The sequence below is a fragment of the Variovorax atrisoli genome (assembly GCF_014195185.1).
Classification (GTDB): domain Bacteria; phylum Pseudomonadota; class Gammaproteobacteria; order Burkholderiales; family Burkholderiaceae_C; genus Variovorax; species Variovorax atrisoli.
This window is the reverse complement of the sequence record NZ_JACIBG010000008.1, coordinates 1-440,045: the sequence shown is the minus strand read 5'-3', so window position 1 is coordinate 440,045 and position 440,045 is coordinate 1. Positions and strand designations below refer to the sequence as shown.

Genomic DNA, 440,045 nt, shown 5'->3' with positions numbered 1-440,045 from the left:
TACGGCGAAATCGGAAAGCTCTGGGCGAGCGGCGGCGACGCCAGGGTCAAGGGCTCGATCAACGGGTCGGTGGGCGTGCGCGTGAAGTGGTGACGAATCGCTTCAGCGCGTGACGGTCAGCGTGAGGGAGCAGTCGTGGTTCACGGTGCCCGCGCTCCATCCAGTGGAGCGCGCATCGTCGATGCAAAGCTTGCAGGGGCCAGCGGCGCCGGGCCCTCGCATGTCGCGTGCTCAGTCCAGATGCATCTGCACCCCCTGATCGACCAGCGCCTGCAGCTTGTCCGCTTCCAGGCCGAGGAACCGACCGAAGGCCTCCGGCGATGAAGCGGACACGCTCACGCCCGTCCTGGCGATCTGCGCCATGAGTTCCTCGTCCTGCAGGGCCAGGCGGATGTCCGCGTTGATCTTGTCGACGATCGCATCGGGCGTCGCGGCGGGTGCAAGCATGCCGAACCATGTACCCGTGACCAGGTCGACGCCCAGTTCCCTGAACGTCGGTATCTCGGGCGCGGCCGGGTGGCGCTGCGCCGCGGCGATGGCGACGGCGGCCACTCGTCCGGCCTTGACCTGCGCGTACGAGGACATGCCGTCGAACATGCCGTCGACCACGCCCGCGATCAGGTCGGACATCGACGGCCCCTGGCCCTTGTAGGGGACGTGCGTGAAGGTGATGCCGGTCTTCCTGGCGAAGAACTCGGCGCCGATGTGCGGGCTGGAAGCCAGGCCTGAAGATGCGAGCTTGAGGCTGCCCGGCGTGGCCTTGGCGTCGGCAATGATCGCCTCCAGCGGCTTGCCCTTGAGCCTGTTGGTGACCAGCAGCACGTTGTGGCTGGAACCGAGCAGCGCGACGGGCCGGAAGGATGTCTTCGCATATGGCAGGCTCTTGCGCAGCACCTGGTTGGCGGTGAAGCCGTAGCTCGTGAAGAGCAGGGTGTGGCCGTCTGCCGGGGCCTTGCCGACCAGCTGTGTGCCGATGATGGTTCCGCCGCCCGCGCGGTTGTCCACCACCACGGGCTGGCCCCACATCCGCGACAGCTTGCTGCCGAGCTGGCGCGCGAAGTAGTCGGTGACGCCACCGGCGCTGTAGGGCACCACGATGGTCACGGGGCGGGCCGGAAACGCGGGTTGCGCATGCAGCGCCGTCATCGTGCTCGCGACGGCCAGCGCGGCGCACAGCAGCCGCAGGGGATGGGTCCGCATCGTCTACTCGCCCTGTTCCCGGGTCGGCGGCGCCTGGCAAGCCTGCAGCACCTTTGCACCCAGTGCGCTGCCATGCACTGCCAGATGGGCGCCGAGCTGGATGGCCTGCAGCAGCTCGGCCGGCGCAAGGCCCTGCCCCAGGCCCGTGGCGACGATCTGTCGCACGCCATCGGGATTGAAGGCGGTGAAGCAGGCATGCAGCGCGAGCTGGACGAGGCTGCGCTCGGCATCGGTCAGGCCCGTGCCGGGTCGGCCCTTTTCGATGAAGTCGAGCAGCACCTCCACATAGCCGGCGTCCAGCCGCGCCAGTTCGTTCAGCCGCAGTGCGTGAGCGTGCCCGAGCCAGCCGATGCGGGCCTGGAGCGCCGTGCTGACGGCCTGCGAACCTCGCGAGTCCTGCAGCCCGGCGAGTTCCGCGAGGATGGCGGTCGCCTGGCCGACGCTGGCCAGGCCCTGCACGGCCACCAGGTGCAGCACGTCGACGATGTCGGCCTGCGTTGCGCCCACTTCCAAAGCCCGCTTCATGTGCGTCTGAAGGCCGGACTCGAACAGATGGGACGAGGAGCTGTCCAGCGCCACGTAGATGAGCTCCACCATGCGCGGCGTGAGCGGCCCGGTGCGCGCGGGATGGCCGGCATAGCGTGCGTACTGCTCCACGAATCCGGGGCATGCGGCGAGCATGGTCTCGGTCCACGGTCGCCAGTAGCCGCGCTCGGCGATGAAGAATTCCTTGATCCGCGCGCGTTCCTTGTCGATGCAGGTTTCCGGCGTGTTCATGCTGCTGCGTCCTTCGGTGCGTTATTCGGTGTGTTCCGGTAGCACACGAGCGTCTGGCCCGTCACATACTGCGCGGCAGGTCCGCAGACGTAGCGCAGTAGCGCGTACAGCGACCGGGGCTCCACCTCTGGCGGCACCTCCAGCGCGTTGATGCGCAAGGCGCGGCTGCCCCATTCGCAGGCCAGCGTCGAGATGAGCATGCGTGCAGCGGCGCCGTCGCCGGCGTCCTGCCAGCGGGTGCTGCGCTCCGGTGTGTCCGGCGGCAGCAGCACCGTGAGGCTGGCCTGCTGCGAATGACGGGACGCGAAGCGGATGGCGGCCTCGTGCACCGCCTGCAGCAGGCCGCTCTTGCGATGCAGCGCGGAGAGATCGATGCATGCCGGGTAGTGCGGCCCGGCGCCGGCCGTTGCGGATACGGCCTGCCAGGGTTGCGCCGGTCCGCCGAGCACCTCGAGCTGCAGCGGCAGGCCCAGCGGCAGCACATCCAGCGTGGCGGGCGCAAAACCCTGGCTGCCGCCATAGATCGACGATCCGCCATTCACCGGCAGGACCTGCCCGCTGAGCGGCGCGGCACCGGTGCTTGCCAGGAAGAACAGCGCCCGGGCCATCTCGTCGGGTGTCGCCATGCGTCCCAGCGGTGTCTTTGCCACCGCGCGCTCGGGGTCGATGCGCCCCGCTTCGATCAGCCCGGCGACGAGCTCGGTTCGCACGAAGCCGGGGCACAGCACTGTCACGCACAGGTCCGGCCGTGCGTTCGCCAGGGCGCGTGTCTGCGCGATGAGCCCCGCCTTGCTCGGGCTGTACAGGCCGCGAAACGGAATGGCGCTCAGGCCCGCACCCGACGACACGTTCACGATGCGCGCACCCGGCTTGAGCAGCTGGCTGCACGCATCCACCACCGCTGCAGGCGCAGCGAGGTTGAGCGCCAGCAGCCGGCCGGCCTGTTGGGGGCTCTGCTGTACCAGCGGCGTGTTCGAGGCATCGGACATGCCCGCGTTGTTGATGAGGGCGTCCAGTGCAGGCGTGCCTTCGGCCAGCGAGGCGATCTGCTTCGGGTCCGTCAGGTCGATCGTGCGCGGCACATGCGCGCCCTCGGCGGGCAGCTCTTGCGCCAGCTGGTGCAGGGCCTGCGCGTTGCGATCGACCAGCACGCATTGCCAGCCGGCGCTTGCGAACAGCCTCGCGGTGTCGCGTCCGATGCCGGATGCGGCACCGGTGATCAGGGCCGTGGGCATGGGCTCAGATGTTGGTCAGCGTGATGCCGCCGTCCACCGTGAGCGCCTGCGCGGTGATGAAGCCTGCCTGGTCGCTGGCCAGGAAGCAGATGCTCTGGGCGATGTCCTCCACCGTGCCCAGCCGGCCCAGCGGCGTGCGGGCGATGCGGTTGGCATCGCGTTCGGCATTGCGGTTGCGTTGCGTGCCTTCGGTGGGCACGGCCGAAGGGCATACGGCGTTGACGCGGATGTTGCGCGAGCCTAGTTCCGCCGCCGCCGCCCGTGTGATGCCGAGCACGCCCGACTTGATGCCCGAGTACACGACCGAATTGGCGGCCGATCGCAGCGCCGCGACCGACGCCACGTTCACGATCGCGCCGCCGCGTTCGGGGTCCATCACGGCCACGGCTTCCTGCAGGCTCCAGATGACGGACTTGAAGCCCACGTCGAGCATGCGGTCCACCGTTTCCGGGGCGATCTCGGGAATGGACTGGTAGCGCACCCAGGCCGCGTTGTTGACGAGGATGTCGAAGCGCCTGCCGCCGAGGTCGAACGATCGCTGGATGGCTTCGCGAATGCCTTCGCGGCTGGCGATGTTCTGCACGATCGCGAAGGCCTGCCCGCCACGGGCCCTGATCTCGTCCACCACCGGCGCGACCAGCTCTTCCTTCAGGTCGTTCACGCAGACGATGGCGCCGCGCTCGGCCATCTGGCGGGCGGTCTCGCGGCCGATGCCGGCGCCCGCGCCGGTGATGAGGGCCACGCGGCCAAGCAAATCCTGGTTCATTTCAGATCCTTGTTCAGACAGACTGGATGAAGTCGCGGCCCACCTGCCGGGCCAGCACGCCCGAGCCGAAGGCGGCATCGAACTTGCGCACCTCGCGCAGCGCGTAGTGCAGCGGCACTTCCCAGGTGAAGCCCATCCCGCCGTGCAGATGGATGGACTTCTCCAGCACGAAGGCAGAGCTGGCCAGTGCATTGGCCAGCACGGGCGAGGTGGCGCGTGCGCCGCCGAACTCATCGGTACGAAGCAGGCGCTGGATGCCCGCGCTGGAGGCCTCCTGCAGCAGGCGCATCCGCGCCAGCAGGTGGCGCACCGCCTGCTTGGCCGAGAGGGGCCGGCCGAACTGCACGCGCGTCGACATGTACTCGGCGGTGGTGGCGAGCGCGCCTTCGGCGGCGCCGTTGACCAGGCCCGCGATCAGGATGTGGCTGTCGCGCTGAAGGGCGGAGAAGGTTGCGGCATCCACCGTGGCGAGCACTTCGGCCTTGTCCAGCACCAGCCAGGCTTGGGGGTGCTCGGGGTCGAGTGCGGCATCGTCCTGGATCGTGACCGAGCCGATGTCGACCAGCGCCGCGCCGCCCTGGCCGTCGGCCACCAGGGCCCAGTCGCAGTGACTGGCGTGGCGGGCCTGGCCCGCGAAGCCTTCCTGCAGGCTGCCCTGCAGCGCCCAGGTGGCCACGCGCTCGCCCGCCGCGAGCTGGGCGGCGAGTGGTGACTGGCCCAGCGCCTTGGCCACGAGGATGGTTTCCAGCAGCGGCCAGTGCAGCCGCAGCTTGCCCGCTTCCGCCACGATGGGCAGCGCGAATTCGATGCCCAGCGCGAGGCCACCCGCCTCTTCGGACGCGCACACGCCGCACAGGCCTGCGCCTGCCAGCACCTGGGCCGCGTCGCGGAATCCGCGCGCCTGCGCGTCGGTGATGGCTGCCGCGGCGGCCTGGCCGAACTCTTCGGGCTTGAGATCGTTGTCTGTGGTGCTCATCTCAGAGGTCCTTGGGCAGATCCATGATGCGTTGCGCGATGATGTCCAGCTGCACTTCGGTGGTGCCGGCGTAGATGGTCTCGGCGCGGGAATAGAGGTAGGCGGTGGTGAAGTGCTTGCGGGCACGCTGCGCGAGCGCGCTGGAGCGCGGGTTCACCTGCGACACCAGCGACAGCGCCAGCCCCATGAAGGCCTGGTGGGCCTCGGACCAGAAGAGCTTGGTGAGCGAGCCGCGCGCGCCGATCCTGTCGCCGGCCATCATCTGGTCCACCGTGCGCTCGACCAGGCCCTTGAGCGCATCGATCTCGCCCACGACGTCGCCGATGCGGCGCTGCACGTGGCCGTCGTCCAGCAGCGTGGCCAGCTGCGGGTCGGACTTGCACGCGGCGATCAGCTGGCGCAGCTCGCATTCGAAGCGCCACGCGCGATACATGCGGTTGGTGGCGCGTTCGATCGACAGCACGCGGATCGCGGCGTTCCAGCCTTCGTCGGGCGCGCCCAGGCGGGCGCTGTCGGGGACCACCACGTTGTCGAAGAAGACTTCGGCGAAGGAGTCCTTGCCATCGATCGACTTGATGGTCGACACGCGGATGCCCGGCGTGTTCATCGGCACCGCGAACATCAGCAGGCCGCGGTGCTTGTCGGCCACCGTGCCGGTGCGGGTCAGCAGCAGGCAGTAGTGCGCCTTGGCCGCGCCGCTGGTCCAGATCTTCTGGCCGTTGATGCGCCAGCTGTCGCCTTCCTGCACAGCCTTGGTCCGCAGCCGGGCCAGGTCGGAGCCGGCATCGGGTTCGGAGAAGCCCTGGCACCAGTAGTTGCGCATGGCCAGGATGTTCGGCAGGAAGAGCTGCTTCTGCTCCTCGGTGCCGACCGTCTGGATGATGGGGCCGGCCAGCTCCTTGCCGATGGAGCTCACGCTCTCGGGCATGGGCAGCGCGCCCACTTCCTTGTTGACCACCAGGTGCTCGCGCAAGCTGAGGCCGAGTCCGCCGTAGGTCTTGGGCCAGGTCATGCCGGCCAGGCCGGCTTCGTACATCGAGGCTTCCCAGTCGCGGCACTCGTCAAGCGTGGGGGTGCGGTAGTTCAGGCTGTCCGCGCGCATGTGCTCGGGCAGGTTGGCGCCGAGCCACTGGCGCGCGTACTCGCGATAGACGGCGGGGCCGGCAGACGCGTCGGGAATGGCCGGTTTCTTTGGCATGTGCATGGGAAGTGGCTTCAATGAGAAGTGGCGTGGCCGGCGGCGGTGGGCACCATCAGTGCGTCCAGCACCAGGACGCCTTCGCCCTCGGGCTTGACCAGGATGGGGTTCATGTCGATCTCGGCCACGTCCCGGGCATGCCGGCAGGCGAACTCGGAGAGCTGGGCCACCGTGCGGGCGGCCGCGGCCACGTCGGCCTTGGCGCGGCCGCGCGCGCCGTCGAGCAGCGGGAACATCTTCAGGCTGCGGATCATCCGCACGGCCTCGTCCTCGGAAACCGGCGCGACCTGCACCGCGACGTCCTTGAGGACCTCGGCGTAGATGCCGCCGAAGCCCACCATCACCACCGGGCCGAAGACCGGGTCGCGCGAGACGCCGGCGATCAGCTCCACGCCACCGCGGATCATGGGAGCCACCAGCACGCCGTCCAGGCGGGCATGGGGCGCGTGCTTCTTCGCATTGGCCATGATGCGTTCGTACGCTTCGAGCACCGCGGCGTCGTCATGCAGGTCGAGCGCCACGCCGCCGATCTCGGTCTTGTGGGCGATGTCTTCCGAGGCGATCTTGAGCACCACCGGATAGCCCGTGGTCCGCGCGCTGCGCACGGCCTCGTCGGCGGAAGCCACCACCTCCTCGCGTGGCACGCTGATGCCGGCCGCGGCAAGCGCGCGCTTGGCATGGAACTCGTTGCGGAACACGGCGGCATCCACGCCGTCGACCGGGCCACCGTAGGCGGGTGCGGCGGGCAGGGTGGCAAGCCGGCCGAGCTGCACCAGGCCGGCGAGGCCGGTGGCCGCGGCCGGAATGCTCGGGAACACCGGGATGCCCAGCGCGTTGATCTCGGCCACCGCATCGGGAGGGCCCTGGCTGATGAGGACCATCAGCCGCTCGGGATGGCTCGCGCGGATGCTGGCCAGCGCCGCCATGTACGTGCCGCGCAGCCGCGGGTTGTACAGCGACAGGGCCAGCAGCAGCACCAGCGTGCTGCCGTTGGCGTCCTCCTGCAGCGCGGTGAGCATCTTCAGCAGGATGTCGGGGCGCGCCGACATCTGGGCCGATGCATCCACGGGGTTGTTGGTGCCGGCGGTGGGCACGGCCTCGCGGATCAGGGTCTTCGTGCTGTCGGTGAGTTGCGGCAGGGTCATGCCGGCCTCGACCATCGCGTCGGCCATCATGATGCCGAAGCCGCCCGATGCGGCCACCAGCGTCACGGTATCGGTGGCGGGCAGCCGGCCCGTGCCGAGCAGCACCGCCGCATGCCCCACGTTCAGCAGGTCTTCGAACGAACGCACGCGCAGCACGCCGTAGCGCCGGAACACGGCATCGAACACCGCGTCGGAGCCGGTGAGCGCACCGGTGTGCGATGCCGCCGCGGCCTGGCCCTGCTCGGTGGCTCCGATCTTGAGCACGATGACCGGCTTGTTGTTCGCGCGCGCCATGTCCAGCGCCTCGACCAGGCGGCCCGCGTGCCGGCAGGTCTCCATGCAGCACAGGATGATGCGGGTGTCCGCGTCCTGCGCCAGTGCCGCGATGCCGTCGGCGACATCCACGTCGGCCTCGTTGCCGGTGGCGATGAAGCGGCTCACGCCCATGCCACGCTCTGCCATGTTGCGCATGGTGAAGCTGCCGATGTTGCCCGACTGCGAGACGATGCCGACCTGCCCGGCCGGCGGCAGGCTCTGTTCCAGCGCGATGGAGAAGGAGCCCACCAGCCGGTCCACCACGTTCACGGTGCCCAGGCAGTTGGGGCCCAGCAGGCGCATGCCGTGGCTGCGTGCCACGCGCACCATCTCGGCCTGCAGCGCGGCGCCCTCGGGGCCGGCTTCCGCGAAGCCGGACGACAGCACGATCACCCCGCGCACGCCGCGATCGGCGCAGTCGCGCACGGCCTGCAGCGCCGCCTGCGCCGGCACCGCAAGGATGGCCAGGTCGGGTGCGGTCGGCGTGTCCAGGATGGAGGCGTAGGCCTGCAGGCCCTGGATGGTTCCGCCCTTGGGATTGATCGGATAGATGGCGCCCGCGTAGCCGTACTTGCGCAGCAGCTGCACGGGGCGGCCGCCGATCTTGGTGATGTCGTCGGAAGCACCGACGACCGCCACGCCCTGTGCCTTGAAGAATGCGTCCAGCCCGGTGCCGGTGGCTGCGTGAACCTGCGTCAGCATGGGATCAGCGTCCCTTGAAGACCGGCGCGCGCTTCTCGAGGAAGGCCATGCGGGCTTCACGCGCGTCTTCCGTCTTCGACAGGGCCACAGTGAATTCCTGCTCGAAGCGGTAGGCATCGCGCTGCGGCATCAGATCGACCATGTTGGCCGCGCGCTTGGCGTAGGCGATCGCCAGCGGCGCCTTGGACGCGATCTCGCGGGCCAGCTCCATCGTGACGGGCAGCAGGTCCTTCTCGGCCAGCACGTCCTCGATCACGTTGCGCTTGAGCAGGTCGTGCGCCGTGAGGCGCTGGCCGGTGAAGAACATGCGGCGCAGGGTGGAGCGACCGAACAGGGTCTTGAGCATCGAAGCGCCGCCGGCCAGGCCGACGTTGATCTCGGGCATGCCCACGGTCGCGTTCTCGCAGGCGTAGAGGATGTCGCACGCGGCGGCCAGCCCGAAGCCGGCGCCCAGCGCCGTGCCGTTGATCGCGGCGATCACCGGCTTGGCGCATTCGCGAATCGCGTTGCCGGTCTCGCGGGTGATGCGGTTGTGTTCGAGGAAGTCGCCCGCGATCTCGGCGTCGGGGCGGTCCTTGAGGTCGGCGCCCGCGCAGAACACGCTGCCGGTGCCGGTCAGCACGGCGCAGCGGATGTCTTCGCGCTCGGAAATCGCGTCGAAGGTCGCCACCATTTCGCGGCGCATGGCGCGGTTCAGCGCATTGACCGGCTTGCGGTCCATCGTGACCAGGGCGACCCCGTCGGAGACTTCCAGACGGACAAATTCATTACTCATACACCACCTCTCGAAGAAGCCGGCTTGACGCGGCACGGATCGGAATTGAATTGAAGCCAGTCGACAAACAGCCCGGGTCTCAATTCCGCGGGAATTCCGATTTAGGGGCCTGGGGCGGTGTGCTTCCGCCGGCTTGTCTCTGTTCTCAATATGCTCGATCGATTGTAGAAATGAACTCGAAAATCGATTTCAAACTAATCTGAAGGAGAGTTCTGCAAGAAATGAAGGAGTCGCTCCTCTTCCCGAGGGAAGCAGGGCGATACGATGCGGCGGCGCCGTGTTGCATGCGTGGCCCCGACGAGGCTGATTGACGTGGCTCGATGCAATTGAATAAAGAGAAGAATTCGAATTCAATTTCGAATCAATTGAATTGAAAATGGAAATTCAGCGCCTAGGAAACCTCAAAACCGCCCTGGGCGAATGCCCCGTCTGGCACGACGGGCAGCTGTGGCTGCTGGACTGCCGCGCGGGCCTGGTGATTGCACTGGATGCGGACACCGGCGCGGTCACCGCGCGCCATGAAGTCCCGCCGCCGCTGGGCTCCTTCGCCTTCAATGCCGATGGCCGCATCGTGCTGGCGCTGAAGGAGCAGATCTGCGCGCTCGACCCGCATGCCGGCCAACTGCAGGCCCTGGCGCGGATCGACGCGAGCCACGAGCACCTGCGGCTGAACGACGGCATCTCGATGCCCGACGGCAGCTTCGTGGTGGGCACCATGCACGTCTTCCGCGAGCCGGGCGAAGCTCCGTTGGGCGGCCTCTACCGGCTCGACACCGGCCTGCGGCTGAACAAGCTCGACGACGGGTTGGGCATCTGCAACGGCCCCTGCGTGAGCCCGATCGACGGCCGGCTGCATGTGGCCGACAGCGAAAGGCGCGTCATCTATTCCTACGCCGTGGCGGGCGACGGCACGCTCGGTGACAGGCGCGTGTTCGTGCGCACCGACGACCAGGGCTCCGGTCCTGACGGCTGCTGCTTCGATGCCGAAGGCGGGCTGTGGACCGCGCTGGTGCGTACCGGCACGCTTGCACGCTTCGACGCGCAAGGCCAGCTGACGCGAAAGATCGTGCTGCCCGTGACGCATCCGAGTGCGCTGTGCTTCGGCGGGCCGCAGATGGACGATCTGTTCGTCACCACCATCAGCGACAGCGGCAGGCTCAGCGCATCAGGTCCGCTGGATGGCGCAGTGCTCAAGCTCACGGGGCTCGGCTGCAAGGGGCTGGTCCGCCCCCTGTGCCGGATGCCGCTTCCGCCCGGCTAGGTCCGAAGCGGCGCGACGTCCAGTCCCGCCGGCTTGCCGTGCGCGGAAAAGCGCAGCTCGGGCCCGGCCACGTGCTCGGCCACGAAGTCGAGGAACAGGCGGATCTTCGCCGGAATGATGGGCGTGTCGAGGATGGTGGCGTACATGCCCTCGTTGAAGCCCTTGTTGCTGATGCGATAGCCGTCGAGCACCCGCACCAGCCGACCCTGGAGCACGTCGTTGTGCACCGTGTAGTCGTCCATCAGCACCAGGCCTTCACCCAGCCGCGCAAGCTCGAGCAGCGCGATGCCGTTGTTGCTGACGTGGCGCGGCTTGAAGGCGATCTGGCTCAGCTCGTCCTGCTGCTTGAAGGTCCAGACGTATTCGTCGCCCGGCAGCTGGTAGGCAAGGCAGTCGTGCTCCAGGATGCTCTCGGGCGAGACCAGGGCGGGCATGCGTTCGAGATAGGAGGGAGCCGCCACCAGGTGCCGCTCGCTCTGGAACAGCATGCGGCGCTTGACGCCCGCCTCGGCAGGCGGCGAGATGCGGAAGTCGATGTCGACCTGGTTGCGCCGAAGGTCCACGGCGGCTTCGGTGAGCGAGAGCTCGATGTGGATCTCAGGGTAGAGCTTGCGGAAGGCCGCGATCAGCGGCGGCAGCACGCCCAGCCCGAACATCACGCGCGAGTGCACGCGCAGCAGTCCCTGCGGTGCCGCACTGATGGCGGTGATGTTGGTCTGCAGCTCCTTGATGCGCCACAGGATGCTTTCGAGCTGCCGCGCGTATTCCTGTCCCGACTCGGTCAGTGCCACCTGGCGCGTGGAGCGCAGCAGCAGCTTGACCTTCAGCTCCTCCTCGATCTCGGTGATCATGCGCGACACACCGGTGGCCGAGATGCCGAAGCGCCGTGCCGTCTCCGAGAAGTTGCGCGTCTGCGAGATAGAGAGAAAGAGCTCCATCGCTCGCAATCTATCCATGGGCGCCGCCTGCCCGCGCGAAGGCGCTCGCAACACAGGCCCGGAGGCCGGAGATCGTCAACTTACTTCTCCTGTTTACGCAGTTCTGAGCTGCAGATTCAGCCATAGTCAAAGGAAGCCGTCTCCCTAGAATTTTGGCAACCCAGGCGGGTGCAATTTTCGCGGAGACAGTACATGGAATTCGGGGTGTTCATTCTGGCCCAGCAGCGCGGCTATCACCAGACGTCGCAGCAGGTCATCAACAACTCGATCGAGCAGACGGTGGCGGCGGAGCAGGCGGGCTTCAACACGGCCTGGTACGCCGAGCACCACTTCAACAACTACTCGCTGTCGCCCTCTCCGCTGATGATGGTGGCGCACATGGCGGCCAAGACGAAGCGCATCCGTCTGGGCACGGCGGTGTGCATCCTGCCGCTGTACCACCCGGCACGGTTTCTTGCGGAAGTGGGCTTCGTCGACACGGTGTCCGATGGCCGCCTGGAGCTGGGCATCGGCTCGGGCTACCAGCAGTTCGAGTTCGAACGCTTCGGCGTGAAGATCGAGGACTCGGGCGCCATCTACAACGAGTTCCTCGACATCCTGCCCAAGGGCCTGACGCAGAAGATCGTGGCGTACGAGGGGCAGCACCTGAAGCTGCCGCCGAGCTCGATCGCGGTGCGCTGCCTGCAGGACCCGATGCCGCCGCTGTGGATCACCTCGGGCAACCCGGTCACGCTGGGGCGCGGGGTGCGCGAGGGCCACAACCTGTTCGTGACCGCGCTGCTCAAGGGCAACGATGCCATCGGTGAGCTGCGCCAGAGGCTGGACAAGGTCGCGGGCGACAACGGCAAGGACCTGGACCGCGACGTGAAGTTCGGCTTCCTGCGCTGCGCGTACGCGTCGGACAGCAAGGCGGAGATCGATGCGTACCTGGACTGCGCGCGCTTCCAGCGTCGCATCTCCGAGAGCCTGAAGTTCCGTCGTTCACAGTCGGACGACGGCTACATGATCAAGGAGGTGCCCTCGGAGACGGACCCGACGATGGAGCAGCTGCGGCAGAACCTGCCGGTGGGCTCGGTCAACGAGGTCATCGACAAGATGCTGGAGGAGATCAGCATCCTGCGCCCGAAGCACATCGCGCTGCAGACGCAGCTGGGCGACTTCGACCAGAAGACGATGCTCAGGCAGATCGAGCTGTGGGGCGAGAGGATCATCCCGGCGATCCAGAAGGAACTGAGCCGCAACGCCGAAGCCTCTCGAGCTCTTCCTGCCTGACCCGAGGAAGGCGCGGCCCTTCCCGATCACATCAGATCACCTAAGCGTTGCCAGCCGCAGGACAAGCGGCCAGGGCAGCCGAGCCAATTACATATTCGAAACCGGAGACAAACATGACCCCTACACGGATCAACCGCCGCACCCTGATGGTGGGCAGCATGCTGATGGGCGCGGGCGTCAGCGCCCTCGCCAGCACCGGCGGCGCGGGCAACTGGCCCTCGCGTCCCATCCGCATCGTGCTGGCTGGTTCCGCCGGTGCGGGCGGCGACATCTTCGCGCGCCTGATCGCCAACCCGCTGGCCAAGACGCTGAAGCAGCCCGTGGTGGTGGACGCGAAGCCGGGCGCCAATGGCCTGATCGCCTGCGACACGGTGGCCAAGGCTGCGGGCGACGGCTACACGCTGCTTTTCGCGCCGTCGTCCTCGATCCTCATCAACCCGGTGATCCATCCCAAGCTGCCGTACAACGCCGAGAAGGATCTCGTTCCGGTCGCGCAGGTCGGCGCCGCGGGCATCCTGCTGATGACCAACCCGAGCACCGGCTTCAAGAACCTGGCGGACATGGTGGCCTACGCCAGGAAGAACCCAGGCAAGCTGGCCTACGGCTCCTGGGGCACGGGCTCCTCGGGCCACCTGGCCATGGAAGGCATCAAGGCCCACTACGGCCTGGACATGCCGCACGTGCCGTACAAGACGCTGGTCGGCGAAGTCACGGACCTGATCGGCAACAACATCAGCGTGGCATTCACCGACATCGCATCGCCCGTGCAGCACATGCGGCAAGGGCGGCTTGTGGGGCTGGGCCAGACCGGCTCGCAGCGCTGGCCCGCGACGCAGGACGTGCCGACGCTGGCGGAGCAGGGCTACAAGTTCGAAGCCGACGGCTGGTACGGCGTCTTCGCGCCGGCCGGGACGCCGCAGGAGATCATCGACAGGCTCAACACGGAGATCAACAAGATCCAGAAGCTCGACGAAGTGCGAGCGCAGATCGAAGGCCAGAACATGATCGTGCCGCCCAGCCGCAACGCCGCGCAGTTTGCGGCGTCCATCCAGAAGGACGCCGCCATCTGGCAGGGCCTGGCGAAGGTGACCGACCTGCGCGACAAGTAGCAGGAGAGAGACGAAGCAGAAGACGGGTGTCTTCTGCAAGCACAGGCAACGGGGCTCATGCCCCGTTTTTCGTTGGACCGGCGCAGCGCATCCCTCTCTTTTTTGCAGGACTGAATCGCGCTCCTTCCATATTCACCAACACCGTGCGCAACCAGAGAATTCTGCTCATCGCATAGCACTACTTGAGCGGAACAACATGGAATTCGGCGTATTCATCCTGGCCCAGCAGCGCGGCTATCACCAGACGTCGCAGCAGGTCATCAACAACTCGATCGAGCAGACGGTGGCGGCGGAGCAGGCGGGCTTCAACACGGCCTGGTACGCCGAGCACCACTTCAACAACTACTCGCTGTCGCCCTCGCCGCTGATGATGGTGGCGCACATGGCGGCCAAGACGAAGCGCATCCGGCTGGGCACGGCGGTGTGCATCCTGCCGCTGTACCACCCGGCACGGTTTCTTGCGGAAGTGGGCTTCGTCGACACGGTGTCCGATGGCCGCCTGGAGCTGGGCATCGGCTCGGGCTACCAGCAGTTCGAGTTCGAACGCTTCGGCGTGAAGATCGAGGACTCGGGCGCCATCTACAACGAGTTCCTCGACATCCTGCCCAAGGGCCTGACGCAGAAGATCGTGGCGTACGACGGGCAGCACCTGAAGCTGCCGCCGAGCTCGATCGCAGTGCGCTGCCTGCAGGACCCGATGCCGCCGCTGTGGATCACCTCGGGCAACCCGGTCACGCTGGGGCGCGGGGTGCGCGAGGGCCACAACCTGTTCGTGACCGCGCTGCTCAAGGGCAACGACGCTGTCGCCGAGCTGCGCCAGAGGCTGGACAAGGTCGCGGGCGACAACGGCAAGGACCTGGACCGCGACGTGAAGTTCGGCTTCCTGCGCTGTGCGTACGCGTCGGACAGCAAGGCGGAGATCGATGCGTACCTGGACTGCGCGCGCTTCCAGCGTCGCATCTCCGAGAGCCTGAAGTTCCGTCGTTCGCAGTCGGACGATGGCTACATGATCAAGGAGGTGCCCTCGGAGACGGACCCGACGATGGAGCAGCTGCGGCAGAACCTGCCGGTGGGCTCGGTCAACGAGGTCATCGACAAGATGCTGGAGGAGATCAGCATCCTGCGTCCGAAGCACATCGCGCTGCAGACGCAGCTGGGCGACTTCGACCAGAAGACGATGCTCAGGCAGATCGAGCTGTGGGGCGAGAGGATCATCCCGGCGATCCGCAAGGAGGTCGAGTCCATGAACGCCGTGGCAGCCTGAGGCACGCACTCGCACATGTCGAGCATGACTGTTTTCGACGGCGCTTCGCTGCGCGGCCGCGTGGCCGTGGTCACGGGTGCCTCCAGGGGGATCGGCCTTTCGATCTGCGAGCACCTTCGCGCCATGGGTGCGCAGGTGGTGCAGCTGGACGTCCTCTTTCCCGAAGAGTCCGAAGTGCCGGTCGAGGCGAACGGCATGCTCGCGATGCGCTGCGACGTGGCCGATCCCGCCTCGGTCGCCATCATGGCTTCGACGGTGCGCACCGCTTTCGGTCGCTGCGATGTCCTGGTCAACAACGCCGGCATCACCGCATCGCCCGCGGCGCTCGAGGACTTTCCCATCGACGAGTGGGACCGCGTGTTCCGGGTGAACCTGCGTGGCGCGCTGCTGTGCGCCCAGGCGCTGGTGCCGATGATGTTCGAGGCGCAGGCCGGCAGCATCGTCAACGTGGCATCCATCTCCGCCCGCTCGCCGACGCGCGCAGTCGCCTATGGCGCAACCAAGGCCGGTCTGCGCGCACTGACGCAGCAGATGGCGGTGGAGTGGGGACCGCGCGGCATCCGGGCCAACTCGGTGAGCCCGGGGATGATCCGCACGCCCCTCTCTGAGGTGCACTACAGCCAGGAAGGCATGCTGGAGAGCCGGGTCTCGAAGATCCCGGCGCGCCGCATCGGCCGGCCGGAGGACATCGGCGGCATCGTCGCGTTCCTCGCCAGCGATGCGTCCGGCTACATCAACGGCGAGGACATCGTGGCCGATGGCGGCTTCCTCAAGGCCTCGCTCAACAACCTTTACAACAACCCCGCACAGTGAGCCCAGCCATGGAATCGCCAAAGCGCCTGCAGAACGTCTTCGTGGTGGCCGAGCGGCCGGCCGAACTCCATTCCTTCTATGAGTCCGCGCTGGGACTGCAGCTGAAGTTCCGTGACAAGGATCGGTGGATCCAGTACGGCGTCGGCAGCACGAGCGTCGCGCTCGCCTGCCGCGAAGAAGCGGCGCCCGCCGTCTCGGGCATGGTGATGGTGTTCGAGGTGGACAGCTTCGACGGCGCGCACGAGCGCATCGCGGCCAGCGGCGGCGAAGTGCTGGGAACGCGCGACATGGGCGCCCACGGCGCCGTGCTGTCGCTGCGCGACCCCGAAGGCAACATCGTTCAACTCTTCAAGCGCCAGGGGACGCCGACGCCATGAGCCTCGCCATGCCACAGGCCGATGAGGCCATCGACCCCAAGTTGTTCCGCCAGCTGCTCGGCTGCTTCCCGACGGGGGTGGCCGTGGTCACCACCTGCAACGCCGATGGCAGCCCCGCGGGCTTGACCTGCAATTCGTTCAGCTCCGTCTCGCTGGAGCCGCCCCTGGTGCTGTTCAGCCTGCGCAAGGCCAGCAGCCTGCTGCCGACCTTCGTGGAATCCGGCGCCTTCGCGATCAACATCCTGTCGCAGAGCCAGGACGCACTCTCGGGCCGGTTTGCGTCGAGCAGGATCGCCGACAAGTTCGAGAGCGTGGCCTGGCGCAGGGGCCCGCTGGGCACGCCGCTCGTCGACGACTGCCTGGCCAGCTTCGAATGCAGCGTGCATGCGCGGCACGAGGCGGGCGACCATGTGATCTTCATCGGCGAGGTCAGGCACATGACGCCGGGCTGCTCCGACCATGCCCTCGTGTTCTACAAGGGCGCCTACATGATGCTGGCAGAGTCGCTGCGCAAGCTCGTCGTCGACGGCAAGCTCGGCACGGCCGACATCGACGAGGCCTACCGCGCGCTGTATGGCACGCTGCTGCGCCTGGCGTGCGAGCGGGCCACCGACGCCGAGGTGGATGCGATCGAGGCCGCCGTCGACGGCATCGAGAAGCACCAGGACGTCGGCGCGCTGCCGCAGCGCATCGATGCGATGGCGAGCTTCTTCTCGTCGATCGCACAGGCGGGGCACAACGAGGCACTGCGCCTCATGGCCCAGACGATGACCGCCGTCTTGCGCGAGCGCATGACGCACGTGATCCCGGCGCATCCGCGCCCCGACGTGTTTCCGCTTCGGCGCAAGGTGGTGCAGCGCCTGCGGGCGCGCGATGCGGATGGCGCTGCGGGGGCGCTGGACGAACTCATCTTCGTGCTGCGCAAGGGAGATGGCGCGCAGCTGGCGTCTTGACGACCTTCGCTCAAACGACGTCGATCACTCCGGGCAGCACCCGCTCGTAGCGCTTCATCTTCGCCGCCTCGATCCCCAGCCAGGCCGCCACCTGCTGCGGCGACGTGCCCCGCCGCAGCTGCCGCAACGCGAAGGTATGCCGCAGCCGGAACGACCCGCCCTCGCGCGAGTCCATGCCTGCTTCCTCGAGCACGCGTTTTGCGCACTCGTATTGGGAGGGCTTCTGCCACTGTTTGCCGGTGCGCGTGGAAGGGAAGATGAATGGGCCCGTGATGCCGGCGTCTGCACGTACGGTGAGCCAGTGCTGAAGCAGTTCTCCGGCCCAGGGGGCGATGGGAGTCTCGCGGGCAGGTGAATTGCCGTTGCCAGGCACCAGCAGCTTCCACGGGCGTTCACTCACGCGGCCGGCATGCGCGATCACCGACTCCAGCGTCAGCGCGCGCACGTCCCCTGGCGTCAGGCCTGCGCCCAGCTGCAGGGCAACCGAAGCCCTGTTGCGCACTTCCTGCCACGTCATCGCGGCCAGTGCGTCTCGCGACGCTCCCGGCCGCGGCCGCGCTGCAGACAGGAATGCGATGAGCTGCCGGGCCTCTCCCACCGAGAGGTAGTCGGGCAAAGGATCGGCGTGCGCAGCATCGGCGTACCGCATCTCGGGGTTCGCCTTGATCCAGTCCGCTGCTGCCGTGTTGGGTGGGGTTTCGTTGCGCGAGGCATGGTGGCGCAGGACCCGGTCGATCAGGCGCATCAGGCGCAACGCATAGCGCGGCGTGAGCGACAGGTCGGAGGTCTTGCGACCGAAGCGCGCCGCCTGGAAGGCCTGCAGGTCGGCCAGATCGAGCGAGGGCAGGGCGACCACCGGCGACTGGCCAAGGCACCATGCCGCGAACGCCTCCCACATGTCCTCGTACACGGCGACCGAGCCCTCGCGGCGAAGCAGCCCGGATCCACGCTGGTCTGCCAGCCAGGTCTCGAAGGCTTCCTTGAACACGGCCGCGTGCCGAGGCGGCGGCGCGTCATCGAAAAGGGAGAGGGTCAGGCCTGCCGGCATAGGGATGGGGGCGTCTTTCGGATAAACATACTAACGGCGGGCGTTTGCTGGGTTTGTATTTGGATTGCAGTTTTGGATCTACAGGGGCTTGTTTTGGCGGTTCGACTAACTGTGTTTGCCGTTAGTCTAATTATTAGCGCCGCAGAGATGAAAACAGGTCCAGGGGCTCGGAAAGCACTCGGGAGAGGGGCGAGCCACACAACACGCAGTCAGAGGCCGATCGGCAGGCAATGACACGCCACGAGACCACCTCTGCTTTCGTATTTCGATCGCTTCGACAGATGCGTATGCAGTGCGGTGGCCTTCGCACCAGTGGTTGCTGGCGGTCCTCTTCAGCGCGCCCGTGCCCAGGGCATCGCCCCGCGAACGAGTGCTGCCCAGCGACACGCAGCACCTTCAAGCCGATGCACGACCTGGCACCCGGGCCTGCGCCACACCAGGCGCAAGAGATCAGTTGGGGCGAATCTGTTGTGAGGCGCTGCGCTGTCGCATCACCTGCGTCGCGAATGCGGAAGGGGTCGCAAGGTCTTCTGCTGGCGCGGCAGGCATCGGCATGTCTGCCGCCGCGGCTCCATGCTCCTGGTGAGCCAGCAGCGCCCGAACCCGGCCGACGAGCGCCGATCGATTGGCCACGCGCAGTTTCTTGAACGCGTTGCCCAGATGGAAGCGGACCGTTGGATATTCGAGCCCGAGCCGGCTCTGGATCTCCTTGTCGGGACAGCCGCAACTGACCAGCCACGCCACCTCGGCCTCGCGCTTGCTCAGGCGTCCTTCGCGCTGCAGTGTTGCCTCTGCGGATTCACCTTGCTCGACGGCAGGTGCGGACTCCTTCCAGCCCAGCCGTGAAAGCGCGGCGGTGATGGCCGGCTCGACGAGGTTCAGGATCTCGATCTCGCCCGCATCGAAATTTCCCCGCTCCCGATTGCGCCAGATGCGAACGTCCCCGACGCACCGCTCGCGATCGTAGAAATAGACGTTCACTCCCCAGTACATCCGGTCGCGACGAAGGAAGTCGTTGAAGAACTCCGTACGCGACAGGTCTGTCTGGCAGAGCACCTGCGTTGCCAGGGTCGGCTTGCGGCGCTGCATCATGGGGTAGGTCAGCGGGTCCACGAAGCGGAAGTAGTCGTCCCAGGACCTCAGGTTCTCCTCGGACATGTTGAGCGCGGTCGTCCGGCCGAAGCGCTGCCTTTCGCCGTCCCACACCATCGACACGTAGGTATCGGCACGAAGGAGATCGAGCATCGGCAGCGCCATGCGCTCGCGCAGCTCGTCGCCGTCGGTCGCGTTCGCGACGAGGCGCATGAGGTCCGACAGGGCCCTGGTCTGGATGGTGGAGAGGTGCATGGTCGATTCCAAGCAAGCTTCATGCGCGGGGCGCCAATGCTAGGCAGCGCTGTGGTTTTCGCCAGTCGGGTCTGACCCTAGGCTCCGCGCGGCGAGCGGCCCCCTAACGATTTCTATAGGTCCCCGACAAAACCCCGCTGCGTACATTGAATCGTCACCAAACGCTGAACGAGCCATGCACGCGATCGACCTTCCTCTCTCTGCCATTCGCAAGCTCCTTGATGGAGCATCCGTTTCAAGCCTGGATCTGGCCGAGGCCTGCATCGCACGGTCTCAAGCCTTTAGCGACCTCAACGTGTGGGTCAGCTTCGATCCCGAGGCATTGCGAAAAGAAGCGCGCGACGCGGACCGCCGTCTTGCCGCCGGCGAGCGCCTCCCTCTGCTGGGCATTCCCATCGCGCTGAAGGACAACATCGAGGCGGCCGGCATGGCCTGCGGGGCCGGTACGGCGTCACTGAACGGAAAGCAGCCCCGGGCGGATGCGGAGCTGGTCGCGCGCCTTCGGGCCGCAGGAGCCGTGATCGCGGGCAAGGTGGGCATGCACGAGCTGGCGTTCGGCATCACCACCAACAACGCGGTCACTGGAGCCGTCAGAAACCCCTGGGACCGCGCCAGGATCCCCGGCGGCAGCAGTGGAGGTTCGGGTGCCGTGGTCGGCGCGCGCATCGTTCCCGCCTCCATCGGAACGGACACGGGCGGGTCGGTCCGCGTCCCGGCGGCCCTGTGCGGGGTCAGCGGCTTCCGGCCAACGGTCGGGCGCGTGCCGGCCCTGGGCATCGCACCAATTTCGCTCACTCGCGACACTGCCGGGCCGCTGGCCTACACCATTGCGGACTGCGCCCTTCTCGACGAGGTGATGACAGGCGCCAAGGACGGCCGGATGAAACTGGCGCTCCAGGGGCTGCGCCTTGGCGTCCCGAGGCGTCCGTTCTGGAACGACCTGGAGCCCGCAGTGGAACAGGTCGCCGAATCCGCGCTCGACACGCTGCGGCAGGCCGGTGTCGAACTCGTGGATGTCGACATGTCCGCCCTGAGCGAGCTCAATGCCAGTGTCAGCTTCCCGGTGGTGTTCTTCGAGTTCGTGCGTGACATGCGCAAGTATCTCGAGGCGCGCGGGCGCGGCGTCACGCTCGAGGAGATGATCGCAGCCGTCGGCAGTCCTGACGTGCGCGGTGCCGTCGGTACGCTCCTGACCGGCGGCGGCATTCCCGAGGACGTCTACGAGAGCGCTCTCCAGGCGAGGGCGAAGATGCAGGCGCTCTACGCGCAGGCATTCGAATCGCACCGGATCGAAGCGCTGGTCTTCCCCACGACGCCGCGGGTTGCTGCCCTCGTCGGCGAAGACGAAACGGTCGACCTGAACGGCACGCAGCAGCCCACCTTCGGGACATTCATTCGCAACACAGACCCCGGCAGCAACGCCTCGTTGCCCGGCGCGACCATCCCGCTGGCACTTGCGAACAACCTGCCGGTGGGCCTCGCGCTCGACGGCCCCATCGATTCCGACCGCCGGCTTCTGGCGATCGCCGAAGCCGTCCAGTCCGCGCTTGCGCCTGCCCCTCAACTCACAACGCCCAACTGAAATCGCGAAGGAGCATTCCATGGATCGTCGTCATTTCCTGCAAGCAACGCTGGCCGCAGGGGCAGCTTCCGCACTGCCCACGGCCTTCGCGGCCGACCCGCTCAAGGTGGCCGTGATGATTCCCCAGAGCGGCCCCGGTGGCTTGTTCGGTCCGTCGTGCAAGGCGTGCGCCGAGATGGCCGCTACGGCCCTGAACGCCCGTGGCGGTGTGCTGGGCCAAAAGATCGAGCTTCTCTACGGCGACGCGGGCCTTGCACCTGCGGAAGCGGGCCAGGCTGCGCTGAAGCTCTGGAAGGGCCAGAAGGCGGGTGCCGTCATCGGCATGCACGACAGCGCAGTGCGCGGTGCGCTCGTGGGCCTCTTCAAGGGCCAGGTGCCGTACTTCTACACGCCCGTCTACGAAGGCGGGGAGTGCGCGAAGGGTACCTACGTCAAGGGCGAGACGCCGCAGCAGCAGCTCGAGCCCGTGATCCCATGGCTGGCGGCCGAACGCAAGCCCACCAAGTGGTACATGATCGGCAACGACTACATCTGGGGCCGCAACACCAACGCCACCGCCAGGGCCTACATCGAGAAGACCGGCGCCAAGGTGGTCGGGGACGAGTACCTGCCCTTCACCGTCGACAACTTCGATGCGAGCCTCGCGCGCATCCGCGACAGCGGCGCCGACGCCGTGCTCGTGTCGCTGGTCGGCGGCGCTTCGGTGACCTTCAACAAGTCGTTCGCGAGCTTCGGCCTTTCGGACAAGGCGATTCGCCTGGGCACGCTGATCGAAGAGAACACGCTGGCAGGCATCGGCTTCGCCAACGCACGCAATCTCTATTCGAGCTCCGGCTACTTCGCGAACATCGACACGCCCGCGGCGAAGGCCTTCGCCGCGGACTATGCCAAGGCCAACGGCGCGAACGCGCCGGCATTGAACGGCCTTGCAGAATCGACCTACGAAGGCTTCCTGATGCTCGAGGCGCTCGCGAAGAAGGCAGGCAGCCTGGACCCGGCGAAGCTCGATGCCGCCTCCGAAGGAACGACCTACAGCGGTCCGAGGGGCGCGGTGACCGTCAAGGCGCGCCACGTGGAGCAGGACATCTACGTGGCCGACGTCACGGACAAGGGCTTCCGCGTGGTGAAGACCTTCCCGAAGGTCGGCGCGGGCCAGACGTGCAAGGTCTGAACATGCTCGATGGCAACATCCTGCTGCACGGCCTGAACCTGGCCTACGAACTGGCCACGCTCGCACTCACGACGCTGGGCCTGGCGATCGTCTTCGGCCTGCTCGGCGTCATGAACATGGCGCACGGGGAGTTCGTGATGCTCGGGGCTTATTCGGTGGTGACGGTGCAGAAGCTGGGGCTGCCGCTGGTGGCAGCGGTTCCCCTGGCGGTGGTGGTGTGCGGCACGCTCGGGTACGTGGTGGAGCGCTGGCTCATACGGCCGCTCTATTCGCGGCCCTTCGACACGCTGCTCGCGACCTGGGCGCTGGCCATGCTCCTGAGAAAGCTGGTCGAAGCTGTCTTCGGCAGGGAGTACCGGAACGTCGAATCGTCGCTGACCGAACCGATGATGGTCTTCGGTTCGCAGTACCCGGCCTATCGCCTCGCGCTGATCGCTCTGGCAGTGGTCGTGATGGCGGGGCTCTTCCTCTGGTATCGGCGCAGTGCGGCCGGGCTTCGAGTGCGCGCCATGACGGCGAATCCCGTTCTTGCGCAGGCGCTGGGCATCAATACCCGGCGGCTCGCTTCGCAGGCCTTCGTCATCGGGGTCGTGTTCGCCGGCCTTTCCGGCGTGCTGCTTGCGCCGCTGATCCGCATCGAACCGGGCATCGGCGTCGACTACCTGCTGGACGCCTTCTTCGTGCTGGTCGTCGGCGGGCTCGGGACCTTGGGCGGCATGTTCGGCGGCGTCGGAATCATCGGCGGCTCGCAGGCCATCGTCAGCAGCGTGGCAGGGCAGACCAGCGGCTACGCGGTCGTGCTGATGCTCTCAATCCTCTTTCTGTGGCTCAAGCCCAATGGCCTTTTTTCGCGACGCTAAATCGGCGGCCTTCCTGGCCGCGGTCCTGGTTGCGCTGCCGTTCGCGTCCAGCGAATTCGTGGCGTACCAGATCGCCCTGTTCCTGATCTACGGGATCGCCGCGCAGGGCGTGGCCCTCTGCTGGGGGCGCCTCGGATTCCTGCCCCTGGGGCACGCGCTCTTCTTCGGGCTGGGTGCCTACCTGTTCGGCGGAATGCTCAAGGGCGCGGAGTCGAACGCCGCCTTGTATCTGGCATTGCCGCTCGCCGTGGTGGCGCCGGCCTTGCTCGCCTACGTCATCGCGCGCCTGGTCTTCGCCAGAAGCTCGCGCAGCGGCCCCTACTTCTCGCTCATCACGCTTGCGCTGACGATGCTGGGCTTCCTGGCGGCGCAGCAGTGGAGCGGCCTCACCGGCGGCTTCAACGGCATGACGGACATTCCCGACATTCCCGGCACGGCCCGCTACGAGACCTTGTACTGGCTCGTGGCGGCGGTCGCGGTCATCTCGACGCTCGTTCTCGCGATGTTGGCGGCCCGGCCCATCGGGGTGATCTGGGAGGCGGTGGCGCAGAACGAGGAGCGGCTTCAGCTGCTCGGGTACGCAACGGACCGGGTCAAGGCGAACGCCTACGCGTTCTCCGCCTTGCTCGCTGCGGCGGCAGGTGCGTTGTTCTCCGCCCACCAGGGCATCGTGACCCCGCAGGCGATGAGCTTCATCCTCTCGACCGAGTTCGTGATCTGGGCCGCCGTCGGAGGGAAGGGGAGTTCGCTGGGGCCGTTGCTCGGCGCCACCGTGGTCGGCTACGCGTCCGCCGAGCTTCGTGAGCAGTTCCTCTACTGGGAAGTCGCCGTGGCCGCCCTCTTCATCGTCGTGGTGCTGTTCCTGCCGAACGGGGTCGCCGGTCTGCTGAAGCGCCGCGCCGATCCGCGCCACGGTGCAGACTCGCCGGCCCCCCCCGCGCAGGAGACGGCCACGTCCACGGCGCCCGTCTCCCTGACCCTCGATGGGGTGAAGACGGCCCAGTCGGGCGTGACGATCCTCGACGGGCTTTCCCTGGCCCTCAGCGGGCCCGGCATCCGCTGCGTCATCGGTCCCAATGGCGCGGGCAAGACTTCCTCGTTCAACGTCATCACAGGGCGACTTCCGCTTCTGGGCGGAGGCGTCACGCTCAACGGCCACGATATCGGCGGGTTGTCTGCATGGCGCGTGGCGCGCAAGGGCATCGGACGCAAGATGCAGGTGCCATCGGTCTTTCCCGACCTCACGGTGCGCGAGAACCTGGGCCTGGCCGTGTGGGCCGGACGGGCATCCGCCGTCGACACGCTGAGGCGGGCCACGCTGGGGTGGCACACCAGCCTTCTCGCCGAGATCCTGCAGGAGTTTCCCGCCCTCGCGTCGCAACTCGACGCACCGGCCGGCACCCTGGCACAAGGGCATCGGCAAGCACTGGAACTGGCGATGACGCTACTTCCCGAGCCGAAGCTGGTGTTGCTGGACGAGCCCTGCGCAGGCCTGTCGCCCGGCGAGACCCATCAGATGATCGATGCCATCAAGGCCCTGGTGAGCCGGATCGGTGCGGCTGCGCTGCTGATCGAGCACGACATCACGGCGGTGGATGCCATGGGCGGCGACGTGTATGTGCTGCACCAGGGGCGTCTTCTCGACAAGGGTTCGCTCGCGGACATCCAGGCCAGCGCAGCGGTGCGGGCGGTGTATGCGGGAGGTCGCAAATGACTCTGGTCTTCAAGGAATTGGTATGCGGCTACGGCGACACCGTCGTGGTCCGCGGAGTGTCCGGAGAAATCCGGCCCGGTCATGCGCTCGCCATCGTGGGAAGAAACGGCGTCGGCAAGAGCACGCTGATGAAGGCCCTGGCTGGCCAGTTGCCGCTCACGAGCGGCGATATCGACTGGAACGGCCAGGCCCTCGACGACCGGCCGCTGCATGCGCGCCTCGGCCTGGGAATCGCATTCGCGCCGCAAGAGAACGTCGTGTTCGGCGAGCTGACGGTGGCGGACAACCTGTGGCTGCACCTCGACGACCGGAAGGCCGAACGGTACGAGGAGGTCTTCCAGCACTTCCCGCTGCTTCAGCGCCGGCTCGCCCAGCGGGCGGGATCGCTCAGCGGCGGCGAGCGCAAGCTGCTGTCCTTCGCGCGGACCATGGGACTGCAGGCCAGGCTCTCGATGCTCGACGAACCCACCGAGGGCGTCCAGCCGGAGAACATCGACCGGATGGCCGCGATGGTCAATCGCAGGAAGGCCGCCGGCGATTCATTCATCATCGTCGAGCAGAACCTGGAGTTCGTGGCGGCATTTGCCGACTCGGTGCTGGTGCTGGACCACGGCGAGGTCGTCCTGCAGGGCAGCTTCGCCGCCCTGGGCCGCGAGCGGATCGAGCAGCACATGGTGGTGTGAGCGTCCTTGCTCGAGGCGCGACGCGTGTTGCCTACTGTTCCTTCAGGCTGCCGTGAGCGCGCGAAGCTCCTCGAGCAGCTTGACGGAGGGGCCCGGCAGCATGCCGGAGCGCCTGCGAAAGGCGGTCAGCATTCTCCTGTCGCTCGCGCCCGGAATGTCGAGCGCATCGATCAGCCCGGCCTTTCGCTCGGCGTCGTACATCGGCGCCGGCATCCAGCCGAGAAAGCCCGAATGCCCGATCAGGCTCTTGAGCGCCATGACCGAGCGCGTCTCGACGACCACGTTGGGCAGCGCCAGGTTCTGCCGCGCGAACACGCTCTTCATGTGTTCGAACGGCCCCGTTCCCTTCGGAAGGATCGCCCAGCGCTCGCCCAGGGTGTCTGACAGCTTCAGCTTGCGCTTCTTGCGCAGCGGGTGGTGGCGGCCGGCCACGACGTAGCTGGTGTCCTCCCATCTGCAGTCCTTCACGGCAACGATCTCGGCCGTGTCCTCGGTGTCGACCCCGAGCGCCAGGTCGATCTCGTGCGAGACGAGCGCGTCCGCCAGCCGGTCCCAGACGCCTTCGATGATCTGGACCTGAAGGTTGGGCCACTTGCTGCAGGTCCGGCCGATGGCCGAAGGCAGCACGAGGCAGGCGATGCTGCCGACCGCGCCGACGCGGATCGTGCCCTTCGCCAGCCCGAGCATGGCCTTGATGTTCTCGCTCGCGTGCTCCGATTCGCGCTGCAGCAGCAGCGCATGCGGCTGCAGCGCGCGGCCCACGTCGGTGAGCTGCATCCCCTTCGAGTGGCGCTCGAACAGCGGCGCCCCGGCCTGTTCTTCCAGCCTGCGGATCGTGCGGCTCAGTGCGGGCTGGGTGATGTTGAGCGCGTCGGCCGCTCGCCCGAGGCTTCCCGACGAAACGATGGCGTTGAAGGCGACGAGTTGCTGTAGATCGAAAGTCATGCCAAACGGTAATGACTTTTTCTCGAAAAGGCAATTTTCAAGATGGGAGCGCGATTCCACACTCCCGCCATCGAGACAGCATTGCGAGTTCGCGGTGCACAGCAGGAAGAAACACGCAATGACCGGATCCGCACCGCACGCCGCTGCCGCGACGCCCGCACACCCCGCCACCGCCGCGGGCAGCATCACCGTTCGCGAGGCCGTGTTCGACCTGATGCGCCGCTTCGGAATGACCTCCGTGTTCGCGAATCCGGGGTCGACCGAGCTCCCGATGTCCCGCGACTTCCCGAGCGATTTCCGCTACATCCTCGGCCTGCAGGAGGCCTGCGTCGTGGGCATGGCGGACGGCTACGCGCAGGCGACCCGGAACGCGTCGTTCGTGAATCTCCATTCGGCGGCCGGCGTCGGCAACGCCATGGGCAACATCTTCACCGCCTTCAAGAACCGCACGCCGATGGTGATCACCGCCGGGCAGCAGGCGCGTTCGATCCTTCCGTTCGACCCGTTCCTGTCGTCGGCCCAGGCCACCGAGCTGCCGAAGCCCTATGTCAAATGGAGCATCGAGCCGGCCCGCGCGCAGGACGTGCCGCTCGCGATCGCCAGGGCCTACTACCTGGCCATGATGCCGCCTTGCGGTCCGGTGCTGGTGTCGGTGCCCGTGGACGACTGGGACCAGCACACCGAGCTGGTTCCGACCCGGGCCGTGAGCACCCGGACCCGTCCGGAGCCCGAGCTCATCGCCCGGATCTCGGCCGCGCTGGAGGCGAGCGAGCGCCCGGCATTCGTGGTGGGCGCCGCCGCCGATCGGGACGGCGCATGGAACGAAGTCGTCGCATTGGCGGAAGCCCACAACGCCCGCGTGTGGGTCGCGCCGATGTCCGGACGCTGCAGCTTTCCGGAAGACCATCGCCTGTTCGCCGGCTTCCTTCCCGCCATGCGCGAGCGCATCGTCGAACTGCTCGAAGGCCACGATCTCATCCTCGCCATCGGCGCGCCGGCCTTCGCCTACCACGTCGAAGGCGCGGGCCCTCATGTGCCCGCCGGCGCAGCGCTGTGCCAGTTGACCGAGGACCCGGACACCGCGGCCTGGGCGCCCGTCGGCATCTCGGCCGTCGGCAGCATCCGGCTGGGATTGCTGGACCTGCTCGCCGTGCCGCCGAAGAAGACGCGTCCTCTGCCCCCCGCGAGAAAGGCCGCACCGCGTGCGGAGCCGACGCCGCTGATGTCGGTCGCCTACGTGCTGCAGACGCTCGCGGAGGCAAGAAGGCCGGAACACATCGTGGTCGAAGAGGCGCCGAGCGCACGGCCCGTGATGCAGGCCCACCTGCCCTTCACCCGCAGCGAGACCTTCTACACGATGGACAGCGGCGGCCTCGGCTACGGCATGCCTGCGTCCGTGGGTGTTGCATTGGGCAAGCCCGGCAGCCGGGTCGTCTGCCTGATCGGCGACGGATCGAGCATGTACTCCATCCAGGCGCTCTGGAGCGCTGCGCAGAACAGGCTGCCGATCACCTTCGTGATCCTGAACAACCGGCGGTACGCCGCCCTGCAGGACTTTGCGCCGGTGTTCGGCTTCTCGCCCACCGACGTCGTCCAGGGCACCGAGCTGCCCGACCTCGACTTCCCGTCGCTCGCCAAGGGAATGGGATGCGCCGCAGTGCGCGTGACCGACCCGGCCGATCTGCGCACGGCGCTCGACGAGGCCCTGGCCAGCGACGTGCCCTGTGTCGTGGAGGTCCGGGTCGCCTGACCTTGCCGATCGTTCCCGCGTCCAAAGGCGGGAGGAATTTTTTCAAACCATCCTACGGAGACAAGCCGATGAAGATTTCGATGTTGATCAATGGCGAGCGCACGGACGCCCGCGACGGCGCAACCTTTGAGCGGCGCAACCCTCTGGACGGCAGCGTGGCGACGATCGCCCCCGCGGCGACGACGCAGGACGCCGTTGCCGCGGTGGATGCCGCAGCCGAGGCCTTCAGGACCTGGTCGACCACCGGCCCCAGCGAACGCAGGGCGCTGCTCATGAAGGCTTCGCACGCACTGGAAGCCAAGGCCGAGGCCTTCGCCGCGGCCGTGGCCGCCGAGACCGGCGCATCGGCCATCTGGGCAGGTTTCAATGTCCACCTCGCCGCAGGCATGCTGCTGGAAGCCGCATCGCTCACCACCCAGATCAGCGGCGAGGTCATCCCCTCGGACGTGCCGGGCAACATGGCCATGGCCGTGCGGCAGCCTGCGGGTGTGGTCCTCGGCATCGCGCCCTGGAACGCGCCGGTGATCCTGGCCGTGCGAGCCATCGCGACGCCGCTGGCCTGCGGCAACACGGTGGTTCTCAAGGGCAGCGAGATCTGCCCCGCCACGCACGGGCTGATCATCGAGGCGCTGCAGGAGGCGGGGCTTCCCAAGGGCGTGGTGAACTTCGTGACCAACGCGCCCGCGGACGCCGCCGCCGTCGTCGAAGCGATGGTGGCGCACCCCGCGGTCCGACGCGTCAACTTCACGGGCTCGACCCACGTCGGCAAGCTCATCGCAGCCACCTGCGCCAAGTACCTCAAGCCGGTCGTGCTCGAACTCGGCGGCAAGGCCCCGCTGGTGATCCTGGACGACGCCGATGTCGATGCAGCCGTCAATGCGGCGGTGTTCGGTGCCTTCGCCAACTCCGGACAGATCTGCATGTCGACCGAGCGCATCGTCGTCGACGAGAGCATCGCCGACGAGTTCGTCGCCAAGCTCAGCGCCCGGGCCGCAAGCCTGCCGCTGGGCGATCCGCGGCAGGGGCCCGTGGTGCTCGGTTCGGTGGTCGACCTGAGCACGGTCAACCGCTGCAACGAACTGATCGACGATGCGCTTGCCAAGGGCGCCAAGCTCGTCATCGGCGGCAAGGCGAAGGACACGCTGATGCCCGCGACGCTGCTCGATCACGTCACCTCGGAGATGCGCATCTTCCGGGAAGAGGCGTTCGGCCCTGTGAAGGGCATCGTTCGCGTCCGCGGCGTGGAAGCAGCGGTTGCCTGCGCCAACGACAACGAGTACGGCCTCGCAGCCGCGGTGTTCGGCCGCGACGTGGCGCGCGCCATCCAGGTGGCGGGGCGCATCGAGTCGGGCATCTGCCATGTGAACGGCCCCACCGTCCATGACGAAGCACAGATGCCGTTCGGCGGCGTCAAGGGCAGCGGCATCGGCCGCTTCGGCGGCAAGGCCGGCGTGGAGGCGTTCACCGAGCTGCGCTGGCTGACGGTGCAGACCACGCCGCGCCAATACCCCTTCTAGGACACGCACAGGCGCACAAGCGCACAGACGCACCGGCGTCATCGCCGGGCGTCATCTCACCGTCGGCAAAGCGCCGAGGTGGACGAGCGAAAGCATGCGGCTGCAAAGCCGCCGCACACCGATTCTTAAAACCGGAGACAAGAGAAATGAAGTTTGGTTCGATGAGCCGCCGGGCACTCGCCTGCGCAATGATCACCCTGGCCGCCGCGCCCGCCGTGGCGCTCGCACAGGATCAAAAGCCGATCGAATGGGTCGTCGGCTATGCCGCCGGCGGCGGCTCCGACACCGTGGCACGAACGATCGCCGAGGAGATGGGCAAGTCGTTGAAGCGCACGATCATCGTGAGCAACAAGCCCGGTGCCGCAACGAACATCGCCGCCGACTACGTGGCGAAATCGAAGGACTACGGGAACATCATGTTCACCGCCGACTTCGCCACGCTGGCGGCCAACCCGGCACTGTTCGCCAAGCTGCCATACGACGCGGAGAAGGACTTCGTGCCGGTGGGCATGCTCGCGAGATTCCCGCTGCTGCTGGTCGTTCATCCGAGCAACCCCGCGAACAACCTGAAGGAGTTCATCGCGTGGGTCAAGGCCAACCCCAACGGTGCGAACTTCGCATCGGCGGGAGCCGGCAGTCCCCAGCACCTGGCCGCGGAACTGTTCAAGGAACGCACCGGGCTCGCGCTGCAGCACGTGGCCTACCGCGGCGGCGCGCCGGCTGTCATCGATCTCGTGGGAGGCCAGATTCCGTTCGCGCTCATGGACAGCGCCACGGTCCAGCAGTACGTGGTGTCGGGCAAGCTCAAGGCACTGGGCGTGGCCAGCAAGGAACGCCTGAAGAACTTCCCCGACGTTCCCACGCTTTCTGAGCAGGGCCTGAGCGGCTTCGATGCCTCCGCCTGGCAGGGGCTGGTCGTTCCCAAGGGGACTCCGCCCGAAACCGTCGCGGCACTGAACAAGACGCTGCAGGCCGCGCTCGCCTCCACGCCGGTGAAGGCGCGGCTGGAAACCCTGTCGCTCGAAGCACTGCCCGGCACGCCGCAGCAGATGACTTCCTATGTGCATGCGGAACGCGAGCGCTGGGGCGCGCTGATCCGCAAGAACCAGATCCGCCTCGACTGAAGGTCCACCTCATGAAAACGCAAGTCGCCATCATCGGCGCAGGCCCCGCGGGGCTGATGCTCTCGCAGATCCTCCACCTCCAGGGCATCGAGTCGATCGTCCTGGAAACGCGCAGCCGCGAGGCGATCGAGGCCACGATCCGCGCCGGCGTGCTGGAACAGGGGACCATCGATCTCATGAAGGAGATCGGCGCGGGCGCCCGCATGCAACGCGAGGGCTTCCGGCATGAAGGAACGATCCTGCGTTTCGACGGCATCGACCGCCGCATCGATTTCCCGGAGCTGACCGGCGGCAAGGCCGTCATGGTGTACGCGCAGCACGAGGTCATCAAGGATCTGGTGGAGGTGCGCCTGGCATCGGGCGGCGACATCCGGTTCGAAGTGTCGGAAGTGAGCCTGCACGGGCTGGACTCCACCTCGCCGAGCGTTCGCTTTCGGCAGCCCGGCGGCGAGCTGCAAACCATCGAGGCCGACTTCATCGCCGGCTGCGACGGCACGCAGGGCGTCAGCCGGCCCTTGATTCCCAAGGGCGTGTTGAAGGGCTTCGAGCGGCTCTATCCGTTCGGCTGGCTCGGCATCCTCTGCAAGGCGCCGCCGTCTTCCGACGAGCTGATCTACGCGCTGAGCGAGCGCGGGTTCGCGCTCGTCAGCACCCGTTCGCCCGAAGTGCAGCGCATGTACCTTCAGTGCGAGCCCACGGACAAGATCGAGAACTGGTCGGACGACCGCATCTGGAGCGAACTGCGCGCGCGCCTGGCCACCCGCGACGGCTGGGCGCCCATCGAAGGCGAGATCTTCAGCAAGACCGTCGTCGGCATGCGCAGCTTCGTGACCGAGCCGATGCAGTACGGCCGCCTGTTCCTGGCGGGGGACGCGGCGCACGTGGTGCCCCCGACCGGCGCGAAAGGCCTGAACCTGGCGGTCGCCGACGTGCGCGTTCTCGCTCGTGCGTTCGGGGAGTTCTACAAGTCGGGCCGCGAAGACCTGCTCGAACGCTACAGCGACATCGCGCTGCGGCGCATCTGGAAGGCGCAGCGCTTCTCCTGGTGGATGACCTCGATGCTGCATCGCTTCCCGGGTGCCGACGAATTCCAGCACAAGGTGCAGATCGCGGAACTCGACTACGTCACCGGCTCGCGCGCTGCGTCGACCGCATTGGCGGAGAACTACGTCGGCCTGCCGTTCGACCAACTCGCCCATTGACCCGTGCACGACCGCTCGCCAAGAAGCGGAAGCAGAAGGAGTCGACCCACCCCTGGGCGCCAGGCCATGCCGAACGCCCGACATGGAGACAAGACATGAACCATCACTTCCCTTCGGCGAATGCTGCCAGCTCACGGGGGCACCCATGAACGCCACTGCTGCGGCCTTCAAGGGCAATGCCGACATCGGCCGGCTGCTGGACGACGGCCCCTACACGACCATGCAGAAGCTCGTGGTCTTCCTGGCCGCCCTCTCGATCGTGATGGATGGATTCGACGGCCAGCTCATCGGGTTCGCGATTCCTTCGATGATCAAGGAGTGGGGCATCACGCGCGAAGCCTTCGTCCCGGCGGTGGCTGCGGGCCTGATCGGCATGGGCATCGGAAGCGCCTGTGCGGGGCTGTTCGCCGATCGCTTCGGCCGCCGCATGGCCGTCATCGCGAGCGTCTTCCTGTTCGGCGCGGCCACCTGCGCGATCGGCCTTGCGCCCGACGTGCTGACCGTGGCGGTGCTTCGCTTCATTGCCGGCCTGGGCATCGGCGGTGCGCTGCCGAGCTCGACCACGGTCACGGCCGAGTTCACCCCGGCGCGCCGAAGGACGCTCGCCGTCACGGCCACGATCGTGTGCGTGCCCCTGGGCGGCATGCTGGCGGGCCTCTTCGCCGCACAAGTGCTGCCGGCCTTCGGATGGCGCGCGCTCTTCTTCATCGGCGGCACCTTCCCGATGGCCCTGGCGGTGCTCCTGTTCTTCTCGCTGCCGGAGTCGCCGCGCTTCCTTGCCCGGCATCCGGCGCGCTGGGGCGAACTGGGCAGGCTGCTCGCGCGCATGGGTCGCCCCATGGCGCAAGACGTCCGCTATACCGATGCCGCCGAGCAGGCCGCAGAGACAAACGCAGAGAAGAGCGCCGGCTTCGGCGCGCTCTTCTCGAACGGCCTGGCCCGCGACACGCTCGCGACCTGGGCTGCGTTCTTCATGTGCCTGACGGCCGTCTACACCGCCTTCAGCTGGCTGCCGACGATGCTCGCCTCGGAGGGGCTTTCGATGAGCGTCGCCGGTTCGGGACTGACCGCCTACAACCTGGGCGGCGTGATCGGCGCGCTGGGCTGCGCGGTGGCGATCTCCCGCTTCGGATCGCGCTGGCCGCTGGTCCTGTGCTGCGCAGGCGCAGCCGCCAGTGCGTTCGCCCTGCAGACGCTGAACGTCGGAAAGGAGACCAGCCTGCTCATCTTCGGATTCGGCGTGCACGGCATGTTCGTGAACGCGGTGCAGTCCACCATGTACGCGCTGTGCGCATTCATGTACCCGACCAGCGTCAGGGCGACGGGCACTGCCTCCGCACTGGCCTTCGGGCGCCTCGGCGCCATCCTGAGCGCCTTCGCAGGGGCCGCCGTGATCACGGCGGGCGGGGCCACGGCGTATCTGGCGCTGCTGGGCTCGGCGATGTTCCTCGCCATGGTCGCGCTGCTCATCGTGCGCCGGCACATTCCCGGGCGCGACGTGCTGCTGCAGCGCGGTCGAGGCCAGAGCCTGCCGGGCGTGGCGCCGCCGCAAGGCATTTCACAGAAGAGGTCATCATGAAAATCTCGATCGTCGGCGCGGGGGCGATGGGCTCCCTTTTCGGCGGCCTGCTCGCCGAATCGGGCAACGAAGTCACGCTGATCGACGTGAACGACGCGCACATCGATGCGGTCCGCACCCAGGGGCTTCGCCTGGCGACCGACGGCGGTGACCGGCAGGTCACGGCGCTGAAGGCCGTGCGACCGGAAGATGCCACCGGCTTCCCCGATCTGCTCCTGGTGTTCACCAAGACACTGCACACCGGTGCGGCCCTGTCCGGGGTGAGGCATCTGATCGGACCGGGGGTGCATGTGCTGTCGCTGCAGAACGGCCTGGGCAATGTCGAGAAGATCGCGGAGTTCGTGCCGCTGGAGCGGGTGCTGATCGGCGTCACCACATGGCCAGCGGACATGGTCGGTCCCGGCCACGTGCACTCCCACGGCCAGGGCGTCGTGCGGCTCATGGCGGCCGACGGTGTCGAGCGCCGCTTCGTGTCCCAGGTGGCCGAAGTGCTCACGAAGGCCGGGCTCGATTGCACCTCCGACGGTACCGTGTGGGCGGCGATCTGGGAGAAGGTCGCGTTCAACGCCGCGCTGAACAGCATCTGTGCGGTCTCCGGCTGCACGGTCGACGAACTCGGCAGGTTGCCAGACGGCAGCCGCCTCGCGAACGAAGTCGTCACGGAAGTGCTGTCCGTCGCGCTGCGCCTGGGCATCGACGTCGACGCCGCCAAATGCCGGGCCAATGTGGCGAACGCCATCGACCACCACAGGGGACACAAGCCCTCCATGCTGCAGGACGTGCTGGCCGGCCGCCGTACCGAGGTGGAGAGCATCAACGGTGCCGTCGTAGAACTGGCCGGTCCCCTGAACATCAAGCTGCCTGTCACGGAGACCCTGCTGTCTCTCGTTCGCCTCGCAGAAGCACGCTCCGTCGCCTGACGCCGCAATCGACTCCCATGCTGTTGAACATCGAAGACTATCGGCGCGCAGCCCGCGCGGTACTGCCGCGATTCGTCCATGACTACATCGAAGGCTCTGCCGACGATGGCCATTGCATGCGTCGAAACGCGGGCGATCTGTCGGCCATCGAACTCACGCCGCGCGTGCTGCGCGACACCACGCAGGTCGACACATCCGTCGAGGTCTTCGGCCGGAAATGGGCGCTGCCCATCGGCATTGCGCCGACGGGGCTCAACGGCCTCGTCCGGCCGGAGGGCGACCGGCTGCTGGCGGTCGCGGCTGCCGATGCGGGCATTCCCTTTTCACTGTCGACTGCTTCCAACATGCGGCTGGAGGATGTGCGCGCGGCCGCGCCAGACGGCGTGCAGTGGATGCAGCTTTACGTCATGCACCGCGAGATGGCGGGCCAGATCGTCGAGCGGGCCCGGGCGGACGGCTACCAGGCGCTGGTGCTGACGGTGGACGTTCCCGTCAGCGGCAACCGCGAGCTCGACCTGCGCAACGGATTTCGCATGCCATTCCGGCCGACGCCCCGTCTGGCCTGGGACCTGGTGAGCCACCCCCGATGGTCGCTTCGGATGGCACCTCGCGGCGCGCCGGATTTCGCCAACCTGACGCCCTCCGGCAGCGGCGCGGGTTCGACCAGCATGCAGGCGGCCTTGCTGGCGCGCGCCATGGACCGGTCGCTCGTCTGGGAATCGCTGGCGTGGCTTCGTGGAATGTGGAAGGGGCCGCTGCTTCTCAAGGGCGTGCTCCATCCGGACGATGCATGCATGGCGCTCGACCACGGCATCGACGGCCTGATCGTGTCGAACCATGGCGGCCGCCAGAACGATGCGTCGCCCTCGGCGATCTCCGCGCTGCCGCGGGTCGCAGGTGCGGTCGCCGGGCGCATCCCCGTGTTCATGGATGGCGGGATCCGGCGCGGCGGCGACGTCGCGAAGGCCCTGGCCCTAGGCGCCACGGCAGTGTTCGTGGGTCGGCCCACGCTCTACGGCCTGGCGGTCGGCGGGCAGCAGGGCGCGGCGGCCGTGCTGAAGATCCTCGCCGACGAACTGGTGCGCAACATGACCCTGCTCGGTGCCACCACGGTGCGCGATCTGCCCGCGCGCCGGTTGGCGGCCGGCGCTTCAGGCAGCTGAAGCCGTCGACGCCCCCGAGGCGATGCCGCTGGCGCGGTAGGCGCGGGGCGAGAGATCGAACCGTTGCCGGAATGCCCGGCTGAAGTGGCTCAGGTCGTTGAATCCGTGCGCCATCGCGATCGCCGAGATGCCGAGGCCGGCGCGCGCCGGATCCTGCAGGTCGGCCGCCGCACGCTCCAGGCGCCGGCGCCAGATGTACCGCGTCAGGGATGTGTTCTCGGCTTCGAACAGCTTGTTGATGTAGCGCGGCGAGAGATTCAGGGCGGTGCTCACCATGGCCGTGTCGAGTTCGCACACGTCGAGGTGGCGCTCCACGAAGTCCCTCACGCGCATCAACGCGGTTGCGCGGTATTCGGACAGCGGCAGCGGTGAGGCCAGGATGACTTCGTCGAGGGCTGCGGCCAGCAGCTCGGTGAAGTTCCTGACCACCTTCTCCGAGGCAGCGGGCGGCAGGAGCGATGCCTGCTTGCTGAAGCTCACCAGGTACCCGAAAAGGATCGGGCACATCTGGCTCGATTCGCCGAAGCTCGTGGCCGTGATGCGGTGGATGCTGCCGGCGCGGTGCGCGATGGCCGAGCGCGCCAGCTTGATCGTGATGATCTTGAAGGTGTCGTCGAACCTGAGCGAGTAGGGCCGCTGTGCGTCGCAGACGGCGCCGTCTCCCGCTCTCAGCACCACGCTTCTTCCGTCCTGCTGCGCCATGGCCACGCCGGAGAGCACGAAATTGAAGATCAGCGACTCTTCGCTGGCACGCGCGATGGCCGAAGGCTGGCGCTCGACGCGGTGCGCCGAAGCTTCGATGCGGGCAACGCTCAGGCCCTCCAGGCGCGATCCCTCGACGGAAGCCTCGAAGGCCATGCCGCTCATCGGCCGGCACTCCAAATCGACCAGCGCACGGCACACGACGTCCTGCCAATAGCCGAACTTGTCGTGCTGACGGAGGCCGGCGGTGGAAGCGAGGATCGAGGTCGAGGTGACGGTGGAGGTCGACATGGCGGCCCGCCTTGGGGCTGACGTTGCACTTGCTCGGTGCCCGGGCAGCGCGGGCCCGGTGCATGAGTCCGGATGCCCGGAGTTTGAGCGAAATCACGCAAGGTTGATGCCAAGAAAACCCTAGGTCGCGCCACGGTGGCGCACGCGTTTCGGCCCCTGGGCAGGGCCGTTCCAGTCAACTTTTCCGGCCGCGCCAGCAAAGTCGCACGCGCCGGAAAAACGCAAAGTTCGGCCAGGCCTTCGCGGAGGGCTGTAACCGCAACGGAGCGCACCTTGAAGACATTCACTTACATGCACAACGCCGGCTCCACCGGCCTCCTTGGCGGCCGCCGCCAGCTGCTTCGCGGCGCGGCGGCGCTCGGCGCGGTGGCGGCCCTTGGCCAGGCCGGCAAGGTCTGGGCAGCCGACAAGGACACCATCAGGATCGGCTACATCAGCCCGAAGACGGGGCCGTTCTCTCCCTTCGCCGAGGCCGACGACTTCATCCTCGACCAGGTGCGCAAGTCGCTCGCGGACGGCCTCACCGTCGGGGGCAAGAAATACAAGGTCGAGATCCTGGCGCGCGACGACCAGAGCAGCCCCGACCGGCAGTCCAACATCGCGGCCGAACTCATCAACAAGGAGAACATCGACCTGATGCTGGCGCAGGTGGCGATCGGCCCCAACGCATCGCAGCAATGCGAGCTGAACGGCGTGCCCTGCATCTCGACGGTCGGCCCGTGGCAGGCGTGGATGTTCCCGCTCAAGGGCGATCCGGCCAAGGGCTTCAAGAGCGTATTCCACTTCTTCTGGGGCCTCGAGGACATCTCCGACGTGTACCTCGACATCTGGTCGGCCGTGCCGTCGAACAAGGCGGTCGGATCGGTCTTCAGCAACGACGTGCCGGGCAACGCCATGGGCGACATGAAGCTAGGCATGCCCGGCGCCTTCGCCAAGGCGGGCTACAAGGTCGTGGACATCGGCCGTTTTCCGGTGGGCGCCGACGATTTCTCTTCCTACATCCAGGCGTTCAAGAAGGACAACGTCGAGATCGTCACCGGCCTGTTCAACCCGCCCGAGTGGGCATCGTTCGTCAAGCAGTCCGCGCAGATGAACTTCAAGCCGAAGGTCGCGACGGTCGCCAAGGCCCTGCTCTTCCCGGGCGGGGTCGCAGCGCTCGGCCCGCGCGCCGACGGCATGTCCACCGAGATCTGGTGGACGCCCGCCTACCCGTTCAAGTCGAGCCTCACCGGCCAGACGGCCAGGCAGTTCGCCGATGCCTACACCGCCGCCACGAAGCGCGAGTGGACGCAGCCCATGGGCGTCGTCCATGCGCTGTTCGAAGCGGGCATACAGGCGCTCAAGGCGAGCGGCAACCCCAAGGACCCGGTCAAGGTGGCCGACGCCGTGCGCGTGATGAAGCACGACACCATCATCGGCAGGCTCGACTTCACGTCCAGCGGCATCAAGAACGTCTCCAAGATGCGTGTCGTCGGCGGCCAGTGGCGGGTGAATGCGGCCGGCAAGCCCGAGCTCTTCATCACGAACAACAAGACGGCGCCGGAGATTCCCGTGCAGCGCAAGTTCGAACTGCTGAAGCTCGGCTGAGGAACGGCCATGCTGCTCGAACTGCGCGACACGACCAAGCGCTACGGCGACATGATCATCATCCCGAAGCTCTCGCTTTGCGTCGAGGAGGGCGACTTCATCGGCGTGATCGGCCCCAACGGCGCCGGCAAGAGCACAATGTTCGGGCTCATCTCCGGCAGCACGCGCTGTGACGGCGGCAGCGTCTTCCTCGACGGCATGGACGTCACCGCGCTGGATGCGGCGCAGCGTTGCCGCGCCGGCATCGGGCGCACCTTCCAGATTCCGCAGCCGTTCGAGGGCATGACCGCCTACGAGAACGCCCTGGTCGCGGCGACCTTCGGCAGCAGTGGAAACCGCAGCGCCGCACGGGCCCTGGCGGTGGACGCGATCGAGCGCTGTGGCCTCGCGCCCGTCGCGGACAAGCTGGCGGGTACGCTCACGCTGCTGCAGCGAAAGCGCCTCGAACTCGCTCGTGCGATCGCCACGCAGCCGCGCCTGCTGCTGCTCGACGAGGTGGCCGGCGGGTTGACCGACGGCGAGATGCAGCAGCTGCTGCAGCTGATCGTCACGATCCATCAGAGCGGCGTCACCATCCTCTGGATCGAGCACCTGGTGCACGCCCTGGTGTCGGCGGCCGACCGTCTCGTGGTGCTTGCCAGCGGCACCGTCATCTGCGACGGCGACCCCGGGTCGGTCATGGACGACCAGACCGTGAGGGACACCTACCTCGGCTCCGACATCGGCGAGGAGGTCGGCCATGCTGCGCACTGACCGTCTCGATGCGTACTACGGCCTGTTCCAGGCGCTGTTCGGCTTCACGTTCGAGGTCAGGCCCGGCGAGACCGTCGCCCTGATCGGATCGAACGGGGCAGGCAAGTCGACCCTGCTTCGATCGATCGTCGGTTCGGTGCGCACTCGCGCGGACGGAGTCCTGCTCGACGGCCGGCCCGTGGGCGGCGAGCCGGAGCGCAAGCAGCTCGATCGCGGCATTGCACTGGTGCCCGAAGGCCGGCGGCTGTTTCCCAGCCTGACGGTCCGCGAGAACCTCCAGCTGGCGATGCGCAACGGCCGCAAGGGGCCATGGACCGTGGAGCGGCTGATGAAGGAGTTCCCGGTGATGCAAGCGTTCCAGCACCGTCCGGCGACGGCGTTGTCGGGCGGTCAGCAGCAGCTCGTGGCGCTTTCGCGCGCGCTGGTCTGCAATCCCGACTACCTGCTGTGCGACGAGATCTCGCTGGGCCTGTCGCCGGTCGCGGTCAACGAGGTCTATGAACTCCTCGGCCGTGCACGCAGGGACGGCCTGGCGGTCGTGCTGGTGGAGCAGAACGTGAAGCGCGCGCTTTCCGAGTCCGACCGCTTCTATTGCATCCAGAAAGGGCGCGTGGTGCTGGAGGGCAGCTCCGAGCATGCGGACCACGCGCAAGTTGCCCACGCCTACTTTGGAATCTGACATGCAGGCACTCATCGAAACCATCGCGGGCGGGCTGATGCTCGGCGCGCTCTATGCACTCTTCGGGCTCGGCCTCAGCCTGAGCCTCGGCGTGATGAAGATGATCAACATCGCGCACGGGGACCTGATCGTGCTGGGCGCCTACCTGTGCAGCACGGTGATGCAGCTCCTGGGCATCGGGCCGTTCGTCTCGCTGCTCGCCGTGGTCCCCACGATGTTCGTCATCGGCTATGGGCTGCAAAGGGTGTTGCTCAATCGCGTGGTGGGCAGGGGCGCGCTTTCGCCGCTGCTGCTCACGTTCGGACTCTCGATCGTCCTGCAGAACGTGCTGCAGGAGTTCTACACGGCCGATACGCGCAGCCTTCAGGCCGGCGAGTTCGCGCTGCAGGGCTTCGACCTGGGCGGGGTGTCGATCGGACTGCTGCCGCTCGTCTCGACGGTGATCAGCGTGGCGATCTTCGCGGGCACCAGCTGGCTGATCGGCCACTCGCACCTGGGCCGGCAGGCGCGCGCCGTGGCGGACGACCCCGGCACGGCGCGGCTGGTCGGCGTCAACGACCGCAACTTCTTCGCGCTGGTCACCGGCTTCGTGCTCGCCGTGATCGCGCTGGCGTCGGTGATGTACGGCATCAGGACGCCGTTCTCGCCCACGGCGGGGCCCGAGCGCCTGCTGTACTCGTTCGAGGCCGTCGTGCTCGGCGGCCTCGGCAATGTGTGGGGCACGTTCGTCGGTGGCTTGATCATCGGCGTGGCGCAGCTCCTCGGTGCCAAGGTGTCGTCGGGCCTCGGCCCGTTCTTCGGACACCTGGTGTTCCTGGTCGCGCTGCTGGCGCGTCCGCAAGGGCTTTTCGGAAAGGGTTCGCGATGAACTCGCTCGCATTGATGGAAGAGGCCAGGCCACGCAAGGCGGGCAGGGCTGCAGTCGGCGTGGTCCTGCTCGCCGTGCTCGGCGCCCTGGCCGTGGCGCCGTGGTTCACGAGCTTCGCAACCCAGCGGCTCCTCGTGGAGATCTTCACCGTCTTCGCGATGGCGCTGGCCTGGAACCTGCTCGCGGGCTACGGCGGCCTGGTGGTCGTGGGGCACCAGATGTTCGTCGGCGTGGGGGCCTATGCCCTCTTCGCGCTGTCCAACAGGCTGGGAATCAACCCGTGGATCATGCTGCCGCTCGCGACGGCGGCGACCGCGCTCTTCGCATTGCTGAGCGCGCTGCCGATGTTCCGCCTCAGCGGTGCGCATTTCGCAGTGGGAACATGGGTTCTCGCGGAGATGCTGCGGATCCTGACGCTCAACAACGAATGGCTGGGCGCGGGGGGCGGCATGCCGCTGGAGGCGCTCGCGAGCTTCGATCGCTGGACGCGCAACGCGGGCGTCTATTGGTCCGCGCTGATCACCGGCGTCGGCGCGCTCGTCATCGCGCGCCTGATGCTCAGGGGCAAGCTGGGCCTGGCGCTGATGAGCGTGAGGGACTCGGAGGCCGCGGCGGCCGCATCCGGCGTTTCGATCCAGCGGGCCAAGCTCGCGCTGTGGGTCATCGCGGGCTCCATCACCGGACTTGCGGGCGCCGTGGCCTACATGAACACGCTGCAGGTGACGCCCGATGCGACCTTCTCGCTGAACTGGTCCGCCGCGGCCATCTTCATCGCAGTGCTCGGCGGCATCGGAACGCTGGAAGGCCCCATTCTGGGAACGATCCTCTACTTCGTCCTGCGCGAGTCCTTCGCCACGTACGGCTCGTGGTACTTCATCGGCCTCGGCTCGCTCGCCATCGCCACCATGGTGTTCGCACCCGGCGGCGCCTGGAGCCTCGTCACGCGGCGATGGGCCATCGATCCATTCGGCGTGCGGCGCGACATGCCCCGCCGCTGAGCCCCTTCCTCTTCACCCATTCACTCACAGTCAAGGAAATCCAGATGTCCGAAACAGCTTTCAAGGTCGCCGTCGTCCAGGCGGCCCCGGTGTTCCTCGATGCGAAGGCGTCGACGGAAAAAGCCATCGGCCTGATCGCCGAGGCGGGGGCCAACGGTGCGAAGCTCGTGGCGTTTCCGGAGGTGTTCATCCCGGGCTACCCCTGGTGGCTCTGGCTCGGCGCGCCGGCCTGGGGGATGCAGTTCGTCTCCAGGTACCACGCCAACTCCCTGCGGGCCGACGGGCCGGAGCTGGCGGCGATCGCCGCTGCGGCCAAGAAGTCGGACATCAACGTCGTGATCGGCTTTTCCGAGATCGAGGGCGGATCACTGTACCTCAGCCAGGCCCTCATCAGCGACAAGGGCGAGATGGTGTTCAAGCGCCGAAAGCTCAAGCCCACGCACGTGGAGCGCACCCTGTTCGGCGAAGGCGACGGTTCCGACTTCCGGGTGGTCGACACCAGCGTCGGCCGTCTTGGCGCGCTGTGCTGCGCGGAGCACATCCAGCCGCTTTCGAAGTACGCGATGTACGCCATGCACGAGCAGGTGCACGTGGCGTCCTGGCCGTCGTTCACGCTGTACCGCGGAAAGGCCTATGCGCTCGGGCACGAGGTCAACCTGGCCGCCAGCCAGATCTATGCACTGGAGGGGGGCTGCTACGTGCTCCACTCGAGCGCGGTCACCGGGCAGGACATGTTCGACGCGCTGTGCGACACGCCCGAGCGCGTGGCGCTGCTCAACGCGGAAGGCTGCAAGCCCGGCGGCGGCTACTCGATGATCTTCGGGCCCGACGGACAGCCCCTGGTGCCGCACATGCCGCAGGACCAGGAAGGCCTGCTCTACGCCGACATCGATCTCGCCAACATCGCCGTGGCGAAGGCGGCGTACGACCCATCGGGCCACTACGCTCGCGGCGATGTCGTGCGCCTCATGGTCAACAGGAACCCGCGCCGGACCTGCGTCGATTTCGGGGAAGGCGTGACCGACGGGGCGCAATGGACCGAAGCGAAGGTCGAGTGAGAACAGCTCAGACCGCAAGGCCCCGCGCTGCAGATCCGTGCGAGGCCTTGGCAAGCGTCACTCCATTGCGCGGTTTCAGCCGGCGGGCAGGGCGGTGCCCTGGCAGGCGGCCAGCTGCCAGCGCCGGTCCTGGCGCCGCCAGACGGCCAGGTAGCTGCTGAAGACCTGCCGCAGTTCGCCGCCGCCACGCAGCACCTGTGCCCGCATCTCGCCCGCCACGATGAGCGCGTCGCCACACGGCGTCACGGTGAGCGGCGCGAGCTCGAGCTCCCGGTAGGCGATGGCGCCGGCGGCGAGCTTGTGCAGCAGGCTGTCGCGCGAATCGACCGTGCCGGTGGAGTGCACATAGCGCAGCTCGGGCGCGAGCAGCTCGCCCAGAGCGAGCACGTCGCCGGCCAGCATGGCGTCGCGACGGCGCGCCTCCAGCGCGTGCAGTTCCTCGTCGGCAGCGCTCATGGGGCGCGGCGCGTCATTCGTCGCGGATGCCGTTGCGCAGCACGCCGATGGCATCCACCTCGATCTCGCACACGTCGCCCGGCTTCATGAACACCTGGGGCGTGCGCTTGTTGCCCACGCCGCCCGGCGTGCCGGTGACGATCACGTCGCCGGGCTCCAGCGGGACGAAGGCCGAGATGTAGGCGATCTGGCGCGGGATGCTGTGCACCATCATGTCGGTGGTGGCGCGCTGCATCTCCTGGCCGTTCAGGCGTGTGACCAGCGTCATCTTCTGGTCGGGCGCGATCTCGCCGGCCGTCACCATCCAGGGGCCGAAGGCGCCCGTCTTCCAGAAGTTCTTGCCGGGCGCCCATTGCGAGGTGTGCAGCTGCCAGTCGCGCACGCTGCCGTCGTTGTAGCAGCTGTAGCCGGCGATGTGCGACCACGATTCCGCTTCGCCGATGTGCCGGCCGCCCTTGCCGATGACGATGGCGATCTCGCCCTCGTAGTCCAGCCGCTCGGAAACGCGGGGTCGCACGATGTCCTCGCCATGGGCCAGCTGCGAATCGGCCACGCGCAGGAAGATCACGGGCTTCTCGGTCACCTCCTTGCCGGTCTCGCGGATGTGCTCGCCGTAGTTCAGGCCGATGCAGAAGATCTTGCCGGGGTTGGGAATGACCGGCAGCAGGCGCACCTCCGACAGCGGCAAGGTGGCTCGCGCGGCATCGACCTGCGCCGCCGCCTTGGCGGTCAGGCCCGCGGCGATGAAGGCCTTGAGGTCCGGCGCCTGCGCGCCGAAGGCTTCGCGCAGGTCGACCACGCGGTCGCCCACGACGGCGCCGTAGCTGTCCTGGCCGTTGTACTGGTAGCTGATGAGTTTCATGGTGGTTCCTTTGGATTGAGAAGGTGGGAGGCCGGGGCGCCCGACACGGGCACCGTGTCGGGCAGACCTTTTTCAGGGTCGACGCCCGCTCGGTGCAGAAGATCGAACGCGAGGAAGACGGACCCGGCGGATCACGGCGGCGTGGATCGTCATGGCGCCACCGGCAGGTGCCGGGAGATGCGGTCGAGCTCGGCCTGCGTGCGCGCCACGCCGACGATGTAGCGGTCGGGCCGCAGGATCACGGCCTGCGCCTCGTGGCTGCGCAGCCACGCGTCGAGTTGGGCGTCGGGCCGGTCGATGACGAGCGCCTCGCTGCGGGCCCAGCGCTCGGCGGTGGCGGGCGCTGCGCGCGCCAGCAGTTCGCGCCGGCCGATGACGGCGCTGCGCCGGCCGAGCAGTTCGTCCAGCAAGCGGCCGTCGTCCAGGCGCGGCTGGGGGAAGGGGCGGCCGGCCAGGTCCTGCTGCTGCGCATCGAACGCGCCCTGGCCCAGCAGCTGCGGCGGAAGCTCGAAGACTTCGGGTTCGCCCTCGGCGAAGCGCGCGTCGCGTTCCGCCGCGGCGGCCGGGTCGGTGGTCTGGATGATGCCGCCCAGGCGCACGGCCAGCTCGATCAGTGCGCGCACGTGCGGCTTGCGCTCGGATTCGTAGGTGTCGAGCAGTGATTCGGGAGCGCGTCCGGCGATCACCGCGTCCAGCTTCCAGGCCAGGTTGGAGGCATCGCGGATGCCCGCGCACATGCCCTGGCCCAGGAAGGGCGGCGTCTGGTGGCAGGCATCGCCCGCCAGGAACAGCCGGCCCTGGCGCCAGCCGTCGGCGATCACCGAATGGAAGGTGTAGATGGCCGCGCGCTCCAGCCGCGCCTGCGCAGGGCTGACCCAGGGGGCCACCAGCTTCCAGAGACTGTCGGGCTGCACCAGCGCCTCGCGGTCGTCGTCGGGCAGCACCATGATCTCCCAGCGGCGGCGATCGCCCACCACGTTGCAGTAGGTCATGGGCCGGCGCGGATCGCAGTGCTGCACCGTGTGCGGCGGCAGGTCGAGCGCCTCGTTCAGCACCACGTCGAACACCAGCCAGGGCTGGCGCAGGCCGAGGTCCACCATCGGGCTGCCGATGTGCTCGCGCACCGGCGAGCGTGCGCCGTCGCAGCCGACCACCCAGCGCGCGCGGGCCTCGAACGCCGGGCCGCCATTGCCGTGGCTGTCGCCCTCCCGGCAGTGAAGCGTCGCGCCGTCGCCGTCCGCTTCGATGGCGCTCAGCGTGGTCCGCAGCCGGACGTCCACCCGCGGGAAGCGCGCCAGGCCTTCGCGCAGCACCGCTTCGAGCTCGGGCTGGTGGAAGTAGTAGTTGTTGGCGCAGCCATGCGGCCCCAGTGCCGCGGTCCCGCCGCGGATCAGCAGGGTCTGCCCCGCGCCGTTGACGAAATGCATGCCCTGCGTGCCCGGCCGCGAGATGGCCAGCACCTGCTCGCGCAGCCCCGCCGCCTGGAAGATGCGCAGCACCTCGCCGTCGTAATGGATGGCCCGCGGCAGCGGAAAGATGCCGGCTTCCTTCTCGATCACCAGCACCGAGCGGCCGGCCGCCCCCAGCAGGTTGGCCAGCGTGGCGCCGGTGGGCCCCAGGCCCACGATGGCCACGTCGTACACGGGCGGCCGCTCAGACATGCTGGTCTTCCTGCATGCGGCGTGCGACCTCGGCCTGCCACTCGGCACGGCTCATGAACTTGGGGAAGCGCTTCGCAATGGCTTCGGCCCGCGCCAGGATGGCCTCGTCGGACTGGGCCAGGTCGATCGGCTCGCGCAGCGGCTGGTCGCAGTACCAGGGCGTGTCCATGAACAGCTCCAGGCGGTTGCCTTCAGGGTCGCGGCAGTAGACGGAGACCGCGTTGCCGTGCGTCACGGGTTGCATGTCCGTGGCGCCTTCGTCCCGCAGCCGGCCATGGAAGGCACGCAGCGTCGCGAGGTCGGGCACCCGGAAGGACAGCTGGTTGACCACGTTGAAGGCCATGTCCGCGGGCCGGCCGGTGGCCAGCACCAGCTGGTGGTGCTCGCTCGGGTCGCGGCTGAGGAAGACCAGCTGCACCGGGCCCAGGTCGCCCGCGTCGGTCTGGGTGAATCGCAGGGCGCGCTTGTAGAAGCCGGCCATGCGGTCCAGGTCGGTCACATACAGGCCGATATGGCTGAACTGCAGCTGGAGGGGGGAGTTGGGTGGCATGGATTGTCGTCCTTCGATAACGGGGCGCAGCTTGTCTGGCTTCGAAGAACAAATAATATCTCAATTATCTTATTTTGATAATTGGCATGTTTTTCGTATGATCCGCCCGCGTGCAGCCTGCCCGCATTCGCAAACGGAGACATTCATGACCCCCATCCAAAAGATCGCCGCGGCGGCCGCGGCCCTGCCGCTGGCGGCAGTGCTGGCGCTATCGGGCACCACCGCCAGTGCCCAGCCCGACTACCCCACCAAGCCCGTGCGCATCATTGCCCCCTTCCCCGCGGGCAGCGGACCCGACGCCAACGCCCGCGAACTGGCGGCGGAGCTGACGAAGATCCTGGGCCAGTCCTTCTACGTGGAGAACCGTCCGGGCGCCTCGAACATCATCGGCACCGAGGTGGCGGCCAAGGCGCCCAACGACGGCTATTCGCTCTACATCGGCACCACGAGCTCGCTGTCGGTGGTGCCGCACCTCTACGGCAAGCTGCCCTTCAATGCCGAGCGCGACTTCGCGCCCATCAGCCTGCTGGGTGTGCTCAACACCGGACTGATCGCCACGCCCTCGGTGGCGGCGAAGGACGCGCGCGAGCTGATCGCGCAGCTCAAGAGCAGGCCCGATTCGATCAACGTGGCCACGCAGGGCATCGGCAGCTATTCGCACCTGTCGGCGGCGTGGTTCAACAGGGAGGCCGGCGTGAAGTCCAACCTGGTGCCCTACAACAGCAACAGCCCGTATGCCGACCTGCTGGCAGGGCAGATCCAGCTGATGTTCGACGGCCTGCCCGCCGCGGCCACCAACGTGCAGGCAGGCAAGCTCAAGCTGCTGGCCATCACCGGCCGCGAGCGGCATCCGAGCTTCCCCGGCGTGCCCACCTTCGCGGAGCAGGGCCTGCCCGAGTACACGCCCATCGCCTGGCAGGGCCTGCTGGCGCCGGCCGGCACCGCACCGGCCATCCTGGAGAAGCTCAGCGGCGCGATGGCCAAGGTGTGCCAGTCGCCCGAACTGGCGAAGAAGTGGCGCGACTACGGCGGCGAGCTGCGCTGCAACACGCCGGCCGAATTCACCGCCTTCATCCAGGCCGACCGCGCCATGTGGGGCAAGGTGATCCGCGCCGCAGGCGTCAGGCTCGACTGAGCGACCGAGGGCCTGGCTCCGGCCGGGCCGGCGGCGACGAAGTGCTGATCGACGCCGCCTTCGCCTGCGTCAACCGACACGACTGCAACCAGCGCCGGCGCGGGCCCACGCCTGCGCACAGCGACGTGCCCACTGGGAGTCAGCCGCATCATGTGTTGGGCCAGTGCGCGCGCCGAGGGCCTGCGCGCGGGCGATGCGGTGTGCACGCTGGAGCCCGGGCCCACGCCCGGCTCGAGTCGGGACAGGCGATGGCCCAGCTGGTGCTGGCGATGAAGGCGCGCTGACGACGCGCCGAGGTCACGACGACGGCGTGCCAGCGGTCCAACCCGCGGCGCGGGCCCGCCGCTCAATACCGGTAGTGGTAACGGTAGCCGTAGTAGACGGGCGCCCCGTAGTAGACCGGGGCCGGCCGGTAGTAGACCGGAGCGGGCCTGTAATAGACGGGCGGAGGCGGCGCGTAGTAGACCGGGGCCGGCGGCACATAGACCGGCGCGGGCGGGTAGTACACCGGGGCCGGCGCGACGGCGACGCCAGGTACTCCGACACCGATGGACCAGCTGACGCCGGCCGTGGCTGCCGACCCCGCCAGCAGCGCCGCGGCGGCGATGACGCCGCCCACCATGTATTTCGAAAACTTCGAACGATCGAGGCTCATCTGAACTTCCTATCTTGAACAGACCCGATCCCCCTCCTTGACCGGTATCCAACGCCGCGGGCGCGCCGCAGGTCTACACGATCTGGTGACGATCGTTTCCAATCGTCACTGCGCCTGCAGCCGGCCGCGATGCAACGGCCGGCCTGGCACTACCAGGGATGTCTGCCTAACGCGTCGGCAACCGAGACCGATCGCGCAAATGCCTGGATCAGCGTCTGGCAATTCGCGCATGCCCACTTGCCTCGAACATGCCGCCAGACGGTGGACACGCCGGCAGGCTGGCCTGGGCTGGATCGAGCTTCTTGCTGGCGTGCCCGGGCACAGGTGTCTCGAAGATGCGCGAACATCGGTGACGCGCGCGCACTCCAACAAGCCCGGAGACGCAAAGTTCAGCGAACACGCGCCGATAACGAGTCGATCACGACTCCGCGCTGTAGGCAGTCGCTGGCGGTACAGGTGACGGAAACATCTCCTCCAGAAACGAGAGGAAAGCCTTGAGGTTCGGGCTCGCATGCCGGTTCCCGGGCCAAACCGCCGTGATCGGTGCGCCGTCGACGGCATATTCGACGAGCAAGGGCAGCAGCAGTCCCCGCTCAACATACGGGGCCGCGATGAACGATGCCAGCATGCCGACCCCGCCACCGGCGGCGAGCACCTCGGCGACCGCATCGCTGGCATCCACCACGATGGCCGCATCGGGTGTGAGTTCGATCGCTCGGTTCCCGATTCGGAAACTCCAGGCCAGCGTCTGCCCCGACGCCTGGTACCGGAAATTCACGCAATCGTGATCCTTGAGTTGGTCGGGATGGCCGGGCGCGCCACGCGCTGCCAGATAGGCCGGTGAGGCGAACGCGCTGATGCGGGTTCGTGCAAGCCCTCGCGACATCAGGTTCGAGTCGGCGAGGTTCCCGATGCGAATCGCCACATCGATTCCTTCCTCGACGAGATTGACGAAACGGTCATTCAAGCGAAGGTCGACGTGGAGCCCGGGATACCGGCGACGAAACGCAGGCAGCGCCGGTGCGAGCAGGCGTATGCCGATGGGCAGCGGCGCCGCGACTTTCAGCGTCCCGGCGGGCTCGGACCGCACCGCCGCAGCCGATTGAACGACATCCTCGGCAGCGCGCAGCAGCAGCAAGGCCCGGCCATGCAGCTCTCGCCCCTCAGGCGTCAACACGAGGGAGCGCGTGGTCCGAGTGAAAAGGCGCACGCCCAGCCGATGCTCGAGGCGCTGGATCGTCTTGCTGACGGCCGAGGGCGAGACGGACAGCGATTGCGCGGCCGCAGTGAAACTGCCATAGGACGCCGCACGCGCAAACGCGACGACGCCGGTCAGGCTCTCCAGACTGATTTGTTCCTTCATGGCATCAAACAAGTGACTTGTTGATGGATTATCAAATGCCCAATGAAGATCGACACTCCTATCGAGCAAGCCGCGGCACCCGGGCCGCGTAGAGGGCGAGGCGCCGCACATCCATGGCGCTTGCAGCCGGTCAGATCTTTCAAAGGAACCCGTATGACGACGAAGATGATGAAGGCGGTCAGGCAGCACGAATTCGGTGGTCCCGAGGTGCTGCGTTACGAGGACGCACCGATGCCCGAGCTGAAGCCGGGGGAGGTGCTGGTGCGCGTACATGCGGTGGGCCTGAACCCTCCCGATTGGTACCTGCGCAATGGCTACAAGATGCTGCCGCCGGAGTGGCAGCCGAAGGTGGCTTTTCCCTTGATCCTCGGGACGGATGTGTCGGGCGTCATCGACGCCGTGGCCGACGATGTCGAGGACTTCGCCGCAGGCGACGCCGTGTACGCGATGGTCCGCTTTCCTGGTGGCCTTGCCGGAGGCAGCAAGGCCTATGCCGAGTGGGTCAGCGTGCCGGCGTCGGAAGTGGCGCGCAAGCCGCGCGGCATCGACCACGCGCATGCCGCTGGCGCGCCGATGTCGCTGCTCACTGCGTGGCAGTTCATGATCGAACTCGGGCACGATGAACCAAACCCGCTGCAGCCCAACAGACACGTGCCGGTCCCGCTGGAGGGCAAGACCGTCCTCGTCAATGGCGCTGCCGGCGGCGTAGGGCAGTTCGCGGTGCAGCTTGCCAAATGGAAGGGCGCGCGCGTGATCGCCGTGGCGTCCGGCAAGCACGGGACCTTCGTGCGCGATCTCGGCGCCGACGAGTTCATCGACTACACCCAGACAGCGGCCAGCGAGGCGGTGCGGGACGTGGATCTCGTCGTCGATACCGTGGGCGGCCCGACCACGGGACGCTTCCTGCGCACGCTCAAGCGCGGCGGCGCCCTGTTCCCGATCTTCCCTCTGGGCTTCTCCGGCGCCCAGGAGGCCGAGAAGTTGGGCGTCACGGTCTCGACGACGCAGGTCCGATCCAGTGGAGCGCAGCTTGCGCGCCTCGCGGACTTGCTCGACGCGGGAACGTTGCGTGTGGCCATCGACAGCACATTCCCACTCGCGGATGCACGAAGGGCGCATGAACGGGCGTCCGGTGGGAACATCCAGGGGAAAATCGTCCTCACGGTTCGTTGAAGCCCATGTCCACGATCGAGGCTGCGGTCGACGACCTTCTGAACAATCGGCAACTGACGGCGGCCGAAGCGCTCGACCGTCACTTCGGGCCCACCTTTCGCCAACGCACCAACGGAAGCTGGGACGACCGCGCCGCCGTTCTCGCGAGGGCCATCCAACTCCGGGACGTGGTCGAGCACGCCACGATCACCGTGCTCGACGAACTTGCCGTCGGCGACCGTTACGCCGAGCGGCACCTGATCGATTTGCGCCACCGCGACGGAACTCGGACAGTGCAGGAGGTCTACCTGTTCGCGGAACGCGACGCTGACGGGCGTTTCACTCGCATCGAAGAGGCGGCTGTGGTGTGGAGGGATTAGCCTCACGGCAACGATCAAGGCGCGGCCACTGGCATGAGACTCCATGGGGTACGCGTCTCCCTGATGGGATGACGCACGGCTTCAGATCATGCAAGGCTCGGACCGGTTTTGCAGACCACCGCTAGAACTTCGCGCGCAACGTCAGCTGCACTTCACGGCCCGGGCCCGGCAGGATCAGGTTGTCGACGCTGCCATGGGCGGAGATGTAGTACTTGCGGTTCGCGATGTTCTTCAGGTTCAGCGAGATCTCGTAGCGATCCGTCTTGTAGCTGGCTGCCAGGTCGGCGGTCAGGTAGGAGGGCAGGGTCACGAGGTTGCTCAGCGAGGCGTAGCGCGCGCTGACGTAGTTCAGGCCGCCGCCCGCGCTGAATCCGTTGCCCAGGTCCTTCATGGCCCAGACGAAGGCCGAGTGGCGCGGCGTCAGAGAGGGGGTCTTGCCCTGCACCGGGATTGCCGCGCCCACGGGCAGCTGCAGCGAATTCACCGTGGCCAGCGACTTCGTCATCTTCGCATCGAGGTAGGCATAGCCGGCGCTGACGTCCCAGCGCCCGGGCAGCCGGCCGTTGAGCGCGAGCTCCAGGCCGTTGGTGCGCTGCGTGCCGACGTTGATCTGGCGCCGCGGGTCGTTCGGATCGGTGTTCTTGATGCCCGAGCGCTCCAGGTTGAACAGCGCGGTCGTGAAGTTCAGCGCTCCGTCGAGCAGGTCGAACTTGGCGCCGATCTCCTTGTTGACCGTGATCTCGGGCGCGTTGTCGATGTTGCTGGCCGACAGCGCGAAGTTCTCGCCCGACGGCTGGAACGAACGGCTGTACGACACGTAGTAGGACTGCACGGCGTCGGGCTGCCACACGAGGCCCGCGCGCGGGCTGAACTTGCGGTCGGTGCGCTCCAGCGGCGCCAGCTTGCGCTCGAAGGAGGTGTCCTGCCTGAACACGTCGTAGCGCCCACCGACCAGCGCCTTCCATTGCGGCGCCAGCGTGATCTGGTCCTGGAAGTACAGGGCGGCGGTCTTGAACTCGCTGTTGCTCGGGATCGCGCTGTCGGCCAGATAGTTCGCGACCGGGATCGGCAGCGGGTCGGCCACGGGGTTGAACAGGTTCACGCGCTGCGCGCCGGTGGCGGAGGACACCGAGTACAGGCGCTTGCGCTGCACGCCGAGCTCGGCGCCGATCAGCCATTCCTGCTTGAAGCCCCCGAGCTCGTTGCGCCAGGTCAGGTCGGTCTGGTTGAACCAGCCGCTCTCGTCGCGATCGACGAAACCGCGCGTGCGCCCCACCGTCAGGCGCACCGGGTCGGTGGTGCCGCTGGGCAGCGTGTTGTTGCGGTCGAGGTGATAGCTCGAGTAGCGCGTGGTGTTGCGCAGGCTCAGCGTGTCGTCGAACCGGTGGTTCAGCGTCGCGGTGAAGGTCTGCACCTTGCTGGTCACCGTGTCGTCGCGGCGGCCGTGCGCGGAGCCGTAGTAGGCACCGACGGGCACGTCGACCGGCCGGCCGTTGAGCGCGGGGATGCCGAAGTCGGTGAGGCGCTGGTCGCGCAGGTTCGTGTACTGCAGCAGCAGGTCGGTCTGCGGATTGAACTTGATCGCGAGCGAGGGCGCGATGTTGTAGCGGTCGGTGAACTGCTGGTCGCGATAGCTGTCGGACTTCTCGCGCGCCACGTTGAGGCGGAACGCCATGTTCTCGCCGATGGGCGTGTTCAGGTCGGCCGTGGCGCGCTTGTAGTCGTGGCTGCCGAGACCGAGCGAGACCTCGCCGAAGCGGTCGCCGAACACCGGCTTCTTGGTCACGCGGTTGATCAGGCCGCCCGAGGAGCCGCGGCCGTAGAGCACGGCGGCCGGCCCCTTGAGCACTTCGATGCGCTCCGTGTCCGACAGGTCGCGGAAGTACAGCGCATCATCGCGCACGCCGTCGACGAACCAGTCGGAGATGGCGCTGAAGCCGCGGATCACGACCTGGTCGCGCTGGCCGTCGCCGTGGTTGAAGCTCACGCCCGGCGCGTTGCGCAGCGCGTCCTGCATCGAGGTGGCGCCCTGGTCGCGCAGCAGCTGTCCGCTCAGCACGTTGACGGCCTGGGGGACGTCGCGCAGCGGGGCGCTGCCCTTGGTGGCGGTGCTGGTGGCTGCCGGGGCATAGCCCTTGTCGTCCTCGGCGGTGACGGTCACCTCCTTCAGCGTCGAGGAAGGGCTTTCCTGTGCAGCGCTCTGTGCCAGGACGGCGCCCGACAGCGAGGCGAGCGCGGCACCGGCCAGAAGGGAAACGCGCCGCAGCGGGCGCGGGGAGGGAAAAGCGATGGCTGGGAGGCAGGAGGAGGGCGTCATGTTGTCCAGTTCTTTTTGCAAGGCGGCGCAGGCGCACGCGCGGCCGCACGACAGGCCCTTCCTCCGCGGGGAAGAAGGGCGCGTGTCATGCCTTGCCTTGAAAGAATCTGGGTGAGGCGAGGGGCCGCGAGGGCTTGGAAGAAGCCTCCTGCGGCACCTGGTGGTGACGGCCGCTGCACGCGGCGGCCCGGATTGTAAAGACTCACAGGCCGGCTGCTGCGAGCCTGCCCTGCGCGAGCAGTTCGCGGGTGCGCTTCAGCGTCGACAGCAGGGCGCTCCTGTAGCCGCCTTCGCCGTCCAGCCACGCCTGCTCGGCCTGCTCCTCGGGGCCGCCCGGCGTCTTGCCGCGCAGGCCGAGGTAGCCGTAGAAGCGAAGCTGCAGGGCACCCGAGGCGTCCTCGAACAGCTCGTTGACGATGGCGCCCTCGCGCGGACCGGCGGCCTGGAAGAAGGTCACCTTGCTTTGCGGCTCGAACGCGATGATCTCGCGCAGGTCCGCGCCGCCGATGGTGGCTTCGCGAACGATGTGGGTCGCGCTTTCCTGCACCACTTCGCATCGGGTGCACAGGCCCGGAGGAAGAAAGAGCCGGGCGTCGCGCGCCTTGAGGACGAGGCCGGCCCAGGCCTGCTCGCGGCTGAGCGCCAGTTCGCCTTCGGGGTTCACCGCAACGGTGGCGGTCGAATAGATCATGATGGTCTTTCTGCGGTTGGTTCGATCGATGGATGCCGCTCAGGCTGCGGCGGCGATGCTTGCGGCAGTACCTGCAGCGAAAGCGCGGTAGGAGCGCAGCGGGCGGCCCAGCAAGGCGGTGAGGCGGTGGACATCGCCGGGCTCGGGCACCATCCCGTCGCTCAGGAAGCGTTCGCTCATCAGCCGCATGTCGTAGGCCATCCACGGCGGCATGAAGTTCAGCAGGTTCTTCTCGAAGCCCGCGGTGTCGTCGCCGCCGTACGCGACGGGCCGGCCCAGCACCTCGGACCAGATGGCCGCGACCGCGTCGCCGGTGAGCGTGTCAGGCCCCACGAGGTTGATCCGCTCCAGGGGCTGCGGCTCGCCCGCACGGTCGCGGCGCAGCAGCTCGATCGCGGCGATCTCGCCGATGTCGGCCGTATCGATCATCGCGAGCCCCTTGGCGCCGATGGGCATCGGATAGACGCCATGGCCGCTCACCACGTCCTTGACCGTGAGATCGTTGTCCATGAAGTAGGCCGGGCGCAGGATCGTCGCTTCTAAGCCCATGGCTTCGAGCATCCGTTCGACGCCGAACTTGCCCGCAAAGTGCGGCACGTTCACGTACCTGTCGCTGTGGATGACCGACAGGTACACGACACGCCGGACGCCGGCATCGCGCGCCGCATTGAGCACCACGAGGGCCTGGGTGAATTCGTCCGGGACGACGGCGTTGAGCAGGAACAGCGTGGACACGCCGGCGAAGGCGCCGCGCAGCGCCTCCACATCGAGCAGGTCGCCCTGCACGATCTCGACGGAAGCCGGCAGGTTCGCCTTGGCGGGATCGCGCACGATGGCGCGCACGCCGGCGCCGCGCTCGACGAGGTTTTGAACGACTTGGCGGCCGACTTTTCCGGTTGCGCCGGTCACGAGGATGGTCATGGAAATACTCCTGTGGATTGAAGAAGGCTCCATCGTGCTCGTTCCATTCAATGGCCGATAGCCGCTATATTTGGACTTGCTGTCTCTCTGGTGGAACACATGGACCTCCTTGCCCTGGCCGACTTCAATCTCGTAGCCCGACACGGCGGCTTCGGCCGCGCCTCGCGCGAATCCGGGCGCCCCAAGGCCACGCTCTCGCGGCGCGTGGCCGACCTGGAAAGCGGCCTGGCCCTGCGCCTGTTCGAGCGCGGGCCGCGCGCGCTCAAGCTCACCGAAGAGGGCCGCGCGCTCTTCGAGCGCACGGCGGTCCTGCTGACCGAGTTGGACGAGGCCGCCGCAGCGATCGCCTCGGGCGGCGCCGCACCGCGCGGCAGGTTGCGGGTGAGCGCGCCGCTGCTTTTCTCGCAGGCCGCGATGGGCACGCTGGCGGCGCGCTTCGCTCTGAAGCACCGCGAGGTGCGCCTCGAGGTCACCACGGAAGACCGCGAAGTGGACATGGTGGAGGAGGGCTACGACCTGGTGATCCGCGTGAATCCGGCGCCGGACGAGCGGCTGGTCGGGCGCATCTTCCTGCGGGACCGCCTGATGGCCGTGGCGAGTCCGGCCCTGAGGAAGCCCGCGGCGGGCAAGACCGCGCCGGCCGTCGTGCGGACGGGCGACGTACCGGCACTCGCCGCTGCATGGGAGCTGTCGGCGCGCGGCCGCACGCGCACACTGGGGGTCGAGCCGGTGCTGCAGCTGTCGTCGCTGTTCATGATCCGCGATGCCGCGCGCGCGGGCATCGGCGTTGCGTGCCTTCCGGCGTCGCTGGTCACACGCGATCTGGCGGCGGGGCGGCTCGTGCACTGGGGCGACGTCGAAGGCCCCGAGATCGCTCTGTGGGCCCTCTATCCCTCGCGCAGGCTGCTCAGCAGCCGTGTCTCGGCTTTCCTTGAATTCCTGCGGGAAGCCTTTCCTCAGGGAACGCCCGACGAGCTCGCGGCCTTCGTGGACTGACGGGCGCGGGTGGGGCCAGTTGCTAAGATGCCCGACCATGCCAAGGCGATCGAGACCTCCCATGAATCGCCCCTGCGGATCCACCGTCCTGCGGGCCCCGCGCCGCGCCGTTGAAGGCCATCCGTTCCTGTTCGGCGGAATGACGGCATGACGGCGATCACCCCCGTGCCCGGCGGCTACGCGGGCGTCCATGCCGACATCGTCTCGCTGCTGGAGGCTGCGCGCCAGGCTGCTGCACGCAGCGTCAACGCGCTGATGACCGCCACCTATTGGGAAATCGGCCGCCGGATCGTCGAGTTCGAGCAGGGCGGGCAGGAACGCGCCGCCTATGGCGAAGCGCTGATCGAGCGCCTGTCTGCGGACCTCTCCACGCGTTTCGGCCGTGGGTTCAGCCGGCAGAACCTGTGGCAGATGCGGCTTTTCTATGCCGCCTGGTCCACGGCATGGGTTCCGTCGCCGTCCTCCGCCCCGGCGCGCACCCGACGGATTCCCCAGACACCGTCTGGAGAATCGGTTTCCGCCCGGAAACTCCAGACGGTGTCGGGGACATCGCCCGACCTGCAGGCGATCGCCCAGGCCTTTCCGCTTCCCTGGTCGGCTTACGTGCGCCTGCTGTCGGTCAAGAGCCCGCAGGCGCGCGCCTTCTACGAGACCGAAGCCCTGCGAGGCGGCTGGTCGGTGCGGCAGCTGGATCGCCAGATCGGCAGCCAGTTCTACGAACGCACCGCGCTGTCCGCCAACAAGGCCGCCATGCTGACCAAGGGCGCGGTGGCCGAGCCCGCCGATGCGCTCACGCCCGAGCAGGCCATCAAGGACCCGTTCGTGCTGGAGTTCCTCAACCTGAAGGACGAATACTCGGAGTCCGACCTCGAAGATGCCCTGGTCCAGCACCTGGCCGACTTCCTGCTGGAGCTGGGCGACGACTTCGCCTTCGTCGGCCGGCAGCGGCGGCTTCGCATCGACGACAGCTGGTTCCGGGTCGACCTGCTGTTCTTCCATCGGCGGCTCAAATGCCTGCTGGTCATCGACCTGAAGGTCGGGAAGTTCAGCTACGCGGACGCCGGGCAGATGCACCTGTACCTGAACTACGCCCGGGAGCACTGGATGAAGCCCGGGGAGAACCCGCCGGTCGGGCTGATCATGTGCGCGGAGAAAGGTGCCGCCGAAGCCCGCTACGCGCTGGAGGGCCTGCCCAACAAGGTTCTGGCGGCCGAATACCAGACCATGCTGCCCGACGAGGCGCTGCTCGCCCAGGAGCTGGACAGGACACGGCGCGAACTGGAGGCACGGCAGCACAGGCGCACCGCGCCCGACTGATCAGGCTGCGGCCTGTGCCGTCCGTCGGGGCGGTCAGCGCGGCCAGCGCCGCGGGCGGAGACGGTCGTGCGAGCAGCCGACGGACAATCGAAGCCATCCTCGATCCTCGACGTGGAAGAGACCATTGATCAGCGAACTCAAGACCTTCATCGCCGTCTGCAAGCACGGCACGTTCGCGGCAGCGGGCGAACGAATCGGCCTCACGCAGTCGGCCGTCAGCAGCCAGATCAGGCGGCTCGAGGAGTCCCTGGGCTTTGCGCTGTTCGACAGGACCGGTCGCTCCGCCACGCTCAACGAGCGGGGCCAGGGCACGCTGGAGCGCGCCAAGGAGATCTGCGCGCTGTACGAGAAACTCGGCGACGCGCCGGACGACGCCTCGTTGAACGGCCTGCTGCGCATCGGCGCCATCGCCTCGGCGCAGCCGACACTCCTGGCGCGTGCGCTCGAGCGGCTGCGCCAGATCCATCCCAGGGTCCGCGTGCATGTGGCGCCCGGCGTGTCGATGCACCTGATGGACGACCTCGACACGGGCAAGATCGATGCGGCACTGATCATCCGGCCCCCGTTCGGCATGCTGCCCGACCTGACATGGCAGCCGCTCGTTCAGGAGCCCTTCGTGCTCGTCGTGCCGAACGCGGTCCGCGGCAAGGACTGGCGCACGCTCATCCAGACGCAACCCTTCCTGCGCTACGACCGCGCGTCATTCGGCGGCCGGATGGTGGAAGGCTTTCTTCGTCGCGAAGGCCTGTCGGTCAACGACGCGGTCGAGATCGACGAGATCGCGGGGCTGATCCACCTGGCATCGAAAGGGCTCGGCGTGGCCCTCGTCCCGCTGGTGGAGGCGCACGTGCCGCTGCCGCCGGGCGTGCGCGCCGTATCGCTCGGGGAATTCACCTTCTACCGCGAGATCGGCCTGCTGCGCCGCAAGCCCCGGTTGACCCCGCCCATCGTGGCGCAGTTCGCGGAGTGCCTGCTCGAGGCATCGCAGACGAGGCCGACAACGCAGGCACGCAGGAAGAAGACACCGGCTCCGCGCTGAGCGTGGAACCGGCCCGTGCCTCGCAGCCGACGGGCCGCAGGCACACGACGCAGGCGATCCTTCGCTCAGTCGCCGAGCCCCCGGTCCTTGGCGTACCTCGTCGGCTTCGAGCGAAACGCCACCAGGCTCACTTGGCGAACAGCGACCCGAGATCCGCGAAAGACTTCATCTCGATCGCGTTGCCCGACGGATCGAGGAAGAACATCGTCGCCTGCTCGCCCACTTCTCCCTTGAAGCGGATGTAGGGCTCGATGACGAACTTGGTGCCGCGCGCGATCAGTTTGTCGGCCATCGCCTGCCACTGCTCCATCGGAACGATCGCGCCGAAGTGGCGCACCGGCACGTCGTGGCCGTCCACTGCGCTGCTGCTGCGGTGGCCGCACTCGTCGGGCGCGAGATGCGCCACGATCTGGTGGCCATAGAAATCGAAGTCGACCCACTCGGGGGCGCTGCGGCCCTCTGGGCAGCCGAGCAGTTCGCCGTAGAACGCGCGCGCTTCCGCGATGTCGCGGACCGGAAAGGCCAGGTGGAAGGGGATTCGAGTGGTGCTGGAAGTCATCGTGAATGCCGGTGGGTTGGAAGCAGGTCACTGTAGGAAACTGCATCAACGATGAAAAGCAATATGTTTTGCTTCTGAGTATGATGAATTTCGATGAATCGAGCATCGACGCAATCCATCCGCCGTGTTCCCGGTCCTTGATCGAGTGGTCACCGACCCGCTGAACGCTCGATCTTTCAACACCCGGGGTCTACGAAACCTTCGCAGATGCAGGCTCGACAGCCGTCCAGACAATGCAGTTTCTCCCGCTGCCCTTGGCACGGTAGAGCGCGTCGTCCGCCGCCTTCGTCAGGGCTTCGAGCGAGGTGTGATTCGACCGGCGGACCGTGGTGCAACCGATGCTCACGGTCACGGGTGGCAGGTCTTGGTTGCCGTCGCGCAGGCGGGAACGCTCGGCCTCGACGCGTATGGCCTCGGCGACCTGCATGGCACCCGATTCGTCCGTGTCGGGCAGAACCACCACGAACTCCTCTCCGCCATACCTCGCCGCGAGATCGCCCCGCCGGCGGACGTGCCTTGCGATGCAGGCCGCGAGGTGTTGAAGCGCGACGTCGCCCTGGGCATGCCCGTGCTCGTCGTTGTATCGCTTGAAATTGTCCGCATCCACGAAGAGAACCGACAGGCAGCTGCCGCTTCGCTGCAGCCGGTCCCACTCGTTCTCCAGCGCCGCATCGAGTGCGCGCCGGTTCTTCAGGCCCGTGAGCGGATCGGTCTGGGTCAGCTCCCTCAGGTGCTCCTCCGCCATCACACGGCCTCGCAGGGCGAAGGCGAGGAGCCACACGCCCGCGCAGAAGGCGCTGCCCACCAGCAGCGACGAGAGGCCCACGATCCACGAGAGCTTCTTCCACGATTCCAGCGCGTCGTCCATCGCGGGTGCGACCACCGCGATGAACGGCGTCCCGGGTACGCGCTGGAAGGTGTACAGGCGAAGCGTCCCGTCGATGACCGACGGGGCCGCGTAGAAGCCCGACTCCCGATCGAGCATGCGCGGAAAGGTCGGCGACTCCTTGACGCTGTATTTGCCCATGGCGGGCGTCCGCGCGACCAGCGTTCCGTCCGTTCGCACGATCGACGCCACGCCATGCGGGCCGATGTCGAGTTTGTCGAGCAACTGCGTGAAGTACTCGAGGTCGATGGCCACGAGCGCCGTCCCGGCGAAGGCGCCGTCCGGTCGATTGATCCTCCGGCTCAGCGCGACGGCCTCGACACCCCCGCGCGAGCGGGCGCGATAGGCCTTCGACACATAGAGGCCGACCTCGGGAGAATCGCGATGCACGGTGAAATAGTCCCGGTCGCCGAAATCCCACCGGTGCGTGCTGGAACAGCAGCCATCGATGAGCCGGCCCTTGTCGTCGGTGACGCCCATGCCGGTGACGTAGCGGGCGGACAGTGTCGAGCCGAACAGCAGTTCGTGCCGGACCTCCGGCTTCAGGTCGCGGATGGCGGGCTTGTCCAGCGCGGCGATCAGCATGAGCAGCGATTGATCCGCCGACTCGATGGTGCGCGAGATGTTGCCGGCGAGGACGGCGGCCACGTTCCTCGACATGCCGTGCGCATGCTCGATGGCCGTCTGGCGGTCCTTCCACAGCGTGAAGGCGCTGATGGACAGCACGACCAGGGTCAGCAATGTCCCCAGCGCACCGACGACGAGCGGGTGACGGCCCGCCGATGTGGCAAGTCTCGAAGAGCTGGCGCGAGGGGGCATGAGGATCTCTTGGCGATGGACGGCGCCGGCGCTTCCCGAGTCATCGTCTCCCGGGTATCGATGCCTGAACCGACTCGCATCTCTTCGCGGGGCGACGGGAGAACCGGCTTGCCGCGACATTGCCTTCTCGGAGCCCGCATCGCGCTGTCGGTCGTTTATACGTGCGACTCGGTTGGTTGAACTAATCAACTACATGCGCCGAAACGACAAGGACGTACCGGGCCTATTCAGTCGCCATGGCACGAAGCCGGCATCTGGCCAGTTCATCGACGGCTTTCAGCGCACCAGGTCCTGGAATCGGTAGTACGCACCGACGATGGGAAGAAACCAGGGCTTGCCGAAATGGCCGGGGATCGCCGGCCAGTCGAAGTCGCGCCATGGATTCAGGTCCGCACGGCCGTTCATCACCTCCGCCATGATCGCGCCCATGTAGGTCGACATATGGGTGCCATGGCCGCTGTAGCCCATGGAATAGAAGAGCCCGTTGCGCTCCCCGGCGCGGGGCAGGCGGTCGCGCGTCATGTCCACCATGCCGCCCCAGCAGTAGTCGATGCGGGCGTCCCTCAGTTCGGGGAAGAGCTCCACGAGCGAGCGGTGCAGGATGGCGCCGCTCTTCCTGTCCGAGGCGGGGTTGCTCGCCGCGAAACGCGCGCGGCCGCCGAACAGGAGGCGGTTGTCGGGCGTGACGCGGAAGTAGTTGACGAAGTTCTTGGTGTCCGTCGTCATGCGGCGCCGCGGCGTGAGGCGGTCGAGCACCTCGACCGGCAGCGGCTCGGTCACGATGATGAAAGCCCCGACGGGAACGATCCGGCGACGGATCCAGCCCAGAGGCCCCACGGCCGAGGTGCCGGTCGCCAGCAGCACCTGCCGGGCGAGGATGCTGCCGCGAGGCGTTTCGACCCGATGCGCCGAACCGCCCTGGCGTTCGAGGCCGATGACGGGCGTGTTCTCATGGATGTGCACGCCGCGCCTTGCCGCCGCCACGGCCAGGCCGTGGCCATAGCGGCCCACGTGCATGCCGGCGCTCTTGCGGAAAACGAGGCCGCCGAAATAGCGATCGGAGCCGATCTCGCTGCGCAGTTCTCCCCGCGTGACCATGTGGGTGTCGGGATCGCACTCCTTCTGCATCAGCGCCTGCGAGCGCGCAAGCTTGTCGTAGTGCTCCGGCTTGGCAGCGAGCTTGAGCTTGCCGACACGCCTGAAGTCGCAGTCGATGCCTTCTTCGGCGATCAGCGATTCCACCTTGCAGACACCCGCGTCGAACGCGCGATAGAGCATGTTGGCGCGCTCGCGCCCCAGCCGTCCCGCCAGCGCGCAGTAGTCCTGCGCGAAGCCGTTGTTGCACATTCCGCCGTTGCGGCCGGAGGCGGCGCTGCCCACGGTTGCAGCCTCGAACACCGCAACGCTCGCCCCCTTCTTCGCCAACGCGATCGCCGCGGACAGCCCGGTGAAGCCTGCGCCCACGATGGCGACATCGACACTGCCGCTGGGCGCCTCCGTCTGCCCGCCGGTGAATCGGGGGGCTGTATCGAGCCAATAGGGCATCAGTTTCATGGGCGAACTTCCGGCGCCTTCGCAGACGCATGCGGGTGGATCTGAGGGTCAACCGAACGACTGGTTGGACAGAGCGAACAGGCGCGCCTGCGCATCGGTATCGAGCGAGCGCGACGAGGCTTCGCGCACCATGCCCACGGCATGGTCGACGCATGGCAGGCCCGATCTCTCGAGCCACGTGGACAGGCCGCCGGCTTCCGTCACGTCGATGCGAACGAAGCGGCCGCGGGCGCTGCGCGCGAGCGCGACGACGAGGTCCGTTGCATCCGCTGCGGCATCGGCGCCGGACGCGACCACCGGTCCGATCACCAGGCCGCGACCGAACTCCCGCAGGCAGGCGTAGGCCGATGCGCCAGTGCCACGATCAAGGACCACCGTCGTTCCCACGCGCAAGAGCGCATCCAGCAAGGCGCTCCTGTCCATTCCCGTGGCGGCGAGATCCAGCTGCCGCACCTTGGCGGCATCCGCCGCATGCATCGAGCGCACGCCTGCCGGCGCGGGTGCATGGGCCAGGGCGACTTCTCCGGTCAAGACGGCCTGATGCTGGAACACCCGGCCTCGGGCAGCGAACCCGAACCGGGCGTAGAGCGGCAACCCTTCCCTGGTGGAGTTCAGCAGCACCGTGCGGTCGCACGCCGCGTCGAGCAGATGCTCCATCAGGGCGCGGCCCAGCCCTTGGCCCTGCATCTTCGCGTCGACGATGATCATTCCCGCCGACGCATGCGCCGGACCGAAGGGCCACCACATCGCCGTGGCGACCAGCCGCCCGTCGGCTTCCGCCGCAAAGCCATGGCCCAGTTCGAAGGCGAAGCGCCAGTCGGCCTCCCGATAGGGCCAGCGCAGGGCAGCGGATTGCCCGAGCGCCTGCGGCAGGTGGGCTTCGCGCAGCGCGGTCAACTGCGCGCCGATCCTGGGCATGGGCGTGCGAAGGTCGCTGGAAGTGCCGAAGACCATGGCGCCGCCTAGAAGTCGGCCACCTTCCCACGGGCCGAAGCCAGGAATCTGTCGGGGTGGTAGGGACGGGGATCGACGAGCGGGGATGCGCCGCTGACGATGTCGGCGATCAGGTGCCCGGCGCCAGGGCCGATGCCGAAACCGTGGCCGCTGAAGCCGGCGGCCAGCACGAGCCCGCGCAGGCTCGGCATTTCGCCGATGCCGGGCACGCCGTCGGGCGTGCTGTCCACATAGCCGGCCCAGGCCGCGGTCACCGAGCTGTCCGCCAACGCCGGCACCAGTTCGACCGCGCGCCTGTACGTCAGGTCGACGACCGAGGCATCGGCCTTCGGATCGAGAATGCGCATGCGCTCCATGGGCGTCGTCTCGTCGAGCCGCCATCGGGCGAAGCCTTCATGGCCGCAGCGGATGCCCTCGAGCCCGCCAGGTGCGAGATTGCGCCAGCGCCGCTGGAACATCGGCAGGAACTGCGGCGCAAAACGCAGCAGCTGCGGCGTCGGGTCCACACGCCCGCGTCCGCTGATGGCCAGCGTGTAGCCGCCGTCGGCGCGGCGCGTCATGGACACGCCAGTGGTGTGGAGCGCTGCGGGAATGTCCTTGCCCGAGGTGGTCACCGACAGCGCCGTCTGGCGGATCGCAGCCTGGGGAAATCGGATGCCATATTGGCGACAGAACGAGGATGCCCACGCGCCGCCGGCGAGCACCGCGACCCGGGTGCGGATCGTCCCGCTCTCGGTGACCACCGCGCAGACCTGGCCGCCTTCTGTTTCGAGGCCGCGCGCCGCGCAGCCCTGGTGCACGGTGCCGCCGAGCTTCATGAAAGCCCGCGCCACGGCCGGTGCGGCACGCGAGGGGTCGGCGGTGCCATCCGTCGGGGCGAAGACGCCGCCTTTCCATGCCTTGCCGGTGGCGTGACCGCGCTGCGCGGCTTCACCCGCGGTCAGCATGCGCGTCTGCACATTCACGGAGCGTGCGAACTCGCCCCAGCGCGCCCAACCGTCGAGTTCCTTCTCGCTGTTGCTGAGATAGAGCAGCCCGCATCTGCTGAACCCGGTGACTTCGCCGGTGTCCTGCGTGAATCGCTCCCACAGGTCCAGGCTCTTCGTGGCCATCGGCAGTTCGCGCGCATCGCGGTTCTGCTGCCGGCACCAGCCCCAGTTGCGGCTCGATTGCTCGGCACCGACGCGCCCCTTCTCGACGAGCGCGACCTTCAGGCCGCGCCGGGCCATGTAGTACGCGGCGAAAACCCCGATGATGCCGCCGCCGATCACGACGGCGTCGGCATGCGTCGGCAGTTCAGGACTGGATTCGACGGCGGATAGAGGCGCAGGCATTCTGGGTATGTCCCTTGGACGTCAGTGAAAACTTGAAGGCATGCTCGATGGCGATGGCGGTCGATGCCGGAAAGCGATCAGTAGCCGACGATCGCCTTGGTCTCGAGGTATTCCTCGAGGCCGTGGACGCCGTACTCGCGTCCGTTGCCGGAGCGCTTGTAGCCGCCGAACGGCGCGTGGCTGTTCCATGGCGGATAGTTGATGTGCACCTGGCCCGCGCGCAGCTGCGAAGCCACGCGCCGCGCCCGCTCGCGATCGGCGGACTGCACGGCCGCGCCGAGTCCGTAGACCGTGTCGTTGGCGATGGCGATGGCCTGCGCTTCATCCCGGTAGGGCATCAGCACCAGCACGGGGCCGAATATCTCTTCCTGCGCCACGCGCATGTCGGGCGTCACGTCCGAAAAGACCGTCGGCCGTGCGAAGTAGCCACGGGTCAGGCCGTCCGGCCGGCCCGGGCCGCCGCAGACCAGCCTGGCGCCTTCTTCGATCCCGCTGGCGATCATCGCCTGCACCCTTGCGTACTGCGCGGCGTTCGCGATCGGCCCCATCGATGTCTTCTCGTCGCGCGGATCGCCGAGCCTGATGCCGGCAACCGCCGCGCGGACCAGCGACTCCACCTCGGCCAGCCGCGACGCAGGCACCAGCATGCGCGTCGGCGCGCTGCACGACTGGCCCGCATTGCGCATGCCTGCCAGCACGCCCTTCGCCACGCCTTCCTCGAAATCGGCGTCGTCGAGGAACAGGTTTGGCGACTTGCCGCCCAGCTCCTGCACGACGCGCTTGACGCTGACGGCACCCGCCTGCGCAACGAGCACGCCGGCACGCGTGGAGCCGGTGATGGAGATCATGTCGACATCGGGGTGCGCGGACAACGCAGCGCCGACCACCTCTCCGGTGCCGCCCACCAGGTTGAAGACGCCGGCCGGCGTGCCGGCGTCGTGCATCACCTGCGCGAAGAGCCGCGCGCTGAACGGCGACAGCTCGCTGGGCTTCAGGACGACCGTGCAGCCGGCGGCGATCGCCGGCGCAACCTTGGCGGTAACCTGGTACAGGGGCCAGTTCCACGGCGTGATCAGCGCGCACACGCCGATCGGCTCCTTGGAGATCGCGAAGGCGCCCTCCGGGGAGAGAAACTCGTATCGCCGCAGCACTTCGATCTGCGCGCGCACGTGGGCGATCCCGAACGGCACATGGGCCGTCCTCGCGAACCCGATGGGCGTCCCCATCTCCGTCGTGATGGCTTGCGCGAACTGCTCCGCCCGCTCTTCCAGCAGCGCGAGGATCCGGCCCAGCAGCGCCATGCGCTCGTCGACCGTGCTTCGAGAGAACGAGCCGAAGGCGCGGCGGGCCGCGGCGACGGCGAGGTCCACGTCCGCCGATGAGCCGGCCGCGACATGCCCGACGACCGCCTCGGAGAACGGATCGACGACGGCAATGCGTGGCGCTTCCGCGCGATCCTGCCAGCGCCCGTCGATATAGAAGCGCAAGTCGTCGCCATTGCCGCCGACACTGCTGATGCCGCCGGCGCCGCAGCCGTTGTCAGTTGCCGTCATCGGGTTGCACTCCACTGCAGTTCGTCCGTTCGGAGGCAACGCGGCTCAAGCGGTCACCCACACCTTGCGCACGGTCTCGATGGTGCGCCAAGTTCCGACGTAGCCGGGCTTCATGATGAAGCAGTCGCCGGCCCGGTAGGTGATCGGTGCGTGGCCCTGCTCGGTGATCTCCACCACGCCGGAGAGGATCAGGCAGAACTCCCAGGTCTCGCCCTTGATGGAGTGATTGAGGCCGACCGTCGATTCGAACACTCCCGCGCGCACCTTGCCGTCTTTCGCGCTGTCGACGTCCCAGTTGCGGCACACGATGTCGCCCTCGATGACCCGCTCCGCCGGCGGACGGTATTCGCGCGGCGCGCCGAGCTTGTCGAGTTCGAAGGGGATGAGAAGCCTGGACATTGAAAGCCTTTCTTGAGGGTCCGATGCCGATCAATGCTAAGGAAAACACTGCCGCATCGATGCTGAACCACGCAGGGCTAAAAGCGGGAAATGTGCGTTTGCAGGGGCCTCTTGGTGGATCGTGCCGCGGCGCCGGTTCGTCACCGGCCGCGCGGGTTCAGCCAGGCTTGCGAGGTGCTACAGCTGCCCCTGGCACACGTACTTGATGTGCATGTAGTCCTCCAGGCCGTGCACGGAGCCTTCTCGGCCGTAGCCCGATTCCTTCACGCCACCGAAGGGCGCGGCCTCGGCTGCCAAGGCGCCTTCGTTGATGCCGACGATGCCGGTCTCGAGCGCGTCTGCCACGCGCGAGATGCGGCGCACGTCCGTCGAATAGAAGTAGGCGGCAAGGCCGAACGGCGTGCCGTTGGCCGCGGCGATCACCTCGGCTTCGGACTCGAAGCGCGTGATCGGCACGACCGGCCCGAACGTCTCTTCGCAACTGCATTCCATGGTCGTATCGGCGTTCACCAGTACGGTGGGCGCGAAATAGTTGGGACCGTCGCAGCGCGCGTCGCGAAGCCGCTTGCCACCGACCACGACGCGCGCGCCCCTGGCGACGGCGTCCTTCACGTGGCGCTCGATCTTGTCCACCGCACGTGCATTGATCATCGGACCGATCTGCGAATCGGCCTGCGTGGCGGGGCCCACCTTGAGCGCGCCCACCCGCGCCACCAGCCTGTCGACGAACGCATCGTGCACGCGGGCCTGCACGAACACACGGTTCGGCGACACGCAGGTCTGGCCGCCGTTGCGGAACTTGGCGGCCATCAGGCCGTCGACCGCCGCATCGAGGTCCGCATCGTCGAACACGATGAAGGGTGCGTTCCCGCCGAGCTCCAGCGAGAGCTTCTTCAGCGTGTCGGCCGAGCGGCGGGCGAGGTGCTTGCCCACGGGCGTCGAGCCGGTGAAGGTGATCTTGCGCACGCGCACATCGTCGAGCCATGCATCGACCACTTCGGGCGTGCGCTCCCGCGAGGCGGTCACGATGCTCAGCACGCCGGAGGGAACGCCGGCCTCGGCAGCCAGCTTCACGAGCGCGAGCGAGGTCAGCGGCGTGTCCTCGGCGGGCTTGCACACCACCGTGCAGCCCGCGGCGAGCGCTGGTGCGATCTTGCGCGCGATCATCGCCGCCGGAAAGTTCCACGGCGTGACCGCGGCGACCACGCCCACCGGCTCGCGCAGCGCGAGCATGCGGCGGCCCGCCACCGGCGCGGGGATGATCTCGCCGTTGGCGCGCGTCGCCTCCTCGGCGAACCATTCGATGTAGCTGGCCGCATAGGCGACCTCGCCGCGGCCTTCGGCCAGCGGCTTGCCCTGCTCGCGCGAGATGAGCCTGCCGAGGTCTTCCTGGTGCGCCATCACGAGGTCGTTCCAGCGCTTGAGGATCTGCGCGCGCTGCTTGGCGGGCACGGCGCGCCAGGCCGGAAAGGCGGCGTGGGCCGCGTCGACAGCAGCCCGTGCATCGGCGGCCGTGCCGTCGGGCACGCTCGCAAAGATGGCGTCGGTGGCCGGGTCGCTCACGTCCAGGCGGCGTGCGTCGGCGGCTTCGCGCCAGTCGGAGCCGATGAGCATGCGGCCGGGCATCAGGTCCGGGCGTTCGATATGGAGAGGCATGGTGGTTGTTTGATGGTTTTTGAGAGGGAATGGGAACGTGCCCGGATCAGCCGGTGGCCACGCGCTCGGCGATCGCCATGCCGAGCTCCGCGGTGGAAGCCGTGCCGCCCAGGTCGCGGGTGCGCGGTCCGTCGCGCAGCACGGCCTCGATGGCCGCCAGGATCGCGTCGTGCGCGGCGCGCCCCGGACCTTGCCCCTGCGTGAGGAAATCCAGCATCAGGGCCCCGGACCAGATCATCGCGATCGGATTGGCGATGTTCTGGCCGTAGATGTCGGGCGCCGAGCCGTGCACCGGCTCGAACAACGACGGAAACCTGCGCTCCGGGTTCAGGTTGGCCGAGGGCGCCAGGCCGATGGTGCCGGTGGTCGCGGGCCCGAGGTCGGAGAGGATGTCGCCGAACAGGTTGCTCGCCACCACCACGTCGAAGCGCGTGGGCTGCAGCACGAACCGCGCCGACAGGATGTCGATGTGCTGCTTGTCCACCGTCACCTCGGGGTAGTCGGCACCCACCGCATCGGCGCGCGCGTCCCACCAGGGCATACTGATGGCGATGCCGTTGCTCTTGGTGGCCACCGTCAGGTGCCTGCGCCCGCGCGCACGCGCGGTTTCGTAGGCGAAGCGCAGCACGCGGTCGGCGCCGTGGCGCGAGAACACCGACTCCTGGATCACGATCTCCCGCTCGGTGCCTTCGTACATCACACCGCCGAGCGAGGTGTACTCGCCCTCGGTGTTCTCGCGCACCACGAGGTAGTCGATGTCGCCCGGGCTGCGGCCGGCCAGCGGACAGGGCACGCCCTCGAACAGGCGCACCGGCCGCAGGTTGATGTACTGATCGAACTCGCGCCGGAACTTCAGCAGCGATCCCCACAGCGACACGTGGTCGGGCACCGTCGCGGGCCAGCCGACGGCGCCGAAGTACAGCGCGTCGACGCCCTTGAGCTGCTCCTTCCAGTCGTCCGGCATCATCCGGCCGTGCGCCGCGTGGTAGTCGGCGCAGGCCCAGTCGAGGTAGCGGCAATCGAGTTCGAAGCCGAAGCGCTCTGCGGCGGCCTGCACCACGCGCACGCCCTCGGGCATCACCTCCTTGCCGATGCCGTCGCCGGGAATCACTGCGATGCGGAAGGTGGGTGTCATCTCGGTTCTCCATGAATCGGGCGGGGTTCTTCCAGGAACACCAGGGAGCCGTCTTTGCCGGGCCGTTGGTGTTGCCCCCGGAAGAGGGGGTCGGCAGCCACGCGAAGCGGGCAGAGCCTGGGGGCGAAGCTCATGCCCTGCGGTCCATCTCGTCGAGCCAGCCCTGGCGCAGCTCCGGCACGGAGCGCGCGAGCAGCTCGTAGTAGGGGTGGTGCGGGCCCCGGTCGTAGTCGGCGCGTGCCACCTGCGCGAGCTTGCGGCCGTGCTGCATCACGACGATCTCGTCGCACACCGCGCGCACCGTGTGCAGGTCGTGGCTGATGAAGAGGTACGACACGCCCAGCTCGCGCCGCAACTCCGCCATGAGGTCGAGCACCGCCGCACCCACCACGGTGTCGAGCGCGGAAGTCACCTCGTCGCACAGGATCAGGTCGGGCTCGGCCGCGAGCGCCCGCGCGAGGTTCACGCGCTGCTTCTGCCCGCCCGAAAGACCGCCCGGCAGGCGCCCGGCCACGGTCTGCGGCAGCTTCACCAGGTCGAGCAGCTCGTGGATGCGCCTGCGCAGCGGCTCGCCGCGCAGGCCCTTGTAGAACGCCAGCGGCCGCGCCAGGATGCGCTCGATGGTCTGCGACGGATTCAGCGCCGTGTCGGCCATCTGGAACACGATCTGGATGCGGCGCAGCTCGTCGCGCTCGCGCTGCTGCAGCGTCGGCTTCAGTTCGCGGCCGCGGAACAGCACGCTGCCGCTGCCCGGCTTGAGCAGTCCCGCCACCGCGCGCGCCAGCGTGGTCTTGCCCGAGCCCGATTCGCCGATCACGCCGATGGCCTGGCCGCGGTAGAGCTTCAGGTCGATGTCCTGCAGGATCGGCTTGGCGCAACGTCCCTGCGCATCCACCGGGCCGTAGCCGGCGCAGAGCTGCCGCACCTCGAGCAGCAGCTCCCGGCCGTCGTTCGCGGCATCGGCGGGCGGGCGGGCCTGCGGGCGCGCCGCGGCCAGCAGGCTCTTCGTGTAGTCGTCGGCCGGCGCGGCGAGGATCCGGCCGGTCGCGTTCAGCTCGCGCATGCTGCCGTTGCGCAGCACCAGGATGTGGTCGGCCATCTGCGCCACCACCGCGAGGTCGTGGCTCACGTACACCGCGGTGGCGCGGCGCTCCCGCACCACGCGGCGGAAGGCGCGCAGCACCTCGATCTGCGTGGTCACGTCCAGCGCCGTGGTCGGCTCGTCGAGGATCACGAGGTCGGGGTCGCCGATCAGCGCCATCGCCGCCATCAGCCGCTGCAGCTGGCCGCCCGAGACCTGGTGCGGATAGCGCGTGCCGATGCGCTCCGGATCCGGCAGCGCCAGCTCGCGGAAGAGCTGCACCGCCTTCGCCTCGGCCTCGGCGCGCCTGCACAGGCCATGGATCACGGTGGGCTCCACCACCTGGTCCATGATCGTGCGCGAGGGGTTGAACGAGGCCGCTGCGCTCTGCGCGATGTAGGCCACGGTTCGACCGCGCAACGCACGCTGCGCCCGCGCATCGAGCGCCAGCACCTCCGTGTCGCCGATGCGCACGCGGCCGCCGGAGATGCGGCAGCCGTGGCGTGCATGGCCCATCAGCGCAAGCGCGGTGGTTGTCTTGCCGGAGCCTGATTCGCCGATCAGCGCCAGCACCTCGCCGGGCTGCACGGAGAAGCTCAGGTTGTCGACCAGCGTGGCGGCACCCGCATGGATGCACAGCCCTTCGACGATCAGGTTCGCGCCCATGTCATCGCCTCCCGTCTGCGCCAGGAACAACGCGGAGCCGGCCTTGCCGGGCCACCGGTGTCGCCGCCGTCGTGGAGGTCGGCTGCCGCACGAAGCGGGCAAGCCTGGGGATGGGTTTCATCAGCGTGCTCCTCGTTCGCGGGCCTGACGCCCCGGAAGGTTGTCGATCACCAGGTTGACCGCGATGGTCAGGCTCGCGATGGCGAGCGCCGGCACGATCACCGAGGCGCCGCCCATGGCCAGCGCGCCGATGTTCTCTCGTACCAGAGAACCCCAGTCGGCGGCCGGCGGCTGGATGCCCAGGCCCAGGAAGCTCAGGCTCGCCAGCAGCAGCACGATGTAGACGAACCGCAGCCCCAGGTCGGCCAGCATCGGGCCGACGATGTTGGGCAGGATCTCGCGCAGCATGATGTAGAGCGTTCCTTCGCCGCGCGTGCGAGCCACCGTGACGTAGTCGAGCGCATTGATGTTCACGGCCAGCGAACGCGCGATGCGGTAGGCACCGGGAACGTAGATGATCGCCGCCGTGGCCACCAGCATCGGCACCGACGAGCCGAAGCCCGCCACCATGATGAGCGCGAACATCTTGCTCGGGATGGCGGTGAGCGTGTCGAGGACGCGGCTGAGCGTCGCGTCGATCCAGCGGCCGCTCGCGGCCGCCAGCAGCGCCAGGACGGTGCCCGTGCCGCTGGCCAGCAGCGTCGCCAGCAGCGCCACGCCGACCGTGTAGCGCGCGCCCTCGATGATGAGCACGAGCATGTCTCGGCCCAGGTAGTCGGTGCCGAGCCAGTGCGCCGCGCTGATCGGCGCGAAGACGTTCGCGGTGCCGGCGCCCGCCGGGCGCAACGAGAGCAGCCAGGGACCGAGCGCCGCCGAGAGCACCCAGAAGAGCAGCACCGCGAGGCCGATCAGCCCCGAGGGGCCGAATCCTGCGAGCCAGCGCAGCGGGCCGCCGTGCCGTGCGCCTCCCGTGGTCGGCGGCGTCACCGGGGCGGCTGCGCTCAGGCGAGTCGAAGGCGTGGAGGACGATTCCATGATGGCTTCCCCTTGGTCAGCCATGCCGCAGGCGCGGATTGGCAAGGATGCCGCAGACGTCGGCGGCGGTCACCAGGAGCAGGTAGGCGCCGCAGAAGATCATGGCGCAGGTCTGCACCAGCGGCATGTCGCGCTGCGAGACGCCATCGACCATCAGCTTGGCGATGCCCGGGTAGTTGAAGATGGTCTCCACGATGATCACCCCGCCGAGCAGATACGACAGGCTCAGCGCCACGGCGTTGGCGATCGGCCCCACCGCGTTGGGCAGCGCGTGCGCCAGCACCGTGCGCATCGGCGATGCGCCCTTGAGCCGCACCATCTCGATGTAGGGCGCCTCCAGCTGGTCGATCACGGCGGCGCGCGTCATGCGCATCATCTGCGCGACGATCACGCAGCACAGCACCAGCACGGGCATCGCGAAGGCCTGCAGCATCTGGCCGAGCGAATCGATGTCGCTGACGAAGGACAGCGCCGGCAGCCAGCGCAGCTTCACCGCGAACACCAGCACCGCGAGCGTCGCCACCAGGAACTCCGGCACCGACACCACCGCCACCGCCGAGGTCGACGCCGCGCGATCGAACCACGAGCCGCGCCACACCGCCGAGGCGACGCCCAGCATGAGCGCGATCGGCACCGAGAACAGGGCCGTGACGGCAGCCAGCAGCAGCGAGTTGGGCAGCCGGCTGGCGACCAGTTCCGACACCGGCATCTGCGTGGTGGACGAGCGCCCCAGGTCGCCCCTGGCCATGCCCGCCAGCCACTGCGCATAGCGCTTCGGCGCCGGCACATCCAGCCCCATCTGCGCACGCAGCGCGGCCAGCGCCTCAGGCGTGGCGTCCTGCCCGAGCTGCTCCTCGGCCGCGTCGCCGGGAAGCACCGCAGTGATCGAGAACACGATCACCGACACCGCCAGCAGCGACAGCAGCGCGAGCGCAATGCGCTGGGCAAGGAGCTTGAGGATCACCTGATTCATGTCAGCTGCTCCGTTGAACCATCTGCCACTTGCCACCGTGTGCCGCCGCAGGCCGGCGCAGCCCCGCCGGTTCGCGGGACACCACGGCACCGGCTTTGCCGGGCCGCAGGTGTCGCCCCCTGCAAGGGGGTTGGCGCAGCGACACGAAGTGCGCGAAGCCTGGGGGTGTGCTCATGCCTCCAGCCACACGTTCTCCGCGAAGTTGTAGCCCATGAGCCCGCCCAGCGGAATCGGCGACAGGCCCTTGAGCTTGGAGGTGTGGCCGTCGATGCTGGCCAGGAACATCGGAATGCCGAGGCCCGCGTCCTGGTGGATCATGGTCTGCATGTCGGCGTACATCTGCTTGCGCTTGGCCAGGTCGGTTTCGGCGCGCGAGGCCAGCAGCAGCTGGTCGAACTTCTCGCTCTTCCAGCGCGACTCGTTCCACGCCGCGTTCGACTGGAAGAACTGCGTGAGCAACACGTCGGCACTGGGGCGCGGGTTCACGTTGCCGAAGCCGACGTGGCTGTTGAGCCAGTGGTTCGACCAGTAGCCGTCGGCCGGCATGCGCTTGATGTCGAGCTCCAGGCCCGCGCGCTGCGCCGCCTGCTGCAACAGCAGGGACATCTCCACCGAGTACAGCGCCGCGGGCGACGCCACCAGCGGCACCTTGCCGGTGACGCCGGACTTCTGCAGGTGGAACTTCGCCTTCTCCGGGTCGAAGGGGCGCTGGGGCAGTCCGGCGAAGTGGAATCGGTTGGTCGGATCGATGGGCTGGTCGTTGGCCACCACCGCGTAGTCGAGCGCGATGGTCTTCTTCATCTGCTCGCGATCGAACAGGTGCTTCATGCCGAGCACGAAATCGGGGTTGGCGCCGGGGCCCACATCCTTGCGCATGATCAGGTCGGAATACTGGCCCGACTGGGTGACGAAGATGCCGAAGCCCGGCGTGCCTTTCACGCGTTCCACCGAACGCGGATTGACCGAGCCCACCAGGTCCATGCCGCCCGACAGCAGCGCGTTGACGCGCGCGCTCTCGTCGCCGATGCCCACGAACTCGATCTCGTCGAGGTAGGGTTTGCCGGGCTTCCAGTAGGCCTCGTTGCGCACCACCACCGAGCGGATGCCGGGCTTGAACTCCTTGAGCTTGTAGGGGCCCGTGCCGATGCCGGCGTTGAAGTCGGTGGTGCCGTCCTTGACGATGTGGAAGTGGTAGGTGCCCAGGATCACCGGCAGGTCGGCGTTGGGTGCGCTCAGCACGATGGTCACTTCGTTAGGACCCGTTGCCTTCACGCTCTCGATCTGGTCGGCGAGCACCTTGGCCTTGGAGGCGGTGGCCGCGTCCTTGTGGCGCATCACCGAGAACACCACGTCGGCGGGCGCGAGCGGCTTGCCGTCGTGGAACACCACGCCCTTGCGCAGCGTGAAGACCCAGACCTTGGCATCCTTGGTGGTGAACGATTCGGCCAGCGCGGGTTGCGGCGTGAGGCTGCCGTCGAGCGAGGTCAGGCCGTTGTAGACCATGTTGCAGCGCGAGTAATCGGTCTGGTTCGACTGCTTGGCCGGATCGAGCGTGTCGGTTGCCGCAGCAGTGGCGCCCGCCACGCGGATGCGCCCGCCGCGCCTCGGCGTCTGCGCGTGGGCGGACACCGCCATGCCCGCGAGGCTGCCCGCCAGCGTGACCTGCATGCCGCCGGCCATCAGCATCGCAAGCACGTCGCGTCGCGACGCGCCGCGTTTCAACGCGCTCATCACGCGAAGGCTTTCGCCGGGACCGACGAGGTCTTCGAACCTCTTGTTGCTGCTGTCGCTCATGATGGGTTACTCCTGTGTGGCCGGTGACCGGGGGTTGAAGAACAAAACGAACGCTGAACGAAACGGGTCGGACTCGCTGCGCGCTCAGGCCAGCTTGTCCTTGAGCGAGTAGTAGAGGCCGACGGCCGGAAGGAACCACGGCGGGCCGAAGTGCCCGGGAATGGCGGGCCAGGCGCGGTCGCGCCAGGGGTTGGCGCCGGCATCGCCGTTCATCACGGCGGCCATGCGCTCGCCCATGTGCACCGACATCTGCGTGCCGTGGCCGCTGTAGCCCATGGCGTAGTAGAGGCCGTCGCGCTCCCCGGCGTGAGGCAGGCGGTCCTGCGTCATGTCGACCAGCCCGCCCCAGCAGTAGTCCAGGCGCACGGCACCCAGTTGCGGAAAGGTTTCCGCGAGCCCGGCGCGCAGGATCTCGCCGCTCGCGGCATCCGACTGGGGGCTGGAGATCGCGAATCGCGCGCGCCCGCCGAACACCAGCCGGTGATCGGCCGTGAGCCGGAAATAGTGATGGATGTTCGCGATCGTCGTGTACGTGCGCCGCGCCGACAGCAGCGCCTGTGCGCGCTGCGCGCCGAGCGGCTCGGTCACGACGATGAAGCTGCCGATCGGCACGATGCGCCGGCGCAGCCAGCCGAAGCTGCCGTAGCCGCCATGGCGCGTGGCACCCGTGGCCAGCAGGACCTGCTGCGCGGTGACGGTGCCGCGTGAGGTATGCAGCCGGTGTGCGTGGCCCTGGCCGAGCCGCTCGAGCCGGTTCACCGTCGTGGTGGTGTGGATCTGCGCGCCGTGGCGCTGCGCCGCCTCGGCCAGGCCATGGGCGAAGCGGCCCATGTGCATCTGGCCGCTGCGCTTGTAGAGAAGGCCGCCGTGGAAGCGCTCGCTCTGCACCTCGGCGCGCACCCGCGTCGCATCCAGGAGTTCGACGTCGATGTCCACGCCGTCGTCGATCAGGCGCCGAGCGCTGCGCTCGAGCGCCTCCATCTGGCCAGGCCGCGTGGCGAGCTTGAGCTTGCCGTGCCGCAGGAAATCGCAGTCGATCGCCTCGTCGCGTACCAGCCGCGCCACGGTGTCCACTGCGGCGTCGTAGGCCCGATACCAGGCGCGGGCCTTTTCGACGCCGACCTTGGCGGCCACATCGGCATAGTCCACGGCCAGCCCGTTGTTGACATGCCCGCCGTTGCGGCCCGAGGCCTCCGCCGCCACACGCGCACCAGCCTCCAGGACAGCGACGCGCGCGCCGCGCTTCGCCAGCGCCAGCGCCGCGGACAGGCCCGTGAACCCGCCGCCGACGATCGTGACGTCGACCTGTTCCGGCAGCGCATGCGCTGCAGGCGTGAAGGCTGCAGCGCTATCGGTCCAGTAGGAGTCGAGCTTCATGGCGGGGCGAGCAACGGGGCGAGGCAGGGAGACCGCGATGCGATCAAAGACCGACGACGCCGGGAAGGCCGCCGATGTCCTTGATCTCGGTGTAGCGATAGGCCGGGTTGCCCGGGCCGTGGCCGCGGTTGACGAAGACCTTGTTGACGATGCCCAGGTCGTCCGCCGACATCAGGTCGTAGCGCATGCTGGACGAAACGTGCAGCACGTCCTCCGGGTTGCAGCCGAGCGAGTCGAACATGTACTCGAAGGCCTTCAGCCGCGGCTTGTAGGCCTGCGCCTGCTGCGCGGTGTAGACGCGGTAGAAGGGCGCGCCGAGCATCGCCACGTTCTTCTGGATCTGGTCGTCCGAGGCATTCGAGAGGATCACCAGCGGGATCTCCTTGGCGACTTTCGCGAGGCCGGCCGGCACGTCGTCATGCGGGGTCCAGGTCGGTACGGCGTCGTAGATCTTCTGCGCGTCCGCGTCGAAGTACTGGATCTTCCATTTCTTGCAGAGGCGCCGCACTGCGTTCTTGAGCACGACCTCGTAGGGCTTCCAGTCGCCCAGCACCTCGTCGAAGCGGTAGGCCGTGAAGTCCGCATGGAACTCCTCCATGCGTTCTGCGGGGATGCGGTCGGCGAACAGGTCGGCGGCCATCTCCTTCATGCGGAACCGGGTGAGGGTGCCGTAGCAGTCGAAGGTCACGTATTTGGGACGGAAGCTCATGGTGTCGGGTCCTTTTCAAAGGGAGGGCAGGGAAGGCAATTGCGACAAGCTCATTACGGATTGATTGCAGCACGCAGCTGCATGACGTATGTAGGGAAAACAGGTGCCGTCGAAACCAAAGCTGCGGTTTGTGGTAGCGGCAACAGCATGGCGTGCGGTCTGCCCCGCGCACGTGCGGACATGCACCTTGGCGCGCCGCCGCGAGGCTGCTGCGCACGTTCTTGATGCACGCTGCGTGCGCATGCCAAACTGCGCCGCCATGAGGTCGCCGTCGCGCGTCGAAGGGCATGAAGCGTGCTTCGAGGATGCGGTGCAAAGGCGCTTGTGAGGGGGTCGACCGAAGGCTCGCATGGCGATGGGCTGCATGGAAGTTGGCGCGGCGTGGGGAAATGACCGGGACGGCCGAGACGGCCGGTCGATGCTAGGCAAACCGCCGCGGCATTTGTGTTCGTATGCGGGCGTGCCACCGCAGCAAATTGCGAGAAGAGGGCGGCTGGCAGGCGAAGCTTGCGAGTTGCAGCGAAAGCGCCATCCGGTCTGGTGCGGCGCCGCAATGTCGTCCAAGATGGAGCGAATTCCCGTCGCAACATACAGAGAGATTCCGATGTCCGAAGCCCCTGAGAACGCACCGACCACGGATGGCGTGGTGCTCAGACCGATGACTTCCGCCGACCTGCCGCAAGCGCACGCGCTGTCTGCCGATTTGCGCTGGCCGCACCGGCTGGCAGACTGGGAGCAGGTCTTCGCGCATGCCGAAGGCATCGCGGCCGAGCGCGACGGCGAGCTCGTCGGCACCGGCCTGCGGTGGCGCTGGGGCGAGCGCCACGCCACCATCGGCCTGGTGATCGTCACCCCCGCATGCCAGGGACGCCGCATCGGGCATCGGCTCATGCGCTCGCTGCTCGATGGCATGGAAGACCGCTCGCTGCTGCTGCACGCCACCTCGCAGGGGCGCGGACTCTACGAGCGCCTGGGTTTCGTGCGGACCGGCGAGGTCCGGCAGCACCAGGGCATCGCCCAGCCCGCACCGCTGATCGCGCTGCAGCAAGGCTGGCGCCTGCGCCCGGCGGGCCTCAACGAACTGCCCGCGCTGCAGGCCCTGGACACCGCAGCGCGGGGCATGCCGCGAGAGGCGCTCATCGCCGAACTGCTGCAGGGGGCCGACGCCTGCGTGGTGCTAGACCACGACAACACCGCGAAGGGCTTCGCCATGCTGCGCCGCTTCGGCCGGGGCCATGCCATCGGTCCGGTGGTCGCGCCCGATGCCGAGGGCGCGAAGGCCTTGATCGCACACCTTGCCGGCCTGAATGCGGGCAACTTCACGCGCATCGACATCGATTTCAACAGCGGCCTGGCGGAATGGCTGGAAGCGATCGGCCTGCTGCGCGTGGATGCGCCCACGACGATGGTGCGCGGCGCGCCCCTGGCCAGGCCTGCGGAAGCGCCGGCCCTGTTCGCGCTCGTGACGCAGGCCGTGGGCTGAAGGAGCACCCCTGTGGACGCATCCTTCACCTTCCTCTACAAGTCCGATCCCGTCCGGGGACGCCAATGGGCCGAAGTGTTCGGCCGCCGCCGGCCGGACATCGACTTCCGCATCTGGCCGGACGTCGGCGATCCCGCGAAGGTGCGCTTCCTCGCGGCATGGGAGCCGCCCGACGACCTGGGCACGCGCTTTCCGCATCTTAAGGTGCTGTTCTCTTCCGGCGCAGGCGTCGACCAGTTCGACTTCGCGTCTTTGCCGCCTGCGCTGCCGGTGGTGCGCATGGTCGAACCCGGCATCGTGCGCGGGATGGTCGAGTATGTGACGCATGCGGTGCTCGGCCTGCACCGCGACATGCCGCAGTATCGGCGCCAGCAGCAGCAGGCGCGCTGGAAGCCGCTGCCGGTGCGCCCGGCGGGCGAACGGCGCGTGGGCGTGCTCGGCCTGGGATCGCTCGGGCAGGCCGTGCTGGCGCAGCTCGTCGCGCTGGGCTTCGACTGCGCGGGCTGGAGCCGCTCGCGCCACGAGGTCGAGGGGGTGCAATGCCACGCCGGTGCCGATGAGCTGCCGGCCTTCCTCGCGCGCACTGACATCCTCGTATGCCTGCTGCCGCTGACCGACTCGACGCGCGGCTTTCTCGACGCGCGCCTGTTCTCGCAACTGCCCGAGGGCGCTTCGCTCGTGCACGTCGGACGCGGGCCGCAGCTGGTCGACGCCGACCTGCTGGCCGCACTCGAAAGCGGCCGCATCGCGGAGGCGGTGCTCGACGTGACCGACCCCGAGCCGCTGCCGCCCGGGCACGCGTTCTGGCGGCATCCGCGCATCCAGCTCACACCGCACATCGCGAGCATGACGCAGCCGCTGAGCGCTGCCGAGGTGCTGCTCGACAACATCGAGCGCTTCGAGGCCGGCGAGCGGATGCTCGGGCTGGTCGACCGCGCACGCGGGTATTGAGAAGAGAAGCCGCGACGAGAAGCGCAGAAGGACGGGGTCGCCGCGTCGACCGCACGATCTGCTGTACGCGGCGCAACAACCGCAGCGTGCTTCGTGCGACACCCTCAAAGCAGCATCACCTCGTGCGGGGTGCCGCCTAAGCTGAAGGCATCGAAAGCTTCCCTCGCTCTCGCATCTTCACACCCATGACGCACCCCACCGCACTGCCCCAGCAAGCCGCGCTCGACGCGATCGACCGCGCCCACCTCATCCACCCCGTCTCGCCCTGGCGCGTGCACGAGCAGCGCGGGCCCACCGTGCTGGCCTCCGGGGAGGGCGCATGGCTCACCGACACCAACGGCCACCGGCTGCTCGACGCCTTCGCAGGCCTGTGGTGCGTGAACGTGGGCTACGGCCAGGAGAGCGTGGTGCAGGCCGCGACCGAGCAGATGCGCCGGCTGCCGTACGCCACAGGCTACTTCCACTTCAGCAGCGAGCCTGCCATCCGCCTCGCGCAGAAGCTGGTGCAGATCACGCCGGCATCGCTGACCCGCGTGTACCTCACGCTGGGCGGCTCCGATTCGGTGGATGCCGCCGTGCGCTTCATCGTGCAGTACTACAACGCCATCGGCCGGCCGTCGAAGAAGCAGTTCATCTCGCTGGAGCGCGGCTACCACGGCTCTTCGTCGACCGGCGCGGGCCTCACAGCGCTGCCCGTGTTCCATCGCGGCTTCGACCTGCCGCTGCCCACGCAGCACTACATCCCCTCGCCGTATGCCTACCGCCACGAGCACGGCGCCGATCCGCAGGTGCTGATCGCTTCCTCGGTCGCGGCGCTGCGCGCCAAGGTGGCCGAGCTGGGCGCCGACAACGTGGCGGCTTTCTTCTGCGAGCCGATCCAGGGTTCAGGCGGCGTCATCGTGCCGCCCAAGGGCTGGCTCAAGGCCATGCGCGACGCCGCGCGCGAGCTCGACATCCTCTTCCTGGTCGACGAGGTCATCACCGGCTTCGGCCGCACCGGTCCCATGTTCGCTTGCGAGGCCGAAGGCGTGGAGCCCGACCTGATGACCGTGGCCAAGGGCCTGACCGCCGGCTACGTGCCGATGGGCGCGACCCTGATGTCCGAGAAGGTCTACGCCGGCATCGCCGACGGTGCCCCTGCGGGAGCGCCTGTCGGCCACGGCGCGACGTACTCCGCGCACCCGGTGGGCGCCGCCGTCGCGCTCGAGGTGCTGCGGCTCTACGAGGAGGGCGGCATCCTCGCCAACGGGCAGCGCGGGGCGGTGCATTTCGCGGCCGGGCTCGACGCGCTGCGCGCGCATCCGCTGGTGGGCGACGCTCGCCATCGCGGCCTGGTGGGGGCGCTGGAGCTAGTGAGCGACAAGGCCAGCAAGCGCCGCTTCGACCCGGCGCTGGGGCTGTCCGACCGCATCTTCGCGGCCGGCTACCGCAACGGCCTGGTGTTTCGCTCCTTCGGGGACCACATCCTCGGCTTCGCGCCCGCGCTCACCTTCACCGAGGACGAGTTCGCGCAGCTCTTCGCACGGCTTGAGAAAACGCTCGACGACGTGCTCGACGCCCCCGACGTGCGCGCCGCGCTGGCCGCCTGACCGGGAAAGCACTGACCCGGCGCCGCGTCGGCAAAGCAGAATCAGGACCTGTTTCGTTTTTTCAGGACTGCCATGTCTGAAGCCTTCAAGATCGACCGACTCGACCTGCGCATCCTGGCCCAGCTGCAGAAGAACGGGCGCATGACCAACGTCGATCTCGCGGACGCGGTCGGCCTGTCGCCTAGCCCATGCCTGATCCGAGTGAAGCGGCTGGAGCAGGCCGGCTACATCGCCGGCTACGGCGCGCACCTGCGGCTGGAGAAGCTCGGCGATGCGCTGACGGTGTTCACCGAAGTCACGCTGCAGGACCATCACCGCGAGGATTTCGTGCGCTTCGAGGCCGCGATCCGCGAAGTGGACGAGGTGCTCGAGTGCCACCTGGTGAGCGGGGGTTACGACTACCTGCTGCGCTTTCTCACGCGCGGCGTGAACCACTACCAGGAAGTGATCGAGGGGCTGCTCGAGCGCAACATCGGCATCTCCAAGTACTTCAGCTACATCGTGATCAAGTCGCCGTTCATCAAGACGCATTGCCCGATAGAAAGGCTCTTTCCTCACCCCCGTTGAATCGTGCCGGCGCCGCCCGGGCGGTTTCTGACGGGTTGAAAACATCGACCCGCGCCTGGAGGCTCCGGTAGATCGGTGCTTCGCGGCGGGTCGGGCAGCCCCCGGCATTCCGCTCGGGGCCGCAGTTGCGAACGCCTGCCACGGATGCGAGGCCCGCGAAAGGTCGCGGCGACTGCGCAAGAATCGGTTGTCACCGAGTCTGCCTTTCTCATTTCCATGCCTCTGCCTCCCACGGCGCCCACCGAACTCAAGGGCTTCATCCTGACCCGCCATTGGCGGGACGCCGCGGCGGGCACGGAGATCGAATACTGGCTGGCAACGGACGCCGGGCCGCTGAAGGTCGTGCTGGCCGCCCAGACCTCCGTCGCGTTCGTCGCCGCCCGGCACCGCGCGGCGGTGGAGGCGGCGCTTGCCGCCATGCCAGGGGTGGAGATCCGCGAGCTCGATCTCAAGACCTTCCAGCAGGAGCCGGTCGTCGGCCTCTATGCGAAGCACTTCCGCCAGATCGGCCGGCTTGCGCGCACCCTTCGCGCGCAGGACATTCCGCTGCTCGAGGCCGACGTGCGCCCGCCGGACCGCCATCTGATGGAGCGGTTCATCACGGCAGGCGTGGCGGCGGAAGGAGGGCGCCTCGACCGCGGCGCGCTGGTCGATTGCCGGCTCAGACCGGCGCCCGACTACCGCCCGGCGCTGAAGATGGTGTCGCTGGACATCGAGACCAGCCAGTACGAGGCGCTCTATTCGATCGCACTGGACGCCGCGCAGGATCGCACCGTCTTCATGCTCGGCGACCCGCCAGCCGGGCAGGGCGGGGAAGAGGCGCGGCAGGACTTCTCCCTCGTCTACTGCCAAAGCCGCAAGGCCATGATCGAACGGCTCAACGACTGGTTCGAGCGCAACGATCCGGACGTCATCGTCGGCTGGAGCGTGATCCAGTTCGACCTGCGGGTGCTGCAGAAGACCGCCGACGATTGCGGCGCGCCCTTTCTGCCGGGACGGGAGCGGCGCCCGCTGGACTGGCGCACTCATCCCGGAAAGCAGGGCTATCTGTTCGCCTCCGCGCCGGGGCGGGTGATCGTCGACGGCATCGAGGCACTGCGGGCCGCGATGTGGAACTTTCCCTCCTTCAGCCTGGAGAACGTCTCGCAGTCGCTGCTGGGCGAAGGCAAGGCCATCGGCGACGAGTACGACAAGATGGCCGAGATCGAGCGGCGCTACCAGGAAGACAAGCCCGCACTCGCTCACTACAACATCCGCGATTGCGAGCTGGTGCTGCGCATCTTCGAGAAGGCGAAGCTGCTGCAGTTCGTGATGGAACGCGCCCAGACCACGGGCCTGCAGATGGACCATTTCGGCGGCTCCATCGCGGCCTTCAGCCACCACTACCTGCCGCGCATGCACCGCCTCGGCTACGTGGCGCCGAACGTCGGCGAGATCCCGAGCAAGGCCTACCCCGGGGGCTACGTGATGGACTCGAAACCGGGGTTCTACGACTCCGTCGTGGTCCTGGACTACAAGAGCCTCTATCCATCGATCATCCGGACCTTCCTCGTCGATCCCGTCGGCCTCGTGGAAGGCGGCAGCGCCGGCGGCGATCCGCGCCTGATCGTGCGCGGCCCCCAGGGCACCACCTTCTCGCGCACCAGGCACTGCCTGCCGGAGATCGTGACCACGCTCTGGCGCGCGCGGGACGAAGCCAAGCGGGCCCGGAACGAGCCGCTGTCGCAAGCGCTGAAGCTGCTGATGAACTCGTTCGCCGGCGTGCTGGGCGCCTCCGAATGCCGCTTCTTCAATCCCAAGCTGGTGTCCGCCGTCACCCTGCGCGGGCACGAGATGATGAAGCTCACGCGCGAATTCGTGGAGCGCAGAGGCTACGAAGCCATCTACGGCGACACCGACTCCATCTTCATCTGGCTCGGCCGCACCCACACCAACGAGGAGGCGCATGCCGTCGCAGCAGGCCTGGTGAAGGACATCAACGACTGGTGGACGCGCACGCTTCGCGAGACCCACGACCTCGAGAACTTCCTGGAGATCGAGTTCGACACCCACTACAGCAAGTTCTTCATGCCCACCATCCGCGGTTCGGACGTGGGCAGCAAGAAGCGCTATGCCGGCCTGAGCAAGGACGCCGACGGCAAGGAGGAGATGATCTACCGCGGCCTGGAGATGGCCCGCAGCGACTGGACGCCCCTGGCACGGCAGTTCCAGGAAGGTCTGCTGTCGCGGATCTTCCGGGGCGAGCCCTACGAGGAGTTCGTGAGGGAGTACGTGCGCTCGACGCTTTCCGGCGCCAAGGACGAACTGCTCGTCTACAGGAAGCGCCTGCGCCATCGCCTGGACGCCTACCTCGTCAACGTGCCGCCGCAGGTCCGCGCCGCGCGCCTGGCCGACGAGCACAACGACCGCCTCCATCGGCCGAAGCAATACCAGAACGGCGGCTGGATCCAGTACGTCATGACCCGCACCGGCCCAGAGCCGCTGGAGGCCCGCCATTCACGCATCGACTACGACCACTACCTGGGCAGGCAGCTGCAGCCGATCGCCGATGCCATCCTCCAGCCGATGGGGGCCAGCTTCGCGGGTTTGACGAGCTCGCAGCAGCATCTTTTCTGACACCGGACGAGGGTGGGTTCGACCGCCTGCGACGAACGCGCTCGATCAGCAACCGCATGCCTGATGAGGGCCACGAGCCGCGGATTGCCGAACGGCGGGCCGGCTCCCGGCGCGTTCGAGGCCCATGTGGCGATGCTAGGATTCAAGACCACCCGCCCTCTTGCTTCTGCAATCCACCAGACATGCGTTCTTCGATGAAGAAGTTGCTGCAGCTGCTTTTTCTTTCTGCACTGTTCGCTGGCCACGCCCACTCGGCACAGCCTTATCCGTACTCTGCCGATCAGGCGAGAGCGTTGCTGACACAGCTCGGCGCTCATGTGCTGGTCATCAACTCCGACCTCACGCTGATCAAGAAGAAGCCTGCGAGAGAGTTCGACCTGCTGACTTACTACCCGCTGCCCAAGATCAAGCTCGACGAGTACAAGCGCAACGGCCACATCACCAACAAGAACGACGACATCGCCGACTTCGTGACCTACGAGATCAAGGATTACGAACTCATCAACGAGAAGAACGAGAAGCTGCAGGTGAAGGAGAGCAGCAAGGCGGCGTCGTTGCGGGATTTCGCGCTCTGGACCTACGACCATGTCCTGGGCAGTCAACGGGGTTTCCACGTGAAGCTGGACAAGCCTTTCGAACGCGTCAAGGGCCACATCACGCTGGTCTTCGAGATGCCTGGACGCATCACGCGCGAAGTCCGGGTTCCGGTCGATCTCTCCGTCACAGACGAAGACCCGCGGCCCGATACCTGAAAGTGCGCCAACGCAGCTTGGATGTGAACGAGCTTGATGCATGCCGCTTGCGCGACTGCATGCTTCGGCAGGCACCCAGCCAGGGCGTTCCGCGCAATCGGCGAGACGCCTGTTGCGGCGAAGCGAGGCCGTCTGAACGCTAGCCTTCGACCCGCACGGCCGCCCCGCCGGTCGCCGCGATCACGATGCCTGCCAGCACCGCCAGCAGCCCGACCACCAAGCCCCAACGCAACGGCTCCGCCAAGAGCCAGGCGCCGACCAGGCCCGCGGCGACCGGATTGACCGTCACCGAGATCGCCACGCGCGTGGGCGTGGTACGCCCCAGCGCAAAGGCCCAGAGAAAGAAGCCGATGGCGCCGCCGAACACGCCGAGGTAGGCGACGGCCAGCCACTGGGCCATGCCGAAGCGGGCCACGGGCGCGAAGCTCCCCGCATGCCAGGCGATGCCCGCGAGGCACAACGCACCGGCTGCCATCGCCAGGACGGTGAAGGAGAGCGGCCCCGACCGGCGTATCACAGCGCGCGAGCCGACGCTGTAGAAAGCCATGCATAGAGCCGCTGCCAGCATCAACAGATCGCCTCGCCACGCGCCTGGCGGCGCCGTTCGCAGGTCCGAGAGCAGGGACAGGGCCACGCCCGTCATGGCGACCAGCACGCCGACCGTCTTGCGGCGGGTGAACGGTTCGACGCGCAGGACACCGGCCACGGTCATGGTCAGCAGCGGCAAGGCGGACAGCGAGAGCGCCCCGCGCGCGGCCGAGGTGTAGTGCAGCGAGGCGTTGAAGAGCAGCGGGAAGAGTCCGAAGAACAGCAGCCCCAACGCAACGGTCGCCGGCCAGTCGCGTCGCGCAGGCCAGCGCTCGCGGCTGCTGCCCAGCAGGGCCATCGGCAGCAGCAGGCAGAAGCCGATGCCGAAGCGGAACGCGCCGAGAGCGATCGGGTCGATGGCTCCGGCCACGTAACGCGTCGCGCCCACCGCTGCTCCGCCCAGTGCGCTGGACAGCACGGCGGCCGCGACGCCCGCAAGTTCTCCCACGTTCATGCTCCAGGTCGTTGTCGTGGCGGCAGCGTAGAAGCCTCACTATCATCAATCAATCGAATTAATTTGATGCATCTCATCAGGGAATGAAATGGCTCTTCCATCGCTCGATCCTGATCTGCTGAAGGCGTTCGTGGCAGTGGCCGAACACCGCTCCTTCACCCGTGCGGCGACGGCGCTGAACCGCACGCAGTCCGCAGTGAGCATGCAGGTCATGCGGCTGGAGGAGCGGGTGGGCACCGCTCTTTTCCATCGCACGAAAGTCCATGTCGAGTTGAGCCTCGCAGGCGAAAGACTGCTCGGCTACGCGCGCCGAATCCTGCAGTTGGGCGACGAGGCCGTCGGCCAACTGCAGCAGCACAAGGTGGAGGGCAGGGTACGCCTGGGCGTCATGGACGACTACGGCACACACGTCATGCCGCCGGTGCTCGCGCGCTTCGCGGCCGACTATCCGCACATCCGTGTCGAAATGGAAACCGGCCTCACGGCCCGCATGCCGCAGCGCCTGGGCAAGGATTTCGACATCGTGATCGCGATGCATCCGCATGGCCAGGGCGGCGGCGAACTGCTGCGGCAGGAGCAGGCCGTGTGGGCCACCTCGGCCTCGCACCCGGTGGAGCTGCAGCATCCGCTGCCTGTCGCCCTCTATCCCCGAGGATGCCTGTTCCGCGAATGGGCCACTGAAGCGCTCGACAGCGCCAGGATTGCCTGGCGGCTTGCCTTCGTCAGCCACGGCCTCGCGGCCGTGGAGTCCATTGCAGCGCAAGGCCTGGCGGTGACGGTCGTGAAGTCAGGGACCTTTCCGGCAAGATTGCGGGCCTTGTCCGAGGCCGAGAACCTGCCGCGGCTGCCTGCGGCGGATATCCGGCTGCACCGCGCGCGCAACCTGCCGCGTGCGGCATCGCTTCTGGCCGAGCAGATCGTGCAGGCCGTCGGTCGCTGAGAGCAGGCCCGGGAAGGGGCGCCTTGTCGATCGGCTCCGTGCGTCTTTCGGTCGCCCGGAAAATTTCTCCGATCGCTCCCGCCATTTGAATCCGATATGAAGAGGTCCCCGTATGGAAAGAAAGTCGCGCCGTGGATTCGCGGCTTTTCTTCGATTGGAGCGTTGATGCGAAGGCTGGCCGCCGTGTCTCATTCAGTTTGGATTGGCGTGCTGGCTGGCTGCCCTGTCGCCCATGCACAGGAAAACCATCTCCCGGAGATCCAGGTGCAAGGGCCGCGCGATGCAAGCATTGGCAGTGCCGATAGCGCGAGCGAGGGCGCGGTGGAGCGGGAGTCCTATCAGTCGCGACCGAAGCTGCGCCCGGGCGACATCGTGGAAGCGGTGCCCGGTGTGGTGGCCACTCAACACTCGGGCGACGGCAAGGCCAACCAGTATTTCCTGCGCGGCTTCAACCTCGACCACGGTACCGACTTCGCGGTCACGGTCGACGGCATGCCGGTCAACATGCCGACGCACGGCCATGGCCAGGGCTATGCGGATCTGAACTTCCTGATTCCCGAGCTGGTGTCCGGCGTGCGCTACCGCAAGGGCCCGTACTTCGTGCACAGCGGCGATTTCTCGCTTGCGGGCAGCGCCTCACTCGACTATTTCAGCGCGCTCGATTCGCCCTTTGCCGAAATGACGGTGGGCTCGCACGGCTTCCGCCGCCTGCTGGCCGCAGGCTCGCGCACCGTGCAGGACCAGACCTGGCTCGGCGCCATCGAACTCGAAGGCAACGACGGCCCCTGGAACGTGCCGGAGAAGCTGAGGAAGGCCAACGCCGTGCTGCGCTATTCGCAGGGCTCGCAGACGCGCGGCTTCAGCGTCACCGCCATGGCCTACAGCAGCCGATGGACCTCGACCGACCAGGTGCCGCAGCGACTGATCGACAGCGGAGAACTGCAGCGCTTCGGCAGCCTGAATCCGACCGACGGTGGCAAGACCCGGCGCATCAGCCTGTCCGGCAAGTGGTTCGACAAGGGCCCGAGCGGCGATACCGAGTTCAGCGCCTACGCCATCGACTACCGCTTCGATCTGTTCTCCGATTTCACCTACTTCCTCGACAACCCGGACAACGGCGACCAGTTCGAACAGACCGACCGCCGCCGCGTCTTCGGCGCGCAGGGCTCGCACACGATGGCCAACAGGATCGCCGGGCTTGACGGTGTGCTGAGTCTGGGGGCGCAATGGCGCGGCGACCGCATCGGCGAAGTCGGCCTCTACGACACGGAGGCGCGCAGGCGCTTGGGCACGGTGCGCAACGACAAGGTTTCGCAGGATTCGCTCGCCGTGTACGGGCAGCAACTGGTCAGTTTCAGCGACCGTTGGCGCGGCTACGTGGGCCTGCGCGGCGACGCGCTGCGCTACAACGTCCAAGGCCGCGAGCCCGCCTTCGGCCCGCTCAACAGCGGCAGGGGGCACGACGCGCAGCTGAGCCCCAAGTTCGGCTTGGCCTTCGCGCCCACGCCGGCTCACGAGTTCTATTTCAATGCGGGCGTGGGCTTCCACAGCAACGACGTGCGCGGTGCCACCATCACCGTCGACCCGAAGACCGGCGACGCGGCCGATCGCGTGCCCGCGCTGGTGAAAGGCCGCGGCGCGGAAGTCGGCTGGCGTTTCCAGCCCCATGAAAATCTCACGGCCACCGTGGCGCTGTGGAAGCTCGACCTGGCTTCCGAACTGGTCTACGTCGGCGACGCGGGCACCACCGAGCCGGGCCGCGCGAGCACGCGCCGCGGGCTCGAGGCCACGCTGCGGTGGAACTTCGACCGCGCCTGGCGCCTCGAGGTGGACGCCGCCGTGTCGCGCGCCCGTTTCAAGGGCGTGGCGCCGGAAGGCGAGGGCAACCATGTGGACAACGCCATCGAGCGCGTGCTGGCGGCCGGCATCACCTACATCGAGGGGCCGCTGACCGCGTCATTGCGGCTGCGCTACATGGGGCCGCGCGCGCTCGATACGCTGAACGCCGTGCGCTCGCGCGCCACCACGCTGCTCAATTTTGGCGCGCGCTATGCGGTCAACCGGCAGCTCACGCTGGGATTGGACGTGTTCAACCTGGCCGGGCGCAAGGGCAACGACATCGAGTACTACTACGCTTCGTGCACGGCGGGCGAGGTGGTCAGCGGCAGCTGCAGCGGCGGCGTGAACGACCGCCATGTGCACCCGACGGAGCCGCGCAGCGTGCGCATCAGCGCGCGGTACACGTTCTGAGCCTCGCGCTTCAGGCGAAAGGCAGCACCTTCACATCGAGCACCCGCTCGCCGAGCCAGATGGCCGCCACCAGCACGGCCAGCGCCGAGCCACCGCGCAGCACCAGGACCGGATAGCGCTGCCAGTTGCGCAGCGCCAGCAATACGACGAGCACCACGGCCACGACCATGAGCTGGCCGGCCTCCACGCCCAGGTTGAACTGCAGCAGCGCGATCACGAAATCGCGCAGCGGCAGCTCGAGCTCGGCCAGCGCCCCCGCAAAGCCGAAGCCATGAATGAGGCCGAACAGGAAGCTGAAGAGCTTTCGGCGCCCGCGCAGTACCGGATGGATGTTGTCGATGGCGGCGAGCATGATGGTGATCGCGATGCCGGGCTCGATGATGCGCGGCGAGATGGTCACGATCTTCAGCCCCGCGAGGGCCAGCGTGATCGAGTGCGCGATGGTGAACATGGTGACGATGCCCAGCATCGGCCACACCGCTTCGCGCCAGGCGAGCACGGGCTCCCAGCCGCCGCCGCGACGGCGCAGCACGGCCGGCAGCAGCAGGCAGATCAGGAACAGGATGTGGTCATAGCCGATGAGAATGTGATGGATGCCGTCGCGAAAGAAGCTGCCGTCGGGACGCGTGGCCGTGTCCGCAGCACCCTGCGAGCCCGGCCAGGCCAGGGACACCGGTCCCGCCGATGGATCGAGCGACAGCACCACGGGCTGTGCTCCGCCCGCCGCTTCGACACGCAGCAGGCCGCGATGCGTGGGATCGACTTCGCGGAACAGGCGGTAGTCGATGTCGAGCGCGGCGCCAGCCTCGCAATGCGCCTGCAGCCGGAGAACGAGGTAGGCACCGTCGATGCGGTCCTCGACTGCGGGTACCTGCGCTTCAACCAGCGCGCACCGGCCCTGCTGCAGACGCAGGCGCGCGAGCGCATAGGCCCGGATGTCCGCCAGCCGCGTGCGCACTTCACCCCAGCTGAGCTTCCGGTCGGCGTTGGCGTCCAGGTCGAGCATCGCGTCGAGGTCGCGCAGCGCAATGTCCCAGCGCAGGTCGATCGTGTCTCCGGTGCGCTGCAACAGCAGGTAGGCATCGCTCGCCTTGTGGGCGTGGGCCGCCGCCGACCCGAAAAGCAGCGCAGTCACCAGCAGCACGAAGAGCGCGATGCGTTCACGGTGTTGCATCGACACGGGCATCCTTCAGTCCGATCTGCTGCATCAGAGCCTTCACTTCCCCGCGGGCTGCGCTGTCATTGGCGGCCGACGCGGCTCGCGCGAACACCAGCAGGTCGATGGGCTCGCGCTGCAGCCTGGCGTTCAGGCGTGCGAGTTCGAGCGCACGCTTCGGGTCGTTCTGCACGTCGAGCGCGAACATGGCTTCTTCACGCGCATGCAGCGCGGTGGTGCCGGGGCGAAGCGCGGCTGCCTCGAAGCGCTGGCGCAGTTCTTCGGCCGCGTCGTGGGCAGTCTGGGCACCTTGGGCGCTCTTGCCGCGCGCGGCGGCGCCGGCGATGGCCAGCCGCAGCAGCACCGCGTCGCTGCGCGCCTCGTCGGCCAGCAGTCTCGGGATCTCGGCGTGGCGCCCGACGCGCTGCAGATAGTCGCTGTAGGCCAGCAGCAGATAGCCGGAGCGCTGCGCCGCCACGGCCTTGCGATAGGCCGCGTCGGCTTCTGCCTGGCGGCCCGCCAACTCCTCGACCTCGGCAAGACTGGTCAGCAGCCATTGGCGAGTCCCGGCTTTGTCTGCATCGCGCAGCGCCGGTTCCGCCAGAAGGGCCTGCAGTGCCTGCCGGGCGTCGTCGTGGTTGCCGCGCAGCCCGGCGTTCTCGGCAAGGCAGGCGACGCCGTACAGGGCCGGGCCCACCCGCCCGAGCGACCGGCAGGCGGCATCGGATTCGTTGTAGCGCCCGCGCACGCGAAGAATGGTGGCGAGCGTGATCCAGGCCTGCGCGTCGTTTGGACGTCGGGCGAGCGCCACCTTCAGGGTGGCCTCGGCGCCATCGAAGTCATGAAGGAACTGCGCGATGGTGGCGCGCATGACCAGCACGGCGGGCGGCGTCTGTGCCGGAGGTGCGGCCTCCCAGGCCTGCAGCGCGCCCATGGCGTAGCCGGCGTAACGCGCATCGCCTTGCTCACGCGCAAGTTCGAGGTAGGCCGAGGCCGCAGCGATGGCCGTAGCCTCGTCCTTCGGTCGCTGTGCCAGCTCGCGGCGCAGCCGGTGTTGCTGGCTCGACCATCCAGCGACGACGGGCAGTGTCTCCACGACCTCGTCGTCGCTCGCGGGTACGCGCGGCACCGCATGCGCCGCGAGAGCGGCCACGGCGAGCACGGCGATTGCCGCCCATGCTTTCGCGGATGCGGCCAGGCGCATGTCGGCTACTGCGTGGCGACCGGCTCTTTGGTCTCCGACGTCGGAGGCGGGTCGAAGGCCGCCACGTCGGTCGGTTCGCTCGTATCGAGCATGGTCGCCACCATGGCCTGCACGTAGGCGACGAACAGGTCGTAGGGGTCGGCAGCCCCGGGCGGCGTGTTTTGCGGCGGGCTCGGTGGCGGCGTGTTTCCGCCGACCGGCAGCGGGAACGGATAGAACCCGCCCCCGCCGCCACCTCCGCCGCCGCAGCCCGCAAGGGCCGTGGCCAGCAGCAGGGCGGCGCCAATGCGATGGATGTTCCGGTTCATGCCGTGCTCCCGTTCACGGTGCCGCGGCGGCGTTGACGGCGCCGGGCAGCGGGGTATTGAGGTACGGGAAAGCGGCGGGGAACTGCGACGGGCTCTGCAGCGCGCCGTCGGTGATGGCCGCACCGCCGGCCGGTGCATCGCTCGGCTTGCAGCCGACCTTGAGCGCATCGTTGGCGCCGGTCAGGACGCACAGGGCGCCCATGGCCACGCGCAGTTCGATGTCCACCACGTCGTCGCCCGGGCGGCGCCCGTTCGGGAAGCCCGCGTTGTCGCCGCCGGCCACGCCGAGGTTGCTCTGGCTTGCCATCGCGGTCGGAGCGATGCTGGTGTTCAGGCGCAGCATTTCCGAGGCCTTGACGTTGGCGGGCTTGTTCAGGCCGTCGATGCCCGTCAGGAATGCCGCGACCAGGTCGGTGCGCGGAAAGTTCGTCGGTGCGGGTGCGCTGGGGTACAGCGTCTGGATCAATGCCGGCAGCGTCGGATTCGTCACGTAGGTTGCGAACTGGCCGTCGTCCATCGGCCTGGAGCTGTTGAACCTGTCCTTGTCCTTCAGGCCGATGACGACTTCGTTGACCAGCGGCATGCCCAGGCGGGAGACCTGTGCCCAGGCGCCGCCGTTGAGCGTCGTGGTGCCGTGGCCGCTCTTGGGCGGGCTGGCGATCAGTCGGCCCTGGCGCGCGCTGGCCGTGGTCCAGCCGCCGATGATCGGGCCGGTGCCGCCCGCAGTGAGACAGGAGATCGGCACTTCGAGCGCCAGGGTGCTCACGTTGCGCGTGGCCAGCGTACCCGCGCCGTAGGCGCTGGTCGAGCCGAGCGGGTTGAGGTTGATGAGGTCGAACACCTGGCCCAACGCGACCGCGAACGGGTCCTGGCGCTGGCCCGCGAAGACACGGCCACCGCTGGCACAGCCCGGGATGTTGATGTTGTAGATCTGCTGGGCCGCATAGGTGGCATAGCCGTTCGGGCCGCCGAAGGTCTTCTCGCCGATGTTGTCGGTCGGCCGGTCGAACACGGTGCTGCCGTTGGCCGCGTTGGTGACGGCAAACGCCTGCCCCTTGCGGCGGTCACCGCGCACGACGGTGAGCGTGAACGTCTCGCGCAGATTGCTCGTGGCTTGGTTGGGCGCCGAGATCTGGCCGGCCTGCACCAGCGGGATCGAGACCTGCTTGCCCGAGATCGGCAATTGGATGTCGCGCAGCGTGTTGGTGAAGCGGAACTGGAAGGTGAGGGCCTCCATGGCGCTGCCGGTGTTGTCGATGTGGATCTCGTAGAGCCCGTTCGGGTCCATCGTGAAGTAGTTGGGGCCACCGTACGGGCCCTGGTCGGGCTGGTAGTTGGCGATCAGCGTCACGAAGTCCTGGCGGTTGGGCTCGTAGCTTCGGAACATGTAGAAGTCGGTGCCGTCGAGCTTGGGCATCCCGGCAATCGAGGGCGCCTCGCGGTGGCTGGAGGCGAATGCGCTGACGGCGGCGGCCGCACTGAGCGCAAGAACACAGGCATTGACAGGCGTTGGAAGCAATCTCATCGGCGTCACCTCGATAGTCAAATGTTGGAATGAGCGGCAGCGACTTGCGCAAGGCGAAGCCGTGCGCACAACCCATACGCCGAGAAAGTTCGGCTGGATTCAGCGGCAAGGGGATGGGTAATCCCTGATTGCAGGGCCTGCGCTGGCCGTGAGGAGGCCTCTTTCCCTGGCGGGATGAAAGGGCGGCGAAACTTGCTTTTTGATGCAGCGGTCACATCACCTTGACAGCGCGGCCGATGAACCGGCTCGGCCTGGCCTGGGCGTCCGCGAGAGTTGCGAGTCAGATTAGACTTCGCGCATGCAGGACATCATTGCCGGTTTTCTCCGCTTCCAGGCGGAAGTCTTTCCCAGTCGCAAGCAGCTCTTCAAGGAGCTGGCAACGAGCCAGACGCCGAAGGCGCTGTTCATCTCGTGTTCGGACAGCAGGATGGTGCCCGAGCTCGTCACCCAGCGAGAGCCCGGGGATCTGTTCGTCATCCGCAATGCGGGCAACATCGTTCCGTCCTTCGGTCCGGAGCCGGGCGGGGTCTCGGCGACGGTCGAGTTCGCCGTGTCGGCGTTGAAGGTCAGCGACATCGTGATATGCGGCCACTCCGATTGCGGTGCCATGAAGGCAATCGCGACCTGCGCCTGCCTCGATACGATGCCTGCCGTGAAGAACTGGCTGCGCTATTCCGACGCCGCGCGGATGATCAACGAAGCGAAGCCGCACGCCGATGAACGCTCGCGCGTGGACGGCATGGTGCGGGAAAACGTGATCGCCCAACTGAACAATCTGCGCACGCACCCATCGGTGGCGCTGGCATTGGCCCAGGGCAAGCTGAATCTGCATGGCTGGGTCTACGACATCGGGAGCGGCTCGATCGAGGCGCTGGACATGGAAACGAACGCCTTCGTGCCGCTGGCGAGCCATCCATCGGCCAGAAAGCCGGACGGCGCCTGATTTCAGGGCCGACAGCAATCGGTCCGGAGTGACCCCAGGGCGGCTGACATGCCAAGCCGCAAGACTGCAGGCCCGCGTCTGCATTTTGTGACCCGATCGCGAGCCAGTTCGAGAGCTTCTCGACACTGGGGCGAGCTTGCTCGAACTCGCCTCTTCGGCTTGGCGCGGCTCTTCATCGCCCGCTCTTGCCGCTGGCGCCAGGCTACTGTGCCCTAGGCTTCCTCAGCTTCAGCGGAGCGACTCAGGTCGTTGCCCTTTGTCTCTTCTTCGTTGATCCAGTCGATGCACTTCTGCTTCAGCTTCTCGTGGCCGGCTTGCGCCGACAACTCGGGAGCTGTCAGGACCAGTTTGCATCGACATCGCCCCTTGAGGCCGATTTCTGCCGATGCTGAATAGCCGCCGTCGGCGGCCTTCGCTTGAAGGATAGAAATAGTCCACACGCCGGCCTTGCCGGTGTGGATGTGCATCACGCCATCCATGCGCATCTCCGTACTCGGCACAGGCGTGGCACCGGGATTGATGATTGGCGCAAGCAGCAAGCATGTCCACCATATGAGCATCTCCCGACCGTGTCTGTAAGGAATTTCGGCTTGAGGGTTTTTAGACACCCGTCAGGCTTTTGGTCCATCGGCCTCGAAGACCGCTCTCAATCGACCACCTGCGGCTCAACGTACAGCCGACGCCGATGCTTCGTAACGCCGGGGGGGAGAGGACAACCGCAATGTGCGCGGACGCACCGGCCGCGAGCAACCGAGTACCGAACCCAAAGCGCGAGAAAGCCTGACCCGGCGCCCGGGCTCACCCGCTCACTTGTCCGGCAAGATCCAGCGCGCCAGGTAAGGCGCCGTCCGACTGCCCGTTGCCGTGGCCACCTCCTGCGGCCGGCCGCTCGCGACGATGCGCCCGCCTTGCGCGCCTGCACCCGGCCCCATGTCGATCACCCAGTCACAGGCAGAGACCAGCCGCAGTTCGTGCTCGACGACGATGACGGTGTTGCCGGCGTCGACCAGACCGCCCAGTTGAGCCATGAGCTTGTCCACATCGGACGGGTGCAGGCCGGTGGTCGGCTCGTCCAGCACGTACAGCGCGTCGCCGCGCTGCGCGCGCTGCAGTTCCGTCGCCAGCTTGATGCGCTGCGCTTCCCCGCCCGACAGCTCGGTGGCCGGCTGCCCCAGCCGCAGGTATCCCAGGCCGATGGCCTTGAGCAGTCGCAGCGGCCGTTCGATGGCGCCATCGTTCTCGAAGAAGGCGTGCGCCTCGTCCACCGTCATGGCCAGCACGTCGGCAATGGTGCGGTCGCGCAGCTTCACCTTGAGCGTCAGCTCGTTGAAGCGCGAGCCGTGGCAGGTGGGGCAGGGCGCATACACGCTGGGCATGAAGAGCAGTTCGACACTGACGAACCCTTCGCCCTCGCACGTGGCACATCGGCCCTTGGCGACGTTGAACGAGAAGCGGCCGGCATCGAAGTGGCGGGCGCGGGCAGCCTTGGAGTCGGCGAACAGCTTGCGCACATGATCGAAGAGGCCTGTATACGTGGCCAGGTTGGAGCGCGGCGTGCGCCCGATGGGCTTCTGGTCCACGCGCACCAGCCGGCGAATGTGCTCCATGCCGCCGGCGATGCGCCCGCCGGTGCGGCCGCCAGGGCTGCTTGCGGCACCGGGTTCGGCGTCCGGCTCCTCGTCCACCGGCGGCGCTTCGTGGCCCAGGTGCGCGGCCACCAGTTCCACCAGCGCCTGGCTCACGAGGCTGGACTTGCCCGATCCGGAGACCCCGGTCACCGCAGTCAGCACGCCGAGCGGAAACGCCACCGACAGGCCCTGCAGGTTGTTGCGCGTGATGTCTTCCAGCGCCAGCCATCCGGCAGGTTCGCGCAACGAGGGCTGCGACGAGGTGCGCGGCGCAAAAAGATAGCGCGCGGTGTGCGAACCCTCCACATGGCGCAGCCCATCGGGCGGGCCGCTGTAGAGAACGATGCCGCCTTCCTCCCCGGCACCGGGGCCGACGTCGACCAGCCAGTCGGCACGCCGCATCAGATCCAGGTCGTGTTCGACCACGAACAGCGAATTGCCCGAGCGCTTGAGCGTATCGAGAGCCACCACCAGCGCCTCGCTGTCGGCGGGATGAAGCCCCGCCGACGGCTCGTCGAGCACATAGACCACGCCGAACAGGTTCGAGCGGATCTGCGTGGCCAGCCGCAGGCGCTGGAGCTCGCCCGGGGACAGCGTCGGCGTGCTGCGGTCGAGCGAGAGGTAGCCAAGGCCGAGATCGGTCAGCACGGTGATCCGCGCCAGCAGGTCGTGCGCAATGCGCTGCGCTGCGATGCGCTTCTCCGCCGACTGGTTGGGCGTCCGGCGCACGTCGGGGGCCGCCGCGTGTGCACCTCCCTTCTTGCGCAGCGCGCTCGGGCGGGCGTCGCTACCGGTCGCGTCCGGCGCATCGCCTCCCGCCGCGGCATGCAGCACCTGTGCGAACTGCGCCAGCGGCATGCGCGAGATCTCGCCGATGTCGTACCCCGCAAAGCGCACCGACAGGGCCTCCGGCTTGAGCCGCTTGCCCTTGCAGGCCGGACAGTCCCCGCCCACCATGAAGCGCGCCACGCGGTTCTTCATCAGCGCGCTCTGCGTGGTCGCGAAGGTGTGCAGCACGTACTTGCGCGCGCCGATGAAGGTGCCCTGGTAGCTGGGCTCCAGCTTGCTGCGCAGCGCCGCGCGCGTCTCGGCCGGCGTGAAGCCGGCGTACACCGGAACCGTCGGCTGCTCCTCGGTGAAAAGAATCCAGTCGCGCGTTTTCTTCGGCAGATCGCGCCAGGGCTTGTCGACGTCGATGCCCATGGTGACGAGGATGTCGCGCAGGTTCTGGCCGTGCCAGGCGGGTGGCCAGGAGGCAATGGCGCGCTCGCGGATGCTGAGCGTGTCGTCCGGCACCATCGAGCGTTCGGTCACCTCGAAGATGCGTCCCAGTCCGTGGCAGACCGGGCAGGCGCCCTGCGGTGTGTTGGGCGAAAAGTCTTCCGCATAGAGCATCGGCTGGCGCGCGGGATAGTCGCCGGCCCGCGAGTAAAGCATGCGCAACAGGCTCGACAGCGTGGTGACGCTGCCCACCGACGAGCGCGTGCTTGGCGTACCGCGCTGCTGCTGCAGGGCCACCGCAGGCGGCAGACCGTCGATGGAATCGACCGCGGGCACGCCCACTTGGTCGATCAGCCGGCGCGCATAGGGCGAGACCGATTCGAAATATCGCCGCTGGGCCTCGGCGTAGAGCGTGCCGAAAGCCAGCGACGATTTGCCGGAACCGGAGATTCCGCTGAACACCACCAGCGCGTCGCGCGGAATGTCGACATCGACATTGCGAAGGTTGTGTTCGCGCGCACCGCGAACACGCACGAAGTGGTCGGTGCCACGGGCGGTAGCGCGCGTCATGTTTTTTCTTTCTGTTGTACGCCGTGGGCGAAGATGCATCAGACCTGAAAATCCAAGCCGAGTCGAGCCTATGCTGGCGCGCCGCCCCAGGCGTGAGAGTCGGTCCACCGAGACTGTCGGACACCGCGCACCAAGGCTCCTCATGATCCGCGGGCATCGACCATGCCTGACGCGATCCATGAGAAGTGGATTTGGCCTGGACGACAAGCTCGCGGCTGTCGACCACGCACTCAATGAAGGCCCTCCAAGTACTTGGCACGAGCCAACAGCCATCAACGTATTGTTCCCACGGGACGGTTCCGAACACGCCAAGCATGGTCGACGAGGCGAAAAAGATCAGCAGACCATTTATACAATGTGTGTTATGTCAAATTAAAGAGCGGTCGATCTCATTGCGTTCGAACCCCCGGAGCCGAAATCAAACGATCTCGGCAACGCACTTCTCGCCTCACCTCTGCCTCCGACGTTACGATCGCACCCTGATGCCCGGCATGCGCGCCCCCGGGGCACCGGTCTTCGTTCACAGCCGCGCGATCTGCCATGAACACGCATCCTTCCTCTACTTCCGCTGCAGGAACCATGAACCGCGCGGCTCCCGCAACTTTCAATGAAGCCCGCCGCCTCGAGGCGCTGGAGAGCTATCAGGTCCTGGACACGGCCAACGAGCAGGCCTATGACGACCTGACCTCGCTGGCCGCCGCGATATGCCGGACACCGATCGCGCTGATTTCCCTGGTCGACAGCGGCCGACAATGGTTCAAGTCGCGTGTGGGCCTGCCGGTGGCGGAAACGCCGCGCGAGCTTGCCTTCTGTTCGCATGCGATCCTGCAGCCGGATCACGTGCTGGAGGTACCGGACACGCTGCTCGACACCCGCTTCTCGGAGAACGCGCTCGTGACCGGCGACCCTCACATCCGCTTCTATGCAGGCGCGCCGCTGGTGTCCCTCGAAGGCATGCCCCTGGGAACCATCTGCGTGATCGACCGCGAGCCGCGCACGCTCATGGACGTCGAGCGCAAGGCGCTGCAGTCGCTGGCGCGCCAGGTCGTGGCGCAACTCGAATTGCGGCGCACCGTGGCCGGCCTCGAGCGCCAGAGCATGACGGACGCATTGACCTCGCTGCCCAACCGGCGCGGGCTCGACAGCCAGCTGAAATCCGCGTGGGACGACTGCATCGCGCGCCAGAAAGCCCTGGCCGTGATGATGATCGATCTCGATCATTTCAAGGTCATCAACGACAGCTTCGGCCATGCGGCCGGCGACGAGGTTCTGGCCCAGGCCGCGCGGGTGATCCGCGACCATGTCGACGTCGCAGGCGTGGCTTCACGCTCGGGCGGCGAGGAGTTCTGCGTGGTGCTGCCCGGCTGCGACGCGACGCGCGCAAGCGAGAACGCCGAGGTCATCCGCCGCGCCCTGGAGACCGCGGCATGGCCCCGCCGCGCGATCACGGCCAGCTTCGGCGTGGCCAGCTGCGTGCCCAACGCATCGGGGATGGCGAACGTGCTGATGGCGCAGGCGGACCGGGCGCTTTACGTTTCCAAGCACCAGGGCCGGAACCGCGTGACGGTTTTCGACAGCTGGGCCTGAAGGCAACGCGGCATCGTCATCCCGGATTGCCCGGGTCGCCCCCCCGGAGCCCCCGAGCACTCTCCGCAGCCCGTGTCAGGGCTGCGCTCCTTGTACACCCCTTGGTGACCTAGGTCGCGAAGTCGTAGCTCTAGACCGATGCGTCGAGCAGAAGCCCTTGATGCCGTCGATCTCGAGGCCCTACTCCGTGCGCGTGGCGGCGAGCCGCGTGTCGCGCGCGGGGGCGGTGGCGGCGAGCGAGTCGGCAAGGGCCAAGACGCCCGGTGTGAGGCCGCCGAAGTCTTCATCGAAGGGATTGGCGGGAGAAGCGGGTGACGCGGAAAGAAGGAATGACAAGCGATTCCACACGGCTTCGAGGAGCGAGGGAACCGCTCGACAAGGGAGCCATCGAGTCGAGGAGCGAAGGTTCGCATGCAGAACGAAGAAGTCCCCCTGACCACATGCGGAATCTGCTGCGTGGCCGCCCTCGCCAGACCGCCAGGCCGTCATGCCGTCATGCCGTCATGCCGTCATGCCGATGCGAGCACCTTCGCCGAAATAGAGCGACTGGATATCGGCACGCCGGCGCAGCGCGCTGGCATCGTCGCCGAGCACGGTGGTCCCTACGTCGAGCACGGTGGCGCGGTCGGCGTACTGCAGCGCCACGGTCGAGTTCTGCTCGGCCACCAGGATCGCCAGGCCCTGCTCGCGGTTGAGCCGGCGCAGCTGCTCGAAGATGTCGCGCACCACCAGCGGCGCCAGCCCCATCGAGGGTTCGTCGAGCACCAGCAGGCGCGGGCGCGACATCAGCGCGCGGCCGATGGCCGCCATCTGCTGCTCGCCGCCGGAGCAAAGGCCGGCGAGCGTGCGCCGCCTGGCCTCGAGCTTCGGGAAGATCGCATAGACCCGCGCGAGGTCCCCGGCGATCTCGGCGCGCCGTGCACCGCGGCCGAGTGCGCCGGTCAGCAGGTTCTCCTCCACGGTGAGCGCGCGAAAGCAGTGGCGGCCCTCCAGCACCTGCACCAGGCCCAGGCGGACGAGATCGGCCGGGCTGGTGCGGCCCGTGTCGTGCCCGTCGAAGACGATGCGCCCGGCCGTCACCTGTCCGCGCTCGGCCGGCAGCAGGTTCGACACCGCCTTGAGCGTCGTCGACTTGCCTGCGCCGTTGGCGCCGAGCAGCGCATGGATCTCGCCCGTTCGCACTTCCAGGCTCACGCCGTGCAGCGCGACGATGGAGCCCTGGTACGCCGCCTCGACCGCCTCGACGCGCAGCAAGGGTGCCGTCATCGCTTCAGCTCCAGGCGTGGAACGGCGGCTTGACGCCGTTGAGGAAGTAGTTGCCCACGATGGCGTACTTCCAGCGCACCGGATCGTGCAGCGTGTGCGTGCGTGCATTGCGCCAGTGCCGGTCGAGGTTGTACTGGCCCAGCGTCGAGCGCGTGCCCGCCAGCTCGAAGAGCTTGTTGGTCGCGAGGATCGCGATCTCGGTGGAGAGCACCTTGGCTTCCGCCGTCGCGATCTGCGCCGCGGCCACGCTGTCGGCATCGGGCGCGGCCACCGCGCGGTCGATGGCGCGGCCGGCGCGCTCCAGCAGCGCCTCGCTCGCATGCAGGCGGATCTGCAGGTCGCCCACTGCCTGGATCGAGTACGGGTCTTCCCACGCATGGTCGCGCTGGCTGTCGATCCAGGGGCGCGTCTTGGTGCGGATGAAGTCGACCGTCTCCGCGATGGTGCCGCGCGCGATGCCCACGTCGACCGCCGCCTGGATGATCTGGAAGATCGCGCCGTCGGCAGAGGGCGCGTCGTAGCCCTTGTAGGCCGGGATCAGGTGGGTCTTGGGCACCTTCACGCGGTCGATGATCACCGTGCCGCTGAGCGTCGTGCGCTGGCCGAATGCCGACCAGTCGTCGATCACCGTGAGGCCCGGTGCATTGCGCTCGGCCACCACGTACCAGGTCCTGCCCTGCTCGTCGTTGGCCACGATGGGCACGTAGTGCGCCAGCAGCGCGCCGGTCGAATAGAACTTCTTGCCGGTCACCACCACGTGGTCGCCCGCGTCGGCGAAGCGCGTCTCGAAGTCGGCCGCGCGCTTGGAGCCCGACTCCGAGAACGCATTGCCCCAGCGCACGCCGCGCAGGAAGTCGGCGAAGAAGAGCTTCTGCTGCGCCGCATCGGACACCGTGCGCACCGCGGCGACGAAGCCCAGGTGGTTCTGCGTGATCTGCCCGAGCGAGGGGTCGGCCGCCGAGATGATCGCGATCACCTCGGCCAGCGTGGCATACGACACCTCCGCGCCGCCGAAGGCCTTCGGCACGTTGATGGCCCAGAGGCCGCTCTGCGAGTAGGAGTCGATCTCCTCGACCGGCCAGCGGCGCAGGCGGTCGCGCTCGGAGGCGCCGACGATCAGTTGCGCGGCCAGCGCATGCGCCACGGCAATGGCCTCGGCATCGTCGCGGATCACGTGCGCAGGCGTGTCGGACAGCGGCAGGCCGGGCACGGGGTCGTTGGCGGCCGGCTGGATGGATACGGGCGGTTGAGGAACTGCGGACATGGACGTTGCTTTCAAATCTTGGTCAGTGGGGTATCAAGCCAGGAACACCGCGGAACCGGATTTGCCGGGCCGCTGGTGTTGCCCCCCGGCAGGGGGTTGGCGAAGACATGGAGTGCGTGCCGGGTTCTAGTCGTCGATGCTCTTGCGCACCTTCACGTTCTTCTCCTTGGCATAGGCCAGCGAAGACTTCTCGATGATCGGCCGCAGCAGCTTCCAGTCGGGCGCGATCCAGTCGGACACCACGTTCCACTTGCTGCCGTCCCACTGCTGGAAGGCCACGCGGCCGTCGCCTTCGTGGTTGTCCCAGGTCACGTTGATCGAATGGAACAGGCCCTTGGCGCCGAGCGCGGCCGCGCGCGCCTCGTCGATCTTCAGGTTCTCCAGGCCCCAGCGGACCTCGTCGCCGGTGAGCGTGCGCTTGCCGAACTTGGCCTGCGCTATGCGGATGGCCTCCACGTTCAGGATGCCGTTGAGCACGCCGAGGTTGTGATAGACGCTGCCGATGCGCTTGGGGTCCTGCAGGTTGCCCTTGCCGGCGCCGTAGACGGTCTTGGTGATCTCCTGCAGCACCGGGTACTGGGCGCCCGCGGCCACGGTGGTGATCGCCACGTAGCCCTTGGCTGCGTCGCCCGCGGGGATCACGTCCTCCTCGGAGTTGGACCAGACGTTGCCCACGATGTGGTCGACCGGAAAGCCCGTCTTCTGCGCGGTCTTCAGCGCCACCGGATTCATGACGCCCCAGCCGCGCAGCACCACGTAGTCGGGCTTGGCGCGGCGGATGGCGAGCCACTGCGACTGCTGCTCGTTGCCGGGGTGCGGCACCTCGATCTGCTGCAGCGCGAAGCCGTACTTCTTCGCCAGCAGTTCGTAGATCGGAATGGTCTCCTTGCCGTAGGGCGAGCCGTGATACAGCACCACGATCTTCTTGCCCTTGAGCTTGTCGGCGCCGCCTTCCTTGCCCGCGATGTAGTTCACGATGCCGGAGGTCTCGCTGTACGGGTTCAGCAGCAGCGGGAAGATGTACTTGAACACGCGACCGTCGGTGGTGTCGGTGCGGCCGTGGTTGATGGTGAGCAGCGGCACCTTGTCGGCGGTGACGCGGTCGATCAGCGCGTAGGCGATGCCCACAGACAGCGGGTTCCAGGTCGCGATGCCGGGGCGCTGCTTGAGGCGCTCGTACACCTCCACGCCGCGCTCCACCTCGTACTGCGTCTCGCCTTCCTCCCAGGTCAGCTTCACGCCGCCCACGCCGCCGTCGCGCGTGTTCACCAGGTTCAGGTAGTCGATGAAGCCGCCGAAGAAGCCCGTGCCGCCCGCCGCATAGGGGCCGACGCGATAGCTCTGCAGCGGGAAGAACTGCTCGTTCGCGTCGGCATGCGCGAGCTGCAGGCCGCTCGCGGCCAGGGTGACGGCCACGGCCGCGGTTTTCAGGTGCTTGATGAAGGACATGTGATGAAGGCTCTTGGGATGCGAAGGAAAAGGAAGAAGGCGCGGTGCGTTCAGGCTGCGGAAGGGCCCGCCAGCCGCCGGCGCGTGCGGTCCCACAGGGCGGCCAGTCCCTGCGGCTCCACGACGAGGAAGAAGATGATCAAGGCGCCCAGCACGATGCGCTGGCTCATGTCGAGCACGCCCGAATCGAACCAGCCGCCGAACAGGAAGCTGCCCACGCGCGACAGCAGCAGCGGAAACACCACGATCAGCGCCGCACCGAGGAAGGCGCCGCGGATCGTCGCGAGCCCGCCGATGATCACGATGAAGAGAATCTGGAACGAACGGTCGAGGTTGAAGCCAGCGGGCTCCACTGTGCGCAGGTAGACGAAGCCCCAGAGCACGCCCGCCACGCCGACGATGAACGACGACACCGCGAACGCCAGCAGCTTGGTGCGCAGCACCGGCACGCCGATCACGCGCGCGGCCAGTTCGTTGTCGCGCACGGCGATGAAGTGGTGGCCCGTCTGCGTGCGCACCAGCCGCCATGCCAGCAGGGTCAGCACCGTCACCACGGCCAGCGAGAAGATGTAGCGTCGCACGGGCGTGTCGAACACGATCCCCGCCACATCGAGCACCGGCGCATCGATCACGCCCGAAGGGTTGTCGTTGCTGAACCAGCCGAACTTGGTGAGCGCCCATTGCACGAAGAACTGCGCGGCCAGCGTCGACACCGCCAGGTAGAAGCCGCGCAGCCGCAGGCTCGGCAGGCCGAACACCAGCCCGACGACGGTGGCGGCAAGGCCCGCGAGCCAGATGCTCGCGAGCAGCGGCAGCCCTTCGACCCGCAGGTTGAAGTTGTAGGCGGCGAAGGCACCGACTGCCATGAAGGCGGCCGTGCCCAGCGAGAGCTGGCCCGCGTAGCCGGTCAGCAGATTGAGCCCCACCGCGGCCAGCGACAGCGCGAGGAAGGGGATCAGCAGTGCGTCGAACACATAGCCGGACGCGACGAAAGGCACGATGCCGAAGGCGACGGCGAGCACGGCCGCCGGCCAGGTCCACGAAGGTGCGGAAACATTGCGCATGGCTCAGGCACGCTCCACGAGTTTCTGGCCGAACAGCCCGCTGGGCCGGATCAGCAGGAAGGCCAGCGCCGCGACATACGCGAACCAGCTCTCGATGCCGCCGCCCACGAAGGGCCCGATGTACACCTCGGCCAGCTTCTCGAGCGCGCCGATCACCAGCCCGCCGACGATCGCACCGAGGATCGAGTCGAAGCCGCCGAGCACCAGCACCGGCAGCGCCTTGAGCACCACGAGCGAGAGCGAGAACTGCACGCCAAGCCGCGCGCCCCAGAGCAGGCCGGCCACCAGCGCGATGACGCCGGCCGCCGCCCACACCGTGGCCCAGATGCGCGGCAGCCGCAGGCCGACCGCGATGGCCGCGTAGGTGTCGTCCGCCACCGCGCGGAATGCCAGGCCCACGCGGGTGTAGCGGAAGAAGGCAGAGAGCAGCGCGACCATCACGGCGGCCGTGGCGGCGGCGAACAGGTCGAAGGTCGAGACCATGATGCCCAGGAACTGCAGCGGCTCGTCGGCGATGCCCAGCTCCAGCGCGTGCACCTGCGTGCCCCACACCAGCTGCGCAACGCCTTCGATGACGTACGACAGGCCCAGCGTCGCCATGAACAGCGTGATCGGCGGCTGGTTCACCAGCGGACGCAGCACCGTGCGCTCGATGACCAGCCCCAGCGCCACCATGAGCGCGAAGGTCAGCACCAGGGCCAGCGCGAAGGGCACGCCGCGCTCGACCAGGCTCACGAAGGTGAGCGCAGCGAACAGGAGCTGCGCGCCCTGCGCGAAGTTGAGCACGCCCGATGTCTTGTAGATCAGCACGAAGCCGATGGCCACCAGCGAATACATCACGCCCGAGAGCAGGCCGCCAAGGAGAACCTCGGCGAAGAAGCTGAAGTCGGCGGCGGTCATCGGGCGGCCTCCGCCATCGGCTGTTGCCCCCTCCCCCTCTGCGGGAGGGCTGGGGTGGGGGCAGGCGGCGCCTGCATCGGGCGCTCCGCCTGCTCCCATCCCGACCTTCCCCCAGAGGGGGAAGGAGAAATACCACCGGCCGCGCTCATGCGCCCTCTCCCTCGTGATCGACGCCCAGGTACGCGTCGATCACCGCCGGGTCGCTGCGCACCTCGGCGGGCGTGCCGTCGGCGATCTTGCGGCCGTGGTCGAACACCGCCACGCGGTCCGACAGGCCCAGCACCACGCCGATGTCGTGCTCGATCAGCAGGATGGTGGTGCCGAACTCGTCGCGGGCGGCGCGCACGAAATGCGCGAGCTCGCTCTTCTCGGTGACCGTCATGCCGGCCATCGGCTCGTCGAGCAGCAGCAGTTGCGGCGATGCCACCAGCGCACGCGCCAGCTCGACACGCTTCTGCAGGCCGTAGGCCAGCGTGCCCGCGAGCCGCTCGCTGACAGCGCCCAGCCCGAGAAAACCGACGATCGCGTCGGCCCGCGCCCGTGCCTCCTCGCGTTCGCGGCGCGCGCGGCCCAGCCCGACGAGCTGCTCGACGAATGTGGAGCGTGCCGCATCGACGCGGCCGAGCACGATGTTGTCGCGCACGCTCAGGCCCTTGAAGAGCGCCAGGTTCTGGAAGGTGCGCGCGACGCCCAGCCGTGCCAGCCGCGCTGTCGGCACATGAGCGAAGCTGCGCCCGCCGATCCACACGCGCCCGCGGTCGGGCCGGTACAGCCCGCTGATGACGTTGACCAGCGAGCTCTTGCCCGCCCCATTGGGGCCGATGACGGCTCGGATCTCTCCCTTGGCGATCGACAGGTCCACGCCCGACAGCGCGGTGACGCCGCCGAAGGACAGGTCGATGCCCTCCAGCCGCAACACCGCCGAAGTCGCGGCGTCTTCCCTGGCCGGCACCGTGCGGCCCGCGGGAACGAAGGCCAGTGGGTCGACGCCCAGCGGCACCGGTGCGGCCTCGAAGAAGAGATCGGGCATCACGGCGAGGCTCACGCCACGGCTTCCAGCGCCGCCCGGGCGGGCTGACCTGCGCGCGCGGCCTGTTGCGCCTCGATCTCGCGCACCAGCGGCAGCACCTTCTGCCCGAAGTACTCGACCTCCTCGATGAAGTGCAGGAAGCCCGTGAGGATCAGGTCCACGCCGATGGCCTTGAGCGCCACGATGCGCTCGGCGATCTGCTGCGGCGTGCCGATGAGGTTGGTGCGGAAGCCGTCGTTGTATTGCACCAGGTCCTCGAAGGTCGACTTGGCCCAGTTGCCCTCGCCTTCGGGCGATGCCTTGCCGGCCTGCTTGACCGCGTCGCCGAAGGCATGCACCGCCTCGACGTGCGCGTGCCTGATGATGTCCTCCAGCACGGCCCTGGCTTCTTCCTCCGTGTCGCGCGCGATGACGAAGGCGTTCACGCCGATGCGCACCGTGTGGCCGTTCTGCGCCGCCTTGGCCTGGATGTCGTCGATCTGCGCCTTCAGGCCCTCGGGCGTGTTGCCGTTGGTGAAGTACCAGTCCGACACGCTGGCCGCGTTGTCGCGCGCAGCGCGCGAGCTGCCGCCCTGGAAGATCTCCGGGTGCGGCTTCTGCACCGGCTTCGGGCTCAGCGTGTAGTCGCTGAAGCGGTAGAAGTCGCCCTTGAAGGTGAAGTTGTCCTGCGTCCAGATGCCCTTGAGCGCGCGGATGAACTCGTTGGAGCGGCGATAGCGCTCGTCGTGCTCGAGCCAGGGCTCGCCGATGGCCTGGAACTCGCCCTTGAACCAGCCGCTGACCACGTTGATGGCGATGCGGCCGTTGGAGATGTGGTCGATGGTGGCGATCTGCTTGGCGACCACCGCGGGATTCCACGGCCCGGGCAGGATGGCGGCGAGCACCTTGAGCTTGGTGGTGGCGTGCAGCAGCGCCTGGCTGAAGGACACCGACTCGTGCTGGTACTCGGCGCCGTAGCCGGCCGTGAAGCGGATCTGACTCAGCGCATATTCGAAGCCGGCCTTCTCGGCCGCGACCGCGAGGCGCTGGTTGTATTCCAGGCTCCAGTCGGTGCGCTGCTCGATGGTGCTGACCACCAGGCCGCCGCTGACGTTGGGCACCCAGTAGGCGAACTTGACGGGGGCGGCGGTGGAGGACGACGGTTGGCTCATGGCAGGTTTCTCTCTGGGTGGACGATCGATCGGGAAGAAGGCTTCTCAGGCTGCCAGCGCGACGGGCGCGGGCTTGCGGACGGCGGGCGCGTTGGCCGGCGTGGGCTGCGGGGTCGACGCGGCGGCCGGCAAGGCATCGCGCAACTGGGGCACGGCACGCGCCACGGCCAGCGCGATGCGATCGCGAAGTGCGGGGCTGGCGATCTCGTAGCCTTCGAAGTCCTTCTCCACGGCATAGACGCCGATCGGCAGCGTGAGCGCCTGGAAGAAACTGAAGAGCGGACGCAGCTGGTGGTCGATGACCAGCGCATGGCGGTCGCTGCCGCCGGTGGCCGCGAGCAGCACGGGCTTGTCGGTCAGCGCCTCGTGATGCACGAAGTCGAAGAGATGCTTGAAGAGGCCGGTGTAGGAGCCGCGATAGACCGGGCTCGCCACCAGCAGCAGGTCGGCCGACTCGATGGCCGCGATGCTCTCTTCGACGGCGGCGGGCAGCTGGTTGCGGTAGAGCACGCCGGCGAACCGCGGGCCGATGTCGCCCAGCGAGATCACGCGCGACTCGATGGCGATCTGCTCGCCGAGCGCGGCCAGGAGTTGATCGACCAGCACCAGCGTGCGCGACGGACGTTGCAGGCTGCCGGAGACGGCGACGACTCTCAGTTTTCGACTCATGTTGATATGACCTCTGTTTGGAAGCCACGATCGATTCGCGGCACGCTTGATATATGCGAATGGCGTGCCACTTCCTTTTTCCTTATGAATCAAGGAGTTAGAGCGAAATGGCTATGCGCGTGCATGCTGAATCCGAAGCAGGCTGCGGGTGGGTTGCTGATCAGCCAGCAGCTGCGCAGCCATAGTCGTTTGCAGCAGATCGGTATGCGGGCACCGAATGAACGCCAGGCAGCAAATGCAGGAGGAAACTGCTTCCCAGGCAGCAGCGGGAGCAGCGCTGAAAAGCACAACGGGCCTGCGACGTGAAGCCGCAGGCCCGTTGCATGGCGATGGCAGGTTCAGGAATAGAAGCTGGGTTGGGGCAGCCGCGCATTGAGCGCCCAGTGGCCGAGTTCGCGAACCTTGTAGTCCACCGGATCGTGCAGCGTGTGCACGCGCAGGTTGCGCCAGTAGCGGTCGAGGCGCAGCGCGGCGGTGGTGGCTCGCGCCCCCGTCACTTCGAACATGCGGTGCGCCACCTCGAGGCTCGCGCGCGTGCTCGCCACCTTGGCCGCGGCGACGGCGATGGCCACCTCGCCGCGCTCCTGCTCGTCGAGCGAAGTGCCGCGCAGCCATGCCTGGTCGAAGGCCGCGGCCGCCTGGTCGAGCAGCAGTCGCGCGCCCTGCAGCGCGAGCCAGAAATCGCCGTAGTGCGTGAGCACGTACGGGTCTTCGTTCGCGGCCGAAGCCGTCGAGAAGAGCCAGGGCCGGCCCTGCTGCAGCGTGAAGGCCTTCGCCTCCTCGAGCGCGCCCTCGCCCAGGCCCAGGTAGATGTTCGCGAGGATCAGCTGCGCGAGCAGCGGGCGCAGGCAGGCGAACGGCGTCGACAGCGGGCCGGGATCGAGCAGCAGCTCGTTCGCCCCGACGCGCACGCCGTCGAACAGCACGCTGCCGCTGTCGGTCTGGCGCTGCCCCATGTTGTCCCAGTCGCCGAGCACCGTGATGCCCGCGCGCCGCGTGGGCACGACGCCGATCAGCAGGCGGTCGTTCGCGTCGAGGGCCGATGCGACCAGCATGTCGGAGTCGCTGGCACCCGAGCAGAAGCTCTTGCGCCCCGAGAACACATACCCGCCGTCGACCGCTTCGGCGCGCGTGGACTTGTCGAGCGGGTTCAGCGCATTGCCCCAGAACCAGCGATGCGCGCCGGTCTGCTCGATCCAGGGCTGCCACTGCGCGCGCTGCGCGAAGAGCTGCGTGGTCGCGAGCAGCAGATGGTGGAAGGCGAAGAGGTGCGCCACCGAGCTGTCGACGCGCGCGAAACCACGCACCACGTCGAGTGTCTGCCGCCAGCTCACGCCCAGGCCGCCGAGCTCGGCGGGCACGCTGAGCATCAACAGGCCGCTGTCGCGCAGCAGGTCGCGCTCGGCCTTCGGCGTGCCGCCGCGCTGGTCGCGCTCCACCGCGGTCTGGGCCAGTGCCTGCGCGACGCGCTGCGCGCTCGCATGCCACGGCACGACCTCGTCGCCGGCCTCCGCGGAGAAATGCTTCATGCGGCCGCCTTCTCGCGCGCTGCCCCCGGCGCAACCTGCACGGCCTGCGAGGAAGGCGGCACGATGTCGTTGGCGATGACTTCGCCGAACGGCCCGGTGATGTTGGCGTGCCCTGCAGGGCGTACGTGGTCGAGCGGCAGCAGCGGGAACAGCAGCTCTGCCACGCGGTACGCCTCCTCCAGATGCGGGTAGCCCGAGAAGATGAAGGTCTCCACGCCGAGTGCCGCGTACTCCTTGATGCGCGCCGCCACCTCCTCGGGACTGCCCACGAGTGCCGTGCCCGCACCCCCGCGCACGAGGCCCACGCCCGCCCACAGGTTGGGCGATACCTCCAGCCTGTCGCGCCGTCCGCCATGGAGCGCGGCCATGCGCTGCTGGCCCACCGAGTCGAAGCGCGAGAAGGCTTTCTGCGCGGCCGCGATGGTGTCGTCGGTCACGTAGGAAATGAGTTCGTCGGCGGCGCGCCACGCCGCCTCGCTGGTCTCTCGCACGATCACATGCAGCCGGATGCCGAAGCGCAGCGTGCGGCCATGCTTCGCCGCAGCTGCGCGGGCCTTCGCGATCTTGTCGGCCACGTCGGCCGGCGGCTCACCCCAGGTGAGGTACACGTCGACCTGCTCGCCCGCGAGTGCGATCGCGGCATCCGACGAACCGCCGAACCACAGCGGCGGATAGGGCTTCTGCACCGGTGGGTAGAGCGTCTTCGCGTTCTCCACGCGCAGGTGCCTGCCCGAGAAGTTGACGGTCTCGCCGGCGGCGACGCCGCGCCAGATGCGCAGGAATTCATCGGTCACTTCATAGCGCTCGGCGTGCGTGAGGAAGCTGCCGTCGCCATGCTGCTCGTCGGGGTCGCCGCCGGTCACCACGTTGATGAGCAGCCTGCCGTCGGAGAAACGGTCGAGCGTCGCGGCTTGCCGCGCGGAGACCGTGGGCGAGATGATGCCGGGGCGGATCGCGACCAGGAACTTGAGCCGCTCGGTCTGCGCCGCGAGCGACGATGCGACCACCCACGAGTCCTCGCAGGAGCGCCCCGTCGGGATCAGCACGCCTTCGTAGCCGAGTTCGTCGGCGGCCTGCGCCACCTGCCGCAGGTATCGGTGGCTCACTGTGCGCGCGCCGCGCGAGGTGCCGAGGTAGCGGCTGTCGCCGTGCGTGGGGAGAAACCAGAAAAGTTGCATGAGGCGATTCAGCAGTTAGCGTGCCAGTCGCCCAGCCTGCGAAAACACGCCGAAGCACGCGATTTCTGCTGCTCCAGCAGCAGCCGAGCACCAGACCTGCTGCACCTGGCGCATCCGGCACACCCATGCTGCTGCCATGGAAGCAAAACAAGGATCGATATACGGATCGCATCGTTGGCGGCGCGCGTCGTCGCCGCGAACATGCTGCTGGCGCAGCAACCCTGCTGCCTGCACATCACCGAGGGTCTGCGTGAGTTCAGTTCTTTCCATTACGGCTTCCGAATCGCCTCGCGACATTGCCCGCGACCTGATGCAGCGCTTCGCGGCGACCGCGGTCGAACGCGACGAGCGCGGCGGCACGCCGAAGGCCGAGCGAGATGCGCTGCGCGAGAGCGGCCTGCTGGCTCTGAGCATTCCGCGCGAATTCGGCGGCGGCGGCGCGGACTGGCGGGAGACGCTCGACGTCGTGCGCCTGCTCGCGCAGGCCGACAGCTCCCTCGCGCACGTGTTCGGCTTCCATCACCTGATGCTCGCCACGGTGCGGCTCTTCGCGCGGCCCGTGCAATGGCAGCCGTGGTTCGAGCAGACCGCGCGCCGGCGGTGGTTCTGGGGCAATGCGCTCAATCCGCTGGACGACCGCACGGTGTCGAGCGCGCGCGAGGGCTGGCGCGAATTCACCGGGCAGAAGAGCTTCTGCTCGGGCGCACTCGACTCGGAGATGCTGATCGCCTCGGCGCGCGAGGAAGGCAGCGGCGCCTTCATCGTCGCGGCGGTGCCCACCGGCCGCTCGGGCATCTTCGTGGCACCCGACTGGAACAACATCGGACAGCGGCAGACCGACAGCGGCAGCGTGACCTTCGAGAAGGTGCGCGTCGAGCAGCACGAGGTGCTGGCCGATCCGGGCCCGCTCTCGACGCCCTTCGCCTGCCTGCGGCCGCTGGTGTCGCAGCTCGTGCTGGCCAACATCTACCTCGGCATCGCGGAAGGGGCCTTCGACGATGCGAAGCACTACACGCTGCACGAATCGCGCCCCTGGCACGCGGCCAAGGTCGCGCAGATGCACGAGGACCCGTACGTGCTCGGCCACTACGGCGACTTCTGGGTCGGCCTGGAGAGCGTGCGCGCCCTGGCCGACCGCGCGGCCGACCGCCTCGATGCGGCCTGGCGTCGCGGCCCAGCGCTGACCGAACCCGAGCGCGGCGAAGTCGCGGTGGCCGTGGCCACCGCCAAGGTCGCGGCGACGAACACGGGCCTGGACATCTGTACGCGCATGTTCGACGTGGCCGGCGCGCGCGCCACGCACGGCGGCCTGCGGCTGGACCGCCACTGGCGCAACCTGCGCACCCAGTCCCTGCACGACCCCGTGGCCTACAAGCTGCGAGAGCTCGGCGAATGGGCCCTCAAGCAGCAATACCCCGTACCGACCTTCTACTCATGACCGCCTACACCCGCCCTCTCGCAGTTCTGCCGCCGGCCGACGCATCCCCGGGCGAGGACTGGGATGCCACCGCGCCGTCCGCACCGTCCACGCTGCTCACGCTGCCCAACCCGCGCAAGCTCACCACCTCGATCCGCGCCACCGCGCAGGTGTTCCAGGACCCGCGCTCGGCTGCGCTGCTCGAGCGCATCCGCATGGTGGCACCCAGCGACGCCAACGTGCTCATCATCGGAGAGACCGGTACCGGCAAGGAACTGATCGCGCGGCACGTGCACGACCTCAGCCGGCGCAGCGGCAAGCCCTTCGTGGCCGTGAACTGCGGCGCCTTCTCCGAAAGCCTGGTCGAGAGCGAGCTCTTCGGCCACGAGAAGGGCGCGTTCACCGGCGCCTTCTCGGCCAAGGCGGGATGGTTCGAGGCCGCCAACGGCGGCACGCTCTTCCTCGACGAGATCGGCGACCTTCCGCTGTCGATCCAGGTCAAGCTGCTGCGCGTGCTGCAGGAGCGCGAGGTGGTGCGGCTGGGCTCGCGCAGGAGCGTGCCCATCGACGTCCGCGTGGTGGCCGCCACTAACGTGCGGCTGCAGGACGCGGTGGCCGCAGGCAACTTCCGCGAAGACCTGTTCTACCGGCTGCACGTGGTGCATCTCGCGCTGCCGACGCTGCGCGAGCGGCCCGGCGACATCCTGCCGCTGGCGCGGCACTTCATCGAGGAATACCGCCAGCGCCTGGGCTACGGCCCGGTGCGCATCGACGCGAGCGCCGAGCAGAAGCTGGGCGAGCACGGCTGGCCCGGCAACATCCGCGAGCTGGAGAACGTGATCCACCACGCGCTGCTGATCTGCCAGAACGGCGTGCTGGGCGCGGAGCATCTGCATCTGTCTTCGCTGAACATCCAGCGGCGCTCGACCGAGGACGAGCCCGCGGCCAGCGCCACGCCGCAGCAGGCGCTGGAGGCGGTGCTGCGAGACCTCTTCAACGAGCCGAACGAGCAGCTGTTCGAGCAGATCGAGGAGACCGTGATGCGCACCGCCTTCGAGTTCTGCCACCGCAACCAGGTGCAGGCAGCCAAGCTGCTGGGCATCAGCCGCAACGTGCTGCGCTCGCGGCTCATCAGGAGCCGGGACATCTCCGCGCTGAAGTAGCCGGGAACACCCCCCGGCGCTCATCACCGCAAAAAGCGGGCCCCGCAGGGCCCGTTGAACGTCGCTTCGGATACGACGAGGAGACACTCACCTCGAAGGCAAGACACCTCATTGTTCAGGCGCGGCCCCGAAAAGCGAAGCGCGGAATCCGCATACGCTGATCCGTTTTTGTTCTTTGGGCGGCATCGCATCACGGTGTGGTGTGGTGTGGTGTGGTGCGATGCGGTGCGGCGTGCGCGCCCTGGCGAAGTCGGGTGCAGATGGTGTTCCAGGACCCGCACGACAGCCTCGATCCGTCGGGCATTTCGGTCAGCTCATCGGCAACACCGACATGCACGACGGCAATCTGTCCTTCCAACCCGTTCGTGTCGACGGCCAGGCCACGCTGCAGCTCGCCCCGATCTACGACATGCTGCCCATGACCTACGCCCCCGTCCGCGGCGTGGAACTGCCCGCGAGAACCTACGCCCCGCAACTGCCTCTGCCTTCCGAGAAGAGCCTTTGGCAACAGGCGGCACGCGCCGCCATCGCATTCTGGGAGAGCGCGGAAGCCGACGAACGAATCAGCGCCGAGTTCCGGGAGAAATGCGCTCAGAACTCGCGAATCCTCGAAAGGAGCAGCCGCGTCTGATATGGCAGACGGCCACGGGCGCTGGCGGATCAAGCCGGCACCAACGGAGCTCCCGGTCGCCGGGACTGCGCAGCGGCACGAGCCCCTGCGGTTCAACGACTCACGCCGATGAACCCGTCATGCAACCGTGCCCGCCGCGGGCGTGGCGCGCGCCAGCAGGCGGATGTGTTCGAAGTCGAGCTGGTTCAGCGCGTGCCGCACCGCTTCGACCAGCGCGGCATGGCGGGCATCGGCTGCGAGCCTGTCGGCCCAGTCGTGAAGGTCGCTCCAACGGCCGTCGCGCGCGAGCGCCTCGAGCTCGTCGCGCACCGTCGCAGGCAGCGGCGCGATGGCGGGCACCGGCATTCGACGCGGCTGGGTGTGTGCGGCCGCGTGCAGGAGCGGCAGCGCGGGGCTCTGCAGCGGCTTCGCGATGGGGGGCACCAGTTCCTTCGGCGCCTCCTTCACGATCACCGAGAAGCGCACGCGCGTGCCCAGGTTGCGCCGGCTTTCCAGCTGCAGCCGGCCGCCCATGTGCTGCACGATGCGCCGCGCGATCGCCAGGCCGAGTCCGTGGCCGCTGGAGCCGGGCGCACCCTGCTCGAAGGCCCGCATGATGCGAGCCTGGTCTTCCTTCTCGATGCCGATGCCGTTGTCCCACACGTCGAATTCGAGCCGCCATGAGTCCTCGCGCGGGCGCGCCTGCACGCGCAGGCCCATCGTGCCGTCGCGCGTGAACTTCGCCGAGTTCGACAGCAGGTTCAGCAGCAGCTGCTGGAAGCGCTTGCTGTCGAGGTACACGGCCGTGGGCAGCGCGCCCAGCACGTCGAGCTCGAATCGGTTGTGCTGGCGCTGCGCGAGCGTGTCGGCGTACTGCGCGATGTCGTCGATCAGCGCGCGCAGGTGCACCGGCTTCGCCTCGAACGAGAAAGGCAGCAGCTCGCTCCTGGCGTAGTCCAGCAGATCGTCGATGAGCGCGAACTGATAGGCGGCGCTGCGCTCGATGGCCTGCAGACGTTCGGGCGGCGCACTGCCCTCCTCGCCGAGCCGGCGCACGTTGCCGATGATGGTCGACAGCGGCGCGCGCAGGTCGTGGCTGATGTAGGCGAGCAGCTGGGTCTGCTCGCGCGACTGCTGTTCGGCCTGTTCCAGCGCCGCGTTCAGCGCGCGCGTCTTGCGCTCCACCTCTTCGCGCAGCCGCTGCTGCTCCTGCGCCTGCCAGTGCGCCAGCGCGCGCTGGGCGGAATGGCGTTGCCACGACAGGTGGTGCGCCCAGACCGCCAATGCCACCAGGCCGAGCAGCAGGCCCGGAAATCCAAGCGCATAGGCGTCGAATCCGCGCACCACATGGGCAGGCGCCACCAGCTCGACCAGCCGCAGGCACACGCCGACGGCGACGATGCTCATCACCGGAAAGGCCAGCCGCCCGCCCGGCCCCGAGCGGCGCATGTAGAGGAAGGCGCTCACGGTCAGCGAGACCACCACCAGCGGCGCGCTGATCGTGCCCGCCGTCGCGAAGAGCGGGTAGGAGCCGAAGAGCGTGCCCAGCACCACCACGCATTGCCCCGCCGCGAGCCCCAGGAGCCACGGCAGCGCGGGCACGCGCACCGGTCCGCGGCGCGAGAGGGTGTACAGGTAGCACATCAGCGAGAGCACGCAGCAGCCCGCGGTGACGCCGGCCGCGCGATAGCTCCACTCGATGCTGTCGGGCCAGAGCGCAAGGCGCGCGTAGCCGCGGTAGGTGCTCTCGTAGAGCGCCACGAGCGCGAAGCCCAGGCTCTGCAAGGCCATCGCGAGGTTGCGCGAGATGACCCACAGCGACAGCGAGTACACCGACAGCACCAGCAGCCCGCCGATGAGAAGGCCGTCGATCAGCGCATGGCTGCTTTCCGACGCGCGCCAGGCGTCCGCGGAATACAGCCTTGGCGCGAGCTTCACGCTGCTGCCCGTGCGCACGCGCACCAGCACCCGCGCCTGTTCGCCGGGGCGCAGGTCGAGGTTCAGCGTGGGCACCCGGTCGCGGTCACGTTCGCGGGCGGCGCTGGAGCGCACCGACACACCCGTGCGCTCGTGCGTCCAGCTGGCCCAGCCCGCGAGTTCGCGGCGGACGTGGAAATCGACGTGCTGCAGCCAGGTGGCATCGAGCACCAGCCGCAGCGGCTGGATGGTGGTGCTGCCGTTCACCACAGTCAGCCGCAGCCAGAAGGCCGATCTGGAGAAGCCCGGGCGCATGCGCGCTGCGCTGCCCGGCTGGAAGCCCTCGGGCGAGCCGTCCTGCAATGCGTCGACCTCGTCGAACGTGAGTTGCGCGCCGGGGTCCTCGAACACTTCGACGCGCGTGTCGAGCACGATGGGCCAATGGGTCTCGTCGTCGATGCGCAGCGCGTCCGCCCAAGCGGCAGGCAGCGCGATCAGCCAGAGGACGGCGTACAGCAGGAGCGCGCGGACGCCGCGAGTGCCGTGAGTGCAGCAAGCGCCGCGAAGGGCCCGGGTGGTCACCGCCTTGGCCGTTGCCGCGTCAGGCCGAGGGCACTGACGGTGGCGCGACCGGCGCCAGCCTGGCCTGGCGGAACGCGCTCGGCGTGCTGCCGAAGCGTTCGCGGAACGCGGTCGAGAAATTGGCCGCGCCCGAGAAGCCGACGGCCAGGGCCACTTCCTCGACGCTGAGCGCGGAGCTGGCCAGCAGCCGCTGCGCCTCGGCGAGCCGCGCCTCGCGCACGAACTCGAACACCGTGCGGCCGGTCTGCTCCTTGAACACGCGCGACAGGCGCTTCTCGTGCGTGCCCACGCTCGCGGCCAGCGCAGGCAGGGCAGGCACGTTCGCGAGGTCGGTGCGCACCAGCCGTTCGACCGCGCGCGCCAGCACGCGGTCGGCGTGGTCGGCGGCGGGTTCGCTCCTGGCGTGCTCCAGCGCGCTCTCGGCCTCTTCCATGCAGGCCTGCACCTGCTCTCGGCAGCTCGCGAGCGCCAGGTGCACGGCCACGCGCGCCAGCACTTCGGCCGGCTCGAAGGGCTTGAGGATGTAGTCGACCGCGCCTTCGCGCAGGCCGGCGAGGCGCTCTTCCACCGAGCTGGAAGCGGTCACGAAGATCACCGGGATGCGCGCGGTCGTCGTGTCGGCCTTCAGCAGCCTGCAGGTGGTGAAGCCGTCGGTGGCGCCCATTCGCACGTCGAGCAGCACGAGGTCGGGCTGCAGCGCGGTCGCCCGGCGGTAGCCCTCCAGCGCGTCGAACGCCAGGCTGATGCGATGCCCGGCCTCGCGCAACACGCCGAGCAGCAACTGCAGCTCTTCGATGTTGTCGTCGATGACGAGGATGTGCGCGCGCCGGGGCGGCGTTGTCGACCAGTAGGACATGGGCGTCGAGCGTAGGAGTGCGCCGCCAAAAAACAGCGTGAATTAGTTCACATTCAGTTCACATTATGTTGCATTGGTAAACAAATGTCATTACTGGCAAAACTTTCGTCCTGAACCGCAAAGGCGCCCAACGGGGTGGCGCCGAAGAATCCCGCCCTTTCCGGAGCACCTGCCGCCTTCACGGCGCCACAAGAGAAACGGTGCCCGGTCCACAGAGCCATCACGAGGGACGGGATGTTCAGGACCCCATCGAATCTGTCGCGGGCGCAGGGCCGCCGCGACGTGTCTTCCAACGCGCGCCTGCGGCACGGCACCTGGCGCCGCCGCCTGGCGCGCCTTGCCGCCCCTCTGGCAGGCCTGCTGCTCGCCACGGCGGCGCACGCGGTGCCGCAGGTGTCGAGCCTTGTGCACGCGCCCGACATCCTTCCCGCCGGCGGCACGGTGACGAGCACCGTCACGATCGCCGAAAGCGACAGCCTGCCGATCGACGCGCCGGGTGCGTCGTTCACCTACACCATCCCCGCCAACTCGATCTACATGGGCACCGGACCGGTGCCCGTGGGCAGCTGCTCGGCGACCATTTCCGAGGGCACGGCCGGTCCCGGCACGCTGACCTGCTCGGGCATCACGCTGGCCGCGAACCAGCTGCGCGACTTCCAGGTGCTGCTGCGCACGGTCTCGCAGGGCACGCTGAGCGTGACCGCCACGCCCAGCGGCGGCGGCTCCAGCGAGACCAAGACGATCACCGTGAACCAGGGCGCGGACATGGCGGTGGCCATCAGCGCGCCGGTCAATGCGCCGAGCGGCTCGACGGTGCCGATCGTCTTCACGGTCACCAACAACGGTCCCGACACCAGCACGGGCTCGACGCTGACCTACCCGATTCCCACCGGGCTGTCGGTGGTAGCCGGCAGCCTCCCCGCTGCCTGTTCCATCACCGGCAGCGAGCTGCGCTGCAACGTGCCCGCCACGCCGGCCACCGCCGGCAACAACACCCGCACCTACAGCATCAACGCCGTGGTGACCGCGGGCGCGGGTTCCACCGTCACCCACCAGCCGGCCGTTACCGCGGTGGGCTCGGTGGGCGACGGCGTTTCCACGAACAACAGCGCCACCGCCAACACCACCGTGACAGCGGGCTACGTGCTCGCCATGTCCAAGAGCCATGACGGCGGCCAGCTGCTCGTCGGCCAGCACTTCAACTTCAGGCTGAGCCCGAGCTTCAGCGGCAGCCCGCCCACCGGCGTGACGCTGAGCGACACCATCCCCGCCAACTTCGCGATCCAGGCGCTGCCCGCACAGTCCACCGGCTGGACCTGCTCGGTCAGCGGCCAGACGGTGAGCTGCATGCGCAGCAACATCGGCGGCAACAACGGCGCGAGCGTGGCGCTCGGCGACATCGTGATCCCGGTCATCGCCATGACGGCCGGCACCGGCATCGTCAACGAGGCCACCGTGAGCGCGACCGGCCCCATCGCCAACTCGGCCACCGGCAGCGTGCCGGCCGACGTGGCGGTCTCGGCCACCGACTTCCGCGCCGACAAGCGCCGCGGCTGGCCGCAGAACAACGTGCCGCTGGGCCAGGCCTTCGACTACCAGGTCGGCAGCACCAACCTCGGCAGCACCCGCCTGCTCGCGGGCAGCACCATCCAGCTGGTGGACGACCTGCCGGCCGGCGTGCAGATCAACAGCGTCACGCAGCGCGACGGCTACACCTGCACGGTGACCAAGGGCGGCGCCACCGTCACGCCGACGCCCGCGACGCCGGTGCCCGGTCCGGCCACAGTGACCTGCACGCGCACGCTCTCGACGGACATCGGCGTGGATACGTCCAGCGGCAACAGCGCGCGCAACGGCGGCTACATCATCGTGAACGCCACCATCCCGGCGCTGCCTTCGGGCGGCGGCCAGATCGTCAACACCATGTGCGTGAACGTGGCGCTGCCCGCGGCCGCGCCCACGCTGGGCGCCGACCCCGACGCCAACACCGGCAACGACTGCGTGAGCCTGGGTACCGGCGTGAACGACAACGCCACCGCCGCCGACGTGAAGGTGCTCAAGCGCGTGGTGGGCATCGGCGACAGTGCGGGCAACCGCCAGATCGTGGGCCAGGACGTCACCTGGCAGATCGAGGTGGTCAACGCCGGCCCCTCCGAGGCGCAGAACGTGGTCGTCACCGACAACTTCGCGCAGGTCATCGGCGCAGGCACCGTTTCGCAGACGCCCAACGGCGGCACCTTCGCGGGCACCTGCGCGCTGCCGGCCAACGGCAGCGGCTTCGGCCAGGCGTCGCTGTCGAACTGCACGCTGTCGACCCTGCCGGTCTGCCGCGCGAGCACCGACCCCGCCAGCGCCCTGCCGCTGTGCCCGGTCATCCAGGTTGTCACGAAGCACTACGGCGATGGCGCTTCGGCCACCGACCACGGCTTCCAGATCAACAACACCGCCAATGCACTGGCGACCACGCCGGCCGACCCGGACCTGGCCAACAACAACGGCAGCACCACCGCCTACCTGCTCGCGCGCACCGACGTGACGGTCACCAAGTCGGCCAGCCCCGCCTCGGTGCCCGTGGGCCAGATGCTCACCTACACGCTGACGGCACGCAACCAGAGCCTCGCGCAGGGCAGCCTCAGCCGCGCCTACGACGTGCACGTGGTCGACACGCTGCCGGCCAACCTGATGTTCATCTCTGCCACTCCCTCGGGCGGCGGCAGCTGCAGCACGAAGCCGAACACCACGCAGCCCACGGGCACCGGCACCACCAACAACCAGCTCGAGTGCGCCTGGACCTCGCTCGACCGCAACGTGCAGCAGACCGTCACGGTGCAGGTGCGGCCTCTGTACGTGCTCAACGGCTCCACGGTGACCAACAACGTGCGCGTCTCCACGGCCACGCCCGAGATCACCACCGCCAACAACGACGCCGCCGCGCCGGCGACGATCACCGCGCCGGTGTACGACCTCGTCGTCACCAAGCGCGACGACGTCGACCCGGTGAACGTGGGCGACGACGTGGGCTACACCATCACGGTGTCGAACAACAGCGCCTCGACGGCGGAAGACGTGCGCATGGTCGACACGCTGCCGCTGCCGGGTCCGAACGGCGAGCTGCCGCCCACGCTGGTGTCGGTGGCAGCCCCTGGCGGCACCACCTTCGCCCTGGCCAGCGGCGCCGCGATCGGCTCGGCCGGCGGACAGATCGTCTTCACCATCCCGACGCTGGGCGGCTCGGGCGCCACCGCCACCGGCGAACCCAACACGCTGCAGTTCCGCGTGGTGCTGCGCGGCGTCTCGCGCGGCACCTTCCAGAACAACGCCAAGGTCGATTTCTTCGACGCCGCGCGCAATGCGTTCGACACCGTCCAGGGCAACAACGCGGTGGCCGAGAACACCACCTTCCGCTTCAAGGCCGACGTGCAGGTGGTCTCCAAGGCCGCCGTCATGGCCGGCACCGCCACGCCGGTGACCACCGTGTCCTCGGCCGTGCCCTTCGACTGGCTCGTGCAGCTGCGCAACAACGGCCCCGACAGCGCCGAGACCACCAGCTTCACCGACACCCTGCCCGCATCGCTGGTGCTGGCCGGCCCGCCGGTGTTCACCGTGACCGGCGGCAGCTTCACGCCCGCCGCGCCCACCTGCACCGGCACGGCCGGCAGCACCGCCGTGAGCTGCGCCATCACCTCGATGCCCGCCAACGGCACGGCCACGGTGCGCATTCCGGTGCGCTTCAGCGGCGCGGCGCCGGCCAACGGCACCGTGCTGACCAACCGCGCGCACATCGTCACCACCGGTTCGGGCGACACCAACGGCGGCACCGACCCGAACGGCGGCAACAACTTCAACGACGGCAGCGTCACCGTGCAGAACAGCGCGCTCTCGGGCCGCGTGTACGAGGACCTCAACGGCAACGGCCTGATCGACGGCGGCGAGCCCGCCATCGCCGGCGTGACCATCCGCCTGAGCGGCACCGACAGCTCGGGCAACCCCATCGCCCTCACGACCACCACCGATGCCGGCGGCAACTGGAGCTTCACCGTGCCCGCCGGCACCTACAGCGTGGTGGAGGACCAGCCCGCCGCGTACCTGCCCGGCATCACGCGTGCCGGCACCGTCAGCGGCGCAGGCAGCGCGCCCGGTACCGTGCCACCGGGCACCGGCAACGGCCCGAACGGCTCCAACGCCAACCGCATCGACAACATCGTGCTCGGCACGGGCGGCGCTTCCAGCGCCAACAACTTCGGCGAGGTGCGTGCATCCAGCCTGGCCGGACGCGTCTACCACGACGCCGACTACAACGGCTCCTCCAGCGCGGGCGACCCCGGCATCGCCGGCGTGACGGTCACCCTCACCGGCACGGACATGTACGGCAACCCGGTCTCGCTGACCACCACCACGGCGGCGGGCACCGGCAACTACGCCTTCAACAACCTCACGCCCGGCAACTACACCCTGACCGAGACGCAGCCGGCCGGCTTCGTCGACGGCGCCGACGCGGCCGGCTCCGCGGGCGGCACGGCGGGCAACGACGTGGTGAGCGCCATCGCGCTGGCTTCCAACGTGAACGGCACGGGCTACAACTTCGGCGAGCAGCTCACCCGCATCACCACGCGCGTGTTCGTCGACGGCAACAACGACGGCATCCCGCAGGCGGGCGACACCGGCATCCCGAACGTCGAGCTGCGCCTGACGGGCACCGACGCCGCGGGCAACCCGGTGAACATCCTCGCGGTGGCCACCGGCACGCCGGGCGCCTACGAGTTCCGCAACGTGCCTCCCTCGGGCGCGGGCGGCTACACCATCACCGAGACGCAGCCGGCCAACTACGCCCCCGGCAAGGCCAACAACAACGGCCAGCCCGGCACGCCCCAGGGCGGCGGCAACGTCATCACCGGCGTGACCGTCTCGGGCACCAACGTGCCGTCGACGCAGGGCGAGTACTGGTTCGGCGAGCTGCTGCCCGGCGGCATCTCGGGCCGCGTGTACTACGACCGCGACGGCAACGGCGCACAGGGCGCACCGGCCACCGAGCCGGGCCTGGCGGGCGTGACCATCACGCTCACCGGCACCGACATCAACGGCCAGGCGGTGTCGCGCACCACCACCACCGACGCCAGCGGAGACTACAGCTTCCCGAACCTCGCACCGGGCAGCTACACCGTGACCGAGGCGCGGCCCGCGGGCTACCTGCCCGGCATCACGCGCGCCGGCACCGTCAGCGGCGCGGGCAGCACGCCGGGCTCGGTGCCCACCAGCGGCAGCGGCGTGACCAACGGCCCCAACGGCTCGACCGCGAACGTGATCCAGAACATCGTGCTGGGCGCCGCGGGCGCAGGCTCCGCCGGCAACAACTTCTCGGCCGTGAAGCCCGCGAGCCTCTCGGGCTACGTGTACGCCGACGTGGCGCCTTCCAACGGCACGCGCGACACCGGCGAGCCCGGCATCGCGGGCACCACCATCCGCGTGACCGGCACCGACTTCCAGGGCAACGCGGTCGACCGCACGGTGCAGACCGCCGCCGACGGCCACTACCTGGTGGACGCGCTCACGCCCGGCACCTACCAGATCGACGAGACGCAGCCCGCCGGCGTGGCCGACGGCCCCGAGTCGCTCGGCACCGTGGGCGGCGCGCCGCGCGGCACCGCCAACCCCGGCGGCACCAACGACCGCTTCGGCGGCCTCGCGCTGGTGTCGGAAGACGCGGGCATCGACTACAACTTCGGCGAGCGCGGCGGCCAGATCGCGGGCTGGGTGTACGTCGACACCAACAACGACGGCGTGCGCCAGCCCACCGAGGCCGGCATTCCGGGCGTGACGCTCACGCTCACCGGCCACTCCGCCAGCGGCCTCGCGGTGAACGCCACGGTGGTCACCGACGCCAGCGGCCGCTATGTCTTCACCGGCCTGCTGCCGGCCGACGCCGCGGGCTACACCATCCGCGAGACGCAGCCCGTGACCTACGCCGACGGCCTCGACGCCGTGGGCACCGTCGAGGGCGCGGCCACCGGAACGCTGGGCAACGACGTCATCAGCGCCATCGCGTACCGCGGCGGCAACGGCGACAACTACAACTTCGGCGAACGCGGCGCATCGCTGGCGGGCACCGTCTACAACGACGCCAACCGCAACGGCAAGCGAGAGCCGCAGGACCTGCCGATCGCCGGCGTGACCATCACGCTCACCGGCACCGACGCGGCCGGCCAGCCGGTGACGCGCACCGCCTTCACCGACGCCAACGGCCGCTACGAGCTGCCCGGCCTGCCCCTGCCCGGCAGCGGCGGCTACACCGTCACCGAGACGCAGCCGAGCGGCTACGACGAAGGCATCGCCATCCCTGGCACGCTGGGCGGCACCGCGCAGGGCACCAACCAGATCCGCGTGAGCTTCACGGGCCTGGAGGCCAACGGCACCGGCTACGACTTCACCGAGCACAGCAACCAGCCCGCATCGCTGACCGGAACCGTGTGGTTCGACCAGAACCACAACCGCAGCCGCGAATCGGGCGAGGGCCAGGGCGAAGGCTGGACGGTGGAGCTGCTGCGCTGCGCCGACGGCGGCAACGCCTGCGCCGAGAACGCGGCCACCGTGCTCTACACCGTGACCACCAATGCCGACGGCAGCTACCGCTTCGGCGACCTCACGCCCGGCGAATACCGCGTGCGCTTCCGCGCGCCCGACGGCCGCGTCGTGGGCGGCGTGTGGCCGACCGATGCCGCGCAGAACGGCGCCAACGGCCCCTACCCGACACCGGCTCCGAGCGATCCGCGCTTCAGCATCAAGGTGCGCGTGACCGCGGGCGCCAACATCCAGAAGCAGGACCTGCCCTACGACCCGGGCGGCGTGGTGTACGACAGCGTGAGCGGCACGCCCGTGCCCGGCGCCGTGGTGAAGCTGGTCGGCCCGCCGGGCTTCGACCCAGCGCAGCACCTGCTGGACGGACGCGACAGCTACACCACCGGCGCCAACGGCTACTACGACTTCTTCGTGCTGCCGGGCGCGCCGGCCGGCGAGTACCGCCTGGTCGTCACCCCGCCGGGCGCCTACCTGCCATCGACGATGTACCCGGCGGCGGCCGGCGCGCTGGGCACTCAGTCGTGCGCGGCGCCCGCCAACGGACCGGCGCCCGCGCAGACCAACCCCTGTGTGGTGAGCCCCGGCGCGGCACTGGTGCCGGGCGCGGGCTACTACCTGGTGTTCAACATGCCGGGCGGCGGCGGCCAGCACGTGGTGGCCAACAACATCCCGCTCGACCCGTCGAACGCCACGCTCATCGAGCTGCGCAAGACCACCTCGAAGCTGACCGTGAAGAAGGGCGAGCTGCTGCCCTACCGCATCACGGCGCGCAACACGCGAAGCACCACGGTGCCGGGCGTGGCCGTGGTCGACACGCTGCCGCCGGGCTTCCGCTACATCCAGGGCTCGCTCAGCGTGCGCACCCTGCCCGGCGGCGTGGCGCTGCCCGTGATCCCGCAGGTCAACGGCCGCCAGGTCGTGGTGCCCGGCCAGAACTTCGCGCCCAACGAGACCAAGGAATACCTGATGGTCGCGGGCGTGGGCGTCGGCGTGGGCGAAGGCGAGTTCGTCAACCAGGTCGTCGCCACGCAGGGCGTGGGCGGCCGGACGCTGTCGAACCTGGCCACCGCCGCCGTGCGCGTGGTGCCCGACGCCCTCTTCGACTGCACCGACGTGATCGGCAAGGTCTACGACGACAGGAACGCCAACGGCTACCAGGACGACGGCGAGCCGGGCCTGGCCAACGTGCGCATCGCCACCGTCAACGGCGTGCTGGCCACCACCGACGCCGAGGGCCGCTACCACATCGCCTGCGCCGCCATTCCGAAGGAAGGCACCGGCAGCAACCTGGTGCTCAAGCTCGACGAGCGCACCCTGCCCTCGGGCTATCGCACCACCAGCGAGAACCCGGCGGCCGAGCGCGCAACGCGCGGCAAGGTGCTGAAGATCAACTTCGGCGCCACCGTTCACCGCGTGGTGCGCCTCGCGCTTCAGGGCGCGGCCTTCGACGACGGCGCCGCCACGCTGCGCGCCGCCTTCGCAGGCGAGCTCGACCGCACGGTGGCCGTGCTGGCCGAGAAGACATCGGTGCTGCGCCTGGCCTACAAGGCCGCGCCGGGCGAGCCCGCATCGCTGGGCCGCGACCGCACCGACGCGGTGAAGGCCGCGGTGCTCTCGCGCTGGAAGCAACTCGGCGAGCAGCGCGCTTCGCGCAACGAGCCGCCGCTCTTCAACCTGGACGTCGAGATCGAGCTGGTGCCTGCCGCCGCCCCCGAAGGGGAGGCCAAGCCATGACGCGAGCAAAAGCCACCGCCGCCATGACCCGCCCCCAGACACCGAACCCGATCGAGCGAGCCGACATGAGAAGAAGAAACAGCAAGACGCTGCCCAAGCGCATGGCCCTTGCGAGCGCCGTGGCCGCCGCCTGCTTCGGCATGGGCCTGGCCGCCGCGCAGGAGACCGCAGTGCGCGGCCGCATGCTCGACCATGCCGCGGCAGACCCGCGCGCGGTGGAGATCGACGGCGCGCGCCGCCTGCCGCGCAGCAGCGAACGCGAGCTGCCCAAGGCCACCTTCGTGCTCGGCGACGAGCACGCGGTGCCGGCCGCGCCGGCTGCATCGCCAGTCGCCGCGCCCGTCGAACGCAGCGACGCCAGCACGCCGCATTTCGATTCCGGCGCCGATGCACTCTCCCCCGCCGACCGCGCGCAGCTCGACCGCATCGCCGAACAGGTGAAGGGCCGCGACGGGCTGCGCTTCGAGATCGTCGGCCACACCGACACGCAGGCGCTGAGCGCGAAGTCGCGCGAGCGCTTCGCCGACAACCACGCGCTGGGTCTGGCGCGCGCGCAGCAGGCCGCGCGCCATCTCACGCAACGCCTCGGCCTGCCGGAGACGGCCGCGGTCGCGAGTTCTCGCGGTCCCGACGCGCCCGTGGCCACGCCCGCCGGCGACCCGGCCAACTGGGCCGCCAACCGCCGCGTCGAGGTGCGCGTCTACTGGCGCGACGCCCCCGTTGCGGCAGCGCCGGTCGCCGCGCCGGCCGACCCCGGCGTGTGCCGCACCTTCACCGCCTTCGGCACCGACGACGCGCCGCTGCGCCTGAGCGTGGATGGCCAGCTGCTGTCGCCCGACGGCAAACAGCCTTCGGCAGACGGCACCACCAGCGCCGACCGCCAGCGCTGTGTCGACGTTCAGCTCGAGCGCAACCAGCTGCGCCTGCAGTACGACAACCTCTCGCAGCCGCGCCGACTCAGCGCCAGCGCCTGGCCCACCACCGTGGTGGCCGGCGACACGGTGCGCTTCGCTGGCTACAGCAACTACCTGCTCTTCACCTCGAAGGCCGAGCTGCGCGTGTACACCGCCAACGAGGCGATGCAGCGCCGCCAGGTCGCCACCGTGCCGCTGGATGCCGGCCTGCGCGGCGAGTGGCAGGTGCCCGAGGGCCTGCTCGACCGCCTGCCCGAAAGCGCGAGCGGCAAGCTCTACTACCGCGTGCGGGTCTACGACCGCCAGGGCCGCTTCGACGAGACCGACGACCTCTCGCTCACGCTCGTGAAGCGCCACAAGCCCGAGACCGGCACGCCGCCCGACCCGGCACGCGAGCTGCTGCGCGGCTACGGCCAGAACAACATCGCCATCGCCAACATTCCGCTGAGCGCGGGCACCGTCACCGCCAGCGGTGCGGCCATCCGCCCCGGCGAGAGCGTGCGCGCGCTGGGCTTCGCGGTGCCGGTGGACGAGAGCGGGCGCTTCGTGTTCCAGCAGCTGGTGCCGCGCCGCGTGCAGACCGGCGAGATCGCCGTCACCGATGCGCAGGGCGCCACGCGCATCTACCGGCGCGACTTCGACCTGCCCACCAGCGACTGGTTCTTCGTGGGCCAGGCCGACCTCACCGTGGGCAGCAACAGCGTGAGCGGTCCGGCCGCGATCATGACCAACGACAAGAACCGCTACGGCGGCGGCGGCTGGAGCGAAGGCCGCATCGCCGGCTATGCCAAGGGCCAACTCAACGACCGCTGGACGCTCACGGCCAGCGTCGACACGGAAGAACGCCCGCTGAAGGAGCTGTTCCGCAACCTCGATCGCAAGGACCCGACCTCGCTCTTCCGCCGCTTCGACCCCGAGGACTCGTGGAGCACCTTCGGCGACGACTCCACCACCGTCGAGGACGCGCCCACCCAGGGCCGCTTCTACCTGCGCGTGGACGACGGCCGCTCGCAGGCGATGTGGGGCAACTTCAAGCTCAACTTCGGCGACACCGAGCTCACCCGCGTGAGCCGCGGCCTCTACGGCTTCCACGGCCGCTACCTCGGCGAGGAGTCGACCTCCTTCGGCGAGGCGCGCCTGAAGGTCGACGCCTTCGCGGCCGAGCCCGGCACGCTGGCCGCGAGAGAAGAGTTCCGCGGCACCGGCGGCTCGCTCTATTACCTGCGCAACCAGGACATCACGCGCGGCGCCGAGCGCGTGACGCTGGAGATCCGCGACCGCGACTCCGGCCTGGTGCTCAAGCGCACGCAGCTCGTGCCCACCACCGACTACGAGATCGACTACCTGCAGGGCCGCGTGCTGCTGTCGGCACCGCTGCCCAGCCTGTCGGACGACGGCTCGCTGGTGCGCGCGGGCGGCTTCACCGGCATGCCGACCTACCTGGTGGTGGACTACGAATACACACCCCTGGCCACCTCGCTCGACACGCTCGCCGTGGGCGGCCGTGTCTCTTGGTGGGCCAACGACAACGTGGGCGTGGGCGTCACCGCCTCGCGGCAGGATCAGATCGGCGGCGACCAGCGCCTGGCCGGCGTGGACCTCACGCTGCGCAAGACCGAGAACACCTACCTCAAGGGCGAATTCGCGCGCAGCCGCGGGCCGGGCACGACCCAGCTCGACTCGATGGACGGCGGCTTCAGCTTCACAGGCCGCAACGGTTCGCTGACCAACGGACCGGGCAACGGCTTGGGCAACGGCCCCACCGGCAGCGCCAACGCCTGGCGCCTCGAAGGCCAGGCCGACCTTGGCGACTTCGACATCCGCGGCGGCGGCCGCGTGAGCGCCTATGCGCAGTCGCGCGACGCCGGCTTCTCGGCGCCGGGACAGTACGCGAGCAACGCGACGCGCCAGGTCGGCGTGCAGGCCACCGTGCCCTTCGGCGAGAAGGCGGAGAACGGCGAACTGCGCCTGAAGGCGGACCGCCGCGACGAACAGAACGGCTACAACAGCAGCGTGCTCGACGCGCAGTACTCGCTGGCGCTGTCGCCCGAGTGGAAGCTCGGCCTCGGCCTGCGCTACGACGACAAGACCGGCGACGCGCTCATCACCAGCCCGTCGCTGCCGACCACGCAGGCGGTATCGGGCGAGCGCGCCGACGCGGCCGTGCAGCTCGAATACACCGGCGCCGACCGCTGGAGCGCCTACGGCTTCGCGCAGAAGACGCTGCGGCGCACCGGCACGCGGCTGGAGAACGACCGGCTGGGCTTCGGCGGGCGCTACCGCGTCAACGACAAGCTGGCACTGCGCGGCGAGCTCTCCACCGGCGACGGCGGCCTCGCGGGCAAGGCCGGCGTCGACTACCAGTACGACGACCGCTCCAGCGTCTACATGACCTACGTGTCGGACACAGGCCGCACCGACGAGAACCTCATCGGCCGCGGCGGAAGCCTGGTGACCGGCGTGCGCTCGCGCGTGGGCGACGGCCTCACGCTCTTCACCGAGCACCGCCAGGCCACCGGCGCGCAGCCGGGCCTCACGCATGCCTACGGCGTGCAGTACGCGCCCGACACGCACTGGACCTTCGGCGTCAACTTCGAGAACGGCTGGGTCGGCGCCGAGACGCTCGGCGCCACTCGCCGCCAGGCGGTGGCCTTCACCAGCGGCTACTCGAGCGAACGCCTGAAGTACAGCGGCGGCCTCGAATACCGCAAGGACCGCACCACCGCCGAGACCCGCACCAGCTGGCTGGTGAAGAACTCCTTCAGCTGGAAGGTGGACGACGACTCGCGCTGGATCGGCAAGTTCAACTGGGCCGACAGCGACAGCACCACCGGCACGCTGGCCGCGGCCAAGTACACCGAGGCGATGCTGGGCTACGCGCTGCGCCCGGCGCTGAACGACCGACTCAACCTGCTGTTCAAGTACACCTACCTGTACGACCTCTCGTCGCCCGGCCAGGTGGTCTCCGGCGGCGTCGATTCCACCCTCGGCACGGTCTCGACCACCGGCATCGACTACCAGCAGCGCAGCCACGTCTTCGCCATCGACGCCACCTGGGACCTGAGCGAGCGCTGGACCCTGGGCGGCAAGTACGCCTGGCGCCGCGGCGAACTGCGCGCGAGCCGCGACAGTTCCGCGCCGTGGTTCAAGAGCTCGGCCGAGCTGGCCGTGCTGCGCGTCGACTGGAAGCTGGTGCGCAACTGGGACTGGATGCTCGAATGGCGCACCCTGCGCGCCAGGGAACTCAAGGACCGCAAGAGCGGCTGGGTCACCGCCGCCTACTACCACGTCAACGAGAACCTGAAGGTGGGCATCGGCTACAACTTCACCGACTACTCCGACAACCTCACCGACATGAGCTACCGCAGCAAGGGGTGGTTCCTGAACGTGCTGGGCAAGTTCTGAAGGAGCGAGCCATGAGCGACCCCAGGGAGATGCCCTTCACCATGCCGCTGATCGACATCGCGCAGGCGCTCGCGCGCACGGGCTTCCTCGGCGCGCACGCGGAGCGCTACCGGCTCTTCGAGGAATGGGCGCGCGATTTCCAGGCCGACTTCGAGGCCCGCGCCGCCGCGGGCCGCAGGCCCGGACGCACCTACATGCGCGACGTGACCGCCTTCGCACTGCGCCGCGCTGCGGCCTACGGCCTGGAGACGCGCTGCGAGGACTACGGCCCGCGGCTGTGCAGCGAGGTGCGGCTGGCCGCCGGCGTGCGCTGAGGCAGCGCCGCTTCGCCGGCCGCGACCGGGGCCGGGGTAGCTGAAGACCGCGCGTCTACTGGCCCACGCGCAGCATGCCGGCCAGCACACGGTGCTTGGACTGCTCGATGTGCGACATCATGTGGGTGAGCGCTGCGTCGAAGTCCCGCGACGCGAGCGCATGCAGGAACTCCAGGTGCTCGCGCATCGCGGGCACGACCTGCACCGGCCGCATCGAATCCGCGTCGTAGCGGATCAGCCGGACGTGGAGGCTGTTGACGCGGTAGATCTCCGAGAGGATCTCGTTGCCGATCGTGTCGACCATGAGATCGTGCAGGCCCCAGTCGACGGCCTGCGCGTCGCGCTCCAGCGTCGCGTCGGGCTGGGGCTGCAGCGCGCGCTCCAGGATGGCTTCATGGCTCTCGATCAGCCGGGCCAGCGTTTCGGGGCTGGCCACGCGGGCGAAGTTGATCACCGCCTCGCGCTCGACCATGGCCCGCACCTGCCATGCGTTGCGGATCAGCTTCATGTCGACCGAGGCGATCTGCAGTCCGCGCTTGGGCACCGTCTTGATCAGACCGGCAGCCTCCAGCCGCGGCACCAGCTCGCGAACGGCCGCCAGCGGCATCTCCAGCAGCTCCATCAGCTCGCGCTGGGAGACGAACTGCCCGGGCCGGATCCGCGCATCGATGATCTGCTGGCGGAAGCCCTGGTAGGCGCGGCTGCGCTGATTCACCGGCTCGCCCTCGCCGCCTGCGGGCGAGGGCTTCGTGGTGGGCTCGGACAAGGCTGCGGCGGGAATGTTCATGGGGTCATCGTAAGGGGCTGGGTGCCTTGGAGCGCATTGTCCTCGATCTAGGGTTAATACTGACATTTATCTAACATGTTAGTCAGCGTATAGTTCGATCCCAGCGCGGCAGCAGTCGTGTCTTCAATCCACAGGCATTCAGAACGGAGCAGTTCCATGGGTCTCGGTCTCACCGGCGTCATCCCTCCCCTCGTCACCCCTTTCACCGCCGACGGCAGCATCGACGAAGCGGCCTACCGCAAGGTCATCCGCTTCAATCTCGACAAGAAGGTCCACGGCGTGTGCCCCGGCGGCAGCACCGGCGAAGGCCACACCTTCACCGTCGACGAGTTCAAACGCGTCATGGAAATCACCGCCGCCGAAGTGGCAGGCCAGGTGCCGATCGTGGCCGGCATCATCTCCAACAGCACCCGAGACGCGATCAACCGCGCCAAGGCGATCGCGCACCTGCCGGTCGCCGCTTTGCAGGTCACGCCGGTGCACTATCTCTTCAAGCCGGACGAGCAGGCCACCCACAACCACTTCAAGGCCCTGACCGAGGCCGTCGACACGCCGGTGGTGATCTACAACGTGGTGCCCTGGAACTACCTGAACCCGGCCCAGATGATCCGCCTGATGAAGGAGCTGCCCGGCGTGCAGGGCATCAAGCAGAGCCAGGGCGACCTCAAGCTCATGGCCGACCTGCTGCTCGGCGTTCCCGAAGGCTGCAAGGTGTTCTCCGCCGTCGATGCCCTGCTGTACTCCTCGTTCGCGCTCGGCGCCCACGGCACCATCGCCGCCACGCCCGCCGCCCTGCCCGGCGTCTGCGTGAACCTGTGGAAGACGGTCCAGGCCGGCGACCACGTCAAGGCGCTGGAGATGCACAAGTCGATGCTGGCATTCTGGAACGCGCTGGTCGGCGACAACCTGCCTGCCAACATCAAGACCTCGATCACGCTGCAGGGCTGCCAAGCGGGCCTGCCGCGCGCGCCGATGCCGGCCACCGGCGAGGAGCAGCGCAGGAAGATCGAGGCCGCGATGGAAGACGTCCTGCGCTTCGACGCCTGAAGCAGGCCCCCGCAAACAAGAAAGACAGGAGACATGAACATGAGAATCCAGCGTCGGCAGATCCTCGGCATGGGCGCCGCTGCAGCCTTGGGAACCACGCTGCTGCCGGCCGCGTGGGCACAGGGCTTTCCGGCCAAGCCGATCACGCTCGTCGTGCCCTTCGCGCCGGGCGGCAACACGGACATCGTGGCGCGCACCGTCGCCGTCGCCCTCGGCAAGGTGCTGGGCCAATCGGTGATCGTGGACAACCGCGCAGGCGCCGGCGGCTCGATCGGCGCGATGCAGGTCTCGCGCTCGCCGGCCGACGGCTACACGCTGCTGCTGTGCGGGGCCGGCGTCATCGTCACGGTGCCGGAGATGGTCAAGACCAGCTACAGCCGTGCGAGCTTCGCGCCGCTGGGGCTGGTCAACAAGAGCTCCATGGTGCTGCTCGCGCGCAAGAACGAGACCCGCTTCAAGAACTTCAAGGAGTTCGCCGCCTATGCGCGCTCCGGCGACGGAAAGGTCACGGCGGCGCACTCCGGGCCCGGCACGCCCAACCACCTCGCGCTGCTCCAGCTCGAGAGCCTGCTGAAGGCGAAGTTCACGACGGTCAGCTACAAGGGCTCCGGCCCCGCGCTGGTGGACGTCATCGGCGGCCAGGTCGACGTGCATTTCGACCAGGTCACCAGTTCGCTGCAGCACGTCAAGGGCGGCGCGCTGCAGGCGCTGGCGGTCCTGGGCCCGACGCAGGACCCTTCCCTGCCCGGCGTCCAGACGGTCGCGGAGCTCGGGTTCGGCGACATCGACGGCACCACCTACGTGGGCGTGCTCGCACCGGCGGGAACACCGAAGGACATCCAGGACAAGCTGGCCGCGGCGCTCGCGCAGGCCGTGAAGGACCCGCAGACCGTGGCGAGCGCACGCGAACTCGGCAGCGTCGCGCTCTCGAGCACGCCGCAGGAGTTCGCGCGGATCCTCGACGCCGAATACGCGCTGGCCACGCAGGCCACGCGGGACGGCCGCCTCAAGGTCGACTGAAGACCGCGCTTCCTGCGCATCGCGGGCCGGATGCCCGCCAATGCGCCGGAAGCCCTCGCAGATTCATCCATTCGCACGGTGCGGCCCCGCCGCCACCGGCGCACGGACGCGCCCGCACGCAGGGGGCGCTCCATAGAGCAAGGCAGACAGCAACGTGAAGAAGATCCTCAACGACCCTCAGGCCTACGTCGACGAAATGCTCGACGGACTTTGTCTGGCGCATCCGGAGCTGGCGCGGCGCGGCGAAGGCGGCCGCGTGGTGGCCAGGCGCGGCGGCGCCGTCGCGGGCAAGGTCGGCATCGTCACCGGCGGCGGTTCGGGGCACCTGCCCGTCTTTCTCGGCTACGTGGGCGAAGGCCTGCTGGACAGCTGCGCCGTCGGCAACGTGTTCGCCGGACCGCGCATGGACGACTGCATCGAGGCGATGCGTGCGGCCGACGGCGGTGCCGGCGTGCTGCAGCTGTACGGGAACTATGGCGGCGACCGCATGAACTTCGAGATGGCCGCCGAGATGCTCGAACTCGAAGGCATGAAGACGGCCTCGGTGCGCGTGTCGGACGACGTCGCGAGCGCGCCGCCCGAGCAGCGCGAGAAGCGCCGCGGGGTGGCAGGCCTGGTGCTGGTCTACAAGGCCGCCGGCGCCAGGGCGGCCGCGGGCGCGACGCTGGAGGAGGTGGCTGCCACGGCGCGCAAGGCCAACGACGCCTGCCGCACGATCGGCGTCGCGCTCACGCCTTGCGTGGTGCCGGAGTCCGGCAAGCCCTCGTTCGAGATCGCCGACGACGAAGTGGAGTTCGGCATGGGCATCCACGGCGAACCGGGCATCTGGCGCGGTCCGCTCAAGACCGCCGACGCCCTGGCCGACGAGATGCTCGAGCGGGTGCTGCCCGAACTGGCGGTCTCGCGCGGCGACCGCCTGGCGGTGCTGGTCAACAGCCTGGGCGCCACGCCGTCCGAGGAGCTCTACATCCTCTATCGCCGCATCTCGTCCGTGCTCGCCGGGCGCGGCGTCGACATCGCCTTCTCGCTCGTGGGCCGCTACGCCACGTCGATGGAAATGGCCGGCGCCTCCCTCAGCGTGATGAAGCTGGACCCCGACCTCGAGGCGCTGCTGGCGGCGCCCGCAACCTGCCCGTTCTGGAGCGTGCGCTGATGCTCGATGCCATCGTCCTGGCCCGCGCGGTGCCGCGCTGGTGCGCCGCCATGCATGCCGCCGCCCCGGAACTCAACGCCCTCGACGGCCGCCTCGGCGACGCCGATCTCGGCGCCACGCTCGACAAGTGCGCCACGCTGATGGAGCAGGCGCTGCCCGAGCTGCCCGACTCGCTCGAAGGCATCTTCAAGCGCTGCGCGCAGGCCTCGGCGAAGGCCTCCGGCTCGAGCTTCGGCACGCTGCTGACCGTCGCGCTCATGACGGCCGGCAAGCACTGTGCCGGCAGGGAGTCGCTCTCGACGCCGGACGTCGCGGCGCTGCTGTCCGAAGTGATCGCGACGCTGTCCGCGCGCGGCGGCGCCGCCCTCGGCGACAAGACCGTGCTCGACGGGCTGGATGCGATCCAGAGCGCCCTGTCCGGTGCGGCGGCCGATGCTCCCGCCCTCGCGCTCGCCGGCGCGGCGGTGCGCGAATCGCTCGATGCATTCCGCGACAAGCCCAACCGCATGGGCCGCGCCCGCATGTTCGCGGACAAGACCATCGGCCTGGACGACCCCGGCATGGTCGCGCTGCTGCGCATGGTCGAAGCGCTCTGACGGCACCCGCCCGCGCCCCTCGCCAAAGAAAAACGAACACGGAGACAGAACGACATGCTCGGACAAGTGATCGTCAGCGGCCTCGCCATGGGCTGCATCTACGCGCTGATCGCGCTCGGCTACGCCTACGTTTGGAACACGATGGCGATCGTGAACTTCGCGGCCGGCGAGTTCCTGACCTTTTCCGCGTTCGTCTTCGTCGCCACCTTCACGACGAGCATGCACCTGCCCTTCTGGCTCGCTGCGCTGCTGACCGCCGCGGTGATGGCGTTGCTGGGGGCGCTGTTCTCGCGGCTCGTGTTCGCCCGTCTGCAGCGCCAGAAGGCGCTCGTGGCCATCATCGCGACCGTGGGCTTCGGCATCTTCCTCAAGGAGATGGCTCGCATCATCTACGGGCCCGAGCCGCTGCTGTACGCCAGCCCGTTCGGCGACGGCGTGATCGACGTGGGCGGCCTGCGCATTCCTGTGCAGCAGCTCGTGATCATGGTCATCGTGGTGCTGGTGATGGTGCTGCAATACCTGGCCCTGCGCTACACCACCATCGGCAAGGTCATGCGCGCCACCGCGCTGGATCGCGAGACCGCCCAGCTCATGGGCATTCCGGTCAACCGCGTGCTGGCCGGCACGTTCGCGTTCTCCTCGGTGCTGGCCGCGCTCGCGGGCATCCTGCTCGCGCCGCTGTTCTACGTGACGACCGAGATGGGCACGCTCGTGGGGCTGAAGGGATTCGTCGCGATGATCATCGGCGGCTTCGGCAGCGTGCCGGGGGCCATCCTCGGCGGCGTCCTGCTCGGGGTGATCGAGAACGTCGGCGCGTTCACCATCTCCTCCACCTACAAGGATGCGATCGCGTTCGGCGTGCTGCTGATCTTCCTGCTGCTGCGCCCGCAGGGGATTCTTCCGGAACGCAACGCCGACCGCGCCTGAGGACTCCACCATGCACAACACCTGGATGCGCCCCCTGGCGTGGGTCGCCGTGCTCGCCGCGCTGGCGCTGCCGATCGCACTCGATCTCAACATCTACTACCTGCACGTGCTCAACCTGGCGTGGATCTTCGCGATCGCCGCACTGGGCCTGCAGGTGGCAACCGGCATCACCGGGCAGATCGTGCTCGGGCAGGCCGCGCTCGTGGGCTTCGGCGCGTATGCGACGGCGCTGCTCATGATGCGCCTGTCGCTGCCCTGGTTCGTGGCGCTTCCCGCCGCCATGCTGCTGAGTGCCGCCGTGGGCGTGCTGCTGGGCGCGGTGAGCACGCGCATCAAGGGCCATTACCTCGCCATCGTGACGCTCGCGCTCAACGAGATCTTCCGCATGGTCGCGCTCAACGAGGAAGCCCTCACCGGGGGGCCGATGGGCATGCGCGACATCCCGACGCTGAACATCCCCGCGCTGGGCGATCACATCGACAAGCAGCTCTACTTTCCGCTGCTCGTGCTGAGCCTGGCGGCCTACGCCGCGATGGTCTGGCTCCAGCGCTCGCGCATCGGCCGCGACATGCGTGCGGTGCGCGACGACGAGATCGCCGCCGAGGCCATGGGGGTCGATTCGCGCCGCGTGAAGACCATCGCCTTCGCGGTGTGCAGCGTCTGGGCCTCGCTCGCAGGCGGCCTCTACGTCCTGCTGGTCGGGTTCGCGGCACCGAACAACTTCACGGTCTTCGAGAGCATCAAGATGATGCTGATGGTGGTGCTCGGCGGCCTCGGTTCGATCGCCGGCACCTTCCTTGGCGCGGTGGTGATCACCGTGCTGCCCGAGGCACTGCGCGGCCTCCAGACCTACTACCTGGCCGCGTTCGGCATCGGCGTGGTGGCGATCCTGCTGCTTGCGCCGCGCGGCCTCGGCGTGGTCGGCGACTGGCTGCTCGGCGCGTTCCTGACGGGCCGGCGCGAGCCGGTGGGCGAAACGCCCGCCGCGCCGCTGAACCTCGGTGCGGCCGCCTCCGCCGCGAGCGCGGCCTTGGCCGGCCGCACGCCGGTGCCCGTGAGCGGCGAACCCCTGCTCCAGGTGCGCCGCGTGTCGCGCAGCTTCGGCGGCGTCAAGGCCCTCGACGACGTCGCCTTCGACGTGCGCCGCGGCGAGATCCTCGGGCTGATCGGCCCGAACGGATCGGGCAAGTCGACCATGATCAACGCCTGCTCGGGCACCGTGGGCGTGGAAGGCGGCATCGAACTGGCAGGCGAGCGCATCGACAACCATGCGCCATGGGCGATCCACGCGAAAGGCGTGGCCCGCATCTTCCAGAACGTGCGGCTGTGGGAATCGATGACGGTGCTGGAGAACGTCATGGTCGCGTGGCAGCCGCCGAAGGGCGCGTCCGGCCCGCGCGAAGCGCTCTGCCGCACGGCGGCGCTCGAAGCCCTGGACAGCATGGGCGTCGCGCACCTCGCATACCGGCGCGGCGGCGACCTGTCCTTCGGGCAGAGCCGGCTGGTGGAGATGGCGCGCGCGATCGTCAACAGGCCCCGCCTGCTGCTGCTCGACGAGCCTGCCGCGGGACTGCGCGGCGGGTTGATCCTCGAACTCGCGCAGATCCTGCAGCACCTGCGCGCGCAGGGCATGTCGATCCTCGTAGTGGAGCACCGCATCAAGCTGGTCATGAACATGTGCGACCGCGTCGTGGTGCTCAACCTGGGCCACAAGATCGCGGACGGCGCGCCGGCCGAGGTCATGAACACGCCGGCAGTCATCGAGGCCTACCTGGGCGAACGCGTGCCCGACGAGGCCTCGCCCCCGCTCGCCGCCCAGCCGGTGGCGGGCTGAGCCGCCGGCCCTGCGCCCTCCCCGTTTTCGTTCCCTCTCAGATCAATGCGCACCGCGCCATCCACTGGAGACAAAAGCATGAAGAAGACCACCGTTCCCTCGTCACGCCGCGCATGGATCGCCGCAGCGTCCCTCGCGCTCTCGCTGCCCGCGATGGCCGACGCGCTCATCGGCGTCTCGCTGCCGCAGACGGGCCCCAAGGCGCTCGTCGGGCGCAACTTCAAGCAGGGCGTGGAGCTCGCGGTCGCGGAGATCAATGCCGCGGGCGGCGTGCTGGGCAAGCCGCTGGAGGTCGTGTTCGAGGATGACCAGGGCGACAACCCGAACGGCGCGATCAACGCGGTGAACAAGCTGATGCAGGTCAGCAAGGTTCCGGTGATGATCGGCCCCCACTACTCGGTCACCCAGATGGCCACGCAGAAGACCTACTGCAACGGCAAGGTGGTGTCGCTCACCGGTGGTACCTCGGTGGCCATCACGCACAGCGGCTGCAACTACGTGATCCGCACGCGCTCCGACGACGACGTGCAGGCCAAGGCGCTGATCGCCTATGCCCAGAAGGAACTCAAGGCCGGGGAGAAGACGGCCATCTTCTATGCCAACGACGACTTCGGAAAGTCGGGGCAGGCGCGCGTGGTCGCCCAGATGGCTTCGCTGGGGCTGAAGCCCGTCGCCGTGGAAAGCCACAACCCCAGCGACAAGGACTACTCGGCGCAGCTCGCCAAGCTGCAGAAGGCCGGCGCGGAGCTGGTCATCCTGTGGGCGCACGACACGGATGCGGCGCTGATCCTGCGCCAGGCCAAGCAGTTCGGCCTGCCCTTCAAGTTCGCGGGCGCCGTGCTGTCCGAGGAAGCGTTCCTCAAGCTGGCCGGCAGCGCCGCGGAAGGCTCGATGAGCGCCTCCTACTTCGTGCCGACGGATCCCAACCCGGCCGTGCAGGCCTTCGTGAAGAAGTACGAGGCGAAGTACAGGATGGCGCCCGACGTCTGGTCCGCCACCTACTACGACGCGACCATCCTCGCCGCCAGGGCCATCAACGAAGCACGGTCCCCCGACGTGGAGAAGATCCGCGAGGCGTTCTCCAGGGTGAGCTACAGCGGCCTGCTCGCGGACTACAAGTGCGACAAGGCTGGCGACTGCAACCGTCAGGTCAACATCGTGGAGATCAAGGGCGGTCAGCCGGTCGTTCGCTCGGCGGTGAAGTTCTGAGCCCCGGCGCAGCGAGGAACCCCATGATGCAAGCAGACCTGCCGCGTGCCATGGTCACCGAACGGCCCGAACTCGAGCTCTCGCACGTCGACGTGTTCTACGGCAAGGTGCAGATCCTGTTCGACCTGTCGATCCGCGCCTATGCGGGCCAGATCGTCGCGGTCATCGGCGCGAACGGCGCGGGCAAGTCGACCACCCTGAACCTGATCGTGGGCCGGCTCAAGGCCGGTGCGGGGCGCGTGGAATTCGCAGGCCAGGACATCGGCGGGCTTTCGGTGGAGCAGATCGTGGCATCGGGCATCGCCTGCGTGCCGCAGCGCCGGCGCATCTTCTCCACCCTGAGCGTCAGGGAGAACCTGGAGGTCGGCGCCTATGTGCGCCGTCGCAACAAGGGCGCGGTCAGCGCCACGCTGGACGAGATCTACGAGCTGTTCCCGGTGCTCAAGCGCAAGGCCGGCGAAATGGGCGGGGTGCTGTCCGGCGGAGAACAGCAGATGCTGGCGATTGCACGCGGCCTGATGGCCGGTCCCCGCATCCTGCTGCTGGACGAACCGTCGATGGGCCTGTCGCCCAAGCTCACGACCGAGATGTTCCTCGACATCCGCCGCATCGCGCGCGCCGGCCGCACTGTCGTGATCGTCGAGCAGAACGCATTCGCGGCGCTGAGCGTGGCCGACCAGGGCTACGTGCTCGAGGGCGGGCGGATCGCCCTCGAAGGCTCCGCCGGGCAGCTGCTGCACGACGACCATGTGCGGGACGCCTACCTCGGGGCCTGACACGACCACCCATCAGAGACCATGGCCTTTCACCAGACACTCGCCCAGACTGCAGCCGCAGTCGAATCCCTCATGCCCGAGTTCCGCGCGATCTTCGGAGATCGCGCCGTCACGTCCGCGGCGGTGCGGGCGCACCACAGCCATGGAGAGGGCCTGCCGGACCCCGGCCAGCCCGACGTGGTCCTGTTCCCGCTGAGCAACGAGGAAGTGGCGGCAGCCCTGAAGCTGTGCCACCGCGAGGCGGTGCCGGTCATCGCCTTCGGCAGCGGCACATCGATGGAGGGCCACGTCGCGGCGATCCACGGCGGCGTCTGCATCGACGTATCGCGCATGGACCGCGTGCTCAATGTCTCCACCGAATCGATGGACTGCCGCGTGCAGGCGGGCGTGACGCGCGAGCAGCTCAACGAGCACCTGCGCGCCAGCGGACTTTTCTTCGCGGTGGACCCCGGCGCCAACGCGTCGCTGGGCGGCATGGCCTCGACGCGGGCCTCCGGCACCGCCGCGGTGCGCTACGGCACCATGCGTGAAACCGTCATGGGCCTGACGGTGGTCACGCCCGACGGGCGCATCGTGCGTACCGGCACGCGCGCGCGAAAGTCGGCCTCGGGGCTCGACCTGACACGGCTGTACGTCGGAAGCGAAGGCTTGCTGGGGATCATCACCGAGGTGCAGCTGCGCCTGTTCGGCCTGCCGGAGCACGTGGTGGCGGCCGTGTGCCAGTTCGACAGCCTGCGCGCGGCCATGGACACCGTGATCGCCACCCTGCAGCTGGGCTTGCCGGTCGCGCGCATCGAGCTTCTCAACGACGTGCAGATGGACGCCTGCATCCGCTACTCGAAGCTCGACGAATTCGAGCCCCGCCCCACCCTGTTCATCGAGTTCCACGGCAGCGAGAGCGCCGTGGCGGAACAGGTCGCGACGGTGGAATCGCTCGCGCTCGACAACGGCGGCAGCGGTTTCCGCTACGCCCATCGGCCCGAGGACCGCTCCAGGCTTTGGAAGGCGCGGCACTCCTGCTATCACGCCAACCTCGCGATGCACCCCGGCTGGAGCTCCATGGGTACGGACGCATGCGTGCCCATCTCCGCGCTGGTGGAATGCATCACCGAGACCGAGGCCGCCATCCGTGAAAGCGGCCTGTACGCGCCCATCGTCGGCCACGTGGGCGACGGCAACTTCCATCTGGGCATCATCTACGACGACACCGATCCTGCGGCACGGCGCAAGGCGGAGGCCCTGGCCGAGGACGTGGCGCTGCGCGCGATCCGCCTTGGCGGCACCTGCACCGGCGAGCACGGCGTCGGCCTGCACCGCATCGGGCAGATCGAGATCGAGCATGGCGAAGCCATCGATCTCATGCGCGACATCAAGCGCGCACTCGATCCGCTCGGCATCATGAACCCCGGGAAGATGCTGAGGATGTAGACACCTCGCGAACGCTCGACCCCGGCTGGGGAACCACGAACCGCCCGACGGCGATGTTCCCTGCGGCGAAGACGACACGCAAGGTGAGTCTTTCTCCTGCCTTCACGCGAATCCCTTGCACGAGCAGCCGCTCCTTGCCGTCGGCCTTCGCGTCATGGGTGAGTGCCGCACCCCCATGAACCCGGGTGAGCTGGCCGACCGCACCTTGCGCGGACAGCGGCTCTCCATGGTCGCTGGGGTAGAAGTACACGCCTCGGGCGCCCTGCACCAGCTCGAAGGAGGTCTCCCCTCCCTCGTTCATGATTCCGCCATGCCGCGGCGGCCAATCACCGTGCGCCCAGGCCGTGCGGCCGACGACGCCCAGGAGAAGAACGAGGGCGACCGCGAAGACGCCCTGGGCCAGTGGCATTCGAAGCCCCCGGCCCGCCGCCCGCACGGACGCGGCGATCCGCCGCATGCGATCGGCCGCTGCGCTCATGCGCTCAATCGGCCGGGCATTCGAGGCTGCCCGCGCGGGGATTGGGATATTGCTGCCCCGGACCGGCCCCTTGCGCCGGCAGGCCGTAGACAGCCTTCATCGCCGCGTTGTCGACAGGCCGGACGCCATCCTTGTCGTAGACCCACGCATCGAAATAGTTGGTCGGGTAGATCTGCGGAACATCCAGGGTCGACAGCAGTTCCTTGAGCTTCGGTTGATCGTCGACCGAATAGGCGTAGTGCATCCCGTAGGTCAGCGCGAAGGACTGGCCGTTGGCTGCACGCGAGTTGAGGTGGTGCGGCATGAAGGTCTTCACACCGAACGCCGGTATCACCGTGCGGGCCTGGTAGACCATGCGGGACTCCGGGCCGCCCTGCCAGATGTCGAAGCCGTCGAGGCCCGCGTCCTTGATCGCGGACTTGAGATTGGCCAGCGGTGAACCGTAGGTCGTCGTGGTGCTGACCCCCTGCCCGTCGACGGTCGTCACCTTGCGCGGCGTCGTCAGGTCGGGCCCGCCTGCACCGCTGTCGGAGGTGTACCAGCTCAGGACCTTGCCGCTTCGGGTCTTGACGGTGAAGAGAAAGCCGAAGGTCTCCGGGCCGCCCGTGCCGTTGCTGTACTCGTCGCAGTCCACGCTGTGCACCCATCGAACCGCGCGCACGGAGGCGAACTCGCCGAGCTTGATCACCTCGCCGCCCTTGAGGCCCACGCATTGCTCCGCGGGAATGCCCTTGCTCACCAGCGTCGCGCATTCGGCAGGAGGCGCGTAGACCATCTTCCCCGTCTGCTTCGCCCACTCCGGAAGCTGCACCGAGTGGTCAGGGTGGATGTGGCCGAGCAGGATCACATCGACGGAGAGCTTCGAGGCGGCGTCGGCATCCTTGCCCAGCGGGGGAACGGGAGAAGCGACGAGTGCATCGAGAGCCTTCGTCACTGCGGCCGGGTTGGCGTCCCTGCCGCTGTTGACCACTTCGCCATCGAGCAGCACGCCCTTGTCGCCGATCTGGTAGTGCCAGTTGGTGATGCCGAACCAGGTCATCCGCGCGAACTCGGGTGCGCCCTTCAAGGGGTCTTCGGGCGGGGCGGGTGGCGGCGGATTCGAAGCGCCGGGGCCTTGCGTTGCACCACCGCTGCTGCTGCTGGGAGGAAGGCCCAGAAAGCCCCCCGACCCGCCGCCGTTGCTTCCGCCACACCCCAGCAAGGATGCGCACACGACGCCGGCCGCGATCGCAAGAACGCGTTTGGGATATTTCATCTGTTGTCTCCGTCTTTTGGCTGCTGCATGCGAAGGAACTCGCATGGCGCGTGGAGGCTACTTGCGCGGTGCTGTCAGTTGGCTGTCAATTCCGACGAGGGAAAACCCACGCGCCTGCCCCTTCGCCGCCGACGCAGACTCGTCCCGTACCAGCCACTGCTTTCGCACTCTTCAGGTCATGCGTCGTCTTCTTCTCGTCTTGTCGGCATGTGCGTCATGCCTGATGAACGGCTGCGGGCAGGAGGACCACCGAACGCCGACACCGCCCCTTGCCCCCTACGCTGGAGAACAGTCCAGGACGGCAGCGTGGCCGGCTTCCGCTGCGAAGCCTTCGTCGTGCACAGGGAACATCAGGCTTTCCGGCGTGGTCCAGTCGCGGGACCGCAGCTACGGCATCGCGCTCGTGTCGCTCGACGGCGGGAGCGCGATGCCGCTGCAGAAAGGGCAGGACGTGGAACCGGGCGCCACGATCGCATCGATCTCGCGCGACGCGGTGCTGCTCGATTGCGGCGACGGCACCATGCTCGAAGTGGCGCTCCAGGAGGCCGCGGTCGGGCCATCCGGCACGAGCATGCAAGCCGTCTTTCGCCAAGCCGCCGTTGCTGCCCCGGTCGTCACTGCACGATCCGCGGCCCAGCCCGAGCTGATCGAGATGGCCCACCGGGAACTCGAGGCTCCGCCGAGCGACTGAAACCTCCGCCCTAGAACTGACGGACCATGCTCATCCGTGTACGCATGGCAGAGGGCATGCGACCAGCCAGGCAGGGCTTCAGCGCCGAGGCGTCAGCGGCATCTCGCGCGGCATGCCGCGCCGGCCTTTCAGAAGCGCCATGCGTCCCTCCGGCGTGATGCCGGTGACGACCGCACGCGGAATGAAGCGCTCGCCCGTGCGAAGGATCACCGGCGGCTCGGTCTGCGCCTCCAGCAAGGAGGCACTTCTCAGCGCCAAGATGCAATCGATGTCCTCAGGCTTCGAGCACACCGCGGGCAGCGTCTGCGTCGACAGCGCTTCGAGCAGATTCAGATAGTTCGCCGCACGCAACTGGCGTGCCGTGGGTCTCTTACGCATCATGGGACTCGATCGCCTTGCGCGCGGGCAGATCGTGCTGCCGGCTTCTGGCAGCAGCCGATGGGCGGGTCCTGAGGGTCTTGGGCATGGCGGACTTGGTGGAGGCTTCGAACAAGGCAGGGCCGGAAATGAAGGGAGAACCGGCCAGGGGCGGGATGAGCTTGGCTTGTCTTGAGCCGGCGTCTCGATGTGTTCAAGCTAGGCCGTTGTCAAGGCAGCGCTTGTAGGACTCTCCGCAGTGATGCGGTGGTTGAGACGCTCGCGCTTCGTAGCCGCTGCCGTATGCGGTCAACGCAGCAGGCTCTCCAGCGACTGCGCATACAGCGCGGTCTCCTCGGGCGTCATCGCATCCTCGAGCTCGGCGAGTTCCAGCCGTTCGTAGTCATGCGAGACCCACTCGAAGAGGTGCGACGGAGGACTGCTCGCCAGGTCGCTGCGGTCGTTCCATGGCGCGAGGCGGGCTGCGGCGCTGCCGAGCATCCGCTGCAGATGCAGTGCACGCGCCACGCGCACCGACGCGGCCAGCGGCGAATCGACCAGTTCCGTACGGCAGTGCTCCCAGTTGGCCTCGCACGACCTCAGACGGCGGCAGGCGGTCACCGCCTCGGGCGGCGACATCGCACCGCCCCCATGCACCTGCCTCTGGCGATGGAATTCGCAGAGGATGCGCGCATAGGCCAACCGCTGCAGAAGCAGCAAGGCGTGGGTCAATCGGTTCGCCATGACACCGGATTTCGCGATCGATCGCCGCAGCGCCGGGTAGGACGTGGCGCAGAGCGCAGGCCCGTCTTGCCGCACGATGCGGAGCAAAAAAAGAACCCGGCAAGGTGCCGGGCTTCAAACCTCGTGCTGTCACGCACCAGGTCCCGCTCAGGGAGGAAGGCGGGGATGGATGACTCCATCGATGTTCATCGTGGGACACCCGCACGCCTGACGCCACGGTAAGCAACGCCACTTCGCTTGTAGGAGGGGCCGCACAGATTTCGACCCGCAGCCGCGAGCAGGCGCTGCGGCAAGCACGTCCAGGCCGCGGCAGCGGCCCCTGGCCCGGCGGATCAAGCGCGGGAAGAAAGACGACACACGCCCGGGGCTTGCTTTGCTACATTTTTCTACCATGCCCGATCACCTGCCCGAGCGACCCGCCAGCACCGTCCCCGAGGCCATGCACCATGGCCGGTGAGCCCTTTGCTTCGGCTCCCCGGTCCCCGTCCGGAGCGCCGCTTTCTCCCGCGACACTGACCGACGCCGACTTCCGCCTGCTGGTGGAAACCCTCGACGACCACGCCATCCTGCTGCTCGACCCCGAGGGCGCCATCGTGGAAGGCAACCGGGCGGCGCAGCTTCTGTACGGCTGCGAAAGCCACGACATCGTCGGGCAGCACTTCTCGCGCTTCCATCCGGTCGAGGCGCTCGACGAGGGCAATCTCCCGAAGGAGCTGCAACAGGCGCGCGACAGCGGCCGCTTTCGCGGCGAAGGCTGGCTCGCGCGGCACGACGCCACGCGCTTCTGGGGCGAGACGACGCTCACGCGCTTGAACGGCGCCGACGGCACGCTGCGGGGCTTCGCCCAGATCACGCGCGACTTCACCGAGCGTCGCCAGCAGGAGGAACTGCTGCGCGCGAGCGAGGAGCGCTTCCGCCTGATCATCGAGGGTGTGAAGGACTACGCGATCTTCATGCTCGACCCCGGCGGCCACATCGTGAGCTGGAACCTCGGCGCGCAGCACAACAAGGGCTACACGGCTGAGGAGATCATCGGCCAGCACTTCTCGAAGTTCTACCCGCCCGAGGTGGCCGCGCGCGGATGGCCTGCCGAGGAGTTGCGCAACGCCTTGCGCGACGGGCGCTTCGAGGACGAAGGCTGGCGCGTGCGCAAGGACGGCAGCCGCTTCTGGGCCAGCGTGGTCATCACGGCGGTGTACGACCGCGCAGGCCGCCACAGGGGCTTCGCGAAGGTCACGCGCGACCTCACCGAGCGCCGCCGCATCACCACGCTGGAGGACGAGGGGCGGCGCATGACCACCTTCCTGGCCATGCTGGGCCACGAGCTGCGCAACCCGCTCGCACCGATCTCCAATGCGGTGGAGCTGCTCAAGCGCGAGCAGACCGAGTCGCGCGTGCTGCGCATGACGCGCGACATCATCGACCGCCAGCTCAAGCAGATGACGCGGCTGATCGACGACCTGCTCGACGTGGGCCGCATCACCAGCGGCAAGATCCAGCTGGAGGCCAAGCCGGTGCGGCTGCGCGATGCGGTGATGGATGCGGCCGACGCGGTGCGCGCGCTGGCGGCGCAGAAGGAGCAGCGGCTCGACGTGCAGGTCGACGCCGCGGACCCGTGGATCACCGGCGACCGCGCGCGCATCGTGCAGGTGGTGAGCAACCTGCTGCACAACGCCTGCAAGTTCACGCCCATCGGCGGAGAGGTCTGCGTCTCGCTGGGCCTTGGCGCCACCAACACCGCGTCCGGACTGCCGGAGGCGGAGATCACCGTGCGCGACAACGGCATGGGCGTGCAGCCGCAGGACCTGCAGCGCATCTTCGACCTCTTCGTGCAGGGCGAGCAGGACGTCGCGCGAAGCAGCGGCGGGCTCGGCCTGGGACTGAGCCTGGTGCAGCAGCTGGTGGCGCTCCACGGCGGACGCGTGAGCGTGTTCTCCAGCGGGCGCCCCGGCGAGGGCAGCGAATTCCTGGTGCAGCTGCCCTCCGCAGCGAAGCCCGAGCCCGGCGGCGGCGCGCTGCGCTCGGCCGGCGACAGCCTGGTGCTGGTGGTGGACGACAACAAGGACGCGGCCGAGACGCTGTCATTGCTCGTGCAGGCCCTCGGCTACGACACCAGGGTGGTCCACGGCGGCGTCGCGGCCCTGGAGGCGGCGAAGGAGCTGCGGCCCGAGGTGATGCTGATCGACATCGGCATGCCCGACCTCGACGGCCATGCGGTGGTGCGCCGGCTGCGCGCCGAACTGGTCGACCCGCCCGTGGCCATCGCGGTGACGGGCTACGGGCAGGCGAGCGACCGGGAGACGAGCTACGAGGCCGGATTCCACAGCCACCTCACCAAGCCGGTGGACGTCGAGCGGCTGGCCGACATCCTCACGCACCTGCTGCGGCCGGTGCCCCCACCGCCTGCGCGCTGAGGGCGCCGCCCCGCACGGGTGGCCCTGCGGCGCTCGCTTCGCGAGCCGTTTGCGCAACTGGGCGGCGTCGGAGAGCCAGGGCTGCCTGCGCGATTTCGCTATTTCGACGCGGGCGGACTTCCGTTGTCCCGCAGCGGCGGCGCCTCGCCCTGGGCCGGCACGTTGCCCGGCCCCTGCTCGGGCCTGCGCAGGCCATAGAAGAACAGCGTGCCGACCACGAGGATCGCGATAAGGACTACCAGCGCGGCCATCAGCCTGCGGCCTGGCCGGCCAGCCCTGTTCGCCGAATCGCTCATCGGATTTCCTCTGGCGGTTGCACGACCATGTCCGCCTTACTTCTTCGCCAGGCCGGCTTCGAGCGTGCGGGCGTGCTGCAAATGCGTCTGCACCACCGGCAGCATCTTGCCGGCGAGGGCCTTAAGGTCTGCGTCCTTCGCCTCGGCCTGGGTCTTCTTCAGCAGCTTCTCGGTGGCCTCGTGGTCGCCGACGCCGGCCTGCTTCACGTAGCGGCTGTCGAACATGCCGCCCGACAGGGCCTTGAACTCCAGCGCGACGGCCTTGTGCTTCGCATCGGGGCTGTCGGGCAGCTCGGTGCCCTTGGCGGAGGCCAGCATCTTCACGTCGGCCAGCCCCTTGGAATGGTCGTCGACCATCATCTGCGCGAACTTCTTGACCTCGGCATTGGAACTTTTGTCGAGGGCCATCTTGCCGCTCTCGACCTCGGCGATGTTGGCCTGGGCGATGTCCTTGAGCATCGACGCGTCCGCGCCCGCGAGCTTGTCGGCGGCCCACGCGGCAGGCACTGCGAGCAAGGAGGAAACGATGGCGAGGCTGGCTGCGAATCGGCGTTGTGAGCGTTTCATGAGGTGCACTCCTGGCTTGGTGGATCGAGTCTTCGACGCTCCCCGCCGTGCATCGCGGCTGGTGTAGGAGAAGGAACTGATCGATGTGCCCGAACAGTCCTTCGCCTTTTTCATTCCTTTCCTCTTCGTTCTTCCTGCGAATCCGCGCCAGTTCGGGCGTCCGTCTGACACCGCCGCTTCGCACATTGCCTAGCGTGGCCCTTCTCTTTCTCATCAACCGTCCAGCGACGACTTCCATGGAGACGACCATGCCGAGAACGAACCTGCGCAGGAACAGCGGCGAAGCAGCGGCGACTGCCGTCGGCGCCGCGCAAGAACAGACACCGCCCCCGCCGACCGACACGCCCGCACCGCAACAGGAGCAACGGTCGGAGCAGTCGGCACAGGACGGGCGCGAAGACGCCGCCTCGCGCGAAGAACGCATCCGCCGTGCCGCCTACGAGGCCTACGTGCGCCGCGGCGATGGACCTGGCGACGCCGAACAGGACTGGCTGCAGGCCGAGGCGCAGATCGACGGGCGCTCTCGCTGAGGCCTGCGCTTCATGAAGCAGGCACGAAACTCCCGGCGCCGTGCGGCGGCGTTGCTGCAGTCGATTGCCCTGCCGCTCGAAGGCTGCGCCGGTGTCGCGCGTGGCCGGCGCCGCCCTTCAGCTGCTTTGCCGAACCATCAGTTCGAAACCCAGGTCGACGCGGCGCTGCACGAGCGTCTCTCCGCGCATCAGCGCCAGCAGCATCGCGGCGGCACGCTCGCCGATCTCGCGGCGCGGGGTGCGCACCGTGGTCAGCGGCGGCAGCATCTGGTCGCTGCCGCCGAGATCGTTGAAGCCGGCGATCGCCACGCGCTGCGGCACGGGCACGCCGGTACGCAGCGCGGCCAGCAGCCCGCCCTGGGCGAGGTCGTCGTTGCAATAGAAGATGGCGTCCACGTCGGGGTGGCGCGCGAGCAGGTCCTCGAACTGGCGGCCGCCCAGCGCCAGGGATGTCGGGCCGGGTTCCAGCAGTTCGAGCGCCGGATCGTGGCAGCCGGCCGCGCGCAGCGCCTCGCGGTAGCCTTCCAGTCGCATCATCACGCGCGGATCGAGCTGGCCGGCGGCATACGCGATGCGGCGGCGGCCGCCCTGCAGCAGATGCTCGACGATGGCACGGCCCGCGTCCTGCTGCGAGAAGCCCACGCTGTGCACCCCGGGCTCGTTCGAGTTTTCCATCAGGTAGACGCAGGGCGCCCTGCTCTGCTCGAGCATCTGCCTGGCGGCCGCGCTGCGGTCGAAACCCGCCAGCAGCAGGCCCGCGGGTCGCTGCGACAGATAGCTGCGCAGCAGTGCCTCTTCCTGCGCCGGGTCGTAGTGCGTCACACCGATCAGCGACTGGAAGCCGTGCGGCGACAGCGCGTCTTGCACCGCCTCGAGCAGCTCCACGAAGAGCTGGTTGGTCAGCGAGGGGATCAGCACCGCCACGTGCGAACTGCGCGCGGATGCCAGCGCGCGCGCCGCCACGTTGGGCACGTAGCCGAGCTGGTCGACCGCCGCCTGCACGCGGGCGCGCAGTTCGGGCGCCACGTTGCGCGCACCCCGCAGGGCGCGCGACACGGTGATCGGGCTCACGCCGCAGGCGCGGGCCACGTCGTCGAGGGTGACGTGGCTCGAGGAGCGGGATCGCGGGCGGTCGGGTGTGTCGGCCATGTTGAACTTTTCTCAGGGTTAATACCAATCCGGCTTTGGATAGCGCTGTCCTAGGATAGCGCTATCCCAGCCCAGGGCAGGTTCGGAAAAACCCGAGCGCATGTCCAAGCTGGCATTTTTTGAATTGTGCAGGACAGCGCTATCCAAACGCTTCCGCATCGCCGGGCCACCGCCTTGCTCGCCTTCCTTTCTTTGCCGGAAGGCCCGGTTCCAGGAGACAACCATGTTCGGAATGAGCCAAGAGATCTTCCTGCTCGTCGACGCCCTGGTGGCGATCGTCGGGCTGATCCTTCTGATCACGCGCTGGCGCGTGCACCCCTTCATCGCGCTGACGCTGGCCGCCGGCTTCCTGGGCCTGACCTCGGGCATGCCGGTGGACAAAGTGATGAAGTCCTTCCAGGACGGCTTCGGCGGCGTGCTGGGCTTCGTGGGCATCGTGCTCGGCCTGGGCACCATGCTCGGCAAGATGATGGCGGAGTCGGGCGGCGCCGACCGCATCGCACGTACGCTGATCGACGCCTTCGGCCGCGAGCGCGTGCACTGGGCGATGATGTTCGCGGCCTTCCTGGTGGGCATCCCGCTGTTCTTCGAGATCGGCTTCGTGCTGCTGATCCCGCTGGTGTTCATCGTGGCGCGGCGCACCGGCGTGTCGCTCATCCGCATCGGCATCCCGCTGCTGGCGGGCCTGTCGGTGGTGCACGGCCTGGTGCCGCCGCATCCGGGGCCGCTCCTGGCGATCGGCGTGTTCAACGCCGACATCGGCAAGACCATCTTCTACGGCCTGATCGTCGGCCTGCCCACCGCGATGATCGCGGGTCCGATCTTCGGCAAGTTCATCTCGAAGTACGTCCCCGGCGAGGCCTCGCCCGAGCTGATGGAGCAGCTGGCGCGCGAACCCGAGGCGCGCGAGCTGCCCGGCTTCGGCATCACGCTCATCACCGTGCTGCTGCCGGTGGCGCTGATGCTGCTGAAGACCTTCGCCGACGTGGCGCTCGACGAGAAGAACATCGTGCGCCAGTGGATGGACTTCATCGGCCACCCGATCACCGCGCTGCTGGCGGCGCTGCTGCTGTCGCTCTACACCTTCGGCACCGCGCGCGGCTTCACGGCCAAGCAGATCATGAAGTTCGTCGACGACAGCCTCGCACCCACCGCGGCCATCGTGCTGATCATCGGTGCGGGCGGCGGCTTCAAGCAGATGCTGGTGGCCAGCGGCGTGGGCAACGCGATCGGGCAGATGGCGCTGCATGCGCAGGTCTCGCCGATCCTCCTGGCCTGGCTGGTGGCGGGGCTGATCCGCATCGCCACCGGCTCGGCCACGGTCGCGACCATCACCGGCGCGGGCATCGTCGCGCCGCTGGCGACCATGGTGCCGGGCGTGAACCGCGAACTGCTTGTGCTGGCCACCGGCGCGGGTTCGCTGATTCTTTCGCACGTCAACGACGCGGGCTTCTGGCTGGTGAAGCAATACTTCAACATGAGCGTGGCCGAGACCTTCAAGACCTGGACCGTGATGGAAACGCTGATCTCGGTCGTGGCCATCATCTTCATCATGCTGCTGAGCATGGTCGTCTGAGGAGAAAAGCATGGGTCGCATCGTCATCGGCGTCGATATCGGAACCACCAGCACGAAGGCCGTGGCCTTCACGCCCGCGGGCCGGGTGCTGGCGCACGACGCGACCGAATACCCGCTCCTGCAGCCCGAGGCTGCCGCCGCCGAGCAGGACCCGCAGCAGATCTTCGAGGCCGTTCTCTCGGCCATCGCCAGCTGCGTGAAGCAGACCAGGGCCGCGCCCGGCGACGTGCTCGCCGTGTCCTTCAGCGCGGCGATGCACAGCCTGATCCTGGTCGACGACGAAGGCGTGCCGCTCACGAACAGCATCACCTGGGCCGACCACCGCGCCTCGGCCTGGGCCACGCGCATCCGCGACGAGTGGGACGGCCTCGCGATCTACCGCCGCACGGGCACGCCGATCCATCCGATGTCGCCGCTGGCCAAGCTGGTGTGGCTGCGCCACGAGCGCGCCGAGCTCTTCTCGCGCGCCGCGCGCTTCGTCGGCATCAAGGAGTACGTCTTCTTCAGGCTCTTCGGCCAGTGGCAGGTCGACCACTCGATCGCTTCGGCCACAGGGCTTTTCAATATCGAGCGGCTCGACTGGGACGAGGGCGCGCTCGCGCTCGCAGGCGTGCGCGCCGGGCAGCTCTCGCAGCCGGTGCCGACCACCTGGCACGTCGAGGGCCTCGCGCCCGACGTTGCCGCGCGGCTGGGCCTGTCGCGCGACACGCCCTTCGTCATCGGCGCCAACGACGGCGTGCTCTCCAACCTCGGCGTGAACGCGATGGCGCCCGGCGAGGTGGCCGTGACCATCGGCACCAGCGGCGCCATGCGCACCGTGGTCGACCACCCCATGACCGACCCCGAGGGCCGCACCTTCTGCTACGCGCTCGCCGAGGGCCGCTGGGTGGTGGGCGGCCCGGTGAACAACGGCGGCATCATCCTGCGCTGGGTGCGCGACGAGTTCGCGTCGGCCGAGGCCGAGACCGCCAAGCGCCTGGGCATCGACACCTACGAGGTGCTCACGCGCATCGCCGAGCGCGTGTCGGCAGGCTCCGAAGGGCTGGTGTTCCACCCCTTCCTCACGGGCGAGCGCGCGCCCTACTGGAACGCCGACCTGCGCGGCTCCTTCTTCGGGCTGGGCATCCACCACCGCAAGGAGCACATGATCCGCGCGGTGCTGGAGGGCGTGATCTTCAACCTGCACAGCATCCTGCCGGCGGTCGAATCCATTGCCGGGCGCAGCGCTCGCATCAAGGCCACTGGCGGCTTCGCGCGCTCGGGCATGTGGCGCCAGATGATGGCCGACGTGTTCGACCGCGAGGTGGTCGTGCCCGAGAGCTTCGAGAGCTCCTGCCTCGGCGCTGCAGTGCTCGGGCTCTACGCGCTGGGCCACGTCGACTCGCTCGACGCGGTCGCGGGCATGGTTGGCGCCACCCATCGCCACACGCCCAACACCAAGAACGCGGCCCTCTACCGCCAACTGCTGCCGGTATATCTGTCGCTGCCGCGCAAGCTGAGCGAGGAATACAAGCTGCTTGCCGCGTTCCAGCAGCAGACAGCCGTGCCGCCGCCGGCACGTCGAAGCTGACGACCCGAGGGTCGCCGTCGTCCATCGAAGATTTGCTGGAGGAAACCCGGTCTTGCTGAATACGATGTCCCCGGCCTTCGCCCCGCGCGTTCCCCCGAGGCCCCTGCCTCCCGTGCCGCAGGTGACGCGGCAGGCTCCGCGTCGCATGGAGCCGCGCACGTGGCATGCACCGGCGCCCGTCGAAGCGTGCGCGGTGTCCACCACCGTCCGCTGTGAAGTCGCCACCGCGTCTTCTCAGGCGAGCCCAGCGCGCTGCCTGCACGATCACGAACTGCACCTGATCGGCGCGGCACCGGGGCGGCTTCGCATCGGCAGCGGCGACGACGAACGAACGCACAGCTTCGCGCCCCATACCGTCGTGCTGCTCGGCCCCCACCTGCCGCGCAGCCTCGCCTTCGAGCACCGCATGCAGTCCGGCGGCAGCGATACGCAGGGACTGGTGCTGCGCTTCGGCGACGAGCCGCTGAAGCGCGGCATGGCGCTCTTCCCCGAACTCGCCGATGCCGGGCCGATGCTGGCCCGCGCACGCCTGGGCGTGCAGTTCATCGGCCTGGAGGCCGACACGCTCGCACGCCTGCGGCGCATCGCGACGCTGCACGGGCTTGCACGCTTCTCCGAATTCACCGCGCTGCTGAACGAACTGGCGCAGTGGCCCGACTACCGCCTGCTCTGCGGCGTGGCCCCGTCCGGTGAAGACCTCGGCGAGGACGCCCGCAGCCTGCGCATCGACAAGGCGCTCGATCACATCCGCGAACACTATGCCGACGCCCTGTCGCTGCCCGAGGTCGGCGCGATCGTGGGCATGCGCGAGAACACCTTCTCGCGCAGCTTCCGCCGCGCCACCGGCCAGACCTTCACCGACTTCGTGATCGGCCTGCGCGTGGCCGAGGCCTGCCGCCTTCTGGTGTCCACGCGCCAGCAGGTGAGCAGCATCTGCTACGAGGTGGGGTTCAACAACATCTCGAACTTCAACCGGCACTTCCGGCGGATCCAGGGGATGACGCCTGGGGAATTTCGCACCAGGCGTGCGGGCTAGCCACAAGCGGCGAACCTTTGCATGCCTGCCTCTGCAACCGCTCCCAAAGCCTCAACGATGCTCGGGCAGCCTCAGTATTTCGCCTCCACCGCAGTCCCCCTCCCCTGCGCGCTGGTCGCCGGGTCCATGAGCACCGCAGCCATGTCCGACAGGTACTGCTGCACCACCGGCTCGTGGGTGAGGTTGAGCATGTGGTGGATGCCCGGCGGGTCGTTCACGTAGCCCACGGTCCACCCGCGCGCGCCCATGCCGCGGCCGACGGCGCCCATGTCGCGCTGCGGCGAGCCGAAAGCGAAGATCGACAACTCGGGCCGGCCGATGGTCGGCAGCCCCATGGCTTCGAGGCCGGCCTGCATCGATCGCCGCACGTTCAGCACACGCTGCGCGATGCGCAGGTAGCCGTCGCGGCCCAGGTAGTTCATGACGGCCCAGGCCGCTGCGATCGCGCCGCCCGCGCGCGTGCCGACCAGCGTGTGGGTGAAGTACTGCCCGCGCGGCCAGTCGTCGAAGGCGTAGCCCATCAGCGCGAAGGCATCGGGATCGGCAAAGAACAGCGTGGAGGCGCCCTTGGCCGTGTAGCCGTACTTGTGCAGGTCGGCCGAGATGGAAGTCACGCCCTCCACCGCGAAATCGAAGTCGGGGATGTCGGCGCCCAGCTCGCGCGCGAACGGTGCGAAATAGCCGCCCACGCAGGCATCCACGTGCATCCAGGTGCCATGCGCGCGCGCCAGTGCTGCCAGCTCGGGAATCGGATCGACCACGCCGTGCGGAAAGCTCGGTGCGGAGCCCACGACCATCGCGGTGTGGGGCATGAGCGCAGCCCGCATCGCCGCCGGGTCGGCGCGGAAGTCGGCATCGAGCGGCGTGCGCACCGGCTCCAGCCCGAGGAAGTGGGCCGCCTTGTCGAAGGCCGGGTGCGCGCTGCGCGCCATGAGGATCTGCGGCCTGGCGTTGCCGCCTGGCCGCTGCGCCAGGAAGCGGTCTCGCGCGCACTTCACGGCCAGGAAGATGCTCTCGGTGCCGCCGGTGGTCATCGCGCCGCAGGCCTCGGGCCCGCCGTGCAGCAGGCCCAGACCCATGGACACCACGTCCTTCTCGAAGCGGTCGAGGCTTGCGAAGGCGCGCGGGCCCAGGCCATTCTCCGAGAAGTACATCAGGTAGGCCTGCTTGGCGACGTCGAGCACGTCGTCGCCGGCGTAGTGGATGAACATCGGCAGCCGGCCGCCGCGCCAGTCGGCGTCGTGCCGGCCGGCCTCTTCCATGCGTGGACGGAGTTCGTCCCAGGCGATGCCGTGATCGGGGAGTCTTGCAGACATGGCGAGGGTCATCCTTCCCGGCCGCCCCAGTGGACGACCTTGTTCTCGAGCGCGCGCGCAAGCAGGTCGAGCGCATAGCCCAACACGGCCATGATCAGCGCGCCGACGATCACGACGTTGGTAAGCAGGAAATCCGACGCCGACATCGCCATGTAGGCGATGCCCGCGTTGGTGGCGATCATCTCGGCGCCCACCAGCATAGTGACGCCGATGCCGATGCTCACGCGGATGCTGGTGAAGATGCCCGGCAGGCTCGCCGGAAAGATCACGCGGCGGAAGATCATGCCGCGCGAGGCGCCCAGCGCCATCGCGGCCTGCACCTTGCGCCTGCCCACGCCGCGCACTGCCTGCATCGCGCTGATCGACAGGATCGGGAACAGCGCGAGCACGATGATCACGACCTTGGCCACTTCGCCGATGCCGAACCAGATGATCAGCAGTGGCAGCAGCGCGAGCTTGGGCATCGGCCTCGAGATCTCGATCGGCGGATCGAGTACCGCCTTGACCGTCTCGTTCATTCCCATCCACAGCCCCAGCGGCACCGCCAGCAGCACCGTCAGCGCGAAGGCCAGCCCGAAGCGAAAGAGGCTGATGCCCACGTGGTGCGCGAGCGTCTTGCCCTGGTAGCCGTTGTTCATGAGCTGCAGGAAGGTCTGCCAGACCGAGCCGGGCGAAGGCAGGAACAGCGGCGCCACCAGCGGCTTGCCATCGACGAGAGGCGCCGTGATGAGCGCCCACAGCGCGAGCAGCGCGGCGAAAGAGCCGAGGTTGATCCAGCGCGAGCGCCCCTTGCGCCCCGCCGCCGCCGCATCCGCGCTCATCGCACGCCCTCCTGACGTTGCGCGGTCAGCGCCTCCTCGCGCAGCAGGCTGAAGATCTCGGCCTTCATGCGCACGAACTCCGGACTCGCGACCACGGCCGGGTCGGCGCTGTGCGAGAACGAGGGCCTGAAGCTCGCCTTGATGCGCCCCGGGCGTGCCGACATCACCACGATGTGCGTGGCGAGGAACAGCGCCTCGTCGATGCTGTGGGTGATCCACAGCACCGTCTTGCGCGTCTCCTGCCAGATCCGGCGGATCTCTTCCTGCAGCAGCTCGCGCGTCTGCGCGTCGAGCGCGGCGAAGGGCTCGTCCATCAGCAGGATCTCCGGGTCGTTGGCCAGTGCACGCGCGATGCCCACGCGCTGCTGCATGCCGCCCGACAACTCGTACGGGTAGCGCGTCGCGAAGGCGCCGAGCCCGACCATCTCGACGTAGCGCGCTGCGATGCGCGCCGCCTCCTCCTTGCCCTTGCCGGTGGCCAGCGGGCCGAAGGCGACGTTGTCGCGGACATTCATCCAGGTGAAGAGCGCGCCCTGCTGGAACACCACACCGCGGCGCGGATCGGGTCCGCGCACCGGCAGCCCGTCCATGAGCACGCGGCCGGTGGTCGGCTGCTCGAATCCTGCGAGCAGGTTCAGCAGCGTGCTCTTGCCGCAGCCCGACGGCCCCAGCAGGCAGGTGAATTCGCCCTCGGCGATGTCCAGCGTGATGGGTTCCAGCGCCTGCACCGCATCCGGCCCCTGGCCGAAGCGCTTGCTGACCTGCTCGAAGCGGACCTTGGGTGCCGCCGCGGAAGACTCAACCTTGCTCATGCCTCCTCACCCGACCATCCGCGCGACGAAACTCGAATCGACGAGTCCGCCCAGGTCCTTGGGCATTGCCGAGATCTGTCCCGAGTCCAGCAGGAACTGCGCCTGCGTCTGCAGCGTCTTGAGCACGCCGGTGTCCTTCTCGCCCGGCTTGCCCATCCAGCGGCTGCTGAGCTGTTCGCTCGCAGGGACCGGATAAAAGGTGTTCAGCGAGCGCATCACGGCCGCTTCGTCGACGTTGAGGAACTTGGTCATGGTCTCGACCGCGTCCTTCGGATCCTGCTTGAAGCCGCGCGCGATCTGCTCGTAGTCCTTGAGGAAGGCCAGCACCAGGTCGGGCGACTTCTGCTTGAACTCGTCGCGCACCAGCAGGCCGTCGAAGATCAGCAGGTTCTTCTGGTTGAGGTCGCCGGTCTTGAAGATGATCTTGCCGCCGTCGTCGGTCAGCCGCGGCAGCACCGGCACCCAGATGTAGCTTGCATCGATCTCGCGGCGCTGCCAGGCCGAGGCGATCTGGTCGGCGCGCATGTTGATGAGCTGCACGTCGCCCAGGCCGAGCCCTGCGAACTTGAGCGCGGCCACTGCCGCGAAGTGCACCGAGGTGTTGAACGGCAGGCCGATCTTCTTGCCCTTGAGGCCGGCCACCGTGGTGATGCCCGAGTTGCCCTGCACCACCAGGCACTCGCTGTCGACGATGTTCTTGTAGACGTACACCATCGAGGCCTTCAGGCCGTTCGCATAGCCCACCATCATCGGGCTGGAGCCGATGTTGCACATGTCCAGGCTGCCGCCGGCCATGGCCGAGATCACCTCCGAGCCGGCGCGCACCGTCACGAACTCGCTGCCGACACCAGGCCCGAAGGTCTTGGCCGACAGGTTCTTCGCGCGGATGTAGTTCTGCGCGTCGATGGCACCGAAGGTGCCCAGCCTGACCGAGCGCGACTGCGCGAGGGCAGGCGTCGCGGCGCCGAGCAGCGCGCCGCCGGCGGACGAGGCGAGCAGCATGTGGGCGGCCGCGAGGTGGAACTCGCGACGCGAGAGATTGAGCTTCATACGGACGGCCTTTCCTGGTCAGCGAAGGACAACGAAGCCCCCGTTCGGTGGGCTTGGCCGGCAGTTTATGGCTCTTGAATATATTCAAGATGCTCCAAAACCCTCCCCCACCAGAAAGCTCAGGGCTTGAGCAGGCGTATCAGGTACCGCGACCCGTGCACGAGGTCCTCGCGCATCGACTGGCCCAGTGCATCGCCATCGCGGCGCCGCAGGGCATCCATTGCCACCAGATGCGTCTCGTGGCCGGCCAGGCTGCCGCAGTACTGCGGAAACAGCAGGTTCAGGGTCGGGCCGACGCGCAGCCACAGGCCCTCGATGATCCGCACGAGGATCGGCTGGCCGGAAGCTCGATATATTGAGAGGTGAAAATCCGTGTTCCTCACCAGGGTCTGGTGCGCATCGCCCGCCTGGATCGCCGCCAGGTGCGCCTGCACCACCGCATCGAGCCGCTCGATCTCCTCGTTGGCGATGCGCGGCGCGGCCTCCTTCGCCGCAAGGCATTCGAGCTCCATGCGGATCTTGAGGATCTCGCGATAGGTCTCGATGTCCAGCCGCGGCACGCGGATGACCCGCCCGTTGACCACTTCGAGGCCGTGCTCCACCACGAGGCGCTGCACCGCCTCGCGCACGGGGGTGAGGCTCACCCCGAACTCCTCGGCGACACCGCGCACCGTCAGCACCTGCTCGGGTAGCAGCGCGCCGGTCATGAGCGCGTGGCGCAGCTTCTGGTAGACCCTGGCGGTCAGCGTGTCGCTCTGCGGAGAAAGCAGCTCGGCCGCGTCTTCGCTGCCTTGCAGGCGCTGCTTGCGAACGGTCGGCGCGCTCGCCGTGGTTTGGGCCATGGGATCTCGGATCGGTGGGGACGGACCCTCTCAATATACTCTGAGTGATCGGCGTGATCGGCGGTCCTGCTGTCTGGCGCTGGCAGGACGATCTGCGCCTTGAGCAACGGCGTGCCATCGACTCACGCATAGCATTTGCACTACAATCGGCGGATGAAAACGGCGCAACTTCCCCCCGTCCGCGTACTGGCCTCGGTGCGGCAGCAGATAGAGAGCGTCCTCGTCGAGGGCGAAACGCTGTCGAACTTCGTCGAGCAGGCGGCAATCGATGCTGCTCGGCGACGCAAGGCGCAACAGGACTTCGTCGCGCGGGGACGCGCCTCACTCGCCCATGCTCGCGAAACCGGTGAGCTCTACGCCGCGGATGAGGTCCTCTACGCGATGCAGTCTCGGCTCGAAGCCGCACGCCTCGCCGAGAAGAAGCGCGACAGCGGCTCGAAGCAAGGGTCGTGAGTTTCCTCGTCAGGTTGACGCGGGGAGCCCTCGAGGACCTTCAACGGCTGGAAGCTTTTCTGCTCGGCGCGGCGCTCGAGCACGGCGACTGGGATCTTCCGGACAGAGCCATGCAGGCCATCCGAAGGGAGTTCCGCATTCTTGAGTCGAACCCCTTCACGTGCAGGATTGCATCGGATGATCGGCTCGAACGCGAACTGGTGATTCCATTCGGTGGATCAGGCTATGTCGCCCTGTTCCACATCGTCGGCGAACACGAGGTCGTGGTTTCTGCAATTCGGCATCAGCGCGAAGACGACTACCACTGAGTGGCCGGTGCCGGGACAGCAGGGGTCGTGGCAGATGGCCGCATGGTCGGGGAGCATCCCGATGCCCACGGCTGCGTCTCGTCGGCCAGGCCCTCAGCCTCATCACTTCACCCGCCCCCCAGACCCGCGTTGATCGAACTGCCCACGCGCGCCGCGCCGCCCGAGGCCCACAGCTTGCCGAGTTCGCCGTAGAGGCTCGTGCTCGGACTCACGTCCAGCGTAAAGCCTGCAGCCAGTTCTGTGCTGGTGCCGCCGATGGGCGTGCCGATCGGTGTGATCGCCGCGAGGTTCACGAAAAGCGGCAACGATGTCCCTCACTTCCTCGCCGCCCGCGGCGGCCGGAGTTCGGGCGAGTGCACGTGTTCGGAATGATGGGCTGCGCACTCTCTCTCAAGGAGTTCCATTCGCCTTTCGACCCACCAGGCCGGTATGTCGCTGCCGAACAATTCGGTATGCGACGAGATCGGGTGAAAGCCCGTCGCGAAGCGCTCGACGATCCTTCCGTCGGAGAACTCCAACTCCGCCGCCGCGCCGAGCCAGTTTGCCGGCAATGGCTGCACGGCACGCGGGTTGTGGATGAGCACGGTGCCCTCGTTCCATGTCTCGATGTGGGCACCCTTCCGGCCCACCTCGTAGATGTACCCTGTCGATGCTGAAACGGCGCCGTCGTCCGAGAGGCAGGCCCCGTGGCGAAGCATCCTCGCAGCCCCTGCAGGCTGTCTTTGCTGGCCGAGCCGATTGAACTTGGCGATCGTTGCGTCGTTGCAGAACAGGATGGCCGAAACGTGCTCTGCGTCCTGCTGGCCGAAGAAGCCCTTGGGAAACAGGTCATCCAGATCCTGCGCAGGGTCTGATCCGCCGAAGAGAAAATGCAGCAACGCACCCGGCGGAGCACCGCGAGGCATCGCCGCATGGTCGAAATCCTGGATGGCAATGACGAAGGGATGGCCTGCGACGCAGGGCAGGCACCATTGCCGTCCTTGCAGCTTGCCCACAAGGCCGCTGCCGGCCCCAGATGCCTGCATCGCGCCCATGGGCGACGTCGTTGCCGTCCGTGGCTCGGCGACTCCGCTGGACGGAATGCCGACGGTCAACGCATCGACCGCCGCCGTCGTTCCCCCTTGGAAAGTACGAAGTCCGGCTCGTGGTTTCGGATGTCGATGCAGTGGCCGGCATCGTCGAAAAGCGCGAACAGGAAGAGCCTGAAGAGCGCAGCATCGAAATCGCCAGTCCGGAATTCCTCGACATGGCCGGGTTGCGCGTCCCCAAGGGCCTTGGCGTGAAGTTCGAGCACCAAGTCGCGCGCCGGCGCAAGGTCGGCCCGGTGCCGAAGCATGCGAAACCGCGGATGGAGGCGCTCCTCGGCTTGGGGCCGTACATCGAAGAGGCCCGCTGAAGATGCGGCAGGATTGGCAGACGCTGCGGGCGGATGTGGTTCGGAAATCATCGAAACTCCTTGGTACACCGCGTACCGCGTTTCGAAAGCGCGTACAGGACGCTCAATCTAGGACCATCCGGCAACCCGGCATTGCGGTGGATCAAGCCATGCATCAACGGCTTTGCTCCGGGTCGGTGCGGAGAAGCACGGCGAGCTTGATGCAGATCAAGCGCGGTGAGTTGGACGCACACCAGACTTGCCACGCCGCGCGTCCTGCACGGCCTTTCTGGACTACGGAGAGCAAAATGAATCTCAAATCGCTCTGCAAACGCGAAGTCGTCGGCATTCCTGCGACTGCAAGCTTGCGCGAGGCTGCGACCCTGATGTGCGAACAGCACGTGGGATCGCTGGTGGTCGTGACCAACGACACACCATCGACAGTGGTCGGGCTCGTGACGGACCGCGACCTTGCACTCGATGGCCTGGGGCATGCCCAGGTCCAGTCTGACCAGCCGGTGGGCGAACTCGTGCACGGCCGTCCTCTGGCGGTGCCGTCCAGCGCCGGCTTGCGGGAAGCCGCCGACGCGATGGAAAGCGCGGGCGTACGCCGGCTCCTCGTGGTCGACGATGACGGCGGCGTGGTGGGCATCGTCTCGGCTGATGACTTGCTCGAATCGATGGCGGAGGATCTCGCGAAGCTCGCGCGCGCACTGCGTCGCAACGTCGAGCGGGAGACCTCGGAGCGCGGCGTGTTCACTGGAGCAGCGCGCCCACGCGTGACCTATCCTTCCTTCGGCACCGTGGCTTCCCAATGAAGGCGGCATCTCGGCGGCCGGCCCTCGGCAAGGTTGCGGCGACACCTGCAAGCCGGAGAAACCGGGCACTCAGCCATCGCCCGGTAACCGCGTCGCCAGACATCGCCTCGATGCAGCCGGGGTGTCTGCCGTGAACACCTGATGCCGAGCGCCAGTACCCTCACAGGCGGACTGGCATCCGTCGCTATCGGACGATCCCTATCCGGCTGATGCTCTGGCCCCCCGTGATTCACTGTGCAGGTCGGAGTTCGAGAGCCCGCGCGAGATTGCGTCGATCGATCAGCGCGCGAACCACCAGCACCGGCAGCGCCACATGTCGGCGTCGAGGTTCAGAGGCAGGATCGACATTGGAGGCTCCTGGCAATCGCGGAAACGTGAACGATGCAGCATCCGCAGAGCAAGGAACTTGCGCCAGCGCAACGGCACCGGGCGCTCGGGCTCGCAGATGAAGGCTCGGCGCAGCACGCAGGCTTGATCGGGCGCAAGGCGAAGGTGGCATCGAGTCCGTAGCCTCAGGGCCTCCTTCGATGCCTCGGTAGCTCCATGAATCTCTTCGCTGTCCTGAAGGCCCGCAGACGCAAGCGGCATGCCGAACGGAGAGCTTCGACTCCGATGCACCGGCTCGCGCCACCGCCCGGAGTCGGCATCGGATTGATCCCGCGACGGTGATGGCCTCCCCGAACATCGACTCGCCGCACGATGCATGGTGGCTGGAAACGGCGCCCGAGGATCGCGGCGGGCTCTCACCCATGCAGGCCCAAGAGGCACTGAAGAACTACGGGCTCAACAGTCTCGAGAGCCTCGAAAGGAGCTCGATGCTGGTGCAGTTCTTCGCCCGCCTGCGCAATCCCCTGATCCTGGTTCTGCTCGCGGCGAGTGCCGTCTCCGCGGTCACAGGCGACGTCACGAACGCCGCCATCATCGTGCTGATGGTGGTGCTGAGCGTGACGCTCGACTTCATACAGGAGCACCGAGCCAGCAGTGCCGCCCAGAGGCTGCGTGCATCGGTGGCGCTGCACGCCACCGTCGTGCGCGGCGGCGCATCTGTGGAAATACCGGTAGACGAGGTCATGCCCGGTGACATCGTGCTGCTGTGCGCTGGCGACCGCATCCCCGCCGACGGCCACGTGCTTCGGGCCCGCGACTTCTTCGTCAACCAGAGCCTTCTGACCGGCGAGTCCTATCCCGTCGAGAAGCACGCCTGCGCGCTACCGGTTACCGCGACCGAGCTGCAGGATGCAGTCAACGCCGTGTTCATGGGCAGCACGGTGGTCAGTGGCAGTGCGCGCATCCATGTCGCCCGCACCGGCATGCGCACGGCGCTGGGCGAGGTAGCGCACAGCCTGCAGGCCGAACCGCCGCCCACGGCCTTCGAACTAGGGATGCACCGCTTCGGCCTGATGATCCTGCGGATCACGCTGCTGCTGGTGCTGTTCGTTCTGATGGTCAATGTACTGTTTCAGCGTCCGCTGCTCGACTCCTTCCTCTTCGCCGTGGCGCTGGCTGTCGGCCTCACGCCCGAGCTGCTGCCGATGGTGGTCTCGGTGACGCTGTCGCGAGGCGCCATCCGCCTTTCCGCCCGTCGCGTGATCGTCAAGCGGCTGGCTTCCATCCAGAACCTCGGCGCCATGGACGTTCTGTGCACCGACAAGACCGGCACGCTGACCGAGGCCCGGATCAGCCTTGCCGAATGCACCGACGCCGATGGCAGCGACAACCCGCGAATCCTGATGCTGGCTCACCTCAACAGCCGTTTCGAAAGCGGCCTGAGAAGCCCGCTGGACGAGGCCCTGCTGGCACATCCTCTGGACACCTCGGCCTGGACGAAGGTGGACGAGGTGCCGTTCGACTTCGAGCGTCGACGCGTCTCGGTGCTTCTCGACCGCGGTGATGCCCGTTGGCTGGTGGTGAAAGGCGCGCCTGACGACGTACTCTCGCTGTGCGACCGCTTCGAACAGGACGAAGGTCGTGCGCTTGCGCCACTCGACGCGACCGCCATGGCCGTGCTGCGCGATCGCTGCCACGCGCTGGAGCGCCGGGGCTTGCGGGTGCTGGCCGTCGCCTGGCGCGAGGTGCCGGGCGACCACGGGCACGCCGACGTCAGCGACGAGAGCGCAATGGTCTTTGCAGGATTCGCCGCATTCATCGATCCGCCAAAGGCCGGTGCCGGCGAAGCGCTGGCCGCACTGGCCAGGAGCGGTGTCAGCGTGAAGATCGTGAGCGGCGACAGCGATCTTGTTGCGCAGCACCTTTGCACTCTGCTGCGCATCCCCGTCGCCGGCGTGCTGACGGGCCGGGAGATCTCGGCCATGGACGAGGCCACGCTGCACGCCCGCGTGGGTCGAACCACCCTCTTCTGCCGCGTCAATCCGGCACAGAAGAACCGAATCATCCTGGCGCTGCGGGCACGCGGCCATGTGGTCGGCTACCTGGGCGACGGCGTCAACGACGCGCCCGCGCTGCGTTCCGCCGACGTGGGCTTGACCGTGGACAGCGCAGTCGACGTGGCCCGCGAAGTCGCCGACATCGTCATGCTCGACCACGACCTTGCTGTGCTGCACGAAGGCGTTCTGGAGGGGCGCCGCACCTTCGGCAACGTGATGAAGTACATCATGATGGGCACCAGTTCGAACTTCGGGAACATGCTGAGCATGGCCGGTGCTTCCGTGTTCCTGCCATTCCTGCCGATGCTGCCTGCGCAGATCCTCCTCAACAACGTGCTGTACGACCTCTCGCAGGCTGCCATTCCGCTGGACCGCGTCGATGCGGGCGACCTTCGAAGGCCGCGCACGCTGGACATGCGGTCCATCCGCCGCTACATGTGGCTGTTCGGGGTCCTGAGCTCGGCTTTCGACGCGCTGACTTTCTGGCTGCTGCTGCAGATTCTGCATGCCGGGGAGGCGCTGTTTCGAACGGCATGGTTCATGGAATCGCTGGCCACGCAGGTGCTGGTGATCTTCGTGATCCGAACGCGGGGAAGACCCTGGGCCAGCCGGCCCGGCAGTGCGCTTGCCGCCGCTTCACTGGCTGTCGTTGCCGTGGCCCTGCTTCTGCCTTTCACAGCGGCCGGCCGCCTCTTCCATTTCGAGCCACCACCGGTGGCCTTCTTCGGCTGGCTGGCCGCGATGCTGGTTACCTACCTGACGCTGGCCGAGATGGCCAAGCGCTTCTTCCATGCACATCTGACAGGCCCGCCACACGGCCTCGCGCACCGCCATGGCAAGCCACCTCCGCCATCGCCTTCCAAGGCGAGGAAGCAACCCGCGCCCGCCGACGCTGCGCGAGCGCCATCGAGAAATGACTGACCAGGATCGGCCTGTCCGCCGTATTGTCCCGTCAGCACGACAGGAATCGTGCGTCAGTCCACCGCGGGCGGCGAAGCGCGGGGTGCATTTGCGCCAGCGCAATCCGTTTGCGGCCCTTGGGTCCAGACTGCAGGTGTCCCTGGAATCCTAGATCAGGAGCAATCTTGTCAAACGCCGATTTCGAGCAGCTTCGCAGCGCGATGGTCAAGGACCAGATCGAAGGTCGGGGCGTACGCACGCCAGGCGTTCTCGCGGCCATGCGTGCGGTGCCCCGCGAGGCGTTCCTGCCACCGGCGCTGCAGGAGTTCGCCTATGAGGACGCAGCGCTCGCGATCGATGAAGAGCGAACTCTTCCTCAACCCTATCTCGTCGCCCTGATGGCCGAAGTGCTCTCGATAGGCAAACACTCGAAGGTCCTCGAGATCGGTACCGGCTGCGGCTACGCGACCGCGGTGCTGTGCCAGCTTGCGGCAAGGGTGTACAGCGTCGAATCGAATGCAGCACTGGCGGTGAAGGCCGCCGCTGTCCTGAAAAACTTGCGATACACACATCTGCAGATCGTGCACGCCGACAGCAACGAGGGGTTGCCATCCGAAGGGCCGTTCGACGCCATCTTCGTGAACCCTGGCGGCTCGGAGTTCGTAGGTGCATTGAAGACCCAGCTGACCGTGGGCGGGCGAATGGTCGTGTCCGCCGGAACCGATCCGGCCGTGAGGGAGTTGATCTGCGTCACGCGTACCCGGGCCGACAGCTACACGATCGAGGACATCGCGGATGTCCGGGTCGCGCCGCTGGACGTCGAAGCGCAGCGGTTGCGCATGAGGGAAACCGGGCCGACGTCCGCCGGGCCCGTGGCTGCGACCCTGCCACAGACCATCTCCCGGGCGGTCGAGCAATTCGACGCCATCGAGTCCGCGAATCTGGCCCCCTTGCTTGAGCGGATCGGCGATGCCCGCGTCGTCCTGATCGGCGAAGCGTCGCACGGGACCTCCGAGTTTTACAGGATGCGTGAGCGCATCTCGCGCGAACTCGTCGAGCGCAAGGGATTCCGCTTCATCGCGATCGAAGCCGACTGGCCCGACGCGTCACGGATCGACCGTTACGTTCGCCATGCCGGCCACAGGCCTTCCAAATGGTCGGCGTTCGCCCGTTTCCCGGTGTGGATGTGGCGCAACCGGGAGGTTCGCGAGTTCGTCGAATGGCTGCGTGGCCACAACGCCGGCTTACCGGACCGCGAACGCGTCGCCTTTCACGGGCTCGACCTCTACAGCCTCTACAACTCGATCCATGCCGTCGTCGGGTACCTGGAGGACGTCGACCCGCTCACTGCCGGGATCGCGCGCCAGCGCTACGGCTGCCTGACGCCCTGGCAGTCCGATCCCGCCAGCTACGGCCACGCTGCACTCAGCGCCAGCTACCGAGGATGCGAGAAGCAGGTGGTCTCGATGCTGACGGAACTCCTGACGAAGGAGCGACGCTACGCCTCGCATGATGGAGAGCGCTTCTATGACGCCGTGCAGAACGCGCGTCTCGTGGCCAACGCGGAGCGCTACTACCGCACGATGTACTACGGCTCGCGCGCGTCGTGGAACCTGCGCGACAGTCACATGTTCGAGACCCTGCAAAGCCTGCTGGCATTCCATGGCCCCGCCAGCAAGGCCATTGTGTGGGCGCACAACTCGCACATCGGCGACGCGAGGGCCACCGAGATGTCGCGACGTGGTGAACACAACATCGGACAGCTCTGCCGCACCGAATTCGGCGCGGGGGCCTACATGATCGGATTCGGCACGCATTCCGGCACCGTCGCAGCGGCATCGGACTGGGACGGGCCGATGGAAGTCAAGCAGGTGCGCCCGTCGATGACCGGGAGTTATGAGCGGCTCTGCCATGAGTCGAACGTCGCCAACTTCATGTTGCCCCTGGGCAGTCAAGCACCTGGTGCGTTGACAGCCGGCCTGTCGCAGCCACGGCTGGAGAGAGCGATCGGCGTGATCTACCGCCCGGAGACCGAGTTGCAGAGCCACTACTTCCAGGCCGTGCTTCCCCGGCAGTTCGACGAATACATCTGGCTGGACCGCACCACAGCCGTCACTCCGCTGGGAACCGAGACGGTCGAGGGCCTGCCCGACACCTACCCGTTCGGCCTGTGAAGAGGATCATCCATGCCCCATCTGTCGCCCATATCCATCGGCCCACAGCGGCTCGAAGGCGAGCTGTGCCTCATGGACCCGCCACGTGGCATCGTCGTATTTGCCCACGGCAGCGGCAGCAGCCGCCGCAGCCGACGCAACAGGCAGGTGGCCGACACTTTGCAGCACCGCGGCCTCGGCACGCTGCTGTTCGACCTGCTGACGGACGAAGAAGCAGACAGCCGTGCCAATGTCTTCGATATACCGCTCCTCGCCCAACGCATGACCGATGCGATCGATGACCTCTGCGCTCGCAGCAACCAGCCCATCGGCCTGTTCGGTGCCAGCACGGGTGCCGCAGCGGCCCTGGTGGCGGCGGCGCATCGCACGAGCGCAGTCCGGGCCGTGGTGTCGCGCGGCGGACGCCCCGACCTTGCCGGCGATGCGCTCGCCGACGTTCTCGCTCCGACTCTGTTCATCGTGGGCGGCGCGGACACCGAAGTGCTTGCGCTGAATCGGGCATCCGTCGATCGCATGCGCTGCGAAACACGGCTGGAAGTCGTTGCGCGTGCCACGCATCTCTTCGAGGAAGCCGGTGCCCTGGAGGTCGTCGCGAGGCTCGCGGGCGACTGGTTTGTTCGACACCTCGCTTTCCATAACGATGCGGGGCGGGTACCGCATTGATCTGCATCAACGGACCCGCGAGCACGATCGTTATCCTTTCGACTACCTGCTGCTGGAATCCCCCGTGAGGGGAGTCGTGGTATCCACCGGATGCCGCGGGTGACGGTAACCTCGTACAGCCTGGCCCTGCGCGGCCAGTGAGGTCCTCACCAGGCCCGCCGCTTCGCAAGAACGGCGGGCCTTCTTCATCGGCAGCTGCCTGGCGAGCGTTCGCGGATGCGGCGAGCCACATCCTCACCACTTCACCCTCACCCCCAGACCCGCGTTGATCGAGCTGCCCACGCGCGCCGCGCCGCCCGAGGCCCACAGCTTGCCGAGTTCGCCGTACAGGCTTGTGCTCGGACTCACGTCCAGCGTGAAGCCCGCAGCCAGTTCTGTGCTGGTGCCGCCGATGGGCGTGCCGATCGGTGTGATCGCCGCGGGGTTCACGAAGCGCGCGACGTCGTTGCCCTTGGCGCTGCGATAGACGTTCACGCGTGCATAGGGCTGCAGCGTGCCGGCGCCGGTCGCGAAGCTGCCCTTGATGCGCACGCCCGCGCGGCCGATCCAGCCGCTTTCGGCATCCTGCTTGACGAGCGCGCCCGGGATGGACATGTCGTCCAGCCGCAGCCGCTGGTGGATCAGCTGCAATTGCGGCTCGATCGACCAGCCGCTCGCGCCGATCGCGAAGGCCTTGCCCACCTCGAGCGAAGCCAGCAGGCTGTTGCCCTTGCCCGAGTAGCCCGCGCTGAGAACCGGCTGCACCGTGTAGCGATGCCGGCCCGCCTGCAGCACCACATCGGCATAGAAGCCGGAGTCATCGGCGTAGGTGCCGTACAGGCCCAGGTACTGGCTGCGCAGGTCGCTGCCGCCAGCTGCGTTGTTCAGGATGCCGCTGCCGAAGCCGCTCACGCGGGTATGGCCTTCGAGCTGGCCCACGTAGAGACCGGCGCGCCAGTCGGGCGTGGCCAGCAGGTCGGTGCCGGCCTGCAGCCCGTTGAGCCGGCCCTCGGCGTGCGGCGAGACGGTACCGCCCTGGCGGATGTCCATGTCGGTGGAGATCACCCGGCCCCAGGCGCGGCGGTTGTTGCCGTCGACGCGCGTGGTCACTGCGGCACTGCCGCGCACGTCGTCGTCGCCGATGCGCTGGCTCAGGCTCGCGAGCATGGCCAGGTTGCCCTGGCGCAGCTGGTTTGGCAGTGCGGCGAACAGCGACGCCTCGGCACGGTAGGTCGGCAGGCCGGGGCCCGCCGCGCCGGGGGTCGCAGCGTCCGTCTCGCTGCGCAGGTACCAGTTCTCCCCGGCACCGCCTGCGTCGCCCGCATGCAGCCGGTACTCGAAGGCGCCGGCGTCGACATGGCCGCCCGCGAGCGCGAATGCGTCCTTCGTGGTCTGCGCGGTGGTGGTCGCGCCGTCGATCGCGCTGATCACCTCGATGCCGTTGCCTGTGGTGAGGGCGCCCAAGCCGCCGAGGTTGGTGACCTGCACGGTGGTCCTGCCGCTGGCCGCGCCGCCCTTGATCACCAGCCGGTCCGAGGGCCCCGCGCCATCGTTGAGCACGGTGGCCAGTTTCAGCACGCCGTTGTTGCCGACGTAGTTGCCGTTGACCGTGAGCGTGGTGCCGGCTGCGGCGCCTGCGAGCGTGACGGTGCCGCTGTTGCTCAGACTCGCCACCGTCTGGCTGAAGCCCGCCAGGTCGAGCGTGGTGCCGCCGGCCACCACGGTGCTAGAGGCCGCGCTGAATGCGTTGGCGGCGCCTGCCTTGAGCATGCCCGCGGCGACGCGGGTCTCGCCGCTGTAGCTGGCGGTGCCCGCGAGCGTGAGCGTGCCTGCGCCCACCTTGACCAGCGAGCCGCCGGTGCCGGTGATGGCGCCCGAGATCGTGGTGTCGCTGCCGACTGCGCCCGTAGTGAGCGTCTTCGCGCCGAGCACCACATCGCCCGCGCCGCCCAGTGCGCCGATGCTCGCACCGGTCGTGGCCAGGTCGATGCGCACCTGTGCGCCGGCCGCGTTGGTCACGCTGGCGCCCGCGGCGTTCGCGCCGTCCTGCAGCCGCAACGTGCCCTGGTTCGCGATGGCGAGCGGGCCCGCGTCCGCCTTGCCGCCGAACTGCAGCGTCGCGCCCGACGCGATGCTCACCGCACCGGTGCCGAGTGCGCCGCTCGCATTGGTGGCGAGCGTGCCCGCATCCACCAGCGTGCCGCCGCTGTAGCTGTTGGCGCCTGCCAGTGTCAGCGTGCCGCTGCCGATCTTGCGCAGCCTGCCGGTGCCGCTCATCACGCCTGCATAAGTGCCGGCGGTCTTGTCCTGGTCGAACGCGACCTCGGCGTTGTTCACGATGTTGCCCTGCAGGCTGGCGGCGGCGCCCTGCAGCACGCCGCCTTTCACGATGGTGCCGCCCGTATAGCTGTTGACGCCGCCCAGGATCAGCCGGCCCGCGTCCTCCTTGGAGAGCCCCCCCGCACCCGAGAGCGCGACATCGAGCCTGGCCGTCATGGCCGCGCCCGCGGCGGTGCCGTCGCCCACGCGCACCACCGAACCCGGGTTGTCCAGCGTGAGGCCGTCGCCCTGAACCACGTAGCCGTCGACCGCGAACTGCGCCCCGGCGATGCGCACCGCGCCGCCGGCTCCGTCGACCGTCACGGTGCCGGCCTTGCCGCCGAAGACGGCGAACTGGCCCTGCGCCCAGTTGGCGTTGAGCTTGCCGTCCATGTCGGTCCAGCCGTCCAGCGAAGGCTGCGGGTTGCCCGCGCGCCAGGTGCCCGAGCCGCCGGCCACTTGGCCGTCGTTGTATTTGCTGCTGTCACCACCGTCCCAGAAGTTCAGCGACAGGCCCGCGCGGTTGACCAGGTTCACTTGGTTCGCCACCGAGGTCTGCAGTTGCAGGTCGGCTGCCTTGGCACCCGTGGGCACGGTGCCGATGTCCACGCCGTTGTCGACCATGCTGCCGCCGTAGTTCATGAGCCGGTACAGCCCAGGGCCGAAACTGCCGCCAGCCGACTGCGCGACGTTCAGCGTGCCGTCGAGCTGCAGGTTGCCCGTGACGTTGATCAGGTCGTTGAGCGCGCCGCCGGGCACGCCCGCCTGGCCGAGTTCGTAGTTCAAGGTGGAACCGCCGGCGAGGGTGAGCGCGCCGAGCGTCAGCGTGCCGGGGCTGTTGCCAGCGGACAGGACGCCGCCCTTGCCGATGGTGACCGCCCCCGCGATACTGCCGCTGCCCGCGAGCGTTCCGCCGCTCTGGACCTGCACCGCCCCCGTGCCCGTGGCGCTGCCGCTCTGGTTGTCGACGCTGAGCGTGCCGCCGCTCACGGTGGTGCCGCCCGTGTAGGTGTTGGCGCCGGTCAGCGTGAGCGTACCGCCGCCCACCTTCACGATCGAGCCGCCCGTGCCGTCGATGACGCCCGAGAGCGTCGTGTCGGCGTTCGATCCGCCGGTGGTCAGCACCTTCGCGCCCAGCACCACTTCGCCCTCGCCCTGGACCGCGCCGATGCTCACGCCGGTGGTCGCCTGGTCGATGCGCAGCTGCGCGCCCGCCTGATTGAGCACCGTGGCCTTGTCGGCGGATGCGCTGTCCGCGAAAGCCAGCACGCCGCCCGCCGAGTTGGTGAGCGTCGCGCTGCCCGCGCTCGCCGTGCCCTGCAGCCGCACGGTACCCTGGTTCGCGATGGCCGCGGTGCCGGCATCGAAGCTGCCTCCGAGCTGCAACGTGGCGCCGGAGGCCACGCTTGCCGGGCCGCTGCCAAGCGCGCTGGTGACATCGGTCGAGAGCGTGCCCGCATCGACGAAAGTACCGCCAGAGTAGTCGTTGGCCGCGCCGAGCCGCAGGGTGCCTGCGCCGGTCTTGCGCAGGCTGCCGGCACCGCTGATGGAGCCGTTCAGCGTGAGCGTGCGCACTGCGGCGATCTCGAAGCTGTTGCTGCCGGCGCCCAGGCTCACCGCGCGCGCACTGGTGGCGTCGCCGGTCACGCGCAGCGTGGCGCCGTTCTGCAACGCGAGCTTGCCCGTGGCCGCGCCGAGGTTGGCGTCGGACGAGATCTGCAGGATGCCGCTTCGGACTGTCGTGCCGCCCGCATAGCTGTTGCGGCCGCCGAGCACGAGCGTGCCCAGGTCGTCCTTCACGATGCTTCCCGTGCCGGCGATCTCGGCGTTGATGGTCGCGGTCATCCCGGCGCCAGCGGCACTGCCGTCACCGACGCGGATGACGGAGCCTGCAGCGTTCACGGTCAGCGCGTCACCCACGACGGTGTAGCCATCGACGGCGAACTGCGCGCCGCCGATGCGCACCGGTCCCCCCGAGCCCGTGCCGTCCACGGTGACGGTGCCCGCCTTGCCGCCGAAGATCGCGAACCCGTCCTGCACCCATCTGCCGTTGGCAATGCCGTTGGCATCGGTCCAGCTGTCGCCCGGCGTGCCCGCGCGCCACGTGCCCGAACCGCCGGCGATCTTGCCGTCGTTGAAGCTGGCGGGATCGACGCCGTCCCACAGATTGAGCACCAGCCCGTTGCTGTTCACCAGGTTGACCTGATTGGCCACCGAGGTCTGCACGAACATCTGGCTCGCGTCGGTGGGCGCGGTGCCGACGTCCAGGCCGTTGTCGGTCAGCGTGCCGCCGTAATTCATGAGGCGGTAGACGCCCGCGCCGAACGTGCCGCCGGCCGACTGCGCCACGTTGAGGGTCCCGTCGAGCTGCAGGTTGCCGTTGACGTTGATCAGGTCGTTGAGCGGTCCGCCTGCCACACCGGCCTGGCCAAGTTCGTAGTTGAGCACCGAGCCCGCATTCAGGCTCAAGCTCCCGATGGTCAGCGTGCCGGGGCTGTTGCCCGGGTTCACCGAGGCGCCGTTGGCGACGGTGACTGCGCCTGCGATCGTGCCCGAGCCGCCCAGCGTCGCGCCCGACTGGATCAGGACTGCGCCGGTGCCGGTGGCGCTGCCTACGATGTTGTTCACGCGCAGTGTGCCGGCCGACACCGTCGTGCCACCGGTGTAGGTGTTGGCGCCGCTCAGCACCAGCGTGCCGCTACCGACCTTGACGACCGAGCCCCCGGTGCCTGCGCCGGGCTGCGTGAAGACGCTGCCCTTGTCGCTCACGACGCCGGAGATCGTGTCGCTCGCGTTCAGTCCGCCCAGCGTGAGCTGCGTGGCACCCAGCACCACATTGCCTTCGCCCGAGAGCGAGCCCAGTTCGACGCCGCCCTTGGCGGTCGAGCCCGAGACGTCGACCACGCCGCCCGCTGCGTTGCTCACTGTCGCGTTCGCGCCGCTGGAGGCTTCCGCGAAGTGCACGATGCCGCCGGAGACATTGACGATCTTCGAGCTGCCCGCATTCGCCGAGCCGAGGAAGCTCAGCAGGCTGTCGGTACCGTTGCCGATCGTTGCGCTGGCCGCGTTCGACCCCTGCTGGAAGTACACCGCGCCGCCCTGGTTGGTGATGGCGGCGCTGCCAGCGGTAGCGCTGTCGCCGAACTGCAGCGCGTTCGCCGTTGGCAAATTCCAGCCCGAACCGTTGACGGTGATGCTCGCGCTGTCAGCCGTCGCGTTCTGGATGAAGCCCAGGCGATTGTCGTTGTCGGCCATGCCGGCGCGCCCGACGGTGTAGGTGTTACCGCCTGCGCTGGCCGTGTCGTAGAGCGTCACGCGCGTGCCGCTGCCCTGCTGCTGCACCGCGCCGCTGCCGAAGGCCGAGCCGACACCGGCAGTGATCGTCGCGCCGCCCTGCACCACCGTGCCGCCCTTGTAGCTGCTGGCCGCCACCAGGTTGATCGAGCCGCCGTTGCCTGTGACGGTGAGCGAACCGGCTCCGCTGATGGAGCCGCTCAGGCCCCAGAGGGCGTTGCTCAGGTCGATGGTGCCGCCGCCCGCGCCCAGTGCGATCGCACGCGCACTGAAGAACGGTGCACTGCCCGCCGCGATGCGCAGCGTGCCGCCGTCCAGCGCCAGGCCCGTGCCCGCCGCGCCGAGGTTGTTGTCGGCCGAAATCTGCAGGATGCCGCCCTTGACCGTCGTGCCACTCAGGTAGGTGTTCTTGCCGCTGAGGATCAGCGTGCCGCCGTCTTCCTTGACCAGCCCGCCTGCACCGCCGATGGCAGCGGCGATGCTGGCAGTCATGCCGGCGCTCGCGCTGGTGCCGTCGCCCACGCGCACTGCCGTGGCGGGCGAACCGATGGTCAGTGCGTCGCCGTTGACCACATAGCCGTCCACCGCGAACTGCGCGCCGCCGATGCGCACCGGACCGCCCACGCCGCTGTTGTCGACTGTGACGGTGCCTGCCTTTCCGGTGAAGACCGCGAAGCCGTCCTGGATCCAGCCCGCATTGACGATGCCGTTGGCATCGGTCCAGTTGTCGCCCGGCGAGCCTGCGCGCCAAGTGCCGCTGCCGCCTTCGACCGTGGAATTGTTGAAGGCCGAGGCGGTGCCGCCGTCCCACATGTTGAGCGCGAGCCCGCCGGTGTTCACCAGGTTGATCTGGTTGGCCACACCGGTCTGCAGCGACAAGTAACTCAGCGGCACCGAGGCGTTGCCGATGGTCATCGCGTTGGCCGTCAGCGCGCCCGTGTAGTTGATGAGCCGGTAGAGGCCCGCGCCGAAGGTACCGCCAGCCGACGGTGCGAGATCGAGTGTGCCGCCCAATGAGAGATCGCCGTTGACGGTGAGCAAGTCGTTGAACGCGCCGCCGACCACGCCCGCCTTGCCGAGTTCCATCTCGAGCGTCGAACCCGCGGCGAGCGTGAGCGAGCCGGTGCTCAGCGCGCCCACGCCGCTGTTGCCGATCGACAGGCGCGCGCCCGCCGCCACGTTCACCGAACCGGCGATCGCGCCGTTGCCTGCGAGCGTGGCACCGCCGAGCACGCTGACTGCGCCCTGGCCGGTGGCGCTGCCCGAACTGTTGGCGATTCGCAGCGTGCCCTGGGCCACCTGCGTGCCGCCCGTGTACGTGCTGGCGCCAGTCAGCGTGAGCGCGTTGGCGCCCAGCTTCACGATGCTGCCATCGCCCGAGATCTGGCCGTTGAACGCGAGTGCCGGGCCGGAAACGGTCAGCGTGTTCGACTTGCCGATGGCGAAGGCGTTGCCCAGTGTCAGCGCCGTCGTGGCCGACATCGCGGTATTGCCCTCGATCGAGACCACGCCGCTGCCCAGCGCGGTATTGCTGGCGAGCACGACCGTGTTGTTCGCGAAGCGCGTGCCCCCCGCGTAGCCGTTGTTGTTGAGCAGCGCGACGGTGCCGCCGACGGCGCGCAGGTCCAACGAGCCGCCGCCCGAGATCACGCCGTTGAAGCTCACCGCGCCGGGTGTCTGCACCGCAAGGGCGCCGGCGTTCGACAGAAAGGAGACATCGTTGAGCGAGAGCGCGAACGGGCTCGCGAGTGCGACCGGCCCGCCTACGCCGAGCGCGGCCCCGCCGATGGCCTGCGCGCTCGCTGCCTGCAAGGTGCCTGCATAGGCCGTGAAGCTGCCGGCGAAGGCGCTGTTGTTGCCGCTGAGCGTGAGCACGCCGTCGCCGTTCTTGATCAGCGTGCCGCCGCCGCTGAAGTCGCTGGCCACCGTGGTGCTGCTGTCGTCGGCCATCGTCAGCGAGGAGCCCGCCGCAAGCGAGATCTTGCTGCCCGCCACGCCGCTCAGGTTGCCGATGACAGGGGTGCCCGACGCCGTGTACAGCAGCGTGCCCGAAGCCTCCAGGCTGAGCGCCGTCCCGGAGCCGAAGGTGCCGCCCGACGCGAAGCCCAGCGCGCCCTCGTTGACCACCGCCGTCCTTGGCGCCATGGCGCGGTTGATCAGCCAGTCGCCGCTGTCGTTCTTGATCAGGTCGCCGCCGAAGCTGGTGGTGCCCGTCGCAGCCTGCGAGTAGATCTGGCTGCCCGCGCCCGCGAGCGTCAGCGTCGATCCCACCGCGGAGCCGATGCCGAGGTCGCCGGCGATCCTGCTGCCGGTGCGCAGCGTCACCCGTTGCACCAGCCCGCCGTCGAGGGCGACGCTGCCTTGCAGCAGGCCGCCGTTGTCGAGCGTGATCGAGGTGGCCTGACCGTAGATGCTGAAGACGCCCGAGATGGTCGAGCCGGCCGTGTTGGCGACGCTCGCATTGCCGCCGCCGAAGCCCAGACCCAGGTAGTTGCCCGTGCTGCTGATGCGACTGTTGCCGGTGTTGACGATCGTGCCGCCCCCATACAGAAGCGCGCCGGCGAGGCCCTCGATGACGCCGCCGTTCGAGTTGGTCAGCGTGAGTGGCCCGCCCGTCACCTGGATCGCGCGATCGGGGCTCTGGATCGTGCCGCCGTCGTTGTTGATCACCGCGTTGGCCCCGGCCACCACGCCCGACGTGCCGCTGATCGTGCCGGAGTTGTTGATCGTGACGTTGGGCCCGACATAGATGCCCCAGGTGCCATCGCCGAAAGTGGCGATGTTCCCGGTGTTGTTGATCGTGCCGCCGTCCGCGACGCCGACCCAGCCGGGCGTGTCGCCGGTGCAGGTGAGCGTGTTGCCCGCAGCGGTGCAGGCCCCCCAGGCCGTTCCGCTCAGCATGAAGACCGGCACGCCCACCAACGGAACCAACAGGCGGGCGCCGCTCGGTGTGCGCCGGCCGCTACTGCGCTTGCCGCGGGCGCGCGTCGTTTCGCAGACGGCCACCCATGCACCGAGCGCGGCGTTCCAGATGGTCTTGTAGGCGGTATTCATGGCAACGGTTCTCCCTGCGCAGCGCGCATGGGCGACGCTGCGTCTGAAAATGGAATGGAAGCGGTGGGACCTGGGCGGGTCCGTTCCCGCGCCGGGCGGGGAAGCCCGGCTAGCGACCTAGCGAAGAGCCTGGGCCTGCGGCGGTCCGTGGGGCTGGCGCCCCTTGATCGATGGTGGTCTTCGCGTCGTTTTTCATGAGTTCTCCTCCTGTCCCGCCGTGGCGGAGAGCGGCATCACCGTGGCGCCGCTTCGGAGGGAAATTCTCAAATGGCGCTATCGAATTTGCACCTTGCGTTTTCTTGCAATGCACAGTGGGCACCTACGGAAATCGGTAGGTCTCCGGCACCGAATGAATGCATTGGTGTTCGTGCGGCGCCACACCGCAGTCCGAAGTGCTCAGAGTTCGATGCGCACCTGGCCCTGGAAGCTGTAGCCTTCGCCGCGCACCGCGACGACCGGCAGCTTCTCGCCGCTGGCCTGCTCCACCTTGCGGCGCAGGCGCGAAACCGTCACGTCGAGGTTGCGCTCGTAGGCCTCCAGGCCCGGACGCCCCATCGCCGCGAGCAGCGCGGCCCGGCCGACCACTTCGCGCGGTTGTTCGATCAGGCACTGCAGCAGCCGTGCTTCCGCGTTCGAGAGCTGCACGCGCTCGCCGCCGGGCGACAGCAGCAGCCAGGAGGTCAGTTGATAGCGCCAGGGGGCCTGGGCGGAGGCGTCGCCAGCGTCCATCGCCGACGGCTCTTGCGCGGCTGGGGCCGGGGATGGGGCCTGGACCTCCTGGCTGCGCTGCAGCAGGTTGTGCAGGACCATCTCGAGCTCGCGCAGGTTGACCGGCTTGACGAGGTAGTAGTCGGCGCCCAGTCCCAGTCCGTGCAGGCGGTCGTTCAACATGCCGCGCGCCGTCAGCATCACGACGCGCATCGCGCCGCGCGCACGCAGCCGCGCCAGCACGCTGAATCCATCCTCGCCCGGCAGGTTGACGTCGCAGACCGCGGCATCGAAGTCCTGCCGCGCCAGTTCCCCGTCGAGCTGCTCCGCGCTCTCCAGGCCGCTGACGAGCATGCCCACGCCGCGCAGGTAGCGCACCACGGTGTCGCGCAAGTCGTCGTCGTCCTCGATGACCAGCACGCGGGCGAGGCCGCTCATCGGACGCCTCCCGGGCGGGCGAGCGCAGTGCGTGTTTCGTGCCCGGGATATTCCGCCAGCGCGCTGCCTGCGTGGAGCGGCAGGGTCAGGGTCAGCACGGCACCGCCCCCGGGCCCGTTGGCGGCGGCCACGCTGCCGCCATGGACCGCGGCGATGCGGTGCACCATGTGCAGGCCGAGCCCAATGCCCGGAATGCGCCGCGTGCCGGCCGAGCGATAGAAGCGCTCGAAGACGTGCGGCAGGTCGTCCGAGGCGAAGCCTGGCCCCTTGTCGCATACCTGGATGCAGATGCAAGGCCCCGCTGCACCCGGCGCAAGGTTTTCGGGCGGCCGGGCGCGGATGCCTGCGCGGACCCGGATCGGCGAATCAGGTGGCGCGTACTTGATGGCATTGCTCAGCAGGTTGTCCATGGCGATGTGCAACAGCATCTCGTCCGCCAGCGCCGGCAGCGCGCTCGCATCGAGCTGGAGGGAGATGCGTCCGCGGCCGCTGCCTTCGTTGTGCTCCTCGATCTTCTCGCGCAGGAATACCGCCAAATCGATGGGCACCGGATGCACGTTGCCGCTCGACGCATCGAGCCATTCGTCGGCCAGCAGGGTGTCGACCAGGTCGCGCATGCGAAGCACGGTGCGGCCGATCTTCTCGGCCTCCTTCTTGACCTCCTCGCGCGCCAGGCCGAGCCGGTCGTCGGTGAGGAGCTGCGCCGCGCCGCCGATCGTTCCCAGCGGCGTGCGGAACTCGTGCGAGACCATGGCCAGCAGGCCGCGCTGCTCGCGCAGCGCCAGCGCGAGCTGGTCGTGCGTACGGTGGTGCTGTTCGATCTCCTGACGCAGGTCGCGGGTGCGCTCGTTCACGCGCCGTGAGAGCCGCGCACGATGCCGAAGCGACAGCGCCAGCGCACGCCGCTCGCGCTGGCGCACGCGCCAGCCCAGAGCGAAGAAGAAAGCCATGATGTGGAGGATGCTGCCGATCGCATAGCTCGCCTGGGCCGCCAGCGTGAAGGGCAGCCACTGCAGGTTCTTGGCGAAGTGCACCGATCCCATCATCAGGTAGACCGCATAGCCCACCAGCCCCGGCCACGCCTGCATGTTGCGGCGCAGCGCCACGATGCACATGGGCACGATGCAGGCCGCGAAAAGCACCCACGCCAGGTTCAGCGGCCGGGCGACACGGCCGTACCAGCCCGCCATGGCCGCCGCGCAGGCCGCGAGGCAGGCGAGCGTCATCACCTGGAAGACACGGTTCATGCGCGGGAACTGCCGCTCCATGTCGAGGAGGACGCGTGCGAAAGCGAAGGCCGCGGCCGTATGCAGGCAGACCGAGAAGTTGTGCAGCCGGACCGCCGCCAGAGGGCTGTCGCGCAGCCAGAACGACGCCGGCAGGCCCTCGGAGCTCGCGAACACCATGCCGAGCGTGACCAGGTAGCCGGCATAGGCGACAAACCGGCGGTCGGGCAAAGCGATGCCCATCATCAGGCTGACTACCGCCATCAGCAAGGCCATCCCGGTGACGCCCGCATCGACGAAATTGAGTTCCTGCTGAACCTCGGCCTGCTCGCGCAGCGGCGACACGCCGCCGACCAGGCTCAGGGTACGGTCGCCCGCCAGGCGCACCCAGATCCAGCGCGGCTCGGTATCGGGCCACTCCGGCAGCCGCACCGTGGGCATCGACCAGGGCAGTTCGCGCTTGGAACCCGCCCGCATCCCGCCGAGGGCGCGATGCTCGAACCCGCCGTCGGCGCCGCGCCACCACACGTCGATGTAGTCGGCGTAAGGTGCGTTCAGCCGCAGCCACCAGCCGTTCTCCAGCGGACGGACGACCTGTTCGGGCGAGGCCCGGACCTGGAACCGCACCCACCAGGCGCCCCTGACATAGCCGCCGTTGAAGGTGCCCTCGACCGTCTTGAACTGCTGCCGGAAGGCAGGCGAATCCACCTGCTCGCGCGTGAGCTTTCCGCTTTCGTCGTAATAGGCCTGTATGCGTCCGATGAAGCTGCGCTCTGCAAGGGTCGATCGGGCGTCGAGTGTCAGGGGCTGCGGCTGTTGCTGCGCATGGCTCGCGAGCACAAGGCACGCCAGCAGGATGAAGACAGCGGCCGTACGTCCGCGAATTCCGACGAGCCGGTCAACGAACAGGAACGCAATGACGAATTGCACGCGCTGTGGGCAGGGTGTGCGCTTCAGTCAGGCGCTGTGCAAGGAGGTGTACCAGTCCTCGCGTTCATGGCAGGCTTCGTGACGTCGCGTGCGCTCGCAAGCCGGGGTGCTTCGAATGACCGTTGTTCATGGCTCCTCCTCGTCGCGCTTCGGGTTCCGCAGCCCTGGGCATCATCGACTCGCCGGCTCCCGCGCCGGTTCGCCATGAATTCTGTGACACGGGACGCAAGATTGCATCTTACTTTTTCTTTCACTGATGGCCGTTTGCGATGCGCAGTGCCTTCGCTACCGGGAAGGAGGCCGTCAATGAAACAACGATGTCGCAGCCCCCGAGAAGAGCGTCTCCTGCGCTACCTCCTCGCAACACTCAGGACGATGAGCGAGCACGCCGGACCTTGGTCCCGGCATCGCCCTCGGCCAGCTTCTGCCGCCGGGCTTCGCGGATGTCCCTGCGAATCTGGCGAAACAGCAAGCTCCCGCAGCTCAGATGCCCGGCAGCCATCAGAATTGCGATCACCGCGAAGACCGGATCCCGGTTGACGCTGGAGCTCGGATCGAGCAAGGCCAGGCACAACGCCAGCAAGATGAAGGCCCAGGCCACTGTGGCGATACAGGCATGGAGATAGACCCACAACGTTTTCATCATTCAGCTCCGCTGCAGCAAGGGCACGCGCGCGGCCGCCGGCTCGCGCGCGGGGGACTCGGCACCCGCCGTTTCGTCGACGCCGGTCAAGGAAGCCGTCGCCTCAACGCGTTCGTCCGGCGCGGTATGCACGGCGCCCTGGCCTGCGACCAGGGCAAGCAATTCGGCCTCCTCCAGTGTCTCCTTGCGCATCAGCTCGCGCACGCACCTGTCGAGAATCTCGCGTCGCTCGTGCAGCAAGCGGGTTGCCCGCTTCGTTTCTTGTTCGATCAGGCCCGAAACCGCATCGTCGATGCGTTGGGCCGTTTTCTCGCTGGTCGCTGAAGATGCAGGTGTTGCCGGTGTACCCGCGAGAGGGTCGACGGCGGAGCCTTGCCGGTCCGCGTAGAACACCGGCCCGAGACCGCTGTCCATGCCGTAGCGCAGCACCATGTCGCGCGCCAGGCTCGTCGCCTTGACCAGGTCATCTGCTGCGCCGGTCGATGGTTCGCCGAACACGAGCAGTTCGGCAGCGCGTCCACCGAGCAGCACCGCAAGCTTGTCGAGAAGTTCGCCTCTGCGCAGCAGATGCCGATCCTCCGAGGGCCGCTGCAGCGTGTAGCCAAGCGCGCCGATGCCGTGGGGAACGATCGATACCTTGTGAACCTTGTCGGTACCCGGCAGTGCCAGGGCCGTCAGCGCATGACCCATCTCGTGGGTGGCCGTGAGCTCCCGCTCTCGAGGGCCGAGGATGCGGTTCTTTCTCTCGATGCCGGCAACGATGCGTTCGATCGCCTTGGTGAAGTCTGTCATCGTCACGAAGTTCGCATTTCGCCGCGTCGCGACGAGTGCCGCCTCGTTGACCAGGTTTGCGAGATCGGCCCCCGCGAACCCCACTGTGATGGCTGCGACCTGATCGAGATCCATCGACGGTTCGAGCTGGATTTTCCGTGCGTGTACTTTCAGGATCGCGCATCGGCCGGGGCGGTCCGGCCTGTCGACAAGGACCTGTCTGTCGAACCTGCCTGCGCGAAGCAGCGCCGGATCCAGCGTCTCGGGCCGGTTCGTCGCGGCAAGAAGGACCACACCGACGCTGGGGTCGAATCCATCGAGTTCCACGAGCAATTGGTTGAGCGTCTGTTCGCGCTCGTCCTGGCCTCCGGCGATCGGAAAGGCCGTCCGGGTCCTGCCGAGCGCATCGAGTTCGTCGATGAAGATGATGGCGGGCGCATTCGCGCGGGCCTGCTCGAACAGGTCGCGCACCCGCGCAGCGCCCACACCGACGAACATCTCGATGAACTCCGACCCGCTGATCGAGAAGAAGGCGACGCCAGCCTCTCCGGCGACGGCACGCGCCAGCAAGGTCTTGCCCGTGCCGGTCGGTCCCATGAGGAGAATGCCCTTCGGAATGCGCGCACCCAGGCGCGCATGCTCCTTCGGGTTCTTGAGGAAGTCGACGATCTCCTGCAGTTCGAATTTCGCCTCGTCGACACCGGCCACGTCGTCGAAGCGCACCCCGGTGCTCTTCTCCATGTAGATGCGGGCCTTGCTCTTTCCGACGCCCAGCAGTCCGCCCCCGCCACCTGCGCGCCGCAGCACGAGGCTCCAGAGGCCGAAGATCACGAGAGCGGGCAGAACCCAGGAGGCCAGTGTCGCAAGCCAGCCTGAACTGCGCACTCGCTGATAGGGGACCCCGAAAGCCGATAAACGCTGCGCCGTCTCCGGCTCCATCATGGTCGCCATCAGCGTGTCCTTTCCCTTGTCCGGTATCTTGAGCCGCCCGGTGATGATCGCGTCGCCAACCGTGACTTCCGAGATGTGGCCCTGCCTCAACCGCTCTTCGAAAGCGCTGTAGGGAATCATCTCGACACTGCGGGTCTGATCCCAGTAGTCCCATGCAAGGGTCATCAGCCAGACGACGACGAGCACCGTGCCCAGATTGAGATGCTTCCAGTGTTTCATTTGCGATCGGCGATGCGAGTTCCGTCGGACATCGGCGCGGCGCCGGATGGAGAGAACGGCAGCATCCCGCTACAGCACCGAACGCGCCTTGATTCAGCGCAATGCGGCAAGCAACGCACCGTTTCCGGGCGCAGCCGGCATCCGGATTGCGCACGATCAAGCCTGCGAGGCCCAGGTGACGCAACGATGGCGGCCTTCGGAGAACGAACATGCTCTTCTCAGATCGACGCGAAGCCGGGGAGCAGCTCTCTCTGGCCTTGAAAGCCTACAAGGGCCAGCGGCCCTTGATCCTCGCCATACCGCGCGGCGCGCTGGAGATCGGCCGTGTGCTGGCCGACCGCCTCGACGGAGACCTCGATGTCGTGCTGGTCCGCAAGCTCGGAGCACCGGCCTCGCCGGAGTTCGCCATCGGCTCGATCGACGAAAGCGGCTGGACATACATCGCACCGCACGCCGCTGCAGTCGGCGCGGACGAGGCCTATATCGAGCAGGAGAAGCGCCACCAGCTCGGTGTGCTCAGGGCCAGGCGCCGGCTATACACCCCCGATCGCGCACCGAGCGATGCCGCCGGCCGGATCGCCGTGGTGGTGGACGACGGCCTTGCCACCGGAGCCACCATGGTGGCGGCCTTGCATGCGACGCGGTCGCGCCGCCCGGCCAAGCTGATCTGCGCCGTGCCGATCGCGTCGCCTGAGAGTCTCGCCATGGTCCGCCCCTTGGCAGACGACGTCGTATGCCTGCACGCACCGCAAGACTTTGGCTCGGTCGGGAGGTTCTATCGCGCCTTCGATCAGGTGGAGGACATGCGGGCCATGGCCTTGCTGCGCGGGAACGGCCGGTGCAATGCGGGATCCTGAGAAGGCCGCCCGGCCCTGGATGGACTTGCGATAGATCAAGCCGCCCCGTCTCGCGCGACCTATGCTGGTTCCAGGGATTTGCCGCAAGTGGCCGCCAGCGATGCGCGGTTGCGCAAGGAGACCGACATGCAGATGAATGCGCAGCAGTTGAGCGAGGCCTACCGAGGCATGTGCACCATCCGGGAATTCGAGGAACGAGTGCACAAGGAATTCGCAACCGGCCAGATACCCGGCTTTGTGCACCTCTACGCCGGCGAGGAAGCTTCGGCGGTCGGGGTCTGCATGGGCCTGCGCCCCGACGACCACATCGCCAGCACGCACCGTGGCCATGGCCACGCGATTGCGAAGGGCTGCGACGTGCACGCGATGATGAAGGAGATCTTCGGCCGCCAGGGGGGGCTGTGCAAGGGCAAGGGTGGCTCCATGCACATCGCGGATATCGGCAAGGGCATGCTCGGCGCCAATGGCATCGTGGGCGGCGGCCCCCCACTCGCGTGTGGCGCAGCCCTTGCAGCCAAGGTGAAAGGCACCCAGTCCGTGGCGGTCGCCTTTTTCGGCGATGGCGCATTCAACCAGGGGACCACGCTCGAGTCGATGAATCTGGCGGCGGTCTATGCCCTGCCAGTGCTCTTCGTGCTGGAGGACAACGGCTATGCCGAAAGTACTGCGAGTTCCTGGTCGATCGGAGGCCATAACCCGGTTCGGCGCGCCGAAGGCTTCGGCCTGCGCGGGAACCGCGTGGACGGCCACGACTTCTTCGCCGTTCACCGCGCCGCGATCGAGGCGCTGACGCGAATGCGCGCAGGCGGCGGCCCCGAACTCCTGCACATCGAGTTCACGCGCTACTTCGGCCACTTCGAAGGCGACCAGATGACCTACAGGCCGCCGGGCGAAGTCAAGGAGGAGCGCAATTACCTCGACTGCCTCAAGTTCATGCGGGCCAGGATCACGAGCGCAGGAATGCTTCTGCCGCAGGAGCTCGATCGCATGGAAGCCGAAGCCGCATCGCTCATCGAAGACGCTGTGAGCAAGGCGCGTGCAGCTCCGCCGCCCGACCGGTCCGATCTGCTGACCGACGTGTACAAGACTTACGCGGGAGCACTGGCATGAGCATCAAGTCATTTCGCACCGCACTCAATGAGGCCATGCGACAGGAGATGGAGCGCGATCCGACCGTGATCGCGCTCGGGGAAGACATTGCCGGAGGCATGGGCGCACAAGGACAGCAGGACGCGTGGGGCGATGTGCTCGGCGCGAGCAAGGGCCTGCTCGGTGAATTCGGACGCAACCGGATCTTCGACACGCCGATCAGCGAGAGCGCCTTCATCGGTGCGGCCGCGGGTGCGGCGGTGGCCGGGCTGCGCCCCATCGTCCAGCTGATGTTCGTCGACTTTTTCGGTGTGTGCGGCGACCAGATCTTCAACCAGATGGCCAAGTTCCGCTACATGTTCGGTGGCAAGGCGACGACGCCCGTCGTGGTCAGGACGCTGTTCGGGGCGGGCACCCGCGCCGCCGGCCAGCACAGTCAGTGCCTGTACCCCATCTTCACGCACATTCCGGGCCTGAAGGTCGTCATCCCCTCTTCGCCGTACGAGGCCAAGGGACTCATGATCCAGGCAATCCGCGACGACGATCCGGTGATCTTCTTCGAACACAAGGCCATGTACGACGACATGGGCGAGGCTCCTGACGAGCCCTACACGATTGCCTTCGGCGAGGCGAACATGATTCGCACGGGTGACGACGCGAGCATCGTCGCCACCGGGCGCATGGTCAAGCATGCAAGAGAGGCAGCGATCGCGCTCGAGCAGTCGGGCGTTGCGTGCGACCTGATCGACCTTCGCACCACGTCGCCCCTGGACACCAGGACGCTGCTGGACAGCGTGCGCAAGACCGGTCGTTTGGTCGTGGTCGACGAAGCCAGCCCGCGCTGCGGCCTGGCTGCCGACATCTCGGCGCTGGTGGCGCAGGAAGCCTTCGCTTCCCTCAAGGCCCCGATCCGGATGGTCACTCCGCCGCACACACCCGTCCCCTTCGCGCCGGTACTCGAGGACGCATACATTCCGTCGCCCGCCCGGATCGAGGCTGCCGTCCGCGCACTGCTGGAGCCGCGGGCATGAACGCGAACATCACCGCCGTGACGGTGCCCAAACTCGGGCTGACCATGAAGGAAGGCACGATTGCGGCCTGGCATGTCGAGCAGGGATCGACGGTCAGCGTGGGCCAGCCATTGTTCGATGTCGAGACCGAGAAAGTCACGAATGAATGCACCTCCCACAGGGCCGGGATCCTGCGGCGCCAGGTCGCTCCCGCGGGTACGACGCTCCCGGTCGGCAGCCTCGTCGCGGTCATCGCGCCCGCGCAAGTCCCCGATGCGGCGATCGACGAGTTCGTCTCCGGATTCGAGCCCGAGAAGCAGGCCTGAACCTCACAACCAGGAGAATCCATGCCTCTGAAAGCCGCCTTCATCTTTCTCGCAGCGGGTGCGAAGCCGAGCGAACATCGCCTCGTGGTGCACACGCCTCAAATCGATCTCGTGGTGGTTGGTGTCTCGGACTATGCGCAGGCAGAGTCGGCGGCGCGTTCGCTCGTGGACGAAGGCATCGGCGCCATCGAACTGTGTGGTGGTTTCGGAAACGCCGGCGCGGCCCGCATCTCGCAGGTGGTCGAGGGACGTGCAGCCGTGGGGGTCGTCCGCTTCGACCTCCACCCTGGGCTCGGCGGGCGCAGCGGCGACCAAGTGTTCGCCGCCGCAACAGGTCAGTGAGGCACCGCCGTGCGTACCACCACGCCCAAGGTCAGGGACTACGACTACGCCCTGTTCGGAGAAGTCGAGATCGTCCCGCTCGGCCGCGTCAGGCAGGTCATCGGCGAGCGCGTGACGGCAAGCTGGATGACGGTCCCCCACGTCGCCCAGTTCGATGAAGTGGACCTGGCCGCCGTCGAGGCGGAACGCGCACGGCTGCGCCCTGAAGCCCAGCGCGCGCGCATCTCGATGAGCGTTCTCCCGTTCGTCATGAAGGCCTGCGCGCAGGCGCTGCTTGCCTTTCCCGACTTCAATGCCTCGCTCGATGCCTCGGGCAGCGCGCTCGTGCGCAAGAAGTACTGCCATATCGCCTTCGCGGCCGACACGCCCATCGGACTGCTTGCGCCGGTGATCCGCAACGTCGACAAGCTCACCCCGATGCAGATCGCCGCCGAGATCGACAACCTCGCCGCGCGCGCCAGGTCGTGCTCGCTGTCTCCAGCGGACATGGAAGGTGCATGCTTCACCGTCTCCAACCTGGGTGCACTCGGGGGTACCGGCTTCGTTCCGATCATCAACGCACCCGAGGTCGCGATACTGGGCGTCGCCCGGGCAGCGCAGCGTGTGGTGGAAGCGAACGGACGATTCGTATCACGCACCGTCCTGCCGCTGTCGCTCGTTTACGACCACCGCGTCATCGACGGGGTCATGGGTGGTAGGTTCCTCGCCGCGATACGCGAACACCTTTGCTCCCCAGCCATGGGAGCGCAACCATGAAGATTTCCTCCATCTGCACACGCCGTGTGGTGACTGTGGATAGCGCCTGCACCCTGTCGCAGGCTGCGGCAGCCATGCGAGACCAGCACGTCGGCGCACTGGTCGTCATTCGGAAGCCGGGCGCAGACATCCAAACGGCGGGCATCGTCACGGACCGCGACCTGGTGCTCGAAGTACTGGCACGCAACCTCGACCCATCGGCCATCAGGATCGGCGACCTGGCAAGCGACGCCGTCGCCTGCGTGCCGGAAGACTCGGACATCGCGAGCGGCATGGCGGTCATGGAGAGCCACGGCGTGCGCCGCGTGCTGGTGACCGATGCGCAGGACCGCATCGTCGGCATCGTCTCGCTCGACAACATGCTGGATGCATGCGCGCGGCAGCTGGCGGGCTTGTCGCGGGTGATCCGAAGCGGCCTGCAGCGCGAGGCCTGCGAACTCGACAGGGCCATTCCCGCTTCTGCGCCCACGAGGAATCCTTGCGTCGCAGCGCCCGGATGGGGCTCGATCGTGGAGTGACGAGAAGACGGAAAGGACACGAAGATGCGAATCACCATCCGGACCTCTGGCGAAACAATCGCAGAACTGCAGGTCGGCACGAGCCATCATCCGCACGAGGGACCCCTGCCCCTGGTTGGGGACACCATCGTCGTGCCGGAGGACGCCGACGTCGACCCGAAGGCCAAAGGCCCGCTGAAGGTCCGCAAGATCGTGTGGCACTACGCCCCCGGATCGAGCGCCCTCTGGCCTGAGGTCGTCTGCAAACCGGCCTGATGACAGCCCCGACGGCATCCGGCCGACCGATCGCGGCCGAGCCATCGACATCCCGCCAGGCTCCGCGGACACCCGTGGTCAATGCCGATGTGGCGGCGATGTTCAACGACGTCGCCGATCTGCTCGAGCTGCAGGGCGCCAGCGTGTTCCGCATCCGCGCCTATCGCAATGCAGCCCGCATGCTCGGCGACCTGGGCCAAAGCGTCCAGGCCCTGATGGAGCAGGGCAAGGATCTAGACGCTCTGCCCGGCATCGGCGCCGATCTCGCACAGAAGATCACGACGATCGTGCACACGGGCAAGTGCCCGCTCCTTGAGCAACTGCGTGCCCAGGTGCCGCCGGGAGTGGTCGAGCTGCTTCGGATTCCCGGTATCGGGCCTCGGCGCGCGCGGGCGCTGCAGCAGGCGCTCGGCATCCGCACGCTGGAGGACGTACAGCGCGCGATCGCGGACGGACGCCTGCGCAAGGTCCGCGGCTTTGGCCTCAAGACTCAGCAGCGCATCAGCGAATCCATCACCGCGCGTCGGCAGGCGGATCAGCGCTTCAGGCTGCCGATGGCCATGGAAGTCGCCGCCACCCAGCTTGCCAGCCTCTCTGCGGAGCCCGGCGTGCTCCAGGTCCAGGCCGCCGGAAGTCTTCGACGGCGGCGCGACACCGTGGGAGATATCGATCTGGTCGCAGCCGTCCGCCCCGGCAGTACGGTCACACGCCGGTTCGCTGCGGCACCTGGCGTCACGACCGTCCTCGCGAAGGGACCCACGCGCGCGAGCGTGGTGCTCGCGAACGGCATGCAGGTCGACCTGCGTTGCGTACCTGCCGAGAGCTTCGGCGCGGCCCTGCTCTATTTCACCGGGTCGAAGAACCACAACATCGCCCTGCGCCAGCGCGCGCTCGATGCGGGTCTGAAGCTCAACGAGTACGGCCTCTACCGAGGAGACCGGCGCATCGCCGGCGACACCGAGGCATCGGTCTACGAGGCACTGGGCCTTCCCCTGATAGAACCGGAGTTGCGCGAAAGCCGCGGCGAGATCGAGGCCGCGCTGGACCACCGCCTGCCTGATCTGATCACGCTCGATGCGCTCAAGGGTGACCTGCACACCCACACGCGCGACAGCGATGGCGGGGACACGCTCGCGACCATGGCGCAGGCCGCCAGGACACGCGGCTGGGAGTACATGGCCGTCACCGACCACTCCTCGCGGCTCGCCCTTGCACACGGACTGGATGCCGGCAGGCTCGCCCAACAGATCGACCGCATCGATGCCCTGAACGAGCGGCTTCGTGGATTCGTGGTGCTCAAGGGCATCGAAGTCGACATCCTCCCGGACGGCAGCCTCGACCTGCCCGACGACATCCTGAGCCGCCTTGATCTCGTCGTGGGCGCAGTCCACTCCGCGTTCGACCTGCCCCGCGAACGCCAGACCGACCGGTTGTTGCGCGCCATGGACCATCGCAGCTTCAGCATCCTGGCGCATCCCACCGCCCGACTGATCGGCGACCGCGCGCCCTGCGAGATCGATCTGCAGCGCGTGATACGCAAAGCGCGGGAGCGCGGCTGCTTCCTCGAGCTCAACGCACAGCCCACGCGTCTGGATCTGAACGACGTGGCCTGCCGGATGGCCAAGGACGAGGGGGTGTTGCTCAGCATCGCCTCGGACGCACACAACACCCTCGACTTCGAACACCTGCGCTACGGCATCGGCCAGGCGCGGCGCGGCTGGCTGGGGCCTGGCGACGTGCTGAACACCCGAAGTCTCGAAGCCCTGCGGACGCTTCTGGCCGGGACCATCGAGAAGCTCCCCTCGGGCAGTTCGTGCAGGGCCGTCACCCAAGTCCCCTTGCCCATGCCCTGAGCCTTGCCCTCGCCGCCTGCCGGCGGCATCTGCGCAGCGGTTTGCGCCGCATCAAGCCTTGGCGGCTTCGGCGCGGGTACGGTGCACTTCCCGTTTGCAGGACGCGCGGCCTCAGGCCGCGCCAACAGGAGGTCCACCGAGATGACAGCCAGGCAGTTGCTCTTTGGCCAGGAGGCCCATGACAGGATCCGGCGCGGCGTGAATGCGCTCGCCGACGCGGTCAAGGTCACGCTTGGTCCGCGCGGACGTACCGTGATCATCGACAGCGACTACGGCGCACCCCAGATCGTCAACTCGGGCGTGGTCGTTGCGAGATCGATCGAGCTTGAAGACCGGTTCGAGAACATGGGTGCGCAGCTGCTGCGGGAGGTGGCGGCGCGCACCAGCGAAATGGCGGGGGACGGCACCACCACCGCCACGGTTCTGGCGCATTCGATGATCGAGGAGGGCCTGAAGTACTTGGCCGCCGGCATGAATGCGATGGGGCTCAAGCGCGGCATCGACGCTGCCGTCGAGACCATCGTGCGCGAACTCCGTGCCATCTCCCAGCCCTGCGCGACCTCGCAGGAAACCGAACATGTCGCCACGATCTCGGCCAACAACGACCGCGCCATCGGCGAACTCGTCGCGCGCGCCATGGACAAGGCCGGTCGCGAGGGTGCGGTGTCCATCGAGGACGGCTCCGGTTTGGTCAGCGAGCTTGAAACCGTCGAAGGGCTTCAGTTCGATCGCGGCTACCTCTCTCCCTACTTCATCAACAACCCCGAGAAGCAGCAAGTGCTGCTGGAGAACGCCCTGGTCCTGCTGTGCGACCAGAAGCTCTCCGCCGTCAGCGAGCTCGTTCCGCTGCTGGAATCCGCAGCCAAGTCCGGCGCCCCATTGCTCGTCGTCGCGGAGGATGTGGAGGCCGACGCGCTCGCGACGTTGGTGATCAACAGCATGCGCGGCGTGGTGAAGACCTGCGCTGTCAAGGCCCCGGGATTCGGGGATCGCCGCAAGGCAATGCTGCAGGACATCGGCATCCTCAGCGGCGGACAGGTGATCTCGGGCGAGACTGGACTGACTTTGGCCAAGGCCACGCTGGATCACCTTGGGCGCGCACGGCGCGTGGTGGTCGACAACGAGAGCACGACGCTGATCGGGGGCGGCGGAGATGCGCAGGCCATCAAGGACAGGATTGCCGCGATCAGGAGCGAGCGCGAAGCCCAGGCCGGCGAATACGAACGCAACCAGCTGGATCAACGTGCCGCCAAGCTCTCGGGCGGCGTGGCCGTGATCAAGGTCGGGGCTGCGACCGAGACCGAGCTCAAGGAACGCAAGCTGCGCGTCGAGGACGCGCTGCACGCGACCCGGGCCGCGGTCGAGGAAGGCATCGTGCCCGGCGGAGGCATTGCATTGCTGAGGGCGCGCCGCGCGTTGACTACGCTCTCGCTTCCCGACTTCGACGAGTCCAACGGCGTCAAGATCGTCCAGCGCGCGCTGGAGGAGCCCCTGCGCCGCATCGCGGCCAACGCGGCGGACGAGCCCTCCATTGTGTTGGCCAGGGTCGAGGAGTCGGAGGCACCCGGCTTTGGCTACAACGCCGCCTCGCGCAGCTATGGCGACATGCTGGAGATGGGCGTGATCGACCCGGCCAAGGTGACGCGTCTTGCGCTGCAGAACGCGGCCTCGATCGCCGGACTCATCCTGACCACCGACTGCATGATCGCAAACGCGCCGCGCAAGGAATCCGCAGACTCCGCGCGCGCAGCCGCCGATCTGTATCAATGACGCCTGTTGAGCTTGCGCCATCCCCGCAGGTGAGTCCCATGGCCCAACCAGCCCCGCCCCTCTCTTCCGTTGCAACCATGCCACCCGATGTGGTGGCATTGATCCCGATGCGCAACCTGGTGCTGTTCCCACAGGTCGTCACGGCCATCAGCGCAGGCAGGGAAAAATCGATCGCCGCGCTGAAGTTCGCGATCGACGGCAAGACGCACATCGGCGTCGTGCTGCAGAAAGACCCCCGCAACGACGATCCGTCGGTCGATGACCTGTGCAGCATCGGAACACTGGCCACTCCGGCTCACTACATGGGAGACGGCGACGACCAGATTCACGCGGTCTGCCATGGCCTCAGGCGCTTTCGCGTCATCGCCGCGGTCGAGGGCCATCCCTATCTCGCGGCCCGGGTCGAGTTCATCGAGGAGGCGCCCGACTCGTCGACGGAATCCGAGGCGCTCGCACTGCAGTTGCGGGAACGTGCGACCGAGCTGCTGTCGCTGTTGCCGAGCGTTCCGGCCGAATTGATTCACGCACTGCAGACGACGCGCGAATCTTCCGCGCTGGCCGACATCACGGCCAGCGTGATCGACGCCGAGACGAACGAGAAGCAGCAGCTGCTGGAGACCCTCGATGCTGCCGAAAGGGTCAGGGCGCTGCTCAAGCTTCTTTCCCACCGGCTGGAGGTGTTGCGGCTTTCAAGAGAGATCGGGGAACGGACGAAGGAACAGCTGGACGATCACCAGCGCAAGTTCCTGTTGCGCCAGCAGCTCAAGACGATCCAGGCCGAGCTTGGCGAAGGCGCCGGCAGCGAGGAGGACTTCGCACGCATCGAACAGGAGATAGCGACGGCCGGGATGCCGGCGGATGTGGACGTCCATGCGCGCAAGGAACTCGCGCGCCTGCGCGGCATGCCCGAGGCGTCGGGCGAATCCTCGATGCTGCGCTCCTACCTCGAGTGGATGACGAACCTGCCCTGGAACACCCCGCTGGCTCCGCCGCTCGACCTCGCGGCTGCGCGCCAGACCCTGGCGGCCGATCATTTCGGTCTCGAACGTGTCAAACGGCGCATCATCGAGTTCCTGGCCATCCGCAAGCTCAATCCCGAAGGCAGGGCGCCGATCCTGTGTTTCGTGGGGCCACCGGGCGTCGGCAAGACGTCGCTGGGACGAAGCATCGCCCGGGCCATCCAGCGGCCTTTTGCACGCGTGTCCCTTGGAGGCATGCACGATGAAGCGGAAATCCGGGGGCACCGCAGGACCTACATCGGCGCAATGCCCGGAGCCATCGTGCAAAGCCTGCGCCGTGCGGGTGCGCGAGACTGCGTGATGATGCTGGACGAGATCGACAAGATCAGCGCCAGTGCGCAGGGCGACCCGTCCGCCGCCCTGCTCGAGGTGCTCGACCCCGAGCAGAACAACAGCTTCCGCGACAACTACCTGGGGGTGCCGTTCGACCTGAGTCGCGTCGTCTTCATTGCCACCGCGAACGTGATCGACCACGTGCCTGCGCCAGTGCGCGACCGGATGGAAGTCATCGAAATCGCGGGCTACACGGAGGAGGAGAAGCTCCAGATCGCGCGCAACTACCTTGTGCGGCGCCAACGCGAGGTCTGCGGTCTGCGCGAGGGGCAATGCGAATTCGACGACCAGGCCCTGCAGACGATCGTCTCGGGATACACACGGGAGGCGGGGGTACGCCAGTTCGAACGCGAGATCGGCCGCATCATGCGGCATGCGGCCGTGAAGGTGGCCGAAGGCAGCAGCCAGAGCGTACGCATCGGTGCAGCCGAGCTGGACGAGATCCTGGGGCCCCGGCCCTTCGAGCGCGAACTGGCCATGGTCAGCAACGTGACGGGCGTCGCCACCGGCCTCGCCTGGACGCCGGCAGGAGGCGAGATCCTGTTCATCGAGGCAACGCGCGTCCCGGGCAGCGGCAAGCTGACCCTCACGGGGCAACTCGGCGATGTCATGAAAGAGAGCGCCCAGGCCGCGCTGACACTCATCAAGGCCCGCGCGGGCGGGCTGGGCATCCCGGCCGCGAAGTTCGACAACATCGACATCCATCTGCACATTCCCGCGGGCGCCATCCCCAAGGATGGTCCGAGTGCCGGCGTCGCGCTCTTCGTCGCACTGGCCTCCTTGTTCACCGGACGGCCGGTGCGTCACGACGTGGCCATGACCGGCGAGATCAGCCTGCGCGGGCTGGTGTTTCCCGTCGGTGGCGTCAAGGAAAAGGTGCTCGCGGCACAGCGCGCAGGCGTGCACACCGTGCTGCTGCCTGCACGGAACCTGGCGGATCTGAGGGATGTTCCCGACAGCGTGCGCATGGCGCTGCGGATCGAGGAAGTGCGCACAGTGGACGACGCGGTGCGCCATGCGCTGACCGGGAACGAGTGAGCAGTCGTAGTGCCCGATTGCCGCCCCGGGGAGCGCGGGTTTGAGCCAGCTCAAGATCCTGGGGCATCCGCATGACTAGGCTGTGCGCACGAACTGTTCAAGGAACCGAAATGACCCAGCCTTCACTCAAGCATCGCCTCGCCGCCACAAGCCTGCTGGTCGCGGCACTCGCTGGTTGCGCGGCGACGCCGACCCGCGAGAGCTCAGGTGAGTACTTCGACGACACCAGCATCACGGCGCGCGTGAAGACCAGCCTGCTCGCCAACAAGGACGTGAGCGCCGCCGAAGTCAACGTCGAGACCTTCAAGGGGCGCGTGCAGCTGAGCGGGTTCGTGAAGACGCCCGACCAGCGACGCAGGGCGGGCGAGATCGCACGCTCGGTCAAGGGCGTCAACGAGGTCGTCAATGACATCCTGATCAGGTGAGGCAGCCAGGCAGCTCGAACGAAGACCATGATTCTGCAACGACATCTTCGCCATGCCATCCGCACGACTGCGGCGCTCGCCGCCGCCGCGCTGCTTGGAACGGCCCTTTCCGCCGCGGAGTCTTCCGTCACGCTTTCCGATGGCGCATATGCAAGCGGCGGGATCGGCAACGAAGAGCAGCAGGCGCTGCAGGATCGCAAGAATTCCTACAACTTGCGACTGACCTTTGCGCAGTCACGCACCGGCGAATATCTGGCGGGGTTGGAGATCATCATCGAAAGACTTGATCGCAGGCGCACGTTCGGCCCGTACCGGGACTGCGGCCCGTTGTTCTACGCACGTCTGGAGCCTGGCCTTTACCGAGTGAGTGCCACGTACGAAGGCGTCGTGCGCACGAAGACCATCCGCATCGGCGCAAAGGGTTTCGAGGAAACGCTTTACTGGCCCTGACTCCCGGCTGACTTGCCCTCTACCCACGTCAAGAATCAAGGCCGCGCAGCACTTGTTGAGGTGGATCAAGGCGCAATGTCGCCGGGGATTCCCAGCGGACTGCGTCCGCAGGATGATCGAAACCAAAGCATGCATTGCAGTGCCGTTTCGGATTCTCGATCGGCTTTTCCAAGAAACAGATAGACAAATCATCCTCACTAGACTTTCTATCTCCGGAGGCGAATAGCCTCTAGACTGTGAGCATTCATCGACTGATCCGGGAAAGACGCCAGCGACTCGGTATGAGCGAGCAGCAATTTGCTGACGCCGTCGGAGTGAGTCGCGGAGCAGTACAGCAATGGGAAAAGCCAGGCGGAACCGCGCCGAAGCGAAGCAACCAGCCCCTTGTCGCCAAGGTCCTTGGCCTGACGGTTGCCGAACTCGTTTCGGGAGTGGCGAACGTGGGTCACGGAGCCGAGATGCGCGCTGAAGTACCCGTGCTGTCCGAAGGTGATGTCGCCAAACTGGTCATGGTCGACAACTTCAAGCCCGACCAACGGTTTGAAACCGTCCCGGTCTCGGTGCCCGTCAAACGCCACACCTATGCGTTGCGCGTGCATGGCGACACCATGGTCAGTGAAACCGGCGACTCGTTCCCGGAGGGATCCCTCGTCGTCGTGGAACCGGAGATGGAATCGTTGCCGGGCGACTACGTCATCGTGCTGAACGAGTCCAATCAGCCGACATTCAAGCAGCTCGTCAGGGACGGGGGAGACCTCTATCTCAAGCCATTGAACTCACGCTACCCGATCAAGCCCTTGGGAAAATCGAAGGTCATCGGGGTGGTGCGCGAATTCACGAAGCGATTTCGCTGATGGTTTCAGCCCGTGGCGCCCTTCCGGCGGCCGGCATACAACTTTTTCTTGATAGTTTTTCCCTCGCAGGATTACATTTCTATCCAGCCCAGGGAGCCCATCTCGAAACTTGTGTTCTTCCGCTGCCGGGAGGCAGGTGACGTGGATGACACGAGCAGTCCGTATCGGAAGGTGGCCCTATGGAACTGCATGCATGCGGTCCGAGCCAGGATCTGGCGACAGGGATCGGCAAGGCACTCAGAGAAATGGCCTCAGGCATGCGAGGCGTGTTGGAGCACCTGCAAACCAACGAGCGACCGGGGTACGACGGACTGGCACTGAGCCTGCGCGGGCTGGTCCATCGAGGAGAGCAACTGGCCCGGCACCTGCAAGCCTATGCGGGCGTCCAGCCGCTTTCCCCAATCCAGCTGGAGACCTTGCCTTTCCTGTGCGACCTGGCGCATGCCCTGCGGCGCGTCGTCGACGAGCGCATCAGCGTATCGGTCGTGGTCGGCCATGACTGCCCGCCCTGCCTCGCGGACCGCGATGCACTGGAAGATGCGCTGATGAACCTGATCGCCAACGCCTGCGAGGCAATGCCGCAGGGCGGGCGGCTGTTGCTCTCTGCAAGAGCGGACACCTCGCCAGACGGGAGGCCCGCAGTGGCGATGTCCGTGTCGGACAACGGCAGGGGCATGCCCCCCGAGTTCGCTCGCCGCGCGGTCGAGCCGTTTGTCACCACCAAGGGCGACCGAGCGCAAGCTGGCATGGGGCTGGCTGCCACTGATGGTTTCGCCAGGCAATCGGGCGGATGCCTGACTCTGTTCTCTCAAGTCGGCTCAGGTGTGACCGCGACCCTGAGCCTGCCGCAATCGCGGCCCGACATGCCCTGATTCCCGCTAGGAACGCACACCGGGAGAGGCAAGAAGCACGCTTGATGTCGATCAAGCCGGCGATGGCGCGTCACCCGCAGACTCCGCCGGATGCTGTCTTCCGTCTCGCGTGCGCTCGTTGCCATGAGCTTGGCCTGGGGTCTCGTGCTGCCGACGAGCGAAGCGCTCGGCGTGGGCCTCGCTCCCGCGCAACTCTCGGAGATCTTCGGCGCCCGCGTCGATCATCGCCTCACCGTGCCTGCCGAGGAAGCCGCGCGATACGCAACCCTCGTGCTCGCTGCCTTGTCGCAGGCCGGGATCGCATCTGACCCTCAGTACGTCGCAGTCGTCGATCGCAACGCCAACGTCCAGGCGATCTTCATCTATTGGCTCGGTTCCGATGCGCCGCCGCTTCTCATCGGCGCCGCCGCGGTGTCGACGGGCCGCGGCGGCGCCCTCGACCATTTCGAGACTCCTCTGGGCGTCTTCGAGCTCACGCCCGCCAATCCCGATTTCCGTGCCGAGGGAACACGCAACAGCCTGGGCATTCGCGGCTATGGGGCAAAGGGCATGCGCGTGTTCGACCTCGGATGGCAGCAAGCCCTGCGCCTGTGGGGCGCGGGCGGCGTCAGCACCATGCGCCTGCAGATGCATGCGACCGACCCCGACGTGCTGGAACCGCGGCTGGGTACTCCACAGTCCAAGGGATGCATCCGGATACCGGCCAGCCTCGACCAGCTTCTCGACCATTTCGGGGTGCTCGACGCGGCCTATCTCTCCGCGGCAGCGCGAGGCGATCACATCCGGGTGCTGCCGGCCGACCAGGAGCCGGTCGAGGGCGCAGGACGCTATGTGGTCATCGTCGACTCCGGACGCCAGAGCCGTCCTGCCTGGTCTCCGGCGCTACAGGCCGCATCCCACCCCTGACCCGATATGCCCTGGACACCGGATCGCTACCCCTCATCGATGCGCGGGCTCCCGCGAACCACGCGGTTGAAGGCGATCGAGATCGCGAACGCGTTGCTGGCCCAAGGGTACGACGACGGCAAGGCCATCCGAATTGGCATCGCCAAGGCGAAGCAGTGGGCCTCGCATGCAGCCCGTCAGCCGACCTTCAGACCAGAAGACTGATCGCCTTGCGAAACCGCGCGAGCGCGGCGCTGAACATCAGGCCGCCGAAGATGACGAGCATCATGAACTGCGGCCAAACCACATCGAGGCCCGCACCGCGGAAAAGGATCGCCTGGCCCGCCAGGACGAAGTGGGTCGTCGGCGCGGCCAGCATCACGTCCTGGACGAGCTGCGGCATGCTCTCGCGCGGCGTGCTTCCGCCGGACAGCATCTCCAGCGGCACCAGGACCAGCACCACCAGCATGCCGAAGCGGGGCATCGACCTGGCCAGCGTCGCCATGAAGATGCCCATGGAGGTCGTTGCAAACAGATGCAGCCCTGTGGCCACCATGAACAGCGCCAGCGACCCTTCGATCGGCACGCGCAGCGCGCCGCGCACGATCAGTGCCAGCGCGACGCCTACCGCGATCATGACCACCAGCCCCATCGACCACACCTTGGCGAGCATGATCTCGGCGGGGGTGACGGGCATGACCAGCAGGTGCTCGATGGTTCCATGCTCGCGCTCACGGATCAGCGCGGCCCCCGTCAGGATGATGGAGAGCATCGTGATGTTGTTGATGAGCTCCGACAGCGATCCGAACCAGGCCTCTTCGAGATTGGGATTGAACCGCATGCGCACCGCAAGCTCGACCTGCGACGGTGCTTCGCCACGAAACCGCTGGACGAACTCCGCAACCTCCGAGCCCACGATCTGCTGGATGTAGGTGCTGCCGGTGAATGCCTGGCTCATCCGCGTCGCGTCCACGTTCAACTGTATGGCCGGCGACCGGCCGGCCAGCACATCGGCCTGGAAGCCAGGAGGAATGTCCAGGGCGAAGGTTTGCCGGCCATCGTCCAGGACCGCATCGATCTCGCCCAGCGAAATCGGCATCGGCGTCTTGAAGTGCGGTGGATAGAAGGCCGAGACGATGCGCGCGGAGAGCGGGGACGCATCCTCGTCCACAATGGCGATCGCCGCGTGATGCAGGCTTTCCGGCGTCGCCGTGGCTGCGATGTAGATTGCCGCGGTGAAGGAGTACGCGATCAGGACCATCATCGTGGGATCGCGCAGCAGGCTCCAGAGCTCCTTCACGCCCAGGTGCAGGACATGCGTCATCGAAGGCAACCTCATGGTCCGCGCCCCTATGCCTGCTGCTTCCTGAGCAGCGCGATCGAGAGCCCGAGGATCACCGGCACCGCCGCCAGCATCGCCAGGAACTGCGGCACCAGATCGGGCAGCGACAGCGCCTTGCCGAAGACCCCTCGGCTGATCGTAAGAAAGTGGGCCGCCGGATAGATCCGGCCCACGAACGCTCCTGCGCCCTCCAGGGACGAGACCGGATCGAGCAGTCCCGCGAACTTGATGCAGGGAACGATGGTGCCGATCAGCGTCACGAAGATCGCCGCGATCTGCGTTCGCGTGAACGTGGAGCACAGCAGGCCGTAACCGGTGGAGAAGGTCGTGAACACGAGTGCGCCGAGCGCGAGCGTGGGCAGGCTTCCCTTGATCGGAACGCCCATCAGGGTGGTCGCGAGCGCCGACATCGTCAGGAAATTGAGCATCGCCAGAACGACGTAGGGCAGTTGCTTGCCCAACAGGAACTCCGCGCGGGTGACCGGCGTGACGTAGAGATTGACGATGGATCCCAGTTCCTTCTCCCGCACCACGGAGAGCGCCGCGAGCATCGCGGGAATCATCATCAGCAGCAGCGGGATCACCGCGGGAACCATCGCCGGCAGGCTGCGCACGTCGGGGTTGTAGCGGAACCGGATCTCGACCGCGCTCGGTGCGCCCGCCTGCATGCCCGAGCGCTGCCGAACCATGGCGCCGACCCATGCCTGGTGCATGGCCTGCACGTACCCGCGCACGGTTTCCGCGCGTGCGGGCATGGCACCGTCGACCCAGGCACCGATCTGCGCCGGCGCGGCGCGCTGCACATCGCGGGCGAAGCCCGGCGGGATCTCGATGGCCAGCGCCAGTTCGCCGCTTCGCATGCGCCGATCCAGCTGCGCATAGTCCGCGATCGGGGGCTTCTCCACGAAGTACCGCGAGCCCGACAGTTCGAGCGCATAGCTGCGGCTGAGCTGGCTCTGGTCGCGATCGAGCACCGCGTAGCTGAGGTTCTCGACGTCCAGGCTGATGCCGTAACCGATGATGAACATCAGGATCACGGTGCCAAGCAGCGCAAGCGTGGCACGCACCGGATCGCGCTGCAGTTCCAGTGCTTCGCGCCGGGTGAAGCTCCACGCACGAGCGAAGCTGAACCAGCGGGCCGTCCGCATGTGGACCCGCCCTGCCCCGTCGATCGGCAGGACGCTCGCCGGCTTCACCGCCACGGGCTCGCCGCTGCCCTGAGCCTGCTGCAGCTGGGCGACGAATGCTTCCTCCAAGGTCGTCTTGCCGCTGCGCTCGACGAGCATCGCCGGACGATCGGTCACCAGCACGCGCCCGGCGTGCATCAGCGAGATGCGGTCGCATCTCGCTGCCTCGTTCATGAAGTGGGTGGAGATGAAGATCGTGACGCCATCCCTGCGCGCCAGGTCGATCATCAGACGCCAGAACATGTCCCGCGCGACGGGATCGACCCCCGAGGTCGGTTCATCGAGGATCAGCATCTCAGGGCTGTGCACCATCGCGACGGCCAGCGACAGGCGCTGGCGCATGCCCAACGGCAGACTGTCCGGCAGGCGGTCGAGCACGTCGTCCAGTCCGAACCTTTGGGCCATCTCGGCCAAGCGCGAGGGGATGCGCTCAGCCGGCACAGTGAACAGCCGCGCGTGCAGCACGATGTTCTGGCGCACGGTGAGTTCCCCGTACAGCGAGAACGATTGCGACATGTACCCCACCCGCCGCCGCGCGTCGGGGTCGTGGGCCGACACCGGCCGTCCGAAAAGCATCGCCTCGCCTTCGCTGGCGGGCAGCAGTCCCGTCAGCATCTTCATCGTGGTCGTCTTGCCGCAGCCGTTCGAGCCGAGGAAACCGAAGATCTCCCCGCGCTGGATACGGAAGTCGACGTGGTCGACCGCCACGAACTCGCCGAAGCGCATGGTGAGATTCCTCGCCTCGATGGCGACCTCCCCACCGCTTGCCGCGGGCAGATCGGCCATCGGCAGATCGCCGGCCTGTCCGCGCTTTCCCTGCGGCAACAGGCCGATGAAGGCCTGTTCGAGAGATGTCGCGCCGGTGCGTGCACGAAGCTCCGCGGGAGTGCCGGTGGCCAGCACCGCGCCGGCATCCATGGCGACAAGCCAGTCGAAGCGGTCCGCCTCCTCCATGTAGGCTGTCGCGACAATCACGCTCAGCGGCCGGCCGATGGCGCTGCGCTCGCTTCGGATGCCGGCGATGAGCGCCCAGAACTGCCCGCGTGACAAGGGGTCGACGCCCGTGGTGGGTTCGTCGAGGATCAGAAGGTCGGGGTCGTGGATGAGCGCGCAGCACAGGCCGAGCTTCTGCTTCATGCCCCCTGACAACTGCCCCACGGGGCGCGTCATGAACGGACTCAGGCCCATGGTTGCGGTCAGCGCATCGATGCGCGCTCGACGCTCCGCCGCTCCCTGACCGAACAGGCGCCCGAAGAACTGCAGGTTTTCCTCTATCGAGAGGGTGGCATAGAGGTTCCTGCCCAGGCCCTGCGGCATGTACGCGATGCGCGGACACACACGCCTTCGGTGCAGTGTCTGGGCCATGTCGCCGCCAAGCACGTGCACGTGACCCTGCCCCAGCGCCTGTGCACCGGCCAGCAGCGCGAGCAGGCTGGATTTGCCGACGCCGTCCGGCCCGATAAGCCCGACCATCCGCTGCGCCGGCAGTACCAGGTTGATGCCGTCGAGCGCCGTCGTGCGGCCGCGCCGGAGCACGACCTGCTCCAGGCGGGCGACCTCGGGCAGCACCGGCGCCGTGCCGCTGTCGGCGGAGCTTCTCACGGGAGCTTCAGCGCCAGTTGACCGGGCCATTCGGCCTTCGGATCCAGCTTCACCCAGGCGACGCCGGGAAGCCCGGTCTTCACGTGGGCGATGTGCTTGCGCAGCAGTTCCCGGTCGACGCGCGCCTTGACCCTGAACATGAGCTTCTGCCGTTCGCTCGCCGTTTCCACGGTCTTGGGCGTGAACTGGGCGGTGCTTGCCACGAAAGAGATGCGTGCCGGAAAGACGTAGCCGGGGGCGGCATCGAGCACGATGTGGACTTCGGCGTCCTGCGCAAGGCGCCCTGCCACCACCTCCGGCACGAAGAAGGTCATGTACACGTCCGAGAGGTCCACCAGGCTGAGCACCTTGCCGCCCGGACCGAGCACTTCGCCCGGCTGGGCGATGCGGTACTGGACCCGTCCGTCCCTTGGGGCGACCAGCACGTTGTCGTCGATCTCGGCCTCGATCCGGGCCACGGTGGCCTCCGCGGCCGAGACCATCGACCGTGCGGCAGCGACCTGCGCGCGGGCGGCCAGCACGCCGGCCCGAGCGGCCTGGACCTGCGCACGTGTTGCCGACAGCGCAGCCTGCGCGCCCAGCACCCTGGCGCGATCGTCATCCACCTCCTGGCCGGAGGCGGCGCCCTCGCGCACCAGCGTCTCGGAACGCCTGAGGCGGCGCCTCGCAGCGTCGACCTCGCTTTCGCGCTGCGCCACCAGGGCAATGGCCGCATCGCGCTCATACTCTCGCACATTGACCAGCGCCTCGGCGCTGCCGACACCGACTTTGGCCTCTGCCTGCCGTGCGTGCGCCTCGTCTCGCTGCGCCTCCAGCGTCTGGACCTGCATGTGCACAAGAACCTGGCCCGCGGTGACCAGATCGCCCTCGTCGACCTGGATGTCTCGCACGCGTCCGCCAAGTTTGCTCGCGATGTCGAACTCGGTGGCCTCGATCCGGCCATTGCCGCTGACGAATCCGTCACCCGGTCCGCTTCGATGCAGGCGCGTCCAGAAATACAGGACGCCCAACGCCACCGCGGCGACGATGGCGAGCAGCACCAGCATGCGCCCGCCGGCCTTCACGGCACCTCCGGCACGGCAGGAAGCGAAAGCGATCCGCCGCCGAGTGCGGCATAGAGGCCGACCCGGCTGGCCATTGCCAGCCTGCGCACCTGGACCAGTTGCTGGCTCGCGGACATCAAGTCGCGCTGCGCATCCAGCACCTCGAGGTAGGCGGCGGCGCCGTTGTCATAGCGCAGTTGCGCCAGGCGCGCACGCTCGGTCTGCACGGCCAGGGCCCCCTGCGCGATGGCGGCCTGCTCGTCGGCCCAGCGGCGCGCCGAGAAGGCATCCGCGACGTCGCGGAAGGCGCCCTGCACCGTTTTCTCGTAGTTCGCGACGGCCTGCTGCCGACGCGCTTGTGCCAGGTCCACATTGGCTTGGCGACGCCCGGCGTCGAACAGTGGCAGCGACAGGGCCGAGGAGACAGCCCACGCCGTGCTGCCCGCCGCGACGAGCCGCTCGAGCGCCGAACTGGCAGAGCCCGCCGAGGCCGTGAGAACGATGCGCGGAAAGAACTCGGCACGCGCGGCGCTGACGCTGGCGTTCTCGGCGCGCAACTGATGCTCCGCCGCCACGATGTCCGGACGTGCGACAAGCAGGTCCGATGAAAGCCCCGGCCCCGGTTCGGCGACCCATTCCCCCTGCGCGGGCCATCCCGTCGTTGGCGCCAGATCCACCGGCGCGCCGACCAGCAGCGTGAGCGCGTGGGCCTCGGCCGCACGAGACTGCTCCAGCTGCGCGCCGAGCGCACGTGCCTGCATCAACAGCGTCTCGACCTGAGTCACGTTCAACCGCGAGGTGGCGCCCTCCTCCATCCGCCGCGTGAAGATGCGCAGGCTCAGTGCCCGGCTGTCGGTGAACCTGTGCGCCAGCGCCAGACGCTCGTCGGCTTCGCGCAAGCGCAGGTAGCCATTGGCGACCTCGCTCACCAGATTGAGCGTGATTGCGCGCCGCCCGGCCTCCGAGGCGAGGTATGTTTCCAATGCCGCGTCCTGCAGGCCGCGCAGCCGTCCCCAGAGATCCACTTCCCAACTGGCCACGCCGATTCCGAGGTCGAACTGGCTGCCCGTGAGCGGAAGCCCGGTGAGGTTGAGGTCGCCCGGCACTCGCGCCCTGTCTGCCTGTGCCGAGAGGGCAATGACAGGAAGGCGCTCGGCGCGCCGTGCCGCGAATATCGCCCGTGCCTGCGCGGCGCGATACGCAGCGATGCGCAGATCCCTGTTCTGGTCGAGCGCCAATGCGATCAGCTGGCGCAGCGCCGGATCCGTGAAGTAGGCACTCCATGCAAGACGTGAAGCGTCCTCCCCCTGCCGCATTTCCTGTCGCAGTTCCTGCCGTGGGAAGAGTTCGGCCACCTCCGGCACTGGCACCGGCCGATCGAGGCCCGGCTGCCACGCGCAGCCCGCGAACGTCCACGCTAGGCCCACAAGAGCCGCAGCCCGTCTGACGCGATGCAATCCCCGTTCGCTTTCCATCCGTCAATGGTCATGGGCCGGCTTCGCCGCTCCATTGATCCAACGCAAGGCCTCTGGCTCGCGCACGGCGGACCGCGGCCGACGCCGCATCTGGCGGCTTGCGCCGAATCAAGGCCGCACACGGGTCCCGCGCTAATGTCCGTACATCTCGTCTTCCATCGGGATCCAGGGTGAACGGTACCGCCATGCATGCGTTCTGGCTCGGCCTGAAACTGCTCCTGCTGCTCGCAGTCGCCAACAACGCGCCTATCGCGACCAAACGGCTGCTTGGCGAGCGCTGGGCTTTCCCCTTGGACGGCGGCATCAGATTGCGCGACGGCCAGCCGCTGCTGGGCAAGTCGAAAACGGTGCGTGGCGTGGTTGCCGCCGTCGTGGCCTGCATGCTGTGCGCCCCGCTCCTCGGCTTGCCTGCCACGGTCGCAGCCCTGCTCGGCGCGGTGGCCATGGCCGGCGATGCGTTTTCCAGCTTCCTCAAGCGGCGTCTGGCCATCGAGCCGAGCGGACGGGCACTGGGGATCGACCAGATTCCAGAATCCCTGCTGCCGCTGCTGGCGGTCCAGGGCCTTCTGCAGCTGTCGCTCCTGCAGATCGTCGCGATCACCGCGGCCTTCGTGCTGCTCGAGGTCCCGCTGGCACGGCTGGCCCATCGCATCGGTTTCCGCGACCGCCCTTACTGATCGCCAGCGGGACCGCACGAGGCCTTCTCGACGCTTGCGCTGCATCAAGGCTTCGCTCCGACGGTACGCCATGCTGGGGCTCCGACCAACTCCGCAGGAGCAAGTCATGTCGATCTACCGATGGAGCATGGGCATTCTTGTCGGCGGCACGGTCCTGGCCGCCGGTGCCGCGGCGCAGTCACGAGGCGAGCAGCTCTACGCCACCCGTTGTGCCGCTTGCCACACGACACAAGTGCATTGGCGTGACCGCAGGGTAGCCACTGACTGGAACAGCCTGCGGGCACAGGTGATGCGCTGGCAGGCCATGGGAAGGCTGGACTGGAGCCCGGAAGACATCGATGCGGTGACTCGCTACCTCAACGAAAGCTTCTACGGCTTCAGGTCGCCCTCCGGCCCTCCCGTTGCGGGACGTACGACGGCAGGATTCGTCCCCGCCGCAGCCGCATGCCAGGACCACGCAGTCAGGTTCAGGGCTTCGGATAGCCCACCGTCTGCGCAAGAGTGATGCGCTGGGCCTGCCGCAGTCCCAAAGCCTGTGCGAGCGCGCGCCGGTCGATGGATGCACGTACGACCGTTGCCAGTCCCGCCGACGCGCAATGCAGATACACGTTCTGTGCAATGAACGCTGAATCGGCCCCCGCCAGAAACGGGCGATCGCCTGCATCGGCCTCGGTCATGCGGTCGAAATCGGCGACATAGACCAGGTTGACCGGCGCGATCGCAACGAAGTCCTGCAAGCCCGTGAGCGCACGCAGATCGGCACGCTTCACCAGGAAGAGGCAATGCTTGCGCGGCTCGTAGCGATACGCCGCGTCGGCCAGGACCACGTAGACCTCGGTCTCCTTCCAGTCGTGGGCGGAAGGTGCGGTGCGGCCGCCCTGCTGCTCGCGGTTGACGCCGCAGGCCGCCCACAGCAAGGCCGACAGGGCCTCCAGAGAAAATGTATCGGGTACGAACTCCCGCGTGCTGCGGCGCCTCTTGAGGGCTTGGTCAAGCGCCATCGACGTGGGAATCGGCATGGGCAACTGCAGCATCGAATCGCCCGCCGCCTCGATGAGGATGGGGTCCATGGCCGGCGGTCAGAAGTCGACGACCCGCGCCAGCACGTCGCCGCGCCCGAACGAGTCACCGCCGGCGACGCATATCTGCTCGAGCACGCCGTCGTGCGGTGCCTCGATGTCCACGTTCTGCTGAATCAGCATGGCCCGGCCAAGAACCTGCCCGGCATGGACACGATCGCCTTCGCACGCGAGCCATTCCTCGACGAAGGCGGCGTCCCCGGCCTCCATCGATTCCCAGCGGGCGGGATCCAGGATGATTTCACTCATGGCTGATGCTCTCTGTTGACGGCTGCAGGGTCTTAGCATCGGCCAATGCCGCGGTGTCTTCCTTGACATGGCGCAAACTGCGCCCGCGTGAAGGCACATCGCTCGCGCGCATGCACGAGCCGATCGATGCAAGACACCGAGCCCGAACTCGCGCGGAGATCCGGGAGAGTCAGTCGTGCAAACGCCGCGCGCGGGAACCCTGTCGTTGCGTCGGGGGGGCGGTCAATGCAAGCACAGCCATGAATTCACCCATCGACACTTCAAGCACGCCTGCAATCCTTCGCTGCTCATCGCGCCCGGGCACCAGGCCCCCGGGGCTCTCCCATGCCTGCACCGTCTCTTTCGTCACGCCGAGTGCCTGCGCGAAATGCTGCCTGTCGAGGCCAAGTTCCTCCCGCCTGGAACGGATGAAGGCATGAATGGAAGTCAAGGAGTCACACCGCGCGCCCGCAGCACCCGTTCGAGCCAATGCACGCCGGCACCTGCAAGTCCATCGATCAGCAGGGGCACGTCGGCGAACACACCGAACGAAGAGAATTCGCATTCGATCTGGCAACCTCGCAGGATCTGCAGTCGTCCGGCAGGCCGGCCGCCCGGCCCGGTGTCGGCCAGCATGAAGCGAAAGTCCCATGCTTCGGCGGCCAGCCGCTTCGCCAATGCGTCGAGCCTTGCAAGATTCGCACTGTCTGGACGCAGTGCTTGGTCACCAGGGAACTTCATCCCTGGACCATAGCGTTCAAACGCGCGCACTGCGACGATAGATTTCTTCTTCGCAGATAGGCCGGCTATCCGGCCAGATGGAGCCAGACGGTGGTACTTGCCATCGTTCTCGGCCGACTCGGCATTGGGCAAACCGAGAACGAAACCGGCGCGCAAGCCGGTCGGCGATCACAGTCCCTGCGCCGACGGCGGCAGCGTCGCGCTCGGCATCTCGATGCCGGCCTTCACGCAAACGATGGGCAGCTGCGATCGCACGAAACTCAGCGCGTACTGAAGCTCGCCACGACTTTCGGCATGCAGTGTCAAGACCGGCGCCCCGCGGGCAACCCGTTCGCCCACGCGCACATGCACCGAGGCGCCCGCAGCCGAATCGCGCGGCGCACCCGCCAGCTTTGCCGTGCGCGCGACGAGTCTCGTGTCGATCGCCGAGACCACGCCATCCACCGGCGCGCACACGTCGTGCGTGAAGGCCGCCTTGGGTGGAACGCGCAAGCCGCCCTGCGCTTCGCAGATCGAGATGAACTTGGCAAGCGCCCGGCCGTCGTCCAGCACCTCGGATGCCCGGGACTTGCCCGTGCCCGGTGCGGCCTTGTCGGCCATCTCGAGGAGCTGGCCAGCCAGTTCAAGCGCGCGCTCGCGCAGGTCCAGCGGCGCATTGGAGGCACGTTCGAGAACCGCCATGACGTCCATGGCCTCCAGCGCCGGCCCCACGCCCCTTCCGACGGGCTGGCTGCCGTCGGTGAAGGCAGTGCGCACCTGCATCCCCAGGCCGGCTCCCACGGATATCAGACTGCGCGAGAGATGTTCGGCAGCTGCGGCGCTGCGCATCTTCGTCTGCGCGCCGACCGGGATGTCGATCAGCACGCGCTGCGAACCCATCGCCGCCTTCTTGGAGAGGATCGAAGCCACCATGAGGCCTTCGCTGTCGATGCTCAGCGGCCTCTCCACGCGAATCAGCATGTCGTCCGCAGGACTGACGCGCATCGCATTGCCCCACGCGATGCAGCCATCCTCGCGCTCGACGACACGACGCATCGCCGCGAGGCTCAGGTCGACCGGTGCGAGGGTCTCCATCACGTCCGCCGTGCCGGCCGCGGAGGTGATCGCGCGAGACGAAGTCTTCGGCATCACCACGCCGCAGGACGCGACGATCGGAACGATGATCAGGGTGGTCCGGTTACCCGGCAGGCCACCGATGCAATGCTTGTCCATCACGGGCGCGGTGCCCCAGTCGACACGCTCGCCCACATCCACCATCGCCCGTGTCAGCGCCATGGTCTCGGCCAAGTCGAGGCCTTCGCCCGCGCACAGGGTCACAAACGAGGCCAGATGGATGTCCGGGACGCGCCCGCGGCTCACGTCTTCCATCAATGCGCGCAGGGCAGCGTAGTCCAGCCGCTCGCCATGGAGTTTGGCGCGCAGGTGGCCTAGCGACTCCAGCGGGGGTGGATGCCGAACCGCCAGCTCATCACCCTCCTTTGCGCCCAGCAGAAGCCACGCCGCTTCCGAAAGCGCGACCTCGTCATTCCTGAGCCAGTCGCTGCTCACCTGATGCAGGATGGCCAGCAGATGCCTGCGGCTGGACACGACCTCGACTTGAGCCTGCGACTGGAATCCTTCCGCGCGGCACGCGTCGCAATCGCTGCGCATGTAGACGACGGGCTGCTGGTAGGTGTCGATCCCGGCGCGGCGCGCCAGCAGACGGTTGGGTGACATGAAGCTTCCGCCTTCCTGACGCGTACGGTCCGGAGCGTTGCCCTTGGCGTCCGGCCTGGTCGACGAAACAAATGACGACATCAATGTTCGCAGGGCTTCATGCGCGGCTCTTGCGATGAATCAAGTTGCCTCGGTTTCGGCTCACAAGGGCTCGGACCGTCAAGCCATGTCCCGCACCTGGGTGGATACTGCAGCGGTAGAAGCACGCGGCGGGACCATGCCAAGCGGCGAGCCGGCCAGCCTCTGAGGAGCCGGCCTGGTCTTCCCTGGCCGCGAGTTCTGCGTTCAGCGACCTCGCGACGGGACAAAAAGACGCCAAAGCGCCCAGCCCGCGGGCAAAGCGATCCACAGGGCCCACGGCGAGGGCTTGTCCGGCAGGCCGAACATCCCCCCGACGCCGGGCACGATCGTCAACAGACCCCAGGCCACGCACACCCCGACCAGCAAGACGTGGAACACGGTGTTGGTATGCGAGCGAGGCACACCGCCCCTCCGGAACCACAGAAGCAGCAGCAGGTTGCCGAGCACGATCGACCCTAGACTGGCCATGCGCAGCTCCTCGGGCGTACTCCCCAGCACGCGACATCCCCACTGCACCAACGCCACGCCAGCGAACACCAGAGCGCCCATTGCGAATGCGCGGGCGGCGGCAGCCGGCGAGAAGAGCAGGTCGTCGCGTGCGCGCGGCGGCACGCTCATGCTGTTGTCCGGCGCCGGTTCGGCCTCGAACACCAGCGAGCAGGCGGGATCTATCAGCAGTTCAAGCAGCACCACGTGCAAGGGCAGCAGGAGCACCGGACCGCCCATCACCACTGGAATCAGTGCGACGCCGACGATCGGCACGTGCACCGCGAAAAGATAGCCCAGCGCCTTGCGCAGGTTCGCGAATATGCGTCTGCCGGCACGTACGGCCTCGACCAGCGAGGCGAAGTTGTCGTCCAGCAGCACGAGCGAAGCGGTCTCTCTCGCGACGTCGGTGCCGCGCCGGCCCATCGCGACGCCGATGTCGGCGGCCCTGAGCGCGGGCGCGTCGTTCACCCCGTCGCCGGTCATCGCCACAATGTCGCCTCCCTGCTGGAGGGTCCGCACGATGCGCAGCTTCTGCGCAGGATCGACTCGCGCGAACACCTGGATGTCGCGCGCGAGCCGACGCAGCGCGTCGTCGTCGAGTACCGCGAGCTCCTTGCCTGTCATCAGCCGCGCCGCGCCGCTGCCGAGCAGGCCTGCCTGCCGCGCGATCGCGCGGGCGGTCAGGGCGGCATCACCGGTGATCATCACCACGCGAACCCCTGCTCCCCGGCACGCCTCGATGGCGCCCGGCACCTCCTCGCGCAGCGGGTCCACGAATCCCAGCAGACCCAGCGGTTCCATGCGCGGATCGCTCGGCAGCGCGGCATCGTCGCCGGGCTGTGCCGCGTGTCCCTGCGCCACGGCGAGCACCCGCAAGCCGGAGGCACTCCAGCGGTCCGCGGTCTCCCGTAGCCGCTGCATGCGTGCCGGGGTGTCAACGCAGAGTTCGAGCACTGCCTCCACCGCGCCCTTGACGGCCACCGTCCACCCGTCCTCGCCAGGTGCGCGCCACCAGTGAACGACGAACGGTGCATCGGCACGGATGCCACGGCGCGGCCCCGCTGCCCATGCGGCATCGGCGCCGCCGAGCCCGGCGGCCTTCGCGACGGAGCACACCGCATGATCCATCGGCTCGACACCGCCGGAACTGCTGGCGCGCAGGGCACCCGAGAGCAGACGATGGAAGCGCGCAGTCGGATCGCCTGACCCGAGTTCGCATTCCATTTCGCCGTCGTGCAGCGCCGCGAGCACCATGCGGTTGAGGGTCAGCGTTCCGGTCTTGTCGACACACAGGACCGTGGTGGTGCCCAGTGCCTCGATGGCCTGAGGCTGGCGGGTCAGCACGTTCGCCTTCGCCAGGCGCCAGCTGCCGAGCGCCAACATCACGCTCCACACGACGGCGAACTCCTCGGGGATGAGCGACATCGCCAGGGTCAGCCCCACCAACAGCCCTTGCGTCCACGAGTGCTCCCGCAGCGCGAAGACGCTTGCGGCGGCGATGCAGGTGAAGGCCGCGAGCCAGGCGACGCGCTGAACCAGGCGGCGCAGCTCTTCCTGCAGCCGGCTCTGGCGTGGAGCGAGGCCCGATATCGACCTGTGGATCTCGCCGAGCGCAGTGTGCACGCCCGTGCCCGTCACCTCGGCAACGCCTTCGCCACGCACGACCAGGCTTCCCGCGAAGAGCATGCCCCGCTCGCCCTCGCCGCCCGTCTGCTTGCCCAGGGGCGCAGACTCGCCCGTGCGCAGGGATTCATCGACCCGCAGGCCGGAGGCTTCAAGGAGGATCGCGTCGGCAGACAGCCGGTCGCCCTCGTTCACCAGGAGACGATCACCGCGCACCAGCTCGCGGCTCGCCACATGCAATGCCCTTCCCTCGCGCACGACGGTGCAGCGAGGACTGGAAAGATCCTTCAGCGCCTCGAGCACGCGCTCTGTGCGCTGCTGCTGGTAGATCGAGAGCGTCCCGACGGCCAGCACCGAGAGGGCGAGCAGGCCGGCGTCCCCGAGATCGCCGAGCATCGCGTACAGCGCGGCAGTTGCCAGCAGCAGCATGAACATCGGCTGCGTCATCACCCCCCAGGCGATCCGCGCGAAGCCCCTGCGGGACATCGACGGCAGTACGTTCGGCCCGTCACGGCGCAGGCGCTGCGCGGCTTCGTCGTCGGTCAGGCCGCCAGGCGTATGGTCGAGCAAGATGACTCCCGGTAATTCCAGCGAGCGTGCCACCACCGGCGTGCACCGCAGGACTGTAGAAACCGTGTATCGAACCGCCAGGATTCTTTCATTCCGGATGGCTACCGAGCTTGAGAAACCTGGCCGGAGAACTGGCGCAAGGCCACGAGCCTTAAGTGCTTAAGCCGTTGGGGGTCGAGCGGCTCGACCGCTGACGGAGGGGGCAATCAAGGGATGCGCGGGCAACACCACGGCCTGCTCACGGGAGCCACGGAGGAGGTGCGCCTGGGAACCACAATGCCGAATCATCTGGGAGCCATCGCTCCCAGATGACGATGCGCCCGCCGTCAGCGCCGGGCCGCAAGAATACCTGCCAACAGTGCCGCGGCCGCCGCGATTCCCATGGCACGGTAGGGATGCTGGTGGACGGCCTCGTCGGTGTGCGTGGCGGCCTCGCGTGCCTTGCGCGCCACGGTTCCACGGAAGACATCGGCTTGCGAGCGCGCACGCCCGAAGCCATTTGCGATCTGGCTCGCGATCAGGCTCGCAACGGAAGATTGAGCGTCGAGCGGTCCGTCCGGCCTTGGCGTGGGCGTGGTGCTCGTTTCGGGAATCATGCTGCTCATGGCGTCGTCCTTTCCTGCCCGGGTTGATGTTGCTTCATTCTGGAAACAATTCACTCGGACCGGGTTGATGTGAATCAAGCAGCTCGGCGAGGCACACGACGCTGTCACCTCGCCAAGCCACGCCGGCGCCGATCTCCGGCGCCGGGAAGTTCGGCATCAAGCCACCCGGATGTTGTTCTCCACGTTCATGATGCCGGGCGCCGACCACGCCGCGCCCTGGGCCGCCATGCGCTCGGACCAGGAATGGACGGCCCCAGTAAGGATCGCCTTCGAATCGCTCACGGAGACATTGATGCGCTTGGATTCATCCAAGGCATGCCGCTCCAGCGCGTTGCGAATGCGGGTCTCGATGTCGGCCGGCGTCGCATGCACCTTCAGTCCGATGGTGTTGTTGACGGCCACCACGCCGATGAGTGACTGCACGGCACGTTCGGCCGCCCGGCGTTGGAAATCCCAGTCGACCTCGCCTTTGAGGGTGATCCTGCCCTTCTCCACCCGAAGCTGGATGCGGTCGTTGGGAATCTCCGAATGCCATTTCAGGGCGACTTCAGCGGCTTCCGCGATCTCGGAGTCGCTGCGCTTGTGTTCCGGCGCGAGCTTGACATCGAGCTCGACAGCCAGTGCCTGCACTCCCTGCACCCGCTGGACGATGCGCTCGACCGCATATTTCTCGCCGTAGGTATCCAGGTGTCCCGTCAGGGTCACCACGCCGTTTTTAACGGCGACACCGATGTTCGTCGCGTTCACCGATGGATCCCACTCCAGTTCGCGGGTCACGTCGGTCTTCAACTGTGCATCTGTCTTCATGATCTTCCTTTCGATCCTGTTCAAACTATGGATAGACGCGAGGGCGCAAGCAACGCACCCGCCTCGGCATCGGGGTGGCTATGCATGAGAGCCTCCCGAGCATTGAATCCTGGAAGTGGGTCGGGCTCGGTGGATTGCGCAAGCGCAAGGTCTCCGGCCGCCGATACGAAAGCATGCGTCTTTTACGCGAGGTAGCGAGCCAGCGGTGGCACGCGTATCCGATGCGCACCAGCACCTGAGAGGTTGATCCAGCGCAACGCGTCGCGCGGATGCGCGCCATAGGCTTTCCGCACACCTGCCACTTTCGGGACGCCTTCATGAAGACCCAATGGATCGTGATTGCCAATGCCGCATCGGCGCGCATCTTTCGCCGCGATGCGGCCAACGGCCCCCTTATTCCCGTCGAGGCCCTCACGCACGACAAGAGCCGGCTGCACGCCGGCGCGCTGGGATCCGACCGCCCTGGCAGCCATGCCGCCGACTATGGTCGGGGACTCAACCATTTCGAGCCGCGTTGCGACGCACGGCGAAAGGAACACCAGCGCTTCGCGAAGGAGATCGCCCAGAAGCTGGATGCGGGCCTGAAGAAAGGCGAATTCAGCTCGCTCACGCTCTTCGCTTCGAATCCCTTCATGGGAGAGCTCAAGGCGCAACTGAGCGAAGCGGTGGCCCAGCACCTGAAGCTCGCGCTCAACAATGACCTGTCCCACGTGGGAATCGCGGAGCTGGAGCGGCGCGTCTCCGGCACGTGGTCGGTGGTGCTGTAAGCCATGGGACCCGACGACAAGTTGACCTTCGATCTGGGCCTTTGGCATTGCGAGTTGGAGGCGCGCTCGGTGGGTGGATTCTTCCAGCCCGTCGCGACCTGCCGCCCGGCGCAGGGCGCCCCTGTGCAATTGCCTTTGGATGCAGAACCCTATGCCACGCGGGCCGAGGCGCTGCGCCACGCCCAGCAGCAGGCCCAGAGGTATGTACGCCGGCATTGAGCCGGCCGTGCGGCATTCGCCCTCCTCCTACCGTATGAGATCGACGCCCGCCCTTGCCGACTACGCGCCGCAACGCGTCCCGCGGTCGCCGCCCGATACCCTGGCAAGGGTGCATTGCCTGGAGGAAGCGCTCAAGTCCGCGAATCCTTCAGCGCAGATCGAACGCATCGAAACCCACATGTCATGGGTGCTGGTAGGCGATACGGAGGTACTGAAGCTCAAGAAGCCCATCGTGAGCCCGCCCATGGACTACACGACCGTGGATGCACGTGAGCGCAATGCCAGGACGGAACTGCGGCAGAACCGGCGGCTGGCACCCGGCGTCTATCTGGGCCTCATCGCGCTGCAATGGGCCGAGGGCACGCTTAGCGCCGTGCCCGAAGGCTACCGCTCGCCGACGCAAGCCACGCTCGACTGGGTGGTGGTCATGCGGCGGCTGCCGCGCGAACGCATGCTCGACCAGTTGATCCGCCGCGGCCGGCTGCGTCCTGCGGACCTCGACGCGTTGCTGGCAGTGTTGATTCCCTTCTATCGGGACGCGGTACACGCGAAGGTGGACGAGGGGGAGTACGTGGCGCGCTTTCGTCACAGCATCCAACTCAGCTTCGGCCTGCTCGGACGGGCCGAGTTCGCCCTGCCCCATGTGGGAGAACTTTTCGAACGCATGGAACAAGCCACTACGGCACACGAGGGGCTCCTGCGCGCGCGGATCGGCGAGGGACGCATCGTGGAAGGCCATGGCGATCTTCGTCCTGAGCATGTCTGCCTGATCGATCCGCCGATGGTGATCGACGCGCTGGAATTCGATCTCCGATTGAGCGATGTGGACCCCTTCGACGAACTGTGTTTCCTCGGCCTCGAATGCGAGGCAGCCGGAGACGCCTCCATCGGCCCGCGCCTGATCGCGCAAATGGGTGCCGCGCTCGATGACCAGCCGTCCGGCGCACTGCTGCACCTTTACACGGCACGCAGCGCGCTGATGCGGGCCCGCCTCAGCGCGGCCCATCTTCTGGCCGCCAAGGTGCGCGAACCTGCGCTCTGGATGCCGCGCACCCTTGTCTATCTGCAGATCGCGCACAAGGCGTTGGCCTGCCTGTGAAGGCAGCCGGCGGCCGTGCCGCGACCCGCCGCCGAAAGGCCGACTGGAGGCACTGTATCGCGCGAGACGTCACGGGCGGCACACACGACCGAAAGCAAGGCCGAAACCTGACTTCCACAGCAAAAGTCTTGATCGGAATCAAGGCGCATCGAGGCGGCGTCACAAGAATTGGCTTCACACGTCAACAACGAGTACCCGGCCTTGGAAATCCCCCCTGAACCTCCACCGGCGCTGACGCGCGACGCCCCCCAATGGCTTTCGAACATAGAACACGCCCAGGAGCAGAACCTCGACCGCACATTGACAAATCCTTGGCCGACTTTCCTGGCTGGTCAGGCCGACAAGCCGGTACGCGTTCTGCTGGTCGACGAGGACGGCAAGTCGCGAGGTGCCATCGCTCGCGAACTCGTCATGGATTCACGCGTGTGCGTCGTAGGCGAGGCGGGTAGCCTGCTGGAGGCCAAGCGCGTCATGGCTCAGCAGGAATTCGACGTCATGATCCTCGACACCCGGCTCGGAGGCGGCAAGGGATTCGATCTGATCGAGGCCGCAAAGGCCCGCTCCGGTTCGGCTGAAATCATCGTTCACTCCACACTGGACGACGAGGCTCATGTACGTCGCGCCTTCACGGCGGGTGCGGCGGGCTATCTCGTAAAGAATTCCTGGTTCCAGAACTACCCGCAGGCGGTCTTGCAAGTCGTCAACGGAGGTGCCGCGGTCTCGCCGAACGTGGTCCGGCGCCTGCTGGTTCGGCTGGCGCCGTTCAACCCCGGGAATTCAAATGATGAAAGGGCATCCCGCAAGACACTTTCGAAGCGGGAAATCCAGGTGTTGCGACTCGTGGCGACGGGGCATGTCACGCAGGACATCGCCCACCGTCTTTCGATCAGTGGCGGAACTGTCGGTGCGCACATGAAGAGCATCTGCCTCAAGCTGCAAGTGCGCACGCGTGCGCATGCCGTGGTCGTGGCGACGTCGCTCGGACTCCTCTAACCGCCGCCCGTCCTGCGACGCCTGCGAGGCCCGCGAGGCATCAGAGGCTGCGCGAACGCCAGTGGGTGCTTCGGTGGTCCTTCTCGGAAACGCACACTCGTCCCATGCAGGAAGGGGCGTCGATGGCGCGAGGCTGCAAGCCTGGATCACGCCACCGCCCGCCCGCACCCACGCATACAACAAGCACAAGAAGAGAAGGCTGGCCAGGAGCACGACTTTCCGGGTCGCATTCATCGCATCGTGGTGAATCTCCAGCGCCGCGCAGCCGCTCACTGCCACGGCACAGCACTCCTCGTCAGATCATCGCGAAGCCACCCGACGCGCCGATCGTCTGGCCGGTGACGAACAAGGCGCGGTCCGATGCGAGGAACGCCACGAGCCCCGAGACATCGTCCGGCCGCGACAGCCGCCCCACGCCCTTGGAGATGGGATAGAGGTTCACCATCTTCGCGAGCAGTTCGTTGTTCTGGACGGTCGCGTCGGGATGCAGCGGGCCGTCCTTGATGCCTTCGTGCGAGACCGCGCCGAGGGCGATCGAATTGACGGTGATGGCATGCCGGCCATGCTCTCGCGCCAGGGCTTTGGCAAAGCCCGCGATGGCGGCCTTCGCTCCGGAGTACACGGCCATGTTGGCCTCGCCGATGCGGCCGGCCTCCGAAATGATGTTGACGATTCGCCCCCGCTTGGCCGCCACCATGCCGGGCAGCACGGCGTGGCAGCAGTGGAAGGTGCCGTACACGTTGAGGTTGACGATCTTGGCCCAGTCGGCCACCGGCATGTCGACGAAGGCCGGGGTGCGCCCGCCCTTCTCGCGGCGCTCGGGGATGATGCCGGCGTTGTTCACCAGGATCTGCACCGGCGCATCGAAGTGCCGCGTGGCCGCTTCGATCATGGCCTGCACCTGGTCTGCCTGCGTGATGTCGGCGGGTGCGGCCAGCGCCTTGCCGCCTTGCGCCTCGATCTCGCGCGCCACGGCCTGCGCCCGCTCGGGGAACAGGTCGTTGACGACGACGCGCGCGCCTTCGCGTGCGAGTTCGATGCAGATCTGCCGGCCGACGCCCTGGCCGCCGCCGGTCACCAGGGCAACCTGGGATTCCAAACCGAGTTTCATGTGTGTGTTTCCTTGCTTGCTTGTCTTTTGAATGGATGGAGATGCGGGTGGGTTCAGCGCCCCTGGAACACGGGCTTGCGCTTCTCGACGAAGGCGCGCATGCCTTCCTTGCGGTCCTCGCTGTCCACCAGCAGGGCCGCGGCATAGCGCTCGTACTCGAGGCCGCTGTCGAGGTCGGTCTGCATGCCACGGTTCACCGCGCGCTTGGCGAAACGCACCGCCAGCGGCGGCATCTCGCCGATCTGCTGTGCGAGTGCGACGGCCGCCGGCAGCAGCTCGGCACCGGGCAATACCTGCGTGACCAGGCCGTAGTCGAGCGCGCGCGCCGCATCGATCTGCGCGGCCGTCAGCATCAGCGCCTTGGCTCGCGCCTCGCCGATCAGGCGCGGCAGCCGCTGCGTGCCGCCGGCTGCGGGGATCACACCCAGGCGCACTTCCGGAAGGCCCAGCCGTGCGTGGTCGGCCGCCAGCCGCAGGTCGCAGCACAGGGCCAGCTCCAGGCCGCCGCCGAGCGCGACACCGTTGATCGCCGCGAGGGTGGGCTTCTCGAATTCCTCGATGCCGCGGAACAGGTCGTGCGTCGCCTTCTGCGCGACGAAGAAGTCTGTGGCGCAGATCTGGTGATCGGCGCGTTCCTTGATGTCGGCGCCGGCGCAGAAGGCGCGCTCGCCGGCGCCCGTGAGCACCACCGCGCGCACGCGCTGGTCGTCGCGGGCCAGCTCGAAGAACGCGCGGGCGAGGTCGGGCTTCATCGTGCCGCCCAGCGTGTTCATGCGGTCGGGCCGGTTGAGCGTCACGATGGCCACGTGACCCTCGACGCGGTAGGTGAGCGTCGAGAGTTCGACGTGATCGGGGCAGCTGTTTTCAGGCATGGTGTCTCCTTGCAAGTTCTTGCTCTGTCATGCCGTGGCGCGGGAGAGGACGTGCGCGATGGCCACCGACCCGAGCCCGATCATGTGGGCCATGCCCCAGCTGGCACCCTCGTGCTGCCGGTCGCCGGCCTCGCCGCGAAGCTGCCGCGTGATCTCCGCGATCTGGCCGATGCCGGTGGGGCCCAGCGGATGGCCCATGCCGATGAGGCCGCCCGATGCGTTGATCGCGCAGCGCCCGCCGATCCGCGAGTCGCCGCGCAGCAGGTAGGCGGCGCCCTCGCCCGGCTCGCACACGCCGATGGCTTCGCTGTAGAGCAGCTCCTCCACCGAGAAGGCGTCGTGCAGCTCCAGCAGGTCCAGCCGGCTGCCGGGAATCGCCGCCTGCTCGAGCGCCGCGCGGGCGCTGGCACGCACGAGGTCGACCGCCGCGGCGCCGTAGGAGGTCTCCGGGGTTTCGCTGCACGCGGCCGACGCGCGCACGCGCACGCAGCGCGCTGGATCCAGGCCGAGCCGGCGCAGCGCGCGGCCCGACACGACGATGACGGCCGCGGCACCCTCGCCGCGCGGGCAGCATTGCTGCACCGTCAGGTCGCCCGCGACGAGCGGCGACGCGAGCACCTGTTCGAGGGTGCGCGGCTTGCGGAACTGCGCGAACGGGTTGCGCGATGCATTGCCGTGGTTCTTCACCGCCACCTGCGCCATCGACGCGGGGTCCGCGCCGCGTTCGCGCAGGTAGGCGCGGGCCATCATCGCGAACTTCACGGCAGGAACGTTGGCCGTCTCGCTCAAGCGGGCGAGGCCTTCCTTGTCGGCCGCGCGCCGGCCATCGCCGTGCTTGTCCACGCCCACCGCCAGCACCACGTCGCTGACGCCGCCCGCTACCTCCATGCATGCCTGCCGGAAGGCGAACGAGCCCGATGCCGATGCGTTCTCGACCTGGGTGACCGCGAGCCCGCTCGAGCCGAGATGCCGCAGCATCACGCGCCCGGCCGCCATGCCGATGGAGGTGGTGCCCACATAGGCGCTGTTCACCTGCGGCCAGGCCAGCCCCGCATCCGCCAGCGCGGCGCGCACCGCGGTCAGGCCCAGGTGCGTGTAGGGCGTTTCGCTCGGGAACTGGTACGCATGCATGCCGATGCCGGCCACGTACACGCCTTCGTTGTCGTCGATCCAGTTGCTCATCGCGCCGCTCCTTCAACCGGAACGAAGCGGCAGGCGAAGGTCTCGCCGCCGGGCTGCGCCACGCCGACGGCGCGCAGCGCCATGCCCACCCGCAGGGCCGACTCGTCGGTTCCGGCGATCACGCCCTCCTCGATGAGCCCGTCCTCGATGAGGATGTCGGCGGCGATGCGCGGCACCTCCATGCCGGGCAGCAGCGGCACGTGCTGGGTGACGTACTCCAGCAGCTTGCCGCCGCCGGGGCGCGCCACTTTCTCGGCACCGTGCAGCGGATCGCCGCAGTGGCTGCAGCCGGGCACGTTGGCGGGAAAGACGAGCTTGCGGCACGCCGGACATTGCGCGAAGAGGAACTCCAGCGACTCGCCGTCGGGCGCGAGCTGGTAGAGCGTCGGATGCTGTGGCTGCAGGCCACGCAGGTCAGTGGTCATAGAAACGGATTTCCCGGTTGTCGAAAAAAAGAGGGGGATGCGGTGCGCGCGCTACTCCAGCCTGGCGCCGGAGCTCTGCACCACCTCGCGCCAGCGCGTCATCTCGGACTTGACGAAGGCGTCGAGCTTCTCGCCGCGCATGCCGCGCATCGGCACGCTGCCGAATTTCTCGGTGGCGGCCAGGAGCTCCGGGTTCACGATGACTTCCGCCATGGCGTCGGCGAGCCGCTTGACGATGGGCGCAGGCGTCTTCGACGAGACGAACATCGCGCCCCACGCGCTGGACTCGGCGCCGGGGTAGCCCAGCTCGGCCACGGTCGGCAGGTCGGGCGCGCTGCTCAGGCGCGACTTGCCGGTGACGGCCAGCGCCTTGAGCTTTCCCGACTGCACGAAGGGCAGCACCACCGCGGCGTAGTCGAAGGCCAGGTCGAGGTTGCCGGAGATCAGGTCGGTCAACGCGGGGCTGCTGCCCTTGTAGGGCACGTGCGTCATCTTGACGCCCGCGGTGGTCTGGAAGAGCTCCGCCGTCAGGTGCGTGGCCGTGCCTGCGCCCGCGGAGCCGAAGTTGAGCTTGCCAGGGTTCTGCCTTGCGTATGCCACCAGCTCCGGCACCGTCTTGAACGGCTTGTTCGGGTTGATGACCAGGATCAGCGGCGACTCCGACATGCCGTGTACGGCCGTGAAGTCCTTGACCGGGTCGTAGCGCACGTTCTTGTAGAGCGCGAGGTTGGCCGCATGCGTGCCCTGCGTGCCGTAGATCAGCGTGTAGCCGTCCGCCGGTTGCCGCACCGCGTATTCCACGCCGATGGAGCCGCCGGCACCGGGCCGGTTGTCGACGACCACCTGCTGGCCGAGCTTCTCGCCCAGCTTCAGCGCAAGCAGGCGGGAGGTGTTGTCGGTGATGCCGCCGGGCGGAAACGGCACGACGAAGGCCAGCCCTGGGCCTCGTCGGCGGCGTGGCCGCCGGCGGAGAGGAAGAGCGCGCAGCCGCATGCGGCGATGGCTTTGAAGAAGGTGTTCAAGGGTTGTCTCCTGGTTTTTGCAACGCGGTTCGATTGCCTTTTTTCTACGAATAGACGTAGACTACTTCAACCAGTCGTTGGTTGACAACCATGTTTTCTGCCCTCTGAAGGCGATTTTTCAACCTGAATCTTCTGCAAACGCATGAATCCCGTCGCTATGATCGATAACTTCTACGACCTATCGGAGGATTCATGCCAACCATCGTCCCTGCAGCCGCCCGCACGATGACCCTGCTCGAAGTCTTTGCGCGCGAGAAGCGCGAGCTGTCCAACTCGGACCTGGCCCGCCTCATGGACCTGCCCGAGAGCAGCTGCTCCGACCTGCTGCACACGCTGCACGAGCTCGGCTATCTGCTGCGCACCGCGCGCAGCCGGCGCTTCTATCCAACCGCGCGCCTGCTCACGGTGGCCAAGGAGATCTCCGCGAGCGACCCGCTCTACGCCGTGGGCGCGGAAGCGTGCGAACTGCTGCGCGACCGCACGGGGGAAACCGGCCTGTGCGGGAGGCTGGAGAACGGCGTCGTGAAAGTCATCGCGCTGAGCGAGGGCCGGCATGCGCTTCGCTACATGCAGCACGTGGGCGACAAGCTCGCGCTGCACGTCTCCGCACTCGGCAAGGCGATCCTTGCGGCCGGCACGCCGGAAGAGGCGGCGCGCCAGCTGCGCCTGAAGCCGCTGCGCGTGCTGGCCTCCGGCACGCTCACAGACCTGGCCCAGCTCGAGGCGCAGGTGGAACGTGCGCGCGAACAGGGCTGGATCTGGGTCGAGAACGAAGGCAGCGAAGGACTGACCGCAGTGGCCGTGGCCGGCCAGATCGGCGGCGAGACGCTGGCCCTGTCGGTGGCCGGACTCACCCATCGCATGCGCGACCAGCGCGAGCGCTGCCTGGAGGCGCTGCATGAGGTCAAGGCCATCGTCTTTCGCAAGCAGGCCGCCGAGGGCGCGACGCGCGAGCAGCCGGCAACGGCAGCGGCCTCTTCCTCGCAATCTTCCTCCCCCGCTTCTTCTTCCTCTTCCCGCCGCGGCACCAAGGCCTCGCCTCCCGCAGAGCCTTGAGCGCGGCCCATCCTCATCACCAACAAACAGGAGACAACGTGTACACCCAGACTGCAGAACAAGCCATGCTGCGCGACAGCATCCGCCGCTTCATGAAGAGCGAGGTCGCTCCCATCGTCGCGCGCCACGACCAGGAGAAGACCTTTCCCTTCGAGCTGCTCAAGCCCCTGTCGGAGTTCGGCTACCTGGGTGGACGACTCTCCGAGGAAGAAGGCGGCATGGGCCTGGATCAGCTCACCTGGGCGATGCTGATGGAGGAAGCGGGCTACGCCTGGCTCTCGCTGCGCACGATCCTCAACATCACCAACGCGGCGATCAACAAGCTCGCGGCCGAGGCCACCCCCGCGCAGAAGGAGCGCTTCCTCAAGCCGCTGCTGAACAACGAGCGGCGCTGCTTCAGCGCCATCAGCGAGCCGGGCACGGGCTCCAACATCGCGCAGGTGCAGACGCGCGCCGACCTGCAGGGCGACCACTACGTGCTCAACGGCCGCAAGCTGTGGATCACGAACGGTGCCTTCGGCGACTTCGGCATCGTCGTGGCGCGCACCTTCAGCCCCGACTGCCAGGGCCAGCTCTCCACCTTCCTCGTGGAGCGGGATGTGTCCCCATACGAGATGCGACGCGTCGACACGATGGTGCTGCGCAGCACCGGCACGGCCGAGCTGGGCTTCGACAACGTCAAGGTGCCGCGCGAGAACCTGCTGGGCGAGGAAGGCGGCGCGCTCAAGAAGATGCTGATCGGCCTGGACAGCGCGCGCGTGAACATCGCCATGGGCGCCGTGGGTGCCGCGCAGTCGGCGCTCGACCTCTCCATCGACTACGCGCGCACGCGCACGCAATTCGGCAAGCCCATCGGCAGCTTCCAGCTGGTGCAGAAGCTGATCGTCGACATGACGATCCGCGTGGAGGCCGCACGCGCGCTGGGCCTGCGCGCCGCCGCCGCGCTCGACTCGGGCCACGACGCGCGCACCGCCGCGTCCATCGCCAAGCTCTACGCCACCGAGGCTGCCCACGAGGTGGCCAGCATGGCGCTCCAGGTGCACGGCGGCCTGGGCTACGCCACCGACTACCCGATCGAGCGCATCTTCCGCGACACCCGCGGCGGGACCATTCCGGAAGGCACGACCGAAGTGCAGACGCTGATCGTCGGACGCGAGATCCTCGGCATCTCGGCCATCGCCTGAACGCCGCAGGAGTTGCACAGCATGACCCATCCGGCCATCGGCACCGACCTGTCACGCCTCATCCATCCGCGCGCCATCGCACTCGTCGGCGCTTCCGAGCGCCCGCAGAGCATCGGCGGGCGCACCCTGAGCAACCTGCTCGACCATTCGCAGATCGACGGCGAGCTCTACCTGGTCAATCCCACGAAGAGCGAACTGCGCGGCCATCGCTGCTGGCCCAGCATCGCCTCGCTGCCGCAGACGCCCGACGTCGCCGTCATCGCCGTGCCCGCATCGGGCGTCATCGCGGTGATGGAGGAATGCGCGGCCAGGGGCGTGCCCTTCGCGATCATCCTCACCTCGGGCTTCGGCGAGGCCGGCGCCGAGGGCGGGCGGGCCCAAGCCCGGCTCAAGGAGATCGCCGAGCAGGCCGGCATGCGCGTCTACGGACCGAACTGCCCCGGCCTGACCAACGTCAACGCCCGCCTGGGCATGACCTTCTCGCCGTCGTTCCCGCACGACCTGGTCAAGGGCCCGATCGGACTGGCCACGCAGGGCGGCGGGCTGGGGCGCAACGTGATGCAGGCGATGGAGCGCGGCATCGGCATCGGCCTGTGGGCCTCCACCGGTAACGAGGTCGACCTGCAGGTGGCGGACTTCATCCACTACATGGCGACCGCGCCGGACATCAAGGTGATCGTGACCTTGCTCGAAGGCATCAAGGACGGCCCGCGCTTCCTGGCCGCGCTGCAGTGCGCGGCGGACAACGGCAAGCCGGTCATCGCGCTGAAGGTCGGCAAGTCGGAGTACGGGCAGCGCGCCGCGCAGTCGCATACGGCCTCGCTGACCGGTTCGGCCGAGGTCAACAGCGCGGTGTTCCGCCAGTACGGCGTGATCGAGGTCGACGACATCGACGAGCTGGTCGACACGGCCTGGCTCTTCGCGCGCGCCATGCCCGGCGAGCGCGAGGAGATCGGCGTGTACTGCTCCTCGGGCGGCACCACCGCGCTGACGGCCGATGCGGTGGGCACGGCCGGTCTCAAGCTGGCCGAGTTCGCACCCGAGACCATCGCGCTGCTTCGCAGCAAGCTGCCCGACTACGCGGCTGTCAACAACCCGGTCGACACGACGGCCGCCGTGCTCAGCGACGCCGACCTCGTCGAAAGCACGCTGGGCGCGGTCGCCGCCGACCCCAACACCGGCTGCGTGATCGCGCCGATCGCGCTGGACTACGGCGAGACCACCGTGCGCATGGCGCAGACCATCATCGCGGCGCAGAAGCGCGTGCGCAGCCCCATCGTCCCGATCTGGATGAGCGACAGGCTGGGCGAGGGATACCGCATGCTGGTCGCGGCAGGCTTCGCGCCGCCGCGCTCGGTGGGCAAGGCGATCGCCGCGATCCGGCGCTGGACGGAATGGGGCCGCTGGCGCCGCAGCGCGGCCGACCGCCCGGCGCGCCGCCTTCCGAGTGCCGTGCCGGCAGCGCCGGCCGGTGCCTTGCGCAACCTCTCGGAACTGCAGGCCAAGGCCCTGCTGGAGAAGGCCGGCATCCCGCTGCTGCCCGTGGCAGTGGCGCGCACGCGGGAAGAAGCGCGGCAGCTCGCCGACGGCATGGGCTACCCGGTGGTCGCGAAGATCGCGAGCCCCGACATCCTGCACAAGTCCGACATCGGCGGCGTGCGCGTGGGCATCGCCGACGGCGCGCAGCTGGAGCTGGCATGGGACGACATCATGGCCTCGGCGGGGCATCACAGGCCCGATGCCGCCATCGACGGCCTGCTGATCGAGAAGATGGCACCGGGCGGCGGCGTGGAGCTGATGGCCGGCGTCACGCGCGACCCGGTGTTCGGGCATGTGATGACCTTCGGCCTGGGCGGGGTCTACGTGGAGATCCTGCGCGACGTCACGCGCCGCCTGCTGCCGCTGAGCCCCGAGGACGCCGCCTCCATGGTGCGCGAGATGCGCTGCTTCCCCGTGCTCGATGGCGCGCGCGGCCGGCCCGTGGCCGACGTGCCCGCGCTGGAGCGGCTGCTGCTGGGCGTGTCCGAGTTCGTGACGGCGAATGCGCAGCGCATCGAGGAGATGGACCTCAACCCGATCTGGGTCGGCGCCCGGGGCGAAGGCGCCCTGCCGCTGGACGCGGTGATCGTCGAGCGAGGCGCCGCGTGAGCGCCGCCGGCCCGCTGGCGGGCGTCACCGTGCTCGACTTCAGCGAACTGCTGCCCGGCCCCTTCTTCACGCAGAACCTCGCGGAGATGGGCGCGCGCGTCATCAAGATCGAGCGTCCGCCCGGCGGCGACAACGCGCGGCGCATGGGCCCGGGCGGCTTCGAGGCCGTGAACCGCGGCAAGCTCAGCCTGCTGATGGACCTGAAGGACGAGGCGCAGCGCGCCCGCGTGCAGGAGCTGGTAGCGCAGGCCGACGTGCTGGTGGAGTCGTACCGCCCCGACGTGATGGCGCGCCTGGGCCTGGACTACGCAAGCCTTCGCGAGCGCTTTCCGCGCCTCGTGTACGTCTCGCTCAGCGGCTACGGGCAGGCGGGGCCGTGGGCGCAGCTGCCCGGCCACGACATCAACTACCTCGCCGCGGCCGGCGCGCTCGCGGTCTCGGGCGAACCGGGCGGCCCGCCCACCCAGAACTTCGGCCTGCCGGTGGCGGACCTGTGCGGCTCGATGTATGCGCTGTCGTCCACGCTGGCGGCGCTGCTGCAGCGCGAGCGCACGGGCCGGGGCCAGCACCTGGACGTGGCGCTGGCCGACTGCGTGCTGCACTGGATGAACCCGCGCCTGGGCACCTACCGCGCCGACGGCGCGAACAGCCTCGAGCGCCAGCGCACGTCCACGCAGCTCAAGCCCGCGTACGGCAGCTTCCGCTGCCGCGACGGGCAGCACCTGAGCGTCGCCGCGCTGGAAGATCATTTCTGGGCACGGCTTTGCGACGTGCTCGACATGGGCGACTTCGCGGGCGAGCCCTACCGCACGCTGGGCGCGCGCAAGAAGCAGGCCCAGGCCATCAACGACCGCATCGCGCAGCAGCTCGCCGTGCGCGACTCGGCCGAAGCCTTCGAGACGATGGCGCGCAACGACCTGCCCGTCGCACCCGTGGTGCCGCCCGCCGAACTCGCTGCGCTGCCGCAGTTCGCGCAGCGCGGCCTGGTCAACGGCACCGAAGCGCTGTCGCTGGTGCGCTTTCCGGTGCCGCTCGAGGGCGTCGATCCGTCGGCGCTGGGCGCTGCGCCCGGCCTCGACAACGTACGCCAGCTGCTGCCGTGAGCCAGCCTCCGCTGTCCACCCGGCTGACGCGTCTCTTCGGCCTGGCCTACCCGATCCTCGGCGGCGGGCTGATGTGGCTCTCGGACGCGCGCTATGTGGGCGCGCTGACCAACGCCGGGTGCATGGGCTTCATCACCCCGCGCTCCCTCGACGGCGAGGCCGCGCTGCGCGAGCAGCTGCGGCGCTGCAGCGAGATCACCGAGGGCCGCCCCTTCGGCGTCAACCTCACGCTGTCGGCACGCCCGCAGGCCAATGCCGGCGTGCAGGCTTCGCTGGCGACCGCGCTGGCGCACGGCGTGCGCCACTTCGAGACCGCGGGCTACGCGCCCGATGCGCTGATCCGGGCCATCCACGCAGCCGGCGGTATCGTGATCCACAAGGCATCGAGCGTGCGGCATGCCCTCGCCGCCCAGGCGGCCGGCGCAGACGCGGTCGCGCTGGTCGGCATGGAGGAAGGCGGGCACCCCGGCGCCAACGAGCTTCCGACCATGCTGATGGGCGCGCTGGCCATGGCGCGGGGGCAGTTCCACGTTCCGCTGGTGCTGGGCGGCGGCATCGGCCACGGCAGCCAGCTCGCCGCCGCACTCGCGCTCGGTGCCGACGGCGTGCTGATGGGCAGCCGCTTCCTCGTGAGCGACGAGGTCTCGGCCCATGCGGCCTACAAGAACCACCTGGTGGACTGCGACGAGCACAGCACCATGCGCCTGCTGCACACGCTGGGCAACACCTGGCGCGTGCTGCGCAACGACACCGCCGCGCAGGTCGACACCATCGAGCGCGCCGGCGCGGCCGACCACGCCACCTTCGGCGCCCTGCTCGACAGCCGCGTGGCGCGCGACCGCTGCTACGGCGACGGCGACTGGCGCAACGGCATGCTCTCGCTCGGCCCGGCCATCGGCTTCGCCACGCGCACCGAGCCGCTTGCCGCGATCGTCGAGCAACTCGTCCTGCAAACGCGCGCCGCCCTGGCGCACCTGAACGCATCCACTGCGCTGCCATGACCCACGCCCTTCCCTTCCTCGACCGACTGGCTCTGCCGCTGATCGCCGCGCCCATGCTGCGTGTCTCTGGCATCGAACTGGTGTCCGCCGCCTGCGCTGCCGGCGTGATCGGCGCCTTTCCGACGGCCAACTGCCAGACGCTCGACGAATTCGACGCCTGGCTCACCCGCCTGGATGAAGAAGCCGCCGCCGCGCCCGAGCGCACGGCGCCCGCGCCCTACTGCCCCAACCTCATCATGCGGCGCGATCCCGCCAGGGTGATGGCCGAGGTCGAACTCATCGCCCGGCACCGCGCCCAGCTCGTGATCACCAGCGTAGGTTCGCCAGCCTCAGTGGTGCCGCGCCTGCACGAAGCCGGCTGCCGCGTGTTCGCCGACGTGGCCTCGCTGCACCATGCGGTGCGCGCCATCGAGTCGGGCGTCGATGGCCTCGTGCTGCTCACCGCGGGCGCCGGCGGCCACACCGGCTGGGCGAACCCGTTCGCCTTCGTGCGCGCGGTGCGCCGCGTGTTCGACGGCCCCATCGTGCTGGCGGGCGGGCTGTCGGACGGCGTGGCCCTGCGCGCCGCCAGGGAGCTGGGCTGCGACCTCGGCATCATGGGCACGCGCTTCATCGCCACGCAGGAAAGCCTGGCGAGCGACGACTACCGGCACATGCTGGTCGACAGCTCGATCGACGACGTGCTGCTCACGCGCGGCTTCACCGGGCTGCCCGCCAGCTTTCTTGCGCCGTCGGCGCGGCGGCTGGGCATCGACATCTCGACGCTCGACGAGAGCATCTCGGTCGAGGAAGCGAGAAGACGCTATGGCGGCGGCGCCAATGCGGCGCCCAACCAGCGCTGGACCGACATCTGGAGCGCGGGGCATTCAGTGTCCGGCGTGCGCGCCGTGCCGACGGTCGCCGAGCTGGTGGATTCGCTCGTTGAGGAATACCGCGGCACTGCGGCGGCTGATCGGTCCTAGGCCGACGCGGGCCTGGCCACCGAATCGCGCTCCACATAGCGCAGGCCGACGCGCGCCTTGCGCTGCGGCAGGCCGTTGTCGGCGATCCGCGTGAGCAGCAGGTCGACCAGACAGCGCGCGGTCTCGGACTGATCGATGTCGAGCACGCTCACCGCGGGGTCGTGCTCCGCGGCGAAGGGCGTGTCGCCGATGGCGACCACGGAGATGTCGCGCGGCACCTGGAGCCCGCGCGCAGCGATCGCGCGCAGTGCGCTGTTGAGCATGTGGGTGCCCTGCACGATGAGTGCGGTGGGTCGCTCCGGTCGCGCAAGCAGTTCGGTGACCTCCGCCTTGACCGAGGCCGTCACGCTGCGCGCCTGCACCAGCAGATCGGGCACGGGCAGGCCCGCGGCCTGGAACGCCGTGCGGAAGCCCTGCACGCGGCGGCGCACTGGGCGCGTATCGCCCTGCCAGAGCACGAGGGCGATGTCGCGGTGCCCCAGGCCGAGCAGGTGCTCGACCACGCGCCGCACCCCGCCCGCGTGATCGATGAGCACGGCATCGTGGGCACCGCTGACTTCGCGGTCGAACACCACGGCCGGCATCGGAAGCACCCGCAGCGCCTCCACCAGCGCCGCGTTCCGCTCGTTGCCGGGCGCGAGGATCACGCCGTCCATGCCGCGCTGCGTGAACGTTCCCAACGCCTTCGTCTCGCGGTCGACGTCGTTGGCGCCGTTGGCCAGCAGCAGCAGGTAGTCGTGCCGCAGGAACTCGTCCTCCAGCGCGCGGAACACCTGCGCATACAGCGGGTTCGAGATGTCGGGCAGCAGGCAGCCGACGGTGCGGCTGAGCCGCGAACGCAGCACGCGCGCCGCATGGTTGGGGCGGTAGCCCAGCGCCGCCGCCGCCTGGTTGACCTTCTCCTGCGTAGCTGCCGAGGCGCCGGCGCCGTTCATCGCGCGCGACGCGCTGCCCAGCGAGACACCCGCCAGGCGCGCCACGTCGCGCAGATCGATCTTCTGTTTTCCTGCATTCATTCGGATGGAGATTCCCTTGCGAACAAGGAGACGGAGGACTGGGACGGGGTGAATCTTAGGTGACAGCGGCCGAGGGTTTCCACCATTTCGGAAACGTTTCCAAAACTGAACCATGAACGCAACGAAAGACGACCAAGGAGACACGCATGTCCTCGCCAGCCATCCAGCCCGGGCAGCAGCTTTTTGCCGAAGCGCTCGGCGACCTCCGGCCCTCCGCGGGCCGCCTCGCGCAGCGGCGCATCCTGGTGGTGGGCGCGGGCCAGCGCGACATCGACGATCCCGATCCGCCCGTGGGCAATGGCCGGGCGATCTCGCTGCTGTTCGCCCACGAGGGCGCGACGCTGACCTGCGTCGACATCAACCCCGCCTCGCTGCAGCAGACCTGCGACCTGGTGCGCGCATCGGGCGCGACGGCCCATGCCGAGGTGGCAGACGTCGCGCAGCCGGAGGCCGCCGCCACGACGGTGGAACGCGCGGTGCAGAAGATGGGCGGCCTCGACGGCCTCGTGATGGTGGTGGGCGTGGCCAGCGGGCTGTCGCTGGACAACCAGACCGCCGAAGCCTGGGACCGCGAGCACGCGACCAACGTGCGCTCGTGCATGCTGTTCGGCCAGCAGGCATTGCGGCACATGGCGCCCGGCGGCTCCATCGTGCTGCTGTCGTCGATCGCCGCGCTGCGCAACTCCAGCTTCAACCCCGCCTATGAGACGACCAAGGCCGCGCAGGTGTCGCTCGCACGCTCGATCGCGATGGCAGGGCAGGCGCGGGGCGTGCGCTGCAACAGCATCCTGCCCGGCCTGATGGACACGCCCATCGGCCGCGCGGCAACGCGCCGAAGGTCCGACCGCCTCGCGATGCCGCTGCCCTTCGGCCGCCAGGGCACGGGCTGGGAAGTGGCCTATGCGGCCCTGTTCCTGATGTCGCACGAGGCCTCCTACGTGAACGGCCACGCGCTGGTGGTCGACGGCGGCCTGACCGGCGGCATCGCGGCACCGCGCGCCTCGGCCTGAGTGCGACCATGCAGCGACTGCAGAGACGCCGATTCCTCCAGGCAGCCGCCTGCACTGTCGCTGCGCCGCACCTGGGTGCCGCGATGGCGGCACGCGACGATGCCTACCCCAGCCGGCCCCTGCGCCTGGTCGTGGGCTTTCCAGCGGGCGGATCGGCCGACCAGTCCTCGCGCCGCCTCGCCGATCAACTGGCCCGTCAGCTGGGCCAGCCGGTGATCGTCGACAACCGGCCGGGTGCCTCCGGAAACATCGCGGCCGCGGTGGCGGCGCGCAGCGCACCTGACGGCTACACGCTCTTCTACGGCACCAACGCGACGCATGCGATGAACGTCAGCCTCTATCCGAAGCTGGACTACGACCCGGTGAAGGACTTCGCACCGATCGCGCTCGAAGGCAAGGTCTACAACGTGCTGTGCGTCAACCCGGCCTTCGAGGCGCGCGACCTCGGGAGCTTCATCACGATGGCAAAGGCGAAGCCCGAGCGCATCGCCGTCGCCACGCCCGGCAACGCCACCAGCGGCCATCTCTCGCTGGTGCTGCTCGATCGCGCGGCCAGGGTGCGCCTCGCACACATCCCGTACAAGGGCAGCGCCCCGGCGCTCAACGACGTTCTCGGCGGACAGGTGCCGGCGATCTTCGACAACGTGGCGGGCAACCTCGCCTACATCCGCAGCGAGAAGATCCGCCCGCTGGCCGTCACCTCCCGCAGCCGGCTGCCGCTCCTGCCGCAGGTGCCGACCTTCGAGGAACTGGGCCTGCCCGACTGCGAGATCGCGGCCTGGGGCGGCCTGTGGGCGCCCGGCGGCACGCCGGCGCCCCTCATCGACAGGCTCAACCAGGAAGTGAATCGCGCGCTGCAGACCCCGGCAGTGGCCGATCGCATGCGCGAACTGACGATCGAGCCCCAGGGCGGCACGCCACAGGCCCTGGCCGACTTCGCGCGCAGTGAAACCCTCCGGTGGCGCGAGGTGATCCGCGCCGCCGCCATCCGACTCGACTGAAAGACCATGGCCCGTATCCCCTACTTCGACCTCGCCGAGGCGCCCGCGGAACTCCACGCACTGCTGGGCGGGCGCCCACCGCTGAACATCTACCGCATGGTCGCCCACGGCGGCGCCACCGCGCAGGGTTTCCTGGCCCTGGGCTCCAGCATCCTGCGGCACTCCTCGCTGCCGGTGGCGCTGCGCGAGCTGGTGATCCTGCGCGTGGGTGCGCTGTGCGGCTCCAGCTACGAGGTGACCCAGCACCGCCGCGTGGCTGCGCAGACCGGCGTGCCATCCAACCAGGTCGAGGCGGTGCTCGACCATCCGCAAGGCAGCGTCGACAGGACCCCGTTCGACAGCCTCGAATGCCGCGTGCTCGACTTCACCGACGCCGTGGTGCGCCAGGTCAAGGCGCCGCCCGAGATGTTCGACGCGTTGGCCGCGCAACTGCCGCCGCAGCAGCTGATGGAGATCGTGATGACCATCGGCTACTACATGCTGGTGTGCCGCGTGCTCGAGAACTTCGAGGTCGACCTGGAAGGCAGCGACGTGCTCGCCGGCCATGCCCCATGGGCCGAGATCCTGAGACAGAACTGAACCGGGAGACACACGGATGACCCTCAACCGCCGGCAATTCTGCGTTGCCACCAGCCTGGCTTCGCTGGCCCCGGTGCTGCGTGCAGAGACCTATCCCTCCAGGCCCGTCACCCTGGTGGTTCCGTTCTCCGCGGGCAGCGTCGTCGACCAGCAGGCCCGCGTGATCGCACGCGTGCTCGCCACCCGCCTGGGACAGCCCATCGTGATCGACAACAAGGTCGGCGTGAGCGGCTCGATCGGCGCCGAGTTCGTCTCGCGCGCCGCGCCCGACGGCTACACGCTGCTGCTGGGCACGCAAGGCACCCAGGGCACCAACAGCGCGCTGTACAAGACGATCCGCTATGACCCGGTGAAGGACTTCGTGGCCATCCACGGCCTGTCGGGCAACGCGAACGTCCTGGTGGTCAACCCGAGGCTGGGCATCGGCTCGGTGGCCGAACTGGTCGAGCTCGCGAAGAAGAATCCGGGCAAGCTCAACTTCGGCTCGGGCGGCAACGGCACCTCGGGGCATCTGTGCCTCGAACTGCTGCAGACGCGCACCGGCACGCGCTTCACCCATGTTCCGTACAAGGCCAGTTCTGCGGCGCTGGTCGATCTGGTCTCGGGCAACGTCGATGCGATGTTCGACTTCGTGCAGACCTCCGCGCCGCACATCCGCAGCGGCAAGCTGCGCGCGCTGGCGGTCACGCGCGGCCAGCGCATGCCGATGCTGCCGGAAGTTCCGACGATGGCCGAGGCCGGCTTCGCGGGCATCGAGGCGCTGAGCTGGGGCGGTCTCTTCGCGCCTGCGAAGACGCCGGACGGCATCGTGAAGCGGCTGTCGGCGGAAGCCTCGGAGACGCTGCGGTCGCAGGAAGTCAGGAGCGCGCTCGACTCCGCGGGCAGCTTCGTCATCGACATGCCGCACGCCGAATTCCAGGCCTACGTGAGCCGCGAAGCCGTCAAGTGGACGGAAGTGCTGCGCACGGCCGGAGTGACGCTAGAATGACCGCGCCGACCGCACCGCACACGCTCGCCGCCCCCGCCGTGGCCGCCATCAGCGGCGCCGGCAGCGGCATCGGCCGCGCACTGGCCCTGGCCTGCGCGGGCGAGGGCATGGCCGTGGCGCTCGCCGACGTCGAGACGGAAGCGCTCGCTGGCACCGAGGCACTCGTTCGATCGATGGGCGTGCCCACGCTCGCACAGCGTTGCGACGTGAGCCGCGCCGCCGATGTCGAGGCCTTCGCGCAGGCCTGCGACGACCGCTTCGGTGGCGTCGACTGGCTCTTCAACAACGCAGGCGTGGCCGTGCTCGGTCCCGCCTGGGCCGCCACCGAATCGGACTGGCAGTGGGTGCTGGGCGTGAACGTGCTGGGCGTGGCCAACGGCGTGCGCAGCTTCGTTCCACGCATGCGCGCACGGGGCCGACCCGCCCACGTGATCAACACCGCGTCCGCCGCCGGGCTCGCCACGCTGGCCGGCTCCGCCGTGTACAGCGCGAGCAAGCACGCGGTGGTGGCCTTCTCGGAATGCCTCGCGCGCGACCTGGAGCAGGCCGGCGCGCCGATCGGCGTGACCGTCGTCTGCCCTTCGCTGCTGCCCACCGGCATCCATGCATCGCAGCGCAATCGGCCGAGCACCCTCGCCGACACCGTCGCACCCGCCGCGGCCTATGACGAGCGCGTGCGCCAAGGCATGGCGGCGTCCCCCATCGATGCGACGGACGTTGCCGCAGCGACGCTGGCGGCAGTTCGCACGGGGCGCTTCTACGTCATTCCGCACAGCCAGACCGGCGGCTCGGTCCGGCGACGCATGAACGCGATCCTCGACGACTTCGGCAAGGAGCATCCCGAGGCGGGATGAGACTGCCGCGCCTCCTCCACTGCCATATCGGCCCTGCGCCACCGCTGGGCCATGCACCCTCTTCCGGAGAATCCCAATGAATACCGAAGCCCACGACACGCTCGCGCAGGTCGCGCAGATCTCGCAGCAATTGCAGGCCCTGCAGCGCCGCGTCGACCAGCTCGAAAGCGTCGAGGCGATCCGCGCGCTGCGTGCCCGCTACCACATGCTGGTCAACGAGGACCAGGGCCCGCGCCTGCACGAGCTGTTCGCGGAAGACGCGAGCGTCATCTACAACGGGCGCCCCGAGGTCTTCGGACGCGAGGCCATCCGCAGCTTCTTCGAGAACTTTCCCGTGCAGTACGCGCGGCAGTTCATTCACCAGCACGAGGTGAGCGTCGACAGCGACACGGGCACCGGCCAGTCCTACCTGGACGGCCGCCCCGTGCACGGCGGAAAGAGCTTCTACGTGGTGGGGCGCTTCGACGACACCTACGTGCGCATCGACGGCCGATGGCTCTTCAAGAAGGTGGTGCTGACCGTCCACTACATGGTCGAGGCGGCCGAGCACTGGGAGGCCCTGCTGCCGGTGAAGAAGAACGCGGAGGCGGCATGAGCCTGGCTTCGCTCTTCGACCTCACCGGGCGCAGCGTCCTGGTCACCGGTGCCGCCAGCGGCCTCGGCCTGGCCTTCGCGGAGACGATGCTGGAAGCCGGTGCGCGCACACTCATGACCGACATGGATGCGCAGGCGCTCGATGCCCAGGTGCAGCGACTGAAATCGCGCTACCCGCTGGCCGAAGGCGCGACGCTGGACGTCGCCGATGCCGCGGCGGTCGACGCGCTGGTGGACGGCATGGCAGCGCGCCACGGCGTCATCGACTGCGTGTTCGCGAACGCGGGCGTCAGCGCAGGGCGAGGCTTCGTCGTGGAGGCGGGCCAGCTGGAGAGCATCGACCTCGCGCACTGGGACAAGGTCCTGCGCATCAACCTCGACGGCGTGCTGCACACGGTGCGCGCGGCTGCGCGGCACATGAAGCCGCGCAGGGAAGGACGCATCGTCGTGACCACGTCGATCGCGGGCCTGCGCTCGGAGTCGCTCTCCGGCTACGCCTACGTCGCGTCCAAGGCGGCGGCGAACAACCTGGTCAGGCAGGCCGCGATGGAGCTCGCACCGCACAACGTGCTGGTGAACGCCATCGCACCCGGCCCCTTCGCCACCAACATCAACGGCGGGCGCCTGCGTCTTCCGGAGTCGGCCGAGCGCATGCGGACCCATATTCCCCTCGGCCGCGTGGCCCGGATCGACGAGATCAAGGGGCTGGCCCTGCTGCTGGCCTCGCCTGCTTCCAGCTACATGACCGGGGCGATCATTCCGGTCGACGGCGGTGCTTCCGCGCGATAGGGAGACAGGAAGCCGCTAGAGCGCTGATCCGCTACTTCAGCGCAGCGCCGCCTCGCGCGAGGTATTGCGCGGAAAGGCGCGCGAACTGGCCGCCATCGGTAGCGATCGTGGTCTGGTTGCCCCAGCCGGCGCCAAAGACGATCCCGAAGGTGTGCATGTCACCGTATTCCTGCGTGTTGGTCAGCATGTAGTCGACGCGGTTGTCACGGTAGTGCCCGTCGGTGCCGCCGGGCGTGTCGGAAGGAACGCCCATCGGCGTCTGCCACCACAGGATGGGCAGGCCGTTGCCCAAGGCTGCGCGATAGTCCGAATACTGCTTCTGCGAATCGTGGAAGTTCGGGCTGGTCTTGTTGCTCGCGTCCCAGTAACGATCGCTTCCGTTCTGGCATCCGTCGGGCCTCGGCGTCACCTCCCGGCAGCCCGCGTCGCGGTCGCTGGTCTGGGCGACGATGAAGTCCGCCTGGTTCGCGCCGGCGGTTTGCATCATCGCGCCGATCTCGGAGGGCGTGCCGTTCCAGAACGCGGGCGGGAACCCGATCAGCGCCTTGGGCGCGATCTTCCGGCCCATCTGCACGACGCACTGGCCGAGGCCCGCGACGGTGTCGGGCAGCGTGCTGCATTCGGGCTGACCGCTGACGCGAGCGGGAAGTTTCGTCAGATCGTGATCGGACCGCTTCCCTGCAGCGAAGCCCCAAAAGTCCGGCTCCACGTTGATCAGAACGGGTTTGTCCAGCTTCGCGATGAGCTGATACATCAGCCGGACCTGGCCCCAGTATTTGTCCATGAAGGCCACATCGTCGGTCGTGCCGACATTGCCCTCGCCGTTCGCCGTCATCTGGTAGAGCGTGAACATGGGCACCGCACCGTAGGCCTGCGCAGCCTGCGCAAAGATGGTGACGTAGGCGCCGCCCGCGTTCCAGTCGGGCCAGCCTCCGTTGTAGCCCACGATCCCCACAAGGTAGTGCTCCACGATGTCGGGGTGGATGTCCTGGCTCTTCAAGTCATCGGTGGAATTGGCGCTCAGGCCAACCAGCACCCGGGCGGGTTTGCCGAGCTTGTTCGCCAGGGCGACGGTGGCCGCGACAGGTACGGAGCCGCCGCTCGTGCCTCCATTGCCGCCCTGGGTGCCGCTGCCGGAGTTGTTGCCGGCCGCTTGGCCACCGCTGCTCTGACCGCCTCCGCTCTGCGCGCCGTTGCTCTGGCCGCCATCGGATTGAGTGCCCGTGCCGCCCTGGCCCGCCGGGCTGCCGACCAGCGGAACGCCGGCCCCTCCTCCGCCGCCACCTCCTCCGCCACAACCGAAGAGCAACAGAGAAGCCATCAGCGCCGAAGCGCACCGCCGAGAAAGAATGTCCATGAGAGAAATCCGAAAGGTCGAAGTCACACAAGCACCGGCGCGCCCGTGCATGCGCGCGCCGGCTCGGGTTATGGGTGTTCCGGGCAGCGCTGCTGCCCGATGGCGCTCAGCGGGCGAGGTCCGCGATGAAGGCCGCGTCCTTCGCGCCGCTGTAGATGCGGAAGTCCTGCATGCGCCCCTTGAAGTACGGATCGCCGCCGTACTGGGAGCGCCCCAGCCAGGTCCGGGTGGTCTTGCCCATCTGGAAAGGATTCATCCAGATGCCGTCTGCGGTGGCCACCTGCGCGCCATCCATGTAGAGCGTGCCCACGGTGCCCGAGAGCGCGACCGCCAGGTGCACCCAGCGCCCGGTGGGTGTCTCTCCGCCGGCCACCGACTCTTCCTTCCAGAACTGATTGCGAGAGCCTGAAAAACGCAGCTGCTTGTTGCCGTCGCGAAGGATGAGGATCATGTAGGCCACGTCGTTGGAACCGAAGTCGAAAACGCGTGCGATGACCGACGCCGTATCCCAGTAGACCCACACCGCGACCGTAAAATCGCCCAGGGCCGACACGGCTCCGTCGGGCAGCTGGATGTGACCGCTGCGGCCGTCGAGTTGCACGGCGCTTCCGCCGTTGCGTCCTTCTCCCCAGCTCGTGCCGCCGATCAGTTGCCCGTGCAGGCCGCGGCCGCTGGCGTCGTTGGCATCGCCGTTGAGCGGCAGGTGCAGCCACAGCTCGCCCGGGACCGCCACGCGCAGGGTGTCCGCGCCGGTCATCTCTCCGGCGTCGGTCACCGCGTCGATCCGGTAGTACCAGGTGCCCTGGTCGGGATCGTCGGTGTAGGTGCGCGGGTCGGTGACCGGCGCGAGGGTCGTGAACGGACCGTTGGGCGACGCCGCGCGCTGCACGAGGTACTGCGAAGCGCCTGCGGTGCCCCACCAGGACAGCTGCACCTTTCCATCGCTCAGGAATGCGCTCAGGCCGCTGGGCCTGGCGGCAGGAACCGGATCGCGTGCATAGAGCAGCGTGCCGATGCCCGGCTGGTCTCCGCCGTCGACGCGCTCGGGCCGGATCTTGTCGAGCATCGCCTTGGTCCAGGGGGCCGAGAGTCCCTTGCGGCTCACATAGTGGCTGTAGATGAGGTCCCAGTTGGGTCGCAACTGATTTGTGCCCGCCGCAGCGGTCCCCGCTCCGTGGACACCGTCGTAGGGGGCGAACGGCATCGTGTACAGCGCGTTGCCGTTGGCATCCGCGAGGTTCGTCTTGGCCACGTACTCCGCGCCGGCCAGCAGCCGGTTGTTCCAGTAGCCGAAGAGGTCCTCGCCCTGGTTCCAGGCCATCTGGCACAGCATGCCGGCCAGCGAGATGCCGAGTGTGGAGTGGCCCTGGTCGCGATGGCTCTCCTGCCATTGACCGAGGTAACCGGGGTGCACGTAGTAGACGTTGTTGGCGCTCGCGCCGCAGCCACGGCCGCTCTTGTAGTAGTTGCTCGCCTCGGCGACCAGATCGGGCCGGTCGCAGAACACGCCGATCGCGTAGACGGCGCAGATGTTGGCCAGGTCCCAGTTGGCCCAGTAGTGGGTGACCTTTCTGATCTCGGTGCCGTTGTGGTTGACAAGAAAGTCGTGGGCCTTCGGATAGAACACGTTCAACAGCATGGTCTGGAAACGCGCGACGTCTTCCTTCGCCCAGCCGGAGTAGCTGCGCATCAGTTCGGCGGCGTTGGCCCACTGGTTGCCGTAGAGGCCCGAGGCGAGGAAGACGTTGGAGTTGCCGCCCAGTTCGGTCAAGGTCGACGACCATGCGTTGAGGAACTCCACCGCCTTCTTCGCATAGCGCTCGTCTTTGGAGATGTTCCAGCGCAATGCGAGATGAAGGGCGCGCACCATGTCGCCGATCATCTGCCAGTAGTTCTCGCCATCGACGCCGCGCGTCACCAACGCCAGGGGACGCGGATTCGCGTCGAGGTTGGTGTTGTTCGTCTTGAGCATCATGTTCATGCCACCCACCCAGGGCTCCGCATTGGCGGCCAGCTTGTCGCGGATGCGCTGTAGGTCGTCTTCAGTCACGAGCAGGCCGGGGTGCACGATCTTGTGCCCTGTGGGCTCGGGGGTCGTCGGCTCGGGCGCAGGGCTATCGGGGGTACTGGGGGAATCGGCACCGGCGCCCGCAGCGGGGGTCTGCTGCTGCGGCGCCTGCTGCGCGGCTGCGCCGCCTATGGGCGAGAAGCTGCTGCCCCCGCTTCCTCCACCGCATGCCGTCGTGCCCAGTGCCAGGGCACCTGCGGTACCGAGGAAGAAAGTACGTCGATCCAGCATGTTTGCGTTCTTCTCATCGCTCATGGGTGTGTCATTTCTCGTGAATGTGTAAAGAAGTGATTCCGCAAACTGCGTGCCACATTGCTCGATCGCTCAGCGCGATCAAATCGGTAAAACCGATGGATACATTGCGCGCAACACGAGCGACGTGTAACGACAGGAAGTGACATTCGTTGTCACATGCGATGCGCGGCAACGCCACTGAATGTCATCGCTCGCTGCCTTGTCCGTGCATGTTCGACAGGCACGAGCAGCACCTCGCCATGCAGCACGCAGACGCGAACACGCACGGCAGCGCATGGCTGCCGCACTGCGGGCCTCGGATCGCATCGCCAGCTCGCAGCTCGATCAGGTTGCGGAGTTCGCTCCCACGTTCGGGCAGGGCTCGACTTGCGTCGGCACCTGCTTGTCTGAGGAAAGACCCGATCCTGAAGTCGAACCGGAGTGGCTGGAGGGAACCTCCATCGGGCGCCTAGTGTGGCCCACAAGATGAAGAAATCGCGCGTCGGATTGCCTCTGAAAATGAGCGGCTGAATTTCATTTTCAGAATGACTGGAAGCGCTGGCGCGCAGGCGCGCCAGCGCTTCGTTGCAACGGGTGCTGCAACTGCGCAAGCAAGAGATTGACCCGTTCGCGCTGCAGAACGAACGAGGCACGCGGCCCGCTCAAGGACATCGCCGCAGACGCACCCACGCGCGCGATCGCGGCGCCCTCTCCGCGCAGCAACTCGCGGGCGCGCGGACGCGTCATCACGCTCGAGCGCGTCAGTCCGCGCTCGATTGAACGACGCTTGCTATGCCGCCTGCAGCCTCATCGGCGCGCCGGTATCGGCCCGCGTGCCACGCAGCTGAACTCGATATCCCTCGATGGCCTCCGCGAGAAACTCCGCGTCGCGCGCCACGCCCGAGAAGCGCCCCGAGCCCCAGGTATGCAGCCATGGCAGCCCGAGGAAATAGAGCCCCGGCTCCCGCGTCACGCCGCGCAGATGCACGGGCGCGCCACGGCCGTTGAACACCGGCGCGTCGACCCACGCGAAATCGGGCGAGAAGCCAATGCACCAGATCACGCTGGTGATGCCGGCCGCTGCAAGGTCGAGCTTCGTGCGCTCCTGCGGCGGCTCCCACACAGGCGTGTAGACCGAAGGCGGCGGCGCCTCGATGCCCTGCGCGGCGATGTACTTGTCGATCGATGCGTTGATGCGGTTGTAGGTGTCGTCGGCCTGGTCGAGGTTGTCGCGCAGGTTCGGCTGGAACTCGAAGGCGCCGCCGTCGAAGCCGCCGAGCAGGCCGTAGAGCTCCATGCCTTCGAGGGCGAAGCGCCGCAGGTCGATGTCGCGGCCGCCGTCGCGGCCCGTCACGTAGTGGTTGGTGTTGTCGCGCACGCCTTCGCGCAGCGGGTGCTCTGTGACGGGCATGTCGTAGTACTTCATGTCCGCGAGCCAGTCGACCACCTCGCGGCCGCGGTAGAAGCGCGCGCAGCGCGGCGCATTGCCGGTGGCCAGGTGGACCTTGCGGCCGGCCAGGTGCAGGTCTTCGGCGATCTGCGCGCCCGACTGCCCGCAGCCCACCACCAGCACCGCGCCCTCGGGCAGCTGCGCCGGGTTGCGATACTGCGCCGAATGGAACTGCGCGACGCCCGCCGGCAGCTTCTCCGCCAGCCGCGGCACGATGGGGCGGTGATAGCCGCCCGAGGCCACCACCACCTGGTCGGCGGTGTAGAGGCCGACGTCGGTCTGCACGTTGAAGCGCTCGCGTTCGCCGTCGCGCGCCACGCGCTCCACGGTCACGCCCTCGATGGCGGGAGCCTTCACATGCTCGACGAAACCGGCGAGCCACTCGTTGATCTGGTCCTTGACCATGAAGCCGTGCGGATCACCGCCCTTGTAGCCCCAGCCCGGCAGCTGGCACTGCCAGTTGGGCGTGACGAGGCAGAACGAATCCCAGCGCTGCGTGCGCCAGGTGTGCACGAGGCTGCGCTTCTCGATCACGAGGTGGTCGATGCCGCGCAGCTGCAGGCAGTAGCTCAGCGACAGGCCGGCCTGGCCGCCGCCGACGATGACGACGCTGTAGTGGCTGCGTCCGCCGTAGGGATGTGACATGAGGGTCTCTCTTTCTCTCTCTGGATGTAGCGGGGTCGGTCAGTCGAAGGCGACGACGGTGACCTTCGCATCGGGGGTGCTGCCGAATCGCGCGGCGATGCCTTCGATCTCCGCGAGCTGGTCCATCGCCTGCGAGCAGGCGAAGCCGTACTTGGCGCGCACCCGCTCCGAGGCGATGCCCAGCGCCTCGCGCGTGCGCAGCAGGAAGTCGTCGAGGTCGTAGCGCTCGCCGGGCACGAGGAAGTCGCGCACCACCAGCGAGGGCGAGTAGCAGCGCGTCTCGCTGGCGTCGGGCCAGCGCACGTGGAAATGCATCACGGGCATGCTTCGGTCTCCTGGATGGCGGCGCGGTACAGCGCCGCGTGCCGCTCGGCACTGGCCTGCCAGCTGAAACGCCCCGACAGCCGCGAAGCCGAACGCGCGATGCGCTGCGCGTCGCGCGTCGAGAGCGCATGCCGCAGGGCGGCAGCGATGGCGCCGGCATCGGACGGGTCGGCCCAGCTCACGTCGTCCTCTGCGAGGTACTCGGTGAACGGGGCGATGCGCGAAGCGACCACCGGCACGCTGCTCGCCAGCGCCTCGAGCACCACCAGCCCGAAGCCCTCGCGCAGCGAAGGCATCGCGACGACATCGGCCAGCCTATAGAGCGAAGGAATGTCCTCGTCCGGCAGCGGGCCGGTCAGCCGCACAGGCTGCGCCGGATCGTCGTCGAACCCCAACTCCTGCATCAGGGCGCGGAACCGCAGGGCATAGGCCGTGTGATCGAGCAGGCTCGCGCCGCCCGCCACGACCAGTTGCGCCTGCGGGTGCGCGACTCGCAGCAGCGCGAAGGCCGACAGCAGCCGCGCGGTGTTCTTGCGTTCCTCGACACCGCCCAGCGCCAGCACCACGGGCGCGCCGCGCCGGATGCCCAGGCGCTGCGCCAGCGCGGCATCGGACGACCGCGCCTTCGGCGAGAAGCGCGCGGTGTCCACGCCGTTGGGCACTTCGTGCGCGGCGATGCCGTACTCGCTCGCCAGGTGCTCGCGCCACAGCCGGCTCACGCACAGCACCTGGCTCGCACGCGCGAAGGCCGTGTGCTGCCACTGGGTGAGCTGCGGCACGTCGAAGCTGTCGAGGTGGTGGACGGTGCGCACGAAGCCGTCGATGTCGCCTGCATCGTGCAGACGGGCGAGCGCATTGCCGCCGATGGAGTCGTGCGTGTGCAGCACGTCGAACCGCTCGCGCGCCAGCATGCCGCGCAGGTGCTGCACGAAGGCCTCGATGCGCGACCGCACCATCTCCACCGTGTCGCGCGGTGTCGTCTGCACCGGCACCAGTTCGACCGCGCAGGGCGGCTGACGGAACAGCCGCTGCCCCGGCGCGGCGGGTGCGAGCACGGTCACCGCGTGGCCGGCCTCGTGCAGCGCCGCGGCGAGTTCCAGCGTGTGGACCACGCCGCCGCGCGGGTTGACCGAATGCGTCAGCAGTGCGATGCGCAGCGGCCGATCAGACATAGGTCGCCTCCCGGGTGTCGGCCGCCGGCTGGATGAAGGCATCGCTGCCGAAGTCCCACAGCAGCGCCTCTTCGCCGCCGGCGCACAGCCGCACCTGCCGTGTGGCATCGACCTGGCCGACCACCGCGCAGGCGATGTCGCGCGCGGCGAACCGGGCGGCCACTCCCGCCGCCTGCGCCGGCGACACGCTCAGCACGAAGCCGTAGCTCGGGAAGGAAGACAGCCAGCGCAGCAGCGGCACGCCGTCGGGCCGCGGGATCGCGTCGAGGTCGATGCGGGCGCCAACGCCCGAGCATTCGAGCAGCATCATGGCCGTGCCCACGGCGCCGGCCATGCTGATGTCCTTGGCGGCGCCGCACAGGCCGCTCTCGGCGATCGAGGGCAGCAGTTCGAGGTCGGCGCGCAAACGTGCGGCAGGCGCACGGGTCGACGCGTTCCAGTACGGGAAGGGTTCTTCGTAGGCGCCGCGCAGGTCGGCGGCCATCAAGAGCAGGTCGCCCGGCTTCGCGTCGAAGCTGGTGAGCAGCCTGCGGGCACGGCCGAGGATGGCCACGGCGAGCTGGGGCCGATCGCTGCGGTTGTTGCTGTGCCCGCCGACGATGGGCACGCCGTAGCGCGCGGAGGCCTCGGCCATGCCGCGCAGCATGTCGTGGGCCGGGTTCATGCCCGTGCTCCACAGTGCATCGACCACGGCCGTCGGGCGCCCGCCCATGGCGTAGACGTCGCTCACGTTGACCATCACGCCGCAGTAGCCCGCGAACCAGGGCATGCGCACGATGAAGTCTTCCACCAGCCCCTCGATGGCGAACAGCAGGTAGCCGCCGCGGCCGTCGGGAATGGCCGCGCAGTCGTCGCCGACCGGCACGGCCTGCGCGAGCGCATCGTGTCCGCCGGGCAGCGAGCGGCCCAGTGCCGACACCACGTCGCTGATGTCGCGCTTGTGGGCGAAGCCGCGCGTGGCGCGCAGGGCCTCGGCGATGTCGTGGACCCCGGTCGTCATGACGCCACCCGCGCACGCGTGACGAAGCCGCTCACGGGATCGTGGCAGGGCGGATACCAGCCGAGGTCGGCCTGCATGCGCGCATGCGGGCGACCGTGCACGCTGGTCTCCTCGAGCACCTGCCAGCCGAGCTTGCGGAAGAGCGGCACGTTCTGCAGCTGCACCTGCGCCAGGAAGGTCTCGCAACCCAGCGCGTTGGCACGCGACACCGCCAGCCGGATCAGCGTCACGCCCAGGTGCCCCTGGCTGCGGAACGCGGGATGCACGGCCAGCCGCGAGCCCCACCATTCGTCCTTGCCCGCGCCCTCGCCCTGGGCGCGATGGATGCGCACGGTGCCCACCACCTGCTCCGGCATGCCGCCGTTGCAGGACATAGCCACCAGCAGCTGCGCGCGATCGTCGATGGCGTCGCGGTCGTCGCGCGCGAAGATGCCCTGCTCGATGCAGAACACCGCACGGCGCAGCGCCATGGCCTCGTCGCGCTCCCACTGCTGCGCGGCTTCGCGCACCAGGTATTCGACGGGCGCATAGTGATCGCCCATCCGGTCGCCCATCTCGCAGAGGTCGTCGAGGCACAGCATGGTCAGCTCCCGCCTTCTTTTTCGTAGATGGAGAGCGACGAACACGCGCCGCACTTGCCGCAGCCGGCCTTGATGTCGGCCGAGCGCAGGCCGGCCGCCACCACGCGCTCGCCCAGAGGCGCGAGCAGCGACTTCATGAACTCGGGCGTGGGTGCGGGGTGGTCTTCCAGCGGTGTGCCGCTGATCGGCACGAAGGGCACGACGAAGGGATAAACGCCGCGCGCCAGCAGCTGGTCGCAGGTGTCGAGGATGGCCTCGCGCGTGTCGCCCAGGCCGGCCAGGATGTAGGTGCTGACCTGTCCGCGCCCGAACACGCCCACGGCCGCCTCGAAGGCGCTCATGTAGCGCGAGATGGGCACGCTCGCCTTGCCCGGCATGATGCGCTCGCGCACCTCGGGCGTGACCACCTCCAAGTGCATGCCCAGGGTGTCGATGCCCGCGGCCTTCATGCGATGGAACCACTGGTCGTCGTCGGGCGGCTCGCACTGGCCCTGGATCGGGATGTCGACCGCGGCCTTGATCGCGAAGGCGCTCTCGCACAGCACGGCCGCGCCGCGGTCGGTGGCATTGGGCGTGCCGGTGGTCATCACCATGTGCTTGACGCCGTCGAGCAGCACGGCGGCGCGCGCCACCTCGGCGAGCTGCTCTGGCGTCTTGCGCGCGACGGTGCGCCCGGCCGCGAGCGACTGGCCGATCGCGCAGAACTTGCAGCTCTTCCTGCGGCTCTCGTAGCGGATGCAGGTCTGCAGCACGGTGGTGGCCAGCACGTCGCTGCCGTGCAGCGTGGCGATGTGCGAATACGGCACGCCGTCGAAGGTCTGCATCGCGTAGAAGCGCGGCTGCTTCGGAAAGCTGATGCTCGCGATCGGGATGCTGCCGCGCATCACGCGGCTCACGCCCGCGGCGTCGGGCGCCTCGGCGGTGAAGGGCGAGTGCCAGGCGGTGGAGGTGTGGACGGGCACCATGATCGTGTGGCCATCCACCGTCACGGCCTTGTGGTCCGAAGGGCCCGCGCCGCCGCGGCGGCTCGATACGCCGGCCGAAGGGTCAGCCAGCCGCAACCCGAAGGACTGGAGCTCGGTCATCAGCTGCCGGCTGTCTTGCTGTGTCGTCGTGGTCATGTTCTGCACTCCGTTGAACGTGGGGTTGCGTGCGATCCATCGGCACGGTGGTCTGCGCCGGTCGGTCGTTGATGGCGAGCGAGAGCAGCTCCGGCCGCGCGTAGTGGCCGACCGAATCCATCATTCGCTTGCGCTTGGCGATGAGCGCCATGTCGAGGTCGGCCACCACCATGCCTTCGCCCTCGGTGAGCGGCGGCGCGAGGTGCTTGCCCTCGGGCGAGACGATGGCGGTATGGCAGCCGCCGCGCAGCGCCTTCTGCAGGTTGGCGTCGGGCGTGACCGAGCGGATCTGCTCGTCGGTGAGCCAGCCGGTGGCGTTGACCACGAAGCAGCCCGACTCCAGCGCGTGGTGGCGGATGGTCACTTCCATCTGCTCCGCGAAGATCGGACCGACCAGCGAGCCGGGGAACTGCGCGCAATGGATCTGCTCGTGCTGCGCCATAAGGCTGTAGCGCGCGAGCGGGTTGTAGTGCTCCCAGCAGGCCAGCGCGCCCACGCGGCCGACCGCGGTGTCGACCACCTTGAGGCCGGCGCCGTCACCCATGCCCCAGACCATTCGCTCGTGGTACGTGGGCGTGATCTTGCGGCGCTTGAGCACCAGCGTGCCGTCGGCGTCGAACACCAGCTGCGTGTTGTAGAGGCTGCCGTGGTCGCGCTCGTTCACGCCGAGCACCACCACCATGCTGCGCGCCCTTGCCCGCTCGGCCACCGCCTGCGTGACGGGGCCGGGCACCACCACCGCGCGCTCGGCCAGCTGCAGGTGCGGCGCGCCCTGCTGCACCGGCGGCAGCACGAAGCTGAAGTAGGGGTAGTAGGGCACGAAGGTCTCGGGAAAGACCGCGATCTGCGCGCCCTTCGCGGCGGCCGCGTCGATGGCGCTGCACACGCGCTCCAGCGTGCCGTCCGGCCGTTCGAAGTCGGGCGCGATCTGGATCGCCGCGGCACGCACGATGCGGGGTGAAGAGCTCATGGTCGTCCCCCGTCCGCGGCGGCAAGCGAAGCGAAGCCAATTCGGGGAACGCCGCAGAACCGGCTTTGCCGGGCTGCCGGTGTTGCCCCCGGTGAGGGGGTTGGCGAAGCGACACGAAGTGCGCGAAGACTGGGGGAAGACATGTTCACAGCGTCCAGGTGTCGATGACCACGGCGCCGGCCTTCTTGTGCAGCAGCACGAGGTCGAGCACGTCCAGCGGGTTGATCGGCTTGATGCCCTCGATCAGCGCGCCTTCGCCATGGCCGTACAGCGCCTGCAGCGCGAAGCGGCAGGCGTAGACCTTGCCGCCCTCCTCGATGAACTTGGCGATCTGCTTGTTGAAGTTCTGGTGGCCCGGGAAGGCCTCGTCGCCCAGCGTCGGAAAGCCGCGCTGCACGCCCAGCGTCACGCCGGGGCCGTACAGCAGCACCGACGTGTCGTAGCCCTTGCGCTTGAGCCGCGTGGCCTGCAGCAGGTTCACGAAGCCGATGGAGCCTTCGAAGGCCACCGTGTGGAAGGTGACGAGCGCCTTCTCTCCGGGCTCGGCCTTGACGTCTTCGAACACCTTCTCTTCGTAGTCGACGAGGAACTCGCCTTTTTCGTTGCGGGGGCGGGTGACTTTGGGCATGGGGTACTCCGGTTGGGTGAAGGGGTACGCAGGTGTTGCGTGCCTTCTTCTTCGCAGGCGTTGTGCCAGCGGCCGGCCGGGCTCGTGCGATCAATGCGCGATCAACGCGAACCGGCGCGGCGTGCGCGAGCGCAAAATTTTTTTCAGGGCCTGCAAAGACACCGACGAAGCAGGCCGGGGCGGCCATTTCCGCACCGCGACGACGCACACCGCATGCGATCAATGCACCCGATCAATGGGGTTGATCGCACCTGATCGAAGCATTCGCCCCCTCTGGCGCGGGCGCGGTTCCTGCATGTTGATCGGTGGCCAGATGCAATCAATGGATGCAATCAACTCCGCCGGAACACGCCCGATGACCACCATCACCGCCCACTGGCGCAAGCAGCTGCGCAACACCGCCCGCCCGGCCTATCTGCTGCTGGCCGACCTGATCGCCGACGACATCAAGACCGGCCGCCTGGGCGTGCGGGACCGCCTGCCCACGCTGCGCGAGCTGGCGGCGGACCTCGACCTCAACTACACGACGGTGGCGCGCGGCTATGCCGAGGCGCGCAAGCGCGGGCTGATCGATTCGCGCGCGGGCACCGGCACCTTCATCCGCTCGGGCAGCCCGAGCCTGCGGCTGCGCGGTGGCAGCGGCGCCGAGATGACGATGAACATGCCGCCCGAGCCCGACGACGAGCACCTGATGGCACGCCTGCACGACAGCGCCAGCCGCGCCTTCGCGCAGGTCGATTTCCACGACCTGCTGCGCTACCAGGACTTCGGCGGCACCGCGCACGACCGCGCCGCCGCGATGCACTGGCTGCGGCCCTTCGTGCCCGACGCCAGCGTCGATCGCATCCTGGTGTGCCCCGGCATCCACGGCGTGCTGACCGCGCTGTTCTCGCAGCTCGCACGGCCCGGCGAGCTGGTCTGCGTGGAGTCGCTCACCTACCCCGGCGTGAAGGCCATCGCGGCGCAGCTCGGCGTGCAGCTGCATGCGCTGCAGATGGACGACGACGGCCCCATCGCCGATGCCTTCGAGCACGCCTGCAAGACGCTCAAGCCCAAGGCGCTGTACTGCAACCCCACGCTGCTGAACCCGACCTCGGCCACCGTGTCGCGCGCGCGGCGCGAAGCGCTGGCCGACGTGGCGCTGCGCTACGCGGTGCCGATCATCGAGGACGACGCCTACGGAATGCTGCCGCGGCAGACGCCCGCGTCGCTGGCCACGCTCGCGCCGGGGCTCACCTACTACGTGAGCGGCTTCTCCAAGTGCTTCGGCGCGGGACTGCGCAGCGCCTACGTGTGCTCGCCGACGGTGGTGCAGTCGCAGCGTCTGGCGGGTGCGATGCGCGCGACCACCGTGATGGCCTCCCCGATCACCAACGCGCTGACCACGCTGTGGGTCGAAGACGGCACCGCCGACGAGATGCTGCAGGCGGTGCGCGCCGAATCGGCGGCCCGGCAGGTGCTGGCTGCACGCCACCTGGGCGACAGCGGCCTGCAGGCGCATCCCGAAGGCTTCCATGCGTGGCTGCCGCTCACGCCCGGCTGGAGCCCGGTGGAGTTCGCGTCCTACCTGCGCACGCAGAACGTCGGCGTGGTCGCGAGCGCCGCCTTCTCCACCGACGGCGATCCGCCCGACGCAGTGCGCATCTGCCTGGGCGGCCCGATGACGCGCGAGCAGTGCGACCAGGCGCTGCGGCTGATCGCGGACACGCTGGCGCATCCGCTGCATCCGCACGCGACCCTGGGGGATCGCGGCGGGGGCCGGTGACTCACGCGTCGAAGCGCACGATGAGCTGGGTGCCGGTGTAGGTCGGCGTGACCTTGAAGCCCGGCGCGTTGATCGCCGAGAACCGACCCGTCAGGGTGCCGCTGCTGATGAGCGTGAGCGTGTCGCCGGCGCTGGGTGCGAAGCTCGGCTTGAAGCTCAGGTTCAGCGTGCCGTCCACGGCGGCGACACCGGCCACATTCAGCCGGCCCGCGCCGTTGGCGCCCAGGTTCAGCTGCAGCGTGGTGCCGGCCACCTGCGTGTAGGCACCGGCCATGGTGACCATCGAGGACGCGTTGCACACCAGCGTGCCGCCGCCCACGTAGACGTTGCCCGTGCCGAAGGCGGCGGCGGAGTCGGCCCGCAGCGTGCCTTCGGAGAGTTGCGTGCCGCCCGCGTAGCTGTTGCTGCCGCCGAGCGCCAGCGCGCCGCTGCCCTTCTTGGTCAGCTTGCCGGCGCCCGCGATGTTGTTGCGCCAGCTGTCGAGCGCATTGAAGCCGCCTCGGCCGGCATCCATGGTCACGACCACGTCGCCGTTGAAGGCGCCGTAACCGTCGGCCGCATCGAACAGGTTCAACCGGCCCCAGCCCTCGGGGTCGTCCATCACCGGATAGCCCGATTGCACGGCCGTGGTCTTGAGCACCACGCGGCGCTGCATCGCGTCGAGGTAGGGCAGGCGCGTTTCGAGCAGCACCTCGGCACCCTTGGGCACGACCGCCGGCCTGGTGGTGTCGCCCACCGGCTTGAAGCCGAAGGTCAGCCGGCGCAGGTAGTCGGCCTTGCTCGCGGCATGGTCCGCGAAGCGGTCGGCGGTGGTGCCCTGCGAATGGGCGAAGTCGTTGAAGGCGACGGCATCGCTCGCGCCCACGGCGGCCATCAGCACGCTCTGCGCCTGGGCATAGGCCGCGGCCTTGCGCGCTGCGTTGGCGCCGGTGGCCAGGCTCGCGGCGGCCACGGCCTGCCCGTGCACGCGCCCGCCGACCACGTCCAGCGGCGAATGCATGCCCGCGAGGATGCGGTTCTCGCCGAGCTCGAGGCCGCGCGCCACCATCTCCTGGAAGCGCTGCGGCACGACGTAGGCGGAGGCGATGGAGTCGCGCACCGCCTCTGCCGTGTGGCCGCTGATGAAGCCGCCGTCGATGGCAGGCGTGGGGTTCTTGGCGGGCTCCAGCGCGGGCACCACCTTCACGCTGCTGCTCCAGCGCCAGGGCCGCGCGTACTTGTAGAAGCGCTTGGCGGGCTCGGTGGAGCCGTTCTCGCCGATGTTCTTGAGCAGGTCGACCACCGTGCCGAAGCCCGGGTTGGCGGAACCGCCCACGCCGACGTCGTTGCCGCCGTCGCTGTAGAGCACCGTGGTAGCGTCCGCCGCGATGCCCGTGATCGTCGTGACCTGCTGCGTGGCCGCGCGCCAGGCGGTCGTGAGCGGGCCCATGCCGTCGCTGATGCTGTAGCCCTTGCCGCGGCGGTCGTCCAGGTAGGCGGCCAGTTCCTGCGCAGGGGTGCGCGCGTTGGTGGCGTCGACGACGTACTGGATGTTGCGGTTCAGCACGTTGGTGTTGAGCATCTTGCCGTCGGTGGCATCGCCGGGGATGCCGCTCCAGGTGGATGCGGTCACGGCCGGGAAGCTGCCCTGCGCGGGCGCAGAGACGCCCGCGTCCACCAGAAGCGTGCTGGGCTGCCAGAAGTCGAGGAAGCCCGCCACCACGCGCACGCCGGCATTGGTTTCCTTGGTCGCGAAGCGCGCATCGCCGCGCTGGTTGGTCGCCACGTTGTCGACGAAGGGCGGGACCGCGACCGCATCGGGCGCGGGCGCGGAGTCGGTGAAGCCCAGGTCCTTCGGCGGGCCGGCGACGGCCACGGCGGGCGGGTTGGCCGTGGCGGGCGGCGTGCCGGCGATCGGGAACGAGAAGCCGCCTCCCCCGCCGCCACCGCCGCAGGCCGAGAGGCACAGGGCTGCGACGAGGGTGATGGCGAAAGGACGGACGGGGGAAAGCAGATGGGGCATGAAGAAAAGAAAGGAGGAAAAAGAAGACGCGGCGCTGCACAAACAGCCGCCGCGACCCCGGGAATCTAGGGATGCAAGAAGTCATCCTTGTGAATCGCCGCGAATTCCGCTGCATTGCACAGCCGAATTGACGGGCTTTTCCACGGGTCAGGCGCAGGTCAGATTGGCACCCTAATTGGCGCTCAATTCTATTTGCCGATTGCATGGAATATTGAGTCAATCGAGCCCGAATACCTTGATTTCCACGGCAATCAATTCACGGAATCATCATATTCACCACCTAGAGTCTGCGCCATCCGGCATTTGTAAATGTCGGAAAAAGAATTTGATCCATTCCCAATTCAATACCATGTCAAAAAATTCATTTCCCGACAGGGAAAGCGCATATCTCGATCAATTGGCGCGCGTGCCGGAAAACAGGCGCCGCGAATTGCTGAAGCTGATGCTGGCTGGCTCCGTCACTGGCGTGGCCGCGGCTGCGCTGCCCGGTTGCGGTGGCGGAGGCAATGGCGGCGGCGCAGCCGCTTTTCCATTTCCCGCGACGGGTACGGGCAGCACGCCGGCCACCGGTTCGCCCGCCAGCGCACCGCCGCCCGCGGCACCGGGAACTCCGGCACAGAAAATCTCGAGCTTCACGATTTCGGTGCTGCCGGACACCCAGTTCTATCCGCGATATGCCTCGGAAAAGATGAACGGGCTTTATCAGAAGCTGTATGCCGGCATCGACCCGAAATTCGACAATCCATTCAAATCCCAGACGCAATGGATCGCGCAGAATGCCAGCCAGCTGAAAATGCCGTTCACGATCCACCTGGGCGATATCGTCGACCAGTCGTGGTACTACACGGCTGAAAACTCGGCACCGTGGAGCCCCACCACCGACCTCGTGGGCAATGGCCAGCTCAGCAACGGGCAGGCCACGAAGGAATGGGAGCTCGCAAGCCAGGCCATGCAGGTGCTCGAGGCCGCCAAGTGCCCCTATTCGATCTGCGCAGGCAACCATGACGTCGGGGCCATCAACTCGGACATGCAGTGGGGGCCCGACTGGGGTGTGGGCGTCACCGGATTCGCCAACGACGACGGCTACCAGGACGGCGGCAGCCACCGCGTCGGTCTGCTGGAGCCGTACCTCAAGGTCTTCCCGCCGGAGCGCGCGCAGCGGCAGGCGACCTTCGGCGGCAGGCATTCCTCGGGCTTTCACGAGTACCACGTCTTCCAGGCCGAGGGAAACAAGTTCCTCGTGCTCTCGATGTCGTGGCGCGCGTCCGACGACGCGATCGCCTGGGCCAACAAGGTGATCCTGGCCAACAGGATGATCCCCGTGATCCTGGTCAACCACCAGCTGGTGGGCATCGGCAGCGACGGCAAGACGGCCGCCGACACCGCCTACTCCAACTACCTGTGGGACAAGCTGATCAAGGACAACGACCAGATCTTCATGGCGGTCAGCGGCCACTACCACGGCTCGTGCGTCAGCACCAAGAAGAACTCGCGCGGCAACGACGTGCACCTGATGGTGGTGGACTACCAGATGGCCTACATGGGCGGCAACGGCCTCATGCGCATGTTCGAGTTCGACCTGACGAACAAGAAGATCGTCGCGAGCTCGTTCTCGCCCTGGGTGCCGCTGAAGCCGGCCGCGATGCTCAACGAGTTCGACGCCGCATGGCTGTCGGATTCGAACCAGTCGTTCACGCTGAACATCGACTTCGTCCAGCGCTTCGCCTCCTTCAACCCCGGCTTCTCCGTGCCCGCCGGCTCCTCGGACAGCAGCCTGACCGACGCGGCCAGGAAGCTCATCCTGACGAACTTCAGCCAGCCGCCGCAGAAGGCGGCCGCGCTGCCGAAGAGCCCCGACGACTACCCCAAGGTCGACAACACGCTCGCGCACTGGCGCTTCTTCAACGCATCGGCCGCGGAGGGCGATCTCTTTCCCTACCAGCCCGGACAGCAGATCCAGGACAGCGCGCCCGGCGGCAAGAACCCGATCTCCGTCAACACCTGGGCGGGGCAGTCGGGCGACCTGGTCTGGTCGAAGAGCCATCATCCGCTGTCGGCCGCACCGGGAAGCCTGCGCTTCCTGAACGCGACGAATGCCGTCGGCGCCGTGAAGGCGAGGTTCTCCTACTTCACGACGGACCAGAACTCGGCGCTGAACGTCGAGACCTTCCAGAACGGCTACACGATCGAGGCATTCGTCTACATCGACCCGGGCTTCGACGCCACCAGGAACGGCTGGATGGGCATCATGTACCGCCTGGGCGCACAGTCGAACCTGCCGGGCTTCGGTTCGGGCGACGGCGACTGCGCCCTGATGTTCGCCTTCTCGAACCTGATGGAGTTCCAGTGGGAGATCGTTCCGGTGGGCCAGGCGACCAGCCTGCCCTGCTGGTCGGGCGGCGTGTCCGCCGGGCAGTGGCTGCACGTCGCCATCGTCAACGAGCCCTCGAAGTCCTACTCGACGACGATGTACGTCGAGGGCGCACCCGTGCTGCGCAACAACACGAACATGAAGGGCATCCAGTTCGTGTCGGCGACGCAGCAGGTCGCGATCGGTTGCGCCCAGTGGGCCGGCAACATGTCCACCGGCTTCCTCGGCAGCATCGGCGAGATCCGCATCGTCGGCGCACCGCTGAGCTCCGACAAGTGGCTGACGGCGCGCGCCGCCTGAAGCTCGCCGCGGGTCCTCAGCGGCCCGCGGACTTCGCGCTGGCCAGCTGCGACAGCGTGGCCGCGGCCAGCGCGCGCACGCCCACGCGCATCGCCGACTCGTCCACCTGGAACAGCGGCGAGTGGTTCACCGGCCCGTCCTTGTCGCCCATCGGCGAGGCGTTGAGCATCCAGAACACCACCGGCACGCCGGTCGAGCCGAATGCGCCGAAGTCTTCCGACCCCATGGAGGCGGGCATCTGGCTCACCTTCGAGGCACCGCCGGCGGCGGCGCCGAAGGCGCCCACCAGCGAGAGCGTGGCCTGCGGGTCGTTCACGAGCACCTCGTAGCCGTCGCCGCTGTCGATCTTGACGTCGGCCTGCACGCCGTAGCTCGCCGCGATGCCGGTGGCGCGGCGGCGGATTTCCTCTTGCGCGATCTTCTGGTTCGTCGCCGAAAGCGCGCGGATCGTGCCGGAGATCTCGGCCGTCTCGGGCAGCACATTGAAGCGGTTGCCGCTTTGCAGCATGCCCGTGGTCACGATGGTCGGCCCACCGTCGATGGTGGGGTTGAGCCGGTGGCTCACGATGTTCTGCAGGCCGAGCACGGTCTCCGCCGCGGCCAGCATGGGCGTGTTCGAGGCCCACGGCGCGGCGCCGTGGCCGCCGACGCCCTTGAACTTGATGTTGAACACGTCGATGCTGGCCAGCATCGGACCCGGCCTGTAGCGGATCGCGCCGGCGGGCGCCTGGTTGCTGATGTGCTGTCCGAGCACCACGTCGACCTTCGGGTTGTCGAGCACGCCCTCGCGCACCATGGCCATGGCTCCGCTGGACTTGCCAAGGCCGGGGCCGATCTCCTCGGCCGGCTGGAAGATGAAGACCACTGTGCCGGCCAGCTGCCCGCGCAGCGAGGACAGCACCCTGGCCGCGCCCAGCAGCATGGCGACGTGCGTGTCGTGGCCGCAGACGTGCGACACCGGAACCTGCTTGCCGAGCCAGTCGCCCTTTGCCGTGGACCGGAAAGGCAGGTCGTTGCGCTCCTCCACGGGCAGGGCATCCATGTCCGCCCGCAGGGCCACCACCGGACCGGGCAGGGCGCCGCGCAGCACGGCCTTGATGCCCGTGCCTGCGATGCCGGTCCTGATCTCCACGCCGGGCATGCCGGCGAGGGCCTGGGCGATGTACTTCGCGGTGCCGGTCTCCTGGTACGCGAGTTCGGGGTTCTGGTGGATGTGCCGGCGCCATTCGACCACCTGCGGCTGCACGCCGTCGGACAGGGACAGCGCCTGTGCGAGCAGCGAGGCGGAAGCGGCAGGCGTGGCGGGTGCCGCGCCCTGCGCATGCGCACCGGCGAAGGCGGCTGCCAGGATGAATGCGCAAGCGTGGTGTCGAAGCTTCATGGTGATTGCGAGAGTTGCTGGGTGGTTGGGCTGGATGGCACCTTGCCGAATCTATCGCCCGGTGGAGATCCGCTTCGTGCCGGGCTCCTGTGCAGAGTCACCGAGGAGACGCGCCGGCTTCATCGCGGCGAACGCGCCTGGACGATCGACCGCCTGCGTCTGTATGCGCCTGCGGGTGCACGCAGCGCTGCGACGACAATGCAGGCAGCCCGACGGACACTCCCGCCCGCGCTGGCGCCCCGACCGGCTCGCTGCCGGAGGTTTTCATGCTTGTTCCGCTGCTGCATCAGAGTGAAGATTCCGAAGTCCGTTGACCATGCCGACCGTGCTCCCGGTGCCTGCGGGCACGCATCGTAGAAGGCGCAGCCGGATGCGGATCGCCAATGTGCGCACAGCTTGTTTGCATCTCTTGAAATGAAGGCCCTCGACTCGCTGCGCATCTTCGTCACCACCCAGAGGAAGGGCAGCCTCTCGGCCGCGGCGCGCAGCCTCAGCCTCTCGCCGGCCACCATCTCGCGGCGCATCAGCGCGCTCGAGGAGGAGCTGGGCGTGCAGCTGGTGGACCGCACCAGCCGCAACCTGCGGATGACCGAGGCAGGCCAGGCCTTCCTGGAACGCGCCGAGGTCGTGCTCGAATCGATGGCCGAGGCCGAGCAGGCCGCACGCGACGCCCGCCAGCGGCCCGAGGGCCGGCTGCGGGTGCACTCGCGCACCCATATCGGGCTGCGGGTGGTGGCGCCGCTGCTGCCGCGATTCGCGCAGCTCTATCCGGACATCCAGGTGGAGATCGAGCTCTCGGAACACCCGGTCAACCTGGTGGAGCACGACTTCGACGTCGACATCCGCACCGGCGAGTCGAACGACTCCGGCTTCGTGATCAAGCGGCTGCTGTCCAGCGACGAGGTCCTGGTGGCCAGCCCCGCCTTCGTGAAGACGTACTCGCGCATCAAGCACCCCACCGACCTGCCGAACGTTCGCTGCCTGACCTACAAGCGCGAGCGCGAGGCCACCATCTGGAAGTACCTCGACGAAGCCGGCGAGCAGCAGGATATCCCGATCCAGGGCGTGCTCAGCGCCAACAACGGCGAACTGCTGCGCCTGGCCGCGATCGGCGGCATGGGCATCGCGCTGCTGTCGGAAGCCACGGTGGGCGGCGACCTGCGTTCGGGCGCGCTGGTGCGGCTGCTGCCGGACTACCGCTTCGCGGTGCGGGCCTACTCCAACGGCATCTTCGCCGTCTTCCGCCAGAACCGCACCCTGCCGCTGAAGGTGCGCGCCTTCGTCGACTTCGTGGCCGAGGCGCTGAAGGACGAAGGGCAGCGCTAGCGCCTGTCGGCACCCGGCGCCTGGCGCCGCCCATTCCAGGCGGCATCGCGACGCCGCGTGCAAAGCTGCTTTTCACACCCTGCAGCGCTGCCTCGCCGCCCGCCATCTAGACTGGTCCGCGAGTCCAATGGGGACCAGAACCAGGAGACAAAGTGAGCTTCCGCAACATCATCGTGGGGCTGGCGATCGGCGCGAGCACGCTCGGCAGCGCCTTCGCGCAGCAAGTCACGCGCATCGTCGTGCCCTTCGCCGCCGGCGGCGGCACCGACCAGTACTGCCGCATCCTCGCGCAGGAACTCAACAAGCAGGGGCTGAACGTCATCATCGAGAACAAGCCCGGCGCCAGCGGCATCCTCGCGGCCGACTACGTCGCGCGCGCCAGGCCCGACGGGCACACCGTGCTCGTCTCCTCGCTGGGCACGCTGGCGAGCAACAGCGTGCTCTACGACAAGCTGCCCTACGACCCGGCGAAGGACTTCGCATCGGTCACGCAGATCGCCTACCAGCCGGCCATCATCGTCGGGCGCACCGACCTGCCCTACAAGAACATCAAGGAGATGGTCGCCTACGCCAGGCAGAATCCGGGCAAGATCAACCGCGCCTCACCGGGCGCGGCCATCCTCACCAACCTGGCGCCCACCGCCTTCGAGAAGGCCCAGGGTTTCAGCACCACCCACATCCCGTTCAACGGCGACGCCCCCGCGCTGCAGGCGCTGCTCGGCAGCCAGATCGACATCCACGGCACCTCCATCACCGGGGCGCTGCCCTACGTGAAGGCCGGCAAGCTGCGCGTGCTCGGCGTGATGGACGGCAAGCGCCTGCCCCAGGTGCCCGATGCCCCCACCTTCAAGGAGCAGGGCTACGACATGGAGGCCACGCTGTGGTATTCGCTGTCGGTGCCTGCGGGCACGCCGAAGGCGGCGATCGAGCGGCTCAACAAGGCCGTCAACCAGGTGATCGCCGACCCCGACTTCGTGACGCGCGCCCGCGCCATCGGCATGGAGCCGCGCGGCGGCAGCCCCGAGGACCTCGACAGGTTCGTCAAGGCCGAGTCGGACCGCTGGCTGCCGGTGCTGCAGAGCCTGAACCTGCCCAAGCAGTCGAACTGATCGACGTCTCCCGGAAGGGCGCGGCGCGTTGCCCGCGCCCTTCGTTCTTCCTTCGTTCTTTCTTCCCCGAATCTCCCGCCCCGCATGAACCACCCCTCTCCGCTGCCGCTGACCGGTGTCCGCGTCCTGGATCTCTCCCGCGTCATGGCCGGGCCGCTGTGCGCGATGGCGCTGGCGGACCTCGGCGCCGAGGTCATCAAGGTGGAGCATCCCGAGCGCGGCGACGACACGCGCGACTGGGGCGTGCGCATCGGCAGCCACAACACCTCCTACTTCAACAGCTGCAACCGCAACAAGCGCTCGATCTGCGTCGACCTGCAGGCCGAGGAAGGCCGCGACCTCGTGCGCGAGCTGGCCGCGAAATGCGACGTGGTGATCCAGAACTTCAAGTACGGCGGCGCGCAGAAGATGGGCCTGGGCTACGACGACCTGAAGAAGGTCAACCCGGCGATCGTCTACTGCTCGATCTCGGGCTACCCGGTGCTCGGCCCCGAGAAGGCCCGCCCCGGCTACGACCTCGTGATCCAGGGCGAGACCGGGCTGATGGCGATGAACGGCGAGGAAGGCCAGGGGCCGCTGAAGTTCGGCGTCGCCGCGGTCGACATGTTCACCGGCATGTACGCGGCGCAGGCGATCCTGGCGGTGCTGTACGCGCGCACGCGCACCGGCGAGGGACGCCACATCCAGATGTCGCTGTACGACAGCGGCATGATGATCACGTCCTACTACGGCCTGACCGCCTGGCTGAACAAGCGCGATCCGGCCAAGTTCGGCAACTCGCATCCCTCGATCGTTCCGTATGGCGTGTTCGACGCCGCGGACGGGCCGGTGGTGATCGCGGTGGGCAACAACAGCCAGTTCCGCAAGTTCTGCGAGGAAGTGATCTTCTGCCCCGAGCTGCCGCTCGACCCCCGCTTCGAGAAGAACACCGAACGCTCGAAGAACCGCGGCGAGCTCCTGCCGCTCCTGCTCGCGCAGATCCGCAAGCACGCGAGGGCCGACCTCATCGAGCGCATGGAGCGCGCAGGCATTCCCTGCGGCGAGGTGCTGGGTCTCTACGAGGCCCTGCAGTCGCAGCGCACGCGTCAGGCCCAGGTCTGGCACGAGTTCGAGGACACGGAAGCGGGCACGCAGGCCGTGCATGCGCCGCCCTACGTCATCGACGGCACGCGCGCCGGCGTTCGACACCCGCCACCGCACCTGGGCGAACACACGGCCGAGGTGCTCGGCGAGTTGCTTGGCATGACCCGCGAGCGGCTGCAGGCGCTCGGCGAGAAGAAGGTCGTCCGCTAGCGCGGCATCGCATCGGCGGTGCGCGCCCGCCCCCAATGTCGTTCAGCCGGAAGCCCGCCGCGGAGATCGTGCGCCTGGCGATGTGGAGCTGGTGCCTTGCAGAGGCGGAACAGCCCCACGTCGCGGTAGAAGCGATCAATCGGCCGGGCGTGCCTCGCTCGACCAGAAGGCGCCAGTGCCGCGCGCGGCCCGCCGTCCTGCAGGCTCTTCAGCGGCCCGCCGTGCGCAATGCCTCGCTGCGCTGGGCGAACCGCGCCGCCCACTCCTGCGCCGGCATGAAGCTCGGGTCGGAGCGCACCACCCGCTCGGTCTGGGCCCAGATCGCCTCGTCGGCATCTTCCAGGTCCAGCGGATCTCCGTGCGGCTGGCTCACGTACCACGGCGTGTCGAGGTAGACCTCGACCGTGTTGTCTTCCGGGTCCATGCAGTAGATCGACAGTGCGTTGCCGTGGTTCAGGCCGCGCATCTTCGTCGCGCCCAGCGACAGTGCGCGGCGGCGCGCCTCGCGCAGATGGTCGATGGTGGCGACCTTGAACGACAGCTGCATCACGGTGCTCGGCGCTTCGGGCGCGCGGCCGCCGGCAAGCACCAGCTGGTGGTGCTGGTCGTCCCGCCCGCTCAGGAAGACGAGCTCGTATCGGAAGGTGCCGCCGACGCCGCGGTCGGTTTCCTGCATGTCGAACACGCCGGTGTAGAAGCGCTTCATCACGGCGAGGTCGCGGCAGAAGATGCCGCAGTGCGAGAGATTGGGAATGTAGGGAGCGGTCACGATGGGCCTCTGGAGTGTTCGTTGGAGCGCGCGCAGGTTCAAGGGACGAGGACCAGCTTGCCAAGCGAGCCGCCGCTGTCCAGCAGCTCGTGCGCGCGTCGCGCCTCGGCCAGCGGCATGCGGGTTGCGCGTGGGGCGCGCACCTTGCCCGCCGCCATGAGGGCGATGGCTTCTTCCATGAGCCCGCGGCGGTGCGCGACGTCGCTGTCGACGGTGTGGATCGAGAAGGTGCGGATCGCCAGGCTCTTGCCGAGCAGCTTGCGCAGCTCGTCGAAGACATCGCTCGCGGGCGGCCCCGAGAGGATGTTGTACGACACCGCCATGCCGAAGGGCGCCAGCGAGCGCAGGCACGCGATGAAGAGCGCCCCGCCGACATGGTCGAACGCGAGGTCCGCGCCGCGCCCGTCGGTCAGCGCCATCACGCGCTCGGGCAGCGTCGCGGGATCGCCGTCGATGACCTCGCTCACGCCGTTCTCCAGCGCGAAGGCGCGCTTCTCGTGCGACGAGGCGGTGCCGATCACGCGCAGGCCGCGCGCTCGCGCGACCTGCGCCAGCGCGGTCGCGACACCGCCTGCCGCACCCGGCACGAGGATGGTCCGTGCCGGCAGGTTGCCGTTGCTCGCCAGCAGCGCGATGGCGAGCTGGAAGTTGCCCAGGCTCACCGCGTCGTCGAAGCCCAGCGCGGGTGGCAGCACGAACGGGGCCTGCTCGCTCACGCAGATGTGCTCGGCATAGCAGCCTCCGCGTTGCGCGAGTTCGCGCGCGCTGACGAGCACGCGATCGCCCACCGACAAGCGGGTGACGCCCGCGCCGACGGCATCGACCGTTCCAGCCATCTCGTTGCCGGGAATGGCCGGCAGCGGCGGCATCCATTTGTAGGTGCCGTTGCGGATGAGCACGTCCGGCCCGCCCGCGCCGATCGCCGCGGCCCTGACGCGCACCTGGCCTGGCGCCGGCTCGGGCAGCGGCAGCTCGACCAGCCGCAGGACTTCGGGGCCGCCGGTCTCGGACAGCTGCACGGCGCGCATGGTGTAAAGGCCCGCCATGTTCAGCGCTGCCCGTCGTGCACCGACACCTGCTCCTTGGCGAGGCCGCCGAGGCGCGAGTGGACGCGGCCGCCGTCGGCCATCACCAGCGCGAAGAGGATCTCGTCGGGCCGGGGCGCATCCTGGATGCCCACCTCGAAGGTGTTGAAGTGGCTGCGCACGTAGGCCGCATGGATGTAGTGCAGCGGCACCATGAGGCGATAGCCGGTCGCCGCGACGACCTTGGCCGCCGGCACGATCGCCTTGGGGTCGCCGAGCACCTGGCGCATCGCCCAGCCGCCCGCCTCGTGCCAGACGGCGCCGTGCTCGAGCTCGCCGTTGACGCCGACGATCGCCGCCTTGCTGTACGCCTCGACCTTGTCCTTGCCGAGCGTCGCGACGAGTTCCTCGGCCAGGGAGGTGCCGAGGCTTCGCAGTTCCGCCATGAAGGGCAGCAGGTCGGGCTCGTAGCGCCCGGCGTAGGGGTTGCGGATCACCGCGCAGGCGGCCGCGATGCGCAGCGGCTTCGCGGGCGGCGGGCCGCCCTCGTGGAACACGGTCTCCACGGTGAGGCTTCTCTTGCGCAGGGCGATCAGTGACATGGTGCGGCTCCTTCGTTCTTCATCTCGCTTGTCCGTTCATCGGTTCGTTCGTTCATTCATTCGTTGATTCACTGCCGGGGAATCTTCGCGTCGGCCACCACCTGGGTCCACTTCTCGAGTTCCCGGGCCACGAGGGCCTTCATCTCCTCGGGCGTGCTGCCGCGCGCCTCGCCGCCCATGTCTTCCAGGCGCTGGCGCACCGAAGAGGCCTGCAGCGCATGCAGCGTCTCGGCATTGAGCCGGTCGACGATGGGCCGCGGCGTGCCCGCCGGCGCCAGGATGCCCGCCCAGGAGCGCACGTCATACCCCGCGACGCCCTGCTCCGCAACGGTCGGCACCTTCGGAAGGCCGGGCCAGCGCTGCGGGCCCGTCGCCGCCACGGCGCGCAGCTTGCCCGCCTGGATGTTCGACAGCACCGCGGTGGGCGGCGCGATGATGAACGGCACCTCGCCGCCCAGCAGCGCGGTCACCGAGGCGGCGTCGCCCCGGTAGGGCACGTGCATCATCGACACGCCGGCCATCTTGGTGAGCAGCTCGCCCGCAAGGTGGTGCGTCGAGCCGATGCCGGCCGTGCCGTAGGCGACGGTGCCCGGCGCGGCCTTCGCCGTGGCGAGGATCTCGGCGAGACCCTGTGCCTTCGAATTCGCGTTGACGACGATCAGGAAGGGGAAATAGGTGACGGTGGATACCGCCTCGAAGTCGGCCACGGTCTTGTAGGGCAGCGTGTTGTACAGCGCGCCCGCCACGGCGTGCCCGCCGGTGGCCAGCAGCAGCGTGTAGCCGTCGGGCCTGGCGCGCGCCACCGTGGCCGCGGCGATCGTGCCGCCCGCGCCCGCCTGCGCCTCCACGACCACCGGTTGTCCGAGCGTCTTGCTCATCTCGATGCCGATGGCCCTGGCGATCGCGTCGGCGTTGCCGCCCGGCGCGAAGCCCTGGTAGAGCTTCACGGGCCGCTCGGGGTAGCCCTGTGCGAAGGCCTGCAAGGCCGGCCATGCGGCGGCCGACGCCGCGCATGCGGCGAGAAGATGTCTGCGTTTCAAGTCTTGTCTCCTGAGGCGGCGCCCTTTGCGGACGTCTCGCGCGATGCGTGTCGGTCGAAGGCCCGGGTGCGGCGGTCAGTCCTGCGCGACCACCGGGTTGCGCAGAACGCCGACGGCTTCGATCTCGACTTCGACCACGTCGCCGGGCTTCATGAAGCGCGGCGGCTTCTTGCTCCAGCCCACGCCGGCCGGCGTGCCGGTGGCGATCACGTCGCCCGGCACCAGCGTGAAGATGGTGGAGGCGTAGGCGATGAGGCGCGGCACCGAGAAGATCATGTGGCCCGTATGGCTCGACTGCACCACCTCGCCGTTGAGGCGGGTCTCGAGCTTCAGTTCGCGTCCCGGCGCGATCTCGTCGGCCGTGACCATCCAGGGGCCGAAGCCGCCGGTCGCCTCGAAGTTCTTGCCCGAGGCGATCTGCTTGGCGTGGAACTGCCATTCGCGCACGCTCGCGTCGTTGTAGCAGCTGTAGCCGGCCACATGGTTCCAGGCCTCGGCTTCCTGGATGTCACGGCCCGGCTTGCCGATGATCACCGCCAGCTCGCCTTCCCAGTCGAGCGACTCCGACACCCGCGGGCGCACGATCGGCCCTTCGTGCGGCGTCTGCGAACGCCACACGCGCAGGAAGATCGGCGGCTGCTCGGAAAGCTCCCGCTGCATGCCAGCGGCCAGCACCTCCTGGTGGTGGTCCATGTAGTTGCGCACCGCGCAGACGATCTTCTCGGGCTTCGGGATCACCGGCAGGTAGCGCACGTCCGACAGCGGCACGTCGGCGGCGAGCCCCGCGACCAGCGCGTCGCGGCGCTCGAACTCCGGGCTGCCGATGAAGTCGGCCAGCGTGGCGTGGCCGGTGCGCCCGGCCAGTTCGACCACGCCGCCGTCGACGACGGCGCCCCAGGTTTCGCGGCCTGCGAGTGAGTAGGACATCAGTTTCATGCGTTGCTTCTTTCGGATGGGACGTTGCGTTGCGCGGGCCCGGCACGGGCTCCGTCTCGATGCACAGCTTAATGCACGAAGATATTTTTATGCACAAAATCAGATAAATGCATAGTGGTTTCCACGAAGGGATCCGATGGCCGGGCGATGGCGAGGCAAGAACGCCGCCATCGCCAATCGCGATGCATCGCGCGGGTTCGGCTTCCTAAACTGCGAAGCAGGAACGACAGACAAACGGAGACGACACATGTTGAAGACGATGTTCCGCGCGGCCGCCGCCCTGGGTATGGCGGCGCTGTTCGGCTGCGCGAGCCCCTCGCTACAGGTGGCAGAGATGGGCAGCTTTCATGTCGGAGGGCGAGCCGTGACGCTCTCGGGCCTGCCTCCCAAGGAGCTGGTGTTCACGCCCGGCGCGCCGCCGCTCAAGCTCGACCCCAATGGCGACTTCGAGGTCGAGGCGCTGTACGCGCGCTACACCCGGCTCGCCAACCCCAAGGCCAGGTACCCGCTGCTGCTGTGGCACGGCGGTGGACTGGCGGGCACCACCTTCGAGACGAAGCCCGACGGCCAACCCGGCTGGGAGGACTTCTTCCTGCGCGCGGGCCATGACGTGTACGTGAGCGACGCGGTCGAGCGTGGCCGCGCGTCCTGGGCGCGCTATCCGGAGATCTTCAAGAGCGAGCCCTTCTTCCGGCCGAAGAAGGAGGCATGGGAGCTGTTCCGCATCGGCGACACCGGCTCCTACGCCACCGATCCCGCCAGCCGCCGCGCGTTGCCGGGCACGCAGTTCCCGGTGGCCGCGTTCGACCAGTTCGCCAAGCAGGCGATCCCGCGCTGGGGCACCAACGACGCGGCCACGCAGGCAGCCTACGACGCCTATGTGGACAAGGTCTGCCCCTGCGTCATCGTCGTGCACAGCCAGGGCGGCAACTTCGCGTTCAACTCGGCGCTGAAGTACCCGCAGAAGGTCAAGGCGCTGGTGGCTGTCGAGACCTCGGGCTCACCCGACCCCGACACCTACGACTTCGCGCGCGTCAAGGGCGTGCCCATGCTCTGGGTCTGGGGCGACAACCTCGGCAGGTTCCCGTTCTGGGAGCGCATCGCAGCGCAGCAGGAGAAATTCCGCGGCAACCTGGTGCGCGCCGGCGGCACGGGCGACCGCATCGTGCTGCCGGAGCTGGGCATCACGGGCAACAGCCACATGCTGATGATGGACCGCAACTCCGACCAGATCGCCACGCTGATCGACCGGTGGCTGGCGAAGCAGGGGCTGAAGAACTGAAGAAGCCCGCGGCGCTCTAGCTCTTGCCGACCCGCTCGGCAGCCGTGCCGAGCACCGCCATCACGTTGCGCTGCGTGCTGAGGATGTGCTCCTCCAGCAGCGCGCAGGCCGTGTCCGCATCGCGGCGCAGCGTGGCGTCCATGATCTTTCGGTGTTCGCTCGACTTGCGCCGCGCCGTCTTGCGAAAGCGCGCGGAGTAGCGGCGGTAGCGCTCGGCCTGGTCGAACAGGCTCGCGCTCCAGTTGCGCATGCGCTCCGAAGGGCATGCGGCCAGCAGCGATGCGTGGAAGGCCGAATGGACCTGGGTCCAGTCGTCGTCGAGCACCACGGGGCCGTCGCCGATGCGGCTCTCGATCTTCTCCAGGCGGTGGAAGGCGGCGACCACCGTCGCCTCCCATGCGTCGTCGCCGTTCGCGATCGACTCCCGCAGCGCCGGCAGGTCGAGCATGAGACGCATGCGGCTGATGTCCGCAAGGTCCTCCGGCGATATGTCCGCCACGCGGAAGCCGCGCCGCTCGTCGGAACGGATGAGCCCCTCCTGCGCCAGCCGGCTCAGCGCCTCCCGCAAGGGACTGCTCGAGAAGCCGTAGGCCGTCTGCAGCTCGTCGAGCTTGAGCTTCATGCCCGCGCCGTAGGTGCCCGAGAGCACGTCCTGGCGCAGCCGCATGAAGGCCTGGTCCACGAGCGGGAGCGTCCGCTCCTGGGACGGATCTTTTTTGTACATGTTTTCGATTTTATGCATAAACTCGCCGCCCAGAAATCGACAAGAGCACACCTTGAACAACGATCACCAACCCACCGTACAACTCGTCGCCATCTCCGGCAGCATCCGCCGGGCCTCCAACTGCACGGCCGTGCTGCGCAGCTTGCAGCCGCTGCTGCCCGCAGGCGTGACGCTGCACATCGCGCCGCTGGACGCCATCCCGCCCTACAACGCCGACCTCGATGGCGATGCGCCGCCCGAGCCGGTGGCTGCACTCAAGCGCGCCATCGCCGCCGCCGACGGCATCGTGCTGTGCTCGCCCGAATACAACTACGGCATGCCCGGCGTGCTGAAGAACGCGATCGACTGGGCATCGCGGCCCGGCTTCGCATCGCCGCTGAAGGGCAAGCCCGCGCTGATCATGACGGCCTCGCCCGGCACCGCCGGCGGCGTGCGGGCACAGGCCCAGATCCGCGACGCGCTGGCAGCCACGCTCGCGCGGCCGCTCGTGCGCCAGCATGTGGCCATCGCGAACGTGGCCTCGCGCATCCAGGACGGCCGGCTGGTCGACGCATCGACGCTCGACTTCATCCGCGTGGCACTCGATGAACTGCTGGCGGAGATCGCGATGCTCGCCGGCGCGCGCCGGCGGCCCGCGGCCTGAGGCGGCGCGGGAACCGCACTGCGCTGCGCCGCGCTCCCGCTTTCTGGCGACAATGATCCGCTCCAAGCCGACCATGAAGGGATCACGATGTCAGCCGACGACTGGTGGAAGCACGGAATCGTCTATCAGGTCTACCCGCGCTCGTTCCAGGACAGCAACGGCGACGGCATCGGAGACCTCGACGGCATCCGCGCGCGGCTGAACCATCTGGTGTCGCTGGGCGTCGACGCGGTCTGGATCTCGCCGGTCTACCCTTCGCCGATGGCCGACTTCGGCTACGACATCAGCGACTTCTGCGACATCGATCCGCGCTTCGGCACGCTGGAGGGCTTCGACGCGCTGGTGAAGGAGGCGCACGCGAAGGGGCTCAAGCTCATCCTCGACTTCGTGCCCAACCACACCTCGGAGCACCATCCGTGGTTCGTGCACAGCCGCAGCGCGCGCAGCGATGCAAAGCGCGACTGGTACATCTGGCGCGACCCGGCACCCGACGGCGGGCCGCCCAACAACTGGCTCAGCAATTTCGGCGGGCCGGCCTGGAGCTTCGATGAAGCCACCGGCCAGTACTACGCGCACTCGTTCCTGAAGGAACAGCCCGACCTCAACTGGCGCAACCCCGAGGTGCGCTCCGCGATGTACGAGGTGATGCGCTTCTGGCTGCGGCGCGGCGTGGACGGATTCCGCGTCGACGTGCTCTCCCAGATCGTCAAGGACGCGCAGTTCCGCGACAACCCGCTCAACCCCGACTACGTCGAAGGCCAGGACACGTTCCTGCGCTGGACGATGCTCCACAACACCGACCTGCCGGAAGTACAGCCCATCGTGGCCGAGATGCGCCGCGTGGTCGACGAGTTCAGCGACGCACATTCGTCGCGCGTGCTGATCGGCGAGCTCTACCTGCCCCTGCCGCGCCTGGTCGCCTACTACGGCCTCAATGCCCAGGGCGTGCTCGAAGGCGTGCAGCTGCCCTTCAACTTCCAGCTGATCGGGGCCGACTGGCAGGCCGCGCACATCGACCGGCTGGTGCGCGACTACGAAGCCGCCCTGCCCGCCGGTGCAGCGCCCAACTGGGTGCTCGGCAACCACGACAGGGCCCGCATCGCGAGCCGCGTCGGGCCTCGCATGGCGCGCCTCGCGGCCATGCTGCTGCTCACGCTGCGAGGCACGCCGACGCTCTACTACGGCGACGAGATCGGCATGACGGACGTTCCCATTCCCGCCGACGAAGTGCAGGACCCGTTCGAGAAGAACAGGCCCGGCATGGGCCTGGGCCGCGACCCCGAGCGAACGCCCATGCAGTGGAGCGCCGACGCCAACGCCGGCTTCACGACCGGGCGCCCGTGGCTGCGCCTTGCATCGGACTGGCGTACCTGCAACGTCGAGGCGCAGTCGCGCGATCCGGACTCCATGCTCGCGCTCTACAGGCGCCTCATCGCGCTGCGCCGCGCGCAACCCGCGCTGCATCGGGGCAGCTACGAAGCGCTGGAAGCCGGAAACGATGTGCTCGCCTATGCGCGCATCGGCGAAGGACGGCGGCTGGTTGTGCTGCTGAACTTCGGAGCCGCCGCGGCCCCGGTGCCGCAGGCATTGCTGCCGCGGCGCCCGCTGGTGCTGGCATCGACCGATCCCGCACGCGCCGGACCGGTCGATGGCGCCCTGGTGCTCTCACCCGGCGAGGGCGTCGTGATCGGCAACGAAGGTGCGGAAGAAAATCAGGACCCGCCGGTCTGAATCTCGATGTAGCTGCGCGCGTGCCAGCGCACGCGCAGCGGCCATTTCGCGTCGGTGACGGTTTCCGAGTTCACGTCCTTGCCGCTGCCGTAGTCGATCTGCCGATCGGGCCGCTTGTTGATGCCCACCACCAGCACGAGGCGGCTGCCCGCTGCGAGCCTGCAGGCGGTGAAGCGTTCGACCGTGAAGGCCAGCAGCTGGCGCTCGCCGGCCCGCAGCAGCCGGCGTCGCACGCGGTGGCCTGCATAGCTCGCGCGGAAGTCGTAAGGCTCGAACAGCAGCTGGCATTCGCCGCCCTCGGTCTGCGCGTAGAGCGAGACGCTGAAGTCCACGTCCTGCCGCGAAGGCGTGATGTCGAACACGCCGCGCAGGCTGCCGGCGATCTCGGTGCCCTCGGGCAGCGGCTCGCTCACAAAGCCGATGCCGTTGCGCATCGGCAGCTGGTTCACGCGCAGCGCGTCCGCCCACGGCGTGCGCACGTCGCGCCGGTCGGCCAGGTCGACCGACAGCCGCGCGCTGCCGCCGCCCTCGGCCGGCGAGGCCAGCAGGCGACGCGGCTCGTCGCGACCGCTCGTGTCGAGATAGAGGCGCAGCTGCGTGCGCTGCGGCGACTCCAGCGCCGGCGCATGGCGCCACTGGTCCGCACCCATCACCTGGTAGTTGACGCGCTCCAGCAGCAGCGCCGGCTTGTTCGCGCCCTTGAGGACGTGGTCGATCCAGCGGTAGCGCAGCTCGGGCAGGTCGATGCGCGCGACGGGGTCGGGCGCGTAGCCGCGCAGCTCGGCCGCGGTGCCGCGCCGGATCGTCGTCGCGTCGTAGGGTCCCAGCAGCAGCGTCGTGTCGGCCTGCGGCCGGTTGCGCAGGTGCTCCTGGTGGAAGTAGAGCGCGCCGGCGTCGCCGCCGAAGTAGCCGGCGAAGCTGAGCACCGGAATGTCGATGCGCGCGAACTGCTCGGCCGATGGCAGGAACTTCTGCCAGTAGCGGTCGTGGCTCGGGTGCGTCAGCCAGGTGCGGATCAGCCTGCTTCGCTTGCCGAGCAGGACGCGGTCGATGTCCCAGTAGGGACGATTGCCGCGATACCAGCGTGCGTCGAGCGCCTGCCAGACCGCGTCCGGGTCGGCCCCTGCGGGGCTGCCTGAAGACTGGGGTCCGGGCGGGGGCTCGGCCAGCGCATGCTCCTGCGCCCAGCGGACCATCGCATTGCGGAAGATCTGCCCTGCCATGGGGAAGTCGATGCCCGGCGCCATCGGAGCGATCGTGGCGATGGCCTTGAGCGCTGGCGGCCGCCTGCGCGCCGCGGCCCAGGCCGCGTAGCCCGAATAGCCTTCGCCGAGCATGACCACGCGGCCGTCGCTCCATGGCTGGTGGGTGATCCACTCGATGACCGCCACCGCGTCCTCGCCGTCGTGCATGAAGGGCCACACCGCCCCCTTGCCGTCGGGCGTGCGTCCGCGCACGTACGCGGTGATGCCGACATAGCCCCTCGCCGCGCTGCGCCGGACATCATCCTCGCCCGGGTCGAGCGTGAAGCGCAGCAGCGCCGGCAGCGCCCCGGTGGCGCGGCCGGGCCGCACCATGGTGGCGTGGATGACGCCGCCGCGCACCGGGATCCGGATGCCCGCCTCCGCCACGTAGCGAATGCGGTTCTCCGCGGCGAAGAGTTCGGGCAGCAAGGCACTGAAGCTGCGGCGCGACTGGTAGGACAGCCAGGCCCGCACGAGCGCCAGCGCATCGGCCTCGGGCAGGCTGCCCTTGTCGCGCCAGAGGTCGAAGGCCTGGCGCAGCTGCTGCGCGAACACGTCCGGCGGAATCTCCAGCCGGGCCATGACGGCCTGCGCCTGCATGTTGTCGAGCGGCGAGACCAGCTCCTGGAAGGCGCGTGCATAGGCCTGTGCGAAGGCGACGCGCTCCTCGGCCTCCAGCAGCCGCGCCCGCGCGTAGATGCCGTCGAGCGTCGCACGCTCGACCAGTGCGTCGAAGGGCTTGCCCTGGCGGCGCTCGCGCAGCAGGCGGCTGCTGTCCAGGGCCGCGCGGTAGGCGCCGCTCACGATCTGCAGTGCCGTCACGTTGGCCAGGAAGGCGTCCTTGTCCGCGTCCTGGTACACCGGCAGGATGCGCTCGGCCAGGTCGCGCATGAGCTCCGCAGCGGCGGGGTCATCCGGATCGCGCGGCGGCCGGAAGCCGAAATCCGCCGCCCGCGACCAGGTCGGCCAGACGGGCAGCGACAGCACAACCCGCGTCAACGCGCGGCGCACGCGGCTGACGGTCGACACGGTACGCCTCATGGTCGCGGCTCCTCGGGCAGGTCGTGCGGCGCCTTGACCAGGTGAACCACCTGCGTGAACAGCCGGTCGTGCGCCCCGCCGGCCGAGCCGATGTGGATGATGCCCGTGTGCGCGAGCTTGCCGAGCGCGCCGATGACGAGTTCGAGCGTGTCGTCGTCGAACGCGCCGAAGGCCTCGTCCATCACCAGCCAGGGCGGCGCCTGCAGCACCACGCGGGCGAAGCCCAGGCGCAGCTGCTCGTCCATGCTCAGCTCGCTCTCCCAGCGCGCGGTCCTGTCCAGCAGGGACTCCAGGCGCTGCAGGCCGACGCTCTCCAGCGCGGCCACCATCGCCTCCCTCGGATAGGTGGTGGGCTCCATCGCATACGACAGCACCTCGGCGAGCGTGCCGCGCGGAATGTAGGGCGTACCGCGCGGCATGAAGTGGATCGTCTCGCCCGCGGGCCGGCGCAAGGTGCCCGAGCCCCACGGCCACAGGCCCGCGAGCGCCCGGAACAGCAGCGTCTTCTCGGTGCCCGGCGTCCCCAGGATCAGCACGCACTGGCCCGGTTGAACGACGAGCGCCGGCACGTCGAGCCGGTCGTGGCCGCTCCAGGAACGGACCTCGATCTCTTCGAGCGCGAGCGTGCCGTCATCGCTCTCCTCGTAGGCGATGCGGCTGCCGCCGGACTGCGCCTCCAGGTCGGACGCCAGCTTCCGGCGCAGGTCGGTCACGCGCAGCAGCGTGGCGCGCCAGTCGGCAATGATGCTGAAGTTGTCCACGAACCAGCGAAGCGAGGACTGTGCCTGTGTGAAGGCCGCCGCGGCCATCATCAGGCCGCCGAACGACACCTTCCCCGAGAAATACAGCGGCGCTGCCACCAGCGTCGGCGCGATGACGGTGATCCAGCCGAAGCCCGCCGTGGCCCAGGTCAGGTTGGTCAGCCCGAGCACCACGCGCGACGTGGCCTGCAGCACGTCCGCGAAGTGCGCCGCGACGCGGCGCTTCTCGTCGGCCTCTCCGCCGGCCAGCGAGATGCCGTCGAGATGCTCGTTGATGCGCGTGAGCGAAAAACGCAGCTCGCCCTCGCGCGCATAGCGCTCGGCGTTGCGCGAGATCAGGCCGTTGCCGACCCAGTAGGCCAACAGCGAGCCGGCCACCGCATAGGCGATCGCCGCCCACAGCATGAAGCCGGGCAGCACATGGTCCTCGCCGTTGAAGAAGATGGTGAAGTCCTTGGAGAGCACCCACAGCACGCTCGCGAAGCTGCCGAACAGCATCGTGGCCTGCAGCAGGCCCACGCCCAGGTTGACCGACAGGTCGCACAGCTTGAGCGTGTCCTCGTGCATGCGCTGGTCCGGATGGGCCCCCATCGGGCCGCTGGCCTGGAGCCAGAACGCGCGGCGCGGCTGCAGCCACAGGCCGACGAGGTCGCTGACCACCGCCTCGCGCAGCCTCATCTGCAGGGTTTCGCTCAGCCACCGCTGCGCGACGTTCAAGACCAGCAGCGCGCCCGCGATCATCGCGAAGACGCCGACCTGCACCATGAATTCCTTGAAGTCGCGGCGCGAGATCGCGTCGTAGAAGGGTTTGTTCCAGCTGTTGAGCTCGATCTGCCCGTAGGCGGTGAGCGCCACGACCACGACGATGGCGGCGATGAGCGCGGCGAGCTTCTTCCCGACTGGAGAGACCCGCAGCGCGCCCACCAGCTCGCCGACCTGGCGAAAGACACCGACCCTTGCCACCGGCTCGTCGCGGGTCTCGGCGCTCGTGCTCATCGTCCGCGCGGCTCCTCGCGGCCGGCGAGCGCGGCGCGGCGCGCGAAGACGCAAGAAATGAACGCCGCATGGCTCCACGCCAGCTGCTTCGCGGAGGTCTGCGCGCCGCTGCGCTGGTCGAACTGCTCCGACAGATCGCCGCTGGCCGGCGTGTAGGCGCGCACGGTGGCGAGATAGGCATCGCCGCGCGCGATCCACGCGTCGCGATGGCATTCGTCGCCGCGCTCAGCCGCGCGGAAGCAGAACTCGGCGGCACCGAGGGTCGAGAAGTAGTACGCGCCGCCCGAGCAGTACACGTCGCCCTCGTACCGCCCCATCGCCGCGCCGCGACCCGCCGTACGGCCGTGGTTGATCGGGTAGGCCGCATCGAAGAGGGCATCGAGGCGCGCCAGCGTGGCCTGCATGCGCGGGTCGGCCGGCACGTGTGCCGACCCCGTGCCGGCACAGTGGATCGCCGACAGGATCACCGCGATGTCCAGCGCCTTCGGGCTGCTGGCGCCATCGGCCAGCACGCGCGAGCGGTAGTAGCCGCGCGCCTCTTCACCCTCTTTGCCCTCATTGCCGCCACTTCCTTCGTCCACCCAGTAGTCGTCGAGCATCCGCAGCACGGCCTGCGACTCTTCCCTGCAACGGGCCGCCTGCGCCGTCTCGCCCAGGCCCTCGAGCCATGCCGCGCCTTCGGCCAGCGCGGCCGCAGACACGCGCAGCGTGTAGTAGTGATGGCCGCTCTCCTCTTCCCAGATGTCGAACGACGGTTCGCGCCAGCGGCGCAGCGTGAATTCGATGTCGAAGCGGATCAGCGGCGCGACTTCGGCCAGCAGTTGCGCGTCGAGATGCCCGCCGGCCACCCATCGCAGCAACGCGAGCGCACGCAGCGGCGGCCCGTCGTGCTGCGGACGCGCCCAGCGCAGGATGTCGAGCGTGCCGTCGGGGTTCACCCGCGTCTCGGCGGCGACCGCATCGCCGTGGATGCGCGACAGGTCGTCGTCTTCGCGCAGGTATTGCTGCAACGCGGGAGCCACGCGGTCCCTGCGGCCCTTCGCCGCGGCCTCCACGCGACCGTCCAACCCGTTGAGGGCAAGGCTGAAGCGGGTGAAGTCGCGCAGATGCCGCAGCGCCTCGGCGCCGATGCGGCCGTCGAGGTGGAGCAGACGCAGCGCGTCGATGACGACGGCCGAATCGCGGAACCAGTGGAAGAAGTAGTCCGGATCGGGGTTGTAGTCGCCGAGCACGGGCGAGGCGACGATGGCGCCCGCCACCGGACGCACGGTCTGGCCGAAGCCCGCTCGCAGCTTGACGATCGAGGTCGGCGAGACGCTGGCCAGCATTCCTCTTGCCGAGTGGGCCAGCTGTGCCTCGAGCCAGGACTCGAAGGCGGGGTCTTGGGCGTTCGCCGCGCCGGAACTCACGGTGCGGGCGATCCCAGGTACGGGCTGCTGAAGTCGAGCCGGCGCAGCCCGGCCTGCACCTCGGGCGCGCTCATGAAGAGCTTCCACAGCAGGCCGGTGCGGTGGTTCTCCATCATCACGACGATGGGGCCCTGGTCGATGGCCAGGAAGGTGTCTGCGAACCAGCCTCGCGCCTCGCAGAACGCATCGACGAAGCCGTAGTCGCGCCACACGCGCGTGCCGTGCACGGTGAGGAAATGCCGCAGCACCTTCAGCACCTCGGCGGGCGCATACGGCAGGCTGGCCAATGCGGCCGTCGGCGAGATGGTGCCGTTGTCGTTGTTCGGGTCGTGCGCGAGGTAGCCGTCGGGATCGTCGCTGGCCGTCAGGCCCCAGCACGATTCGCCATAGCCGGGAAAGCCCCGGGGGTTGGCGATGCAGTGCGCGCGGTTGACCCGCACGTGGCGCGTGTTGAGGTCCCAGTAGTCGGCGTAGCGGTCCTTCAGGCCGTGCGGATCGAGGCCGCAGAACGAGTAGTGCGCGAAGAACAGCGGGCCGCCGTTGGGCGGGCCCAGCGGCAGTTCGATGCCGTGGTACGAGCGGCCGTTGAGGAAGTCGGGCCCCGAGGCGTAGCCGCGGTGGTAGACCCGCGGATCGATCGGGTGGGTGGGCGATGCCGCGGCCATGAAGTAGGTGATGAGGCACTCGTTCCAGCCATGCACCTCGTGGTTCATCGCCCAGCCGTGGTTCGGGCTCCAGTGCCAGTACAGGACATCGCGCCCGCCCTGGGTGAACCAGTCCCACTCGACCTCGTGCCACAGCGTGTCGAAGTCGGCGCGCAGCCGGCGCGCCATGGCCGTGTCGTCGTCGAAGTACTGGCGCGCGCAAAGCAGGGCCATGCACAGGAACGAGGTCTCGACCAGGTCGCCCGCATCGTCCTTGGGGCTCATCGGGATCGTCTCGCCGCTCGCGCCGTCCATGAAGTGCGGGAAGGTACCGTGGTAGCGCCTGGCGCGAAGGAGCGCGTCACGCATGCGGCCGAAGCGTTCCAGCGCCGCGTCGCGCGTGACCCAGCCGCGCTCCACCGCGACGATCAGGGCCATGATGCCGAAGCCGGTACCGCCGATCGCGACCCTCGCGTCGGCCAGGTCCTCGCCCGTGGCGGCGACCAGCGTGCGGCGGTCGAGCGCCAGGCCGCTGGCGGCATCTGCGCCGTCCCAGAAATAGCGGAAGGTCTGCCGCTGCACCGCCTCGATCAAGGCTTCGTCGGGCAGCGCTGCCAGTTCCTTCGGGTTCCTCTCATCCTTCAACACGAACGGCTCCTTTCGTTGTGGCCCAGGGTGTCACGTTTGGTTTCACCGGATCGTCGGCCGCACAACAAGTATCGGCGGCCCTGCCCCGCAGCATGCCATCATTGGGCCCCCGGGTTCTATTCGAAATCCCTGATGAGTCGCATCGACACCCTCCTGGCCCGCATGACGCTGCCCGAGAAGCTGGGCCAGCTCACGATGACTGCCTCCAGCTACACGGTCACCGGACCGGTGCTCGCGGGAGACTCCACGCAGTCGATCATCGACGGCACCGTCGGCAACCTGCTGAACATGGTCGGCCCCGGGCCGACGCACGAGATGCAGCGGCTGGCCGTCGAGAAATCGAGACTCGGCATTCCGCTGCTGATCGGCCTGGACATCATCCATGGCCACCGCACGCTCTTCCCGATCCCACTCGCGGAAGCCGGCACCTTCGACGAGGCGCTGTGGGAGCGCACGGCGCGCGAGGCAGCGCGCGAAGGCGCGGCCGACGGCCTGGCGATGACGTTCGCGCCGATGCTCGACGTGTCGCGCGACCCCCGCTGGGGCCGCACCGCCGAAGGCCCCGGCGAAGACCCCTGGCTGAACGCTCGCATCGCGCAGGCCAAGGTGCGCGGCTTCCAGGGCACCGACCTCTCCTCTGCCGAATCGCTGGCGGCCTGCGCGAAGCATTTCGTCGCATACGGCGGCGTGAACGCGGGGCGCGAGTACGCCGCCGTCGACATCTCCGAGCGCACCCTGCACGAGGTGCACCTGCCGGGCTTCGCGGCCGCCGTGCACGCTGGCGTCGCGACGCTGATGCCCGCCTTCACCGATCTCAACGGCGTGCCGATGACGGCGCACATCCCGCTGCTGCGCGACTGGCTGCGCGGCGAGATGGGCTTCGAGGGCGTGATCGTCAGCGACTACAACGCGATCGCGGAACTCATCAAGCACGGCGTCGCCGCCGACCTCGTCGATGCCGCGGTGCTGGCGCTGAAGGCCGGCGTCGACATCGACATGATGGCCGATGCCTACCGCAAGGGCCTGCCCGTCGCCCTCGAGCAGGGCCGCGTGACGATCGAGGAGATCGACGCGAGCGTGCGCCGCGTGCTGCGGCTGAAGGAAGAGCTCGGCCTGTTCGACGACCCCTACCGCCGCGGCTCGACACAGGAGCCCGCCCAGGCCGTCGCCGAGCGACGTGCGGTGGCGCGCGACGCGGCGCGCAAGTCCATCGTCATGCTCAGGAACGAGCGCGACACCCTGCCCTTGCCCGCTGCGGCGAAGACACTTAGCGTCATCGGCCCGCTGGCCGACGCGAACACCGAGATGAAAGGCCCGTGGTGGGGTGCGGGCGAGCACGAGCCGGCCGTCACCGTGCTGGCCGGCCTGCGCGCCGCGCTGCCGCAGGCCGACGTGCGCCACGCGCCGGGTGTCGCCATCGAGAGCGACGACGACAGCGGCATCGAAGCGGCGGCGGCGCTGTGCGATGGCGCCGATGCGGTCGTGCTGTGCCTGGGCGAGCGCGCCACGATGAGCGGCGAGGCCGCCAGCCGCGCGACGCCCGCCCTGCCCGGCCGGCAGCAGGCCCTGGCAGAGGCCGTGATCGCGCGCGCGAAGACGGCGGGCATCCCCGTCATCGCGATCGTGTTCTCCGGGCGCCCGCTCGTCATCCCCTGGCTGGCCGAACACAGCGACGCGCTGCTGGCCGCATGGTTCCTCGGCGTCGAGGCGGGCCATGCGATCGCCGACGTGCTCACGGGCCGGGAGAGCCCCAGCGGCCGCACGCCGATGAGCTGGCCGCGCGCGGTCGGGCAGGTACCGATCTACTTCGGCCAGCGCCCCTCCGGCCGGCCGATGAATCCCGGCGACTACTTCACGAGCAGGTACCAGGACGTCGACAACTCGCCGCTGTATGCCTTCGGCCACGGCCTGGGCTACGGCCGGTTCGGCTACGACGACCTTCAGGTCGAGCCGCGCCGCGTGCAGGCGCAGGACACGCTGAAGATCAGCGTCGCCCTGCGCAACACCGGCGCGCGCGAGGCCGAGGAAACGGTCTTCCTGTTCGCCCGCCGCAAGGTGAGCCGCGTCACCCGGCCGCTCCTGGAGCTCAAGGGCTTTGCGAAGCTGCGATTGAAGCCTGGTGAAGAAAGCCGCGTCGAACTGGCGCTACCCGCGTCCGAACTGCGTTATCTCGGACCCGACCTTGAGCCCTTGTTCGACGAGGGCGAGGTGGAAATTCTGGTGGGACCGAGCGCGGAGCCGTCAGGCCTGCTGCGCCAGAGCATCGAGCTGCGCTGAGTACCTGCGGTCGCGGCGCCCTGCGCGAGCGATGAGCCTGCGTGCCGTGCTCGAAGATCCGGAGCAGTCCGAGGAAGGACATGAGCGCCAGCAGAAGCGTCCGGCCCGTCCAGGCCTGGTCATGCACATCGCAGCGCCAGGAGTACGTGGAGACCTGATGCGCAAGTACCGCACGGCCTTCGCTCGACGGTGAGGCGTCGCCGGGGCCGAAGGTGGTGCGCTCAATCGACAGCGCGCCATTCAGGTCGCCGACGCGGCATCGTGGATCGGCAACAAGCTCGCATCGGGCAGCAGCAAGTGGTCGTGCGTCCGATCCTCTAGGCCAACGGACGGGGCGTCGCTCTCTCGGCCAACGTCGCTTCGGCCCGATGGTCCGCCATGTTGCGGATCACGTCCATGAACGCCAGCGCAGCCGTGGTGGGCGGCTCGCCTTGCAGCGTGATCAGGCCGAAGTCGGGCATGCGGGTGGGAAGCTCGGTGGCGATGCGCGTCAGCAGTCCGCGCCTCACATACTTTTCCACCAGCGCAGCGGGCTGCAGCGAGAGCATGGTCGTGCTCTGCAACAGCTCCAGCGCGAACAGGAACGATGGCGTCTCGACGATGCCCGAGGTGAGCGACAGGCCGGTGCTGCGGAAGATGTCGTCCGACACCTTGCGCAGCGCGGTGGATGCCGGATAAAGGATCCAAGGCCAGTTCGACAGCTCCCTGAGCCCGGGGGCGTTCGGCCCGCGCAACGGATGGTGCACGCCTGCGGTGATCTGCAGCCTTTCACCAGTCAGGTTCTCGTAGTGGAACTGGTCGCGCCGGGATTCGTCGGTGAAGCGGCCGATCATCACGTCGATCTTGCGCTCGGCCAGCCACACGATGAGCTGATCGCTGCTCTGCTCCAGCACCTTCACCACCAGCAGCGGCCGCAGGCGCTGCAGCTCGGCCACCGCGGCAGTCAGCACGTGCGCCGCACCCGAGATGGCGCCGATCGACAGATGGCCGTGTCCTCCCTGCTTCAGGGCGCTGAACTCGTCCACGAACTTGCGATAGCCGTCGAGTGCCGAATGCGCGTACCGCAACGTGAAGAGCCCGAGCTCGTTCGGTTGCATGTCGCGCGGCAGGCGGTCGAACAGGCGCGCCTCCAGCATCTCCTCGATGTCCATCAACACCTTGGTGGCAGCCGGCTGCGTGATGTACATCTGCTCGGCAGTCAGGCGCAGGTTGCGCGTCTTTCCGAGGATGTCGAGGAACTGCAGATGCCGGAAACGCAGACGCGAGACTTGCGCCAGCATCAGGGGTTTACCAGAGGTCTTGCCCGAACTCATCAGCATTTGGAATGGATGCTAGCGAAAAAGTCAGTGGACCGGCAGGGGGCCGTCACCTAGCCTTCGGGTCGGTCAACCAGGGCTCCGCAGAGAGCCGGCGAGTCGCGGCACTTCGCCGCACCCCGCATATTCCATTCCGGAGACATCATGCAAATCAGATCATCGGGTCTGGCGGCCGCACGGCCGGCCGCATCGAACGGCCCCGCCTTCAGATCGAGGAACACGCGCAGCACGAACCCTCCGATCCTCAGGACCGCCAGGAGGATCGGGACCATGTTCACAAGGCCTCGCATCAAGAGCCTCCTGATTGCGTTGCCGAGCGCACTCGCGATCGCGAACGCCGCTCTGGCGGCCAATCGGCCAACGAATCCTGCCGACTGGCCGGCGCTGAAGGACGTGTACAAGAACCACTTCCTGATCGGCAGCACCAATCTCGACGCGCGCAACTTCGGCGCCGACGTGGTGCCGGGCGAGAACTCGGTCGCCGCCATGACCGTCAAACACTTCAACGTGGTGACGCCCGGCAACGCGATGAAGCCGGAGTTCTGGAATGGGGGAATCAGCAATCCGACCCCGAACTTCCTCACCAACCTGACCTCGGGCATCAACGCCGACATCAGCGCGGCCAATGCGCGCGACGTCAAGGTCACAGGGCACGTGCTGGTCTGGCACAACCAGTCGGCCCAATGGCCCGCCCCCAATGTCCTGACTGCGAACGGCGGATGGGAAACCCCGTGGGACTACGCAACGGCGAAGACGAACCTGGAGTACTACATCCGGACGGTGGCCGGCCATTTCGATCAGGCACCGTTCAAGACCTACGCCTGGGACGTCGTCAACGAGGCGTTCAAGGACAACCCCGACAACCCCGCCGACTGGAGGAACGCGCTGCGAACGGGCTACAGCCCGGAGGAGCGTCCCTCCCGATGGGCCCAGGCCTACGCCAAAGGCGGGAAGAGCTGGGACTACATGTATGACGCCTTCTACGCCGCGCGCCAGAACACGACCGCGATCCTGAACTACAACGACTTCAACGACAACGAGCGAGCCTCGAAGGCCACCGCGATCGCTTCGATGGTCAAGGAGTTCAATGAACGGTACGCGGCCGAATCGGCCGCGGGCAAAGGGCGGGTCCTGCTGGATGCCAAGGGAAATCCGAGGCCGCTGGTCGACGTCATCGGCACGCAGGGGCACTGGGACATGAGGCTCAACCTCGACGCCTTCGAGAGGACCATCAGGACCTATCTCGAGACCGGGGTGAACGTCGACCTGACGGAGCTGGATCTCGCACCGACCCTGGGCCTGGACAAAGGCCAGCGGATCCAGAACGGCCCCGAGATGGATGCCCTGTTCAAGGAGCAGGGCATCCAGTACGCAAAGCTCTTCAGCCTGCTCAAGGAGTACTCCGCCGGACCGGGAGGTCGTCACCCCGAGTACAAGGGCGGCGTGCACCGGGTGACCTGGTGGGGCATGACGGACCCGGGCTATCACACCAACGGATATCCGTGGTCCGGCGTCGGCCAGCCGAAGGAGGCGTACTGGGCCACGACGAACCCCGAGCAGTACCTCATCGATGCGGGCCTGCCGCCGAACGGGGTCACCGCGACCTTCAGCTATGGCGGAGAAAGCTTCAAGGCCCGGACCTGGGGCGGCAAGAACGCCCAGGCGATGCTCGACATCAACGTGCCGGTCGGAACGAAGAACGTCGTCTTCACCGCTGCCAACGTCTCGCTGCCCGCGGGGTTTTCCGTCGAGAGCATGAAGTTCAACCCGCCCGACTGCGCCGTGATGCCCGGAAAGCCGTGCCATGTGACGGTGACCGCGCGGGGGCCCGCACCGGCAACGGCCTCCGTGGAGAACACGGCGACCTTCGTACTGTCCTTCGGCAAGATGACCGTCGGGTGGATGGATGCCGCCAACGCCCTCGAGGCACCGTTCTCCTATGCGGATGTTCGCTTCAGCGACGGCGTGACCGCGTTCAAGCAGTACAAGACCTCGTATGGAAGCGACGGGATGGCGAGAGCGTCCGGCGTCGTGGAAACGAAGGCTGTGCCTAAACATGGCCGCGCCACGCTCGTGCTGCAGCCGCAAGACCCGATCGCCGGTCCGTTCGGCCTGAGGTTGCAGAAGGATGCGTCGACGGAGAAAGCCTGGCGACTCGTCACCAGATTCGAGCCCGGCAGGACGTACATGGTCGTGTCCGGCGAGTCGGCTTCCAACGGACAGACGCAGGCCGCTGCTTTGACCAACAGGAGCAAGCCCGCGACCACGGCCTCACCCGAATCGCTGTCGCGCACGCCCGTCGTCCTGCGTGGCGATGTCCTCGTGCCATTGCGCAATTCGAATGCGCCCGCGAGCGAGCCCGCGCTGGCCCAGGACAACCTCAAGTTCGTCTTCGAGGAGGCGAAGAGCCCTGCCGCAGGACCGTACGCGGTCCAGGAGGGGCACACGATGCAGAGCTTCATCCATGGCACCAACGCCTACCCGCACATCGTCTTCAGAGGCAACGGTGCGACAGGCACCGTCGTGGCAGGTCAGAACTCGCTGATCACGCGGCAGACGAACGGCCAGGAGGGCTCGCAGATCGCCGAAAGAGCGCTGGATCAGGCGGTGTGGTTCAACACGCCCATCGACCCGAAGACCGGCGCGATGAAGATGTTCCTCTACACCGAGAAGGACGGCATCAAGCAGCATCATGTCCTGAAGGAAGTGAACGATGGCGAGACGCCCAACAGGGACGCCGGGAACGCCATCAGCCAGCGGCAGGGCTCCATCGGCGGGTTCGTCGCCATGCAGGCGGAGAGCCCCACGGAGGGCACGAGCGTCAGGCTCTACGCCTACGACGTCGAGTCCTACGCGCCGGACGACGAACAGCCGCCGACGACGACCCCGCCGACGACGCAGCCTCCCTCCTCGCCGCCGCCGGCAATGCCGATCGCCTTTCCGTTCCGCAGGAGCGGCGGCGCGCTGGACGCGGGCGACCTCATCCTGGCGCTGGCCGGCCTCGCCGCGCTCGCGGTAGCCCGCCGCCGCCGGCGATAAAGCGGGCGCCGCGGCCGGACCTCGGCCGCGGCTACATCGCAAGCGCGCCCTCATGGACGGCCTCGACAGCAAGGTGAGCCGGATCTCGATGGAAGGCCGCCGGCTCAGGCCCGCCGAAAGTGCGGCCACGCCCACTGAAAGAGGCACAGCGCCAGTGCGCACAGCGCGCCGTACAGATGAGCCTCGACCAGCACGTCGCCGCCGATCAGCGCGCGCTGTGCTTCCAAAGGCGGATGCAGCATCTGCCAGCCGATGCGTGCGATGACGGCGAGCAGGACGATCAAGGCCACGCGATCGCCGCGCCAGGCACGCGGCGCCAGCACCCAGACGAAGAGCCCGTAGAGCACGCCCGAGAGGCCCGCATAGTCCGTGGCTCGAGGCGATGCGACCACCAGCAGGATTCCCACGCCGAGGGCCAGCACGACGATCGCAATGGCCCAGGCGCGCCAGCCGAGCGTGCCGGCCGCGAACGCGGCGCACAGGGCCAGCCCGCCAGCGTTCATCACGCAGTGCGCCCAACCCAGATGCACCACGTGCGCCGAGACAAGGCGCCACGGCTGACCGCCGAGCACAGCGGCGCGCTCGTAGCGCAGCGCTTCGTACACGGGCTCGCCGCCCGCCTGCAAGGCCAGCATCAGGCAGGCGACGGCGATGGGGACGAGCCAGTTGGCGAAGGACCGCTGTGGGAGAGATTGCACGGGGCGCAGCCCAGTCGGGGATTCGGTGAAACCTTGTTGTGGCCGAATTCTGCCCTTGGCCTGCGCCGGCTGCCAGCGCTCCGGTCGAGCGCGGCGAAGCGGCGCATGGCACCTGCCCCGGCGATCGTCGACGATGGCCGCGTACGCGGCCCTACTTGCGTGCCAGCGGTATCTGCAGATTGGTCGGCCGGTTCTGCTCGGTGTCGAAGCCTCGGCCGTCCACGTGGCGCGCCCCCCAGAACAGCAGGCCGTGCGAGACGTACACCAGGTCGTATTCCATGAAGTTCTTGCCAGCGCTCAGCCCGAAGGGTGCGAAGTTCTTGCCGAAGACGCTCTGCGTCTGCCCCACCTCCCATTTGGCGTAGCCCTGGGCGGCGACCTGGTTGAGCACATCGGCAAATGCCTGCAGCAGCGGCGTGACCTCGTAAGCCTCGTCGGCCACGAAGTCGACCTTCTGCGCGCCGGGGGCGATGGGGTGCTCGCCCTGCCAGTGCATGTGGCCCCTGATCAGGATCCTCGCCAGCGGCACCTTGCCGTAGGGATCGGCCGAGTTGGCGATGGCCAGCTCGAAACGATCGCCCGCCAACGCCTTGAACTCGCGCTTCAGATAGAAGGGCTTGAGCGTGCCGTCGGGGGCCTTCTGCGCACTGGGACGGATCTCGGGGGCGATGCTGATCCAGTCGCCCGCAATGGCTTGCTTGGTCTGTTCAACGGTCATGGGTGAACCTCCTGCAAAGGATGAAGGGGAAGTGGAAGGGATCGCACCACAGGCGGCAAGGGCCAGAGCCAGGGGTACGCAGAGGAGAGCATGGCGACGAGCGGGCACGGTGTGTTCCTCGGACCGAAACTATGACGATCGTCATAGTAGCGCCAATTATGATGGTTGTCATATTTTTTGAGAACGGCTCGAACGAGGAAACAACGGCATGGCGGGTGACGTGCGCGACCGCATGGTCGAAGGAGCGATGGCGCTGCTGGCACAGCGCGGCTTGCAAGCCACCTCGTTTTCCGAGGTGATCGCGGCCACGGGAGCGCCGCGCGGATCGCTCTATCACCACTTCCCGGATGGCAAGGACCAGCTCGTGGCCGCGGCCGTCGACCGCGCCGGTGCCGTGCTGGCCGATGCGCTGACCTCCGTCGCAGGCGCCTCGGCCGAGGCAGTGGCCGAGCGTTTCCTCGCGATCTGGCGCGCCGTGCTCACGCGTTCGCAGTGCGAGGCCGGCTGCGCCGTGCTGGCCGTCACGGTGGCCACCGACTCGGCCGAGCTCCTCTCGCATGCCACCGTCGTGTTCCGCGCCTGGCATGGCCTTCTGGCGGACCTGCTGAGAAAGGGAGGACTCCCGCCGGCACGCGCCCGCTCTCTCGCCATGATGCTGATCGCCTCGGCGGAAGGCGCGGTAGTGCTGAGCCGGGCCGACCAGAGCCTCGAACCCTTCGAGACGGTCGCGCAACAGCTGATGGCCCAGGTGCGCCAGGCGGCCGGTGCAGCTTGACGCTGGCCCACCGATGCCTGGAACCATGGCCAGGAGATGGCCTGCAGATACTGAAAAAGATGGATTGGATCCCCGTAGTCTTCGTTACCTTCAAGGCCCTCGTGTTCGGCGCGGGCATGTTCTTCGCCATCAAGTGGCACTATGAGCGAGGGAGAAAGGGAAAGGAGAAGCAGAGCACTGCTCTACGTGCGGGCAGCAAGGTGGCCGCAGTCTTCTTGCTGTCGCTCCTCGGTATCTCGCTCCTCGCCTTCGGGCTTGGCAAGGTGCTTGGTCTGGACCTGGCCCTCCCATGAAGGCGAAGGATGGTCAGTACCTCGTGCCGCGACTGGCCACGCAGATCACGAGCGAGTGGTGCGATGAGCTAGCGGTTCATTTGTGCCACCCAGCCATGGACGTGCTTGACCAATTCGTGGCCGTCATGAGCTCCCACGAGACAAGATTCGCATGGAGCTGATGGATGTTTCTCTGACGGAACTCAAGTCCGCGTTCTTCATCGCGGGCGATGCGAAGAAGGAAATCGCCGTTACCCCGGCACAACGCAGCCAAGACCAGACGCTCCTACGGTCAATCCAAGTCCATGAATAGCTACGTCCTTGCCCTGGATCTAGAAGGCACCTTGATCTCGAACGCGATGAGCCAGATACCGCGGCCAGGCCTGGCTGAGTTCCTGACTCGTTGCGCTGAGCTATTTCCCCGCATCGTCATGTTCACCACTGTCAAGGAAGACCGATTCCGCAAGATCGCACGCCTCTTGGTGGACGAGAGAGTCGCGCCCAGCTGGTTTGCGGAGATGGAATACATCACCTGGCACGGCGAAACCAAAGACCTCAAATTTGTCCCGGGCGTGCATCCCCAGCACGTATTGCTGGTCGACGACTTTGAGAAGTACGTTCATCCCGGCCAGGAGGCACAGTGGCTGCAAATTGAATACTTCGACTACCCCTATGGCTCAGAGGATCGTGGTCTTGCCAAGATGCTCGAGATATTGGCTGAGCGTGTTGTTCGATGAGCGTTGGGCTCTTTGGCGGCGTCAACCGGCCAATTTCACCAAAGCCGCCCTCCGCGCAACCCCACCTCACCCCTTGTGAGCAAACACCCCCTTCACCCCACGCCTCCCCTCCCGAACCCAAACAACCACCCCCGAGATCAGAAAGTACACCGCTCCCACTGCCGCATAGCCGGCAACCGTCTGCAGCACAGGTGCGCTCCCGCCCTGCTGCGCGACGAAGAAACCGCCGGCCAGCGCGGACTGCGCGCCGCTCAGCATCATCACCCACTGTCCGCCGCTGTCCTTGCGGCGGCGGATGGCGGTGGCGAGCTGGAGCAGGCCCGAGGCGATGGCCCAGGTGCCGAAGATCGCGAGGACGATCTGCAGGTTCATCGCGAGCGAGGCTGCAATCGCGAGCGTGACGAGGGCGCTGATCCAGATGTTGATCAACTGGGTTAGGTTGGCCTTCGCGCCGCCGGACATCCTGACGTCGAGCAGGTTCGCGAGGGCGTCCCAAGCGGGATAGGCGATCAGCAGCACCGTCGCCAATGCAGGCGACTGTTTCGCGAGGGTGAAGACCGCTGCGACCCACGCGAATGAGAAGGCGGCACGGACGAGGTAGTACTTGCGCAGCCAGGCGGCTTGCTGGGATTCGGTTTTCATGGCGTCGGTGTATGGCGGTTGTGGCGGAACGGCTGCAGGAGCCACGGATCGAAGGATTGCCGCTCGTCGAGAAAAGGAGCGAGCGGCACGGATGCGACGATTCTTCCGCGTCGTCGCCGCACGCGGTATCCGTCGGATGACCGACACGGGCCCATGAACTGTGCGATGCTGCGTCCCTGTCTGCCTTCCCTCGCAGCGCCCCACTTCCCATGCCCGACGACACGACGACCATCACCGTTTTCGACGCGGTCCGCGCGCTGGCCTTCATCGGTGACCTGAGCATGGGCCAGCCGACCGACCATTCGCTGCGCACGGCCTGGCTTGCCGGGAAGATCGCGGAAGAAGCCGGCTGCGACGCTCACCAGATCGAGGCCGTGCGGCATGTCGCGCTGCTGCGCTGGTCGGGCTGCACCGCCAATGCCCAGGAGTTCGCGGACTTCCTCGAAGACGACGTGCAGGGCCGGCGCGCCCTGCTCGCGTCACCGGCACCGCGCGTGCGCCAGCCGCCCATCGGCGGCCCGGTGCCCGACGCGGTACTGGCCATGGCGGACATCCACTGCGAGATCGCGGGCGACATCGCGAACACGCTGGGGTTGAGCCGCGAGACCGAAGCAGCCTTGCGCGCGGTTTTCGAGGCGTACGACGGCAGCGGCATTCCCGGCGTGCTGCAAGGCAACGAGGTTCCGCTCGCGACCTATGTGGTGGCGCTGGCGAGCGATCTCGAAATCTTCGGCCGGCTCTATGGCATCGACGAGGCGCTCACGATCTCGCGCGGGCGTGCGGACAGCCTCTACCCGGCCTTCCTTGTCGACGCGAGCGCGCCCCATGCCGCTGCATGGATGAAGGAGCTGGATGCCCCCGTCGCGCCATGGACCGAGCCCACCGAGCAGCCTGCCTCGATGCTCCGGCGCATGGGCCTGGAACTGGTCGGCGACGTGATCGACCTCAAGCTGCCCTGGATGACGGGCTACTCGCGCAGCGTGGCCCGGCTGGCGCGCGACTGTGCCGCGCAGCTCGGACTGGACGAGGCGGCATGCCATCGCACCTACAAGGCCGGGCTGATCCATGGCATCGGGCGCGCTGCGGTTCCCAATGCCGTATGGAATGCGCCCGAGCCGCTGCCGGCCTCGTCGCTGGAGCGCGTGCGGCTCGTGCCGTACTGGACTTCCCGCGCGGCAGGGCAGATCGACGGCCTGGTGGCGGAGGCGGAGATCGCGTCCTTCGCCTTCGAGCGGCGCGACGGGTCGGGCTACTTCCGCGGCCGCTCGGGTTCGACGATGCCGCTGGAGGGGCAGATCGTCGCGGCGGCGCAGCAGTGGCAATCGCACCGCACCCGCCGCCCGTGGCGGGAAGAGTTCACTCATACGCAGGCGCTCGACCGCATGCAGGAAGATGCCGCGGCAGGCCGCTTCGACGCGGAAGTCGTCACCGCGCTGCTCGCATGCGCGATGCCGGGCACGTCGCCGAAGCCCGCCGTGCAGACGCAAGGCGATGCCTCCCTCTCACAGCGGGAGCTGGAGGTGCTGCGCTGCATCAGCCAGGGCCACAACACGAAGGAAGTCGCTCGCGTGCTCGGCATCAGCCCGAGCACGGTGCGCACCCATGTCGAGCGCCTGTTCCAGAAGCTCGGATGCACGACCCGCGCGGCCGCGACGCTGAAGGCCGCGACCCGGGGGCTCATCTAGCGGCCACGGCGGCGCGCAATGAACGCAGCGTGCACTCGGCCGCCTCGATGCGCCGGCGCAGTTCTTCGTTGACGACACGCACCAGCGCACTGAGTTCGGAGCGGCTGGAGCAGACCTCCTCGGCATCGTTCACGCGCTGGGGGCCGATGAGCCTTTCGAGGCCGGCGTAGGCGTGCCGCACCTCGTGCAGGCTCTCGACGTCGTCGCAGGCCTGCAGCGCAAGCGATTCGGCGCTGGTGGATTCGGAAGAGTCGGGGAATGAAGAGACACGCGCGGACGCGCGAGCGGATGCAGCCATGAATTGGCCTCCAAGACGTTCAGTTATTAAAAACAATGCCGCTGGCCAAGAGGCGCTTGCGGCGGCGTCGCAGAGGTGATTCGGGAGACCAAGCCCGGTCACGCCTTTTTTTGACGTGACGGCGCGCAGTATAGCTACGCAGCCGTCCTTCACCGGAGGAAACAAACAGGCGATGCCCCTACTTCCGACGGCCTCATCCCGGAAGCTGGAACAATCCGGCCACCATGGACGGTCTGGATCTCATCAAAACATTTCGCGAAGTCGCCTTCCGCCGCAGCTTCTCCCGCGCGGCGATCTCGCTGGGCATGTCCAAGGCCACCGTGAGCCGCTACGTGGCCGAGCTCGAAACCCGCAGCGGCGTGCGGCTGCTCAATCGTTCCACCCGCGCCCTGAGCCTCACGGACGCGGGCCAGGTGCTGCTGGAGCGCAGCACCGAGCTGGTGACGATGGCCGAGAACACGCTCAACGACCTGCAGGCGCACGGCGCCCACCCGCGCGGGCGCCTGCGCATGAGCGCGCCGCACGGGCTCATCGCCGGCTGGCTATCGGACGTGATCGCGGGCTTCATCAAGCGCTACCCCGATGTGTATGTGAGCCTGGTGTTCACCAACGACGACCTCGACCTGATCGAGGAAGGCATCGACATCCACCTGACCGGCGGGCGCATCGACGACATGAACCTGATCGTGCGCCGCCTCGTGCAGTTCGATATGGTGGTGTGCGCGGCGCCGTCCTATTGGGCGCAGCGCGGCATGCCCCAGGTGCCCGAGGACCTGAGCCGCCACGACGTGCTGAGCTTCTCGGCCAAGCAGACGACCAACCTGCCCTTCGAGACCGACGGAGAGACTCACGAGGTTCAGGTGCACAGCCGCATGGAGGCCAACGACGCCGTCGCACTGATCGAGCTGGCGCTTCGCGGCGTGGGCGTGGCCTATGTGCCGGAGCCCCTGGCGCAGTCGCACCTGGAGCGCGGGGCGCTGGTGCCGGTGCTGCGCGAGCACATGCCGCGCGAGCACTGGCTGTACGCGGCCTACTCGCAGCGCCGCCACAACAGCGCCGCGATGCGCGCGATGCTCGACTACCTCGAACAGTCGATGGATGCGCTCACCGAAGGCCCTGCCCTGCCGCCGCCGGTGCCCGTGACGGTGGCGCCGCCGCCACCCGTCACATGCGCCCTTTCCAAGGCACAAGCCGGCGTTCGAGCCACCGCATCAGCAGGTCGAAAAGATAAGCCACCACCCCGATGACGATGATGCCCATGATCACGATGTCGGTGCGCAGGAAGTTCGACGCGTTCAGCACCATCTGACCCAGCCCCATGTTGGCCGCCACCATCTCGGCGGCCACCAGCGTGGTCCAGCCGAAGCCAATGGCGATGCGCATGCCCACCAGGATGTCGGGCAGCGCCGAGGGCAGGATCACGTGGCGGATCACCTGCATGTAGCTCGCACCCATCGAATACGCCGCGTTGATCTGCTCCTGCGACGCACTGCGCATGCCCGAGCGCGCAGCCAGCGCCAGCGGCGCGAAGCAGCTCAGGAAGATCAGCAGCACCTTCGGCAGCTCGTCGATGCCGAACCAGATGATGATGAGCGGCAGGTAGGCCAGCGGGGGAAGCGGCCGGTAGAACTCCAGCGGCGGATCGAAGATGCCGCGCCAGAAGCGGCTCATGCCCATCGCGATGCCCACCGGAATGGCCGTGACGCAGGCCAGCAGGAAGGCCGAGAACACGCGGAACATGCTCGCCAGGAAGTGCTGCCACAGAGGCTTGTCGTTGGCCTGGCCGGTGAGGTATTCGTAGAACTGCTGGAACACCGCCTGCGGCGTCGGCAGGAACAGCGGCTTCACCCAGCCCATGTTCGTGACGAGGAACCACAGCGCCACCAGCGCGATCACCGTGACGATGCTGATCGTCAGGCTTGAGCCCTCGCCCGGCACCTTGAAGGAGCTGGTCTTGAGCTTGGTGCCCGCTGCCGGCGGTGTTGCAGGCGCCGGCGATGCGGTGGGCTTGGAGGGTGTTGGCGTCATGGCGACGGGGGATGCGATCGACACCTCAGACATGAGCGGCCTCGCGATGATGAATGATCGAGAGCACCTCTTCACGCATGCGGATGAAATCAGGCTCCGACTTCACCTTGCGCGAATTGCCGTGCGAGAGGTACTGGCGCGAGAAGGGCACGTCGTCGTAGACGTGCGAGATGCGTCCCGGGCTCGGGCTCATCACGATCAGCCGGGTGGCCAGGAAAAGCGCCTCCTCCACCGAGTGGGTGATGAAGAACACCATCTTGTTCGACTTGGACCAGGCCTGCAGAAGAATCTCCTGCACCTGCTCGCGCGTGAACGCATCGAGCGCGCCCATGGGCTCGTCCATCAGCAGCACGGCCGGGTCGCTCGCCAGCGCACGCGCGATGCCCACGCGCTGCTGCATGCCGCCCGAGAGCTCGTACACCGCGCGGTCGGCGTACTTCTGCAGGCCGACGAGGCCGAGCTTTTCTTCCGCGATGCGGTCGCGCTCGGCCTTGCCCATGCCGCCGAGCCGCAAGCCCAGCGCCACGTTGTCGCGCACGTTGAGCCAGGGCATCAGCGCGTGCTTCTGGAACACCACACCGCGGTCGGCGCCGGGGCCTGTTACCGGCTTGCCGTCGAGCAGGATCTCGCCGGTCGATGGCGGCAGGAAGCCCGCGATGCTGTTGAGCAGCGTGGTCTTGCCGCAGCCCGAGGCGCCGAGCGCGACGACGAAGTCGCCGTCGTGCATGGTGAGGTTCACCGGCGCCAGCGCTTGGAGCGTGCCGCCCTTGACCGCGTAGTTGACCGTCAGGTCGCGAATGTCGAGCGTGGGCATGTGGTGCCGCCCCGGTTCACTTGCCCATGGCCTTTTCAACGTACGCCGTCGTCACGTACGCGCTGTAGTCGGGCTTCACCTCCTGCACCCGCCCCTGCTCCTTCAGGAAGGCGGCCGTGTTCGCCATCGCCTTGGCCGCGCCGCCGCCGAGCCATGTGGGCGAGACCTGCTCGGCCATGGTCGGGAACGAATAGAGCGCCATCGCAGGGCCCACGTCCTTCGGGTCGGCTTTCGTCCACTTGGCCATCGCCTTGGTCTGCGGCGAATCGGGCGTCCAGCTCTTGCCGGTGGCCTTGTATTCCTCGTTCGCGCGGTTGAGCGCCTTCACGAAGGCGACCATGAAGGCCTCGTTGGCAGCCGCCCACTTGGCATTGACCACGATGCCTTCGAACGTGGGCGCGCCGCGCGCGCCGATGCTGCCCGAGGTGGCGATGGTCTTGCCCGTGGACTTGATCTTGGAGAGCACCGGGTCCCAGATGAAAGTGGCGTCGATGTCGCCACGCTCCCACGCAGCTGCGATCTCCGGCGGACGCATGTTCATCACGTTCACGCTCCTGGCGTCGACCCCGTCCATCTTCATGCCGGCCATGAGCTGGTAGTGCGCGGTCGACACGAAGGGCGTCGCCACCTTCTTGCCGGCCAGGTCCTTCATGCTGTTGATGCCCGAGGCGTTGCGGGCGACGAGCGCCTCGGCGTTCGCGATGTCGGCCGAGATCCAGAACAGCTTGATGTCCTGCCCCTGGCTGGCCGCGGCCGTCAGCGGGCTGGAGCCGGTTTCACCCATCTGCACGTCGCCTGAAGCCATCGCGCGGATCACGTCGCCGCCGCCTGCGAACATGCGCCAGTTGATCTTGTAGCCGGTGGCTTTCTCGACCTCGCCGGATTCCATGACGAGGCGCAGGGGGACAAGCATGTCCTGGTGGGCGAAGGTGACTTCCTTGGCCTGCTGGGCGGAAGCCGTGCCGCACAGGGCTGCGAGCGTGGTTGCCAGGACGGCGAACTGGAGGGGGAGACGGCGGGACATGGTCATCTGGGTGCTCCGGTGGGTGAATCTCGCCGGACTTTGCACCCATCGGGAGCAGCCAGGAAGTACCAGCGACTGTGTCGGCATGGAGCCAGTCGGTGAGTGAATACCCTTGTTGTGGTGCGTTCTGCACGGGGGAGGTGCACTTTGGAATCTGGCTGAGGTTGAGGGTTTGCTTCCCGAGGCCGGGTCTCGGCCCGGCGGCCGACCTACTTTTCTTTGCTTCGCCAAAGAAACGTAGGCAAAAGAAAGGCGACCCTACTGTCTGCGTCCCTCCGCTTCGCTACGGGCAACCTGCGGTGCTCGACGTAGGAGGGGGTCCGCAGAACTCGCTCCACTGCGTTGCGCTCAAACAGCTGCGGCCCTTATCCCTCCTACGCCTGCGCTCCTCGGCGCAGCCAGAAGGGAGCGATCCGCGCCATCGCTTCGCTCGGCTGCTGAATCGCCTGGACTGGCCTTCGCTTCGCTCGGCCGCGGATATGGGTCAAGAACTCATCCGCATGCACTTCGCCCACCGCACCCCCGACACGACACGCAGGTCCAACGACCTCACGGCCCCAACGTCCCCACCGCCTCATTCCAAGCCCAGCAGGCGCGGCCGAGCGCAGCAAAGGCCCGTACGTCTCCCCTCCCCTCTGGCTGCGCCGAGGAGCGCAGCGTTTCGCGGATCAGGGCTCGCCCTTGTCTGAGCGAAGCGAGTTTGGGCGAGACCCCGCGACACGCGAGCACCGCAGGTTGCCCCGTAGCGCAGCGAAGGGGTCGCAGACAGTGGGGTCGCCTTTCTTTTGCCTACGTTTCTTTGGCGAAGCAAAGAAAAGTAGGTCGCCTGCCGGGGCGAGTCCCGGCCTCGGGAAGCAACCCAACCTCAGTGAGTAAACCCGCCAAGAGATCGAACTTCACCGCGAGCCAAAGCCAACTCCCCCACAGCCAAAGCCAACGCCCGAATCCCTGCCGGAATCTGAGCAGCCGCAATAGAAGACAACCTCAACCGAAAGAACGGACAAGGATAGGGAGGCCGAGCAAAGAACACATCGCCCGCTTCAATCAAGACCCCATGGCTGCGAGCCATCAGAGCCAGCTCGGTAGCGTCCACCCACGTAGGCGCCTGCACCCATATCGAGGCCCCGCCGGAAGGCAGCCGAAACTCGAAATCGGGCAGGTGCTCCCGCAACGCCTGCGCCGCAATGGCCAGCCGCTCCTGCATCGCGTGATTGACGCGACGGGCATGCGACTCGTGATGCCCCAGCGAAAGAAACAGCGCATAGGCATGCTGAAGAAAGGCACTCGGATGCCGCACCATCGCATGCCGGATCACCCTCAGTTCCTTGATCAGGGCACGCGGCGCCACGATGAACCCCAGCCGCAGCGCCGGCGAAAGGCTCTTGGAAACAGAGCCCACGTAGATCACCCGCCCCGTCTTGTCCAGGCTCTTGAGCGCCGGCATGGGCGTGCCCTCGTACAGGTTCTCCGCCTCGTAGTCGTCCTCGATGATGACGAAGTCCTGCAGCTCGGCCTTGCGCAGCAGCCACTGCCGGCGCTCCAGGCTGAGCGTGGCGGTGGTGGGGCTCTGGTGGGAAGGCGTGACGAAGAGGTAGTCGGCAGCAGGCAGGGCATCGACAACGAGCCCGTCTTCATCGACATCCACCTCCACCCACTTCGGCTGCCGCAATGAAAAGCTGTTGCGCGCGTGTGGATGCCCCGGCTCCTCCAGGCCCACGCGGGTCTGTTCGTCGAACAGGGCCTCGGCCAGCAGGTAGTAGGCGTGCTGCGCGCCCATGGTCACGAGGATCTCTTCCTTGAGGGCGAACACGCCTCGCTTGGGCAGAAGTCGCGTACGGATCTGCTCGATGAGGTCGGGAACGTCGTCGGTCTCGAAATCCGGCGTCCAGTGCGGCAGCTGCGAGCGCGCCAGGCTGCGCGCACAGCACTCGCGGAAGTCTTCGGTGGGAAACAGCTGCGGGTCGTAGTTGCCGTAGACGAAAGGGTACGGATAGTCGCGCCACTGGTCGGGCTTCGACAGCGTGGGCTTGTCGACCAGCGAGCGCAGCACGCGGCCCGACCAGTCCGGCGGCTGGCTGGCCTGGCCGCTGCGGCCCACCAGCGGTTCGGCGGGCACCGCGGTCAGAGGGCGGGCGCCATGCGCGACGAACACGCCGCTGCGCGGGCGCGCTTCCAGGAAGCCTTCGTCGATGAGCTGCAGATAGGCCGAGGTGACGGTGTTGCGGCTGAGCCCCAGCAGGGCGGCGAGTTCACGCGACGAGGGCAGCGGCGCGCCGGGCGCGAGGTGTTCCTCGAGGATGGCCTGCACCACGCTGGCGCGCAGACGGGCCTGCAGAGGCAGCGCCGGTTGATCGGGCAGCGCGAACAGCTGCGCCCACTGGATGGCTCGCGGATTCGGGGGCATGGTGCGCCGCAGTTTAGGGCAGCCATGCCGGTCCGTGGCGCATTGGCGGCACATCCGAGGCGCTCTGGCTCGGTCGAATCCCACCATCTGGCCCTATCGCGCGGGCAGGCCGCTGCCTACGCTTGCTCCATCGAATTCCTGAGCCTTCGTGCAGCCAACGCCATTTCCAACGCCATGCCTTCCTCGAATACCGCCACCGTGACCACCGACACCCTCGCCGCCTTCAGCGATGCCTGGAACCGCCACGACATCGACGCGCTGATGAGCTTCATGACGCCCGACTGCATCTTCCAGACCGCCGCCGGCCCCGAGGCCTGCGGCACGCGCCACGTCGGCACCGAAGCGGTGAGGAAGGCCTTCGCCGCCGCATGGGCCACGGTGCCCGATGCGCAATGGACCAACGGCGTGCACTTCGTGCATGGCGACTTCGGCACCTCGCAGTGGACCTTCACCGGCACCGCCGCCGACGGCAGTCGCATCGAGACCGACGGCATCGACGTCTTCACCTTCAGGGACGGAAAGATCCACCTGAAGAACGTGTTCCGCAAGGCACGGCCGAACCTGCCCGCCGCGAAGTGACACGCCGGCCTCCTTTCCCTTCCTTCGATTGGAGCCCCTCATGACCATGACAGGCACCGCACAGCGGGACAACGCCGGCACGGCCAGCATCGACGGCGCAGCGCTCCGCCAGCAGCAGCAACTGCAGCAGCCCAAGGCCCCCTCCCGCCCCTACGACCCGCAATACGACCCGCTGCTCGCTCCCGACCCCGGCTCGGGCCGCGCCTACGCACCCACCTGGTGGGTGGCCAGTGCCGGCACGCCGCCGGAGGACGACGGCCCGGTCACGAGCGACATCGACGTGGACGTGGCCGTCATCGGCTCTGGCGCCACCGGCATGTCGACTGCGCTCTACCTCGCGCAGGAGCACGGCATACAGGCCACGGTGCTGGAGGCCAACCAGGCGGCGTGGGGCTGCTCCAGCCGCAGCGGCGGCCAGGGGCAGAACGCGAGCGGCCGCCTCAAGCGCTCGCAGTGGATCGAGCGCTGGGGCCTCGACACAGCGAAGAAGCTCGACGCCGAGATCCGCAGCGGCTTCGAGAACTTCCGCCACCTCACCACGCAGATCGACTGCGACGCCTGCGACGGCGGGCATCTCTATCTTGCGCACCGCAAGGAGAAGCTGCCCATCCTCGACGCCGAGGCGCGGCTGATGCGCGAGAAGTTCGGCTACGCCACCCGCATGATGAGCGCGGAGGAGGTGCGCCGCGACTACTGCGACGAGCGCGAGACCGTCGGCGCGCTGTACGAGGCCGAGGGCATCGGCATCCATCCGCTGAAGTTCACCTTCGGACTGATGCGGCGTGCGCGCGCACTTGGCGTGAAGGTGCACACGGCGAGCCCCGTGCAGGGCTGGGAGACCATCGACGGCGTGCACCACCTGCGCACGCCCGGCGGCGTGGTGCGCGCGCGCCGCGTGGCGGTGTGCACCGGGGGCTACACGGGGCAGGCGCTCAACCCGATGCTGAAGGACCGGATCATGCCGATCCTGTCGAACTCGGTGGTCACGCGCCCGCTCACCGATGCCGAGCTGCAGGCCACCAACTTCCGATCGAAGACCTTCCTGACCGACACGCGCACGCTGCGCTTCTACTACCGCCTGCTCGAAGGCAACCGGCTGCAGCTGGGCAGCCGCAGCGCGGTGACCGGCGCCGATGCCGAGGGTGCGGTGCACCTGAAGCTGCTCACCGACGCCATCGCACGCAAGTTCCCGCCGCTGGCGGGCATCCGCATCGACTACTCGTGGTGGGGCTGGGTCGACATGAGCCACGACATGATGCCGCGCATCACGCAGCCCGACGCAAGCAAGAGCATCTGGTACGCGGTGGGCTACGGCGGCAACGGCGTGTCGTTCTCGACCTGGGCCGGCAAGCGGCTGGCCGAGCGCGTGGCGGGCAAGGACGCGGGCCGCGAGGTGTTCGAGCTGCCCATCTACCACTCACAGCTGCCCTTTCCCAACGTGATGGGCATGGTGGAGTCGCGTGCGTTCGCGCCCTTCCGTCGCGTGGGGCAGCGCATGCTCTACAAGTGGTATTGGCTGCGGGACGAGAAATAGAAAGGGATTGCCAGGCGCACCGCCAGCGCGCATTCCCCGAAGTGGCGCACGGCACTGCCGCACAACGGGGCAAACCCACCCCTTCTGGCCCTGCGAGTCGCAGCGGGTTGGCTCTTCGCCCGCATGCACCCAGCGCCTATCTTCGACACAAGGTCCTCGCCCTGGCGAGGTCCGAATCCGATTGCCTGTGTCGAACTCCCCGAGGTCCTGTCATGCAGCTCCCGCTCCCTCCTCTTCCTCCCCTGCTCACGCGCCGCGCCACCCTGCTTTCCGCCACGCTGCTGGCAGCGAGCACCCTGCTCCCGCTGCCCGCTTCCGCGGCCGAGGAGCCGAAGCGCGGCGGCACGCTGGTGATCGGCAGCACGCAGACGCCGCGGCATCTCAACGGCGCGGTGCAGTCGGGCATTGCCACCGCCATGCCCTCCACGCAGATCTTCGCGAGCCCGCTGCGCTTCGACGACAAGTGGAACCCGCAGCCCTACCTGGCCGAGTCGTGGAAGCTGGCGGAAGACGGCAAGTCGCTCACGCTCAAGCTGCGCAAGGACGCGGTGTTCCACGACGGCAAGCCGATCACCTCGGCCGACGTGGCCTTCTCCATCATGGCCATCAAGGCCAACCATCCGTTCACGACCATGATGGGCCCGGTCGAGAAGGTGGACACGCCCGACCCGTACACCGCCGTCATCCGCATGAGCGTGCCGCACCCGGCCATCGTGCTGGCGATGTCGCCGGCGCTGTGCCCCATTCTTCCCAAGCACATCTACGGCGACGGGCAGGACCTGAAGAACCACCCGCGCAACACCACGGACGTTGTCGGCTCGGGCCCCTTCCGCGTGACCGAGTTCAAGCCCGCGCAGCGCATCGTGATGGAGCGCTTCGACAAGTTCTTCCTGCCCGGCAAGCCGTACCTCGACAAGGTGATCGTCAACGTCACGCCCGACATGGCCAGCCTGGTGCTGGGCCTGGAGCGCGGCGACATCCAGATGCTGCCCTTCGCCACGCTGCCCACGGACCTGAAGCGCTTCGCGAACGACCCGCGGGTGTCGCTCACGCCCAAGGGCTACGACGGCATCGGTGCGCTCAACTGGCTGGCCTTCAACACCGCCAAGAAGCCGCTGTCGGACGTGCAGGTGCGCAAGGCCATCGCCACGGCCATCGACAAGAACTTCATCGCCAAGGCGCTGATGGGCGGCTTCGCGACCGTCTCCGACGGCCCGCTGGTGGCCAGCAGCCCCTTCGCGGTGCCCGACCTGGTGCGCTATCCGCTCGACCTGAAGAAGGCCGGCGAGATGCTCGACGCCGCCGGCTACAAGGCCGGCGCGGGCGGCGAGCGCTTCAAGCTCACCATCGACTACCTGCCTGGCGCGGACGACCAGCAGAAGAACGTGGCCGAGTACATCCGCGGGCAGCTCAAGAAGGTGGGCATCACGGTGGAGGTGCGCGCCTCGGCCGACTTCCCGGCCTGGGCCAAGCGGCTGGCCTCGCACGACTTCGACATGTCGATGGACACGGTCTTCAACTGGGGCGATCCGATCATCGGCGTGCACCGCACCTACCTGTCGACCAACATCAAGCCCATCGTCTGGACCAACACCCAGTCGTACGCCAATCCGAAGGTGGACGAGCTGCTCAACACCGCCGGGGGCCTGATCGACCCGACGCAGCGCAAGGCCTACTACGCGACCTTCCAGAAGATCGTGACCGACGAGCTGCCCATCGAGTTCATCAACCAGGTGCCGTACCACACCATCACCAGCAAGAAGGTGGCGAACGTGCCGGTCACCATCTGGGGGCCGCTGTCGCCGCTCGACGAGGTGTACCTGAAGTAGGCGGGCGGGCGACATCATGGGCACGCTTCGCTACGCCGCCTCGCGGCTGCTCCAGGCCCTGGGCCTGGTGCTGGCCGTGGTGGTGCTCAATTTCGTGCTGGTGCACGCGGCGCCGGGCGATCCGGTGGAAACCATCGCGGGCGCCAGCGGCGGCATGTCGCCCGAGCTGATGGCGCAGTTGCGCACGCAGTACGGGCTCGACCGCTCGCTGCCGGTGCAGCTGGGCGTGTACCTCGGCAAGGTGGCGCAGGGCGACCTGGGCTACTCTTACTTCTTCAACCTGCCGGTGACCAGCATGATCGCCGAGCGCGTTCCAGCCACGCTGCTGCTGGTGCTGAGCGCGGTGCTGCTGGCCTTCTTCGTGGGCACCGCGCTGGGGGTGCTTTCATCGCGCAGGCCCAACGGGCTGCTGTCGCAGTTCATCACCGTGCTGTCGCTGGTGGGCTTCGCGGCGCCGGTGTTCTGGCTGGGGATCATGCTGGTGATACTGCTGGCCTCGGTGTTTCCGGTTCTGCCGGTGGCGGGCATGCGCTCCATCGACTCGACGGGCAGCGGCGGCTTCGCCGACATGCTCGACGTGGCGCACCACCTGGTGCTGCCCACGCTCACGTTGAGCCTGGTGTATCTCGCGCAGTACAGCCGGCTCGCGCGCTCGTCGATGCTCGACGTGCTGGGCTCCGACTTCATCCGCACCGCGCGCGCCAAGGGGCTGGCCGACCGCGTCGTGCTCTACAAGCATGCGCTGCGCAACGCGCTGCTGCCGGTGGTGACGGTGCTGGGCCTGCAGTTCGGCAACGTGCTGGCGGGCGCGATCCTGGTGGAGACGGTGTTCAACTGGCCCGGGCTCGGCCGGCTCGCCTTCGAGTCGGTGCTGCGGCGCGACTACCCGACCATCCTCGGCGTGCTGCTGTTCTCCTCCATCGTGGTGGTGGTGATGAACCAGCTCACCGACCTGTGCTATCGCTTCATCGATCCGCGGATCAAGGCCTCATGAGCAAGGTGATTCCAATGTCGACCGCTGCTGCTTCCGCTGCCGCATCCCCCAGACCCGCGGTGCGCGTCGAGCACCCGGGCATGGAGGCGATGCGCATGTTCCTGCGCAATCCGGCAGCCATCATCGGCATGGCGATGCTGGTCGCCGTGCTGCTGGTGGCCATCCTCGGGCCGTGGCTCTACCCCGCCGACCCGTTCGAGATCAAGGCCGCGCCGCTCACGCCACCCTTCAGCGAAGACGCCTGGCTCGGCAGCGACTACCTCGGCCGCGACGTGCTCACCGCGCTGATCTACGGCGGCCGCGCAACCCTGCTGGTGGGCGCGGTGGCCGCGCTGCTGTCGGTGCTGATCGGCATCACGCTGGGCGCCTTCGCCGGCTACTACGGCGGCAAGGTCGATGCCGCGCTGATGAAGCTCACCGAGTTCTTCCAGGTGCTGCCGGCGCTGCTGTTCGCGATGGTGGTGGTGACGCTTTTCTCGCCCACGCTGGTGACGGTGACGCTGGCCATCGGCATCGTGAGCTGGACCGGCACCGCGCGGCTCACGCGCGCCGAGTTCATGAAGTACCGGGGGCTGGAGTTCGTGCGGGCAGAGCGGGCCATCGGCGCGCGCGACGCACGCATCATCTGGAAGGTGATCCTGCCGAACGCGCTGCCGCCGCTGGTGGTGTCGGCCACGCTGGCCATCGGCGCGTCGATCCTTTTCGAAGCGGGGCTCTCCTTCCTCGGCCTGGGCGATCCGAACCAGATGAGCTGGGGCCTGATGATCGGCTCCAGCCGGCAGTACGTGCTGTCGTGCTGGTGGGCCGTGGCCTTTCCGGGTGCGGCGATCTTCATCACCGTGCTGGCCGTGAGCCTGATCGGCGACGGCCTGAACGATGCCCTCAACCCGAAGCTGAGGGAAAGATGAAGTCCACCGTGCGTGCGAAAGGTATCTCTGTATGACTCCGCCTTCCGATGACACGCTGCTGCGCGTGCAGGACCTGCACGTCGAGTTCAGCACGCGGCGCGGCAAGGCGCTGGTGCTCAACGGGGTCGACTTCGAGATCCGCGCCGGCGAGACGCTGTGCGTGGTGGGCGAATCGGGCTGCGGCAAGAGCATGACGGCGCTGGCGCTGCTGCGGCTCATTCCCTCGCCGCCGGGACGCATCCGCGGCGGACGGGTGCTGTTCCAGGGCGAAGACCTGGTGCAGGCCACCGACGCCCGCATGCGCGAGGTGCGCGGCAACCGCATCTCGATGATCTTCCAGGAGCCGATGACGTCGCTGAACCCGGTGTTCACCGTGGGCGACCAGATCGGCGAATCGCTGCAGCTGCACGCCGGCATGAACGCGCACGCGGCGCGGCAGCGCGCCATCGAGATGCTGCGGCAGGTGGGTATTCCGGCGCCCGAGCGGCGCGTGGACGAGTACCCGCACCAGCTCTCCGGCGGCATGCGACAGCGGGTGATGATCGCGATGGCGCTGGCCTGCAGGCCCGACATACTGATCGCCGACGAGCCCACCACCGCGCTCGACGTGACGGTGCAGGCGCAGATCTTCAACCTGCTGCGCGACCTGCAGCGCGAGAAGGGGACGGCCATCATGCTCATCACGCACGACATGGGCGCGGTGGCCGAGATGGCCGATCGCGTGATGGTGATGTACGCGGGCCGCGTCATCGAGCAGGGCACCACCGAGCAGGTGCTGTCGGAACCCGGCCACCCCTACACGCGCGGGCTGATCGACTGCCTGCCCGAACTCGGCAGCAGCGCGGCGCAGGAAAGCGACGGGCGCCACGACCTCGCCGAGATCGCCGGCGTGGTGCCTTCGATCTGGGAGCTGGGCACCGGCTGCGCCTTCCGCGAGCGCTGCCCGCGCGCGATGCCGCGCTGCGCGGCCGAGGTGCCGCCGATGTTCGCGGTGCATGGCGAGGTGGCCTCCGGCGTGCCGCATGGCGCAGCCTGCTGGCTGCATGCCGAGCCGGCGGCTGCGGCACAACCCCGAAGGGAGGCCGCATGACGTTCATCGGCAAGACCGACACGCTGCTTTCGGTCGACGACCTGAAGGTGCACTTCCCGCGCGGCAAGTCCGGCTGGGGCCGAACGCCCGAGGTGGTGAAGGCGGTGGACGGCGTGTCCTTCGCGGTGCGCCGCGGCAGCACGCTGGCGGTGGTCGGCGAATCGGGCTCGGGCAAGACCACGACCGCGCTGGCGGTGATGCGGCTCGCGCCGGTCACCTCTGGGCGCATGCAGCTGGGCAACACCGATCTGGGTGCGCTGCAGGGCGAGGCGCTGCGGCAGGCGCGCACGCGCATGCAGATCATCTTCCAGGACCCGTTCTCCTCGTTGAACCCGCGCGAGCGCGCGGGCGCCGCCGTGCGTGCGCCGCTCGACCTGATGCGGGTGGGCACGCCCGAGGAGCGCACGCGCCGCGTGGCCGAGCTCTTCGAGGCGGTGGGCCTGCGGCCGGAGCAGCAGCACCTGTTTCCGCACCAGTTCTCGGGTGGGCAGCGCCAGCGCATCAACATCGCCCGGGCGCTGGCCACCAACCCGGAGCTGGTGGTGTGCGACGAGCCGGTGTCGGCGCTCGACATCGCCATCCGCGCGCAGATCCTGAACCTGCTGGCACGGCTGCAGCGCGAGCTGGGCCTGACCTACCTCTTCATCTCGCATGACATGGCGGTGGTGGAGCACATCTGCGACGACATCGCAGTGATGTACCTGGGCCAGATCGTCGAGCGCGCGCCGCGCCGCAGCTTCTTCGCGCGGCCGCTGCACCCGTACAGCGTGGCGCTGATGTCGGCGGTGCCGACCGTGAGCGGCGGAAGGCGTCGCGCCGCGAACCGCATCAAGCTGAGCGGAGACCCGCCCAGCCCCATCGACCCGCCCAAAGGCTGCCGCTTCGCCGGCCGCTGCCCGGTGGCGGAAGCGGCCTGCGCGGCGGAACTGCCGCCGCTGCGCGAGGTCGCGCCCGATCATTGGGTACGCTGCAGGCGCGTCGACGTCATCGACGGGCTGCCGCGCCCTCCTCTTTCGATTCCCGAGTCGCCATGAGCCAGACGAACAACACCACCACCATCTTCGCCGCCCGCAAGATCATCACCATGAACCCGATGCAGCCGCACGCCACCCACGTGGCGGTGCGCGACGGCCGCGTGCTGGCCGTCGGCGCGCTCGCGGACATGCAGGGCTGGGGGCCCTTCACGCTCGACGAGCGCTTCGCCGGCAAAGTGCTGATGCCCGGCCTCGTCGAAGGCCACTGCCACCTGAAGGAAGGCAGCATGTGGGACTGGACGTATCTCGGCTGGTTCGACCGCCGCGACCCCGAGGGCAAGGTGTGGAGCGGCCTGCGCTCGATGGACGAGGTGGTCTCGCGCCTCTCGGAAGTGGCCGCGAGGATGACGGCCGAGGGCATTCCCGACACCGAGCCGCTCGTCGCCTGGGGATTCGATCCGATCTACTTCGGCGGCGAGCGCATGACGGTGCGCCACGTGGACCGAGCGAGCAGCACGCGGCCCATCGTCATCGGCCATGCCAACGGCCACCTGATGAACGTCAACAGCGCGATGCTGCGCATCGCCGAGATCACGCGCGACAACGAAGTCGAAGGCGTGGTCAAGTTCGCCGATGGCGACAGCGCGGGCGAGCCCACCGGCGAGCTGCAGGAGCCGGCCGCGATGTTCCTGGTGCTGCGCAAGATCGGCAATGCCGGCCTGCTCGCGCCGATGACCGAGGCCGGCGTGCGCTCCTTCGCGCGGCTGGCCTGCCTGCAGGGCGTGACCACCGCGACCGACCTGGTCAACAAGCTCACGCCCGAGGACTGCGGCGTGCTGGAGAAGGCCACGGGCGACGACGGTTTCGGCGTGCGCATCCTGCCCGCGTTCCAGGCCTTCCACGGCACGCACGGTGCCGCGCAGGGTGCGGAGCACGTGAAGTCGCTGATGCCGCGCAACACCGACCGGCTGCGCTACGGCCTGGTGAAGATGATGCTCGACGGCTCGATCCAGGGCTTCTCGGCGCGGCTGCGCTGGCCGGGCCACTTCAACGGCGCGCCCAACGGCATCTGGGTGACCGCACCCGCGCAGTACGAGGCCGACTTCGAGACCTACCACCGCGCGGGCCTCACGATCCACACGCACACCAACGGCGACGAGGCCAGCGAGGTGGCCATCGACGCCATCGAGCGGGTGCTCGCGCGCGCGCCGCGTCCCGACCACCGCCACACGCTGCAGCACGGCCAGATGATCGACGCGCCGCTGTTCCGCCGCATGGCATCGCTGGGGCTGTGCGCCAACCTGTTCGCCAACCACATCTGGTACTGGGGCGACCAGCACTACGAAATGACCATGGGCCCCGACCGCGCCAACCGCCTCGACGCCTGCGGCAGCGCGCTCGCGGCCGGCGTGCCGCTGGCCATTCACTCCGACGCGCCGGTGACGCCGCTCGGCCCGCTCTTCACCGCATGGTGCGCCGTCAACCGCATCACGCCCCAGGGCCGGGTGCTCGGCGAGACAGAGCGCATCACCGTGCCGCAGGCGCTGCGCGCCATCACGCTCGGTGCCGCATGGACGCTGAAGCTCGACGGCGAGATCGGCAGCATCGAATGCGGCAAGCGCGCCGACTTCTGCGTGCTGGAAGACGACCCGCTGGAGATGGACCCGATGGCGCTGAAGGACGCGCGCGTGTGGGGCACGGTGCTGTCGGGCCGCGTGTTCGAGGCCCAGAGGGTTCAAGTGAGCCGGGGCGCGTGATGCCGGCAAGTCGCTTGCCGTTCACCGTCATCGGCGGCTTTCTGGGGGCAGGCAAGACCACGCTGCTCAACCGCTGGCTGCGCGAGGCGAAGGGGCTGCGCATGGCGGTGCTGGTGAACGACTTCGGCGCGCTCAACATCGATGCCGATCTCATCGCCGCCACCCACGGCGACACCACCGCGCTGACCAACGGCTGCGTGTGCTGCCAGATCGGCGATGACCTGGGCCGCGCGCTGGTGGACGTGATCGAGGCGAAGAAGCCCTTCGACGCGGTGGTGATCGAGGCCAGCGGCGTGTCGGACCCGTGGCGCATCGCGCAGATCGGCATGGCGGCGCCGGAGCTGAGCCTCGAAGGCGTCATCGTGCTGGTGGACGCGAGCGTGGCTGCACGGCAGTCGGCGGATCCGCTGCTGGCCGACACGCTCGCGCGGCAACTGAAGTCGGCCGACCTCGTGGTGCTGAACAAGGCCGACATCGCTTCGGCCGAGGCACTGGCCGAAGCGAAGGCCTGGGTGGAAGGCAACGCGCCCGGCACGCCGTGCATCGAGACCGTCGAGGCGGCGGTGCCGCTGGCGCTGGTTTCGGGGCTTTCGCAGCCCGCCCTGGCGCCGCATGCATGCGGTCCGGGTTGCGACCACGACCACGACCATGGGCACGGCACGCCCGACCACGGAGCGATCTTCCAGACCTGGAGCGCGCAGCCCGAAGCGACGATCCCGGCTGCCACGCTGCGCGCCTGGTTGCGCGAGATGCCGCCGGGCGTGCTGCGGCTCAAGGGCCTGCTGCGCACGGGACGAGGCGCGCAAGGCGACGAGTGGTCCGAGGTGCAGTACGCAGGCCGGCACGGCTCGGTGCGCAAGGTTTCGCCGCCTCCGGGGCCGGCCCGCGCGGGCGTCGTCGCCATCGGCCTGCAAGGGCATTTGCCTGAAAAGATGCTGAAGGAATTCTTCGCGGCCTGAGCGGCGTCGAACCTGTCGTGATGCAATCGCGGGTTTCAACGCGATCCGACGCCATGACCTCTTCCCTGTTGATCCGCCCGCCCGTGGCCGCCGACTACCCGGCATGGAAACCGCTCTGGGACGGCTACAACGCCTTCTACGGCCGCGAGGGCCCGACCGCCCTCGCTGACGAGATCACGCAGGCCACCTGGCAGCGCTTCTTCGATGCCTACGAACCCGTGCATGCGCTGGTGGCAGAGCGCGACGGGCAGCTGGTCGGCCTCACCCACTATCTCTTTCACCGCAGCACCACCCGTCTGGAGCCGACCTGCTACCTGCAGGACCTGTTCACGCTGCCCTCGGAACGCGGCAAGGGCGTCGGCCGGCAGTTGATCGAAGGCGTGTACGAACGCGCGAAGCTCGCGGGCGTGCACCGCGTGTACTGGCAGACGCAAGTGACCAACACGGCGGGCCGCAAGCTCTACGACAAAGTCGCCACGCACGACGGCTTCATCGTGTACGGCACGCTGGTCTGAGCCGGGCTCAGTACTTGATCGTCACCCCGGCCTTCACGCCGTTGTTGGTCTTGCCGTCCGTCTGCACCCCGCCCGAGAACGACACGTTGCCGCCGGTGCTGGCGCCGAGCGAGTAGATGGGCCGGGGCGTGGAGGTGTCGGTGCCGATGTAGGTGCCGCTGCCGTCGGGGCGCTGCACGCCGACGGTGGCGCCGTTGACGGTGGCCGACGTCTCCGTGGGATTGACGTTCGGGGCGACATAGACGGTGCCCTTCTCGTCGTTGTCTACAGGCAGCTTGATGGGCTCTGCCCTCGCCGCGAAGCCGAGCATGCCCAGCACTGCGCTGGTGGCAAGTACGTATCGATGCATTCCTTCGATGTTTGACGAGGTGCCGGCCGGCGCGCGTAGGACGACAGGAAATCCGGCATGCAGACCGTGCCGCCCGGTCGATGTCGCGAGTTAACTCGTTGTTAACCTGAGTACTTGCGTACTCAAGCTCGAACCTGTGGCAATGGACACGATCACGCTCTACGATCGATGCACGAAATCGAGCAGGAGAACCTCCCCAATGTCCATCAACGAAGTCGTCATGCCGGAGCAATTGCTTAGCGCGCTCGACGCCCAGAGCCGCACGCCCATCGCACGCATCGGCGAGGCGCTGATCTCGCTGGACATGATCACGCAGGCGCAACTGCGCGCCGGGCTCGAGCGCCAGAAACTCGATCCGATGGTGCCGCTGGGCGAAACGCTCGTGCGCATGGGCGTGGTGAGCCGGGGCCAGCTGCAGGCGGCGCTGGTGCGCAAGATGGGCTACCCGCTGGTCAACCTGCATCTGTTTCCGCCGGCAGCCGAGGCGCTGCGCAAGCTGCCGCATGCGGTGGCGCGCAGGCTGCAGGTCATGCCGCTGATGCTGCACGAGGGGCGGCTGATCGTCGCCATCGACGATCCGACCAGCCGGCATTCGGCGCTCGACGAGGTCGAGTTCATCGCGCAGATGAAGGTCACGCCGGTGGTCGGCCAGTGCCTGGACCTCGACGGCGTGCTGAACGCGGTGTACGAGAAGATCGGCGAGCACACGGGCGGGTCGTCCAACCCCTTCGCGGCCCATTTCGATCCGAGCCAGCCGCTGGACTTCGACGTAGCCGGCACGAGCGAGCTGCTGCAGACGCTGGAGAAGGAAGTCGCCGCCCCGCAGACGGCGAGCGAGACGCCCATCGAGCAGTCCGACAACTCGCTGGTGCGCATGATCAACAGCATGATCATCGAGGCGCACCGCGAGGGCGTCTCCGACATCCACATCGAGAGCTACCCCGGCCAGGAGAAGACACGAATCCGCTTCCGGCGCGACGGCCTGCTGCACACCTACCTGGAGCTGCCGCCGAGCTACCGCAACGCGATCGTCGCGCGCGTCAAGATCATGTGCGACCTCGACATCAGCGAGAAGCGCAACCCGCAGGACGGCAAGATCAACTTCGCCAAGTACTCGCCGCAGCACCGCATCGAGCTGCGCGTGGCGACCATTCCCACCAACAACGGCCTCGAGGACGTGGTGATGCGCATCCTGGCATCGGCCAAGCCCATTCCGATGGACCGGCTGGGCCTGTCGCCCGACAACCTCGCGCAGCTGACGAAGGCGGTCGAGCGCCCCTACGGCATGGTGCTGTGCGTGGGCCCGACGGGCTCTGGCAAGACCACCACGCTGCACTCGGCGCTCATGCACATCAACACGCCCGAGCGCAAGATCTGGACGGCGGAAGACCCGGTGGAGATCACCCAGTCGGGGCTTCGGCAGGTGCAGATCAATCCGCGCATCGACTGGACCTTCGCGAAGGCGCTGCGCGCCTTCGTGCGCGCCGACCCCGACGTGATCATGGTGGGCGAGATCCGCGACGAGGAAACCGCCAGGACCGCCATCGAAGCCTCGCTGACCGGCCACCTGGTGCTCTCGACCCTGCACACCAACAGCGCCCCCGAGACCGTCACGCGCCTGCTGGACATGGGCATGGACCCGTTCAACTTCGCCGACTCGCTGCTGGCCGTGCTTGCGCAGCGGCTGGTGCGGCGGCTGTGCACGCAGTGCATCACCGGCACGCCCGCGAGCCCCGAGGCCATCGGCGAACTGCTCGATGACTACATGCACGCCTTCGGACCCGAGCAGCAGCGCGACGCGGCGCAGCGCCAGGCGGTGCTGGCGGGCTGGGTGCAGCGCCACGGCCGCGACGGCCGGCTGCACACCTACACCAGCAAGGGCTGCAAGCACTGCGGCGACACCGGCTTCAAGGGCCGCGTGGGCATCCACGAGCTGATGACCATGTCGAGGACCCTGCGCCGCCTGGTGCAGACCGGCGCGCGCGCCGAGGAGCTGCAGCAGGCCGCACTGGGTGAGGGCATGCGCACGCTGCGCCAGGACGGCATCGAGAAGGTGCTGGCCGGGCAGACCAGCATCGAGGAAGTGCGCGCGACCAGCAACGTGTGATCGGCCTCGAGCGGGCTACAGCTCGCTCACCGGAATGAACGGCGCGATCAGCCGCAGCTTCAGCCGCTGCCACGCGGTGGTTTCCGGCGGCACGTCGTAGGCCGTCTGCGTGCCGTCCTCGTTGTCCTCCACCCATTCGATGTCGCGGCCGCTCGCGTCCAGCCGCAGGCGGTAGGCGCTGCCGGCATCGGCGAAGCTGTCGAGCTGCCTGGCCATCTGCGGGCTCTCGATGATGAGGCCCAGCTCGGTGTTGAGGCGGGCCGAGCGCGGGTCGAGGTTCATCGAGCCCAGGAACACCTCCTTGTGGTCGACGATGCCGTTCTTCATGTGCAGGGCGCCGGTGCGATGGCCGAAGATGCCGAGCTTGCCCCGCTTCACGCTCAGCGTGGGGCTCAGCTCGTAGATGGCCACGCCCGACTTCAGCAGCTCGTGGATGTGCGGCCAGTAGCCCACGTACACCCAGGGCTCGTCGGTGGAGGCCAGCGAGTTGGTGACCAGTTCGACCTTGATGCCCGCGGCCTGCGCCTCGGCGAGGCTGGCCACGGCCGCGTCGGAGGGCACGAAGTATGGCGACACCATCTTGATGCTCGATCGCGAGGTGCGGAACCACCGGATCACGCCCTCGGTCACCGTGCCCTTGATGGAGTTCTCGCGTTCGTTCAGACCCTCGGTCTTGCTGAGCGGATCGAACAGCACCCGCGCACGGGCCCACAGCAGCGGGCTGAGCCGGGCCTCCGCCAGCTCGAAGGGCAGATTGAGCATCGGCACCATCTCCTGCGGCAGCAGGGAGGGCTCGCCCTCGACGGGGTTGGCGATCCTGCCGTCGAGCGGAATGCGCGGCGCCTGCGGCGGCCTGGCGGCGGCCGTGAGCCTGTCGAAGTTCTGCCGCAACTGCTCGGGCGTGAGCGCGCTGCTGGCGATGCGCCCCACCGGGTAGACGACCGTGCTGTTCCAGTAGTGGTCGAACTCGTCGGACAGCTGCCGCACCACGGGGCCGGCCGCGAACACGTCCATGTCGATGAAATTGCTGCCGGCGGCGTTCATCACGTATTCGTCGGCCATGTTGCGGCCACCCGCCACCGCCGCCACGTTGTCGGCCACGAAGAGCTTGTTGTGCATGCGCCGGTTGACGCGGCCGAACTCCAGCCCCGAGCTGATGAAGCGCGTCACGTCGCTGCCGCGTCCGCCGGGAAAGGGGTTGAACAAGCGCACCTGCACATTCGGGTAGCTGGCGAGTGCGAGGAGCAGGTCGTCCTCGCCGGTGGTGTAGAGGTCGTCGACCAGCAGCCGCACACGCACGCCGCGCTGCGCGGCGTCGCGCAGCTCGCGCATCAGGGCGCGGCCGGTGTTGTCGGCGGCGAGCAGGTAGTACTGCACGTCGAGGCTGCGCGTGGCGAGCTTCGCGAGCTCGATGCGGGTAGCGAAGGACGTGGGGCCGTAGGGCAGGAGCTGGAAGCCCGAGCGATCGTCGGAACGATCCTCAGGCAGGACCCGGCGCGTGATCGCATCCAGCGGCGTGTTCGAGAAATCCGCAATGGCCGTGACGGGCCGGTCGGACACCGGCGGAGGCAGCGTGGAGCATGCGCTCATCAGCATCGAGAACACCAGCGCCAATGCGGCAACGGGTGCGCGCCAGCATGCGGTCATCATTTGTTCAGCTCCCGGCTTGTCGGTTGCGGCTTCGCCTCCCGCTCAAGGGGGAAAGGGCGATCCGGCCGAGAGTATGACGCGCCGACGCCGCCTCAGCCTGCGCAGGCGGCGGCGCGCTGCTGCGCGGGGTATTCCATCTCGAGCATCACCCAGTCGCGGCGCGCGGCGCCGTGCCGGCCGGCGATCTCGCACAGGGTGCGATCCAGTTGCGGCACCGGCTTGAGCGTGGCCGACAGCGGCAGGCGCAGCGCACCTACGTCGCCTGCGCCCGCAGGACGTGCCGTCAGCACGAGCCCGCTGCGCAGCCTGACCGGCCCCGAGGGCGACACCGCCTCGACGCGGACGCGCCCGGTGCGCTCCCAGGCATCGGTGGCGAGTGCGAGCGAGACGTCGTCCATGCCGTCTCGCACCTCGACCGTCCAGCGCTCACCGCGCCAGAAGGCGGCCTTGTCGAGCAGATAGTCGATGCGCTTGCCGTTGTCGAGCGCGAAGGGTGTGCTGTCGTGCGCCGGGCTCCAGGACACCGCGCCCAGATCGGCCGCGACCGCGGACGCCTTCTCGCGTCCGCCGATGGCCTCCACCAGCGCCAGCATGGCGGGCACCGACGCGGTGATGCCGGTGGTGGTGGCCACACCCCGGTCCACCACGTAGCGGCGGTGCGGGACGTGCGTGGAGCCCGGGTGGCGCTTCAACAGCGTGCCGCGGTCGTACCAGTGGCCTGCGAAGCGACGGCCGTCGAGCAGGCCGGCCTGTCCGACCACCCGGGCGCCGGAGCACACACCGATCACGCGGGCGCCCTGCCCGGCCTGACGACTGAGCCAGCCGGTGATCTCGGGCGCATCGTCCGACATCATCGCGGGGACGATCACGTAGTCGGCACCCGCAGGGTGTGCGCGGTCGAAGCTGGCGAAGTCCTGCGCGCCATCCACCTGCAGCGCCGGGAACAGATCGACCTGCCCGGCGCGCGGCGCGACGATGCGCACATCGGCCACGTCCGCGCGCTGCAGCACCGCATACGGCAGCATCAGGTCGGTCATCTCGGTGCCTTCGTTGGAGGCGAGCACGGCGACGACCGGCCGGGCACCGCTAGCGCCACGGGGCTTCATCGCATCGACGAACGCCTGGTGATCGCGCTGCAGCGCCGCTGCATCGTCAAGGGGCGGCGGCAGCGGCGCACCGGCGGAACAGCCCGCCAGAACCAGCATCGCCAGCCAGGCGGCAGCGAGCGCGCGTGAAAATGACCCAGTGAACATCGACCTTTCTCCATGACTGCAGGCAAGGCCCCGAGACTACGAATGCCCACACTGCCCCACAAGGACGAAGAAGCCGCAGTTTCTGCCAGCACGGGCGCCGCCGGTGCCGTGGTGCTGGTCGCGTTCGATGGCGTCGAGGCCATCGACATCGCGGGCCCGGCCAGCGTCTTCAGCAAGGCCGAGCAGATGCGCCCCGGCACCTACCGGCTGCACATCGCCTCGCCGGCCGGCGGCAGCGTGCTCACCAATGGCGGCCTGAGCTTCGCGGGCACGCTGGCGCTGCGCGATCTGCCGCACGAGATCGACACGCTGATCGTGGCCGGCGGCGACGAGCCCTCGGTGCGCTCGGCCATCTTCGAGCACAGGGTGAGCGATTGGATCGCCGAAGCCGCGCCGCGTATGCGCCGCGTGGCAAGCGTTTGCACCGGCGCCTTCGCGCTCGCGGCAGCCGGCCTGCTCGACGGCCGCGAGGCCACCACCCACTGGAGCGCCTGCGACATGCTGCAGGCGCTGCGCCCGCAGGTGCGCGTGCAGCGCGAGCGCATCTACGTGCACGACGGCGCGATGTGGACCTCGGCCGGCGTCACCACCGGCATCGAGCTCGCGCTGGCCCTGGTGGAGGACGACCTGGGCCGCGCCGTGTCGATGGACATCGCCCGCACCCTGGCGCTGCCCATGCTGCGCGGCGGCGAGCAGCCCCAGCTGAGCCAGGCGCTCGAGGCGCAGGCCACGGCCAGCCACCGCCTGCGCGAGCTGGTCGCGTGGATAGGCACGCATCCGCAGGAAGACCTGTCGGTCGAGGCGCTGGCCGACCGCGTGCAGATGAGTCCGCGCAATTTCGCGCGCGCCTTCGCGGCCCAGACCGGCCGCACTCCCGCGCGCTTCGTCGAGCAGACGCGCGTTGCCGCCGCCGCGCAGTTGCTGCGGCAGACGCAATGGACGCAAGAGAAGATCGCCAGCCGCAGCGGCTTTCGCTCGGTGGATGCGTTGCAGCGCGCGTTCGCGCGGCAGCATGGGGTGACGCCGCAGGGGTATCGCGACGAAGGCGGTGCCAGCCGCTGAGCCACCAAATCGCTGCCGCGCCGCGATAGCAGCGAGCAATTGCCTCGGACATCGGTGAGCCTCAGGTCGTGGCCGACCTTGTGGATCAGCATGCCCGGCACGGCTCTCCGAAAAAGGCCTGATCTACCAGTTCTCGGGTATGGCGACTCTGGAAACAAAAACACACACTTGCGCTGTTTTTGTCTTGTCTGCCGTTTCAACGAAGGAGGAACCATGACCGCTCGACTCCGCCCCGTACTCAGATGCCTGCAGGCCGCCGCATTGCTCGCTGTCGGAAGCGCCCACGCAGCGGGCTATGTGGCCGGCGACCCGGGCAACCCGGGGCCCAACCTGCCAGGCTGGTCGAGCTCCGGCGGCGGTGCCGGCCCCACGGTCCAGGGAGACGGCACCACGGCGATCGGCGCGGGCGGCGACGGCAGCAACGGAACCGCCGGGGGAGCCGGCGGCACGGGCGGTGCCGGCGCCAGTGCGAGTGCAAACGGCGCGACGGCCATCGGCGGTGGCGGCACCGCCGGCCAGGGCTTTGCGGGTGGCACAGGCGGCGCCGGCGGCAGCGGTGCGCAGGCTTCGGCCAGCGGTGCCATCGCGGTCGGCGCGGGAGGCCAGGGCGCAGAAGGCTGCTGCGGTTTCCCCGGCCACGCCGGCGGCAGCGGCGCGCAGGCGTCGGGCGCCTCGGCGATCGCCATCGGCAGCGCCTCGGGCACCACCCCGGGCGCGGTGGCCTCGGGCAACGGCAGCACCGCGATCGGCGGCGCGTACGGCGGATCGGCAGGCGCGTCGGCGCTGGCCACCGGCGGCGTAGCCATCGGCTCGGGCAGCCAGGTCGCGGCCGGCGCGACCAACAGCATCGCCATCGGCGCCAACTCGGTCGCCACCACGGCGAACACGGTTTCATTCGGATCGGCCGGCCAGACGCGCACTCTCGTCAACGTGAGCGCGGGCGCTGTGAACGCAACCAGCACCGATGCGGTGAACGGCAGCCAGCTCTACACCGTGCAGCAGGCCTCCAACACGGCCTTGGGTCTCGCGCAGAATTCGGCGCAGTACGGCGCGGGCGGCGCCACGCTGCAGCTCAACGCCAACAATGGTGCTGGGACGGTCATCAACAATGTGGGCACCGGCCAGGCAAGCACCGATGCGGCCAACGTCGGCCAGGTGCAGCAGGCGCAGCAGACGGCCATCACCACTGCCAACAACTTCACCGTGCAGCAGTTCAGCGCGCTGCAGTCGCTGATGAACCAGGCCCTGTCCAGCGGCGTGTGCGCGGTGAGCGCAAGCGGCTCGGTGGCCTGCGGCCCGGGCGCGGGCGCCAGTGGCGCGGGCAGCACCTCGATGGGTACCAACGCGCAGGCCACCGGAGAGAACACCGTGGCCGTCGGCAACGGCGCGCAGGCCAACCACGCGGGCTCCGTGGCCATCGGCGCGGGCGCGAAGGCGCTGGCCGATCCCACCACCGCGGTGGGCAACAACGCCGTGGCCGCCGGCAACAACGCCGTCGCGCTGGGCGCGAACACGCTGGCCAGCGGCAACAACGCGGTGGCGCTGGGCCAGGGCTCGGTGGCCGATCGAGACAACACCGTGTCGGTCGGCAACGCCGCCACCAACCAGTTGCGCGGCATCACGAATGTCGCGCCAGCCCTGCTGGCCACCGACGCCGTCAACCTCGGCCAACTGCAGCAGGCCGTGGCCAACGCGACCAGCCAGGCGAACGCCTTCGCCGCGCAGGGCGTCGCGGCGGCGCTGGCCATGCCATCGATGCCGACGCTGGCTGCAGGAAAGAAATGGATGGGCGCCGCCGTCGGCAACTACGCGGGCGCATCGGGGCTGGGCGTCGCCTTCGGCTACCAGGTCAACGACAACCTGAACCTGGGGGTGGGACTCTCGACCGCGACCAGCAGCGGAAGCGGCAGCCGGGTAGCGGCCCGGGTGCAGGCGGGGTACGCGTGGTGAAGCTTGCGTGCGGCGTCGATTGGTCGTGGGCCTGCGGCTACCAGTGCCGCACTGTGGTTCTGCGGATCTTCGACCAATACTCGTCGCGCACATCATCGTCTATGGTGGGCCGGATGTGCGTCGGATAAAGGGCATCGCGCCCATCCTTTCGAGGTCCTGAAATCCAGTAGTGCTCGCCGGTTTCCACGTCGAAATAGTTCGACTTGAAGCCGCTTCCCTTCAAGCTGCTGAACGTCTTTCCCGCGTAGTAGAGCGTTGCGCCCGTCTTGGAAACCCTGACCCGGCCGATGCGGGCCGGTCCCGTCAGACCGTTCGACTTCGCCTCGATGTACATGATGCGGCTCTTCATGGAACTGCAACTCCACTGAGTGAACGCCGTTTCAGGCCCTGCCCGCCATCTGCATCTTGTTCATGCATCGCAGCCGGGCGAAGTTGGCACAGCCCCAGAACGGGTTGCCGCCATCCTTGGGCTGACGCTCCACCATCTTGATGCCGCACTTGACACAGGTCGGTCGCCAGTAATCGCCTTCGTAGGCCACGCAGAGAAGCGCCGCCTGCTGTTCTGGCGTGCGCTTCGCAATCAGTTGCAGCAACCCCTGCCGATCCTGCGCGTTGATGCCGTTGGCCTTCGCGAAAGCCAGTGCATCGGATGTGAAGGTGGAGCTGGTGGCAAACGTGCCGTACTGCAGATCATGCGACTTGAGCACCCCGAAGAACTCGCGCACCTGTTGCACCGCAACAGGCTTGCTTCGCCAGTGCTTGCACTGGACGATCATCGGCTTGGGACTGTTTTCCGAATGAAGCCAAATATCGATGCCGCCGTCGGCACCATGCGACTGGCTTTCCGTTCGCATGCCCGCCTGGGCGAACAGCGCCTCGCAAAGCGCCTCGAACCTCCGCCATTCGATGTCGTCGAAAACCTGGGCCGACCAACTGGCCTGAGGTCGCGGTCTTGCACCACTGCTCTCGGGTGATTCGGTCTTCGCAGGTCTCGCCTCTTGCGTTTTGGCTTCGCTCCTTCGCCAGAAACCCGCCATGTTCCACCTCCTGGAGACAAATGTAGCTTGATGTCACCAAGGCACAAACATCCGTACTTTTGCCGATGTCGAGCCCCCCGGGACATGGACCAAGCATGCGGCTTATTCAGACCACTTCGGAATTCTCATGAACCACCGCCCACCCAAAGCTGGCTGCCAGTGCGCCAGTCTCCTCGTCCTGCTCAACGCCGAACATACCCGCCACGAATCGCATCTGATGCTTTAGACCAGTCAGTTCATCGATGCAGCGCAGAGGAGCACTGGCCAATGCTTGCGGTATGGCCCCGATGCCAGGGCCTTCGGGCGGAACGTCGTAGCGCAACCAACTGGTGCGCGTATTTGCGGCGTCGAGGTGCGCTTTCCAACGGCCCAGGTATTTGTTGGGCCCGAGCGCATTGGTACTCCAATCGACTATCAAGTACGGAAACAAAGTGACGATCCAGCCGGTCAGCTCGGACGGCCCGGAACCGCTCTGGTAGCGGAAGAATGAGCGCCAGAAGTCGATATCGACTTCACCTGCCGCGGCACGGTGGATCTTGTCCAGAACGGCGCAGAGCGTCTCGCTCCATTCCTCAAGTCCATAGGTAGCGAGCTGCCTGATGCGAGGAATCATCGAAGCCCAATCTTCCGGGGTACCGAGCAGCCTTATCTCGGGAATACCGCAACCGCAACGCACCTCATAGTCGAAGTAGCCTTCGAAGGTTTCCATCAGGCAGACATCAAATGCGGCCGCTTCAACGAGAGTGGTGGTCGAAAAGCGGACGCTGACAACATCCTTCAGTTCACCTACGCATTCTCCGATCTGCACGGAGAAGGCATCGAAAACCTCGGGCCACGGGTTCGGCTGGCCGAGAACGAAATCGGGCCTCGCGACAACAAGTGTTCTCTTGCCCTCGTGCGTCACCAATCGCGATCGGAGCACTTCGGCGTTCTGTCGCACATGTGCGGCGAAACCCTGAGCTATGCAAAACCAGATGTCGTCCGGTCGAATCACCAATGGATGGTGATCGTAGAAGGCGTCATGAGCCGCTTTCACAAATGCGTGCTGCGTATCGCACGAGACCAAGCGGGCCGCAGCGCAGTGCATGTCCTCGGCCGGCTTGACGAGCAAGCTGCGGACGCACTCCCGCGCGTCGAGTGACTCGTAAGGCTTGCCACGGGCCACATCAGAAACTGCAAATGTCTTCATCTCTTGCTCCCTGTTGATCCATCACTGTTCTATACCAGAGCGGACTGCACGCATTTCAAGACAGATGCTTACGCCCACGCACGGTATCGCGCCTCTCAGTGCCTCTGCGTATTACACCCACGCGTGCGGCGCCGCGATGAGGTGCGGCTGATAGAGAGTTCGGCATTTCGCAGCAACTGCAACAGCATCTGCCGATGGTCGAGCTCCCATATGCCGCCACGTGGCAGCGGCGCGGTCCGACCCGCATCGGCAGTGCGACAACCAGCGCACCCGTGCAGCCCAGTTCCCTCGACGGCATAGAGGCGGCTCAGCACCAGCTCAGCATGCTAGGAGCCCGCCAAGCGGACTTAGCGAACGACGAACGCCAGATTGGCCAACACGTAGCCGACGGGCATGAATACGCCGCCCCCCACGTATTGCAGCTCCAGCGAATCCTGCTGGCCTCCGGAAATCGACCCGGCGATGCCGAGGGTGGTCGACGTGCGACGCGTGCCGATCTGGATGGTCGAGCCCGACTTGGCAGCAGTCACCTTCACGCCGTCGGCACTGCTCGCAACCGCAGTCCAGGCACCGCCATCGCTGGTCGCGTGCCAGGTCTGGCCACGGTCGCTGGACTCGTAGAGGCTGCCACCGCTGGTGGCGGCCACGACGTAGCGGCCGTCGGCGGACGTGGCGATGCCTCGCCAGTCCCGGTTGACGCTCTGCGCGCCCCATGTGGTACCCGAATCGGTGGAAACCCAGACAGCGCCCGTGTCCACGGTGGCGTACAGGATGCTGCCGTCGGCAGACGCTGCCACCGACCACCAGAACTGGCCATTCGCGCGTGCGGTCCAGCTCACGCCATAGTCGGTCGAGACATACAGCTGCCCGCCATTGGTGCCCGCCACCAGAACCCGGCCATCGGCCGAAGAAGCCACGGAGCGCCAGGCGCGGCTCGACTCGCGCGCCGTCCAGCTGCTGCCGCCGTCCGCCGAGGTCCAGATCTGCCCGAGGTAGGCGGTCGCGACCAGGCGCGACCCGTCGGCGGAACTGGCCACCGCGGTCCAGGCTCGGGACGAGCCGTCGTTGGTCCACGTATCGCCGCCGTCGGTCGAACGGAAAAGCGCGCCGCCGTTGACTGCAGCGAGCAGCTTAAGGCCATCGCTGGAAGAAGCGATGCCACTCCAGGTCTGTACCGGCAGGCGCAGGACCCAGCTCGCCCCGGAATCGATCGAGGTGTACAGCTCGCCGATGCTGGATACTGCCGCCAGGTGGGTGGCATCAGCGGACGAGGCCAGGCCGACCCAGCTACCGGCGGGCGCCACCGAGCGCCAGTCGAAGTCCGTTCCGCCGGGCAGGCCGCGCGTGTCGATGCGCTGCCCCGCGTTCTGCGCGATGGTCCACCCGCCGCTGCCCACCCCCACCACCTTGATCCAGTCGCCCACCGTGGGCGCGGGCGGAAGGGTGAGCGTGACGCCGGTGCCCGAATTCGCCTGATAGCCGGTGTTCGACTCGGTCTGGACACTCGATGCGGTGACGCTGACCCAGCGCGTATCGGCCGGCGCGGCCGCGCACACGTAGGCCGTGGCCGTGACCTCTGCGGCGTCGAGCACGCCGTTGGCATTCAGGTCCAGCCCGGACTGCACTCGTTGACCGCCATAGGTGCAGGTGCCGCCCGGCGCTTCGGCGGCGAATGCGAGCAGGCTGTCGCGGCCACTCGACCCCGTGGCGCCCGTCGCGCCCGGCGCACCGCCGCAGACGTAGGCCGAACTGGTCACTTCCGAATCCTCGAGCACGTCGTTGCGGTTCAGGTCCTTGCCGGCCAGCACCTGCGAGCCGCCCTGCGCGCAGTTGCTGCCGGCGGGCTCGGCCCGCATGCGCACCAGCGTGCTGAGGCCGTCCACCCCGGCAGTGGCGTTGCAGATGTACTGGGTGGACGTGACTTCGCTGTCCGCGAGCACGTGATTGGCGTCGGCGTCCAGGCCGGCCTCGACACGTGCGCCGCCCAAGGTGCAGTTGACGCCGACCGCCTCCGGCTTGACGCGCATCAGCACCGTGGATTTGCCCGATGTGTCGGCGGGCGCAGGCGTGGCGGGCTGCTGTGCAGGGGGAACGAAGAATGCCGCGTTGCCCGCGCCACCTCCGCCACCGCCACACGCGGCCAACGCCAGAGCGGAAGCCAGAGCGGAAATCAGGCCTGCGGTCAGGCGGACGTTGCGAGCGAAGCTGTAGGCAAGTCTGGAAGAAGGCATGGGCGGACGCGGTGAATGTACGAAGGCGCGATTTGGGTTGCACCGGCGAAACGGAACGCAACGCATTGTAAGAAATTGATGCACAAAGTCACATCCCGACGAGTCGGCAGAAGGCTCGCAGAGATGTCGGCCGGCATGCCGGGAGCCTGGGACGCGGGGGCTTGTTGCCATAGAACCCGCTTTCTTGCCCCGCATGGATAGGTCGCACGCCGCTGCCGGCCGACCCACCTGAGTCCTCGATCAGGGCAGATGCTTTCGCCCTCGGACGCTCTCCCGCGTCGGCCCGAAAGAGCCGAAGCGAACCGGCAGGCCGCTCAGCGCCTCCGCGTGTTCCACCCACGCGTGCGGCGTGGCGATGAGGTGCGGCTCGTAGATGGGCTCGGCGCTTCGCAGCAGCTGCGTCAGCGCCTGCTGATGATCGAGGTCGCGTACGCCCCCGAGCGGCAGCGACGCGATCCGGCCCGCGTCTGCCGTGCGATAGCCCGAGCACCAGCGCAGCCCCGCTCCCTCGATGGCGTCGAGGTGGCTCACCACCAGCCCGTCGAGCGTTCCGGCCACATCGAGCGCGTAGCGCAGCAGCACCGCATCGGGGTGGCCCCTGCGGAACGCGCCCTGCCAGCCTTCGTCGGCGTTGTGCGGCTCGGCCAGTCGCGCGTCGAGCAAGGGGTCGTGCGTGGGCAGCGGGCCGGTGCCGTGGCGGGTGAGGTAGGTGCGCAGCACGCCGAGGTGCTGCACGGGGGCGTCGATGCCGGCGTCGTGCAGCACGGCCTCGACGGCGGCAGTGGAAATGGTGCTCCAGGTGGTGTGCGGATGGAAGCCGCGCCATTCGTCGAGCAGCACACCCTGGGCGCCCTCGAAGATCACGGTGCCGGGCATCGCGAGGCGCTGCGCGATGCGGTCGATGTCCGCGGGCGGCGACTGCGCCACGCAGGGCGCCGCCGCCTCGAGCCAGCGGCGCGCCAGCGTGCCGTCGCGCAGCATGGCGATTTCCTGTGCGGCGTCGGCATGGTGCAGCGCCGGGCTGGCTTCGAACTCGCGCAGCAGCGCGGTGCGCAGCGCCTCGATCTTCTCGAGCGTGCGGGCGGTGCTGCGCAGGTCGCCATAGCGCAGCGCTTCGTCGGGCGAGGCCAGCGCCTGCCGCACGGTCTCGCCCACGCCGACGCCGCAGCTGCCGTGCGCAGCCTCGCCCCGCTCCAATTCACGCAGCCGACCTGCCGCCTGGTGGAAAGGCGTGGTCACGCGGCAGCGCGCGTCGATCGACAGTCGTGCAAAAGCGTCCTGCACGCCGACCCGGCGCAGCGCGGCTTCCTCGACGCGCAGCGCGGTGGGGTGCACGACCACCGGGCTCGCGAGCACCGTGCCCATGCCGGCATGGAAGCTGCCGGCGCCGAACTGCGAGAAGGTGTGGTGGCGGCCGTCGGCCAGCACGACGTTGTGGCCGGCCTGCGCGCCGCCGTTGAAGCGCACCACGGTGTGGGCGCCCGGCGTGGCGCCGAAGTGGTCGGTGAAGAGCCCCTTGCCGCAGTCTCCGAAGCCGAGGCCCAGCAGCGAGACGTAGTGCGGGGAAGCGTGAGCCGTCACACGGCCGTCAGCCGAAGAGCCGCTTCCACCAAGACGAGCGCGCACCGGACGCGGCTGCCGCCACGCTGGGCGTCGCGTGGCGAGGTGCGTTGGGGTCGAGCAGCGCGGCATAGGCGTCGAGCGCGTGCAGCACGCCGCCGACGCGCTCCTTCCCCATGCCGGTGGCGCTCATCACGCCGGCCAGCGCGTCCAGGCTGGGCACGGCCTTCTCGGTGAGGGCGACGATGCCGGCCGCCACGGCGCAGGCGTCGTCGGGCGAGTCCATGCAGATGACGTGATCGCCCAGCAGCTCGCGCCAGCGGCCCTCGCAGCGGCGGCGGCGCTGCGCGTCGGGAATCAGGAAGAACAGGTTCGTGGTCTCGGCCGCGGCGGCGATGACTTCCTCGATGGGAATGTCCTCGTCGAGCTTCTCGCCGATGAGCGCTTCGACCTGGTGGCGCGAGACCGCGGGGTACGGCAGCTCGTCGCCCGTCACGAACAGGTAGCCGCGCTTCCTGCGCTTGACCCAGCAGTCCATGTCGGTGTGCTGGGCCATGACGTAGAAGGCGAGCTCGTAGCTTTCCTCGCCGGTGCCGCCGCCACCGCCTTCCAGGTAGCTCCAGGTGAGCCACTGGTCCATGAGGTTGGCGGTCGATTCGAACTGGCCGACCTGCAGCGGCGCGTGGTCGGAGTTGGCGTCGCCGATGGCCATGAACATGAGCTGCGGGTCCGCCACGCCGCAGTCGGTCAGCAGCTTCATGAAGGTGGGCAGCTCGCGGCGCGCGAGAATCTGCGGGATGTCGCCCATGGAGCCCGTCACGTCGAGTGCGAAGGCGATGCCCAGCGAGTTCGGATGGTCGGCGTTGTCGCGCGACTCGCGCACCTTGAGCCCGTGCGGGTTCATCAGCGGATGGGTGGAGCGCTGCGTGAAGACCTCCGCGCCGGGCCTCGCGGCGCGGTCCGCGATCAGTGCCGTGTGGGCGGCATGCGAGTAGTTTCCGTAGCCCATGGGTTGTGCTCTCCTCTGTGACTGGTTGTAGTTCCTGGCGTTGCGGTGCTCAGGCGGCGGCGCGCGGCGCAGGATCGAAGTGGACAAACCTCGGTGCACCGAAGGCTTCGCGCGAGGCCGCCGACAGCGCCTGCTCGATGCCTTGCGCGCCGAGGCGGCGGCAGGCGGCCGCGTCCTCGCTGCATTCGCGCAGCAGGGCAGCGAGCGGCGCCGGCGTGTGAAGGCCCAGGCCGGGCTCGCCGGCCGCGCCGCCGTGCAGCGCGGCACGCACGGCCCAGGCCGCTTGCATCAGGTCGCGAGCGACCGCCGCTTCGTGCGCGGCGCCGCCGGCCTGCTGCGCGCGAGACCAGCCGATCAGCAGCACGCCATGGTCGCGCGGATGCACCAGCGCATGCGCGGGCGACAGGTCGCGGTGCGTCCAGCCGGCGCCGTGCACGAAGGCCAGCACCTCCAGCATGCGGCGCCAGAGCCACACGGCGTGGCGCGGGTCGATGCCCTGCGCGTTGGCCTGCTGCACGTCGTGCAGGCTGCCCCAGAAGCCGGTCGGATGCCGCAGCACCAGCGCCTGGCGCGAGCCCTCGCCCGTCGCACTGGCCATTCCTTCGGCCACGCCGATGCCCAGCGGCTGCGGCAGGCGGCGGGTGAAGTAGGCGGCGCCCGGCACGGAAAGATCCTGCAGCGCCTGCAGCACGGTGAATTCGCGCTGAAGCACGCCGTCGGCCGAACTCTCGCGCGCGAGCTTGAAGGTGACCCGCTCGGGCATCGCGCCCAGGCGCTGGGCCAGCAGCACCTCGGCGTGCTCGCCCGTGGCCAGCGGCGCGAGCACGCGGTAGCGTGCGCCCCGCCATGCGAGGACACGCCCGCCGGGCACGTCGGCATTGGCCCGGCGCCACGCGGCGCGAAAGCTCTCTCGCTCGACGATCTCCTGGCCGCGCACCACGGTGGCGCCGCAGTAGCTGCAGTTCACCGTGCGCCAGCGGGCGGCGCGCGGCAGTGGCGCAGAGCACTGGGGGCAGCTGAGAGCCTGCAGCGACAGCATGGCCCGCGCCCTACTCTTCCTTGGGCTGCGCGCTCGGATCGGGCGAGGCCAGCACGCGGTCGATGCGGCGGCCTTCCAGCGCGAGGATCTCGAAGCACCAGCCGGCGCAGTCGATCTGCTCGCCCACCTCCGGCAGGTGGCCCGACACGGCCATCAGCAGGCCGGCCACGGTGTTGTAGCGGCCGCGCTCCTCGTCGGGCAGCTCGCGGATGCCGAGGCGCGCGCGCAGTTCCGACACCGGCATGAGCCCGTCGAGCTCCCACAGGCCATCGGCACGCTGATGCGCCCAGGCGTCGGTCTGCATGCCGGGCTGCAGCTCGCCAGTGATGGCTTCGAGCAGGTCGCGCGGCGTCATGAGACCCTGCACCACGCCGTATTCGTCGACCACGAACACGAGCCGGCCGGCACGGGCGCGGAACTGTTCCAGCAGCTCCATGCCGGTGAGCGTCTCGGGCACGAACACGGCGGGCGATGCCTCCTGGCCCAGCACGCCGGTGTGCGCAGGCCCCAGGCGCAGCAGGTGCGCCACGCTGACCACGCCGACCACGTCGTCGAGCGAATTGCGGCACACGGGGTACCAGGAATGCACGAGGTTGAGCGCGGCCGCGTCGGCCACCTTCTGCAAAGCCTGCTGCACGGTGAACGATGCGTCGAGCCACTCGATGTCGGCACGCGGGATCATCAGCGACGACAGGCGCCTGTCGTCGAGGTGGAACACGTTGCGCACCATCTGGTGCTCGTGCTGCTCGATGACGCCGGCGTCCACGCCCTCTTCGAGACTCGCGGAGATCTCTTCCTCGGTCACCGAGCGGGCCGCGTTGGCGTCGATGCGCAGCACCTTCAGCGTGGCGGCGGTGGCGCCGGCCAGCAGCCACACGAAGGGCTTGGCGCCCTTGGCCAGGCCGCGCATCGGGCGGGACACCCAGCGCGCCACCGGCTCGGGGTAGAGCTGGCCGATGCGCTTGGGCACCAGCTCGCCGAAGATGATGGTGAAGAAGGTGATGCAGGTGACGACGACCGCGGTCGACACGATGCTGGCGGTGCCCCGGCCCATGCCCAGGCCTTCCATCCACACGCCGAGCGGCTCGGCGAAGGCCGCCTCGCCCACGATGCCGCTGAGCATGCCGATGGAGGTGATGCCGATCTGCACCGTCGAGAGGAACTGCGTGGGCGACTCCATCAGCTTCAGCGCGGCCACGGCCCCGGCGTCTCCCGTTTCGGCCAATGCCGCGAGACGTGCACGCCGGCTGGTGGAAAGGGCCATTTCGGACATTGCGAACAACGCGTTCAGCGTGGTCAGCAAGGCCAGGAGGAAGACATCCATGAACTGAGGGAGAGAATGGGGGAATGGCACTTTACTTGATTGGCGACCTGCAGGGCTGCGACGCCCCCTTCCAGCGGCTGCTGCAGAAGATCGATTTCTCCCCCAGCCGCGACACCCTCGTGCTGCTGGGCGACCTGGTGAACCGCGGACCCGATTCGCTGGCCGTGCTGCGCCGCATACGGGGCTACGGCGCCTCCGCGCTGAGCCTGCTGGGCAACCACGACCTGCACCTGCTGGGCGTGGCGCACGGCGCGCGCAAGGCCGGCCGCAAGGACACCCTCGCCGAGCTTCTTGCCGCCCCGGATGCCGAGGAACTGCTCGACTGGCTGCGCAACCAGCACATGGCGCTGCACATGCGCATCGGCAGCGGCGACCTGCTGATGGTGCATGCGGGCGTACTGCCGCAATGGACGGTGGGCGACGCGCTGGTGCTGGCCTCCGAGGTCGAATCGGTGCTGCGCGGGCCCGCGCTGGGCGAATTCATGATGTCGATGTACGGCAACGAGCCGGCGCAGTGGCAGGACACCCTCACCGGCAGCGCCCGCCTGCGCGCCATCGTCAACGCGCTGACGCGGCTGCGCTTCTGCACGGCCGACGGCGTGATGGACTTCGACGTCACGGACAGTGCCTCCAACGCCCCCGAGGGCTACATGCCCTGGTTCGACGTGCCCGGTCGCAGGACTTCGAACGCCACCCTCGCCTTCGGCCACTGGTCGACGCTGGGCTGGCTCTCGCGCCCCGACCTGCTCTCCACCGACACCGGCTGCGTGTGGGGCGGCTGCCTGAGCGCGGTGCGCATCGGCGCGACGCTGGATGAGCGCGAGCTGATCCAGGTCGAGTGCGAGCAGTCGCAGAAGCCCGGCAAGTAGCCGGACGCGCCCCGCGCGTCAGGCGGACGGCAGCCGGAACTTGTCCAGCGACATGCGCTGCCGCCCCTGCGCATCGAAGTTGTCCGGCGCCAGCCAGCGCTCGAAGGCCGTGCGCAGCGCCGGCCACTCGCCGTCGATGATCGAGAACCACGCCGTGTCGCGGCCCCGGCCCTTGTAGATCACCGCCTGGCGGAACAGCCCCTCGTACCTGAAGCCCAGCCGCAGCGCCGCGCGCTTGGAAGGCTCGTTGAAGTTGTCGCACTTCCACTCGTAGCGGCGGTAGCCCAGCTCGTCGAAGGCGAGCTTCATCAGCAGGTACTGCGCCTCGGTGGACATCGGCGTGTTCTTCACGAGCGGCGAGAAGTTGACGGTGCCCACCTCGATGGCGCCGTTGGCCGGATCGATGCGCATCAGCGCCAGCGAGCCGACGGCGCGGCCGCTCTGCTTGTCGACGACGGCGAAGTGCAGCGGGTCGGTACTTTTGGAGATGCGCTCGACATAGGCCCTGGTGCCGTCGGCATCGGCGGGACGCTCGATGCCGAGGTAGGTCCAGTCGCGGCCATCGGGCGCCTGCGCATAGGCGGCGTGCAGGTCATCGGCGTGCCGGCCGGCGTCGAGCGGTTCGAGCCTGCAGAAGCGCCCCTTGAGGACGCGGCGCGGCGGCAGGGAGCGCGGCGTCCATTCGGGCAGGTCGGGGCCGATGGACTGGCCGAACTCGTTCTGGCGGGCTGACATGGGTGAAGACTCTTTCGGTGGATGGTGAGCGGCGATGCCGGAGGACGTTAAAGTAGCCGCAACGTGGCGCCACGAAAAGCGCCATGAGAAGCCGATTTGATGGTGCCACGCTCCACCCTTCCCCTGCCGCCTTCCGCCCTGCTCGAATCCCCGCTGTCCAGGGGACCGGGGGCCGCACCGATGCAGCGCCAGCTGCACGACCGGCTCAAGGGCGCCATCCTCGACGGCAGCCTCGCGCCCGGCAGCCGCCTGCCGGGCTCCCGTGCGCTGGCCGAGGCGCTCGGCGTCTCGCGCAACACGGTCACCGCGACCTACGAGCACCTGGCCGCCGAGGGCTATGTGCGGCCCGACCGGCAGGGCACGCGCGTGACCGAGCTTTCATCACCAACGCCGTCGAAGCGCGAGCGGGCGGACGAGCGCACGGGCAGGCCGCCAGCCACGCCTGCCACCGCGCAGCGCCTCGCCAGGATCCTGCCGAGCGCCTCGCGTGCCGACATGGGCGCGGCGCTGCGCCCCGGCGTGCCCGCGCTGTCGCACTTCCCGCTGGCCGCATGGCGGCGCTCGCTGGAGCGCGCGATCCGCGAAGGAGGCTCTGCAGCCCTGGGCTACGGCGATCCGCTGGGCGAGCCTGCGCTGCGCGCGGCGATCGCGCGGCATCTGTCGGTGGCGCGCGGCGTGCGCTGCGAGCCGCGGCAGGTCGTCATCGCCGAAGGCGCACAGGAGGCCATCTCGCTGTGCGTGCGGCTGCTTTCCAACCCGGGGGACACCGGCTGGGTCGAGGACCCGGGCTACCGCGGCGCGAAGGCCGCCATGCACGCGGGCGACATGCGCATCGTGCCCATGCGCGTGGATGCCGAGGGGCTCTGCGTGGACGGGCGCGATTGGCGGGAGCACCCGCCCCGGCTGGTCTACACCACGCCGTCGCACCAATACCCGATGGGCTCCGTGCTGAGCATCGCGCGCCGCCTGGAGCTCATTGCACAGGCCCGCCGGCACGGCGCGTGGATCGTCGAGGACGACTACGACAGCGAGTTCCGCCACACCGGCGAGCCCATCGTCGCGATGCAGGGGCTGGTCGACGACGCGCCCGTGCTCTACGTCGGCTCGTTCAGCAAGACGATGTTCCCCGCGCTTCGGCTCGGCTTCCTCGTGCTGCCCGAGCGGCTCGTGGACGCCGTGCGGACGCCGCTCGAAGAGATGCTGCGCGGCGGCCACCGATACGAACAGCTAGCCATGGCCGACTTCATGGAAAGCGGCCAGTTCAGCCGCCACCTGGGCCGCATGCGCAGGCTGTACCGCGACCGGCAGCAGGCGCTGCGGCTCGCACTGGGCAGGCACTTCGAGGTGCCGCACGAGATCGACGGCGGCCACTGCGGCATGCATCTCACGGTGCGCCTGCCCGAGCGCTTCGACGACCGGAAGATCGCCGCAGAGGCACTGCGCCATCGCATCGCGCCCACGCCGCTGTCGGGCTTCGCGATGCAGCGGGTGCCGCCGACGCCGCCGATAGCGCCATACAGCGGGCTGGTGCTGGGCTACGGCAACACGCCGGCCGAGCTCTTCGGGCCGCTGCTGAGCCGCCTGTCACGCATCGCGAGGGCGGTGGAACGCGGCAGCGCATAGGGCCTGTTCGCGCCATTTCCGGGGCCGCGAAGGGCAGTCAGAGCGGGCGATCAAGGCGCGCGACGACGCGTGTGCATGCGCACACGCTGGAAGCGCAACGCCGATTGGCGTGCACTGGATGCCTTCCCGGAGGGTGGGAGCACCGACGCGACCCCGGAAATCGCGCGAACAGACCCTACACGCCCCTGCCCACCACGTGCTCGCGCCTGAAGTTGCGCGGCGTGCTGCCCACCACCTGCCGGAAGCGCCGGTTGAAGTACGCCTCGTCGGCAAAGCCGCACTGGTGCGCGATCTCCCGCACCAGCAGCGAGGTGGACGACAGCAGTTCCTTCGCGCGCTCGATGCGCCGCTCGGTCACGAGGTCGGTGAAGGTGCGATCGGTCTCCTTGCGCAGCAGGTTGGCCAGATAGTTGGGCGAGAGGAAGGCGGCGGCCGCCGCATCGGTGAGCGACAGCGGCTTGTCGAGGTTGTCGCGCACGTAGCGCACCACGCGCTGGAGCGCGTCGCGCTGCGAGGTCTTGCCGTCGTGCTGCAGCGAAAGCCGCATCAGCGCCTGCTCCTGCCGCATGCAGGCCAGACCGATGACCTGCTGCAGGATGCCGCGCATCGCCGTCTTGGCGCCGAAGCTGCGGCTCGCGTTCAGCGCATGCAGCTCGTCGAGCCAGCCGCGGATGCGCGCGAAGTCGGCCTCGTCGAAGGCGAAGTCGACGTACTCCTGGAACAGGAAGGGCGCGAGGTCGGGGTGCCGCGCGAGCGGTACGTCTTCGAGGTCGAGCGCGTCGACGTCGAGCTCGGGCCACAGGAAGCGCTGGTCGAAGTTGACGATGCAGTACAGCGCGTCGGGCGGATGCGGAATCACGTGCACCCGGTACGGCAGCACGAAGCTCAGGTGCCGCGGCCCGAAGGGCCGCACCTCGCCGCCGATGGACTGCTGCGAGCTGCCCTCGATGCCGACCTGGATCTGGAAATACGCATGCCGGTGCGGCAGCGTGAGCTCGTTGCGCGCACCCTGGAAGCGGATGTCGAAGTCGAGATGGTCGGCACGCTCGTGCATGCCGTAGGTTCGGACGGACGTGGGTGTGGAGGGGCGCATCGGGGCAGGCGTCTTCGTCTTTCGCCTGCGAGGGTACGCCAACTCGGGGGCCGGCGAACCGGCCCCGCCCGCCAGGCGCGGTCGGCGCGGCGGGAGCGCGGTCCTCAGCCTCAGACGACCGCTACGTCGAGCACGCCGACACCCGCCACGCTGCCGCGCATGCGGTCGCCGCGCTGCACCGCCGCCACGCCGGCCGGGGTGCCCGTGAAGATCAGGTCGCCGGGCTGCAGCGTGAACAGTGTCGAAAGGTAGGCGATGGTGTCGGGCACGTTCCAGATCATGTCGGCGAGGTCGCCCACCTGGCGCTGGGCGCCGTTCACATCGAGGCGGATCTCGCCCTTGGACGGATGGCCGGCCCTGGCCACCGGCACCAGCTCGCCGCAGGGCGCCGAGCCGTCGAAGGCCTTGCCGGTGTCCCAGGGGCGGCCCATCTTCTTGGCCTCGGACTGCAGGTCGCGACGGGTCATGTCGAGGCCGACGGCATAGCCGTACACGTGGCCGAGCGCGTCGGCCGCGGCGATGTTCGCGCCGCCGGTCTTGAGCGCGACCACCAGTTCGATCTCGTGGTGCACGTCGCTCGACAAGGTTGGGTAGGCGAACTCGCCGCCGTCGGCCACGATGGCGCTGGCCGGCTTCATGAAGAAGAACGGCGGCTCGCGGTCGGGGTTGTGGCCCATCTCGCGGGCGTGCTCGGAGTAGTTGCGGCCCACGCAGAAGATGCGGTTGACCGGGAAGCGGGCCTGCTCGCCCTGGATGGGCAGCGAATGGACGGGTGCGGGGGAAATGGCATAGGAAGTCATGCGACGACTCTAGCCAGCACAGCCCCGCGCCCCGGGGACGCAACTACGCGAGTCTTGGACTCAGCTACGGTCCCGCGCAGCGCTTCCTGTCTCAGCCGGCCACGCCGAAGCCGGTGTCGAAGGTGCCCTTCACGTCCAGCGGCTGCTTGATGAGCCCCACCTGCCGGTAGAAGTCGGCCGTGCCCTGCTGGTCGGCGATGACCTGCGCGTCGATGGCCACCCACTTCTGCTGGCGGCGCTCGAACTGCAGCTTCGCCGCCTCGGGCGGAATGCCGATGATGCGCGCCAGCGCGGCCGAGTAGGCATCGACGTTGCGGTACGACCAGAGCTGCGCCTTCACCACGCGCTGCAGGAAGTCCTGCAGCACCGGCCGCTTGGCGGCGATGGCGCTGTCGGTGGCCGCGAGGTAGCTCAGCCCCGGCAGCAGGCCGCGGCCGCTGACGAGCACCCGCGCGTGCTTGCTGACCTCGGCCAGCGCGGTGTAGGGCTCCCAGGTGGCCCAGGCGTCGACCGAGCCCTGCGTGAGCGCGAGCTTGGCATCCGCCGGCGCCAGGAAGCGCAGGTTCACGTCCTCCGGCTTGAGGCCGGCCGACGTGATGGCCTTGAGCGTGACGTAGTGGCCGATGGAGCCGCGGTTGGTGGCGACGCTCTTGCCCTTGAGGTCGGCTGCGGTCTTCAGCGTCGAATCGGGCCGCACGAGCACGGCCGTGCCGTAGGAGTCGGAACGGTTCGCACCGATGGCCTTCACGCGCGTGCCGGCCGCCAGGGCGAAGATCAGCGGCGCGTCGCCGATGGGGCCCGAGTCGACCGCCGCGGCGTTGAGCGCCTCGGCCAGCGGCGCGGCGGCCGGGAACTCCGACCACTGGATGTCGTAGCCGAGGCCTTCCAGCCCGCCCGCCGCCTCGAGCAGCGCGCGCAGCCCGCCCTTCTGGTCGCCGGCCTTGAGCACCGGGCGGCCCTGCGCGGAAACCACGCCGGGAAATGCGACGGCGGAAGCGACGGCAGCGGCGGCGGCCGTGCCTCGGGCGAGAAACTGACGACGGGAACTGTGGTTCATGCGGATGGGGCTCCTGTCCGTGTTCATGCCAGGGGATCGAAGGAGACGTGCTCGGCGAAGCGGACCGGGTCGGTGGTCTTCTTGAGCACGCCCACGCCGCGGAAATCGCGCGCATAGAACTCGACCTCGTCGCGCAGGTTGCGGCCCACGGGGTGGTGCTTGTGCGTGAGCGTGCCCAGCAGTGCGCGCAGGTCTTCCACCGCGACCTTGGGCGAGTACCTGGCGAAGAGCTTGGCCGACTCGTTCGGGTTCTCGGCCACGTAGTCCGAGGCCTGCACGATGGCGCGCACCAGCGAGGCGACGGTCGCCTTGTCCTTGCGCACCAGTTCGCCGCGCGCGCCGACGATGCAGCAGACCTTGTCCTTGTATTCGCCCGAGAGGTTGCTCGCCACCTCCACGAAGGCGCCCTGGTTGCGCTTCTCGATCAGGTAGATGTTGGGGTCGCCGTCGGCAATGGCCTGGATCTCGCCCTTCTTCACCGCGATGTCGAGCAGGTCGGCCGGGTACTGGCGCCAGACCACGTCCTTCTCGGCGTCGATGCCGTTCTTCGCGAGCAGGATCGAGAAGAAGTTCTTGCCCGGGCTCGCGATGTCCGACACGCCGATGGTCTTGCCCTTCAGGCTCGCCAGGTCGGTGACGCCCGCGCTCTTCGCGCCCACCAGCCGCACGCAGCCGCCGTGCGAGCTGCCGACGATCTTCACGTCGAAGCCCGATTCGAGCGGCTTGAGCCAGCGGTGGATCATGCCCACGGCCGCATCCGCCTTGGCGGTGGCGAGCGACTCCAGCAGCTGGTCGGTGGAGCCCGTGTAGTTGATGAGGTCGACCTGCAGCCCGTTGCGCTCGAAGTAGCCGCGCTCCTGCGCCACCACGACGGGCGAAAGGCAGAAGGCCGTGGCGTTCCAGGCGAAGGTGAGCTTGCGGGACTGCTGCGAGAAGGCCTGCGATGCGATCAGGCCGCCGGAGGCGACCACCGCGGCGGCGCCGCCGGCGCGCAGCAGGCTGCGGCGGGAGAAGTTGGGGTTCATCGTCGTGGGGTTCGGGTCAGAGAAGCAGTTCGGGCTCGGCCTCGACCAGGCCTTCGTAGAGGCTGTCGAAGGAATGGATCGCGCCTTCGGGCCCGCCGATCTGGCTGTGCGTGTGGCGTGCCGTGGCCTCGTCGATGGGCTGCGGCTTGCCCGCGGCCTCGGCCAGCAGTTGCGTGTGGCAGGCGTTGTCCAGCGCGATGTACCACCAGGCGGCAGCTTCCACCGTGGGGCCCGCCGTCAGGATGCCGTGGTTCTTGAGGATGGCGCCCTTCCTGTCGCCCAGCGCTTGGGCGATGCGCTCGCCCTCGCTGGTGTCGACCACCATGCCGGTGAAGTCGTCGAACAGCGCCACGTCGTCGTGGAACACGCAGCTGTCCTGCGTGATCGTGTCGAGCTTGCGGCCCAGCGTCGACCAGGCCTTGCCATAGGTCGAGTGCGTGTGGGCGGCGGCGATGATCTTCGGGTTGTATTCATGGATGGCCGCGTGGATCGCGAAGGCCGCCTTGTTGAGCGGCCTGTCGCCGATCACGGTCTCGCCCTTCGAGTTGACGAGCAGCAGGTCCGACACCTTGATGCGCGAGAAATGGATGCCCAGCGGGTTGACCCAGAAGTGGTCGGTGAGCTCCGGGTCGCGCGCCGTGATGTGCCCGGCCAGCCCCTGCGCGAAACCGAAGCGCGCGAACAGGCGGAAGGCGCCCGCCAGGCGTTCCTGCCGGTGGCGGCGCTCGGCCTGGATGGTGGTGCGCGGCGGAAGGGGGTCGAACCAGTACTTCTGCTGCGGGTTCGGGTTGAGCTTCAGCGGCTGCGAAGCCGCGTTGCGATCGATGGAGAGAACTGCGCTCATGGGGTTTCCTGGGTATTGGGTTTTCGCTCCTTCCCTCTTTGGGGGAAGGTTGGGATGGGGGCTCGACTGCTTCGACGCCATGACGGTGTTGGAGGCCGCTTGCCCCCACCCCTGCCTTCCCCCAGAGGGGGAGGGAGAAAGATGGGGTCAGGCTGCCTTGCGGACCGATGCCGCGCGCTGCGCCACCAGCTCTCGCGTACGCGGGATCAGCTCGCGGCCGTAGTCGAGGGCGTCTTCCAGCGGATCGAAGCCGCGGATCAGGAAGGTGGTCACGCCCAGGTCGTAGTAGTCGAGCAGCGCGTCGGCCACCTGCTCGGGCGTACCGACCAGCGCGGTGCTGTTGGAGCGCCCGCCGATCTCCTGCGCGACCGCGGTCCACAGGCGCTTGTCGAGCCGCGAGCCCTTCTCTGCAGCGGCCAGCAGCCGCTTGGCGCCTTCGCTCTGCTGCGGACCGCCGCGGTTGTAGCCCTGCACCACGCGCAGACGCTTTGTCTCGGCGAGGATGTTCTCCGCGCGCGCCCATGCGGCCTCTTCGGTCTCCGCCAGGATCGGGCGGAACGACACCGAGAAGCGCACGCTGCGCCCGTGCCTGGCCGCCTCGGCGCGCACGCGGGTGGTGAGTTCGCGCGCCTGGTCGAGCGACTCGCCCCACAGCGCGTAGACGTCTGCGTACTTGCCCGCCACCGGAATGGCAGCCTCGGATGCGCCGCCGAAATACACCGGCACGTGCGGCTTGCCGTTGCGCGTCTGCACCGGCCGCACCTCGGAGAAGGCGTTCTGGAAGCGGTAGTGCGCGCCTTCGTGGTCGAAGGGCTTCTCCGCCGTCCACACCTTGTGCAGCACCTCGAGGTATTCGTCGGTGCGCGCGTAGCGCTGGTCATGGTCGAGCCAGTCGCCGTCGCGGCGCTGTTCCTCGTCGGAGCCGCCGGAGATGTAGTGCACCGCGAGACGGCCGCCGCTGAACTGGTCGAGCGAGGCGAACTGTCGCGCGGCCAGCGTCGGCGCGACGAAGCCGGGGCGGTGCGCGAGCATGAAGTGGATGCGCTCCGTGACCGAGGCCGCGTAGGCCACGGTGAGCGTGGCGTCGGGGCTGGTCGAGTGGTGCGGCACGAGGACGCGGTCGAAGCCCGCCGTCTCATGGGCCTGCGCGAAGGCGCGCACGTAGTCGCGGTCGAGCGCGGGGCCCTTGGCCGGGTGGATCTCCGAGACCTTCTGGCCCTGGATCATGCCGATGAATTCGACGACGCCGTCTTGTTGCTGTGACTGCTGGCTCATGGTGCTGTCCTTGTCTGTATCTGTTGGCGGGAGATGGGTGTCAGGGTCTCAGGCTGTCAGGCGGCCGGCAGGCGCAGCACGCTCTCGAAGCTGCGGTCCCACAGGGGCTTCACGTCGGCCGGGCCGTCGAGCACGCCGATCTTCAGGAAGGTGTCGGCCACGTCCTGGTGGCTGCGTACCACCGCATCGCTGACGGGGCCCAGGCTGTAGTCGCCGCTGCGGCGGTTGAACAGTTCGACGATGTCGCCCACGGGCACGCGCGTCTCGGCCGACTGGGCGCGGGCGTAGGCCAGGAAGTTGCCGTTGATCCACGCGAACGACCGCTGCAGGCGCTGCAGCAGGTCGGCCAGCGCGGCGCGGCGCAGCGGGTCGTCGAGCGCACGCGGGTTGGCATAGATCGGGAAGTTGCCCGAGAGGTACCCCACGCCGGTCTTGATGACGCGCGCCCCGTACTGGGTGCGCGCGAGCTGGCCGTTGTAGCCGTAGATGGCCCAGGCATCGAGGTCGCCGCGCGCAAAGGCCGAGAGGCCGTCCGCAGGCGTGAGGCTCACGGCCTGGATGTCGTTGAACGTGAGGCCCGCCTCGGCCAGCTGCTTGGCGAGGTAGTAGTGCGAGGTGGTGGCGCGCACATAGCCCACGCGCTTGCCCTTGAAGTCGGCGATGCTGCGGATCGGCGCGTCCTTGCGCGCCAGCGTGGCCTGGTTGTTCAGGTCCTCGTGCGTGACGGCCACCAGCTTCACGCTCGACTTCTGCCGCGCCGCGAACACCGGCGGGATCTCGCTGCCCGAGCCCAGGTCGAGCGCGTCGCCATTGATGGCCTCGATGTGCAGCACGCCGTTGTTGAGCTCGCGCCAGTCGATCCTGTAGGGCGCGTCGGCCTGGCCCGAGGCGGTGAGCAGCGGCCGCCACAGGCCCTTGTAGGTGCCCACGCGCAGGGTGACGCCCGAGAGATCGCGCGACGCTTCCCGCGAGGGTGCGGCGGCTTGCGTCCAGCCGGCGGAGCCGGTCGCGGCGAGCGCCGCCGCGGCCTGCAGCAGCCGGCGCCGGTCCAGGGGAAAGTCTGATTTCATGCACCCGGACCGTAACCAGACGCCGCACGGAAGCGAACGCAGAAAAACGAGTTTGCATATGCAGGATGCGTCGTTTCCGCACGGCGGGCGGGCCGCTACCGTGCGGAAACCATGAGTGCACTCCCCTTGCGCCGGCCGACGGCCGCGTCCGAACACCCCTCCCCCACGACCGTCGATGCCTCCGTGCTGGCGCGGCTCACGGCCCAGTTCGCGGCCACCGCCGCCGACTACGACCTGAGCGGCGCCTTCCCCCGCGAGAACTTCGCGGCGCTGCAGGCGCACGGCCTGATCGGGCTGGTCGCGCCCGCCGAGCACGGCGGCGGCAGCGCCACGCTGGCGACGGCCCGGCGCGTGATCTCGGCCGTGGCGCGCGGCGAGCCGGCAACGGCGCTGATCCTCACGATGACCTATCTGCAGCACCACGCGCTGACGCGCCCGGACAGCCGCTGGCCCGCGCACCTGCGCGAGCGCGTGACGCGCGACGCGGTGGAGAACGGCGCGCTCATCAACGCACTGCGCGTGGAGCCTGCCCTGGGCTCTCCCGCACGCGGCGGCCTGCCCGGCACGGTCGCGCGGCGTGATAGCAAGGGCAAGGGCGACGCCTGGAAGATTGACGGCCACAAGCTCTACACCACAGGCATCGAGGGCCTGGGCTGGCTCGCCGTGTGGGCACGCACGGACGAGGCCGAGCCGCGCACAGGCGTGTTCCTGGTGCCGCGCAACGCGCCCGGCGTGCGCGTGATCGCGAGCTGGGACCACCTGGGTCTGCGCGCCTCGGGCAGCCACGAAGTCGTCTTCGAGAACGTCGCCATCGATGCCGACCACGCGGTTGACCTGCGCGCGCCGGCCGACTGGGCGCCCGACGCAGGCAGCCAGACCGACATCGACGCCCACGCCACCCAGCAGGCCTGGATGACAGTGCTGCTCGGCAGCCTCTACGACGCCGTGGCCCACGCTGCGCGCGACTGGCTCGTCGGCTTCCTGAACCGCCGCGCGCCCGGCAGCCTCGGCGCGCCGCTGGCCACCCTGCCGCGCGTGCAGGAGCACGTGGGCGAGATCGAGGCGCTGCTGCGTATCAACCGCGTGCTGCTCGACGACGCCGCCGCCGCGGTCGATGGCGGCCATGCGCAGCCGGCCGCCGACAGCGGCCTGCTCAAGTACACGGTAACGGGCAACGCGATCCGCGCGGTCGAGCTCGCGCTGCAGTTGAGCGGCAACCACGGCCTCACGCGGCAGAACCCGCTGGAGCGGCACTACCGCGACGTGCTGTGCAGCCGCATCCACACGCCGCAGAACGACGCGATCCTGGTTGCGGCGGGCAGGCGCGCACTGCTGGCTTCGGGAGCTGCCGCATGACGTCTGCGCTCTTCTCCAGGACCTCGCGGCGCGGCTGGCTCAGGCAAGGCGCCGCGCTGTCGCTGGCTGCAACCAGTTCGCTGCGCGTCTTCGCACAGCCCCAGACCGCCCTTGTGCTCGGTGACCAGGCCGGCGGCCTTCGCTCGCTGTTCGAGGCCTCGCGCGCGCTCGAAGGCGCGCCCTTCGCCTATCGCTGGGCCAACTTCCAGGGCGCCGCGCCGCTCTTCGAGGCGCAGCGCAGCGCGGCGGTCGACACCGCCATGGCCGGCGACCTGCCCGTGCTCGCCGCGGCCGTCGGCAAGACACCGCTGAAGATCGTCGCCACGCGCGTGGGCAAGGCCGATTCGCTGGGCATCGTGGTGCAGCCCGATTCGCCGCTGCGCAGCGTGGCGGACCTGCGCGGCAAGACGGTGATCGTGTCTTCCGCGCGCGGCAGCATCTCGCAGTACCAGCTCTACGGTGCACTCGAGGAGGCCGGCGTGAAGCGCGAGGAGGTGACGGTGAAGTTCGTGCTGCCCACCGACGCGGCCGCCGCCTTCGCCTCGAAGCAGATCGACGCCTGGGCCATCTTCGACCCGTACTACACCATCGCGCTGCAGCAGGGCGGGCGCATCCTGCGCGACGGGCGCGGCATCAACACCGCGCTGGGCTTCATCACCGCCACCGAGTCTTCGCTGGCCGATCCGGCCAAGCGCGCGGCCATCGTGCAGTTCCTCGACCGGCTCGCCCGCGCGGGCGACTGGGCGCTGGCCAATCCCGAGGCCTATGCCCAGGCCTACAGCCAGCTCACGCGGTTGCCCATCGAGTCGTCGCGCATCATCACCGCGCGGGCCTCGGTGGCCGGCCGGCCCGTGAGCGAGGCCGACATCGCGGCGCTGCAGACGGTGGCCGACCGCTCGGCGCGCGACGGCATCCTGCCGGTTCGGGTGGACGTGCGCGCGATCACCGACACTGGCGTCTGGAAACGCCCCGCATGACGACAAATTCCCTGACCCCTCTTCGCGAATTCGTCGGCGCCTTCGGCCGGCTGCTCGATGGCGCACCCGACGAGCCGCGCATTCTTTCGGAAGGCGGCGCGCTGCTGCGCAAGCTGGTGTCGCGCGACGACTGGCTGCCCGACGCCTTCGCCCAGCCCGATCCTTCCCGCTACCAGCAGTTCCTGCTGCACGCCGACAGCACCGAGCGCTTCTCGGTCGTGAGCTTCGTCTGGGGTCCCGGGCAGGCCACGCCGGTACACGACCACACCGTGTGGGGGCTGATCGGCATGCTGCGCGGCGCGGAGTACAGCCAGGGCTACGCACTAGGCGCCGACGGCCATGCGCGTCCGCACGGCGAGGCGGTGCGGCTCGACCCCGGCCAGGTGGAGGCGGTGTCGCCCACCGTCGGCGACCTGCACCGCGTGCACAACGCGCACGCTGACCGGGTGTCGATCAGCATCCACGTCTACGGCGCGAACATTGGCGCGGTGCGGCGGCATACTTACCCCGCGGAGGGCGGCCGCAAGCCCTTCGTCTCCGGTTACTCCAACACGCTGCTGCCCAACCTGTGGGACCGCAGCGCAGAACTCAGAGCCTCGACAGACGCATGACGACGACCATCGCCACCAGCTTTCCCGTTCTTTCCTTCGCCGCCGTGCGCGAGCGGCTCATCGCCCGCGACGAGACCGCACTGCTGGACGTGCGCGAGGAAGACCCGTTCGCGCAAGAGCACCCACTGTGGGCTGCCAACCTGCCGCTGTCGCGCATCGAGATCGAGGCCTGGCGGCGCATTCCGCGGCGCGACACGCTCATCGTGCTGTACGGCGAACACGCCGGCACCGACCTCGCGCCGCAGGCCGCCCGCACCCTCGCCGCGCTGGGCTACACCAACGTGCACCTGCTCGAAGGCGGCCTCGAAGGCTGGCGCAAGGCGGGCGGCGAGCTGTTCCGCGACGTGAACGTGCCGAGCAAGTCCTTCGGCGAGCTGGTCGAGCACGAGCGGCACACGCCGTCGCTCTCGGCGCCCGAAGTGAAAGCGCTGATCGACGCGAAGGCCGACGTGGTGGTGCTCGACGCGCGCCGCTTCGACGAATACCAGACGATGAGCATTCCCTCGGCCACCAGCGTGCCGGGCGCGGAGCTGGTGCTGCGCGTGCGCGAGCTGGCGCCCGATCCGGCGACGCGGGTGATCGTGAACTGTGCGGGCCGCACGCGCAGCATCATCGGCACGCAATCGCTCGTGAACGCGGGCATCCCCAATCCCGTGGCCGCGCTGCGCAACGGCACGATCGGCTGGAAACTGGCCGGACAGGTGCTGGACCATGGCGCCGACAGGCAGGCGCCTGCGGCAGTGTCCGAGGCGCATCGCGCGCAGGCACAGGCCGATGCGCGCCGCGTGGCCGACAAGGCGGGCGTGCACCGCATCGCGCTGGACGCACTGCATACGCTGGAGGCTCCCGGACGCACCGTCTACCGCTTCGACGTGCGCACGCCCGAGGAATATGCGGCAGGCCACCTGCCCGGCTTCGCCAGCGCGCCCGGCGGGCAGCTGGTGCAGGAAACCGATCACCAGGTGCCGGTGCGCGGCGCGCGCATCGTGCTGGCGGACGACGACGGCGTGCGCGCATCGATGAGCGCATCCTGGCTGGCGCAAATGGGGTGGGAGGTCTACGTGCTGGACGCAGTGCCGACGGCGGCCGACTTCACCGAGACCGCTGCTCCCGCGAGCGCATATCCCCCGGTTGCCGTCGCAGTGAACGAGATCGCCCCGGCCGAACTGGCCGCGCTGCTGAAACAGCCCGGCACCGCGGTGATCGACGTGACCACCAGCGCCAACTACGTGAAGCGCCACATTCCGGGCGCCTGGTATGCGATCCGCGCGCAGTTGCCGCAGGCGCTCGACACCGCCATCCCGCCCTCGTCGCGCTACGTGCTGACCTGCGGCAGCAGCCTGCTCGCACGCTACGCGGCCGCCGACCTGCGCGCGCTGCTCGACGCGCGCGGCCAGCGCGATGCCGAAGTGCTGGTGCTGGCCGGCGGCAATGCGGCGTGGTTCGCAGCAGGCCTCGAAGCCGAGACCGGCGAGACCCGCCTCGCGAGCGCGCGCACCGACCGTTATCGCCGCCCCTACGAGGGAACCGATGCGCCGGCGGAGGCGATGCAGGCCTACCTGGATTGGGAATTCGGCCTGGTCGCGCAGCTGGGGCGCGATGGAACGCATCACTTCAAGGTGATCTGAAGACCGGCTTCGGCGAAAGCATCCTGAAAGGAAGGCGACACGCCGGTCACAGTGTGTCGCCCGGGTAAAGGCCGTCATCCGGCGATGAGCGACGACGTTGGAGGGTCACACCGACAACAACTCGTTTCAGGAGCTTCGCCATGAAATTCCCAGTTATCGCCCTGTCCGCCGCCGCGCTGGCGGCCACGCTGACCGGCTGCGTGGTCGCGCCGGCCGCACCGGCCCCCGTGTACGCAGCGCCTCCTGGCGTCGCCTATGTGGCGCCGACGTACGTATCGCCTGGTGTCGGCTTCGTGTGGGCCTACCACCCGCGCTATGGCTGGGGCTGGCACCACCCGCAATACGGCTGGCACCGCGGCTGGAGGTAGAAGTTCTCCCCCAGGCTTCGCGCACTTCGTGTCGCTTCTCCACCCCTTCCGGGGGCAACACCTGAGGCCCGGCGCAGGCGGTTCCTCGGTGTTTCTCGAACGGAGCAGGGGCGGAGTCAGCCCCGGAGCGATCAGCTCGGTTCGGCGCTCTTGAACAGGGCCGCGACCTTGCGCTTCGACTTGATGTTGCTGGAGATGCCGCGTCCGGGCGTCGTGGCCTTGGCTGCTGCTTCCCAGGCGGGCGTCGCGTCGGGCTGGCCGGGCTCGTAGGGCTTGTCGAAGAACGGATCGCGCGGCGCGGCGGGGGCGCGGTGCGGGCGTCCGCCGCTGCCGCGCCGGCCATCGGCGTCGCGGCGTTCGCGCGGCTGGTCGAGCACGTCGCGTGCATCGCCCGCTTCGCCTTCCTCGCGCCAGTGGCGGCGTCCGTCGTTGATGCGGCCGCGCGGACGGTCCTCTTCGAATTCCACGGGTTCGAGCTCGATCTTCTTCTTGATCAGCTTCTCGATGTCCGCCACCAGGCGCGCATCGTTGCCGCCGCTGGCAAAGCTCACCGCCAGGCCCGAAGCGCCGGCACGGCCGGTGCGGCCGATGCGGTGCACGTAGTCTTCGGCGTTGAACGGGATGTCGAAGTTGAAGACGGCAGGCACGTCCTTGATGTCGAGGCCGCGGGCCGCGACGTCGGTGCACACCAGCAGATCGACCTCGCCGGCCTTGAAGGCCGCGAGCGACTTCAGGCGCTCGTCCTGGCTCTTGTCGCCGTGCAGGGCCGAGGTGCGAAGGCCGTCGCGCTCCAGCGAGCGCGCAAGGCGCGCGCAGCCCAGCTTGCTGTTGACGAACACGAAGGCCTGGGTGATGCCGCGCTGGCGCACGATCTGCCTGAGCGCGCGGCGCTTGTCGTCGTCGGCCACGCTGTAGAAATGCTGCTCGACGGTCGAGGCCGTCTCGTTCGGCCGGGCGACCTCGATGGTGACCGGGTTCTGCAGGTAGCTGCCGGCCAGCCGCTTGATCTCGGGCGAGAAGGTGGCGGAGAACAGCAGCGTGGTGCGCTGCTTGGGCAGGTAGCTCAGGATGCGCTGCAGGTCAGGCAGGAAGCCGATGTCCAGCATGCGGTCGGCCTCGTCGAGCACCACGTATTCGACCTGGTTGAGCACCGCGTTCTTGGCTTCGATGTGATCGAGCAGGCGGCCCGGCGTCGCCACCAGCACTTCGACGCCCTTCTTCAATTCCAGCGTCTGCGGCTTCATGTCGATGCCGCCGAACACCACCGTGCTGCGCAGGTTGGTGTACTTGGCATACAGCTTGATCTGCTGCGCAACCTGGTCGGCCAGCTCGCGCGTGGGCAGCAGCACGAGGGCCCGGACCGGATGCCGCGCGGGCGAGGTCGAGGCGTTCTCATGCTTGAGCATGCGCTGCAGCAGCGGGAGCGAGAAAGCCGCCGTCTTGCCGGTACCGGTCTGGGCTGCGCCCATCACGTCCTGGCCCGAGAGCACGACCGGAATGGCCTGTGCCTGGATCGGAGTCATGGTTTCGTAGCCCATTTCGGCCACGGCGCGCGCCAGCGGTTCAGCCAGCATTAGATTGGAGAAGGAGCTTGTCATTGAGCCTTCTATTGTCGCACTGCCGCAAAAAACGGCAGTGACCGCGCGATGACAACGCCCGCGCCGCTTGTATTGCTATTTATTCGATAGCAATCGGTCCAGCCTTTACGGGCGCTCCCGGCCAACGCAGCTCAAAGGCTGCGCGCGTTGAAGGTATCGCAGGCCTTGATGTCGCCGCTCTGGTAGCCCGTGCCGAACCAGCGCTGGCGCTGGGCGCTGGAGCCGTGGGTGAAGCTGTCGGGCACCACCGCGCGGCCTGCGGAACGCTGCAATGCGTCGTCGCCGATCTTCTGCGCGGCGTTCATGGCCGCCTCGATGTCGCCCGGGTCCAGCCACTTCTTCGATTCCTGCGAATGGTGGGCCCACACGCCCGCGAAGCAGTCGGCCTGCAGCTCGACGCGCACGCTCATCGCGTTGTTCTGCGTCTGGCTCAGGCGGTTGCGCATGCCGTCGACCTTGGCGGTGATGCCGAGCTCGTCCTGCACATGGTGGCCGACCTCGTGCGCGATGACGTAGGCCTGCGCGAACTCGCCCGGCGCACCGAGCTGGTTCTTGAGCGTGTCGTAGAAGCCGAGGTCGATGTAGACCTTCTGGTCGCCCGGGCAGTAGAACGGCCCCATGGCCGACTGGCCGGTGCCGCAGGCCGTGGGCGTCGCGTTGCGGAACAGCACGAGCCGCGGCGGATGGTAGGTGCCGCCGTTCTGGCGGAAGATGTCCGTCCAGACCACTTCGGTGTTCTTGAGCACGGTGGAGACGAAGGCCGCTTCGCGGTCGTTCGAAGGCGGCCTGGGAGCCGGCCCCTGCTGCTGTTGAACCTGGGCCGGGCCACCGCCTCCGCTGAGCAGGCTCAGCACGGTGAGCGGGTTGATGCCGAAGACCCAGCCGGCGATCAGCGCGACCGCGATGGTCCCGATGCCGATGCCGCGGCCTCCGATGAAGCCGCCACCGCCTCCGCCGCCTTCACCGCGGCGGTCCTCGACGTTGTCAGATTGTTCGTTGCCTTCCCATCTCATCGCGCTCTCCTTGCCGGCCGTTGGAGGAGGAGTTGCCGGCGGTCACGGGATCGTACTTCGGAAGATGACCGCGTCTGTAAGCGGGTATGCCAAGGATGCCCCGGAACCTGCTTTGCCGGGCCGCAGGCGCCGCCCCCTGGCGGGAGTCGGCGCAGCGACAGGAAGTGCGCGCAGCCTGGGAGCGCTCAGGTCTTCGGCAGCGTGACGCCGCGCTGGCCCTGGTACTTGCCGCCGCGGTCCTTGTAGCTGGTCTCGCAGACCTCGTCGCTCTCGAAGAACAGCACCTGCGCACAGCCCTCGCCCGCGTAGATCTTGGCGGGCAGCGGCGTGGTGTTGCTGAATTCGAGCGTCACGTAGCCTTCCCATTCGGGCTCGAAGGGGGTCACGTTGACGATGATGCCGCAGCGCGCGTAGGTGCTCTTGCCCAGGCAGATGGTCAGCACGTTGCGCGGGATGCGGAAGTACTCGACGGTGCGCGCCAGCGCGAAGCTGTTGGGCGGGATGATGCAGTAGTCGCCGTGCATGTCGACGAAGCTCTTCTCGTCGAAGTTCTTCGGGTCGACCACCGTGCTGTGGATGTTGGTGAAGACCTTGAATTCAGGCGCGCACCGGATGTCGTAGCCGTAGCTCGAGGTGCCGTAGCTGATGATCTTGTGGCCGGAAGCCTCGCGCACCTGGCCGGGCTCGAAAGGCTCGATCATGCCGTGCTGCTCGGCCATGCGCCGGATCCATTTGTCGCTCTTGATAGACATTGAAAAACACCCCAGTCTTCGCGCACTTCGTGTCGCTACGCCAACCCCTCGAGGGGCAACACCAGCGGCCCGGCAAAGCCGGTTGCGCGGTGTTCCTGGAAAGGTGTCGCCGCGCCCGCTGGGTCGGCGATTGTGGCATGGGCGGATTCGCCCTCTGCAGGCTCAGCCAGCCTGGGAGATCACCGTGCGCTCGACCAGCCGGTCGTCGCCCAGCACGATCATCGCGAAGAGCATTTCCTCCAGCGAATTCGCCTGCTTCGTCTTGCGCGCCAGGAGCGGTGTGGCCGCCGGGTTCAGCACCAGGAAGTCGGCCTCGCAGCCGGGCTGCAGGTTGCCGACCACGCCGTCGAGCCCCAGGGCGCGCGCGGCGCCGCCGGTGTGGCGCCACCAGAGTTCCGATGGCGCGATGCTCAGGCCGGCCTTGGTCTGGCCCTCCCGGCCGACGTAGTAGGCGGCCATCATGGTGTGGAAGGGGCTGAAGCTGGTGCCGCCGCCCACGTCGCTGGCCAGGCCGTAGGGGTAGCCGACGCGGTCGGCCGCGCCGAAGTCGAAGAAGCCGCTGCCCAGGAACAGGTTGCTGGTCGGGCTCACGGCTGCGGCCGTCCTGGTCTCGTGCAGCAGGGCGCGGTCGGCCTCGTCGAGGTAGATGCAGTGGGCGTACACGGCACGCTCGCGCATCAGGCCGAAGCCTGCATACACGTCGAGGTAGGAGCGCGCCTTGGGGTACAGCTCGCGAACCCAGTTCACCTCGTCGCGGTTCTCGGCCACGTGCGACTGGATCCAGGTGTCGGCGTACTTCGCGGCCAGCTCGCCCGCGCCGCGCATCTGGGCGTCGGTGCTCGCGGGCGCGAAGCGCGGCGTGATGGCGTAGCCCAGCCGATCGACCTTGTGCCACTTGCGGATCAGCGCCTCGGTGTCGACGAGGCTCTGCTCGGTCTCGTCGCGCACGCCGTCGGGCGAGTGGCGGTCCTGCAGCACCTTGCCGGTGATCAGGCGCATGCCGCGGCGCTGCGCGCCTTCGAAGAGCGCATCGACCGAGGCCACGTGCGAGGTCGCGAAGGTCAGCGAGGTGGTCACGCCGTTGCGCAGCAGCTCGTCGAGGAAGAACTGCGCCACTTCGTTCGAATGCGCAGGATCGGCGAACTTGCTCTCCGCAGGAAAGGTGTAGTTCTCGAGCCAGGGCAGCAGGCCCGGCGCCGGCGAGCCGATGATGTCGGTCTGCGGATAGTGGATGTGCATGTCCACGAAGCCCGGCGCGAGGATGCGCCCCGGCAGGTGGGTCGTGTGTGCACCGGGATGGCGGGCCGCGACGTCGGCATGGCTGCCGGCATCGAGCACGCGCTGGCGGCCGGTGGCATCGGGGGCGACGACCAGCAGGCCGTCCTCGTCGAAAACAGGCTTGCCGGAGGCGTCGAATCGCAGGAGGGAGGCGCGGTAGGCTTTTTTCATCGTGGGTGCGGAGGGTAATCCACCCCCGCCCCACCGCAATTTCCATGCGCATATGAGTGCTATATGCGCAGCGCACTCGCCGCGGTGCAGCACCTACCGCGGCAGCGCGCGCGACTGGATGTCGAAGGGCACGCCGGTCGGCACCGGCCCGTCGCCCTCCTTGCGCTTGGTGAGCAGCGAATACTTCGACTCGATGAAGTAGACGCGGTCGCCCCACACCGCGCCGGAGGACGGGTCGTTGAGCCCCGAAACCACCGTCCGCAGGCCGAGCTTCGCGCCTTCGACGCGCGCCACGGTGATCTGCCCGCCGTAGAGGCCTTCGCCGAAGGCATTGCTCTCGAACAGCACGAGCCGCCCGGGCTTCCACGCGCGGATCGCGTCCACGTTCTTCAACTCGCGCGGCGCCTCGACGCGCGTGACCTCGCCGGCCTTGCCGTCCGCGCCCAGACCGATCCGCAGCACGTAGGGCGCCGCCGCCACGAGGCTCACGTAGACATCGCGCCCGCCGTCGATGGCGATGCCGTTCAGGCCCTTGTAGGGACCCGCGCCGGCCAGCGCGGGATCCTCCTTCCATGTCGCGAGCGAGGCGGCACCGGGGGCGAGCTTCAGCACGCGCGGGTGATAGGAGTCGGTCACGTAGAGATTGCCTCGCGCGTCCTGCGCGAGGTCGTTGCAATAGCCGCCGTCGGGCATCGCGTAGCTCGCGCGCGGCGCGCCGGTGGCCAGGTCATAGCGCTTGAGCGCGCTCGGCGTCGATGGCACGGTGGTGAAGCCGATGTTGCCGGAGCAGATCCACAGCGCCCCGCGCTTCGCGTCGACCAGCACGCCCTGGCCGTTCGCGAGCCCGTTGGTGCCGGGCTTGACCAGCACCTCGGCCTTCGGCGCCGAGCCCGGCTTCAGCCGCGCGACGGCGCCCTGCCGCCAGCTGCCGACGTAGAACGCACCGTCGGGTCCGATGGCCACGCTCTCCGGATACCAGTCCTCGGGCAGCGCCTGCACTATTGGAGGGGCTGCGACGGCCGCCGCCGTCGCGAGCGCCAGCAGCGCGCCCGCAAGCCGTGGATACCCGCTCTTCATTGCCACACGCGAAAGACGCGCCCCGTCAGCGGACCTTCGACGCTGCGCACATAGGCCAGCGCCACGCGCGCGGCCGGCACGGTCTCGACGCCCGGAAAGAGCGCGCCGTACGCCTCCTCCGATTCGGTCAGCAGCGTCGGGCTCACCGCGTTGATGCGCAGCCCGCGCGCCAGCTCGATCGCCGCGCCCTTCACGAAACCCTCGACGCCCGCATTGACGGCAGCCGCATTGCCTCCGCCGCGAACCGGATCGTCGGCCGCGACGCCCGTGGTCAGCGTGATCGAGCCGCCGTCGCGCAGCACATGCTGGCCCAGCAGCGCGAGCCGCACCTGTCCCAGGAGCTTGTCCTGCAGTCCGACATTGAAGTTGGCCGGCGTCATCTCCGCCAGCGGCCCGAAGAAGAGCCCGCCCGCCGTCGAGACGATCGCATCGACACGGCCGAGGGCCGCAAAGAGCGCCTCGACGCTGGCGTTGCTGGTGATGTCGACCTGGTGATCGCCGCGCGTGCGCCCCGCGCGGACCACCTCGTGGCCACGCCCGGCCAGCGCCTGCGCTACCGCGCTGCCAATCGCGCCCGTCGCGCCCACAACAAGAACCTTCATGGAAACCTCGCAAAGTGAATCGAACAAGCGGCAATTGTTTTGCGAACCATCTATTTGATAAATTGCCTTGCAGTTCGCTCATTCGGAATCAGGAGTTCGCAATATGGACAAGCTGCGCGCCATGGAAGTCTTCGTCGCAACGGTGGACGCGGGCAGCTTCGCCGCCGCGGCCGATGCGCTCGATCTTTCGGCCGTGATGGTCGGCAAGCACATCCGCGCGCTCGAGGAGCAGCTGGGCGCCCGCCTGCTCGAGCGCACCACGCGCCGCCATTCGCTCACCGAGATCGGCGCCGCATATCTGGAGCGCTGCCGCGACGTCCTGGCCAGCGTGCACACGGCCGACGGCGTGGCCGAGTCGCTGCGCGCCATGCCGCAGGGCGTGCTGCGCGTCACCGCGCCCGTGGCCTACGGCGCGCACCGCCTCACGCCGGTCATCGGCGAGTACATCGCCGCCTATCCGCAGGTGAAGGTGGAGCTGAGCCTCAACGACCGCGTGGTCGACCTCGCCGAGGAAGGCTTCGACTGCGGCATCCGCTCGGGCGCGGCCATCGACGAGCGGCTCATCGCCAGACCGCTTGCCCTGGCGCACATGTACGCGGTGGCCAGCCCGGCATGGGTCGCGCGCCACGGGCAGCCGAAGCACCCTTCGGAGCTGGAAGCCTTCCCGCTGCTGGGATTCGCTGCCTGGGGGCCGAACCATTCATGGCGTTTCACCCGCAACGGCGAGACGGTGCACGTGCCGGTGCGCGGGCCGCTCACCACCAACAACGGCCAGGCGCTGCTGGCCGCGGCCATGGCCGGCGTGGGCGTGATCGTGCAGGCCGATGCGCTGCTGGGCCCCGCCCTCGCATCGGGTCAGGTGATGCAGCTGCTGCCCGACTGGGAACTGCCCACGCGGCAGGTGCAAATCGTCCGGCTGCCGGAGGCGCGACCGAGCGCCAAGTTGCGGACCTTCGTGGACTTCGTGGTGGAGCGGCTGGGCTGAAGAAACGGAGGAATGGAACACGGTGCCGGCTTAGGTCAAGCTGCCGATGCTTGCGGCACCTGCGTCTCTCATTCTGGACAAATACTTGAAATTGTCTAATATGAGATACGCCATGCCTTCCCCCTCTCCAGCAACAACCCCCGCGACAGGCCAACGCCTCGCAGCCCTCGGCCACCGCATCCACACGCGTCGCAAGGCCTTGAAGGTCAGCGCCACCACCGCCGCAGAGGCGGCGGGCCTGTCCCGCATGACACTGCACAGAATCGAGCGCGGAGAACCGTCGGTCACGATGGGCGCCTACATGAATGCGCTGGGAGCCCTGGGTCTCGACGTTGACGTGGTGACGTCCACGGAGCCACCTGCCCTCGCCCCGCTGCCCGGAGGCATCCGGATTGCCGATTACCCCCAATTGCGCCGGCTTGCCTGGCAATTGGCCCCGGCTACCGAACTCACGCCTGAAGAGGCCTGGGGAACCTACGAGCGCAACTGGCGCCACGTCGACACGTCCTCCCTCGATGCGAGAGAGCGTCAGTTGCTGGAGGACCTGGCACGCACGCTCGGCAGAAAGCCGCTGAATGTTTGAACGACCCCACCACCAGCGCATCGCACACGTGCTTGCCTCGCTCGACGCGAACCTGCTCGCTCAAAGCCATTGCCTGTTCGGGGGAGGCACCGCCATGGCACTTCGCCATGGCGAGTACCGCGAATCCGTGGACATCGACTCCTCGTATCCGACATCGATGGATATCGGCACCTGCGACAGTTGCTGACGGGAACTCAAGGCCTCGGCGCACTTGCGCGACCAGGCCGCGAGATCCGGCAATCGACCGAACTACGTGCCGATCACTACGGCATCCGATCGTCGGTTCTTGTGGGCGACACCGAGATCAAGTTCGAGATCGTGCTGGAAGCACGTATCGAACTTGAATTGCCAGGCCCGGAGGACCGGATCGAGGATGTCGCAACACTCACCCCTCTCGACATGGCGGCAAGCAAGCTGCTCGCCAACTCGGACCGCTGGGCCGACGACAGCGTCTTCAGCCGCGACGTCATCGATCTGGCCATGATGAAACCCGGCGCATCGCTCTTGCGCCAAGCCACGATCAAGGCCAGTCGCGCCTACGGCAACAGCATCGATGCCGATCTCACAAGAGCCGCCGAGACACTGCTTGCGCGGCCGGGCCGCCTGGACCGCTGCATGGCCGTGCTGCAGATGACACCTCCCGCGACACCCACTGTGCTTCGCAAGCGCATCAAGGACTTGCTTCCTCGTGCTCCGCACACCAGCCGCCCGACAGACTAGCGCGCCACGCGCCCCTGCACGCCTTCCACCAGCCAGTTCATCGTCAGGATCTGATCGTCGCCCAGCTGGGTGCCCTTGGCGATCACGGTGTGCCCCTCGTTGTCGCGCACATCGGCCGCCGCGGCGCGGAAGGGCTGCAGCCTGCCTGCGGCGATGTCCTTCTGACGCGCCAGAACCTCGTCCTGCACGGCCTTGGGCACCTTGGTGCCGAAGTCGCCGACGCGGATCATTCCTTCCTTCACACCGCCCCAGAGCTTGCCGCTCTTCCAGCTGCCGTCGAGCACCGCCTTCGCGCGCTGCGTGTAGTAGCCGCCCCACTGGTGCGTGACCGCCACGACCTGCGCATCGGGTGCGATCTTGCGCATGTCGGAGTGGTACGCGATGGCCAGCTTGCCGCGCTCCTGCGCCGCCGCCATGACGGCGGTGGAGCCGGTGTGGAAGGCGATCACGTCGGCGTTCTGGTTGAACAGCGCCATGGCGGCGTCGCGCTCCTTCGGCGGATCGAACCATTCGTTGAGCCATACCACGCGCACCTGCGCCGATGGGTTCACCGAGCGCATGCCCAGCGTGAAGGCGTTGATGCCCTGCAGCACTTCCGGAATCGGAAAGCCCGCGACGTAGCCCGCGATGTTGGTCTTCGTCATGCGTCCGGCCGCGATGCCCGCGAGATAGCGGCCCTCGTAGTAGCGCGCATTGGCGGTCGCCACGTTGGGCGCGGTCTTGTAGCCGGTGATCGACTCGAACTTCACGTCGGGGAAGTCCTTCGCCACCTTCATCGTCGGCTCCATGTAGCCGAAGCTCGGCGTGAAGATGAGCGTGTTGCCCTGCTGCGCGAGGTCGCGGATCACGCGCTCCGCATCGGCACCCTCGGCCACGTTCTCGACGTAGGTGGTCCTGACCTTCGCCCCCAGCGCCGCATCGACGGCCTTGCGGCCTTCCTCGTGCTGGCGCACCCAGCCCGCATCGGTGACGGGCGTGACGTAGACGAAGCCGATCTTCAGCGGCGCCTGGGCCTGTTGCTGCTGTTGCTGCTGTTGCTGCGAAAAAACGGGAGATAAAAAGCCGGCGGCTGCCAACGCCAGAACGGCGCGGCCCGCGAGGTTTTTGTACATGGTGTTCCTCTACATGGCCCCGGAGATGTGAAACCCGCAGCAGGCCGGGGCGCCCGATCGCGAGGGAGCGGGATTCTAAACGGCGCCGTGGCCCGCAATGCGGGCGCGGCATTGGCCTACTTCAATGTCGGTGCTTCGCCTCAGACCCGACGCCCCGGGTTTGCGCGAGCCTTGGATCACTGATCGATTCACCATCGGGAAAGGCAAGAAAGGCCAGCCACCATGAACGCATCCACCGCCAACGATTCGCTGACCCCGCTCGACATTTCTCAAGCCGTGCTTGAAGGCGAAGAAAACCCGAACGCGGCACGGCCGCTCACGCCCAAGGAACGTGCCGCACGCGGCATGCGTGCCGAACCGGGCCGCCGCGCACGCCTTCAAGGCATGCTGCGCAGCCCTGCTGTTGCCTGGTGCGGCGCGGCGGCCACGGGGCTGGCGCTGGCGGTGCTCTACGCGCGCCGAACCCATCGCATCTGATCTGGAAGACCCGGTTCGGCCCGGCAGGTGCAGCCGCTGTGATCAGCAAATGCTGCGAGGTCAGGCGCGTGGAGTGCGAGGCTCATGGCGCAGGCCTTCCGCCCGAACGCAGGCCCTCACGCCGCTGACGTGGCGGAACCGGCGCTGACTCGGTAGCGCGCTGCAGGAGCGGTGCTGGACAGCCGTGCCGACATCGCCCGCCGCGCCGCATCGAAGGTCTCCCACTCGGCCAGATCGGGCAGTGCGGGGATCGTGACCTGCTCGCCCTGGTCGAGCCCCGCCAGGGCGGCGTCGACCATGTCTTGCGCGGTCATGACGATCTCCTTGGGCAGGTGATCCATCGGCACGCCTGCGACGCCCCAGAACTCGGTGGCCGTCGCGCCGGGCAGCACCGCCTGCACGCGCACGCCCTTGTCCTTGAGTTCGTGCTGCAGCGACTGGCTCAACGCAAGCACGAAGGCCTTGCTGCCGCCATACACGCCGTTGAGCGTCTCCGGCGAGATTGCCACGATGGAGGCGATGTTCACCAGCGTGCCCGTGCCGCGTTCGACGAAGCCCGGCACGGCCGCGTAGGTGAGCCGCGTGAGCACGCTCACGTTGAGCGCGATCATCTCTTCCATCTTGTCGACGTCAGACGCCAGCAGCGGCGCGGCGGCGCCGAAGCCGGCGTTGTTCACCAGCATGGTGATGTCGCCGCGGGTGCGCAGCGCGGCCTCGACCTGTGCGATGTCCTGGCGGTTCGTCAGGTCAGCCGGAAGGACCTCGACCTTGCGGCCGGTCTCGCGCACGAGCTTCGCGGCCAGCGCCTCGAGGCGTTCGCGGTTGCGCGCCACCAGGATCAGGTCGAAGCCGCGCCGCGCGAGGCGGTCCGCGTACACGGCACCGATGCCGGACGACGCGCCGGTGACGAGGGCCGTGCCCTTGGGGGAGTTTGTTGAAGCGGTAACGGTGGCAGTCATGGATCTTTCCTTTTCGCCGCGTCGATGTGTGCGGCCATGGGGAAAGTCTCCTCCTGCATGGCTATGGCGTAAATGTCATATAAGCCACTTTTCAGGACATCCTGCCGCTCAGGCCACGGCCGCCTCCCGGCGCGACACGCGGCGCACGCTCTGCGGGGGCTGCCCCAGCGTGCGCAGGAAGGCGCGGCGCATGCGCTCGGGGTCGCCGAAGCCGGTTTCGCGCGCGACCACGCCGAGCGCCAGGTTGCCTTCGTCGATCAGCGCACGCGCCGCCTCCACGCGCAGCGTCTCGACCGCGTGCGCGGGCGACTGGCCGGTCTCGGCCTTGAAGGCGCGACTGAACTGGCGCGGGCTCAGGTGCACGACCTCGGCCAGTTCCTCCACCGACAGCGTGTCGCGCAGGTTGGCCCGCGCATGCACCAGCGCCTTCTGGATGCGGTCCGACTTCGGCTCCAGCTCCAGCAGCGCGGAGTACTGCGACTGCCCGCCCGCGCGGCGGTGGTAGACGACCAGCTTCCGCGCCGCGAAGCGCGCCGCCTCCACGCCGAGGTCTTCCTCCACCAGGGCCAGCACGAGGTCGATGCCCGCCGTCATGCCGGCCGAAGTCCACACCGGCCCGTCGTTGATGAAGATGCGGTCGGGCTGCACCTTCACGGCGGGATGACGCTTCTGCAACTCACCCGCGAAGGACCAGTGCGTGGTCGCCTTGCGGCCGTCGAGCAGGCCGGCGTCGGCCAGCCCGAAGGCGCCGGTGCAGATGCTGGCCACGCGGCGCGCATTGCGCAGCCCGGCGCGCAGGAAGCGGCACATCTTCTCGGAGGTGGGTGCGATGAAGAGCGCGCCGCTCAGCAGCAGCGTGTCGTACTTCGCCGTGCCGAAGCGCTTGCTGTCGGTGCTCACGCCCGACGAACTGACCACGAGGCCGCCCTCCTCCGACAGCAGCTCGACCTGGTAGACCGGCTTGCCGGCGTGAATGCTCGCAAGCTCGAACGCGGCGATGGCGGCGAGGTCGAGGATCTGGAAGCCGGGGAAGACGAGCACGCCGATGCGTTTCATGGCGATGTCCTGAAAGGAGGTTTATGGGCGATGCAGGACGCAAGATTACGCGAGCTGGTCCAACCGCGCGGGCGTCAGGGATTCGCGGCACGCCTTGCCGCGCTGCGATGGCCGCCGCCGCCAATCGGCAAGCGCCAGTCTGCGTTCGGCGTCCCACAATGGGTGTTCCCCATGACGCATCCGACGACAACCGCAACGACGACCGCCCCTTCCGCCGAGCAGGGTGGCAATCTCCACTGGCAGCGCAACCTCGCCGTCTGCATGTTCGGCTCCTTCACGACCATCATCGCGATGACGCTGCTGCTGCCCTTCCTGCCGCTGTACGTCGAGCAGCTTGGGGTGAAGGACCACGCGGCCATCGTGCAGTGGTCGGGCGCGGCATACGGCGCCACCTTCCTGAGCGCCGCGCTGGTGGCGCCGCTGTGGGGCCGGCTGGCAGACCGCTACGGGCGCAAGCCGATGCTGATCCGCGCGAGCCTGGGCATGGCGGTGGCGATGGCGCTGATCGGCGTCGCGGGCAATGTGTGGCAGCTGGTGGGCCTTCGGCTGCTGGCGGGGCTGCTGGGCGGCTACGCGTCGGGCTCGATGGTGCTGGTGGCCACGCAGACGCCCAAGGACCGTACCGGCTGGGCACTGGGCACGATGTCGTCGGCCATCATGGCGGGCAACCTCGTGGGGCCGCTGGTCGGTGGCGCGCTGCCGCCGCTGATCGGCATCCGCGCCACCTTCTTCGCGGCGGGCGCGATCATCTTCGTGGCCTTTCTCGCGACGGCCTTCCTGATTCGCGAGGAGCGCAAGGCGCCTGCCGCGCGCAAGCAGGATGGCGGCAGCGCGGCCGAGCAAACCGGCTGGGCCGCAGTGCCCGACAAGCGCCCGCTGGTCGCGATGCTCTTCACCGGCATGCTGCTGATGCTGGCGAACATGTCGATCGAGCCGATCATCACCGTCTACGTCGCCACCCTCGTGGAAGACCCGGGCCGCGTGACGATGATGGCCGGCCTCGTGATGTCCGCCGCGGCGCTCGGCAGCATCCTGTCGGCCTCGCGGCTGGGCAAGCTGGCCGACCGCGTGGGGCACTGGAACGTGATCGTCGGCTGCCTCGCAGTGTCGGCGCTGCTGCTGGTGCCGCAGGCCTTCGTCACCTCGGGCTGGCAGCTGGTGGTGCTGCGCTTCCTGATGGGGCTGTCGCTCGGCGGGCTGCTGCCGTGCATCGCGAGCGTGATCCGCCACAACGTGCCCGAGCGCGTGGCCGGCAACATGCTGGGCTACTCGACCTCGGCGCAGTACACGGGCCAGGTCGCGGGGCCGCTGCTGGGCGGCTTCGTGGGCGGGCACATCGGCATGCGCGCCGTGTTCCTGGGCACCTGCGTGCTGATGGCGGCAGGTGCCGCGTGGAACTGGCTGGCGAAGCGGCGCTGAGGAAGCCTCGCCGAGAAAGCCTCACTCGCGCTGCTCGCGGATGGTCAGGCTGCTGTAGCCGGCGTCGGCCGCGATCTCCGCCTCCGAGAACGGCATGCGCAGCCAGTTGCCGGCGCTGTAGGCACGCGTGTAGTCGGCATGGTGCGGCGACGCCGGATCGTCCGACAGCGAGTAGGTGAGGAAGGTATGCGCCTCCACGCCGCCCGGCGGGAACCTCACGATCTGCATGTAGCTGTTGCCGTTGGGGTTCTCGTCCATCGTGTAGCCGCCCTTGTCGAGCCGGTTCTCCGAGCACACGACCGTGAAGTAGCCCTGGGTGTCGCAGCCGCCGGACAAAGCGATTCGGCGGCCGTTGCGCGTGACGAACAGGGTTTCTCCTCGCGGCGCGTCCAGCGCGTAGCCGCTGGCCTGCACGCGCAGCACGGCGGCACCGAAGGCCTGCCGCAGTTCATCGGCCGCAGAGGGCTTGAGGCCGCGCGGCGTGCCGATCGGGTCGGCGGCGTCGAAGGGCACCGCATAGAGCCTGTCGGCGGGCAGGCGCGAGGCGCGCGCCCAGAACTCGTCCCACACATGGGCACCGCGCGCCGTGGCGGCGCCGGTGTTGTTCCAGGCCTTCAGTACCGCGCAGGCGGAAGCGGTGTCGACGCTGCGCGGCGGCGAGAAGGCCTCGCCGGTCTGCGCGTCGCCCTTCACCTCGATGCGGGGCACGCCGCACACCATGTCGAGTGCGGAGCCCTTGAACAGTTCGGCGGTGTAGGCGCGGCTTTCGAGTGCGATGCGCTCGACGGCATCGACCGTCGCGCCCCTGCCCGCCCCTTGCGCGATGAGGTGGCCCAGCCGCGTGCGGAAGGTCTGTGCATCGCTGCCCGCCGGACCGAAGATGGCCGGATAACCCTCGAGCGGCGCCTTCGGATTCGCGAGCCAGTAGCTGTCGTTCATGTTGGCGACGTAGTCATCGCGCAGCAGGCTCGGCATGCGCGAGGGGCCGACTGCCCCCTTCTGCACCGAGTCGGCATCGCTTTGCCAGTCGCACGCGCTGCGCGAGCCGTCGAACACCGGCACGCGCAGTAGCACCGCCGCCATCGCCTTGCCGGCGGGCGTGGTGCAGCTCGCGACCTGCTCGGGCGAGACGTTGGGCACGGCCCCGATGTCCGCGTACCAGGCCTTCGCGCTGCCTCGGCCCACGGCCACGGTGTTGACCCACGGGATGGCTGCCTCCTCGCGCTGCGCTGCGATGAGCTCGTCGAGGGACTTCGCCTGCGCCCAGCGCAGCCATGTGCGGAAGGTGCGGTAGTTGCCGGCGTTGATGTCGCGAATGGCGAAGGCGGTGCTGCGGCTCCAGGCCAGTGCCGGATCGATGGCGCCGAGGTTCACCAGCGGGCCGTACTCCGAGGAGTAGAGCGTGCGCGTGAGCTGTCTCGTCGTGCCGTCCGCGCCCTTCACCTTCACGGTGATGGTCGAGGGCCGCATCTTCACGGGCCGGCCGTCGCGCATGTAGCTGGTGGCGTCGCCGGGCGCGAGCTGCAGCTGGTAGATGCCGAAGCGCCGCGCGGCGGACACCGTATGACTCCAGGCCACGTTGTCGTTGAAGCCGATGAGGATCACCGGGATGCCGAGGAACGAGGTGCCGCTGACGTTCAGCTCGCCCGGGATGGTGAGTTGCGCCTGGTAGAAGCGGTCGGGCCCGCGCCAGTACCAGTGCGGGTTGCCGAACAGCAACGGGCTCGAATCGCCGGTGGAGGCCGTGCCGAAGCCGATCACGTTGCTGCCGACGCCTGCCGTGCCTCCGACCTGCAGCGCCAGCTGCTGCGGCTGTGGCTGCGCTCCGTTCGAGGACACCCCGCCAGCAGGAGGCGCCGCGTTCGCGATGTTCGAGAGGAAGTTGCTGTAGCCCGCCGCGAGGTTGGTGGCGTACATGCGTCGGTAGATGTCGGTGGCGCTCACCGGCCGCACCCATGCCTCGTTGCGGCATGCCGCATGGGCGTTGTGGGCGACGCCGGCCTTCAGGTCTCGCAGGTAGCGGTTGTAGCCCGCAGCGAAGCCTTCGACCATGCGCTGGATGGCGGGCGGCTGCGCACGGGCCATGGCATCGACTACGTCGGCGCCGATCACCTGCCTGTGGAAGAAGTCCGAGTCGATGTTCGTCGGCTGGCCGACGGTGCTGGCTGCCGGCAGCCGGGCCTCGGCGCCGAAGAATTCGGAGCGCTCGCCGCGGTAGGTGAGAAAGCCGTCGGCCATGGTGCACAGATCGTCCTGTGCCTGCGAGTAGCCGTAGCCGTAGCCCGCGCCGCCCCAGTCGCCGGCCTTGATGTGCGGCACGCCCATGGCGGTGCGGCGGATCTCGGCCTGGTAGCCGGCGCGAGACTGCGAAGCCTGGGGATCGACTGCGGAAGAAGCCGACCGGTCGGTGATGCCGGCGCAGGCCGCGAGGGCCGTGACGACGGGCACGAGAAGAAGCGGCACCAGGCCGCCTTGAAGTTTCGGGCGCATGAAGAGTTCCTGTTTTGAATGAGGAACGCAGCTGCGTCGGCGACGAATGGCGTGCGTGGCGCGTTCGCCGCCGATCTTAAGAGCGGCGGCGGATGCGCACCACGCGCGCGCCCTTCTTCACTTCTCCTTTACGTCTTCATCGCTCATCCGACGATCGGCTATTCGGCGATCGACTTGCTGGTGTAGCTCGAATCGGCCTTGATCTCCGACTCCGAGAACGGCACCCTGAGCCACTTGCCCTCGCTGTAGGCACGGGTGTAGTCGCCGTTGTGCGCCGAGGCCGGGTCGTCCGAGAGCGAGAAGGTCAGGAAGGTGTGGGCTTCCACGCCGCCATCGGGGAAGCGCACGACCTGCATGTAGCTGTTGCCGTTCGGGTTGCCGTCCATGGTGTAGCCGCCCTTGTCGAGACGGTTCTCCGAGCAGGCGATGGTGAAGTAGCCCGGTCCGCCGCAGCCGCCGTACAGCGGGATCTTCTTGCCGCCGCGCGTGGCGAACAGGTAGTCGCCGCGGGGTGCGTCCACCGCGTAGCCGCTGGCCTGCACGCGCACGACGGCCGCGCCGAAGGCTTCGCGCAGCTGCGTGGCGGCAGCGGCGTTCAGACCGCGAGGCGTGTGGATCGGGTCCGCCGGGTCGAAGGGCACGGTGTAGAGCGAGGCTGCGGGAATCTGCGAAGCGCGGCTCCAGAACTCGTCCCACAGGTGCGCACCTCTCGCGCCGGTGACGCCGGTACCGTCCCATGCCGCGAGCGCGGTGCAGGCGGCGCTCACGTCGACGCTCGGGCCGATCGCGTCGGTGGTCAGCGGGTCCTTGGTGACCGCGATGGGGGTGCCGTCGCACACGATCGGCAGCACGTCGGCCTTGAACAGCTCCGCCGTCAACACGCGGCTGTTGAGAACCATGCGCTTGACGTTGTCGGGCGTCGCGCCCTTCGCGCCATAGCTGTCGGAGCCGTCGATGCGACCCTGCGCCAGCACGTTGCCCATGCGGGTGCGGAAGCTCACGGGGTCGGAACCGGCCGGGCCCATGATGGGCGGGAAGCCAGTCATCGGCGCCTTCGGGTTGGCCAGCCAGTAGCTGTCGTTCATGTTCGCGACGTAGTCGTCGCGCATCAGGTTCGGCATGCGCGATGCGCCGATGGCTCCCTTCTGCGCCGAGTCGGCGTCGGTCTGCCAGTCGCAGGCGCTGCGCGAGCCGTCGAACACCGGCACGCGCGGCAGCGCGGACTGCATCGACGCGCCCGTCGGCGTCGTGCAGTCGGTGACCTGCGCGGGCGACACGTTGGGAACTGCGCCGATGTCGGCGTACCAGGCCTTGGCGCTGCCACGGCCCACGGCGACGGTGTTGACCCAGGGAATCGCGGCTTCCTCGCGCTGGATGGCGATGAACTCGTCGAGCGACTTCGCCTGGTTCCAGCGCAGCCAGTTGCGGAAGGTGCGGTAGTTCTCGCCGTTGATGTCGCGCATCGCGAACGCCGTGGTCTGGCTCCAGGCCAGTGCCGGGCTCATCGACGCCAGGTTGACCATCGGGCCGTATTCGCTCTTGTAGAGCGTGCGCGTGACCTGCGTCATCGCGCCGTCGGTGCCTTTCACCTTCACGGTGATGGTGGAGGGCTGCATCTTCACGGCGGCGCCGTCGCGCATGTAGCTGGTCGTGTCGCCCGCTGCCAGCTTCAGCTCGAAGAAGCCGAAGCGCCGCGCTGTCGACACCGTGTGGCTCCACGCGATGTTGTCGTTGAAGCCGATGAGGATCACCGGAATGCCGAGGAACGAGGTGCCGCTGATGTTCAGTTCGCCCGGGATGGTGAGCTGCGCCTGGTAGAAGCGGTCGGGGCCGCGCCAGTACCAGTGCGGATTGCCGAAGAGCAGCGGGCTCGAGTCACCGGTGGCCGCGGTGCCGAAGCCGATCATGTTGCTGCCGACGCCCTCGTGGCCGCCGACCTGCAGTTCGGGCTCGTCGATCTTAAGCGCCGCCATCTGTATCGCCGCCTTCTTCGGAGCGGAACGATGCGCCGACACCTTGGTGGGCGCCACCACGGCAGGCGCCGTCGCGTTGGCGATGTTCGCAAGGAAGGGGCTGTAGCCGCCCGCAAGGTTCGCTGCATACATGCGGCGGTAGATGTCGTCGGTGGTGATCGGCTGCACCCACGCCTCGTTGCGGCAGGCTGCGTGCGCCGTGCCGCCTGCCTTCACCTCGCGCACGTAGCGGTTGTAGCCGGCGGCGAAGCCGACGACGAGCTTCTTCAGGTTTTCGGGCTGCGCGTCGATCATCTTCTGCCGCACGTCGGCCGAGATCACGTGCCGGTGGAAGAAGTCGGAGTCGATGTTCTTCGGCAGGCCGATGGTGCTGCTGGCCACCAGCTTCGCGTCGGCGCCGAAATACTGCGAACGCTCGCCGCGGTAGGTGAGGAATGAGTCGGCCATGGTGCACAGGTCGTCCTCGGCCTGCGCGTAGCCGTAGCCATAGCCAACGCCCGGCCAGCTGTCGGCCTTGACGTGCGGCACGCCCATGGACGTGCGGCGGATCTCGGCCTTGTAGGTGGCCTCGGCGGGCGGGGTCGTCGGCGTGGACGGCGAGGAAGGGAAGAACACGAAGCCGTTGCCTCCGCCACCACCGCCACCGCAGGCGGTGAGCGCGGCGGTGGCGAGCGCGAGCAACGACGGCGGCACGACGCCGCGACGGATCGAAAGTCTCATGATGTCTCCAGTTGATGCTGATGCTCTCTTGGCGGAGCGTCCCGGAGCTTAGGCAGCCTCGCCGCTGGCGGCTTGTACGCAGCCGCTGCATTGCATGCGGTGGCCGCCGAGGCCGATCGCGTCAGTGCAGCGGCGCGTTCTGGCCCCACGCGTGCGAGGCCTGCTCGTCGGCCGTCACACGCACCTGGCTGGCCAGGAACGAAGGCGGCAGGCCGAAGTAGCGCTGGAAGGTGCGGCTCATGTGCGCCGCGTCGGTGAAGCCGCTGACCAGCGCCACGTCGGTCAGCGAACGCTGCCCGGTGAACTGCTGCACCGTGCGGCGCACCTTGGTCCACAGCGCATAGCGCTTGACCGACACGCCCACCTGCTCGGCGAACAGGTGCGTGAGCCGGTCGGGCGACAGGCACGCCACGGCCGCGAGATCGCGCAGCGCGATCTGCCCCGCATGCGCGCGGATGGCCTGCAGCACGCGGTCGATGCGCGGATCGAGCGGCGCCTGCAGCTCGGGGCTCTCGGTGATGGCCTCGACCATCTTCGCGCTGAGCGACTGCAGCCTCTCGCTGGACAAGGCGCCGCACTGCGCCGGTTCGAAGTCGTCGCGCAGCGCGCCGAAGCGTCGCGCGTCGATGGGCTGGATGCCGTGGCCGCCCATGCGCCGCGCGAGCATGCGGTAGGCGCTGGAAGCGGGGTCGAGGTTGAGCGAGAGCAGCCCGCAGCCATCAACGTCGAGCCGTCGCGACACGTGCGGCGCGACCAGCGCGGCGGTGCAGCGCACGCGGGTGCCGTCGACCGCCTCCAGCGTGAAGGGGTGCCCGCTGACCGATGCCAGCAGCGTGGCCGACGAGCGGGCCGTCAGGCCCGACTGGATGGCCGGTGTGATGTAGAGGAACCTGTCATCCCACAGGTGCAGGAAGTTTTGCGTTGCCATGCCGTACCGCTCTTGTTCTTGTCTCCAGCGGCGGATTCTCCCGCATCGGCAAAACGACCGGCTGCACGTGCTGGCGCACGGCCTCCAGCAGCAGCCCGGCAAGGCGGCTCGCAGGCGCCTCGGGCAGGGCCTGCGCGCGGTAGAGCACGAGCGATATCTGCGGCAGCGCGGGCAGCGCCAGCGTCGAACGGTCGACGACGCGCACATGCGAAGGCAGGCCGAAGGGCGTGCGCACCGTGAGGCCCAGCCCGGCCGATGCCGCCGCCCAGAGCGCCGCGAGGCTCGCGCTGCCGAAGGCGCGACGCCATGGCACGCCGGCCTTGTCGAGCGCGGTGATGACGATCTCGCGCAGCGGGCAGGGCGCGTCGAGCATGATGAGCGGCAGCGGCTCCTTGCTCTTCGGCTGGCGTGCGCCACCGGCGCGCTGCTCGCGCTGCGTCCACCACGGCGCCTCGACCCGCTCCGGCGTGCGCGGCCCGATCCACAGCAGAGGCAGCCGCGCGACGCGCTCGGCGTACGGCGACAGCGGCTGGTCGCCCACGTCCCACGCCAGTGCGAGATCGAGCTGGCCGAGTTCGAGCCGCTCGCGCAGTTCGCCGCTGCGCGCCACGCAGGCCTCGATGCGCACCTTGGGATGCGCGCGCGCGAAGCGGCCCAGCACGGCCGGCAGCAGCGTCTCGCCGAAGTCTTCCTGGAGGCCCAGGCGCACCGAGCCCTGCAGGTCGGCTCCGCGCATGGCGGCGCTGGCTTCGTCGTTGAGTTCGAGCATGCGGTGGGCGTAGGCCAGCAGCGTCTCGCCGGCATCGGTGAGCTCCAGCCCCCGGCCCGCCTTGCGGAACAGCACGGTGCCGGCCTGCGACTCGAGCTTCTTCAGCTGCGCGCTCACGGCGGACGTCGAGCGCCCCAGCTTGTCGGCGGCCCGCGCGAAGCTGCCGAGCGCGATGCCGGTGGAGAAGGTGCGCAGCACGTCGAGATCGAACATCACCTGGCTCATTGCGGCTCTTTCCGGGTTTTGGGGTTGAGGGCGATCATCCCGTTTTTCAGGACGATTCGCCAATTATTTTCTGATTTTCAAAACCTTTGCCGAAGCGGAAACTGCCCGGCAACATGACCCACTCCCTCTCCACACACCCCTCCTCTTCTTCATTCACCCCGCGCCACCGCTGGAAGGTGCTGGCGGCAGGCGTGGCGGCCAACGCCGCCTTCTCGGTGGCCTTCAGCGGCATTCCGATGACGGCGGTGCTGATGCGCACCGGCTACCAGCTCGACAACGCCACCCTCGGGCTGGTGCTGGGCCTCATGGGCCTGGGCATCGCGGTGAGCGAGCTGCCCTGGGGCTTGCTGACCGACCGCTGGGGCGATCGGCCCGTGCTGCTGGCGGGCCTGGGCAGCACGGCCCTCGCGCTGGTCGCGATGGCGCTGTGGGCCGCGCCCGCCGCAGGGCACATTCCGGGCCTGGGCTGGCTCGGCAGCGGGCTGCTGCTGGTGGGGCTGCTGGGCGGCAGCGTCAACGGCGCCAGCGGCCGCGCGGTGATGACCTGGTTCGACGCCAGCGAGCGCGGCCTCGCGATGAGCATCCGCCAGACGGCCGTGCCGATGGGCGGCGGCATCGGCGCGCTGGTGCTGCCCTTCGTCGCGCTGCACTTCGGCTTCGCGGCGCTCTACGGCCTGCTGGCGCTGCTGTGCGCGCTGAGCGCGGCGATGAGCTGGGCGTGGGTGCACGAGCCGCCCATCGCGGCGGGCGGCGACAAGGCCGTGCCGACTGCAGCCGCCGTGCCGAAGAGCGGACCGCTGCGCGACGCGCGCGTGTGGCGCATCGTGGCCGGCATCGGCATTCTTTGCGCGCCGCAGTTCGCGGTGCTGTCCTTCGGCACGGTGTTCCTGCACGACTTCGGCCATGCGGGCCTGGCGACCATCACCGCGACGATGGTGTTCGTGCAGGTCGGCGCGATGGTCATGCGCGTGTGGAGCGGCCGCTGGACCGACCGCAACAGGAACCGGCCGGCTTACTTGCGCGCCTGCAGCGGGCTCACCGTTGTGCTGTTCGCAGGCCTCGCTGCACTGGCACTGGCCGCGGGCACGCACGCTGCCGACTCACCGGCACTTCGCATCGCGCTGGTGGTGCTGCTGGGCGTGAGCGGCGTGTGCGTGTCGGCTTGGCACGGCGTGGCCTATACCGAACTCGCCACGCTGGCAGGCGCATCGCGTGCCGGCACCGCGCTGGGGATGGCGAACACCAGCGTGTTCCTGGTGTGCTTCGTCACGCCCTTCTCCATTCCGCACCTGCTGGCGCTGCAGGGCTGGCCGATGGTGTGGCTGGCGGCCAGCGCCTGCGCGCTGGTGGCGATGCCGCTGCTGGTGGCGCGGCCCGCCGCCGCCGATCAGAAGCTCGCGAAGACGGCGTTGAGCCGGTCGACGTAGGCGCGCTTGGCGGCCTCGTCGATGAAGCTGCCCTCGAAGCTGTTCGCCGCGAGCTGCCAGGCCTGCTGCACGCTCAGGCCGGTGGCCGAGAAGGTCTCGGTGAAGTTCTGGTTCATGTAGCCGCCGAAGTAGGCCGGGTCGTCGGAGTTGACGGTGGCAACCAGCCCCGCGTCGAGCAGGGCGCCGAGGTTGTGCTTCGACAGGTCGGGGAACACGCAGAGCTTGAGGTTCGACAGCGGGCACACGGTCAGCGGAATGCGGTCCTTCGCAAGGCGCTTCATCAGCTCGGGGTCCTTGGTGCTCTGCACGCCATGGTCGACGCGCTCGACCTTCAGCACGTCGAGCGCGCTCCACACGTATTCGGGCGGGCCCTCCTCGCCGGCATGGGCGACCAAGTGGAAGCCCAGCTCGCGGCAGCGCGCGAACACGCGGGCGAACTTCTCGGGCGGATGGCCCACTTCGCTCGAATCGAGCCCCACGCCGATGAACTTGTCGCGGTAGGGCAGCGCCTGCTCCAGCGTCTCGAAGGCCTCTTCCTCGCTGAGGTGGCGCAGGAAGCACAGGATGAGCGCGGCGCTCACCCCCAGCTTCGAGCGTGCGTCGGTGCACGCGCGGTGCAGGCCGTCGATCACCGTCTCCATCGGCACGCCGCGCGCGGTGTGCGTCTGCGGGTCGAAGAACATCTCGGTGTGCACCACGTTGTCGGCGGCGGCGCGCTCCAGGTAGGCCCAGGCCATGTCGTAGAAGTCCTGCTCCTTGAGCAGCACGCTGGCGCCGGCGTAGTAGATGTCGAGGAAGCTCTGCAGGTTGGTGAAGGCGTAGGCCTTGCGCAGCTCCTCGACGCTGGCGTAGGGAATGGACACGCCGTTGCGCTGGGCGAGCGCGAAGATGAGTTCGGGCTCCAGCGAGCCCTCGATGTGCATGTGCAGCTCCGCCTTGGGCATGGCGCGCAGCAGCGCGGGCAGGCGGTCGGCGGCGATGCGGTCGAAGCTCTTGTCGTAGGCGGGGCGGAAATCGGTCATGGTGGGGGCTGCGGATGCTGCGTTGGGACTTCGCAAAGCATAAGGGCAGCAGCGGCCGGCGCCATGCCGGAAAGCTTATGCCGTCAATCCACGCTGCGCGCCGAACTGGTGAGCGAGCGCGCGCAAAGCAGCAGGGTGGGCGCCAGCTTGCGCACCGCCTCCTCCAGCGTCCAGCGGCTGGTGGGCGCCACCACGTGCACCGAGGCCACCGGCCGCCCCTGCGCGCCCAGCACGGGTGCGGCGATGGTCATGTCGCCCAGGAAGAGTTCCTCGGCATTGGTGGCGAAGCCCTGCTGCCGCGCCTGGCGCAGCTCTTCCATGATCTCGTCCACGCCGGTGCGCGTGTGCATGGTGTGGGCCACGCGGTCGGACGACTCGATGAGCGCGCGCGCCTCATCCTCGGGCAGCGCGCTCAGGAAGGCGCGCCCGGAAGCGGTGCAGTACATGGGGATGCGGCTGCCGATGGGCATGTGCACCGGCACGAACTGCGCGCTCACGAAGCGCGCCACGTAGACCATGTCCAGCCCGTCGGGCTCGGTGAGGCAGGAGGTCTCGGTCGTCACCTTGGTGAGCTCCGACAGGAACGGGTTGGCCACGTCGATCAGCGAGTGCGCCGCGAGGTAGTTGAAGCCGATCTCCATGACGCGCGGCGTCAGCTGGTAGCGCCGCGTCTTCGGATGCTTGCGCACGTAGCCCAGCTTCTCGAGCGTGAAGACCATGCGCTGGGCCGAGCTCTTGGTGATGTCGGTGGCCTCGGCCACGTCGGCCAGCGTCATGGTGCGGCGCCGGGCGCTGAAGGCGCGCAGCACCGCCAGGCCCTTTTCCAGCGACTGGTTGAAAAGCAGGCTCTGGCTGTTTTCGGGGGCTGTGTCGGGTGTGGCGTCCATGGCTGGGGAGTATAGCGACAGCCGATATAAATATCGAATATCGATACTTTAGATTCGACTAGTGGTTTTCATTTATTGATGGGAGATTCAAAAGAATCGAATATTGGCATGCATGTTGCATCTCGGCCACCGACCGTATTCGCTCATCTCCACTCACCTTCTTCTTCAACTTCCCTTCCTTCGAGGAGTGCTTCCATGAATCGCATCGTTCGCCGCCTTCATCGCCTGGCCCTGGGTCTTTGCTTCGCCGGCGCCGCCTCGCTGGCGGCCGCACAGGGCGCCGCGCCCACCTTCAACGTGGGCGCCACCGCCACCGGCGTGCCGTTCACCTTCCTCGACGTGAAGACCAACAGCATCCAGGGAATGATGGTCGACACCGTCACCGCCGTGGGCAAGGCGGGAGGTTTCAACGTGAACGTGCAGCAGACGGTGTTCTCGGCGCTCATCCCCTCGCTCACCGCGCGCAAGATCGACATCGTCTCGGCCGCCATGCTGAAGACGCCCGCGCGCCAGGAGGTGGTCGACTTCAGCGACCCGGTGTACTCCTATGGCGAGGGCCTGATCGTCAAGGCGGACGACACCCGCGCCTACGTCTCGCTCGACGAGCTCAAGGGCGAGGTGGTGGGCGCGCAGGTCGGCACCGTTTTCCTCGACATGCTCAACAAGAAGGGCATCTTCAAGGAGGTGCGCAGCTACGACTCGGTGGCCGACATGACGCGCGACCTCTCGCTCGGGCGCATCAAGGCCGGCCTCGGCGACCAGCCCATCATGGCCTACCAGATCCGCCAGAACACCTTCCCCGGCGTGAAGCTGGTCGACAGCTACAAGGCCGTGAACGTGGGCGACGTCTGCCTGGTGGTGCGCAAGGGCGACACCGAGACGCTGGCACGCATCAACAAGGCGATCGCGGCGATCAAGGCCGATGGCACGCTCGCCAAGATCGTCCAGAAGTGGGGCATCTGATGCACACCCCCAGGCTTCGCGTGCTTCGTATCGCTGTGCCAACCCCCTTGCACGGGGCAACACCTGCGGCCCGGCAAAGCCGGTTCCGGAGTGTTCCGAGAACGGGCCCGATTGCGTCGGCCGGCCAGTTTGACGTGCCGCGCGTCGAGCGAAAGGAATGACGTAGATGGCTGCTCCCACCTTCCTGCAGCACGCGCAGGACTTCCTGCCGATCCTCCTGCAGGGCGCGATCGTCACCGTGCAGGTGACCGTGCTTTCCTTCCTGCTGAGCAGCGTGCTCGGCCTGGGTCTGGCGCTGATGAAGCTCTCGCCGGTGCGCCCGTTGTCGATGGCGGCCACCGCGGTCATCAACGTGATCCGCGGGCTGCCGATCATCGTGCAGCTCTTCTACATCTACTTCGTGCTGCCGGACTTCGGGGTGCAGCTCACGGCCTTCCAGGCCGGCGTGATCGGGCTGGGCATCGCCTACTCGGCCTACCAGGCGGAGAACTTCCGCGCGGGCATCGAGGCGGTCGACCCGGGCCAGCGCGAAGCGGCGCAGGCCATGGGCATGCGCTCGGCGCTGATCATGCGGCGGGTGATATTGCCGCAGGCCTTCCGCATCGCGCTGCCGCCCTACGGCAACACGCTGGTGATGATGCTGAAGGACTCCTCGCTGGTCTCGACCATCACCGTGGCCGAGATGACGCGCGCGGGCCAGCTCATCGCCTCGTCCACCTTCCAGAACATGACCGTCTACACGCTGGTCGCCCTGCTCTACCTGCTGATGAGCCTGCCGCTGGTGTGGGGACTGCGCCGTCTCGAGAAGCGCTTCGCCGCCGGGAGGAAACAGCCATGATCCACGTCGAGGGACTGGAGAAGCGCTTCGGCGCGCACCGCGTGCTGCAGGGCGTGAGCCTGCACGTGGACAAGGGCGAGGTGGTGTGCCTGATCGGCCCTTCGGGCTCGGGCAAGTCGACCGTGCTTCGCTGCATCAACGCGCTGGAGTCTTACGAGGGCGGCGAGATCCGCGCCTTCGGCGAGCGCGTGGACCGCAACGCGCCCAACATCCACCGGCTGCGCAGCCGCATGGGCATGGTGTTCCAGCGCTTCAACCTGTTCCCGCACCGCACGGTGCTGGAGAACGTGATGGAAGGCCCCGTGCACGTGCTGCGCCAGGGCGCGGCGCAGGCACGCGAGGAAGCCCTGGCGCTGCTGGCCAAGGTCGGCCTGGCCGAGAAGGCGCAGGCCTGGCCCGCACAGCTCTCGGGCGGGCAGCAGCAGCGCGTGGCCATCGCCCGCGCGCTCGCGATGAAGCCCGAGGCCATGCTGTTCGACGAGCCCACGTCGGCGCTCGACCCAGAGCTGGTCGGCGACGTGCTCGGCGTGATGCGCGCGCTGGCCGACGAGGGCATGACCATGATCGTGGTCACGCACGAGATGGGCTTCGCCCGCGAGGTGGCCGACCGCGTGTGCTTCCTGCACAGCGGCAGCATCGTGGAGGAAGGCCCGGCCGCACAGGTGCTGGGCGCCCCCCGCCATGCGCGCACGCAGGACTTCCTGCGGCGCGTGCTGCATCCTTCCGGTGCCGCGGCGTCCGCGGAGGTGCGCGCATGAACGCTGGCGCACTGCCACCGTCCCTCTGGGCCGCCACTGCCCCCCCTGCCCCGCCGACACCGCCGCTGGCCGAATCGCGCAGGGCCGACGTGCTGATCGTCGGCGGCGGCTTCACGGGCCTCTCGGCCGCGCTGCACCTGGCCGAGGCCGGCGCGCAGGTCTGCGTGCTGGAGGCGCACGAGCCCGGCTGGGGCGCCTCGGGGCGCAACGGCGGGCAGGTGAACCCGACGCTGAAACACGACCCCGACGAACTCGTGCGGATCTTCGGCGCCGAGCGCGCCGAGCCGCTGATCGACGCAGTGTCGGGTTCGGCCGACCTGGTGTTCGACCTGATCGCGCGCCACGGCATCGACTGCCAGCCGGTGCGCAACGGCTGGCTGCAGCTTTCCTATTCGGAGAAGGACGTGGCCGGCCTGCACGCGCGCGCCGCGCAATGGGCCAGGCGCGGCGCCAGGACGGAAGCACTGGACCGCGCGGCCGTCGCGGCCCGGCTGGGCACCGATACCTTCGCCGGCGGATGGCTGGACGGCCGCGCCGGCGGCATCCAGCCGCTGGCCTACACGCGCGGGCTGGTGCGCGCCGCCCAGGGCCTGGGCGCTGCGGTGCACGGCAGCACCGAGGTCACGGCGCTGGAACGGCGCGGCACGCACTGGCATGCGCGCACGTCGACCGGCGCGAGCGTCACCGCCGAGCAGGTGCTCATCGCCACCAATGGCTACACGGGCGCGCTGTGGCCGGGCCTGAAGCGCACGGTGCTGGCGGCCAACAGCTTCATCGTGGCGACCGAACCGCTGAAGGGCGCGGCGGCCCACGCCATCCTGCCGCGCGGGGAGACGGCCTCGACCTCGCAGCGCCTGCTGCTGTACTTCCGCAAGGACGCACAGGGCCGCCTGCTGATGGGCGGGCGCGGCCATTTCGCCGACCCGGGCGGACCGGCCGATTTCGCGCACCTGGAGCGCTCGCTGGAGCTGCTGTTCCCGCAGCTCGGTCCGCTGCGCTACGAGTACCGCTGGGCCGGCCGGATCGCCGTCACGCGCGACTTCATGCCGCACGTGCACACGCCGGCGCCGGGCATGACGATCGCGCTGGGCTACAACGGCCGGGGCATCGCACTGGCCACGAGCATGGGCAGACACGTGGCGGCGCGGATGCTGGATGCGGGGGCGGATTTTCCGTACCCGGTGTCGCCGATCCGGCCGATTCCGCTGCACGGGCTGCAGCGCTTCTACATTGCGGGCGGCGTGGCCTGGTACAGCCTGCTGGACCGGCTGTCCTGAGGCGCGGGTCGCTGCAAAGTCGCCTAGGTGCGCGCGGCGCCTTGCCATGCAGGCCGCGCCTGCGTCAAATGGCGGGCATCGACCACAAAAGCCCCAGGAGACTCATGCCGATCGACACCCTCGCCACCTGGCACCGGCTCGTCAAGGAACGCGACGTGGCCGGGCTCGACGCCCTGCTCGACGACTCCGCCGTCTTCCATTCGCCGGTGGTGCACACGCCCCAGGTGGGCAAGCGCATCACCCACAAGTACCTGGCCGCGGCGTTCCAGGTCTTCTTCAACGAGAGCTTCCGCTACGTGCGAGAGCTGAAGTCGGAGCGCGACGCGGTGCTCGAATTCGCACTGGAGCTCGACGGCATCCAGATCAACGGCGTCGACATGATGAAGTGGAACGACGAAGGAAAGATCACCGAGTTCAAGGTGATGCTGCGCCCGCTGAAGGCCGTGAACCTGATCCACCAGAAGATGGGCGCCCAGCTGCAGGCGCCCGCCTCCTGACCGCCCCGGCTGCACGCCTCACCCTGCTCCAGTCGCGGGACACCGCGGAACCGGCTCCGCCGGGCCGCAGGTGTCGCCCCCGGAAGGGGGTTGGCGAAGCGACACGAAGTGTGCGGAGCCTGGGGGAGAGCCTTATTCAGCCACGACCTGCAGCGTGCCCTGCTGGCTGTAGGCCCGCACGCACATGCGGGTCAGCTGCACGAGGAACTGGAACACGGCCGGCTCGCCAAGGCAGTCGGGCGTGATCGCCATGATGTCCTTGCGCAGTTCCATCAGCCGGTTGCCCGACATCGCCATCTCGGCGGAAGCGCCGTAGTAGTTCTTCCAGAAGTCCTGCAGCACCCCGCGCTTGACCTCGTCGATCACCAGCGTGTAGCCGCGCTCCCAGACCGACTCCTCCATCGGCAGGCAGTCGACCTGCGGATCCTCCAGGCGTGCCCCCCTGGGCACCAGGCACACGCGCCGCATGGCCACTCTCTCAACTGTTGCTTGCCGCATGTACATGGCCGTACTCCTGGAGTTCGATGGCCACCGCCGGCGTCGTGCCGGACGTGGCTGGGTGGTCAGGGTGGCGGGTGCTTGGTTTCTTCATGGTCGTCGTCCTCAACGAAGCCACAAGGTGTGTGACAGGCTTGGCGCTCATGCAGCCGCGAGCATTCGCAGGCGGCTGGCGTTCGAAAGGGCCAGGCTCTCCGGCTGGTCCCAGCTTCCGTCCGCGTTGAGCGTTGTGGTCAGTGCGTAGACGCCGGGCGGAAACGCCAGCTCCAGCGGGTTGCCGATCGCTCCGGCATCGATCACGTCGCCTTCCTCGAAGTCGCCGTAGGCGATGAAGTACTTCGGATGCGGCGAGAAGGCCAGGTTCTGGCCGGTGCGCGCCTGCACCGCGTACACGGTGCTGCCGCCCATGGTCACGCCCACGGCGGCGGCCGACCTGGCCGGAACGGCCGCCGACTGAGCGAGATAGAGCCGGGACTGTTCCGGCCCCTGGGTGGGGTTCACGAACCGGTAGGTGCGATTGCAGTCGAGGGTGATCTTGTTGTTGGGTCCGCTCGGCTCGTAGGTTTCGGTGGGGATGAACTGGGCGCCCGGCTGCAGCTCGCCGGTCTCGGCCCAGGCGAAGCCCACGTCGACGCTCCACTGGAACTTGACGCGGGAGGTCGGCCCCGGGTTGGAGAACTTCGTGAACCAGGCCAGCGACAGCGCATTCGGCGCGAGCTGCGTCGGGTCGTTCTGGAACACCATGAAGCAGCCTGGATGACTGGCATGGTTGTTGACCGTGACGGAATGGATCATTCCCATGGCGACTTCCCGAATGAAACAGAGTGATGGCTGCAGCACGGGCCACGCCGGCACCGCACTGGTCGTCACTCTAGGGAGCGCAGGGAGCGATTTGAATTACATACGATTACAGCGGTTGCGCCCCGCCACGAATTTCGAAGGGGTAGTTGCCCAGGCGCACGGTGCCGCGCCGGCGCTCGACCAGCGGCGGCTCGACCAGGTGCGGCGGCAGCGCGTTCAGGATCTGGTGCTTGGCGCGGAAGATCTGGATGTTCACGTACGAGGGCTCCACCCCCAGCATGCGCGACAGCTCGTCCAGCCCGATCCAGCCCTGGCTCTGCGGCGCGATGCCGCGCTGGGCGTCCTTCTGGCGCAGCCGCGCGAGCGTGACCAGGGTGTAGTGGTGGATGCGCTCGCCCAGCGGCACCGACCTGCCCTGCGTCACCAGGTTCAGGCTCGTGTGCTCCTCGTCCTGGCTGACCTCGAAGTGCAGGGCCACATCGGCCGACATCGGCACCGGCATGGGCGTCGATATGGGCGTCTCGGAGGTGAGGTCGAGGTCGTCGCACAGCACGAACTCCCAGGTGCTGGACGATGTGCGCACCATGGCGCCGTCGCCCAGCAGCTCGATGCCGTCGATGTGCTCGAGCATCCACTTGCCGTCCTGGAAGTAGACGTTCGCCTCGGGTTCATGGTCGTCCGGCAGCAGGTTCTCGCGCGGGTTCAGCTCCACGATGTCGCCCGCGCCGCCGTCGCCTGCACCCGAGGGAAAGAGGCAGGTGGCCGGCGCGGCGAGGTCTTCCGCGGTCCAGACCGACTCGTCGCCGATGCCCATGCGGACCTCGGCGCCGGCGGGCAGCGCCGTCCAGCGGCCGCTGGGCAGGCGCTGCCCGTTCAGCGTGGTGCCGTTGCGGCTCTGGTCGACGATTTCCCATGCCTGCCGGTTCCACCGCACCATCGCGTGGACCTGGGACACGTCGGGCGCCTGCAGCACCGTCTGGCAGACAGAGGCGCGCCGGCCGAAGGCATGCACCGGCCGCAGCACGATGGCGCGCCGGTCGAGCTTGTTCCTGAAGATGGCCATCGCCGCATTCTCCTACGCGATCTCAGACGTACAGCGCCTGCGGATTCAATTCGCTCTCCTGCAGGGGAGTGTCGCGCCATCCGAGGGCGACGGGCACGCGGTAAAGCCGCGGATTGCCCAGTTCCGGCCAGATGTGGCACAGGCCGGGCACCACCACCTTCACGGTGCACAACGGGAGGTCGGGCCGCGTGTGGTCGAGGACGATGGTTTCCAGTCCGAGCGAGGCGGCAATGCCCACGCAGCGGCGGATCTCCTCCGAGATGTCGCTGCGGGCGGCGGGCGCGGCCGGAACCGGCGCGGTGCCGGCCGGCAAAAGGAAAGCCGGTGCTCCCTCGTCGGCTGCTTCGGCCGCCGGCACCTCGAAGCTCTTGCCCGCCGCGATCAGCTGGCTCATCTCGGTGAGTGCCCGCTCGCAGGCCAGCGCGCGGTCGGGGCTGCAGCCGAAGCCGACGGCCCAGGCGCCCGTGTCCAGATGGCGGCCGACCGCCACCACCACCGGAATGCCGAAGTCGTGCGTGATGTCGAGCACCCAGCGCTCCCAGCGCGGGCCGCAGGTGCGCTCGATGCGCTGGAGGATTTCGCCGGACAGGCTGTCGAGCCCGACTTCCGGCCGGCGGTGCCGCCCGTACCACCAGACGGCGGCGGCGTCGCGCTCCACCAGTTCGAGAAAGCCCTGGAGGATGGCCTCTTCGCGCGTGTTGCCCGCCGCGCAGCCGTTCGAGGTCCAGCCCACGTGGAACTGGCTCTGCACCGGCGCATTGGCGAAGCAGAAGCCCAGCGGCAGGTAGCGGCGCGCGTCGGCGGTCAGCGACCAGGCGGGCGCCCACCACGTCGGCGCTTCATGCGGCGAAGCGGACGGGGCCACGGCATGCGGCGGCTTGTGCGTGCCGAAGCGCTCGCGCTGCCGCTGGCTGAAGAGCGCCAGCGCCTGCGGTTCGATGCGGGGCGCGTCCAGGTCGGCGGCGGCTGCGACCACCCAGGCCTCGTCGCCCCGGAAGAAGGCCGAGTGCCGCTCGGCCGCCTCGCACAGCGCGCTGGCGCGGGACTGCTCCATCGACATGCCCTTGCCCAGGCACACCTGGGTCAGCACGCCGGGCATCTCGTCGTCGCCGGGCGGCGGCGTCCTGAAGATCTCGCTGCGGTAGACGGTCAGCGCGCCCTCGGCCTCGGCGTTCAGCGGCACGATCCGCGCCACGGCGCCGGTGAGCGGGCTCACGTGGCGCATCAGCCGCTGGACCGTGACCGACGCCGGTACGGTGCGCCAGCCGCCGTCATGGCTCGCGGTGGGCAGGCCCGGCGCCAGCACGACGCGCTCGCGCTGCCGGCGGGCCACGAGGTCAGGCGTTCCGCAGTGCGGGCATTGAGGGCGGAGGGCGACGACATGCGGCTGTGGCGAATCCAGCGTCCGCACCTCGGCACCATCAGCCTGATTCGCAAGCTGCAGCGCCACCGGGAGCAACTGGTCGAGCCGCCCGGCGACGAGCCCCTCGCCCGCACGCACCGGCGCGCCGCTGCCGGCGCTGCCATGCCGCGATTGCCACCAGGCACGGGCCGGACGATTCCCGAGCCAGCGATGCGCGAGGCAGCGCCAGCATGGCCCGTCAGGCCTGAAGACCGGCCCGGCCATGGCCTGCTCGCCGGTCGGCTTGACCAGCAGCCACGAACGGCCCGAGGCGCGCTGCTGCGCGTCGATGGCGGCGAACCGGGGGTCGAGGTAGTCGTCGCAGAAGACGACAGTGAGTCCGGCGCCCGCAGGCAGCGACCGTGCCCAGCGGGCGGCCGCGTCGTCGCCGACGGCCTTCGACAGCGCGACGACGTCCATGTCGGCCGAAAGCGCGGTGCGCGCGGGCGCCGCCGAGAAGTCGGGAACCAGCCACGAATCCGCATCGCCCTTTGCTGCGGGCCGCACGAGCCCCTGGCGCGACAGCGCCTCCAGCGCATGGAGCATCTGCGCGAGCTGCGCGGCACCTTCCCCGGTACTGCAATACGCGGCGAGGCTGACGCCCTGGCGCAGCACGCGCTCCATCGCCATGACGCCGGGCGAACCCAGCACCAGCAGGTCGTTCTCGCTGGCCAGCAGCAGGCGGTCCTGCAGCACCACCGGCGGCAGGAAGCGGTCGTGCCAGCGGAAGACGTCGGCGAAGAAGTCGGAAGCCATGGCGCTACCCATCGCCGCGCGGCCCCAGTGCGAGCTGCACCACGCCGTAGGGCGATGAGCCCGTCGTGGCCCGGAACGCCGCCTCGAAGAGCCGGTGCCTGTCCGAGAACTGTCCGTAGATGTGGTCCTCCGAGAGCACCCGCATCGACGGATGCAGCCGCGCGATCTGCGCCGCGTTCTCGAAGCCCGACACCACCGGCAGCCGCATGCCCCCCACGGCCATCGACTGCGCGGCGAGCACCGGATGCACGTGGTCGAGCACCACGACGCACGGGTTCGCGGCCTGCTCGAAGCGCTCGGCGAGGCTGCGCAGCACGGCCTCCAGCGGCGCCTGCGGCAGGTAGGGGCACACGCCCTCCAGCATCACCAGCACCGGGCGCTCGCCGGGCAGGCCGGCGGCGTCGAGCCAGTGCTCGTCGAGCACGGAGCAGGCGAGATCGCTTCCGGACTCATCGTCTCGATTGCGCGGCAGGTGCTGCGCACGCAGCTCGATGGCCTCAGGCAGGTCGATGTTGAGCCAGCGCGAGCCTGCCGCAGCGGCACCCAGCCGGCTGCGGCGCGTGCACAGCCCCGCGCCCAGCGTGATGCACAGGGCGCCGGGATGACTTGAAAGGAAATCGGCCGCGAAGCGATCGAAGAGCGCCGCGCGCAGCACGATGCTGCGCACGAAGCCCGGATCGGCCGCATAGGCCGAGATGTCGAAGGGCAGCGACGCGGCGATGCGACGCGCCTCGGGATCGGAGAACACCGACGCGTCGGCCACGGCGCCGGAATTGGCGCGCGCGGCCAGCGTCAGCAGGAGCGTGGCCGTGGCGCCCTGCAGCGCGCCTGCGGCCGGCCCCTGGGCTGCCTCGGACTCAGCAGGTGAACGGATAGGGGTCGCCCGTGTTGTTGTACGACGTGAGCGCGATGGCGCGCATGCTCTCTTCCACCGGTGCCGTCGGGTAGTTCAGGCGGATGGCGTTCTTGATCGCGGTGCCGTCGGCGTTCTTCTGGTTCCATTCGCCCTTCGCGGCGTCCCAGGTGAAGGCCGAGTTGGTGGTGAACAGGATCTTGAAGTTGAACGGGTTGTTGTAGCCCAGCCATTGGCTCAGCACGTTCGCCTTGTCGGTCTCGGGGTCGCGCGTCAGCTCGTAGAGCAGCTCGGGCGACTGCCACGCGATGGCGATCGCGCGCAGCACCACGCCGCCGAAGGCCAGCAGCGAGCCGTCGCCGCCGCCGGGAATGCCCAGGCCCGTGGGCAGCGCGCCGCCGACGATGCCGGGCGGCGGCACGGCCGCTTCGAAGGAGGCGGCGGAACCCATGAAGTTCGGGAACAGCTGGTAGTAGGCGGCCAGCGCCTCGGTGGCGTTGGAGCCCGGGGCCTGCGGCAGCACGATCACGAAGGAATCGTCGGGGCCGACCCAGCCGGAGGTGAGCATCGGCTTCCATTCGGCGCGCTGGGCCGGGTCGGGGCTCAGGAACAGCGACACGTCGAGCTGGGGCCAAGCGGTCGGCAGGCCGAAGTCGCGGTGCAGCATCGGCTGGATGTCCTGCTGGTCGAGCAGTTCGCGGCGGTAGGCGTCGTCCTGCCACGAGCGGGCGATGGCGCGCAGGTAGGCCAGGCGGAACTCGAGCAGCGGATCACCGCTTTGGACTTGGAAAGTCATGATTACTTCATCCTTGGTTCAAGAGGAAATCGTCGCGTGCGTCGGCACGCGCGCGGGCAACTCCGGCCGCAGCCCGGCCAGATTCTTCAGGCGCTTGGCGATGTCGGGCGAGGCGGAATCCGCCAGTGCCTGCATCGCCGACAGCGCCTCGTATTCGGTTCTGTACTTGGCGCCCTCGCGCGCCACCTCGGCGGCTTTGGCGAAGCACGCGGCCACCGTCTCGCGCTCGCCGCCGGCGGCCTGCAGGTAGCGGGCCTTCTGCAGGTGCAGCTCCGAGCGGTAGAGCCCTTCCTTGAGTTCGTCCGTCATGCGCAGGCATTCGTCGATGCGCTCCAGCGCCTCGTCCCAGCGTCCGTTGGCGGCCAGCGTGTCGGCGGCGAAGGCGCGGTAGTAGGTCTGGCAGTAGCGGCAGCCCATGGCCCACAGCGCCTGGATCCAGCCATCGGCCTGCGCGATGTTGCCGACGTCGCCGGTGGCCCAGCAGCGGATGATCTCGGCGTAGCCCTGGAACGCCGGCAGGCCGTAGCGCTGCGTGATGCCCAGCAGCTCGCCGGTGCTCACCAGCGCGCGCGCCTTGTCGTTGCGGCCCTGGTGGCCCAGGCTCTGGTAGAGCAGCGCCATGCTCAGCGACGGGATGTGCGACATCTCGCGGGCCCAGCGCACGGCATTGGTCGCATCGGCGCGCGCGGCCGCGTCGTGGCCCGCGAACCAGCGCACCAGCGCACGGCCGGTGGTCGCCCACACGCGGGTGTCGAAGCCGAAGTCGGCCGCATGGTGCGCATGGGCCTCGGGGTCGTAGCGATCGACGGCGTCCGTCAGCGACTGCTCGGCGCGCTCGAAGTCGCCGTCGGAATAGTGCGCGAGGCCGAGGTAGGTCTGCGCCGCGACGAACACGCCCTGGTCCTGCGCCTGCACGGCCTGGTCGAGCAGGCGGTTGCTCAGCTGCTGCACCTCGGCGCGGTTGCTGGCCACGTGGTGGAAGGTGATGAGCGTCCACAGGTGCTGCACCTGCTTCTCGCGCGGCACCTCGTCGGACAGCAGCTCCTGCGACAGCGCGATGCGGTCGACCACCTGCGCATGCGCCCAGCCGTACTTGTTCATCATGGCCTGCGTGACGTAGCTGTTCACGTCCAGCCGCGCCTCGCGCTGCGCCTCGCCTTCGAGGTGCGCCATCCAGCCGTCGATGTGCTGGGCGTAGGAAATCGTTTCGTCGTTGAGCGAGCGGTGCTGCGTGATGCGCAGCTGGCGCACCGCCAGCGCCACCGCCTGCGCGTATTCGCCCGCGTCGGCCCAGTGCTGGGCCACGTTGCCGGGTTCGTTCGCCACGTACTGCGGCTGGCTGTCCATCAGCGTCTGCGCGACGTTGCGGTGCAGCTGCCGGCGCTGCGCGACCAGCATGCTCTCGTAGGCGGTGTCGCGGATCAGCGCGTGGCGGAAGATGAAGCTGCCCGGCTGACCGGCCGGGGCGACGAGGCCCGCGTCGAGCAGCACGGCCATGTCCTTGTCCATCGCCTCGGCGCTCTTGCCCGAGCAGGCGCACAGCAGCTCGGCATCGAACTGGCGCCCGATGGTGGCGGCGAGCTGCAGCAGGCCCTTGACGGGGCCGAGCCGGTCGAAGCGGCTCACCAGCGAGTCCCGCAGCGTGACCGGAATCGCGGCAGGCTGGGCCGTGTCCTTGAAGACCCAGACGTGGTCCTTCTCGACCAGGTAGGCGTCGAGCATCATGCGCGCCATCTCCTGGATGAACAGCGGCACGCCGTCGGTGCGCTGCACCACGTTGTCGATCACCTGCGGCGCGACGACGCGCGGCGCCAGCTCCTGGCGCGCCAGCTCGGCGGCCTGCGCGTCCTCGAGCCGGCGCACCTCGATGCGCTCGGCCTGCATGGCGTCGGGCTTGACCCATTCGGGGCGCGCGGTGAGCACCAGCAGCACGCGGCGCTGCGGCAGCTGGGCGATGAGTTGCTCGACGAATTCGATGGTCGTGGGGTCGGCCCAGTGCACGTCCTCCAGCAGCAGCAGCACCGCCGCCGACTCGGCCATGTGCAACAGCCACTGCGCGATCGATTGCAGCAGCAGCGCCTTCTGCATCGGCGGCGACATCTGGCTCGGCGCGCGGTCGCCCAGCGGCAGCGACAGCCACGCGCAGAAGATCGGCAGCACGGCCTCGCCGTCGCAGCCTGCGGCCTGCAGGGCCTCGCGCAGGCGCTCGCGGCGGGCCTCGGGCGACGCGGCGTCGGGCATGGCGTCGAGCCGCTGGCGCAGCAGCGCAAGGAACGGCGTCAGCGCGTTGTTCTGGTTCTCGGGCTGGCACTGCGCGACGACGGTCTGCAGCCCTTCCTTGGCGACCTGCTCGCGCAGCACGTCGGCCAGGCACGACTTGCCGATGCCCGGCTCGCCGCGGATCCATACCGCGCCGCCCTGCCCTTCGCGGGCCCGTGCCCAGGCCGTACTCAGCTGCTGCAGTTCGGCCTCGCGGCCGATGCAGGCCTTGTGCAGCGCCTGCTCGGCGAAGCCGTCGGAGGCGAGCGCCTGCTGGTCGCCGCCGAGGCGGTAGGTCTGGATGCCGCCGGACTGGCCCGGCAGCGTCACCGTGCCAGCCTTGTCGAAGCTGGCGTGGCGGCTCAGCAGGCGGTAGCTGCTCTCGCTCGCCAGCAGCGTGCCGGTGTCGGCCACGCCCTCGAGCCGCACCGCGACGTTGACGGCATGGCCCGACGGGATCTCTCCGGCCGCGACGATCGCCATGCCGGTGTGCATGCCCATGCGGATACCGAGGTGCACGCCGTGCTCCTGCTCGATGGCGGCGGAGCGCTGGCGGCTCAGCGCGATCAGCTCCATGGCCGTTCGGCCGGCCTGGCGCGCGTCGGTGTCGCTGGCGTGCGGATAGCCGAAGAGCACGATCATCCGGTCGCCCAGCGTGCCCGCGAGCAGGCCGCCGCGGCGGGTGGCGGTCTCGGAGAACAGGGCCAGCTCGTTGCGCTGGAGCAGTTCGAGGTTCTCGATGTTGGAGGGCAGCGCCTCGTCGGCGCTGTCGTCGTCGGCCGCGTCGGGCCACACCGAGACGCTGCAGCACAGCACGGTGAGCTGGCGCTTCTCGGAGAAGCCGCGCGCGGTGATCACGGTCTGCGCGAGTGCTTCGTCCTGCGCCTGCTTGGCCGAACGCAGCACGCCCACGAGGTCGTCCAGCCGCAGGCGGCCGAGCTCGGCCAGCAGCGTGGCGGCGGAATCGCTGCGGTCGGCAGCCTTCTTGCGCAGGGCCTGCCGCAGCACGGAGGCCACCGGGTGGCTGGCGATCTCCGCCGGCAGCGGCACCTCCAGCGGGCTCAGCTGCTGGTGAAGGATCTCGGCCGCCGAAGCGCCGCGGATGGCCGGCGCGCCGGTGAGGCACTCGATGAACATCAGCCCCCACGCGTACAGGTCCGACTTCACGCCGGGCGGCTCGCCGCGCAGCTGCTCGGGCGCGCTGTAGGCCGGCGTGCCCAGCGCCTCGTCGGTCATCGTGAGCGTGGGGAACTCGTCGCTGCGATTCGACGGAATGACGGTGCCGATGCCGAAGTCCAGCACCTTCGCGTGCGGGACGGCGCCGGTGAAGGTCACCATCACGTTGTCGGGCTTCAGGTCGCGGTGCACGATGCCGGCGCTGTGCGCGCAGTCCAGCGCGTCGAGCACCTCGGCCATCAGGTGGCCCGTCTCGGTGGCCGTGAGCGCGCCCTTGCGGCGGATCAGGCTGGTGAGCGTCTCGCCCGGCACGTACTCGAAGACGCCGTAGACGCAAGGGCCCTGCTCGCCCTTGTCGAGCAGCTGCACGATGTGCGGGTGGTGCAGCGAGGCGCACAGCTTCGTCTCGCGATGGAAGCGCGCCACGCGCTGGCTTCCCACCTGCAGCTTCACGACCTTGATCGCGACGACGGTGCCCGTGCTCTTCTGCAGTGCGCGATATACCGTGCCGTAACCGCCGGCGCCCAGCTCCTCCAGCAATTCGTAACCGGGAATCTCCAGCGGATCGGGCAGATTCGGCTGCAACGCCGGGTGCGTGGGATTGGTGACTGCGTCCTGCATTTCAGTCTCGTCGTGATGGAGCGTTGATGGCCTCCGGGACTCGCCTCGGCCGCGTTCCGCCCTGCGGCGGCACGCAATAGTGACACTAATTGTTACTTTAGCGGAGGCAGAGAGGTTTCAGGTAGGTAACCCCTCAAAAAAAGAAAACCCGCAACAAGTGCGGGTTGTTAGAACTTTTCGGTGTATATGTGTGAACTACATCACACGCCAAGTCCTATTCGAGAGCACCGCGGAACCGGCTTCGCCGGGCCGCAGGTGCTGCCCCCGGGGTAGGGGGTTGGCGCAGCGACACGCAGTGCGCGCAGCCTGGGGGCGAGCCTACTTCTTGTCGCCGCCGGGCACCTTGCCTTCGACGCCCTTGACGTAGAAGTTGACGCCCGACAGGAACTTGTCGTCGGCCACCGCATCCTTGGCGACCACTTCCTTGCCGTCCTGGCCGAGGATCGGGCCCTTCCAGATCACGAAGCTGCCGTCCTTCAGGCCCTTCTTCACTTCCTCGACCTTGGCCTTGGTCTCGGCCGGCACGTCCTCGGCGATGGACACGAGGTCGATCGCGCCTTCCTTCACGCCCCACCAGGCCTGGCCGGTGGTCCACTTGCCGTCCAGGGCTTCCTGGGTGGCCTTGATGTAGTACGGGGCCCAGTTGATGGTGGCCGAGGCCAGGTGGGCCTTGGGACCGTAGGCGGTCATGTCGGAGTCCCAGCCGAAGGCGCGCTTGCCCTTTTCCTGCGCGGTCTTGAGCACGGCCGGCGAATCGGTGTTCTGGAACAGCACGTCGGCGCCGCCGTTGATGAGGGCGGTGGCGGCCTCGGTTTCCTTCGGCGGGCTGAACCATTCGTTCACCCACACGACCTTGGTCGTGATCTTCGGGTTCACCGATTGCGCGCCCAGCGTGAAGCTGTTGATGTTGCGCAGCACCTCGGGGATCGGCACCGAGCCGACCACGCCCAGCGTGTTGCTCTTGGTCATGGCGCCGGCGATGATGCCGGCCATGTACGCGCCCTCGTACGTGCGGCTGTCGTAGGTGCGCATGTTGTCCGAGGTCTTGTAGCCGGTGGCGTGCTCGAACTTCACTTCCTTGTTGTCGGCCGCGACCTTCAGCATGGGCTCCATGTAGCCGAAGGTGGTGCCGAAGATCAGCTTGTTGCCCTGGCCGACCATGTCGCGGAACACGCGCTCGGCGTCCGCGCCCTCGGGCACGCTCTCGACGAAGGTGGTCTTGATCTTGTCGCCGAATTCCTTCTCGAGCGCCTTGCGGGCGTTGTCGTGCGCGAAGGTCCAGCCGCCATCGCCAACCGGGCCGACGTATGCGAACGCGATGTTCAGCGGCGCTGCCGGGGCCGGGGCCGCTGCGGCGGGTGCCGGGGCCGGCGCGGGTGCAGCCGCAGGAGCCGCCGCTTCTTCTTTCTTGCCGCAGCCGATCAGGGCCGCCGAAGCGACAGCCGTGAGGGCGGCCAGCTTGAGCAGGGAGCGCTTGTTCAGATCATTCATTGTCGGAAATCCTCAAAAGGACAGGTTGGCGGGAAAAAGAGAAACGCGATTATGAGCCGGGGTAGAACGGTTTCCCGATGGAAGCCGGCATGTTGGCGCGGATGAAGGCCGGGTTGCGCGAGATCAGCGCCAGCACCACGATCGGCGCGATGTACTGCAGCATGCTGAGGAACTGCGCCGGCACGTCCACGCCGCTGCTTTGCAGGTGGAAGCCCAGCATCGACACGCCGCCGAACAGGTAGGCGCCCAGCAGCACGCGCACCGGCCGCCAGGTGGCGAAGGTGGTGAGCGCGAGCGCGATCCAGCCGCGGCCGGCCACCATGCCCTCGACCCACAGCGGCGTGTAAACCGTCGAGAGATACGCGCCCGCCAGCCCGCACAGCGCACCGCCCGCGATCACCGCCATGAAGCGGATGCGCCGCACCGGATAGCCCAGCGCATGCGCCGACTCCGGCGACTCGCCCACCGAGCGCAGCACCAGGCCGGCGCGCGTGCGGTAGAGGAACCAGATCAGCGCGAAGGTCAGCACCACCGCGAAATACACCATTGGGTGATGGCGGAACAGTGCCGGCCCGACCAACGGGATGTCGCCCAGCACCGGAATGGCGTACGAGGCGCTTTCGGGCAGCTTGGCCTGCACGAAGCTGATGCCCGCGAAGGCCGAGAAGCCCACGCCGAAGAGGCTCAGCGCAAGGCCGGTCGCGTACTGGTTCGTGTTGAGCCAGATCACCAATACGCCGAAGAAGGCCGCGAGCAAGGCGCCCGCCGCCATGCCGGCGAGGAAGCCCAGCCACGGGTTGTGCGTGATGACGACCGTCGCGAAGCCCGCGATGGCGGCGCACAGCATCATCCCCTCGGCGCCGAGGTTGACGATGCCGGCCTTCTCGTTGATGAGCAGGCCCAGCGCCGCGATGGCGAGCACGGTGCCCGCGCTCAGGGTCGAGCCCAAAAGGAGTGCGTAGCTTTCCATGGTCAGTTGCTCCCTTCGGTGGCACGCGCGACCGGTGCGGTAATGGGCGTGCTCGCCTGCAAGGAGGCGGTGGTCATGGAGGCAGCCTTCGCAGCCGCCTTGCGCTTGATGCGGTAGGCAATGAGCGTGTCGCACGCCAGCAGCGTGAAGAGCAGCAGCCCCTGGAACACGCCGGTGAGCGACTTGGGCAGCCCCAGGCGCGATTGCGCGAGCTCGCCGCCGATGTAGAACATGCTCATCAGGATGGCCGAGAAGATCATGCCCACCGGATGCAGCCGTCCGACGAAGGCCACGATGATGGCCGCGAAGCCGTAGCCCGCCGGCACGTAGGGCGTGAGCTGGCCCAGCGGCCCTGCCACCTCCAGCGCACCGGCCAGGCCGGCGGCGGCGCCCGAGGTCAGCAGTGCGATCCACACCGCGCGCCGCGCGGAGAAGCCGGCGTAGCGCGAAGCCGCGGGCGCCAGCCCGCCGACCTGCTGCGCGAAGCCCGCGCGCGTGCGGAACAGGAACACCCACAGCGCCCCCGCTCCCACCAATGCGATCACCAGGCCGATGCTCACGCGCGAGCCCTTGAACAGGCGCGGGATCTGCGTGACCGCCTCGAAGGTCTTGGTCTGCGGGAAGTTGTAGCCGTGCGGGTCCTTCCACGGCCCGTAGACCATGTAGCCCAGCAGCAGCGTGGCCACGTAGACCAGCATCAGGCTCACCAGGATCTCGTTGGCGTTGCACTTGTCGCGCAGGAAGGCGACGATGCCCGCCCACACCATGCCGCCCAGGATGCCCGCCAACAGGATGGCCACGACGATCCACTGCCCCGTGTTCTTGTCGGCCAGCAGCGCCACGCCGCCCGCCGCGATGGCGCCGAACACGAACTGCCCCTCGGCGCCGATGTTCCATACGTTGGAGCGGAAGCACACCGCCAGCCCCAGCGCGATGATGAGCAGCGGTGTCGCCTTCACCATCAGCTCGCCGATGGCGTAGCCGTTCTTGATGGGCTCGTAGAAGAACACCAGCAGGCCCTTGACCGGGTCCTTGCCGAGCGCGGCGAACAGCGCCACGCCGATCAGCACGGTGATCAGCAGCGCCAGGATCGGCGATGCATAGCTCCAGAAGCGCGAGAGCTCCGGACGCGGTTCGAGCTTAAACATGAGCGGCCTCCGCCTTCTTGCCGGCGCCTTGCGAGCCCTGCCACAGGCCGCTCATCCACTCGCCGATCTGCGGCAGCGTGGCTGCGGCACGGTCGATGGAAGGCGACAGCCGCCCCTTGGCGATCACGTGCAGCCGGTCGCTGATGTTGAAGAGCTCGTCGAGCTCCTCGCTGATCACCAGCACCGCGCAGCCCGCGTCGCGCAGCGCCAGGATCTCGGCGTGGATCAGCGCGGCCGCGCCCACGTCCACGCCCCAGGTCGGCTGCGAGACGACGAAGAGCTTCGGCTTGGCGTCGATCTCGCGCCCGACGATGAATTTCTGCAGGTTGCCGCCCGACAGCGAGCGCGCCGCCGCCTTCGGACCGCCGGCCTTGACCTTGAAGCGCTCGATGATGGACCTGGCCTGCCGCTCCAGCGTGCCGGTGCTGATCCACCCGCCCCGGCCCACCGCCTCGCTGCGCGTGAGCAGCAGGTTGTGCGCGAGCCCCAGCGTGGGCACGGCGCCGCGGCCCAGCCGCTCCTCGGGCACGAAGTGCAGGCCCAGCGCGCGGCGCGCGCGCGGGCGCAGACGGCCGGCCGGCTTGTCGAACACGCGCACCATCGGCGCCTCGGCCCGCACGTCCTCGCCGGAGAGCGCGTACAGCAGCTCCTTCTGGCCGTTGCCCGACACGCCCGCGATGCCGACGACCTCCCCCGCGCGCACCTCGAAGGAGATGCCGTCGAGATCGACGCCGAACTGGTCCTCTCGCGCCAGCGACAGTCCGTCGACGCGCAGCGCGACCGCGCCGGCGTGCACCGGCCGGTGCTGCAGCGGCGGCGGCTCGCTGCCGATCATCAGCCGCGACAGCGACTGGGTGCTCTCGTTCTGCGGGTTGCACAACCCCGTCACCTTGCCGCCGCGCAGCACCGTGCAGGCGCTGCACAGCTCCTGGATCTCGTGCAGCTTGTGGCTGATGTAGAGGATGCTGCAGCCCTCGGACGACAGCTTCTTCAGCACCGTGAAGAGCTTGATCACCGCCTGCGGCGTGAGCACCGAGGTCGGCTCGTCGAGGATCAGCAGCTTGGGGTTGGTGAGCAGCGCGCGGATGATCTCCACCCGCTGCATCTCGCCCACCGAGAGCGTGTGCACCGGCCGCGCCGGGTCGATGTCGAGGCCGTACTCGCTCGCCTTGGCCGTGATGCTGCGCGTGACCTCGGCCAGCTGCAGCGACTTGTCCAGGCCCAGCCAGACGTTCTCGGCCACGGTGAGCGTGTCGAACAGGCTGAAGTGCTGGAACACCATGCTGATGCCCAGCGCTCTCGCCTGCTGGGGGTTGCGCAGGCTGACGGCCTGGCCGTCGAACATCACCGTGCCTTCGTCGGGTTTCACCGAGCCGTAGATGATCTTCATCAGGGTCGACTTGCCGGCGCCGTTCTCGCCGAGCACGGCGTGGATTTCGCCGGGCGCGACGCTCAGGGAGATGTCGCTGTTGGCCACCACCGCGGGATACCGCTTGGTGATGTGAGCGAGCTGGAGTCTGGGGGTTGTCATGCCGGGTTTCGTGGATTTGTCTCGTTCAACAGCAACAAAGCGGGAACGGCCATGAGTCTAATGGCGTCCCCGCGACCATCGGCGCCCGACGGCGCTTGCCTCAGTCCGTCATTTCAATGCCCGCCGATGTAGGCGAATTTGAAAAGGAACACGGCTGCGATGACCCAGACCATCGCATGCACTTCCCGTGCCCGCCCGGTGCACAGCTTCAGCACCGCGTAGGTGATGAAGCCGAAGGCCAGGCCGTTGGCGATCGAGTAGGTGAAGGGCATGGCCAGCGCGGTCACCGCGGCCGGGATCACCTCGGTGGTGTCTTCCCAGTCGAGCTCGACCAGATCGCGCAGCATCAGGCAGCCCACGAACAGCAGCGCCGGTGCGGTGGCGTAGGCCGGCACCGAGCCCGCCAGCGGCGAGATCATCAGGCAGGCCAGGAAGAGCAGCGCAACCACCACCGCCGTGAGGCCGGTGCGGCCGCCCGCCTGCACGCCGGCCGCGCTCTCCACGTAGGCCGTGGTGCTCGAGGTGCCGAGCAGCGAGCCCGCGAAGATCGCGCCGCTGTCGGCCAGCAGCGCCTTGTTCATGCGCTCCATCTTGCCCGGCACCAGCAGGCCGGCGCGCTTGGCCACGCCCATCAGCGTGCCGGTGGCGTCGAACATCTCGACCAGGAAGAACACCAGCACCACGTTCAGGATGCCGCCCTTGAGCGCGCCCAGGATGTCCAGCTGCATGAAGGTCGGCGCGATGGACGGCGGCGCGTCGAACACGCCGTGGAACTTGTTGCCGCCGAAGAAGAACGAGAGCACCGTCACCGTGATGATGCCGATCAGGATCGCGCCGCGCACCTTCAGCTTGTCCAGCGCCACGATGATGAGGAAGCCCAGCGTCGCCAGGATCACCGGCGCCGAGTGCAGGTCGCCCAGGGTCACGAAGGTGGCCGGCGATGCGGCCACCACGCCCGCGCTCTTCAGTGCGATAAGCGCCAGGAACATGCCGATGCCCACCGTGATCGCCGTTCGCAGCGACTGCGGTATGCCCTGTATGAAGAGCTCCCGCAGCCCGGTGACCGTGACGATCAGGAACAGGCAGCCCGAGATGAAGACGGCGCCCAGCGCCACCTGCCACGTGTAGCCCATGCCCAGCACCACCACGTAGGAGAAGTAGGCGTTCAGGCCCATGCCAGGCGCCATGGCGATCGGGTAGTTGGCGTACAGGCCCATGATCAGCGTGCCCAGCGCCGCGATCAGGCAGGTGGCCACGAAGACCGCGCCCTTGGGCATGCCCGCATCGCCCAGGATCGACGGGTTCACGAAGATGATGTAGGCCATCGTCAGGAAGGTGGTCAGCCCCGCGATGACTTCGGTGCGCACCGTGGTGTTGTGCGCATCGAGCTTGAACAGGCGTTCAAGCAGACCCGAGCCGCTTGCGCTGCCCACAGCCGCGCGCGGGCGCGCGGACTCGACATGCCCCGGCGTGCGGGGCTCGGCGCCTTTCGGCGCCTGTTCAAACGTACTCATTCGCTTGTCTCCAGCTGTTGTAGTGGCGGTTTCATCGTTGCCCCGCTCACGACGCCGGCGCGAACGGGGTTCTCTCAGGGATCCGAGGTTTCAGGTGCGGCGGGCGGACGCGCTGTCGTGCCGGGTGCGCCGGGTATGGCCGAAACCGGAGGCCGCAGCGACGCCGCCACCTCCTTGATGCATTCGCGCAGCCAGCGCGCCGAGCTCGACGAATGGGTGCGTTCGTGCCAGAGCTGGTAGTACATGAGGCGCGGCAGCGCCACCGGGCATTCGAGGATCTTCAGCGGCAGCCGCGAGGCGAAGCGCTCGCAGTACTGGCGTCCCGTCGTCAGCACCAGCAGGCTGGAGGCCACCATGTCGGGGATCAGCCCGAAGTGCGCGCAGCGCGCCGTGATGTTGCGCTGCCGCCCCAGCTCGTCGAGCATCTGGTCGATGATCCCGCGTCCGCCCGGATGCATGGGCGTTGGCGCGATGTGCTCGGCCGCCAGCCAGGTCTCCAGGTCCCAGCCGCGGCGCACCGCCGGATGGTCCTTGTTGACCAGCGAGACCACGTCGTCCCCGAAGAGCCGCGCCATGTGCAGGTCTTCCGGGGGCTTGAGCCAGTTGCCGATCACCAGGTCGACCTGGCCGAGCGCCAGGTGCCCGTGGTAGTCCGAGTCGGGCGTGAGCGCATGGATCTCGATGTGGCACAGCGGCGCGTCGCGCTTGACCTGCGCCACCAGCATCGGCAGGAACAGCGGGTCCATGTAGTCGCTGGCCGCGATGCGGAAGGTGGTGGCCGCCGACTGCGGATCGAAGCCGCGCGCATCCGAGAACAGCATCTCCGCCGCGCGCAGAATGCTGGCGGCCGGCTCGATCATGCGCAGCCCCGCGTCGGTGGGCACCATGCCCGATCCCGAGCGCACCAGCAGCGGATCGCCCGAGAGTTCGCGCAGCCGCTTCAGCGCCGCCGAGACCGCCGGCTGGTACATGCCCAGCCGGATGGCCGCCCGCGAGACGCTGCGGTCGGTCAGCACGGTGTGAAGCACCCTGATGAGGTGCAGATCGATCTTGTCGAAAAGAGCCTGGTCACGCATGGGGCTCCCCCCCAGTCTTCGCGCACTTCGTGTCGCTTCGCCAACCCCCTACCGGGGGCAACACCAGCGGCCCGGCAAAGCCGGTTCCGCGGTGTTTCGCGAATGGAATCGGGGCGTGTGGCATTGGGAGGACCTTGGACATGCGCCAAAGTCTACGAGTGACTATGCGGACTGGACAGCGGTGATGGCACGAAGGATCGACTCGCTCGTGGCCGGCGCCTTCAGCGGCGGATCGACCCTGTGGCCGCCCGCGGCCGACACCGCGTCGCGGATCGCGAAGAACACCGAGAACGGCAGCAGCAGCGGCGGCTCGCCCACGGCCTTGCTGCGGTGGATCGAGTCCTCGAAGTTCTGGCCCTCGAACAGGCGCACGTTGAACACCGGCGGGCAGTCGTTGGCCGTCGGGATCTTGTAGGTGCTGGGCGCGTGCGTGGTGAGCTTGCCGCTTTGCGGATGCCACACCAGCTCCTCGGTGGTGAGCCAGCCCATGCCCTGGATGAAGGCGCCTTCGACCTGGCCGATGTCCACCGCCGGGTTCAGCGACTTGCCCGCGTCGTGCAGGATGTCGGCGCGCAGCAGCTTCCATTCGCCGGTGAGCGTGTCCACGATCACCTCGCTCACCGCCGCGCCGTAGGCGTAGTAGTAGAACGGGCGGCCCTGCATCCTGTCCTTGTCCCAGCTCAGGCCGGGCGTGGCGTAGAAGCCGTCGGACCACAGCTGCCTGCGGTCGAGGTAGGCCTCGCCCACCACGGTGCTGAAGGCCAGCGAGCGGCCGTTGACCTCGACCATGTCGTTGGCGAAGCGCACTTCGCTCGCCTTGCCGCCGTGGCGCTCGGCCGCGCATTCGGCCAGGCGCTCGCGGATCTGGCGCGCCGCGTCCTGCGCCGCCTTGCCGTTGAGGTCGGCGCCGGTCGACGCGGCCGTGGCCGAGGTGTTCGCCACCTTGGTCGTGTCGGTGGCCGTGACGCGCACGCGCTCGAAGCTCACGCCGAGCTCGTGCGCCACCACCTGGGCCACCTTGGTGTTCAGGCCCTGCCCCATCTCGGTGCCGCCATGGTTCACCAGGATCGAGCCGTCGGTGTACACGTGCACCAGCGCGCCGGCCTGGTTGAAGTGCTTCACGTTGAAGGAGATGCCGAACTTTAGCGGCGCCAGCGCCAGCCCGCGCTTGAGCACCGGGCTCTTCGCGTTGAAGGCGGCGATGTCCTCGCGACGCGCGCGGTAGTCGCTGCCGGCCTCCAGGTCGGCCACGAGTTCGTGGACGATGTTGTCGGTCACGGTCTGGCGGTACGGCGTGACGTTGTTTTCGGTCTTGCCGTAGAAGTTGACGCGCCGCACGTCCAGCGGATCGCGCTTCAGTGCGCGCGCCACCGAATCAAGGATGTTCTCGATGGCGATGGCGCCCTGCGGGCCGCCGAAGCCGCGGAAGGCCGTGTTGCTCTGCGTGTTGGTCTTGCCCGAGAAGCCGTGCATGGCCACGTTGGGCAGCCAGTAGGCGTTGTCGAAGTGGCACAGCGCGCGGGTCATCACCGGGCCCGAGAGGTCGGCCGAGTGGCCGGCGCGCGAGACCATGGTGATCTCCGCGCCCAGGATGCGGCCTTCGGCGTCGTAGCCCACTTCGTATTCGTACCAGAAGCAGTGGCGCCGGCCGGTGACCATGAAGTCGTCGTCGCGGTCCAGCCGCAGCTTCACCGGGCGCTGCAGCTGCCGCGCCGCGATGGCGGCCACGCAGGCGAAGAGCGCCGATTGCGATTCCTTGCCACCGAAGCCGCCGCCCATGCGCCGGCATTCGACGTGCACCTCGTTCGACTGCAGGTGCAGCGCATGCGCCACCAGGTGCTGCATCTCGCTCGGATGCTGCGTGGAGCAGTGGATGTGCAGCGCGCCGCCTTCCTTCGGGATGGCGTAGCTGATCTGGCCTTCCAGGTAGAACTGCTCCTGGCCGCCCACGTCGAAAGTGGCCTTGTGGCGGTGCGGCGCCGCGGCGATGGCCGCGCGCACGGCCGCCTCGTCGCCCTCGTTGGCGGCACCGCCGCTGCGCACGATGTGCATCGGCGGCACCACGTACTGGCCGCGCTCGTGCGCGGCCTGCGGCGTGAGCACGGGCGGCTGCGCCTCGATGGTCAGCGCGTCCTTGGCCTTCGCGGCGGCGCGGCGAGCGGCGTCGCGGGTCTCGGCGATCACCGCGAACACCGGCTGGCCCAGGTAGCGGATCTCCCCGCCGTCGTTCACAGGCAGCAGGATCGGGTCGTCATGGATGATCGAGCCGCAGTCGTTGGTGCCCGGAATGTCGTCGGCCGTGATGACCGCGACCACGCCCGGCATCGCGCGGATGACGTCCAGCGAGATCGCCGTGACGCGCCCGTTCGCCGCCGGCGAAAGCCCCAGCGCGCAGTGCAGCGTGCCGGCGAGCTCGGGGATGTCGTCGATGTAGGTGGCCTCGCCGGCCACGTGCAGGTGGGCCGACTCGTGCGGACGGCTGATGCCCACGCGCATGCCGCGCTCGTGCGCCAGCGCTTCGGCGCCCACGTCGATGCGGGCGGCGGTGTTGGCCAGGTAGTCGGCAAAGGCCTCGGCGGGCTGCAGCAGGCGGGCGTCGATGGGTTTGTTCATGGTCAGACTCCTTGCGCAGCCGCATTGACGGCATGGGGCATCACGCTCCACACGCTGGTTTCCTCGATCGGCAACGCCTCCTCCGCCCGCGTTTCGAGCCAGAGGCGCTGGATGAGGTTCTGCGCCACCAGCAGCCGGTAGTCGGCCGATGCGCGCATGTCCGACAACGGCTTGAAGTCTTGAGCCAGCGCGAGCCTGGCGGTGGCGACGCTGGCCTGCGTCCACGGCTTGCCGACCAGCGCGGCCTCGGCGTTCGCGGCACGCTTGACCACGGCGGCCATGCCGCCGAAGGCCAGGCGCACGGCCTTCACCGTGTCGCTGCCCGCCTCGAGCTCGATGGCGAAGCCCGCGCACAGCGCCGAAATGTCGCAGTCGAAGCGCTTGCTGATCTTGTAGGCGCGCACCTGCCGCTTCATCGCGTCATGCGGAATGGCCAGCCCCTGGACGAACTCGCCCGGCTGCAGCTGGTTCTTCATGTAGTCCAGGTAGAAATCGGGCAGCGGCATGCGGCGCACGGCGTCGCCGCGGCGCAGCTCGATCTGCGCGTCCAGCGACATCAGCACCGGCGGCGAATCGCCGATGGGCGAGCCGTTGGCCACGTTGCCGCCCATGGTGCCGGCATGGCGGATCGGCGGCGAGGCGAAGCGCAGCCACACCTCGGCCAGGCTGGGCACGCGTTCCACCAGCGCCGCGAAGGCGGATTCGAGCGAGGCGCCTGCGCCGATGTAGAGCTCGCCACCGTTGTCCGGGCGATCCTCGATGGTCTTCAGCTCGGCCACGTCGCCCACGTAGATGATGTCGCCCAGGTCGCGGAACTGCTTGTTGACCCACAGGCCCACGTCGGTGGAGCCGGCCAGCAGCTGCGCGCGCGGCTTCTGCTCGCGCAGGGCGGCGAGCTGGGCCAGCGTCTTCGGGGCGTGGAAGTGGTCGATGCGCGCGCCCAGCGGCGCGGCGTAGTCGAAGCCCTCGTTCTTCAGTGCGGTGAGCGCGGCGACCACGGGCTTCGTGTCGAGGCGCACGGCAGGCAGGTCGAACATGCGCTGGCCGGCGTCGAGGATGGGACGGTAGCCGGTGCAGCGGCACAGGTTGCCCGAGAGCTCGTCGGCCAGCTGCTGGCGGGTGGGCTGGGTGCCTTCGGCCTGGTGGTGCTCGTAGCTGGCCCACAGCGACATCACGAAGCCGGGCGTGCAGAAGCCGCACTGGGAGCCGTGGCAGTCGACCATGGCCTGCTGGACGGGGTGCAGCGTGTGCACCGCGTGCTTGCCGTTGCTGCCGGTCTGCGTCTTCGGCAGGCACTGCGCCTGCGCCTTGAGGTCTTCGACCGTGAACAGGGCCTTGCCGTGCAGCGTGGGCAGGAACTGGATGCAGGCGTTGACGGTCTGCAGGCTCAGGCCGTCGATGGTGCCGGGGGCCTGGGGGTCGGTGGCCAGTTCGCCGATGACGACGGTGCAGGCGCCGCAGTCGCCTTCGTTGCAGCCTTCCTTGGTGCCGGTGCAGCGGGCGTCCTCGCGCAGCCAGTCGAGCACGGAACGGGTCGGATGGACGCCGGTGACGTCGACGATCTTTCCGCGATGGAAGAAGCGGATCGGTTGAATCTTGCTGCTGTCGGTGCTCATGCTTTTAGGGCTCGTGGGCGACCCTTCGTGGGTCAGTCATGGACGTTAGCGGCTTGTCCGGCCTCTTGCATACGCGGGTGCCCATAACGCGTATGTGGGGGCCGGTATGCCACGTACGGGGAAACCCTTGCGTGGGGGTTGCAATTCCCGGGCCACTCGGCGATCTCGGCGCGGCACCGGGGCGGGGTTCAGCGCTGCGCGATGGCCACCCAGGCGGTGGCCACCAGTGTCGAGCCAGCCACCGCGAGCAGCCCGCCGACCAGCCACTTGAGCGTGCGCGGCTGCAGCCTGTTGGGCAGGCGGTGGTGCAGCCGCGTCACCCCGTAGACCACGGGCATCGCGCAGCCGGCCAGCAGTGCCGAGCGCAGCGAGAAATGCCCCGTGGGCACCACGATCACCAGCCGCACCAGCGAGTTGAAGGCGAACATCAGCAGCAGCGCGCGCCGCACCAGCTCGCGGTCCAGCGGCTGGCGGTACATGTGGAAGACGATGGGCGGCCCCGAGCTCGAGAACAGCCCGCCCAGCACGCCCGACAGCCCCCCGATCAGCGCGAAGCTCGCGCGCCCCGACACCGCCGGCAGAGGCCTGGCCTGCAGCACCAGCAGCACCGCGCAGCCCAGGATCGACACGCCCAGCAGCCCGCGCAGCCAGTCGACCGCGCCGCCGCTGAGCCAGGTCAGCAGCATCAGGCCGACGATCACGCCCACCGTGCTGCCGTTGAGCGCCGGCTTCATCAGCTGCCAGGGCACCACGCCCGGCCGGGCGCGGAAATACGTCCAGGCGTTGATGAGGCTCAGGACGGTGGCCGCGTTGGCCGTATCGCTCACGCTGGCGACGTGCAGCACCGACACCAGCCCGAGCAGGATCAGGCTGAACGCGAAGCCGGTGAGGTTCTGCGCGTAGGTGGCCAGCGCCACGCAGGCCATGAAGACCAGCACGGGGCCGGCCTGGGAAAGGATCGCTTGCACCGCAGGAGGCCTCAGGGTGCGGCGGAAGGAAGCACAGGGTGGGAGAGGCGCGCGCGGAAAACGTGCAGCGCTAAGGACGGAACGGGCATTCGGGAGCGGGGAAGACGGCGGGAGCGGGGAACGGGAAGCGAAAAACGCGAGAAAGCGGGCTCCGAGAATACCGCGCCCCGTCCGGGGCCCTCTTCAGCGCACCAGGTCCCACCCCATCATCAGCGCGGCGAAGCCCATCAGCGCGGTGCCGCCCCAGCCCAGCCAGCGGGTGCGGCGGCCCGAGGTGAAGACGCCCATGACCTTCTCGCGGGTCACGAGGATCATCATGGCCGCCATGATCGGCACGGCCACCACGCCGTTGATGACGGCGCTCCAGTAGAGCGCCTTCATCGGGTCGATCGGCGTGAAGTCGAGCGCCGTGCCCACCAGCGTGGCCACGGCGATGATCGCGTAGAACTCCTTGGCCTCGCGCCAGTGCCGCTCCAGCCCCTCTTCCCAGCCGAAGGCCTCGGCCACCGCATAGGCGGCCGAGGACGCGAGCACCGGAACGGCCAGCAGCCCGGTGGCGATGATGCCGCCGGCGAACAGCAGGAACGCGAAGTCGCCGGCCAGCGGGCGCAGCGCCTCGGCGGCCTGGGCGGCGGAGGTCACGTCGTGCACCCCGCCCGCATACAGCACCGCCGCACCCACCACCATCACGAAGAAGGCGATCAGGTTGGAGAAGGTCATGCCCATCCAGGTATCGAGCCGCACCCGCTTCAGGTCGTGCCGCACCTCCTGCTCGGAGCCCTTGCGCCCGCCCTTGAGCCGCAGCTCCTCCACCTCCTGCGAGGCCTGCCAGAAGAAGAGGTACGGGGAGATGGTGGTGCCCAGCAGCGCCACGATCATCATCCAGTAGTCGCCGCGCCACTGCAGCCTGGGCACCACCAGGTCGTGCAGCACCTGCGCCCAGGGCACCTGCACCGAGAACACCGCCGCCACATAGGCGAACAGCGTGAGCGTGAGCCACTTGAGGATGTGCGCCAGCTTGCGGTAGGGAACGAACACCTGCAGCAGCACCGTCACCACGCCGAACACCAGCGCGTGGAAGTGCGCCCCGCCGCCGACCACCAGCTGCAGCGCCTCGCCCATCGCGGCGATGTCGGCCGCGATGTTGATGGTGTTGGCCACCACCAGCAGCGACACCAGCACGATCAGGAAGCCGCGCGGCATGTGCTCGCGCAGGTTGGCCGCCACGCCCTTGCCCGTGACCCGCCCGATGCGCGCCGACACCAGCTGGATCGCCACCATGAAGGGCAGCGACAGGAACACCGTCCACAGCAGCCCGGTGCCGAACTGGGCGCCGGCCTGGGTATAGGTGGCAATGCCCGACGGGTCGTCGTCGGCCGCTCCGGTGACGACGCCGGGGCCTACGTGTCGCAGGAACGAGGGGATGAGTTTCTTCATGTGGGGCGGATGGTGGCACGGCGAGCCTGACCAGGGAATGAACGTTCAACGTCCGTCCCCGGAAAAACGTTGGCCGTCGCCCGCTTCTTTTCTGCCGGCCCGCGACAGGCGGGGGCCGGCTACGCCCGCTCGGAGAACAGCTCGGTGATGACCTGCCTGAGCCAGCGGTTGCCCGGGTCGGCCTCGAAGCGCTTGCTCCAGTGCAGCGACACGGTGAAGTCGCGCAGCGGAAAGGGTGGCTCGACGATGGCGTAGCCGCCCTCCTGCGCGAAGCCGCGCGCGATGTTGCGCGGCATCACCACGGCGAGGTCGGTCGCGCGCACGATGGCCGGCAGCACCATGAAGTGCTCCGTCGTCAGCCGCAGCCGGTCTTCCAGGTTGAGCAGCTGCAGGATGCGCAGCGTCTCGGCATGCGTGCGCACCGCCACGTAGTCGAGCTCCTGCAGGGCCTCCAGCAGCGCCTGCCCGCTGCGCCTGCGCCTGACGAAGGGGTGGTCCTTGCGCAGCAGCACGATGTAGCGGTCCTTCAGCAACTGGGCACGCTGGGTGTCCTTCACCCCGGGCAGGAAGCCGAAGGCGAAGTCGACCTTGCCGCTGTCGAGGCCGGCGGCGATGTCGCCCGGCGCCAGCGGCATCGTCTCGACCCGCACGCCGGGCGACAGCTCGCGCAGCCGCGCCATCAGCGCGGGCAGGAAGCGCCCTTCGCCGATGTCGCTCATGTGGATGCGGAAGGTCTTGCGCGACACCTGCGGCTCGAAGCGGTCGGGCTCGTGCAGCGCCCTTTCCAGCGTGGCCAGCGCCGCCTGCACGGCCACCGCCAGGCGGTCGGCGCGCGGCGTGGGCGCCACGCCGCCGGGGGTGCGGGTGAACAGCGCATCGCCCAGCAGCAGGCGCAGCCGGGTCAGGCCGTGGCTGGCCGCCGGCTGCGTCAGGCCGAGCGCCTCGGCCGCGCGGCTCACGTTGCGCGCGCGGTAGACCGCGTCGAAGAGCCGCAGCAGGTTGAGGTCGACCGTGTCGATATGCACCGTGTTCATATTGGATAGCTGCCTCATTTTATTGAGGTATGGCGCACCGCCGACCACACTCCCGTTTCCCCACCGGCCCCCCAGAACCCCATCGGGCCCCAGAACAAAGAAGAGACAGAGACAAGATGGAAGTTTCATTCAGCAAGGAAGTGGAGATGCTGCGCCTCGGTGCGGGCGACACCTTCCACGGCGAGGGCATCCTCGCGATCACCAAGGGCCTGCTGCAGTCGGGCGTGGCCTACGTCGGCGGCTACCAGGGCGCGCCCGTCTCGCACCTGCTCGACGTGATGGTCCAGGGCAAGGCCTACATGGACGAGCTGGGCGTGCACGTCGAGGCCTGCTCCAACGAGGCCTCGGCCGCGGCGATGCTCGGCGCCTCCATCCACTACCCGCTGCGCGGCGCCGTGACGTGGAAGTCCATCGTCGGCACCAACGTGGCGGCCGACGCGCTGTCGAACCTGTCGTCGCCGGGCGTGACAGGCGGCGTGCTCATCGTGGTGGGCGAGGACTACGGCGAAGGCGCCAGCGTGATCCAGGAGCGCACACACGCCTACGCACTCAAGTCGAGCATGTGCCTGCTCGACCCCAGGCCCGACCTCGGCGTGATGGTGCGCATGGTGGAGGAGGGCTTCCGCCTCTCGGAAAGCTCGAACATGCCCTGCCTGATGGAGCTGCGCATCCGCACCTGCCACGTGCGCGGCAGCTTCGAGTGCAAGGACAACGTGCGGCCCGCCGTCTCCACCCGCGCGCTGATGGAGGAGCCCGCCGGCTTCGACTACATGCGCCTCGCACACCCGCCCGTCACCTTCAGGCACGAGAAACTCAAGGGCAAGGCACGCATTCCGGCCGCGCGCCGCTACATCGCCGAGCACGGCCTCAACGAACTGATGCCCGGGCTGCGCCATGCCGACCTCGGCATCGTGGTGCAAGGCGGGCTCTACAACGCGCTGATCCGCAGCCTGCAGCAGCACGGGCTGGCCGATGCCTTCGGCGAGACGGACATCCCGATCCTCGTGCTCAACGTGACCTACCCGCTGGTGCCCGAGCAGGTCGCCGACTTCTGCGTGGGCAAGCGCGCGGTGCTGGTGGTGGAGGAAGGCCAGCCCGAGTACATCGAGCAGGACATCGCCACGCTGCTGCGCCGGCGCGACATCCAGACCCCGCTGCACGGCAAGGACATGCTGCCCTCCGCGGGCGAGTACGGCGTGGAGGTGCTCTCCGGCGGCATCGGCGCCTTCGCAGCGAAGTACATCGAGGCGGACGAGGCATCCTCCTCGGCCCAGGCCTGGCTGGCGGGCAACCGCGAGCGCCGCGAGGCCGTGGCCCGCCGGCTGAGCTCGCCGCTGCCCAACCGGCCGCCGAGCTTCTGCGTCGGCTGCCCGGAGCGGCCGGTGTTCTCCGCCCTCAAGCTCGCGCAGCAGGAGACCGGGCCGGTGCACGTGGCCGCCGACATCGGCTGCCATGCCTTCGGCACCTTCGAGCCCTTCTCGATGGGCCACTCCATCCTGGGCTACGGCATGAGCCTCGCGAGCCGCGCGGGCGTGGCGCCGATGATGAACCGGCGCACGCTCTCGATCATGGGAGACGGGGGCTTCTGGCACAACGGGCTGCTCACCGGCGTGCAGAGCGCGCTCTTCAACGGCGACGACGCGGTGCTGCTGATCTTCAAGAACGGCTACACCTCGGCCACCGGCACGCAGGACATCATCTCCACGCCCGACGACGAGATCAAGGAACGCGCCGAGGACAAGCAGCAGAGCCTGGTCGACAAGAACCAGACCATCGAGGCCACGCTCAAGGGCCTGGGCGTGCAGTGGATGCGCACCGTCACCACCTACGACGTGGAGCTCATGCGCAAGACGCTGACCGAGGCGCTCACCAGCGACTTCGACGGGCTGAAGGTGGTGATCGCCGAGGGTGAATGCCAGCTGGAGCGCCAGCGCCGCATCAAGCCCTGGATCGCCAGCCTGCTGAAGAAAGGCGAGCGCGTGGTGCGCGTGAAGTACGGCGTCGACGAGGACGTGTGCAACGGCGACCACGCCTGCATCCGCCTGTCGGGCTGCCCCACGCTCACGCTGCGCGACAACCCCGATCCGCTGAAGGTGGACCCCGTGGCCACCGTGATCGACGGCTGCGTGGGCTGCGGCCTGTGCGGCGCGAATGCGCATGCGGCCACGCTGTGCCCGAGCTTCTACCGGGCGGAGGTGGTGCAGAACCCGAAGTGGCATGAGCGGCTGCTGCATGGCCTGCGCGGCGCGTTCGTTCGCGCGCTGCAGCCCGCATGACCACGCTTTCCTTCTCCCTCGCCCTTGGGGAGAGGGAGCAACCGCCATCCGGAAATAACAAGAACAGAAGCGACCCGATGAACCGAACCATGGACCACACCCGCCCCATCACCCTGCTCGTCTGCGCCCTTGGCGGCGAAGGCGGCGGCGTGCTCACCGAATGGCTGGTCGACACCGCGCGCCATGCCGGCTATGCGGCGCAGAGCACCTCGATCCCCGGCGTGGCGCAGCGCACCGGCGCCACCACCTACTACATCGAAGTCTTTCCCGTGCCGCTCGCGCAGCTCGGCGGCAGGCGCCCCGTGTTCAGCCTGAGCCCGGTGCCGGGCGCGCTGGACGCCATCGTCTCCTCGGAGCTGCTGGAGACCGCGCGCCAGATCGGCAACGGCATGAGCGCGCCGCAGCGCACGATGGTCATCAGCTCCTCGGCGCGCATCTTCACGACGGCCGAGCGCATGCAGCTCGGCGACGGCCGCGCCGACGCGCAGCAGCTGCTCGACGTGGTCAAGGCCTTCAGCCGCGAGCACCATGTGTTCGACATGAACGCCGTCGCGCGCGAGAGCGGCACGGTGGTCAGCGCGGTGATGCTGGGCGCCATCGCGGGCAGCGGGCTGTTCCCGTTCCCGCGCGAGGCCTACGAGCACGTGGTGCGCGGCGGCGACATCAGCGCGCCCGAGAAGCTCAACCGGATGGCCGCCGCCAGCCTGCGCGGCTTCGCCTCGGCCTTCGAGGCGGTCGACGCGCCACGCACGCAGGCCGCCTTCGTCAGCAGCGTGATGGCCGGCGAGGGCAACGACGCGCCGCCACCGGTCGCCGCCCTGCTCGCCGATCTGGCGCTGCGCTTTCCGCCGGCCGTGCACGACATGCTCGCGCTGGGCCATGCCCGCGTGCTCGACTACCAGGACGCCGCCTATGCCTCGCTCTACGCCGAGCGGCTGGGCCGCGTCCTCGATGCGGAGCGTGCCGCCGATCCGGCCGGCGCGCGGGGCTTCGCCGTCACACGCGAGGCTGCGCGCTGGCTCGCGCTGTGGATGGCCTTCGACGACATCGTGCGCGTGGCCGCGCTCAAGGGCCGCGCCAGCCGTGCGCAGCGCGTTCGGCGCGAGGTGCGCGCCGGCGAGGAAGACATCGTGAAGGTCTACGACCACTTCAAGCCCGGCGCCGCCGAGTTCGCGGCGCTGCTGCCCGCGTCGCTCGCCAGCCGCGTCACGGCTTGGGACCGCCGCCGCCAGTCGCGAGGCCTCGCGCCGTGGGCGCTGCCGCTGAAGGTGGGCAGCCATTCGGTGTTCGGCATGGCCTCGCTGCGGCTGCTGGCTTCGCTGCGCTGGCTGCGCCGGCGCGGCAGCCGCTTTGCGCAAGAGCAGGCCCTCATCGAGCGCTGGCTGGCCGCCGTGGAAGCCGGCACGCGCCAGGCCTGGGCGCTGGGCCACGAACTCGCGCTGTGCGGACGGCTCATCAAGGGCTACGGCAGCACCAACGAGCGCGGCAAGCACAACCTGCTGCACGTGATCGACGAACTGGCCGGCCGCAGCACGCTGACGGCCTCCGAGCGGGCCAGCGCCATTGCCGCGGCGCGCGAGGCTGCACTGGCCGATGAGGGCGGCAAGGCCCTCGACGCCGCGCTGGCCGCCCACGGCGCAGCGCCGCGGCCGGTGCAGGCGCAGCCGATCCGCTGGATGAAGCGGCCGCCGCCGGCCAAGGCCTGAGCGGACGCAGCCGGATACAAGAAAAGGAGACAAGACCGATGACCCGCCCCGCCCTTCCCTGGCGACGATGCCTCCTGTTGCTGGCAGCAGCCGCCATGCTGGCCCCGGCGCACGCCAACACCGTGTGGCCTGCCAAGCCGATCAAGGTGATCGTCAATTTCCCCGCAGGCGGTGCCGCGGACCAGATCGCCCGCGCGATCTCGCAGCCGCTGCAGGAGTCGCTGAAGCAGCCGGTGGTGATCGAGAACCGCGCCGGCGCCAACGGCAACCTCGGCGGCGAGGCGGTGGCGCGCGCGCCGGCCGACGGCCACACGCTGCTGATGAGCTCGGGCGGCATGGTGTCGGTGAACCCGCACCTCTATTCGCGCATGAGCTTCGACCCCGCGAAGGACCTCGTGCCCGTGGCGGCCGTCGCGCGCGTGCTGGTGTTCCTCGTCACGCGGCCCTCGCTGCCTCCTGCGAACGTGAAGGAGTTCATCTCGTACGTGAAGGCCAACCCCGGCAAGCTGTCGTACGGCTCGCCGGGCAACGGCAGTTCCCCGCACCTCGCGGGCGAGATGTTCAAGACCCAGGCCGAGCTGTTCGCGCTGCACGTGCCCTATCGAGGCGCCGCGCCCGCGCTGCAGGACCTGCTGGCCGGCCAGATCGACTACGCCTTCGACCCCGGCATCGCGCTCACGCAGGTGCGCGCGGGCAAGCTGAGGCTGCTGGCCGTGGGCAGCCCGAAGCGCTCGCCGCTCTTTCCCGACGTGCCCACGCTCGACGAGGCCGGCCTGCGCGGCTTCGACGCCGACACGGTTTTCGGCTTCTACGCACCCGCCGGTACGCCGCCGGAGGTGGTGACGCAGCTCAACGCGCAGATCAACCGCGCGCTCGCGCTGCCGGCGGTGCAGGAGCGCATCGCGTCGATCGGCGGCGAGGCGCAGCCCGGCTCGCCGGCAGCGTTCCAGCAGCGCGCAACGGCCGACTCCCAGCGCTTCGGCGCGCTGATCCGCGAACGCCGGATCGTCGCGGACTGAGCGCAGATGGCCCAGCTGCTCAACGTCGAGGACTACCGGCGCCGCGCCCGCCGCGCGCTGCCGCGGCTGGTGTTCGACTACATCGACGGCGGCGCGGAAGACGAGCGCTGCCTCCGGCGCAACCGCGAGGCGCTCGAGGCGCTGCCGCTGATCCCCGAATGCCTGCGCGACACCAGCAAGGTGGACATCGGCACCGAACTCTTCGGCCGCCGCTGGCGCGCCCCTTTCGCCATCGCGCCCATCGGGCTGGCCGGCCTCGTGCGGCCGCGCGCCGACGCCCTGCTGGCCGGCGCCGCGCAGGCGGCGGGCGTGCCCTTCATTCTTTCGACGGCCTCGAACACACGCATCGAGGAGGTGCGCAGCGCCGCGCCCGATGCCACGCTGTGGATGCAGCTCTACGTGATGGGCGAACGCGCCATCGCCGAACGCATCGTGCGCCGCGCGCGCCATGCGGGCTTCGAGGCGCTCGTGCTCACGGTGGACGTGCCCGTCAGCGGCCTGCGCGAACGCGACCTGCGTCACGGCTTCCGCGTGCCGATGCGCCTCACGCCCGGCACCGTGCTCGACATGGCGCGGCACCCCGCATGGCTGCTGCGGCTGGCCGGCGGCGGCATGCCGCAGTTCGCGAACCTGCTGCCGGATGAAGACGACGGGGCGCCGGTCTCGGCGCAGACCCAGGCCGCGCTGCTCTCGCGCGCCATGGACCGCACGCTCACCTGGGAGAGCCTGGCCTGGCTGCGCAAGCTCTGGGACGGGCCGCTGCTCGTGAAGGGCCTGCTGGGCGCCGAGGACGCGCGCCGTGCGCTGCGCCACGGCGCGGATGGCATCGTGGTCTCCAACCACGGCGGGCGGCAACTCGATGCCGCGCCGGCCACCATCGCCGCACTGCCGGCCATGCTCGATGCGGTCGGCGGGCGCATGCCGGTGCTGGTGGACAGCGGCATGCGGCGCGGCAGCGACATCGTCAAGGCGCTCGCGCTCGGGGCGAACGCGGCGCTGGTGGGTCGCGCACCGGTCTACGGCCTGGCCTGCGGCGGCGAAGAGGGCGCGCTCTCGGTGCTGCAGCTGCTCGCGCAGGAAACCGAACGCACGATGACTCTTCTGGGCGCCTCGCGCGTCGCCGAACTCGGGCGCAGGCACGTCGAGATGCATGCATCGCGTTCGCAGATCGAACAAGTCGGGCACGCGACGCACGCATCCGTGCCGACGCACGGGAAAGCCTCCATTTACCCCGCGCACGCGGCTGCCTAGATTGCGGATTCGCTCGTAGAGACACACAACACAACGAAGGAGACCATGAAAGCCACTCGCCAACCCCGTCCGTCCCGCTGCATGCCCCTGGGCCTTGCAGCGGCCGCCGCAGCCCTCGCGCTGGCCGTTCCGCCCACCCAGGCGCAGGACAAGCCGGTGCAGCTCAAGCTGTCGAGCTGGGTGCCCGCGCAGCACCCGCTCAACCCCGCGCTGCAGGCGTGGGCCGACGACATCAAGAAGGAGTCGGGCGGCACCATCACCGCGATCCTCTTCCCCTCGGAGCAGCTGGGCAAGGCCTTCGACCACTACGACATGGCGCGCGACGGCATCGCCGACTTCTCGTACGTGAACCCGGGCTACCAGCCGGGCCGCTTCCCGGTGATGGCGGGTGCGTCACTGCCCTTCCTGTTCGCCAACGGCAAGGAAGGTTCGGCCGCCATCGACGCCTGGTACCGCAACTACGCGGCCAAGGAGATGAAGGACGTCAAGTACTGCTTCGCCTTCGTGCACGACCCGGGCACCTTCCACTCGCGCAAGAAGATCACCGTGCCCGGCGACATCAAGGGCATGAAGGTGCGCCCGGCCACCAGCACCGTGGGCCAGCTCATCACCTCGCTGGGCGGCACCAACGTGCAGGCCTCGGCGCCCGAGTCGCGCGACATGCTCGAGCGCGGCGTGGCCGACGCCATCACCTTCCCGTGGGGCTCGATCGGCCTTTTCGGCATCGACAAGGTGGTGAAGTACCACATGGACGTGCCGCTGTACGTCACGCCCTTCGTGTGGGTGATGAACAAGGGCAAGTACGACGCGATGTCCGCCGCGCAGAAGAAGGTGATCGACGACCACTGCACCAGCGAGTGGGCGCAGAAGGTGGCGGGCCCGTGGGCCGACTTCGAGTTCGGCGGCCGCGCCAAGATGGCTGCGCTGTCGGGGCACGAGATCTACAAGCTCACGCCCGAGCAGCTGGACGCATGGCGCAAGGCGGCGGCGCCTTCCGAAGCGCAGTGGGCCGACAGCGTGAAGAAGGTCGGCGAAGACCCGAAGGCCGTGATGGATGCGCTGAAGGCCAGCCTTACCAAATACAAGTCAGCCCTGTGATGTCGGGCGTCTTCTTTCAAGGGGCCGCCGCGCACGGCCGCCCGAAGCGGCCGGCCCGCCCCCCGGTAGGGGGGTTGGCGAAGCGACACGAAGTGCGCGAAGCCTGGGGGGCGAGCCAATGAAGCGAAGCGCTATGGACCGTGCGATCAACACGATCGAATGGCTTGCCGCCATCTTCGTGGGGATCGTCGCGCTCAACATCTTCGTGGCCGTGGTGCTGCGCAAGTTCTTCGACACCTCGATCCCCGACGCCTACGACTTCGGCCGCATGCTGCTGGGCATCCTGATCTTCTGGGGCATCGCGGCCACCAGCTACCGCGGCGGCCACATCACGGTCGACCTGGTGTGGACGGCGGCGGGCCCGCGCATGAAGCGCGCCATCGACGTGTTCGCCACGCTGGTGCTGCTCTTCGTGGTGGCGGTGCAGACCATCATGCTGTTCGACAAGGTGCGCGGCACCTACGTCGACAACGTGCAGACCTACGACCTCAACATCCCGACCTGGCCCTTCTACGCCGTGGCCTGGGCCGGCGACGTCTGCGCCGTGCTGCTGATCGCCATCCGCACCTACCGGCTCATCTTCCATCCCGAACAACTCGAAGAAGTTCACGCAGAACAGAAGGCCGACGAATGAGCCCCGATGCAGTCGCAGTGTTGGGCTTCGTCGCCCTTTTCGTATTGATGCTGTTGCGCGTGCCGGTCGGCATGGCGATGGGCCTGGTGGGCGTGGTGGGCTACAGCTACCTCGTCGGCCCCGGGCCTGCGCTGAAGCTGGTGGGCCAGACCTCCATGCGCACGGTGACCGACTACACCTTCGGCGTGATTCCGATGTTCATGCTGATGGGCGCGCTGGTGTCGGTCTCGGGCGTGAGCCGCGAGCTCTTCAAGGCCGCCAACTCGATGATCGGCCACCTGCGCGGCGGCCTGGGCGTGGCCACCGTGGTGGCCTGCGGCGGTTTCGCGGCGATCTGCGGATCGTCGGTGGCCACGGCCGCCACCTTCTCGGCGGTGGCCTATCCGGAGATGCGGCGCTTCAACTATCCGCAGTCGTTCTCCACCGGCGTGATCGCCGCGGGCGGCACGCTGGGCGCGATCCTGCCGCCGTCGACCGTGCTAGCGGTGTACGCCATCCTCACGCAGCAGGACATCGGCAAGCTCTTCATGGCGGGCATCGTGCCGGGCATCCTCGCGATGGCCATGTACGTGCTGACCATCGCGGTCATCGTGAAGACGCGGCCCGGCTGGCTGCCCGGCGGCGAGGTCAAGCCGTGGTCGGAACGCCTGAAGGACCTGAAGAACGTGTGGGCGCCGCTGGTGCTGTTCGTGTTCGTCATCGGCGGCCTGTACGGCGGCTTCTTCACGCCGACCGAGGCGGGCGGCGTGGGCGCGAGCGGCGCCTTCATCCTCGGGCTGGTGCGGCGCAAGCTCGACGGCCCGAAGATCCGCGAGGCGCTGCTGTCGGCCACGCGCACGGCGGCGGCGGTGTTCACGGTGCTGATCGGTGCGCTGCTGTTCGGCTACTTCCTCACCATCACGCAGAGCCCGCAGAAGCTCACCGAATTCCTTACCGGCCTGGGCATCGGCCGCTACGGCGTGCTCGCGCTCATCATGCTCATGTACCTGGTGCTGGGCTGCCTGATGGATGCAATGGCGATGATCATCCTGACCGTGCCCATCATCTATCCGGTGATCGTGCACCTGGGCTTCGACCCGATCTGGTTCGGCGTGATCATCGTGATGACCGTCGAGCTCGGCCTGATCCACCCGCCGGTAGGCATGAACGTGTTCGTCATCAAGAGCGTGGTGAAGGACGTGAGCTTCACCACCATCTTCAAGGGCGTGCTGCCGTTCATCGTGACCGACATCGTGCGGCTGGTGATCCTGATCGCGTTCCCCATCATCGCCTTGTGGCTGCCGACGAGAATGGGCTGATGAGCAATACAAGCACCACTTCAACCAAGGAAGTCGTCTACACCGTGCGCGTGGAGTTCGGCGACTGCGACCCCGCCGGCATCGTCTGGTTTCCCAACTTCTTCCGCTGGATCGACGCGGCCTCGCGCCACTTCTTCGCCGAATGCGGCGTGCCGCGCTGGGAAGAAACCACGCAGACGCTGGGCGTGATCGGCACGCCGCTGGTCGACACGCACACCCGCTTCGTGAAGTCCGCAAGCTATGGCGACACGCTGAGCGTCGCGGTGCGCATCATCGAGTGGCGTGAGAAGAGCTTCGTGCAGACCTACCGCGTGACGCGCGGGGACGACCTGATCCTCGAGTGCGAGGAGGTGCGCATCTTCGCGGCGAAGCGCGAGGGCGGTGGGATACGGGCCGTGGCGATTCCGCCATCGATACGAGCGCTCTGCGAATAGGCTTCAGCGCGCCTCGGCCCGAAGCTTCGCGAGCAGGCCGGCGACGCCATGGTCGATCAGGTCGAAGACTTCGATGAAGTCCTTCTGCCCGCCATACCACGGGTCGGGCACGTCGCCTTCGATGCCCTCGGCGTACTCGGTGAACAGGTGGATCTTGTCTTCTGTTCCAGCAGGAGCCAGCCTGCGCAGCGCGGCGCAATGCTGGGCGGTCATGCCGATGATCAGGTCGAAGCGATCGAAGTCGGACTTGCGGACTTGCCGCGCGACATGAGCGTGCATCGTGATGCCGCGGCGCTTCGCCTCGGCCACGGAGCGCCGGTCCGGTGGATTGCCCCGCTCCTCGTCCGAGATGGCGGCGCTGTCGACTTCGACATCGAAGCCAGTCGCGCGGGCCTTGTGCATGAGCAGCACGTGGGCCGTGGGGGACCTGCAGATGTTGCCAGTGCAGATGAACAGAATCGACGGAGTTTTCAATTGCGGCAAGAAGGAAGGTGGAACGGTATTTTCATCCCACGGAGACGGAGCACTTCCCGCGCCCGACCGGACCCGCGACCGCGCCGGCGATCTGGGTTGGCGCAGTAGGATGGGACGATGCCCTTGCATCACCCCCTGCACATCGCCGCCCTGCTCTGCACCGCCGCCCTTCTGGCGGCCTGTGCGACCCCTGCCGATCGCGAGGCAGCAACGGCACGGCATTCCGCGGCCACCGCGGGTCTCGAAGGCGGTCGAGCTGCGCTGGCGTCCAAGGACCCGGTCGTCGATCTCTCGCCGGCCCAGGCGCTGGCACCTGGGGCGCGGGGTGCCCGGGTACGCTGGAGCGGCGGCATCAACGCCATCGAGTCGCGTGACGGCGCTCGCCAGTGCTTCACCCTGCTGCATGCCACTTTCGACGCACGAGGCGTGCTGCAGTGGCCGCGCGATGCGCAGAATTTCGTTGCCTGCGGCCCGGGGCACTACGACCGGGATCTGGTGGCCCAGTTCACGCTGGTGAGTCTCGAAGGCCATGTGACCGGGCAACAGATGCTTCTGGACAAGCCGGTTCCCGTGATGGAGATCGAAGCGCTGTATCGACACTCCGACTGCGTACAGGGCAGCGAGAAGAGTCCCGAGTGCTACGCGGGCTACCTGCGACCTCAAAGTCCTTAGCACCTTGCCGCGAGGCATCCGCAGGCTGCGCGGAGATCGATCGCGTCCAGGTGCCTGCACCGGACGCCGGAAGACTACAAGCGCACGGGTTTCCGGCCTTCATTCCGGGCCGCCTCGAACGGCGCGCGCTGGATATGCTGAGGTCGCGCGCTGCAGCCAACGATGTACAGAGCGCAAAAAAACTCGATGGAGGTCAGGTGAGGAAAAACCCTTTGGTACTGCTTGTGGTCGGCGTGACCCTTTTGATTGCAGGCGCGCTGCTCACTTTCGGGGGCACGGCGCCAGCGGCCGATGCCACGACGGTGGCGAAATGCCAGGAGCGCATGAAAGATCAGGGCGCAGAGATGCTCAGGCGGTGCAAGGAGTCGGCCTTCGCCACCGCCATGACGGCGACCGATGCCAATGCCGCGGCCCGTGCCATCAGTGCGAGCAACAACAGCGAGATCGGAGGCAATGCCCTCGGCATGTTCCTGCTGGGCCTGGGCCTCGTTCTGGCAGTGGCGGGCGGTCTGGCATGGAGAAAGCGAGCGGCGACGGCATAGACGTGCCCGGAGGGTCTTGTGCGGATCGCGACTCGATCGAGAGAAGACCCTTCCGCATCGCGAGAAGCCATTCCCAATGGTTGACGCATCCATGACGCGGTGCAACAATCTGGAAATCTTCATTTCGGAGCCCCGTGCGTGGACAGTGCCAGTTGGATCAGTGACAAGACGCGTGCCTCGGCAGGCGTGACACATCCGGCCCTCTAGCGCAGGCTTCTCCCGCGCTGCGTGCCGGTCGTTGCACACAGCGTGACCCGCTTGCCGGCCTGGCGAGCGGCTCCCTCCTCCCGATTCCCTTCGTTCTTCGTCACTGACTATTTCAGTCAGCTTGCGTGCGTCCGTGCGCGAGGCCCTTCTGTGCGAAGGAGCCTTGTCATGCGTCACTTTCATCTTCGTCGTCAACCGCACGAACAGGCGCGTGTTCGTCCGTCGGCGCACGTGCCTGCGCACGCTGCCCCTACAGCGGCGGAAGCCGCGCCTGCCGTGGATGCCAAGCTCGACCAGGCTGCGGCGCTCTGGACCACGCGCCGCATCCGCAGCTATCTGCTGCTGCAGCCGATCTGCGTTCCCCGGCGCTGATCCGCGCTTCACACCTCTGACTTTCAAGCAACTCGCAAGCAACCCAGGAGCACACCATGGACCCCGCCTCTTGTTGGCGCCATAGCGCGCCCCCTTCGTCCAGACCTATTCCAACAATGACGCGGCCCGCTGCCGCGCCTTGCAGAGGGGTGCGCCCGGCCGGCTGATCGACGCCGGGGTTCTCCTTCCGCGGGCGGCAGTGGCGGCCGCCCCGAAGGAGAACATCATGAAGAACGTCCTCAAGTCCTTTTTCGAAAGCTTCCTGCGCAGCCGCCACATGCTGCACCACTTCGAGCGCTGGCAGACGCTGCTGGGCTCGAAGCCCGTCGGAACCGGCTCCGTCAGCATGCCGCCCGACATCGCGAAGGCGCTGAACGCCGCCTCGCGCACCGACGCCGGCGAGATGCTGGTCAAGCTCGGCAGTTCGCCGCGAGGCCTCAGCGAAGGCCATGCGCAGGTGCTGCGCAAGCGCCTCGGCAGCAACGAGGTGCGCCACGAGCAGCCGCTTCGCTGGTGGCAGCACCTTTGGCAGTGCTACCGCAATCCGTTCAACCTGCTGCTGACGGTGCTGGCGCTGGTCTCCTACGTCACCGAGGACATGAAGGCCACGCTGGTGATCGGCAGCATGGTGGTGCTGTCGACGGTGCTGCGCTTCCTGCAGGAGTCGCGCTCCAACAAGGCGGCCGACCGGCTCAAGGCGATGGTGAGCAACACCTCCACCGTGCTGCGCCCCGCCCCGGGCCACAAGGCGGGCGCGGCGGGCGACGAAGGCTTCGACACCACGCACGCCGGCACGGTACGCGTGGAGGTGCCGATGCGCGATCTGGTGCCGGGCGAGGTGATCGCGCTTTCGGCCGGCGACATGATCCCGGCCGACTGCCGTCTGATCACGGCCAAGGACCTCTTCATCAGCCAGTCGGCGCTGACGGGCGAGGCGATGCCGGTCGAGAAGTTCGTGGTCGACCGCGGCGACCACGCAGCAGGCGTGCTCGAACGCGAGAACCTGCTCTTCATGGGCACCAACGTGATCAGCGGCACCGCCACCGCGGTGATCGTGCACACGGGCGACCGCACCTTCTTCGGCGCGCTGGCCCAGCGCGTGACGGCCACCGACCGCGGCACGAGCGCCTTCCAGGCCGGCATCAACCGCGTGAGCTGGGTGCTGATCCGCTTCATGCTGGTGATGGCGCCGCTGGTGCTGGTGATCAACGGCGTGGCCAAGGGCGACTGGTGGGAGGCCGCGCTGTTCGCGCTGTCGATCGCGGTCGGCCTCACGCCCGAGATGCTGCCGATGATCGTGACCGCCACGCTGGCCAAGGGCGCGGTGGTGATGTCGCGCCAGAAGGTGATCGTGAAGCGGCTGGAGGCCATCCACAACTTCGGCGCCATGGACGTGCTGTGCACCGACAAGACCGGCACGCTGACGCAGGACCGCATCGTGCTCGAGCGCCACACCAACGCATGGGGCGAGCAGTCCGACCACGTGCTGCAGCTGGCCTACCTCAACAGCTTCCACCAGACGGGGCTGAAGAACCTGCTGGACAAGGCCGTGCTGAGCCACGCCGAGATGCAGCTCGAAATCCGACTGCAGACCGCCTATCGCAAGATCGACGAAGTGCCCTTCGACTTCTCGCGCCGCCGCATGTCGGTGGTGGTGGCCAACGGCGGCAGCGAGCACCTGCTGATCTGCAAGGGTGCGCTGGAAGAGATCCTCTCGGTGTGCACCTCGGTCGAACGCGGCGCGGAAGTGCTGTCGCTCGACGCCGGCGTGCTCGCGCGCATCCACAGCGTGGCCTCGCAGCTCAATGCCCAGGGACTGCGCGTGGTGGCCGTGGCCAGCCGCTCGCTGAAGGTCGAGGAGCAGAAGCCGGCCTACGGCGTGGCCGACGAGTCGGGGCTCACGCTGCTCGGATACGTGGCTTTTCTCGATCCGCCGAAGGAATCGACCGCACCCGCGCTGCGCGCGCTGGCCGAGCACGGCGTGGCGGTGAAGGTGCTGACGGGGGACAACGAGCTGGTCACGCGCAAGGTCTGCGCCGACGTGGGCCTCGAAGTGGGCCGCATCGTTCTCGGCGCGGAGATCGAGGAAATGGTCGATGCCGACCTGAAGCTGGTCGTCGAGGCGCACCAGGTTTTCGCCAAGCTCACGCCCGCGCACAAGGAACGCATCGTGCACGCGCTGCATGCCAACGGGCACGTGGTGGGCTTCATGGGCGACGGCATCAACGACGCGCCCGCGCTGCGTGCTGCGGACATCGGCATCTCGGTGGACAGCGCGGTGGACGTGGCCAAGGAGTCGGCCGACATCATCCTGCTGGAGAAGAGCCTGATGGTGCTGGAGCAAGGCGTGGTCCAGGGCCGCCGCACCTTCGCGAACATGCTCAAGTACATCAAGCTCACGGCGAGTTCGAACTTCGGCAACGTGTTCTCGGTGCTGGTGGCGAGCGCCTTCCTGCCCTTCCTGCCGATGCTGCCGCTGCATCTGCTGGTGCAGAACCTGCTGTACGACGTGTCGCAGATCGCCATTCCGTTCGACAACGTCGACGACGAGTTCCTCAAGAGCCCGCAGCGCTGGAACCCGGCAGACCTGGGCCGCTTCATGGTGTTCTTCGGACCGCTGAGCTCGGTGTTCGACATCCTCACCTTCACGGTGATGTGGTTCGTCTTCGCCGCCAACTCGGTGGAGCACCAGACGCTCTTCCAGTCGGGCTGGTTCGTCGAAGGCCTGCTGTCGCAGACGCTGATCGTGCACCTGATCCGCACCCGCAAGATCCCGTTCCTGCAAAGCCGCGCCGCATGGCCGCTGCTCATCATGGGCGCCGCGATCGCCGCCGCGGGCATCTGGCTGCCGATGGGGCCGCTGTCGCACTACTTCAAGCTGCAGGCGCTGCCGCTGGCGTATTTCCCGTGGCTCGTGGCGATGCTGCTGGGCTATGCGCTGCTGACGCAGGCGGTGAAGGGGTGGTATGCGCGGCGATACGGGTGGCAGTGAGCTGCCGACGCCCGCACACCTGACATCAGGAGTGCGGGCCGGCAGCCCAGTGCGCTCGAACGCGCAACGGTCGAATATGCTTTGCTCGCTGTGAGCTTCTTCGACACGCACATGACATCCAAGACTCGCAAACTTCTGGTGCTCGACCTCGACGAGACGTTGATTCACGCGACGGAAAACACGCTCGACCATGAAGAGGACTTTCGTGTCGGACCCTACCGCGTGCACCTGCGCCCGCATCTTCCCGAGTTCCTGGCCAGCGTGCTCGCGCAGTTCAGGGTCGGCGTGTGGACCGCATCCGGCGAGAGCTACGCGGCGCAGGTCGTCGAACGCATCTTTCCGGGAGGCACCCTGGAATTCGTCTGGTCGAGCAAGCGCTGCACGACCACGCGAAACTGGACCACAGGCGAGTACCAGACCATCAAGAACCTGCAGAAACTGAAATCCAGGGGCTACTCGCTCGAATCGATCATCGCCGTCGACGACACGCCGGCCAAGTACGCCAGGAGCTACGGCAACCTGGTGACGGTGCGCGAGTTCGTCGGCGACAGGAGCGACGCGGAGCTGCCGCTGCTGGCCGCCTACCTGGCTCATCTCGTCGACGTTCCGAATGTCAGGAGCGTGGAAAAGCGCAACTGGCGCGAACACGTGCAAAGACTCGCGAATACGCCCGCACCGAAAGACTGAACATCGGCATCACAACAACAGGGAAACCCATCGATGCAAGCCATCCACAACATCAACCTGGCCTCGCTGCTCGACACCCTGGTCAGCGTGGCCGCTGCGTTCATTCTCGGCTCGGTGATCGGCCTGGAGCGCCAGATACGGCAGCGCACGGCGGGTCTTCGCACCAACACGCTGGTGGCCGTGGGCGCGGCGGTGTTCGTCGACATGGCCTACCGGCTCGATGGCAGCGGCGGTGCGGTGCGCGTGGTGGCCTACGTGGTGTCGGGCATCGGCTTCCTGGGCGCCGGTGCGATCATGAAAGAGGGCGCGAACGTCACGGGGCTGAACACGGCGGCGACGCTGTGGGGGTCGGCGGCGGTGGGCGCCTGCGCGGGCGCCGACCTGCTGGGCGAGGCGCTGATCGCGGCGCTCTTCGTGCTGGCGAGCAACACGCTTCTGCGTCCGGTAGTGAACCGCATCAACCGCCAGCCGATCAGCGAGGAAAGCAGCGAAGCGACCTATGTGGTGCGCGTGATCTGCTCGCGCGCCGCGCGGCCCGAGGTGCTCGACCAGTTGCTGGTATTGCTGGAGGCCGCGAACTATCCGGTGCGCGATGTCGACCAGCACCCCTTCGGGCCGGCCGACACCGAGATCGGCGCGACGCTCTATGCGACGGCGGTCGAGCCCGCGGAACTCGACCGCGTCATCGCGGATCTGGAAGCGCTCGACGGCGTGCAGCAGGCCTTCTGGAATGCCACCGCCGAGGAGTGAAGCGCGTCAGACGCCGAGGATGGAAACCGCCTTGGTGTTCAGGTAGGCCTCGAGCGCCTCGGGGCCGCCTTCGGAGCCGTAGCCCGAATCCTTCACGCCGCCGAAAGGCATTTCCGGCGAGGGGGTTGCGGGCTGGTTGATCCAGAGCATGCCCAGCTCGAGCTTCTGGCTCAGCAGGTGCGCGTTCTTGATCGACTTGGTGAAGGCGTAGCCGGCCAGGCCGAAAGGCAGGCGGTTGGCTTCGGTGATCGCTTCTTCCAGCGTATCGAAGCCGCGGATGGCAGCGATGGGGCCGAAGGGTTCGTTGTTGAACACGTCGGCGTCCAGCGGCACGTCGGTCAGCACGGTGGGCGCGAAGAAGTTGCCGGCATCGCCGACGCGCTCGCCGCCGGTGGCGACGGTGGCGCCCTTCTTGCGGGCGTCTTCCAGCACGTGGGCCATGGCGGTGAGGCGGCGCGCATTGGCCAGCGGGCCGATGTTGGTGCCTTCGGCGAGGCCATCGCCGAGCTTGAGGCCTTCGGCGTGCTTGACCAGCAGGCTCGCGAACTCGTTGCGCAGGCTGTTGTGCACCAGGAAGCGGGTCGGCGAGATGCAGACCTGGCCCGCATTTCGGAACTTGGCGGCGCCGGCGGCCTTCACGGCCAGCGCCACGTCGGCGTCTTCGGCGACGATCACCGGGGCATGGCCGCCGAGCTCCATCGTCACGCGCTTCATGTGCTGGCCGGCCAGCGCGGCCAGCTGCTTGCCGACCGGGGTCGAGCCCGTGAAGGTGACCTTGCGGATGATCGGGTGGGCGATCAGGTAGTTCGAGATCTCGGCGGGGTTGCCGAACACCAGGCCGACCACGCCGGGCGGGATGCCCGCGTCGACGAAGGCGCGCAGCAGCGCGGCGGGCGAGGCCGGGGTCTCCTCGGGGGCCTTCACCAGGAAGGAGCAGCCGGTGGCCAGTGCGGCACCGAGCTTGCGCACGATCTGGTTGATTGGGAAGTTCCAGGGCGTGAACGCGGCGACGGGGCCCAGGGGCTCCTTCAGCACCAGCTGCTGCGCGGCCAGGTTGCGCGAGGGCACGATGCGGCCGTAGACGCGGCGGCCTTCGTCGGCGAACCATTCGATGATGTCGGCGGCGGCCATGGTCTCGACCTTGGCCTCGCCCAGCGGCTTGCCCTGCTCCTGCGTGAGCAGCTTGGCGATTTCGGCGGCGCGTTCGCGGATCAGGCCCGCGGCGCGGCGCATGACGGCGGCGCGCTCGTTGGCGGGGGTGTTGCGCCAGGCTTCGAAGCCGCGCTGCGCGGCAGCCAGGGCGCGGTCGAGGTCGGCGATGCTGGCATGCGCCACCTTGCCGATGGCCTTGCCGGTGGCAGGGTTCACGACGTCCAGCGTCTTGCCGCCGGTGGCGTCGACCCATTCGTTGTCGATCAGCAGGCGGGTGTCGGTGTAGGTCATGGCGAGCTTTTCCTTCGAAGACTGGAGATTGAAAGGGGAATCTGGATGTCCGGCGCGGCACCGAAGCGGTGCGCAGGCGACAAGCGGCGGCCCGAAGGCCGCCAGGGGCATAGATTAACCCGAGTTCGGCAAGGCCGCCGGAGGCCGGCGAACACCCCCGCTAAAGGATCAGCAACGCGCGGAAGTCGTTGACGTTGGTGTTCGTCGGGCCGGTCACGAACAGGTCGCCGATCGCGTCGAAGTAGCCATAGGCGTCGTTGCGGTCGAGGTGATCGGACAGCTTCTTTCCCGCAGCACCGGCGCGTACCAGCGTGTCGGGCGTGACGAAGGCGCCGGCGTTGTCCTCCACGCCGTCGATGCCGTCGGTGTCGGCGGCCAGCGCCCACACCTGCGGCTGGCCCATGAGCGCGCCGGCCAGCCCCATGCAGAACTCGCCCGCGCGTCCGCCCCGGCCCTTGGCCTGGCCCGGCTGGCGGGGGCGGATCGTGACGGTGGTCTCGCCGCCCGAAAGAATCACGCAGGGCCGTGCGAAAGGCTCGCCGCGATGCGCGACCGCGCGCGCCAGCGCGGCGTGCACCTTGCCGACCTCGCGCGATTCGCCCTCGATCTCGTCGCTGAGGATGTGCGCCTCGACACCGGCCTCGCGCGCCGCACTGGCCGCCGCTTCGAGCGACTGCTGCGGGGTGGCGATCATGTGCGTCTCGTGGCCCTTGAAGACTGCGTCGTCCGGCTTTGGCGTCTCGAGTTCGCCGCTTTCGAGGCGTGCACGCACGGGGGCAGGCACCTCGATCCCGTAGCGGTCGAGGATGGCGAGCGCATCGGCGCAGGTGGTGGCGTCGGGCACGGTCGGGCCGCTGGCGATGACGGCCGGATCGTCGCCGGGCACGTCGCTGATGGTCAGCGTCACCACCCGCGCCGGCGCGCATGCCGCGGCCAGCCGGCCGCCCTTGATGCGCGAGAGGTGCTTGCGCACGCAGTTCATCTCGCCGATGTTCGCGCCGCTTTCGAGCAGCTGCTTGTTGATGCGCTGCTTGTCGGCCAGCGTCAGCCCCTCGGCCGGCAGCACCAGCAGCGACGAGCCGCCGCCGGAAATGAGGCACAGCACGAGGTCGTCGGCCGTGAGCCCCTTCGTCATCGCGAGGATGCGCTCCGCCGCCTGCTGGCCCGCCTCGTCGGGCACGGGGTGTGCGGCCTCGACGATCTCGATGCGCTGCGGAACGCCCTCGGGGCGCGGCGGAATGTGGTCATAGCGCGTGACGACCAGCCCGGAGAGCGGCGCATCGGCCGGCCACAGGGCCTCCAGCGCATGCACCATAGAGCCGCCGGCCTTGCCGGCGCCCAGCACCAGGGTCCGGCCCTTCTTCGGCGGCGGCGGCAGATGGGCGCCCAGGGTGGACAGCGGCAGCGCGCGGTCCACCGCCACGCGGTAGAGATGTTCGAGGAAGGCCCGCGGGGCTTCGCGCGGATCGGGGGCCGGGGTCGATGCGGTCGTCATTGCTGCTTTGTCTCCAATCCGGCGATTGTGCTGCGGACCGCGACCGGCCCCGCTTGCCGCCGGTCAACTTCCGTCTGACTAGTTGGTCTTTGCGCCGCCCTGGAACCAGCGGCCGATGAGGGCCCGCTCTTCGTCGGTGATGCCCGTGGCGTTGTTCATCGGCATGATCTTGGTGACCACCACCTGCTGGTAGATGGCCTGGGCGTGGGCAGCAACCTGCTCGGGCGAATCGACCCGCACGTTCTTCATCTGCACGGCGGGGCCGTGGCACATGAAGCAGCGCTGCTCGAGCACCTTCTGCACGTCCTTGAACTGCACCGCGGGTGCGGCGGCGGCCACTGCGGGCGCGGCGACCGGCTCGGGCTTCATCCAGACGATGGTCAGGCCCAGCACCACGATGCCCACCAGCGCGTAAGGCAGCGGATTGCCCGCATTGCCCAGCTTGAAGCGGTGCCGCACCACGAAGAACTGGCGGATGGCCGCGCCGCCGAGCATGATCAGCAGCAGCACGATCCAGTTGTACTTGTGCGTGTAGGCGAAGCTGTAGTGGTTGCTCAGCATCGCGAACAGCACCGGCAGCGTGAAGTAGGTGTTGTGCACGCTGCGCTGCTTGCCGCGCTGGCCGTGCACCGGGTCGACCGGCTTGCCTTCGCGCAGCGCCGCCACGTTCTTGCGCTGGCCGGGGATGATCCAGAAGAACACGTTGCCGCTCATGGTCGTGGCCATCATGGCGCCCACCAGCAGGAAGGCCGCGCGGCCCGCGAACCACTGGCAGGCCAGCCAGGTCGCGAAGGCGATGAAGACGGCGATCAGCACGCCGACGATGGTGTCGCCGTGCTTGCGGCGCCCGAAGATCTGGCAGATGCCGTCGTAGACCATCCAGAACACGACGAAGAAGGCCAGCGCCACCGCGATGGCGGCGCCGGGCTGCCAGTCCATCTTCGACTTGTCGATGAGGTAGGTGCTCGCGTTCCACAGGTACGACATCGTGAAGAGCGAGAAACCCGTGATCCAGGTGGAGTAGCTCTCCCAGTACGACCAGTGCAGGTGGTCCGGCAGCTTCTTGGGCGCCAGCGCGTACTTCTGCATGTTGTAGAAGCCGCCGCCGTGCACGGCCCATTGCTCGCCGCCCACGCCCTTGTCGAGCGATTCCTGGTCCTGCGGCTTCTCGAGGCTGTTGTCCAGCATCACGAAGTAGAAGGAGGCGCCGATCCAGGCGATGGCGGTGATGACGTGGACCCAGCGCAGCAGCAGGTTGGCCCAGTCGAGGTAGTAGCTTTCCATATGCTTCTCTCTCAACCCGCTTGGCGCGTGGGGACGCCAGGAACGGGTTTCAGCCTGCTCACCACCGCGGGCGCTGTAAGCAGAGAAAGTGCCGCGAACGCAGGCTCCATGGAAAGATGGGCCTCGCTCCGCTGCGGCTTGTTGTGGACCGAAAGTGTATACAGTTTTGGCAAGAGACGGGGTGCTTTTTTAGGGCGCGACCGCCGGGAAAACCCTGTTCAGCCCAGCGATTGCAACAACTGTGCCGCCACCGCCACGGCGATGACCTCCGGCTCCTTGCCCGTGATGCCGGGCACGCCGATCGGGCAGGTGATGCGGGCCAGTTCGTCCGCCGTGAAGCCGCGCGCCTCCAGCCGGTGGCTGAAGGTGGCCCACTTGGTCTTGCTGCCGATCAGTCCGACGTAGGGCAGGTCGTTTCGCTCGCGCAGGCGCTTCAGGCAGGCGATGACGATGTCGAGGTCTTCGGCGTGGCTGAAGCTCATGATGAGCACGCGGCTGCCCGGCGCGAGCGCGGTAACGGCGTCCTGCACCGGCTCGGAGTGCTCGGTGTCGATCTGCACGGGCAGTTCGTCGGGGAAGACGCCGTCGCGGCTGTCGATCCAGCGCACCGAGAACGGCAGCGTCGAAAGCAGCCGGGCGAGCGCCGCGCCCACGTGCCCGCCGCCGAAGAGGGCCACGGGCTCGAGCTGCGCGACCAGAGCCTGCTGCAGCCTCGGCGCATCGGCGGCAGTTATGCGCTCGTAGGAGAGGAACATCACCCCGCCACAGCACTGCCCCAGGCTGGGCCCGAGCGGATAGCGCTGGATGCCGTCGAAAGGCCTGCGCGTGCCGGCCAGCAGCTCGCGCGCTTCCCTGGTCGCCTGGAACTCCAGCTGCCCGCCGCCGATGGTGGCGGTGAGGCCCTCGGCCCACACGGCCATCCAGGTCCCGGCCTCGCGCGGCGCCGAGCCCTGCGTGGACTCGACGCGCACCAGCACCGCGTCTTCGTGGCGCAGGCGCGCCAGCAATTGATCGACCGCACCGCTCATCGTCATCGATACCTTCGGTTGCCGGGCGCGCGACGACTCACGGTATAAACCCGGCCATGAATCGCCAGCTTACGCCTCGCCGCCTCGCACTTGCAGCTTCTGTTGTTTCGGCCCTGTGGCTCGCAGGCTGCGGTTCCACCGGGTCGGTTCCCGGCCAGTTGAGCGGGGCCAGCGCCGATGTCGGGGCCGGGCCGGTGCCGTCCGCATCCAGCGCTTCTTCCGCGCGCGCCTATCGCCGCGATGCCGCGCGCCATGTCTACGACGCCAACCGCTCGCGCATCTACAAGGGACAGCTGCCGCCGGTGCTGTACGCGGTCGGCACGCTCGAGGTGAACATCGACGCGGGCGGCAAGGTGCGTTCGATGCACTGGCTGCGCGCGCCCAAGCATGCGCCCGAAGTGATCGCCGAGATCGAGCGCACGGTGCTGAAGGCGTCGCCCTTCCCTCCGGCAACGCGCCTGGGCTCCGTCACCTGGACGGACACCTGGCTGTGGGACGAGAGCGGACGCTTCCAACTCGACACCCTGACCGAAGGCCAGCAACAAGGCGACTGACGCCCGGCTCAGGAGCCGCGGTAGGTGGAGTAGCTCCACGGGCTCACGAGCAGCGGCACGTGATAGTGCTGGTCGGTGTGGGCCACGCCGAAGTCCAGCGAAACCTTGTTCAGGAAGTTCGGCTCCGGCAGCTTGACGCCCAGGGCCTTGAAGTAGCCGGCCACGTCGAACACCAGGCGGTAGGTGCCGACCTTCAGCGAGTTGTTGTCGTAGAGCGGCCCGTCGCTGCGGCCGTCCGAATTCAGCGTGAAGCGCTTCACCAGCGTGGCGGCTTCGCCGTCGGTGGTGTAGAGCGCGACCTCCATGCCGGCCGCGGGGCCGCCATGCATCGTGTCCAGTACGTGAGTGCTCAGGCCCATGGGGCGCTCCTTGAAAGTCCGAAGAACTCGGATCGGTGGGTGCGGGAAATTCCGGTGGACAAAAGTGTATACAGTTACCGGCTTTGGGTCTATCATGAAAAACATGGAGTCCTCCACCACCCGTTCGATCGTCGATGCCCTCACGAAGGCCATCGTCGAGCACCGGCTTCAGCCCGGCACCAAGCTGGCCGAGCAGAAGCTGGCCGATCACTTCGGCGTCTCGCGCACGCTGGTGCGCCAGGCGCTGTTCCAGCTCTCGCAGAACAAGCTCATCCGGCTGGAGCCCGCGCGCGGCGCCTTCGTGGCGGCGCCCGCGGTCGACGAGGCCAAGCAGGTGTTCGCCGTGCGCCGCATGCTCGAGGCCGAGATGACGCGAGAGTTCGTGCGCACCGTCACGCCCGCCAAGATCAAGGCGCTGAAGGAGCACGTGGCGCTCGAGAAGTCCGCCGTGTCGGGCGAAGACGTTTCCGGGCGCACCGAGCTGCTCGGCGACTTCCACGTGCGCATGGCCGAGCTCATGGGCAACCAGGTGCTGGCGCAGATCCTGGGCGAGCTCATCTCGCGCTGCGCCCTCATCACGCTGATGTACCAGAGCGCCAGCGCGGCCGAGCACTCCAACGACGAGCACGCCGACATCGTGAAGGCGCTGGCGGCACGCGACGAGGAGCGCGCCGTGCGCCTCATGACCGAACACCTCGAGCACGTCGAGGCCAACCTCACTTTCGACCGCAAGGTCCCGACCAACGACATCTCGCTGGCGCTGTCCTGATCCACACAATGACCGTCTACGACTCCACCCTGCCCTACCCGCGCGACCTGATCGGCTACGGCCGCAACCCGCCCCATGCCCGCTGGCCCGGCGGCGCGCGCGTCGCCGTGCAGTTCGTGCTGAACTACGAGGAAGGCGGCGAGAACGCCACGCTGCACGGCGATGCGGGCTCCGAGCAGTTCCTCTCCGAGATGTTCAACCCGGCGAGCTTTCCCGACCGGCACATCAGCATGGAAGGCATCTACGAGTACGGCTCGCGTGCCGGCGTGTGGCGCATCCTGCGCGAGTTCGAGAAGCGCGGCCTGCCGCTGACCGTGTTCGGCGTGGGCATGGCGCTTCAGCGCCACCCCGAGCTGACCGCCGCCTTCAAGGAACTGGGCCACGAGATCGCCTGCCACGGCTGGCGCTGGATCCACTACCAGAACATCGACGAGGCCACCGAGCGCGAGCACATGCGCCTGGGCATGGAAGCCATCGAGAAGCTCACCGGCGAACGCGCCGTGGGCTGGTACACCGGCCGTGACAGCCCCCGCACCCGCCGCCTCGTGGCCGACTACGGCGGCTTCGAGTACGACAGCGACTACTACGGCGACGACCTGCCCTTCTGGATGAAGGTGCAGAAGACCGACGGCACCGTGGTGCCGCAGCTCATCGTGCCCTACACGCTCGACTGCAACGACATGCGCTTCGCGCTGCCGCAGGGCTACTCGCACGCCGACCCGTTCTTCCAGTACATGAAGGACAGCTTCGACGCACTCTACGCCGAAGGCGACCCGGACGGCGACGACAGCCCCAAGATGATGAGCATCGGCATGCACTGCCGCCTGCTCGGACGGCCGGGACGCATCACCGCGCTGCAGCGTTTCCTCGACCACATCGCCAGCCACGACAAGGTGTGGGTCTGCCGCCGCGTCGACATCGCGCGCCACTGGAAGCAGGCGCATCCCTTTGAAGCCGGAGCCGCATCATGAGCCTCACCATCGCCCAACTCAACGCCGCGGCGCCGGCCGAGGCCGTCGCACTGCTCGACGGCATCTACGAGCACTCGCCCTGGATCGCGGAACGCGCGCTCGCTGCGCGCCCCTTCCGCTCGCTGCCGCACCTCAAGCACGCGCTGGTGCAGGCGCTGGCCGCCTCGTCGGCCGAAGAGCAGGTCGGCCTGATCCGCGCCCACCCCGAGCTCGCCGGCAAGGCCATGGTCAGCAAGACGCTCACGGCCGAATCGACCAACGAGCAGAGCAAGGCCGGCCTGACCGACTGCACGCCCGAGGAGTTCGCGAAGATCCAGCAGCTCAACGCGGACTACAACGCGAAGTTCGGCTTCCCCTTCATCCTCGCCGTGCGCGGCCCGCGCGGCACCGGGCTGGCCAAGCGCGAGATCATCGAGACCTTCGCGCGCCGGCTGCACAACCACCCGGACTTCGAGCTCGGCGAGGCGCTGCGCAACATCCACCGCATCGCCGAGATCCGCCTGGACGACAAGTTCGCCGCCGACATCACGCTCGGCAACGACGTGTGGGACTGGCACGAGCAGCTCTCGGTGCACACCGACCCCGGCTATGCCGAGAAGGGCCAGCTCACCGTCACCTACCTGACCGACGCGCACCGCGCCTGTGCCGCGCAGATCGCGGGCTGGATGCGCGACGTGGGCTTCGACTCGGTGCACATCGACGCGGTCGGCAACGTGGTCGGCCGCTATGAAGGCGCCACGCCCGACGCCAGGACCCTGCTGACCGGCTCCCACTACGACACCGTGCGCAACGGCGGCAAGTACGACGGCCGCCTCGGCATCTTCGTGCCGATGGCCTGCGTGCGCGAACTCAAGCGCCAGAACAGGCGCCTGCCCTTCGCCTTCGAGGTGGTGGGCTTCGCCGAGGAGGAAGGCCAGCGCTACAAGGCGACCTTCCTGGGCTCGGGCGCGCTCATCGGCCACTTCGACCCGCGCTGGCTCGACCAGAAGGACGCCGACGGCATCACCATGCGCGAGGCCATGCAGCATGCGGGCCTGAAGCTGGAAGACATCCCGAAGATTCAGCGCGATCCGGCACGCTACCTCGGCTTCGTCGAGGTGCACATCGAGCAGGGGCCGGTGCTCACCGAGCTCGACCTGCCGCTGGGCATCGTCACCTCCATCAACGGCAGCGTGCGCTACGTGGGCGAGGTGATCGGCATGGCCAGCCACGCCGGCACCACGCCGATGGACCGCCGCCGCGACGCGGCGGCGGCCGTGGCCGAGCTGATCCTCTACACCGAGCAGCGCGCGGCCAAGGACGGCGACTCGGTCGGCACGGTCGGCATGCTCGAAGTGCCGAGCGGCTCGATCAACGTGGTGCCGGGACGCTGCAAGTTCAGCCTCGACCTGCGCGCGCCCAACGACGCGCAGCGCGACGCGCTGGCCAGCGACGTGGTCGCGGCGCTGAAGGACATCTGCAAGCGCCGCGGCGTGCGCTACGAGCTCGAGGAAACGATGCGCGCATCCGCCGCCCCGAGCGATCCTGCCTGGCAGCAGCGCTGGGAGAAGGCCGTCGACGCGCTGGGCATCCCGCTCTTCCGCATGCCCAGCGGCGCAGGCCACGACGCCATGAAGCTGCACGAGGTGATGCCGCAGGCGATGCTGTTCGTGCGCGGCATCAACTCGGGCATCAGCCACAACCCGCTCGAGTCGAGCACCAACGACGACATCCAGCTCGCCGTGCAGGCCTTCCAGCTCCTGCTGGAAAACCTCGCCGCTGAATGAGCTCACCCCTCGAGGTAGTAACACCAGTGGCCCGGCAAGGCCGGTTCCACGGTGTTTCGCGAAAAGAATTCTCGGCAAGCGACCAGCGATCCGAAACTGAATCAGCTATTTGAAGAGGCTCTCTATGACCGATTACGCCAAGCTCGATGCCTGGATCGACGCCCACTTCGACGAGGAAGTGAAGTTCCTTCAGCAACTGGTGCAGGTGCCCACAGACACGCCGCCGGGCAACAACGCGCCCCATGCCGAGCGCACCGCCGAGCTGCTGAACGACTTCGGCCTCACGGCCGAGAAGCACGCGGTGCCCGCGCAGGAAGTGAAGGACTACGGGCTCGAGTCGATCACCAACCTGATCGTGCGCCGCAAGTACGGCGACGGCGGAAGAACCGTCGCCCTCAATGCCCACGGCGACGTGGTGCCCCCCGGCGAGGGCTGGACGCACGACCCGTATGGCGGCGAGATCGTCGACGGCAGCCTCTACGGCCGTGCCGCGGCGGTGAGCAAGAGCGACTTCGCCAGCTTCACCTTCGCGCTGCGCGCGCTCGAAGCGGTGGCCAAGCCGGCCAAGGGCAGCATCGAGCTGCACTTCACCTACGACGAGGAGTTCGGCGGCATCCTGGGCCCGGGCTGGCTGCTCCAGAAGGGCCTGACCAAGCCCGACCTGATGATCGCGGCCGGCTTCAGCTACGAAGTGGTCACCGCCCACAACGGCTGCCTGCAGATGGAAGTGACGGTGCACGGCAAGATGGCGCACGCCGCCGTGCCGGCTACGGGCATCGACGCGCTGCAGGGCGCGGTGAAGATCCTGAATGCGCTGTATGCGCAGAACACGCTCTACAAGCAGGTCACCTCGAAGGTCGAGGGCATCACGCACCCGTACCTCAACGTCGGCCGCATCGAGGGCGGCACCAATACCAACGTGGTTCCGGGCAAGGTGGTGTTCAAGCTCGACCGCCGCATGATCCCCGAGGAGAACCCGGTGGAAGTGGAAGCCGCCATCCGCAAGGTGATCGCGGACGCGGCCGCCGAGAGCGAGGGCATCACGGTCGAGATCAAGCGCCTGCTGCTGGCCAACTCGATGAAGCCGCTGGCGGGCAACAAGCCGCTGGTCGACGCGATCCAGAAGCACGGCGGAGAGCTTTTCGGCGAGCCGATCAAGGCCATGGGCACGCCGCTGTACACCGACGTGCGCCTGTACGTGGAAGCCGGCATTCCCGGCGTGATCTACGGTGCCGGCCCGCGCACGGTGCTCGAATCGCACGCCAAGCGCAGCGACGAGCGCGTGGTGCTCGAAGACCTGCGCCGCGCCACCAAGGTGATCGCGCGCACGCTCAGCGACCTGCTGGCCTGACCCACTGAAGAGGCGGGCCGTTCAGCCCGCCGGAACGGGCGCGGGTGCCGCTGCGGACGGCGGCGCCGAGCGGGCGGCGGCCCACGCCATCACCTCGGCAAGCGGCGCAGGCCGCGCGAGGTGATAGCCCTGCACCAGCCCGCAGCCCAGGCTGCGCAGGACGTCGAGTTCGGCCTGGGTTTCCACGCCCTCGGCGACCACCTGCACGCCCAGCGAGTGGCCGAGCTGCACGATGGCATCCACCAGCACCTCGTTGCTCGGCGAGGACGACAGGTCGAGGATGAAGCTGCGGTCGATCTTCACCTGCCGCACATATTCGCTGCGCAGCGACGCCAGCGAAGAGAAACCCACGCCGAAGTCGTCGACCACGATCGCGATGCCTGCGGCCGAGAGCGCACTCAGCCGGCCGCGCGTGGCGTGGGTGTCGAGCGCGACCTCTTCCGTGATCTCGAGCTGCAGCCGCCGCGGCGCGATGCTGCGCAGCTTCAGCATGCCCAGCACGATGTCGTCGACCGCAAGCTGCGCCATCTCGCGCGGCGAAACGTTGATCGCCACCGGCACGCCCGCCAGGCTCGAGCCCTCGGCTTCCAGCTGCCGCATGCCGCGGCAGACTTCATCGACCAGGTGCCGCAGCAGGGGCTCGGCCACACCGGTGCTCGCGGCCGCGGAGATCACCTCCTCCGGCGAGATGTAGCCATGGCGCGGATGCTTCCAGCGCATCAGGGCCTCGAGGCTGTGCACCTCGCTGCCGTCGCTGCTCATGATCGGCTGGTACCACACGCCGATGTCGCGCGAGCCGATGGCCTGCAGCAGGTCGCGCTCCACGTCGCGGCGCGTGGCCAGGCGCTGGTTGAGCGCGCCGTCGAAGACCTGGTAGCGGTTGCGCCCGGTGCGCTTGGCCTCGTGGAGGGCTTCGTCGGCGAAGCTGATCATGTCGGCCACCTCGGCCTCGCTCGAAACCGAGATGCCGATGCTCACGCCCAGGTGGCCGCCGTAGTGCGCCGTGGCGAACGAGATGGAACGGATCAGCGCCTGCGCGATCTCGGGCGGTGCCTGCCGCTCCTCGCGCAGGCAGTAGAGCAGCGCGAACTCGTCGCCGCCCCAGCGGCCGAGCACGGCCTGCATCTCGGCGGTCTCCCGCTGCAGCCAGTGGGCCACGTCCTGCAGCACGCGGTCGCCGACCTTGTGGCCGAAGGCGTCGTTCACAGCCTTGAAGCCGTCGAGGTCCAGCAGCAGCAGCGCGTGCCGGCGGCCGTCGGGGGCCGCGAGGTGCAGCGTTGCCGCGTCGGTGAAGCCCTCGCGGTTGAGCAGGCCGGTCAGCGAGTCGTGCGAGGCGCGGAAGGCCAGCTGCTGGGTCGCGTCCAGCGACTGCGTGTGCGCCTTGCGCAATTGCACCGCCATGGCCGTGGCTTCGTTGCGGATGCGGCTGCTTTCGCGAAAGTTCCTGTCGCTGTGCAGCGCGCCGCGCACGAGCGCCGCCAGGTACAGCAGCACCATTGCCGCCAGGCTCAGGTTGTCGAAGCCGCCCGCATAGGCCAGGCAGCCGGCCACCGAGAGCAGCGCCGGCACGATGAAGGCGACGGGCACGAATGCATAAGCGATGCCGTAGGTGACGGCCCCTGCGCAGATGCCGCACACCACCGTCAGGTAGAACACGGTCTGCGGCGACGAATAGCCGTCGCACAGCAGCGGAATGAGCGCCCACACGCAGCCCGACAAGGCGGCCATGGCCGTCGTGACCCGCAGGTGCCACTCGACCGGCCGGGCCTGCGGCGACGTCGCGACGCCGCTTTCGGGCGCCACGCCCGGCCACGGCGCGAAGGGCCAGCGGCAGATATAGCTGCGCACCCCGTTCACCATGAGCGACAGCAGCAGCCAGCACAGGCCTTCGAAGGCACGGCCGGCATTGAGGGCGACCAGCGCCACGACGCAGCTGAGCACGATGTTGATGGGGATGGCCGCAAGCACGCTGCGGCGCACCGCCACCAACTGGTCGGTGCGCACCATGCGGGAGAGCACCTGATCGTCGACGGACGCGGTGATCGGTGAAGAAGGTGCGCTGGGAATCATGAAAGGGCACAGTTTATAGAGCGAAGGCCCTCTTCGCGCCTGGATGGTGCGTGGTGACAACGAACTTTCGTTCGAGTTTCATCAGAGCGTCATCGCCTCTGCCCAGACTCGCGGCTTTTTGCGAGGCGCGCACCCAGGTGCGCGTCGCCCTTTTCAGCCCGCCATGTCCAAGCTTCCGACCACCCCGCCTCCCTTCACGCCCGCGCTTCCGTTGCGCCGCACCCTGTTCTCCACGCTCGCCGTCGGCACCCTGATGCTCACCGGCTGCGGCGGCAGCGGCGGTGGGGGCTCCGGCATCCCCGCATTCTTCCCCACGACGACCGGCACCCCCGCGGCGGTCGCTCCGGCTCCGGCGCCGGCACCTGCCCCCGCTGCGGCTCCGCCGGCAGCGCCCGCCCCGGCCGGCCGCTGGACCGTCGGCGACCTGCACGTCCACACGATGCAGTCGGACGACACCCAGCAGGTCACCACGCTCGACCAGGTGCTGTCCAAGGCCTTCGACAAGTTCGGCCTCGACTGGGCCGCGATCTCGGACCACCTGCGCCTGTCCTCCTACGACAACGACGGCAACAAGCTGGCCGCCTCGATCCCCTTCTCGGAAGGCATGGCCAAGTACCAGGTGCCGCGCATCAAGGCGCTGCAGGCCAGCGGCAAGTACGCCGACAAGACCATCTTCGCGGCCTTCGAATGGGACATGCCCTCGCACGACCACGGCAACGTCGGCATCCTGACCGACAACCCGATGTCCGACGCCGCCCTCAAGGCGGCGAGCCAGTTCGAATACCTCTTCACCAACCGCGACGCGGCGCTCTTCCCGGCCGCCGACGTGGCGGCCTGGGGCCCGAAAGCGGGCACCGGCTACAACACGCACGCCGAGACCCTGGCCGCGATCGCCTGGCTCAAGAAGAACTACCCCGACACCAGCTACCTGCAGATCAACCACCCCTCGCGCAACCCCGGCAAGTACACGATCGCCCAGCTGCGCGAGATGAACGACCTGGCGCCGAACATCGTGTTCTCGCTCGAAGGCATGGTCGGCAACCAGATGGAGCCCGACCGCGGCGGCTACAACAGCGCCTACACCGACGCCAACCTCCCATCGCGCACCTACGGGGGCGTGGACTACCTGGTCGCCAGGCTCGGCGGCACCTGGGACGCGCTGCTCTCCGAAGGCCGCCACATCTGGAACGTGGCCGACTCCGACTACCACTTCACCATCTCGAAGGGCCAGTACAGCAGCGGCTACGCCCCGGGCGAATATGCGAAGAACCACCTGTTCGGCGACATCAAGGACCCGAAGTCGCTGCTCGCGGCCATGCGCTCGGGCAAGCTCTTCGCGGTGAACGGCGGCCTGATCGATGCGCTCGACTTCAAGGTCCGGAGTGCCAAGGCCGCCGGCGAGATGGGCTCGGAAGTGGCGGCAAAGGCCGGCGAAGACCTGACGATCACCATCCGCTTCAAGAGCCCGGAGCGCAACAACTTCGAATACCAGCTCGGCAGCGGCATCTTCGCCAACGTGAAGCCGGTGGTCGACCACATCGACCTGATCGCGGGCGACGTGACCGGCCCCGAGCAGCCCGGCACGGCGGGCTATTCGCGCGACACCAACCCGTCGACGCGCGTGCTCAAGCGCTTCACGCGCAGCGACTGGAAGCTCGACGCCGACGGCTACTTCGCGGTGAGCTACACGGTGAAGGCCGGCAACAACCAGTACTTCCGCCTGCGCGGCACCAACCTGGGCACCGACGTGCCCAACGAGACCGCCAGCGGCGAGCCGCTGCCCGACGCGCAGACCACGGGCACCGACAACGTGGCCCGCTTCAACGCGATCAATGCGCGCAACTACAGCGATCTGTGGTTCTACTCGAACCCGGTGTTCGTGAAGGTCGCTGCACAGTAGAGCGGCGGACGAACGGCGTGCGGCCCGCGGTTCAATCGCCGGGCATGCGCGGCGGGTTGAGCTCGACGCGCCGGGCGGCCTTGGTGCGCATGCGGATGTTGAGCATCTCCACGATCAGCGAGAACGCCATCGCGAAGTACACATAGCCCTTGGGCACGTGATGGTCGAAGCCCTCGGCCACGAGCACCACGCCCACGACCACCAGGAAGGACAGCGCCAGCATCTTGATGGTCGGATGGGCCGACACGAAGCGGCCGATGGGGCCGGCGAACAGCATCATCAGCAGCACCGAGGCGATCACCGCCGCGATCATCACGCGCACGTCGTCCACCATGCCGACGGCGGTGATGATGGAGTCGAGCGAGAACACCAGGTCGATGATCATGATCTGCAGGATTACCGAGGCGAAGGTCGCCTTGACGGCGCTCTGCTTGTGCTCCTGCTCGCCTTCGAGCGACTGGTGGACCTCGCTCGTGCTCTTCCAGATCAGGAACAGCCCGCCCAGGATGAGGATCAGGTCGCGCCCCGAGATCTCCTGGTTGAAGACAGTGAAGAGCGGCGCCACCAGCCCCACGATCCAGGCGAGCACCAGCAGCAGCCCGATGCGCATGAACATGGCCATGAAAAGGCCGATGCGCCGCGCGAACTCCCGCTGGGCGAGAGGCAATTTGTCGACCAGGATCGAGATGAAGATGATGTTGTCGATCCCCAGGACCAGCTCCAGCGCGGTCAGGGTGGCGAAGGCGATCCAGACCTGAGGGTCGGTAAGAAGTTCGAGCATGGAACGGCGCGGTTGCAGCACGTGCGGCCGGCGGCCGCTGCGGGCGAGCGCATCTTACGGGTCCCCGCGCGCCGGGCGCCAGCGTCCCCTCGCCTCATGGGCCATTACGCGCCAGAGGGCCGCAACGCCGGCCGATACCGCGAGCGTCCCGTCGCTGCCGCATTCCGTAAAGAAGTCCTTGAAGGCATCGCCGGCCATCCTGGGCCAGGCCAGGCGCCCAACGATTGCATACAAAAATGAGGTTCTCCATCTCATTCGAATGGCTAGTGGCCGCAGGGCGAATCAGCGAGCATGCATGCCCGGAGGCACCTGACGGCACATCCCTCTTCCGGCATAGCCTTTAGCAGCAACGATGTGGATCGGTGCGGAAACTCAAACCATCGTTGTCGGCCCCTGATGCCGTTTTTCCCTGCGATTCGAACCTGCACGATGAACCGTTCGGCCGTCAGCCCCGAAGGCGGCCGTTCGTTCCGGCCCGCGCCATGCCCGGGCGAAGTAGCCTTGCCCCTGCCAGGTACCCCTGCCACCGCAGGTCGTGCGGGCACTGACGCATGAGCGCACGGTTCGATGGCGCGCGAAGCGTTCGCGCCGCATGCCTCGGCCTGCTGCTCTGCGGCATATTGGGGCTGGCCCATGCGCAGAACACCATCAAGGCCGTGTCGGGCTACGTTCAGCATGGAGCCACGGTCGTTCAGATCGATCTGGCGCAGCCGCTCGACGAGCTGCCCGGCGGATTCGCCATACAGAACCCTGCGCGCATCGCGCTCGACTTTCCCGGCGTCGCCAGCGAGGTGGGCCGCGCGGCCGTCGAAGTGAACCAGGCCAACCTGCGTTCGATCAACGTCGTGCAGGCGGGAGAGCGAAGCCGGGTCGTGCTGAATCTTTGGCAACCCGCTTCGTACAAGACCGAGATCCAAGGCAGTACGCTCAGGGTCACGCTGCAGTCCGCCGGCGCTGCTGCCTCACCGACGCAGGCTCGCCCGCCTGCCAGCGCCAGGGCAGTGCCTGCCGGCAGCGAACCCGTCACGCTGAATTTCTTCAACGCAGACATCGAGGCGGTGGCGCGCACCATGGCGGTGGTCACCGGCCGCGACGTGGTGGTCGACCCGCGGGTGAAGGGCACGATGAACCTCGTCACCGAGCGAGCGATCCCTCCGGCCGCGGCCTTCGACCAGTTCGCCCTCGCGCTGCGACTGCGCGGCTTCGCCCTGGTGGAAGCCGAGGGGCTCTACAAGGTGGTGCCCGAGGCGAGCGCAAAGCTGCAGAGCGGCACCGTCAATACCTCGATCGGCGCCATCCCGGCGAACGCCGGCAACCAGGTCGTCACGCAGATCTTCAGGCTCAACTACGAGTCGCCGAACAACCTGCTGCCGGTGCTGCGACCGCTGATCGCGCCGAACAACAGCATCAACGTGAACCCGGGCACCAACTCGATCGTGATCACCGACTACGCGGACAACATGCGCCGCCTCGCGCGCGTCATCGCGTCGCTGGATGTTCCGAACGCGTCCGACGTCGAGATCATCCAGCTGCGATACGCGCTCGCCACCGACATCGTGCCGATGCTGCAGCGGCTGATCGACGGCGGCAGTTCGGGTGCATCGGCCTTGTCGGCCGCATCAGGCATGTCGAGCATGTCGGAGTCGCCGAATGCGGCACCCATCTCGAACGCGCCGGACACGTCGTTCCGCACCACCTTGATGGCCGACCCGCGCAGCAACTCCGTGCTCATGCGGGCGGCCAACCCGGCGCGCATGCAGCTCGTGCGCGCGCTGGTCGACAAGCTCGACCGCCCGCCGGCGGACACCGGAAACGGCGCCGCCGGCAACATCTACGTGGTCTACCTGAAGAACGCGGACGCGGTGCGGCTCGCGGTCACGCTGCGTGCCGCGATGGCGGCGGGCCAGCAGAACGCGGCCCAGGCTGCAGGTGGCGGCGCGGCCTTGCAGGGACCACAGCAAGCCTCGCAGGCGGGCCCGAACGCGGGAGGCCAGGGCGGCGCTTCGAGCGCGGCCGACGCGCCCCTGAACAACACGAACCAGCCCTCCACCGGGGGCCAGATCCAGGCCGATCCGTCGACCAACTCGCTGATCATCACCGCGCCGGAGCCGCAATACCGGCAGATGCGCGCGGTGATCGACAGGCTCGACGGCCGGCGGGCCCAGGTGATGATCGAGGCGCTGATCGTCGAGGTGAACGCCAGCAAGGCCGCGAGCTTCGGCGTGCAGTGGCAGAGCGCGCTGGGCGGCAACGCCGTCATCGGCACCAATTCGAGCCTCAACAGAAACAACATCCTCGCGCTCACCCAGGCGCTGGCCACGCGCAATGCCGCCGGCGTGGCGAGCCAGATCGCGCCGGGCCTGAACATCGGCGTGGGCAGCAGGATCGGCGGACAGTACGTGCTGGGCGCCATCGCCAACTTCTTCAGCAGCGACGGCGACGCCAACATCCTGTCCACACCCAACCTGCTGACGCTGGACAACGAGGAGGCCCGCATCGTGATCGGCCAGAACGTGCCCTTCGTCACGGGCCAGTACGCGAGCGCCGCCGGTTCGGTCGGCGTCAATCCCTTCACCACCGTGGAACGCAAGGACGTGGGCCTCACGCTGCGCGTGCGCCCGACCATCAACGAGAACGGCACGGTGAAGCTCACCATCTTCCAGGAGGCCTCGACAGTCGACCAGAACACGGCCAACAACCAGAACGGACCGACCACCAACAAGCGCTCGATCGAGTCGAACGTGCTGGTGGAAGACGGCGGCCTGGTCATGCTCGGCGGCCTGCTCTCCGACACCTACAACAACACCATCGAGAAGGTGCCGCTGGCAGGAGACGTGCCGGTGGTGGGCAACCTCTTCAAGAACGAGAACCGCACGCGCGCCAAGAGCAACCTGATGATGTTCCTGCGCCCCGCCGTGATGCGCGATGCGGAGTCCATCGAGTCCTTCTCCTACGGCCGCTACGACGAGATCCGCAGCATGCAGAAGCGCACGCAGCCGGACACCGGCAACATCATGCTGCGTGCGGTGGATGCCGCGCCGCTGCTGCCCGATGCGCCGCTGGCGCGCGCACCAAGCCGAAGCGGCAGCACGCGCATGGAGGGCACCGAACTCATCCCGCCACCGCGACCCGCCATCGATGATCGCGACCTGACACCGCCGAGCACGTTGCGCGGCGCGCTGCCGCCGACGGCGGACCCGGTCAGTGCGCGCGAACTACCCTAGCACGAACCAGGTTCGCTGGCCGCCAGCGCTTCGATCCGTCAGGTGGCGATCAGGCCCTTCAAGACCGCGTCCGCTGTTCGAGCACGTAGCCCTTGCCTCGCACCGTATGCAGCAGCTTCACTTCGAACGGTGAATCGAGCTTGTTGCGCAGGCGCAGTATGGCGACGTTGATCGCGTTGGTGGCGGGATCGAACTCCGTGCCCCAGACTTCGCGGGCGAGCGTATCGCGCGACAGCACTTGACCCTGATTGCGAAGCAGCACCAGCAGCAGCACGAACTCCATCCTGGTCAGGCCGAGGTCCTTGCCGTCGCGGCAGCAGGTCGCATCGCATTCGTTGATCTCCAGATCGCCCAGCCACAGTATCGGCTGTGGGCGCGCAGCGCAGTTGCGTGCCAGCGCCCTGATGCGCGACAGCAGCTGGGGCATCGTGAAGGGCTTGACCAGGTAGTCGCTCGCTCCGAGCTCCAGGCCCGCGAGGCGCACGGCAACGCTGTCGCGCTCGGTCAGAACGAGCAGGGGCGCGTTCGTCTTGCGCCGGATCGATCGCACGGCGCTCAGGCCTGCGATGCCGGGCTGCATGGAATTCAACAGAACCAGCGAATAGTCCCGCGCGAGCGCAGGCGTCGCTGCCGCGTTGGCACCGCGCGATACGTCGATGAGCAAACCCTTCTGCTGCAACGCCTGATTCATCGAATCGCAAAAGCTGGAACGGTGATCGACGAGCAGTATTCGGGTGGCATCGATATCTTCAACGCCCTCCTTAACTCGTCCTTTTTCGGTGTCGACGAGTTCACCGCTCGATGCGTGGTCGAGAGAAAGTTTTGAATCCAGAAGCCGCACGGTTTCTCCTTCCAACGCGCCAGAGTGGAGCTACCGTGTTCTTATATGTTTGCTGTAGATCATTGATCTAATTCATTACTTAGGAAGACGATCGGTCTTTTCGTCTTCCTGCACGTGAGTCGTTCATCCCTTCATTCACGGACGATATTCGGCCTGAGTGCAGCCTGACATGGGTCGACTCGACGAGCGAAATATCGTTACCGCATGAAATTCATCCCGGCGCTGTCATCGACTGTTTTCGAGGGCCCGTTAGGTCGTTCCCTGTGCCATTCGTGCACGTCCTCGGGAATATCGAATGAGAAAAGCACCTTCTTCTCTCCCCGCACTTCAGATTGCAGGAGTTCTGGTGGTGAGCCTGACTGCAGGCTGTGTCGTTCAACCGCCGGCTCCGGTGGTCCGCACCGTCGTGCAGCCCGCGCACGTCGCTGTCGCCGCACCGCCTGTCGTGAGCGTGTACGTCGATCCGCCGCTGTATCAGCCTCCTCCGATCGCGGTGGCATGGGCTCCGCCGCCGATGCTCGTGGAAGTGCCGCCGCCCCCGCCTTTCGCGGGCGCGGTGTGGACCGGCGGCTACTGGACGTGGCAGGGCAACTGGGTGTGGGCCGCAGGCCGCTGGTCCGCGCCCCCGCAACCCGGCTATGGATGGGTGCAGCCTTACTACGAGCACCGCGACAACGTGGTGGTCTTCGTCGCAGGCCATTGGTCGCCGCCGGGCGTCGCGTTCGTGCCGCCGCCGCTGGGGCTGAGCCTTGCAGTGTCGGTGGCGGCAGCCGGCGTGGTGGCAGGGATCGCTCCGATCGGGCCACCTGGCGTGTTCGTTCCCGCGCCTCCCGGTTCGCGGCTCGGCCTGATCGTGCCTGCCCCGATCGGTACGCCGCCGGCGGTGGTCGTCAGCGCGCCGCCGGTCAACAACGTCGGCATGCGCGTGCAGAACACCACGATCAACAGCGTGACGAACCACACGACGATCAACAACATCACCAACGTCACGAACATCAACAACAACAGCCAGACAGTGAAGGTGGTGGCGCCCGCCAGCGCGACCGCGAGCGGCAGGCCGTTCGAAGCCGCGATTCCGGCAAGTGCCCACCTTGCCGCTGCGCTCCCGCCCGTCGTGCGCGCGATGGCGCCGGTTCCGGCGAGCGCGAAGCCGGTCGCCGCGCTGCCGGCCGACCGTCAACCGCCGCCCGCGGCACGGTCGGCGGAGGCGCTCCGCCCTGCGGTTCCCGGCACTCCTGCCGCACAACAGGCTGCTGCGGCTCGCCCACCTTCGCAACCGCAGCCGACCTCTGCGCCTCAGTCGCGCCCTGAACCACCGGGCCGCCCCGAGGCGCAGGCGCATGGCGAGCCTCTTTCGCACCCTGCACCGCAGTCGCGTCCAGAGCCGCTCATGTCCAAGGCCCCTGCCAGGAGGCCCGAGCCTGCAGTGGCCTCACCGACGCCGGCGCAGGCCCGCGCCGAGCTGCCTCAACGACCGAAGCCGCCCGCCGACGATGCGCGAATGGCGCATGAAGGGCGCCCGCCAGTTGCAGTGCACGACGGAGGCGAGCAGAGGCTCCAGCGGCCACCGAGGCCGGTGTCGGCACCGGCTCCCGCACCGAGACCGCACCCGCCCGCGCCTTCGCATGGGCATCCCGAGCATCCTCCGGCTCCCCACGAACACGCCGCCGCCCCGCACAAGAAGGAGCACGGCCAGTAAGGCCGGTCAAGCCTTCCCACTGCACGCCGCCGCATCGGGCGGCACTGACCGCGTAGCGGTGCACCTCCCGGGTGCGCCGCTACGCGGTCTCGCCCCATCCCGAGGCATCCGCCTCCCTGCCCCCTTATTCCCTCGGTCCGCGCCTGCCCACGGCGAGCAGCGCAGGGACGGACACGCCCGTGAGCCCGCGCCGCACCCGAGGCCAACGCGAAGACCTCAGGGATTACACCGATATATGAGTTCTCGAATGACCTTGATTGCGTTCGTTTTTTGTATACAAATAACGAACCCGATAATCCGGCGCGAAATTTGCGTCAAAACAGGTTCTGATCCACCCACCCGCAAGAGGTAAGACCATGAGCACAGTCGTCAGCCAGGCCCCCACGGGGGCGAGCGAAGCCGGCATTGCGCCGCACGCAGAATCGAATGCCGTCATCAAGCCCGGCTACCACCCGCGCCTGACCAACGAAGACCTCGCCCCGCTGAAGAAGCAGACCTGGGGTCAGTACAACATCTTCGCCTTCTGGATGTCCGACGTGCACAGCGTGGGCGGCTACATCACCGCGGGCAGCCTCTTCGCGCTGGGTCTTTCGAGCTGGCAGGTGCTGGTGTCGCTGCTGGTGGGCATCGTGATCGTGCAGATCTTCTGCAACCTCGTGGCCAAGCCCAGCCAGGTGACGGGCGTGCCCTACCCCGTGGTGTGCCGTGCGCCCTTCGGCGTGCTGGGCGCGAACATTCCGGCCATCATCCGCGGACTGATCGCGGTGGCCTGGTACGGCGTGCAGACCTACCTCGCCTCTGCCGCCTTCATGGTGCTGGCGCTGCACATGGCGCCCGGCCTGGCCCCTTACGCCGAGGTCACCAAGTACGGCTTCGCCGGCCTGTCCGCCCTGGGCTGGGTCGCGTTCATGGTCATGTGGGTGCTGCAGGCCTTCGTGTTCTGGCACGGCATGGATGCGATCCGCAAGTTCATCGACTGGGCCGGCCCTGCCGTGTACGTCGTCATGGCCATCCTGTGCGGCTGGCTGGTGTGGAAGGCCGGCTGGAGCAACATCGACCTGAACCTGGGCGGCATCAAGTTCCAGGGCTGGGACGCGCTGCCCGTGATGCTCTCGGCCATCGCGCTGGTGGTGAGCTACTTCAGCGGCCCGATGCTCAACTTCGGCGACTTCTCGCGCTACGGCAAGAGCTTCGAGGCGGTGAAGAAGGGCAACTTCTGGGGCCTGCCGGTGAACTTCGTGTTCTTCTCGCTGCTGACGGTCATCACCACCGCCGCCACGTTGCCGGTGTTCGGCGAGCTCATCACCGACCCGGTGCACACCGTGGGCAAGATCGACAGCACCACCGCCGTCGTGCTGGGCGCGCTGACCTTCATGATCGCCACCATCGGCATCAACATCGTCGCGAATTTCGTCTCGCCCGCGTTCGACTTCTCCAACGTGGCACCGCAGCACATCAGCTGGCGCACGGGCGGCATGATCGCCGCGGTGGGTTCGGTGTTCCTCACGCCATGGAACCTCTACAACAGCCCCGAAGTCATCCACTACACGCTCGACGTGCTCGGCTCGTTCATCGGCCCGCTGTTCGGCATCCTCATTGCCGACTACTACATCGTGCGCAAGCAGCGCATCGACGTTGACGCGCTCTACAGCATGAGCCCCAAGGGCGAGTACTGGTACAGCGGCGGCTACAACCCGAAGGCGATCCAGGCGCTGGTGCCGGCGGCCATCGTGCCGATTCTTTGCGTGATGGTGCCGACGCTGCGCGGCGCCGCCAACTATGCATGGTTCATCGGCATGGCGCTGGGCTTCATCATCTATGCCGTGCTGAACCGCAGCAACAAGACCTGAACCACCGGTTAGTCAGATAGACAGAAAGAAAGGGACCGCGCCGTGCGCATCAAGATCATCAATCCGAACACCACCTGGAGCATGACCGAGAAGATCGGTGCCTGCGCCCGCGCGGTGGCGCAGGGCGGCACCGAGATCGTCGCGGTGAGCCCGGCCATGGGGCCGGTGTCCATCGAGAGCCACTACGACGAGGCGCTCGCCGTTCCGGGCCTGCTGCAGGAGATCGCGTCGGGCGAGCGCGACGGCATCGACGGCTACGTGATCGCCTGCTTCGGCGATCCGGGCCTGAAGGCCGCACGCGAACTGGCGCGCGGCCCGGTGGTGGGCATCGCCGAGGCCGCGATGCACCTGGCCAGCATGATCGGCAGCCGCTTCAGCGTGGTGACCACGCTGGGCCGCACCATCGGGCAGGCCTGGCACCTGGCCGAGATCTACGGCATGGAGCGCTTCTGCGCCAACGTGCGCGCCTGCGAGCTGCCGGTGCTGGAGCTGGAGGAGCCCGGCTCGCGCGCCCGGGAGCGCATCGTCGAGGAGTGCCGCCGCGCGCTCGAAGAAGACGGCACCGACTGCATCGTGCTCGGCTGCGCCGGCATGACCGACCTGTGCGAGCACATCGAGGGCGTACTGGGCGTACCGGTGATCGACGGCGTGGCCGCGGGCACCAAGCTCATCGAGTCGCTGGTGACGCTGAAGCTGCGCACCAGCAAGCGCGGCGAGCTCGCAAAGCCCCTGCCAAAGCCCATCATTGGCGCACTCGAAGGCTTCACCCTCGCGCGGTAGGCCACAATCCGCGCATGCCCCGCGCCAGTTCCACCAGATCTCCTGCCCCTGCTGCCACCGCCGCCGTTCCGGAAGAGAACGGCGCGGCACCGGCCGACAAGAACAGCTCCATCGAGAGCATCGCCAACGACATCGCCACCGCGATCGTCGAGAAGCGCCTGCCGCCGGGCACCTGGCTGCGCGAGGAGGCGCTGGGACGCGTGTATTCGGTGAGCCGCACCAAGGTGCGAGCGGCGCTGCTGATGCTGTCGAAGGACAAGCTCATCGAGATGATTCCCGACAAGGGCGCGTTCGTGAGCCAGCCTTCCGTCGAGGAAGCCCGCGAGGTGTTCGCGGTGCGCCGCATCCTCGAGAGCGAGGTGGTGCGCCTCTTCATCGCCAGTGCACGGGCGCGCGACTACCAGGCGCTCGAGCAGCACATCAAGTTCGAACGCACCGCGCTGCGCCAGAGCACCACCATGGGCACGGTGCGCGAGAAGCTGCTGGGCGATTTCCACGTGACCCTGGCCGAGGCCACGGGCAACCGCACGCTGGCCGAACTGGTACGCGAACTGGTGGCACGCAGCTCGCTGATCGCGATGCTCTACCACTCCTCGAACGACCCGCACTGCTCTTCGGACGAGCACGCGGAGTTCCTGCGCCTGTGCCGCAAGGGCGACGTCGAAGCCGCGGTGAAGAGCATGACCGAGCACCTGGAGCGCATCGAGGCCAGCCTCGAACTCGGCACCGAAAAACCCGACCGGCAGCTCGACCTGGTCAAGGCGCTGCTGGCCTGACATGCGCAGGAACCTCGGCCTCGCGCTGCGTCAGATGCGGCTGCTGCGCGGCATCAAGCAGGCTCACTTCGCTCAGCTGATGGGCGTGAGCCAGGCGACCGTGTCGCGCTGGGAGCGCGGACAGCTTGCGCTATCGCCGGCGCAGCAGGCCGTGGCACACCGGCTGCTTGCGGCAGCGTGCGATTCGGCGCAGGACGCCGCGCTGAAGCGGCTGGTCGAGTCGTCCACGCGCAAGGTGCACCTGATCTGCGACCGAACACACCGGCTGCTGGCCGCATCGCCCTCGCGCCAGTCCGAATGGCGCGCCGACGCCAGCGAATTCATGGGCCGCTCGCTGATCGGCTACGCCTCGCAGGAGATTCTCGAAGCCGAGGCCACGCTCGACGCTCTGGGCTGGCACGCGGGCGAGCTGTCGTCGCTGGAGATCGCCACCGGGCCGAACACCGACCGCGTCGTGCCGATCCTTCCCGGACGTGTGCTGTGGGAGCGCATCGCGCTGTCCGACGGGCGCGCGGGGCGTATCGTCACCACCGTCGCCTGACCCTGGCGGTGGCAGGGCGGCCCGTGCACCTGTCATATAAATACGGCATTCTGTAGCCCAAAAAGGCTACTTGCTTGTTTTCTTCCGCGCGAGAGCCGCCGACGAACAACCTCCACAGCATGCCCCGGCCCTCCCCGCCCAGCGCCCCGTCGCATCCTGCGATCGCTCCGTTCTTCCAGCCGATCGTGGACCTGCGCCAGGGAACGATCTTCGGTCACGAGGCCCTGATCCGCAGCGGCGCCGGCATCGCCCTTCCAGGCCCCGAGGCGCTGCTCGCACAGGCGGCCGCCGAATCCCGGCTGACGGGCTTCGAGCTGCACTGCGTGGAGGCGGTGTTCGCCCACTGGGGTCGGCTCGACAAGCCGGGCCGGCTCTTCGTGAACATGAGCGCCGACACCCTGATCGAAGCCATGGACGCCTCCGGCGGCGCTTGCCGGTTCGAACGCATGACGGCAGACCACGGCATCGCGGCGCGCGACGTGACAGTGGAACTCACCGAGCAATCCGCCGCTGCCGATGCAGCAGCGCTGCAGGATGCGGTCAAGGCGCTGCATGCGCTGGGTGCGCGCGTCGCGCTCGACGACTTCGGCCAGGGCCACTCCAACCTGCAGCGCTGGAAGGACCTGCAGCCCGACTTCGTGAAGCTCGACAAGCTGCTGACCCAGGGCATATGCGACTCGCCGCAGAGCGTGGCGATGGTGCGTGCCATCGTCGCCCTGGGCACCGCGATGGGCAGCGAACTCATCGCCGAAGGCGTGGAAAACACCAAGGACCTGCGCGTGCTGCGAGACCTCGGCATCGCCCACGGCCAGGGCTTCCTGTTCGGCCCGCCGGCGCCGCGGCTGCTGCCGGCGCTGCCCGAGCCCGTATCGGCCGCCATCACCGACAGCCGCATCGCGGTGATGCCGCACGCATCGCAACCCTCGCAGCCCAATGTGCTGCGCAGCCTGTCGATCATCCAGGCGCCCGCACTCCACCCGCTGACGCCGGTCGACGAGGTCGCGGCCGTCTTCCAGAAGCACCCACAGCTGCATGCGCTGGCCGTGGTCGAGGGCGCGACGCCGGTCGCGCTGATCAACCGGCAGTCGTTCATGAACGACTATGCGCGGCTGTATTTTCGCGAGGTGCATGGCCGGCGTCCCTGCCTGGCCTATGGCAGCAGCACGCCCTTGATCGTGGAGCGCGAGGAGAACGTCGAGAGCCTGCTCGGCATCCTGATGTCGGAGGATCAGCGCTACCTGAACGAAGGCTTCATCGTGACGGAGAAGAAGCGCTATGCGGGCCTGGGCACCGGCGACCAGCTCGTGCGCGCGGTCACCGAGGCGCGCATCGAGGCGGCGCGGCACGCCAATCCGCTGACATCGCTGCCGGGCAACATCCCCATCAACATCCACATCGAACGGCTGCTCGACAGGGGTGCCGAGTTCGCGGCCTGCTACGCCGACCTGAACAGCTTCAAGGTATTCAACGACCACTACGGCTACTGGCGCGGCGACGAGATGATCCTGCTGCTCGCGCGGCTCGCGGCGCAGCATGCGGACGCCCATCGCGACTTCGTCGGCCACATCGGCGGCGACGACTTCCTGATGCTGTTCCAGAGCCCCGACTGGCACCAGCGCTGCGTGCGGCTGATCGAGGCCTTCAACCAGCAGGCACCCGGCCTCTACGACGAGGCCGACCGGCAGGCCGGCGGCATCGAGGGCGAAGACCGGCACGGCGTGGTCCGCTTCACGCCTTTCGCCACGCTGGCCATCGGCGCAGTACGCATCCCGCCGGGCATGTTCAGGCATGCCGAGGACGTGGCGGGCGAGGCCTCCATCGCGAAGCACGACGCCAAGCAGGCGGCCTCCGGGCTCACGGTGCGCGAGGCCAGGCCGCGAGGCTGAGAATCGCGCATAACTTATGCGTGGACGGTCCAGGCGCCCGGCGATAGTCTCGCGGCCATGACCATCCTGATCACCGGCAGCGCCGGACATCTCGGCGAGGCGCTGATGCGTACCCTGCGCTCGACCTCGCAGGACGCGCGCGGCATCGACATCGCACCCTCCGCCTTCACCGACCGTACCGGCTCCATCACCGACCGCGCCTTCGTGCGCGACTGCATGAGGGGCGTGCGCAGCGTCATCCACGCCGCCACGCTGCACAAGCCGCACGTGGCGACGCACAGCCTGCAGGCGTTCGTCGACACCAACATCACGGGCACGCTGGTGCTGCTGGAGGAGGCTGTCGCCGCGGGTGTCGAGTCGTTCGTGTTCACGAGCACGACCAGCACCTTCGGTTCCGCGCTCACGCCCGCGCAGGGCATGCCCGCCGTATGGATCACCGAAGACGTGGTGCCGGTGCCCAAGAACATCTACGGCGTGACGAAGACATCGGCCGAAAGCCTGTGCGAGCTGTTCCACCGCAGGCAGCGCCTGCCCGTCGTGGTGCTGAAGACATCGCGCTTCTTCCCCGAGGAGGACGACGACGCCGCAGCGCGCAGCCTGCATTCGCTGGACAACGCGCAGGCCAACGAGCTGCTGCACCGCCGCGCCGACATCGAGGACGTGGTGGAAGCCCATCTTCTGGCCGTCCGCCACGCCCGGCGCATCGGCTTCGGCCGCTACATCATCTCGGCCACCACGCCCTTCACGCGCGGCGACCTGCCGATGCTGCGCGAGGACGCGGCCGCCGTGCTGAGCCGCCTCTTCCCCGAGGCGGAGGGACTCTATGCGAAGCGGGGGTGGACGCTGCCGCGGCAGCTCGACCGCGTCTACGTGAACGAGCTCGCGCGGCGCGAGCTCGGATGGAAGCCGCAGCATGACTTCGCGCACGTGCTGCGCTGCCTGCGCGAAGGCGGCGATTTCCGCAGCCAGCTCGCACTCGACGTGGGCAACAAGGGCTACCACGCCGAAGTCTTCGACGACGGCCCCTACCCCGTCGCAACGCACTGAAACAAATGGGGGCAAGGCCCCGCGCCGGATGCGGGTTTTCCTGAATCCGGATTGTTGCATAAGTTGTATACAGTTTGGCGTACACAATGAGGTGTGCGCATGCCCAGCCGTGTCGCGCGCCTCTCCTCGATCAATCCCTCTCTCGCCGCAGCAGGAGACACACGATGACGGCCGACACCACTCCCTCCACAGTCCATCCCGTGGACCAGCGGCTTCCCACCGGCAAGCTCGCGGCCCTGGGCCTTCAGCACGTGCTGGTGATGTATGCGGGCGCCGTCGCGGTGCCGCTGATCGTGGGCCGCGCGCTCAAGCTCAGCCCCGATGAGGTCGCGCTGCTGATTTCGGCCGACCTGTTCTGCTGCGGCATCGCCACGCTGATCCAGGCGCTGGGCGCCACGCAGTTCTTCGGCATCAAGCTGCCGGTGATGATGGGCGTGACCTTCGCCTCCGTCGCGCCGATGGTGGCCATCGCCAACGCCAACCCCGGACAGAACGGCGCGCAGCTGCTCTTCGGCGCCATCATCGGCGCGGGCGTGGTGTCGATACTGATCGCGCCGCTGGTCAGCCGCATGCTGCGCTTCTTTCCGCCGGTGGTCACCGGCACCATCATCGCGGTCATCGGCATCAGCCTGATGCGCGTGGGCATCAACTGGATCTTCGGCAACCCCGTGGGCCCGACCGCGCCGGCGCTTGTCGACCCGGTCTATGCGAAGTGGCTTGCGGAAGTGACCTCGCCCGGCAGCTCCATTCCCGCCGTGCCCAAGGGCTTCGCGATCCTGCCCACGGTGCCCAACCCCAAGTACGCCGACCTCTCGGGCTTCGGCGTGGCTGCACTGGTGCTCGTGTCGATCCTGCTGATCGTGAAGTACGCCAAGGGCTTCGTCGCCAACATCTCGGTGCTGCTGGGTATCGTGATCGGCGCTGTCGTGGCCTCGCTCACCGGCCTCATGACGTATGAGAAGGTCGGCAAGGCCGCCTGGGTCGACATCGTGCTGCCCTTCCACTTCGGCATGCCGCAGTTCGACCCGATCCTGATCCTCACGATGACGCTGATCATGATCGTGGTGATGATCGAATCGACCGGCATGTTCCTCGCGCTGGGCGAAATGACCGACCGCAGGATCAGCCAGAAGGACCTGGCGCGCGGCCTGCGCACCGACGGCCTGGGCACGCTGATCGGCGGCATCTTCAACACCTTCCCCTACACCAGCTTCTCGCAGAACGTGGGTCTCGTCGCCGTCACCGGCATCAAGAGCCGCTACGTGTGCGTGGCCGGAGGCATCATCCTGATCGTGCTGGGCCTGCTGCCGAAGATGGCGGCGCTGGTGGAATCGCTGCCCACCGTGGTGCTCGGCGGTGCGGGCCTGGTGATGTTCGGCATGGTGGCCGCCACCGGCATCCGCATCCTGTCGGGCGTGGACTTCAAGAACAACCGCCATAACGCGATGATCGTCGCGGTGTCGCTGGGCATCGGCATGATTCCGCTGATCGCCCCCAACTTCAAGCAGTGGATGCCGCATGCCATCCACTCGCTGATCGAATCGGGCATCCTGCTGGCGTCGGTCGCCGCGGTGCTGCTGAACCTGTTCCTCAACGGCGCGAAGCACGACGAGCAGGCCATGATCGCTGCGGCCAAGCACGCGGACGCTCACTGAATACGTGATCGGTTGGCCGGACGCAGAGGACGCGAAGAATCCGCAAAGGGCGCAAAAAACACAAAGAAAGACCTACCTGGTATTTCTTTCGCGCCCTTGGCGAAACCTTGGCGCCCTCTGCCTCCGACCGTTCTGCCTTTCTCTGAGCCCTCAGATCATCGCCAGCGGCGTCTTGCGTCGCGGCGGCGGATGCAGGCGATCCAGTTCCGCCAGCGTCGCCGCGTCGAGCTTCAACTCGGCAGCGGCCAGATTCTCCTTCAGGTGCGCGCTGCGAACCGCCTTCGGAATGGCAACCACGCCGGGCCGCGCGATCACGGCGGCCAATGCGAGCTGCGCGGCGGTCACGCCAAGCCTGGCGGCAAGTTCGGCCAGTCCGTCGTCCTCCGCCAGCGCCCCCTGGTCGATGGGGCTGTAGGCCATCAGCGGAATGCCGCGCTCGCGCTGCCAGGGCAGCAGGCTGAACTCGGGTCCGCGTTCGCCCAGCGACAGGTAGACCTGGTTGGCCGCGCAGCCGGGGCCTTCGGCGCCGATGGCTTCCTCGAGTTCTTCCATGTCGTCGACGTCGAAGTTGCTCACGCCCCAGTGGGCGATGCGCCCATCCGCGACCAGGGAGTGCATCGCCGCCACCGTCTCGCGCAGCGGATGGCTGCCGCGCCAGTGCAGCAGGTAGAGGTCGAGGGCGTCGAGCCCCAGCCGCTTCAGGCTGCGTTCGCAGGCGTCGCGCGTGCCGCGCCGGCTGGCGTTGTGCGGATAGACCTTGCTGACGATGAAGAGCTCGTCGCGCCGCACGTCGTTTGCGCGCAGTGCTTCGCCGATCGCCTGGCCGATCACGGTCTCGGCCCCGCCCTCGCCGTACATCTCGGCGGTGTCGATGAGGCGATAGCCCAGCGCGATGGCTTCGCGCACGGCCTTGACCTCGTCGGCGCGGCGCTTCGCGTCTTCGCCCATGCGCCATGTGCCGAGGCCGAGTACCGGCATCTCGCCGCCGGTGGGGAGTTGAAGTGTTCGCATCGGCCCATCCTAAGAGGGATGCGCCCGCTTGTCAGCCGGACGAAGGCAGCCACACCGTCGCGCACAGGCCGCGTCCGCCCTCGCCATCGGACAACGCGATGCGGCCGCCATGCTTCTCCAGCACCGACCTGACGATGGCCAGCCCCAGGCCGCTGCCCGACTGCGTCTGGTCCGGGTTGCGGAAGAAGCGGTCGAAGACGCGCTCGCGCAGCGCGGGCGGGATGCCCGGCCCCTCGTCGGTCACCTGCAGGACGGCTTCCGACGCCTCGCGCCAGACGCGTACCTTGACCATGCCGCCATCGGGGCTGTACTTGATGGCGTTCTCCACGAGGTTGCCCGCCATCGATATGAGGCTCTCCCGCTCGCCATGCACCGCCACAGGCGTTGCCTCGTCGTGCGTGAACTCCAGCGCGATGCCGCGTGCCCGCGCGAGCGCCTCGACGAGGCGGATGCGCTCCTGCACCAGTTCGTCGAAGGCCAGGGTCGCGGGCGATGCGTCCCGCGGCATCTCGTCGCTTCTCATCAGCTGCTGCAGCTGGCCCACCAGCCGCGCAGCGCGGTCGTTGCTTCGCAGCAGGTTGGCCATGAGTTCGCGCTGGCCGGGGTCGGCGGTCTGCGCCTTCAGCGCCTCGACGTTCATCCGCATCGCATCGAGCGGCGTGCGCAGCTCGTTCGCCGCGTCGGCGATCAGCCCGCGCTCGCGCGATGCCCGGTCGCGCACGCTGCGCAGCAGGCCGTTGATGCCGTTCACCAGCGGCTGCAGCTCCTTGTGCGGCGGCTCGAAGGTCAGCGGGGAAAGATCGGCCGGGCCGCGCTCCGCGGTCTCCTTCGTCACCTGCCGCCACGGCCGCAGCGCGAGCATCACCGAAAGCCAGGCGGGGAATACGATGAACGGCAGGCTGATGGCCAGCGGCAGGAGGTAGTAGCTGCGGTGCTCGATGGTGAAGTTCAGGCGCAGCACGTCGGGTTCGGCCAACAGCACGCGCGTGTCCAGCAGCGGCGATGTCATCGCGCGGGCGCGCCACGCGCGCTCGCCGGCACGCACCCGCTCCACCCGCCCGGGCATCTGCGTGTGCATGAGCGGCACGCTCGGCGTGGAGTTGTAGATGAGCCGGCCCTGCTGCCACACCTGCAGCACGGGCGCCCGGTCCTGATCGGATTTGAAGTCGCTCGACGTCTCCTGCAGCGCCATGTCGAAGGCCTTGAGCGTCTGCTGCTGCCGCGCGGGGTCGAAGGCGAGGTTCTGCGCGCAGGCCATGATGCTCAGGAATATCCTGTCGTAGCGCACCAGCTCCGGCAGGCGATTGGAGTCGTAGAGGAAGAACGCCAGCGTGGCGCTCCACAGCAGCCCCGCCACCGCGATCTGCGCGAACAGCAGGCGCCGCACCAGCGAGGGCTGGAGCCACCGTCGGATGCGGCGTGCGATCGCCTTCGCGGCAACGGACAAGAAGTTCATGGTTCTCCTGGCGAGCGTTCTCTGCGGAGCGCCTCGCGAGCGCGCGGAGTATCCGGCAGGGCCGCGCGGCCCGCTTCAGAAAGCCTTCATGAAGGAGGCTCAAGGGCCTTTGCGCGGCAGCCATCGGGAGCTTCAGCCTTCTAATTATTCGAATTCGAAGTCGGTTTCGTGACACGAGATTCCTCCATCCACAGAGGAAAACGCAGCTGCACGACCTTCTTATTTTGTCAAGGCCAACTGGGTGCGAACCCCCTGCGCAGGCCCGTTTCTCGCTTCTAGAATTTTTTCGAAAGCCCGCGTCACGAGCGCCGGTGTCCCCCGAAACGAACGAACTTTGAACAGGTTGAGTCAATGCAGAAAAAGCACAGGATTGCCGTGATTCCAGGAGACGGCATCGGCGTCGAGGTCATGCCCGAAGGATTGCGCGTGCTCGACGCGGTCGGCCGCCGCTTCGGCATCGACTTCTCCTACGACCACTTCGACTGGGGCTCCGACCACTACGTGCGCACCGGCCTGATGATGCCGGCCGACTGGGCCGACAAGATCCATGGCCACGACGCCATCTACTTCGGTGCCGTGGGCGCACCCGACAAGGTGCCCGACCACATCGCCGTGTGGGGCCTGCTGATCAAGATCCGCCGCGACTTCGACCAGTACGTGAACCTGCGCCCCGTGCGCCTGATGCCCGGCGTGCCCGGCCCGCTGGCGCACCGCAAGCCCGGCGACATCGACTTCCTGGTGGTGCGCGAGAACACCGAGGGCGAATACACCTCCGTGGGCGGCCGCCTGTTCGAGGGCACGCCGCGCGAGATGGCGATCCAGGAAGCGGTCTTCACCCGCACCGGCGTGGACCGCATCATCGACTACGCGTTCCAGCTGGCCAACCGCCGCAAGCGCAAGAGCCTGACGGCCGCGACCAAGTCGAACGGCATCTCGATCACCATGCCCTACTGGGACGAGCGCCTGGCCGAGATCTCCAAGCGCTATCCCGAGGTGGCGACGAACAAGTTCCACATCGACATCCTGTGCGCGCACTTCGTGCAGCACCCCGACTGGTTCGACGTGGTCGTGGCCTCCAACCTCTTCGGCGACATCCTGTCCGACCTGGGCCCGGCCTGCACGGGCACCATCGGCATCGCGCCGTCGGCCAACCTCAACCCCGAACGCAAGTTCCCCTCGCTGTTCGAGCCGGTGCACGGCTCGGCACCCGACATCGCGGGCAAGGGCATCGCCAATCCGATCGGCCAGATCTGGTCGGCCGCGCTGATGCTGGACCATCTCGGCGGCGACGATCCCGTGTACGCGCAGGCTTCCGCCGCCGTGCTCTCGGCCATCGAGACCGTACTGAGCGAAGGCCCGCGCACCCGCGACATGGGCGGCACGGCCAACACGGTGGACGTGGGCCGCGCGATCGCCGAATGCATCTCGGCAGCATGACGCCCTGCCTTTCCCCTAGCGACCTGAGAGGCTGAGATGGGCCTGTTCCTGCTCAAGCGCACGCTGACGCTGATCGGCACCCTGATCGGCGCCTCGGTCATCGTCTTCCTCGTGCTCGAGATTCTGCCCGGCAACGCCGCGCAGATGCTCATGGGCCCCGACGCCTCGCCCGAGGCCGTCGCCGCGCTGGCCACCAAGCTCGGCCTCGACCAGCCCGC

The 440,045-nt window shown here is 68.2% G+C and carries 377 protein-coding genes and 1 pseudogene; 186 read left to right on the top strand and 192 right to left on the bottom strand.

Annotation, left to right across the window (positions count from 1 at the left end):
* Nucleotides 1-231 precede the first annotated feature (231 nt).
* The 8 genes from FHY06_RS27185 to FHY06_RS27150 are packed head-to-tail and all read right to left on the bottom strand — an operon-like array spanning nucleotide 232 to nucleotide 9,089.
* Nucleotides 232-1,200 (bottom strand): Bug family tripartite tricarboxylate transporter substrate binding protein, encoded by a 969-nt coding sequence (locus FHY06_RS27185; RefSeq protein WP_184606939.1) that lies wholly within the window; start codon nucleotides 1,198-1,200, stop codon nucleotides 232-234.
* Nucleotides 1,201-1,203: 3 nt separating this feature from the next.
* On the bottom strand, nucleotides 1,204-1,977 hold the full coding sequence (locus FHY06_RS27180) for a carboxymuconolactone decarboxylase family protein (RefSeq protein ID WP_184606938.1): 774 nt from the start codon (nucleotides 1,975-1,977) through the stop codon (nucleotides 1,204-1,206).
* Nucleotides 1,974-3,212, bottom strand: a complete 1,239-nt coding sequence (locus FHY06_RS27175; protein WP_184606937.1) for an SDR family NAD(P)-dependent oxidoreductase — start codon at nucleotides 3,210-3,212, stop codon at nucleotides 1,974-1,976. Before FHY06_RS27175 ends, FHY06_RS27180 begins: the two co-directional genes overlap by 4 nt.
* Before the next feature lie 4 nt (nucleotides 3,213-3,216).
* The gene (locus tag FHY06_RS27170) at nucleotides 3,217-3,978 is read right to left on the bottom strand and encodes an SDR family NAD(P)-dependent oxidoreductase (protein ID WP_184606936.1); all 762 of its coding nucleotides are present in this window, start codon (nucleotides 3,976-3,978) and stop codon (nucleotides 3,217-3,219) included.
* 13 nt (nucleotides 3,979-3,991) lie between these two features.
* Nucleotides 3,992-4,954, bottom strand: a complete 963-nt coding sequence (locus FHY06_RS27165; RefSeq protein ID WP_184606935.1) for an acyl-CoA dehydrogenase family protein — start codon at nucleotides 4,952-4,954, stop codon at nucleotides 3,992-3,994.
* A gap of 1 nt (nucleotide 4,955) precedes the next feature.
* Entirely contained in the window at nucleotides 4,956-6,152 is a 1,197-nt protein-coding gene (locus tag FHY06_RS27160) for an acyl-CoA dehydrogenase family protein (RefSeq protein ID WP_260310710.1), read from the bottom strand.
* 17 nt (nucleotides 6,153-6,169) lie between these two features.
* A complete protein-coding gene (locus FHY06_RS27155) occupies nucleotides 6,170-8,314 on the bottom strand; it encodes an acetate--CoA ligase family protein (protein WP_184606933.1) in 2,145 nt (714 codons plus the stop codon).
* Between the two features lie 4 nt (nucleotides 8,315-8,318).
* A complete protein-coding gene (locus FHY06_RS27150) occupies nucleotides 8,319-9,089 on the bottom strand; it encodes an enoyl-CoA hydratase/isomerase family protein (protein WP_145759817.1) in 771 nt (256 codons plus the stop codon).
* 376 nt (nucleotides 9,090-9,465) lie between these two features.
* Between FHY06_RS27150 and FHY06_RS27145 the strand changes: the two genes are divergently transcribed.
* Entirely contained in the window at nucleotides 9,466-10,350 is an 885-nt protein-coding gene (locus FHY06_RS27145) for an SMP-30/gluconolactonase/LRE family protein (RefSeq protein WP_184606932.1), read from the top strand.
* Here FHY06_RS27145 and FHY06_RS27140 read toward each other — a convergent pair.
* On the bottom strand, nucleotides 10,347-11,306 hold the full coding sequence (locus tag FHY06_RS27140) for a LysR family transcriptional regulator (protein WP_184606931.1): 960 nt from the start codon (nucleotides 11,304-11,306) through the stop codon (nucleotides 10,347-10,349). The genes FHY06_RS27145 and FHY06_RS27140 overlap by 4 nt on opposite strands.
* Before the next feature lie 174 nt (nucleotides 11,307-11,480).
* On the opposite strand from FHY06_RS27140, the gene FHY06_RS27135 reads away from it, so the two are divergent.
* The 6 genes from FHY06_RS27135 to FHY06_RS27110 all read left to right on the top strand — a co-directional run bounded on the left by FHY06_RS27135 (nucleotide 11,481) and on the right by FHY06_RS27110 (nucleotide 17,076).
* Nucleotides 11,481-12,560 carry an LLM class flavin-dependent oxidoreductase gene (locus FHY06_RS27135; protein WP_184606930.1) on the top strand — a complete coding sequence of 360 codons (1,080 nt, stop codon included), beginning with the start codon at nucleotides 11,481-11,483 and terminating at the stop codon, nucleotides 12,558-12,560.
* Nucleotides 12,561-12,673: 113 nt separating this feature from the next.
* Complete coding sequence (locus FHY06_RS27130) at nucleotides 12,674-13,669, top strand: Bug family tripartite tricarboxylate transporter substrate binding protein (protein ID WP_184606929.1); 996 nt, start codon at nucleotides 12,674-12,676, stop codon at nucleotides 13,667-13,669.
* Between the two features lie 196 nt (nucleotides 13,670-13,865).
* Entirely contained in the window at nucleotides 13,866-14,933 is a 1,068-nt protein-coding gene (locus tag FHY06_RS27125; protein ID WP_184606928.1) for an LLM class flavin-dependent oxidoreductase, read from the top strand.
* Between the two features lie 24 nt (nucleotides 14,934-14,957).
* Nucleotides 14,958-15,746: an SDR family NAD(P)-dependent oxidoreductase gene (locus FHY06_RS27120; protein ID WP_260310709.1), complete on the top strand. Its 789-nt coding sequence runs from the start codon at nucleotides 14,958-14,960 to the stop codon at nucleotides 15,744-15,746.
* Between the two features lie 8 nt (nucleotides 15,747-15,754).
* Nucleotides 15,755-16,123: a VOC family protein gene (locus tag FHY06_RS27115; protein WP_221404399.1), complete on the top strand. Its 369-nt coding sequence runs from the start codon at nucleotides 15,755-15,757 to the stop codon at nucleotides 16,121-16,123.
* Nucleotides 16,120-17,076 (top strand): flavin reductase, encoded by a 957-nt coding sequence (locus FHY06_RS27110; protein WP_260310708.1) that lies wholly within the window; start codon nucleotides 16,120-16,122, stop codon nucleotides 17,074-17,076. The genes FHY06_RS27115 and FHY06_RS27110 overlap by 4 nt, the downstream gene beginning before the upstream one ends.
* Before the next feature lie 10 nt (nucleotides 17,077-17,086).
* Here the strand turns inward: FHY06_RS27110 and FHY06_RS27105 are convergent, their stop codons facing one another.
* Both FHY06_RS27105 and FHY06_RS27100 read right to left on the bottom strand, forming a co-directional pair.
* Nucleotides 17,087-18,124: a tyrosine-type recombinase/integrase gene (locus FHY06_RS27105; RefSeq protein WP_184606925.1), complete on the bottom strand. Its 1,038-nt coding sequence runs from the start codon at nucleotides 18,122-18,124 to the stop codon at nucleotides 17,087-17,089.
* 450 nt (nucleotides 18,125-18,574) lie between these two features.
* The gene (locus FHY06_RS27100; RefSeq protein WP_184606924.1) at nucleotides 18,575-19,471 is read right to left on the bottom strand and encodes a helix-turn-helix transcriptional regulator; all 897 of its coding nucleotides are present in this window, start codon (nucleotides 19,469-19,471) and stop codon (nucleotides 18,575-18,577) included.
* A 175-nt stretch (nucleotides 19,472-19,646) separates the two neighbouring features.
* On the opposite strand from FHY06_RS27100, the gene iaaH reads away from it, so the two are divergent.
* Genes iaaH through FHY06_RS27075 form a run of 5 tightly spaced genes read left to right on the top strand, consistent with a single transcriptional unit; the run spans nucleotide 19,647 to nucleotide 25,481 of the window.
* A complete protein-coding gene (gene iaaH / locus FHY06_RS27095; RefSeq protein WP_184606923.1) occupies nucleotides 19,647-21,053 on the top strand; it encodes an indoleacetamide hydrolase in 1,407 nt (468 codons plus the stop codon).
* Between the two features lie 19 nt (nucleotides 21,054-21,072).
* Nucleotides 21,073-22,224, top strand: coding sequence for a substrate-binding domain-containing protein (locus tag FHY06_RS27090; protein ID WP_184606922.1), 1,152 nt, complete (start codon nucleotides 21,073-21,075; stop codon nucleotides 22,222-22,224).
* Nucleotides 22,225-22,226: 2 nt separating this feature from the next.
* Nucleotides 22,227-23,084, top strand: coding sequence for a branched-chain amino acid ABC transporter permease (locus FHY06_RS27085; protein ID WP_020723392.1), 858 nt, complete (start codon nucleotides 22,227-22,229; stop codon nucleotides 23,082-23,084).
* Complete coding sequence (locus FHY06_RS27080) at nucleotides 23,062-24,798, top strand: branched-chain amino acid ABC transporter ATP-binding protein/permease (RefSeq protein WP_184606921.1); 1,737 nt, start codon at nucleotides 23,062-23,064, stop codon at nucleotides 24,796-24,798. The genes FHY06_RS27085 and FHY06_RS27080 overlap by 23 nt, the downstream gene beginning before the upstream one ends.
* Nucleotides 24,795-25,481, top strand: a complete 687-nt coding sequence (locus FHY06_RS27075) for an ATP-binding cassette domain-containing protein (protein WP_260310707.1) — start codon at nucleotides 24,795-24,797, stop codon at nucleotides 25,479-25,481. Before FHY06_RS27080 ends, FHY06_RS27075 begins: the two co-directional genes overlap by 4 nt.
* A 42-nt stretch (nucleotides 25,482-25,523) precedes the next feature.
* On the opposite strand, the gene FHY06_RS27070 is transcribed toward FHY06_RS27075, so the two are convergent.
* On the bottom strand, nucleotides 25,524-26,426 hold the full coding sequence (locus tag FHY06_RS27070; protein ID WP_019658032.1) for a LysR family transcriptional regulator: 903 nt from the start codon (nucleotides 26,424-26,426) through the stop codon (nucleotides 25,524-25,526).
* A gap of 118 nt (nucleotides 26,427-26,544) precedes the next feature.
* Between FHY06_RS27070 and mdlC the strand changes: the two genes are divergently transcribed.
* The 7 genes from mdlC (at nucleotide 26,545) to FHY06_RS27035 (ending at nucleotide 35,681) form a co-directional block, all read left to right on the top strand.
* Nucleotides 26,545-28,176: a benzoylformate decarboxylase gene (gene mdlC, locus FHY06_RS27065; RefSeq protein WP_184606920.1), complete on the top strand. Its 1,632-nt coding sequence runs from the start codon at nucleotides 26,545-26,547 to the stop codon at nucleotides 28,174-28,176.
* Nucleotides 28,177-28,244: 68 nt separating this feature from the next.
* On the top strand, nucleotides 28,245-29,693 hold the full coding sequence (locus FHY06_RS27060) for an aldehyde dehydrogenase (protein ID WP_184606919.1): 1,449 nt from the start codon (nucleotides 28,245-28,247) through the stop codon (nucleotides 29,691-29,693).
* 146 nt (nucleotides 29,694-29,839) lie between these two features.
* Nucleotides 29,840-30,817, top strand: a complete 978-nt coding sequence (locus FHY06_RS27055) for a Bug family tripartite tricarboxylate transporter substrate binding protein (RefSeq protein WP_184606918.1) — start codon at nucleotides 29,840-29,842, stop codon at nucleotides 30,815-30,817.
* An 11-nt stretch (nucleotides 30,818-30,828) separates the two neighbouring features.
* Nucleotides 30,829-32,019 (top strand): 4-hydroxybenzoate 3-monooxygenase, encoded by a 1,191-nt coding sequence (gene pobA / locus FHY06_RS27050; RefSeq protein ID WP_184606917.1) that lies wholly within the window; start codon nucleotides 30,829-30,831, stop codon nucleotides 32,017-32,019.
* A gap of 145 nt (nucleotides 32,020-32,164) precedes the next feature.
* Nucleotides 32,165-33,598, top strand: coding sequence for an MFS transporter (locus FHY06_RS27045; protein WP_184606916.1), 1,434 nt, complete (start codon nucleotides 32,165-32,167; stop codon nucleotides 33,596-33,598).
* The gene (locus tag FHY06_RS27040) at nucleotides 33,595-34,518 is read left to right on the top strand and encodes a ketopantoate reductase family protein (RefSeq protein WP_126185819.1); all 924 of its coding nucleotides are present in this window, start codon (nucleotides 33,595-33,597) and stop codon (nucleotides 34,516-34,518) included. Before FHY06_RS27045 ends, FHY06_RS27040 begins: the two co-directional genes overlap by 4 nt.
* Nucleotides 34,519-34,535: 17 nt before the next feature.
* Nucleotides 34,536-35,681 carry an alpha-hydroxy acid oxidase gene (locus tag FHY06_RS27035; protein ID WP_184606915.1) on the top strand — a complete coding sequence of 382 codons (1,146 nt, stop codon included), beginning with the start codon at nucleotides 34,536-34,538 and terminating at the stop codon, nucleotides 35,679-35,681.
* On the opposite strand, the gene FHY06_RS27030 is transcribed toward FHY06_RS27035, so the two are convergent.
* Nucleotides 35,670-36,674 (bottom strand): AraC-like ligand-binding domain-containing protein, encoded by a 1,005-nt coding sequence (locus tag FHY06_RS27030; protein WP_126185817.1) that lies wholly within the window; start codon nucleotides 36,672-36,674, stop codon nucleotides 35,670-35,672. The genes FHY06_RS27035 and FHY06_RS27030 overlap by 12 nt on opposite strands.
* A gap of 273 nt (nucleotides 36,675-36,947) precedes the next feature.
* On the opposite strand from FHY06_RS27030, the gene FHY06_RS27025 reads away from it, so the two are divergent.
* The 6 genes from FHY06_RS27025 to FHY06_RS27000 are packed head-to-tail and all read left to right on the top strand — an operon-like array spanning nucleotide 36,948 to nucleotide 42,617.
* Nucleotides 36,948-38,261 carry an ABC transporter substrate-binding protein gene (locus FHY06_RS27025; protein ID WP_260310706.1) on the top strand — a complete coding sequence of 438 codons (1,314 nt, stop codon included), beginning with the start codon at nucleotides 36,948-36,950 and terminating at the stop codon, nucleotides 38,259-38,261.
* Nucleotides 38,262-38,270: 9 nt separating this feature from the next.
* Nucleotides 38,271-39,014 (top strand): ABC transporter ATP-binding protein, encoded by a 744-nt coding sequence (locus FHY06_RS27020; RefSeq protein ID WP_184606914.1) that lies wholly within the window; start codon nucleotides 38,271-38,273, stop codon nucleotides 39,012-39,014.
* Nucleotides 39,001-39,693 (top strand): ABC transporter ATP-binding protein, encoded by a 693-nt coding sequence (locus FHY06_RS27015; RefSeq protein ID WP_019658043.1) that lies wholly within the window; start codon nucleotides 39,001-39,003, stop codon nucleotides 39,691-39,693. Before FHY06_RS27020 ends, FHY06_RS27015 begins: the two co-directional genes overlap by 14 nt.
* Nucleotide 39,694: 1 nt before the next feature.
* Nucleotides 39,695-40,561: a branched-chain amino acid ABC transporter permease gene (locus tag FHY06_RS27010; protein ID WP_184606913.1), complete on the top strand. Its 867-nt coding sequence runs from the start codon at nucleotides 39,695-39,697 to the stop codon at nucleotides 40,559-40,561.
* On the top strand, nucleotides 40,558-41,559 hold the full coding sequence (locus FHY06_RS27005; RefSeq protein ID WP_260310705.1) for a branched-chain amino acid ABC transporter permease: 1,002 nt from the start codon (nucleotides 40,558-40,560) through the stop codon (nucleotides 41,557-41,559). Before FHY06_RS27010 ends, FHY06_RS27005 begins: the two co-directional genes overlap by 4 nt.
* Before the next feature lie 44 nt (nucleotides 41,560-41,603).
* Complete coding sequence (locus tag FHY06_RS27000; RefSeq protein ID WP_184606912.1) at nucleotides 41,604-42,617, top strand: nitrilase; 1,014 nt, start codon at nucleotides 41,604-41,606, stop codon at nucleotides 42,615-42,617.
* A gap of 75 nt (nucleotides 42,618-42,692) precedes the next feature.
* Here the strand turns inward: FHY06_RS27000 and FHY06_RS26995 are convergent, their stop codons facing one another.
* From FHY06_RS26995 to FHY06_RS26980, 4 genes are all read right to left on the bottom strand, one after another.
* On the bottom strand, nucleotides 42,693-43,073 hold the full coding sequence (locus FHY06_RS26995) for a nuclear transport factor 2 family protein (protein ID WP_184606911.1): 381 nt from the start codon (nucleotides 43,071-43,073) through the stop codon (nucleotides 42,693-42,695).
* A gap of 13 nt (nucleotides 43,074-43,086) precedes the next feature.
* Entirely contained in the window at nucleotides 43,087-43,935 is an 849-nt protein-coding gene (locus FHY06_RS26990) for a fumarylacetoacetate hydrolase family protein (protein WP_184606910.1), read from the bottom strand.
* A gap of 149 nt (nucleotides 43,936-44,084) precedes the next feature.
* Nucleotides 44,085-45,596 carry a bifunctional 3-(3-hydroxy-phenyl)propionate/3-hydroxycinnamic acid hydroxylase MhpA gene (gene mhpA / locus FHY06_RS26985; protein ID WP_184606909.1) on the bottom strand — a complete coding sequence of 504 codons (1,512 nt, stop codon included), beginning with the start codon at nucleotides 45,594-45,596 and terminating at the stop codon, nucleotides 44,085-44,087.
* Nucleotides 45,589-46,146, bottom strand: coding sequence for a VOC family protein (locus FHY06_RS26980; protein ID WP_184606908.1), 558 nt, complete (start codon nucleotides 46,144-46,146; stop codon nucleotides 45,589-45,591). The genes mhpA and FHY06_RS26980 overlap by 8 nt, the downstream gene beginning before the upstream one ends.
* Nucleotides 46,147-46,291: 145 nt before the next feature.
* Between FHY06_RS26980 and FHY06_RS26975 the strand changes: the two genes are divergently transcribed.
* Nucleotides 46,292-47,281, top strand: coding sequence for a Bug family tripartite tricarboxylate transporter substrate binding protein (locus FHY06_RS26975; RefSeq protein WP_184606907.1), 990 nt, complete (start codon nucleotides 46,292-46,294; stop codon nucleotides 47,279-47,281).
* Nucleotides 47,282-47,627: 346 nt separating this feature from the next.
* On the opposite strand, the gene FHY06_RS26970 is transcribed toward FHY06_RS26975, so the two are convergent.
* Entirely contained in the window at nucleotides 47,628-47,936 is a 309-nt protein-coding gene (locus tag FHY06_RS26970) for a hypothetical protein (protein ID WP_019658052.1), read from the bottom strand.
* 418 nt (nucleotides 47,937-48,354) lie between these two features.
* Nucleotides 48,355-49,311 (bottom strand): LysR family transcriptional regulator, encoded by a 957-nt coding sequence (locus tag FHY06_RS26965; RefSeq protein ID WP_260310704.1) that lies wholly within the window; start codon nucleotides 49,309-49,311, stop codon nucleotides 48,355-48,357.
* A 141-nt stretch (nucleotides 49,312-49,452) separates the two neighbouring features.
* On the opposite strand from FHY06_RS26965, the gene FHY06_RS26960 reads away from it, so the two are divergent.
* Both FHY06_RS26960 and FHY06_RS26955 read left to right on the top strand, forming a co-directional pair.
* A complete protein-coding gene (locus tag FHY06_RS26960) occupies nucleotides 49,453-50,472 on the top strand; it encodes an NADP-dependent oxidoreductase (protein WP_184606905.1) in 1,020 nt (339 codons plus the stop codon).
* A gap of 5 nt (nucleotides 50,473-50,477) precedes the next feature.
* Entirely contained in the window at nucleotides 50,478-50,831 is a 354-nt protein-coding gene (locus FHY06_RS26955; protein WP_019658055.1) for a hypothetical protein, read from the top strand.
* A gap of 121 nt (nucleotides 50,832-50,952) precedes the next feature.
* On the opposite strand, the gene FHY06_RS26950 is transcribed toward FHY06_RS26955, so the two are convergent.
* The 3 genes from FHY06_RS26950 to FHY06_RS26940 form a co-directional block, all read right to left on the bottom strand.
* Nucleotides 50,953-53,148, bottom strand: coding sequence for a TonB-dependent receptor (locus tag FHY06_RS26950; RefSeq protein WP_184606904.1), 2,196 nt, complete (start codon nucleotides 53,146-53,148; stop codon nucleotides 50,953-50,955).
* A 202-nt stretch (nucleotides 53,149-53,350) separates the two neighbouring features.
* Nucleotides 53,351-53,839: an AtaL-like protein gene (locus FHY06_RS26945; protein ID WP_132756162.1), complete on the bottom strand. Its 489-nt coding sequence runs from the start codon at nucleotides 53,837-53,839 to the stop codon at nucleotides 53,351-53,353.
* 39 nt (nucleotides 53,840-53,878) lie between these two features.
* A complete protein-coding gene (locus tag FHY06_RS26940) occupies nucleotides 53,879-54,760 on the bottom strand; it encodes an SDR family oxidoreductase (protein ID WP_184606903.1) in 882 nt (293 codons plus the stop codon).
* 99 nt (nucleotides 54,761-54,859) lie between these two features.
* Here FHY06_RS26940 and FHY06_RS26935 point away from each other — a divergent pair, with 99 nt between their 5' ends.
* From FHY06_RS26935 to FHY06_RS26925, 3 genes are all read left to right on the top strand, one after another.
* A complete protein-coding gene (locus FHY06_RS26935; protein ID WP_184606902.1) occupies nucleotides 54,860-55,756 on the top strand; it encodes a LysR family transcriptional regulator in 897 nt (298 codons plus the stop codon).
* A 147-nt stretch (nucleotides 55,757-55,903) separates the two neighbouring features.
* Nucleotides 55,904-57,073, top strand: coding sequence for a PDDEXK nuclease domain-containing protein (locus FHY06_RS26930; protein ID WP_019658060.1), 1,170 nt, complete (start codon nucleotides 55,904-55,906; stop codon nucleotides 57,071-57,073).
* Nucleotides 57,074-57,197: 124 nt separating this feature from the next.
* A complete protein-coding gene (locus FHY06_RS26925; RefSeq protein ID WP_019658061.1) occupies nucleotides 57,198-58,112 on the top strand; it encodes a LysR family transcriptional regulator in 915 nt (304 codons plus the stop codon).
* A gap of 127 nt (nucleotides 58,113-58,239) precedes the next feature.
* Here the strand turns inward: FHY06_RS26925 and FHY06_RS26920 are convergent, their stop codons facing one another.
* The 15 genes from FHY06_RS26920 to FHY06_RS26850 all read right to left on the bottom strand — a co-directional run bounded on the left by FHY06_RS26920 (nucleotide 58,240) and on the right by FHY06_RS26850 (nucleotide 76,596).
* Nucleotides 58,240-58,671, bottom strand: a complete 432-nt coding sequence (locus tag FHY06_RS26920; RefSeq protein WP_019658062.1) for a VOC family protein — start codon at nucleotides 58,669-58,671, stop codon at nucleotides 58,240-58,242.
* Nucleotides 58,672-58,861: 190 nt separating this feature from the next.
* On the bottom strand, nucleotides 58,862-60,376 hold the full coding sequence (locus tag FHY06_RS26915) for a sensor domain-containing diguanylate cyclase (RefSeq protein WP_184606901.1): 1,515 nt from the start codon (nucleotides 60,374-60,376) through the stop codon (nucleotides 58,862-58,864).
* A gap of 276 nt (nucleotides 60,377-60,652) precedes the next feature.
* The gene (locus FHY06_RS26910) at nucleotides 60,653-61,930 is read right to left on the bottom strand and encodes an NAD(P)/FAD-dependent oxidoreductase (RefSeq protein WP_184606900.1); all 1,278 of its coding nucleotides are present in this window, start codon (nucleotides 61,928-61,930) and stop codon (nucleotides 60,653-60,655) included.
* Nucleotides 61,931-61,978: 48 nt separating this feature from the next.
* The gene (locus FHY06_RS26905) at nucleotides 61,979-62,884 is read right to left on the bottom strand and encodes a GNAT family N-acetyltransferase (RefSeq protein ID WP_184606899.1); all 906 of its coding nucleotides are present in this window, start codon (nucleotides 62,882-62,884) and stop codon (nucleotides 61,979-61,981) included.
* Nucleotides 62,885-62,892: 8 nt separating this feature from the next.
* A complete protein-coding gene (locus tag FHY06_RS26900; protein WP_126185792.1) occupies nucleotides 62,893-64,218 on the bottom strand; it encodes an NAD(P)/FAD-dependent oxidoreductase in 1,326 nt (441 codons plus the stop codon).
* 77 nt (nucleotides 64,219-64,295) lie between these two features.
* Nucleotides 64,296-65,771: an aldehyde dehydrogenase family protein gene (locus FHY06_RS26895; protein WP_184606898.1), complete on the bottom strand. Its 1,476-nt coding sequence runs from the start codon at nucleotides 65,769-65,771 to the stop codon at nucleotides 64,296-64,298.
* A 45-nt stretch (nucleotides 65,772-65,816) separates the two neighbouring features.
* Nucleotides 65,817-66,170 carry a cupin domain-containing protein gene (locus tag FHY06_RS26890; protein ID WP_019658070.1) on the bottom strand — a complete coding sequence of 118 codons (354 nt, stop codon included), beginning with the start codon at nucleotides 66,168-66,170 and terminating at the stop codon, nucleotides 65,817-65,819.
* A gap of 177 nt (nucleotides 66,171-66,347) precedes the next feature.
* Nucleotides 66,348-67,826: an NAD-dependent succinate-semialdehyde dehydrogenase gene (locus tag FHY06_RS26885; protein WP_184606897.1), complete on the bottom strand. Its 1,479-nt coding sequence runs from the start codon at nucleotides 67,824-67,826 to the stop codon at nucleotides 66,348-66,350.
* 46 nt (nucleotides 67,827-67,872) lie between these two features.
* The gene (locus tag FHY06_RS26880) at nucleotides 67,873-68,961 is read right to left on the bottom strand and encodes a tartrate dehydrogenase (protein WP_184606896.1); all 1,089 of its coding nucleotides are present in this window, start codon (nucleotides 68,959-68,961) and stop codon (nucleotides 67,873-67,875) included.
* A gap of 130 nt (nucleotides 68,962-69,091) precedes the next feature.
* Complete coding sequence (locus FHY06_RS26875) at nucleotides 69,092-70,708, bottom strand: ABC transporter ATP-binding protein (protein ID WP_184606895.1); 1,617 nt, start codon at nucleotides 70,706-70,708, stop codon at nucleotides 69,092-69,094.
* 120 nt (nucleotides 70,709-70,828) lie between these two features.
* Entirely contained in the window at nucleotides 70,829-71,743 is a 915-nt protein-coding gene (locus tag FHY06_RS26870; protein ID WP_184606894.1) for an ABC transporter permease, read from the bottom strand.
* Nucleotides 71,744-71,759: 16 nt separating this feature from the next.
* Entirely contained in the window at nucleotides 71,760-72,716 is a 957-nt protein-coding gene (locus tag FHY06_RS26865) for an ABC transporter permease (protein WP_184606893.1), read from the bottom strand.
* 171 nt (nucleotides 72,717-72,887) lie between these two features.
* Nucleotides 72,888-74,510: an ABC transporter substrate-binding protein gene (locus FHY06_RS26860; protein WP_126185785.1), complete on the bottom strand. Its 1,623-nt coding sequence runs from the start codon at nucleotides 74,508-74,510 to the stop codon at nucleotides 72,888-72,890.
* 84 nt (nucleotides 74,511-74,594) lie between these two features.
* Nucleotides 74,595-75,887 (bottom strand): NAD(P)/FAD-dependent oxidoreductase, encoded by a 1,293-nt coding sequence (locus FHY06_RS26855; protein WP_184606892.1) that lies wholly within the window; start codon nucleotides 75,885-75,887, stop codon nucleotides 74,595-74,597.
* A 43-nt stretch (nucleotides 75,888-75,930) separates the two neighbouring features.
* Nucleotides 75,931-76,596 carry a haloacid dehalogenase type II gene (locus FHY06_RS26850; protein WP_019658078.1) on the bottom strand — a complete coding sequence of 222 codons (666 nt, stop codon included), beginning with the start codon at nucleotides 76,594-76,596 and terminating at the stop codon, nucleotides 75,931-75,933.
* A 604-nt stretch (nucleotides 76,597-77,200) separates the two neighbouring features.
* Between FHY06_RS26850 and FHY06_RS26845 the strand changes: the two genes are divergently transcribed.
* The 6 genes from FHY06_RS26845 to FHY06_RS26820 all read left to right on the top strand — a co-directional run bounded on the left by FHY06_RS26845 (nucleotide 77,201) and on the right by FHY06_RS26820 (nucleotide 84,554).
* Complete coding sequence (locus FHY06_RS26845; RefSeq protein ID WP_184606891.1) at nucleotides 77,201-78,079, top strand: GNAT family N-acetyltransferase; 879 nt, start codon at nucleotides 77,201-77,203, stop codon at nucleotides 78,077-78,079.
* Between the two features lie 12 nt (nucleotides 78,080-78,091).
* Nucleotides 78,092-79,030 (top strand): 2-hydroxyacid dehydrogenase, encoded by a 939-nt coding sequence (locus FHY06_RS26840; RefSeq protein WP_184606890.1) that lies wholly within the window; start codon nucleotides 78,092-78,094, stop codon nucleotides 79,028-79,030.
* Between the two features lie 185 nt (nucleotides 79,031-79,215).
* Nucleotides 79,216-80,619 carry an aspartate aminotransferase family protein gene (locus FHY06_RS26835; protein ID WP_184606889.1) on the top strand — a complete coding sequence of 468 codons (1,404 nt, stop codon included), beginning with the start codon at nucleotides 79,216-79,218 and terminating at the stop codon, nucleotides 80,617-80,619.
* A 72-nt stretch (nucleotides 80,620-80,691) separates the two neighbouring features.
* Nucleotides 80,692-81,186, top strand: coding sequence for an Lrp/AsnC family transcriptional regulator (locus FHY06_RS26830; RefSeq protein ID WP_019658082.1), 495 nt, complete (start codon nucleotides 80,692-80,694; stop codon nucleotides 81,184-81,186).
* A gap of 216 nt (nucleotides 81,187-81,402) precedes the next feature.
* Nucleotides 81,403-83,802, top strand: a complete 2,400-nt coding sequence (locus FHY06_RS26825) for a DNA polymerase II (RefSeq protein WP_184606888.1) — start codon at nucleotides 81,403-81,405, stop codon at nucleotides 83,800-83,802.
* Nucleotides 83,803-84,095: 293 nt separating this feature from the next.
* A complete protein-coding gene (locus tag FHY06_RS26820; protein WP_184606887.1) occupies nucleotides 84,096-84,554 on the top strand; it encodes a hypothetical protein in 459 nt (152 codons plus the stop codon).
* A 139-nt stretch (nucleotides 84,555-84,693) separates the two neighbouring features.
* On the opposite strand, the gene FHY06_RS26815 is transcribed toward FHY06_RS26820, so the two are convergent.
* Nucleotides 84,694-85,596: a DMT family transporter gene (locus FHY06_RS26815; RefSeq protein WP_184606886.1), complete on the bottom strand. Its 903-nt coding sequence runs from the start codon at nucleotides 85,594-85,596 to the stop codon at nucleotides 84,694-84,696.
* Nucleotides 85,597-85,684: 88 nt separating this feature from the next.
* On the opposite strand from FHY06_RS26815, the gene FHY06_RS26810 reads away from it, so the two are divergent.
* Nucleotides 85,685-86,536, top strand: coding sequence for a LysR substrate-binding domain-containing protein (locus tag FHY06_RS26810; RefSeq protein ID WP_184606885.1), 852 nt, complete (start codon nucleotides 85,685-85,687; stop codon nucleotides 86,534-86,536).
* Nucleotides 86,537-86,719: 183 nt separating this feature from the next.
* Nucleotides 86,720-88,786, top strand: a complete 2,067-nt coding sequence (locus FHY06_RS26805) for a TonB-dependent receptor (protein ID WP_409327471.1) — start codon at nucleotides 86,720-86,722, stop codon at nucleotides 88,784-88,786.
* 10 nt (nucleotides 88,787-88,796) lie between these two features.
* Here the strand turns inward: FHY06_RS26805 and FHY06_RS26800 are convergent, their stop codons facing one another.
* From FHY06_RS26800 to FHY06_RS26785, 4 genes are read right to left on the bottom strand one after another with little or no spacing between them, the layout of a single operon-like run.
* The gene (locus FHY06_RS26800) at nucleotides 88,797-89,960 is read right to left on the bottom strand and encodes a HupE/UreJ family protein (RefSeq protein WP_260310700.1); all 1,164 of its coding nucleotides are present in this window, start codon (nucleotides 89,958-89,960) and stop codon (nucleotides 88,797-88,799) included.
* On the bottom strand, nucleotides 89,947-91,146 hold the full coding sequence (locus FHY06_RS26795) for a tetratricopeptide repeat protein (protein WP_184606883.1): 1,200 nt from the start codon (nucleotides 91,144-91,146) through the stop codon (nucleotides 89,947-89,949). Before FHY06_RS26795 ends, FHY06_RS26800 begins: the two co-directional genes overlap by 14 nt.
* Nucleotides 91,147-91,151: 5 nt before the next feature.
* Nucleotides 91,152-91,454: a hypothetical protein gene (locus FHY06_RS26790; RefSeq protein WP_184606882.1), complete on the bottom strand. Its 303-nt coding sequence runs from the start codon at nucleotides 91,452-91,454 to the stop codon at nucleotides 91,152-91,154.
* Between the two features lie 13 nt (nucleotides 91,455-91,467).
* Complete coding sequence (locus tag FHY06_RS26785) at nucleotides 91,468-92,979, bottom strand: DUF4331 domain-containing protein (RefSeq protein ID WP_184606881.1); 1,512 nt, start codon at nucleotides 92,977-92,979, stop codon at nucleotides 91,468-91,470.
* Nucleotides 92,980-93,277: 298 nt separating this feature from the next.
* Here FHY06_RS26785 and FHY06_RS26780 point away from each other — a divergent pair, with 298 nt between their 5' ends.
* Entirely contained in the window at nucleotides 93,278-93,922 is a 645-nt protein-coding gene (locus tag FHY06_RS26780) for a carbonic anhydrase (protein WP_019658093.1), read from the top strand.
* Between the two features lie 212 nt (nucleotides 93,923-94,134).
* Here FHY06_RS26780 and FHY06_RS26775 read toward each other — a convergent pair whose 3' ends face one another.
* Both FHY06_RS26775 and FHY06_RS26770 read right to left on the bottom strand, forming a co-directional pair.
* Nucleotides 94,135-94,401, bottom strand: coding sequence for a hypothetical protein (locus FHY06_RS26775; protein WP_132752588.1), 267 nt, complete (start codon nucleotides 94,399-94,401; stop codon nucleotides 94,135-94,137).
* 327 nt (nucleotides 94,402-94,728) lie between these two features.
* A complete protein-coding gene (locus FHY06_RS26770) occupies nucleotides 94,729-97,341 on the bottom strand; it encodes an excinuclease ABC subunit UvrA (RefSeq protein WP_184606880.1) in 2,613 nt (870 codons plus the stop codon).
* Between the two features lie 579 nt (nucleotides 97,342-97,920).
* Between FHY06_RS26770 and FHY06_RS26765 the strand changes: the two genes are divergently transcribed.
* Nucleotides 97,921-98,928, top strand: coding sequence for a sensor domain-containing diguanylate cyclase (locus tag FHY06_RS26765; RefSeq protein ID WP_019655297.1), 1,008 nt, complete (start codon nucleotides 97,921-97,923; stop codon nucleotides 98,926-98,928).
* Nucleotides 98,929-99,108: 180 nt separating this feature from the next.
* Here the strand turns inward: FHY06_RS26765 and FHY06_RS26760 are convergent, their stop codons facing one another.
* The 9 genes from FHY06_RS26760 to msuE form a co-directional block, all read right to left on the bottom strand.
* Complete coding sequence (locus FHY06_RS26760) at nucleotides 99,109-99,264, bottom strand: hypothetical protein (protein ID WP_184606879.1); 156 nt, start codon at nucleotides 99,262-99,264, stop codon at nucleotides 99,109-99,111.
* 165 nt (nucleotides 99,265-99,429) lie between these two features.
* Entirely contained in the window at nucleotides 99,430-100,194 is a 765-nt protein-coding gene (locus FHY06_RS26755; RefSeq protein ID WP_184606878.1) for an ABC transporter ATP-binding protein, read from the bottom strand.
* A 4-nt stretch (nucleotides 100,195-100,198) separates the two neighbouring features.
* Entirely contained in the window at nucleotides 100,199-101,458 is a 1,260-nt protein-coding gene (locus FHY06_RS26750) for an SfnB family sulfur acquisition oxidoreductase (RefSeq protein ID WP_184606877.1), read from the bottom strand.
* Nucleotides 101,459-101,584: 126 nt separating this feature from the next.
* Nucleotides 101,585-102,907: an ABC transporter substrate-binding protein gene (locus FHY06_RS26745; RefSeq protein ID WP_020723128.1), complete on the bottom strand. Its 1,323-nt coding sequence runs from the start codon at nucleotides 102,905-102,907 to the stop codon at nucleotides 101,585-101,587.
* Nucleotides 102,908-102,957: 50 nt separating this feature from the next.
* Nucleotides 102,958-103,971, bottom strand: a complete 1,014-nt coding sequence (locus FHY06_RS26740; RefSeq protein ID WP_184606876.1) for a branched-chain amino acid ABC transporter permease — start codon at nucleotides 103,969-103,971, stop codon at nucleotides 102,958-102,960.
* Between the two features lie 3 nt (nucleotides 103,972-103,974).
* Nucleotides 103,975-104,871, bottom strand: coding sequence for a branched-chain amino acid ABC transporter permease (locus tag FHY06_RS26735; RefSeq protein ID WP_019655292.1), 897 nt, complete (start codon nucleotides 104,869-104,871; stop codon nucleotides 103,975-103,977).
* A 145-nt stretch (nucleotides 104,872-105,016) separates the two neighbouring features.
* Nucleotides 105,017-105,901 (bottom strand): ABC transporter ATP-binding protein, encoded by an 885-nt coding sequence (locus FHY06_RS26730; RefSeq protein ID WP_184606958.1) that lies wholly within the window; start codon nucleotides 105,899-105,901, stop codon nucleotides 105,017-105,019.
* A gap of 11 nt (nucleotides 105,902-105,912) precedes the next feature.
* Complete coding sequence (gene sfnG, locus FHY06_RS26725; protein WP_184606875.1) at nucleotides 105,913-107,052, bottom strand: dimethylsulfone monooxygenase SfnG; 1,140 nt, start codon at nucleotides 107,050-107,052, stop codon at nucleotides 105,913-105,915.
* A gap of 45 nt (nucleotides 107,053-107,097) precedes the next feature.
* The gene (msuE, locus tag FHY06_RS26720) at nucleotides 107,098-107,721 is read right to left on the bottom strand and encodes an FMN reductase (protein ID WP_184606874.1); all 624 of its coding nucleotides are present in this window, start codon (nucleotides 107,719-107,721) and stop codon (nucleotides 107,098-107,100) included.
* Between the two features lie 123 nt (nucleotides 107,722-107,844).
* On the opposite strand from msuE, the gene FHY06_RS34765 reads away from it, so the two are divergent.
* A complete protein-coding gene (locus FHY06_RS34765) occupies nucleotides 107,845-108,027 on the top strand; it encodes a hypothetical protein (protein WP_221404397.1) in 183 nt (60 codons plus the stop codon).
* A gap of 32 nt (nucleotides 108,028-108,059) precedes the next feature.
* Here the strand turns inward: FHY06_RS34765 and FHY06_RS26715 are convergent, their stop codons facing one another.
* Genes FHY06_RS26715 through FHY06_RS26705 form a run of 3 tightly spaced genes read right to left on the bottom strand, consistent with a single transcriptional unit; the run spans nucleotide 108,060 to nucleotide 110,698 of the window.
* Nucleotides 108,060-109,250, bottom strand: coding sequence for an acyl-CoA dehydrogenase family protein (locus tag FHY06_RS26715; RefSeq protein WP_184606873.1), 1,191 nt, complete (start codon nucleotides 109,248-109,250; stop codon nucleotides 108,060-108,062).
* Nucleotides 109,247-110,428, bottom strand: a complete 1,182-nt coding sequence (gene ssuD, locus FHY06_RS26710) for an FMNH2-dependent alkanesulfonate monooxygenase (protein WP_126185159.1) — start codon at nucleotides 110,426-110,428, stop codon at nucleotides 109,247-109,249. Before ssuD ends, FHY06_RS26715 begins: the two co-directional genes overlap by 4 nt.
* Nucleotides 110,429-110,443: 15 nt before the next feature.
* Entirely contained in the window at nucleotides 110,444-110,698 is a 255-nt protein-coding gene (locus FHY06_RS26705; RefSeq protein ID WP_184606872.1) for a hypothetical protein, read from the bottom strand.
* A 40-nt stretch (nucleotides 110,699-110,738) separates the two neighbouring features.
* Here FHY06_RS26705 and FHY06_RS26700 point away from each other — a divergent pair, with 40 nt between their 5' ends.
* The 3 genes from FHY06_RS26700 to FHY06_RS26690 all read left to right on the top strand — a co-directional run bounded on the left by FHY06_RS26700 (nucleotide 110,739) and on the right by FHY06_RS26690 (nucleotide 113,639).
* Nucleotides 110,739-111,866 (top strand): acyl-CoA dehydrogenase family protein, encoded by a 1,128-nt coding sequence (locus FHY06_RS26700; RefSeq protein ID WP_207902238.1) that lies wholly within the window; start codon nucleotides 110,739-110,741, stop codon nucleotides 111,864-111,866.
* Nucleotides 111,863-113,008: a sigma-54 interaction domain-containing protein gene (locus FHY06_RS26695; RefSeq protein WP_184606871.1), complete on the top strand. Its 1,146-nt coding sequence runs from the start codon at nucleotides 111,863-111,865 to the stop codon at nucleotides 113,006-113,008. Before FHY06_RS26700 ends, FHY06_RS26695 begins: the two co-directional genes overlap by 4 nt.
* Before the next feature lie 331 nt (nucleotides 113,009-113,339).
* Nucleotides 113,340-113,639, top strand: coding sequence for a hypothetical protein (locus FHY06_RS26690; protein ID WP_184606870.1), 300 nt, complete (start codon nucleotides 113,340-113,342; stop codon nucleotides 113,637-113,639).
* Nucleotides 113,640-113,756: 117 nt separating this feature from the next.
* Here the strand turns inward: FHY06_RS26690 and FHY06_RS26685 are convergent, their stop codons facing one another.
* Nucleotides 113,757-116,117: a sensor histidine kinase gene (locus FHY06_RS26685; RefSeq protein ID WP_184606869.1), complete on the bottom strand. Its 2,361-nt coding sequence runs from the start codon at nucleotides 116,115-116,117 to the stop codon at nucleotides 113,757-113,759.
* Nucleotides 116,118-116,136: 19 nt separating this feature from the next.
* Nucleotides 116,137-116,973 (bottom strand): helix-turn-helix domain-containing protein, encoded by an 837-nt coding sequence (locus FHY06_RS26680; RefSeq protein ID WP_132752597.1) that lies wholly within the window; start codon nucleotides 116,971-116,973, stop codon nucleotides 116,137-116,139.
* Between the two features lie 234 nt (nucleotides 116,974-117,207).
* Here FHY06_RS26680 and FHY06_RS26675 point away from each other — a divergent pair, with 234 nt between their 5' ends.
* The 3 genes from FHY06_RS26675 to FHY06_RS26665 are packed head-to-tail and all read left to right on the top strand — an operon-like array spanning nucleotide 117,208 to nucleotide 129,913.
* Complete coding sequence (locus tag FHY06_RS26675; RefSeq protein WP_184606868.1) at nucleotides 117,208-125,280, top strand: SdrD B-like domain-containing protein; 8,073 nt, start codon at nucleotides 117,208-117,210, stop codon at nucleotides 125,278-125,280.
* Complete coding sequence (locus tag FHY06_RS26670) at nucleotides 125,277-129,599, top strand: OmpA family protein (protein ID WP_184606867.1); 4,323 nt, start codon at nucleotides 125,277-125,279, stop codon at nucleotides 129,597-129,599. The genes FHY06_RS26675 and FHY06_RS26670 overlap by 4 nt, the downstream gene beginning before the upstream one ends.
* An 11-nt stretch (nucleotides 129,600-129,610) precedes the next feature.
* Nucleotides 129,611-129,913 (top strand): hypothetical protein, encoded by a 303-nt coding sequence (locus FHY06_RS26665; protein ID WP_126185183.1) that lies wholly within the window; start codon nucleotides 129,611-129,613, stop codon nucleotides 129,911-129,913.
* Between the two features lie 55 nt (nucleotides 129,914-129,968).
* Here the strand turns inward: FHY06_RS26665 and FHY06_RS26660 are convergent, their stop codons facing one another.
* Nucleotides 129,969-130,700, bottom strand: coding sequence for a GntR family transcriptional regulator (locus tag FHY06_RS26660; protein ID WP_126185184.1), 732 nt, complete (start codon nucleotides 130,698-130,700; stop codon nucleotides 129,969-129,971).
* 156 nt (nucleotides 130,701-130,856) lie between these two features.
* On the opposite strand from FHY06_RS26660, the gene FHY06_RS26655 reads away from it, so the two are divergent.
* From FHY06_RS26655 to FHY06_RS26615, 9 genes are all read left to right on the top strand, one after another.
* Nucleotides 130,857-131,747 carry a dihydrodipicolinate synthase family protein gene (locus FHY06_RS26655; RefSeq protein ID WP_184606866.1) on the top strand — a complete coding sequence of 297 codons (891 nt, stop codon included), beginning with the start codon at nucleotides 130,857-130,859 and terminating at the stop codon, nucleotides 131,745-131,747.
* 39 nt (nucleotides 131,748-131,786) lie between these two features.
* Complete coding sequence (locus FHY06_RS26650; protein ID WP_240650095.1) at nucleotides 131,787-132,767, top strand: Bug family tripartite tricarboxylate transporter substrate binding protein; 981 nt, start codon at nucleotides 131,787-131,789, stop codon at nucleotides 132,765-132,767.
* Nucleotides 132,768-132,921: 154 nt separating this feature from the next.
* Entirely contained in the window at nucleotides 132,922-133,920 is a 999-nt protein-coding gene (locus FHY06_RS26645) for a dihydroxyacetone kinase subunit DhaK (protein ID WP_145761124.1), read from the top strand.
* The gene (locus FHY06_RS26640) at nucleotides 133,920-134,516 is read left to right on the top strand and encodes a dihydroxyacetone kinase subunit L (RefSeq protein ID WP_184606865.1); all 597 of its coding nucleotides are present in this window, start codon (nucleotides 133,920-133,922) and stop codon (nucleotides 134,514-134,516) included. Before FHY06_RS26645 ends, FHY06_RS26640 begins: the two co-directional genes overlap by 1 nt.
* Nucleotides 134,517-134,570: 54 nt before the next feature.
* Nucleotides 134,571-135,443 (top strand): branched-chain amino acid ABC transporter permease, encoded by an 873-nt coding sequence (locus FHY06_RS26635; RefSeq protein WP_019655273.1) that lies wholly within the window; start codon nucleotides 134,571-134,573, stop codon nucleotides 135,441-135,443.
* A gap of 10 nt (nucleotides 135,444-135,453) precedes the next feature.
* Nucleotides 135,454-137,277: a branched-chain amino acid ABC transporter ATP-binding protein/permease gene (locus tag FHY06_RS26630; RefSeq protein ID WP_132752602.1), complete on the top strand. Its 1,824-nt coding sequence runs from the start codon at nucleotides 135,454-135,456 to the stop codon at nucleotides 137,275-137,277.
* Between the two features lie 78 nt (nucleotides 137,278-137,355).
* Nucleotides 137,356-138,486 (top strand): ABC transporter substrate-binding protein, encoded by a 1,131-nt coding sequence (locus tag FHY06_RS26625; RefSeq protein ID WP_019655272.1) that lies wholly within the window; start codon nucleotides 137,356-137,358, stop codon nucleotides 138,484-138,486.
* A 23-nt stretch (nucleotides 138,487-138,509) separates the two neighbouring features.
* Nucleotides 138,510-139,262, top strand: a complete 753-nt coding sequence (locus FHY06_RS26620; protein ID WP_184606864.1) for an ABC transporter ATP-binding protein — start codon at nucleotides 138,510-138,512, stop codon at nucleotides 139,260-139,262.
* A gap of 21 nt (nucleotides 139,263-139,283) precedes the next feature.
* Entirely contained in the window at nucleotides 139,284-140,690 is a 1,407-nt protein-coding gene (locus FHY06_RS26615; protein ID WP_260310698.1) for an FAD-binding oxidoreductase, read from the top strand.
* Here the strand turns inward: FHY06_RS26615 and FHY06_RS26610 are convergent.
* Both FHY06_RS26610 and FHY06_RS26605 read right to left on the bottom strand, forming a co-directional pair.
* Nucleotides 140,659-141,168, bottom strand: coding sequence for a hypothetical protein (locus FHY06_RS26610; protein WP_184606863.1), 510 nt, complete (start codon nucleotides 141,166-141,168; stop codon nucleotides 140,659-140,661). The two genes, FHY06_RS26615 and FHY06_RS26610, sit on opposite strands and share 32 nt — an antisense overlap.
* Nucleotides 141,169-141,172: 4 nt before the next feature.
* Entirely contained in the window at nucleotides 141,173-142,234 is a 1,062-nt protein-coding gene (locus FHY06_RS26605) for an MBL fold metallo-hydrolase (RefSeq protein ID WP_019655268.1), read from the bottom strand.
* Between FHY06_RS26605 and FHY06_RS35090 the strand changes: the two genes are divergently transcribed.
* Nucleotides 142,191-143,114: a type II secretion system protein N gene (locus FHY06_RS35090; RefSeq protein WP_311733740.1), complete on the top strand. Its 924-nt coding sequence runs from the start codon at nucleotides 142,191-142,193 to the stop codon at nucleotides 143,112-143,114. The two genes, FHY06_RS26605 and FHY06_RS35090, sit on opposite strands and share 44 nt — an antisense overlap.
* Nucleotides 143,115-143,192: 78 nt before the next feature.
* Here FHY06_RS35090 and FHY06_RS26595 read toward each other — a convergent pair whose 3' ends face one another.
* Both FHY06_RS26595 and FHY06_RS26590 read right to left on the bottom strand, forming a co-directional pair.
* Nucleotides 143,193-143,465 carry a hypothetical protein gene (locus tag FHY06_RS26595; RefSeq protein WP_019655266.1) on the bottom strand — a complete coding sequence of 91 codons (273 nt, stop codon included), beginning with the start codon at nucleotides 143,463-143,465 and terminating at the stop codon, nucleotides 143,193-143,195.
* Between the two features lie 315 nt (nucleotides 143,466-143,780).
* Nucleotides 143,781-144,191 (bottom strand): hypothetical protein, encoded by a 411-nt coding sequence (locus FHY06_RS26590; protein WP_132752606.1) that lies wholly within the window; start codon nucleotides 144,189-144,191, stop codon nucleotides 143,781-143,783.
* Nucleotides 144,192-144,661: 470 nt separating this feature from the next.
* Here FHY06_RS26590 and FHY06_RS26585 point away from each other — a divergent pair, with 470 nt between their 5' ends.
* Entirely contained in the window at nucleotides 144,662-146,629 is a 1,968-nt protein-coding gene (locus tag FHY06_RS26585; RefSeq protein ID WP_184606861.1) for a hybrid sensor histidine kinase/response regulator, read from the top strand.
* Between the two features lie 98 nt (nucleotides 146,630-146,727).
* Here the strand turns inward: FHY06_RS26585 and FHY06_RS26580 are convergent, their stop codons facing one another.
* Entirely contained in the window at nucleotides 146,728-146,925 is a 198-nt protein-coding gene (locus tag FHY06_RS26580; protein ID WP_019655263.1) for a hypothetical protein, read from the bottom strand.
* A gap of 36 nt (nucleotides 146,926-146,961) precedes the next feature.
* Entirely contained in the window at nucleotides 146,962-147,492 is a 531-nt protein-coding gene (locus FHY06_RS26575) for a DUF4142 domain-containing protein (protein ID WP_184606860.1), read from the bottom strand.
* Nucleotides 147,493-147,740: 248 nt separating this feature from the next.
* On the opposite strand from FHY06_RS26575, the gene FHY06_RS26570 reads away from it, so the two are divergent.
* Nucleotides 147,741-148,022, top strand: coding sequence for a DUF2934 domain-containing protein (locus tag FHY06_RS26570; protein ID WP_165924530.1), 282 nt, complete (start codon nucleotides 147,741-147,743; stop codon nucleotides 148,020-148,022).
* A gap of 117 nt (nucleotides 148,023-148,139) precedes the next feature.
* Here FHY06_RS26570 and gntR read toward each other — a convergent pair whose 3' ends face one another.
* Nucleotides 148,140-149,171, bottom strand: coding sequence for an HTH-type transcriptional regulator GntR (gntR, locus tag FHY06_RS26565; RefSeq protein WP_132752611.1), 1,032 nt, complete (start codon nucleotides 149,169-149,171; stop codon nucleotides 148,140-148,142).
* Nucleotides 149,172-149,394: 223 nt separating this feature from the next.
* On the opposite strand from gntR, the gene FHY06_RS26560 reads away from it, so the two are divergent.
* From FHY06_RS26560 to FHY06_RS26550, 3 genes are all read left to right on the top strand, one after another.
* Complete coding sequence (locus FHY06_RS26560; RefSeq protein ID WP_019655259.1) at nucleotides 149,395-150,747, top strand: GntP family permease; 1,353 nt, start codon at nucleotides 149,395-149,397, stop codon at nucleotides 150,745-150,747.
* Nucleotides 150,748-150,757: 10 nt separating this feature from the next.
* Complete coding sequence (gene gntK / locus FHY06_RS26555; RefSeq protein ID WP_145761113.1) at nucleotides 150,758-152,317, top strand: gluconokinase; 1,560 nt, start codon at nucleotides 150,758-150,760, stop codon at nucleotides 152,315-152,317.
* 193 nt (nucleotides 152,318-152,510) lie between these two features.
* On the top strand, nucleotides 152,511-153,353 hold the full coding sequence (locus FHY06_RS26550; RefSeq protein WP_311733739.1) for an AraC family transcriptional regulator: 843 nt from the start codon (nucleotides 152,511-152,513) through the stop codon (nucleotides 153,351-153,353).
* 71 nt (nucleotides 153,354-153,424) lie between these two features.
* Here FHY06_RS26550 and FHY06_RS26545 read toward each other — a convergent pair whose 3' ends face one another.
* From FHY06_RS26545 to FHY06_RS26525, 5 genes are all read right to left on the bottom strand, one after another.
* Nucleotides 153,425-154,669: a pyridoxal phosphate-dependent decarboxylase family protein gene (locus FHY06_RS26545; protein WP_184606858.1), complete on the bottom strand. Its 1,245-nt coding sequence runs from the start codon at nucleotides 154,667-154,669 to the stop codon at nucleotides 153,425-153,427.
* Nucleotides 154,670-154,677: 8 nt separating this feature from the next.
* On the bottom strand, nucleotides 154,678-155,490 hold the full coding sequence (locus FHY06_RS26540) for an ABC transporter permease (RefSeq protein ID WP_132752615.1): 813 nt from the start codon (nucleotides 155,488-155,490) through the stop codon (nucleotides 154,678-154,680).
* Complete coding sequence (locus FHY06_RS26535) at nucleotides 155,487-156,302, bottom strand: ABC transporter ATP-binding protein (protein WP_184606857.1); 816 nt, start codon at nucleotides 156,300-156,302, stop codon at nucleotides 155,487-155,489. The genes FHY06_RS26540 and FHY06_RS26535 overlap by 4 nt, the downstream gene beginning before the upstream one ends.
* Before the next feature lie 6 nt (nucleotides 156,303-156,308).
* The gene (locus tag FHY06_RS26530) at nucleotides 156,309-157,352 is read right to left on the bottom strand and encodes a taurine ABC transporter substrate-binding protein (RefSeq protein ID WP_184606856.1); all 1,044 of its coding nucleotides are present in this window, start codon (nucleotides 157,350-157,352) and stop codon (nucleotides 156,309-156,311) included.
* A gap of 119 nt (nucleotides 157,353-157,471) precedes the next feature.
* On the bottom strand, nucleotides 157,472-158,194 hold the full coding sequence (locus tag FHY06_RS26525; RefSeq protein WP_184606855.1) for a GntR family transcriptional regulator: 723 nt from the start codon (nucleotides 158,192-158,194) through the stop codon (nucleotides 157,472-157,474).
* A gap of 153 nt (nucleotides 158,195-158,347) precedes the next feature.
* Here FHY06_RS26525 and FHY06_RS26520 point away from each other — a divergent pair, with 153 nt between their 5' ends.
* Both FHY06_RS26520 and FHY06_RS26515 read left to right on the top strand, forming a co-directional pair.
* Nucleotides 158,348-158,647 (top strand): YlcI/YnfO family protein, encoded by a 300-nt coding sequence (locus FHY06_RS26520; RefSeq protein ID WP_184606854.1) that lies wholly within the window; start codon nucleotides 158,348-158,350, stop codon nucleotides 158,645-158,647.
* Nucleotides 158,644-158,955, top strand: a complete 312-nt coding sequence (locus FHY06_RS26515; RefSeq protein ID WP_132752620.1) for a type II toxin-antitoxin system RelE/ParE family toxin — start codon at nucleotides 158,644-158,646, stop codon at nucleotides 158,953-158,955. The genes FHY06_RS26520 and FHY06_RS26515 overlap by 4 nt, the downstream gene beginning before the upstream one ends.
* 107 nt (nucleotides 158,956-159,062) lie before the next feature.
* Here FHY06_RS26515 and FHY06_RS26510 read toward each other — a convergent pair whose 3' ends face one another.
* Nucleotides 159,063-159,260, bottom strand: a complete 198-nt coding sequence (locus FHY06_RS26510; protein WP_184606853.1) for a hypothetical protein — start codon at nucleotides 159,258-159,260, stop codon at nucleotides 159,063-159,065.
* A gap of 9 nt (nucleotides 159,261-159,269) precedes the next feature.
* Complete coding sequence (locus FHY06_RS26505) at nucleotides 159,270-159,989, bottom strand: hypothetical protein (RefSeq protein WP_132752622.1); 720 nt, start codon at nucleotides 159,987-159,989, stop codon at nucleotides 159,270-159,272.
* A 110-nt stretch (nucleotides 159,990-160,099) separates the two neighbouring features.
* Between FHY06_RS26505 and FHY06_RS26500 the strand changes: the two genes are divergently transcribed.
* The 5 genes from FHY06_RS26500 to FHY06_RS26480 all read left to right on the top strand — a co-directional run bounded on the left by FHY06_RS26500 (nucleotide 160,100) and on the right by FHY06_RS26480 (nucleotide 167,269).
* A complete protein-coding gene (locus tag FHY06_RS26500; protein ID WP_132752623.1) occupies nucleotides 160,100-160,351 on the top strand; it encodes a hypothetical protein in 252 nt (83 codons plus the stop codon).
* A gap of 287 nt (nucleotides 160,352-160,638) precedes the next feature.
* Nucleotides 160,639-161,148 carry a CBS domain-containing protein gene (locus tag FHY06_RS26495; protein ID WP_165924533.1) on the top strand — a complete coding sequence of 170 codons (510 nt, stop codon included), beginning with the start codon at nucleotides 160,639-160,641 and terminating at the stop codon, nucleotides 161,146-161,148.
* A 668-nt stretch (nucleotides 161,149-161,816) separates the two neighbouring features.
* On the top strand, nucleotides 161,817-164,453 hold the full coding sequence (gene mgtA / locus FHY06_RS26490; RefSeq protein WP_184606852.1) for a magnesium-translocating P-type ATPase: 2,637 nt from the start codon (nucleotides 161,817-161,819) through the stop codon (nucleotides 164,451-164,453).
* Between the two features lie 164 nt (nucleotides 164,454-164,617).
* Nucleotides 164,618-166,606 (top strand): erythromycin esterase family protein, encoded by a 1,989-nt coding sequence (locus FHY06_RS26485; protein ID WP_311733738.1) that lies wholly within the window; start codon nucleotides 164,618-164,620, stop codon nucleotides 166,604-166,606.
* 12 nt (nucleotides 166,607-166,618) lie between these two features.
* Complete coding sequence (locus FHY06_RS26480; RefSeq protein WP_132801561.1) at nucleotides 166,619-167,269, top strand: dienelactone hydrolase family protein; 651 nt, start codon at nucleotides 166,619-166,621, stop codon at nucleotides 167,267-167,269.
* 234 nt (nucleotides 167,270-167,503) lie between these two features.
* On the opposite strand, the gene FHY06_RS26475 is transcribed toward FHY06_RS26480, so the two are convergent.
* From FHY06_RS26475 to ftsH, 5 genes are all read right to left on the bottom strand, one after another.
* Nucleotides 167,504-175,915 carry an autotransporter-associated beta strand repeat-containing protein gene (locus tag FHY06_RS26475; RefSeq protein WP_184606851.1) on the bottom strand — a complete coding sequence of 2,804 codons (8,412 nt, stop codon included), beginning with the start codon at nucleotides 175,913-175,915 and terminating at the stop codon, nucleotides 167,504-167,506.
* Between the two features lie 396 nt (nucleotides 175,916-176,311).
* A complete protein-coding gene (locus tag FHY06_RS26470; RefSeq protein WP_132752627.1) occupies nucleotides 176,312-177,061 on the bottom strand; it encodes a response regulator transcription factor in 750 nt (249 codons plus the stop codon).
* Nucleotides 177,058-179,217 (bottom strand): sensor histidine kinase, encoded by a 2,160-nt coding sequence (locus FHY06_RS26465; RefSeq protein WP_311733737.1) that lies wholly within the window; start codon nucleotides 179,215-179,217, stop codon nucleotides 177,058-177,060. Before FHY06_RS26465 ends, FHY06_RS26470 begins: the two co-directional genes overlap by 4 nt.
* A gap of 367 nt (nucleotides 179,218-179,584) precedes the next feature.
* Complete coding sequence (locus tag FHY06_RS26460; protein ID WP_184606850.1) at nucleotides 179,585-179,863, bottom strand: hypothetical protein; 279 nt, start codon at nucleotides 179,861-179,863, stop codon at nucleotides 179,585-179,587.
* On the bottom strand, nucleotides 179,864-181,801 hold the full coding sequence (ftsH, locus tag FHY06_RS26455) for an ATP-dependent zinc metalloprotease FtsH (protein ID WP_184606849.1): 1,938 nt from the start codon (nucleotides 181,799-181,801) through the stop codon (nucleotides 179,864-179,866).
* Between the two features lie 209 nt (nucleotides 181,802-182,010).
* Between ftsH and FHY06_RS26450 the strand changes: the two genes are divergently transcribed.
* The 17 genes from FHY06_RS26450 (at nucleotide 182,011) to FHY06_RS26370 (ending at nucleotide 196,678) form a co-directional block, all read left to right on the top strand.
* Entirely contained in the window at nucleotides 182,011-182,658 is a 648-nt protein-coding gene (locus tag FHY06_RS26450) for a phosphoribosyltransferase (RefSeq protein WP_184606848.1), read from the top strand.
* Nucleotides 182,659-182,784: 126 nt separating this feature from the next.
* Nucleotides 182,785-183,768, top strand: a complete 984-nt coding sequence (locus FHY06_RS26445; RefSeq protein WP_184606954.1) for a thiamine pyrophosphate-dependent dehydrogenase E1 component subunit alpha — start codon at nucleotides 182,785-182,787, stop codon at nucleotides 183,766-183,768.
* Nucleotides 183,765-184,778, top strand: coding sequence for an alpha-ketoacid dehydrogenase subunit beta (locus FHY06_RS26440; protein ID WP_184606847.1), 1,014 nt, complete (start codon nucleotides 183,765-183,767; stop codon nucleotides 184,776-184,778). The genes FHY06_RS26445 and FHY06_RS26440 overlap by 4 nt, the downstream gene beginning before the upstream one ends.
* Nucleotides 184,775-185,083: a biotin/lipoyl-containing protein gene (locus tag FHY06_RS26435; RefSeq protein ID WP_184606846.1), complete on the top strand. Its 309-nt coding sequence runs from the start codon at nucleotides 184,775-184,777 to the stop codon at nucleotides 185,081-185,083. Before FHY06_RS26440 ends, FHY06_RS26435 begins: the two co-directional genes overlap by 4 nt.
* Nucleotides 185,084-185,104: 21 nt before the next feature.
* Nucleotides 185,105-185,425, top strand: coding sequence for a DUF6506 family protein (locus FHY06_RS26430; RefSeq protein ID WP_184606845.1), 321 nt, complete (start codon nucleotides 185,105-185,107; stop codon nucleotides 185,423-185,425).
* A 9-nt stretch (nucleotides 185,426-185,434) separates the two neighbouring features.
* The gene (locus FHY06_RS26425; RefSeq protein WP_184606844.1) at nucleotides 185,435-186,181 is read left to right on the top strand and encodes a 2-oxo acid dehydrogenase subunit E2; all 747 of its coding nucleotides are present in this window, start codon (nucleotides 185,435-185,437) and stop codon (nucleotides 186,179-186,181) included.
* Nucleotides 186,178-186,699 (top strand): CBS domain-containing protein, encoded by a 522-nt coding sequence (locus FHY06_RS26420; protein ID WP_184606843.1) that lies wholly within the window; start codon nucleotides 186,178-186,180, stop codon nucleotides 186,697-186,699. Before FHY06_RS26425 ends, FHY06_RS26420 begins: the two co-directional genes overlap by 4 nt.
* A 24-nt stretch (nucleotides 186,700-186,723) precedes the next feature.
* A complete protein-coding gene (locus tag FHY06_RS26415) occupies nucleotides 186,724-186,954 on the top strand; it encodes a hypothetical protein (RefSeq protein ID WP_184606842.1) in 231 nt (76 codons plus the stop codon).
* A gap of 74 nt (nucleotides 186,955-187,028) precedes the next feature.
* Complete coding sequence (gene polX / locus FHY06_RS26410) at nucleotides 187,029-188,807, top strand: DNA polymerase/3'-5' exonuclease PolX (RefSeq protein WP_311733736.1); 1,779 nt, start codon at nucleotides 187,029-187,031, stop codon at nucleotides 188,805-188,807.
* A 141-nt stretch (nucleotides 188,808-188,948) separates the two neighbouring features.
* On the top strand, nucleotides 188,949-190,577 hold the full coding sequence (gene groL / locus FHY06_RS26405) for a chaperonin GroEL (RefSeq protein WP_184606953.1): 1,629 nt from the start codon (nucleotides 188,949-188,951) through the stop codon (nucleotides 190,575-190,577).
* A 38-nt stretch (nucleotides 190,578-190,615) separates the two neighbouring features.
* Nucleotides 190,616-192,967 carry an endopeptidase La gene (gene lon, locus FHY06_RS26400; protein ID WP_184606840.1) on the top strand — a complete coding sequence of 784 codons (2,352 nt, stop codon included), beginning with the start codon at nucleotides 190,616-190,618 and terminating at the stop codon, nucleotides 192,965-192,967.
* 110 nt (nucleotides 192,968-193,077) lie between these two features.
* On the top strand, nucleotides 193,078-193,392 hold the full coding sequence (locus FHY06_RS26395; protein WP_184606839.1) for a BON domain-containing protein: 315 nt from the start codon (nucleotides 193,078-193,080) through the stop codon (nucleotides 193,390-193,392).
* A 27-nt stretch (nucleotides 193,393-193,419) separates the two neighbouring features.
* Entirely contained in the window at nucleotides 193,420-193,842 is a 423-nt protein-coding gene (locus tag FHY06_RS26390; RefSeq protein WP_184606838.1) for a hypothetical protein, read from the top strand.
* Between the two features lie 236 nt (nucleotides 193,843-194,078).
* Complete coding sequence (locus tag FHY06_RS26385; RefSeq protein ID WP_311733735.1) at nucleotides 194,079-194,696, top strand: LexA family protein; 618 nt, start codon at nucleotides 194,079-194,081, stop codon at nucleotides 194,694-194,696.
* A gap of 179 nt (nucleotides 194,697-194,875) precedes the next feature.
* On the top strand, nucleotides 194,876-195,568 hold the full coding sequence (locus FHY06_RS26380; RefSeq protein WP_184606836.1) for a sensor histidine kinase: 693 nt from the start codon (nucleotides 194,876-194,878) through the stop codon (nucleotides 195,566-195,568).
* Between the two features lie 90 nt (nucleotides 195,569-195,658).
* Nucleotides 195,659-196,474: a L,D-transpeptidase gene (locus tag FHY06_RS26375; RefSeq protein WP_184606835.1), complete on the top strand. Its 816-nt coding sequence runs from the start codon at nucleotides 195,659-195,661 to the stop codon at nucleotides 196,472-196,474.
* 6 nt (nucleotides 196,475-196,480) lie between these two features.
* Nucleotides 196,481-196,678: a DUF2188 domain-containing protein gene (locus tag FHY06_RS26370; protein WP_184606834.1), complete on the top strand. Its 198-nt coding sequence runs from the start codon at nucleotides 196,481-196,483 to the stop codon at nucleotides 196,676-196,678.
* On the opposite strand, the gene FHY06_RS26365 is transcribed toward FHY06_RS26370, so the two are convergent.
* The 4 genes from FHY06_RS26365 to FHY06_RS26350 are packed head-to-tail and all read right to left on the bottom strand — an operon-like array spanning nucleotide 196,662 to nucleotide 203,102.
* On the bottom strand, nucleotides 196,662-197,777 hold the full coding sequence (locus FHY06_RS26365; protein WP_409327470.1) for an ABC transporter permease: 1,116 nt from the start codon (nucleotides 197,775-197,777) through the stop codon (nucleotides 196,662-196,664). The genes FHY06_RS26370 and FHY06_RS26365 overlap by 17 nt on opposite strands.
* Before the next feature lie 26 nt (nucleotides 197,778-197,803).
* Nucleotides 197,804-200,614 carry a ribosome-associated ATPase/putative transporter RbbA gene (gene rbbA / locus FHY06_RS26360; protein WP_184606832.1) on the bottom strand — a complete coding sequence of 937 codons (2,811 nt, stop codon included), beginning with the start codon at nucleotides 200,612-200,614 and terminating at the stop codon, nucleotides 197,804-197,806.
* Nucleotides 200,581-201,630 carry an HlyD family secretion protein gene (locus FHY06_RS26355; RefSeq protein WP_184606831.1) on the bottom strand — a complete coding sequence of 350 codons (1,050 nt, stop codon included), beginning with the start codon at nucleotides 201,628-201,630 and terminating at the stop codon, nucleotides 200,581-200,583. The genes rbbA and FHY06_RS26355 overlap by 34 nt, the downstream gene beginning before the upstream one ends.
* A 14-nt stretch (nucleotides 201,631-201,644) precedes the next feature.
* The gene (locus FHY06_RS26350; protein ID WP_184606830.1) at nucleotides 201,645-203,102 is read right to left on the bottom strand and encodes an efflux transporter outer membrane subunit; all 1,458 of its coding nucleotides are present in this window, start codon (nucleotides 203,100-203,102) and stop codon (nucleotides 201,645-201,647) included.
* A 170-nt stretch (nucleotides 203,103-203,272) separates the two neighbouring features.
* On the opposite strand from FHY06_RS26350, the gene FHY06_RS26345 reads away from it, so the two are divergent.
* Together FHY06_RS26345 and FHY06_RS26340 are read left to right on the top strand one after the other, a co-directional pair.
* Nucleotides 203,273-203,779 carry a CDP-archaeol synthase gene (locus FHY06_RS26345; protein WP_221404396.1) on the top strand — a complete coding sequence of 169 codons (507 nt, stop codon included), beginning with the start codon at nucleotides 203,273-203,275 and terminating at the stop codon, nucleotides 203,777-203,779.
* Between the two features lie 106 nt (nucleotides 203,780-203,885).
* Nucleotides 203,886-204,284, top strand: coding sequence for a hypothetical protein (locus FHY06_RS26340; RefSeq protein ID WP_184606829.1), 399 nt, complete (start codon nucleotides 203,886-203,888; stop codon nucleotides 204,282-204,284).
* On the opposite strand, the gene FHY06_RS26335 is transcribed toward FHY06_RS26340, so the two are convergent.
* From FHY06_RS26335 to FHY06_RS26300, 8 genes are all read right to left on the bottom strand, one after another.
* Nucleotides 204,247-204,849, bottom strand: coding sequence for a SagB/ThcOx family dehydrogenase (locus FHY06_RS26335; RefSeq protein WP_184606828.1), 603 nt, complete (start codon nucleotides 204,847-204,849; stop codon nucleotides 204,247-204,249). The two genes, FHY06_RS26340 and FHY06_RS26335, sit on opposite strands and share 38 nt — an antisense overlap.
* 9 nt (nucleotides 204,850-204,858) lie before the next feature.
* The gene (locus FHY06_RS26330; RefSeq protein WP_184606827.1) at nucleotides 204,859-205,107 is read right to left on the bottom strand and encodes a biotin/lipoyl-containing protein; all 249 of its coding nucleotides are present in this window, start codon (nucleotides 205,105-205,107) and stop codon (nucleotides 204,859-204,861) included.
* Nucleotides 205,108-205,276: 169 nt separating this feature from the next.
* Nucleotides 205,277-205,537: a helix-turn-helix domain-containing protein gene (locus FHY06_RS26325; RefSeq protein WP_184606826.1), complete on the bottom strand. Its 261-nt coding sequence runs from the start codon at nucleotides 205,535-205,537 to the stop codon at nucleotides 205,277-205,279.
* Nucleotides 205,534-205,983, bottom strand: a complete 450-nt coding sequence (locus FHY06_RS26320; RefSeq protein ID WP_184606825.1) for a hypothetical protein — start codon at nucleotides 205,981-205,983, stop codon at nucleotides 205,534-205,536. The genes FHY06_RS26325 and FHY06_RS26320 overlap by 4 nt, the downstream gene beginning before the upstream one ends.
* A 12-nt stretch (nucleotides 205,984-205,995) precedes the next feature.
* A complete protein-coding gene (locus FHY06_RS26315) occupies nucleotides 205,996-207,543 on the bottom strand; it encodes a thymidine phosphorylase family protein (RefSeq protein ID WP_184606824.1) in 1,548 nt (515 codons plus the stop codon).
* Between the two features lie 285 nt (nucleotides 207,544-207,828).
* On the bottom strand, nucleotides 207,829-210,306 hold the full coding sequence (locus FHY06_RS26310; RefSeq protein WP_184606823.1) for a cation-translocating P-type ATPase: 2,478 nt from the start codon (nucleotides 210,304-210,306) through the stop codon (nucleotides 207,829-207,831).
* Nucleotides 210,307-210,632: 326 nt separating this feature from the next.
* Nucleotides 210,633-210,911 (bottom strand): glycine zipper domain-containing protein, encoded by a 279-nt coding sequence (locus tag FHY06_RS26305; protein WP_184606822.1) that lies wholly within the window; start codon nucleotides 210,909-210,911, stop codon nucleotides 210,633-210,635.
* A gap of 156 nt (nucleotides 210,912-211,067) precedes the next feature.
* Nucleotides 211,068-211,718, bottom strand: coding sequence for a BON domain-containing protein (locus FHY06_RS26300; protein WP_184606821.1), 651 nt, complete (start codon nucleotides 211,716-211,718; stop codon nucleotides 211,068-211,070).
* Between the two features lie 269 nt (nucleotides 211,719-211,987).
* Here FHY06_RS26300 and FHY06_RS26295 point away from each other — a divergent pair, with 269 nt between their 5' ends.
* The 4 genes from FHY06_RS26295 to FHY06_RS26280 all read left to right on the top strand — a co-directional run bounded on the left by FHY06_RS26295 (nucleotide 211,988) and on the right by FHY06_RS26280 (nucleotide 214,796).
* On the top strand, nucleotides 211,988-212,485 hold the full coding sequence (locus tag FHY06_RS26295) for a host attachment protein (protein WP_184606820.1): 498 nt from the start codon (nucleotides 211,988-211,990) through the stop codon (nucleotides 212,483-212,485).
* Between the two features lie 3 nt (nucleotides 212,486-212,488).
* A complete protein-coding gene (locus FHY06_RS26290; protein WP_184606819.1) occupies nucleotides 212,489-212,704 on the top strand; it encodes a hypothetical protein in 216 nt (71 codons plus the stop codon).
* Nucleotides 212,688-213,803, top strand: a complete 1,116-nt coding sequence (locus FHY06_RS26285) for a hypothetical protein (RefSeq protein ID WP_184606818.1) — start codon at nucleotides 212,688-212,690, stop codon at nucleotides 213,801-213,803. The genes FHY06_RS26290 and FHY06_RS26285 overlap by 17 nt, the downstream gene beginning before the upstream one ends.
* A gap of 201 nt (nucleotides 213,804-214,004) precedes the next feature.
* Nucleotides 214,005-214,796 carry a LuxR C-terminal-related transcriptional regulator gene (locus FHY06_RS26280; protein ID WP_260310694.1) on the top strand — a complete coding sequence of 264 codons (792 nt, stop codon included), beginning with the start codon at nucleotides 214,005-214,007 and terminating at the stop codon, nucleotides 214,794-214,796.
* 295 nt (nucleotides 214,797-215,091) lie between these two features.
* On the opposite strand, the gene FHY06_RS26275 is transcribed toward FHY06_RS26280, so the two are convergent.
* The 5 genes from FHY06_RS26275 to FHY06_RS26255 are packed head-to-tail and all read right to left on the bottom strand — an operon-like array spanning nucleotide 215,092 to nucleotide 219,310.
* Nucleotides 215,092-215,907, bottom strand: coding sequence for an SDR family NAD(P)-dependent oxidoreductase (locus FHY06_RS26275; protein ID WP_126185204.1), 816 nt, complete (start codon nucleotides 215,905-215,907; stop codon nucleotides 215,092-215,094).
* A 53-nt stretch (nucleotides 215,908-215,960) separates the two neighbouring features.
* Nucleotides 215,961-216,779, bottom strand: coding sequence for an enoyl-CoA hydratase/isomerase family protein (locus FHY06_RS26270; RefSeq protein WP_184606817.1), 819 nt, complete (start codon nucleotides 216,777-216,779; stop codon nucleotides 215,961-215,963).
* Between the two features lie 27 nt (nucleotides 216,780-216,806).
* Entirely contained in the window at nucleotides 216,807-217,961 is a 1,155-nt protein-coding gene (locus FHY06_RS26265) for a thiolase family protein (protein WP_184606816.1), read from the bottom strand.
* Entirely contained in the window at nucleotides 217,958-218,386 is a 429-nt protein-coding gene (locus tag FHY06_RS26260; RefSeq protein WP_184606815.1) for a Zn-ribbon domain-containing OB-fold protein, read from the bottom strand. The genes FHY06_RS26265 and FHY06_RS26260 overlap by 4 nt, the downstream gene beginning before the upstream one ends.
* A gap of 51 nt (nucleotides 218,387-218,437) precedes the next feature.
* Nucleotides 218,438-219,310 (bottom strand): Bug family tripartite tricarboxylate transporter substrate binding protein, encoded by an 873-nt coding sequence (locus FHY06_RS26255; protein WP_311733733.1) that lies wholly within the window; start codon nucleotides 219,308-219,310, stop codon nucleotides 218,438-218,440.
* Nucleotides 219,311-219,600: 290 nt separating this feature from the next.
* Here FHY06_RS26255 and FHY06_RS26250 point away from each other — a divergent pair, with 290 nt between their 5' ends.
* Genes FHY06_RS26250 through FHY06_RS26225 form a run of 6 tightly spaced genes read left to right on the top strand, consistent with a single transcriptional unit; the run spans nucleotide 219,601 to nucleotide 226,862 of the window.
* The gene (locus FHY06_RS26250) at nucleotides 219,601-220,464 is read left to right on the top strand and encodes an IclR family transcriptional regulator (RefSeq protein ID WP_260310693.1); all 864 of its coding nucleotides are present in this window, start codon (nucleotides 219,601-219,603) and stop codon (nucleotides 220,462-220,464) included.
* A 38-nt stretch (nucleotides 220,465-220,502) separates the two neighbouring features.
* Complete coding sequence (locus FHY06_RS26245; protein ID WP_026346441.1) at nucleotides 220,503-221,648, top strand: acyl-CoA dehydrogenase family protein; 1,146 nt, start codon at nucleotides 220,503-220,505, stop codon at nucleotides 221,646-221,648.
* A 21-nt stretch (nucleotides 221,649-221,669) separates the two neighbouring features.
* Nucleotides 221,670-223,796: an acetate--CoA ligase family protein gene (locus FHY06_RS26240; RefSeq protein ID WP_184606813.1), complete on the top strand. Its 2,127-nt coding sequence runs from the start codon at nucleotides 221,670-221,672 to the stop codon at nucleotides 223,794-223,796.
* Nucleotides 223,793-224,899 carry a CaiB/BaiF CoA transferase family protein gene (locus tag FHY06_RS26235; protein WP_184606812.1) on the top strand — a complete coding sequence of 369 codons (1,107 nt, stop codon included), beginning with the start codon at nucleotides 223,793-223,795 and terminating at the stop codon, nucleotides 224,897-224,899. The genes FHY06_RS26240 and FHY06_RS26235 overlap by 4 nt, the downstream gene beginning before the upstream one ends.
* Nucleotides 224,896-225,900, top strand: a complete 1,005-nt coding sequence (locus tag FHY06_RS26230; RefSeq protein WP_184606811.1) for an NAD(P)H-dependent flavin oxidoreductase — start codon at nucleotides 224,896-224,898, stop codon at nucleotides 225,898-225,900. Before FHY06_RS26235 ends, FHY06_RS26230 begins: the two co-directional genes overlap by 4 nt.
* Nucleotides 225,897-226,862, top strand: coding sequence for an NAD(P)H-dependent flavin oxidoreductase (locus tag FHY06_RS26225; RefSeq protein WP_184606810.1), 966 nt, complete (start codon nucleotides 225,897-225,899; stop codon nucleotides 226,860-226,862). Before FHY06_RS26230 ends, FHY06_RS26225 begins: the two co-directional genes overlap by 4 nt.
* Here the strand turns inward: FHY06_RS26225 and FHY06_RS26220 are convergent.
* A complete protein-coding gene (locus FHY06_RS26220) occupies nucleotides 226,859-227,878 on the bottom strand; it encodes a substrate-binding domain-containing protein (RefSeq protein ID WP_019655239.1) in 1,020 nt (339 codons plus the stop codon). The genes FHY06_RS26225 and FHY06_RS26220 overlap by 4 nt on opposite strands.
* 146 nt (nucleotides 227,879-228,024) lie before the next feature.
* On the opposite strand from FHY06_RS26220, the gene FHY06_RS26215 reads away from it, so the two are divergent.
* From FHY06_RS26215 to FHY06_RS26185, 7 genes are all read left to right on the top strand, one after another.
* Complete coding sequence (locus tag FHY06_RS26215) at nucleotides 228,025-228,888, top strand: SDR family NAD(P)-dependent oxidoreductase (protein WP_184606809.1); 864 nt, start codon at nucleotides 228,025-228,027, stop codon at nucleotides 228,886-228,888.
* 8 nt (nucleotides 228,889-228,896) lie between these two features.
* Nucleotides 228,897-229,889 (top strand): Bug family tripartite tricarboxylate transporter substrate binding protein, encoded by a 993-nt coding sequence (locus FHY06_RS26210; RefSeq protein ID WP_184606808.1) that lies wholly within the window; start codon nucleotides 228,897-228,899, stop codon nucleotides 229,887-229,889.
* A 6-nt stretch (nucleotides 229,890-229,895) separates the two neighbouring features.
* On the top strand, nucleotides 229,896-230,468 hold the full coding sequence (locus tag FHY06_RS26205) for a carboxymuconolactone decarboxylase family protein (RefSeq protein ID WP_184606807.1): 573 nt from the start codon (nucleotides 229,896-229,898) through the stop codon (nucleotides 230,466-230,468).
* 16 nt (nucleotides 230,469-230,484) lie between these two features.
* Nucleotides 230,485-231,456, top strand: a complete 972-nt coding sequence (locus FHY06_RS26200; RefSeq protein WP_184606806.1) for a Bug family tripartite tricarboxylate transporter substrate binding protein — start codon at nucleotides 230,485-230,487, stop codon at nucleotides 231,454-231,456.
* Nucleotides 231,453-232,310, top strand: a complete 858-nt coding sequence (locus FHY06_RS26195) for an SDR family NAD(P)-dependent oxidoreductase (protein WP_184606805.1) — start codon at nucleotides 231,453-231,455, stop codon at nucleotides 232,308-232,310. Before FHY06_RS26200 ends, FHY06_RS26195 begins: the two co-directional genes overlap by 4 nt.
* Before the next feature lie 76 nt (nucleotides 232,311-232,386).
* On the top strand, nucleotides 232,387-232,905 hold the full coding sequence (locus FHY06_RS26190) for a nuclear transport factor 2 family protein (protein WP_184606804.1): 519 nt from the start codon (nucleotides 232,387-232,389) through the stop codon (nucleotides 232,903-232,905).
* Nucleotides 232,902-233,693, top strand: a complete 792-nt coding sequence (locus tag FHY06_RS26185) for an SDR family NAD(P)-dependent oxidoreductase (protein WP_184606803.1) — start codon at nucleotides 232,902-232,904, stop codon at nucleotides 233,691-233,693. Before FHY06_RS26190 ends, FHY06_RS26185 begins: the two co-directional genes overlap by 4 nt.
* A 31-nt stretch (nucleotides 233,694-233,724) precedes the next feature.
* On the opposite strand, the gene FHY06_RS26180 is transcribed toward FHY06_RS26185, so the two are convergent.
* The 11 genes from FHY06_RS26180 to FHY06_RS26135 form a co-directional block, all read right to left on the bottom strand.
* Nucleotides 233,725-235,050: a hypothetical protein gene (locus FHY06_RS26180; RefSeq protein ID WP_311733732.1), complete on the bottom strand. Its 1,326-nt coding sequence runs from the start codon at nucleotides 235,048-235,050 to the stop codon at nucleotides 233,725-233,727.
* A 106-nt stretch (nucleotides 235,051-235,156) separates the two neighbouring features.
* The gene (locus FHY06_RS26175; protein WP_184606802.1) at nucleotides 235,157-237,373 is read right to left on the bottom strand and encodes a LamG-like jellyroll fold domain-containing protein; all 2,217 of its coding nucleotides are present in this window, start codon (nucleotides 237,371-237,373) and stop codon (nucleotides 235,157-235,159) included.
* A 519-nt stretch (nucleotides 237,374-237,892) separates the two neighbouring features.
* Complete coding sequence (locus tag FHY06_RS34760; RefSeq protein WP_221404395.1) at nucleotides 237,893-238,099, bottom strand: hypothetical protein; 207 nt, start codon at nucleotides 238,097-238,099, stop codon at nucleotides 237,893-237,895.
* A gap of 43 nt (nucleotides 238,100-238,142) precedes the next feature.
* A complete protein-coding gene (locus tag FHY06_RS26170; RefSeq protein ID WP_184606801.1) occupies nucleotides 238,143-239,447 on the bottom strand; it encodes an MSMEG_0569 family flavin-dependent oxidoreductase in 1,305 nt (434 codons plus the stop codon).
* Nucleotides 239,448-239,486: 39 nt separating this feature from the next.
* The gene (locus FHY06_RS26165) at nucleotides 239,487-239,771 is read right to left on the bottom strand and encodes an MSMEG_0570 family nitrogen starvation response protein (RefSeq protein WP_019655228.1); all 285 of its coding nucleotides are present in this window, start codon (nucleotides 239,769-239,771) and stop codon (nucleotides 239,487-239,489) included.
* Nucleotides 239,762-240,943, bottom strand: coding sequence for an MSMEG_0565 family glycosyltransferase (locus FHY06_RS26160; protein ID WP_184606800.1), 1,182 nt, complete (start codon nucleotides 240,941-240,943; stop codon nucleotides 239,762-239,764). The genes FHY06_RS26165 and FHY06_RS26160 overlap by 10 nt, the downstream gene beginning before the upstream one ends.
* Complete coding sequence (locus FHY06_RS26155; RefSeq protein ID WP_184606799.1) at nucleotides 240,936-241,943, bottom strand: sll0787 family AIR synthase-like protein; 1,008 nt, start codon at nucleotides 241,941-241,943, stop codon at nucleotides 240,936-240,938. Before FHY06_RS26155 ends, FHY06_RS26160 begins: the two co-directional genes overlap by 8 nt.
* Nucleotides 241,940-242,524, bottom strand: coding sequence for an MSMEG_0567/Sll0786 family nitrogen starvation N-acetyltransferase (locus tag FHY06_RS26150; RefSeq protein WP_126185221.1), 585 nt, complete (start codon nucleotides 242,522-242,524; stop codon nucleotides 241,940-241,942). Before FHY06_RS26150 ends, FHY06_RS26155 begins: the two co-directional genes overlap by 4 nt.
* A gap of 2 nt (nucleotides 242,525-242,526) precedes the next feature.
* Nucleotides 242,527-243,609, bottom strand: a complete 1,083-nt coding sequence (locus tag FHY06_RS26145) for an MSMEG_0568 family radical SAM protein (RefSeq protein WP_184606948.1) — start codon at nucleotides 243,607-243,609, stop codon at nucleotides 242,527-242,529.
* On the bottom strand, nucleotides 243,572-244,615 hold the full coding sequence (locus FHY06_RS26140) for a Nit6803 family nitrilase (RefSeq protein WP_019655223.1): 1,044 nt from the start codon (nucleotides 244,613-244,615) through the stop codon (nucleotides 243,572-243,574). The genes FHY06_RS26145 and FHY06_RS26140 overlap by 38 nt, the downstream gene beginning before the upstream one ends.
* Before the next feature lie 145 nt (nucleotides 244,616-244,760).
* A complete protein-coding gene (locus FHY06_RS26135; RefSeq protein ID WP_019655222.1) occupies nucleotides 244,761-245,243 on the bottom strand; it encodes an MSMEG_0572/Sll0783 family nitrogen starvation response protein in 483 nt (160 codons plus the stop codon).
* Nucleotides 245,244-245,598: 355 nt separating this feature from the next.
* Between FHY06_RS26135 and FHY06_RS26130 the strand changes: the two genes are divergently transcribed.
* Complete coding sequence (locus FHY06_RS26130) at nucleotides 245,599-247,008, top strand: aminotransferase-like domain-containing protein (protein ID WP_019655221.1); 1,410 nt, start codon at nucleotides 245,599-245,601, stop codon at nucleotides 247,006-247,008.
* A gap of 1 nt (nucleotide 247,009) precedes the next feature.
* Here FHY06_RS26130 and FHY06_RS26125 read toward each other — a convergent pair whose 3' ends face one another.
* The gene (locus FHY06_RS26125; protein WP_132752660.1) at nucleotides 247,010-249,010 is read right to left on the bottom strand and encodes a phosphatase PAP2 family protein; all 2,001 of its coding nucleotides are present in this window, start codon (nucleotides 249,008-249,010) and stop codon (nucleotides 247,010-247,012) included.
* Nucleotides 249,011-249,403: 393 nt separating this feature from the next.
* Nucleotides 249,404-249,667, bottom strand: coding sequence for a hypothetical protein (locus tag FHY06_RS34950; protein ID WP_260310692.1), 264 nt, complete (start codon nucleotides 249,665-249,667; stop codon nucleotides 249,404-249,406).
* Between the two features lie 136 nt (nucleotides 249,668-249,803).
* Here FHY06_RS34950 and FHY06_RS26120 point away from each other — a divergent pair, with 136 nt between their 5' ends.
* A complete protein-coding gene (locus FHY06_RS26120; protein ID WP_260310690.1) occupies nucleotides 249,804-251,681 on the top strand; it encodes a LamG-like jellyroll fold domain-containing protein in 1,878 nt (625 codons plus the stop codon).
* 16 nt (nucleotides 251,682-251,697) lie between these two features.
* Here FHY06_RS26120 and FHY06_RS26115 read toward each other — a convergent pair whose 3' ends face one another.
* Entirely contained in the window at nucleotides 251,698-253,062 is a 1,365-nt protein-coding gene (locus tag FHY06_RS26115) for a M20 metallopeptidase family protein (RefSeq protein WP_184606798.1), read from the bottom strand.
* Between the two features lie 414 nt (nucleotides 253,063-253,476).
* Here FHY06_RS26115 and FHY06_RS26110 point away from each other — a divergent pair, with 414 nt between their 5' ends.
* The 3 genes from FHY06_RS26110 (at nucleotide 253,477) to FHY06_RS26100 (ending at nucleotide 256,790) form a co-directional block, all read left to right on the top strand.
* Complete coding sequence (locus tag FHY06_RS26110) at nucleotides 253,477-254,388, top strand: LysR family transcriptional regulator (protein WP_184606797.1); 912 nt, start codon at nucleotides 253,477-253,479, stop codon at nucleotides 254,386-254,388.
* Between the two features lie 152 nt (nucleotides 254,389-254,540).
* Nucleotides 254,541-255,497 carry a Bug family tripartite tricarboxylate transporter substrate binding protein gene (locus FHY06_RS26105; RefSeq protein WP_184606796.1) on the top strand — a complete coding sequence of 319 codons (957 nt, stop codon included), beginning with the start codon at nucleotides 254,541-254,543 and terminating at the stop codon, nucleotides 255,495-255,497.
* 84 nt (nucleotides 255,498-255,581) lie between these two features.
* Nucleotides 255,582-256,790 (top strand): CaiB/BaiF CoA transferase family protein, encoded by a 1,209-nt coding sequence (locus tag FHY06_RS26100; protein ID WP_184606795.1) that lies wholly within the window; start codon nucleotides 255,582-255,584, stop codon nucleotides 256,788-256,790.
* A gap of 208 nt (nucleotides 256,791-256,998) precedes the next feature.
* Here FHY06_RS26100 and FHY06_RS26095 read toward each other — a convergent pair whose 3' ends face one another.
* From FHY06_RS26095 to FHY06_RS26075, 5 genes are all read right to left on the bottom strand, one after another.
* On the bottom strand, nucleotides 256,999-257,559 hold the full coding sequence (locus FHY06_RS26095; RefSeq protein WP_132752666.1) for a VOC family protein: 561 nt from the start codon (nucleotides 257,557-257,559) through the stop codon (nucleotides 256,999-257,001).
* Between the two features lie 38 nt (nucleotides 257,560-257,597).
* On the bottom strand, nucleotides 257,598-258,605 hold the full coding sequence (locus FHY06_RS26090) for a zinc-dependent alcohol dehydrogenase family protein (protein WP_184606794.1): 1,008 nt from the start codon (nucleotides 258,603-258,605) through the stop codon (nucleotides 257,598-257,600).
* Nucleotides 258,606-258,607: 2 nt separating this feature from the next.
* Nucleotides 258,608-259,186, bottom strand: coding sequence for an amino acid synthesis family protein (locus FHY06_RS26085; protein ID WP_019655207.1), 579 nt, complete (start codon nucleotides 259,184-259,186; stop codon nucleotides 258,608-258,610).
* 68 nt (nucleotides 259,187-259,254) lie between these two features.
* Nucleotides 259,255-260,226 carry a tripartite tricarboxylate transporter substrate binding protein gene (locus FHY06_RS26080; protein ID WP_260310689.1) on the bottom strand — a complete coding sequence of 324 codons (972 nt, stop codon included), beginning with the start codon at nucleotides 260,224-260,226 and terminating at the stop codon, nucleotides 259,255-259,257.
* Between the two features lie 75 nt (nucleotides 260,227-260,301).
* The gene (locus tag FHY06_RS26075) at nucleotides 260,302-261,162 is read right to left on the bottom strand and encodes a fumarylacetoacetate hydrolase family protein (protein WP_126185233.1); all 861 of its coding nucleotides are present in this window, start codon (nucleotides 261,160-261,162) and stop codon (nucleotides 260,302-260,304) included.
* A gap of 247 nt (nucleotides 261,163-261,409) precedes the next feature.
* Between FHY06_RS26075 and FHY06_RS26070 the strand changes: the two genes are divergently transcribed.
* On the top strand, nucleotides 261,410-262,444 hold the full coding sequence (locus FHY06_RS26070; RefSeq protein WP_019655204.1) for an alpha/beta hydrolase: 1,035 nt from the start codon (nucleotides 261,410-261,412) through the stop codon (nucleotides 262,442-262,444).
* A gap of 16 nt (nucleotides 262,445-262,460) precedes the next feature.
* Here FHY06_RS26070 and FHY06_RS26065 read toward each other — a convergent pair whose 3' ends face one another.
* Nucleotides 262,461-263,186: a GntR family transcriptional regulator gene (locus tag FHY06_RS26065; protein WP_019655203.1), complete on the bottom strand. Its 726-nt coding sequence runs from the start codon at nucleotides 263,184-263,186 to the stop codon at nucleotides 262,461-262,463.
* Nucleotides 263,187-263,220: 34 nt separating this feature from the next.
* Between FHY06_RS26065 and FHY06_RS26060 the strand changes: the two genes are divergently transcribed.
* A complete protein-coding gene (locus FHY06_RS26060) occupies nucleotides 263,221-263,811 on the top strand; it encodes an NADPH-dependent FMN reductase (protein ID WP_019655202.1) in 591 nt (196 codons plus the stop codon).
* 87 nt (nucleotides 263,812-263,898) lie between these two features.
* A complete protein-coding gene (locus tag FHY06_RS26055; protein WP_132752668.1) occupies nucleotides 263,899-265,542 on the top strand; it encodes an alpha-amylase family glycosyl hydrolase in 1,644 nt (547 codons plus the stop codon).
* Here FHY06_RS26055 and FHY06_RS26050 read toward each other — a convergent pair.
* Genes FHY06_RS26050 through FHY06_RS26035 form a run of 4 tightly spaced genes read right to left on the bottom strand, consistent with a single transcriptional unit; the run spans nucleotide 265,524 to nucleotide 272,285 of the window.
* Nucleotides 265,524-267,827 carry a CocE/NonD family hydrolase gene (locus FHY06_RS26050; RefSeq protein ID WP_184606793.1) on the bottom strand — a complete coding sequence of 768 codons (2,304 nt, stop codon included), beginning with the start codon at nucleotides 267,825-267,827 and terminating at the stop codon, nucleotides 265,524-265,526. The genes FHY06_RS26055 and FHY06_RS26050 overlap by 19 nt on opposite strands.
* Nucleotides 267,824-269,584: an ABC transporter ATP-binding protein/permease gene (locus FHY06_RS26045; RefSeq protein ID WP_019655199.1), complete on the bottom strand. Its 1,761-nt coding sequence runs from the start codon at nucleotides 269,582-269,584 to the stop codon at nucleotides 267,824-267,826. The genes FHY06_RS26050 and FHY06_RS26045 overlap by 4 nt, the downstream gene beginning before the upstream one ends.
* The gene (locus FHY06_RS26040) at nucleotides 269,581-270,993 is read right to left on the bottom strand and encodes a glycoside hydrolase family 15 protein (RefSeq protein ID WP_019655198.1); all 1,413 of its coding nucleotides are present in this window, start codon (nucleotides 270,991-270,993) and stop codon (nucleotides 269,581-269,583) included. Before FHY06_RS26040 ends, FHY06_RS26045 begins: the two co-directional genes overlap by 4 nt.
* A complete protein-coding gene (locus FHY06_RS26035; protein WP_311733731.1) occupies nucleotides 270,990-272,285 on the bottom strand; it encodes a glucoamylase family protein in 1,296 nt (431 codons plus the stop codon). The genes FHY06_RS26040 and FHY06_RS26035 overlap by 4 nt, the downstream gene beginning before the upstream one ends.
* A gap of 132 nt (nucleotides 272,286-272,417) precedes the next feature.
* On the opposite strand from FHY06_RS26035, the gene FHY06_RS26030 reads away from it, so the two are divergent.
* Together FHY06_RS26030 and FHY06_RS26025 are read left to right on the top strand one after the other, a co-directional pair.
* A complete protein-coding gene (locus FHY06_RS26030) occupies nucleotides 272,418-274,562 on the top strand; it encodes a glycoside hydrolase family 3 N-terminal domain-containing protein (RefSeq protein ID WP_019655196.1) in 2,145 nt (714 codons plus the stop codon).
* 31 nt (nucleotides 274,563-274,593) lie between these two features.
* The gene (locus FHY06_RS26025) at nucleotides 274,594-274,755 is read left to right on the top strand and encodes a hypothetical protein (RefSeq protein WP_184606792.1); all 162 of its coding nucleotides are present in this window, start codon (nucleotides 274,594-274,596) and stop codon (nucleotides 274,753-274,755) included.
* A 124-nt stretch (nucleotides 274,756-274,879) separates the two neighbouring features.
* On the opposite strand, the gene FHY06_RS26020 is transcribed toward FHY06_RS26025, so the two are convergent.
* Entirely contained in the window at nucleotides 274,880-275,842 is a 963-nt protein-coding gene (locus tag FHY06_RS26020; RefSeq protein WP_126185241.1) for a LysR family transcriptional regulator, read from the bottom strand.
* Nucleotides 275,843-276,148: 306 nt separating this feature from the next.
* On the opposite strand from FHY06_RS26020, the gene FHY06_RS26010 reads away from it, so the two are divergent.
* Nucleotides 276,149-278,917: an endo-1,4-beta-xylanase gene (locus tag FHY06_RS26010; RefSeq protein WP_184606790.1), complete on the top strand. Its 2,769-nt coding sequence runs from the start codon at nucleotides 276,149-276,151 to the stop codon at nucleotides 278,915-278,917.
* A gap of 104 nt (nucleotides 278,918-279,021) precedes the next feature.
* On the opposite strand, the gene rrtA is transcribed toward FHY06_RS26010, so the two are convergent.
* Nucleotides 279,022-279,615 (bottom strand): rhombosortase, encoded by a 594-nt coding sequence (gene rrtA / locus FHY06_RS26005; protein ID WP_184606789.1) that lies wholly within the window; start codon nucleotides 279,613-279,615, stop codon nucleotides 279,022-279,024.
* Nucleotides 279,616-279,766: 151 nt separating this feature from the next.
* Nucleotides 279,767-280,333 carry a hypothetical protein gene (locus FHY06_RS26000; RefSeq protein ID WP_184606788.1) on the bottom strand — a complete coding sequence of 189 codons (567 nt, stop codon included), beginning with the start codon at nucleotides 280,331-280,333 and terminating at the stop codon, nucleotides 279,767-279,769.
* A 208-nt stretch (nucleotides 280,334-280,541) separates the two neighbouring features.
* On the opposite strand from FHY06_RS26000, the gene FHY06_RS25995 reads away from it, so the two are divergent.
* The 4 genes from FHY06_RS25995 (at nucleotide 280,542) to FHY06_RS25980 (ending at nucleotide 282,117) form a co-directional block, all read left to right on the top strand.
* Nucleotides 280,542-281,108, top strand: a complete 567-nt coding sequence (locus FHY06_RS25995) for a TetR/AcrR family transcriptional regulator (RefSeq protein WP_019655187.1) — start codon at nucleotides 280,542-280,544, stop codon at nucleotides 281,106-281,108.
* Nucleotides 281,109-281,167: 59 nt separating this feature from the next.
* Nucleotides 281,168-281,401: a hypothetical protein gene (locus tag FHY06_RS25990; RefSeq protein WP_132752673.1), complete on the top strand. Its 234-nt coding sequence runs from the start codon at nucleotides 281,168-281,170 to the stop codon at nucleotides 281,399-281,401.
* A gap of 151 nt (nucleotides 281,402-281,552) precedes the next feature.
* Nucleotides 281,553-281,693, top strand: coding sequence for a hypothetical protein (locus tag FHY06_RS25985; RefSeq protein WP_184606787.1), 141 nt, complete (start codon nucleotides 281,553-281,555; stop codon nucleotides 281,691-281,693).
* Nucleotides 281,686-282,117, top strand: a complete 432-nt coding sequence (locus FHY06_RS25980; RefSeq protein ID WP_184606786.1) for an NIF family HAD-type phosphatase — start codon at nucleotides 281,686-281,688, stop codon at nucleotides 282,115-282,117. Before FHY06_RS25985 ends, FHY06_RS25980 begins: the two co-directional genes overlap by 8 nt.
* Before the next feature lie 66 nt (nucleotides 282,118-282,183).
* Here the strand turns inward: FHY06_RS25980 and FHY06_RS25975 are convergent, their stop codons facing one another.
* Nucleotides 282,184-282,759, bottom strand: coding sequence for a DUF308 domain-containing protein (locus tag FHY06_RS25975; protein ID WP_184606785.1), 576 nt, complete (start codon nucleotides 282,757-282,759; stop codon nucleotides 282,184-282,186).
* Nucleotides 282,760-282,968: 209 nt separating this feature from the next.
* On the opposite strand from FHY06_RS25975, the gene FHY06_RS25970 reads away from it, so the two are divergent.
* Entirely contained in the window at nucleotides 282,969-284,444 is a 1,476-nt protein-coding gene (locus FHY06_RS25970) for an HD domain-containing phosphohydrolase (RefSeq protein ID WP_184606784.1), read from the top strand.
* On the opposite strand, the gene FHY06_RS25965 is transcribed toward FHY06_RS25970, so the two are convergent.
* Complete coding sequence (locus FHY06_RS25965) at nucleotides 284,437-284,742, bottom strand: hypothetical protein (RefSeq protein WP_260310687.1); 306 nt, start codon at nucleotides 284,740-284,742, stop codon at nucleotides 284,437-284,439. The two genes, FHY06_RS25970 and FHY06_RS25965, sit on opposite strands and share 8 nt — an antisense overlap.
* Nucleotides 284,743-284,966: 224 nt before the next feature.
* Between FHY06_RS25965 and FHY06_RS25960 the strand changes: the two genes are divergently transcribed.
* Complete coding sequence (locus FHY06_RS25960; RefSeq protein ID WP_019655182.1) at nucleotides 284,967-285,989, top strand: LysR family transcriptional regulator; 1,023 nt, start codon at nucleotides 284,967-284,969, stop codon at nucleotides 285,987-285,989.
* Here FHY06_RS25960 and FHY06_RS25955 read toward each other — a convergent pair.
* From FHY06_RS25955 to pdxR (FHY06_RS25940), 4 genes are all read right to left on the bottom strand, one after another.
* A complete protein-coding gene (locus tag FHY06_RS25955) occupies nucleotides 285,907-286,803 on the bottom strand; it encodes an ABC transporter permease subunit (protein WP_126185247.1) in 897 nt (298 codons plus the stop codon). The genes FHY06_RS25960 and FHY06_RS25955 overlap by 83 nt on opposite strands.
* Entirely contained in the window at nucleotides 286,796-287,584 is a 789-nt protein-coding gene (locus FHY06_RS25950) for a taurine ABC transporter ATP-binding protein (protein WP_184606783.1), read from the bottom strand. The genes FHY06_RS25955 and FHY06_RS25950 overlap by 8 nt, the downstream gene beginning before the upstream one ends.
* A 16-nt stretch (nucleotides 287,585-287,600) precedes the next feature.
* Entirely contained in the window at nucleotides 287,601-288,614 is a 1,014-nt protein-coding gene (gene tauA, locus FHY06_RS25945) for a taurine ABC transporter substrate-binding protein (RefSeq protein WP_126185249.1), read from the bottom strand.
* A gap of 859 nt (nucleotides 288,615-289,473) precedes the next feature.
* Nucleotides 289,474-291,012: a MocR-like pyridoxine biosynthesis transcription factor PdxR gene (gene pdxR, locus FHY06_RS25940; protein WP_184606944.1), complete on the bottom strand. Its 1,539-nt coding sequence runs from the start codon at nucleotides 291,010-291,012 to the stop codon at nucleotides 289,474-289,476.
* 174 nt (nucleotides 291,013-291,186) lie between these two features.
* Here pdxR (FHY06_RS25940) and FHY06_RS25935 point away from each other — a divergent pair, with 174 nt between their 5' ends.
* The 10 genes from FHY06_RS25935 (at nucleotide 291,187) to FHY06_RS25890 (ending at nucleotide 302,151) form a co-directional block, all read left to right on the top strand.
* Nucleotides 291,187-291,591 carry a nuclear transport factor 2 family protein gene (locus FHY06_RS25935; RefSeq protein WP_126185250.1) on the top strand — a complete coding sequence of 135 codons (405 nt, stop codon included), beginning with the start codon at nucleotides 291,187-291,189 and terminating at the stop codon, nucleotides 291,589-291,591.
* A 40-nt stretch (nucleotides 291,592-291,631) separates the two neighbouring features.
* Nucleotides 291,632-293,125, top strand: coding sequence for an NAD(P)/FAD-dependent oxidoreductase (locus FHY06_RS25930; RefSeq protein WP_260310686.1), 1,494 nt, complete (start codon nucleotides 291,632-291,634; stop codon nucleotides 293,123-293,125).
* A gap of 212 nt (nucleotides 293,126-293,337) precedes the next feature.
* Nucleotides 293,338-294,954, top strand: coding sequence for an ABC transporter substrate-binding protein (locus FHY06_RS25925; RefSeq protein ID WP_145761049.1), 1,617 nt, complete (start codon nucleotides 293,338-293,340; stop codon nucleotides 294,952-294,954).
* Nucleotides 294,955-294,970: 16 nt separating this feature from the next.
* Nucleotides 294,971-295,948, top strand: a complete 978-nt coding sequence (locus FHY06_RS25920) for an ABC transporter permease (protein ID WP_126185252.1) — start codon at nucleotides 294,971-294,973, stop codon at nucleotides 295,946-295,948.
* Between the two features lie 14 nt (nucleotides 295,949-295,962).
* Nucleotides 295,963-296,856 (top strand): ABC transporter permease, encoded by an 894-nt coding sequence (locus tag FHY06_RS25915; protein ID WP_409327469.1) that lies wholly within the window; start codon nucleotides 295,963-295,965, stop codon nucleotides 296,854-296,856.
* Between the two features lie 31 nt (nucleotides 296,857-296,887).
* Entirely contained in the window at nucleotides 296,888-297,946 is a 1,059-nt protein-coding gene (locus FHY06_RS25910) for an ABC transporter ATP-binding protein (protein WP_184606782.1), read from the top strand.
* Nucleotides 297,943-298,980, top strand: a complete 1,038-nt coding sequence (locus FHY06_RS25905; protein ID WP_184606781.1) for an ABC transporter ATP-binding protein — start codon at nucleotides 297,943-297,945, stop codon at nucleotides 298,978-298,980. The genes FHY06_RS25910 and FHY06_RS25905 overlap by 4 nt, the downstream gene beginning before the upstream one ends.
* A complete protein-coding gene (locus tag FHY06_RS25900) occupies nucleotides 298,977-300,677 on the top strand; it encodes an amidohydrolase (protein WP_184606780.1) in 1,701 nt (566 codons plus the stop codon). The genes FHY06_RS25905 and FHY06_RS25900 overlap by 4 nt, the downstream gene beginning before the upstream one ends.
* Entirely contained in the window at nucleotides 300,677-301,636 is a 960-nt protein-coding gene (locus FHY06_RS25895; protein ID WP_184606779.1) for a CobW family GTP-binding protein, read from the top strand. Before FHY06_RS25900 ends, FHY06_RS25895 begins: the two co-directional genes overlap by 1 nt.
* Before the next feature lie 53 nt (nucleotides 301,637-301,689).
* Nucleotides 301,690-302,151, top strand: a complete 462-nt coding sequence (locus FHY06_RS25890) for a GNAT family N-acetyltransferase (RefSeq protein WP_184606778.1) — start codon at nucleotides 301,690-301,692, stop codon at nucleotides 302,149-302,151.
* Between the two features lie 7 nt (nucleotides 302,152-302,158).
* Here the strand turns inward: FHY06_RS25890 and FHY06_RS25885 are convergent, their stop codons facing one another.
* Entirely contained in the window at nucleotides 302,159-302,500 is a 342-nt protein-coding gene (locus FHY06_RS25885) for a hypothetical protein (RefSeq protein ID WP_184606777.1), read from the bottom strand.
* A gap of 199 nt (nucleotides 302,501-302,699) precedes the next feature.
* On the opposite strand from FHY06_RS25885, the gene FHY06_RS25880 reads away from it, so the two are divergent.
* On the top strand, nucleotides 302,700-304,607 hold the full coding sequence (locus tag FHY06_RS25880) for a GspE/PulE family protein (RefSeq protein WP_184606776.1): 1,908 nt from the start codon (nucleotides 302,700-302,702) through the stop codon (nucleotides 304,605-304,607).
* A gap of 15 nt (nucleotides 304,608-304,622) precedes the next feature.
* On the opposite strand, the gene FHY06_RS25875 is transcribed toward FHY06_RS25880, so the two are convergent.
* Both FHY06_RS25875 and FHY06_RS25870 read right to left on the bottom strand, forming a co-directional pair.
* Nucleotides 304,623-306,257: a phospholipase D family protein gene (locus FHY06_RS25875; RefSeq protein ID WP_260310684.1), complete on the bottom strand. Its 1,635-nt coding sequence runs from the start codon at nucleotides 306,255-306,257 to the stop codon at nucleotides 304,623-304,625.
* Between the two features lie 92 nt (nucleotides 306,258-306,349).
* Nucleotides 306,350-307,510 (bottom strand): DJ-1/PfpI family protein, encoded by a 1,161-nt coding sequence (locus FHY06_RS25870; protein ID WP_184606775.1) that lies wholly within the window; start codon nucleotides 307,508-307,510, stop codon nucleotides 306,350-306,352.
* A 42-nt stretch (nucleotides 307,511-307,552) separates the two neighbouring features.
* Between FHY06_RS25870 and FHY06_RS25865 the strand changes: the two genes are divergently transcribed.
* Together FHY06_RS25865 and FHY06_RS25860 are read left to right on the top strand one after the other, a co-directional pair.
* Complete coding sequence (locus FHY06_RS25865; protein ID WP_184606774.1) at nucleotides 307,553-308,572, top strand: GlxA family transcriptional regulator; 1,020 nt, start codon at nucleotides 307,553-307,555, stop codon at nucleotides 308,570-308,572.
* Nucleotides 308,573-308,785: 213 nt separating this feature from the next.
* Complete coding sequence (locus FHY06_RS25860) at nucleotides 308,786-310,522, top strand: YadA family autotransporter adhesin (protein ID WP_184606773.1); 1,737 nt, start codon at nucleotides 308,786-308,788, stop codon at nucleotides 310,520-310,522.
* A gap of 37 nt (nucleotides 310,523-310,559) precedes the next feature.
* Here FHY06_RS25860 and FHY06_RS25855 read toward each other — a convergent pair whose 3' ends face one another.
* From FHY06_RS25855 to FHY06_RS25820, 8 genes are all read right to left on the bottom strand, one after another.
* Nucleotides 310,560-310,871 (bottom strand): 1-deoxy-D-xylulose-5-phosphate synthase, encoded by a 312-nt coding sequence (locus tag FHY06_RS25855; RefSeq protein WP_184606772.1) that lies wholly within the window; start codon nucleotides 310,869-310,871, stop codon nucleotides 310,560-310,562.
* Nucleotides 310,872-310,902: 31 nt separating this feature from the next.
* Nucleotides 310,903-311,559, bottom strand: coding sequence for a restriction endonuclease (locus FHY06_RS25850; RefSeq protein ID WP_184606771.1), 657 nt, complete (start codon nucleotides 311,557-311,559; stop codon nucleotides 310,903-310,905).
* A 106-nt stretch (nucleotides 311,560-311,665) separates the two neighbouring features.
* Complete coding sequence (locus FHY06_RS25845; RefSeq protein ID WP_184606770.1) at nucleotides 311,666-312,748, bottom strand: DUF4419 domain-containing protein; 1,083 nt, start codon at nucleotides 312,746-312,748, stop codon at nucleotides 311,666-311,668.
* A 347-nt stretch (nucleotides 312,749-313,095) separates the two neighbouring features.
* Nucleotides 313,096-314,979 (bottom strand): WD40/YVTN/BNR-like repeat-containing protein, encoded by a 1,884-nt coding sequence (locus tag FHY06_RS25840; protein WP_184606769.1) that lies wholly within the window; start codon nucleotides 314,977-314,979, stop codon nucleotides 313,096-313,098.
* A gap of 240 nt (nucleotides 314,980-315,219) precedes the next feature.
* Entirely contained in the window at nucleotides 315,220-316,560 is a 1,341-nt protein-coding gene (locus tag FHY06_RS25835) for an adenylosuccinate synthetase (protein WP_184606768.1), read from the bottom strand.
* Nucleotides 316,561-316,567: 7 nt separating this feature from the next.
* The gene (locus FHY06_RS25830) at nucleotides 316,568-317,548 is read right to left on the bottom strand and encodes a VWA domain-containing protein (protein ID WP_126185267.1); all 981 of its coding nucleotides are present in this window, start codon (nucleotides 317,546-317,548) and stop codon (nucleotides 316,568-316,570) included.
* A gap of 49 nt (nucleotides 317,549-317,597) precedes the next feature.
* Nucleotides 317,598-318,587 (bottom strand): lipopolysaccharide kinase InaA family protein, encoded by a 990-nt coding sequence (locus FHY06_RS25825; protein ID WP_184606767.1) that lies wholly within the window; start codon nucleotides 318,585-318,587, stop codon nucleotides 317,598-317,600.
* Nucleotides 318,588-318,597: 10 nt separating this feature from the next.
* The gene (locus FHY06_RS25820; RefSeq protein WP_126185269.1) at nucleotides 318,598-319,911 is read right to left on the bottom strand and encodes a hemolysin family protein; all 1,314 of its coding nucleotides are present in this window, start codon (nucleotides 319,909-319,911) and stop codon (nucleotides 318,598-318,600) included.
* A 23-nt stretch (nucleotides 319,912-319,934) separates the two neighbouring features.
* Between FHY06_RS25820 and FHY06_RS25815 the strand changes: the two genes are divergently transcribed.
* Complete coding sequence (locus FHY06_RS25815; RefSeq protein WP_126185270.1) at nucleotides 319,935-320,780, top strand: symmetrical bis(5'-nucleosyl)-tetraphosphatase; 846 nt, start codon at nucleotides 319,935-319,937, stop codon at nucleotides 320,778-320,780.
* An 18-nt stretch (nucleotides 320,781-320,798) separates the two neighbouring features.
* Here the strand turns inward: FHY06_RS25815 and FHY06_RS25810 are convergent, their stop codons facing one another.
* Nucleotides 320,799-321,515: a GNAT family N-acetyltransferase gene (locus FHY06_RS25810; protein ID WP_184606766.1), complete on the bottom strand. Its 717-nt coding sequence runs from the start codon at nucleotides 321,513-321,515 to the stop codon at nucleotides 320,799-320,801.
* Nucleotides 321,516-321,614: 99 nt separating this feature from the next.
* Here FHY06_RS25810 and pdxR (FHY06_RS25805) point away from each other — a divergent pair, with 99 nt between their 5' ends.
* On the top strand, nucleotides 321,615-323,138 hold the full coding sequence (gene pdxR / locus FHY06_RS25805) for a MocR-like pyridoxine biosynthesis transcription factor PdxR (RefSeq protein WP_184606765.1): 1,524 nt from the start codon (nucleotides 321,615-321,617) through the stop codon (nucleotides 323,136-323,138).
* Between the two features lie 175 nt (nucleotides 323,139-323,313).
* Here pdxR (FHY06_RS25805) and FHY06_RS25800 read toward each other — a convergent pair whose 3' ends face one another.
* From FHY06_RS25800 to FHY06_RS25770, 7 genes are all read right to left on the bottom strand, one after another.
* Nucleotides 323,314-324,231 carry a helix-turn-helix transcriptional regulator gene (locus tag FHY06_RS25800; RefSeq protein ID WP_026346429.1) on the bottom strand — a complete coding sequence of 306 codons (918 nt, stop codon included), beginning with the start codon at nucleotides 324,229-324,231 and terminating at the stop codon, nucleotides 323,314-323,316.
* 110 nt (nucleotides 324,232-324,341) lie between these two features.
* Nucleotides 324,342-325,031, bottom strand: a complete 690-nt coding sequence (locus FHY06_RS25795) for a fumarylacetoacetate hydrolase family protein (RefSeq protein WP_184606764.1) — start codon at nucleotides 325,029-325,031, stop codon at nucleotides 324,342-324,344.
* A 91-nt stretch (nucleotides 325,032-325,122) separates the two neighbouring features.
* Entirely contained in the window at nucleotides 325,123-326,088 is a 966-nt protein-coding gene (locus FHY06_RS25790) for an ABC transporter substrate-binding protein (RefSeq protein ID WP_126185274.1), read from the bottom strand.
* Nucleotides 326,089-326,111: 23 nt separating this feature from the next.
* On the bottom strand, nucleotides 326,112-327,113 hold the full coding sequence (locus FHY06_RS25785; protein ID WP_019655151.1) for an ABC transporter substrate-binding protein: 1,002 nt from the start codon (nucleotides 327,111-327,113) through the stop codon (nucleotides 326,112-326,114).
* Between the two features lie 16 nt (nucleotides 327,114-327,129).
* A complete protein-coding gene (locus FHY06_RS25780) occupies nucleotides 327,130-327,957 on the bottom strand; it encodes a class II aldolase/adducin family protein (protein WP_184606763.1) in 828 nt (275 codons plus the stop codon).
* A 147-nt stretch (nucleotides 327,958-328,104) separates the two neighbouring features.
* Nucleotides 328,105-329,232 carry an LLM class flavin-dependent oxidoreductase gene (locus FHY06_RS25775; protein ID WP_019655149.1) on the bottom strand — a complete coding sequence of 376 codons (1,128 nt, stop codon included), beginning with the start codon at nucleotides 329,230-329,232 and terminating at the stop codon, nucleotides 328,105-328,107.
* A 56-nt stretch (nucleotides 329,233-329,288) separates the two neighbouring features.
* Nucleotides 329,289-330,302 (bottom strand): ABC transporter substrate-binding protein, encoded by a 1,014-nt coding sequence (locus FHY06_RS25770; RefSeq protein WP_184606762.1) that lies wholly within the window; start codon nucleotides 330,300-330,302, stop codon nucleotides 329,289-329,291.
* Nucleotides 330,303-330,413: 111 nt separating this feature from the next.
* Between FHY06_RS25770 and FHY06_RS25765 the strand changes: the two genes are divergently transcribed.
* From FHY06_RS25765 to FHY06_RS25745, 5 genes are all read left to right on the top strand, one after another.
* Complete coding sequence (locus FHY06_RS25765) at nucleotides 330,414-331,658, top strand: acyl-CoA dehydrogenase family protein (protein ID WP_184606761.1); 1,245 nt, start codon at nucleotides 330,414-330,416, stop codon at nucleotides 331,656-331,658.
* The gene (locus FHY06_RS25760) at nucleotides 331,655-332,635 is read left to right on the top strand and encodes an ABC transporter substrate-binding protein (RefSeq protein ID WP_184606760.1); all 981 of its coding nucleotides are present in this window, start codon (nucleotides 331,655-331,657) and stop codon (nucleotides 332,633-332,635) included. The genes FHY06_RS25765 and FHY06_RS25760 overlap by 4 nt, the downstream gene beginning before the upstream one ends.
* The gene (locus FHY06_RS25755) at nucleotides 332,632-333,246 is read left to right on the top strand and encodes a cysteine dioxygenase family protein (RefSeq protein WP_019655145.1); all 615 of its coding nucleotides are present in this window, start codon (nucleotides 332,632-332,634) and stop codon (nucleotides 333,244-333,246) included. The genes FHY06_RS25760 and FHY06_RS25755 overlap by 4 nt, the downstream gene beginning before the upstream one ends.
* Nucleotides 333,243-334,874, top strand: a complete 1,632-nt coding sequence (locus FHY06_RS25750; RefSeq protein ID WP_019655144.1) for a rhodanese-related sulfurtransferase — start codon at nucleotides 333,243-333,245, stop codon at nucleotides 334,872-334,874. The genes FHY06_RS25755 and FHY06_RS25750 overlap by 4 nt, the downstream gene beginning before the upstream one ends.
* Nucleotides 334,875-335,014: 140 nt before the next feature.
* Nucleotides 335,015-335,242 carry a hypothetical protein gene (locus FHY06_RS25745; RefSeq protein WP_019655143.1) on the top strand — a complete coding sequence of 76 codons (228 nt, stop codon included), beginning with the start codon at nucleotides 335,015-335,017 and terminating at the stop codon, nucleotides 335,240-335,242.
* 131 nt (nucleotides 335,243-335,373) lie between these two features.
* Here FHY06_RS25745 and FHY06_RS25740 read toward each other — a convergent pair whose 3' ends face one another.
* The 6 genes from FHY06_RS25740 to FHY06_RS25715 all read right to left on the bottom strand — a co-directional run bounded on the left by FHY06_RS25740 (nucleotide 335,374) and on the right by FHY06_RS25715 (nucleotide 341,733).
* Entirely contained in the window at nucleotides 335,374-336,840 is a 1,467-nt protein-coding gene (locus FHY06_RS25740) for a DEAD/DEAH box helicase (protein ID WP_126185282.1), read from the bottom strand.
* Nucleotides 336,841-336,971: 131 nt separating this feature from the next.
* Complete coding sequence (gene ypfJ, locus FHY06_RS25735) at nucleotides 336,972-337,853, bottom strand: KPN_02809 family neutral zinc metallopeptidase (RefSeq protein WP_019655141.1); 882 nt, start codon at nucleotides 337,851-337,853, stop codon at nucleotides 336,972-336,974.
* A gap of 185 nt (nucleotides 337,854-338,038) precedes the next feature.
* Entirely contained in the window at nucleotides 338,039-338,605 is a 567-nt protein-coding gene (gene dcd, locus FHY06_RS25730) for a dCTP deaminase (protein WP_019655140.1), read from the bottom strand.
* 162 nt (nucleotides 338,606-338,767) lie between these two features.
* Nucleotides 338,768-340,054 (bottom strand): guanine deaminase, encoded by a 1,287-nt coding sequence (gene guaD / locus FHY06_RS25725; RefSeq protein WP_019655139.1) that lies wholly within the window; start codon nucleotides 340,052-340,054, stop codon nucleotides 338,768-338,770.
* Nucleotides 340,055-340,147: 93 nt separating this feature from the next.
* On the bottom strand, nucleotides 340,148-341,131 hold the full coding sequence (locus FHY06_RS25720; RefSeq protein ID WP_221404394.1) for an NHL repeat-containing protein: 984 nt from the start codon (nucleotides 341,129-341,131) through the stop codon (nucleotides 340,148-340,150).
* Complete coding sequence (locus tag FHY06_RS25715; protein WP_184606759.1) at nucleotides 341,128-341,733, bottom strand: short chain dehydrogenase; 606 nt, start codon at nucleotides 341,731-341,733, stop codon at nucleotides 341,128-341,130. Before FHY06_RS25715 ends, FHY06_RS25720 begins: the two co-directional genes overlap by 4 nt.
* 103 nt (nucleotides 341,734-341,836) lie before the next feature.
* Between FHY06_RS25715 and FHY06_RS25710 the strand changes: the two genes are divergently transcribed.
* From FHY06_RS25710 to FHY06_RS25700, 4 genes are all read left to right on the top strand, one after another.
* Nucleotides 341,837-342,718 carry a LysR family transcriptional regulator gene (locus FHY06_RS25710; RefSeq protein ID WP_184606758.1) on the top strand — a complete coding sequence of 294 codons (882 nt, stop codon included), beginning with the start codon at nucleotides 341,837-341,839 and terminating at the stop codon, nucleotides 342,716-342,718.
* 100 nt (nucleotides 342,719-342,818) lie between these two features.
* On the top strand, nucleotides 342,819-343,301 hold the full coding sequence (locus FHY06_RS25705) for a helix-turn-helix domain-containing protein (protein ID WP_019655135.1): 483 nt from the start codon (nucleotides 342,819-342,821) through the stop codon (nucleotides 343,299-343,301).
* Nucleotides 343,294-343,488 carry a nucleotidyl transferase AbiEii/AbiGii toxin family protein gene (locus tag FHY06_RS34945; RefSeq protein WP_244164332.1) on the top strand — a complete coding sequence of 65 codons (195 nt, stop codon included), beginning with the start codon at nucleotides 343,294-343,296 and terminating at the stop codon, nucleotides 343,486-343,488. Before FHY06_RS25705 ends, FHY06_RS34945 begins: the two co-directional genes overlap by 8 nt.
* Entirely contained in the window at nucleotides 343,482-344,021 is a 540-nt protein-coding gene (locus tag FHY06_RS25700; protein ID WP_244164331.1) for a nucleotidyl transferase AbiEii/AbiGii toxin family protein, read from the top strand. Before FHY06_RS34945 ends, FHY06_RS25700 begins: the two co-directional genes overlap by 7 nt.
* Here the strand turns inward: FHY06_RS25700 and FHY06_RS25695 are convergent.
* The gene (locus FHY06_RS25695; RefSeq protein ID WP_184606757.1) at nucleotides 344,018-345,133 is read right to left on the bottom strand and encodes a BMP family ABC transporter substrate-binding protein; all 1,116 of its coding nucleotides are present in this window, start codon (nucleotides 345,131-345,133) and stop codon (nucleotides 344,018-344,020) included. The genes FHY06_RS25700 and FHY06_RS25695 overlap by 4 nt on opposite strands.
* A gap of 222 nt (nucleotides 345,134-345,355) precedes the next feature.
* On the opposite strand from FHY06_RS25695, the gene FHY06_RS25690 reads away from it, so the two are divergent.
* Nucleotides 345,356-345,610: a hypothetical protein gene (locus tag FHY06_RS25690; protein ID WP_184606756.1), complete on the top strand. Its 255-nt coding sequence runs from the start codon at nucleotides 345,356-345,358 to the stop codon at nucleotides 345,608-345,610.
* A gap of 116 nt (nucleotides 345,611-345,726) precedes the next feature.
* Here FHY06_RS25690 and FHY06_RS25685 read toward each other — a convergent pair whose 3' ends face one another.
* A complete protein-coding gene (locus FHY06_RS25685) occupies nucleotides 345,727-346,569 on the bottom strand; it encodes an SDR family NAD(P)-dependent oxidoreductase (protein WP_184606755.1) in 843 nt (280 codons plus the stop codon).
* A 108-nt stretch (nucleotides 346,570-346,677) separates the two neighbouring features.
* Entirely contained in the window at nucleotides 346,678-347,625 is a 948-nt protein-coding gene (locus FHY06_RS25680; protein ID WP_184606754.1) for a GlxA family transcriptional regulator, read from the bottom strand.
* Nucleotides 347,626-347,796: 171 nt separating this feature from the next.
* On the opposite strand from FHY06_RS25680, the gene FHY06_RS25675 reads away from it, so the two are divergent.
* On the top strand, nucleotides 347,797-349,044 hold the full coding sequence (locus FHY06_RS25675) for an MFS transporter (RefSeq protein WP_184606753.1): 1,248 nt from the start codon (nucleotides 347,797-347,799) through the stop codon (nucleotides 349,042-349,044).
* Nucleotides 349,045-349,065: 21 nt separating this feature from the next.
* On the opposite strand, the gene FHY06_RS25670 is transcribed toward FHY06_RS25675, so the two are convergent.
* The 4 genes from FHY06_RS25670 to FHY06_RS25655 all read right to left on the bottom strand — a co-directional run bounded on the left by FHY06_RS25670 (nucleotide 349,066) and on the right by FHY06_RS25655 (nucleotide 356,149).
* Complete coding sequence (locus FHY06_RS25670) at nucleotides 349,066-351,534, bottom strand: penicillin acylase family protein (RefSeq protein ID WP_184606752.1); 2,469 nt, start codon at nucleotides 351,532-351,534, stop codon at nucleotides 349,066-349,068.
* A gap of 158 nt (nucleotides 351,535-351,692) precedes the next feature.
* Nucleotides 351,693-354,227, bottom strand: coding sequence for a penicillin acylase family protein (locus FHY06_RS25665; protein WP_184606751.1), 2,535 nt, complete (start codon nucleotides 354,225-354,227; stop codon nucleotides 351,693-351,695).
* 121 nt (nucleotides 354,228-354,348) lie between these two features.
* Nucleotides 354,349-355,155, bottom strand: a complete 807-nt coding sequence (locus FHY06_RS25660; protein ID WP_019655127.1) for a helix-turn-helix domain-containing protein — start codon at nucleotides 355,153-355,155, stop codon at nucleotides 354,349-354,351.
* Entirely contained in the window at nucleotides 355,121-356,149 is a 1,029-nt protein-coding gene (locus tag FHY06_RS25655) for a LysR substrate-binding domain-containing protein (protein ID WP_126185294.1), read from the bottom strand. The genes FHY06_RS25660 and FHY06_RS25655 overlap by 35 nt, the downstream gene beginning before the upstream one ends.
* A gap of 113 nt (nucleotides 356,150-356,262) precedes the next feature.
* On the opposite strand from FHY06_RS25655, the gene FHY06_RS25650 reads away from it, so the two are divergent.
* Nucleotides 356,263-357,576 (top strand): MFS transporter, encoded by a 1,314-nt coding sequence (locus FHY06_RS25650; protein ID WP_184606750.1) that lies wholly within the window; start codon nucleotides 356,263-356,265, stop codon nucleotides 357,574-357,576.
* Here FHY06_RS25650 and FHY06_RS25645 read toward each other — a convergent pair.
* Together FHY06_RS25645 and FHY06_RS25640 are read right to left on the bottom strand one after the other, a co-directional pair.
* Nucleotides 357,537-358,598, bottom strand: coding sequence for an adenosine deaminase (locus FHY06_RS25645; RefSeq protein ID WP_126185296.1), 1,062 nt, complete (start codon nucleotides 358,596-358,598; stop codon nucleotides 357,537-357,539). The genes FHY06_RS25650 and FHY06_RS25645 overlap by 40 nt on opposite strands.
* 83 nt (nucleotides 358,599-358,681) lie before the next feature.
* Nucleotides 358,682-359,485, bottom strand: coding sequence for an IclR family transcriptional regulator (locus tag FHY06_RS25640; protein WP_184606749.1), 804 nt, complete (start codon nucleotides 359,483-359,485; stop codon nucleotides 358,682-358,684).
* A gap of 195 nt (nucleotides 359,486-359,680) precedes the next feature.
* Between FHY06_RS25640 and FHY06_RS25635 the strand changes: the two genes are divergently transcribed.
* The 5 genes from FHY06_RS25635 to FHY06_RS25615 all read left to right on the top strand — a co-directional run bounded on the left by FHY06_RS25635 (nucleotide 359,681) and on the right by FHY06_RS25615 (nucleotide 363,818).
* A complete protein-coding gene (locus tag FHY06_RS25635) occupies nucleotides 359,681-360,448 on the top strand; it encodes an ABC transporter substrate-binding protein (protein ID WP_019655122.1) in 768 nt (255 codons plus the stop codon).
* Nucleotides 360,449-360,614: 166 nt separating this feature from the next.
* Nucleotides 360,615-361,286, top strand: coding sequence for an ectoine/hydroxyectoine ABC transporter permease subunit EhuD (gene ehuD / locus FHY06_RS25630; protein WP_126185297.1), 672 nt, complete (start codon nucleotides 360,615-360,617; stop codon nucleotides 361,284-361,286).
* Nucleotides 361,283-362,044, top strand: coding sequence for an amino acid ABC transporter ATP-binding protein (locus FHY06_RS25625; protein ID WP_019655120.1), 762 nt, complete (start codon nucleotides 361,283-361,285; stop codon nucleotides 362,042-362,044). The genes ehuD and FHY06_RS25625 overlap by 4 nt, the downstream gene beginning before the upstream one ends.
* On the top strand, nucleotides 362,041-363,321 hold the full coding sequence (locus tag FHY06_RS25620; RefSeq protein ID WP_184606748.1) for an NAD(P)/FAD-dependent oxidoreductase: 1,281 nt from the start codon (nucleotides 362,041-362,043) through the stop codon (nucleotides 363,319-363,321). The genes FHY06_RS25625 and FHY06_RS25620 overlap by 4 nt, the downstream gene beginning before the upstream one ends.
* A gap of 104 nt (nucleotides 363,322-363,425) precedes the next feature.
* The gene (locus tag FHY06_RS25615) at nucleotides 363,426-363,818 is read left to right on the top strand and encodes a nuclear transport factor 2 family protein (protein WP_019655118.1); all 393 of its coding nucleotides are present in this window, start codon (nucleotides 363,426-363,428) and stop codon (nucleotides 363,816-363,818) included.
* A 132-nt stretch (nucleotides 363,819-363,950) separates the two neighbouring features.
* On the opposite strand, the gene FHY06_RS25610 is transcribed toward FHY06_RS25615, so the two are convergent.
* The 18 genes from FHY06_RS25610 to FHY06_RS25525 form a co-directional block, all read right to left on the bottom strand.
* Entirely contained in the window at nucleotides 363,951-364,286 is a 336-nt protein-coding gene (locus tag FHY06_RS25610) for a hypothetical protein (protein ID WP_019655117.1), read from the bottom strand.
* A gap of 171 nt (nucleotides 364,287-364,457) precedes the next feature.
* Complete coding sequence (locus FHY06_RS25605; RefSeq protein WP_026346424.1) at nucleotides 364,458-365,117, bottom strand: RhiA family protein; 660 nt, start codon at nucleotides 365,115-365,117, stop codon at nucleotides 364,458-364,460.
* A gap of 106 nt (nucleotides 365,118-365,223) precedes the next feature.
* Nucleotides 365,224-366,180: an FHA domain-containing protein gene (locus tag FHY06_RS25600; RefSeq protein ID WP_019655115.1), complete on the bottom strand. Its 957-nt coding sequence runs from the start codon at nucleotides 366,178-366,180 to the stop codon at nucleotides 365,224-365,226.
* A gap of 22 nt (nucleotides 366,181-366,202) precedes the next feature.
* Nucleotides 366,203-368,338: a TOMM precursor leader peptide-binding protein gene (locus FHY06_RS25595; protein WP_184606747.1), complete on the bottom strand. Its 2,136-nt coding sequence runs from the start codon at nucleotides 368,336-368,338 to the stop codon at nucleotides 366,203-366,205.
* Between the two features lie 4 nt (nucleotides 368,339-368,342).
* Nucleotides 368,343-369,128 carry a class I SAM-dependent methyltransferase gene (locus FHY06_RS25590; protein WP_244164343.1) on the bottom strand — a complete coding sequence of 262 codons (786 nt, stop codon included), beginning with the start codon at nucleotides 369,126-369,128 and terminating at the stop codon, nucleotides 368,343-368,345.
* 67 nt (nucleotides 369,129-369,195) lie between these two features.
* Entirely contained in the window at nucleotides 369,196-369,987 is a 792-nt protein-coding gene (locus tag FHY06_RS25585) for a BMA_0021/BMA_0022 family TOMM bacteriocin (protein ID WP_019655112.1), read from the bottom strand.
* An 18-nt stretch (nucleotides 369,988-370,005) separates the two neighbouring features.
* Nucleotides 370,006-374,043: a TOMM system kinase/cyclase fusion protein gene (locus tag FHY06_RS25580; RefSeq protein ID WP_184606746.1), complete on the bottom strand. Its 4,038-nt coding sequence runs from the start codon at nucleotides 374,041-374,043 to the stop codon at nucleotides 370,006-370,008.
* A gap of 318 nt (nucleotides 374,044-374,361) precedes the next feature.
* Nucleotides 374,362-375,534 (bottom strand): BMP family ABC transporter substrate-binding protein, encoded by a 1,173-nt coding sequence (locus tag FHY06_RS25575; protein ID WP_019655110.1) that lies wholly within the window; start codon nucleotides 375,532-375,534, stop codon nucleotides 374,362-374,364.
* A 49-nt stretch (nucleotides 375,535-375,583) separates the two neighbouring features.
* The gene (locus FHY06_RS25570; protein ID WP_125947142.1) at nucleotides 375,584-376,504 is read right to left on the bottom strand and encodes an ABC transporter permease; all 921 of its coding nucleotides are present in this window, start codon (nucleotides 376,502-376,504) and stop codon (nucleotides 375,584-375,586) included.
* A gap of 2 nt (nucleotides 376,505-376,506) precedes the next feature.
* Nucleotides 376,507-377,652, bottom strand: coding sequence for an ABC transporter permease (locus FHY06_RS25565; RefSeq protein ID WP_184606745.1), 1,146 nt, complete (start codon nucleotides 377,650-377,652; stop codon nucleotides 376,507-376,509).
* Nucleotides 377,645-379,183 (bottom strand): ABC transporter ATP-binding protein, encoded by a 1,539-nt coding sequence (locus tag FHY06_RS25560; RefSeq protein WP_184606744.1) that lies wholly within the window; start codon nucleotides 379,181-379,183, stop codon nucleotides 377,645-377,647. Before FHY06_RS25560 ends, FHY06_RS25565 begins: the two co-directional genes overlap by 8 nt.
* A gap of 113 nt (nucleotides 379,184-379,296) precedes the next feature.
* Nucleotides 379,297-380,697, bottom strand: coding sequence for an NCS2 family permease (locus FHY06_RS25555; protein ID WP_019655106.1), 1,401 nt, complete (start codon nucleotides 380,695-380,697; stop codon nucleotides 379,297-379,299).
* A gap of 74 nt (nucleotides 380,698-380,771) precedes the next feature.
* On the bottom strand, nucleotides 380,772-381,773 hold the full coding sequence (locus FHY06_RS25550) for a LysR family transcriptional regulator (protein WP_184606743.1): 1,002 nt from the start codon (nucleotides 381,771-381,773) through the stop codon (nucleotides 380,772-380,774).
* Nucleotides 381,774-381,935: 162 nt separating this feature from the next.
* The gene (xdhB, locus tag FHY06_RS25545) at nucleotides 381,936-384,386 is read right to left on the bottom strand and encodes a xanthine dehydrogenase molybdopterin binding subunit (RefSeq protein WP_184606742.1); all 2,451 of its coding nucleotides are present in this window, start codon (nucleotides 384,384-384,386) and stop codon (nucleotides 381,936-381,938) included.
* 2 nt (nucleotides 384,387-384,388) lie between these two features.
* Complete coding sequence (xdhA, locus tag FHY06_RS25540) at nucleotides 384,389-386,002, bottom strand: xanthine dehydrogenase small subunit (RefSeq protein ID WP_184606741.1); 1,614 nt, start codon at nucleotides 386,000-386,002, stop codon at nucleotides 384,389-384,391.
* Nucleotides 386,003-386,190: 188 nt separating this feature from the next.
* Nucleotides 386,191-386,970 (bottom strand): sulfite exporter TauE/SafE family protein, encoded by a 780-nt coding sequence (locus FHY06_RS25535; protein WP_019655102.1) that lies wholly within the window; start codon nucleotides 386,968-386,970, stop codon nucleotides 386,191-386,193.
* A 183-nt stretch (nucleotides 386,971-387,153) separates the two neighbouring features.
* Nucleotides 387,154-388,407, bottom strand: coding sequence for an NRAMP family divalent metal transporter (locus FHY06_RS25530; RefSeq protein WP_019655101.1), 1,254 nt, complete (start codon nucleotides 388,405-388,407; stop codon nucleotides 387,154-387,156).
* Between the two features lie 119 nt (nucleotides 388,408-388,526).
* Nucleotides 388,527-389,441, bottom strand: a complete 915-nt coding sequence (locus tag FHY06_RS25525) for a LysR family transcriptional regulator (protein ID WP_026346422.1) — start codon at nucleotides 389,439-389,441, stop codon at nucleotides 388,527-388,529.
* A gap of 116 nt (nucleotides 389,442-389,557) precedes the next feature.
* On the opposite strand from FHY06_RS25525, the gene FHY06_RS25520 reads away from it, so the two are divergent.
* The 8 genes from FHY06_RS25520 to FHY06_RS25485 all read left to right on the top strand — a co-directional run bounded on the left by FHY06_RS25520 (nucleotide 389,558) and on the right by FHY06_RS25485 (nucleotide 399,157).
* Nucleotides 389,558-391,717 (top strand): thiamine pyrophosphate-dependent enzyme, encoded by a 2,160-nt coding sequence (locus FHY06_RS25520; RefSeq protein WP_184606740.1) that lies wholly within the window; start codon nucleotides 389,558-389,560, stop codon nucleotides 391,715-391,717.
* Nucleotides 391,718-391,806: 89 nt separating this feature from the next.
* Entirely contained in the window at nucleotides 391,807-393,423 is a 1,617-nt protein-coding gene (locus FHY06_RS25515; RefSeq protein ID WP_184606941.1) for an indolepyruvate oxidoreductase subunit beta family protein, read from the top strand.
* 38 nt (nucleotides 393,424-393,461) lie between these two features.
* Nucleotides 393,462-394,442, top strand: a complete 981-nt coding sequence (locus tag FHY06_RS25510; RefSeq protein ID WP_184606739.1) for a Bug family tripartite tricarboxylate transporter substrate binding protein — start codon at nucleotides 393,462-393,464, stop codon at nucleotides 394,440-394,442.
* Between the two features lie 6 nt (nucleotides 394,443-394,448).
* A complete protein-coding gene (locus tag FHY06_RS25505; RefSeq protein ID WP_184606738.1) occupies nucleotides 394,449-395,693 on the top strand; it encodes an alpha-hydroxy acid oxidase in 1,245 nt (414 codons plus the stop codon).
* 45 nt (nucleotides 395,694-395,738) lie between these two features.
* The gene (locus FHY06_RS25500) at nucleotides 395,739-396,791 is read left to right on the top strand and encodes a TRAP transporter substrate-binding protein (RefSeq protein ID WP_260310679.1); all 1,053 of its coding nucleotides are present in this window, start codon (nucleotides 395,739-395,741) and stop codon (nucleotides 396,789-396,791) included.
* Between the two features lie 133 nt (nucleotides 396,792-396,924).
* Entirely contained in the window at nucleotides 396,925-397,425 is a 501-nt protein-coding gene (locus FHY06_RS25495) for a TRAP transporter small permease (protein ID WP_019655094.1), read from the top strand.
* The gene (locus FHY06_RS25490; protein ID WP_019655093.1) at nucleotides 397,422-398,723 is read left to right on the top strand and encodes a TRAP transporter large permease; all 1,302 of its coding nucleotides are present in this window, start codon (nucleotides 397,422-397,424) and stop codon (nucleotides 398,721-398,723) included. Before FHY06_RS25495 ends, FHY06_RS25490 begins: the two co-directional genes overlap by 4 nt.
* The gene (locus tag FHY06_RS25485; protein WP_126185312.1) at nucleotides 398,723-399,157 is read left to right on the top strand and encodes an acyl-CoA thioesterase; all 435 of its coding nucleotides are present in this window, start codon (nucleotides 398,723-398,725) and stop codon (nucleotides 399,155-399,157) included. Before FHY06_RS25490 ends, FHY06_RS25485 begins: the two co-directional genes overlap by 1 nt.
* A gap of 3 nt (nucleotides 399,158-399,160) precedes the next feature.
* Here the strand turns inward: FHY06_RS25485 and FHY06_RS25480 are convergent, their stop codons facing one another.
* The gene (locus FHY06_RS25480) at nucleotides 399,161-399,631 is read right to left on the bottom strand and encodes a low molecular weight protein-tyrosine-phosphatase (protein WP_126185313.1); all 471 of its coding nucleotides are present in this window, start codon (nucleotides 399,629-399,631) and stop codon (nucleotides 399,161-399,163) included.
* A gap of 117 nt (nucleotides 399,632-399,748) precedes the next feature.
* On the opposite strand from FHY06_RS25480, the gene FHY06_RS34940 reads away from it, so the two are divergent.
* The 6 genes from FHY06_RS34940 to FHY06_RS25450 all read left to right on the top strand — a co-directional run bounded on the left by FHY06_RS34940 (nucleotide 399,749) and on the right by FHY06_RS25450 (nucleotide 405,853).
* Nucleotides 399,749-400,303 (top strand): hypothetical protein, encoded by a 555-nt coding sequence (locus tag FHY06_RS34940; protein WP_240650115.1) that lies wholly within the window; start codon nucleotides 399,749-399,751, stop codon nucleotides 400,301-400,303.
* A gap of 50 nt (nucleotides 400,304-400,353) precedes the next feature.
* The gene (locus tag FHY06_RS25470) at nucleotides 400,354-400,845 is read left to right on the top strand and encodes a hypothetical protein (RefSeq protein ID WP_206169180.1); all 492 of its coding nucleotides are present in this window, start codon (nucleotides 400,354-400,356) and stop codon (nucleotides 400,843-400,845) included.
* Between the two features lie 375 nt (nucleotides 400,846-401,220).
* Nucleotides 401,221-401,424 carry a hypothetical protein gene (locus tag FHY06_RS25465; RefSeq protein ID WP_126185314.1) on the top strand — a complete coding sequence of 68 codons (204 nt, stop codon included), beginning with the start codon at nucleotides 401,221-401,223 and terminating at the stop codon, nucleotides 401,422-401,424.
* Between the two features lie 226 nt (nucleotides 401,425-401,650).
* Nucleotides 401,651-404,416 carry a magnesium-translocating P-type ATPase gene (gene mgtA, locus FHY06_RS25460; RefSeq protein WP_184606737.1) on the top strand — a complete coding sequence of 922 codons (2,766 nt, stop codon included), beginning with the start codon at nucleotides 401,651-401,653 and terminating at the stop codon, nucleotides 404,414-404,416.
* Between the two features lie 111 nt (nucleotides 404,417-404,527).
* On the top strand, nucleotides 404,528-405,103 hold the full coding sequence (locus FHY06_RS25455; protein WP_184606736.1) for an HAD family hydrolase: 576 nt from the start codon (nucleotides 404,528-404,530) through the stop codon (nucleotides 405,101-405,103).
* Nucleotides 405,104-405,136: 33 nt separating this feature from the next.
* Nucleotides 405,137-405,853: an MgtC/SapB family protein gene (locus tag FHY06_RS25450; RefSeq protein ID WP_019655087.1), complete on the top strand. Its 717-nt coding sequence runs from the start codon at nucleotides 405,137-405,139 to the stop codon at nucleotides 405,851-405,853.
* Between the two features lie 6 nt (nucleotides 405,854-405,859).
* Here the strand turns inward: FHY06_RS25450 and FHY06_RS25445 are convergent, their stop codons facing one another.
* From FHY06_RS25445 to xdhC, 4 genes are all read right to left on the bottom strand, one after another.
* Entirely contained in the window at nucleotides 405,860-407,296 is a 1,437-nt protein-coding gene (locus tag FHY06_RS25445; protein ID WP_020723101.1) for an NAD-dependent succinate-semialdehyde dehydrogenase, read from the bottom strand.
* A gap of 160 nt (nucleotides 407,297-407,456) precedes the next feature.
* A complete protein-coding gene (locus tag FHY06_RS25440; RefSeq protein ID WP_184606735.1) occupies nucleotides 407,457-408,791 on the bottom strand; it encodes a glycerate kinase type-2 family protein in 1,335 nt (444 codons plus the stop codon).
* A gap of 78 nt (nucleotides 408,792-408,869) precedes the next feature.
* Nucleotides 408,870-410,075 (bottom strand): urate hydroxylase PuuD, encoded by a 1,206-nt coding sequence (locus FHY06_RS25435; RefSeq protein WP_019655084.1) that lies wholly within the window; start codon nucleotides 410,073-410,075, stop codon nucleotides 408,870-408,872.
* A 218-nt stretch (nucleotides 410,076-410,293) separates the two neighbouring features.
* Nucleotides 410,294-411,103: a xanthine dehydrogenase accessory protein XdhC gene (gene xdhC / locus FHY06_RS25430; protein ID WP_132802755.1), complete on the bottom strand. Its 810-nt coding sequence runs from the start codon at nucleotides 411,101-411,103 to the stop codon at nucleotides 410,294-410,296.
* Nucleotides 411,104-411,159: 56 nt separating this feature from the next.
* Here xdhC and FHY06_RS25425 point away from each other — a divergent pair, with 56 nt between their 5' ends.
* Entirely contained in the window at nucleotides 411,160-411,657 is a 498-nt protein-coding gene (locus FHY06_RS25425; protein ID WP_126185318.1) for a hypothetical protein, read from the top strand.
* 8 nt (nucleotides 411,658-411,665) lie between these two features.
* Here the strand turns inward: FHY06_RS25425 and uraH are convergent, their stop codons facing one another.
* On the bottom strand, nucleotides 411,666-412,016 hold the full coding sequence (gene uraH, locus FHY06_RS25420) for a hydroxyisourate hydrolase (protein ID WP_019655081.1): 351 nt from the start codon (nucleotides 412,014-412,016) through the stop codon (nucleotides 411,666-411,668).
* A gap of 94 nt (nucleotides 412,017-412,110) precedes the next feature.
* Here uraH and FHY06_RS25415 point away from each other — a divergent pair, with 94 nt between their 5' ends.
* From FHY06_RS25415 to FHY06_RS25400, 4 genes are all read left to right on the top strand, one after another.
* Nucleotides 412,111-412,785 (top strand): GntR family transcriptional regulator, encoded by a 675-nt coding sequence (locus tag FHY06_RS25415; RefSeq protein WP_019655080.1) that lies wholly within the window; start codon nucleotides 412,111-412,113, stop codon nucleotides 412,783-412,785.
* A gap of 8 nt (nucleotides 412,786-412,793) precedes the next feature.
* Nucleotides 412,794-413,756 carry an allantoinase PuuE gene (gene puuE, locus FHY06_RS25410; protein ID WP_184606734.1) on the top strand — a complete coding sequence of 321 codons (963 nt, stop codon included), beginning with the start codon at nucleotides 412,794-412,796 and terminating at the stop codon, nucleotides 413,754-413,756.
* Complete coding sequence (gene uraD, locus FHY06_RS25405; RefSeq protein WP_184606733.1) at nucleotides 413,753-415,522, top strand: 2-oxo-4-hydroxy-4-carboxy-5-ureidoimidazoline decarboxylase; 1,770 nt, start codon at nucleotides 413,753-413,755, stop codon at nucleotides 415,520-415,522. Before puuE ends, uraD begins: the two co-directional genes overlap by 4 nt.
* A 124-nt stretch (nucleotides 415,523-415,646) precedes the next feature.
* Nucleotides 415,647-416,873 (top strand): M20 family metallopeptidase, encoded by a 1,227-nt coding sequence (locus FHY06_RS25400; protein ID WP_184606732.1) that lies wholly within the window; start codon nucleotides 415,647-415,649, stop codon nucleotides 416,871-416,873.
* 21 nt (nucleotides 416,874-416,894) lie between these two features.
* Here FHY06_RS25400 and FHY06_RS25395 read toward each other — a convergent pair whose 3' ends face one another.
* Nucleotides 416,895-418,943, bottom strand: coding sequence for a putative bifunctional diguanylate cyclase/phosphodiesterase (locus tag FHY06_RS25395; RefSeq protein WP_126185320.1), 2,049 nt, complete (start codon nucleotides 418,941-418,943; stop codon nucleotides 416,895-416,897).
* Between the two features lie 163 nt (nucleotides 418,944-419,106).
* On the opposite strand from FHY06_RS25395, the gene FHY06_RS25390 reads away from it, so the two are divergent.
* Nucleotides 419,107-420,843, top strand: a complete 1,737-nt coding sequence (locus FHY06_RS25390; protein WP_184606731.1) for a CehA/McbA family metallohydrolase domain-containing protein — start codon at nucleotides 419,107-419,109, stop codon at nucleotides 420,841-420,843.
* A gap of 31 nt (nucleotides 420,844-420,874) precedes the next feature.
* Here FHY06_RS25390 and FHY06_RS25385 read toward each other — a convergent pair whose 3' ends face one another.
* Nucleotides 420,875-421,624: a TerC family protein gene (locus FHY06_RS25385; RefSeq protein WP_019655075.1), complete on the bottom strand. Its 750-nt coding sequence runs from the start codon at nucleotides 421,622-421,624 to the stop codon at nucleotides 420,875-420,877.
* Between the two features lie 551 nt (nucleotides 421,625-422,175).
* Here FHY06_RS25385 and gspD point away from each other — a divergent pair.
* Nucleotides 422,176-424,848 carry a type II secretion system secretin GspD gene (gene gspD, locus FHY06_RS25380; RefSeq protein WP_184606730.1) on the top strand — a complete coding sequence of 891 codons (2,673 nt, stop codon included), beginning with the start codon at nucleotides 422,176-422,178 and terminating at the stop codon, nucleotides 424,846-424,848.
* A gap of 58 nt (nucleotides 424,849-424,906) precedes the next feature.
* Here the strand turns inward: gspD and FHY06_RS25375 are convergent, their stop codons facing one another.
* Nucleotides 424,907-425,689: a winged helix-turn-helix domain-containing protein gene (locus tag FHY06_RS25375; protein WP_184606729.1), complete on the bottom strand. Its 783-nt coding sequence runs from the start codon at nucleotides 425,687-425,689 to the stop codon at nucleotides 424,907-424,909.
* 349 nt (nucleotides 425,690-426,038) lie between these two features.
* On the opposite strand from FHY06_RS25375, the gene FHY06_RS25370 reads away from it, so the two are divergent.
* The 8 genes from FHY06_RS25370 to FHY06_RS25335 all read left to right on the top strand — a co-directional run bounded on the left by FHY06_RS25370 (nucleotide 426,039) and on the right by FHY06_RS25335 (nucleotide 435,923).
* Nucleotides 426,039-427,388, top strand: a complete 1,350-nt coding sequence (locus FHY06_RS25370; protein WP_184606728.1) for a hypothetical protein — start codon at nucleotides 426,039-426,041, stop codon at nucleotides 427,386-427,388.
* 356 nt (nucleotides 427,389-427,744) lie between these two features.
* A complete protein-coding gene (locus FHY06_RS25365) occupies nucleotides 427,745-429,238 on the top strand; it encodes an NCS1 family nucleobase:cation symporter-1 (protein ID WP_019655069.1) in 1,494 nt (497 codons plus the stop codon).
* A 42-nt stretch (nucleotides 429,239-429,280) separates the two neighbouring features.
* Nucleotides 429,281-430,018: an aspartate/glutamate racemase family protein gene (locus FHY06_RS25360; RefSeq protein ID WP_126185326.1), complete on the top strand. Its 738-nt coding sequence runs from the start codon at nucleotides 429,281-429,283 to the stop codon at nucleotides 430,016-430,018.
* A gap of 14 nt (nucleotides 430,019-430,032) precedes the next feature.
* Nucleotides 430,033-430,794 (top strand): GntR family transcriptional regulator, encoded by a 762-nt coding sequence (locus FHY06_RS25355; protein ID WP_019655067.1) that lies wholly within the window; start codon nucleotides 430,033-430,035, stop codon nucleotides 430,792-430,794.
* Between the two features lies 1 nt (nucleotide 430,795).
* Nucleotides 430,796-431,335, top strand: coding sequence for a helix-turn-helix domain-containing protein (locus FHY06_RS25350; RefSeq protein ID WP_132752724.1), 540 nt, complete (start codon nucleotides 430,796-430,798; stop codon nucleotides 431,333-431,335).
* Nucleotides 431,336-431,454: 119 nt separating this feature from the next.
* Nucleotides 431,455-433,221, top strand: coding sequence for an EAL domain-containing protein (locus FHY06_RS25345; protein WP_184606727.1), 1,767 nt, complete (start codon nucleotides 431,455-431,457; stop codon nucleotides 433,219-433,221).
* A 57-nt stretch (nucleotides 433,222-433,278) separates the two neighbouring features.
* Nucleotides 433,279-434,268: an NAD-dependent epimerase/dehydratase family protein gene (locus FHY06_RS25340; protein ID WP_184606726.1), complete on the top strand. Its 990-nt coding sequence runs from the start codon at nucleotides 433,279-433,281 to the stop codon at nucleotides 434,266-434,268.
* Between the two features lie 164 nt (nucleotides 434,269-434,432).
* A complete protein-coding gene (locus FHY06_RS25335; protein ID WP_145761001.1) occupies nucleotides 434,433-435,923 on the top strand; it encodes a nucleobase:cation symporter-2 family protein in 1,491 nt (496 codons plus the stop codon).
* Nucleotides 435,924-436,073: 150 nt separating this feature from the next.
* Here FHY06_RS25335 and FHY06_RS25330 read toward each other — a convergent pair whose 3' ends face one another.
* Together FHY06_RS25330 and FHY06_RS25325 are read right to left on the bottom strand one after the other, a co-directional pair.
* Nucleotides 436,074-436,934 carry an aldo/keto reductase gene (locus tag FHY06_RS25330; protein ID WP_184606725.1) on the bottom strand — a complete coding sequence of 287 codons (861 nt, stop codon included), beginning with the start codon at nucleotides 436,932-436,934 and terminating at the stop codon, nucleotides 436,074-436,076.
* 31 nt (nucleotides 436,935-436,965) lie between these two features.
* Nucleotides 436,966-438,390 carry a sensor histidine kinase gene (locus FHY06_RS25325; RefSeq protein WP_184606724.1) on the bottom strand — a complete coding sequence of 475 codons (1,425 nt, stop codon included), beginning with the start codon at nucleotides 438,388-438,390 and terminating at the stop codon, nucleotides 436,966-436,968.
* 351 nt (nucleotides 438,391-438,741) lie between these two features.
* Between FHY06_RS25325 and FHY06_RS25320 the strand changes: the two genes are divergently transcribed.
* Both FHY06_RS25320 and FHY06_RS25315 read left to right on the top strand, forming a co-directional pair.
* Nucleotides 438,742-439,827, top strand: coding sequence for a tartrate dehydrogenase (locus tag FHY06_RS25320; RefSeq protein WP_184606723.1), 1,086 nt, complete (start codon nucleotides 438,742-438,744; stop codon nucleotides 439,825-439,827).
* 36 nt (nucleotides 439,828-439,863) lie between these two features.
* Nucleotides 439,864-440,045 (top strand): annotated as a pseudogene (locus tag FHY06_RS25315) (ABC transporter permease); the annotation flags it as partial.

Excerpts from the sequence above, each read along its gene's own strand:
- FHY06_RS25620 (WP_184606748.1), top strand. The coding sequence starts at position 362,041 with ATGAACGCTGGCGCACTGCCACCGTCCCTCTGGGCCGCCACTGCCCCC.
- FHY06_RS25930 (WP_260310686.1), top strand. The coding sequence starts at position 291,632 with ATGACCATGACAGGCACCGCACAGCGGGACAACGCCGGCACGGCCAGC.
- FHY06_RS26365 (WP_409327470.1), bottom strand. The coding sequence starts at position 197,777 with ATGACGCATGTCCTGCACCTGGGCGTGAAGGAGCTCTGGAGCCTGCTG.
- FHY06_RS27170 (WP_184606936.1), bottom strand. The coding sequence starts at position 3,978 with ATGAACCAGGATTTGCTTGGCCGCGTGGCCCTCATCACCGGCGCGGGC.
- FHY06_RS26305 (WP_184606822.1), bottom strand. The coding sequence starts at position 210,911 with ATGAGCAGCATGATTCCCGAAACGAGCACCACGCCCACGCCAAGGCCG.
- FHY06_RS25900 (WP_184606780.1), top strand. The coding sequence starts at position 298,977 with ATGAGCCAGACGAACAACACCACCACCATCTTCGCCGCCCGCAAGATC.
- FHY06_RS26270 (WP_184606817.1), bottom strand. The coding sequence starts at position 216,779 with ATGCCTGAAAACAGCTGCCCCGATCACGTCGAACTCTCGACGCTCACC.
- FHY06_RS26355 (WP_184606831.1), bottom strand. The coding sequence starts at position 201,630 with ATGCTGGTGCTGCTCGCCATCGTCGCCGCGGTGGCGTTGGGCGTCCTG.
- FHY06_RS26175 (WP_184606802.1), bottom strand. The coding sequence starts at position 237,373 with ATGAGCGATGAGAAGAACGCAAACATGCTGGATCGACGTACTTTCTTC.
- FHY06_RS26755 (WP_184606878.1), bottom strand. The coding sequence starts at position 100,194 with ATGACGGCACCCTTGCTGCGCGTCGAGGCGGTCGAGGCGGCGTACCAG.
- FHY06_RS26610 (WP_184606863.1), bottom strand. The coding sequence starts at position 141,168 with ATGAGCGCAGCGGCCGATCGCATGCGGCGGATCGCCGCGTCCGTGCGG.
- FHY06_RS25610 (WP_019655117.1), bottom strand. The coding sequence starts at position 364,286 with ATGCGGCGCGTGTGCCTGGTGCCCAGGGGGGCACGCCTGGAGGATCCG.
- FHY06_RS26615 (WP_260310698.1), top strand. The coding sequence starts at position 139,284 with ATGGCCTTTCACCAGACACTCGCCCAGACTGCAGCCGCAGTCGAATCC.
- FHY06_RS27080 (WP_184606921.1), top strand. The coding sequence starts at position 23,062 with ATGGCCTTTTTTCGCGACGCTAAATCGGCGGCCTTCCTGGCCGCGGTC.
- FHY06_RS26295 (WP_184606820.1), top strand. The coding sequence starts at position 211,988 with ATGCGCGCCATAGGCTTTCCGCACACCTGCCACTTTCGGGACGCCTTC.
- FHY06_RS25990 (WP_132752673.1), top strand. The coding sequence starts at position 281,168 with ATGGATTGGATCCCCGTAGTCTTCGTTACCTTCAAGGCCCTCGTGTTC.
- FHY06_RS26545 (WP_184606858.1), bottom strand. The coding sequence starts at position 154,669 with ATGTCTGCAAGACTCCCCGATCACGGCATCGCCTGGGACGAACTCCGT.
- FHY06_RS26150 (WP_126185221.1), bottom strand. The coding sequence starts at position 242,524 with ATGCTGTGCCTCGACGACCTCTGCGAGATGGGCGACCGGATGGGCGAT.
- FHY06_RS26330 (WP_184606827.1), bottom strand. The coding sequence starts at position 205,107 with ATGAGTGAAATCATCCTGGATCCCGCCCGCTGGGAATCGATGGAGGCC.
- FHY06_RS27075 (WP_260310707.1), top strand. The coding sequence starts at position 24,795 with ATGACTCTGGTCTTCAAGGAATTGGTATGCGGCTACGGCGACACCGTC.
- FHY06_RS26415 (WP_184606842.1), top strand. The coding sequence starts at position 186,724 with ATGCGAATCACCATCCGGACCTCTGGCGAAACAATCGCAGAACTGCAG.
- FHY06_RS26370 (WP_184606834.1), top strand. The coding sequence starts at position 196,481 with ATGCCCTGGACACCGGATCGCTACCCCTCATCGATGCGCGGGCTCCCG.
- FHY06_RS26030 (WP_019655196.1), top strand. The coding sequence starts at position 272,418 with ATGAGTCGCATCGACACCCTCCTGGCCCGCATGACGCTGCCCGAGAAG.
- FHY06_RS26650 (WP_240650095.1), top strand. The coding sequence starts at position 131,787 with ATGAGAATCCAGCGTCGGCAGATCCTCGGCATGGGCGCCGCTGCAGCC.
- FHY06_RS26340 (WP_184606829.1), top strand. The coding sequence starts at position 203,886 with ATGTCGATCTACCGATGGAGCATGGGCATTCTTGTCGGCGGCACGGTC.
- FHY06_RS25340 (WP_184606726.1), top strand. The coding sequence starts at position 433,279 with ATGACCATCCTGATCACCGGCAGCGCCGGACATCTCGGCGAGGCGCTG.
- FHY06_RS26210 (WP_184606808.1), top strand. The coding sequence starts at position 228,897 with ATGCAGCGACTGCAGAGACGCCGATTCCTCCAGGCAGCCGCCTGCACT.
- FHY06_RS26815 (WP_184606886.1), bottom strand. The coding sequence starts at position 85,596 with ATGAACGTGGGAGAACTTGCGGGCGTCGCGGCCGCCGTGCTGTCCAGC.
- dcd (WP_019655140.1), bottom strand. The coding sequence starts at position 338,605 with ATGTCTATCAAGAGCGACAAATGGATCCGGCGCATGGCCGAGCAGCAC.
- FHY06_RS26480 (WP_132801561.1), top strand. The coding sequence starts at position 166,619 with ATGCCCCATCTGTCGCCCATATCCATCGGCCCACAGCGGCTCGAAGGC.
- FHY06_RS27145 (WP_184606932.1), top strand. The coding sequence starts at position 9,466 with ATGGAAATTCAGCGCCTAGGAAACCTCAAAACCGCCCTGGGCGAATGC.
- FHY06_RS25785 (WP_019655151.1), bottom strand. The coding sequence starts at position 327,113 with ATGAACCCCAACTTCTCCCGCCGCAGCCTGCTGCGCGCCGGCGGCGCC.
- FHY06_RS26090 (WP_184606794.1), bottom strand. The coding sequence starts at position 258,605 with ATGGCGGGCCTTTACACCATGCGCGCCGTGCAGCTGTCCGAGACCGGC.
- FHY06_RS25635 (WP_019655122.1), top strand. The coding sequence starts at position 359,681 with ATGAATCGCATCGTTCGCCGCCTTCATCGCCTGGCCCTGGGTCTTTGC.
- FHY06_RS26390 (WP_184606838.1), top strand. The coding sequence starts at position 193,420 with ATGATTCTGCAACGACATCTTCGCCATGCCATCCGCACGACTGCGGCG.
- FHY06_RS26470 (WP_132752627.1), bottom strand. The coding sequence starts at position 177,061 with ATGAGCGGCCTCGCCCGCGTGCTGGTCATCGAGGACGACGACGACTTG.
- FHY06_RS25395 (WP_126185320.1), bottom strand. The coding sequence starts at position 418,943 with ATGATTCCCAGCGCACCTTCTTCACCGATCACCGCGTCCGTCGACGAT.
- FHY06_RS27055 (WP_184606918.1), top strand. The coding sequence starts at position 29,840 with ATGAAGTTTGGTTCGATGAGCCGCCGGGCACTCGCCTGCGCAATGATC.
- FHY06_RS26780 (WP_019658093.1), top strand. The coding sequence starts at position 93,278 with ATGCAGGACATCATTGCCGGTTTTCTCCGCTTCCAGGCGGAAGTCTTT.
- FHY06_RS26800 (WP_260310700.1), bottom strand. The coding sequence starts at position 89,960 with ATGCAACACCGTGAACGCATCGCGCTCTTCGTGCTGCTGGTGACTGCG.
- FHY06_RS26495 (WP_165924533.1), top strand. The coding sequence starts at position 160,639 with ATGAATCTCAAATCGCTCTGCAAACGCGAAGTCGTCGGCATTCCTGCG.
- FHY06_RS26630 (WP_132752602.1), top strand. The coding sequence starts at position 135,454 with ATGCACAACACCTGGATGCGCCCCCTGGCGTGGGTCGCCGTGCTCGCC.
- FHY06_RS26220 (WP_019655239.1), bottom strand. The coding sequence starts at position 227,878 with ATGAATGCAGGAAAACAGAAGATCGATCTGCGCGACGTGGCGCGCCTG.
- FHY06_RS26970 (WP_019658052.1), bottom strand. The coding sequence starts at position 47,936 with ATGAGCCTCGATCGTTCGAAGTTTTCGAAATACATGGTGGGCGGCGTC.
- FHY06_RS25895 (WP_184606779.1), top strand. The coding sequence starts at position 300,677 with ATGCCGGCAAGTCGCTTGCCGTTCACCGTCATCGGCGGCTTTCTGGGG.
- FHY06_RS26900 (WP_126185792.1), bottom strand. The coding sequence starts at position 64,218 with ATGCCTGCGCCTCTATCCGCCGTCGAATCCAGTCCTGAACTGCCGACG.
- FHY06_RS25450 (WP_019655087.1), top strand. The coding sequence starts at position 405,137 with ATGCAAGCCATCCACAACATCAACCTGGCCTCGCTGCTCGACACCCTG.
- pobA (WP_184606917.1), top strand. The coding sequence starts at position 30,829 with ATGAAAACGCAAGTCGCCATCATCGGCGCAGGCCCCGCGGGGCTGATG.
- FHY06_RS26990 (WP_184606910.1), bottom strand. The coding sequence starts at position 43,935 with ATGAAACTCATCAGCTACCAGTACAACGGCCAGGACAGCTACGGCGCC.
- FHY06_RS34760 (WP_221404395.1), bottom strand. The coding sequence starts at position 238,099 with ATGACGCGTCCGCGCGCCCGCGAGTTGCTGCGCGGAGAGGGCGCCGCG.
- FHY06_RS26885 (WP_184606897.1), bottom strand. The coding sequence starts at position 67,826 with ATGCCTCTCCATATCGAACGCCCGGACCTGATGCCCGGCCGCATGCTC.
- FHY06_RS26440 (WP_184606847.1), top strand. The coding sequence starts at position 183,765 with ATGAGCATCAAGTCATTTCGCACCGCACTCAATGAGGCCATGCGACAG.
- FHY06_RS25580 (WP_184606746.1), bottom strand. The coding sequence starts at position 374,043 with ATGCAGGACGCAGTCACCAATCCCACGCACCCGGCGTTGCAGCCGAAT.
- FHY06_RS25810 (WP_184606766.1), bottom strand. The coding sequence starts at position 321,515 with ATGTCAGCCCGCCAGAACGAGTTCGGCCAGTCCATCGGCCCCGACCTG.
- FHY06_RS26660 (WP_126185184.1), bottom strand. The coding sequence starts at position 130,700 with ATGAACATTCCCGCCGCAGCCTTGTCCGAGCCCACCACGAAGCCCTCG.
- FHY06_RS25710 (WP_184606758.1), top strand. The coding sequence starts at position 341,837 with ATGGACAAGCTGCGCGCCATGGAAGTCTTCGTCGCAACGGTGGACGCG.
- FHY06_RS27040 (WP_126185819.1), top strand. The coding sequence starts at position 33,595 with ATGAAAATCTCGATCGTCGGCGCGGGGGCGATGGGCTCCCTTTTCGGC.
- FHY06_RS25830 (WP_126185267.1), bottom strand. The coding sequence starts at position 317,548 with ATGGGCTACGGAAACTACTCGCATGCCGCCCACACGGCACTGATCGCG.
- FHY06_RS25855 (WP_184606772.1), bottom strand. The coding sequence starts at position 310,871 with ATGAAGAGCCGCATCATGTACATCGAGGCGAAGTCGAACGGTCTGACG.
- FHY06_RS25995 (WP_019655187.1), top strand. The coding sequence starts at position 280,542 with ATGGCGGGTGACGTGCGCGACCGCATGGTCGAAGGAGCGATGGCGCTG.
- FHY06_RS26350 (WP_184606830.1), bottom strand. The coding sequence starts at position 203,102 with ATGGAAAGCGAACGGGGATTGCATCGCGTCAGACGGGCTGCGGCTCTT.
- FHY06_RS26750 (WP_184606877.1), bottom strand. The coding sequence starts at position 101,458 with ATGTCCGCAGTTCCTCAACCGCCCGTATCCATCCAGCCGGCCGCCAAC.
- FHY06_RS25885 (WP_184606777.1), bottom strand. The coding sequence starts at position 302,500 with ATGCATCGATACGTACTTGCCACCAGCGCAGTGCTGGGCATGCTCGGC.
- puuE (WP_184606734.1), top strand. The coding sequence starts at position 412,794 with ATGACCGTCTACGACTCCACCCTGCCCTACCCGCGCGACCTGATCGGC.
- mgtA (WP_184606852.1), top strand. The coding sequence starts at position 161,817 with ATGGCCTCCCCGAACATCGACTCGCCGCACGATGCATGGTGGCTGGAA.
- FHY06_RS25415 (WP_019655080.1), top strand. The coding sequence starts at position 412,111 with ATGAAAAACATGGAGTCCTCCACCACCCGTTCGATCGTCGATGCCCTC.
- FHY06_RS25500 (WP_260310679.1), top strand. The coding sequence starts at position 395,739 with ATGAAAGCCACTCGCCAACCCCGTCCGTCCCGCTGCATGCCCCTGGGC.
- FHY06_RS25740 (WP_126185282.1), bottom strand. The coding sequence starts at position 336,840 with ATGACAAGCTCCTTCTCCAATCTAATGCTGGCTGAACCGCTGGCGCGC.
- FHY06_RS26850 (WP_019658078.1), bottom strand. The coding sequence starts at position 76,596 with ATGAGCTTCCGTCCCAAATACGTGACCTTCGACTGCTACGGCACCCTC.
- FHY06_RS25905 (WP_184606781.1), top strand. The coding sequence starts at position 297,943 with ATGACGTTCATCGGCAAGACCGACACGCTGCTTTCGGTCGACGACCTG.
- FHY06_RS26585 (WP_184606861.1), top strand. The coding sequence starts at position 144,662 with ATGGCCGGTGAGCCCTTTGCTTCGGCTCCCCGGTCCCCGTCCGGAGCG.
- FHY06_RS25390 (WP_184606731.1), top strand. The coding sequence starts at position 419,107 with ATGTCCAAGCTTCCGACCACCCCGCCTCCCTTCACGCCCGCGCTTCCG.
- FHY06_RS26075 (WP_126185233.1), bottom strand. The coding sequence starts at position 261,162 with ATGAAACTGATGTCCTACTCACTCGCAGGCCGCGAAACCTGGGGCGCC.
- ftsH (WP_184606849.1), bottom strand. The coding sequence starts at position 181,801 with ATGAAACACTGGAAGCATCTCAATCTGGGCACGGTGCTCGTCGTCGTC.
- mdlC (WP_184606920.1), top strand. The coding sequence starts at position 26,545 with ATGACCGGATCCGCACCGCACGCCGCTGCCGCGACGCCCGCACACCCC.
- FHY06_RS26185 (WP_184606803.1), top strand. The coding sequence starts at position 232,902 with ATGAGCCTGGCTTCGCTCTTCGACCTCACCGGGCGCAGCGTCCTGGTC.
- FHY06_RS27090 (WP_184606922.1), top strand. The coding sequence starts at position 21,073 with ATGGATCGTCGTCATTTCCTGCAAGCAACGCTGGCCGCAGGGGCAGCT.
- FHY06_RS26960 (WP_184606905.1), top strand. The coding sequence starts at position 49,453 with ATGACGACGAAGATGATGAAGGCGGTCAGGCAGCACGAATTCGGTGGT.
- FHY06_RS26570 (WP_165924530.1), top strand. The coding sequence starts at position 147,741 with ATGCCGAGAACGAACCTGCGCAGGAACAGCGGCGAAGCAGCGGCGACT.
- ssuD (WP_126185159.1), bottom strand. The coding sequence starts at position 110,428 with ATGCAACTTTTCTGGTTTCTCCCCACGCACGGCGACAGCCGCTACCTC.
- FHY06_RS26420 (WP_184606843.1), top strand. The coding sequence starts at position 186,178 with ATGAAGATTTCCTCCATCTGCACACGCCGTGTGGTGACTGTGGATAGC.
- FHY06_RS25985 (WP_184606787.1), top strand. The coding sequence starts at position 281,553 with ATGGAGCTGATGGATGTTTCTCTGACGGAACTCAAGTCCGCGTTCTTC.
- ehuD (WP_126185297.1), top strand. The coding sequence starts at position 360,615 with ATGGCTGCTCCCACCTTCCTGCAGCACGCGCAGGACTTCCTGCCGATC.
- FHY06_RS25755 (WP_019655145.1), top strand. The coding sequence starts at position 332,632 with ATGACGACAAATTCCCTGACCCCTCTTCGCGAATTCGTCGGCGCCTTC.
- FHY06_RS26625 (WP_019655272.1), top strand. The coding sequence starts at position 137,356 with ATGAAGAAGACCACCGTTCCCTCGTCACGCCGCGCATGGATCGCCGCA.
- gntR (WP_132752611.1), bottom strand. The coding sequence starts at position 149,171 with ATGGCCGACACACCCGACCGCCCGCGATCCCGCTCCTCGAGCCACGTC.
- FHY06_RS26950 (WP_184606904.1), bottom strand. The coding sequence starts at position 53,148 with ATGACGCCCTCCTCCTGCCTCCCAGCCATCGCTTTTCCCTCCCCGCGC.
- FHY06_RS26125 (WP_132752660.1), bottom strand. The coding sequence starts at position 249,010 with ATGCCCCATCTGCTTTCCCCCGTCCGTCCTTTCGCCATCACCCTCGTC.
- FHY06_RS26905 (WP_184606899.1), bottom strand. The coding sequence starts at position 62,884 with ATGGTCTTCGGCACTTCCAGCGACCTTCGCACGCCCATGCCCAGGATC.
- FHY06_RS27120 (WP_260310709.1), top strand. The coding sequence starts at position 14,958 with ATGACTGTTTTCGACGGCGCTTCGCTGCGCGGCCGCGTGGCCGTGGTC.
- xdhC (WP_132802755.1), bottom strand. The coding sequence starts at position 411,103 with ATGAGCGGTGCGGTCGATCAATTGCTGGCGCGCCTGCGCCACGAAGAC.
- FHY06_RS25815 (WP_126185270.1), top strand. The coding sequence starts at position 319,935 with ATGGCACTTTACTTGATTGGCGACCTGCAGGGCTGCGACGCCCCCTTC.
- FHY06_RS25890 (WP_184606778.1), top strand. The coding sequence starts at position 301,690 with ATGACCTCTTCCCTGTTGATCCGCCCGCCCGTGGCCGCCGACTACCCG.
- FHY06_RS26705 (WP_184606872.1), bottom strand. The coding sequence starts at position 110,698 with ATGGAAAGAACTGAACTCACGCAGACCCTCGGTGATGTGCAGGCAGCA.
- FHY06_RS26810 (WP_184606885.1), top strand. The coding sequence starts at position 85,685 with ATGGCTCTTCCATCGCTCGATCCTGATCTGCTGAAGGCGTTCGTGGCA.
- FHY06_RS26475 (WP_184606851.1), bottom strand. The coding sequence starts at position 175,915 with ATGAATACCGCCTACAAGACCATCTGGAACGCCGCGCTCGGTGCATGG.
- FHY06_RS26945 (WP_132756162.1), bottom strand. The coding sequence starts at position 53,839 with ATGATCTATTCGACCGCCACCGTTGCGGTGAACCCCGAAGGCGAACTG.
- FHY06_RS25925 (WP_145761049.1), top strand. The coding sequence starts at position 293,338 with ATGCAGCTCCCGCTCCCTCCTCTTCCTCCCCTGCTCACGCGCCGCGCC.
- FHY06_RS26670 (WP_184606867.1), top strand. The coding sequence starts at position 125,277 with ATGACGCGAGCAAAAGCCACCGCCGCCATGACCCGCCCCCAGACACCG.
- FHY06_RS27005 (WP_260310705.1), top strand. The coding sequence starts at position 40,558 with ATGAACTCGCTCGCATTGATGGAAGAGGCCAGGCCACGCAAGGCGGGC.
- FHY06_RS26460 (WP_184606850.1), bottom strand. The coding sequence starts at position 179,863 with ATGATGAAAACGTTGTGGGTCTATCTCCATGCCTGTATCGCCACAGTG.
- FHY06_RS25570 (WP_125947142.1), bottom strand. The coding sequence starts at position 376,504 with ATGGAAAGCTACGCACTCCTTTTGGGCTCGACCCTGAGCGCGGGCACC.
- FHY06_RS25790 (WP_126185274.1), bottom strand. The coding sequence starts at position 326,088 with ATGAACCACAGTTCCCGTCGTCAGTTTCTCGCCCGAGGCACGGCCGCC.
- FHY06_RS26835 (WP_184606889.1), top strand. The coding sequence starts at position 79,216 with ATGACGCACCCCACCGCACTGCCCCAGCAAGCCGCGCTCGACGCGATC.
- FHY06_RS26140 (WP_019655223.1), bottom strand. The coding sequence starts at position 244,615 with ATGAGCTCTTCACCCCGCATCGTGCGTGCCGCGGCGATCCAGATCGCG.
- FHY06_RS25970 (WP_184606784.1), top strand. The coding sequence starts at position 282,969 with ATGCCCGACGACACGACGACCATCACCGTTTTCGACGCGGTCCGCGCG.
- FHY06_RS25530 (WP_019655101.1), bottom strand. The coding sequence starts at position 388,407 with ATGAAGAAACTCATCCCCTCGTTCCTGCGACACGTAGGCCCCGGCGTC.
- FHY06_RS26860 (WP_126185785.1), bottom strand. The coding sequence starts at position 74,510 with ATGAGCGACAGCAGCAACAAGAGGTTCGAAGACCTCGTCGGTCCCGGC.
- FHY06_RS25955 (WP_126185247.1), bottom strand. The coding sequence starts at position 286,803 with ATGTCTGAGGTGTCGATCGCATCCCCCGTCGCCATGACGCCAACACCC.
- FHY06_RS26865 (WP_184606893.1), bottom strand. The coding sequence starts at position 72,716 with ATGAATCAGGTGATCCTCAAGCTCCTTGCCCAGCGCATTGCGCTCGCG.
- FHY06_RS26920 (WP_019658062.1), bottom strand. The coding sequence starts at position 58,671 with ATGACTTCCAGCACCACTCGAATCCCCTTCCACCTGGCCTTTCCGGTC.
- FHY06_RS25645 (WP_126185296.1), bottom strand. The coding sequence starts at position 358,598 with ATGACCGATTTCCGCCCCGCCTACGACAAGAGCTTCGACCGCATCGCC.
- FHY06_RS27135 (WP_184606930.1), top strand. The coding sequence starts at position 11,481 with ATGGAATTCGGGGTGTTCATTCTGGCCCAGCAGCGCGGCTATCACCAG.
- FHY06_RS25880 (WP_184606776.1), top strand. The coding sequence starts at position 302,700 with ATGTCCATCAACGAAGTCGTCATGCCGGAGCAATTGCTTAGCGCGCTC.
- FHY06_RS25555 (WP_019655106.1), bottom strand. The coding sequence starts at position 380,697 with ATGAGTACGTTTGAACAGGCGCCGAAAGGCGCCGAGCCCCGCACGCCG.
- FHY06_RS26765 (WP_019655297.1), top strand. The coding sequence starts at position 97,921 with ATGAACCGCGCGGCTCCCGCAACTTTCAATGAAGCCCGCCGCCTCGAG.
- FHY06_RS25515 (WP_184606941.1), top strand. The coding sequence starts at position 391,807 with ATGGACCACACCCGCCCCATCACCCTGCTCGTCTGCGCCCTTGGCGGC.
- FHY06_RS26190 (WP_184606804.1), top strand. The coding sequence starts at position 232,387 with ATGAATACCGAAGCCCACGACACGCTCGCGCAGGTCGCGCAGATCTCG.
- FHY06_RS25915 (WP_409327469.1), top strand. The coding sequence starts at position 295,963 with ATGTCGACCGCTGCTGCTTCCGCTGCCGCATCCCCCAGACCCGCGGTG.
- FHY06_RS25685 (WP_184606755.1), bottom strand. The coding sequence starts at position 346,569 with ATGACTGCCACCGTTACCGCTTCAACAAACTCCCCCAAGGGCACGGCC.
- FHY06_RS26155 (WP_184606799.1), bottom strand. The coding sequence starts at position 241,943 with ATGACGACCGGGGTCCACGACATCGCCGAGGCCCTGCGCGCCACGCGC.
- FHY06_RS26085 (WP_019655207.1), bottom strand. The coding sequence starts at position 259,186 with ATGTCACTGATCGCCCTGCGCAAGAGAAGCCTCACCGTGGAGACCGTG.
- FHY06_RS26115 (WP_184606798.1), bottom strand. The coding sequence starts at position 253,062 with ATGAAGCTTCGACACCACGCTTGCGCATTCATCCTGGCAGCCGCCTTC.
- FHY06_RS26655 (WP_184606866.1), top strand. The coding sequence starts at position 130,857 with ATGGGTCTCGGTCTCACCGGCGTCATCCCTCCCCTCGTCACCCCTTTC.
- FHY06_RS27150 (WP_145759817.1), bottom strand. The coding sequence starts at position 9,089 with ATGAGTAATGAATTTGTCCGTCTGGAAGTCTCCGACGGGGTCGCCCTG.
- tauA (WP_126185249.1), bottom strand. The coding sequence starts at position 288,614 with ATGACCATGTCCCGCCGTCTCCCCCTCCAGTTCGCCGTCCTGGCAACC.
- FHY06_RS25445 (WP_020723101.1), bottom strand. The coding sequence starts at position 407,296 with ATGACCTACACCGACACCCGCCTGCTGATCGACAACGAATGGGTCGAC.
- FHY06_RS25820 (WP_126185269.1), bottom strand. The coding sequence starts at position 319,911 with ATGGATGTCTTCCTCCTGGCCTTGCTGACCACGCTGAACGCGTTGTTC.
- FHY06_RS25335 (WP_145761001.1), top strand. The coding sequence starts at position 434,433 with ATGACGGCCGACACCACTCCCTCCACAGTCCATCCCGTGGACCAGCGG.
- FHY06_RS26915 (WP_184606901.1), bottom strand. The coding sequence starts at position 60,376 with ATGCCCCCTCGCGCCAGCTCTTCGAGACTTGCCACATCGGCGGGCCGT.
- FHY06_RS26215 (WP_184606809.1), top strand. The coding sequence starts at position 228,025 with ATGTCCTCGCCAGCCATCCAGCCCGGGCAGCAGCTTTTTGCCGAAGCG.
- FHY06_RS25910 (WP_184606782.1), top strand. The coding sequence starts at position 296,888 with ATGACTCCGCCTTCCGATGACACGCTGCTGCGCGTGCAGGACCTGCAC.
- FHY06_RS27010 (WP_184606913.1), top strand. The coding sequence starts at position 39,695 with ATGCAGGCACTCATCGAAACCATCGCGGGCGGGCTGATGCTCGGCGCG.
- FHY06_RS27070 (WP_019658032.1), bottom strand. The coding sequence starts at position 26,426 with ATGACTTTCGATCTACAGCAACTCGTCGCCTTCAACGCCATCGTTTCG.
- FHY06_RS27105 (WP_184606925.1), bottom strand. The coding sequence starts at position 18,124 with ATGCCGGCAGGCCTGACCCTCTCCCTTTTCGATGACGCGCCGCCGCCT.
- FHY06_RS26275 (WP_126185204.1), bottom strand. The coding sequence starts at position 215,907 with ATGAAACTCGGTTTGGAATCCCAGGTTGCCCTGGTGACCGGCGGCGGC.
- FHY06_RS26560 (WP_019655259.1), top strand. The coding sequence starts at position 149,395 with ATGTTCGGAATGAGCCAAGAGATCTTCCTGCTCGTCGACGCCCTGGTG.
- FHY06_RS26640 (WP_184606865.1), top strand. The coding sequence starts at position 133,920 with ATGCTCGATGCCATCGTCCTGGCCCGCGCGGTGCCGCGCTGGTGCGCC.
- mhpA (WP_184606909.1), bottom strand. The coding sequence starts at position 45,596 with ATGTCTGAGCGGCCGCCCGTGTACGACGTGGCCATCGTGGGCCTGGGG.
- FHY06_RS25495 (WP_019655094.1), top strand. The coding sequence starts at position 396,925 with ATGGACCGTGCGATCAACACGATCGAATGGCTTGCCGCCATCTTCGTG.
- FHY06_RS26975 (WP_184606907.1), top strand. The coding sequence starts at position 46,292 with ATGACCCCCATCCAAAAGATCGCCGCGGCGGCCGCGGCCCTGCCGCTG.
- FHY06_RS26520 (WP_184606854.1), top strand. The coding sequence starts at position 158,348 with ATGAAAACGGCGCAACTTCCCCCCGTCCGCGTACTGGCCTCGGTGCGG.
- FHY06_RS26790 (WP_184606882.1), bottom strand. The coding sequence starts at position 91,454 with ATGAACCGGAACATCCATCGCATTGGCGCCGCCCTGCTGCTGGCCACG.
- FHY06_RS25980 (WP_184606786.1), top strand. The coding sequence starts at position 281,686 with ATGAATAGCTACGTCCTTGCCCTGGATCTAGAAGGCACCTTGATCTCG.
- FHY06_RS25325 (WP_184606724.1), bottom strand. The coding sequence starts at position 438,390 with ATGAACTTCTTGTCCGTTGCCGCGAAGGCGATCGCACGCCGCATCCGA.
- FHY06_RS26135 (WP_019655222.1), bottom strand. The coding sequence starts at position 245,243 with ATGCCCAAAGTCACCCGCCCCCGCAACGAAAAAGGCGAGTTCCTCGTC.
- FHY06_RS25825 (WP_184606767.1), bottom strand. The coding sequence starts at position 318,587 with ATGCTGTCGCTGCAGGCTCTCAGCTGCCCCCAGTGCTCTGCGCCACTG.
- FHY06_RS25400 (WP_184606732.1), top strand. The coding sequence starts at position 415,647 with ATGACCGATTACGCCAAGCTCGATGCCTGGATCGACGCCCACTTCGAC.
- FHY06_RS25465 (WP_126185314.1), top strand. The coding sequence starts at position 401,221 with ATGCGTCACTTTCATCTTCGTCGTCAACCGCACGAACAGGCGCGTGTT.
- FHY06_RS26735 (WP_019655292.1), bottom strand. The coding sequence starts at position 104,871 with ATGACCGCCGCCGACTTCAGCTTCTTCGCCGAGGTTCTCCTTGGCGGC.
- FHY06_RS26160 (WP_184606800.1), bottom strand. The coding sequence starts at position 240,943 with ATGTCTGATCGGCCGCTGCGCATCGCACTGCTGACGCATTCGGTCAAC.
- FHY06_RS26620 (WP_184606864.1), top strand. The coding sequence starts at position 138,510 with ATGATGCAAGCAGACCTGCCGCGTGCCATGGTCACCGAACGGCCCGAA.
- FHY06_RS25720 (WP_221404394.1), bottom strand. The coding sequence starts at position 341,131 with ATGAAGAGCGGGTATCCACGGCTTGCGGGCGCGCTGCTGGCGCTCGCG.
- FHY06_RS26680 (WP_132752597.1), bottom strand. The coding sequence starts at position 116,973 with ATGTCCTACTGGTCGACAACGCCGCCCCGGCGCGCGCACATCCTCGTC.
- FHY06_RS25750 (WP_019655144.1), top strand. The coding sequence starts at position 333,243 with ATGACGACGACCATCGCCACCAGCTTTCCCGTTCTTTCCTTCGCCGCC.
- FHY06_RS26000 (WP_184606788.1), bottom strand. The coding sequence starts at position 280,333 with ATGACCGTTGAACAGACCAAGCAAGCCATTGCGGGCGACTGGATCAGC.
- FHY06_RS25840 (WP_184606769.1), bottom strand. The coding sequence starts at position 314,979 with ATGCCTTCTTCCAGACTTGCCTACAGCTTCGCTCGCAACGTCCGCCTG.
- FHY06_RS34940 (WP_240650115.1), top strand. The coding sequence starts at position 399,749 with ATGCCCTTGCATCACCCCCTGCACATCGCCGCCCTGCTCTGCACCGCC.
- pdxR (WP_184606944.1), bottom strand. The coding sequence starts at position 291,012 with ATGCCCCCGAATCCGCGAGCCATCCAGTGGGCGCAGCTGTTCGCGCTG.
- FHY06_RS27155 (WP_184606933.1), bottom strand. The coding sequence starts at position 8,314 with ATGCTGACGCAGGTTCACGCAGCCACCGGCACCGGGCTGGACGCATTC.
- FHY06_RS25765 (WP_184606761.1), top strand. The coding sequence starts at position 330,414 with ATGAGTGCACTCCCCTTGCGCCGGCCGACGGCCGCGTCCGAACACCCC.
- FHY06_RS25745 (WP_019655143.1), top strand. The coding sequence starts at position 335,015 with ATGAAATTCCCAGTTATCGCCCTGTCCGCCGCCGCGCTGGCGGCCACG.
- FHY06_RS26265 (WP_184606816.1), bottom strand. The coding sequence starts at position 217,961 with ATGAGCAACTGGATCGACGACAACGAAGGCGTGTACGTGGCCGGCATC.
- FHY06_RS26795 (WP_184606883.1), bottom strand. The coding sequence starts at position 91,146 with ATGCGCCTGGCCGCATCCGCGAAAGCATGGGCGGCAATCGCCGTGCTC.
- FHY06_RS27060 (WP_184606919.1), top strand. The coding sequence starts at position 28,245 with ATGAAGATTTCGATGTTGATCAATGGCGAGCGCACGGACGCCCGCGAC.
- FHY06_RS26730 (WP_184606958.1), bottom strand. The coding sequence starts at position 105,901 with ATGCCCGATCTCTTCTTCGAGGCCGCACCGGTGCCGCTGGGCGTCGAC.
- FHY06_RS27185 (WP_184606939.1), bottom strand. The coding sequence starts at position 1,200 with ATGCGGACCCATCCCCTGCGGCTGCTGTGCGCCGCGCTGGCCGTCGCG.
- FHY06_RS25715 (WP_184606759.1), bottom strand. The coding sequence starts at position 341,733 with ATGAAGGTTCTTGTTGTGGGCGCGACGGGCGCGATTGGCAGCGCGGTA.
- FHY06_RS26290 (WP_184606819.1), top strand. The coding sequence starts at position 212,489 with ATGGGACCCGACGACAAGTTGACCTTCGATCTGGGCCTTTGGCATTGC.
- FHY06_RS26430 (WP_184606845.1), top strand. The coding sequence starts at position 185,105 with ATGCCTCTGAAAGCCGCCTTCATCTTTCTCGCAGCGGGTGCGAAGCCG.
- xdhA (WP_184606741.1), bottom strand. The coding sequence starts at position 386,002 with ATGAGCACCGACAGCAGCAAGATTCAACCGATCCGCTTCTTCCATCGC.
- FHY06_RS25550 (WP_184606743.1), bottom strand. The coding sequence starts at position 381,773 with ATGCGTGACCAGGCTCTTTTCGACAAGATCGATCTGCACCTCATCAGG.
- pdxR (WP_184606765.1), top strand. The coding sequence starts at position 321,615 with ATGGTGCCACGCTCCACCCTTCCCCTGCCGCCTTCCGCCCTGCTCGAA.
- sfnG (WP_184606875.1), bottom strand. The coding sequence starts at position 107,052 with ATGAGCCAACCGTCGTCCTCCACCGCCGCCCCCGTCAAGTTCGCCTAC.
- FHY06_RS26695 (WP_184606871.1), top strand. The coding sequence starts at position 111,863 with ATGACCGCCTACACCCGCCCTCTCGCAGTTCTGCCGCCGGCCGACGCA.
- FHY06_RS26435 (WP_184606846.1), top strand. The coding sequence starts at position 184,775 with ATGAACGCGAACATCACCGCCGTGACGGTGCCCAAACTCGGGCTGACC.
- FHY06_RS26225 (WP_184606810.1), top strand. The coding sequence starts at position 225,897 with ATGACCCACGCCCTTCCCTTCCTCGACCGACTGGCTCTGCCGCTGATC.
- FHY06_RS25665 (WP_184606751.1), bottom strand. The coding sequence starts at position 354,227 with ATGAGACTTTCGATCCGTCGCGGCGTCGTGCCGCCGTCGTTGCTCGCG.
- FHY06_RS26045 (WP_019655199.1), bottom strand. The coding sequence starts at position 269,584 with ATGAGCACGAGCGCCGAGACCCGCGACGAGCCGGTGGCAAGGGTCGGT.
- FHY06_RS26995 (WP_184606911.1), bottom strand. The coding sequence starts at position 43,073 with ATGAGCGCTGCCGACGAGGAACTGCACGCGCTGGAGGCGCGCCGTCGC.
- FHY06_RS26145 (WP_184606948.1), bottom strand. The coding sequence starts at position 243,609 with ATGACCGAGCTCCAGTCCTTCGGGTTGCGGCTGGCTGACCCTTCGGCC.
- groL (WP_184606953.1), top strand. The coding sequence starts at position 188,949 with ATGACAGCCAGGCAGTTGCTCTTTGGCCAGGAGGCCCATGACAGGATC.
- FHY06_RS25585 (WP_019655112.1), bottom strand. The coding sequence starts at position 369,987 with ATGACTTTCCAAGTCCAAAGCGGTGATCCGCTGCTCGAGTTCCGCCTG.
- FHY06_RS26845 (WP_184606891.1), top strand. The coding sequence starts at position 77,201 with ATGTCCGAAGCCCCTGAGAACGCACCGACCACGGATGGCGTGGTGCTC.
- FHY06_RS25600 (WP_019655115.1), bottom strand. The coding sequence starts at position 366,180 with ATGGCCATCTTCAGGAACAAGCTCGACCGGCGCGCCATCGTGCTGCGG.
- FHY06_RS26855 (WP_184606892.1), bottom strand. The coding sequence starts at position 75,887 with ATGAAGCTCGACTCCTACTGGACCGATAGCGCTGCAGCCTTCACGCCT.
- FHY06_RS25640 (WP_184606749.1), bottom strand. The coding sequence starts at position 359,485 with ATGGACGCCACACCCGACACAGCCCCCGAAAACAGCCAGAGCCTGCTT.
- FHY06_RS25690 (WP_184606756.1), top strand. The coding sequence starts at position 345,356 with ATGAACGCATCCACCGCCAACGATTCGCTGACCCCGCTCGACATTTCT.
- FHY06_RS26675 (WP_184606868.1), top strand. The coding sequence starts at position 117,208 with ATGTTCAGGACCCCATCGAATCTGTCGCGGGCGCAGGGCCGCCGCGAC.
- FHY06_RS26665 (WP_126185183.1), top strand. The coding sequence starts at position 129,611 with ATGAGCGACCCCAGGGAGATGCCCTTCACCATGCCGCTGATCGACATC.
- FHY06_RS35090 (WP_311733740.1), top strand. The coding sequence starts at position 142,191 with ATGCCGAACCAGGTCATCCGCGCGAACTCGGGTGCGCCCTTCAAGGGG.
- FHY06_RS26110 (WP_184606797.1), top strand. The coding sequence starts at position 253,477 with ATGAAGGCCCTCGACTCGCTGCGCATCTTCGTCACCACCCAGAGGAAG.
- FHY06_RS25660 (WP_019655127.1), bottom strand. The coding sequence starts at position 355,155 with ATGGCAACGCAAAACTTCCTGCACCTGTGGGATGACAGGTTCCTCTAC.
- FHY06_RS26535 (WP_184606857.1), bottom strand. The coding sequence starts at position 156,302 with ATGAGCAAGGTTGAGTCTTCCGCGGCGGCACCCAAGGTCCGCTTCGAG.
- FHY06_RS26715 (WP_184606873.1), bottom strand. The coding sequence starts at position 109,250 with ATGAAGCATTTCTCCGCGGAGGCCGGCGACGAGGTCGTGCCGTGGCAT.
- FHY06_RS25605 (WP_026346424.1), bottom strand. The coding sequence starts at position 365,117 with ATGGGAATGATCCATTCCGTCACGGTCAACAACCATGCCAGTCATCCA.
- FHY06_RS26120 (WP_260310690.1), top strand. The coding sequence starts at position 249,804 with ATGCCGTTCACGATCCACCTGGGCGATATCGTCGACCAGTCGTGGTAC.
- ypfJ (WP_019655141.1), bottom strand. The coding sequence starts at position 337,853 with ATGAGATGGGAAGGCAACGAACAATCTGACAACGTCGAGGACCGCCGC.
- FHY06_RS25975 (WP_184606785.1), bottom strand. The coding sequence starts at position 282,759 with ATGAAAACCGAATCCCAGCAAGCCGCCTGGCTGCGCAAGTACTACCTC.
- FHY06_RS25650 (WP_184606750.1), top strand. The coding sequence starts at position 356,263 with ATGACCCACTCCCTCTCCACACACCCCTCCTCTTCTTCATTCACCCCG.
- FHY06_RS25800 (WP_026346429.1), bottom strand. The coding sequence starts at position 324,231 with ATGCGCCCCTCCACACCCACGTCCGTCCGAACCTACGGCATGCACGAG.
- FHY06_RS26505 (WP_132752622.1), bottom strand. The coding sequence starts at position 159,989 with ATGGGCGCGATGCAGGCATCTGGGGCCGGCAGCGGCCTTGTGGGCAAG.
- msuE (WP_184606874.1), bottom strand. The coding sequence starts at position 107,721 with ATGAGTCGAAAACTGAGAGTCGTCGCCGTCTCCGGCAGCCTGCAACGT.
- FHY06_RS27175 (WP_184606937.1), bottom strand. The coding sequence starts at position 3,212 with ATGCCCACGGCCCTGATCACCGGTGCCGCATCCGGCATCGGACGCGAC.
- FHY06_RS25695 (WP_184606757.1), bottom strand. The coding sequence starts at position 345,133 with ATGTACAAAAACCTCGCGGGCCGCGCCGTTCTGGCGTTGGCAGCCGCC.
- FHY06_RS25615 (WP_019655118.1), top strand. The coding sequence starts at position 363,426 with ATGCCGATCGACACCCTCGCCACCTGGCACCGGCTCGTCAAGGAACGC.
- FHY06_RS26165 (WP_019655228.1), bottom strand. The coding sequence starts at position 239,771 with ATGCCCGTGATGCATTTCCACGTGCGCTGGCCCGACGCCAGCGAGACG.
- FHY06_RS26830 (WP_019658082.1), top strand. The coding sequence starts at position 80,692 with ATGTCTGAAGCCTTCAAGATCGACCGACTCGACCTGCGCATCCTGGCC.
- FHY06_RS26890 (WP_019658070.1), bottom strand. The coding sequence starts at position 66,170 with ATGTCCAGGCTTCTCATCCCCTTCGAACTCGACAAGCTCGGCGCGCCG.
- FHY06_RS34765 (WP_221404397.1), top strand. The coding sequence starts at position 107,845 with ATGCTGAATCCGAAGCAGGCTGCGGGTGGGTTGCTGATCAGCCAGCAG.
- FHY06_RS25675 (WP_184606753.1), top strand. The coding sequence starts at position 347,797 with ATGACGCATCCGACGACAACCGCAACGACGACCGCCCCTTCCGCCGAG.
- FHY06_RS26980 (WP_184606908.1), bottom strand. The coding sequence starts at position 46,146 with ATGCCACCCAACTCCCCCCTCCAGCTGCAGTTCAGCCATATCGGCCTG.
- FHY06_RS26205 (WP_184606807.1), top strand. The coding sequence starts at position 229,896 with ATGGCCCGTATCCCCTACTTCGACCTCGCCGAGGCGCCCGCGGAACTC.
- FHY06_RS26200 (WP_184606806.1), top strand. The coding sequence starts at position 230,485 with ATGACCCTCAACCGCCGGCAATTCTGCGTTGCCACCAGCCTGGCTTCG.
- uraH (WP_019655081.1), bottom strand. The coding sequence starts at position 412,016 with ATGGGCCTGAGCACTCACGTACTGGACACGATGCATGGCGGCCCCGCG.
- FHY06_RS26940 (WP_184606903.1), bottom strand. The coding sequence starts at position 54,760 with ATGACCATCCTCGTGACCGGCGCAACCGGAAAAGTCGGCCGCCAAGTC.
- FHY06_RS25935 (WP_126185250.1), top strand. The coding sequence starts at position 291,187 with ATGCCTTCCTCGAATACCGCCACCGTGACCACCGACACCCTCGCCGCC.
- FHY06_RS27085 (WP_020723392.1), top strand. The coding sequence starts at position 22,227 with ATGCTCGATGGCAACATCCTGCTGCACGGCCTGAACCTGGCCTACGAA.
- FHY06_RS25950 (WP_184606783.1), bottom strand. The coding sequence starts at position 287,584 with ATGCCCACGCTCGACATTCGCGACCTGACGGTCAACTACGCGGTCAAG.
- FHY06_RS26010 (WP_184606790.1), top strand. The coding sequence starts at position 276,149 with ATGTTCACAAGGCCTCGCATCAAGAGCCTCCTGATTGCGTTGCCGAGC.
- FHY06_RS26690 (WP_184606870.1), top strand. The coding sequence starts at position 113,340 with ATGCACGACGGCAATCTGTCCTTCCAACCCGTTCGTGTCGACGGCCAG.
- FHY06_RS25385 (WP_019655075.1), bottom strand. The coding sequence starts at position 421,624 with ATGCTCGAACTTCTTACCGACCCTCAGGTCTGGATCGCCTTCGCCACC.
- mgtA (WP_184606737.1), top strand. The coding sequence starts at position 401,651 with ATGAAGAACGTCCTCAAGTCCTTTTTCGAAAGCTTCCTGCGCAGCCGC.
- FHY06_RS26770 (WP_184606880.1), bottom strand. The coding sequence starts at position 97,341 with ATGACGCGCGCTACCGCCCGTGGCACCGACCACTTCGTGCGTGTTCGC.
- FHY06_RS26380 (WP_184606836.1), top strand. The coding sequence starts at position 194,876 with ATGGAACTGCATGCATGCGGTCCGAGCCAGGATCTGGCGACAGGGATC.
- FHY06_RS25510 (WP_184606739.1), top strand. The coding sequence starts at position 393,462 with ATGACCCGCCCCGCCCTTCCCTGGCGACGATGCCTCCTGTTGCTGGCA.
- FHY06_RS27165 (WP_184606935.1), bottom strand. The coding sequence starts at position 4,954 with ATGAGCACCACAGACAACGATCTCAAGCCCGAAGAGTTCGGCCAGGCC.
- FHY06_RS25575 (WP_019655110.1), bottom strand. The coding sequence starts at position 375,534 with ATGAATGATCTGAACAAGCGCTCCCTGCTCAAGCTGGCCGCCCTCACG.
- FHY06_RS25355 (WP_019655067.1), top strand. The coding sequence starts at position 430,033 with ATGCCCCGCGCCAGTTCCACCAGATCTCCTGCCCCTGCTGCCACCGCC.
- FHY06_RS26910 (WP_184606900.1), bottom strand. The coding sequence starts at position 61,930 with ATGAAACTGATGCCCTATTGGCTCGATACAGCCCCCCGATTCACCGGC.
- guaD (WP_019655139.1), bottom strand. The coding sequence starts at position 340,054 with ATGAAAAAAGCCTACCGCGCCTCCCTCCTGCGATTCGACGCCTCCGGC.
- FHY06_RS26445 (WP_184606954.1), top strand. The coding sequence starts at position 182,785 with ATGCAGATGAATGCGCAGCAGTTGAGCGAGGCCTACCGAGGCATGTGC.
- FHY06_RS26930 (WP_019658060.1), top strand. The coding sequence starts at position 55,904 with ATGACGGCGATCACCCCCGTGCCCGGCGGCTACGCGGGCGTCCATGCC.
- FHY06_RS26180 (WP_311733732.1), bottom strand. The coding sequence starts at position 235,050 with ATGGACATTCTTTCTCGGCGGTGCGCTTCGGCGCTGATGGCTTCTCTG.
- FHY06_RS26745 (WP_020723128.1), bottom strand. The coding sequence starts at position 102,907 with ATGTCCTTCATCAAGCACCTGAAAACCGCGGCCGTGGCCGTCACCCTG.
- FHY06_RS25520 (WP_184606740.1), top strand. The coding sequence starts at position 389,558 with ATGGAAGTTTCATTCAGCAAGGAAGTGGAGATGCTGCGCCTCGGTGCG.
- FHY06_RS25595 (WP_184606747.1), bottom strand. The coding sequence starts at position 368,338 with ATGGCTTCCGACTTCTTCGCCGACGTCTTCCGCTGGCACGACCGCTTC.
- FHY06_RS27115 (WP_221404399.1), top strand. The coding sequence starts at position 15,755 with ATGGAATCGCCAAAGCGCCTGCAGAACGTCTTCGTGGTGGCCGAGCGG.
- FHY06_RS27030 (WP_126185817.1), bottom strand. The coding sequence starts at position 36,674 with ATGTCGACCTCCACCGTCACCTCGACCTCGATCCTCGCTTCCACCGCC.
- FHY06_RS25565 (WP_184606745.1), bottom strand. The coding sequence starts at position 377,652 with ATGTTTAAGCTCGAACCGCGTCCGGAGCTCTCGCGCTTCTGGAGCTAT.
- FHY06_RS25865 (WP_184606774.1), top strand. The coding sequence starts at position 307,553 with ATGCCCACACTGCCCCACAAGGACGAAGAAGCCGCAGTTTCTGCCAGC.
- FHY06_RS26580 (WP_019655263.1), bottom strand. The coding sequence starts at position 146,925 with ATGAGCGATTCGGCGAACAGGGCTGGCCGGCCAGGCCGCAGGCTGATG.
- FHY06_RS26100 (WP_184606795.1), top strand. The coding sequence starts at position 255,582 with ATGAACCACCCCTCTCCGCTGCCGCTGACCGGTGTCCGCGTCCTGGAT.
- FHY06_RS26880 (WP_184606896.1), bottom strand. The coding sequence starts at position 68,961 with ATGACACCCACCTTCCGCATCGCAGTGATTCCCGGCGACGGCATCGGC.
- FHY06_RS26170 (WP_184606801.1), bottom strand. The coding sequence starts at position 239,447 with ATGTCACATCCCTACGGCGGACGCAGCCACTACAGCGTCGTCATCGTC.
- FHY06_RS27110 (WP_260310708.1), top strand. The coding sequence starts at position 16,120 with ATGAGCCTCGCCATGCCACAGGCCGATGAGGCCATCGACCCCAAGTTG.
- FHY06_RS26025 (WP_184606792.1), top strand. The coding sequence starts at position 274,594 with ATGAGCCTGCGTGCCGTGCTCGAAGATCCGGAGCAGTCCGAGGAAGGA.
- FHY06_RS26775 (WP_132752588.1), bottom strand. The coding sequence starts at position 94,401 with ATGGATGGCGTGATGCACATCCACACCGGCAAGGCCGGCGTGTGGACT.
- FHY06_RS26395 (WP_184606839.1), top strand. The coding sequence starts at position 193,078 with ATGACCCAGCCTTCACTCAAGCATCGCCTCGCCGCCACAAGCCTGCTG.
- FHY06_RS25345 (WP_184606727.1), top strand. The coding sequence starts at position 431,455 with ATGCCCCGGCCCTCCCCGCCCAGCGCCCCGTCGCATCCTGCGATCGCT.
- FHY06_RS34945 (WP_244164332.1), top strand. The coding sequence starts at position 343,294 with ATGTTTGAACGACCCCACCACCAGCGCATCGCACACGTGCTTGCCTCG.
- FHY06_RS25330 (WP_184606725.1), bottom strand. The coding sequence starts at position 436,934 with ATGCGAACACTTCAACTCCCCACCGGCGGCGAGATGCCGGTACTCGGC.
- FHY06_RS25440 (WP_184606735.1), bottom strand. The coding sequence starts at position 408,791 with ATGACGACCGCATCGACCCCGGCCCCCGATCCGCGCGAAGCCCCGCGG.
- FHY06_RS25965 (WP_260310687.1), bottom strand. The coding sequence starts at position 284,742 with ATGGCTGCATCCGCTCGCGCGTCCGCGCGTGTCTCTTCATTCCCCGAC.
- FHY06_RS25320 (WP_184606723.1), top strand. The coding sequence starts at position 438,742 with ATGCAGAAAAAGCACAGGATTGCCGTGATTCCAGGAGACGGCATCGGC.
- FHY06_RS26050 (WP_184606793.1), bottom strand. The coding sequence starts at position 267,827 with ATGAGGCGTACCGTGTCGACCGTCAGCCGCGTGCGCCGCGCGTTGACG.
- FHY06_RS25485 (WP_126185312.1), top strand. The coding sequence starts at position 398,723 with ATGAGCAATACAAGCACCACTTCAACCAAGGAAGTCGTCTACACCGTG.
- FHY06_RS25455 (WP_184606736.1), top strand. The coding sequence starts at position 404,528 with ATGACATCCAAGACTCGCAAACTTCTGGTGCTCGACCTCGACGAGACG.
- FHY06_RS25625 (WP_019655120.1), top strand. The coding sequence starts at position 361,283 with ATGATCCACGTCGAGGGACTGGAGAAGCGCTTCGGCGCGCACCGCGTG.
- FHY06_RS25350 (WP_132752724.1), top strand. The coding sequence starts at position 430,796 with ATGCGCAGGAACCTCGGCCTCGCGCTGCGTCAGATGCGGCTGCTGCGC.
- FHY06_RS26740 (WP_184606876.1), bottom strand. The coding sequence starts at position 103,971 with ATGCGCAATGTTTCCGCACCTTCGTGGACCTGGCCGGCGGCCGTGCTC.
- FHY06_RS26315 (WP_184606824.1), bottom strand. The coding sequence starts at position 207,543 with ATGTCACCCAACCGTCTGCTGGCGCGCCGCGCCGGGATCGACACCTAC.
- FHY06_RS25560 (WP_184606744.1), bottom strand. The coding sequence starts at position 379,183 with ATGACAACCCCCAGACTCCAGCTCGCTCACATCACCAAGCGGTATCCC.
- FHY06_RS27045 (WP_184606916.1), top strand. The coding sequence starts at position 32,165 with ATGAACGCCACTGCTGCGGCCTTCAAGGGCAATGCCGACATCGGCCGG.
- FHY06_RS26260 (WP_184606815.1), bottom strand. The coding sequence starts at position 218,386 with ATGACCACTGACCTGCGTGGCCTGCAGCCACAGCATCCGACGCTCTAC.
- FHY06_RS27125 (WP_184606928.1), top strand. The coding sequence starts at position 13,866 with ATGGAATTCGGCGTATTCATCCTGGCCCAGCAGCGCGGCTATCACCAG.
- FHY06_RS25435 (WP_019655084.1), bottom strand. The coding sequence starts at position 410,075 with ATGGAAAGCTACTACCTCGACTGGGCCAACCTGCTGCTGCGCTGGGTC.
- FHY06_RS25705 (WP_019655135.1), top strand. The coding sequence starts at position 342,819 with ATGAGATACGCCATGCCTTCCCCCTCTCCAGCAACAACCCCCGCGACA.
- FHY06_RS27160 (WP_260310710.1), bottom strand. The coding sequence starts at position 6,152 with ATGCCAAAGAAACCGGCCATTCCCGACGCGTCTGCCGGCCCCGCCGTC.
- gspD (WP_184606730.1), top strand. The coding sequence starts at position 422,176 with ATGAGCGCACGGTTCGATGGCGCGCGAAGCGTTCGCGCCGCATGCCTC.
- FHY06_RS25365 (WP_019655069.1), top strand. The coding sequence starts at position 427,745 with ATGAGCACAGTCGTCAGCCAGGCCCCCACGGGGGCGAGCGAAGCCGGC.
- FHY06_RS26335 (WP_184606828.1), bottom strand. The coding sequence starts at position 204,849 with ATGGACCCCATCCTCATCGAGGCGGCGGGCGATTCGATGCTGCAGTTG.
- FHY06_RS25860 (WP_184606773.1), top strand. The coding sequence starts at position 308,786 with ATGACCGCTCGACTCCGCCCCGTACTCAGATGCCTGCAGGCCGCCGCA.
- FHY06_RS25850 (WP_184606771.1), bottom strand. The coding sequence starts at position 311,559 with ATGGCGGGTTTCTGGCGAAGGAGCGAAGCCAAAACGCAAGAGGCGAGA.
- FHY06_RS26955 (WP_019658055.1), top strand. The coding sequence starts at position 50,478 with ATGTCCACGATCGAGGCTGCGGTCGACGACCTTCTGAACAATCGGCAA.
- FHY06_RS25875 (WP_260310684.1), bottom strand. The coding sequence starts at position 306,257 with ATGATGACCGCATGCTGGCGCGCACCCGTTGCCGCATTGGCGCTGGTG.
- FHY06_RS27180 (WP_184606938.1), bottom strand. The coding sequence starts at position 1,977 with ATGAACACGCCGGAAACCTGCATCGACAAGGAACGCGCGCGGATCAAG.
- FHY06_RS25870 (WP_184606775.1), bottom strand. The coding sequence starts at position 307,510 with ATGTTCACTGGGTCATTTTCACGCGCGCTCGCTGCCGCCTGGCTGGCG.
- FHY06_RS26450 (WP_184606848.1), top strand. The coding sequence starts at position 182,011 with ATGCTCTTCTCAGATCGACGCGAAGCCGGGGAGCAGCTCTCTCTGGCC.
- FHY06_RS26130 (WP_019655221.1), top strand. The coding sequence starts at position 245,599 with ATGACCACCATCACCGCCCACTGGCGCAAGCAGCTGCGCAACACCGCC.
- FHY06_RS26530 (WP_184606856.1), bottom strand. The coding sequence starts at position 157,352 with ATGAAGCTCAATCTCTCGCGTCGCGAGTTCCACCTCGCGGCCGCCCAC.
- FHY06_RS26875 (WP_184606895.1), bottom strand. The coding sequence starts at position 70,708 with ATGGGCGCGAACCTGATCGTCGAAGGGCTGTGCATCCATGCGGGTGCC.
- FHY06_RS26070 (WP_019655204.1), top strand. The coding sequence starts at position 261,410 with ATGTTGAAGACGATGTTCCGCGCGGCCGCCGCCCTGGGTATGGCGGCG.
- FHY06_RS25845 (WP_184606770.1), bottom strand. The coding sequence starts at position 312,748 with ATGAAGACATTTGCAGTTTCTGATGTGGCCCGTGGCAAGCCTTACGAG.
- FHY06_RS25775 (WP_019655149.1), bottom strand. The coding sequence starts at position 329,232 with ATGAGCCAGCAGTCACAGCAACAAGACGGCGTCGTCGAATTCATCGGC.
- FHY06_RS27035 (WP_184606915.1), top strand. The coding sequence starts at position 34,536 with ATGCTGTTGAACATCGAAGACTATCGGCGCGCAGCCCGCGCGGTACTG.
- FHY06_RS26240 (WP_184606813.1), top strand. The coding sequence starts at position 221,670 with ATGACCCATCCGGCCATCGGCACCGACCTGTCACGCCTCATCCATCCG.
- FHY06_RS26065 (WP_019655203.1), bottom strand. The coding sequence starts at position 263,186 with ATGCATAAAATCGAAAACATGTACAAAAAAGATCCGTCCCAGGAGCGG.
- FHY06_RS26870 (WP_184606894.1), bottom strand. The coding sequence starts at position 71,743 with ATGGAATCGTCCTCCACGCCTTCGACTCGCCTGAGCGCAGCCGCCCCG.
- FHY06_RS26785 (WP_184606881.1), bottom strand. The coding sequence starts at position 92,979 with ATGAGATTGCTTCCAACGCCTGTCAATGCCTGTGTTCTTGCGCTCAGT.
- FHY06_RS27140 (WP_184606931.1), bottom strand. The coding sequence starts at position 11,306 with ATGGATAGATTGCGAGCGATGGAGCTCTTTCTCTCTATCTCGCAGACG.
- gntK (WP_145761113.1), top strand. The coding sequence starts at position 150,758 with ATGGGTCGCATCGTCATCGGCGTCGATATCGGAACCACCAGCACGAAG.
- FHY06_RS26700 (WP_207902238.1), top strand. The coding sequence starts at position 110,739 with ATGCAGCGCTTCGCGGCGACCGCGGTCGAACGCGACGAGCGCGGCGGC.
- FHY06_RS26575 (WP_184606860.1), bottom strand. The coding sequence starts at position 147,492 with ATGAAACGCTCACAACGCCGATTCGCAGCCAGCCTCGCCATCGTTTCC.
- FHY06_RS26825 (WP_184606888.1), top strand. The coding sequence starts at position 81,403 with ATGCCTCTGCCTCCCACGGCGCCCACCGAACTCAAGGGCTTCATCCTG.
- FHY06_RS26055 (WP_132752668.1), top strand. The coding sequence starts at position 263,899 with ATGTCAGCCGACGACTGGTGGAAGCACGGAATCGTCTATCAGGTCTAC.
- FHY06_RS25670 (WP_184606752.1), bottom strand. The coding sequence starts at position 351,534 with ATGCGCCCGAAACTTCAAGGCGGCCTGGTGCCGCTTCTTCTCGTGCCC.
- FHY06_RS26540 (WP_132752615.1), bottom strand. The coding sequence starts at position 155,490 with ATGAGCGCGGATGCGGCGGCGGCGGGGCGCAAGGGGCGCTCGCGCTGG.
- FHY06_RS25425 (WP_126185318.1), top strand. The coding sequence starts at position 411,160 with ATGAATCGCCAGCTTACGCCTCGCCGCCTCGCACTTGCAGCTTCTGTT.
- rbbA (WP_184606832.1), bottom strand. The coding sequence starts at position 200,614 with ATGGCCCGGTCAACTGGCGCTGAAGCTCCCGTGAGAAGCTCCGCCGAC.
- FHY06_RS26250 (WP_260310693.1), top strand. The coding sequence starts at position 219,601 with ATGCCAACCATCGTCCCTGCAGCCGCCCGCACGATGACCCTGCTCGAA.
- FHY06_RS25760 (WP_184606760.1), top strand. The coding sequence starts at position 331,655 with ATGACGTCTGCGCTCTTCTCCAGGACCTCGCGGCGCGGCTGGCTCAGG.
- FHY06_RS26635 (WP_019655273.1), top strand. The coding sequence starts at position 134,571 with ATGCTCGGACAAGTGATCGTCAGCGGCCTCGCCATGGGCTGCATCTAC.
- FHY06_RS27020 (WP_184606914.1), top strand. The coding sequence starts at position 38,271 with ATGCTGCTCGAACTGCGCGACACGACCAAGCGCTACGGCGACATGATC.
- FHY06_RS26375 (WP_184606835.1), top strand. The coding sequence starts at position 195,659 with ATGCTGTCTTCCGTCTCGCGTGCGCTCGTTGCCATGAGCTTGGCCTGG.
- FHY06_RS26895 (WP_184606898.1), bottom strand. The coding sequence starts at position 65,771 with ATGACGGCAACTGACAACGGCTGCGGCGCCGGCGGCATCAGCAGTGTC.
- lon (WP_184606840.1), top strand. The coding sequence starts at position 190,616 with ATGGCCCAACCAGCCCCGCCCCTCTCTTCCGTTGCAACCATGCCACCC.
- FHY06_RS25795 (WP_184606764.1), bottom strand. The coding sequence starts at position 325,031 with ATGACTTCCTATGCCATTTCCCCCGCACCCGTCCATTCGCTGCCCATC.
- FHY06_RS25490 (WP_019655093.1), top strand. The coding sequence starts at position 397,422 with ATGAGCCCCGATGCAGTCGCAGTGTTGGGCTTCGTCGCCCTTTTCGTA.
- FHY06_RS25770 (WP_184606762.1), bottom strand. The coding sequence starts at position 330,302 with ATGAAATCAGACTTTCCCCTGGACCGGCGCCGGCTGCTGCAGGCCGCG.
- FHY06_RS27000 (WP_184606912.1), top strand. The coding sequence starts at position 41,604 with ATGTCCGAAACAGCTTTCAAGGTCGCCGTCGTCCAGGCGGCCCCGGTG.
- FHY06_RS25920 (WP_126185252.1), top strand. The coding sequence starts at position 294,971 with ATGGGCACGCTTCGCTACGCCGCCTCGCGGCTGCTCCAGGCCCTGGGC.
- FHY06_RS25960 (WP_019655182.1), top strand. The coding sequence starts at position 284,967 with ATGGACGGTCTGGATCTCATCAAAACATTTCGCGAAGTCGCCTTCCGC.
- uraD (WP_184606733.1), top strand. The coding sequence starts at position 413,753 with ATGAGCCTCACCATCGCCCAACTCAACGCCGCGGCGCCGGCCGAGGCC.
- FHY06_RS26300 (WP_184606821.1), bottom strand. The coding sequence starts at position 211,718 with ATGAAGACAGATGCACAGTTGAAGACCGACGTGACCCGCGAACTGGAG.
- FHY06_RS26020 (WP_126185241.1), bottom strand. The coding sequence starts at position 275,842 with ATGCTGGCGCAAGTCTCGCGTCTGCGTTTCCGGCATCTGCAGTTCCTC.
- FHY06_RS27100 (WP_184606924.1), bottom strand. The coding sequence starts at position 19,471 with ATGCACCTCTCCACCATCCAGACCAGGGCCCTGTCGGACCTCATGCGC.
- FHY06_RS25525 (WP_026346422.1), bottom strand. The coding sequence starts at position 389,441 with ATGAACACGGTGCATATCGACACGGTCGACCTCAACCTGCTGCGGCTC.
- FHY06_RS25505 (WP_184606738.1), top strand. The coding sequence starts at position 394,449 with ATGGCCCAGCTGCTCAACGTCGAGGACTACCGGCGCCGCGCCCGCCGC.
- FHY06_RS26935 (WP_184606902.1), top strand. The coding sequence starts at position 54,860 with ATGGACCTCCTTGCCCTGGCCGACTTCAATCTCGTAGCCCGACACGGC.
- FHY06_RS26285 (WP_184606818.1), top strand. The coding sequence starts at position 212,688 with ATGTACGCCGGCATTGAGCCGGCCGTGCGGCATTCGCCCTCCTCCTAC.
- xdhB (WP_184606742.1), bottom strand. The coding sequence starts at position 384,386 with ATGAACAAACCCATCGACGCCCGCCTGCTGCAGCCCGCCGAGGCCTTT.
- iaaH (WP_184606923.1), top strand. The coding sequence starts at position 19,647 with ATGCACGCGATCGACCTTCCTCTCTCTGCCATTCGCAAGCTCCTTGAT.
- FHY06_RS26525 (WP_184606855.1), bottom strand. The coding sequence starts at position 158,194 with ATGGCCCAAACCACGGCGAGCGCGCCGACCGTTCGCAAGCAGCGCCTG.
- FHY06_RS25780 (WP_184606763.1), bottom strand. The coding sequence starts at position 327,957 with ATGAGCGCAGTTCTCTCCATCGATCGCAACGCGGCTTCGCAGCCGCTG.
- FHY06_RS26195 (WP_184606805.1), top strand. The coding sequence starts at position 231,453 with ATGACCGCGCCGACCGCACCGCACACGCTCGCCGCCCCCGCCGTGGCC.
- FHY06_RS25655 (WP_126185294.1), bottom strand. The coding sequence starts at position 356,149 with ATGAGCCAGGTGATGTTCGATCTCGACGTGCTGCGCACCTTCTCCACC.
- FHY06_RS27015 (WP_019658043.1), top strand. The coding sequence starts at position 39,001 with ATGCTGCGCACTGACCGTCTCGATGCGTACTACGGCCTGTTCCAGGCG.
- FHY06_RS27130 (WP_184606929.1), top strand. The coding sequence starts at position 12,674 with ATGACCCCTACACGGATCAACCGCCGCACCCTGATGGTGGGCAGCATG.
- FHY06_RS25680 (WP_184606754.1), bottom strand. The coding sequence starts at position 347,625 with ATGAAACGCATCGGCGTGCTCGTCTTCCCCGGCTTCCAGATCCTCGAC.